At 44.4% G+C, this 461,373-nt stretch carries 457 protein-coding genes, 14 pseudogenes, 5 riboswitches and 1 other annotated feature (1 of these 477 only partly in view); of the genes and pseudogenes, 145 read left to right on the plus strand and 326 right to left on the minus strand.

Going from position 1 to position 461,373, the window contains the following annotated elements; genetic code table 11:
* Positions 1 to 601, minus strand: the 5' portion of a protein-coding gene (locus BLV33_RS10325; protein WP_253187023.1) for a carbohydrate ABC transporter permease. It extends 347 nt beyond the left edge of the window; the window shows 601 of its 948 coding nt (coding positions 1-601); it begins with the start codon at positions 599 to 601; its stop codon lies off the left edge, out of view.
* Positions 602 to 751: 150 nt separating this feature from the next.
* Between BLV33_RS10325 and BLV33_RS10330 the strand changes: the two genes are divergently transcribed.
* Positions 752 to 1,642, plus strand: coding sequence for a LysR family transcriptional regulator (locus BLV33_RS10330; RefSeq protein ID WP_171909093.1), 891 nt, complete (start codon positions 752 to 754; stop codon positions 1,640 to 1,642).
* Positions 1,643 to 1,754: 112 nt separating this feature from the next.
* Here the strand turns inward: BLV33_RS10330 and BLV33_RS10335 are convergent, their stop codons facing one another.
* Positions 1,755 to 2,210, minus strand: coding sequence for an SRPBCC family protein (locus BLV33_RS10335; RefSeq protein WP_090790717.1), 456 nt, complete (start codon positions 2,208 to 2,210; stop codon positions 1,755 to 1,757).
* Positions 2,188 to 2,517 (minus strand): ArsR/SmtB family transcription factor, encoded by a 330-nt coding sequence (locus BLV33_RS10340; protein ID WP_216234744.1) that lies wholly within the window; start codon positions 2,515 to 2,517, stop codon positions 2,188 to 2,190. The genes BLV33_RS10335 and BLV33_RS10340 overlap by 23 nt, the downstream gene beginning before the upstream one ends.
* 151 nt (positions 2,518 to 2,668) lie before the next feature.
* On the opposite strand from BLV33_RS10340, the gene BLV33_RS10345 reads away from it, so the two are divergent.
* Complete coding sequence (locus BLV33_RS10345) at positions 2,669 to 3,346, plus strand: C39 family peptidase (protein ID WP_090790719.1); 678 nt, start codon at positions 2,669 to 2,671, stop codon at positions 3,344 to 3,346.
* 92 nt (positions 3,347 to 3,438) lie between these two features.
* On the opposite strand, the gene BLV33_RS10350 is transcribed toward BLV33_RS10345, so the two are convergent.
* The 7 genes from BLV33_RS10350 to BLV33_RS10380 all read right to left on the minus strand — a co-directional run bounded on the left by BLV33_RS10350 (position 3,439) and on the right by BLV33_RS10380 (position 12,190).
* Complete coding sequence (locus BLV33_RS10350) at positions 3,439 to 3,828, minus strand: PaaI family thioesterase (RefSeq protein WP_253187227.1); 390 nt, start codon at positions 3,826 to 3,828, stop codon at positions 3,439 to 3,441.
* Between the two features lie 64 nt (positions 3,829 to 3,892).
* Positions 3,893 to 5,518 carry a long-chain fatty acid--CoA ligase gene (locus BLV33_RS10355; RefSeq protein WP_090790721.1) on the minus strand — a complete coding sequence of 542 codons (1,626 nt, stop codon included), beginning with the start codon at positions 5,516 to 5,518 and terminating at the stop codon, positions 3,893 to 3,895.
* Positions 5,519 to 5,632: 114 nt separating this feature from the next.
* Positions 5,633 to 7,273, minus strand: a complete 1,641-nt coding sequence (locus BLV33_RS10360; protein WP_090790723.1) for a response regulator transcription factor — start codon at positions 7,271 to 7,273, stop codon at positions 5,633 to 5,635.
* Positions 7,248 to 9,011, minus strand: a complete 1,764-nt coding sequence (locus BLV33_RS10365; RefSeq protein WP_090790725.1) for a sensor histidine kinase — start codon at positions 9,009 to 9,011, stop codon at positions 7,248 to 7,250. The genes BLV33_RS10360 and BLV33_RS10365 overlap by 26 nt, the downstream gene beginning before the upstream one ends.
* A gap of 101 nt (positions 9,012 to 9,112) precedes the next feature.
* Positions 9,113 to 9,928 (minus strand): carbohydrate ABC transporter permease, encoded by an 816-nt coding sequence (locus BLV33_RS10370; protein ID WP_090790727.1) that lies wholly within the window; start codon positions 9,926 to 9,928, stop codon positions 9,113 to 9,115.
* Positions 9,925 to 10,803 carry a carbohydrate ABC transporter permease gene (locus BLV33_RS10375; protein WP_090790729.1) on the minus strand — a complete coding sequence of 293 codons (879 nt, stop codon included), beginning with the start codon at positions 10,801 to 10,803 and terminating at the stop codon, positions 9,925 to 9,927. The genes BLV33_RS10370 and BLV33_RS10375 overlap by 4 nt, the downstream gene beginning before the upstream one ends.
* A 76-nt stretch (positions 10,804 to 10,879) precedes the next feature.
* Positions 10,880 to 12,190, minus strand: coding sequence for an ABC transporter substrate-binding protein (locus BLV33_RS10380; RefSeq protein WP_090790731.1), 1,311 nt, complete (start codon positions 12,188 to 12,190; stop codon positions 10,880 to 10,882).
* 213 nt (positions 12,191 to 12,403) lie between these two features.
* Here BLV33_RS10380 and BLV33_RS10385 point away from each other — a divergent pair, with 213 nt between their 5' ends.
* Positions 12,404 to 13,720, plus strand: coding sequence for an IS1380 family transposase (locus BLV33_RS10385; RefSeq protein WP_171909094.1), 1,317 nt, complete (start codon positions 12,404 to 12,406; stop codon positions 13,718 to 13,720).
* A 297-nt stretch (positions 13,721 to 14,017) separates the two neighbouring features.
* On the opposite strand, the gene BLV33_RS10390 is transcribed toward BLV33_RS10385, so the two are convergent.
* Positions 14,018 to 14,281, minus strand: coding sequence for an IclR family transcriptional regulator domain-containing protein (locus BLV33_RS10390; protein ID WP_090790735.1), 264 nt, complete (start codon positions 14,279 to 14,281; stop codon positions 14,018 to 14,020).
* Positions 14,282 to 14,425: 144 nt separating this feature from the next.
* Entirely contained in the window at positions 14,426 to 15,523 is a 1,098-nt protein-coding gene (locus tag BLV33_RS10395) for a mandelate racemase/muconate lactonizing enzyme family protein (protein WP_090790738.1), read from the minus strand.
* Positions 15,524 to 15,692: 169 nt separating this feature from the next.
* On the opposite strand from BLV33_RS10395, the gene BLV33_RS10400 reads away from it, so the two are divergent.
* The 3 genes from BLV33_RS10400 to BLV33_RS10410 are packed head-to-tail and all read left to right on the plus strand — an operon-like array spanning position 15,693 to position 18,171.
* Positions 15,693 to 16,445, plus strand: coding sequence for an IclR family transcriptional regulator (locus tag BLV33_RS10400; RefSeq protein WP_090790741.1), 753 nt, complete (start codon positions 15,693 to 15,695; stop codon positions 16,443 to 16,445).
* Between the two features lie 29 nt (positions 16,446 to 16,474).
* Positions 16,475 to 17,248 (plus strand): SDR family NAD(P)-dependent oxidoreductase, encoded by a 774-nt coding sequence (locus BLV33_RS10405; protein WP_090790744.1) that lies wholly within the window; start codon positions 16,475 to 16,477, stop codon positions 17,246 to 17,248.
* Positions 17,249 to 17,262: 14 nt separating this feature from the next.
* Entirely contained in the window at positions 17,263 to 18,171 is a 909-nt protein-coding gene (locus BLV33_RS10410) for a fumarylacetoacetate hydrolase family protein (RefSeq protein WP_090790746.1), read from the plus strand.
* Between the two features lie 33 nt (positions 18,172 to 18,204).
* On the opposite strand, the gene BLV33_RS10415 is transcribed toward BLV33_RS10410, so the two are convergent.
* Genes BLV33_RS10415 through BLV33_RS10425 form a run of 3 tightly spaced genes read right to left on the minus strand, consistent with a single transcriptional unit; the run spans position 18,205 to position 20,125 of the window.
* Positions 18,205 to 19,104, minus strand: coding sequence for a R2-like ligand-binding oxidase (locus BLV33_RS10415; protein ID WP_290439073.1), 900 nt, complete (start codon positions 19,102 to 19,104; stop codon positions 18,205 to 18,207).
* Positions 19,105 to 19,160: 56 nt separating this feature from the next.
* The gene (locus tag BLV33_RS10420) at positions 19,161 to 19,592 is read right to left on the minus strand and encodes a chromate resistance protein ChrB domain-containing protein (protein WP_090790751.1); all 432 of its coding nucleotides are present in this window, start codon (positions 19,590 to 19,592) and stop codon (positions 19,161 to 19,163) included.
* Positions 19,593 to 19,627: 35 nt separating this feature from the next.
* Positions 19,628 to 20,125 (minus strand): Chromate resistance protein ChrB, encoded by a 498-nt coding sequence (locus tag BLV33_RS10425; protein WP_090790753.1) that lies wholly within the window; start codon positions 20,123 to 20,125, stop codon positions 19,628 to 19,630.
* 237 nt (positions 20,126 to 20,362) lie between these two features.
* Between BLV33_RS10425 and BLV33_RS10430 the strand changes: the two genes are divergently transcribed.
* From BLV33_RS10430 to BLV33_RS28740, 6 genes and pseudogenes are all read left to right on the plus strand, one after another.
* Positions 20,363 to 21,505: an ABC transporter substrate-binding protein gene (locus BLV33_RS10430; protein ID WP_171909095.1), complete on the plus strand. Its 1,143-nt coding sequence runs from the start codon at positions 20,363 to 20,365 to the stop codon at positions 21,503 to 21,505.
* Entirely contained in the window at positions 21,492 to 23,309 is a 1,818-nt protein-coding gene (locus BLV33_RS10435) for an ABC transporter permease (RefSeq protein ID WP_090790758.1), read from the plus strand. Before BLV33_RS10430 ends, BLV33_RS10435 begins: the two co-directional genes overlap by 14 nt.
* The gene (locus BLV33_RS10440; RefSeq protein WP_090790760.1) at positions 23,310 to 24,305 is read left to right on the plus strand and encodes an ABC transporter ATP-binding protein; all 996 of its coding nucleotides are present in this window, start codon (positions 23,310 to 23,312) and stop codon (positions 24,303 to 24,305) included.
* 23 nt (positions 24,306 to 24,328) lie between these two features.
* The gene (locus BLV33_RS10445) at positions 24,329 to 25,111 is read left to right on the plus strand and encodes a COG4280 domain-containing protein (protein WP_090790762.1); all 783 of its coding nucleotides are present in this window, start codon (positions 24,329 to 24,331) and stop codon (positions 25,109 to 25,111) included.
* 1 nt (position 25,112) lies between these two features.
* Positions 25,113 to 25,313, plus strand: coding sequence for a hypothetical protein (locus tag BLV33_RS10450; RefSeq protein ID WP_090790765.1), 201 nt, complete (start codon positions 25,113 to 25,115; stop codon positions 25,311 to 25,313).
* Between the two features lie 64 nt (positions 25,314 to 25,377).
* A pseudogene (locus BLV33_RS28740) lies at positions 25,378 to 25,494 on the plus strand (ATP-binding cassette domain-containing protein); the annotation flags it as partial.
* A 24-nt stretch (positions 25,495 to 25,518) separates the two neighbouring features.
* Here BLV33_RS28740 and BLV33_RS10460 read toward each other — a convergent pair.
* Entirely contained in the window at positions 25,519 to 26,100 is a 582-nt protein-coding gene (locus BLV33_RS10460) for a hypothetical protein (RefSeq protein ID WP_090790767.1), read from the minus strand.
* Between the two features lie 504 nt (positions 26,101 to 26,604).
* Between BLV33_RS10460 and BLV33_RS10465 the strand changes: the two genes are divergently transcribed.
* Together BLV33_RS10465 and BLV33_RS10470 are read left to right on the plus strand one after the other, a co-directional pair.
* On the plus strand, positions 26,605 to 27,357 hold the full coding sequence (locus BLV33_RS10465) for an MBL fold metallo-hydrolase (RefSeq protein WP_253187024.1): 753 nt from the start codon (positions 26,605 to 26,607) through the stop codon (positions 27,355 to 27,357).
* Positions 27,358 to 27,703: 346 nt separating this feature from the next.
* A riboswitch (cyclic di-AMP (ydaO/yuaA leader) is annotated at positions 27,704 to 27,849 on the plus strand.
* 98 nt (positions 27,850 to 27,947) lie between these two features.
* The gene (locus BLV33_RS10470) at positions 27,948 to 29,780 is read left to right on the plus strand and encodes an APC family permease (protein WP_090790770.1); all 1,833 of its coding nucleotides are present in this window, start codon (positions 27,948 to 27,950) and stop codon (positions 29,778 to 29,780) included.
* A 7-nt stretch (positions 29,781 to 29,787) separates the two neighbouring features.
* Here BLV33_RS10470 and argS read toward each other — a convergent pair whose 3' ends face one another.
* The 6 genes from argS to BLV33_RS10500 form a co-directional block, all read right to left on the minus strand.
* Positions 29,788 to 31,500, minus strand: a complete 1,713-nt coding sequence (gene argS / locus BLV33_RS10475) for an arginine--tRNA ligase (protein ID WP_090790773.1) — start codon at positions 31,498 to 31,500, stop codon at positions 29,788 to 29,790.
* Positions 31,501 to 31,572: 72 nt separating this feature from the next.
* Positions 31,573 to 31,798, minus strand: a binding site (T-box leader).
* A 116-nt stretch (positions 31,799 to 31,914) separates the two neighbouring features.
* Positions 31,915 to 32,337, minus strand: coding sequence for a FosM family fosfomycin resistance protein (fosM, locus tag BLV33_RS10480; RefSeq protein ID WP_090790775.1), 423 nt, complete (start codon positions 32,335 to 32,337; stop codon positions 31,915 to 31,917).
* A 16-nt stretch (positions 32,338 to 32,353) separates the two neighbouring features.
* On the minus strand, positions 32,354 to 32,776 hold the full coding sequence (locus BLV33_RS10485; protein WP_090790777.1) for a hypothetical protein: 423 nt from the start codon (positions 32,774 to 32,776) through the stop codon (positions 32,354 to 32,356).
* A 16-nt stretch (positions 32,777 to 32,792) separates the two neighbouring features.
* The gene (locus tag BLV33_RS10490) at positions 32,793 to 33,188 is read right to left on the minus strand and encodes a hypothetical protein (RefSeq protein WP_253187025.1); all 396 of its coding nucleotides are present in this window, start codon (positions 33,186 to 33,188) and stop codon (positions 32,793 to 32,795) included.
* A gap of 69 nt (positions 33,189 to 33,257) precedes the next feature.
* On the minus strand, positions 33,258 to 34,523 hold the full coding sequence (locus BLV33_RS10495; protein WP_090790779.1) for an FAD-binding protein: 1,266 nt from the start codon (positions 34,521 to 34,523) through the stop codon (positions 33,258 to 33,260).
* A gap of 450 nt (positions 34,524 to 34,973) precedes the next feature.
* Positions 34,974 to 35,720 carry a tyrosine-protein phosphatase gene (locus BLV33_RS10500; protein WP_090790782.1) on the minus strand — a complete coding sequence of 249 codons (747 nt, stop codon included), beginning with the start codon at positions 35,718 to 35,720 and terminating at the stop codon, positions 34,974 to 34,976.
* A gap of 236 nt (positions 35,721 to 35,956) precedes the next feature.
* On the opposite strand from BLV33_RS10500, the gene BLV33_RS29280 reads away from it, so the two are divergent.
* The 4 genes from BLV33_RS29280 to BLV33_RS10515 all read left to right on the plus strand — a co-directional run bounded on the left by BLV33_RS29280 (position 35,957) and on the right by BLV33_RS10515 (position 38,119).
* Positions 35,957 to 36,109 (plus strand): hypothetical protein, encoded by a 153-nt coding sequence (locus BLV33_RS29280; protein WP_171909096.1) that lies wholly within the window; start codon positions 35,957 to 35,959, stop codon positions 36,107 to 36,109.
* Between the two features lie 135 nt (positions 36,110 to 36,244).
* Positions 36,245 to 36,445: a PLDc N-terminal domain-containing protein gene (locus BLV33_RS10505; protein ID WP_366414849.1), complete on the plus strand. Its 201-nt coding sequence runs from the start codon at positions 36,245 to 36,247 to the stop codon at positions 36,443 to 36,445.
* 194 nt (positions 36,446 to 36,639) lie between these two features.
* Complete coding sequence (locus BLV33_RS10510) at positions 36,640 to 37,086, plus strand: GNAT family N-acetyltransferase (protein WP_090790784.1); 447 nt, start codon at positions 36,640 to 36,642, stop codon at positions 37,084 to 37,086.
* Between the two features lie 241 nt (positions 37,087 to 37,327).
* Positions 37,328 to 38,119: a TIM barrel protein gene (locus BLV33_RS10515; RefSeq protein WP_090790787.1), complete on the plus strand. Its 792-nt coding sequence runs from the start codon at positions 37,328 to 37,330 to the stop codon at positions 38,117 to 38,119.
* 81 nt (positions 38,120 to 38,200) lie between these two features.
* Here the strand turns inward: BLV33_RS10515 and BLV33_RS10520 are convergent, their stop codons facing one another.
* The 5 genes from BLV33_RS10520 to BLV33_RS10540 form a co-directional block, all read right to left on the minus strand.
* Complete coding sequence (locus BLV33_RS10520) at positions 38,201 to 39,067, minus strand: NAD-dependent epimerase/dehydratase family protein (RefSeq protein WP_090790789.1); 867 nt, start codon at positions 39,065 to 39,067, stop codon at positions 38,201 to 38,203.
* A gap of 21 nt (positions 39,068 to 39,088) precedes the next feature.
* Positions 39,089 to 39,850 carry an SDR family NAD(P)-dependent oxidoreductase gene (locus BLV33_RS10525; protein WP_090790791.1) on the minus strand — a complete coding sequence of 254 codons (762 nt, stop codon included), beginning with the start codon at positions 39,848 to 39,850 and terminating at the stop codon, positions 39,089 to 39,091.
* Between the two features lie 78 nt (positions 39,851 to 39,928).
* A complete protein-coding gene (locus BLV33_RS10530; RefSeq protein WP_090790793.1) occupies positions 39,929 to 40,882 on the minus strand; it encodes an aldo/keto reductase in 954 nt (317 codons plus the stop codon).
* Positions 40,883 to 40,905: 23 nt separating this feature from the next.
* Complete coding sequence (locus BLV33_RS10535; protein ID WP_090790796.1) at positions 40,906 to 41,856, minus strand: aldo/keto reductase; 951 nt, start codon at positions 41,854 to 41,856, stop codon at positions 40,906 to 40,908.
* 73 nt (positions 41,857 to 41,929) lie between these two features.
* Positions 41,930 to 42,910, minus strand: coding sequence for an aldo/keto reductase (locus BLV33_RS10540; RefSeq protein ID WP_090790798.1), 981 nt, complete (start codon positions 42,908 to 42,910; stop codon positions 41,930 to 41,932).
* Positions 42,911 to 43,145: 235 nt separating this feature from the next.
* Between BLV33_RS10540 and BLV33_RS10545 the strand changes: the two genes are divergently transcribed.
* A complete protein-coding gene (locus tag BLV33_RS10545) occupies positions 43,146 to 44,219 on the plus strand; it encodes a M42 family metallopeptidase (RefSeq protein WP_171909097.1) in 1,074 nt (357 codons plus the stop codon).
* Between the two features lie 87 nt (positions 44,220 to 44,306).
* Here the strand turns inward: BLV33_RS10545 and BLV33_RS10550 are convergent, their stop codons facing one another.
* The 3 genes from BLV33_RS10550 to BLV33_RS10560 form a co-directional block, all read right to left on the minus strand.
* Positions 44,307 to 45,962, minus strand: a complete 1,656-nt coding sequence (locus BLV33_RS10550) for an alginate lyase family protein (protein WP_090790803.1) — start codon at positions 45,960 to 45,962, stop codon at positions 44,307 to 44,309.
* Positions 45,944 to 46,420, minus strand: coding sequence for a GNAT family N-acetyltransferase (locus BLV33_RS10555; RefSeq protein ID WP_366414799.1), 477 nt, complete (start codon positions 46,418 to 46,420; stop codon positions 45,944 to 45,946). Before BLV33_RS10555 ends, BLV33_RS10550 begins: the two co-directional genes overlap by 19 nt.
* A gap of 142 nt (positions 46,421 to 46,562) precedes the next feature.
* Complete coding sequence (locus BLV33_RS10560) at positions 46,563 to 46,979, minus strand: HIT family protein (protein ID WP_090790805.1); 417 nt, start codon at positions 46,977 to 46,979, stop codon at positions 46,563 to 46,565.
* Positions 46,980 to 47,056: 77 nt separating this feature from the next.
* Between BLV33_RS10560 and BLV33_RS28745 the strand changes: the two genes are divergently transcribed.
* Positions 47,057 to 47,263 (plus strand): hypothetical protein, encoded by a 207-nt coding sequence (locus tag BLV33_RS28745; protein WP_139305720.1) that lies wholly within the window; start codon positions 47,057 to 47,059, stop codon positions 47,261 to 47,263.
* On the opposite strand, the gene BLV33_RS10565 is transcribed toward BLV33_RS28745, so the two are convergent.
* The 4 genes from BLV33_RS10565 to BLV33_RS10580 all read right to left on the minus strand — a co-directional run bounded on the left by BLV33_RS10565 (position 47,230) and on the right by BLV33_RS10580 (position 51,677).
* Complete coding sequence (locus BLV33_RS10565; RefSeq protein WP_090790807.1) at positions 47,230 to 48,426, minus strand: cytochrome P450; 1,197 nt, start codon at positions 48,424 to 48,426, stop codon at positions 47,230 to 47,232. The genes BLV33_RS28745 and BLV33_RS10565 overlap by 34 nt on opposite strands.
* A 300-nt stretch (positions 48,427 to 48,726) precedes the next feature.
* Positions 48,727 to 49,905 (minus strand): stalk domain-containing protein, encoded by a 1,179-nt coding sequence (locus tag BLV33_RS10570; protein WP_090790809.1) that lies wholly within the window; start codon positions 49,903 to 49,905, stop codon positions 48,727 to 48,729.
* 388 nt (positions 49,906 to 50,293) lie between these two features.
* Positions 50,294 to 51,025, minus strand: a complete 732-nt coding sequence (locus tag BLV33_RS10575; RefSeq protein WP_090790811.1) for a phospholipase D-like domain-containing protein — start codon at positions 51,023 to 51,025, stop codon at positions 50,294 to 50,296.
* Positions 51,006 to 51,677, minus strand: a complete 672-nt coding sequence (locus BLV33_RS10580; RefSeq protein WP_090790813.1) for a phospholipase D-like domain-containing protein — start codon at positions 51,675 to 51,677, stop codon at positions 51,006 to 51,008. The genes BLV33_RS10575 and BLV33_RS10580 overlap by 20 nt, the downstream gene beginning before the upstream one ends.
* 185 nt (positions 51,678 to 51,862) lie before the next feature.
* On the opposite strand from BLV33_RS10580, the gene BLV33_RS10585 reads away from it, so the two are divergent.
* Both BLV33_RS10585 and BLV33_RS10590 read left to right on the plus strand, forming a co-directional pair.
* On the plus strand, positions 51,863 to 52,546 hold the full coding sequence (locus BLV33_RS10585; protein ID WP_171909098.1) for a DUF1206 domain-containing protein: 684 nt from the start codon (positions 51,863 to 51,865) through the stop codon (positions 52,544 to 52,546).
* 57 nt (positions 52,547 to 52,603) lie between these two features.
* Entirely contained in the window at positions 52,604 to 53,413 is an 810-nt protein-coding gene (locus BLV33_RS10590) for a phosphatase PAP2 family protein (protein WP_171909099.1), read from the plus strand.
* Positions 53,414 to 53,835: 422 nt separating this feature from the next.
* Here BLV33_RS10590 and BLV33_RS29945 read toward each other — a convergent pair whose 3' ends face one another.
* Together BLV33_RS29945 and BLV33_RS29950 are read right to left on the minus strand one after the other, a co-directional pair.
* Positions 53,836 to 55,101 carry a glycoside hydrolase family 38 C-terminal domain-containing protein gene (locus BLV33_RS29945; RefSeq protein ID WP_366414850.1) on the minus strand — a complete coding sequence of 422 codons (1,266 nt, stop codon included), beginning with the start codon at positions 55,099 to 55,101 and terminating at the stop codon, positions 53,836 to 53,838.
* Positions 55,102 to 55,284: 183 nt separating this feature from the next.
* Positions 55,285 to 56,181 (minus strand): annotated as a pseudogene (locus BLV33_RS29950) (alpha-mannosidase); the annotation flags it as partial.
* Between the two features lie 255 nt (positions 56,182 to 56,436).
* Between BLV33_RS29950 and BLV33_RS10600 the strand changes: the two are divergent.
* On the plus strand, positions 56,437 to 57,861 hold the full coding sequence (locus BLV33_RS10600; protein WP_253187026.1) for a transposase: 1,425 nt from the start codon (positions 56,437 to 56,439) through the stop codon (positions 57,859 to 57,861).
* Between the two features lie 140 nt (positions 57,862 to 58,001).
* Here the strand turns inward: BLV33_RS10600 and BLV33_RS29285 are convergent, their stop codons facing one another.
* The 4 genes from BLV33_RS29285 to BLV33_RS10615 all read right to left on the minus strand — a co-directional run bounded on the left by BLV33_RS29285 (position 58,002) and on the right by BLV33_RS10615 (position 61,271).
* Positions 58,002 to 58,160, minus strand: coding sequence for a hypothetical protein (locus BLV33_RS29285; RefSeq protein WP_171909100.1), 159 nt, complete (start codon positions 58,158 to 58,160; stop codon positions 58,002 to 58,004).
* 29 nt (positions 58,161 to 58,189) lie between these two features.
* Positions 58,190 to 59,029, minus strand: a complete 840-nt coding sequence (locus BLV33_RS10605) for a carbohydrate ABC transporter permease (protein ID WP_216234747.1) — start codon at positions 59,027 to 59,029, stop codon at positions 58,190 to 58,192.
* 124 nt (positions 59,030 to 59,153) lie between these two features.
* Entirely contained in the window at positions 59,154 to 59,891 is a 738-nt protein-coding gene (locus BLV33_RS10610; protein WP_090790821.1) for a carbohydrate ABC transporter permease, read from the minus strand.
* Positions 59,892 to 59,972: 81 nt separating this feature from the next.
* Complete coding sequence (locus BLV33_RS10615; protein ID WP_090790823.1) at positions 59,973 to 61,271, minus strand: ABC transporter substrate-binding protein; 1,299 nt, start codon at positions 61,269 to 61,271, stop codon at positions 59,973 to 59,975.
* A gap of 128 nt (positions 61,272 to 61,399) precedes the next feature.
* Between BLV33_RS10615 and BLV33_RS10620 the strand changes: the two genes are divergently transcribed.
* From BLV33_RS10620 to BLV33_RS30660, 6 genes and pseudogenes are all read left to right on the plus strand, one after another.
* The gene (locus BLV33_RS10620; RefSeq protein ID WP_090790825.1) at positions 61,400 to 62,125 is read left to right on the plus strand and encodes a cache domain-containing protein; all 726 of its coding nucleotides are present in this window, start codon (positions 61,400 to 61,402) and stop codon (positions 62,123 to 62,125) included.
* Positions 62,113 to 62,199: pseudogene (locus BLV33_RS30655) on the plus strand (hypothetical protein); the annotation flags it as partial. The gene BLV33_RS10620 and the pseudogene BLV33_RS30655, both read left to right, overlap by 13 nt.
* 9 nt (positions 62,200 to 62,208) lie before the next feature.
* The gene (locus tag BLV33_RS10625; protein WP_253187027.1) at positions 62,209 to 62,709 is read left to right on the plus strand and encodes a sensor histidine kinase; all 501 of its coding nucleotides are present in this window, start codon (positions 62,209 to 62,211) and stop codon (positions 62,707 to 62,709) included.
* A complete protein-coding gene (locus BLV33_RS10630; RefSeq protein WP_171909101.1) occupies positions 62,684 to 63,016 on the plus strand; it encodes a response regulator in 333 nt (110 codons plus the stop codon). Before BLV33_RS10625 ends, BLV33_RS10630 begins: the two co-directional genes overlap by 26 nt.
* 24 nt (positions 63,017 to 63,040) lie before the next feature.
* Positions 63,041 to 64,117 carry a hypothetical protein gene (locus BLV33_RS10635; RefSeq protein WP_171909102.1) on the plus strand — a complete coding sequence of 359 codons (1,077 nt, stop codon included), beginning with the start codon at positions 63,041 to 63,043 and terminating at the stop codon, positions 64,115 to 64,117.
* Positions 64,104 to 64,286: a helix-turn-helix domain-containing protein gene (locus BLV33_RS30660; RefSeq protein WP_090790836.1), complete on the plus strand. Its 183-nt coding sequence runs from the start codon at positions 64,104 to 64,106 to the stop codon at positions 64,284 to 64,286. Before BLV33_RS10635 ends, BLV33_RS30660 begins: the two co-directional genes overlap by 14 nt.
* Here BLV33_RS30660 and BLV33_RS10645 read toward each other — a convergent pair.
* On the minus strand, positions 64,213 to 64,905 hold the full coding sequence (locus tag BLV33_RS10645; RefSeq protein WP_171909104.1) for an MFS transporter: 693 nt from the start codon (positions 64,903 to 64,905) through the stop codon (positions 64,213 to 64,215). The genes BLV33_RS30660 and BLV33_RS10645 overlap by 74 nt on opposite strands.
* 412 nt (positions 64,906 to 65,317) lie before the next feature.
* Here BLV33_RS10645 and BLV33_RS10650 point away from each other — a divergent pair, with 412 nt between their 5' ends.
* Positions 65,318 to 66,757, plus strand: a complete 1,440-nt coding sequence (locus BLV33_RS10650; protein ID WP_090790840.1) for a MocR-like pyridoxine biosynthesis transcription factor PdxR — start codon at positions 65,318 to 65,320, stop codon at positions 66,755 to 66,757.
* Positions 66,758 to 67,200: 443 nt separating this feature from the next.
* Here the strand turns inward: BLV33_RS10650 and BLV33_RS10660 are convergent, their stop codons facing one another.
* Positions 67,201 to 68,148: a carbon-nitrogen hydrolase family protein gene (locus BLV33_RS10660; protein WP_090790844.1), complete on the minus strand. Its 948-nt coding sequence runs from the start codon at positions 68,146 to 68,148 to the stop codon at positions 67,201 to 67,203.
* Between the two features lie 529 nt (positions 68,149 to 68,677).
* Here BLV33_RS10660 and BLV33_RS10665 point away from each other — a divergent pair.
* Positions 68,678 to 69,576: pseudogene (locus tag BLV33_RS10665) on the plus strand (IS1595-like element ISPaen7 family transposase).
* 497 nt (positions 69,577 to 70,073) lie between these two features.
* On the plus strand, positions 70,074 to 70,412 hold the full coding sequence (locus tag BLV33_RS10670; protein ID WP_090790847.1) for a YmaF family protein: 339 nt from the start codon (positions 70,074 to 70,076) through the stop codon (positions 70,410 to 70,412).
* 214 nt (positions 70,413 to 70,626) lie between these two features.
* Here BLV33_RS10670 and BLV33_RS10675 read toward each other — a convergent pair whose 3' ends face one another.
* Positions 70,627 to 71,328: a class I SAM-dependent methyltransferase gene (locus BLV33_RS10675; RefSeq protein WP_090790849.1), complete on the minus strand. Its 702-nt coding sequence runs from the start codon at positions 71,326 to 71,328 to the stop codon at positions 70,627 to 70,629.
* Between the two features lie 363 nt (positions 71,329 to 71,691).
* Between BLV33_RS10675 and BLV33_RS10680 the strand changes: the two genes are divergently transcribed.
* Together BLV33_RS10680 and BLV33_RS10685 are read left to right on the plus strand one after the other, a co-directional pair.
* On the plus strand, positions 71,692 to 72,495 hold the full coding sequence (locus BLV33_RS10680) for a helix-turn-helix transcriptional regulator (RefSeq protein WP_171909105.1): 804 nt from the start codon (positions 71,692 to 71,694) through the stop codon (positions 72,493 to 72,495).
* 151 nt (positions 72,496 to 72,646) lie between these two features.
* Positions 72,647 to 73,738 carry a zinc-binding dehydrogenase gene (locus BLV33_RS10685; protein ID WP_216234749.1) on the plus strand — a complete coding sequence of 364 codons (1,092 nt, stop codon included), beginning with the start codon at positions 72,647 to 72,649 and terminating at the stop codon, positions 73,736 to 73,738.
* Between the two features lie 348 nt (positions 73,739 to 74,086).
* On the opposite strand, the gene BLV33_RS10690 is transcribed toward BLV33_RS10685, so the two are convergent.
* Positions 74,087 to 75,028 carry a metallophosphoesterase family protein gene (locus tag BLV33_RS10690; RefSeq protein ID WP_090790852.1) on the minus strand — a complete coding sequence of 314 codons (942 nt, stop codon included), beginning with the start codon at positions 75,026 to 75,028 and terminating at the stop codon, positions 74,087 to 74,089.
* Positions 75,029 to 75,883: 855 nt separating this feature from the next.
* On the opposite strand from BLV33_RS10690, the gene BLV33_RS30665 reads away from it, so the two are divergent.
* Both BLV33_RS30665 and BLV33_RS10700 read left to right on the plus strand, forming a co-directional pair.
* On the plus strand, positions 75,884 to 76,123 hold the full coding sequence (locus tag BLV33_RS30665; protein WP_366414851.1) for a hypothetical protein: 240 nt from the start codon (positions 75,884 to 75,886) through the stop codon (positions 76,121 to 76,123).
* Between the two features lie 253 nt (positions 76,124 to 76,376).
* Positions 76,377 to 76,637, plus strand: a complete 261-nt coding sequence (locus tag BLV33_RS10700; RefSeq protein WP_139305722.1) for a hypothetical protein — start codon at positions 76,377 to 76,379, stop codon at positions 76,635 to 76,637.
* Between the two features lie 273 nt (positions 76,638 to 76,910).
* On the opposite strand, the gene BLV33_RS10705 is transcribed toward BLV33_RS10700, so the two are convergent.
* The 14 genes from BLV33_RS10705 to BLV33_RS10765 form a co-directional block, all read right to left on the minus strand.
* Complete coding sequence (locus BLV33_RS10705) at positions 76,911 to 77,240, minus strand: DHCW motif cupin fold protein (protein WP_090790860.1); 330 nt, start codon at positions 77,238 to 77,240, stop codon at positions 76,911 to 76,913.
* A gap of 58 nt (positions 77,241 to 77,298) precedes the next feature.
* Complete coding sequence (locus tag BLV33_RS10710) at positions 77,299 to 78,126, minus strand: hypothetical protein (protein WP_090790863.1); 828 nt, start codon at positions 78,124 to 78,126, stop codon at positions 77,299 to 77,301.
* Positions 78,127 to 78,387: 261 nt separating this feature from the next.
* Positions 78,388 to 78,582: a hypothetical protein gene (locus tag BLV33_RS29290; protein ID WP_090790865.1), complete on the minus strand. Its 195-nt coding sequence runs from the start codon at positions 78,580 to 78,582 to the stop codon at positions 78,388 to 78,390.
* Positions 78,583 to 79,149: 567 nt separating this feature from the next.
* Positions 79,150 to 80,436 carry an IS110 family RNA-guided transposase gene (locus tag BLV33_RS10720; protein WP_090790867.1) on the minus strand — a complete coding sequence of 429 codons (1,287 nt, stop codon included), beginning with the start codon at positions 80,434 to 80,436 and terminating at the stop codon, positions 79,150 to 79,152.
* A gap of 125 nt (positions 80,437 to 80,561) precedes the next feature.
* Positions 80,562 to 81,068, minus strand: a complete 507-nt coding sequence (locus tag BLV33_RS10725; protein ID WP_090790869.1) for a GrpB family protein — start codon at positions 81,066 to 81,068, stop codon at positions 80,562 to 80,564.
* A gap of 319 nt (positions 81,069 to 81,387) precedes the next feature.
* Positions 81,388 to 81,705: a GNAT family N-acetyltransferase gene (locus BLV33_RS29960; RefSeq protein ID WP_366414852.1), complete on the minus strand. Its 318-nt coding sequence runs from the start codon at positions 81,703 to 81,705 to the stop codon at positions 81,388 to 81,390.
* Positions 81,627 to 81,902 carry a GNAT family N-acetyltransferase gene (locus BLV33_RS29965; protein WP_253187029.1) on the minus strand — a complete coding sequence of 92 codons (276 nt, stop codon included), beginning with the start codon at positions 81,900 to 81,902 and terminating at the stop codon, positions 81,627 to 81,629. The genes BLV33_RS29960 and BLV33_RS29965 overlap by 79 nt, the downstream gene beginning before the upstream one ends.
* A gap of 145 nt (positions 81,903 to 82,047) precedes the next feature.
* Entirely contained in the window at positions 82,048 to 82,701 is a 654-nt protein-coding gene (locus tag BLV33_RS10735; protein WP_090790872.1) for a hypothetical protein, read from the minus strand.
* Positions 82,702 to 82,963: 262 nt separating this feature from the next.
* Positions 82,964 to 84,433, minus strand: coding sequence for an IS1380 family transposase (locus BLV33_RS10740; RefSeq protein WP_090790874.1), 1,470 nt, complete (start codon positions 84,431 to 84,433; stop codon positions 82,964 to 82,966).
* A gap of 189 nt (positions 84,434 to 84,622) precedes the next feature.
* A protein-coding gene (locus tag BLV33_RS10745) for an IS630 family transposase (RefSeq protein WP_253187030.1) occupies positions 84,623 to 85,694 on the minus strand; the annotation gives its coding sequence in 2 pieces (ribosomal slippage) (positions 84,623 to 85,180 and positions 85,182 to 85,694; 1,071 coding nt in all).
* Positions 85,695 to 86,218: 524 nt separating this feature from the next.
* A complete protein-coding gene (locus BLV33_RS10750; protein ID WP_090790876.1) occupies positions 86,219 to 86,818 on the minus strand; it encodes a DJ-1/PfpI family protein in 600 nt (199 codons plus the stop codon).
* Positions 86,819 to 86,875: 57 nt separating this feature from the next.
* Positions 86,876 to 86,954, minus strand: a riboswitch (ZMP/ZTP riboswitch).
* Between the two features lie 227 nt (positions 86,955 to 87,181).
* On the minus strand, positions 87,182 to 88,936 hold the full coding sequence (sulP, locus tag BLV33_RS10755) for a SulP family inorganic anion transporter (protein ID WP_090790878.1): 1,755 nt from the start codon (positions 88,934 to 88,936) through the stop codon (positions 87,182 to 87,184).
* A gap of 158 nt (positions 88,937 to 89,094) precedes the next feature.
* Positions 89,095 to 89,427 carry an ArsR/SmtB family transcription factor gene (locus BLV33_RS10760; RefSeq protein ID WP_090790880.1) on the minus strand — a complete coding sequence of 111 codons (333 nt, stop codon included), beginning with the start codon at positions 89,425 to 89,427 and terminating at the stop codon, positions 89,095 to 89,097.
* Positions 89,428 to 89,610: 183 nt separating this feature from the next.
* A complete protein-coding gene (locus BLV33_RS10765) occupies positions 89,611 to 89,811 on the minus strand; it encodes a cold-shock protein (protein WP_090790883.1) in 201 nt (66 codons plus the stop codon).
* 330 nt (positions 89,812 to 90,141) lie between these two features.
* Between BLV33_RS10765 and BLV33_RS10770 the strand changes: the two genes are divergently transcribed.
* Both BLV33_RS10770 and BLV33_RS10775 read left to right on the plus strand, forming a co-directional pair.
* Positions 90,142 to 91,620, plus strand: a complete 1,479-nt coding sequence (locus tag BLV33_RS10770) for an ATP-binding protein (protein ID WP_090790885.1) — start codon at positions 90,142 to 90,144, stop codon at positions 91,618 to 91,620.
* 17 nt (positions 91,621 to 91,637) lie between these two features.
* On the plus strand, positions 91,638 to 91,970 hold the full coding sequence (locus tag BLV33_RS10775) for a nuclear transport factor 2 family protein (RefSeq protein ID WP_090790886.1): 333 nt from the start codon (positions 91,638 to 91,640) through the stop codon (positions 91,968 to 91,970).
* A gap of 493 nt (positions 91,971 to 92,463) precedes the next feature.
* On the opposite strand, the gene BLV33_RS10780 is transcribed toward BLV33_RS10775, so the two are convergent.
* The 6 genes from BLV33_RS10780 to BLV33_RS10805 all read right to left on the minus strand — a co-directional run bounded on the left by BLV33_RS10780 (position 92,464) and on the right by BLV33_RS10805 (position 96,954).
* Complete coding sequence (locus tag BLV33_RS10780; protein WP_090790888.1) at positions 92,464 to 92,925, minus strand: YoqH family protein; 462 nt, start codon at positions 92,923 to 92,925, stop codon at positions 92,464 to 92,466.
* Positions 92,926 to 93,079: 154 nt separating this feature from the next.
* Positions 93,080 to 93,628, minus strand: coding sequence for a hypothetical protein (locus BLV33_RS10785; RefSeq protein WP_090790891.1), 549 nt, complete (start codon positions 93,626 to 93,628; stop codon positions 93,080 to 93,082).
* Between the two features lie 296 nt (positions 93,629 to 93,924).
* Positions 93,925 to 94,929 (minus strand): helix-turn-helix transcriptional regulator, encoded by a 1,005-nt coding sequence (locus tag BLV33_RS10790; RefSeq protein WP_090790894.1) that lies wholly within the window; start codon positions 94,927 to 94,929, stop codon positions 93,925 to 93,927.
* 73 nt (positions 94,930 to 95,002) lie between these two features.
* Positions 95,003 to 95,500, minus strand: coding sequence for a DinB family protein (locus BLV33_RS10795; protein WP_090790896.1), 498 nt, complete (start codon positions 95,498 to 95,500; stop codon positions 95,003 to 95,005).
* A gap of 194 nt (positions 95,501 to 95,694) precedes the next feature.
* Positions 95,695 to 96,462, minus strand: coding sequence for a class I SAM-dependent methyltransferase (locus BLV33_RS10800; protein ID WP_090790898.1), 768 nt, complete (start codon positions 96,460 to 96,462; stop codon positions 95,695 to 95,697).
* 189 nt (positions 96,463 to 96,651) lie between these two features.
* The gene (locus BLV33_RS10805) at positions 96,652 to 96,954 is read right to left on the minus strand and encodes a Dabb family protein (protein ID WP_090790901.1); all 303 of its coding nucleotides are present in this window, start codon (positions 96,952 to 96,954) and stop codon (positions 96,652 to 96,654) included.
* 166 nt (positions 96,955 to 97,120) lie between these two features.
* Between BLV33_RS10805 and BLV33_RS10810 the strand changes: the two genes are divergently transcribed.
* The 3 genes from BLV33_RS10810 (at position 97,121) to BLV33_RS10820 (ending at position 100,222) form a co-directional block, all read left to right on the plus strand.
* Positions 97,121 to 98,200, plus strand: coding sequence for a sulfite oxidase (locus tag BLV33_RS10810; RefSeq protein WP_090790903.1), 1,080 nt, complete (start codon positions 97,121 to 97,123; stop codon positions 98,198 to 98,200).
* 390 nt (positions 98,201 to 98,590) lie between these two features.
* Entirely contained in the window at positions 98,591 to 99,637 is a 1,047-nt protein-coding gene (locus BLV33_RS10815) for an ogr/Delta-like zinc finger family protein (RefSeq protein WP_253187031.1), read from the plus strand.
* Between the two features lie 36 nt (positions 99,638 to 99,673).
* A complete protein-coding gene (locus BLV33_RS10820; protein WP_090790907.1) occupies positions 99,674 to 100,222 on the plus strand; it encodes a hypothetical protein in 549 nt (182 codons plus the stop codon).
* A gap of 402 nt (positions 100,223 to 100,624) precedes the next feature.
* On the opposite strand, the gene BLV33_RS10825 is transcribed toward BLV33_RS10820, so the two are convergent.
* The 8 genes from BLV33_RS10825 to BLV33_RS10855 form a co-directional block, all read right to left on the minus strand.
* Complete coding sequence (locus BLV33_RS10825) at positions 100,625 to 102,115, minus strand: DEAD/DEAH box helicase (RefSeq protein WP_090790909.1); 1,491 nt, start codon at positions 102,113 to 102,115, stop codon at positions 100,625 to 100,627.
* A gap of 601 nt (positions 102,116 to 102,716) precedes the next feature.
* Positions 102,717 to 103,481 (minus strand): NAD(P)/FAD-dependent oxidoreductase, encoded by a 765-nt coding sequence (locus BLV33_RS10830; RefSeq protein WP_366414800.1) that lies wholly within the window; start codon positions 103,479 to 103,481, stop codon positions 102,717 to 102,719.
* Positions 103,411 to 103,650, minus strand: a complete 240-nt coding sequence (locus tag BLV33_RS30670) for an FAD-dependent oxidoreductase (protein ID WP_366414801.1) — start codon at positions 103,648 to 103,650, stop codon at positions 103,411 to 103,413. The genes BLV33_RS10830 and BLV33_RS30670 overlap by 71 nt, the downstream gene beginning before the upstream one ends.
* Positions 103,651 to 104,130: 480 nt before the next feature.
* Positions 104,131 to 105,618 (minus strand): DHA2 family efflux MFS transporter permease subunit, encoded by a 1,488-nt coding sequence (locus BLV33_RS10835; RefSeq protein ID WP_090790911.1) that lies wholly within the window; start codon positions 105,616 to 105,618, stop codon positions 104,131 to 104,133.
* 73 nt (positions 105,619 to 105,691) lie between these two features.
* Complete coding sequence (locus BLV33_RS10840; protein WP_090790913.1) at positions 105,692 to 106,246, minus strand: class I SAM-dependent methyltransferase; 555 nt, start codon at positions 106,244 to 106,246, stop codon at positions 105,692 to 105,694.
* Positions 106,247 to 106,261: 15 nt separating this feature from the next.
* Entirely contained in the window at positions 106,262 to 107,197 is a 936-nt protein-coding gene (locus BLV33_RS10845; RefSeq protein ID WP_090790916.1) for a serine hydrolase domain-containing protein, read from the minus strand.
* Positions 107,170 to 107,439, minus strand: a complete 270-nt coding sequence (locus tag BLV33_RS10850; protein ID WP_090790918.1) for a serine hydrolase — start codon at positions 107,437 to 107,439, stop codon at positions 107,170 to 107,172. Before BLV33_RS10850 ends, BLV33_RS10845 begins: the two co-directional genes overlap by 28 nt.
* Positions 107,440 to 107,818: 379 nt before the next feature.
* Positions 107,819 to 108,319 (minus strand): Rrf2 family transcriptional regulator, encoded by a 501-nt coding sequence (locus BLV33_RS10855; RefSeq protein WP_253187032.1) that lies wholly within the window; start codon positions 108,317 to 108,319, stop codon positions 107,819 to 107,821.
* A 689-nt stretch (positions 108,320 to 109,008) separates the two neighbouring features.
* Between BLV33_RS10855 and BLV33_RS10860 the strand changes: the two genes are divergently transcribed.
* Positions 109,009 to 110,358: a cytochrome ubiquinol oxidase subunit I gene (locus tag BLV33_RS10860; RefSeq protein WP_090790920.1), complete on the plus strand. Its 1,350-nt coding sequence runs from the start codon at positions 109,009 to 109,011 to the stop codon at positions 110,356 to 110,358.
* Positions 110,355 to 111,380 carry a cytochrome d ubiquinol oxidase subunit II gene (locus BLV33_RS10865; protein WP_090790922.1) on the plus strand — a complete coding sequence of 342 codons (1,026 nt, stop codon included), beginning with the start codon at positions 110,355 to 110,357 and terminating at the stop codon, positions 111,378 to 111,380. The genes BLV33_RS10860 and BLV33_RS10865 overlap by 4 nt, the downstream gene beginning before the upstream one ends.
* A gap of 175 nt (positions 111,381 to 111,555) precedes the next feature.
* Here BLV33_RS10865 and BLV33_RS10870 read toward each other — a convergent pair whose 3' ends face one another.
* Positions 111,556 to 112,641 (minus strand): Gfo/Idh/MocA family protein, encoded by a 1,086-nt coding sequence (locus BLV33_RS10870; protein ID WP_090790924.1) that lies wholly within the window; start codon positions 112,639 to 112,641, stop codon positions 111,556 to 111,558.
* A 183-nt stretch (positions 112,642 to 112,824) separates the two neighbouring features.
* On the opposite strand from BLV33_RS10870, the gene BLV33_RS10875 reads away from it, so the two are divergent.
* A complete protein-coding gene (locus BLV33_RS10875) occupies positions 112,825 to 113,694 on the plus strand; it encodes an AraC family transcriptional regulator (RefSeq protein WP_090790926.1) in 870 nt (289 codons plus the stop codon).
* Between the two features lie 48 nt (positions 113,695 to 113,742).
* Here BLV33_RS10875 and BLV33_RS10880 read toward each other — a convergent pair whose 3' ends face one another.
* The 3 genes from BLV33_RS10880 to BLV33_RS10890 all read right to left on the minus strand — a co-directional run bounded on the left by BLV33_RS10880 (position 113,743) and on the right by BLV33_RS10890 (position 117,985).
* Positions 113,743 to 114,459 carry a response regulator transcription factor gene (locus BLV33_RS10880; RefSeq protein ID WP_090790928.1) on the minus strand — a complete coding sequence of 239 codons (717 nt, stop codon included), beginning with the start codon at positions 114,457 to 114,459 and terminating at the stop codon, positions 113,743 to 113,745.
* A 63-nt stretch (positions 114,460 to 114,522) separates the two neighbouring features.
* Positions 114,523 to 116,316, minus strand: a complete 1,794-nt coding sequence (gene pnpS, locus BLV33_RS10885; protein ID WP_090798867.1) for a two-component system histidine kinase PnpS — start codon at positions 116,314 to 116,316, stop codon at positions 114,523 to 114,525.
* 115 nt (positions 116,317 to 116,431) lie between these two features.
* Entirely contained in the window at positions 116,432 to 117,985 is a 1,554-nt protein-coding gene (locus BLV33_RS10890; protein ID WP_090790930.1) for a fumarate hydratase, read from the minus strand.
* 90 nt (positions 117,986 to 118,075) lie between these two features.
* Here BLV33_RS10890 and yfbR point away from each other — a divergent pair, with 90 nt between their 5' ends.
* Positions 118,076 to 118,660, plus strand: coding sequence for a 5'-deoxynucleotidase (yfbR, locus tag BLV33_RS10895; protein ID WP_090790933.1), 585 nt, complete (start codon positions 118,076 to 118,078; stop codon positions 118,658 to 118,660).
* 24 nt (positions 118,661 to 118,684) lie between these two features.
* Here yfbR and BLV33_RS10900 read toward each other — a convergent pair whose 3' ends face one another.
* The 4 genes from BLV33_RS10900 to citZ all read right to left on the minus strand — a co-directional run bounded on the left by BLV33_RS10900 (position 118,685) and on the right by citZ (position 123,094).
* Positions 118,685 to 119,113, minus strand: a complete 429-nt coding sequence (locus tag BLV33_RS10900) for a hypothetical protein (protein ID WP_090790935.1) — start codon at positions 119,111 to 119,113, stop codon at positions 118,685 to 118,687.
* 455 nt (positions 119,114 to 119,568) lie between these two features.
* Positions 119,569 to 120,510 carry a malate dehydrogenase gene (gene mdh / locus BLV33_RS10905; RefSeq protein WP_090790938.1) on the minus strand — a complete coding sequence of 314 codons (942 nt, stop codon included), beginning with the start codon at positions 120,508 to 120,510 and terminating at the stop codon, positions 119,569 to 119,571.
* 32 nt (positions 120,511 to 120,542) lie between these two features.
* Positions 120,543 to 121,841, minus strand: a complete 1,299-nt coding sequence (gene icd, locus BLV33_RS10910) for an NADP-dependent isocitrate dehydrogenase (RefSeq protein WP_090790940.1) — start codon at positions 121,839 to 121,841, stop codon at positions 120,543 to 120,545.
* 140 nt (positions 121,842 to 121,981) lie between these two features.
* Positions 121,982 to 123,094 (minus strand): citrate synthase, encoded by a 1,113-nt coding sequence (citZ, locus tag BLV33_RS10915; RefSeq protein WP_090790943.1) that lies wholly within the window; start codon positions 123,092 to 123,094, stop codon positions 121,982 to 121,984.
* 282 nt (positions 123,095 to 123,376) lie between these two features.
* Between citZ and BLV33_RS10920 the strand changes: the two genes are divergently transcribed.
* Positions 123,377 to 124,897: a Ppx/GppA phosphatase family protein gene (locus BLV33_RS10920; RefSeq protein WP_090790945.1), complete on the plus strand. Its 1,521-nt coding sequence runs from the start codon at positions 123,377 to 123,379 to the stop codon at positions 124,895 to 124,897.
* Here BLV33_RS10920 and BLV33_RS10925 read toward each other — a convergent pair.
* Complete coding sequence (locus BLV33_RS10925) at positions 124,884 to 126,974, minus strand: RNA degradosome polyphosphate kinase (RefSeq protein WP_090790947.1); 2,091 nt, start codon at positions 126,972 to 126,974, stop codon at positions 124,884 to 124,886. The genes BLV33_RS10920 and BLV33_RS10925 overlap by 14 nt on opposite strands.
* Before the next feature lie 123 nt (positions 126,975 to 127,097).
* On the opposite strand from BLV33_RS10925, the gene ytvI reads away from it, so the two are divergent.
* On the plus strand, positions 127,098 to 128,234 hold the full coding sequence (gene ytvI, locus BLV33_RS10930) for a sporulation integral membrane protein YtvI (protein WP_090790949.1): 1,137 nt from the start codon (positions 127,098 to 127,100) through the stop codon (positions 128,232 to 128,234).
* Positions 128,235 to 128,317: 83 nt separating this feature from the next.
* On the opposite strand, the gene pyk is transcribed toward ytvI, so the two are convergent.
* From pyk to BLV33_RS10955, 5 genes are all read right to left on the minus strand, one after another.
* Entirely contained in the window at positions 128,318 to 130,072 is a 1,755-nt protein-coding gene (gene pyk, locus BLV33_RS10935) for a pyruvate kinase (protein WP_090790951.1), read from the minus strand.
* Positions 130,065 to 131,039, minus strand: a complete 975-nt coding sequence (accA, locus tag BLV33_RS10940; RefSeq protein WP_090790953.1) for an acetyl-CoA carboxylase carboxyl transferase subunit alpha — start codon at positions 131,037 to 131,039, stop codon at positions 130,065 to 130,067. Before accA ends, pyk begins: the two co-directional genes overlap by 8 nt.
* Positions 131,029 to 131,895, minus strand: a complete 867-nt coding sequence (gene accD, locus BLV33_RS10945; RefSeq protein ID WP_090790955.1) for an acetyl-CoA carboxylase, carboxyltransferase subunit beta — start codon at positions 131,893 to 131,895, stop codon at positions 131,029 to 131,031. The genes accA and accD overlap by 11 nt, the downstream gene beginning before the upstream one ends.
* Before the next feature lie 22 nt (positions 131,896 to 131,917).
* Complete coding sequence (locus BLV33_RS10950; protein WP_090790957.1) at positions 131,918 to 132,106, minus strand: glutamate decarboxylase; 189 nt, start codon at positions 132,104 to 132,106, stop codon at positions 131,918 to 131,920.
* 185 nt (positions 132,107 to 132,291) lie between these two features.
* Positions 132,292 to 135,960, minus strand: coding sequence for a DNA polymerase III subunit alpha (locus BLV33_RS10955; protein WP_090790960.1), 3,669 nt, complete (start codon positions 135,958 to 135,960; stop codon positions 132,292 to 132,294).
* Between the two features lie 142 nt (positions 135,961 to 136,102).
* Here BLV33_RS10955 and BLV33_RS10960 point away from each other — a divergent pair, with 142 nt between their 5' ends.
* Together BLV33_RS10960 and BLV33_RS10965 are read left to right on the plus strand one after the other, a co-directional pair.
* Complete coding sequence (locus BLV33_RS10960; protein ID WP_090798869.1) at positions 136,103 to 136,435, plus strand: YtrH family sporulation protein; 333 nt, start codon at positions 136,103 to 136,105, stop codon at positions 136,433 to 136,435.
* A gap of 50 nt (positions 136,436 to 136,485) precedes the next feature.
* Positions 136,486 to 136,923, plus strand: coding sequence for a sporulation membrane protein YtrI (locus BLV33_RS10965; RefSeq protein ID WP_139305723.1), 438 nt, complete (start codon positions 136,486 to 136,488; stop codon positions 136,921 to 136,923).
* Between the two features lie 71 nt (positions 136,924 to 136,994).
* Here the strand turns inward: BLV33_RS10965 and BLV33_RS10970 are convergent, their stop codons facing one another.
* Positions 136,995 to 137,732 (minus strand): transposase, encoded by a 738-nt coding sequence (locus tag BLV33_RS10970; RefSeq protein WP_171909107.1) that lies wholly within the window; start codon positions 137,730 to 137,732, stop codon positions 136,995 to 136,997.
* A gap of 411 nt (positions 137,733 to 138,143) precedes the next feature.
* Positions 138,144 to 139,082, minus strand: a complete 939-nt coding sequence (locus BLV33_RS10975; RefSeq protein ID WP_090790967.1) for a polyprenyl synthetase family protein — start codon at positions 139,080 to 139,082, stop codon at positions 138,144 to 138,146.
* Between the two features lie 171 nt (positions 139,083 to 139,253).
* On the opposite strand from BLV33_RS10975, the gene BLV33_RS29295 reads away from it, so the two are divergent.
* The gene (locus BLV33_RS29295; protein WP_171909108.1) at positions 139,254 to 139,409 is read left to right on the plus strand and encodes a hypothetical protein; all 156 of its coding nucleotides are present in this window, start codon (positions 139,254 to 139,256) and stop codon (positions 139,407 to 139,409) included.
* Positions 139,410 to 139,572: 163 nt separating this feature from the next.
* Positions 139,573 to 139,872, plus strand: a complete 300-nt coding sequence (locus BLV33_RS10980) for a YtpI family protein (protein ID WP_090790969.1) — start codon at positions 139,573 to 139,575, stop codon at positions 139,870 to 139,872.
* Between the two features lie 2 nt (positions 139,873 to 139,874).
* Here the strand turns inward: BLV33_RS10980 and BLV33_RS10985 are convergent, their stop codons facing one another.
* Together BLV33_RS10985 and BLV33_RS10990 are read right to left on the minus strand one after the other, a co-directional pair.
* Positions 139,875 to 141,212 (minus strand): DRTGG domain-containing protein, encoded by a 1,338-nt coding sequence (locus tag BLV33_RS10985; protein ID WP_090790971.1) that lies wholly within the window; start codon positions 141,210 to 141,212, stop codon positions 139,875 to 139,877.
* 143 nt (positions 141,213 to 141,355) lie between these two features.
* On the minus strand, positions 141,356 to 141,598 hold the full coding sequence (locus BLV33_RS10990; protein WP_090790974.1) for a hypothetical protein: 243 nt from the start codon (positions 141,596 to 141,598) through the stop codon (positions 141,356 to 141,358).
* A gap of 99 nt (positions 141,599 to 141,697) precedes the next feature.
* Between BLV33_RS10990 and BLV33_RS10995 the strand changes: the two genes are divergently transcribed.
* Positions 141,698 to 142,750: a metallophosphoesterase family protein gene (locus BLV33_RS10995; protein WP_171909109.1), complete on the plus strand. Its 1,053-nt coding sequence runs from the start codon at positions 141,698 to 141,700 to the stop codon at positions 142,748 to 142,750.
* Here BLV33_RS10995 and BLV33_RS11000 read toward each other — a convergent pair.
* The 3 genes from BLV33_RS11000 to BLV33_RS11010 all read right to left on the minus strand — a co-directional run bounded on the left by BLV33_RS11000 (position 142,709) and on the right by BLV33_RS11010 (position 146,072).
* On the minus strand, positions 142,709 to 143,770 hold the full coding sequence (locus BLV33_RS11000; protein ID WP_090790980.1) for an acyltransferase: 1,062 nt from the start codon (positions 143,768 to 143,770) through the stop codon (positions 142,709 to 142,711). The genes BLV33_RS10995 and BLV33_RS11000 overlap by 42 nt on opposite strands.
* 42 nt (positions 143,771 to 143,812) lie before the next feature.
* A complete protein-coding gene (locus tag BLV33_RS11005) occupies positions 143,813 to 144,985 on the minus strand; it encodes a chromate transporter (protein WP_090790982.1) in 1,173 nt (390 codons plus the stop codon).
* A gap of 94 nt (positions 144,986 to 145,079) precedes the next feature.
* The gene (locus BLV33_RS11010; RefSeq protein WP_253187033.1) at positions 145,080 to 146,072 is read right to left on the minus strand and encodes an alkaline phosphatase family protein; all 993 of its coding nucleotides are present in this window, start codon (positions 146,070 to 146,072) and stop codon (positions 145,080 to 145,082) included.
* Positions 146,073 to 146,281: 209 nt separating this feature from the next.
* On the opposite strand from BLV33_RS11010, the gene BLV33_RS11015 reads away from it, so the two are divergent.
* From BLV33_RS11015 to BLV33_RS11035, 5 genes are read left to right on the plus strand one after another with little or no spacing between them, the layout of a single operon-like run.
* Positions 146,282 to 147,661 carry a YheC/YheD family endospore coat-associated protein gene (locus tag BLV33_RS11015; RefSeq protein WP_366414802.1) on the plus strand — a complete coding sequence of 460 codons (1,380 nt, stop codon included), beginning with the start codon at positions 146,282 to 146,284 and terminating at the stop codon, positions 147,659 to 147,661.
* Between the two features lie 10 nt (positions 147,662 to 147,671).
* Positions 147,672 to 148,862 (plus strand): YheC/YheD family endospore coat-associated protein, encoded by a 1,191-nt coding sequence (locus BLV33_RS11020; RefSeq protein ID WP_090790989.1) that lies wholly within the window; start codon positions 147,672 to 147,674, stop codon positions 148,860 to 148,862.
* Positions 148,863 to 148,874: 12 nt separating this feature from the next.
* Positions 148,875 to 150,242: a YheC/YheD family endospore coat-associated protein gene (locus BLV33_RS11025; RefSeq protein WP_090790991.1), complete on the plus strand. Its 1,368-nt coding sequence runs from the start codon at positions 148,875 to 148,877 to the stop codon at positions 150,240 to 150,242.
* Entirely contained in the window at positions 150,243 to 151,370 is a 1,128-nt protein-coding gene (locus BLV33_RS11030; protein WP_090790993.1) for a YheC/YheD family endospore coat-associated protein, read from the plus strand.
* A gap of 6 nt (positions 151,371 to 151,376) precedes the next feature.
* On the plus strand, positions 151,377 to 152,510 hold the full coding sequence (locus tag BLV33_RS11035; RefSeq protein ID WP_253187034.1) for a YheC/YheD family endospore coat-associated protein: 1,134 nt from the start codon (positions 151,377 to 151,379) through the stop codon (positions 152,508 to 152,510).
* Positions 152,511 to 152,583: 73 nt separating this feature from the next.
* Here BLV33_RS11035 and BLV33_RS11040 read toward each other — a convergent pair whose 3' ends face one another.
* Entirely contained in the window at positions 152,584 to 152,808 is a 225-nt protein-coding gene (locus BLV33_RS11040) for a spore germination protein (protein ID WP_090790996.1), read from the minus strand.
* A 133-nt stretch (positions 152,809 to 152,941) separates the two neighbouring features.
* Between BLV33_RS11040 and BLV33_RS11045 the strand changes: the two genes are divergently transcribed.
* On the plus strand, positions 152,942 to 153,193 hold the full coding sequence (locus BLV33_RS11045) for a hypothetical protein (RefSeq protein ID WP_090790999.1): 252 nt from the start codon (positions 152,942 to 152,944) through the stop codon (positions 153,191 to 153,193).
* A 2-nt stretch (positions 153,194 to 153,195) separates the two neighbouring features.
* On the opposite strand, the gene BLV33_RS30675 is transcribed toward BLV33_RS11045, so the two are convergent.
* From BLV33_RS30675 to BLV33_RS11055, 3 genes and pseudogenes are all read right to left on the minus strand, one after another.
* Complete coding sequence (locus tag BLV33_RS30675; RefSeq protein WP_366414853.1) at positions 153,196 to 153,741, minus strand: DeoR/GlpR family DNA-binding transcription regulator; 546 nt, start codon at positions 153,739 to 153,741, stop codon at positions 153,196 to 153,198.
* A gap of 51 nt (positions 153,742 to 153,792) precedes the next feature.
* Positions 153,793 to 154,824: pseudogene (locus BLV33_RS30680) on the minus strand (SDR family NAD(P)-dependent oxidoreductase); the annotation flags it as partial.
* 133 nt (positions 154,825 to 154,957) lie between these two features.
* Positions 154,958 to 155,623 carry an HAD family hydrolase gene (locus BLV33_RS11055; RefSeq protein ID WP_090791002.1) on the minus strand — a complete coding sequence of 222 codons (666 nt, stop codon included), beginning with the start codon at positions 155,621 to 155,623 and terminating at the stop codon, positions 154,958 to 154,960.
* Positions 155,624 to 155,802: 179 nt separating this feature from the next.
* On the opposite strand from BLV33_RS11055, the gene BLV33_RS11060 reads away from it, so the two are divergent.
* From BLV33_RS11060 to nagA, 3 genes are read left to right on the plus strand one after another with little or no spacing between them, the layout of a single operon-like run.
* Positions 155,803 to 156,657, plus strand: coding sequence for a MurR/RpiR family transcriptional regulator (locus tag BLV33_RS11060; protein WP_090798873.1), 855 nt, complete (start codon positions 155,803 to 155,805; stop codon positions 156,655 to 156,657).
* 7 nt (positions 156,658 to 156,664) lie between these two features.
* On the plus strand, positions 156,665 to 157,393 hold the full coding sequence (nagB, locus tag BLV33_RS11065; protein WP_090791003.1) for a glucosamine-6-phosphate deaminase: 729 nt from the start codon (positions 156,665 to 156,667) through the stop codon (positions 157,391 to 157,393).
* A complete protein-coding gene (nagA, locus tag BLV33_RS11070) occupies positions 157,390 to 158,610 on the plus strand; it encodes an N-acetylglucosamine-6-phosphate deacetylase (RefSeq protein ID WP_090791004.1) in 1,221 nt (406 codons plus the stop codon). The genes nagB and nagA overlap by 4 nt, the downstream gene beginning before the upstream one ends.
* A 116-nt stretch (positions 158,611 to 158,726) precedes the next feature.
* Here nagA and BLV33_RS11075 read toward each other — a convergent pair whose 3' ends face one another.
* On the minus strand, positions 158,727 to 159,956 hold the full coding sequence (locus BLV33_RS11075) for an IS701 family transposase (RefSeq protein ID WP_090788856.1): 1,230 nt from the start codon (positions 159,954 to 159,956) through the stop codon (positions 158,727 to 158,729).
* A 232-nt stretch (positions 159,957 to 160,188) separates the two neighbouring features.
* On the opposite strand from BLV33_RS11075, the gene BLV33_RS11080 reads away from it, so the two are divergent.
* A complete protein-coding gene (locus BLV33_RS11080; protein ID WP_139305724.1) occupies positions 160,189 to 160,893 on the plus strand; it encodes a hypothetical protein in 705 nt (234 codons plus the stop codon).
* Positions 160,894 to 160,980: 87 nt separating this feature from the next.
* Here BLV33_RS11080 and BLV33_RS11085 read toward each other — a convergent pair whose 3' ends face one another.
* From BLV33_RS11085 to BLV33_RS11130, 10 genes and pseudogenes are all read right to left on the minus strand, one after another.
* Positions 160,981 to 161,904 (minus strand): DNA-3-methyladenine glycosylase 2, encoded by a 924-nt coding sequence (locus BLV33_RS11085; protein WP_090791008.1) that lies wholly within the window; start codon positions 161,902 to 161,904, stop codon positions 160,981 to 160,983.
* 153 nt (positions 161,905 to 162,057) lie between these two features.
* The gene (locus tag BLV33_RS11090; RefSeq protein WP_090791009.1) at positions 162,058 to 162,627 is read right to left on the minus strand and encodes a manganese catalase family protein; all 570 of its coding nucleotides are present in this window, start codon (positions 162,625 to 162,627) and stop codon (positions 162,058 to 162,060) included.
* A gap of 18 nt (positions 162,628 to 162,645) precedes the next feature.
* The gene (locus tag BLV33_RS11095) at positions 162,646 to 162,909 is read right to left on the minus strand and encodes a spore coat protein CotJB (RefSeq protein WP_090791011.1); all 264 of its coding nucleotides are present in this window, start codon (positions 162,907 to 162,909) and stop codon (positions 162,646 to 162,648) included.
* The gene (locus tag BLV33_RS11100) at positions 162,906 to 163,130 is read right to left on the minus strand and encodes a spore coat associated protein CotJA (protein WP_090791013.1); all 225 of its coding nucleotides are present in this window, start codon (positions 163,128 to 163,130) and stop codon (positions 162,906 to 162,908) included. The genes BLV33_RS11095 and BLV33_RS11100 overlap by 4 nt, the downstream gene beginning before the upstream one ends.
* A 457-nt stretch (positions 163,131 to 163,587) precedes the next feature.
* Positions 163,588 to 164,925 (minus strand): hemolysin family protein, encoded by a 1,338-nt coding sequence (locus BLV33_RS11105; protein ID WP_090791015.1) that lies wholly within the window; start codon positions 164,923 to 164,925, stop codon positions 163,588 to 163,590.
* 289 nt (positions 164,926 to 165,214) lie between these two features.
* On the minus strand, positions 165,215 to 167,440 hold the full coding sequence (locus BLV33_RS11110; protein WP_171909110.1) for an MMPL family transporter: 2,226 nt from the start codon (positions 167,438 to 167,440) through the stop codon (positions 165,215 to 165,217).
* A 71-nt stretch (positions 167,441 to 167,511) separates the two neighbouring features.
* Complete coding sequence (locus BLV33_RS11115) at positions 167,512 to 168,645, minus strand: HD-GYP domain-containing protein (protein ID WP_090791017.1); 1,134 nt, start codon at positions 168,643 to 168,645, stop codon at positions 167,512 to 167,514.
* 228 nt (positions 168,646 to 168,873) lie between these two features.
* Positions 168,874 to 170,326: pseudogene (locus BLV33_RS11120) on the minus strand (IS1182 family transposase).
* A 147-nt stretch (positions 170,327 to 170,473) separates the two neighbouring features.
* On the minus strand, positions 170,474 to 171,295 hold the full coding sequence (locus tag BLV33_RS11125; RefSeq protein ID WP_090791020.1) for an undecaprenyl-diphosphate phosphatase: 822 nt from the start codon (positions 171,293 to 171,295) through the stop codon (positions 170,474 to 170,476).
* A 163-nt stretch (positions 171,296 to 171,458) separates the two neighbouring features.
* Positions 171,459 to 172,898 (minus strand): bifunctional metallophosphatase/5'-nucleotidase, encoded by a 1,440-nt coding sequence (locus BLV33_RS11130; RefSeq protein WP_090791022.1) that lies wholly within the window; start codon positions 172,896 to 172,898, stop codon positions 171,459 to 171,461.
* A gap of 102 nt (positions 172,899 to 173,000) precedes the next feature.
* Between BLV33_RS11130 and moaD the strand changes: the two genes are divergently transcribed.
* From moaD to BLV33_RS11145, 3 genes are all read left to right on the plus strand, one after another.
* Positions 173,001 to 173,741 (plus strand): molybdopterin converting factor subunit 1, encoded by a 741-nt coding sequence (moaD, locus tag BLV33_RS11135; RefSeq protein WP_090791025.1) that lies wholly within the window; start codon positions 173,001 to 173,003, stop codon positions 173,739 to 173,741.
* A gap of 6 nt (positions 173,742 to 173,747) precedes the next feature.
* Positions 173,748 to 174,800, plus strand: coding sequence for a ThiF family adenylyltransferase (locus tag BLV33_RS11140; RefSeq protein ID WP_090791027.1), 1,053 nt, complete (start codon positions 173,748 to 173,750; stop codon positions 174,798 to 174,800).
* 98 nt (positions 174,801 to 174,898) lie between these two features.
* Entirely contained in the window at positions 174,899 to 175,960 is a 1,062-nt protein-coding gene (locus BLV33_RS11145) for an HD-GYP domain-containing protein (protein ID WP_090791029.1), read from the plus strand.
* On the opposite strand, the gene BLV33_RS11150 is transcribed toward BLV33_RS11145, so the two are convergent.
* From BLV33_RS11150 to BLV33_RS11210, 13 genes are all read right to left on the minus strand, one after another.
* Positions 175,953 to 176,342, minus strand: a complete 390-nt coding sequence (locus tag BLV33_RS11150; RefSeq protein ID WP_090791031.1) for a DUF350 domain-containing protein — start codon at positions 176,340 to 176,342, stop codon at positions 175,953 to 175,955. The two genes, BLV33_RS11145 and BLV33_RS11150, sit on opposite strands and share 8 nt — an antisense overlap.
* Positions 176,339 to 176,995, minus strand: a complete 657-nt coding sequence (locus BLV33_RS11155) for a hypothetical protein (protein ID WP_090791033.1) — start codon at positions 176,993 to 176,995, stop codon at positions 176,339 to 176,341. Before BLV33_RS11155 ends, BLV33_RS11150 begins: the two co-directional genes overlap by 4 nt.
* A complete protein-coding gene (locus BLV33_RS11160; RefSeq protein WP_090791035.1) occupies positions 176,992 to 178,188 on the minus strand; it encodes a glutathionylspermidine synthase family protein in 1,197 nt (398 codons plus the stop codon). The genes BLV33_RS11155 and BLV33_RS11160 overlap by 4 nt, the downstream gene beginning before the upstream one ends.
* A 5-nt stretch (positions 178,189 to 178,193) precedes the next feature.
* Entirely contained in the window at positions 178,194 to 178,949 is a 756-nt protein-coding gene (locus BLV33_RS11165; RefSeq protein WP_216234750.1) for a hypothetical protein, read from the minus strand.
* 9 nt (positions 178,950 to 178,958) lie between these two features.
* Complete coding sequence (locus BLV33_RS11170; RefSeq protein WP_090791037.1) at positions 178,959 to 179,180, minus strand: hypothetical protein; 222 nt, start codon at positions 179,178 to 179,180, stop codon at positions 178,959 to 178,961.
* Positions 179,181 to 179,322: 142 nt separating this feature from the next.
* Positions 179,323 to 180,354, minus strand: a complete 1,032-nt coding sequence (locus BLV33_RS11175; protein ID WP_090791039.1) for a C40 family peptidase — start codon at positions 180,352 to 180,354, stop codon at positions 179,323 to 179,325.
* Between the two features lie 384 nt (positions 180,355 to 180,738).
* Positions 180,739 to 182,136 carry a Fe-S cluster assembly protein SufB gene (gene sufB, locus BLV33_RS11180; RefSeq protein ID WP_090791041.1) on the minus strand — a complete coding sequence of 466 codons (1,398 nt, stop codon included), beginning with the start codon at positions 182,134 to 182,136 and terminating at the stop codon, positions 180,739 to 180,741.
* Positions 182,137 to 182,160: 24 nt separating this feature from the next.
* Positions 182,161 to 182,595, minus strand: coding sequence for a Fe-S cluster assembly sulfur transfer protein SufU (gene sufU, locus BLV33_RS11185; RefSeq protein WP_090791044.1), 435 nt, complete (start codon positions 182,593 to 182,595; stop codon positions 182,161 to 182,163).
* Positions 182,582 to 183,808 carry a cysteine desulfurase gene (locus tag BLV33_RS11190; protein WP_090791047.1) on the minus strand — a complete coding sequence of 409 codons (1,227 nt, stop codon included), beginning with the start codon at positions 183,806 to 183,808 and terminating at the stop codon, positions 182,582 to 182,584. The genes sufU and BLV33_RS11190 overlap by 14 nt, the downstream gene beginning before the upstream one ends.
* On the minus strand, positions 183,805 to 185,100 hold the full coding sequence (gene sufD / locus BLV33_RS11195; protein WP_090791050.1) for a Fe-S cluster assembly protein SufD: 1,296 nt from the start codon (positions 185,098 to 185,100) through the stop codon (positions 183,805 to 183,807). The genes BLV33_RS11190 and sufD overlap by 4 nt, the downstream gene beginning before the upstream one ends.
* A gap of 111 nt (positions 185,101 to 185,211) precedes the next feature.
* Positions 185,212 to 186,045 (minus strand): Fe-S cluster assembly ATPase SufC, encoded by an 834-nt coding sequence (gene sufC, locus BLV33_RS11200; RefSeq protein ID WP_090791053.1) that lies wholly within the window; start codon positions 186,043 to 186,045, stop codon positions 185,212 to 185,214.
* Between the two features lie 109 nt (positions 186,046 to 186,154).
* Positions 186,155 to 186,724 carry a DUF1802 family protein gene (locus BLV33_RS11205; protein WP_090791056.1) on the minus strand — a complete coding sequence of 190 codons (570 nt, stop codon included), beginning with the start codon at positions 186,722 to 186,724 and terminating at the stop codon, positions 186,155 to 186,157.
* A 232-nt stretch (positions 186,725 to 186,956) separates the two neighbouring features.
* Entirely contained in the window at positions 186,957 to 187,421 is a 465-nt protein-coding gene (locus tag BLV33_RS11210) for a Dps family protein (RefSeq protein WP_090791059.1), read from the minus strand.
* Positions 187,422 to 187,569: 148 nt separating this feature from the next.
* Between BLV33_RS11210 and mtnK the strand changes: the two genes are divergently transcribed.
* The gene (mtnK, locus tag BLV33_RS11215) at positions 187,570 to 188,793 is read left to right on the plus strand and encodes an S-methyl-5-thioribose kinase (RefSeq protein WP_090791061.1); all 1,224 of its coding nucleotides are present in this window, start codon (positions 187,570 to 187,572) and stop codon (positions 188,791 to 188,793) included.
* Between the two features lie 59 nt (positions 188,794 to 188,852).
* Positions 188,853 to 189,947, plus strand: coding sequence for an S-methyl-5-thioribose-1-phosphate isomerase (gene mtnA / locus BLV33_RS11220; protein ID WP_090791063.1), 1,095 nt, complete (start codon positions 188,853 to 188,855; stop codon positions 189,945 to 189,947).
* A 107-nt stretch (positions 189,948 to 190,054) separates the two neighbouring features.
* Here mtnA and BLV33_RS11225 read toward each other — a convergent pair whose 3' ends face one another.
* A complete protein-coding gene (locus BLV33_RS11225) occupies positions 190,055 to 190,606 on the minus strand; it encodes a PadR family transcriptional regulator (protein WP_090791065.1) in 552 nt (183 codons plus the stop codon).
* A gap of 217 nt (positions 190,607 to 190,823) precedes the next feature.
* Here BLV33_RS11225 and BLV33_RS29300 point away from each other — a divergent pair, with 217 nt between their 5' ends.
* Positions 190,824 to 190,988 carry a hypothetical protein gene (locus tag BLV33_RS29300; protein ID WP_171909111.1) on the plus strand — a complete coding sequence of 55 codons (165 nt, stop codon included), beginning with the start codon at positions 190,824 to 190,826 and terminating at the stop codon, positions 190,986 to 190,988.
* A 203-nt stretch (positions 190,989 to 191,191) separates the two neighbouring features.
* Positions 191,192 to 191,518 carry a helix-turn-helix domain-containing protein gene (locus BLV33_RS11230; RefSeq protein ID WP_090791068.1) on the plus strand — a complete coding sequence of 109 codons (327 nt, stop codon included), beginning with the start codon at positions 191,192 to 191,194 and terminating at the stop codon, positions 191,516 to 191,518.
* 63 nt (positions 191,519 to 191,581) lie between these two features.
* Here BLV33_RS11230 and BLV33_RS11235 read toward each other — a convergent pair whose 3' ends face one another.
* The 5 genes from BLV33_RS11235 to BLV33_RS11255 all read right to left on the minus strand — a co-directional run bounded on the left by BLV33_RS11235 (position 191,582) and on the right by BLV33_RS11255 (position 198,672).
* Positions 191,582 to 192,709, minus strand: a complete 1,128-nt coding sequence (locus tag BLV33_RS11235) for a glycoside hydrolase family 18 protein (protein WP_090791070.1) — start codon at positions 192,707 to 192,709, stop codon at positions 191,582 to 191,584.
* 273 nt (positions 192,710 to 192,982) lie between these two features.
* Positions 192,983 to 195,196: a hypothetical protein gene (locus tag BLV33_RS11240; RefSeq protein WP_253187035.1), complete on the minus strand. Its 2,214-nt coding sequence runs from the start codon at positions 195,194 to 195,196 to the stop codon at positions 192,983 to 192,985.
* Positions 195,197 to 195,220: 24 nt separating this feature from the next.
* Entirely contained in the window at positions 195,221 to 196,027 is an 807-nt protein-coding gene (locus BLV33_RS11245; protein ID WP_090791075.1) for a response regulator transcription factor, read from the minus strand.
* 24 nt (positions 196,028 to 196,051) lie between these two features.
* Positions 196,052 to 197,467: a glycosyltransferase family 2 protein gene (locus BLV33_RS11250; RefSeq protein WP_090791078.1), complete on the minus strand. Its 1,416-nt coding sequence runs from the start codon at positions 197,465 to 197,467 to the stop codon at positions 196,052 to 196,054.
* Complete coding sequence (locus tag BLV33_RS11255; RefSeq protein ID WP_090791080.1) at positions 197,464 to 198,672, minus strand: HEAT repeat domain-containing protein; 1,209 nt, start codon at positions 198,670 to 198,672, stop codon at positions 197,464 to 197,466. Before BLV33_RS11255 ends, BLV33_RS11250 begins: the two co-directional genes overlap by 4 nt.
* 273 nt (positions 198,673 to 198,945) lie before the next feature.
* On the opposite strand from BLV33_RS11255, the gene BLV33_RS11260 reads away from it, so the two are divergent.
* Genes BLV33_RS11260 through BLV33_RS11275 form a run of 4 tightly spaced genes read left to right on the plus strand, consistent with a single transcriptional unit; the run spans position 198,946 to position 202,392 of the window.
* Positions 198,946 to 199,860, plus strand: a complete 915-nt coding sequence (locus BLV33_RS11260; RefSeq protein ID WP_090798876.1) for a decaprenyl-phosphate phosphoribosyltransferase — start codon at positions 198,946 to 198,948, stop codon at positions 199,858 to 199,860.
* 29 nt (positions 199,861 to 199,889) lie between these two features.
* Positions 199,890 to 200,240 carry an SMR family transporter gene (locus BLV33_RS11265; RefSeq protein ID WP_090791082.1) on the plus strand — a complete coding sequence of 117 codons (351 nt, stop codon included), beginning with the start codon at positions 199,890 to 199,892 and terminating at the stop codon, positions 200,238 to 200,240.
* A gap of 34 nt (positions 200,241 to 200,274) precedes the next feature.
* Positions 200,275 to 200,706: a divergent PAP2 family protein gene (locus BLV33_RS11270; protein WP_090791085.1), complete on the plus strand. Its 432-nt coding sequence runs from the start codon at positions 200,275 to 200,277 to the stop codon at positions 200,704 to 200,706.
* 33 nt (positions 200,707 to 200,739) lie between these two features.
* Entirely contained in the window at positions 200,740 to 202,392 is a 1,653-nt protein-coding gene (locus tag BLV33_RS11275; RefSeq protein WP_090791087.1) for a hypothetical protein, read from the plus strand.
* Between the two features lie 24 nt (positions 202,393 to 202,416).
* Here the strand turns inward: BLV33_RS11275 and BLV33_RS11280 are convergent.
* A pseudogene (locus tag BLV33_RS11280) lies at positions 202,417 to 202,608 on the minus strand (YunC family protein); the annotation flags it as partial.
* A 519-nt stretch (positions 202,609 to 203,127) separates the two neighbouring features.
* On the opposite strand from BLV33_RS11280, the gene BLV33_RS11285 reads away from it, so the two are divergent.
* Positions 203,128 to 203,571, plus strand: a complete 444-nt coding sequence (locus tag BLV33_RS11285) for a putative iron-sulfur cluster-binding metallochaperone (protein ID WP_090791092.1) — start codon at positions 203,128 to 203,130, stop codon at positions 203,569 to 203,571.
* A 303-nt stretch (positions 203,572 to 203,874) separates the two neighbouring features.
* Here BLV33_RS11285 and sulP (BLV33_RS11290) read toward each other — a convergent pair whose 3' ends face one another.
* The 27 genes from sulP (BLV33_RS11290) to BLV33_RS11425 all read right to left on the minus strand — a co-directional run bounded on the left by sulP (BLV33_RS11290) (position 203,875) and on the right by BLV33_RS11425 (position 227,713).
* Positions 203,875 to 205,611, minus strand: a complete 1,737-nt coding sequence (gene sulP, locus BLV33_RS11290; RefSeq protein WP_090791094.1) for a SulP family inorganic anion transporter — start codon at positions 205,609 to 205,611, stop codon at positions 203,875 to 203,877.
* Between the two features lie 137 nt (positions 205,612 to 205,748).
* A complete protein-coding gene (locus tag BLV33_RS11295; RefSeq protein ID WP_090791097.1) occupies positions 205,749 to 206,084 on the minus strand; it encodes an ArsR/SmtB family transcription factor in 336 nt (111 codons plus the stop codon).
* Between the two features lie 183 nt (positions 206,085 to 206,267).
* Positions 206,268 to 206,468 (minus strand): cold-shock protein, encoded by a 201-nt coding sequence (locus BLV33_RS11300; RefSeq protein ID WP_090791100.1) that lies wholly within the window; start codon positions 206,466 to 206,468, stop codon positions 206,268 to 206,270.
* Between the two features lie 662 nt (positions 206,469 to 207,130).
* On the minus strand, positions 207,131 to 207,367 hold the full coding sequence (locus BLV33_RS11305; RefSeq protein WP_090791102.1) for a DUF6199 family natural product biosynthesis protein: 237 nt from the start codon (positions 207,365 to 207,367) through the stop codon (positions 207,131 to 207,133).
* 542 nt (positions 207,368 to 207,909) lie between these two features.
* Positions 207,910 to 208,182 carry a DUF6199 family natural product biosynthesis protein gene (locus tag BLV33_RS30685; RefSeq protein ID WP_366414803.1) on the minus strand — a complete coding sequence of 91 codons (273 nt, stop codon included), beginning with the start codon at positions 208,180 to 208,182 and terminating at the stop codon, positions 207,910 to 207,912.
* A 132-nt stretch (positions 208,183 to 208,314) separates the two neighbouring features.
* Entirely contained in the window at positions 208,315 to 208,515 is a 201-nt protein-coding gene (locus tag BLV33_RS11320) for a DUF6199 family natural product biosynthesis protein (protein ID WP_090791104.1), read from the minus strand.
* 188 nt (positions 208,516 to 208,703) lie between these two features.
* On the minus strand, positions 208,704 to 209,447 hold the full coding sequence (locus BLV33_RS11325) for a WecB/TagA/CpsF family glycosyltransferase (RefSeq protein ID WP_090791106.1): 744 nt from the start codon (positions 209,445 to 209,447) through the stop codon (positions 208,704 to 208,706).
* A 133-nt stretch (positions 209,448 to 209,580) separates the two neighbouring features.
* On the minus strand, positions 209,581 to 210,174 hold the full coding sequence (locus tag BLV33_RS11330) for a dienelactone hydrolase family protein (protein ID WP_090791113.1): 594 nt from the start codon (positions 210,172 to 210,174) through the stop codon (positions 209,581 to 209,583).
* A 179-nt stretch (positions 210,175 to 210,353) separates the two neighbouring features.
* Positions 210,354 to 210,746 carry a hypothetical protein gene (locus tag BLV33_RS11335; RefSeq protein ID WP_090791116.1) on the minus strand — a complete coding sequence of 131 codons (393 nt, stop codon included), beginning with the start codon at positions 210,744 to 210,746 and terminating at the stop codon, positions 210,354 to 210,356.
* 164 nt (positions 210,747 to 210,910) lie between these two features.
* Complete coding sequence (serC, locus tag BLV33_RS11340; protein ID WP_090791118.1) at positions 210,911 to 211,996, minus strand: 3-phosphoserine/phosphohydroxythreonine transaminase; 1,086 nt, start codon at positions 211,994 to 211,996, stop codon at positions 210,911 to 210,913.
* A 425-nt stretch (positions 211,997 to 212,421) separates the two neighbouring features.
* The gene (locus tag BLV33_RS11345; protein ID WP_171909112.1) at positions 212,422 to 212,829 is read right to left on the minus strand and encodes a VOC family protein; all 408 of its coding nucleotides are present in this window, start codon (positions 212,827 to 212,829) and stop codon (positions 212,422 to 212,424) included.
* Positions 212,830 to 213,111: 282 nt separating this feature from the next.
* Positions 213,112 to 213,462: a VOC family protein gene (locus BLV33_RS11350; protein WP_090791123.1), complete on the minus strand. Its 351-nt coding sequence runs from the start codon at positions 213,460 to 213,462 to the stop codon at positions 213,112 to 213,114.
* 298 nt (positions 213,463 to 213,760) lie between these two features.
* Complete coding sequence (gene hisB, locus BLV33_RS11355; RefSeq protein ID WP_090798877.1) at positions 213,761 to 214,345, minus strand: imidazoleglycerol-phosphate dehydratase HisB; 585 nt, start codon at positions 214,343 to 214,345, stop codon at positions 213,761 to 213,763.
* A gap of 248 nt (positions 214,346 to 214,593) precedes the next feature.
* Positions 214,594 to 215,421, minus strand: a complete 828-nt coding sequence (locus BLV33_RS11360; RefSeq protein ID WP_090798879.1) for an alpha/beta hydrolase — start codon at positions 215,419 to 215,421, stop codon at positions 214,594 to 214,596.
* Positions 215,422 to 215,858: 437 nt separating this feature from the next.
* A complete protein-coding gene (locus BLV33_RS11365) occupies positions 215,859 to 216,317 on the minus strand; it encodes an NUDIX domain-containing protein (RefSeq protein ID WP_090791125.1) in 459 nt (152 codons plus the stop codon).
* Positions 216,318 to 216,379: 62 nt separating this feature from the next.
* A complete protein-coding gene (locus tag BLV33_RS11370; protein WP_090791128.1) occupies positions 216,380 to 217,315 on the minus strand; it encodes a P-loop NTPase family protein in 936 nt (311 codons plus the stop codon).
* A 230-nt stretch (positions 217,316 to 217,545) separates the two neighbouring features.
* Complete coding sequence (locus BLV33_RS11375; RefSeq protein WP_090791130.1) at positions 217,546 to 217,935, minus strand: ankyrin repeat domain-containing protein; 390 nt, start codon at positions 217,933 to 217,935, stop codon at positions 217,546 to 217,548.
* Between the two features lie 215 nt (positions 217,936 to 218,150).
* Positions 218,151 to 218,603, minus strand: a complete 453-nt coding sequence (locus BLV33_RS11380; protein ID WP_090791132.1) for a hypothetical protein — start codon at positions 218,601 to 218,603, stop codon at positions 218,151 to 218,153.
* A gap of 230 nt (positions 218,604 to 218,833) precedes the next feature.
* Positions 218,834 to 219,166 (minus strand): hypothetical protein, encoded by a 333-nt coding sequence (locus BLV33_RS11385; protein ID WP_090791134.1) that lies wholly within the window; start codon positions 219,164 to 219,166, stop codon positions 218,834 to 218,836.
* 160 nt (positions 219,167 to 219,326) lie between these two features.
* Positions 219,327 to 219,959, minus strand: a complete 633-nt coding sequence (locus tag BLV33_RS11390; RefSeq protein ID WP_090791136.1) for a LysE family translocator — start codon at positions 219,957 to 219,959, stop codon at positions 219,327 to 219,329.
* 270 nt (positions 219,960 to 220,229) lie between these two features.
* Positions 220,230 to 220,856: a LysE family translocator gene (locus BLV33_RS11395; RefSeq protein ID WP_171909114.1), complete on the minus strand. Its 627-nt coding sequence runs from the start codon at positions 220,854 to 220,856 to the stop codon at positions 220,230 to 220,232.
* 218 nt (positions 220,857 to 221,074) lie between these two features.
* Positions 221,075 to 222,340, minus strand: a complete 1,266-nt coding sequence (locus BLV33_RS11400) for a sensor histidine kinase (RefSeq protein ID WP_090791140.1) — start codon at positions 222,338 to 222,340, stop codon at positions 221,075 to 221,077.
* Between the two features lie 511 nt (positions 222,341 to 222,851).
* Positions 222,852 to 223,364 carry a P-loop nucleotide/nucleoside kinase family protein gene (locus BLV33_RS11405; protein WP_090791142.1) on the minus strand — a complete coding sequence of 171 codons (513 nt, stop codon included), beginning with the start codon at positions 223,362 to 223,364 and terminating at the stop codon, positions 222,852 to 222,854.
* A gap of 157 nt (positions 223,365 to 223,521) precedes the next feature.
* Positions 223,522 to 224,187, minus strand: coding sequence for a hypothetical protein (locus BLV33_RS11410; protein WP_090791145.1), 666 nt, complete (start codon positions 224,185 to 224,187; stop codon positions 223,522 to 223,524).
* A gap of 123 nt (positions 224,188 to 224,310) precedes the next feature.
* Positions 224,311 to 224,829 (minus strand): GrpB family protein, encoded by a 519-nt coding sequence (locus BLV33_RS11415; protein WP_366414804.1) that lies wholly within the window; start codon positions 224,827 to 224,829, stop codon positions 224,311 to 224,313.
* 353 nt (positions 224,830 to 225,182) lie between these two features.
* Complete coding sequence (locus BLV33_RS11420; RefSeq protein ID WP_171909115.1) at positions 225,183 to 226,841, minus strand: phospholipase D-like domain-containing protein; 1,659 nt, start codon at positions 226,839 to 226,841, stop codon at positions 225,183 to 225,185.
* A gap of 200 nt (positions 226,842 to 227,041) precedes the next feature.
* Entirely contained in the window at positions 227,042 to 227,713 is a 672-nt protein-coding gene (locus tag BLV33_RS11425) for an HAD family hydrolase (protein ID WP_090791152.1), read from the minus strand.
* Positions 227,714 to 228,193: 480 nt separating this feature from the next.
* Here BLV33_RS11425 and istA point away from each other — a divergent pair, with 480 nt between their 5' ends.
* Positions 228,194 to 229,729 carry an IS21 family transposase gene (istA, locus tag BLV33_RS11430; protein WP_090791154.1) on the plus strand — a complete coding sequence of 512 codons (1,536 nt, stop codon included), beginning with the start codon at positions 228,194 to 228,196 and terminating at the stop codon, positions 229,727 to 229,729.
* Positions 229,722 to 230,489: an IS21-like element helper ATPase IstB gene (gene istB, locus BLV33_RS11435; RefSeq protein ID WP_171909116.1), complete on the plus strand. Its 768-nt coding sequence runs from the start codon at positions 229,722 to 229,724 to the stop codon at positions 230,487 to 230,489. Before istA ends, istB begins: the two co-directional genes overlap by 8 nt.
* Positions 230,490 to 230,496: 7 nt before the next feature.
* Here istB and BLV33_RS11440 read toward each other — a convergent pair whose 3' ends face one another.
* The 9 genes from BLV33_RS11440 to BLV33_RS11475 all read right to left on the minus strand — a co-directional run bounded on the left by BLV33_RS11440 (position 230,497) and on the right by BLV33_RS11475 (position 234,804).
* Complete coding sequence (locus BLV33_RS11440; protein ID WP_090791160.1) at positions 230,497 to 230,682, minus strand: hypothetical protein; 186 nt, start codon at positions 230,680 to 230,682, stop codon at positions 230,497 to 230,499.
* A 112-nt stretch (positions 230,683 to 230,794) separates the two neighbouring features.
* Positions 230,795 to 230,974 (minus strand): hypothetical protein, encoded by a 180-nt coding sequence (locus tag BLV33_RS11445; protein ID WP_090791162.1) that lies wholly within the window; start codon positions 230,972 to 230,974, stop codon positions 230,795 to 230,797.
* A gap of 213 nt (positions 230,975 to 231,187) precedes the next feature.
* Positions 231,188 to 231,631: a hypothetical protein gene (locus BLV33_RS11450; protein WP_139305725.1), complete on the minus strand. Its 444-nt coding sequence runs from the start codon at positions 231,629 to 231,631 to the stop codon at positions 231,188 to 231,190.
* Positions 231,632 to 231,736: 105 nt separating this feature from the next.
* The gene (locus tag BLV33_RS11455) at positions 231,737 to 232,096 is read right to left on the minus strand and encodes a phage holin family protein (protein WP_171909117.1); all 360 of its coding nucleotides are present in this window, start codon (positions 232,094 to 232,096) and stop codon (positions 231,737 to 231,739) included.
* A gap of 216 nt (positions 232,097 to 232,312) precedes the next feature.
* A complete protein-coding gene (locus tag BLV33_RS11460) occupies positions 232,313 to 232,798 on the minus strand; it encodes a GyrI-like domain-containing protein (protein ID WP_090791170.1) in 486 nt (161 codons plus the stop codon).
* A 188-nt stretch (positions 232,799 to 232,986) separates the two neighbouring features.
* Positions 232,987 to 233,409 (minus strand): methyltransferase family protein, encoded by a 423-nt coding sequence (locus tag BLV33_RS11465; protein WP_366414805.1) that lies wholly within the window; start codon positions 233,407 to 233,409, stop codon positions 232,987 to 232,989.
* A 147-nt stretch (positions 233,410 to 233,556) separates the two neighbouring features.
* Positions 233,557 to 234,060: a hypothetical protein gene (locus tag BLV33_RS11470; RefSeq protein WP_090791172.1), complete on the minus strand. Its 504-nt coding sequence runs from the start codon at positions 234,058 to 234,060 to the stop codon at positions 233,557 to 233,559.
* Between the two features lie 212 nt (positions 234,061 to 234,272).
* A complete protein-coding gene (locus BLV33_RS29305) occupies positions 234,273 to 234,437 on the minus strand; it encodes a hypothetical protein (RefSeq protein WP_171909118.1) in 165 nt (54 codons plus the stop codon).
* Positions 234,438 to 234,543: 106 nt separating this feature from the next.
* Complete coding sequence (locus BLV33_RS11475; protein ID WP_090791173.1) at positions 234,544 to 234,804, minus strand: hypothetical protein; 261 nt, start codon at positions 234,802 to 234,804, stop codon at positions 234,544 to 234,546.
* Positions 234,805 to 234,983: 179 nt separating this feature from the next.
* Between BLV33_RS11475 and BLV33_RS28750 the strand changes: the two genes are divergently transcribed.
* Positions 234,984 to 235,208 (plus strand): hypothetical protein, encoded by a 225-nt coding sequence (locus BLV33_RS28750; RefSeq protein WP_139305726.1) that lies wholly within the window; start codon positions 234,984 to 234,986, stop codon positions 235,206 to 235,208.
* Between the two features lie 259 nt (positions 235,209 to 235,467).
* Here the strand turns inward: BLV33_RS28750 and BLV33_RS11485 are convergent, their stop codons facing one another.
* The 8 genes from BLV33_RS11485 to BLV33_RS11520 form a co-directional block, all read right to left on the minus strand.
* Entirely contained in the window at positions 235,468 to 236,277 is an 810-nt protein-coding gene (locus BLV33_RS11485) for a GNAT family N-acetyltransferase (protein WP_253187037.1), read from the minus strand.
* Between the two features lie 244 nt (positions 236,278 to 236,521).
* A complete protein-coding gene (locus tag BLV33_RS11490) occupies positions 236,522 to 237,349 on the minus strand; it encodes a hypothetical protein (RefSeq protein WP_090791180.1) in 828 nt (275 codons plus the stop codon).
* Between the two features lie 261 nt (positions 237,350 to 237,610).
* Positions 237,611 to 237,805 carry a hypothetical protein gene (locus tag BLV33_RS11495; RefSeq protein WP_090791182.1) on the minus strand — a complete coding sequence of 65 codons (195 nt, stop codon included), beginning with the start codon at positions 237,803 to 237,805 and terminating at the stop codon, positions 237,611 to 237,613.
* A 195-nt stretch (positions 237,806 to 238,000) separates the two neighbouring features.
* A complete protein-coding gene (locus BLV33_RS28755; protein ID WP_139305727.1) occupies positions 238,001 to 238,525 on the minus strand; it encodes a hypothetical protein in 525 nt (174 codons plus the stop codon).
* Positions 238,526 to 238,718: 193 nt separating this feature from the next.
* A complete protein-coding gene (locus BLV33_RS11505; protein ID WP_253187038.1) occupies positions 238,719 to 239,267 on the minus strand; it encodes a HEAT repeat domain-containing protein in 549 nt (182 codons plus the stop codon).
* Between the two features lie 65 nt (positions 239,268 to 239,332).
* Positions 239,333 to 240,577 carry a translocation protein TolB gene (locus BLV33_RS11510; RefSeq protein WP_090791186.1) on the minus strand — a complete coding sequence of 415 codons (1,245 nt, stop codon included), beginning with the start codon at positions 240,575 to 240,577 and terminating at the stop codon, positions 239,333 to 239,335.
* Positions 240,578 to 240,715: 138 nt separating this feature from the next.
* On the minus strand, positions 240,716 to 241,348 hold the full coding sequence (locus tag BLV33_RS11515; protein ID WP_090791188.1) for a hypothetical protein: 633 nt from the start codon (positions 241,346 to 241,348) through the stop codon (positions 240,716 to 240,718).
* Positions 241,349 to 241,500: 152 nt separating this feature from the next.
* On the minus strand, positions 241,501 to 241,962 hold the full coding sequence (locus BLV33_RS11520; RefSeq protein WP_090791190.1) for a hypothetical protein: 462 nt from the start codon (positions 241,960 to 241,962) through the stop codon (positions 241,501 to 241,503).
* A 302-nt stretch (positions 241,963 to 242,264) separates the two neighbouring features.
* Here BLV33_RS11520 and BLV33_RS11525 point away from each other — a divergent pair, with 302 nt between their 5' ends.
* On the plus strand, positions 242,265 to 242,705 hold the full coding sequence (locus tag BLV33_RS11525; protein ID WP_090791192.1) for a hypothetical protein: 441 nt from the start codon (positions 242,265 to 242,267) through the stop codon (positions 242,703 to 242,705).
* 179 nt (positions 242,706 to 242,884) lie between these two features.
* On the opposite strand, the gene BLV33_RS11530 is transcribed toward BLV33_RS11525, so the two are convergent.
* The 7 genes and pseudogenes from BLV33_RS11530 to BLV33_RS11560 all read right to left on the minus strand — a co-directional run bounded on the left by BLV33_RS11530 (position 242,885) and on the right by BLV33_RS11560 (position 248,080).
* Positions 242,885 to 243,244, minus strand: a complete 360-nt coding sequence (locus BLV33_RS11530; RefSeq protein ID WP_090791195.1) for a hypothetical protein — start codon at positions 243,242 to 243,244, stop codon at positions 242,885 to 242,887.
* 204 nt (positions 243,245 to 243,448) lie between these two features.
* Positions 243,449 to 244,270 (minus strand): class I SAM-dependent methyltransferase, encoded by an 822-nt coding sequence (locus BLV33_RS11535; protein ID WP_090791197.1) that lies wholly within the window; start codon positions 244,268 to 244,270, stop codon positions 243,449 to 243,451.
* A gap of 514 nt (positions 244,271 to 244,784) precedes the next feature.
* Complete coding sequence (locus tag BLV33_RS11540; RefSeq protein ID WP_253187039.1) at positions 244,785 to 245,282, minus strand: DinB family protein; 498 nt, start codon at positions 245,280 to 245,282, stop codon at positions 244,785 to 244,787.
* Between the two features lie 221 nt (positions 245,283 to 245,503).
* Entirely contained in the window at positions 245,504 to 246,250 is a 747-nt protein-coding gene (gene map, locus BLV33_RS11545; protein ID WP_090791201.1) for a type I methionyl aminopeptidase, read from the minus strand.
* A 167-nt stretch (positions 246,251 to 246,417) separates the two neighbouring features.
* A pseudogene (locus BLV33_RS11550) lies at positions 246,418 to 246,789 on the minus strand (DUF3237 domain-containing protein); the annotation flags it as partial.
* 236 nt (positions 246,790 to 247,025) lie between these two features.
* Entirely contained in the window at positions 247,026 to 247,757 is a 732-nt protein-coding gene (locus BLV33_RS11555) for a VanZ family protein (RefSeq protein ID WP_171909119.1), read from the minus strand.
* Positions 247,757 to 248,080, minus strand: coding sequence for a PadR family transcriptional regulator (locus tag BLV33_RS11560; protein ID WP_090791209.1), 324 nt, complete (start codon positions 248,078 to 248,080; stop codon positions 247,757 to 247,759). Before BLV33_RS11560 ends, BLV33_RS11555 begins: the two co-directional genes overlap by 1 nt.
* A gap of 1,162 nt (positions 248,081 to 249,242) precedes the next feature.
* Here BLV33_RS11560 and BLV33_RS11570 point away from each other — a divergent pair.
* Both BLV33_RS11570 and BLV33_RS11575 read left to right on the plus strand, forming a co-directional pair.
* Positions 249,243 to 250,337: a hypothetical protein gene (locus BLV33_RS11570; protein ID WP_139305728.1), complete on the plus strand. Its 1,095-nt coding sequence runs from the start codon at positions 249,243 to 249,245 to the stop codon at positions 250,335 to 250,337.
* 456 nt (positions 250,338 to 250,793) lie between these two features.
* Entirely contained in the window at positions 250,794 to 251,681 is an 888-nt protein-coding gene (locus BLV33_RS11575) for a hypothetical protein (protein ID WP_090791215.1), read from the plus strand.
* A 773-nt stretch (positions 251,682 to 252,454) separates the two neighbouring features.
* Here the strand turns inward: BLV33_RS11575 and BLV33_RS11580 are convergent.
* The 6 genes from BLV33_RS11580 to BLV33_RS11605 all read right to left on the minus strand — a co-directional run bounded on the left by BLV33_RS11580 (position 252,455) and on the right by BLV33_RS11605 (position 256,860).
* Positions 252,455 to 252,958 carry a hypothetical protein gene (locus BLV33_RS11580; RefSeq protein ID WP_090791217.1) on the minus strand — a complete coding sequence of 168 codons (504 nt, stop codon included), beginning with the start codon at positions 252,956 to 252,958 and terminating at the stop codon, positions 252,455 to 252,457.
* Positions 252,959 to 253,116: 158 nt separating this feature from the next.
* Positions 253,117 to 253,317 carry a DUF6199 family natural product biosynthesis protein gene (locus BLV33_RS11585; RefSeq protein WP_090791220.1) on the minus strand — a complete coding sequence of 67 codons (201 nt, stop codon included), beginning with the start codon at positions 253,315 to 253,317 and terminating at the stop codon, positions 253,117 to 253,119.
* Positions 253,318 to 253,654: 337 nt separating this feature from the next.
* Positions 253,655 to 255,181: a hypothetical protein gene (locus BLV33_RS11590; RefSeq protein ID WP_090791223.1), complete on the minus strand. Its 1,527-nt coding sequence runs from the start codon at positions 255,179 to 255,181 to the stop codon at positions 253,655 to 253,657.
* 202 nt (positions 255,182 to 255,383) lie between these two features.
* Positions 255,384 to 255,674, minus strand: coding sequence for a hypothetical protein (locus BLV33_RS11595; RefSeq protein WP_090791225.1), 291 nt, complete (start codon positions 255,672 to 255,674; stop codon positions 255,384 to 255,386).
* 113 nt (positions 255,675 to 255,787) lie between these two features.
* On the minus strand, positions 255,788 to 256,036 hold the full coding sequence (locus BLV33_RS11600) for a hypothetical protein (protein ID WP_139305729.1): 249 nt from the start codon (positions 256,034 to 256,036) through the stop codon (positions 255,788 to 255,790).
* A gap of 47 nt (positions 256,037 to 256,083) precedes the next feature.
* The gene (locus tag BLV33_RS11605) at positions 256,084 to 256,860 is read right to left on the minus strand and encodes a hypothetical protein (RefSeq protein WP_090791230.1); all 777 of its coding nucleotides are present in this window, start codon (positions 256,858 to 256,860) and stop codon (positions 256,084 to 256,086) included.
* 285 nt (positions 256,861 to 257,145) lie between these two features.
* Here BLV33_RS11605 and BLV33_RS29310 point away from each other — a divergent pair, with 285 nt between their 5' ends.
* Genes BLV33_RS29310 through BLV33_RS11615 form a run of 3 tightly spaced genes read left to right on the plus strand, consistent with a single transcriptional unit; the run spans position 257,146 to position 260,340 of the window.
* The gene (locus tag BLV33_RS29310; RefSeq protein WP_171909120.1) at positions 257,146 to 257,307 is read left to right on the plus strand and encodes a hypothetical protein; all 162 of its coding nucleotides are present in this window, start codon (positions 257,146 to 257,148) and stop codon (positions 257,305 to 257,307) included.
* Between the two features lie 14 nt (positions 257,308 to 257,321).
* Positions 257,322 to 258,812 carry a recombinase family protein gene (locus tag BLV33_RS11610; protein WP_090791233.1) on the plus strand — a complete coding sequence of 497 codons (1,491 nt, stop codon included), beginning with the start codon at positions 257,322 to 257,324 and terminating at the stop codon, positions 258,810 to 258,812.
* Positions 258,799 to 260,340, plus strand: coding sequence for a recombinase family protein (locus BLV33_RS11615; protein ID WP_090791235.1), 1,542 nt, complete (start codon positions 258,799 to 258,801; stop codon positions 260,338 to 260,340). The genes BLV33_RS11610 and BLV33_RS11615 overlap by 14 nt, the downstream gene beginning before the upstream one ends.
* 269 nt (positions 260,341 to 260,609) lie before the next feature.
* Here BLV33_RS11615 and BLV33_RS11620 read toward each other — a convergent pair whose 3' ends face one another.
* The 10 genes and pseudogenes from BLV33_RS11620 to BLV33_RS30690 all read right to left on the minus strand — a co-directional run bounded on the left by BLV33_RS11620 (position 260,610) and on the right by BLV33_RS30690 (position 266,444).
* On the minus strand, positions 260,610 to 261,458 hold the full coding sequence (locus BLV33_RS11620; RefSeq protein WP_090791238.1) for an ATP-dependent DNA ligase: 849 nt from the start codon (positions 261,456 to 261,458) through the stop codon (positions 260,610 to 260,612).
* A 101-nt stretch (positions 261,459 to 261,559) separates the two neighbouring features.
* Complete coding sequence (locus BLV33_RS11625) at positions 261,560 to 262,000, minus strand: protein-tyrosine phosphatase family protein (protein WP_090791241.1); 441 nt, start codon at positions 261,998 to 262,000, stop codon at positions 261,560 to 261,562.
* A pseudogene (locus BLV33_RS29980) lies at positions 261,997 to 262,395 on the minus strand (ArsI/CadI family heavy metal resistance metalloenzyme); the annotation flags it as partial. The gene BLV33_RS11625 and the pseudogene BLV33_RS29980, both read right to left, overlap by 4 nt.
* A 91-nt stretch (positions 262,396 to 262,486) precedes the next feature.
* A complete protein-coding gene (arsC, locus tag BLV33_RS11635; protein ID WP_090791243.1) occupies positions 262,487 to 262,912 on the minus strand; it encodes an arsenate reductase (thioredoxin) in 426 nt (141 codons plus the stop codon).
* A gap of 25 nt (positions 262,913 to 262,937) precedes the next feature.
* On the minus strand, positions 262,938 to 264,341 hold the full coding sequence (locus BLV33_RS11640; protein ID WP_090791246.1) for an arsenic transporter: 1,404 nt from the start codon (positions 264,339 to 264,341) through the stop codon (positions 262,938 to 262,940).
* Positions 264,338 to 264,667 (minus strand): ArsR/SmtB family transcription factor, encoded by a 330-nt coding sequence (locus tag BLV33_RS11645; RefSeq protein WP_090791249.1) that lies wholly within the window; start codon positions 264,665 to 264,667, stop codon positions 264,338 to 264,340. Before BLV33_RS11645 ends, BLV33_RS11640 begins: the two co-directional genes overlap by 4 nt.
* Positions 264,660 to 265,091 carry an arsenate reductase ArsC gene (locus tag BLV33_RS11650; RefSeq protein ID WP_090791251.1) on the minus strand — a complete coding sequence of 144 codons (432 nt, stop codon included), beginning with the start codon at positions 265,089 to 265,091 and terminating at the stop codon, positions 264,660 to 264,662. Before BLV33_RS11650 ends, BLV33_RS11645 begins: the two co-directional genes overlap by 8 nt.
* A 298-nt stretch (positions 265,092 to 265,389) precedes the next feature.
* Complete coding sequence (locus BLV33_RS11655; protein WP_253187041.1) at positions 265,390 to 265,860, minus strand: NAD(P)-binding domain-containing protein; 471 nt, start codon at positions 265,858 to 265,860, stop codon at positions 265,390 to 265,392.
* Positions 265,861 to 265,879: 19 nt separating this feature from the next.
* Complete coding sequence (locus BLV33_RS11660; protein ID WP_171909121.1) at positions 265,880 to 266,155, minus strand: FAD-dependent oxidoreductase; 276 nt, start codon at positions 266,153 to 266,155, stop codon at positions 265,880 to 265,882.
* Positions 266,156 to 266,225: 70 nt separating this feature from the next.
* On the minus strand, positions 266,226 to 266,444 hold the full coding sequence (locus BLV33_RS30690) for an ArsR/SmtB family transcription factor (RefSeq protein WP_090798882.1): 219 nt from the start codon (positions 266,442 to 266,444) through the stop codon (positions 266,226 to 266,228).
* Between the two features lie 467 nt (positions 266,445 to 266,911).
* On the opposite strand from BLV33_RS30690, the gene BLV33_RS11670 reads away from it, so the two are divergent.
* Complete coding sequence (locus BLV33_RS11670; RefSeq protein ID WP_090791258.1) at positions 266,912 to 267,598, plus strand: stalk domain-containing protein; 687 nt, start codon at positions 266,912 to 266,914, stop codon at positions 267,596 to 267,598.
* Between the two features lie 522 nt (positions 267,599 to 268,120).
* Here the strand turns inward: BLV33_RS11670 and BLV33_RS11680 are convergent.
* On the minus strand, positions 268,121 to 268,567 hold the full coding sequence (locus BLV33_RS11680; protein ID WP_090791262.1) for a MarR family winged helix-turn-helix transcriptional regulator: 447 nt from the start codon (positions 268,565 to 268,567) through the stop codon (positions 268,121 to 268,123).
* 121 nt (positions 268,568 to 268,688) lie between these two features.
* Here BLV33_RS11680 and BLV33_RS11685 point away from each other — a divergent pair, with 121 nt between their 5' ends.
* From BLV33_RS11685 to hfq, 5 genes are all read left to right on the plus strand, one after another.
* Positions 268,689 to 269,018: a YolD-like family protein gene (locus tag BLV33_RS11685; RefSeq protein WP_090791264.1), complete on the plus strand. Its 330-nt coding sequence runs from the start codon at positions 268,689 to 268,691 to the stop codon at positions 269,016 to 269,018.
* Between the two features lie 165 nt (positions 269,019 to 269,183).
* Complete coding sequence (locus BLV33_RS29315) at positions 269,184 to 269,330, plus strand: hypothetical protein (protein WP_171909122.1); 147 nt, start codon at positions 269,184 to 269,186, stop codon at positions 269,328 to 269,330.
* Positions 269,331 to 269,354: 24 nt separating this feature from the next.
* Positions 269,355 to 269,714, plus strand: coding sequence for a GIY-YIG nuclease family protein (locus BLV33_RS11690; RefSeq protein ID WP_090791266.1), 360 nt, complete (start codon positions 269,355 to 269,357; stop codon positions 269,712 to 269,714).
* A gap of 292 nt (positions 269,715 to 270,006) precedes the next feature.
* Positions 270,007 to 270,708, plus strand: coding sequence for a hypothetical protein (locus BLV33_RS11695; RefSeq protein ID WP_090791268.1), 702 nt, complete (start codon positions 270,007 to 270,009; stop codon positions 270,706 to 270,708).
* A 21-nt stretch (positions 270,709 to 270,729) separates the two neighbouring features.
* Positions 270,730 to 270,960 carry an RNA chaperone Hfq gene (hfq, locus tag BLV33_RS11700; protein ID WP_090791271.1) on the plus strand — a complete coding sequence of 77 codons (231 nt, stop codon included), beginning with the start codon at positions 270,730 to 270,732 and terminating at the stop codon, positions 270,958 to 270,960.
* 54 nt (positions 270,961 to 271,014) lie between these two features.
* Here hfq and BLV33_RS11705 read toward each other — a convergent pair whose 3' ends face one another.
* From BLV33_RS11705 to BLV33_RS11715, 3 genes are all read right to left on the minus strand, one after another.
* Positions 271,015 to 271,920: an AlbA family DNA-binding domain-containing protein gene (locus tag BLV33_RS11705; RefSeq protein ID WP_090791274.1), complete on the minus strand. Its 906-nt coding sequence runs from the start codon at positions 271,918 to 271,920 to the stop codon at positions 271,015 to 271,017.
* Between the two features lie 199 nt (positions 271,921 to 272,119).
* Positions 272,120 to 273,556 carry a putative glycoside hydrolase gene (locus BLV33_RS11710; RefSeq protein ID WP_090791276.1) on the minus strand — a complete coding sequence of 479 codons (1,437 nt, stop codon included), beginning with the start codon at positions 273,554 to 273,556 and terminating at the stop codon, positions 272,120 to 272,122.
* A gap of 595 nt (positions 273,557 to 274,151) precedes the next feature.
* Positions 274,152 to 277,253: an STAND family AAA ATPase gene (locus tag BLV33_RS11715; RefSeq protein WP_090791279.1), complete on the minus strand. Its 3,102-nt coding sequence runs from the start codon at positions 277,251 to 277,253 to the stop codon at positions 274,152 to 274,154.
* Positions 277,254 to 278,100: 847 nt separating this feature from the next.
* On the opposite strand from BLV33_RS11715, the gene BLV33_RS11720 reads away from it, so the two are divergent.
* Positions 278,101 to 278,280 carry a helix-turn-helix domain-containing protein gene (locus BLV33_RS11720; RefSeq protein ID WP_253187042.1) on the plus strand — a complete coding sequence of 60 codons (180 nt, stop codon included), beginning with the start codon at positions 278,101 to 278,103 and terminating at the stop codon, positions 278,278 to 278,280.
* A gap of 112 nt (positions 278,281 to 278,392) precedes the next feature.
* Positions 278,393 to 279,508 (plus strand): site-specific integrase, encoded by a 1,116-nt coding sequence (locus BLV33_RS11725; protein WP_090791284.1) that lies wholly within the window; start codon positions 278,393 to 278,395, stop codon positions 279,506 to 279,508.
* Between the two features lie 65 nt (positions 279,509 to 279,573).
* Here the strand turns inward: BLV33_RS11725 and BLV33_RS29985 are convergent.
* Positions 279,574 to 279,702 (minus strand): annotated as a pseudogene (locus BLV33_RS29985) (DUF1805 domain-containing protein); the annotation flags it as partial.
* A 129-nt stretch (positions 279,703 to 279,831) separates the two neighbouring features.
* On the opposite strand from BLV33_RS29985, the gene BLV33_RS11735 reads away from it, so the two are divergent.
* The gene (locus tag BLV33_RS11735; RefSeq protein WP_090791288.1) at positions 279,832 to 280,338 is read left to right on the plus strand and encodes a hypothetical protein; all 507 of its coding nucleotides are present in this window, start codon (positions 279,832 to 279,834) and stop codon (positions 280,336 to 280,338) included.
* Between the two features lie 121 nt (positions 280,339 to 280,459).
* Here BLV33_RS11735 and BLV33_RS11740 read toward each other — a convergent pair whose 3' ends face one another.
* Together BLV33_RS11740 and BLV33_RS11745 are read right to left on the minus strand one after the other, a co-directional pair.
* Positions 280,460 to 282,355, minus strand: coding sequence for a putative bifunctional diguanylate cyclase/phosphodiesterase (locus BLV33_RS11740; RefSeq protein ID WP_253187043.1), 1,896 nt, complete (start codon positions 282,353 to 282,355; stop codon positions 280,460 to 280,462).
* Positions 282,356 to 282,453: 98 nt separating this feature from the next.
* The gene (locus BLV33_RS11745) at positions 282,454 to 282,822 is read right to left on the minus strand and encodes a DUF423 domain-containing protein (RefSeq protein ID WP_090791292.1); all 369 of its coding nucleotides are present in this window, start codon (positions 282,820 to 282,822) and stop codon (positions 282,454 to 282,456) included.
* Positions 282,823 to 282,981: 159 nt separating this feature from the next.
* On the opposite strand from BLV33_RS11745, the gene BLV33_RS11750 reads away from it, so the two are divergent.
* Positions 282,982 to 283,377, plus strand: coding sequence for a YkvA family protein (locus BLV33_RS11750; protein WP_253187044.1), 396 nt, complete (start codon positions 282,982 to 282,984; stop codon positions 283,375 to 283,377).
* Between the two features lie 149 nt (positions 283,378 to 283,526).
* Here BLV33_RS11750 and BLV33_RS11755 read toward each other — a convergent pair whose 3' ends face one another.
* The 3 genes from BLV33_RS11755 to BLV33_RS29995 all read right to left on the minus strand — a co-directional run bounded on the left by BLV33_RS11755 (position 283,527) and on the right by BLV33_RS29995 (position 286,595).
* Entirely contained in the window at positions 283,527 to 284,507 is a 981-nt protein-coding gene (locus BLV33_RS11755; protein ID WP_090791299.1) for an aldo/keto reductase, read from the minus strand.
* Between the two features lie 103 nt (positions 284,508 to 284,610).
* Complete coding sequence (locus BLV33_RS29990) at positions 284,611 to 285,315, minus strand: hypothetical protein (protein ID WP_253187045.1); 705 nt, start codon at positions 285,313 to 285,315, stop codon at positions 284,611 to 284,613.
* Positions 285,316 to 285,356: 41 nt separating this feature from the next.
* On the minus strand, positions 285,357 to 286,595 hold the full coding sequence (locus BLV33_RS29995) for a beta/alpha barrel domain-containing protein (protein WP_253187046.1): 1,239 nt from the start codon (positions 286,593 to 286,595) through the stop codon (positions 285,357 to 285,359).
* 115 nt (positions 286,596 to 286,710) lie between these two features.
* Here BLV33_RS29995 and BLV33_RS11765 point away from each other — a divergent pair, with 115 nt between their 5' ends.
* The 11 genes from BLV33_RS11765 to BLV33_RS11815 all read left to right on the plus strand — a co-directional run bounded on the left by BLV33_RS11765 (position 286,711) and on the right by BLV33_RS11815 (position 300,512).
* Positions 286,711 to 287,940, plus strand: coding sequence for a DUF2157 domain-containing protein (locus tag BLV33_RS11765; RefSeq protein ID WP_090791302.1), 1,230 nt, complete (start codon positions 286,711 to 286,713; stop codon positions 287,938 to 287,940).
* Positions 287,933 to 288,508, plus strand: a complete 576-nt coding sequence (locus BLV33_RS11770) for a GDYXXLXY domain-containing protein (RefSeq protein ID WP_171909123.1) — start codon at positions 287,933 to 287,935, stop codon at positions 288,506 to 288,508. The genes BLV33_RS11765 and BLV33_RS11770 overlap by 8 nt, the downstream gene beginning before the upstream one ends.
* A 212-nt stretch (positions 288,509 to 288,720) precedes the next feature.
* The gene (locus BLV33_RS11775; RefSeq protein ID WP_090791307.1) at positions 288,721 to 289,161 is read left to right on the plus strand and encodes a MarR family winged helix-turn-helix transcriptional regulator; all 441 of its coding nucleotides are present in this window, start codon (positions 288,721 to 288,723) and stop codon (positions 289,159 to 289,161) included.
* Between the two features lie 20 nt (positions 289,162 to 289,181).
* Positions 289,182 to 292,379, plus strand: coding sequence for an MMPL family transporter (locus tag BLV33_RS11780; protein ID WP_090791309.1), 3,198 nt, complete (start codon positions 289,182 to 289,184; stop codon positions 292,377 to 292,379).
* 497 nt (positions 292,380 to 292,876) lie between these two features.
* Positions 292,877 to 294,034: a sporulation protein YhbH gene (gene yhbH / locus BLV33_RS11785; RefSeq protein ID WP_090791311.1), complete on the plus strand. Its 1,158-nt coding sequence runs from the start codon at positions 292,877 to 292,879 to the stop codon at positions 294,032 to 294,034.
* Positions 294,031 to 295,461, plus strand: coding sequence for a SpoVR family protein (locus BLV33_RS11790; protein ID WP_090791313.1), 1,431 nt, complete (start codon positions 294,031 to 294,033; stop codon positions 295,459 to 295,461). Before yhbH ends, BLV33_RS11790 begins: the two co-directional genes overlap by 4 nt.
* A 174-nt stretch (positions 295,462 to 295,635) precedes the next feature.
* Positions 295,636 to 296,541 (plus strand): oxygen-dependent tRNA uridine(34) hydroxylase TrhO, encoded by a 906-nt coding sequence (locus tag BLV33_RS11795; RefSeq protein ID WP_090791315.1) that lies wholly within the window; start codon positions 295,636 to 295,638, stop codon positions 296,539 to 296,541.
* 291 nt (positions 296,542 to 296,832) lie between these two features.
* Positions 296,833 to 298,275: a circularly permuted type 2 ATP-grasp protein gene (locus BLV33_RS11800; protein ID WP_090798884.1), complete on the plus strand. Its 1,443-nt coding sequence runs from the start codon at positions 296,833 to 296,835 to the stop codon at positions 298,273 to 298,275.
* Complete coding sequence (locus BLV33_RS11805) at positions 298,269 to 299,228, plus strand: alpha-E domain-containing protein (protein WP_253187047.1); 960 nt, start codon at positions 298,269 to 298,271, stop codon at positions 299,226 to 299,228. Before BLV33_RS11800 ends, BLV33_RS11805 begins: the two co-directional genes overlap by 7 nt.
* The gene (locus BLV33_RS11810) at positions 299,225 to 300,094 is read left to right on the plus strand and encodes a transglutaminase family protein (protein ID WP_090791317.1); all 870 of its coding nucleotides are present in this window, start codon (positions 299,225 to 299,227) and stop codon (positions 300,092 to 300,094) included. Before BLV33_RS11805 ends, BLV33_RS11810 begins: the two co-directional genes overlap by 4 nt.
* A gap of 139 nt (positions 300,095 to 300,233) precedes the next feature.
* The gene (locus BLV33_RS11815; protein ID WP_090791319.1) at positions 300,234 to 300,512 is read left to right on the plus strand and encodes an AbrB/MazE/SpoVT family DNA-binding domain-containing protein; all 279 of its coding nucleotides are present in this window, start codon (positions 300,234 to 300,236) and stop codon (positions 300,510 to 300,512) included.
* Between the two features lie 59 nt (positions 300,513 to 300,571).
* On the opposite strand, the gene BLV33_RS11820 is transcribed toward BLV33_RS11815, so the two are convergent.
* Complete coding sequence (locus BLV33_RS11820) at positions 300,572 to 302,491, minus strand: DUF2334 domain-containing protein (protein WP_090791322.1); 1,920 nt, start codon at positions 302,489 to 302,491, stop codon at positions 300,572 to 300,574.
* A gap of 193 nt (positions 302,492 to 302,684) precedes the next feature.
* Here BLV33_RS11820 and BLV33_RS11825 point away from each other — a divergent pair, with 193 nt between their 5' ends.
* Positions 302,685 to 302,903, plus strand: coding sequence for a hypothetical protein (locus BLV33_RS11825; RefSeq protein ID WP_090791324.1), 219 nt, complete (start codon positions 302,685 to 302,687; stop codon positions 302,901 to 302,903).
* On the opposite strand, the gene BLV33_RS11830 is transcribed toward BLV33_RS11825, so the two are convergent.
* The 4 genes from BLV33_RS11830 to BLV33_RS11845 form a co-directional block, all read right to left on the minus strand.
* Positions 302,900 to 303,163, minus strand: coding sequence for a hypothetical protein (locus BLV33_RS11830; RefSeq protein WP_090791327.1), 264 nt, complete (start codon positions 303,161 to 303,163; stop codon positions 302,900 to 302,902). The two genes, BLV33_RS11825 and BLV33_RS11830, sit on opposite strands and share 4 nt — an antisense overlap.
* Before the next feature lie 29 nt (positions 303,164 to 303,192).
* Positions 303,193 to 304,044 carry a TolB family protein gene (locus tag BLV33_RS11835; RefSeq protein WP_253187048.1) on the minus strand — a complete coding sequence of 284 codons (852 nt, stop codon included), beginning with the start codon at positions 304,042 to 304,044 and terminating at the stop codon, positions 303,193 to 303,195.
* 148 nt (positions 304,045 to 304,192) lie between these two features.
* Positions 304,193 to 306,088, minus strand: a complete 1,896-nt coding sequence (locus BLV33_RS11840) for a PrkA family serine protein kinase (RefSeq protein ID WP_090791331.1) — start codon at positions 306,086 to 306,088, stop codon at positions 304,193 to 304,195.
* Positions 306,089 to 306,643: 555 nt separating this feature from the next.
* Positions 306,644 to 307,957 carry a sn-glycerol-1-phosphate dehydrogenase gene (locus BLV33_RS11845; RefSeq protein WP_090791334.1) on the minus strand — a complete coding sequence of 438 codons (1,314 nt, stop codon included), beginning with the start codon at positions 307,955 to 307,957 and terminating at the stop codon, positions 306,644 to 306,646.
* A gap of 264 nt (positions 307,958 to 308,221) precedes the next feature.
* Here BLV33_RS11845 and BLV33_RS11850 point away from each other — a divergent pair, with 264 nt between their 5' ends.
* Positions 308,222 to 308,953 (plus strand): DUF2161 family putative PD-(D/E)XK-type phosphodiesterase, encoded by a 732-nt coding sequence (locus tag BLV33_RS11850; protein WP_090791337.1) that lies wholly within the window; start codon positions 308,222 to 308,224, stop codon positions 308,951 to 308,953.
* Positions 308,954 to 308,966: 13 nt separating this feature from the next.
* Positions 308,967 to 309,624 (plus strand): annotated as a pseudogene (locus tag BLV33_RS11855) (sulfite oxidase-like oxidoreductase).
* 31 nt (positions 309,625 to 309,655) lie between these two features.
* Here the strand turns inward: BLV33_RS11855 and BLV33_RS11860 are convergent.
* Together BLV33_RS11860 and BLV33_RS11865 are read right to left on the minus strand one after the other, a co-directional pair.
* Positions 309,656 to 310,684 carry an NAD(P)/FAD-dependent oxidoreductase gene (locus tag BLV33_RS11860; protein ID WP_090791339.1) on the minus strand — a complete coding sequence of 343 codons (1,029 nt, stop codon included), beginning with the start codon at positions 310,682 to 310,684 and terminating at the stop codon, positions 309,656 to 309,658.
* Positions 310,685 to 311,117: 433 nt separating this feature from the next.
* Entirely contained in the window at positions 311,118 to 312,359 is a 1,242-nt protein-coding gene (locus tag BLV33_RS11865) for an MFS transporter (RefSeq protein ID WP_090791341.1), read from the minus strand.
* Between the two features lie 311 nt (positions 312,360 to 312,670).
* Here BLV33_RS11865 and BLV33_RS11870 point away from each other — a divergent pair, with 311 nt between their 5' ends.
* Positions 312,671 to 313,105 carry a hypothetical protein gene (locus BLV33_RS11870; protein ID WP_090791343.1) on the plus strand — a complete coding sequence of 145 codons (435 nt, stop codon included), beginning with the start codon at positions 312,671 to 312,673 and terminating at the stop codon, positions 313,103 to 313,105.
* Complete coding sequence (locus BLV33_RS11875; protein ID WP_090791345.1) at positions 313,105 to 314,172, plus strand: phosphodiester glycosidase family protein; 1,068 nt, start codon at positions 313,105 to 313,107, stop codon at positions 314,170 to 314,172. The genes BLV33_RS11870 and BLV33_RS11875 overlap by 1 nt, the downstream gene beginning before the upstream one ends.
* 249 nt (positions 314,173 to 314,421) lie before the next feature.
* Here the strand turns inward: BLV33_RS11875 and BLV33_RS11880 are convergent, their stop codons facing one another.
* Positions 314,422 to 314,676: an AbrB/MazE/SpoVT family DNA-binding domain-containing protein gene (locus tag BLV33_RS11880; RefSeq protein ID WP_171909349.1), complete on the minus strand. Its 255-nt coding sequence runs from the start codon at positions 314,674 to 314,676 to the stop codon at positions 314,422 to 314,424.
* A gap of 142 nt (positions 314,677 to 314,818) precedes the next feature.
* A complete protein-coding gene (gene trmL / locus BLV33_RS11885; protein WP_090791349.1) occupies positions 314,819 to 315,283 on the minus strand; it encodes a tRNA (uridine(34)/cytosine(34)/5-carboxymethylaminomethyluridine(34)-2'-O)-methyltransferase TrmL in 465 nt (154 codons plus the stop codon).
* A gap of 161 nt (positions 315,284 to 315,444) precedes the next feature.
* On the opposite strand from trmL, the gene BLV33_RS11890 reads away from it, so the two are divergent.
* The gene (locus BLV33_RS11890) at positions 315,445 to 316,158 is read left to right on the plus strand and encodes a response regulator transcription factor (protein WP_090791351.1); all 714 of its coding nucleotides are present in this window, start codon (positions 315,445 to 315,447) and stop codon (positions 316,156 to 316,158) included.
* Positions 316,159 to 316,279: 121 nt separating this feature from the next.
* Here the strand turns inward: BLV33_RS11890 and serC (BLV33_RS11895) are convergent, their stop codons facing one another.
* A complete protein-coding gene (serC, locus tag BLV33_RS11895; RefSeq protein WP_090791353.1) occupies positions 316,280 to 317,368 on the minus strand; it encodes a 3-phosphoserine/phosphohydroxythreonine transaminase in 1,089 nt (362 codons plus the stop codon).
* A 229-nt stretch (positions 317,369 to 317,597) separates the two neighbouring features.
* On the opposite strand from serC (BLV33_RS11895), the gene thpR reads away from it, so the two are divergent.
* Positions 317,598 to 318,191, plus strand: coding sequence for an RNA 2',3'-cyclic phosphodiesterase (gene thpR, locus BLV33_RS11900; protein ID WP_171909125.1), 594 nt, complete (start codon positions 317,598 to 317,600; stop codon positions 318,189 to 318,191).
* An 81-nt stretch (positions 318,192 to 318,272) separates the two neighbouring features.
* Here the strand turns inward: thpR and BLV33_RS11905 are convergent, their stop codons facing one another.
* Entirely contained in the window at positions 318,273 to 318,779 is a 507-nt protein-coding gene (locus BLV33_RS11905) for a mismatch-specific DNA-glycosylase (protein WP_090791357.1), read from the minus strand.
* 234 nt (positions 318,780 to 319,013) lie between these two features.
* Between BLV33_RS11905 and BLV33_RS11910 the strand changes: the two genes are divergently transcribed.
* On the plus strand, positions 319,014 to 319,739 hold the full coding sequence (locus BLV33_RS11910; RefSeq protein ID WP_090791360.1) for an SDR family NAD(P)-dependent oxidoreductase: 726 nt from the start codon (positions 319,014 to 319,016) through the stop codon (positions 319,737 to 319,739).
* A gap of 15 nt (positions 319,740 to 319,754) precedes the next feature.
* Positions 319,755 to 320,789 carry an S-adenosylmethionine:tRNA ribosyltransferase-isomerase gene (locus BLV33_RS11915; RefSeq protein WP_090791363.1) on the plus strand — a complete coding sequence of 345 codons (1,035 nt, stop codon included), beginning with the start codon at positions 319,755 to 319,757 and terminating at the stop codon, positions 320,787 to 320,789.
* Between the two features lie 205 nt (positions 320,790 to 320,994).
* On the opposite strand, the gene glnA is transcribed toward BLV33_RS11915, so the two are convergent.
* From glnA to metA, 20 genes are all read right to left on the minus strand, one after another.
* On the minus strand, positions 320,995 to 322,419 hold the full coding sequence (glnA, locus tag BLV33_RS11920; RefSeq protein ID WP_090791366.1) for a type I glutamate--ammonia ligase: 1,425 nt from the start codon (positions 322,417 to 322,419) through the stop codon (positions 320,995 to 320,997).
* Between the two features lie 241 nt (positions 322,420 to 322,660).
* Positions 322,661 to 323,704, minus strand: coding sequence for a 3-deoxy-7-phosphoheptulonate synthase (gene aroF, locus BLV33_RS11925; protein WP_090791369.1), 1,044 nt, complete (start codon positions 323,702 to 323,704; stop codon positions 322,661 to 322,663).
* A 118-nt stretch (positions 323,705 to 323,822) separates the two neighbouring features.
* Positions 323,823 to 324,368: a DUF2062 domain-containing protein gene (locus BLV33_RS11930; protein ID WP_253187049.1), complete on the minus strand. Its 546-nt coding sequence runs from the start codon at positions 324,366 to 324,368 to the stop codon at positions 323,823 to 323,825.
* 52 nt (positions 324,369 to 324,420) lie between these two features.
* Positions 324,421 to 325,374, minus strand: coding sequence for a 4-hydroxy-3-methylbut-2-enyl diphosphate reductase (locus BLV33_RS11935; protein ID WP_090791373.1), 954 nt, complete (start codon positions 325,372 to 325,374; stop codon positions 324,421 to 324,423).
* 56 nt (positions 325,375 to 325,430) lie between these two features.
* The gene (locus tag BLV33_RS11940) at positions 325,431 to 326,912 is read right to left on the minus strand and encodes a sensor histidine kinase (protein ID WP_090791376.1); all 1,482 of its coding nucleotides are present in this window, start codon (positions 326,910 to 326,912) and stop codon (positions 325,431 to 325,433) included.
* Between the two features lies 1 nt (position 326,913).
* The gene (locus tag BLV33_RS11945; protein WP_090791378.1) at positions 326,914 to 327,603 is read right to left on the minus strand and encodes a response regulator transcription factor; all 690 of its coding nucleotides are present in this window, start codon (positions 327,601 to 327,603) and stop codon (positions 326,914 to 326,916) included.
* Positions 327,604 to 327,731: 128 nt separating this feature from the next.
* Entirely contained in the window at positions 327,732 to 329,321 is a 1,590-nt protein-coding gene (locus BLV33_RS11950; protein ID WP_090791379.1) for a S1C family serine protease, read from the minus strand.
* Between the two features lie 158 nt (positions 329,322 to 329,479).
* On the minus strand, positions 329,480 to 329,896 hold the full coding sequence (locus BLV33_RS11955) for a YugN family protein (protein ID WP_090791380.1): 417 nt from the start codon (positions 329,894 to 329,896) through the stop codon (positions 329,480 to 329,482).
* A gap of 79 nt (positions 329,897 to 329,975) precedes the next feature.
* Positions 329,976 to 330,641: a response regulator gene (locus tag BLV33_RS11960; protein WP_090791382.1), complete on the minus strand. Its 666-nt coding sequence runs from the start codon at positions 330,639 to 330,641 to the stop codon at positions 329,976 to 329,978.
* Complete coding sequence (locus BLV33_RS11965) at positions 330,634 to 331,695, minus strand: HAMP domain-containing sensor histidine kinase (protein ID WP_090791384.1); 1,062 nt, start codon at positions 331,693 to 331,695, stop codon at positions 330,634 to 330,636. The genes BLV33_RS11960 and BLV33_RS11965 overlap by 8 nt, the downstream gene beginning before the upstream one ends.
* 9 nt (positions 331,696 to 331,704) lie before the next feature.
* Positions 331,705 to 332,826 (minus strand): cell wall-active antibiotics response protein LiaF, encoded by a 1,122-nt coding sequence (gene liaF / locus BLV33_RS11970; RefSeq protein WP_090791386.1) that lies wholly within the window; start codon positions 332,824 to 332,826, stop codon positions 331,705 to 331,707.
* A gap of 278 nt (positions 332,827 to 333,104) precedes the next feature.
* Positions 333,105 to 334,628, minus strand: coding sequence for a methyl-accepting chemotaxis protein (locus tag BLV33_RS11975; RefSeq protein WP_090791388.1), 1,524 nt, complete (start codon positions 334,626 to 334,628; stop codon positions 333,105 to 333,107).
* A gap of 131 nt (positions 334,629 to 334,759) precedes the next feature.
* Positions 334,760 to 334,888, minus strand: coding sequence for a hypothetical protein (locus BLV33_RS30430; RefSeq protein WP_290439050.1), 129 nt, complete (start codon positions 334,886 to 334,888; stop codon positions 334,760 to 334,762).
* 21 nt (positions 334,889 to 334,909) lie between these two features.
* Positions 334,910 to 335,569, minus strand: a complete 660-nt coding sequence (locus tag BLV33_RS30435; RefSeq protein ID WP_090791391.1) for a 3D domain-containing protein — start codon at positions 335,567 to 335,569, stop codon at positions 334,910 to 334,912.
* Positions 335,570 to 335,770: 201 nt separating this feature from the next.
* Positions 335,771 to 337,705: a threonine--tRNA ligase gene (thrS, locus tag BLV33_RS11985; protein WP_090791393.1), complete on the minus strand. Its 1,935-nt coding sequence runs from the start codon at positions 337,703 to 337,705 to the stop codon at positions 335,771 to 335,773.
* A gap of 340 nt (positions 337,706 to 338,045) precedes the next feature.
* A complete protein-coding gene (locus tag BLV33_RS11990; RefSeq protein WP_253187050.1) occupies positions 338,046 to 338,948 on the minus strand; it encodes a putative sporulation protein YtxC in 903 nt (300 codons plus the stop codon).
* A gap of 185 nt (positions 338,949 to 339,133) precedes the next feature.
* Positions 339,134 to 340,270 (minus strand): cyclic dehypoxanthinyl futalosine synthase, encoded by a 1,137-nt coding sequence (gene mqnC, locus BLV33_RS11995; protein ID WP_090791395.1) that lies wholly within the window; start codon positions 340,268 to 340,270, stop codon positions 339,134 to 339,136.
* Positions 340,271 to 340,347: 77 nt separating this feature from the next.
* A complete protein-coding gene (locus BLV33_RS12000; protein ID WP_090791397.1) occupies positions 340,348 to 341,538 on the minus strand; it encodes a trans-sulfuration enzyme family protein in 1,191 nt (396 codons plus the stop codon).
* Positions 341,538 to 342,704 (minus strand): aminotransferase class I/II-fold pyridoxal phosphate-dependent enzyme, encoded by a 1,167-nt coding sequence (locus tag BLV33_RS12005; RefSeq protein WP_090798887.1) that lies wholly within the window; start codon positions 342,702 to 342,704, stop codon positions 341,538 to 341,540. The genes BLV33_RS12000 and BLV33_RS12005 overlap by 1 nt, the downstream gene beginning before the upstream one ends.
* Before the next feature lie 42 nt (positions 342,705 to 342,746).
* On the minus strand, positions 342,747 to 343,658 hold the full coding sequence (metA, locus tag BLV33_RS12010) for a homoserine O-acetyltransferase MetA (protein WP_090791400.1): 912 nt from the start codon (positions 343,656 to 343,658) through the stop codon (positions 342,747 to 342,749).
* An 85-nt stretch (positions 343,659 to 343,743) separates the two neighbouring features.
* Positions 343,744 to 343,874: riboswitch (SAM riboswitch) on the minus strand.
* A 293-nt stretch (positions 343,875 to 344,167) separates the two neighbouring features.
* Between metA and corA the strand changes: the two genes are divergently transcribed.
* Positions 344,168 to 345,103 (plus strand): magnesium/cobalt transporter CorA, encoded by a 936-nt coding sequence (gene corA, locus BLV33_RS12015; protein WP_090791402.1) that lies wholly within the window; start codon positions 344,168 to 344,170, stop codon positions 345,101 to 345,103.
* Positions 345,104 to 345,117: 14 nt separating this feature from the next.
* Here the strand turns inward: corA and BLV33_RS12020 are convergent, their stop codons facing one another.
* The 3 genes from BLV33_RS12020 to BLV33_RS12030 all read right to left on the minus strand — a co-directional run bounded on the left by BLV33_RS12020 (position 345,118) and on the right by BLV33_RS12030 (position 346,526).
* Positions 345,118 to 345,420: a hypothetical protein gene (locus BLV33_RS12020; protein WP_090791404.1), complete on the minus strand. Its 303-nt coding sequence runs from the start codon at positions 345,418 to 345,420 to the stop codon at positions 345,118 to 345,120.
* A 106-nt stretch (positions 345,421 to 345,526) separates the two neighbouring features.
* Positions 345,527 to 346,204 carry an HRDC domain-containing protein gene (locus BLV33_RS12025; RefSeq protein WP_090791406.1) on the minus strand — a complete coding sequence of 226 codons (678 nt, stop codon included), beginning with the start codon at positions 346,202 to 346,204 and terminating at the stop codon, positions 345,527 to 345,529.
* A complete protein-coding gene (locus BLV33_RS12030; protein ID WP_090791408.1) occupies positions 346,155 to 346,526 on the minus strand; it encodes a hypothetical protein in 372 nt (123 codons plus the stop codon). The genes BLV33_RS12025 and BLV33_RS12030 overlap by 50 nt, the downstream gene beginning before the upstream one ends.
* 196 nt (positions 346,527 to 346,722) lie before the next feature.
* Between BLV33_RS12030 and BLV33_RS12035 the strand changes: the two genes are divergently transcribed.
* The 5 genes from BLV33_RS12035 to BLV33_RS12055 all read left to right on the plus strand — a co-directional run bounded on the left by BLV33_RS12035 (position 346,723) and on the right by BLV33_RS12055 (position 350,207).
* Complete coding sequence (locus BLV33_RS12035) at positions 346,723 to 347,016, plus strand: DUF3055 domain-containing protein (RefSeq protein ID WP_090791410.1); 294 nt, start codon at positions 346,723 to 346,725, stop codon at positions 347,014 to 347,016.
* Positions 347,017 to 347,059: 43 nt separating this feature from the next.
* Positions 347,060 to 347,332, plus strand: coding sequence for a hypothetical protein (locus BLV33_RS12040; protein ID WP_090791412.1), 273 nt, complete (start codon positions 347,060 to 347,062; stop codon positions 347,330 to 347,332).
* Between the two features lie 132 nt (positions 347,333 to 347,464).
* Complete coding sequence (locus tag BLV33_RS12045; RefSeq protein ID WP_090791414.1) at positions 347,465 to 347,776, plus strand: ArsR/SmtB family transcription factor; 312 nt, start codon at positions 347,465 to 347,467, stop codon at positions 347,774 to 347,776.
* Between the two features lie 134 nt (positions 347,777 to 347,910).
* Complete coding sequence (locus BLV33_RS12050) at positions 347,911 to 348,936, plus strand: EthD domain-containing protein (protein ID WP_090791417.1); 1,026 nt, start codon at positions 347,911 to 347,913, stop codon at positions 348,934 to 348,936.
* Positions 348,937 to 349,004: 68 nt separating this feature from the next.
* Complete coding sequence (locus BLV33_RS12055; protein WP_090791420.1) at positions 349,005 to 350,207, plus strand: MFS transporter; 1,203 nt, start codon at positions 349,005 to 349,007, stop codon at positions 350,205 to 350,207.
* A 13-nt stretch (positions 350,208 to 350,220) separates the two neighbouring features.
* On the opposite strand, the gene BLV33_RS12060 is transcribed toward BLV33_RS12055, so the two are convergent.
* A complete protein-coding gene (locus BLV33_RS12060; protein ID WP_090791422.1) occupies positions 350,221 to 351,162 on the minus strand; it encodes a 5'-3' exonuclease in 942 nt (313 codons plus the stop codon).
* 53 nt (positions 351,163 to 351,215) lie between these two features.
* Entirely contained in the window at positions 351,216 to 354,491 is a 3,276-nt protein-coding gene (locus tag BLV33_RS12065; RefSeq protein WP_253187051.1) for a glycosyltransferase family 39 protein, read from the minus strand.
* A gap of 233 nt (positions 354,492 to 354,724) precedes the next feature.
* Between BLV33_RS12065 and BLV33_RS12070 the strand changes: the two genes are divergently transcribed.
* A complete protein-coding gene (locus BLV33_RS12070; protein WP_090791425.1) occupies positions 354,725 to 355,252 on the plus strand; it encodes a DUF1572 family protein in 528 nt (175 codons plus the stop codon).
* Positions 355,253 to 355,401: 149 nt separating this feature from the next.
* Here the strand turns inward: BLV33_RS12070 and BLV33_RS12075 are convergent, their stop codons facing one another.
* From BLV33_RS12075 to BLV33_RS12200, 28 genes are all read right to left on the minus strand, one after another.
* Positions 355,402 to 356,577, minus strand: coding sequence for a DNA sulfur modification protein DndB (locus tag BLV33_RS12075; RefSeq protein WP_090791427.1), 1,176 nt, complete (start codon positions 356,575 to 356,577; stop codon positions 355,402 to 355,404).
* Entirely contained in the window at positions 356,577 to 357,713 is a 1,137-nt protein-coding gene (locus BLV33_RS12080; protein WP_090791429.1) for a DNA sulfur modification protein DndB, read from the minus strand. The genes BLV33_RS12075 and BLV33_RS12080 overlap by 1 nt, the downstream gene beginning before the upstream one ends.
* A 193-nt stretch (positions 357,714 to 357,906) precedes the next feature.
* The gene (locus BLV33_RS12085; RefSeq protein WP_090791432.1) at positions 357,907 to 359,073 is read right to left on the minus strand and encodes an aminotransferase class I/II-fold pyridoxal phosphate-dependent enzyme; all 1,167 of its coding nucleotides are present in this window, start codon (positions 359,071 to 359,073) and stop codon (positions 357,907 to 357,909) included.
* A gap of 23 nt (positions 359,074 to 359,096) precedes the next feature.
* A complete protein-coding gene (locus BLV33_RS12090) occupies positions 359,097 to 360,179 on the minus strand; it encodes a site-2 protease family protein (RefSeq protein ID WP_090791434.1) in 1,083 nt (360 codons plus the stop codon).
* 6 nt (positions 360,180 to 360,185) lie between these two features.
* Positions 360,186 to 360,551: an arsenate reductase family protein gene (locus BLV33_RS12095; protein ID WP_090791436.1), complete on the minus strand. Its 366-nt coding sequence runs from the start codon at positions 360,549 to 360,551 to the stop codon at positions 360,186 to 360,188.
* A 143-nt stretch (positions 360,552 to 360,694) separates the two neighbouring features.
* Entirely contained in the window at positions 360,695 to 361,636 is a 942-nt protein-coding gene (locus BLV33_RS12100) for an RluA family pseudouridine synthase (protein ID WP_090791438.1), read from the minus strand.
* On the minus strand, positions 361,633 to 362,202 hold the full coding sequence (locus BLV33_RS12105; RefSeq protein WP_090791440.1) for a cob(I)yrinic acid a,c-diamide adenosyltransferase: 570 nt from the start codon (positions 362,200 to 362,202) through the stop codon (positions 361,633 to 361,635). Before BLV33_RS12105 ends, BLV33_RS12100 begins: the two co-directional genes overlap by 4 nt.
* Before the next feature lie 22 nt (positions 362,203 to 362,224).
* Complete coding sequence (locus BLV33_RS29320; protein ID WP_366414806.1) at positions 362,225 to 363,784, minus strand: cobyric acid synthase; 1,560 nt, start codon at positions 363,782 to 363,784, stop codon at positions 362,225 to 362,227.
* On the minus strand, positions 363,784 to 364,887 hold the full coding sequence (gene cobD / locus BLV33_RS29325) for a threonine-phosphate decarboxylase CobD (protein ID WP_171909126.1): 1,104 nt from the start codon (positions 364,885 to 364,887) through the stop codon (positions 363,784 to 363,786). Before cobD ends, BLV33_RS29320 begins: the two co-directional genes overlap by 1 nt.
* A 14-nt stretch (positions 364,888 to 364,901) precedes the next feature.
* Positions 364,902 to 365,747: an adenosylcobinamide-GDP ribazoletransferase gene (cobS, locus tag BLV33_RS12115; RefSeq protein ID WP_090791442.1), complete on the minus strand. Its 846-nt coding sequence runs from the start codon at positions 365,745 to 365,747 to the stop codon at positions 364,902 to 364,904.
* Positions 365,726 to 366,694: an adenosylcobinamide-phosphate synthase CbiB gene (gene cbiB / locus BLV33_RS12120; RefSeq protein WP_090791444.1), complete on the minus strand. Its 969-nt coding sequence runs from the start codon at positions 366,692 to 366,694 to the stop codon at positions 365,726 to 365,728. The genes cobS and cbiB overlap by 22 nt, the downstream gene beginning before the upstream one ends.
* A 42-nt stretch (positions 366,695 to 366,736) precedes the next feature.
* Positions 366,737 to 367,303 carry a bifunctional adenosylcobinamide kinase/adenosylcobinamide-phosphate guanylyltransferase gene (gene cobU / locus BLV33_RS12125; RefSeq protein WP_090791447.1) on the minus strand — a complete coding sequence of 189 codons (567 nt, stop codon included), beginning with the start codon at positions 367,301 to 367,303 and terminating at the stop codon, positions 366,737 to 366,739.
* A 22-nt stretch (positions 367,304 to 367,325) separates the two neighbouring features.
* Entirely contained in the window at positions 367,326 to 368,375 is a 1,050-nt protein-coding gene (gene cobT / locus BLV33_RS12130) for a nicotinate-nucleotide--dimethylbenzimidazole phosphoribosyltransferase (protein WP_090791449.1), read from the minus strand.
* A gap of 13 nt (positions 368,376 to 368,388) precedes the next feature.
* On the minus strand, positions 368,389 to 369,174 hold the full coding sequence (locus tag BLV33_RS12135; RefSeq protein WP_171909127.1) for an ABC transporter ATP-binding protein: 786 nt from the start codon (positions 369,172 to 369,174) through the stop codon (positions 368,389 to 368,391).
* A gap of 5 nt (positions 369,175 to 369,179) precedes the next feature.
* Positions 369,180 to 370,217 (minus strand): FecCD family ABC transporter permease, encoded by a 1,038-nt coding sequence (locus BLV33_RS12140; protein ID WP_090791453.1) that lies wholly within the window; start codon positions 370,215 to 370,217, stop codon positions 369,180 to 369,182.
* Positions 370,217 to 371,239, minus strand: a complete 1,023-nt coding sequence (locus BLV33_RS12145) for an ABC transporter substrate-binding protein (RefSeq protein WP_090791455.1) — start codon at positions 371,237 to 371,239, stop codon at positions 370,217 to 370,219. Before BLV33_RS12145 ends, BLV33_RS12140 begins: the two co-directional genes overlap by 1 nt.
* Positions 371,240 to 371,292: 53 nt before the next feature.
* Positions 371,293 to 371,424: a hypothetical protein gene (locus BLV33_RS30440; protein ID WP_290439051.1), complete on the minus strand. Its 132-nt coding sequence runs from the start codon at positions 371,422 to 371,424 to the stop codon at positions 371,293 to 371,295.
* Positions 371,381 to 371,593: riboswitch (cobalamin riboswitch) on the minus strand. (Overlaps the previous gene by 44 nt.)
* Before the next feature lie 70 nt (positions 371,594 to 371,663).
* Positions 371,664 to 372,191 (minus strand): type 2 periplasmic-binding domain-containing protein, encoded by a 528-nt coding sequence (locus BLV33_RS12150; RefSeq protein ID WP_090791458.1) that lies wholly within the window; start codon positions 372,189 to 372,191, stop codon positions 371,664 to 371,666.
* Positions 372,192 to 372,245: 54 nt separating this feature from the next.
* The gene (locus BLV33_RS12155) at positions 372,246 to 372,509 is read right to left on the minus strand and encodes an aspartyl-phosphate phosphatase Spo0E family protein (RefSeq protein WP_090791461.1); all 264 of its coding nucleotides are present in this window, start codon (positions 372,507 to 372,509) and stop codon (positions 372,246 to 372,248) included.
* Between the two features lie 111 nt (positions 372,510 to 372,620).
* The gene (locus tag BLV33_RS12160) at positions 372,621 to 373,778 is read right to left on the minus strand and encodes an aminotransferase class I/II-fold pyridoxal phosphate-dependent enzyme (protein ID WP_171909351.1); all 1,158 of its coding nucleotides are present in this window, start codon (positions 373,776 to 373,778) and stop codon (positions 372,621 to 372,623) included.
* A gap of 52 nt (positions 373,779 to 373,830) precedes the next feature.
* Positions 373,831 to 374,322 (minus strand): Lrp/AsnC family transcriptional regulator, encoded by a 492-nt coding sequence (locus BLV33_RS12165; protein ID WP_090791465.1) that lies wholly within the window; start codon positions 374,320 to 374,322, stop codon positions 373,831 to 373,833.
* Between the two features lie 152 nt (positions 374,323 to 374,474).
* Positions 374,475 to 374,786 carry a hypothetical protein gene (locus BLV33_RS12170; protein ID WP_090791469.1) on the minus strand — a complete coding sequence of 104 codons (312 nt, stop codon included), beginning with the start codon at positions 374,784 to 374,786 and terminating at the stop codon, positions 374,475 to 374,477.
* A gap of 135 nt (positions 374,787 to 374,921) precedes the next feature.
* Positions 374,922 to 375,830 carry a cysteine synthase A gene (gene cysK, locus BLV33_RS12175; protein WP_090798889.1) on the minus strand — a complete coding sequence of 303 codons (909 nt, stop codon included), beginning with the start codon at positions 375,828 to 375,830 and terminating at the stop codon, positions 374,922 to 374,924.
* A gap of 20 nt (positions 375,831 to 375,850) precedes the next feature.
* Positions 375,851 to 377,161: an MFS transporter gene (locus BLV33_RS12180; protein WP_090791471.1), complete on the minus strand. Its 1,311-nt coding sequence runs from the start codon at positions 377,159 to 377,161 to the stop codon at positions 375,851 to 375,853.
* 105 nt (positions 377,162 to 377,266) lie between these two features.
* Positions 377,267 to 377,761 (minus strand): hypothetical protein, encoded by a 495-nt coding sequence (locus tag BLV33_RS12185; RefSeq protein WP_090791473.1) that lies wholly within the window; start codon positions 377,759 to 377,761, stop codon positions 377,267 to 377,269.
* A gap of 101 nt (positions 377,762 to 377,862) precedes the next feature.
* Positions 377,863 to 378,282: a DUF350 domain-containing protein gene (locus tag BLV33_RS12190; protein ID WP_090791475.1), complete on the minus strand. Its 420-nt coding sequence runs from the start codon at positions 378,280 to 378,282 to the stop codon at positions 377,863 to 377,865.
* 82 nt (positions 378,283 to 378,364) lie between these two features.
* Positions 378,365 to 379,042, minus strand: coding sequence for a PspA/IM30 family protein (locus BLV33_RS12195; RefSeq protein WP_090791478.1), 678 nt, complete (start codon positions 379,040 to 379,042; stop codon positions 378,365 to 378,367).
* Positions 379,043 to 379,169: 127 nt separating this feature from the next.
* Entirely contained in the window at positions 379,170 to 381,545 is a 2,376-nt protein-coding gene (locus BLV33_RS12200; RefSeq protein ID WP_090791480.1) for an endonuclease MutS2, read from the minus strand.
* Between the two features lie 228 nt (positions 381,546 to 381,773).
* Here BLV33_RS12200 and BLV33_RS12205 point away from each other — a divergent pair, with 228 nt between their 5' ends.
* Positions 381,774 to 382,145 carry a phage holin family protein gene (locus BLV33_RS12205; protein WP_090791482.1) on the plus strand — a complete coding sequence of 124 codons (372 nt, stop codon included), beginning with the start codon at positions 381,774 to 381,776 and terminating at the stop codon, positions 382,143 to 382,145.
* Between the two features lie 173 nt (positions 382,146 to 382,318).
* Positions 382,319 to 382,759, plus strand: a complete 441-nt coding sequence (locus BLV33_RS12210) for a cupredoxin domain-containing protein (RefSeq protein ID WP_090791484.1) — start codon at positions 382,319 to 382,321, stop codon at positions 382,757 to 382,759.
* Positions 382,760 to 382,826: 67 nt separating this feature from the next.
* Here BLV33_RS12210 and BLV33_RS12215 read toward each other — a convergent pair whose 3' ends face one another.
* From BLV33_RS12215 to pheS, 4 genes are all read right to left on the minus strand, one after another.
* The gene (locus tag BLV33_RS12215; RefSeq protein WP_090798890.1) at positions 382,827 to 383,375 is read right to left on the minus strand and encodes a CvpA family protein; all 549 of its coding nucleotides are present in this window, start codon (positions 383,373 to 383,375) and stop codon (positions 382,827 to 382,829) included.
* A 12-nt stretch (positions 383,376 to 383,387) separates the two neighbouring features.
* Positions 383,388 to 384,143, minus strand: coding sequence for a cell division protein ZapA (gene zapA / locus BLV33_RS12220; protein ID WP_090791486.1), 756 nt, complete (start codon positions 384,141 to 384,143; stop codon positions 383,388 to 383,390).
* 97 nt (positions 384,144 to 384,240) lie between these two features.
* Entirely contained in the window at positions 384,241 to 386,697 is a 2,457-nt protein-coding gene (gene pheT / locus BLV33_RS12225; RefSeq protein WP_090791488.1) for a phenylalanine--tRNA ligase subunit beta, read from the minus strand.
* Between the two features lie 120 nt (positions 386,698 to 386,817).
* Positions 386,818 to 387,852 carry a phenylalanine--tRNA ligase subunit alpha gene (gene pheS, locus BLV33_RS12230; RefSeq protein ID WP_090791492.1) on the minus strand — a complete coding sequence of 345 codons (1,035 nt, stop codon included), beginning with the start codon at positions 387,850 to 387,852 and terminating at the stop codon, positions 386,818 to 386,820.
* Between the two features lie 456 nt (positions 387,853 to 388,308).
* On the opposite strand from pheS, the gene BLV33_RS12235 reads away from it, so the two are divergent.
* Both BLV33_RS12235 and BLV33_RS12240 read left to right on the plus strand, forming a co-directional pair.
* Positions 388,309 to 389,130, plus strand: a complete 822-nt coding sequence (locus BLV33_RS12235; protein WP_090791495.1) for a stalk domain-containing protein — start codon at positions 388,309 to 388,311, stop codon at positions 389,128 to 389,130.
* 160 nt (positions 389,131 to 389,290) lie between these two features.
* The gene (locus tag BLV33_RS12240; protein ID WP_090791499.1) at positions 389,291 to 389,821 is read left to right on the plus strand and encodes a DJ-1/PfpI family protein; all 531 of its coding nucleotides are present in this window, start codon (positions 389,291 to 389,293) and stop codon (positions 389,819 to 389,821) included.
* Between the two features lie 47 nt (positions 389,822 to 389,868).
* On the opposite strand, the gene BLV33_RS12245 is transcribed toward BLV33_RS12240, so the two are convergent.
* Positions 389,869 to 390,267 carry a hypothetical protein gene (locus BLV33_RS12245; protein WP_090791503.1) on the minus strand — a complete coding sequence of 133 codons (399 nt, stop codon included), beginning with the start codon at positions 390,265 to 390,267 and terminating at the stop codon, positions 389,869 to 389,871.
* Between the two features lie 20 nt (positions 390,268 to 390,287).
* The gene (locus BLV33_RS12250; RefSeq protein ID WP_090791506.1) at positions 390,288 to 391,505 is read right to left on the minus strand and encodes an MDR family MFS transporter; all 1,218 of its coding nucleotides are present in this window, start codon (positions 391,503 to 391,505) and stop codon (positions 390,288 to 390,290) included.
* Between the two features lie 246 nt (positions 391,506 to 391,751).
* Between BLV33_RS12250 and BLV33_RS12255 the strand changes: the two genes are divergently transcribed.
* Complete coding sequence (locus BLV33_RS12255) at positions 391,752 to 392,147, plus strand: (deoxy)nucleoside triphosphate pyrophosphohydrolase (RefSeq protein WP_090791510.1); 396 nt, start codon at positions 391,752 to 391,754, stop codon at positions 392,145 to 392,147.
* Here the strand turns inward: BLV33_RS12255 and BLV33_RS12260 are convergent.
* The 7 genes from BLV33_RS12260 to BLV33_RS12290 all read right to left on the minus strand — a co-directional run bounded on the left by BLV33_RS12260 (position 392,144) and on the right by BLV33_RS12290 (position 403,364).
* Positions 392,144 to 395,335 (minus strand): DUF3427 domain-containing protein, encoded by a 3,192-nt coding sequence (locus BLV33_RS12260; protein WP_090791513.1) that lies wholly within the window; start codon positions 395,333 to 395,335, stop codon positions 392,144 to 392,146. The genes BLV33_RS12255 and BLV33_RS12260 overlap by 4 nt on opposite strands.
* A 149-nt stretch (positions 395,336 to 395,484) precedes the next feature.
* Positions 395,485 to 396,423 carry a ribokinase gene (gene rbsK, locus BLV33_RS12265; protein WP_139305732.1) on the minus strand — a complete coding sequence of 313 codons (939 nt, stop codon included), beginning with the start codon at positions 396,421 to 396,423 and terminating at the stop codon, positions 395,485 to 395,487.
* A gap of 140 nt (positions 396,424 to 396,563) precedes the next feature.
* Positions 396,564 to 398,414 carry an ABC transporter ATP-binding protein gene (locus tag BLV33_RS12270; protein WP_253187232.1) on the minus strand — a complete coding sequence of 617 codons (1,851 nt, stop codon included), beginning with the start codon at positions 398,412 to 398,414 and terminating at the stop codon, positions 396,564 to 396,566.
* 62 nt (positions 398,415 to 398,476) lie between these two features.
* Positions 398,477 to 400,204 carry an ABC transporter ATP-binding protein gene (locus BLV33_RS12275; RefSeq protein WP_090791524.1) on the minus strand — a complete coding sequence of 576 codons (1,728 nt, stop codon included), beginning with the start codon at positions 400,202 to 400,204 and terminating at the stop codon, positions 398,477 to 398,479.
* Positions 400,201 to 400,884 carry a TetR/AcrR family transcriptional regulator gene (locus BLV33_RS12280; RefSeq protein ID WP_090791528.1) on the minus strand — a complete coding sequence of 228 codons (684 nt, stop codon included), beginning with the start codon at positions 400,882 to 400,884 and terminating at the stop codon, positions 400,201 to 400,203. Before BLV33_RS12280 ends, BLV33_RS12275 begins: the two co-directional genes overlap by 4 nt.
* Positions 400,885 to 401,122: 238 nt before the next feature.
* Positions 401,123 to 402,295, minus strand: coding sequence for a serine hydrolase domain-containing protein (locus BLV33_RS12285; protein WP_090791533.1), 1,173 nt, complete (start codon positions 402,293 to 402,295; stop codon positions 401,123 to 401,125).
* Positions 402,296 to 402,377: 82 nt separating this feature from the next.
* Positions 402,378 to 403,364, minus strand: coding sequence for a Gfo/Idh/MocA family protein (locus BLV33_RS12290; RefSeq protein ID WP_090791536.1), 987 nt, complete (start codon positions 403,362 to 403,364; stop codon positions 402,378 to 402,380).
* Positions 403,365 to 403,528: 164 nt separating this feature from the next.
* On the opposite strand from BLV33_RS12290, the gene BLV33_RS12295 reads away from it, so the two are divergent.
* From BLV33_RS12295 to BLV33_RS12305, 3 genes are all read left to right on the plus strand, one after another.
* Positions 403,529 to 404,335 (plus strand): N-acyl homoserine lactonase family protein, encoded by an 807-nt coding sequence (locus BLV33_RS12295; RefSeq protein WP_090791538.1) that lies wholly within the window; start codon positions 403,529 to 403,531, stop codon positions 404,333 to 404,335.
* Positions 404,336 to 404,356: 21 nt separating this feature from the next.
* The gene (locus tag BLV33_RS12300; RefSeq protein ID WP_090791541.1) at positions 404,357 to 404,821 is read left to right on the plus strand and encodes a MarR family winged helix-turn-helix transcriptional regulator; all 465 of its coding nucleotides are present in this window, start codon (positions 404,357 to 404,359) and stop codon (positions 404,819 to 404,821) included.
* A 125-nt stretch (positions 404,822 to 404,946) separates the two neighbouring features.
* Entirely contained in the window at positions 404,947 to 405,651 is a 705-nt protein-coding gene (locus BLV33_RS12305) for a VIT1/CCC1 transporter family protein (RefSeq protein WP_090791543.1), read from the plus strand.
* A gap of 92 nt (positions 405,652 to 405,743) precedes the next feature.
* Here the strand turns inward: BLV33_RS12305 and BLV33_RS12310 are convergent, their stop codons facing one another.
* On the minus strand, positions 405,744 to 405,938 hold the full coding sequence (locus tag BLV33_RS12310; protein WP_090791545.1) for a hypothetical protein: 195 nt from the start codon (positions 405,936 to 405,938) through the stop codon (positions 405,744 to 405,746).
* 119 nt (positions 405,939 to 406,057) lie between these two features.
* On the minus strand, positions 406,058 to 406,945 hold the full coding sequence (locus BLV33_RS12315; protein WP_090791547.1) for an alpha/beta fold hydrolase: 888 nt from the start codon (positions 406,943 to 406,945) through the stop codon (positions 406,058 to 406,060).
* Positions 406,946 to 407,045: 100 nt separating this feature from the next.
* Between BLV33_RS12315 and BLV33_RS12320 the strand changes: the two genes are divergently transcribed.
* Complete coding sequence (locus BLV33_RS12320) at positions 407,046 to 408,509, plus strand: PAS domain-containing sensor histidine kinase (protein WP_090791549.1); 1,464 nt, start codon at positions 407,046 to 407,048, stop codon at positions 408,507 to 408,509.
* Here BLV33_RS12320 and BLV33_RS12325 read toward each other — a convergent pair.
* A complete protein-coding gene (locus tag BLV33_RS12325) occupies positions 408,484 to 410,028 on the minus strand; it encodes a sensor histidine kinase (RefSeq protein WP_253187233.1) in 1,545 nt (514 codons plus the stop codon). The genes BLV33_RS12320 and BLV33_RS12325 overlap by 26 nt on opposite strands.
* A 3-nt stretch (positions 410,029 to 410,031) precedes the next feature.
* On the minus strand, positions 410,032 to 410,733 hold the full coding sequence (locus BLV33_RS12330) for a response regulator transcription factor (protein WP_366414807.1): 702 nt from the start codon (positions 410,731 to 410,733) through the stop codon (positions 410,032 to 410,034).
* A 205-nt stretch (positions 410,734 to 410,938) separates the two neighbouring features.
* Between BLV33_RS12330 and BLV33_RS12335 the strand changes: the two genes are divergently transcribed.
* Both BLV33_RS12335 and BLV33_RS12340 read left to right on the plus strand, forming a co-directional pair.
* Positions 410,939 to 412,264 carry a DUF1800 domain-containing protein gene (locus BLV33_RS12335; protein WP_090791553.1) on the plus strand — a complete coding sequence of 442 codons (1,326 nt, stop codon included), beginning with the start codon at positions 410,939 to 410,941 and terminating at the stop codon, positions 412,262 to 412,264.
* Between the two features lie 21 nt (positions 412,265 to 412,285).
* Entirely contained in the window at positions 412,286 to 413,539 is a 1,254-nt protein-coding gene (locus tag BLV33_RS12340; protein ID WP_090791555.1) for a DUF1501 domain-containing protein, read from the plus strand.
* A 1-nt stretch (position 413,540) separates the two neighbouring features.
* Here BLV33_RS12340 and BLV33_RS12345 read toward each other — a convergent pair whose 3' ends face one another.
* From BLV33_RS12345 to BLV33_RS12370, 6 genes are all read right to left on the minus strand, one after another.
* A complete protein-coding gene (locus tag BLV33_RS12345; protein WP_090791559.1) occupies positions 413,541 to 414,173 on the minus strand; it encodes a hypothetical protein in 633 nt (210 codons plus the stop codon).
* 9 nt (positions 414,174 to 414,182) lie between these two features.
* Entirely contained in the window at positions 414,183 to 414,911 is a 729-nt protein-coding gene (gene queE, locus BLV33_RS12350; protein WP_090791562.1) for a 7-carboxy-7-deazaguanine synthase QueE, read from the minus strand.
* Entirely contained in the window at positions 414,901 to 415,350 is a 450-nt protein-coding gene (locus tag BLV33_RS12355; RefSeq protein ID WP_090791566.1) for a 6-pyruvoyl trahydropterin synthase family protein, read from the minus strand. Before BLV33_RS12355 ends, queE begins: the two co-directional genes overlap by 11 nt.
* Positions 415,347 to 416,012 (minus strand): 7-cyano-7-deazaguanine synthase QueC, encoded by a 666-nt coding sequence (gene queC / locus BLV33_RS12360; protein WP_090791570.1) that lies wholly within the window; start codon positions 416,010 to 416,012, stop codon positions 415,347 to 415,349. Before queC ends, BLV33_RS12355 begins: the two co-directional genes overlap by 4 nt.
* Before the next feature lie 51 nt (positions 416,013 to 416,063).
* Positions 416,064 to 416,108, minus strand: a riboswitch (PreQ1 riboswitch).
* Positions 416,109 to 416,169: 61 nt separating this feature from the next.
* Positions 416,170 to 416,988 (minus strand): dienelactone hydrolase family protein, encoded by an 819-nt coding sequence (locus BLV33_RS12365; RefSeq protein ID WP_090791574.1) that lies wholly within the window; start codon positions 416,986 to 416,988, stop codon positions 416,170 to 416,172.
* A 108-nt stretch (positions 416,989 to 417,096) separates the two neighbouring features.
* Entirely contained in the window at positions 417,097 to 417,432 is a 336-nt protein-coding gene (locus tag BLV33_RS12370) for a hypothetical protein (protein WP_090791578.1), read from the minus strand.
* 245 nt (positions 417,433 to 417,677) lie between these two features.
* Between BLV33_RS12370 and BLV33_RS12375 the strand changes: the two genes are divergently transcribed.
* The 5 genes from BLV33_RS12375 (at position 417,678) to BLV33_RS12395 (ending at position 423,016) form a co-directional block, all read left to right on the plus strand.
* Positions 417,678 to 418,208, plus strand: coding sequence for a PadR family transcriptional regulator (locus tag BLV33_RS12375; RefSeq protein WP_090791583.1), 531 nt, complete (start codon positions 417,678 to 417,680; stop codon positions 418,206 to 418,208).
* Positions 418,209 to 418,226: 18 nt separating this feature from the next.
* Positions 418,227 to 419,750, plus strand: coding sequence for an MFS transporter (locus BLV33_RS12380; RefSeq protein WP_090791585.1), 1,524 nt, complete (start codon positions 418,227 to 418,229; stop codon positions 419,748 to 419,750).
* Positions 419,751 to 419,939: 189 nt separating this feature from the next.
* Positions 419,940 to 421,226, plus strand: a complete 1,287-nt coding sequence (locus BLV33_RS12385; protein WP_090791588.1) for an ABC transporter substrate-binding protein — start codon at positions 419,940 to 419,942, stop codon at positions 421,224 to 421,226.
* A gap of 78 nt (positions 421,227 to 421,304) precedes the next feature.
* Positions 421,305 to 422,180, plus strand: coding sequence for a carbohydrate ABC transporter permease (locus BLV33_RS12390; protein ID WP_090791591.1), 876 nt, complete (start codon positions 421,305 to 421,307; stop codon positions 422,178 to 422,180).
* Positions 422,180 to 423,016 (plus strand): carbohydrate ABC transporter permease, encoded by an 837-nt coding sequence (locus BLV33_RS12395; protein WP_090791596.1) that lies wholly within the window; start codon positions 422,180 to 422,182, stop codon positions 423,014 to 423,016. The genes BLV33_RS12390 and BLV33_RS12395 overlap by 1 nt, the downstream gene beginning before the upstream one ends.
* Before the next feature lie 18 nt (positions 423,017 to 423,034).
* Here the strand turns inward: BLV33_RS12395 and BLV33_RS12400 are convergent.
* Together BLV33_RS12400 and htpG are read right to left on the minus strand one after the other, a co-directional pair.
* Positions 423,035 to 423,211, minus strand: a pseudogene (locus BLV33_RS12400) (ATP-binding protein); the annotation flags it as partial.
* Between the two features lie 331 nt (positions 423,212 to 423,542).
* Positions 423,543 to 425,423 carry a molecular chaperone HtpG gene (gene htpG / locus BLV33_RS12405; RefSeq protein WP_090791604.1) on the minus strand — a complete coding sequence of 627 codons (1,881 nt, stop codon included), beginning with the start codon at positions 425,421 to 425,423 and terminating at the stop codon, positions 423,543 to 423,545.
* Positions 425,424 to 425,748: 325 nt separating this feature from the next.
* On the opposite strand from htpG, the gene BLV33_RS12410 reads away from it, so the two are divergent.
* Positions 425,749 to 426,711 (plus strand): metal-dependent hydrolase, encoded by a 963-nt coding sequence (locus tag BLV33_RS12410; RefSeq protein ID WP_090791608.1) that lies wholly within the window; start codon positions 425,749 to 425,751, stop codon positions 426,709 to 426,711.
* A 393-nt stretch (positions 426,712 to 427,104) separates the two neighbouring features.
* Here the strand turns inward: BLV33_RS12410 and BLV33_RS12415 are convergent, their stop codons facing one another.
* The 13 genes and pseudogenes from BLV33_RS12415 to BLV33_RS12475 all read right to left on the minus strand — a co-directional run bounded on the left by BLV33_RS12415 (position 427,105) and on the right by BLV33_RS12475 (position 439,117).
* On the minus strand, positions 427,105 to 428,109 hold the full coding sequence (locus tag BLV33_RS12415) for a histidinol phosphate phosphatase domain-containing protein (protein WP_090791615.1): 1,005 nt from the start codon (positions 428,107 to 428,109) through the stop codon (positions 427,105 to 427,107).
* A 32-nt stretch (positions 428,110 to 428,141) separates the two neighbouring features.
* Positions 428,142 to 428,972, minus strand: a complete 831-nt coding sequence (locus BLV33_RS12420) for an alkaline phosphatase family protein (protein ID WP_090791618.1) — start codon at positions 428,970 to 428,972, stop codon at positions 428,142 to 428,144.
* Positions 428,969 to 429,787: a DeoR/GlpR family DNA-binding transcription regulator gene (locus BLV33_RS12425; RefSeq protein WP_090791622.1), complete on the minus strand. Its 819-nt coding sequence runs from the start codon at positions 429,785 to 429,787 to the stop codon at positions 428,969 to 428,971. The genes BLV33_RS12420 and BLV33_RS12425 overlap by 4 nt, the downstream gene beginning before the upstream one ends.
* A gap of 2 nt (positions 429,788 to 429,789) precedes the next feature.
* Complete coding sequence (locus BLV33_RS12430) at positions 429,790 to 430,830, minus strand: ABC transporter ATP-binding protein (RefSeq protein ID WP_090791626.1); 1,041 nt, start codon at positions 430,828 to 430,830, stop codon at positions 429,790 to 429,792.
* Position 430,831: 1 nt separating this feature from the next.
* Entirely contained in the window at positions 430,832 to 431,614 is a 783-nt protein-coding gene (locus BLV33_RS12435; protein ID WP_171909352.1) for an ABC transporter permease, read from the minus strand.
* Positions 431,615 to 431,655: 41 nt separating this feature from the next.
* Positions 431,656 to 432,510 carry an ABC transporter permease gene (locus BLV33_RS12440; RefSeq protein WP_090791633.1) on the minus strand — a complete coding sequence of 285 codons (855 nt, stop codon included), beginning with the start codon at positions 432,508 to 432,510 and terminating at the stop codon, positions 431,656 to 431,658.
* Positions 432,511 to 432,572: 62 nt separating this feature from the next.
* Positions 432,573 to 433,727, minus strand: coding sequence for an ABC transporter substrate-binding protein (locus BLV33_RS12445; RefSeq protein ID WP_090791636.1), 1,155 nt, complete (start codon positions 433,725 to 433,727; stop codon positions 432,573 to 432,575).
* Between the two features lie 196 nt (positions 433,728 to 433,923).
* Positions 433,924 to 434,136, minus strand: a complete 213-nt coding sequence (locus BLV33_RS12450; protein ID WP_090791641.1) for a hypothetical protein — start codon at positions 434,134 to 434,136, stop codon at positions 433,924 to 433,926.
* The gene (locus tag BLV33_RS12455; RefSeq protein ID WP_090791645.1) at positions 434,133 to 434,903 is read right to left on the minus strand and encodes a COG4280 domain-containing protein; all 771 of its coding nucleotides are present in this window, start codon (positions 434,901 to 434,903) and stop codon (positions 434,133 to 434,135) included. The genes BLV33_RS12450 and BLV33_RS12455 overlap by 4 nt, the downstream gene beginning before the upstream one ends.
* A gap of 167 nt (positions 434,904 to 435,070) precedes the next feature.
* Positions 435,071 to 436,204 (minus strand): annotated as a pseudogene (locus BLV33_RS12460) (DEAD/DEAH box helicase); the annotation flags it as partial.
* Between the two features lie 117 nt (positions 436,205 to 436,321).
* Positions 436,322 to 436,984: a GGDEF domain-containing protein gene (locus BLV33_RS12465; protein WP_090791652.1), complete on the minus strand. Its 663-nt coding sequence runs from the start codon at positions 436,982 to 436,984 to the stop codon at positions 436,322 to 436,324.
* A 24-nt stretch (positions 436,985 to 437,008) separates the two neighbouring features.
* Positions 437,009 to 437,518 (minus strand): methyl-accepting chemotaxis protein, encoded by a 510-nt coding sequence (locus BLV33_RS12470; RefSeq protein WP_090791656.1) that lies wholly within the window; start codon positions 437,516 to 437,518, stop codon positions 437,009 to 437,011.
* Between the two features lie 6 nt (positions 437,519 to 437,524).
* Positions 437,525 to 439,117: a methyl-accepting chemotaxis protein gene (locus tag BLV33_RS12475; RefSeq protein WP_090791660.1), complete on the minus strand. Its 1,593-nt coding sequence runs from the start codon at positions 439,115 to 439,117 to the stop codon at positions 437,525 to 437,527.
* 188 nt (positions 439,118 to 439,305) lie between these two features.
* On the opposite strand from BLV33_RS12475, the gene BLV33_RS12480 reads away from it, so the two are divergent.
* On the plus strand, positions 439,306 to 439,734 hold the full coding sequence (locus BLV33_RS12480) for a MerR family transcriptional regulator (RefSeq protein ID WP_090791663.1): 429 nt from the start codon (positions 439,306 to 439,308) through the stop codon (positions 439,732 to 439,734).
* Positions 439,731 to 440,342: an NADPH-dependent F420 reductase gene (locus BLV33_RS12485; RefSeq protein WP_090791668.1), complete on the plus strand. Its 612-nt coding sequence runs from the start codon at positions 439,731 to 439,733 to the stop codon at positions 440,340 to 440,342. Before BLV33_RS12480 ends, BLV33_RS12485 begins: the two co-directional genes overlap by 4 nt.
* 72 nt (positions 440,343 to 440,414) lie before the next feature.
* On the opposite strand, the gene BLV33_RS12490 is transcribed toward BLV33_RS12485, so the two are convergent.
* Positions 440,415 to 441,008, minus strand: coding sequence for a TetR/AcrR family transcriptional regulator (locus BLV33_RS12490; RefSeq protein WP_090791672.1), 594 nt, complete (start codon positions 441,006 to 441,008; stop codon positions 440,415 to 440,417).
* A 31-nt stretch (positions 441,009 to 441,039) separates the two neighbouring features.
* Positions 441,040 to 441,888, minus strand: a complete 849-nt coding sequence (locus BLV33_RS12495) for an alpha/beta fold hydrolase (protein ID WP_171909128.1) — start codon at positions 441,886 to 441,888, stop codon at positions 441,040 to 441,042.
* A gap of 228 nt (positions 441,889 to 442,116) precedes the next feature.
* Here BLV33_RS12495 and BLV33_RS12500 point away from each other — a divergent pair, with 228 nt between their 5' ends.
* The 4 genes from BLV33_RS12500 (at position 442,117) to BLV33_RS12515 (ending at position 445,462) form a co-directional block, all read left to right on the plus strand.
* The gene (locus BLV33_RS12500) at positions 442,117 to 442,995 is read left to right on the plus strand and encodes a D-alanyl-D-alanine carboxypeptidase family protein (RefSeq protein ID WP_090791678.1); all 879 of its coding nucleotides are present in this window, start codon (positions 442,117 to 442,119) and stop codon (positions 442,993 to 442,995) included.
* 14 nt (positions 442,996 to 443,009) lie between these two features.
* Positions 443,010 to 443,699 carry a response regulator transcription factor gene (locus tag BLV33_RS12505; protein ID WP_090791682.1) on the plus strand — a complete coding sequence of 230 codons (690 nt, stop codon included), beginning with the start codon at positions 443,010 to 443,012 and terminating at the stop codon, positions 443,697 to 443,699.
* Positions 443,692 to 444,789, plus strand: a complete 1,098-nt coding sequence (locus BLV33_RS12510) for a sensor histidine kinase (RefSeq protein WP_090791686.1) — start codon at positions 443,692 to 443,694, stop codon at positions 444,787 to 444,789. Before BLV33_RS12505 ends, BLV33_RS12510 begins: the two co-directional genes overlap by 8 nt.
* 175 nt (positions 444,790 to 444,964) lie before the next feature.
* Positions 444,965 to 445,462, plus strand: coding sequence for an RNA polymerase sigma factor (locus BLV33_RS12515; protein ID WP_171909129.1), 498 nt, complete (start codon positions 444,965 to 444,967; stop codon positions 445,460 to 445,462).
* 41 nt (positions 445,463 to 445,503) lie between these two features.
* Here BLV33_RS12515 and BLV33_RS12520 read toward each other — a convergent pair whose 3' ends face one another.
* From BLV33_RS12520 to BLV33_RS12535, 3 genes and pseudogenes are all read right to left on the minus strand, one after another.
* Positions 445,504 to 446,211 (minus strand): DUF421 domain-containing protein, encoded by a 708-nt coding sequence (locus BLV33_RS12520; protein WP_090791694.1) that lies wholly within the window; start codon positions 446,209 to 446,211, stop codon positions 445,504 to 445,506.
* Positions 446,212 to 446,284: 73 nt separating this feature from the next.
* A pseudogene (locus BLV33_RS12525) lies at positions 446,285 to 446,577 on the minus strand (hypothetical protein).
* A 507-nt stretch (positions 446,578 to 447,084) separates the two neighbouring features.
* Positions 447,085 to 447,573, minus strand: coding sequence for a DinB family protein (locus BLV33_RS12535; protein WP_090791703.1), 489 nt, complete (start codon positions 447,571 to 447,573; stop codon positions 447,085 to 447,087).
* 509 nt (positions 447,574 to 448,082) lie between these two features.
* Here BLV33_RS12535 and BLV33_RS12540 point away from each other — a divergent pair.
* Together BLV33_RS12540 and BLV33_RS12545 are read left to right on the plus strand one after the other, a co-directional pair.
* Positions 448,083 to 449,234 carry a glycosyltransferase family 4 protein gene (locus tag BLV33_RS12540; RefSeq protein ID WP_090791708.1) on the plus strand — a complete coding sequence of 384 codons (1,152 nt, stop codon included), beginning with the start codon at positions 448,083 to 448,085 and terminating at the stop codon, positions 449,232 to 449,234.
* 19 nt (positions 449,235 to 449,253) lie between these two features.
* On the plus strand, positions 449,254 to 450,597 hold the full coding sequence (locus BLV33_RS12545) for a UDP-glucose dehydrogenase family protein (RefSeq protein ID WP_090791711.1): 1,344 nt from the start codon (positions 449,254 to 449,256) through the stop codon (positions 450,595 to 450,597).
* 132 nt (positions 450,598 to 450,729) lie between these two features.
* On the opposite strand, the gene BLV33_RS29330 is transcribed toward BLV33_RS12545, so the two are convergent.
* The 14 genes from BLV33_RS29330 to BLV33_RS12605 form a co-directional block, all read right to left on the minus strand.
* Positions 450,730 to 450,879, minus strand: coding sequence for a hypothetical protein (locus tag BLV33_RS29330; RefSeq protein ID WP_171909130.1), 150 nt, complete (start codon positions 450,877 to 450,879; stop codon positions 450,730 to 450,732).
* Between the two features lie 15 nt (positions 450,880 to 450,894).
* On the minus strand, positions 450,895 to 451,713 hold the full coding sequence (locus BLV33_RS12550) for a hypothetical protein (RefSeq protein WP_090791715.1): 819 nt from the start codon (positions 451,711 to 451,713) through the stop codon (positions 450,895 to 450,897).
* 109 nt (positions 451,714 to 451,822) lie between these two features.
* Entirely contained in the window at positions 451,823 to 451,987 is a 165-nt protein-coding gene (locus tag BLV33_RS29335) for a hypothetical protein (RefSeq protein WP_171909131.1), read from the minus strand.
* Positions 451,988 to 452,228: 241 nt separating this feature from the next.
* Positions 452,229 to 453,458, minus strand: a complete 1,230-nt coding sequence (locus BLV33_RS12555) for an IS701 family transposase (RefSeq protein WP_090791718.1) — start codon at positions 453,456 to 453,458, stop codon at positions 452,229 to 452,231.
* 188 nt (positions 453,459 to 453,646) lie between these two features.
* Entirely contained in the window at positions 453,647 to 454,516 is an 870-nt protein-coding gene (locus tag BLV33_RS12560; protein WP_090791722.1) for an aldo/keto reductase, read from the minus strand.
* 130 nt (positions 454,517 to 454,646) lie between these two features.
* Positions 454,647 to 454,988, minus strand: a complete 342-nt coding sequence (locus BLV33_RS12565; protein WP_090791726.1) for a DoxX family protein — start codon at positions 454,986 to 454,988, stop codon at positions 454,647 to 454,649.
* 164 nt (positions 454,989 to 455,152) lie between these two features.
* Positions 455,153 to 455,596 (minus strand): RrF2 family transcriptional regulator, encoded by a 444-nt coding sequence (locus BLV33_RS12570; RefSeq protein WP_090791728.1) that lies wholly within the window; start codon positions 455,594 to 455,596, stop codon positions 455,153 to 455,155.
* 121 nt (positions 455,597 to 455,717) lie between these two features.
* Complete coding sequence (locus BLV33_RS12575; RefSeq protein WP_090798893.1) at positions 455,718 to 456,362, minus strand: formylglycine-generating enzyme family protein; 645 nt, start codon at positions 456,360 to 456,362, stop codon at positions 455,718 to 455,720.
* Between the two features lie 54 nt (positions 456,363 to 456,416).
* On the minus strand, positions 456,417 to 457,073 hold the full coding sequence (locus BLV33_RS12580; RefSeq protein ID WP_090791732.1) for a TetR/AcrR family transcriptional regulator: 657 nt from the start codon (positions 457,071 to 457,073) through the stop codon (positions 456,417 to 456,419).
* A gap of 386 nt (positions 457,074 to 457,459) precedes the next feature.
* Entirely contained in the window at positions 457,460 to 457,762 is a 303-nt protein-coding gene (locus tag BLV33_RS12585) for a hypothetical protein (RefSeq protein WP_090791736.1), read from the minus strand.
* A gap of 19 nt (positions 457,763 to 457,781) precedes the next feature.
* On the minus strand, positions 457,782 to 458,150 hold the full coding sequence (locus tag BLV33_RS12590) for a hypothetical protein (RefSeq protein WP_090791739.1): 369 nt from the start codon (positions 458,148 to 458,150) through the stop codon (positions 457,782 to 457,784).
* Complete coding sequence (locus tag BLV33_RS12595; protein ID WP_090791741.1) at positions 458,151 to 458,858, minus strand: nuclease-related domain-containing protein; 708 nt, start codon at positions 458,856 to 458,858, stop codon at positions 458,151 to 458,153.
* Positions 458,859 to 458,966: 108 nt separating this feature from the next.
* Positions 458,967 to 460,445, minus strand: coding sequence for an oligosaccharide flippase family protein (locus BLV33_RS12600; protein ID WP_090791744.1), 1,479 nt, complete (start codon positions 460,443 to 460,445; stop codon positions 458,967 to 458,969).
* 26 nt (positions 460,446 to 460,471) lie between these two features.
* Complete coding sequence (locus BLV33_RS12605) at positions 460,472 to 461,341, minus strand: hypothetical protein (protein ID WP_090791747.1); 870 nt, start codon at positions 461,339 to 461,341, stop codon at positions 460,472 to 460,474.
* Between the last annotated feature and the right edge of the window lie 32 nt (positions 461,342 to 461,373).

Raw genomic sequence — 461,373 nt, forward strand, 5'->3', positions numbered from 1 at the left:
CGGCGATCAGCAGTATCGTGTAATACCCGACGACCTTCCAGACCTTTGCGATAATAATCGCCGCCATTGCCCAGCCCGGCTTGGTCAGCCAAGGAATTTGCGGCACTCCTAACAGACCTGTAAACCAATTGATTAATCCGAAATGCTGATCGTACATCCATATCCACACCGTACTGACTGCAACCATTGGCGTAATATAGGGCAAAAAAATCAAGCTCCTGAAAAAGCGGATCCCCTTCATTTTTTTATCTAGCAGCACGGCCAGAAGCAATGCGGCGCCAATCGTAAAGCCGACTGAAAAAAAGCCGAACACCAGCGTATTTCGGACGACCTTCCAAAAGTCTCGGTCTCCCAACATTTTTCGATAGTTGTCCAAGGCGACCCAATTGAAATCTACCGAGATTAAATTCCAATCCGTTAAACTCAGTACAAACGTCATGATCAACGGCAGAAGCACAAATATAAACAGAAACAACATCGCCGGAAATACGAATATATAAGGTGTCAGTAGACGGTAGAATTTTCCTTTCCTCCGCGACATTTGCTTTGACAGCTCAGCAGGCACTTCGCTTATCCCGCTTGTTACAGCTTGTCCATCCACGTCATTACTCTCCTTTCAACTTGATATTATTCATTGTAAGGGGCAAGTGTTTTACGAAAGTTATCACAGTTTTAATATAAAATAAATATAACAATGACATTTATGCAGTATTGTATAGATAAAATCTATAGTTATGAGGAGTCGGGAAATTTGTTTACTTTGCAGCAGTTGAGAATAGTAGTATTACTCTCCGAATATAAGAAGCTTACGGCCGTCGCGGCCCGCCTCAATATCAAACAACCGTCCGTCTCGTTCCATATGAAGAAGCTTGAGGAAGAGGCGGGGGTTCCACTCTTTATTCATAGGCACAAGCTGATACTATTTACAGAAGAAGGCAAGGCGCTGCTTCATTACGCCTCCCGTATCGTCTCGTGGAGCGAGGAAGCGGAGCAGGTGCTGTCCGATTACGCACAGTCTAAATTAGGAAAAATTGTCATCGGTTCAAGCAATACCCCGGCAACGTATTTACTTCCGAAGCTGCTGGGGAAAATGCGCGAAGTGTATCCCGAGGTCAATATCGTTTTGCAAATAAAGAATACGCCTCAAATCGTGGACATGGTGAAAAAGTTTGAAATTAATTTCGGTCTCGTCGCCGAGAATAAAATCGATGATCCGGAGCTGGTCATTATTCCATTGGTTGATGATGAGCTTGGTCTCGTCGTCTATCCGGATCATCCGCTGGCGCAAACCGAAGTGATCGGACCGGAGCTGCTGCAGAACGAAAAATGGATTTTGAGAGATCAGGACTCGTCTTCACGCCGAATGATGGAAATATGGTCCGGCCAGTATCAAATTGACAACAAAGGCGGGATGGAGCTGGGGACAACGGAAGCCATCAAACGCGCTGTCATATGCCGGCTGGGCATTTCCGTTTTATCGAGGTTGGCTGTTGAGGATGAGGTGAAGAAGGGGCAGCTGATTTATAAAAGCTTGGATTCTCGAACATTGTCCAGAAGCATATTTTTCATTTACCACAAGAACCGGTTTATTACGCCTATCGTTAAAGAATTTATTCATTTTTTTGAAACCGCGCGATTGTAACCGCGAAAATGACCCGTACTGAAGGTGATCCGAAGGTACAACAAAGAGGCAGCTACTCTCGAAAGGAGTAACTGCCTTAGATACCTCTGTACATAAGATTCGCATTTTTACATTAATTAGCTTGTGCAGACAACGGATCGACGCCTGGATCTTGTCCTTGCGCTATCGATTGCAGGCGAGGCATGTAATGCATCCATCCTTTTTCATGTGGGGCAACTTCCGATGCCGGCAGATCGTAGTGCGTCAAAACCAAGAGAGTGCCATTGTCTTTGGGGAGTAGACTGAATTCAAGGGTGCTGGATCCGGGAGGCAGTACCTTCGATTTCTCCCATCCAAACGACATGACGATTTTCTCGTTCGGGATCATTTCCTTATATTCACCCATGGCAATATCACTCCCGTTAATATCAATGCGAAATTTACCGCCGATACTCGGGTCGAGTAATACGTGACGTCCCATCCAACGAACTAATTTGTCAGGGTCAGTAAAGAAGGAGAACAATGTCTCCGGATGGCATTCGATAAAAATCTCTTTCTTGATCGTGTCACTGCTGTTGATTGAAGTCATGCTTTCTCCTCTCCTCCTCTTCCGCGGCTTCCTTTAAGCGCATCAAACTGTCATCCCAGAAGCTCTCGATATACTGCATTAATTCGGCAAACCCTTCCCTCCTAATCCCATAAAATCGTTTGGTGCCAGCTCGCCTCACCACGACGAGTCCGGCTTCTTCCAAAACTTTAAGATGCTGCGATATGGCCGGTGCTGAAACGTCAAAATGCGAAGCAATGGCACTGGAGGTCAGCTCCCCATCACGGACGAGATGTAAAATATCTCTGCGCCTGGGTTCCGTTATTGCTTGAATGGCTTTATCTATCATATTTATATTTTAGCATATACTTAATTAAGTGTCAACTTAAAATAAGTATTTGAAACCATCGAGGTTTTCCTTTTGAGAGGATTTCGACATGCTATGTCGAAGTATTGCGGTGGGTACCTGATAGAGTAGATGATTAGAATTGGGGTCGTTAATGTTGAAAACATTCAGTGCTATACTCTTGTTTTCCCTTGGATTGTTATATTGCAGCAGTACTCCTCCTATCAATGCAGCTGAAGAATTCCATTATTATCACATAACAAATACTACTCCCCTATCACAACTTCCTGATTTGTCGAATGGTTGTGAAGCTGTTGCAGCCACCATGTTATTGAATTGGGCAGGAGTAAGCGTGAAAAAAGAAGATATCGCAAACGCATTACCTAAAGGAGATATGCCTGCTGCCAACGATGATGATGCAATGATTGGGGCAAATCCACAGTATGTTTTTGTCGGGGATCCATTCTCTGTTGGTTTTGGGGTGTTCCATGCCCCTGTTGCTAATGTTATTAACACCTATCTACCGGGTAACATAAAAGACATTACTGGGGCCTCATTCAATGATCTTCTGGAAACGATTAAATCCGGAAAGCCTGTCGTTGTTTGGGCTACGGAAAACATGGTTACGCCGAATATCGCTTTAGAATGGCAGGATTATAACGGAGATATAGTTGATTGGTATGAACCGGAACATGCTTTGCTTATGACCGGTTGGGATGACGATCATGCATATATGAACGACCCTATGACTGGAAAAGAGGAACGATATAGTTTATGGGATTTTAAAGATGTGTGGGAGACAATGGGCAGCCAGGCTATTACTGTTAACTGACAATTTTGTACCGCTGGGCTGTTAATACTTGATTCCGCCTAAAAAGGATGCTGGCACGGTTCATGCAGGATCCGTGCCTTCTTGTTGGGCGCTCATTTTTTATCAATAATTGCCACCGTACAGCGGGAGATACAGATCAATTTATCCTGTTCGTCAGTGATCCTGATATCCCAAACCATCGTTTTGCGTCCTTTGTGTAAAGGAATAGCGACCGCAGTCACGATGCCGTCGCTTTTGCTCCGGAGGTGGTTGGCGTTAATCTCCAGCCCTACCGCCGCATATTGCTGGTTGTCGATATTGATGATGGAAGCGATGGAAGCCGCCGATTCCGCCAATAGAACCGAGGCTCCTCCGTGCAGAATGCCCGCCGGCTGATGGGTTTTCGGTCCAACCGGCATGGTCATGACGACGCGATCCGGGTGAAGCTCAGTGTAGTCAATGCCCAGCGATGCCAATGCCGAATTTCTTCGTCCTTCCTCCATGTGCAGGATAAAGGTTTCCTTGTCCATTCCAAAGTTTGCCAATATGGCATCTGCTACGATCACTTTACACAACCTCATCTCTATCCGAATAGTGAAGCTGGAATTGCTCCCGCAAGCTGCGCTTCAAAAACTTGCCGACTGAGGTCTTCGGGATCTCCGTAAGAAACACGATATCGTCCGGTAACCACCATTTTACCACACGTTCGCTTAAAAATTGGAGCAGCTCTTCTTTTCCTGCCGATTGAGCGGGATCCTTAAGAACGACGCAGGCAAGCGGACGTTCTCCCCATTTCTCATGGGGAATCCCTACCACGCAAGCTTCAAAGACAGTGGGATGCGCCATCAGCTCGTTCTCCAAATCAACGGTGGAGATCCACTCGCCGCCGCTTTTGACCAAATCTTTGGTGCGGTCAATGAGCTTCACATACCCCTCGGCATTGACTACAGCGATGTCTCCGGTTAGCAGCCAGCCGTCTTGGAAGGCTTCTTCCGTCCGTTCATCCTTATAATATTCCTCCGCGATCCAGGGACCGCGTAGAAGCAGTTCGCCCATTTCCTTGCCGTCCCATGCGACTTCGCCGTTTGCACCGATAATTTTCATTTCCACTCCCGGGACGAGCAGTCCTTGCATGGAACGAATGTCCAGCAACTGATCCTTCGAGCTGTTTTCCAAATCGCTTTTGATCCGCGCGTACGTGACCACGGGGCTCGTTTCCGTCATGCCATAGGCGTGATAAAAGGGAATACCGTAATGATATTCAAACTTGTCGATAATACTGCGCGGAGCGGCTGAGCCTCCGCATATTAAAGCTCTCACGTGCGAAAAGTCAAAGGATTTCTGTTCCATCACCTTGAGGGCGGCAATCCAAACAGTGGGAACCCCTGCTGAAATCGTCACTTTCTCATCGGCGATCAGGTTCAGTAATATTTCAGGCGTAGGAGCGGTTCCGGGAAGGACTTGCCTGCTGCCGAACCAGACCGAAGCAAATGGCAGTCCCCATGCGTTGACATGGAACATCGGAACGATAGGCATGACCGTATCCCGTTCAGATAAACCTAGCGTATCCGCAAGTCCCAAGCAGAAGCTGTGTAGATAAATGGCACGATGAGTATATATAACGCCCTTCGGGTTGCCGGTCGTCGCGGAAGTATAGCACATGCCTGCGGGAGCGCTTTCATGAATGTCATCCGGGAATTCATATGCCGCGTTTCCTTCCGCAAGGAGCCGTTCATAAGAATAAACCGGCTGAAAGGAAGTGGCAGGAAGGCTTTCTTGATTTGTCATCACGATATAACTTTTAACGGTTTTCAGCTTGCTGCTGATCCTTTCGATTATGGGCAGCAAGCTTTCATCGACCAAAAGCAAGGTGTCTTCCGCATGGTTCAAAATGTAGATGATGTGCTCGTCGAGCAGCCGAATGTTTACGGTGTGCAGCACAGCACCCATACAGGGGACGGCAAAATAAGCTTCAAGATGCCGATGGTCGTTCCAGGCAAATGTGGCTACACGGTCGCCGCGTTTAACGCCAAGCGCCTGCAAAGCGGAAGAAAGCCGTCTCGTCCGTTCGGCAAAATCCCTGTACGTATAACGAAATATTTGCCCACCGGTTCGGGAAACCACCTCTTTTTTCGGAAACAATGCCTCGGCTCTCTCCAGCATGGAACGTAATGTCAAAGAATACCCTTCCATTTCTTTCGCCCCCTTATTAACTAATATTACTTAGCCCTTACTAATCATATAAGCCGTGGAAGAGACTTATGTATAGCTGGATGGAAAAGACTGTACCGCAAATACCAATTCTTTTTACTCCAATGCTTTGGAATTTCTGTATTCCTGAGGGGGCAAGCCAAAATGCTTTTTAAATACTTTGATAAAATAATGCGGATTTTGATAGCCTACTTCAATAGCGATTTCGTAAATTTTGTTTGTGCTGTGTTTTAGAAGCTGCAGTGATTTTTCCATTTTTAGGCTGGTGATATAATCACTAATGTTCTCCCCTGTTTCTAATTTATACAGCCTCGATAAATAAGCAGGGTGCATCTGCAGGTGCTCGGATATCGATTGCAAAGAAATATCGCTGGACAGATGGGATAAAATATACTTCTGCGCTTTCTTGACCGCGAGCATTCTTGCGCTCTGAGTTTCGTGTACCGCTTGGTCCTTAAACTTCCCAAAAACCCTCCATACCCAATCGCTTAAATGCTTCACCGTCTTGCTCGGTGTCAGCTCCTTGGCCCGGACGTAATCGGCATCAATCAGGTCTGCCAGTTTCCTGCCGTTCTTGTGAGCTATGAAAGAAAAAGCGGAAAAAAAGTAAAAGAACGCTTCCGTAATATGCTCGGACGACTCCGACCAATCACTTTCCAATTCTTCAAGTATGCCTTCGAGCTTTTGCCCGACGGCCTCCCAGTGTCCTGCTTCCATTAAATGTACAAGCAACGGAGGTTCATACAGTAGAACCAAGGTTCTAATTTCAGATATATCCGAATCATCAGCTATATAAACCGGCAAATCCTTTTCATGACCGAATCTTTTGCTGAAAATGAGCAGCATGCTGTTGTACAGCTTGGTTATTTCCTCAGGAAAAACGCCCCAATGTCCAAGAAGGACGGAAACCCGCTTTTTCAGAAAATGCTGAATGTTCATTTGCAGCTGATTGGTCAACCTGTTTACATGGTATTGAAGGGACTCTCCCAACTCCAGTAGACCGTTGTGTACCCATTCCTTGGGAATCAACACTAATGCCAAGTAATCGTGCACATCTTTACAGGACCAAACGTGAAAATATTCCTCAAAGGTCTCCTCAGCCAAGTTCACGATGGCAAATTCCATTAATGACATTTCGAACGGGTCATAATCGGAAAACTGTTCTTTGAATCGTACCAATATCATCACGATGTCGTCATTGACTCGAACCGGCACTTCAAGTAAGTTGATCTTCTCGGTTAGCTTCTCCATGGTGATCCGTTTGCCTTGCAACAAATCGTGTAACAACTCTCCCCGAAGTCTTGGAAAGTGATCGCGCATCGCTTTCATCGCCCGATGATAAGTATCGTTACTTTCCCTTTCGGCGCGAATCGCTCGAACAACCGTGGAAATTCGCTCGACCATTTCTTCCTGACTGATGGGTTTCAGCAAATAATCGCAAATATTTCTTTTGATTGCCGTCTGCGCGTATTCGAAATCGGCATGAGCTGTTAACAGAATGCATTTGATATGCTTCCACTGCATGGAAACTGTTCGCACCAGCTCAAGTCCGTCCATCACGGGCATCCGTATATCTGTAATCATAATATCGATCGGGTGCATATTCATAATGTCCAGCGCTTCCGTTGCCGAATACGCTTTATGAATCGTTTCAAACCCCATCTCTTTCCATGGAATCGTGATGGCCAATGTTTCCACCACACTCATCTCATCATCGACTAGAAGCAATTGCAGCATCCGAGTATCCCCCTTCCGCCACAAAATTCTCTATAACGCTCCATTGAATCGTAACTCTAAGTCCTCCAAGAGGTGAAAGTGAGAACGTGAGGCCGGATTGCTGTCCGAACTGATAAGTCAACCTTTGATGGACGTTCCATAATCCGCAGCCCTTCTCCTGATCCAGGGGATTTGATACTTTTTGTTGAAGCTCGATTAATTGCTGCTCTGATAATCCGACTCCGTTGTCATCTACCATAATTCGGTATCCACCAGCCCACTGTTCGCCTGTAACGTTGATGATGCCGTAGCTTTTGCTTTTTTCTATGCCATGAACAATCGTGTTTTCGATAATAGGCTGAATCATCAATCTTGGAATTTGTTGATCGAGCAAATCATCCGGGAGATCAATTTCATAATGAAATCGCTCAATCCGCAAATTTTGGATCGTCAAATAATTTTCTATCAGCTTTAGTTCCTCACGAAGTGTTGTAAGCGTATGCTCCAGCATCGTGATATAACGAAAATATTGCGATAAATTCAAGACCATCGTCGTAGCGGCCTGCTTGTCGTCAATGGAGATCATATTATGAATAAAAAACATGCAATTGGACAAAAAGTGCGGATTAATCTGCGATTGCAGATGCTTTAATTTGGCATCGCGAAATCGTATATTTTCCATATAAACCTTCTCCAGCAGCCGTTGGATTTCTTCTGCCATTTCATTAAATCGCGTGAACAAATAATCAAACTCGTTTCTCGGACGATAATTCAGCCGGTGCGAGTAAGCGCCCTTTTGAATCTTTTGAACCCCGAGCAGCAGCTGCTGAATTGGCAACTGAACCTGCCTGTACAGGAAAACGGCCGCCAAGATACTGATCAGCAGCATAAGAGAAATGGACAAATAAAACAGATTGCGGCTCTCGGTAATAGGCGCCAGCACTTGCTTAAGCGGCAAATAGTCAACCACATACCAGCCTAGGCTTTTCGATCGCACATAGTTCACCATATATTGTTCATTGCCGATTACTACAATGCGATGGCCGGTCTGATCCTGAGGTTCCAGGTTCAAACGTGCGACAATGTCCTCCGTAATCCCAGTGCTCCCCGCGTTATCCGTGATCGGTTTGAATCCCGGTTTATAATAAAAGGAATTTCCATTCCCGTCCTGGGCATAATCATTCAGCAAGCGTATCATGTTGCTCTCGGAAAAGCGTACTTCCACCACTGCTTCGGCATCGGTCAGCCTTCTGTTGACCAGCAGAGGACTCCAAACCACTTTGGAGAAGTATGATTCGCCGCTGCGGCTCAAGTGAAAATCCCAATACGCTGTCGATTGCTGCAAATAACTATCGTCGTACACACTATAATAATCATTTGACAGCACCTGCTTTATCTTTGGCAAATAAATGGTCAGCCTGTTGCGCCAACTGCTTGTTGCGCTCAGCAAGCTTAACTTTTGGATGAGAATCTCCTGCGCCTTCAGCTGATTGAAAGGGTCGCCCTGGGCAAGAGGATTCCCAAGCTCGATGATACTGGGATCTCTGCTAACAATAATGGACAGAATTGATAATTGATCTACAATATTATCCATTTGAGTGGTGAAAAAGGAAAGCCTGTTCAGATTCTTCTCTCTAAGTTCCTTCTCGACAACGTTCACTGAAACATGATTCGTATAGCTATAGATCATTACGATCGGCAGCAATAAACATACGATGAGCAATACCATTTTACTGAACGTATTCCACCTGCGCAGCATCCCAACGCCCCTCTCTAGCTGTTATACCGATTATTATACTTGAATCGTTTGTGCTATGGGTACTGGGTATTGTACTAGGCAGGTGGCGTGTGCAGATTCTATTATCCTTTTACAGCTCCGGCTGATAATCCACTAATGATATATTTTTGTGCAAACAGCGCAAGTATGACAACCGGAAGGGTAATGATACAAGCTGCAACCATCAAGGCTCCCCAGTTAATGGACGTATTAGCGATAAAGGCGAAGACGGCTATGGGGAGCGTTTTTGTTTTTTCCCCCGATAAAATCAACGAAAACATAAAGTTATTCCAAGAGAAAATGAAGGCGAGCAGCGAGGACGTCACAATCCCCGGAATTGAAACCGGCACTACCATCTCAAAAAAAGTACGAATCTTCGAACTGCCGTCGATCCAGGATGATTCTTCCACTTCTTTAGGGAACGATTCAAAGAATGGAATCATGACCCACATAATAAAAGGAAGTCCGATAACCATATGGCTGAAAATCATGCCGGTGAACGTATCGATAAGCTTAACTTTGTTGAACAAAATGTACCATGGCACCAGATAGGTAATACCCGGAATAATTTTGGCGATCAATATAGTGAGCGCTAGGTACTGCATACGGTACTTAGCAATGGCATATGCTGCGGGCAGACCAAGCAGAAGAGCACCGAAAGTAGAGACAGCAGCGATCAGAAAGCTGTTCATAATATACTTCAAATAATCGTATTCGCGAAATACAGTCAGATAGTTTTTAAAAGTAGGCGTAAATGTAAATAGATGTTCCGGAGACAGCACCTGCACCTGCGTTTTGAAGGAAGCTGACAGCATCCATACGAAAGGAAATATGAAAAAAAGAAGGATAAGGATGTTGACAACCGTGTAGTTTATTCTCATCAAGATCGATGTTCTCATTGAACTCCACCCAGCCTTTTTCGAATTGCGGTCAATAGTAGAATAATGAGTAGAATAATGGCAAAAAACATGATCAGAAATGCGGATGCGGATCCTAATTTAAAGTTTTGGAAGGCCGTATCGAATATCATCAAATTGATCGTTTGAGAGGCAAAATTAGGGCCTCCTTGCGTCGTTGCATAGATAGTATCGAATGTTTTCAGCAGATCAATAATCCTTAAGGTAATAGCTGTAATAATAGTCGGCATCATAAGCGGCAATGTGATATGCACAAGCTTCTGAAAGGAGGATGCGCCGTCCACATCCGCAGATTCATAAGGGTCCGTAGGCAATGTAGCCAAACCGGCAATACAGATAAGCGCGATCATCGGCGTCCACTCCCATACATCTATTAGTATAAGTGAAGGGATGACCTGAGTAACGGAGCCAAGCCATTCCTGAGTATGCAAGCCGAATTTTTTCAATAATTGATTCGCGAGGCCGATGGACGGCTCATAAATGAGCAGCCAGACCAATCCTATTGATACGGGAGTGGCCACCATGGGAAACATCATCACGGTTTTAACGAGCTTTTTCCCGGCAAACTTTCGTGAAAACAAAATCGCGATGGCGACGCCAAGGACAGCTTCCAGTACAATACTGATAAAAGAATGATAAAACGTTATGCGGAGAGAGTTCCAGAACCGATGATCATTTAACAGCATCATGTAATTATTAAGGCCAACCCATTTGGGAGGTGTAATAGCGGACATGCTCCATTCGTAAAAGCTGATACGCCCTGTATACACAATCGGAAAGGCAACCATCAAGGCTATGAAAAATACTGCCGGCAAAGTAAATACCCACTTGAGATTGCGGTCCAACCAGTTCATCATCACAAATTCGACTCCTTTGTAAGGACAAGCCAGAGAGTGATTCTCCGACTTGTCCTCATGTTGACTCCATTAGCGGTTATTTCGATTTGTCTTTGTCAATGATCGCTTGCAGCTCTTTGTTCGCTTGGTCGGCAGCCGCTTTAATATCTTCGCCCAGCATAGCCTTGACGGCGATACTTCCGACGGCATCACGCGCTTCACCCACGCTGATAACCTGCGGGACGTTGTGGCCGATACCGATTTTCATGGTTTCCTGAATGGCTGCCGCAAGGTCGACCGGATACGTTTCTACGCCTTCCTTTGAAGCCCAAACGGAATTGCGGGCTCCCGGCACCCCGGTACGTTGAACCTTAAGAACGTTTTCTTTGTTGGTGGCCCACTCCATAAATGCCCATGCAGCATCCTTATTTTTCCCTTGAGGGTTCATAGCAAGCGACCAGGATGCGGTACTGTAGGGTTTAGCTCCCGCAGTTCCAGCCGGGAACGTTGCAAAACCTACATTGTCCTTAACAAGCGATTTCTCCGGATCCGTAGTATTTTTGTATATGGACGCCGTTTCGGCATAAAATGCCGCCTTTCCTTGAGCGAATATTCCGGCTGCCTGAGGCCAGCTCATGTTCAATGTTCCTTGCGGACCGTAATTTTTCAATAAATTGGCATAAATTTGGAAGCCGCGAATCGCTTCCGGCGTATTAACCGCTGCCTTATCTCCGATTATAAAATCTCCGCCTTCCGAGAAAACGTAGGAGGCTGCTGCCGTTACCAATGCGCTGCGCTGACCTCTGCCGACAATGCCGTAAAAGTCTTTTCCCGGATCATGCAGTTTTTTAGCCGCCGCTTCCAGCTCTGTGAGCGTTTTCGGGATAGGTATATTATTTTTTTGCAAAATATCCTTGCGGTAATATAAAACAAATTGATCTGTAAACAGAGGAATGGACATCAGTTTACCGTCAATTGTGCTGGCCTCTATGGTTGCTTTGGAGAAATCGGCAAACTCATAGCTTGCGTTTTTCTTAACATAATCGTCTAAAGGTGCTGTCCATCCGTTTTTGGAATACAATATTTTATCCATATAAGGTCGATACATAAAAACGTCCGGCGTTTCCGAACTGGATGTGAATTGAACGGCCAATTTCTGCTGCAGCTGATCCTCTGCAAAGGCTTGGAGATCCACTTTCATTCCCGTGGCCTCTTCAAATTGAGGAAGCTGCGCTTTGATCGAATCGTTCCACTGATGGTTGAGATCAAATACAGTAATTTTTTTCCCGGCAAAAGGCTTTGCCGCAGCAGAGGGTGCCGCCGTCTTTTCCGCTTGTCCGCATGCGGACACCGTCATGACCAGAGCCAGCGTCACTCCCAGCATGCCGCTTTTGTTCCATTTCTTCATGTGGTAACCCCTTTCATTTCTTTTATTGTCGACAATTTAAACCTGAAATATTCATAGCACTTCACTAACAATGCTATAAAAGCAGTAGTGACAAGGGATCTAAGCGATTTAATGGGTCACTTAAAAAGTGAAACGAAAACATGGAAAAAGAGTCCATTCTTTGGTAGTGTTGATGGTGACCAAACACAACAAAACTACAAAGGAGACTCTTCTATGTCAAGTTTACAAGAGTACGGCATGAACTTCAACCCCCGAATGAAAGTGAATTTTGAAGGCGGCGATCTGACTTCGGACGCTGGCCTACTTCTATATAAAGAATTCGACCACAAACTTGGTCTTACTCAGACCGTTAAGCAATTACTCGTTGTACACGATCCCGTTCATCATCGGGATCATTCCAATTCAGATGTTGTGCTCCAGAAGATCTATCAGCATCTGTGTGGCTACCATACCGATGATCATGCAGATGACTTGTCTCACGAACCGTTGTTGACCGCCTTGTTAGCAAAAGAACGGCTGGCTTCTCAGCCGACAATCTCTCGCTTTAATGAAAAGGCGAATATCGCGACCGCCAAATCGTTGGAGAACATCAATGAAATGCTACAGGGCCGGGCATATGCAATCGAGACACGTGATCAGTTTGTGTTAGATTTGGATTCCTCCGGCTTTGCTACCTCAGGTAAGCAACATGGAGCGAACTATAATCATCACTACGCACAAACCGGATTCCATCCGCTGTTTTGCTTTGATGGATTGACTGGTGACTGTTTACGGGCGGAACTTCGTGCCGGCAACGTGTACACTTCCCGCCAGGTTGTACGATTTATGGGGCCTATCCTGAAACGTTATCAATTTTGGGCACCGAAGGCCTTACTTGTCTTTCGCGGGGACAGCGGCTTTGCCGTTCCGGGATTGTTTGACTTTGCCGAAACGAAGGGGCATAAATACGCGATCCGTCTGAAAGCCAATGCCCGTCTGCAATCTGCTGCACAAGAGATGGCAGACCAAGTGCTTAATCCCCAAAAGCTACATGAGAGACAAGTACACTACCGTGAAATCCAATACAAGGCGAAATCTTGGAATTGTGCGCGTCGTGTAATCGTTAAGATGGAACGGCCAGCAGGAGAGTTGATTTTTCAATTCACCTTTATTGCTACGAACATGACTTTGCAAGCACGTAACGTCATTCGCTTTTACTTTCAACGAGGTCACATGGAGAATTTCATCAAGGAAGCGAAGAACGGCTTTGCTTGCCATAAGATGAGTAGCACTGCATTCGAAACCAATGCCGTTAAATTACAATTGGCGATGTTGGCATATAACTTCAACAATTGGTTTCGCAGGTTGTGTTTACCCGAGAGACTCAAGCCAAGTCGTATGGAAACGCTGCGAACCAAACTGATTAAAATTGCGGGGAAATTGATCTATTCCGGCCGCTACTGGACATGGAAATTGTGCAGTTCCTGTATTTATCGTGAGCCATTCCTTGAAACCTTGAACAATATCCAATGCTTGCCTCGGTTCGGTTGATGGCTGGATTTGACTGACAAAATCCAAAAGTAGTACTCCGGCGTAACGGGCAAGTGCGTCCATTTCCACACCACTAAGAAGGAATGTTGCTCATTTTCTCGATAACCGCTTAAAAGATCCACTCTCTGCTATCTCTTAAACACAGATAGGAATGATATCGTGAGAATTTTTATCTTTATTTCCCCAATTCAACTAAGTAGCTTAGGGCTCCATGAATATTTCAGGTTAAATTCTAATTCTCATTTCGGGTCGATCATATAGCAATTATTAAAGAATTATATATCAATTTTTAAACTCTTATGGTTCGGAAACGCCTAACGAGTGTGTAATCTTTTGTCCGCATGCTTTCAGCGCTTTCAGCAGCGCTGCATGGGAATAGTTCCGATTAGGCTGTCCTAGGCAAGGTACTGCAAGTGCCGCCATGAGACAGATCCTCGGATTGCCGACCAGAACAGCGTAATCTCTTACGCCGAGGTGATCCTCGCCTTCAGCACTGCTGAACCCTTCCTCCCTCACTGTCTCAAGCTTGTCAAGGAAAAGAGCTTTCTCTGAAACTTTCATAGCGATAAAACCTGGATGATGCTCCAGAAACCAGGTACGTTATGGATTAAATGATAGTGCATTATCGCGAGTCAATAGTTCATTTCGTCAAAAAGAAACCCTGTTTGCATAGACAGGGTTCCTTGCTTTGCATAATTGCCTTATCTATTTGATACGATATTGTTCAAAATAAGATGGGATAATTTCCGTAGAGGCTCCCGGCATTTCCGGCAACACATAGTACCCATCTTTAACCGTTGCAGGTTCTACAAAAATATGTCGGATCCACGGAATATACTCCAGCATGATGGCGTTTTGTGTGGACGCAACCAAATGCTGATGAATCTGACCCATATCGCCTACATGCGGACAAATGGGAATATCATAGGAAGCCGCCAAGCCAGCTACTTGAAGCCATTCCGTAATACCGGCCACCCGTGTCACATCCACTTGACAATATTCTACGGCACCGTTGTGTATGTAGTCGCGGAATGCATATTTGTTGTACACGTGCTCCCCCAGGGCAATGGGTACATTCAGCTCGTCTGCAAGCTTTTTATGGCCCATAATGTCATCTGGATTAAGCGGCTCCTCTAACCAAAACAGGTCGAACTCCTCCAGCTTCTTGCCCCAAGTCATTGCAGTGTTGATATTCCATTGTTGATTCACGTCGATCATAAAAATCGTCTTCTCGCCGATCACTTTGCGCACGGCCTTGACGCGATCGTAATCTTCGTGCGGATCCGTTTTGCCCACTTTTATCTTAACACCGGTGAATCCCTGTTCGACGATCTCGGCTACATCTCTAAGCAGACGCTCCTTCGACCAGTTCAGCCAGCCTCCGTTGGTGTTATATGCTTTGATTTGTTTCGATTTATGACCGCCAAGATATTGCCACAACGGCTTATTCGCCGCTTTGGACATGATATCCCATAAGGCGATATCCACCGCTGCCAAAGCCATGTGAGTAATGCCCGAGCGGCCGATCCAGTGCATTTTGCCGAACCGCAGCTCATCCCAGATTTGCTTGACCATAAACGGATCCTTACCCAGCAGCTCCGGTGCGTAGTAGCGATCAATCGTATCAGTGATCATCTCATCGCCATTTGCACATGTGCCCGTATATCCATAGCCAACGAACCCTTCGTCGGTATAAATTCGAACTCCCGCCAGTCCCCAATGCGTTGCAACATTAATGGCATCTGTAATCGGTGGAGTAATCGGAACATGCAAAATAAAGCTCTCTACCTTGGTAATTTTCATCCAGCAGTTCTCCTTATTTGTAATTTGGTCTATTCTTTTATCTCATATAGTATATCATGTATGATACATTATACTAGAAGATGTTTCAATTGATCATTTTTCTGAACGGTGATATGATAGAGAAATGTTATAAAACTTGGTTTTCTATAATAAACCACAGAAGGTGAACATGGACAAGAAATATTGGGTTCCCGCTTTAGAAAAGTCACACGAGATTCTGAATATGATTGCTTCCCAGCCGCACAAGCTTAGATTGATTGACCTTTCCAAGCAGTTGGGCATTCACAAAAGCTCCCTGTTTTCCTTGCTTTCCACGATGGAAGCGCTGCATTGGGTAGAACGGAACAAGTCAGATACGTATGCTTTAGGATCGCTGATCGGTACTTTGGGCAGCCAATATTTTCGCGGTTACGACATCATTACTTCTTTTCATCAAGAGGCTGCCATGACTATGCGGAGCATTGGGGAGACCATCCAGCTCGCAAAGCTGGAAAAGAATGAGGTGCTTTATTTAGCCAAGGAGGTAGCGCCTTCTCCTGTTCAATTGGTTTCCGAACCTGGGATGAGGCTTCCGGCGCATGCTACAGCTCTTGGCAAAGCGATGCTTTCCGTGCTTCAAGAAGTCGATGTGCTTGAGTTATATAGGGGTGTTTCACTTGCGAGTCTTACTCCCTACACGTTAACCACACTTGATTCGCTTCTGAATAATTTGAGGCTCGTCCAATCTGATGGCTGCTCCTACGACCTCCAGGAAGCTGTTCTGGGATTTTGTTGTATCAGCGCGCCGGTTATGAATCAAAGCAGCCAGGCCGTTGTCGCCGTCAGCTGCTCGATGCCCCTGCACGCCTGGGAACAAAAAAGGGATAGGGCTAAAGAAGATATTGTTGGGCTGGCCCAAAGGCTCTCTGTTGGATTAGCTTGAAATAAATTTGATTCTGGAGGATGCAGCTCATGAGATTGAAAGACAAAGTTACATTAATTACCGGGTCAGGATCGGGAATCGGCAAGAGCTCTGCGCATTATTTTGCCAGAGAAGGCGCAACGGTAATCATCAATGATTTGGACGAGCAAAAAGGGCAAGAAACTGTACGGGAAATTGCGGAATTGGGTGGGGAAGCGGTTTTCATCCATGCCGATGTGACCCATCCGGAATCTGTTAAAGCTATGGTCGATGAAGCGCTGGGTCAATTCGGCCGTATCGACGTGCTGTTTAACAATGCAGGCATCAGCGGTGTTGGTGCGATTCACGAAATTGAACCGGATGCTTGGGATAGAGTGATCTCTGTCAATATCAGAGGGGTGTTCTTGCCATGTAAATATGTGCTTCCTTCCATGATGGAGAGAAGGTCAGGAAATATTATCAACATGTCTTCCTGCATCGCAGAAATCGGATTGGCCCGCAGAGCTTCCTACTCAGCTACGAAAGGCGCTGTGCTGGCGCTGACTAAATCCATGCAGGTCGATTATGCCCCTTATAACATTCGTGTAAACGCTCTTCTGCCGGGGACGATTCTTACGCCATTTGTTGAAAATTATTTAAAGACTTCATATGACGATCCGGAAGAAGCCATTGAATCACTCAAAAAGCGCCAATTAAGCGGAGATTTGGGCAGACCTGAAGATGTGGCGCAAGCGGCAGTATTTCTGGCATCGGATGAATCGAAATTTATGATGGGCTCGCCTTTATACATTGATGGCGGTGTTGTTTTCGGAAAAAACGCATAGGGGGAAACGAAATTATGAAACTACTTACTTTTTATAAAAATGAAAGTTTACAATTGGGCATTAAGACGACTCATGGCATTCTGGATGTGGCAGCTGTATCAAGCGCATCTAATTTTCAAAACCAACTCATCCCTGATTCCATACATAAAGTTATTGAGGGCGGTGCTTCAGCAGTCGCTGCTCTTCAAAATTTGGTGGATCGTTTGGAATCGTCCTCCGCAGGTGATCCCTATTGGCTGGATGAGGCTTCCTTGACATTAGGTCCATGTGTCACCCACCCCAACAAAATAATTTGTGTGGGCCTTAATTATCGCAAGCATGCCGAAGAAACAAATGCGGCTATTCCACAGTATCCCATTTTGTTTAACAAATTCAACAATACCCTTACTGGGCATGGCGACTCTATCCCATTACCCAAAGTATCTGCTAAGGTAGATTATGAAGCGGAACTGGTCATTGTCATCGGGAAAACAGCGAAATACATCAGTAAGGAGCAAGCTTTGGACCATGTGTTCGGATACTGTAATGTGAATGATCTATCTGCGCGCGATCTGCAAATGCGAACTCAGCAATGGCTGCTCGGTAAATCATGCGACAAATTTTCACCTTTAGGTCCGTATCTGGTGACATCCGATGAAATCGGCGATCCGAACCAGTTGACTATCCAGTGTACGGTCAATGGCGAAGTTCGCCAAAACTCCAACACATCGGATATGATTTTCCATTGTGATGAAATCGTCAGCTATATTTCCCAGCACATGACATTGGTCTCCGGTGATATTATATTGACTGGCACACCTGAGGGCGTCGTGCTGGGTTATCCGCCAGAGAAGCAAGTGTATCTTCGTGACGGCGATGTGGTGACCATTGAGATCGAAAAGCTGGGCAAATTAACCAATCAAATGGTTGCGGAATTACAATAGCACAACTGCCACGCTAACCGTGATTGTAATGGTCTAATCAATAACGCCAACCACTTCTTCCGGAGTTCTGTAAATCTCATCTATAGATTTCCCGATTGCCCGTTTAAGAATATCCATTCGAATTTGGACCTGAGTCATTGAGAACTGCAATGATGCTTCCGGAGGGATATCAAACGGGCTTTTACCATTGCTCTCACCAATTTCCCGGTTTATGGATAAAGCCATCGGTGCCAGTTCCTGCATACGATTGGCAATTCGATCAAAAAGATGCGGATGCTCACAAATCAGCCTTTGAAGCAAGAACGTTCCGTATCCAATATGTCGGGATTCGTCTTTCTTAAGATAGCCTATTCCCTTCATTAGCCCTGGCATTTTACCCATTTTATTCAGACCTTGGTAAAAAGACCAATAACCTGTTTCAGCCAGAACGCCCTCTACGAACATATTGTATAAGACTGACGCATCTGCTAACGCTTCTGGTGTATGGTCAATTAATAATCGATTCATGGTTTCAGGCAAAATCTCATAAAAAATCTTACGGTATGTGGGTACATGATACTTAGAAATATCTTCGTTAACACCTAGGACATTCAAGACGATGCGGAAAAACTCCGTGTGTTTCGCTTCTTCAAATAGGAAAGTCGTGAGATACATTTCTTCTTCGAGTCGTCCTTCTCTGGCAATAGTCATAACAAGCGGCAGCAAATCGAGGGTAACCGCTTCTTCTCCTGCTTGGAACTGGGATAGCAGACCCAGCGTTCCAATGCGCTGTGATTCTGTCAACGTTGTCCAATCCAAAACATCTTGTCTGAAATCTATATCTTTCGGATCCCAGATCCCAAATTTCTTTGCCTTTTGAAACAAACGATATGGCAAAGAATCCTCTCGCAGCGAACGACTTGTTGTTGTGAATTGTTCATGTTTCATATTCAGTTCCTCCTTGGTTAGTTATAAATCATACGAGCCTTATTAATTGGTTAGACAGCCGTTTAAATCACTCGTGTTTTTCGTTGGCACCAAGCATACAATGCGTCATACATTGCGGATTGTATCCGGATTTTCTCGAGATCATCTACACCTAAATAATGAAATCCAAACCCTATCGCTCTAATACCCGCTGACTCTGGTGTTATATCGATATCCACAGGAATATCCGCTCCATGAATGATAGAGCCCATATAAACGAGTGCGGGATCCTTGTCCAATTCATATTTTAAAAGGAATGATTCGAAGCTGCAGCGGCCATTGTGATGCCCGAGTTCTACCCCTTTCATATCATAGGGGGTGCCGTCTGTAATGGTGGCCGGATCTGTATCGTTAGGAACAAATACAAATTCTGCATCAGTATCTATAAATCGTTTAATTAGCCAAGGGCATGCTACCCGCTCTACATTTCCATGTTCTCTAGATACCCATTTCATCCCAATTAACCCCTTTTATATAGGCTGCAACCAAGTTAAAAATGCTGATTCATTTGTTTTCTGCATTGGTCGATCATCAATTGCAACTTTTTTCCCATTGCTGTCTCGAAATAATCCCTTGAACTCACGATTTGAAACTGCCGTTGCATTTTCCGAAATTCTTCTTTAATTTTCTGAATCTGTGATTCACTATACTCCCAAGCTTCTTCTTCTTCAAAATATTGCATGATACTTTGGATCCAAGGGATTAATTCCTCATATTCCTTCTCCCTCGCTTCGTCAAACTGCCGAATCAAATCTTTGTTTTGCTCCTCGGAAAACGCCTTGGAATGAAAGGAATATTCGTGGCCGCCGAAAGAAACTATTTTTTCGCCCAGGGCGCTGATATACAGCTGCACATCATCGAAATCAGGTACAAGGCAGACGCCGTCCTGTAAATACAAAGCGCCGATTTTTTTCATTTCTCTCCATACAGCAGCACGGTACTTAGTTGGTTTGGGCGGAATTTTATAAACGAATAGTATCCAATTCAAATGAAACCCTCCATTCCACCTACGATATATTTAACCAAAACCGACTTCATAATATTAGCATACATGAAGGCAGTGTTTACAACAAAATATTCCGTAAACTTTTGAATCGGGTGTTTTATTTTGAAAAGTGATCTTTACAAAATCTTATAACCACCGTTACACAATATCCGTTGTTATATTTTCAACATGCCTATAAAATCAAAGTGTAATAAGCAAAACACACTCTTAGGAGGAACCATGTTGAAAAAGCTAAAGTACATTGCAACTGTTAGTTCCGTATTAAGTATTGCCGCATTGCTTGCAACAGGTTGTGGATCTGTGAGTACGCCCAATCAAAATGCCTCAGCAAATTCAACTTCTTCACCTGCCGCAAATTCATCCGCTCCGACTGCTTCAAGCTCATCTGCACCAACCGCTTCTCCAGCAGCAGTTAGCAAAGAACTCGTTGTCTATTCAGCAACAGGTTTTGATAAGCCCGTAGCGGATGCTTTCCAAAAGAAAACAGGCATTACAGTCAAACTTGTACAGGATTCAACAGGACCTCTGCTCGCGAGATTACAAGCTGAAAATTCTAATCCACAGTGGGATATCATATGGGCCGATGGCGCACCCAGTATGCAAGGGCTCGACAATCAGAATATGCTTTTAAAAGATTATGTACCAGCTACCTCTTCCAACTATACAGATCTGGGGAAAAAGCTGGTGCCTAGCGATAATTCGTATCATCCAGTAACCGTTACAGCTGCCGGAGCGATAGCTTATAATACACAATTAGTGAAAGATTCAGAGGTTCCAAAAGATTGGTCCGACTTATTAACTCCAACATATAAAGGCGCTTTTGCAATGAATAATCCTAGTATTTCTGGACCGACCTATACCACGGTTTTTGGCTTGATGATGCTTCAAGGCGGAATTTCCCAAGGTGAGGATTTCTTTGCAAAATTTAAAGCGAATGGCTTGACCGTATTTGATTCAAACGGTCCGACGCTGACAAACCTTCTCAAAGGAACTGTAAAGTTTGCAATCGCGCAAGACTCAGCTATCATTGCCAAGATGAAAGATAAAGCCAACCCGATAAAAATCGCTTATCCTGCATCTGGCGTTTCGACGCTAAGCAACAATATTGCGATTGATGCAAAGGCTCCTCATTTGGATGCGGCCAAACAATTTGTCGATTATGTACTAACTGTAGAGGCTCAGAAACTTGCCCAAGCTGCTGACACAGGAGATGCTGCATTTGAATCCATTATTCAAGGGGCTCCTGCTGCTGCGGGTTTGCGTCCTGACGGCATCAAGTGGAATACAGTTGATCCAATCGCAGGCGCTCAGCACGAGAACGAAGTGAAAACATGGTTTACGCAGAACATTGTTCAAAAATAAGTTAAGTAAAGCCCAGATTCAAAAGCTTCTGCTAACTTGGCCTAGCATACTCGTGCTGCTAGGCCTTGTTGCTTATCCATTGGGAACTGTACTGCTGCAAAGTTTGTTTCCTAAGCTGATGAGTCAAGGCTTTACGAATTTTTCCTTACAATCTTTCATCATTACCTTTAAAGATAATTACACGTATAGATCCATTTTGGATGCACTTTATTTGGGTGGTGCGACGGCAGCTTTAACCTCGATTTTCGGAACCTTTTTTGCTGTGCTGGTTTATCGGAAAAAGATACATGGCGAAAAATTGATTACATTATTAATTTGGCTTATTTTCTTTACTCCATCCTATCTGATTGCCGAGGGTTGGGTATTGATGATGCAGCGCAAAGGAATTTTAAGCGAGATGCTGGCTATCCCAAACGGAGGTCTGGATTGGTTCTTTACACCGGGAGGGCTTATTACAGCGATGTCTTTTCGGCTTTTTCCCGTTGTATATATTTCTGTTTTAGCGGGACTTCGCGGGTTAGGTTCCGAATATGAAGAAGCTGCAAGAACACTTGGAGCCAAATCGTTTCTAGTTTGGATGAAAATCAATGTACCGCTTCTTTTCCCATCCATTCTGGCTGGAGCTACCATAGCATTTGCAGAATCCGTCAGCGACTTTGGATTTGCATCTGCCCTTGTCCCTCAAGCGCACATTCCTTTGATTACTTATTCCATTTATACGGCTATTAATAAAACCCCAGTGAATTTTTCGCAGGTGGGCGTGCTTTCTATGGTATTGATCGGAGTGATCGCTTTAGCTTTATGGAGCCAACAATTGATCCTCGGGAAGGGCTCCTACAGTTCGATTAAAAATCAAATCCGGCCTTTCCGATTGACGAACCATAAGCCGATTGCCCTTACGATCTTTGCTTATTTTTTCTTATGTATAGCTTTTGTTTTGCCTTTAAGCGGTGAGCTCTTCAGCTCATTTATGAAAAATACCATACGTGGATTTATCGCTTCAAATTTTACATTTCAGAATTATATCGATGCATTAAAGATCGGCAGTGAATCTTATCGAGCCGTAGTAAGATCTCTGCTTCTAGCGCTAGGAACAGGAGTGTTTGCAGCATTTCTTGGTGTTGGGCTCGCCTTTGTTATTCAAAGAGGGCAGGGATTCAGCACCAGGTTCTTGTATGTGCTTACGATGTCTACACTTGCGATTCCGGGCATCGTATTAGCAGCTGGATACGTGTTTGCTTGGAACGCCTCTTATTTAGTTCCCATGCATTTAAATCTTTATGGAACGCTTGTTTGTGTGTTTTTGGCCTATTTAGCGGGTTCATTGCCTCATTCCATTCGTTTGCAAATTGCGGCCATCACACAGATTAGTCCTTCTTTACTGGATGCTGGGCAAGTCCATGGAGCAGGAATTTTCACGCTGTTCAGCAAGATTTTAATACCTTTGCTTTCTGGAACTTTGACCGCGACTATATATCTTATTTTTAGTCATCTATTATTCGAATTGCCGGCTTCCGAGCTTCTGTACCCGCCTGCCCAACAGCTTCTGCCAGTAGAAATTGTTCATTTCTATAACGAATTATTAGTGGAAAAAGGCTCCGCTCTCACCGTTCTTGGGATCGTTTTAATTTTAATTGTATATGGCATCGGTCAGCTTGTGATATACGCTTTGAAGAGGATCAAACAAATGAATTCCGAACGAATAGTTCAAGATATATTGTCTGATATCAAAGTTGGCTCAGATTTGAAGATGTCTGTTCCTAACTCGGCGATTCAAATGGATATAGAAAGGCAGGTTACTTGAATGAGCCTCCAAATTGCATCGGTCCATAAAAGATTTGGGGAAAAGCAGGTTTTATCCGGTATCCACATATCCATAGAAAAGGGCACTTTCTTGGCGCTCCTTGGACCATCAGGCTGCGGGAAAACCACCCTGCTGCAAGCTATTGCAGGTCTAACCTCCATTGACGAAGGAAAGATCATGATTGATGGGACCGTAGTATCGGAATCCGGGCGGGAAGTGCCTGCAGAGAAAAGGAATATCGGAATGGTTTTTCAGGATTTTGCCTTATGGCCGCATATGAATGTATTTGAAAATGTTGCATTTGGGCTTAAGCTGCGCGGAATAAAGGGATCCGAACTGAAAACACGTGTTGTTGAGACCCTATCTATTTTCCATATGGAAGAATATGTCGCAAGATATCCGCATGAATTATCGGGAGGGCAAAAGCAAAGAATCGCCATGGCTCGCGCCATTGCGCCTAAACCTCATTTGATTTTAATGGATGAACCGTTATCAAGTCTGGATGCGGGTCTTCGGGACGAGATGAGGTATGAATTAGTTCGAATTTTCAAAAGCTTAAACATGACGGTCGTTTATGTCACTCATGACCAAATGGAAGCCATGAGTATGGCGGATCAGATCGTCATTTTGAAAAATGGAAAATGCGAACAGATCGGGGTACCGGAATCTCTTTATTATGAGCCTGTATCAGAGTACGTAGCAAGGTTTATGGGCGCTGCGAATATCCTTCGTAAGAAGGGGGAGCCTACTGAGAGCTTTATTCGTCCGGACGACGTTCAATTGATTGAATTCGAAAGTGCCGATCAACTCCTTTCTCACCAAGACCAGATAGTTACAGGAAGGATTCTGCAATGTTCCTTTCAAGGTCATAAATATCGGTATTTTGTCGATGTTCCCGATTTTGAAAAGTCCATTGAGGTGACCTATCCGCAAAAAATCAGGATTGGAGAGCAGGTCAGACTATTCATTCCGCTTAATAAATGTCGCGAATTATAGAATTTTTGTTAGGAGTGTTTAACATGTTATTTAATTTTTATGCGATGCTGGCTAGTTTTTTAGGAACAGCTGTCGAATTTATCGAAGCATTAACTATTATTTTGGCGGTAGGAACGGTTCGCGGATGGAAAACCTCTCTATCTGGCGCTGCTGCAGCAATTTTGATTTTGCTTGCTCTGGTCTTGGGGATCGGCGAGTCACTTGTTCAAGTGATTCATATTTTTTGGGTGCAGCTTATTGTGGGTCTGTTTATGCTCTTGTTTGGCATTCGCTGGCTCAGAAAAGCTATCATGCGCTATTCAGGACTTAAAGCTTTACATAATGAAGCTGAAAGTTACCAAGAAGAATTAGATCGTCAACGCAAAGCGGGTAAAGTTAAAAGCGGGATCGATTCTTTCGGGTTTATGACAACGCTGAGCATTACTTTTCTGGAAGGAATGGAAGCGATATTTATCGTGCTCACACTGGGTTCAAGCTCAAAAGCTCCCGGTTCCACACTGATGCAATATACAATTCTAGGAGCCCTTGCAGGTATAGTCGTTGTATTGCTAACCGGAATTTTACTGCGTAAGCCTCTTTCCACAGTGCCTGAAAATACGATGAAGTTTATCGTTGGAGTCATGTTAACCAGCTTCGGCGCTTTTTGGGTAGGGGAAGCTGTCGGGGTTTCTTGGCCTCAAGCGGACCTTTCGATTATTTATATAACGATAACCTTATTACTGTTTTCATGGTTCACAGTTATTCGCGTCAAAAAACTTCTAAGTACTTCCTCTAAAACTAGTCAGTCAAACATGGGGGGCATGTAAGTTGAAAATATTATCTACCTTGTGGGGATTGCTTGTTGACGACGGACGCCTTGCGTCCATACTTTTACTTTCAATAGTCATTGGATGGGGTTTATCCCAAATGCAAAAACCGTTTCTTGCAGCCATTGTGATTTGGGCAGGGTTAATTGTCTCGCTTGCTGTTTCCATTGAACATCAATTGAACTTGAAATTGAAAAAATAAAATGACACCGGAATGAAAAAAAGGCAAGCTGGGGAGATCCCAAGTTTGCCCTTTTGCATTTCCATTGGTGAAGTCATATGGAGATGTGAAGGCAGTGAATAATGTCAGCTTCTCTATGGATGAAGAGAAGATCTATGGACTGCTGGGCAGAAATGGTGCTGGGAAGACGACGATCATGCACTCTTCTTTCTATTAGCAACTGTCATTATTGACCATATACGAAATCGTTCGGCTTCACTTGATCCGTACTTTGCAGAATCATTGATCGTTTCTTAGGATCATAATGGAAATGATATACATCAATGAAATCCTGTCCCGCCCCATATCCGCCAGTCAGTATGAGTTCCCCATTGGCTACCTTGAAGGGGCGGTGCGGCAGCTGGCTTATATTCTTCCAGATCTGTTCCGGTTTCATCTCGAATGATATCGAGAAAGCCTTCCCTTTATTTACTCCGAAAAGGTAAGTTTCGAGACCATGACAATCCGTATAACGTGGAACATACGTGAATATATCCGTATCACCCAAGCTAAATTGCTGCATGATGATGGGTGAATCATTTTGCTGCACAATTTCGAAGTCAGCTGGAAATGTCATTACTTTGATCGGAGTCCCCTGAGATTTGGATTCCCATACAACTTCATATTCTCCTGACCAATTCAGGTCAGTCTCAAGCCCATAACAGCTAGGCGCCCCCAAAGAGGCTACGCTTGCTTTGCTAGCAGGTTTCACGAGCAGCCGCCCATCCGAATGCATCCCAATTGCTCTGATCGAGTCATCTTCTTTCACTAAGTTGACCTCTATAGCTTTTGAAGACGAAATTGACGTAGACGTGGGAGGAAATGATGATGATGCAGGCGTTGGGTCAACCGACAACATAGTCGGAGATGTTCTAAGGTTTGCTGGCCTGTCTCCACAGCTCGTTAACATGAGAGCGAATAATAATATTCCCAGCGTGATAACATTCTTCATTTTTATAGTCCCCTTTACTTACTTATAAATTAACCCTATAGCAAAAAAAAGCCATTTCGAGTAGCTTTCTTCCGACGTGAACGCCAAGCTTTTCATTATTGCTTTCACTTTTATTACTTAAACGTGTATGGAAGAATTTTGTTGCACTAAACTGCCCGTTCATCAAAACAGGTGTGAAACACACAAAATATGACTTGACATAAAATTATTTATATGGTATGATTATAGGTTTTGGTGTTTACATCTGCATTATTTATCGTTAGGATAAAGATTAAGACCCCGGCCGGGTATCTTCCATCCTTCAAAGGAGTGAGAACTTTAGTGCGTATTGATCAAGGTATTGTTATGCTCTCTATCTCAACCCAAATACTGGGCCGTACAGATACAGTCCATCCGGTTCTGCTATGGGACAATCATGACATTGTGCTTGCGGATACGGGTTTTCCAGGTCAGACCAAACAACTCTACTCCGCAGCGGACTCCAATGGAGTAGATTTGGACCGGCTGAACAGAATCATAATCACGCATCAAGACATTGATCATATCGGTAATCTACAAGTCTTAGTTGAGGGCTCATCCTCACGAATCGAAGTGTCGGCACATGTGATCGAGAAGCCATACGTTCAGGGGGATAGAAGACTTCTCCGGTTTACGGACGATGCGATTGCTCGTATTGATATGCTTCCTGACCACGTGCCGGAGTCCTTCCGGAAAGGGCTCAAAGCAATAATGCTTCATCCGCCGCGGGCCGCAGTCGATCTTGTTATCGCCGATGGCGAGCGTCTTCCATGGTGCGGAGGAATCATTGTTATCGATACGCCAGGCCATACGTCAGGACATATTAGTCTTTTTCATGAACCGTCACGCACCTTGATTGCTGGGGATGCTCTCATGGTAAGGGATAACCAGCTATGGGGACCGGATCCCGAGACGACGCTAGATCGGCAGGCCGCTCAAGCTTCTATCGTAAAGCTGTCCTCCTTCGACATCGAATCGGTTATATGTTATCATGGCGGTTTATTTAGAGACAATGTCATGGAGCGGCTGGCAGAGCTTGCAACCGAAGGCGTATAGAGTCGACTTTAACCTAGTGATAAAGCCATTGACAAAAAAAGAGATCCACAGCAACAGCTGTGGATCTTAAGTTTATATATTTTAAAAGGGGGTCGAGTTTTATTATAAGCTTTGTTCATTATCGCAGTGTAAACGGCTTATTTCATTTTGATTACAAATGCCGCTGGAACTGGCTAAAAGTAAGCTAGAGCTTGGGATTACGTGATAACGATAGTTGAAGAAAGATAATCGTATTTGTAAGCGGATTCTTTATCTAATTTATTAGCATTTATCAATTTTTTAATAAATCGTAAGCCTTTACAGTTACCTCATGAAAGAGTAACATTCAATGGGTATAAATTGCATAATGTAATTTTCGCTGAATTTTCTTATCGAAAAACGGGGGAACCAATTTTCTTGGGGTGAATGAGGGTATAGTTACTGTACTTTCTAGGGCAATTCTCGCTGTCCGAATCCGCCAGTTAACCTCGTAAGCGATCGTGGGGAGGACCAGACATGTATACATCACAGGGTCTAGCCTTGTGTTTTTTTGTGCTTTCAAGGATTAAATATCCAGATATACATAACAAGAGCTTTATGGAGGAGTACCCATGACAAGTGATTCACTAAGAAAGATCTTTCTTGGCAAACCATTGAAATCAAGTGAGATTGAGTCAGAAAAAATGCCTACATGGAAGGCTTTGCCGATATTATCATCAGATGCCCTTTCCTCTGTAGCTTACGGTACCGAACAAATCCTGCTCGAGCTCGCTTTGGTAGGTGTAGCGGCTTTTTCCTTTTCGCTGCCGATTGCATTAGCCATTATATTACTTATTGCGATTTTAGTTATCAGTTATCGCTATGTCATTGATGCCTATCCGCAAGGCGGCGGAGCTTATATGGTATCTAAAGAAAATTTAGGTATGATATGGGGTAGATTGGCAGGTGTTTCTCTCCTCATCGACTATACATTAACTGTTGCCGTATCCATCTCAGCTGGTGTGATGGCTATCACTTCTGCGTTTCCAAGTACAGTGAATTATATAGTTCCTATTGCGATTGTATTGGTGTGGTTTATGGTTTTAATGAACCTGCGCGGCACATCAGAATCAGGTACTTTATTTGCACTGCCAACGTATCTATTCATTTTCTGTATGCTTGCCCTGGTTGGAAAAGGTACTTGGGATTTATTAATGGGTACCCCTAGCAATATGCATACTCTCCATCTTCCACCCGCCATACCTAGCGGTCTTACCTTATTTGTACTGCTTAGAGCTTTCTCTTCTGGATGTTCAGCAGTTACAGGAATAGAAGCCATTTCAAATACCGTCCCGAACTTTAAAACTCCCAGCCAGAAAAATGCAAAAAACACACTCGTTATCTTGGCTGTCTTGTTAGCGATTATTTTTGGCGGGGTGACCATACTTGCATTAGCTTATGGAGTCGAACCCGACCAAAATGGCCACACATCCGTTTTATCTATGGTGACGGAGCAAGCCTTTGGTCGAGGCGGCATGTATTTCATCACTCAAATCGGAACGATGCTCATCCTTACATTGGCTGCAAATACGAGCTTTAACGGCTTTCCCGTTCTTGCATCTATTATGGCTATGGATAAAAACTTTCCTAGAATGTTTTCTCATCGAGGCGATCGTTTAGCATACAATTACGGGATCATAACATTGGGTGTTCTGTCGAGTCTCTTATTAATTGCCTTCAAGGGAAAAACAGATCTCCTGATACCGCTCTATGCGATTGGTGTCTTTCTATCATTTACGTTATCGCAAACCGGATTAGTCTTAAAGTGGTTACGTGAAAAACAAAAAGGTTGGATCATTAAAATATTGATAAATGGAATCGGAGCCATTGTAACCTTTGCAGTTGTAATCATTTTTAGCATAACAAAATTTACGGAAGGTGCATGGATTGTCATTATTATCACTCCCATCATGTTGTGGATGATTACGAAAGTGTACAACCATTATGAAGATGTTGCCAATGAATTAAGAATTTGTTTAGATGATCCCTTACCTGAAAAAGAATCCGTTATTATTATACCTATTGCAGGGATACATCGTGTCGTTGCTTCCACGATTGCTTACGCAAAAACGTTGACACCGAATGTCATTGCTTTTTATGTGACCTATTCGGATGAAGATGAGCAAAAGATGGAGGAAAAATGGAAGAAATGGAATCCTGGCGTAAGGCTCATCGTTTTTAAATCACGTTATCGTTCACTATTGAAGCCATTAGAGGAATTTATTGAGCGAGTCCAAACACATGTTGAAGAGAAACAAACCGTGATGGTTATGCTGCCCCAATTTGTGGCCAGCAAATGGTGGCATCGTTTGTTGCACAACCAATCCGCGAAACGCATTCGCTCCAAGCTTCAAGCCAACAAAGATATTGTAGTTACGATTGTGCCTTACCATCTGCATGAATAACAAACATTTATATTTTTTCCGGCGATTCTAAACCAATCAACTTTAATCCATTTCGCAAAGTGATCTTAACGCATTTAACCAAAGCAAGGCGGGCTTCGCGCACGGACACATTGTCGACGAGGATTGGACATTCATGATAAAAGCGATTGAACGCTTGTGCAAGATCAATAAGATACCTGCTTATGATTGAAGGCTCCAGCTTTTGCATCGCCGATTCTATACGCTCGCTAAACATGGAAAGCTCCTTCAGTAAATTTATGGTCGGATCATTGATAAGATGCTCAGAACTAACTTCCATTTCAACTATTAATGTGCCAAATTGATTAACAGCTTTGGCTAGGACGCTTGATGCGCGCGCATGCGAATATTGTACATATGGACCCGTTTCTCCTTCGAAGTTTAACGCTTCTTCCCAAGAGAAAACGATATCCTTAATTCGATTTGTGCTCAAATCGTTAAAAATGACTGCCCCGACGCCAACCTGTCGCGCGACCTCATCCATATTTTCCATATCGGGGTTTCTAGCCTCCATGATGGTTTTTGTTTTAGCTATGGATTGCTGCAAGACATCTTCAAGCTTCACAATATTTCCTTTACGTGTAGAAAGACTCATTCCTTCCAAGCTTACACGTCCAAAAGCAACATGAATGAGATCATTTGACCATTCATGCCCCATTAGCTCGATAATCTTAAACCATTGTTGAAAATGATGGTTCTGCGCGTAGTCGGTCACATAGATTGCTTTGTCAAATCTGTATGTTTCTTTTCTATAGATTGCAGCGGTTATATCACGTGTATGATACAACGAACTACCATCCTTTTTTAGGATTAAAGCCGGCGCCATTTCAAAGGCATCCAATCTTACTAACCAAGCACCTTGATCTTCTTCAAGCAGGTCTTTTTCCTTAAGTTTTTCCACTACTGCTCCCATTTTATCGTTATAGAAGCTCTCTCCAGTATATGAATCAAAGTGAACACCCAGGAGCTGATAAATACGTTTAAATTCCTTCATGCTAATGTCAACAAACCAATGCCATAAACGCAGCGCCTCTTGATCGCCTTGTTCCAATTTTACAAACCAAGCACGAGCTTGATCCTCAAGTAAAGGATTATGCTCCGATTCGTCGTGGAATTTAACATAAAGACGAAGAAGTTCATCAATCCCGCCAATTTCCACATCATTCGAATTTCCCCACAATTCATAAGCAACGATCAGCTTTCCAAACTGCGTACCCCAATCCCCTAGATGATTGATTCCGATACAGGTATAACCTTGAAACGAATAAATCCGATATAACGCATTTCCAATGACTGTGGACCGAAGGTGGGCCACATGAAAGGGTTTTGCTATGTTCGGTGATGAAAAGTCAATGACCACAGTCTTACCTTTTCCAGCGTCTTGAGAGCCATATTGATCTCCCTGGGACAGAATGGTTTTAACGATGGTTTCTGCAAAACGTTCATTATTCAAGTAAAAATTAAGATATCCAGATACCGACTCGACACGTTGGATTTCATCCATTTTTATATGCTGCTTTATATCATCAGCTATTGCTTGTGGTGCCTTTCGAAGCTTTTTACTTAGTATAAAACAAGGCAATGATAAGTCACCCATCTCGGAATTAGGCGGATATTCAATTAATGCAGCAATGTCTTTCTCTGTAAAACCATCCAATATGGACGATACCTCTTTGGCAATCAGCATTTTATAATTTTTCATGTTTGCCACACTCCTTTTGTAGGCTGCGAAATGGTAAAACCGTTTATCAACATAAAAAACCCTCGCCTCTATATAAGAGACGAGAGCCTAGCTAGTTCCCGTGGTGCCACTCTAATGTGTTAAACGAATCGTTTAACCACTCAATATTGATAACGGTCATGGACCGGATTTGCCTACTGTCCTTTTTCAGCAAACCATTTCTCGGGTCCGATTCCTCCATGAGAGACGTACCGGCTTCCACCAACCCGGCTCGCTTTGACTGTTCGTCATGGAATACTATCCCGTTCATTAACGTTTTACATTATTTTCTTAAAAGTTACGGTATCACAAAAACGGTTGGATAGCAAGATACCCGGAAGCTACCATCATAAGCGAGCTTAGCCGCTATTGTATAGCGTTAGAATGAAAACTCTATTAATTGAAAAACTCCATATGTTCTTTTTCCAGTTGATAATAATCCAATCTGTCTTGCAATGTACCTGTATGGAATTCGAACTTATGACCATCTGGATCTGTAAAGTAAATAGATTTTTTATCTTTTTCATCTCTTGGACGACCTGAAAGGATGTTTACATTCAATTTCTTTAGCTTCTCATACATTTTAACAAAGTCTGCTTCTTCTATTGAAAAAGCTATGTGAGTGTACGATTCGGTTATTTCATTACGAGGAATATCTTTTTCTACATTCAAGGCAAGCCATATACCATTTAAATCGAAATAGGCAGTACTTCTCCCTTTAACTAACAGCTTTGCATCAAAAACGCCTTCATAAAACTCAATAGATCTCTCTAAATTAGATACTGAAAACAAAAAATGGTTCAAACCTTTTACAGTCACTCCATCACCTCAAAATTTACTTATGTGCTTTAACATAGTTATCATACCATTCTCTACCTGAAACCCACTTTTTAGTAGCAGGATTCTCTTTAAGTATTTCAGAACAGGCGATTGCCATAATATATTCTTCTAATCCATTTTTATTGTTATCAGCAAATTTGTTGAGAATATAATTTAAAGACTTTTCTCCTTGCAAAACAATGTATTTGTAATCCTTATTACTATCTATAACCTTCAAATAGTCATATGGATTAGAGGATATTGATACATTATAATCCTTTGGGTTAGAAATATTGTTGAGTTTTCCATCGATTGTTTGCTCAAAGTTTTTATCCGTTGAAGCTTTCTTTGCAGTATTACTGCATCCAATCAAACTAACTACAAATAAAACAGTGAGACATACAACCATCACGTTCATTAATCTTTTTCTTTTACTCATAAACTTCTCCTTTCTTTTATTTAGAAGAAAATATTTTGTAGCTTAACAAATAGTATTGAGCTGTTGCGGTATCATTTTTTAGAATTAATTCAACGTTATCTTTATTGGGTCTGCAGATAACAACTGTGATCTCAAAAAAGGTTGCTCCATGCATAGCATCGACCGGACTTGCTTTCTTATCTTTGCGTTTTACGGTTACTCGTTCGTTGATTAAAGTAATTCGACTGCAGCCAAATTGTGGATATTTTTCTTTGTAGATATCTTTAAGGGAGGACACAATAACGGAATGCAATTGTTGCAATAGTGCGTTTTCAATTAGAATTTCCCTTGGCTCTGCGAAGGCTTTAGATGAAAAAATTGTCATCAAAAAACAAAATAATATCAAGAGTTTATTGGCCAATTTGCTGCTCACTTTGTCACCCAGTCATTTTTGGGTTATTATGACCAGTTCATTTATGATTATGCTCGCTTTAAAAGCGTCTTAATTCTCCATAATATATTTATTCAAGAAGTCGTTTTGGAACTTTCCTTGGGGGTCGTAGTGAAGGATTAGTTGTCGAAAGTCAGACAGTTTCACGTAGAGCGATTGCAGCCGGGCTGGCGACATGGCAAACAGCTTGCCCCAATGTGGTCGAGCATGGAAAGGCGCAAGCTGCTCCTCAATGATCGGCAACACTTGTTGAACTGCTCCCCAATTGGCTTTCCATGTAAAATGGATAGCAACCGACTCCTGCTTGTAACAGGGACTCATCCACAAATTGTCTTCTGCAATCGTGCGAACCTCGGAAACATGAAGGAGTGGCGATATGTACTCCCGCAGCCTGTCAATCGCACACAATGCCTGATAGGCATCTTGGCGCGATACGAAATACTCGCTTTGCAGCTCTTCACCAGAGCTTGGGGTGAAATCCATGCGAAAATGCGGCAGTCGTTCGTACCATGGTCCCGAAATGCCCATCTGTTCGTTGCAATTCTCCGCTGTGTGACCTGGTACTGGGTGTCGATGCGCGGTTGCTCGTGTCGCGCCGAAAAACTCAGGTTCCACCTGATCAGAGGCTTGAGCTGTTATTCTCTTTTTTTGCCAGACTTGATTGAACATCGCATTCTTCCAATCCGTGAATAGACTGACACTGTAAGCACTGGAGAAAATATCGTCGAAGTGCTCTTTAAGATGCACCAGAGGCAAGTTGTCGTAAACGTACTGACTCATCTGAAAAACCGGGATCACATCCAGTGTGATTTTCGTGACTACGCCTAATCCTCCAAGTCCAACTATCGCTCCTTCGATAACACCGTCTTGCTGTTCACGGGAGAACTCGACCGCCTCCCCATCGGCTTTGACGACCTCTAGGGAATGAACCGCTGTAGCAAGATTTCCGTTCAGATCACCGGAACCATGCGTTGCCGTTGCACATGCACCTGCTACGGTAATGTGCGGCAGCGAAGCCATATTGTGCAGCGCATAGCCGTTGCTGTGAAGATATTGGCCCAGCTCTCCATACCTGATTCCGGCTTCAACCGTTACCTTGTTGCGCGCATGGTCTATGGCCGTCACTCGGTTAAGCTTCTGCAGCGAGAGAAGGCTTTCGGTAGAATCGGCGATCCCATTAAACGAGTGGCGCGTGCCAAGCACTTTTATTCGTCCGCTGCGAGCCACCAATTCTTGTACCTGTCCTACGTTCTCCGGAACATGGAGTTCCGAGGCGCTATACCTGTAATTACCTGCCCAGTTTCGATCATTTTCCACATCATCACACTCCTTGCCAGACTAATCCGGATAAAAACTAATTGTTCAATTGAGATATAGGCTCTTTCTGATACAGGAAGTTCTATAAAGTCCTTGGTCGCATGCTCATCATCAAGCATCAACGATACTTTTTATCCATTATTATACAATGTTCGGTACTCTAGGCGCTAGCCAGCGACCGCCAAGCTTCAGCGAAAAAAATAGAGATGACCATAATCTTGGATCGGGTTTTAAGGATTAGTGAGGAAAACTCACAAATAATAAGCCAAGCCTCAGTATTTTTCAACAATATCTTAATATGACTAGTTATAGTGATTAAAAGCTCATTATTAGTGAACCAATTATTCATGAGAATAACCTTATTAAATAAAACAGATAGAGTTCAGTTCCTTTGCCAATAAAAAGAGACAGTCCTGTTATAAAGGACTGTCTGTCTCTAAGACAAGGTTTTCAGTATTCAACTTTCAATAACTGGGCTTTTAAAGCCTGAACCTGCTCATCTGACATTCCGATAGAAAGTAAATAGCCTTCGGAATCGCCGTACTGGCTTTCTATATGGTTCAGCATATCCATCATATTAATTGGATCGCTCCCCAGAAAGTTCTCGTATATTTCTTCGGGCACTGAAGAAGGGCGATCGCTCCGCAGCTCTTCCATAATCGGAGCTATACAGGAAGCCGTAAGCGCGTAGTCTTCCCTAATCGTCTCATGCGGGACGCCAGCAAGATCCAGCAAAAGAGCCGCAACAATGCCAGTCTTATCTTTACCTGCCGCACAATGAAAAAGAGTCGCTTGATCAGTCCGATCGGCCAGCAAACTGAACACTTGAAGTAACTCAGCCTTGGAACCCTCAAGAATGTTGATGTATAAGTCTCCCAAACTATGAATTTGTGCATTGCCCACAGCCGATGGGTTGATCAAGCTGACATTATGATAGTTCACTTTGTCAGAATCGGCGAACACATTCTTTTTCTCCTCAAGCTCCCTGGTATGTCGCAAGTCGATTACTGTGCGGACGCCCTTGTTCACAAGAGCACCGTGGCTCTCCTCGGTTAGCTTATGTAATCCGTCCGCCCGGAATAAAACTCCCCAACGAGTCGTTCGCCCGTCTTTGGTGAGATAGCCGCCCAAGTCTCGTACATTATATGCGCCTTCAATCTGAAGGACTCGCTGTTCGTTTGCCGAATGTTTATACATTAATTAATCCACCTTTTCAAAGAAATCTATCATATATCAAAATGTTTGACTCAATCCTTAATCATTATGCAGATTGTATGTAAGTTGTATATTATCGTGATTTTGAGTTTTTGTTAATAATTTTACTATCTCTTCTTGAAGGGAAAGAAAAAACGAAAACCGTTAATGTATGATCACTTATTAAAAATGTTAATACTAAGAAAATCAATTAAGAACATTTTCTGGAGGCGAGGTCTATGGATTACAAAGCTGCGGAGCTCACTAATGAAGAAATCGAACGCCTTAAACAATTGGAACAAGATTTGGCAAAGACCGCGGGTGAAAACATTGTCGTTATCGCCTATACGAAGGAGCAAGCGGATATTGTAGACACTTCAAAAAATTCATAAACCGACAACGTTATTCGAGTGTCACTTCACCGACCATCTGATAAAGTGTATGTAAATGGATAGTTTTTACATGGTGTCCATTTTTCTATTCTTTAGCGACTTGGGTAAAGAGGTGAATGTTTGTCTGATATAGGTTTGGATCTACGCGGCGCGATAATCACTTTCATTGTTTTTACAGTTTTACTTTCCTTACTGCATATTGTTATTTGCATTTGGTCATATCGGGATTGTTTAAGAAGAGGCAAAAGCAAGGAATATGCGTTCATCGTGTTATTCGGGTTGTTGTTTTTTCCTATTATTGGCCTAATCGTGTATCTTGTCATCCGGAAATATTAAACCTACGCATCTTAAGAAAATCGGGTATGGCATCAAGAATCGTCAAGGCATTAAACACAGCAAAGACCATACGTGAATTCACGCATGGTCTTTATGTTATCGTCTCAGATAGTTTAGTGCACCCTTCATTTTAGTATTGCATACTTATACAAAATATTGTATATTTATGCAATACTAAACTAGGAGGGTTTATAATGACACTTGTCATAAGAAATGCTGAAGCTGAAGATTTGAACGATTTGACCGAATTAATGTATGAATACATAGTTGGTTTTTATCAGAAACCTAGACCAGCCACTGAAAAAATTCATAATTTAATTCAAACCCTTTTGAAGAAGCAAGATGGTATCCAGTTTGTTGCATTACAAGATGGAAAGTTAGTTGGCTTTGCTACATTATTCTTTACATTTAGCACTATGAAAGCAGATAAATACACTGTAATGAATGACCTTTTTGTTGTTGAGCCATACAGAGATACAGATGTGGAAACTCAGCTTTTTTTAGAATGTCAAAGGTACACGCAGGAGAATGAATTTGTCTACATGTCTTGGATAACGGCAACTGATAATAAACGTGCTCAACGTTTTTTTGATAAAATGGGCGGCATTCAAGGGAATTGGGTTAACTATTCAATTATCTGAATACTTCAGCTGCACCACTCCGCCAATATGGAATCCAAATAACATAATGATTGTTCGGATTTCTCTTTCACCGCTTTCAGCCAAGACTGATGATCGTCATGCTGTTGCATCCGCACATCGATCATCCTTCTTACCTCGTCCTGATTCGGGCCGCCCGGCTTTGAACGAATTGCTTTGAGGTATGTTGAAGAGTTATGCTTGTAATGACTGTTCAAAACTACAAAAAGCAAAAGGTGACATTATGAAATTTGTGAGACTTAAAAGTAATTTGAGTGATTCAAGTATTCAAAACCGATTACAATATAACCCTGATATCATCGAATTTCATCTTGATGAAACCGATTTGCTGGATTCGTCAAAGCTTATTGAAAAAATAAGATTCCTTAAAGATCAAAATATTCGAGTGTACTTACATCAACCTTCAATGCACAATGGAAACTATTTAGACATTCTTTCCGAAGATAAAGAGATGCAGAAATACTATAACGAATCCAGTGAAATTCTTGCAAATATTTGCCGCGAAGAAAACATACATTCAGTCATCCATGCTCATTATACTAAAACCATCAGCTCTGATTTATTAGACAAACAAAGTACAATCAGGATGAAAAAGCGAATACAAGAAATACTCAGTTTCGCAGCTGATCGATTCGTTTGGGAGGATACGACACAAGGTATTTTCTCGTTCGATAATCCCTATTTGTTAGATGAGATAGTCAAGCCACTCGACTTACCCTTAAATATCGACATCAGTCATTCATTTATAGCTTGCAAGGGTGATAACGGAAAGCTGCAGCAAATTCTTGAATCAACACAAAATTATGCCAAGTATTATCATTTGGTAGATAGTATGGGAATAACACATGATTCACTTCCATTAGGTCGTGGAAAAATTGATTGGAGTATGGTGAAACCATACGTTATTGATAAAGATTTCATTTTTGAAATAAATCTTAAAGGGGATCATAGCGACTGCACACCCATGATTGAAAGTGTAAAATACTTTAATAAAATCGAGAACTTTGTTCGTTAGAGTGCTTGAAAATAGGCCCGGCCTTACTATTGAAAAAGGCTTCCGGAAAACCGGAAGCCTTTACTGTCAAATGATTAGAGTTTATTGTTCCATGAAGTAATGCTGCTGTTTCCAGCCGAGAACCTCTTTGAGCTTGACATTTGATAGAAAGCTGGCTCGCCCAGGCAAATGCACGGAGTATTCAGCAAGCTCAGGCATAAACCTACGAATCAGCTCTTCACTAGAAAGATCGGATGAAGTATCGTCAGCCGCCAAAATAAGTGATTGTGCGCCAAGCCCATCTTTCTCCACAGCCAATCTACAGGCTATTGCCATATCCCTTACATCAATATAGCTCCAAAGAATGCGAAGACGTTCTTCCGGATTAGCGAAGGTCAGCTTTACTCGCGGGTAATCCTTCGGTTCCAAAATATTTCCCAGACGGAAGGAAATGACCTGCATGCCTGTTCTTCGATGGAAAGCTTCCCCTGTCATTTCATTAACCATCTTAGATAATCCGTAGCTGTCTTCCGACAATTGAGGATGGCTTTCATCAACTGGAAGGAAATTCGGCGCGAAAAATTGATTTGCAAACACTATACCATATGATGATTCGCTGGATGCGAGTACCACCTTGCGGATACCGAGATTAGCTGAAGCCTCCAAGATGTTATACGTATTCATGACATTATTCCGAAATGTCACGTCATTCGGATAATTAAACGCTTGCGGTATCGCTGCAAAGTGAATCACCGCTTCCACTGGTTGTCTATCCCTGACACTGTGTTGCGATAAGGCATTGTGAACCTGACCCAAATCGTTCAAATCTACAATCAGTGACCGGCACAAGGGTTCTTCTGGCAGCTTCCAATCCAAATTCAATACCTCATACCCCTGCTCAACCAGCTCTTTCACAATCCATTTACCGGCTTTTCCACTTCCGCCTGTAACGATTATTCTCTTTTTCATCTATATCTCGCTCCCTTGATTTCAAATCGTCGGCATCACGTTGCCGCCATTCACGGGAATATATGCTCCCGTAATAAAACTCGCCAAATCTGATGCCAGAAACGCTACCACATTGGCTATTTCCTGATCGGTGCCGCGACGTTTCATTGGCACATTTCTTTCATACGACTCTTGGCGTTCCGTATTGCTTTCCCGATCCTTATCGCTGATCGTCCAGCCTGGCGCCACTTGGTTAACAGTCACCTGATGTTCGCCGACTTCCTTGGCCAGCACACGGTACAACCCATCCATCCCTCGTTTGCCGCTCACGTAAGCGGACTGGGAAGGGAAGTTTTGCATGGAGCATTCCGTATTGATTCCGATAACCCTGCCCTTTTTGCGTTTGATCATATCCGGTAAGAATGCCTTTGCGAGCAGTACACTTTGTATCACGCATGATTCAAACTGGCTGATGTAGTCTTCCATCGGCTGATCGAGTACCGATGTCCACTTGTATTGAACAACGGCATTTGCAACGACAATATCTACGGCCCCCGTAAGTTCAAGCGCGCGTTCCTTCAACGCCGTGACCTCGTCCGTTTTGGTCACATCGGCTTGAACAGTTACAGCACGGCGCCCGATACCTTCGATTTCAGCCTGTAACTCGGCCGCCTTCAATTCATTCTTCATGTAGTGAATGACAACATCCGCTCCGCATTGGGCCAGTGTTCGGGCCATGACACGGCCAAGCTGTCCCGAAGCTCCGGTAATAAGCGCTGTTTGACCCTTCAAATCAATGTTCATAAGGACACTCCCTCTAGTAGTCATGATGTGCAATGGCGCTTCATCCAGTTCTCTCCACACCTATCATTCCATGATGTTTTACTCGGCGAAAGCTTCATCCAACTGACGTACATGCTCTTCAGAGAGCTTCCAGCCGACTGATCCAACATTCTCATCCAGCTGCTCCAGCCGACTCACTCCTATGATTGCCGAGGATACAGCCGGACGATGAATGATCCAGTTCAAGCTGACTTGTGCGGGAGTTTTCCCCAATTCGTCTGCTATGCCTTTCAACTGCTTGACTGCATCCTGAACCTTTCTCGCTTTTTCAGCGACTGCCGGCTCCATGTACCCACGACTTCCTTCAGGAATCACATTCTCGTACTTTCCAGAGAGGATACCCCCGCCAATCGGGCTGTACAAAATCATGCCAACTCCCTGATCCACGCAGAGCGGCTGCAACTCCTTCTCCACGGCCCTGTTGATCAGGCTGTAATTCGGCTGAACAGATACAAAGCTGGCGATCTTGTTGACATCGCTGACCCATAACGATTTGGCAAGGACCCATGCCGGAAAATTGGAACACCCAATATATCTCACTTTTCCCTGGTGAATCAAATCATCGTAAGCGCGAAGCGATTCCTCCATAGGTGTATCCCAATCTACGCCATGAGCCTGATATAGATCGATGTAGTCCGTTCCAAGGCGCCTAAGGCTGTCTTCCACTTCTCTCATTATATGTTGACGGGATTGCCCTTTGTCGTTCGGACCGCTCCCTACTTCTCCATGTACTTTCGTAGCTATGACAACCTTATTTCTCATTCCCTTGACCGCTCTGCCGAGAATTTCTTCAGCTTCGCCGCCCGTATACCGATTTGCATTGTCGATCAAATTGATTCCTTTGTCTACGGCGGCATGAATAATCCGGATCGAATCCTCCGGGCTCACCTTACCCGGTTTTCCCCAACGCGGGGTCGCGCTTCCGAAATTCCAGCAGCCCAAGCTGATTCGCGACACCTTTAGGCCTGATTTTCCAAGCTTTACATATTCCATAATATCCCTTCTCTCCTCAAGTTTTATTCGACAGCTATTTTACGAATTTCCTCAAGTGTAGCCTCATCCAAAGTCAGATCGATAGCCGGCAGTACGCTTAAGATGTGGCTCGGCTTGCGAACACCAACAAGAGCGCTGGTCAAAGCCGGGTGGGCGAGATCATATGCGATGGCAAGCTGAGGCATGGTAATGCTGTACCGGCTCGCGATATTTTTCAGCTTCTCAACGCGGTCAACGTTTTTCCTCAGACCCTCCCCGGTATGCGCAGCGTTGCGGGAGCGCCAATCGTCATCTGAGAATTTGGTGTCGTAAGTATAATTTCCCGACAGGAGACCTGAGGTTAACGGGCTATAAGCAACGACGCCGATTCCTTTCTCCAAACAGAACGGCAGAATCTCCTTCTCAACGGCAGGCCGCAGAATCGAATATGGCGGCTGAAGAGAATCAACGTGTCTTACGGAAAGCGACGCTTCCAATAACGAAACATTGTAATTGCTTACGCCTACATAACGTACTTTGCCATCTTGTACGAGCTTATCCATGGCGCGCATAGTCTCTTCCGCCGGAGCGTTCGCATCCGTATCCGGCCAGTGCATTTGATACAAATCGATATAATCAGTACCTAAACGACGCAGCGATGATTCAGCTTCACGAAGGATAGAGTCGTAGGTTCCGTTCTTTGAAATGTTTTTGTTCTCGTCCCAAACCAGACCGCATTTGGTCGCCAACACCACTTTGTCACGGTCGCTCTTCAATGCTTTCCCGATTACTTCCTCAGAATGACCCAGACCGTAGACGGCCGCAGTGTCAAAAAAGTTAATTCCGTTGTACAATGCAACGCGCACGCTTTCGACTGACAGCTCATCGTCCTGGTTGCCCCAAGCGCTGGCCCAGCCTCCTCCCCCGATCGCCCAGGAGCCGAAGCCAATAACTGAAATCTCAGGACCGTTCTTGCCAAGTTTACGATATTTCATGAGTATAATGCCTCCTAATTTTCCAAGTGCAGCTTGTTTATCTTTGTTTATTGTCCATGTTACAATAATGCCATTACCATGCGTAAGCTTGCGGAGCCTCGCCACCTGGGCCTGGGAAAATTTCGTCCAGACGTTTCATAACTTCTTCCGTCAGGTTGATATCGACTACCCGCAGTGTATTCAGGAATTGCTCCAGCGTCCTCGGTCCGATAATCGGTGCCGTCATGGCTGGATGCATCAGAGTCCAAGCCAGTGCGACATTCGCTTCGCTTTCGCCGACTTCCCGGCAGAGCTTGCCGAACTGTTCCAGCTTATCACGGTTCGCTTCCACCCGTTCCTGGGAACGCGTGCTTCTCGAGCCACCCGACGCCTTCAACGCATTCCCTCCGAGCAAGCCGCCGTCCAGTGGACTCCAAGCGATGACGCCGATCCCATGTTCTTCAGCGGCAGGAAGCACTTCCAATTCGGGCAATCTGCAGAGCAGGCTGTATTTATGCTGTTCGGAAACGAGTCCCAAAGTATGTCGCGCTTTTGCTTCATATTGGGCTTTTACCAAATCTCTTCCGGCAAAATTACTGGAACCCACGTATCCGATTTTCCCCTGATTCACATAGACCTGAAAAGCCTCCCAAAGCTCATCCCAGGTTACATTGCGATCGACATGATGCATTTGATACAGTTCAATATGATCCGTTTGCAAACGGCGAAGCGATTCTTCCAAGTGGCGGCGAATTTTATAAGCGGACAATCCGCGCGATTGATTAGGGCCATCTAGTGGATTTTCCATGTCGCCATACACTTTGGTGGCTAAAACCACCTTTTCCCTGCGACCGCCGCCCTGTGCAAACCAGCGCCCGATGATTCCCTCGGTTCTTCCTCTGTTTCCCTGCCCTCCGTAAACGTTTGCAGTATCAAAAAAGTTGACTCCGGCGTCCAAAGCAGCGTCCATAATTCGAAACGATTCCTTCTCATCCGTTTCAGGCCCAAAATTCATAGTTCCCAAACATAATTTGCTGACCTTTAAACCGGACTTTCCCAGGTAGGCATATTTCATTGTCTATCTCCTCCATATATTTAAATTTTTTGTCTTACTTCGTTCCATTCCTTGTCTGCGAGAAAGTTTCACACTGTCTAGTCCTTACTTTTCAATTATAGATAATCATTACGGTCATGAGAAGGAGTGAATAAATTTAAACTAAGTTACTTGAAGTTAACTGTTGATTTTTGATTACTCAAAATCCGGAAAAGTGCTATATTTAAGAAAATAATTCAATTCAATGGAGGAAACTATGTTTAAAGATCATTTTTACAATAGTTTAAAAGAACTTGCGGAAATTCCTGGAAGCCCCGGAAGAGAACAGACTATCGTTAAACGTATTGTCGAGTTGATTAAGCCATATGCTGATCATGTTGAAATCGATCATATGGGGAACATCTATGCTGTGTTAGAGGGACAAAAATCAGGTCCTACCATTATGGTTTCTGCTCATTCTGATGAAATTGGGTGCATGGTTAGTGCAATAGACGAAAAAGGCTTTTTACGAATGGAACGAACAGGTGGAATGCTGGAATCATTATTAGTTGCCAGAAAGGTTAATGTAAATGGTCATTTTGGTGTAGTTGGCGTAAAGGCCGGTCATTTACAGACTGCCGAAGAAAAAACAAGGATACCGAAAATGGAAAACCTTTATGTTGATGTAGGGGCAAAATCTAGAGAAGAAGTGCTTGCAATGGGCATCGATATTGGTGACTCCATAACCTATATTAGTGATCTTGAGCGGTTTTCAAATCAAGATTTAATATGCGGTAAGGCAATTGATAATCGAAGTTGTTGTGTTTTATTGATAGAACTTTTTAAAAAGTTACAAGATAAAGAGTTTAGCGGAACTTTAGTCGGCTTAATAGCCGTTCAAGAGGAAGTAGGGCTCAGAGGTGCGACAATTGCAAGCTACAAAATAAATCCAAAATATGCCATTGTTTTAGATACGATAGCTTGTACGGATACACCAGATGGTAATCATTATCCTATAGGAATTGGAAAAGGGCCGGTAATGCCGCTTTTGTCTGGTGGAGGGGCAAGAGGAAATATAATGGCCCAACAAATGAAGGAGCTAATTATTTCCTTCGCCAATCAATTAAACATTCCCTATCAGCTATCGGTTATGCCAAATGGTACATCTGATATATCTGCAATACATTTAGTAAAAGAAGGAATTCTTGCTGGCGCGCTTACCTTTCCGCGTAGATACTCTCATTCTCCAGTAGAAGTGGCTGATTTATCAGACTTTGAAAATGGTTTCCTTTTATTAGAGGAGATGATTAGAAATATTGATAGATGGGGAAGTTTGAGTTTTTTAAAATGAATGGCAGATAATGAAATATAAATTGCGATAATCTATAAAGTTACGGCGGCTGTTCACAAATGTGAACAGCCACCGCAACTTTATAGGCTAATTATTATTCGGCGAAAAGGAGCTTGTCGCGATTCGTTCCACTCCTTTAGCGTCTCCAAGGATATAATTTGTTGCTTTCAGGACGTTTATGGATTCATCTTGCTTGGAAGCCATCGCAATAAATCTAGCGAATAGCGGATCCGGTTTGGTTCCTTCTATATCCTTAAGCTCCCACTGTTTGATCCCTGTTACATAGGGCAGAGCGAAGAGAATCGCCCTTTTGAGGCTTCTGCCGTCAGTACTGGTGTAGTCCCACAAATTGTTCCCAACTTGTTCGCCGACCCGAGCGAGTGAAATAAAAGCCTCCAGGTTGAATACGGTGTAATGCAACGATTTTGTTCTCTGCAATTCCAATGGCATCGTTCCATCAGGCTCAATTTGCGAATCGATCCGTTTCTTCTTGGCTTCTTCCACAATAAGTTTGGCAAGGTCGTTCTGACCGACAAACCATGCGTATGCAGCCGTTTGTGCGTCGTACCAAACTCCGTGGTTGTTGGCAGCCATTCCTTCCACCTGGCCCGGTTTACTTGTCTGCATCCATTTCAGGTAATCGGAAAACCATGCTTTCATCCCCTGGTCGTCGGCAGTCGTCCATGATTCGGAACTCTCTAATATATGAACACTGTCAACGACTGAAATGAGACGATAACCATCTATGATGCCCGTCGGGGTTCCATCCGATTTGCCAGGAATGCCTTGGGCATAATTCATATGGGGGTTCATCTTTGTACTGTCGTCCAAGAACCATGCCCGGAGGTATTTCGAAGCGGCTGAGGCATAAGTTTCTTTGCCGGTAAGTATGTAGGCTAGGCTTAATTGATCCACTGCGGTGATCATGCGGCTCATACGATCCGCATCGTATTTACTCGGGTCGTCCTTTTCCGGATTAATCTGGCCGTCTTTTCTGATATATGGCTTCCCGTCCGTCTTCGACGAATCCGGCCAGTAGTAAATGGCCATGCTGACGAAATCATGCGGGCTTGCTCCCGAAATAAGCACGCTTTTGTCCGTTACCGCAGGCGGCTTTTCTTTTTCGTATTTAGCCGCTGAATTTAGAACAGCCTTCAAACTGGACGAGAGGTTTGACGGTATGGAGTTCCTATAGGCGGCAAGCTGAAATTGGTCGTACCAAAGCAATGCCGCACCAGCTTTTTTGGATTCATCGGTACGCGATTGGATGGTGATCCGTTTCGTTACGGCATCCCAATCGATTTTTTGATTTAGGGCTTCGCCTACAAAACGAAGCGGTACCATTGTAAAGCCATTGATAATTTTTGCTGGCGCGTCTAGATCCACCTTGTTTCCGCTCACAGAAGCCGCCTTGGAATTTATAGAAAGAGCAATTGTTTTGCCATTCAAAGTAAGAGTAACACTTTGATCTTCACCGTACCAATCCACCTTAGCCCCCAAAGCTTCGCCTAGAAATCGGAATGGAACCAGGGTATAATCTCCGTCCAAGACAGGCGGAGCCTCAAGTGTCTTTTTATTGCCGTTAATGAAAACGTCCGCTTTCCCTAGCGTCAAAACGATCGAATTCGTCATCCCTTTGCCTGCAGTTATGTCGTTACTGTCGGCAAACGCACATGGTATGGATAACATAAATGCCAATAGCAAACAAAAAATAATTCTATAACTTAATTTGTTCCATGACATATAAACCCTCCGCTGTCTGATAACTTCTTCACTGGATGCATAAGTTTGCCGTGTTCATACAAACGCTCCATCACTATATAATCTTTCCCGCTTTTACTAAAAGTGTTTTCTGTTTTACAAAAACCAAATTTCTCATAAAAAGATGCTTTCTCTTTTCTGGAATTACAATATATCCGCTTCACACCTGCACGTTCTGCTTCCTCTAATACATATATTAGCAGCTTGCTTCCGTAGCCCTTGTTTTGATGAGAAGTTAATGTAGCAAATTTTCGGAACTGCGCTTCTGCCCCATGTACGAAAAGAGACAGCACTGAAATCAGTTGCTCCTCTTCAAAAAGGCCAAAGTGAGTTCCTTCGTTATCATCTTTTAGCTTAACATAATCGAAATCCTCTTCGGGCCACATTACCATATGACGCAGCTGCCATGCTTGTTCTTTCTGTATGAACCTAATATCCAAAGTTGAGTAACCTCCATCCAGAGATTTCGTTTCCGATACTGTAGCACACACATTATATCATGCTTGCGGAACTACAAAACTATTGTCCTTTAAAAGTCTGCTAAACTCGTTGGAATAATTCCCAATGATTCCTACATTTACATTAATAAGCTTTTAGTGCATCTACGATTTTATTTTTGGTTTTACCCAGATGTTTTTCCGCCCCAAGTGGGAATAGCGGAACACTCCAAGAGAATCCATCCCCTTTAAATCTTGGAATGATATGCATATGGTAATGCGTTAAGTCATTAAATACCCCGCCATTCTGGCATACAGAAATTCCGTCTGCGTTGTACAATTCCTTTAATAACTTTGATATTTTGATTGAAGCATCCATGACAGCATGGGCCGTGTCCCTATCCATTTCTTCAATATCCCAATAATGTTTTTTAGGAAGAATAAGAGTATGTCCTTCATTAAATGGAGCGATATCAAGAACACAGGTTATCAGTTCAGTTTCGAATATAATATTTAAGTTAGGCTCAATACCATTAGAGATTCGACAACCAAGGCAATCCATTCATATCACTCCATTCAAACCATTTTTAAACAATTTTTTATTAATATTATCCTGACTGTTTAGCGGAACAGGCTACCGTGATTAAATCTGCGGTAGCCTACTGTGGAATTATATTAAGCTATCGTTTCTCGTTACCGGAAAAAGCGCCTCCGGATTACGGAGTCCGCGTGCGGAAGAAAGATTGGCTGCGCCGTTCTAAGAGGCAGTATTTGTCGCTGGCGGTGCAACAGTTTGAACGGAATGTCGAAGATTATTTCGCGAGGCTCTCGAAGGTGACCGGATAATTTTTCAACCCGAATACGAACGAGCTCTGAATCGGTACGATCTCCCGACCGGGCACCAGCTTGATATCATGGCAAATTTGCAGAAGCGTCTCGATCGCAATGTGTCCCTCCAGGCGGGCTAAAGGCGCTCCTAGACAGAAATGGATGCCGAAACCGAACGACATGTGCGGATTCGGTTTGCGCAGCTTATGAAACGCGTCTGGGTCAGTGAATTTGGTTTCATCCCTGTTTGCAGCGCCAACCCAAGTGATCACCTGATCGCCCTTGTGGATCAGGCTGCCACCGATTTGCACATCCTCCGTAGCCACGCGGCCAATGGAGACAATAGGTGGATAATAACGCAGCACCTCTTCGATGAAGGTCGGAATGACACCGGGATCTTGGGCCAACTCTGCCTGTAGCTGTGGCTGCTCCGTCAGGACACGAAAGCTGTTTGTAATCAAATTTGTCGTCGTTTCGTTACCGGCTGCGAGAAGCAGAATGCAGAAATTGACGATTTCCTGTTCGCTCAGCTTCTCTCCTTCGATTTCAGCTTGCATCAGCGCAGAGATGAGATCGTCTTTCGGCTCGCTTGCTCGCTCCTTCAGAATCCCCTGAAAATAGTCCGTCAGCTCCTTGACCGTCTTCATCCTCTTCTGCGAGATCTGTGCGAATGCTTCGTCACTCAGGTCTTCCGCACTTTCCACGAGCACATCAGACCACTGTTTGAAATGCTGCCTGTCAGACGAAGGCACGCCGAGCAATTCCGCAATAACGATGACGGGAAGCGGTGTAGCAAAGTCGTGGACAACATCCATGTCGGCGCCTGTCGCTTGCGACAGCAAGTCTTTGGCAATATCACGAATCCGCGGGGCAAGTTCTTGGATCGCTCTTGGCGTAAATGCTTTATTGACCAAGTCGCGCAATTGGTGATGCTTGGGTGGATCTATGAACAGGAGGTTTTGGTTGGCGAATGCTCCCCGGGCGGAGGAGAACGTTTTGGGATCCTTGAGGATGCGATGCACATCTTCATACAGAAATACATCCCAGCAGCTGCGATTCTCATCAAACCGTACCGGTCTTTCACGTCTCAGCTGGCTCAATATGCCGAACGGGTTCAGGCCGTTCTCCGGCGTTTCCAGTTCGGTCATCCGCAGCATATTGGCAAACTTGGGTCCTTTCATAATCATTTCCTCCTTTGGTTGAAATTCCTATACTAGTATCCGGTATTCATGCTTTCTTATTCATGCTGATGTTGAAGGTTAGATAGGATTCCCTTACAGGTTAATTATATAAATGCCAAATGATAATGTACAATATATTGCAACAGTTACTATGCACCCAATATCTACTAAGAAATCGTGTGACTTGGTCATTTTTTTCAAGATAACTAGAACATGTCGGATTTAAGTAACCGAATAGTTTAAGCAGCTTCACTAATCATAAAAGCCCGCCAACAATTTAGGAGTCGGCGGGCTTAGGTATCATTTGGTATTTGTTACAGGGAGCTTCACATCGAGCTTCATCTTGGGAGGCACGCCTGAATCCAAGTCACTATCAAATTCTGCGATCACCGATGGAGCGAATTCATTCACCTTTTCATATTTCCAATTCCGAATCAGCATCGTTTGAGCTGTCTCACCCGGAGGCAAATATCTTGCCGTTGCTTTATACCTGCCGAGAGGAATATCTTTTATACCAAAACCAGTCGCTGTGTAAGCAGCACGAGCTGTAATTGATGCCCCCCCGATACTCCCGTCAAATTGCAGACCATCCGGAGTAAGTGTCAGTTCGACATTCTCCTTTTGATCAGCTGGCGGTAGTTCGTAGCGATTTTCCGGAACAACATTAAAAAAAACAAAACCACACGCGACACATCCTTCACCGGAAGAAGTCATGGTTAAATCTCGAATTGCTCCATCTTCGCTTGCAAATGGACTATCGTCGTTGGACAGCCACAATTTATACGTCTTTCCGTTATAATCGTGTATGTACTGTGCGCTAACTGTCCAGGTAGCCTTGGGAATACCTAACGGGATCTGATATCGGCCATCAACATCTGTCACTGCCTGCGCGATGCTATCGTAGAGTTTCAACTGGTTGCGAACGGTAACTTTTACCCCTTTAAGTGGGTTGCCCTTGGCGTCTACTGCGCGGCCTTTTACCAAATAGGGCTCACTTTCCTCACTTGCGCTATTTGTCCGACCGATATTACCATCGCTTGAGATCTCAATCTTAAATACGTCCCCTTTGTTCGAATACGAAACCTTAAAACCGCTGTTTTCCGATATGAATCGCAGCGGGACCATTGTTTTCTCGTTGATGATTTGTGCGTACGCTGTCAGATTGACATCATTGCCATTTACTTGGGCATATGCTCCGTCAATCGTAAGTTCAATCCTCAGACCGTCCTTCTCCCCAATTGCTTTACGCTCAGAATTGTTCCATTTGACCTCAAATCCAAGCGTTTCAAATAAAGTACGGAACGGTACAAGGGTAGATCCGTCTATGATGACGGGCTGGGTCTCGTTAAACTGAATCTTTTTGCCGTTAAAATACACGTTCACGTCTGCTTCCTTTGCAAATATGGATTGCTTTGCAAAAGCAAGGATAAGCAGCATACATATGAGTACCTTTAATGACTTTAACCATTTGTTAGACACTTGTTTTCCCTCCTTATCTGAATCAACTTAAATTCTCATACTTCCATTTGCAAATTAGATTTTTGAGCGTATTCTCTACCAAGGAACGAATCATCTGCCTCGCTAAGTCAAAATCTATAGTAACCCAATACTGCTCCTTTGCGACAGTTACTCAACACCCAAGTTCAATCTTCCTTTCTAATGACCCGGTAATTAAATAAGGATGACTTGTAATGCGGGTCTAGTTGATCGCCGTGTTTAGGAGGGACGAAAAGGAACGGTTCCGAGACTGCATTGAATTGGGTTTCAACCGGTCTGGACAAGTAAAAATAAAATATGCATTCACCCAATGGAGTGAACGCATATTCTTACTAGGGACATGTGTCCTAAATATCTATTTATTTGAAATTCAAGAAAAATATTTAGTTGCTGCATTAAAATAATAGTCTGGATGAAACATCGGATATTTATAAAATTCTTTTGGATTCTCAATCTTTTCAGAATGATTCAGGTCATATTCAATCATCGTTTTAATTTTATTGGCAAAGGTTTTACTTTTAACCAAGACCCCCGCCTCAAAATCATGAATCGCACTTCTAGTATTCAGATTATAGGATCCATGAAACACACAATCCGATCGTTGATCATAGGCTATTTTCCAATGGGAGAAACGGCCGGTTTTACTATAATCAAAGAAAGAAATGCCATTTAGAAATGGCTTGAACATATTGCAGCGTACAGCAGGCTCGTTCATAGGAATGTCATTCACTTTAAGCGGATTGCAGATAGAAACATGGTTGGCCGGCTCTTCTTCCAGACCTTTTAGCCGATCCCAAAATACTTGATCAACCAAATATGGATTGATGATTACGGTTTCTGCCGTCGCATAGGATACAAGCGCCAGAAAGTACTGTTGGATCAGATTAATCGGATTTCCGGGAAAACAAGTAAAAAGCGTACATTCCTCTACCCCGCAGTTTCGGTCCATTTCGGGAAAATAAGATGAATCGTTTGCATCGAAGATATCCCCGCCCATCACTATCCATTGCGAAGCAAACAACTGATTCAGGTGCTGGGCTGCTGCGCCGAGGATGCGAAAGCAACCGTCATGCCACTCCTCTTTATTGCGAGGGATTCCCAAACACTTTTACCAATTCGGATGGTACTGGAGGTGTTTGGTACAAATGCATATCCCCGATATTCAAGCTTCCCAAAATCGAGGTGTTACCGTCAATGACTATAAATTTTCTACCTGTTCCTGTTTTTAATCCGTATAGATGGGTATTCTCGTAATTGACCATTATTCGCACCCTGACTCCTCTGTTAATAGCGTCTAAAAGCGCTTCGGCGATTAAATTGCCCGATTGATCGTTGAAGAATTGCATCACGGATAAATGAATATAGCTTTGTGCCCCTTTAATCTCCGACAAGATCATGGCCAGACTTTCGGGACCGTTCACATAGGCTTCGACCTGATTGTTCCAACTCGTTTTTGGTGCCAGCTCCTCTAATTTAACCAAATCCAGCCGGCTGACAAAGCAGTCCAGTGCATTCAGCCGATCCTGATTCATTCCTGGAATCCCAGCAAGCTGTTCATTTGAGGTGAACACACCACCCAGCTCTTGATGATACCGATACACCTCCTCATCAGGATTAAACGTTTCCCTTATATACTCGGCCGTTTTCTTGTTATTGCCGGTTAAAAGGTTAAGTGGCCCGTTTGCCAAATAATAGTTAAGAAAATTTATTAATTTTTGGTCATGATAACTGTGATCGATGCTTTTTGTTTGCATGAGTGGAAACTCCTCTACGAAAACTGAAATGTTAAAGATTTATAAAGTTTTACCCTTTTACTAGAATGGCAAATCAAATTAGATCACTAAACAATCCTGTAAATCTTTAGAAGATTAGAGAACGGATAATTTGGGGTATATATTGTGAAGCAAATATAAAGATGAGCACTGGAGGGGATGTTACTATGGCATTTAGTGCGAATCCTGGAAATAAAATCAAAGAAACCGGCAAAAAAGTGACTCGGAATGCTTCATCTAACCCCCTTGTCGAACTTATTGCTCGCGTGGGTTACGGAGTAAGGGGTTTACTTTACTTTACGATCGGATTGCTGGCCGTTCAATTAGCGCTTGGACATGGCGGAAAAGCCGCGGATCAACAAGGTGCCATTGCCGTCATCGGAAAACAGCCCGCAGGTCAAGTATTATTATGGGTGGTTTTGATAGGGCTTGTCTCCTATGCGTTATGGGGTCTTGTTCGGGCACTGCTCGATCCGCTCCATAAAGGTAAAGATTTGAAGGGAATCGCAGAGCGTGTTGGATTTCTATTCAGCGCGGCAGCCTATGCATTGCTGGTTTTCCCCACCTATGCTGCAATTGCCGGAGGAAGAAAACAAGCGCATAATGGCGCCCAAACCGAGCAAACGCAGGAATATGTCACTAAGCTTCTTTCGATGAATTTGGGACGCTTGATGGTAGGCTTTATCGGAGTTTTGGTTATTGCAGTGGGTTTATACCAGATATATGAGGGGTTTCGACTTCATTTCGACGGGCACATCCAACCCCGTTCCATGGCGCCGAAGAAAGCGAGATGGATTATGCGGGCAGGTCAATTCGGCACCGTGGCACGCGGAGTCGTCCAGACGAGATGACGAGAGAATTGCCGGCACCGCTTTCGCCAATTGTAGATGAAAGGAGAGCAGCACAAGATGAACAAATCCTTGAAGATGATAAGAAAAGCGAGTGAACCAGCGAATCAACAAGAAAGGGAACAACCTCTCAAAAAAATTCAAGACAACGTTCAAGAAGCTGCTCATGCGGAGACTTCCCCAAAGCCTGTAAGGCGCCGCCGAGCTATTGCCTTCCAATTTGGATTATTCTTATTAATTATAGCTATTTCTATATTGATTTTTCTCGCCAAAAGAATTGCATTTTTCCCATTAGATCTAGAGATTACCCGGACATTTCAAAATATAACCAACCCCTTTGTTTCCGGCTTGATGAGCATTGTGAGCTGGGCAGGTAATTCTCCCCAGGCTTTTATTATTCCGGTAGTTATCATTGGATTTCTGTATGGCTTTGGATTAAGGTGGGAAGCCATAGCATCGCTGTCAAATGTAGTTATAGGAGAGGTGACCAACTTATTATTAAAGATCGCTATACATCGTCCGCGGCCTGCGTCTGGATTAATACATGTCAATTCTAACTTTGGAAGCTACAGCTTTACCAGCGGACATGTTATGTTCTACGTCGGCTTCTTCGGATTTATGTGCTTTCTAGCATTCACATTGTTTAAACCCTCTTGGAAACGCAATTTATTGCTTATAATTTTCGGAGCTCATATTCTATTAGTCGGTGCGTCGCGCATTTATTTAGGGGCACACTGGGCCAGCGATGTGCTAGGGGCCTATTTGCTGGGCGGATTGGTATTAATTGGATTTATCCTGTTTTATCGTTGGGGCAAGAAACGCTATTTCATCCATCAACCCGTGGCGGAAGGTGGCAATCAGGCTTCATAATCATTCACAATCAAAAGCCCGTTTTTTATGGACTAGTGCCGTTCTTTCTGAACTTGAATAGTATGAAATCAGTACTTAAAGGAAGGAGATAAAACGTATGAGTCTGGTACCTGAACATCTTCTAAATCAACCACACTACGGACCTGGTTATTATCATCCGTACGCTCAACACTATTATCATCAACCCCTTCATGCCTACCACCCTTATTACCATCACTATCCTCACTACTATCACCACTACCATTATCAGCCGGTGCATCACATCAGATATTAATGGATAAATACAGTTCATCATTTTTTGATGAGCTGTATTTATTTTTCTTTGTAAAAATTAAATTGTAACCCGACGCTTGCTCGCACTGTCGGAAATGCGCTCTCCGCACCAGTTGACGTGTTGGATCAGGAAAAATCCGCCCTTTGGGCTATTCCTCCATCAAGCTTGCCTCTTTTATCTTTTTAGCTGCAACATCCAATCTCAACGTCTTGATCTCAAATTTGCCAAGCTTGATTTCTTGTTTAATACCGAGGGCCGGGATCGTTAATGTTGTTTCTCTTGCTGTCCCGGTTGGCTCAAATAAACGAATGATGTAATCATTCGATAATTCTGCTCTTTTGAATGCAGTTAAAAGCACGGTTGAATCACTTAAGGTTAGCGCATTTTCTGGCAATGCCCCTGAACCTGACGGAAAGAAGGAAAGCACAAACGGCTTCTCATTCAATGAGAGTGCTTCACGGTCTATGAATTCCATCCGTTCGGAGGTCTTACCCGCGTTAAACCAAAAGCGGTATAATCTTTCGCCTTGATCAATCCGGCTGGAATAACGGTCCTGTGCCATAATGGGACGATCCCCAATTGGATGTCCTGAGTAACCGGCAGAACGCAGTAATGAAATGCGCACCTCTCCGTCATTATAATCGGATCCATAGACACCGTCATTGATGCAGGTTAACGCCAAATCCTGTTTTTCATCTATTACAGCTAACCATTTTTGCGAGACAGCTTCATTTCCGTTACCAGGCAGCTCATTTCGACCATAAGCAACCTGCCCCCAATACCTGCCTTCCACAAGTAAGGTTGGGATAGAGAGCTTGAGCATCTTGCTTTTTTCATTCCAATGCGCACGAATTTGCACTTCAATTTCAGTGCCTTTTTTGGGCAGCTTATAGGTTTGGATAATAAAGGAGTCCCCATACTCAAACAAAGCCTCCACTACGGTACGAACGGCTCCATCCTCAATCATACGTACAGATTCCAAGCGACTTCCTCGAATACCTGAGAAACGAGTCCCCTCTTCCGCAGACATCAGCTTAAATGCGCCTTCTACATTCCGAAAGCTTAACCCTTCCATTCCCCAAGGATCATCATTATCATCAATGACAATTGGAACAAAAGCATTGGACTGCAAATAATCCACTCCATTTGCTCTGTAGCGATCAATCAATCCAGTTTTACAGTTGATGATAACTTCCAGCTCCTCTGTCAGAAAGCTGATTTTCCCGTCTTGCGGCTGCAATGCTGGAGCTGGCTTATTCGGCAGCATTTCTAAACGAACATCAAAGCGATTCATCTGACCGGGTTCTAATTCAGCTTGGAAAACTACACGCTTACGCCAATCCAAGTTCAAATTACTGAGCTCTTTTTCAGCTTGTGAAGCAATTCGCACGCCATCTTTATAGACCACAGGCATTGAGAATTCATCCTTCCAATTCTGATCCGCCAGTTGAAATTCACATTCAAATGCCCCCCTCACTTTATATGGATGGGGATTATAAATCAGAATCGGGATTTCTCCTTCCTCTGCCTTCTTCTGTCCACTCGCCAAGGCAAAAAATGCACGCGCCTTCAACCTAGATATAATTTCAAGTCCATGATCCACTAAACGTAAGGATGCTTCCTCCACTGGCTGAATGGACGATCCTGGCAATACATCATGAAATTCAGTCACCATAAGGTCGCATATAGCTTCATGAATCAACTCGTATGGATAAACCGTTAAGCCTTGCAGCGAGGAATGCGACATCATTTTTTCCAGCATATATATTTCATTCTCGAGAAGGCGATGCTTTTGTTTAATCCGAATTTGCGAGGTGTAGCAGCCAGGCGCCCATGCATTGACATCCTTCTCATGCCTTGGCAAGCTGCTTCTCACAATGCGTAATTCTTTGAAAAAAGCCTCCGGGGTCGAGTGGATGATTTGTACATCCTTCGTTTCCGCCATAAGCAGCTTAAGCTTCTCTAAATCCTCTCTCGAAGGACCTCCACCATGATTGCCTACTCCCCAAAGCACAGAGCCGATTGGTTGATCCACAGTTTTATCTATCCATTCACGAACCTTCTCATCAGCCTTTCCACGGGGAGAGTTATAGAATTCATCTGCACGATGTCCAATAATCTCTGAGCCATCATATCCCACCCAAACAAAGTCATTCGCTGGGAGCTCACAATCCTTCTGAGTAGGACGACAAAAAATATAAGAATCAAAACCCGCCTTACTCATAATTTGCACTAATCCGCGTGTGTGGCCAAACGGATCAAAATTAATAGCTGTCGTGGACTTCACTCCAAATTTCTCCTGAAAATAATTCCGCCCCAGCAGCATCTGCCGAACAAATGACTCCCCGCTAGGCATATTGCAATCTGGCTGAAGATACCAACCCCCCATAATATGCCATTTCCCTTGTTTGACCAGCTTTTGAATGCGCGCAAATAAAACGGGCTCATACTCTTCTACCCATTTATAAAGTGTAACCTCATTGTGATTAAATAGCTTCTCGGAATAACTAAATCCCTTACTGGTTCTAGCCTCACGGCTAGGGCTTTTTTCGTTTCACCTCAAAAAATAGGGGCGGACGAAAATTTCCCTTGACATTTCTAAATCACCTTAATAATCGCCAGGAAGGCATCTTTTTTCGCCTATCTTACTGAGAATTGGGTGTTTTTATTGCTTCCAGTCCCGCGATCCCATTCAGCATTTATTCGTTTTGCCGTCGAGCATTTGAAAAAGGAGTACAGTCCCGAATTTATGCAGCAATTCTACTCAGATCTCATCAACTGGGTGTCGGCAATCGATTTGTCCCAAACGACTTCTCTCTTGAAACACAGATACTCAGCAAGTCCCAAAGGCCGTAAACCTCGCGACCCCGCGGATCTTCTTCGCAGCTTGCTTCTCATGCACAAGCTTCAGGTGGTAAGCATCGACGATTGGGTCTACAAGCTGCGAACTCTTCCTGTCTACGCCATCCTTAGCGGCTTTATCAAAGATGACACGCCTGGCGTGGGAACCTTCTATGATTTCTTCCGTCGTCTTTGGCTCTCGGAGGGCGCTCACAAAACCGGCCGAAACAAAAGGCCGCTTCGCAAGCCGCGCGAGAAAGGCAAGAAGAACGAAAAACTCGACCCTAGAAATCCGAAGATTACCGACAAGCTTGTCGCTCGTGTGCTGCGTTCTGCAGGTTCCATTCATTACGCTTCAAAAGAGCATGATCTTCTTCAGCGATTGTTTCAATCCCAATTCGTCCTACCCTCTGCCACCATAGGATTGCTTGGTGATACGAACGCGCTTAGTGTCATTGGTGATGGTTCTGCGGTTGAAACAGGCGCCCGTTCCTTCGGCAAATTCCTTTGTGACTGCCGCAAAGGCGGAAACTGGAAGTGCGGCTGTAAGCGGCAGTTCTCAGATCCCGACGCCAATTGGGGCTGGGACAGCTACCGTGAAAAGTACTACTTCGGCCGAACGCTTTACGTGTTTTGCGCCGCGGACAGCCCTCATGATTTACCCATCTATTTGCGCTATTTCCGCGCAAGTCAGCACGACTCGGTGTCTTGGATATGCGGGTACCAAGAGCTACGCCACTGGTACCCACATTGGAAGTTCGGAGAGGCAATTCTGGATTCCGCCCACGACTCGCTCCCCATATATACCATGCTCGAACACGACGATGTTTGCACCATCATCGACCTGAATCTCAGGCGTTGGAGCAAGCTGGTACAAGATGATTTTACCATTGGAAAGGACGGTGTGCCTATCTGTCCAATCGGTCGAAAGATGGTTCATTGGGGTAAGCTTGCCAAGACCCATCGCCGGAAGTGGCGTTGCCCTGCGAAGTGCGGCAACTGGATATGTGAGACCCCGTGCTCACCCTCCAAATACGGAAGAACATTTTATACGTCCACATCCGATAACCCTCGGCTCTTTCCCCGCATTCGCCGAGATAGTAAGGAGTGGCGTATCCGGTATGCCAAGCGTACTGCTGTGGAACGATGCAATAAGCGTCAAAAGATTGATTACAAGCTGGAAAATTCTAAGGGCAGAAGCTCCCGCCACTGGACCATACGCACAACGTTAATCGCCATGTGCCAACATGCGGACGCTTGGCTTGAAGTGACTAAGAAGAACAAACAGATCTTCGCCGTTAAAGAATGGCTCGAAGCAGCAAGTGCCGCTTAAAGTCTGCCTAACTATACCCTTTTGAAAAACCCGACTTTCTCGGTTTGTTTGCCATGCCGATTTCTGAAAACCATTTTCATGAACGAGTCTGTCATGCCCTTCTGGCTCACTCACCCCTCATTTAGGCTCAAAATTGTTTGTTAATTCCGAGCTCCTTCATTAAAAATAAAACCGTCAAACTCCTCACATAAATCGGCTGCAACGCGAAAAGTTGAAATCGCCTCCGCCGCACCTTCCTCCCACTCCCAAAGCCAGACGGGATCTAAATGTGCATTGCTAAGCAAATGAAAATTTTTCATTAAAATGCCTCCCGGTATTTCATGCCATGTCATCCCTTGACGGACCCTTCGGTTAAGCCTGCAATAAACTGGCGCTGCATAAACAGATAAAGCAATAAGACAGGGAGCGACGCCAATACAACGAGCGAAAACACATCCTCCCAGTTCGTGCTGTACTGCCCTACGGCGCGGTATATCCCGGTCGTTACTGTATACCCCTTCGTAGAACCGAGCAAAATGAGGGGATTCAAAAAATCGTTCCAGATCCAAAGAAACAGGAAGATGATTACAGACGCCGTCGCCGGTCGCAGCAACGGAAAAATGATCGTCCAGAAAATGACGAACGGTCCAGCGCCGTCCATCCGTGCCGACTCATCGAGCTCCTTCGACAACGTGCGGATAAAACCGGTATACAAAAACACCGTAAACGGAATGTAAAAACCCATGTAGTAAAGAATCAATCCTTGTGAAGTAAACATCAGTCCCAGTGAGGTGAGTACCTTTACTAAAGGGATGAGGATCACCTGGGGAGGGATCATAAGCCCTGTTAACAAAAGCAAATAAACATATTTCAAAAAAGGATGATTGCTTCGTGCGGTCACGTACGACATCATAGAACTGATTACAATAAGCAAACCGACCGATACCACCGTAATCGTCATGGATGTGCCATAAGCCTTAAAAATGTTGAAAGACGGGCTGACGGCGGAATGAGCAAAATTTTGAAGCGTCAAACGGTGGATCGGAAGTCCGGCAGGATTTTGAACAATGTCCTGCCTAATCTTGAATGAATTAACGACGGTGATATAAAACGGGACCAGCAAGAAAAGAGAAAGCACCATCAGGAGCCCATGACGCCATATGTCGATCAGCTTGGCATCCGATTTCATACGATGCGTTCCTCCCTTCTTCTAAGGTAAACCGTCATAGTTGTCGCCAATACGCCGACTATGATCAATAAATAGACGGATAGGCTTGAAGCGTAGCTCAACCGGTTTGCGCTAAATCCTTCCCTTACGATCTGATAGGCGATCGTTTCCGTAGATCCTGCTGCTGTGTCAGAACCGCGATACGGTCGTATTCCCGCATCATTCCGGTAAACATGAACACAATTCCCATGGTGAAGGATGGCGCCAATAAAGGAAACGTGATGTTGTTGAACTGTGACAAGCGGGAGGCGCCGTCAATGCTCGCAGCATCGTAAAGCTCTTTTGGAATCGTCTGAAGACCAGCAAGGTATATGACAATAATAAAACCTGTCGACTGCCAAATGGCGATTCCGGCAATCGTCAAGACCGACCATTGCGGATCCCCCAGGAATTGGATTTTTTCGATATTCATGCGCTGCAGCACCATGTTCAACAATCCGTTATAGTTGATAATGCTTTTCCATATAAATCCGACTGCCACCGGACTAAGCAGCAAAGGAAAGAAGAAAACGGAGCGGTAAAAGTTGGTTAGCTTCCCCTTTTTGTTAAGAAGCACTGCGAATAAAATGCCGAACGCATTCACGATGATGGTTGAAATGACGGTGATGAAAAGTGTGACGTATAACGCCCGGTGAAATTGTTTGTCTGAAAGGCCCTTGACAAAATTGTCAAAGCCGACGAAATTCATCTTGCTATTAATACCGTTCCAATCGAAAAAAGCATAATAAAAACAAAGGATTATCGGAATGAGCATAAAACAAACATAGATCAATAGTCCGGGAACATACATGAGTGAATAGCTCCGTAAGTCATTTCCTTTCATATCTGCACTCCTCTATTCGACATAACAGCAAAGGTACATGGGAGCCATGTACCTTTGCCGAAATACTTATCGTGTATGGCTTTATTTTTTATGTGACTCCCAGTACGCATCGAGGGAAGCCATTTGATCTTTAACCGCCGCGTTGCCAAGCAGTAACGTTTGAGCCACTTTGTTGTACTGATCCTGGATGCCGGATACTGGCACGCTTCCGACCTGATTATTATAGTGGCCGACCATTTTCCCCACGCCCGCCATCATGCCTGCCAATTCTTTTTGCAGCGGAGACATATCGTAAGTAATCGGTGTCTTCAGATTGGAGATAAGAGCGTCCGCCTTCAAGAACTCCTTGCCTACCTCCGGATCGAGCATCATGAATTTGGCAAATTTGATCGCAGCATCAGCTTGCTTGGACGTTTTGGATACGGCGAACAGGCCCTCGTTGTCGCTCCCTACCATAAATACTTTGCCGTCTTTCGTCGGAATCGGGAACACGCCCACTTCAAAATCCTTTTTCGCCTTCGCCTCGGCAGCCGTAAACCATACCCCCATCGGATACATCGCTCCATTGCCTTTGAGGAACTCCTGCTCCACATCGGTGTATCCGATGCTTAATGCCCCTTTGTTGAAGTAACCTTTCTTCACCAAGCCGTCGAAGTAATTGGCAGCCTCGATCCAGTTCGGGTCCGTGAATTTCACTTTGCCGTCGTAACGGTCCGTATACCACTTCTGGTTGTCTTTGTATATGGTCGGAGAGGCCATCGCTGAAAACGCAAAACCTGCCGTCCAATCTCCGGCCGTGAGAATCGGCGTGAAGCCTTTAGCCTTCAATTTGGCGCTGGCATCCTCCAATTCGGTCCATGTCTTGGGAATGTTGGTGATACCGGCATCGGCAAACATCTTTTTGTTATAAAACATCAACGACTGCGGCTGGCGCACGGCGGAAATGTTGTAGAGCTTGCCGTTAATCATCGAGGAATCGTAATTATTGATTTGTTTGATGTCAGCATCGATAGGTATTTCATGCAGCGCATCCGCATCGAAAAACAGCTTGATGGTCGCATTCTGGACCACATCCGGGAAATCCCCTGCCGCTAACAGCGTCTTTAAATAGTTGTCCGGAGACCCTTCGTTGGCCGGCGGCTCGATGCGTTTCACTTTGATGCCCGGATTTTTTTCTTGAAACTTCTTTATCGCGTTATCATAAAACGCGGCTGTCAAATTCGGCGTGATCCAGGATTGATAAGTGATTTCCACAGCCTGTTTGCCGGCGTTCTGATTCCCTTGCGTCGTGCTTCCCGGATTCTTGCTGCTTCCGCAGCCAGCCGTGAAAACGGTCAGGCCCAGTGTGACGGTAAAAAGCGGTTTCAAAAGCTTGTTCATGTCGTTTTTCCCCCTTGACAAATCATTATGATAGTTTACATTTTGATTATATAAATAGGCAGCTATCAGAACTAGTGGAATAACTAAACATTCACTTCACTAATTAAACCGATTTGAAGGTGACGCCCATGATTAGGCACATGTATAAAAAATATGTCGGCAGACACGTTTTCCGAAAGCTCAATGTCCGAATCGGAATTTCGCTCCTTTGCGTATTTTTGCTGATCGGCTTTTTGACCAACTCAAGGTTTTATGATTTACTGGAGCAAGGGGAAAAGGAGCAGCTGCTCGTACGGGTGCAAAGAATCTCAGACCAATTTCGCGGAGTGCTGGATCAATTCAAACGCGAGACCACGGCATTATACTCGGGAACTGCCCAAACCGTTGGCGCTTACGAGCATTTTTTACCCGGCAACGTGCCGACTTCACCCAAGACCTCTCTGGAAGAAAACCAGTATTTTTCCAGCCTCATGTCTTTACTGTTAAACCGAATTCCTTCCGCTTCAAGTGTCCTTTTTTACCGCGTCAATGATTCCAAGCTCTATTACAAACCAAGAAACACGGCTAACGGCTTAAACGAGCGGTTTGATTACGAAAGCTTCTTTTCCGCGCTGCCGAAAAACTATCAGTATCCCCTGGTCGGCAAACTGAACGAGTTAATGAACAACGAAGATCAGCCGGTTGTTTATATCGTAAATCCAATCTTCGATTTTCAAAGCATTCACCCGAATAAGGTCTACGGATACTTCGTCATATGCCTGGATCGCGACATGCTGCTTGGCTTGTTCGATTCCAGCAAATTAACCCGCACTTTCTTTATAACACGCTCGAATCGTTGCGCATGCAGGCGTTGATCTTAGGTCACCGGCCTTTGAGCGAAAAGCTGTATAATCTTGGGAGGTTGTATCGTTGGATACTAAAATCGGGGGTCGATACCGTGACCATTCAGGAGGAAATTCAATATACCGAGCATTACCTTGATTTATTTATGACCGGTAAATCGAATTCGATTGAACTAACAATCGACACTGAAATCGATATCTCCCAATTTACGATGCTAAAGTTCAGTCTGCAGCCGATTGTTGAAAACGCTTTAGTTCACGGCAACCTGGACACCGTCACTCAACCCCGGATTCATATTCGCATTGAGGTCTGGGAAGGAAGCAATGAATTGTCCATCGACATCCATAACAACGGGAAAGGCTTGCCCCAAGAAGACCAGGACAAATTGAATGAAATCCTGAGCAATCATGACTCGCTTCAGCAGCATCACATTGGCTTAAAGAACGTGCATGACCGCATACGCGCTTTCTATGGCAGCCCCTACGGAGTCGTGGTACTGAGGACCAATCCGCAGGAAGGATTCGGCATTGAAATGAAACTCCCAATCTATCATGAGAGCAGGGATCAACATGACCAAACTATTGATCGTGGATGACGACGAATTTATCCGCACCGGCATCGGTCATCTTGTGGATTGGAGTGAGCTCGGGGTGGAGCTCGCCGGCTTCGCCAAGAGCGGCAATGAAGCTTACGCCTTGTTCCTGGAAAAGCAGCCCGAAATTATTTTGACTGACATCAAAATGCCCGACGGAAACGGCTTGGAGTTGATCGAGAAAATTCGGCAAAAGGACTGGGGTACGCAGATTGTCGTATTGAGCGGCTATGATGACTTCAACTATGTGCGGCAAGCAATGAAATTTCAGGTCGAAGATTATTTGCTGAAGCCGGTCGATGCCGACTAGCTGATCGAAATTGTGAAAAGCTGCGTGAACGACGTGGAGTCGGTGCGGGTTAACGAGAAAGCGGAGAAAGAATCGTTTCAACTGCTCCGCAACAATTTGCTGAACCGCTGGGTGGAAAACCGAATCGATGAAGAGCAGCTGAAAGACAAGTTGGGCTTCTTCCAAATAGACTTGCGGCAATACGGTTCCTTTCAGACGGCAGTTATTCATTGGACCGATTTGCACGAGCCGGAAATCAGCGAAAGTGAGAAGCAGTTTCGATCGTTCGCCATCCACAACAGTTTAGAAGAAGCGTTGCGCGTCGAAGGTAAAGGTCTATGTTTTCTTAATGCAGACAAGCAAATTGTTTGTATATTCATGGGGCCTTCGGGCGAAGGAGCCTCGTTTACCGACAACAATATTCGATGGCTGCAGGAGAAAGCCCAGCATATCTCATCGCGGTTAAAGACACCGTTTTACGCCGCAATGGGCTCCGTCTCCGTCAATGTACAAACCGTTCACTGTTCCTACAAAGATGCAGTACGCGTTCTGCATGTTCTGCCGTTAACGGGGCCGTCCCTTTGCGTAGACTCACACTATTCGGATGAGGCAATCGGCGGATTGCCCAGTCTCACCGAACGTGAAATGATTATTTCCAGCTTAATGTCCGGCGGCTCCGAGCAATGGACGGTATCATTCGACGTCGATTTCCGCTGGGCGGGGCTGCAAGACGATCCGATCTCGGCAGCCAAGTACGTGGCGGCTAAGTGGATCGTTCTTATTCGACAAACCGTACAGCAATTGAAGCTCCATTCGCAGGACCCGTTCCTCGAAGCCGATTTGTATAGCCGGTTGTCCGGAAAGCACAATTTGCCGGAGGTTAAACTATATCTTCAGTCCATATTGCAGCGATTAGAAAAGACGATCCATCAACACATCCATAGAAAAAGAAACCCCTTGGTGGACGAGCTCGTTTCCTACATCCACAAACATTTCGACCAGGAAATGTCGCTGCAGATGCTTGCCCATAAAATGAACGTCAACAACATTTATTTGGGCCGCCTGTTCAAAGAGGAGCTCGGCATGCTGTTCAGCGACTACGTGACGCATGGAGGAAGCTAAGAAGCTGTTGCGTGAAACTCATTTAAAAGCATCGGAAGTCGCTTATAGGGTGGGCTTTACTGATCCGAATTACTTTTTCCGCAAGTTCAAGCAGCTCAGCAGCTTGTCACCTTCGGAATATCGCAAGCTCCATCAAAACACTCTGCCTCATGAAATAAACGCCTACTAACGTTCTCATTATTCACCACCGCTTGTATTAAGGAAAATTTTCCAGAACTTGTTGTAACCAGGGGACCAAGCGCAACACCGATAAATCTCATACTGCTATATAGCGAGCTAATCGTTCCACGCTGTTTCTTTTCGATACCTTCGGTAATAAAAGCATCTAGACTCGGAAGTATAATTCCAATTCCGACCCCGCTCACGAATAATACAGCAATAAGAATAAACAGGCTATTGGAGGAACGCACCCCAATTAATAACATTGATGCCAGCAGCAAGAGTTCGCCAGTGAAAGTACACCACTTCATCCTTGGTTTGCTCTTACCTACAAACTTACCCGTAATGAACGAAGCTAGACAGACCGCACTAAGCGGTATAGCGAGCAATATGCCTTTCCATATGCCTTGAATGCTGTAAGTGTCCTCGAGTATGGAAGACAGATAATATAGAAAACCAAAAAGAATAAACATGGCAATGCCGCCAATTGCAAATACGGGATATATCCAAAAGCCTTTTTGAGAAAATATTTCTTTAATGGTTGCAAGGAAAGCTTTAATAGAGCTGTTGGCTTTGAGCTGTCTCGTGATTAGGTGAGTCGGGCCGACTCGTGGTTCGATTGTTGGCATTATAGATGGCATGTCCTGCCAGTGACTCAAACGAGATGCAAATTCAATTATATAAAAGTAGTTCCTTTTAACAAAAATTAAGTTTTAAAGTGGTGTTTCATTTAACAAACGTTTCCATTAGCTTAAAGACGATCTTGTTCCAAGTTTAAATAAAAGGAATGTTCTGTTCTATTGCAGATTACTTCCATTAAACCAGCTATCTAATTTAACTAATTAAAACTTAACCATAATGATAAGAGAAAACTCAGCAGAAGAAACTGTCCAAAAACGGATGTTTTGCAACCATCCACTTGTTCAAGGAATAATAAATAATTGTCATCGTTAGGATAAAAACCGCATCTTTATTTTTGAAAATCAGTGGTATGATAAAAAATGAAATTTTTTGTTTCATTTGAAAGGAGGAGTTGTTGTTATGTGGAAGCCCGATCGTCAAAGCAAAAAACCAATGTATGAACAAATTGCTGATCATTTGGAACAGAGGATTTCATACGGCGAATTTCCACCAGGCAGTTTACTTCCCTCTGAGAGAAAATTAGCTGAACAATTAGGGGTAAATCGTAGTACCGTCATATTGGCTTTCGACGAACTTAGGTCGTTGGGTATTATAGAGAGCCGGACTGGCAGTGGAACGCGAGTCAGCACAACCAAGTGGGGTGTTACACCCAAGCATACGCCGAACTGGAGTCGGTATGCTGAGGGCGGCAGCTTTCTTCCCAATTTGCCTTTTATGCGAAGGATTCGGGAGGCGCTTACTCAGACCACTTCCCTGATTGATCTCGCAAGCGGCGAACTTTCTGGGGATTTGGCTCCAACTCATGAAATAACTATGCTGATGAGCGAGCATCAATATACCTCTTATTTGGGTTACGACAACCCGCAAGGTTATCTTCCTCTCAGAGAGGATCTTGTCTCCTATCTTGAAAAATATCGGGGCATCCATACGACTGAATCATCAATTTTGATCACATCAGGATCTCAGCAATCACTGTTTCTAATTACTCAGTGTTTATTATCGCCGGGGGACGCTGTAGCCATTGAGGATCCTTCCTACTGTTATTCTCTACCCATGTTTCAATCTGCGGGGCTTCGTTTGTTCCGACTCCCCGTTGACGAACACGGCATCAATCCAGAGGAGGTTCGTTCCTTATATAAAAAACACCACATTAAGATGGTATTTCTAAACCCGAATTTTCAAAATCCTACAGGTACAGTACTTGATAAAGAGAGGCGCGAACAACTGCTAAACGTTGTTAGCGAATTGGGGTTGCCTATTGTAGAAGATGATCCTTTCAGTTTGACTGCTTATGAGGGAACACCTCCTTTGCCTCTCAAATCGATGGATACAATCGGCTCTATCATTTATATTGGCTCCTTTTCCAAAATTGCCGCTTCCGGCTTGCGAGTAGGATGGATGGTTGCCCCTCATTCCATTGTGACAAGGCTGGCAGATGCGAGACAACAAATGGATTTCGGATTAAGCGTGATTCCACAGCAGGTAGCCGCGCAGTTTTTAAAATCTTCCTATTTTGCTCCTCATCTAGACAGTTTGCGTATGCAGTTACGTTTTAAGAGAGACCAACTAATCGAGTCCTTACGGAAGGAATTGCCTAATTTGGTCCAATTCACAATTCCCAATGGGGGATTGCATCTGTGGTGCAGGCTAATCCCTGAAGTTCATGATGGAAAATTGCTGGAAGAAGCAATTAGAAGAGGTGTTGTTTTCGTACCAGGACGTGTTTATGGTTCGGATTCTGGCTTCGTTCGATTTACTTTTGCAAGGGCACCGACCGATGAAATAGCTACAGGAGTCTCAAGATTTGCTGAATCGCTGCTTGGGCTAACAAAAGAATAATTTTCCTAGACGGCCCCCATTGAATGGAACAATAATATGAAAGAACCCCTAAACCCTTTTTATCGGATTAGGGGTAAGTTTGAACATGTACGGCGCTATAATTTACTTATGCCTTACAATATAAGCAATAAGTGCTAACACAGCAGCACCGAAACATATGATATAGAATAAAATTAGTCGCGTCCATTTTGCGTTTGTTTTCGAGAAATAAGTCGGATCCCCTTCTCGATTCGTACGAGACACACCTACTAAAATAGTTCCTAGTACACCTATACCCATCAATACGAATATACTGATATAATATAAATTTGACCATGCCTCCATAAGCGAACCCCTTTCTTTGATTTATAGTATTCTATATATGCTCTAATCGATTTTCTTTTATTCACCAATTAGTAAAACATCTGGAATTCGTTTAATCCTCATTTGTTCTTTCTATACAATTACAAAAAGCGAACGATGCCTTGTTTCTTTTCATTAACATGTAATTGGAACACATCAGGACGACTGTAATGACCAACTACATCAAAATCATATCGACTTTGTGTTACCAGGGACATGTTCAAATCCGCGACAATAAGCCCTTCACGGTCATATAACGGACCTGCAATATATTCACCGAGCGGCCCTACTACAGCGCTTCCTCCCCGAGACAAAATATCCGGTTCTTGTGAGATTTCTTCATAGCAGGCTAAATCTTTAGGATACGTGTCTTTAGTTACAAATTGGTTTCCTGACACTACAAAGCAACGTCCTTCGCAGGCTATATGCTGCAAAGTCGCCTGCCATGTATCCCTGGCATCTGCTGTAGGCGTGATCAAAATATCAATACCTTTGGCGTACATCGCTGCTCGAGCAAGAGGCATGTAATTCTCCCAGCAGATCAAACCGCCTATTTTTCCGAAGGGTGTAACGATAACCGTTAATGTACTTCCGTCTCCTTGTCCCCACAATAACCGCTCCGCCCCGGTAGGCATCAATTTACGATGTTTTCCGAGCAAGGAACCGTCAGGCCCGAAATATACAATTGAGTTATAAAGGGTCGATTTACTGAACTCTGAATCTCTCTCAACAACGCCAATAACCAAGTAAACACCGGATTCTTTTGCAATTGCACCCAAAATATCGGTGTCGCTACCTGGAATAAAAATAGAACTTTCCAAATACCGTTCCCAATCTTTACGGCCATTCGAATTTCGGCTGCCTACCCTTGTGCCCAAAAACATTCCTCTTGGATATCCAGATAGGAACACTTCCGGAAAAACGATAAGTTTAGCTTCTTGAGCAGCTGCATCTTTAGTCCAGCTTTCGATCTTTGTTAGGGCTGAAGCTTTATTGAATAAAATCGGTGACGATTGAACTACAGCTACACGAACATTGTTTTCCTTCATTTTGTTACCCTCACTTCCAGTCAAATCTTTAATTTTTGAACCCTGCCATGAGAATTAATTTCATCATAATATTGTCCGGGATAAATGTAACCATCCATTTTGTACCGTTGTGCCCCATCCAATATGATTACATTGGCAGGCTAAAAATTTAAATATACAAATTCATAATATGCCCAAATGTATAGCATGAAATTGCTACCTAGCAAGTAAAGATCTAATAGATTCGATCAGATAAACATTGGATGGTCCAAAAAATCAATGTAAAATAAATAAAAACGCACACTCTAATACCGCGGCGTGCGTTCACATTTGTAAATTCCAATAACAAACTTTATTTCCACTAACGAACTTTATTTTCCCTCACCATCTCCATTTCATGATGTGGGAAAATAAAGATCTTTAATCAAGATGTTGATTAATAAGGTTTTTCAAATAGAAAATTTGAATATCAAGTTGTTTCAGCAAGGTCTTTAAATACGAACATTTGTTTGATATAATAAATACAAACGAATGTTCGGGAGTGATTGGCGTGGCTCAACAAGAAACGATGACGCTTAAGAGGTTTCAAGAGAAGTTTAATACGGAACAAGCATGTCACGATCATCTGTTCCAGATTCGTTGGCCCGAAGGGTTTTGCTGTCCGAAATGCCAAAGCCAATCGTTCTATTTCCTAGAGACGCGGAAGCTTTACCAGTGTATGGCTTGTAAGCATCAAACTTCCGTGACGGCCGGTACCATTATGCATAAAACGCACACGCCTTTGTTGACCTGGTTTTGGGCGATCTTTTTAATGGCCCATGATAAACGCGGCATCTCTGCAACCTATATCGCTCGAGAACTTGAATTGACCTATCCGACAGCCTGGTTGCTCCTTCAGAAAGTCAGGAAAGCTATGGGTGATCGCGATGCCAACTATCGACTGGCCGGCTTGGTTGAACTCGATGATGCCTTTTTTGGTGCACCAACAGAAGGCGGCAAACGCGGTCGTGGCACCGAACAAACGCCCGTGCTCGTAGGTGTTTCACTCAACAAACAGGGAGCACCGCAATACGTCAAGATGCAAGTGATTCCGGATGTAAAAGGGAAAACGCTGATCGATTTTGCACAGCGTCATATCGATCCCGGCGCAACGATCAGTAGCGACGCTTACCATTCTTACAACGCGCTTGCGAAAGAATACAACCACCAGCCGCTCAAATTCAACGTCAAAGAAAACCCGGATCATTTGAAGTGGCTTCATACGATGATCTCAAACGCCAAAGCTTCTATTGGCGGTACGTTTCACGGCTTGGCACCCAAGCATCTGCAAGCCTACTTGAATTTTGCTTCCGTACCAACCGCAGACAGTTTGAAGGACAACTGTTCAATCGGCTTTTATCTGCTTGTATTTCTACCGATACCATTACTTACCAGGAACTTACCATATGACGATGCGGAGCTAACTTGATATTCAAAATAGAAAATATCCACTCTAAAATAAATAAGTTTTTTAATGAAACCATACTTCCCAAAAAATATCATAATTGTTCAGAAAATAAAGTTCTTTAATGAGACTAAAACTTTGTTTACATTTGTAAAGGACTACAAATTTTAGCCCTGAGTAATTTGAACTGTATCGTGATCGTCCACCACGAGGCCGGACTCTTTGTTAAATATCGTACTCGTTAGCTTAACAACATAACGATTAAATAGGCGGCTGACCGTGGCATCGAGATAGGTGTTTCCCATACCCTGACGGACATTTCATACGCTGTACGACTGGTGATGCAATACCGACTCAGGAAGCGGCCATTATCATTTTTTTTAGGGGGTTAAAGACGATTAACGGGAATTACCTGCACGCTCACGCTTATCAGGGAAGAACCGGTGACGAGGACATGTAAACCGGAACATAATAGGCACAAAAGTGATTAGGCGGGTGTTGAATAATGGCGGTTACCAAAGATACTTTTGTGCCTGGTTTTGTTCCGGAGCATAATCATGGGTCAGTTGATTACACTTCCGTTGCCCAAGGACACGTTCACCAATGTTTGGATGTAACCTCCCCACCTATTCAGACGGCTAACGGAGGACATATTCATTTCACAGAAGGTTACGTCATGTTTGAAAATGGACACAAGCACTATTACAAAGCACATTCTGGACCCGCGATTCCGCTTGGGAACGGTATGCATGTCCATTACTATGATTTCTACACTACAACAGATGATGGCCATAATCATCATGTCCAGGGAGTGGATATGCCAGCGCCGGGAACCAAGTAGATTACCAACAATTTAATACCGTTGTTAATGGGTTTTACCCAAGCTTAAAGCCCCTTGTCGTCCCAAAGAATATCCCTGCTCAATAAAACTGCCCGTTCTAACAGCAGGCCACCGAGTTTATCACCGGCAGCCTGCTTGATCTTTGTTATGGAGCTATCGTTCCCAGTTAGCGCAACGAATTAGAGTTAACTTACCGATGGTTATCTGCAATAAATCAATCCCCATGGCAAATCCATCCACCAAAAAGTCCGGTGGAATAAAACTTGGTTATATTAGTAAAGCCAGATTCCGCCAATAGCCGTTCGATTTGATTTTCCGGAATGATAGAAATTTTCATAGGGTTCATAATGCTTCCGTTTACCATCTCATCCACTTTAGATGATTCCCATACCGCATCCAAGAAAAAGCTTTTCCAGACGTTTAATCTGTCTTGAAATTCGGCATCATCGCGGTCTCCGTACGCACTAACAAGTACGAAAGGAGCTCCCGATTTCAAATTATCCTTAATGCTTCCGAGCAGCTTCAATTTTTCTTGAACATCGTCAATGAAGTGAAGAACCAAAATACAGCTTGCCGCGTCGAACTTCGAGTTTTGCCGTGGAAGATCATCAATCTTACCTTGGATGAGACTAACGCGGTTTTCTATGCCTAGTTCAACTGCTTTATGTTTAGCCATTTTCAGCATTTCTTTCGAAGGATCGACACCAGTAAATGTCCACTTCGGATTAGATGGTGCCCACGCAGAAAGTTCATTTCCGCCGCCCGCGCCGATCACGAGCAAGGAAGCATTTTCTCCTAATTGCACTCGATAATAAGATTGAATCATGGCAAATAACGAGTCATATGAGGGAATCGAAATCCGAGTGTTTTTCTCGTATGTCGCCATTTTGGCATCGAGTGTAAGATCTTCAGTCATAAGTTTGCTCTCCTGTAATTTTGATGATCTACTGCAGTTGTTTTTTTCGATCATTATAGCATCTCCAATTTAACTAAAGCATTTTCTCTTCTGCCCGTTGAGCAATGAAAAAGGAGCTTCTGTAAGATCCAGCTCCTCAACTATAGTTGTCCGTTAGTTCAAGTATAACCTTCTATTTCTAAACACTTTTCAAACTATATTCGTCTGTTTCGATAATGACCGTTTGGAGGGTGGCAGCGAACATAAAATTACAATATTGGGGTAAGATAATTTTAAAAATTAAAATGGTTGAACGGTTCCCTAAACTAATATAGAATGGAAAGGTTTTTAAATATCTCGTATGTTTGTAAAGGGGACTTTGTTATGGGCGATGACTCGAAGCGTCGCAAAGAATTGGGTGCGTTTTTAAAAACACGCCGTTTACGACTTTCTCCCGCCGAATTCGGTATTCAAAGCTCGCCTCATCGGCGGACAAATGGGCTACGACGCGAGGAAGTAGCAGATTTAGCAGGATTAAGCACGATTTGGTATACATGGCTTGAGCAAGGACGAGATATACGGCCTTCTTCTCAAGTTCTTGAAAGTCTGGGAAAAGCATTGCGTTTGAACAGACACGAGTTGCTGCATTTATATACGCTCGCCGAACATCGCCCGCCCCATGATTTGCAAGCTGATATCCAGGTTGAGCCCTCTTTACAACGGATGCTGGACAAACTCGAACCTTTCCCAAGTTTCATCATAGGTCCACGTTGGGATGTACTGGCTTGGAATCAAGCGGCCTGCGAGCTGTTTGGTGATTTTAATCGGATGAACACGCTAGAACGAAACAGCTTATGGAGAATGTTCGTCCGTCCCGATTATCCCGATTCATTGCCTGAGTGGCCGCAGGTGGCGAAGGGGTTGCTTGCCCAGTTTCGAACCAGCTATGGTCGGCATATTGGTGATCCTTGGTTTGAAGAATTGGTTGAGTTGCTTAAGAAAGAGAGCGATACGTTCAAGGATTGGTGGGAAAATCATGAGGTCTTGAGCATCCCGCTTGGAACAAAACGAATTCGACATCCAGTGAAAGGTGACCTTGCATTCGATCAACAATCCTTAACCGTGGCGGATCATCCCGATCTAAAGGTAACAATTTATATTCCGTTTGACCCTGTTTTGAAAGTTTAAATGCAACGGTCGGAATCTATCGTAAGATTAAGGTATTATTTTTTATAATCGTATAAACGGTAATCTTACAGAACACGCTTTTAAGCTTATGATGGAGGCATAACCAGGCTGAAGACAAGTTTCCTGGAATCCCACAAAAGGTAGTGTGATCATGATGAAAGCAGCAATTCTCAAAGAATTTGGTACCCCACTTGCGATTGAGAGCCTGCCTGACCCCATTCTGGGTACTGGAGAGGTCATTGTTGATGTCGTAGCTGCTCCCGTACTGTCCTATATGAAAGAGGTCATCAGCGGAGAGCGAAAGTACTTGATGCATTTGCCTCAGGCGCCCGGTGCTGGAGCCATCGGCCGTATACGCGCCGTCGGACCGGACTCGACGCGACTTGCCGTTGGCGACTGGGTCTACTGTGATCCTACCGTACGATCGCGCGATGATGCGTTGACTCCCGATATTACGTTACAGGGCTTGAGCGCGCGAGGCGAAGGTGGATTACATTTGCAGAAGCATTTCCGGCACGGGTCCTATGCACAGCAGATCTTGATTCCGACAGAGAACGCCATTCGTGTAGGCTCGCTGGATAATGGGGATGCGGAGAAATGGTGTGCATTGGGAACGCTGCTGGTGCCGTATGGCGGTCTGCTAGCAGCCAACTTGCAGGCAGGAGAGACGATTGTAGTAAGCGGAGCTACGGGGAACTTTGGCAGTGCATGTATCGCAGTTGCCTTAGCGATGGGAGCTGGCTGTGTTGTCGCACCCGGCCGAAATGAAGAAACGCTTGAGGGCTTGTCGCGTCGTTTTGGTTCCCGTATACGTACTGTAAAGCTGTCAGGCGACGAGGATGACGATCGCAAGCGTATGCAGCAAGCGGCGCCTGGACCTATTGACTGCGTACTGGATATTTTGCCCCCCTTCGCCAGTACAACGGCGGTGCGAGCTGCTGTTATGTCGGTGCGGCCTTACGGGAGAGTCGTATTGATGGGAGGCGTTGGCATGTTGGGGGGCGATGGGTTGGATCTGCCTTATCCATGGATTATGAGAAACTGCATCACGATACACGGCCAATGGATGTATCCAGTAGAGGCCCCCAGCCGTTTGGTCACTTTTATCCGATCTGGCCTACTTTCATTAGAACATTTTGGCATTACGGCGTTCGACTTAGACCATGCGAATGAAGCCATCGAACATGCTGCCGCTAATCCCGGCCCTTTCAAGTTGACAGTAATCAAGCCTCAATCATTCTGACAGTGCGAGACAGCATCGAAGTGAATGATCGGCAGTCTCGTTCCCATAGGATAAAGGTATTTCAGTCTTTAGAGCTGCGATCTAGTAGTAAAACACTCCAGTCGTATATTGATCAATACGTGAACCGGTTGACAATATAAATAAAGCATATGAAGCATCGTCAGTTTAAAGATGATGCTTTTTTGTATAAACTCTGCACTGGGTAGATTTTGCAGGAAATGGGCAAAGTTCTCTTTGTGGGTACAAGTACTTTTCCAGAGAAGAGAATTGCGTTATACTGCCCGTTAGCTTAACGCCCGGAAGTACATATGTAAATAATCTCGTATTTTTTGTATATATGTTTTAATGTTATATCCGTTTCCAAACATGCTCAGGAGCATGCTCTTGTTGGTTAACAATTTTCGTGCCATCATCCAGACGAATCCATGATTTATAAGAGTCTTCTCCCTCTTCTAAACGAATGATCCGTGCTCCACGAGGAAATCCTTCTTTTCCATAAGTGTTGTACCCTGTCGCCCTTCCATAACAAAGATTAATCCCGTGTAATTTTCCCCAAAAATCATTAATGTGGTCATGACCAACAAAGACGCCTTTGACATCGTCCATTTCAAGAAACGCAGTAAAAAGACCTGAATTGACTTCAGGACACCCCATTCCTTCGTAGTTATGACCATAGCACGTATGATAGTTCCATACTTCGTTATATTCAGGAAGAGGAATATGGAAGAACGCTAAGGACAATAACGGAATCCCCTCATTGTTTTCTGTTAATTGCTTGGATTTTTCCTTATACCAACCTATTTGCTTATGCGTAATCCATTCATAACCACCCACTGGATGATATAAATAGCTTCCTGAATCAAACATATAAATTGCAGCAAGTGGAGTATTGTATTTTTTGGAGTTAATTCGAAACATATAATTTCCAAATCTATCATCTAGTTCAGGACCAGCTTCTGTTAAACAATATTGATGTTCTTGTTGCAAACGAATCAAATCTTCTTTTGAACATTTTTCTTCCGCATCATGATTTCCAAAGACAGCTGCCCATGGAATATTAAACTCCTCAACTACTTTGATAGCATTTCTGTAAGAATCAAATGGTTCTTCACATTCCTCACTAAATATGACATCCCCTGTAAAAATGACAAGATCGGGCGATTCCAACTGCAAAATGAGTTTCATTAGCGAATATGTACGCAGATCTTCAGGTTCACCATTTTTCCAATGTAAATCCGTAAATTGAACAATTGTAAATGTCCCATTCTCTCTAAAGTATAAATCTGTCATGTCTCCACTCTCCGTTTATTTCCAAATATAACATTTTGATTTGATCCTATGGTGATTGACAATAGATCTATGGGAACTTCTATAAAAATCGCAAGACTAGAGCAATCGCCCGGGTCCCGGGGGCCGGTTTGTCCTGTCTGACCGGTTACCATCTGCCATTTCCGTTTTCCCATTTCATAAGAAACTACTAAAAGTATATGTATTTAGATTTTATACGCCACGGTATTTGACTCAGTCTATTTTCAATTAATTATGAGGATTGCTAACTTTTCTAAAAAGCTCCAACTGTTCCGAAATTCTGCCAGTTAGCTGAACGGGACATATGTACAATAACCAATTATTTTGTGAGGATGTTACTGCGGTAGCCTGCCAAAACGTTCTAAACAAACAGAAATGCCCTATTTTACCACTTCACCTTTACCGTCGAACAATAAAACTCGACCCCTTTAAAATATATAATTAAGATCCACAGTCTGCTGCTGTGGATCTCTTTCTGTCTACGGATAGGTTCACCATTCTGGCATAAGTAAACAATTGGCCTTTCATAAATTAACAGGGTATAACCAAGGCTGAAATCTAGTTTTCTATGCTTGGTCATAAAATTAGACTTTTAGATATGGCATTTACCCAAGCATTTCCGAAATAATAAAATATAATATAGTAGATTGGTTGAAAGGAGTGAATACGAATGAGCTTTGTTGGTGGATTTGGGCGTCATATCGGTTTTATCCTAGTTCTCTTTATTCTGTTGGTCATCATTCTTTCCACCGGATTCTTGATTTAATAGGGTCATTGTCATGAAAGGTCCGAATACAAATAACCGCAGTTATCGGATTTGGACGTAAGTTCGCATTTATTTTGGTTCTCTTTATTCTGCTGATAATCGTTCTGACCGGTAACGCAGATACCGGTCAGAACGATTATCAGGTCAGCCAGTCTTACAGCGGCCGATTTAGCTTCCGTGAACCATCTAGCACAAAAAACGGCTCTGTTCGCATCCATGCGAAAGAGCCGTTCTCCGTTTTTCCCGATATGTCGGTTTTGTTATTTTGTGCGAGTATTCTTACAGGCGTGATTTTAGAACCTAACGTATGAATATAACGCGTAATGTGCATCACTGGAACAAAAATATGTGTCTTTCTATCTGACATTTGTCCAACCATAATAGATGCCATCTAAATATAATAAACTAGCTGCTAGGGTATTGCATCTAGGAGATAGAAGATGAATCAGGTGACAACAACCGTTGCGATCTTGGTCCTCTTCATTCTGTTAGTAATTATCAGCCGTTCGTTAAGATGGTAATTCCCCTCTTTTACCGGACTGCCGGAATCCTGAGAAAAGCGAGGTGAAATTAATGGTAACCCCAAAAAAACAACTTAAAAAAGCAAAAGCTGTTCAAACGAAGGCAACCCCAAAAAAACAACTTAAAAAGGCAAAAGCTGTTAAAACGAAGGCTTTTACACCATTCGGATTCGAGTCACCACGATTCGAGCGATTTGAGGAACGATTTGAGCCCTTCTTTTTCGAGCGTTTCGAGTCGCCTAGATTTGAGCGATTCGAGGAATTTTTCGAGCGTCCGTTCTTCTTTCCAAGAAGGTTCTTTTAATAAAATAATTTTTCATATTGCTATCTTGATTCTTTTTATTCTTCTGGTAATTATCACACGTACAATCATGGGTTATTAAGTTAGAGTAATGTCACGGTCAATAGAACGCCGAGCGGTTGGCGTTCTTTTGACCTCCTATATGTACAAAATGATGAGCCCCTGAATAAGTTCCTCCACTATCAGTTATCCGTTAGTTGAGCAAACAAAAACGGCTGCCGCAGCACCGTTACTGTACAATCGTTACCCGTTAGCTCAATAGTATATATCAACTTGTTAGTCTACAATAAATAATTTTGCTCCAGTGTTCGTATAAGATCTATGTGGATTTGCATCATCAGCCACCTGATAACTGACTCCTGGTGTGAGTTTAAATTCTTTTCCATCTGAAAGTTCGGTATACAGTTCTCCTTCTAGTACTAACAAAACGTGGCCTCTGTTACACCAATGGTCTGCAATATAACCAGGAGTATATTCTACCATTCGCACTCTTATGTTCCCCATTTCAAATGTCCGCCAATACGCATAACCTTCAATTCCAGGATGTTGAGTAGGCTTTATTTCACTCCAGTCGATTGTACAAAATGGAACATCCATTATCTTCATAAAGTGGTCCCCTTTGATAATTTGGTTTTCATATGACTAACGTATCCGTTTAGCTTAATCAGGAACTCTTATGCCCTTGTTCCAATGGAATTACAACTTCCCAGGAACCTGGGCGATCAACAATCCCAACATTAGTCATTAATTGTATATTCGAAAGAGTAAATTTGACGCTCTTGACTGAGATCGGAATAGGCTCAAATGTTGCAGTTGCCTGTACAATTGTTTTCTCGTCAAAGGGAATAGAGCTAATGCCGACCAGCTTCTTACCGTTATCAGTAACAAGTTCCGTTGCAAATCCGCGGACACCTGGTGACAAACTAAAGCTTACAGTTGCTGATTTACTGGTCATTGTGATGCTGTCAATTTTCAATATTCGTCCCAATGCTTCTACTTTTAAATTGACTGGGAAAGTACCTGAATAAAGGGTATCCGTCGGATATTTCACAAAAAAGTTTGTTGAATTACTAACGTATGAATCTAAGCTCAACTCTACTCGATAATAACCAGGATCTGAAGGTGCCGTCAATGTTACCTTTTCCTCAACAGTTGCATTATCCCCCAGAGGAAGCTGTTTCCAATGATCGATGTTGTGTACCATCAAAGGTTCTTCTCCGTTGGCTTGACCGAACTTATAAACCCTTAATTGTGGTGTACCATTTATCTTTATCTTTCCATTTGCCTTAAGTTTCACATTTGCTTCTATGGAACTTTCTTTCGTTACTTCTGATTGTTTCAGCTCGATTATGGAGATTACACTACCTTCAGTAGAAACAGCAGGACCTCCGTGGTATTCGCGTAACATTTGCTTATCATCAGATTTTGGAGTGATTGAACAACCTAAAATAACAAATAAAGTTAATACTGTTGTTATTAATACCTTATTCATATCAATTTCCCCCAAGTAATAATTTCCTGCCGTTATAATTGACATGTAAATTCAAAATAATGTTTCACAACACAAATGGGTAAATTATGTTAATTTGAGATACTCTTTTATTAAACTCTCCTGCCCGTTAGCACAGCAGGCTACCGAGTTTATCACCGGCAGCCTGCTTGATCTTTGTTATGGAGCTATTTAGCTGAATAGCCATTCTAAAGGTTTATAGAAAAATGAAAAAACCACCCAAAAGTGGTGGTCGTGTTCCCATTAATTATGATGGTTGTCTTTATCTTTTTTGAGTTCCTTAAGTAACGCTTCAATGTTTCGAAGACTTCGACTACTCTTTTGGGAGTTAACCACAAGAATTATGATTGAAACGATTAACAACAACCAAAAGACAACAGATAAAATTGGCATAACTAAAGCCCATATTGGAATTTGCATACCTTGTGCAGGTCCCATTACTATAATCGACCACCTTTTTTTATTATACATCTCTCTGTAAATCCTAGAAGTTCCTTAGCAAATCTAATCTTCTTTAATTGACTGTATTCGACAGTAGAACGAAATAACCTTGTTCTTAGCTAATCTACCCAGTTAGCTGAGCAGGCTGCCGTCGGTAGCTGTCATTGTGATTTAGTGTCCGTCCCTCGGTTTTAAGGGGTTCTCTCACGTATGCTCACTCATTCGCAGGATTTCATCACCTTGGATATACTGATAATCAGTAAAGTAAGCTGGTGAGAGCCCGCTGTTACATTTTTGGGCATGCGGGAATAGAAGAAACGTTTGGAACATTTCCCAAAGACTCTTTTCTACTGCACGCTTCCTCCACCATTTCCCCGGAAGTTCACCATCCCATGGCTCAACGGGTCTATGCCCTTACATTCCATCGTCATACCTGTCCAAGGTGTGGAGACCGATAGCGTTTAGCGGACGGGTCTGTGCCCTTTTCGGATACGAACTCGGTTCTCCGTGCTTTCTTTGTTTGAAATCCTGCGAATGAGTCAATCTACATGGCTTTCAGATGTCTTATGCAGCTTCTATAAAAACGGGACTCACTTTTTCGGGAGAAAACGGTTCTCCCCGCCCAACGATACCGATCAGGATCCGAGCCAGCTTTCCAAGAAGTTTAAATATCGACTGTTGCTTCTTCATTTTCTTGACTTGAACATTGTTTTCATGCATCTGTCGAAAGACGGGATTCGTTCCCACGAGAGTGATCGTAGCCAGATACAGATATTTTCGCAGCTTAGCATCTCCCCGTTTGGAAAGCATGATCTGGCCCTTGCGCTTGCCAGACATGCTTTCGGCAAGATTTAAGCCAGCTTTACGCAATAACTGACGGCCATGGGCATATTGTTTGAGGTCGCCTGCTCCGGAGAGAATAGCTGCGATGAAGATCGTGCCAAGGCCTTTGACCGACCGTAGTTGCTGGGCCATAGGAATTTCATCGAGAAGTTTCCATACTTCCTGTTCCATCTTCTCTAGCATTTCAACGATACTTTCATATTCTTTCAATAACCGCTCTAAATCTTGCTTCGCTTCGCTCAGAGCTGTCGTGTCTCCCACACTCTTCTTCGCCTGAGCGATGAGTTGTGCCGCTTTCTCCATTCCGGTTGAACCGCCCGCTCGCTGCATATGCTCTCTCCAACCGGTGATCACCTCTGATACGGATAGAGATTCTATTTCTAGCGGAGAAGGGAAATGTTTGAGAGTAGCCAGTGATCGTGGGCAGGTCCAATCCTTGAAAACCGACGTGTACTCGGGGAACCGAATGTCCAACCAACGGATGATCCGATTCTGCAGCCGGACGCTATGGGTCACCCAAAATTCCCGATCACTCATAACCGTACGCAACCTTTGGAACACGCTTGTCTGTCGAGTGTAATCGTAGTAGTATCCTCGACAGACGACGTCTGCAATGACAAGCGCGTCCTTGGGATCACTCTTGGATGGACTGTTATCGCGGTTCTCCTTGTTTCGTTTGGTGGTGGCAGGGTTCACCAAAACGACGTTAATGCCTTTGTTTGCAAGCCAATTCGCCAAGTTCCACCAATAGTGTCCGGTGGGTTCCATACCGATGATGACGGTCTTCAGTCGGTGCTTCTGTTGTAATTCATCCATCCAACGTTGTAACTTTTCATAACCTTCAATTGCGTTTTTGAATGTGAGATGTCGCTTAGCAAGAACGATGCCTCGAAAGTTAGTGGCTTGAGCTACATGAATTTCCTTTGCCATGTCAATGCCTACAACGAGCTGAGTTGGGGAAATTCGTTCAATCCGTTGATTTTGTCCGTTGATTTGCTTAAACTTCATAATAAGAGCGCCTCCTTTGATGTTGTTGTGGACAAACCCATCATACCGAGGCGCTTCTTTTTTAGCAAAGGCCATTTCTTAGCCCTTACAGGAATGTTTAGTTCAACAGCTCAGTAGAATATGCGTCATTTCCAGCCGGCACGTTTCAGTATCTCTTTCACAAATTCGCTCTTAGCATTTGTGTATGCCGCACGCTCATTGTGAAATCGTTGTGCAAGTTCTAACTTCAAGTCACCGTACTTTTTGGAGTCATCTGGATGATTCCTCAAATAATCTCGAAACAGGATATGACGTCTAAATTCGGTGTTTTCTACTGTGCACACATATAGGTGATGCCAAGGTACATTATCGGGGGGAATAAAAGGCTCCCGCCCAGAAGTTTCTAAATCGCCTTCATGAACGTAGCCAAGGGTGGCGAGCCTTTGAATAGCAATATGAACATCAGCTTGCGTAGAAACGACCACATCCATATCAACAATCGGCTTAGCTGCTAACCCTGGAACTGATGTACTCCCGACGTGTTCTATCGTGACTACAAGGTCGCTTAAAACCGGAAGAACAAAGTCTCGTAACTTTTCATACAATCGAACCCAAACGGGATCATATTGTACGACTATTACACTTGAGCCCATATAACCCTCCCCATCCCCACAACATGTTTACTGACTATTCGTACAGCTTTTTGCACATTCCTGCCCGTTAAATAGCATCAAAAGTTGAGCAAATCACACCGGTTGAACTTATGAAAACAGTGGTATCAGATCCTCGCATATAACTGGCGGCGAACGTGTGTATTTCACGCGACCGCGGTAGCATACGCCGAGTTATCGGCAACATACTTTTAGCAATATGCTTTTAAGGCGTAAATAAAAAACGGCTGCCAAAGCAAACCACTATTCGCCGCTATCGTTCTCCGATGGAGCGGAATAAAATAGAATGAATATTTTGCTATTATACGAAGAATGACTCCGGATACATTAACTCACCTTGTAAGCTGTTTGTTTTTCCTTGGGTTAATTCATACACCATAAAGACTTCGTCAGATACATTAAACTGTTTTAGTTCGAATCCATATTTTCTCGCTGGTTTAAATCCGAACTTGGGATAATAAGTTGGATGTCCTATCAAAAAAACAAAATCACAACCTAATTCTGTGCATCTATTTAACCCCTCTTGAATTAATATACTACCTATTCCTTTCTTCTGATGACTTGGTAATACTGCAACAGGAGCAAGTACGATAACTTCATGATTTTTTTCTCCGTCAATAACCTCAGCTTACTAAATAAATCATGACCAACTATATGATTATTTCCTTCTGCTACAAGGGACAAATCTGGGATGAATTGTTTAGATAATCTAATTCTTTCAATCAATCTTGATTCATCTTCTCTGTTCTTAAAAGCCAGGTAATTTAACTGAAATACATCATCATAATCACTAACTCTTTCTGTCCTAATTTCCATTGGATATTCACTCCATCCTTTACGTTACATCACTTAATGATTTTACCAGATAGATAGATCATCATTTTGGAAAGTTTCTGTATTATTATTACTCACCTGCCCGTTAGTCTAGTTCATCAAATCTGTTTTGTACATATGAGTATAATCACTTGATATCTAAGTTTAAAAGTTCCTCCATGTACCTTGATAAGGAATTTAAGTGATTTCCAATTCCAATACCTTGAGCCGCTGGTACCATTGATAATTGAGCAGCAACCACTGTTTTGTCAGGGTTCTCTCTAACGATTTGATTCAACCCATTAGTTACTACTTCGATGTACTCTTCCTTTTTACCCTGCATAATTAGATCAAATGTATTTTCTAACAAGACGGATTCTGCTTGAAGCTCCTTTTCCATTATCCTTGCAAAATTAATTAGTTGATCCATTGTGCCTTTCACCGTATTAGGATTTGTAAAAGCCATAATTATTTGTTTGTTTAATTGGCAAATGTTCTGAAACAATGGATCGTCGATTTTAATAATTGGTATAGGATATGAAAGCAGGGTCTCCTGCTGTAAATTCGCAGTAAAAAAAGTACAAGTAATTAAAATAGCGTCTAAGTGACATTTTGCAATCCAGTCGAGAGTATCTTTAATTTTCCTTTGAGCAATCTCATTGGTAAAATCAACATCCGCTTTGATACGGTCTAGACCAGGATCTACAAAGTGAACTATTTCAACATCATAAGGATTTAATGCTCGTTCAATATGCTCAATATTTGAATAATGAGCGTGATAACAACCAATTTTCTTTCGCATGCTCACACCCCCAAGTTTCTAGAAGCATATCAATAGTTGTATTTATTGTAAATCATTTATTTTAACATGAAATCGGAATGTGGATAACTCCAGCCTGTGGATAACCTTCGATTGGACTGCGGTATCTGCTGTCGGGTGTGACGATCCGTTGGACAGTGTGTCCGATTTCACATTGCCAGAGAGATCTACTGATTTATGGCATGCCAAAGAAGCCTGCATTTCTACAGGCTGCTTTCTTTGCTTTGGCGCTGTGAATGAACTGCTAAGCCGTTTGTATGCTGGGCCTGAACCGTTCAGCAAGTGCGATGAACTTCTGATGCATTGTCCTCACGATGACAGCGAGTCCCGGATTGGGAGCAAGACGAACATGCTGATACCGTCCGGAACCCACGACATTGCCGGGAACCCGGATCACGGCCCGGCGGATCGTTTGCACCTCGCATTGTTGCATAGATTCCGGCATCAGTGTTTGTTTAAACCAGACCATCAGGTTGTAGGCAATTGCTTTGATCCAACTGAACAGCAGGTTGCGGAGCATCGAATGTTGGCTGTTTTGCTCTACCGCATAGCCTTCTTTCAGCTCGTCGATGCGATTCTCAATGTTGGCCCGCTTGTTGTAGGAGCGGAGTAACGGCAACGGCTTGAGATCCACATTGGTGACGATCGCCTGAAAGGAATACGTCGTGAGCGTCAGGGTCAACTGGTCATCAGTCGTACGCTCGGTTTCATGGGCTTCCCGGTAGATGACGCAGCGTCTTGCTTGCTCCCAGTTGGTAAGGAGAATCGGGATGTCGGCAGCGGCCCAACGATGGTCTTCGGTCGCAAACGTGATGTCCTCTTGCTTCTCCGCCAGCGTTTCCCAGAATGCCGGATGTTGCTGAAGGTAAGCAATCGCCTTCTTGACGGTTGCTATCTTCGGCAACTTGAAGATGTACTGCCAGCCGCGTTGTTCGGCGTATTCCATAACAGCGGCGTCAGCAAAGCCGCAGTCGGCCCGGATACCTTCGACAATCCATTCCGGCGGCAACATCGCTTCAACTTCCTTGACGAACGATAGTAAATCTTTCATGCCGTTCGTGTTACCGGGATTCAGTTGCAGATGGAGCAGTTCGCCGCTTCCGGCGATGAAAGCAACCCGGATCTTGTAAGAAGGCCGTCCGTGGTAACGCGGATTGTAGCCGTTTGTCGCACCTTCTTGTTCCCCGAATAACGTAATGACCGTATCATCGATGTCGATCCAGACCAGACGCTTTTCGCCCGTTTGCGCTTTGTTTGCCAGTAAATCCCGATTCAAAGCGACGAGCTGAATGAGATGGCTCCAGGAGAGCTTGTTCAAGAAGCCGCGAAAGGTACTTTCGTCAGGAAAACGGTCGATACCGGTAACGATCTGGTAACCCGGATCCGACTGGAGTGCATTCATATGCTGGAAGCGCGTGTGACCGAGCAGTGCGCAGTCCAGCAGTTGATCGACAAGCTTTCCGGCTGGGTAAACACAGTTGGCTTTTTGCTCCAGATGGAAGTGACTTTCGATCAGGGCGTCCAGACCGATAAGTTCCTTGAACCGAGCGAGGAACTGGAAGTTCCCGGCTTCCGTGACGGTGTCGTTGTCGAAGGTGACCGGTCGCAACTTTTTCAGGATATTCTTGATTCGGCGACGCTCCTCGAGAATTTCAATTCGGCGTTCGCGGCGTGTTTTTCGTTCTGGTGCGTGGTTCGTTGTTTGTGGTACCATGTTGCTAGGGACACTCCCTCTCGTCGGTTATTCGTGGTGGTTTAACCTTTGACAAGAGGCTTGCAGTGTCCTGTTTATTTTGCAAAAAAATTAGCAACTTTTTGTGACTAAAAAACCTTGACCCGACACGGATCTATCAACTTTTGACGAGGTTACTTTCCGATTTCATGTTTAACTATATAAGTTGAATTAAAGGTCTTCCAACAATTTCCCTGATTCCATCCTGATACAAAGACGGTCGATTATGTTCAGTGGATCCTTCTTGATCTGTTCCATGAACGTATGCACGTTTTTTCGGATTTCGGCAACTGTATGGTAAAAGACATTATTGACTACATCCGCCTTCAACCATTTCCACAGACCTTCTACGATATTGAGTTCGGGGCTGTACGGAGGTAGAAAAACCAGTTTAAGCCGACCTTGCTGCTCCTTAAGGAATGATTCAAGCAGTTTCGCATGATGAATTCGGGCATTGTCTAGCACCATTACTATTTTGCCTGTAGGGTATGCTGCTACGACTTTCTTCAGAAACACCAAGAACTTATCCGCCGTGTATTCATCATCTTCCTGCCATACGATATGACCCGTCACGTAATTTACTGTAGAAAAAAGCTTTACTCCGCGATGTTTGCCGGTTGTTTTGATGATCCGCTGCTTGCCTTTTTCAAACCATGTATGTTGAAGAGCTTGATAATCACGGATCATGGCTTCATCTTCAAACAATAAATGATCAATTTCGCCGTTTTCGTAATTTTTTTAACTCTGGAAAGGTGTTTTCGACAAACTCTTTTTGCTTCTCTTCGTCAGCGGCAGCTAAGGTATACGTTGGCTTTGTGTAGCTCATACCCAGACGATGCATCATCAAGGAGACTCCTCTGAGGGAGTAGTGCTTCCCAAACTCACGGTTAATGTACTCACTGATTAATTCAAGCGTCCAGTTGAATTTTGCCGTAAATCCAACCTCATGGGGCAGGGATTCGATAATCGTCTTCTTAAGCTCAGTTTGCTGCTCCTTCGTAATTCGTACATTGCGACCCGGAGAGAATTTCATCTGCAATCCATCTAAACCGGATGTTTGATAGTGCTTTAAGTACGTCCTTACCGTACGCTCCGATCTTCCAAGGATGGTGGCAATCAGATTCTTATCGTGTCCAAGCAAATGCAAACGAATGGTCTGGTATCGCTCAAACATTCGACGATCTTTTTCGTGTTTTAATCGTTTCTCAACTTCCTGTAGTTCCTTATTGACTTCCAACTCCATCACCCGTCCATAAGTGGTCTTTACTTATTCAACGTTTGATGGGTAAAAATCCTTTCCATAATCAGGAAAGAGTAAAATTCAACTTATTTAGCTCCGATCATTCAAGACATATATATATACAAAACCCCATATTTTGTGAACATGTTACTGCGGCACCTGCCAAAGCGTGCCAAACAAATAGAAAGGCCCTATTTTGCCACTTCTGAAAATGGCTCGTAGGGCCTTTTGTAGGCTTCTGGAAATGTTTTGTTTATGGACATGCACACAAAAGTGGGTGTTTTGTGCATAAGTGAAGAGCTGCCGCGAGTTTCCTTGTCTTCTGGCCTATCTCGCGATCGTCGCAGACCTTTTATAGAATTTTTGCGTCATCCATAGCAACACTCTACCATCAACCGCATCGCCAAACGTTCTAAATTGTCCCTTAACGGACTATTTTCAACTGAACGTCCAAACTATAACCAATGCTATGCTCTCCAAAGGGTTCTAAGCCACATTCTAACGGTTTTGACGACAGCCGGCCATCATTACTCGTAGGGCATGAAAATATTAGACAATTTCCCCGCCTGATAGTAAGGGTAATCCATCATCTTTTGAATCTTTTTCGCCACATCTATATTCGTTAATGATTCAACAAGGTACAAACCTAAATCAATAGAAGCTGAAACACCTCCGCCCGTGAAAGTATTCCCATCCCGTACAATTCGGGCCTTAACTACCTCTGTGCAATAAGGAATCAACAATTCGTAAGCAGATGGGTTCGTTGTTGCCATTTTACCAGTTAAGAACCCCGCGGCACCTAAAAGTAAAGCACCCGTACAAACAGACACTTTGTACTCTACATTGCGAGCACTTTGGATCCAAGAGACAAACTCTGCATCGTATCTCAGTTCTCTGGTAGGCATACCGCCAGGAATAAATATCAAATCATACTTAGATAGATCTGGGTAAACATGCTTTACCTTTATTGTCATACCACGGTCGTCTGTAATTTCCTCGTGATTTGCACAGAGATCCCACGACACATCTTCTTTAACATTTAGAATTCTTAGCCAAGATACCGCTTCATAAAAGCCGACAAAATCCAATGTTGTCATCTTTTCAAAAAGAATATAAGCTATTTTCATTCCATAACACCTGCCCTTTCATGAATGGAACAAAAAAAGCATTTGATCTAAGATCAAATACTTTGCCCAGGCGAACGGCGTATGAAATATGTGCTTCCTCGTGGTACTCCACGTTTCGCCAGTCACACATACCAAATATTTACTTTATTATAGTCCGAAAAATCTAATATAATCAAGTTAATTTTTACGTTCTCCTGCCAGTTAGGTCAGCAAAGGCTATCGATCATGTCGACTTTAAGTTGTTTATTGAGCAAACGTTTCCGTTAGCTGAATACGCGGCTTCTTCCACCAGGTTCCTGGTGTATCAAGCCGAGGTTCCGATTAATGCATTTGAGATGACCACCAAAGAACTAGTCAAACTTTTTACCGTTGTTTTTTGGGATCAACGCGGTACGGAACAACACCCTGTTGAGATTTCGCATTGGATAACGCCGAGCATTCTCGGAAGGCGAAATGTTTGCAACCCAAGCATTTGTTATAGTCCAGTTGGAGCAAAGAATAGTCAATCGCTTCTCCCGTGTGTGCAAAGAAATGTTCAGCTCCAATAAGTTCATAATGTCCTGTCTTCTTTAATACCTCCAGTGGCTGTGGTAGAATGCCGGAAATCAGCACGATACCGCCTAACTTTTTGAAGTGTTTGACCAAACTAGATAAATTGAATTCACCAGTTGTGTCCATGATTGGCACTTTACCCAACCGAAGAAGTAAGATTTTAGGTCGAAGGTGAATGGTGTCCATTATGGACTTCTCAAACATGTTGGCGGCACCGAAGAAAAGAGGACCTTCGATTGTGTAAATATTGAGCTGTGGGCAATCATGTCCTTCTGTAACCATATGGGCTTTAACCTTTTCCGAGGCGGGATCGGGTAAAACTTTTGCAACGGTTAAAATTCCGCTCATTTGCTTAACAAACATTAACACTGCCAAGATTAAGCCAACTTCAACTGCTGTTGTTAAGTTTGTAAAAACCGTTAATAAAAATGTGATTGCAAGCACGATGGAGTCACTTGTTTTGGTTTTCAGAACATGGGTAAATTCCTTTCGCTCACTCATGTTCCAAGCGACAAACATGAGGATCGGAGCCATGCTGGCAAGTGGAATTTCTGAAGCGTAAGGAGCAAACAAAATAAGAACTAGGAACACCACTACGCCGTGGATGATGCCAGATAAAGGTGATACGGCTCCGTTTTTGATGTTAGTTGCCGTTCTCGCTATGGCTCCTGTTGCAGGAATACCACCAAAGAGGGGAGTGATTATATTAGCGATTCCTTGTCCAATTAACTCACGGTTACTGTTATGACGTTTTCCCGTCATTCCATCTGCTACAACTGCTGACAAGAGCGATTCAATTCCACCTAACATTGCAATTATGAATGCCGGTCGAATTAATGTTCCGATTCGTTCCCACGTTATTTCGGGAATGTGAAAGTCCGGCAAGGAATTCGGTATGGCTCCAAATGAGGAGCCAATGGTTGCGACATGCCCTTTAAAGAACAAAGCTGCAACAACAGTGGATACAATAAGCCCAACTAAAGAACCAGGCACCTTCAGCAAGTACCTCTGTGTAAGTAAGATAACTGCAAAACAAATCACTCCAGTGATCACACTGTAGATACTAGTTGTTTCCAAGTGAGTAATGATCTCTTTCATGTTGGATAAGAAGTCTTCATGTTTATCAATATTTGTTAGACCCAAGAGGTTAGCAATTTGACCGCTGAAAATAATGACTGCGATTCCTGCCGTAAATCCGATTGTCACAGGACGCGGGATAAACTTAATTAAGACACCTAGTTTAAACACCCCCATGAGAACCAAAATAATACCCGCCAAAAATCCAGCAATCAATAAATTTTCATACCCGTACTGCATGACAATCGCAAAAAGGATTGGAATGAACGCACCCGTTGGACCACCGATTTGAAATCTTGAACCACCAAGCAAGGAGATTAAAATCCCGGCAATGATGGTCGTGTAAATACCGTATTCCGGTTTAACACCAGAAGCAATAGCAAACGCCATTCCTAACGGAATGGCTATAATACCGACAATAAGTCCTGAAACAAGATCTTTACGTAAAGAACCTATGTGATAGCCTTCAAACCGTCCTGTCCATTTCATTTGAAAACCTTCTTTTTTGTATATTTGTATATTTGATTATTTGAATATACAGCAAATACTACTACTCCCACAATTAATTCATTTAATTCAAACACGAAAAAAGGGTTTCCGGTATAGTACTTCGGATCGCCAAGTTGTTACTGACTTATTGTTCTTTTCTATTCTTTTCTAATTCCTTCGAGAAGTGAAATGGCATCAACAAGGTGATTATCAAATATCTGCTTCGCCACAGCTAATAAATCTTTAATCAGCGGGTCACGTAATGAATATACCACCGTTGTTCCTTCCTTTAAGCCATACACAACATTTTTATTGCGTAACACCGCCAATTGTTGAGAAACGGCAGAGCCTTCCGAACCCAAAATGCTTTGCAGCTCATTTACATTTTTATTGCCTTCACTCAATACTTCCAGAATACGAATTCGCATTGGATGTGCCAATGCCTTGAAAAAATCGGACTTGAACAGCTGAATATTTTGATATTGGTTCATTACAGTTGCTCTCCTTAATATTCAAACTTTTGAATATATGAATATAATATCAAATTAAACAAAAGTATAAAGTGAAAATTTCTATCAGGTTGACCTCATTTCTTTTAAGTAATAACCGGAAGAACAGAATATAAAAAGCCTGCTCCTGACATATTGTCAAGAACAGGCTGCGATGACAAAGTACTATAGTTTTACAACATTCTCCGCTTGAGGTCCACGTTGGCCTTTAACAACATTGAATTCAACACGTTGCCCTTCGTCCAAAGATTTGTATCCATCGCCTTGAATGGCAGAAAAATGAACGAATACATCATCACCGTTTTCCCTTTGAATGAAGCCAAACCCTTTTTCCGAATTAAACCATTTGACAGTACCTGTTTCCATTAATAGATAACCTCCAAAGTTTTAACATAATGCCCGCCACAAAAATGGGGGTATTTACAGTATATCTCATCAAATACGCAAAACATGTAGAATCTTGTCTTCAAATATATAAGAGATTTAGATCATGAAGTGTTAAACCTTGCATTGCTACATTGGAACACTAACTTAAACATTTGCTTTGCTTTAAGCCCTAAATGTGTTCTGCGGCACAATGCCTCCCGGACGTAAAGGCCGCAACTTTATAAGCTTTCAAATTACTCAAGATGTGATAAACTGTATGTTAAAATATCTTCTTACAAATTACATTTTAACCGTTTGCCGGGGGCTGCAATGACAACACTTAGAGCTAAATTTGAAAAAGAGTTTCTCTTAAACAAGAATCCGATCATAACTGAACTTTTGTTAGATCGTTTTATGAACTTGAGCTCTGAATTTATGTGTATTACCACCCTCGAAGAGGGGCAAATCATTTTTGTGAACCATACTTTCCTTGATCGAGTAGGATACGATAAAGAACACGTTCTTGATTCCTCAGTAGTTTGCTTAAATTTATGGGAGAATCCGAACAATCGTGATTCGTTTATTAAATTGCTGCTCAAAAATGGTTCGGTAGAAGATTTTGAACAAAATTTTCGAGACAAACATGGGCGAATTGTGACCTACATACTTTCGGCTGAAATCATCACTCTCTTTGGGGTAAGCTGCATTCTAACCTTTGGGCGGGATGTGTCTAAAAAAACAAGCTTAGAAGAATTCCATCATATTCAAATGGTGGAAGAGTTGCGGCAAACGGTACAAGCATTGAATGGTCTTATAATAAAAATGAAATTGAGAGAAGATGGTCAGCTTGTATATGTGCTCGCCGAAGGCAAAATAGCGGAGGAAGTAGGTTATACAACAGCCAACAGTTACGGCAAAACAGTGGATGAGTTATTTCCTGGTTTGATGGAAATTGAAGGATCTTATTTCAATCAGGCTTTACAAGGACAAGTCGTGAGTTTTGAGATCGAGCTAGGACAACGAATGTTACTCAAAACACTTTATCCCTACCGTGAACACAACCGAATCACAGGAATTTTAGTCTCAGCTGTAGACATCACTGAACGAAAAAACTTAGAAAGACTGCTTCAAATCTCAGAGCTTAATTCTGCTTTGGGGCAGCTGGCGGCAGGTGCTGCACACGAGATTAGAAATCCACTTACATCTATTCAGGGATTTGTTCAATTGCTTGGAGAAATGACCGAAAAACATGGTCTTATAAAGGGAAAAGAATATGTGAATTTGATATTGACAGAACTAACCCGTATTAATCATCTGGTAACCGAGATGTTATGGTTACAGAAGCCTAAAGAAGACAAACAAGAGCTTTTTAATGTGCTCACTTTAATAAATGAGATTCTTCCCTTAATTAAAATGGAAGCAAACTTGAAGAGTATACAAGTTATTACAGACTTAGACTTGGAAATTATGAACATCGAAGCGAAGCCCAATCTGTTGAAACAAGTGCTCCTGAATTTATGTAAGAACGGCATTGAGGCTATGAACGAAGGTGGCTCACTACATATCTCAGTTTTTCTTGAAGATGATTGGATATCCATTTGTATAAAAGACACCGGTCCAGGAATACCTGTGGAAATAGAACAACAGATATTTAATCCATTCTTCACAACAAAACCGAATGGAAACGGTCTTGGATTATTCATTTCAAGGCAGATCATTTATGAAACAGGCGGAACTCTATCATTGACTTCAGATTCATCAGGAACAACAGCGTGCATAAAATTCAAATCATATTGTAAATTTTATTAGTTGTGGAGTGAAAACTTATGTCTGTTGAAAAAGTGGTACAGCAACAAATTGAGTTTTATAACAATCAGGACTTAGATGGATTTGCAAGTACATATGCAGATGATATTACAGTGCATATATTCCCTGATAATACGATCATTTTAAATGGCAAGCAAGCACTATTTGAAAGGTATACAGAGACATTCAAAAAGAAAATGTATGCAGAAATAAAAAATCGTTCAATTGTTGGCAACAAGGTAATTGATTGGGAAATCGTAACGAATGGTCTAACTGGAGAAAGTACAAGCTTAATGGCAATATACGAAGTAGATGGTAATTTAATTTCAAAAGTTTGGTTCATTCGGGAATAAACCAATGATTACCCCGTGGTTCAGTTCAATAAAAAACGGGTAATAAAACATATGTGGGAAGTGGTATTAATAAATCAATCAGCATTAACGGAAAAACATGATTCCTATGGATTCAATGAAATCCGGGAAGGTTGTTGATTTACCATGAGCACTAAAGAAAGTACGAATCGACCTAGAGATGAAGATCTCTAGATATTGGGTAATTTCTCTTTAATATTTTAAATGAGTAATCGCTTCCCACGAAAAAAAGACCCTACAGTAAAAATCCGTAGGGTCTAAGTTTATTTCAGGTCTTGTAAACAGTGACACGCATTTTATACGCGATTATCACTTCTATCACCTTTAATGAAATACTTCCAAGTTGATCCTTAATTATTGGAATAAGTATTTCAACATCTTCTTCATCGACATTCTCTTCAAAAAAGTAGATCTCGATGATCGGCAGCCTTTTCCTTATGTTTATTGAGCCGTTTGTTTCCGTTAGTACAATAATTTATTTACAGTAATTGATACTGTTGGTTAATATAACGGGTCCTAACTTTTTTGTTATCGAGTTAGAAAGACGTACTTGTATAATAACATTTTCTAACTGTGCTGTTATTTCGTCAAACCTACCAGCCCATGTTGGACCAGCATACTCTTCAGGAGTGGGATAAAGTTTAAAACGCCAGCTAATCTCACTAGGTATAAATGCAAAGCCCTCAAAGCTATCGTAATCCCCAAAAGAGGAGGGTTCGGGAAAATGAAGAACATGAATGCTAATACTTGTACGCGGAGAACCTGCTCTCAGCTTTACTTTGTAGACTAGAGCTACTCCCTTTGCATTGCTGTAGCTATTATTTAATGGATTCAAAACTAAGCTACAAGGAAGAGAAATTGGTGAAGCAGCTTGTGATTGTGTAGGGTTTATAAGAACAGCAAATGAAAGAAATAAAACCAAAATTGATTTATTCATTTATTTCCTCCTGCAATTCATATTGGTTAAAATTTTACCCATAAATTTGTTTGTTATTCGTTAGCGGAACAGGCTACCGAGATTAAACCTGCGGTAGCCTACTGTGGTAATTTATTAAGCTGTCGTGTCCCGTTAGCTGTGGAATGCACACCATTTATGACTCATTAATCGAGTTTGCTATTTGAACTAAAACATCTGCAGTTACTATCTCTAAACGCCTGTCGCTACTCAGGATATACTGCCAACCGTCTTTATCAAAAACCAGCACGTTAAATAATCCATTTATTGGCGTTATACCATATATAGCTTTGGTTCCGTCCTGTAAAGTGTAAGTCTGCATAGTTTCACGTATCCCTGGGAACCCTTTTATTTTATATTTTTGCGGAGTTATCCTAATCATAAAATGAATCTCACCATTATTTTGATTTAGATACTCAACTTCATAATGATTGTTAATCTCATGTTTCAAGTCTTTTGAATAGGTACACCTGCCAAAACGGTGTGTAAATGTAACTGGAGGTTCTATTTTCGGTAATTTAATATCTCGCTGAAAATACTTTTGACATTCCTTTACGGACTCATTTATAGATTTGTAGCCAATATCATAATAAGGTTGTTCGAATGATGGGTTTGACGCAGCATGTAATGAATCTCTACACAGCAAAAATAAAACCATACAAAGCCATATTAATCTCAATTGCATTGCAATCATACCCCTTTGTTTGTTTTGGGTATTATGCCCTTTTATCTAAGATTAAATAACGTTCTTGGTTTAACTATACTGCCCCGTTACCTCCGTTTTATCAACGCAGCATGTGAAAAACAGAAGCTCTCATGGACATAAAGTACCATTATATGATAATGCTTGTGGTTGTTTATGAATTTTCCCTTTTTTTGGGGGAAGAATAATCATGAGGTGATTACACTCAAGCAGCAATTGAATGAGCTCATCCCGTTTGCCGGGATGAGCCGTGATTTTGCCATACATGGAAAACTTGTTCATGTGATCTTTCTTCCTTTCGCTTCTTCTGTTTTCATTTTCATCGCTTCATAATGCTTCGCAACTTCCATGCTAACCTCCGCTATTCTCCCGACGAGCATACTGGGTTCGAGGATGTCGAGCGACCTGCCGTATGGAAGAAGGAAATACGGTACATACGTCGTCAGCGACGGCTGCCCGAGTCTGAAGAGGGCTTCGCCCGGCCGCCGTTCTGCTAAGGAATGCCCGAATAGCCAATGCCTGCAAAGCTCATTCAGCACGTGTTCGTGACCCCGAATCCTTACGTAGACGAGCGATTTCGCATCCAGCGCGTCTGGGAGAAGCGAGCGCATGAGGAAGTCCTTGGCGGAAAAAGCGGCCGGCCGTTCGAAGCGGTGATCCGTCCTTCCCAACTGGACGATGCGGTCTACGCGGAAACTTCGCACCTCCTGCCGCAAGCGGCAAAAACCGACGGCGTACCAGACACCTTTCCAATGCACGATGCCGTACGGATCAAGTCCGCGTCTGCTGACTGCCGGCTCAGGGCCTTTTGCATAGTCCATGTCCAGCGACTGCCCCTGAGCCGCGGCTTCCTCCAGCAGCTGAAGCAGCTCCCGCTGCCTTGCATCGGTCGGCGTCTGAATAACGGCAAGTCCACTTTTATGGCGTTCGATTTGTTCGAATTGTTCCTCATTCGTGTACCGTTTCAGCTTGTCCACTGCGCTGGTCAGTGCATTTGTAAAAGGGTACCCTGCTGCCTGGGCGAAGACCGCCGCGTGCACGAGCGCCTTCTGCTCCTCCAAGTCGAACAGCAGCGGGGCATCGGAAAACTCGCCAAGTATCCGGTAACCCCCATTCGGACCAGAATCCGCAATGATCGGAGCGCCGCTCGCGCACAGCGAATCGATGCAGCGGTACACGGTGCGGATATGGATCTCCAGCGCGTCCGCGAGCTGCTGCGCCGTCATCCTCCGGCCCGAACGAAGCAACCACAGGATCGACAACATGTTATCCGCCTTGGACATACCACCCAACGTCTCCTTTCAACTGATCTCGGAAATGGCAGTGGATTGCTCGATACCTTTATTATAAGGCCGTTTAGGCCAAGGGTGCCAGCCCTTTCTCGACCCAAGTATCGTAAGTCGGACCGTATACTTCCGGCACGCGCAGGCCGGCCTGGCGCATTAGGACGGTCATCTGTCCACGATGATGCGCCTGGTGCATGATCGTATAGCGCAGGGAGCCGCCGTTCGGCCATACTTCGCCGGCGATCGTTTGCGACTCCAGCAGGGTAGTGTCGTTCCACTGTGTCCGCACCGCTTTCAGCAGAGCGCGGCTGATCCGCCGGTACTCCGCCACGATGAACGCCGCGGTGACTGGCGTCTCAACGCCGCCGTCGGGCGCATCGAAGGTGAGCCCCAACGTTGTCATATAGTGCGTCGAACTTACGAGGTGCCACGCGATCTGCCCAAGCGTCCGGCGCCCGTCGGAAACCTCCTGCCCGAGCGAATCGTCCGTCAGGGCCTCCATAACCCTGGCCGTCAGCTCCGCCTCACGTGTCCATTCCGCTGCAAAGTCGTCAATTTTTGTAAACATCCCTATTCCTCCGTTTCGTAATCGGCTGCTGCCTGCCCGGTTTCGTATTGCAAGCACTCCAATGATACTAAATAATCACTGACACATACGGTCAGTGATTTTTTTCATTCATATAAAGTTTCACACGACCTCATTGAACATAATTTCTCCCCGCTCCCTGTGATGCAGCCCCTTCAATAGTTATAAACGCCGAATTACGGTTTAATAGCAAAGATTCTCAATCGTTTATAATCCAAAAACCAAGCACCGTCATAAAATAAATCTTTTTGGGCTTTCGTAGCAACTTTCTCAAATACACTGCTTCGTTCGCTTTCCGACAACTCCTTGAAGAAATCATCAGCAAGTCCATCTAACCAGTGATACAGTCCATCCTTACCATCTTTCATTTTTGTTGAGCGGTCGAAATGAACTGCATAAGTTACACGAAAGCCTTGTTCTTCCAGTAAAGTGCTATATTCAGCGATACTTGGGAAATACCAGGGATTTAAAGTGCTAGCATCAATTCCATAATCTACAAACAATACTTCGCTAATTGCCTGAATTATCGTTTCAACATTACCTTTACCACCAAACTCAGCGACAAATCTGCCGTTATTATTCAAGCTATTCCATACACATGACAACACTTTCTCAGCATTCTTCATCCAATGTAAAGCTGCGTTAGAGAATACAGCATCGAACCGTTCATCAAATGTAAAATCCTCAGCATTGCCAGCGATAAACTTGATTTCTGGATAATTTTTTTGTGCTTTTTTTATCATTGTGTTAGACAAATCCAGACCTGTTACGTCCGCTCCAGTTTTTTTAATTTCAAAAGCTAAATCCCCAGTGCCACAACCTAAATCGAGAATACTTTCCCCTTTTGTAGGGTTTAATAGTTCAACTACACCCTTACCAAATTCGGATACATAACCGAGTTTGTTATCGTACAATTCGGACTTCCAGACATGAACTGAACTCATGATACCATCTCCCAATTTTTGTCTTAGAAGTATTTTCACATTATTCAAACTATAAGTAAAATATATAATACCTATCTTCTTTATAGTTTCATCCTATATATTGAGCCTTGAATCAAAAGATTCCTACATTAAACTGCCCGTTAACGCAACGAAGCTGCCGATCTATTCCGGCAGCCTCGTACTGATTGCTTAAACCTTTGGGTAATCAACTACAATAACATTTTCCAGTATTCCATCCAGCAATTTAACAAATTCCTGATGAACAGGATGCGGACCATATGAACGCAGCGAAGCAAGGTCTTCGAATGTAACCCGTAATCCGAGCGTGTAGCCCTTGATATTTTCCGTTTCTTCAGTTACATTGATGCCTGCACTTATATCAAATATCCCGGGGATACGATCCCGAAACGTGAGCAATTGATCCAGCAATTCCTGATGCTTGGCTGGCGTGACATTAGTATAAAACTTGAATACAACGAGATGTTCATACATCGCTAAATTGCTCCTTTTTATGCTTATCGTTGTGGTGCAATAGTTCTCCGTTAGCGTAGCGTTCATATGTATAGAATTCAGTCACTTGCTAAAAATAACCATCAAGAAGTTTTATCAATTTCAACTGGAACTTCGTTAACATTCGACTGAAGAGGTGTATTTGTTCATGCGTGACATTCATTTAGTTCCAGTTTCCTATTTCCCTTCAGAAAATCTTGAATTCCCCATGGTTGCCGACTCTCAAACCATTACACCAAACGAATTGTTTTACGTAAGGAACCATTTTGAATATCCACAGATTGATATAAACACCTGGAACCTTACGATCGAGGGCTTTGTGGACCGTCCAATTAAATTCACTTATGCAGATTTGAAAGGCATGAATAAGGTAACGCTTGCCGCTACGCTAGAGTGTGCAGATAACAAGCGTTCGCTATTTGAAAAGAAGGCACAAGGTAACCAATTCGGGCTAGGTGCGATCAGCCATGCAGTTTGGGGAGGTGTTCGACTTAAGGATGTATTATACCAAGCAGGAGTATCCCCAGATACAACGGAAATTATTTTTGAAGGATTAGATTCTGGTCAACGAAATGATATGGATGGATGCGTTTTTTTCGAAAGAAGTCTCCCTATTGACAAGGCTTTTCATCCAGATACTTTATTGGCATACGAAATGAATGGTGAACAGCTTGCCGATAAACATGGTTTTCCAATAAGATTAATCGTGCCTGGATGGTATGCAGTTGCGTCTGTTAAATGGCTTCATAGGATCAGAGCTGTAGATGAGCCATTCATGGGACCATTTCAAAGTGTAGATTATGTCATTCTAAAAAAAACAAACGATTATAAACACGCAGAGCCACTACCACCCGTTTTAATAAATTCTTCTGTTGCATCTCCTACAGAAGAGCAAGAGATACCGTTAGGCAAAAACATCATTAACGGGTATGCGTGGGCTGGTTCACAATCGGTCACAAAAGTAGAGATTAGCACGGACGGTGGAAAACACTGGAGCGATGCAAATTTTGTTGACCCTGATGTTCAATATTCATGGAGGCGATGGTCGTTTGAATGGGATGTGCAAAAACCTGGTGAATACACAATCATGAGTAAAGCAACCAATGGTACTGGGGAGGTTCAACCTCTCAAAGCAATATGGAATGCAAAAGGTTATCTAAACAATTCAATACATACCGTACGTGTTCACATAATCGATCCTAAATTGGTAAATAATGTATTGCACTAACGTTTCCGTTAGCCATACATGCAGCGCAAGCGCCGCACCACAGATGATGAAAATGTTTAGAATCCGTCAATACTGCTACTATGGCTGGGAGAGGAAGGTCGATGAACTATGGTGCCTTAGAGCCCATCCGTTAGTCTGACTCCAACGACCACGGTGCATCACAGTTTGTCGCTCCCTTTTGGGAAGCACTCATGGGAGATTAATCCTACTCTGGTTGCTGCACCAGCCTCATTATTATTTTCAGCCTTGATAAGTCTTTGGTACTTTAATTTCATACCTCTTCTCAGGCACAGCCTTTTTTAAAACTACGACAGCAAGATTGACTAGCAGGAATTTCCAATCTTTTATCGAAAGTATAAAGGTTAGAATTTATTGTAGGAGATGACCTTAATGCTTGAGAAAAATAGATTGGGTGCTGCGCCCAGAGTTTACTTCAGACCTGAGTTTAAAAAATGTCCGCACTGTGAGTCAAAATTGCGGAGAACCCATACAGCATGGGAGAAAAAGATTGTCACAACAAACGGAATCATCCATGCATGGAGTATGGCTTATGCTTGCAAAAATCTAGATTGTACACATACAGGAGTTGCGTATAAATCTGCTGAAGCTGAGATGCTTAGCATGAAGCATTCCTCATATGGATATGATGTGCTTGCTCTCGTTGGAGAACTGCGCTTTAAGCAGCATCGAACAGTTAAAGAAGTTGCTGATGCGTTGAATGAACGAGGTATTCCAACGAGTGAAAGGCGTGCTCAAAATTTGTACGAACGCTATCAGACGTTGCTTTCGGCGAGTTTGGATGATCATGTAAACAAAGTGCTTGCAGAGACTACCGAACAAAATGGCGGCGTCATCTTATCGATGGATGGCGTTCAGCCTGAGAAAGGGAATGAAACTCTATATGTCCTACGCGAAGTATTCAGCGGCACGGTACTCGCTGCACAAAACATGAAGAGCGGAACGGCAGAAGAACTGAAGACACTCATTGAACCCATCCTGAAGCTGGGCTATCCAATTGTAGGTATTGTAAGTGACGGGCAAAAATCCATTCGGCTGGCATTTGAGACCTTGTTACCGGATGTGCCTTACCAATACTGTCAGTACCACTATCTGAAGGACATAGCCAAACCCATTGTCGACGCCGATCGCAAGTTAAAAATGGAACTCAAAAAAAGCATGCGCGGGATTCGGGACATCGAACGAAAAATAGAACAGGCTGAGATCCAAGCATCCGAGACGGAGAAAACGGAACAGCCAGATTCGGAAACTGCTGAAATTACCGAAGCGCAGATTGCCAAGGGATATGTGGCAGCTGTTCGATCCTTGCTCCTAGAAGACGGAGATCCACCATTGGAGCTTCCTGGATTAATGATTTATGAACGTGCACAAGCGATTCAGGCTTCTTTACAAAGATGCTTGAGTAAAAAAAGAGCCTAGTTTGCTTCGAAATATTATCAGAATATTCAACAAAATATGAATCCTGTTTATGAAGCCGTATCGCGGCTAATGAAACCGATGGATTATATCGCCACTATCCTTAGCCCTGGTGAAGATAAAACTAGCGAGACGGTTGAATGGGAGCTATCAATGTTACTGGATTGGGTGAAACAAACCTACACGCTTGAGAGTGACGAACTCATGGTTAACAATTTACTCAACTTTTCCAAAGGGTTTTGGAGAGGTCTATTCACTTGTTATGATCATTATTACATTCCAAGAACGAATAATGACTTGGAGCAATTCTTTCGACAGACGAAGGCTAGTCACCGCCGAATTACAGGACTTCGTAACTGGAACAGCTACATCGTACGCAATGGTGAAATGATCGTATTGGTGAACGATGCGCTTCGTCAAGAGCATGTGATTTCACGACTGCGTTCCGTTTCCTTTAGTCGTTATAAAGCACGGAAAGCACAGTGGGACCAGCGTTTAACCTGTGTCATATTACGTAAAAAGTTTAATCGCAATACCGAAGGCTACCTCAACGACTTAGAGCATAAATGGAATTTATTGAACGGTTAGTTAATTATGCTGTCGTAGTTCTATTTTTCTGTTCTGAGAGAAAGGACTACCGTTTGTAATAATTCCAAGTATTATGCCATGTGATTTTAGGTTATCTAACACTTCGTACATGCCTGTCGTTGCGACACTACAAAGGGGAAATGTTGAAGCCCAATGTTCACTAATTCGGAAAGTTTCAGGAGACTTATGTGCCCAGGGAAGTTCCTTTGTTAGTTGGGCAAAAACCTCATCCCTTGATCGATATCCATTTCCGTCCGCAATTTTCAATAATTGATAACATCTTCAGGAGATATGACGCTTAAATAATTGTGAAAACTCTCCATAAATGCATTACTATACTTCATGAGTGATTGGCTTCTATCGGTCAAAGTTTCATCAAGATCAGCCATGCAATTAAAGCAATTAAAGCATCGGCTTTTTTAATATCCCGTTTGCAACTCCTTTCTTTTTGAGCAGATCTAAAGCATTTCTCACTTCTTCATCTTCAAGAATCAGGGGGATCTCGGAAACATAAATGTCCCCTTGCTCTTTTATTTCCACCTTATTTATACTCTTTGTTCTAGTGATTAGATCTAGTTCTATTTCATTACCGTTAGTGAAGTCAAAATTCTCGAGTGGAAGTAATTGTTCGAAAAATTCTTGATCTGCTTGACTAAATTCTTGGAAATCCTCCCACAACCCAGCAATATTCGATCCAGCATGGAAAACAACAACGCCTTGATTATTTAAGCTCTCTGGATCGTTTTGATCAATTGCCCTCATGATCCTTCCTACAAATTGTACAAAGGGAGATAGTTCTTTAAAGACGCTGAATACAGCAGCTACACTTAAAAAAGGATGGTCAAATCCTTCTCCTAGCTTTCTTACTTGGACAATAACATCTAATAAATGGTTTTTTAACAAAGTAAGAATTCGCGTGTTTTCTGCCCCTTCTTGTAAACTATGAACATAAGATGCTCTTAAACCCCTTGCCCTATATGCTTCAACAATTTGTATACAATGCTGAAAGTTTAAAGCAGATGCAATTATTTTATGATTTGTATTTTCTGTTAATTGACGATTCCGATTTAACGCTCTTATTGAAGCATCTACAATTGTATAAAGTGATTCTTCAGATGTAACAATACTCTTCCTAAAATCAGCATCTGTTTCACCTAATTGCTCAACCTCAGCCAAGTCCACTTCAATTTCTTGACCATCAGTTTTTCGAACATATTTTAATGTGCTTGGATTTAAAATTACAGCTTTTAATCTTTTCACATAACCTTCTTCGATTGCTCGTACAATCGGAAATGAATAAATCACTTCCCCTGACATGATTTGCCCATCCGCCCTTTTTGGCGTAGCACTAAAATTAACGATTTTAGCTTCAGGAAATGATAGTTTCAAAATGTTCCAGCTTTCTGCAACATTATGATGACCTTCATCAAATAAGAGCAAATCGAAGAAGTCTTGCGGTAATGAATTCAACCATCTATTTTCATCACCTTGAAGCTGCTGTATATTAGTAATAACGACATCCGCATCTTCTAAATCTGATCTATTTGTATTTTTACCCCTAATTTCTGCAGGTTCCGGAAAGGGTTGACCAATAAGAACTCTGCATTTAATGTAAAACATCCCTTCTTCAGACGGATCAAAATTCTTATATAACTGAGAAGCAATATTAATCCCTGGTGCAATAACTAAGGTTCTTCTGGATTTCAGTGCAAAAGGTGTTAGTGTAATTAAACCGGACTTTCCACAACCAACCGGTAAAATAATTCCTGTTTCCCTAGCTTCTTTATTCTCATTATAATAATCAAAAATCCTTTGAAAGGCTTCCCTTTGTGGAATTCTAAGAAAATTATTCCCTGAAACGTGTGGTTCCCTTGTTTGATAAATATTTGCCATTAATAATGCCTCCGTTTTATCAATTTCCAAAAAATCACAGAAATTCTAATCTCGACATAGCTCTCACTTAATCCTTTGTCGAAACTTTGTCATTAAAAAATAAAATAAATATGGGAATCCAACAATAAAAGTGGGTACTGTTGGCTACAAATAAATTTGGCAATTCAAAATTTAAGATTGGGATAAAGTTATCTCCTGTTCATGTCTTTTATTATTCCCATTATCTTTATTCTTATAGTACTAAACCATGTTATCCTGCCCGTTACTTCAATGTGAAAAGAGGAGCTGCTAGACTGCCCGTTAGCGGAGCGGTTCATATGTATAAAACGCGAAATTTTGTGAAGATGTCCAGCCTTCTTTTTCAGTGACTTGCCTATCTATTTCGAGAAATCCGGAGAAAAACAAAGAACGGCTCTTTCGCAAACGATGCGAACAGAGCCGTTCTTTTGCCATTGTTCCACGGAATCGTAATCGGCTACCACGGTGGAAAACAGGGGAATATCAGACTTGAAAATGAGGACTGGATTAAGCTAACGGGGCAGAAATGTACAATAGAACCGGACGAGTTCAATGCTCGTTGACTCTCCGGTTTCTCCTTTGGTTACTGCGCACCTTTCCATTCTTCGTCTAGCAAATCAAGTTGAATTGCGGCGGCGGTCGTTGCTCCACTCGAAGCGGCGGATATTAACTGATATGATGTACTCGCCGCATCCCCTGCTGAGTAAATGCCCGTAACATTCGTCCGCCCCATTGGGTCTGTAACAATCGTTGAGAAGGGACCGTTGTCAGACACTTCGCAACCAAGTGAAGCTGGAATGGAATTGGCTTGAACCAACTTTGTTATAAAGAAAATCCCTTCACACTCGATTGCTGCATCTGTTTTAAAGGTAATCCTTTTAACCAAGCCCTGAGTTGATTCAATTTGTTTTATTGTGTCTTGACTAGTCAAGACACTGTGGCGCTCTAAATCAGCGAGTTGATCCGCTGTTAAGAATTGCGAACCATTGGTAAGAAGCGTAATGCGCTTTGTCCAGCCACTGATGACTTTTACTAAGTGCAAAACCATTTGGTTTGTTCCTATTACACAAATGTGTTTGTCCCTTAACTCCCAACCGTCACAAAAGGGGCAAACAAATGCACTTGTGCCATAAACCTCAACGAGTCCCTCGATATTAGGCAATACGTCCTTCATTCCAGTAGCAAACAAGACTTTTCGACTACGGACAACACTTCCGGATTCCGCAACAACGTGGAAATCCCCGTCACTTCCAGACACAGAACTGACAATGCCTGATTCAAACCGAAGGGTATTGTAAAATTTGTTCCTTTGCAATTCGACGAAATTCGTTAGGTGAAATTCCGTCACGCGTCAGAAATCCGTGTGATTCATGGGTCACTCTATTTCTAGGCATTTCTTCATCGATAACCACCACGCTTCTCCTTGCACGACCGAGAACCAAAGCGGCATTTAATCCTGCGGGACCGCCGCCCACAATTACAACATCCGTTGGTAAATTCGAATCCTTTAAACACATAATTATAGATCTCCAATATACATAATTGATTCGCGAAGTCACTCGTATTGGCTATTAGTAATGACTCGTCGAGTACTGATTGAATGCTGTGTTGTGATAAGTAATTATTTAGTTTTTCTTCAGCACCACGTAATACCTGTTGGACAAGACATCCGCTACTCAATGGATTCTTTGTTTTATCGTTGTTATACGCAGATTTATCGTTGTTATACGCAGATTTATCGTTGTTATACGCAGATTTATCGTTGTTATACGCAGATTTATCGTTGTTATACGCAGATTTATCGTTGTTATACGCAGATTTATCGTTGTTATGCGCAGATTTATTATGCGCAGATTTATCGTTGTTATGCGCATGAAATAATGCGTGTTGGTTCTGTTTAAAGTTAGAACTATTTTAGTTGGTTTCACTTTTCAGACAACAGCATTTAAGCTCTAATAACAAATCCTCTCTGTCTTCTGATGCCAAAGATGTTCTGATTAATGATTCATCATCATGGCGGGATCCGGCATATCTTCATCTTGATTATCATTATGATTGACCTTAGGCTTACGCAGGATAATGCTTAATACTGTACCTGCTGCAACGATGCTCGCTATCAGTAAAAAGGTATTACCGAAGGCGTGCGATAGTGTATTCAGCATATTACCTTCAACTCCCACCTCAGTCGAGCCGTAATTTACTCGGGATGCAAAATACCCTGTTAGGCCAGCAATGGAAAAGGACATAACGACCTGCTGGGTCGCAGAGGTTAACGGAGTCACCCGGCTCACGAGCCTTTTCGGTGCGGAGTTCAATACATGGGTATTCAGTGTCATCATGCAAAAGCCCATTCCGGCTCCCAACAAGCCAATTGGAACCATGACCAGTGCGATTGGTGTATCCAGGCCAATTTGCGAAAGGGAGAATACCGAAATCGAAATTAAAGAAAGCCCTGTTAAAGCTATCGGACGAACACCCCATTTGTCGAATAGCCGCCCTCCAATTGGCATGAAAAGTACTGCACAAATCTCCATCGGTAAAGTAGTCAGTCCGCTCTCTAGTGGAGTGAAACCCCTGACATTTTGAAGGTATAACGGGATCATTAGGATTGATCCGAACAAGGCAGTTTGCGCAATCCACGTTATAATAATGCTACGGGTAAAATCAGAAGAGCGGAACACTCGCAGCTCCAACAACGGTTGTTTCTGTAAAAGCTCCACAATGATAAAAAGAAGGAGAGCTAATCCGCCTACGATCAACCCGGTTAATGTTCGAGTGGAGCCCCAGTCTGTTCCTCCTTCGCTCACTCCGAATGCTAGCATGGCGAACGCGACAGGAGCCAAAATCATCCCAAAGATATCGAGTGCGGGCGTTCTTTGTCGTTCAAGATTAGGTAAAAATTTAAATCCTACTAAAAGTGCCACAATACCAATTGGAAGATTGATTAAAAATATCCAATGCCACGTTGCAACTTCGATCAACCAACCTGATAAAACCGGGCCAATAACTGGGGCCAGCAGCATGGGAATGCCTAGCATGCCCATAACGGAGCCTCGTTTGTTTTCTGGCGCCAATTTGTAAACCATAGCTATTCCAATAGGCGAGACCATACCACCGCCGATACCTTGAATGACACGGAACAAGATAAGCTGCTCGGGCGTTTGAGCTAAAGCACAGAGGACTGAGCCCAATGTGAACAAGGCAATGGTAATCAAGAAAATGCGCTTCGCTCCAAATTTATCGGTCATCCAGCCCGCAAGCGGGATCACGGCAGATAAAGCCAGCGTGTAGCCGGTAATTGTCCACTGAATGATTTTGAGTGAACTACTGAAATACTTTTGCAAATTAGGGACGGCTACATTGACGATAGTGCTGTCCAGAATGACCATTATCATCCCAAGAATAACGGCAACAAGCGGAGCCAAAATCGATTTGATGGAGAATTCCGATTGTGATGTTGATTGTGAGGAGTTTGGTGTAGACATGTGTAATTTTCCTCGCCCTCTTATTTTTTATTTCAATCCGGATGGAATCAAAACGGCTTCAAATCGTTGAATGTCATTTTTGGATAACCATAACGTAGTGTGATCCGGATTGGCTGACGGAACTTAAAACCTGAAGCCCATTTTCCTCCATTGCCTGCCTCATCTGAAAAGAGTGAATCCGGTGCTGCTCAGTTGTTGTTTTCTCCCACTCTACACATAAACATCGACCACCTTCTCTCAAGACTCTCGCAATTTCGCTAATCGCTAGTTTGAGGTTGTCAGTCTCATGAAGAACAAGGGAAGCGATGATTCGGTCCACTGCCCCATCCTCAAGCGGAATATGTTCAAGCGCTCCTTGAATTGTGCGAATATTTGTCAGGTTTCCTTTCTCCGCTTTACTTTCAATCACCTCAAGCATACTCGGTTCCACATCAAGAGCATAAACCACGCCCTCTGTCTGTGCGGCGGCAGGAATAGCAAAGTATCCAGTACCTGCTCCGATATCCAATACCGATACGGTACCGTTCACATCAAGTAGGCTAAGCAAGGTTTCCGCAGGAAACAAAGCTCTTCGTTCCGGGCTTTCAAGCTTGGCTATAAGTTCAGGATTAAACTTTCTTTGATTCATAACTACACCTCATTTTTACGTGTTTTTTCCCGAAATACTCAGAGATTCGCGCACTGCGCGTATTACTCGTCTATCCGTAGCTTCATCCCCGGGACCCCAGGTCAACTTATTTTTCGTCAAAGCTAGAGCAAATCGGTTCTCAGGATCAGCGAAACCAATTGAACCTCCGGAGCCCTCATGTCCGAATACCCCAACGTAATCTCCCATCGGAGAGAGCGGTCCTCCGAGCCAATAACCAAGACCTTTCCGAACAGGACTATCAAACATGACGACATCCGGTTCTTCCGTTTGGAGTGTAGCAGCAATTCGAGTCCGCTCCGGTGGCAGAAGCCGTAATCCGTCAACACCCTCACCACAAAGTGCAGCATAATGGCGAGCAAGAGCGCGCGCGCTTACAATAGCCCCTGCACCGGGTATTGAAGCTTGTCGAATATCCGAGCGGTTCCAGAATTCGCTGCCAGGCTCCATTCCCTTTGGAATAACCTGATTTATCAAATGCCCTTCCGAAAAGGCATCGCCCATCAGAAATTCGCTACCAATTCGCGCGATGCGCGACTCCATTTCTTTCGGTATACCGAAATACAAATCCGTCATTCCTAAAGGCATACAAATTTCCTCCTGGACAATTTGAGCGAGTGATCTACCGTCTACTTGACGAGCAACTTCACCTAAAATCCATCCCTGCGTTAAGGCATGGTAGCCGGTTTTCGTTTTGGGCGTCCAAAGTGGTTTAAGTTTTTCAATTGCTTTAATCATGAAGTCCCAATCGCATACCATCTCAGGGGTTACCCCTCTAGGCATCTGAGGTATGCCAGCCTGATGGGTTAAAACGTCGCGGACCGTGATGCTCTCTTTACCATGCGCCGCGAATTCTGGCCAATAAAAAGAAACAGGCACATCGTAATCTAGCATTCTTGCTTCAGCTAATTGATGAATGACGGTTGAAACAATCCCTTTACCTGATGAGTAAACGGTAAAAAGCGTATACCAGTCACGGGCTGCTTAGTTGTGTCATCTGCAATTCCGGCCCATGCGTCAATAACCAGCTTGCCATCCAAGTACACGGCAACTTGCAAGCCCTTTTCAGTCCCGCTATGAACCAGTTCATCGAGAAGCGTTTGAATACGAGCTTGCGGTTCTGACATCAAGTCATATCTGTATGGCAATTGTTCGTTAAATTGTTTGGAATCCATTAGTAAAATCCTCCTTGTGTTAAAAGATTGAACGAAACCGGCTATGTGTCTCCGAATAATGAAGCTAAAATACACGTTACGGCCGTCATACAAACAGCGAGGATACTCCTCCAATGTACCAGCTGATGAGCGCAAGGCTTGATTAAGCCTACTTATAAACTAATCTGCCCTAAATAAATAAAGTGCAGTTAACCTCAAAAAAATCACTTAATTTTGCATATACAATGAACGGCGCCTGTTCATTTGCAAATGCCATACTGCAATATAACTAAGCACAGTATGAAGTGAAATAAAATGCAGTTACAATTTAACTGCAATCCACTCAGACACAGTATAAGGGTTGTGAAGATACATTGCAAGCGGGAAAAGAAAAAATTGACTAGGTGAAATCGATATCTTTCATCACTTCTGCTAATGTGTGCTGATTAAGCAGCATAATTGTCTGCTTTTGTATTTCCTCCTTAATGGATAGAAGCCGCATTTCAAGCTCTTTCGCGTAGGTACCACAACCTGCTTGCGTTTCCGATTCGCAGCATGCTTCCATTCTCGTACCTCGCTTCTTACCCTCGATTCCGCAATCTATATTCATTTCCTGCTCAACGCAAGCCGAATCATCTACAGCCAAGAAAATATCCGCAAGGGTAATATGATTCGGATCACGTAGCAAACTATATCCCCCATCACGTCCTTCTCTTGCTTCAACAATACTTGCTTGAGCAAGCTGTATCAAAACCCTTCGGAGAAAAGTCGCATGGGAATTCACTTTTTTGGCAATGACCACGCTGGATAACGCTCCGCCGCTTTGCGCAAGCCAAATAAGGGCGTGAACGGCAATCCCGAATCGAGGTGGTCCAATTTTAATGCTACTGTTTATACCCACAATGATCCCTCCTCCTTTGCAGTTTATCTCAATATCGCGCAATAAAGCAAGAAACGATCAATTCCGCGGCAACCTCGACGCCATATATGCGGAAAGTCCTGGAAATTTAGATGTATGACCCCTATTTACCCAGAGAAAAACGAAGAACGGCCCTTTCGCAAATGATGCGAACAGAGGCCGTTTTTTTTGCATTGTTCCACGGAAGATGCTAATCAGCTGCCGCGTGAAAGTGGATCCATCCACTACTCCTGAATAGTGACCCCCGCCCTGTCAAGTTAGGGGCATTCCGTTTACTTTTGCAAACTTCATTAAAGAACTCTTACAACCATTAAACAACTTAATCACTAGTTAAAGGACTCTATTTATCATTAAAGATCTCTAATTATCTACATCATTTTTTTTCATTTCACAACTTTGTAATACACTGTTCAATCCTCTATCACAATTGTTGTGAATTTAATCACATACTTTCAATTAAAACGTGTAATATAATAGATATCTCCACTATTTCCTTAATGGCAGGTGACCTCGATGGATAAATTCAAAAAACAGGAAAAAGCACTGATCATCGTATGTATGGTCGTGGCTGCCGTCATGCTTCTTTCGTTTATCCGCCACCTTTTTTCATAAGCGTTTCACGTGTATCCATTACGATTAATAAAGATTAGCATCTAAAGGAGTTGATCTGCATGGCTTACGATCCGGTGCTTTACAGCCGCATGCTGACGGAGCTGACGCTCGGGTTTCACATCATTTTCGCGACCATCGGGGTCGGCGTTCCGATCATGATCGCACTGGCCGAATGGACGGGCATCCGGCGGGGCGATCCTTACTACACGCTGATGGCTCGCCGCTGGGCGCGCGGCTTTGTGATCACCGTCGCCGTCGGCGTTGTCACCGGCACGGCCATAGGCTTGCAGCTCAGCTTGCTGTGGCCAAGCTTCATGCGGATTGCCGGTCAGGCTATCGCGCTGCCGCTGTTTTTGGAAACCTTCGCCTTCTTCTTTGAGGCGATCTTTCTTGGGATCTACCTGTACACCTGGGATCGCTTCAAAAAACCGATCACTCACTTCCTGCTCGTGATTCCCGTCATCATCGGTTCGTCGATGTCCGCCTTTTTCATCACAACCGTGAACGCGTTCATGAATATGCCGCAAGGCTTCAAGCTCAAAGACGGCGCCATTACAGATATTCAGCCGCTTGTGGCGATGTTCAATCCGGCTACACCGACGAAGGTCTCTCACGTGCTGGCTTCCTCCTACATGACCTGTGCCTTTATCTTGGCCGCTATTGCTGCTTACTCTCTGCTCAAAAAACGCAACAATCTCTACCACCGCAAAGCGCTCAAGCTCACTATGACAGCTGCACTCATATTCTCAATTTCAACCGCTTTAATTGGAGACTTGTCCGGTAAATTCCTGGCCAAATACCAACCGGAGAAGCTGGCTGCGGCGGAATGGCATTTTGAAACAGCAAACAAGGTACCACTCGTCTTGGGCGGCATCCTTACCAAAGATAATGAAATCAAGTATGGGCTTAAGCTCCCCTATGCGCTTAGCATTTTAGCTGGCGACTCTCCATATGCGAAGGTACAAGGCTTAAATGCAACTCCTGTTAACGAACGTCCGCCGCTGTTTGTCCATTACCTATTTGACTCGATGGTCACAATTGGCATTTTCCTTGCGTTTCTTTCGATGCTTTACCTTTGGATGGTTCGTAAGTTCAAGAACGGCAAGTATCCGCGCTGGTTATTACGGCTCATCGTCTGGTCCGGACCGCTGGCCATGCTCGGAATTGAATTCGGCTGGGTCTATGCCGAGGTCGGCCGACAGCCCTGGATCCTGAGGGGCTATATGAAAACACACGAAGGAGCGACTACCTCCACCCACGTAGATTTAATGCTGGTATTGTTCTGTTTGCTCTACTTCGTACTTGGATTCACAGCCATCAAGGTATTGAGCAAGCTGTTCAAAAACAGTAAAGTACATGAGGAATTAATCGCAGTCGGAATCGAGAAAGAAGGAGATGAACCGCGATGAGTTACGAAATCCTGGGAATTACAGTGCTTTGGATTTTCCTGTACGGCTATCTCATCGTGGCTTCGATTGATTTTGGCGCCGGGTTCTTTAGTTATTTTGCCCATGTGACCGGTAAAAAGCATTTAGTTCAAAAGGTCATTGAGCGGTATCTCAATCCCGTGTGGGAAGTAACCAATGTGTTCCTTGTTTTCTTCTTCGTGGGGATTATCGGTTTCTTTCCGGAAACGGCCTATTACTATGGAACCTCTCTGCTCGTTCCGGGCAGCGTAGCGATCATCCTGCTTGCCATTCGGGGTGCCTATTATGCTTTCGGAAACTACGGTCAAAAACAAAACAGCTTGTACATCTTCCTCTATGGAGCAAGCGGTTTACTGATCCCTGCCTCTCTTTCGACCGTCCTGACTATTTCGGAAGGCGGGTTTATGACGGTAACGGACGGCAAAATTGTCTTCTTGTTCTCCAAGCTTTTCACAAGTACCTATTCCTGGTCGGTAGTCCTACTTGCACTCGTCAGCGTTCTTTACATTTCAGCCATGTTCCTAACTTATTATGCGGCAAAAGCGAAGGATGACGGCGCGCTCATCATTGTTCGCGGTTATGCCCTGGGTTGGGCTCCACCAACGATACTTTGCAGCCTGCTCGTCTTCTTCGCGATCAATCAGCACAATCCCGGTCATTATGCGAACATGCTGAGCCTCTCCTGGATGTTCGTGGCTTCCTTCCTTTGTTTCTTAATAGCCATTTACCTGGTATGGAACAAAACGGCATATGGCTGGGCGTTCATCCTGGTGATGCTGCAGTTTGCGTTCGCATTCTTTGGATATGGCGCCTCGCACCTGCCTTATGTACTGTATCCGTACATCACCATACATCGGAATATCACCAGTGACGCCATGGCGATTTCCTTGATTACAGCGTTTATCGCCGGCTTATGTCTGCTTATTCCGTCCATATATCTGCTGATGCGGCTTTTCCTCTTTAATGCCGGATATGTACAAGGCAACTCAAAGAAAGGAGATTGATCATGGAATTTTTTATGCTGATGATTGCCCCTTTTCTGGTGGCTGGAGCGTCCCTGCTCTTCTTGTTTATCTGGTTCAGCCGAGGTAACGATAAATCGCTTGATTAGCTGCCTAAATGCAAAAAAAGGCAGTCCCTGGTCAGATCAGACCTGTGGGATTGCCTTTTACTTATTTTTTACTGATTAAAATATACAGCCTTACCGGTCTTCGCCGACTCGTAAATCGCTTCAAGAATTTCCGATACTACACATGCTTGTTCCGGTGTGACTATAGGGTCCGTATCATTCTCAATCGCTTGAATCCACATTCTCATTTCGAGATCAGCATCACTATCTTTCTTTCCATCATAGAAAGCAACCCCGCCGGCCTTCAGCTCGACTTCAGTTGTATAAAGGCGGCTGTTATTCTCGCCGTTAATGCGAAGCCCGCCCTTCATGTCAGCTCCGCCTTCTGTACCGGAAAGGGAGCATTTGGCTTCATCCACTTCCAAACTGTTCAGCGCCCAGCTGGATTCCAGGATAATGGTCGCACCATTTTCCATCGTAATCATACCGAACGCCGAGTCTTCCACTGTGAACTTCGCTGGATCCCAAGGGCCCCAGGCATTGGCGGCATTTTCGCGTTGGGACAGCTTGTGGTAAGAGGTACCCAGTACGACCTTCGGCTTATAGTTGTTCATCATCCATAAGGTCAGATCGAGTGCATGCGTTCCGATATCGATCAGCGGGCCTCCGCCCTGTTTCTCTTCATCCAGGAAAACGCCCCAGGTGGGAACCGCGCGGCGGCGAATGGCATGAGCCTTGGCAAAATAAATCTCGCCGAGCTCCCCATCCTCACAGAGCTTATGTAGATGTTGGCTGTCTGGACGGAACCGATTGTTATAACCGATCGTCAGCTTTTTGCCGGAGCGTTTTGCCGCTGCCACCATAAGACGGGCATCTGCCGCCGTTTTGGCCATCGGCTTTTCACACATTACATGCTTCCCTGCTTCCAGCGCAGCAATTGCAATTTCGGCATGAGCATCGTTCGGCGTACAAACATGGACGATATCAATAGATGAGTCTTTCAAGACCTCTTTGTAGTTCTCATAAACTTTACTCTCACCTTTACCATACTTCTCTGCGGCTTCCTTTGCTTTTTCCACAACGATATCGCAGAAGGCTACCATTTCTACATTCTTGAGCTTGCTTAAGCTGGGCATATGCTTGCCATTGGCAATTCCGCCGCAGCCGATAATCGCGATTCGATACGTTTTTGACATTATCTTATAATCCTCCTTCAAATTTTTAACCCCGATTAAATGGACTATCTGTAATCCCTGGCATTAAATAAGTCTTTTCATGTCAGGCTTCTCACACTACAATAAGTATAGACAAGTTTTCTCGAAAAGAATATTTATTATCTGGTGAAAGTTATATGCTATTTAGCCATTTGGAGGATCAATGTGGAGATTTATAATGAAAAGATCAACTATGAAAATCCTTTTTTGTCCATGCACATCTTTCAATCAACCCGTAAACAGGATTGCATAGGAAGCTGGCATTATCATAAGGAGCTGGAAATGCTCGTCGTGCTGGATGGCAAATTGGACGTCTACATCGAAGAAGAGCTGATTCAACTGCAGACCGACGATGTCGTGCTGATTGGCGCATCCGAGCTGCACAGAGATCGTTCCTGGAAGCTGTCGGGTCTGAATTATATCGTCTTTCAGTTTGACCTGGAGCACTATTTTGATGAGAGCACGATTCCCTATTTGCGGTACTTTGCGGAGGCAGGGGTGTCGCTTAGCCAGCTGAATTACATCCTTCAGGATAATCTGTCCGCCAAGCAGGAGATTGTCGCCTTTGTGAAGGAGATTTACGCGGAATGGGCCGCCAAACAGCAAGGCTATGAAATCGCCGTGAGCATTTTGATCAAGAGAATCCTGTTGACGCTCCTCAGAAATGATACCCGAAACGTGCTGGGCCACAAAAATCCTGCCGATTTGATCCGCTTGAAGCCCGTGTTTGCCTACATCGAGCAGAACCTGCATGCCCGAATCGGAGTTGAGGAAGCTAGCAAAGCGGTGAATATCAGCTACTACTATTTTGTGAAATATTTCAAAAAAGTACTCGGCATTTCCTTCATGGATTATGTCAATTTCAAAAAGATCAAAAAAGCCGAGAAAATCCTCCTGACCAAAGACATCAGCATCGCTCAGGTTGGAGAAGCCGTCGGGATGCCGAATATGGCGCATTTTTATAAAATTTTCAAGAAGTTCAACCAATGCTCCCCCCACGAATTCCGCAAAAAAATGCTCGATTGGAGCCATTGAACACACAAAAAAGAGCTCGGGTTGCTTTAAAAAGCCCCCGCAGCTCTATTATTTTTTCACCGTATTCGTTACTAGTTTGTACCCCACACCGCGAATCGAGTCGATTTGCACGGATTGCTGATTCATTTCCAGCTTCTTGCGAAGAGAGCTTACATGCACATCGACTGTGCGCTGACCACCGATATAATCGAAGCCCCAGACGATATTCATCAGATCATCCCGGGTCACAACAACACCCGGACGCTGCACCAGATAGAGCAGCACTTCGAATTCCTTGGGCCTAAGCGGAATCGAATCCCCGTTCAGGTTGACTTCATATTTCTCCGGATAAATCTGCAAATCTCCCGCAGTTATCACCTTTTCCGTACCCTTCAGCTTGTCCGCAGCGGCTTCTTCCGACTGTGTCCTTCTGAGCACTGCCGATACGCGAGCCAGCAGCTCAGCTACACCAAATGGCTTCGTTATATAATCATCGGCGCCATATTTAAGACCTTGCACAACCTCTTCTTCTGCATTGCGGGCTGTAAGGATGATGACAGGTGTTGCGTTTCCTTTTTGCCTTAGCTTGCTTAATACCTCAAAGCCGCTCATTCCCGGAAGCATGATATCAAGGATAAGCAAATCATAAGCCTGCTGCAGCGCTTCCTGTAATCCATCACCCCCATGATCGATCACCTTCGTGTCATAACCATCCTGCGACAGATTGTAAGAAAGCAGCCTTGCGAGTGTGGGTTCATCTTCAATCACCAAAATTTTTTGTGCCATGGGATCCCCCGATTAAACAGAATAAAGAAATTAAACAACTTGATCATATCATGAATTTATAAATTAATGAATCACTGGCAGATCGATGATAAATTTCGTGCCCATGCCGACTTCACTTTCAACCCGAATCGTCCCCTTGTGCAGCTCGACCAGATGCTTCACGATCGACAGGCCCAATCCAGTTCCGCCGGAAATTCGGGATCGCGCCTTATCCACCCGATAGAATCGCTCAAAGATTCGCGGTAAATCCTTCTTCGGTATCCCGATCCCGGTATCCGAGACCACGATTCGGAGCCGCTCATACTCCCCGTCCATGTTCATGGAGATCTGCTCGACACGCACCTTAACCTTGCCGCCGTCCTGCGTATAGCTGATTCCGTTGGAAAGCAAATTGATGAAAATCTGCCGCAGCCGATCCTCGTCCGCTTCCAAATAAACATCCTCATCGACCTCCGCACTCAGCACAATGCCTTTCTTTTTAGCTTCCGTACTCATCATGTTAAGCGACTTCTCAATAAATTCCGCCATATGAACCGGGGAAAAATGCAGCGGGATCCGCTTCGATTCGATTTTGGAAAGCTCCAGAATGTCGCCAATCAAACGATTAAGCCGCTCGCTCTCGTCAAAAATAATCTGTAGAAACGATTTGGCCGTTTCTTTATCATTCAGCGCACCCGCCAGCAACGTTTCCGCAAATCCCTTCACCGCGGCTATCGGCGTCTTCAATTCATGCGACACATTCGCCACAAACTCGCTGCGCATCCGCTCCAGCCGGCGAACGGCCGTAATATCGTGCAGCACAATCAGCACACCTGACCATTCCTCGCCCACCTGCGAGATCGGGTTCAGGTTGATTTCCAAAATCCGCTCTGTCGGAAAATAAAAAATCATCTCATCGCGGATGTGTTCCCTTCCTTCAATACTCTCTTCGATCAGCTTGGTAAACTCAAATTGCTGCTTGGCTTCCTTATACTTTTTGCCAAGCAGCTCCTGGGAGGAGAATCCGAGAATTTCTTCTGCAGAGGGATTGAGCAGCACGATACGCTCTTCGCGGTCAATCATCATGACCCCGCTCACCATATTTTCCAATACCCCGGTCAACCGGCTCTCGTTTTCCTGAATATGGTTCATTTGCAGCTGCAAGCTGTCGGCCATCACGTTAATCGCATGTCCAAGCTGGCCGATTTCATCGTTGCTTTTCGTATTGACCCTGGCCTTATAATTCATGTCGGTGATTTGCTTCGCTACTCTTGTAATTTGTTCCATCGGTCTCGTAATGCTTTTGGCAATCCGGTAGCTGACATACGCCGCTATCAGGAGCAGCAGAAGCAGCCCGAGGATTAAGAAATACCACAACTGGCGAACAGCCGCGTCCACTTGCTCCAAACCGATCGCAAGCCTCAGATAACTGGTAATCTCCTTACCGTTCATAATCGGTATTGCTGCATAGAGCATATTTTCATTCAACGTGTCGCTGTATCGTGTCTTAAAGCCATACCCCTCTGTGCGAGCTTGCTGAATTTCCGGAGTCTGCAGTTGATTGTCCATCATTGCGGGATCCTGATCCGAATCGCCAAGTACCTTGCCATCCGCGCGAATAAAAGTCAGAGTTGCCGACGTGAACTCCTTAATCCGCTTGGACTTCGCTGTATAAGTTTCAATTAACGCACTCTCCGGACCATTCAGACTCCAGTCCCCCGTCACCTCAATGATCTTAAGCTCCCGCGTCATATTATTTTGGAGTGCATTCATATGCGATTGCGCCAACAATCTGGCCATAAAAATCCCTGCCGTCAGCATCGAGCAGGCAATCAGCACGGTTAAAATCAAAGTCAGCTTTAAACGGAACTTCATCATCCGCATCTTATATATCCTCCATCTCCTGCATAGCCAGAGATTACATAGAAAAAAGGGCTACTCTTCATAGTAACCCTTTTTTTTCAACAGTATCCAGTAAATTTATTGTAAAAGCCTAAACAAAAACGGGCTCTTTCAGAGCAGACAATTTTTGCAGGGAGTCCTTCTCTACCTCGGCATGCAGGCTGTTCCCCTGGGAGTCCATGGTGACGATGGCCGCAAAACCTTCGGTTTGCAAATGCCACATCGCTTCAGGGACCCCGAATTCCATATAGTCTACGCCTTCTACCTTAGTGAAACACCTCGCATAGTACTGTGCAGCACCGCCTATGGCATTCAAATACACAGCGCCATGCTCCTGCAGCGCTTTTAACGTCTTAGGCCCCATTCCGCCTTTGCCGATTACAGCGCGGATGCCGAACTTCTTGATGATGTCGCCTTGATAAGGCTCCTCGCGGATGCTCGTCGTCGGTCCGGCCGCCATGACGTGCCATTCGCCGCTCTGATCCTTGCTCATCACCGGGCCGCAGTGGTACAGGGCGGCACCGTTCAAATCCACATCCGTATCATGATCCATCAGATACTTGTGTATCGCATCGCGGCCTGTATGCATCATGCCGTTGATGACCACCACATCGCCGACACGGAGGCTGCGAACCTGCTCCTCGGAAATTGGCGTCTGCAGCACAATTTCCCGGCGCTCCGGCTGCCCGGCGCTGTCGGCTCCGGCTGCCGCAGGCTCCGCCTGAGGTGTATGCATCGGCACATCCGTGCCGCTTTCATACACCCAGCTCTGGATAGCGCCCGTAGTCGCATCCAGAACCACGCCTTGGCGGCGATAGGCCCAGCAGTTGTAGGCCACAGAGACAAAAAAGCTGGCCGGGAGCCGGTTGGCTACGCCAACCTTACAGCCCAGCAGCGTCACCTGCCCGCCGAAGCCCATCGTACCGATGCCGAGTGTATTGGCGTGCTCAAGCACGTACGCTTCGAGCCTGCGAAGCTCGTCGATCGGGTTTACGTCTTCGACGTGGCGGAACAGCTGCTGCTTCGCAAGCTCATAGCCGCTCGTCCGGTCGCCGCCGATGCCGACACCGATAAAACCGGCGCTGCAGCCCTGGCCTTGCGCTTGATAGACCGCATGCATGATGCATTTGCGGATGCCATCCAGGTCGCGTCCCGCTTTGCCCAAGCCTTCAAGCTCAGTGGGGAGGCTGTACTGGATATTCTTGTTCTCGCAGCCGCCGCCCTTCAAAATCAGCTTCACTTCTACATCGTCCCGTTCCCATTGCTCAAAATGGATTACAGGCGTTCCAGGTCCCAGATTATCACCCGTATTCGCCCCGGTTAACGAATCTACCGAATTGGAACGCAGCTTACTATTTGCCGTAGCCTCGGCTACCGCTTCAAGGATCTGCTTTTTCATAATGATTTGGTTTGCCCCAACGGGACAGTGTATAATAAATGTAGGCATGCCTGTATCCTGGCAAATTGGAGATACATTGCTTTCGGCCATTTGAATATTATCGGCAATTGTCGATAACGACAGGGCGGAACGCGTGCCTTGGTCCTCCCGCTCTTTCGCTGCTTGAACAGCACGCCTTACATCAGCGGGCAGATTTGTAGAAGTTTCTACAATGAGATCATACACACTCTTTTTAAAATATTGCATACCCATAAAGCTCCTCTCTCTAAATACCCATGTGAATCTATTATAACATATGATCATTTTACTTCGAAGAATAAAAAGGAGCGGCCCTGGATGACAAGTGACTTTTTTGCTTATATGTATCGACTTCGCTATATTGAACGCTGGAGTCTCATGCGTAATACGGTCAAGGAAAATGTGGCCGAGCATTCTTTCCATGTAGCCATTCTGACTCATGCGCTCTGCACCATTGCCAATGAGGTTTTCAAGAGAGACATTGCTACGAATGAAGCGGTTTCCATGGCACTCTTTCACGATGTGACCGAAGTGTTCACAGGGGACATCCCCACACCGGTCAAGCATCAAAATCCCGAAATACTTTCCAATTTTCGCAAAATTGAAGAGATTTCCGCAGATAAGCTGTTCTCGATGCTTCCTCCGGAGCTTCAACCTATGTATAAGCCCTTGGTCACTGGCAAATCAGATCAAACCGAGCTCCGACGCTTTGTAAAAGCCGCTGATCTCCTGGACGCATACCTCAAATGTGTGACCGAGCTATCAGCCGGAAATCGCGAATTCGGGACCGCAAAAAAACAAATCGAGCAGACCATTCAAGAGATGGCCATGCCCGAAGTGAATTATTTTCTGACTCATTTGGCACCAAGCCTGGAAAAAACACTTGATGAATTATCCCATTAAGCTACTTATGTATACCTTCATCGATTAGCCGAATACAGCAGGATGGGTCATTATATATACAATGAACAAGATAAGAATAGCGGAAAGCCAACTGAAGGTTTGCACTTTGGATGCAGGTACGGATGTACTGCTGTCTGCTTTACTGGCGTCAAGCATTTTTTTCAGGCTGGAACCCATGATCCCAGATGTTGCACCAATAGCCAATACCAGGATAATGGCCGTTATCATAAAGGCAACAGATACCCCTGCTGTTGAAATCATGGCTCCGCCCGTCAGCAATGCGACAACCAAAGCAATCTGCCCAACTCGATTTAATGTAATTAGAAGACTGACATTACTTTGCTGCTCCAGCCCGGAAAGTGCTGCTGCGCGACCGGAAAGAAACGGAAGTACCAGATAAGAACCCATCAATATGGCAGAAATTACATGCAAAAATAACATAACACTGTTCATGCGACGCCTCCAAAGTTTTTATGAATTGGTTTTCTTTAGTATAACCGAAATGAAACATGAAGGACAACAGGCTCCTTCCAACCCAACCCAACACCTATCCAGTCCAGTCCCATCTCAGTTCATTTCCAAGTTCAAATCTCATCCATTTCATTTATACAACGAGGTCGGGGGTTACCTTCTTTATATATGTTTAATAGCTTTTCTGAGCTATCTACAATTAGTCCATGAAGGAAATTATTATCCCAGCTATCACAATGCCTCTTTTCATATTCTAAATATTGATTTGTATGTATCTCAGAATTCATTAAAAATACCTTCACAACCCAAAAAGCTGCCGTTTGACTAAAATCATATAGGAGTTTCCTAACTCTCGATGCAATCGTCCAAGATTACATGTAAAAAACCCGGCCCCCTTTGCGTTTGCAAAGTGGCCGGGTTTTGTTTAATCGCTGCTATTAACCAGTAACAACCTTAATTACGTTGCGTACGGAGCTTGCTGTCTTGTCCAAGGCTGTCTTTTCATCGGAAGTCAGCTCGATATCGAGAATTTTCTCGATTCCATTTGCGCCAAGTACAGTCAATACGCCCATGAACAAGTTATCATATCCGTATTCACCTTCAAGTAATGCGATCGTTGGAATGATGCGCTTCTTGTCTTTGAGGATAGCTTCAGTCATCTGCACCAGTGAAGCCGCCGGAGCATAATACGCGCTGCCGTTGCCCAGCAGATTGACGATCTCTCCGCCGCCGGTACGAGTGCGCTGTACGATCGCTTCGATGCGATCCGCCGAGATCAGCTTCTCTATCGGCACCCCGCCTGCGTAGGTGTAACGAACAAGCGGAACCATATCGTCGCCATGTCCGCCGATCACTACGCCGCGAACATCTTCAACGGAAACGTTCAGCTCTTGCGCGATGAATGTGCAGTAACGGGCTGTATCCAGAACGCCGGATTGACCGATTACGCGGTTTTTAGGGAAGCCCAGCGCTTGGAAAGCTACATAGGTCATCGCATCAACCGGGTTGCTGAGAATGATCACGATGGAATCCGGAGCGTACTGTTTTACATTTTCACAAACGGATTTCACGATTCCGGCATTGGTGTTAACCAGATCATCGCGGCTCATGCCCGGTTTGCGGGCAATTCCAGCCGTAATGATGACGATATCGGATCCAGCAGCGTCTTCATAACTGGAAGTACCGATGATGTTGCTGTCAAAGCCTTGAACCGGGCTGGCTTCCAGCATGTCGAGCGCTTTACCTTTTGTCGGGTTCTCCAGCTGCGGGATATCGACCAAAACGACATCTCCGAGTTCTTTTTGAGCGAGCATAAGTGCCGTAGTGGCACCCGTAAAGCCGGCGCCTACGACAGTAATTTTATTGCGGCGAATAGCCATGGAATGGTTCCTCCTGATTGGATTGATTGGGATTATCCCATATTTTTGATGATTTCGCTAGCGAACTCCGAGCATTTGATTTCTTTCGCGCCTTCCATCAAACGGGCAAAATCGTAAGTTACGGTTTTGTTGTTGATCGAAGTTTCCAGGCCTTTATAGATCAGGTCAGCCGCTTCCAGCCAGCCCAGATGCTCAAGCATCATAACGCCAGACAGGATAACGGAACCTGGATTTACAACGTCAAGACCCGCATATTTAGGAGCTGTACCGTGTGTGGCTTCGAAAATCGCATGGCCTGTGATGTAATTGATATTGGCTCCAGGAGCGATTCCAATTCCTCCAACTTGCGCAGCAAGGGCATCAGACAAATAGTCACCATTCAGGTTCAAGGTTGCGATCACATCAAAATCAGTAGGACGAGTCAAAACCTGTTGAAGCGCGATGTCGGCAATCGCATCTTTCACGATAACCTTACCAGCTGCTTCAGCTTCTTTTTGTGCTTTGTTGGCAGCATCTGTGCCGCTGGCTTCTTTAATTTTGTCGTATTGGGCCCAAGTGAAGGTTTTGTCGCCAAACTCTTGCTCAGCTAGCTCATAGCCCCAGTTCTTGAAAGCTCCCTCGGTGTATTTCATGATGTTTCCTTTGTGAACCAGGGTTAAGGTTTTACGCTTGTGCTTGATGGCATACTCAATGGCAGAACGGATTAAACGCTTGGAACCTTCTTCGGAAACAGGCTTAATCCCGATACCGGAGGTTTCAGGGAAGCGAATTTTATTGACTCCCATTTCATTTTGCAAAAATTCAATCACTTTTTTCACTTGTGCGGAGCCGGATTCCCACTCGATACCTGCATAAATATCTTCCGTATTTTCACGGAAAATGATCATATCCACAAGCTCGGGGCGTTTAACCGGTGAAGGTACACCTGAGAAATAGCGAACTGGACGGGAGCACACATAGAGATCAAGCTCTTGGCGCAGCGCTACGTTCAGAGAGCGTATCCCGCCGCCTACCGGAGTCGTCAGAGGTCCCTTGATCGCCACGATATACTCGCGGATCGCAGTCAATGTATCGGCTGGAAGCCAGCTGTTGTATTTGTTAAAAGCTTTTTCGCCCGCATATACTTCGTACCATGCAATTTTCTTGTCGCCTTTGTAAGCTTTCTCTACAGCTGCATCGAGAACGCGCTTGGAAGCCGCCCAGATATCGGGGCCTGTCCCATCTCCTTCGATGAAAGGAATGATCGGATTGCTCGGAACTTGCAGTACACCATTCTCGATGGTGATTTTCTGGCCTTCAGTTGGCAGAGCGAAAGATTCGAATTTTGGCATGTTTGTTGTTCCTCCTATGATTTAAAAACTCGTACACACAAAAAGTGACGGGAGTCACGGCCGTTAATGCAGGGAGAGAAAAGTATCCTGCGAAAAGCGGCCGAACAGCCCGTAGTGGAAAGATGGAGCATAAATTAGGGTTAGCGTTGGTTAATCGGCGTATATTTCTGACTGACCGGTCCAGTGTACTCAGCACGTGGACGAATCAAACGGTTATTTTCATATTGTTCCAGCATGTGGGCTGACCAACCCGAAGTTCTGCTGATGGCAAAAATCGGTGTGAACAGGTCGCGAGGAATTTCCAGCACCGTATAGACGGAAGCCGAGTAGAAATCTACGTTTGGCTTCAAGCCCTTTTGCTCCGTAACCATGGCTTCAATCTTGATCGACATATCGTACCACTTCATATTGCCGGTGATTTTGCCGAGTTCCTTCGACATCACCTGCAGATGCTTGGCGCGCGGGTCTCCATTTTTGTAAACGCGGTGGCCGAAGCCCATGAGCTTCTCTTTGCGCTCCAGCTTGTCATTCACATAAGATTCAACATTGTCAACGGTTCCGATCTCTTCCAGCATAGCCATAACAGCTTCATTCGCGCCGCCGTGAAGAGGTCCTCTCAATGCGCCGATAGCGGAGGTAATGCCTGAATACATATCACTCAGTGTAGCAACAGTAACACGAGCGGCAAAAGTAGATGCGTTAAGCTCATGGTCAGCATGCAGGACAAGCGCTTTATCCAGAGCCTGAACTGCCACTTTATCAGGCTCGCTGCCTGTCATTTGGTATAAAAAATTAGCGGCGATCGAAGGATATCCTTTGGGTTTGATCGGTTCTTTCCCTTCACGAATACGTGAAAATGCCGCGATAATCGTCGTAATTTGCGCTTGCAGCTTAATGGCTTTGCGAATATTGGACTCAGTGCTGATGTCGTTTGCTTCCTTATCATAAAGACCCAGACTCGAAATAGCTGTGCGAAGAGCTGCCATCGAATTCGTATCTTTAGGATAAAGCTTTAATTGATCAATGACTCCGGCTGGAACTTCACTGCTGGCATTCAAATCGTTTCGCAGCTTCTCAAGCTCGGATAATGTCGGTAATTTGCCATAATAAAGCAAGTAAATGACTTCTTCAAATGTCGAGTACTCGGCAAGGTCATCGATATCAAACCCACGATAAGTCAACACTCCATCCACAATGGAGCTGATCGACGAAGTCGTGGCAACAATTCCTTCTAAACCTTTGGTTGCTGTCATGGAAACCTCTCCTTAACTACTTAATTGGCAAAAATAATGGCTTTCTACTTACTCTCATCATAAATGATTTCAAGCGCTAAGTGAAGAAACGGGAACATAAAACTTCATTATCACTACCATAAAGATTCTTTTTGATAAAATTTGCTGGAATTCAGCAGATTCACCCGTTTTCCCGAATTTCGTCCGAAATGTCATTTCGTTCAGAATAATTTGTATGAACCGTCAGTGATTGATACAATGGAAAACAAAGAAATATCGTGGTCAGTCGGAGGAGATAAACATATGAGCACAAGCACGCGCATCGGGATCATGGATATCGGGTCCAACTCCATTCGTCTCGTTATTTACGAGTTAGGGGCGAATGGCGGCTACAGAGTAGTCAGCGAGTATAAGGAATCCGCCCGCCTTAGTGAGCGCATCGGAGACGATGGCATTTTGCATCTAGAAGATATTTTGTCCATTGTTCCTATTCTAACCCATTTCTCCTTGCTTTGTACAAATCATGAGGTCACAACGATTCGTTCGGCAGCCACCGCGGCTATCCGCAATGCCGTCAATTCAAGGGAAATCGTCGACATATTGCGAAGAGAAACCGGTTTGCCCATTGAAGTGTTAAGCGGGGCGGAAGAGGCTCGCTACGGCTTTCTCGGCGTGATCAACACCATCGACATTCGAGACGGATTAATCGTCGATATTGGCGGGGGCAGCACTGAGGTGACCTTATTCAGGAATCGGAAGATGCTCCACAGCATCTCCTTCCCCTTCGGATCCGTGAACACCACCAGCCAATTTTCCAAGGATGGGTTTGTCGGTGAAGATCGACTGCCGGATATTCGGCGAATGGTCTTGGCGGCACTATCCGAGCACCCATGGATACAAAGCTCCCCGGGACTGGCATTAATCGGGCTGGGCGGAACCATACGCAACCTCGGCAAAATGAATCAAAAGCGTCAAAAGTACTCGCTGCCCATCGCTCATAACTACATGATGCAGGGAGACGAGGTTGAATTTTTTCTCAAACTGCTTTCCGGCCTGCCGCTCGATAAACGCAGAAGGATTGACGGCATGTCCAAAGAACGGGCCGATATCATCGTCCCCGGCCTTACCATATTGGACACCATCTATAAGGCCGCTGGGGCTTCAGCTTGCCTGATAAGCGGCTCCGGCTTAAGGGATGGATTGTTTTATGAAGCCATCCGACCGGAGCAGCCAATGGTCGACGATGTGCTTGAGGCGAGCATTCAAAACCTGCTGCGGCTTCATCCCAATGCAGCGGGCCGTCATGTACAGCAGGTCAACAAACTCGCTATGAAATTGTTTGACGATATCGCAGACTCTGAACAGCTGTATATCCAGGCAGAAAACAAGCCGCTTCTGCATGCCGCCTCCCTGCTGTATCGAGTAGGGGTCAGCGTGCATTATTATCAATTCAGCAGGCACACTCAATATGTCATTTCACAAGCGAGAATCGATGGGTTTACCCATAGGGAAATGCTGCTCTGCTCGCTCATCGCCGCATACAAAACAAAAAGCAGAAATCATCAGATGGTGCTTATGCACAAAGACATTTTGAAGGAGTCCGACGAATTATTAATTATGAAGCTCGCTGCCTTGCTGCAGCTTTCCATTGCCATGGATCGAAGCGAAATTCAGGCCATTACCCATGCTACCGCGCGCATTAAGGGTAATGAGCTTCAGCTAAAGCTGACCTGTAATCACGATCCCTTCCTGGAGCTCAAAGAAATCGCCGATCTCGACAAAGAGTTTCAAAAGATGTGGAAGCTGAAGCTTATTCCTGAATGAGAAGCTTTTTCCACGAAATAGACTGCATCGCTTCGAACTGGCTCCTATATGGAGCCTTTTCATTGCTTATACGCTCATAGGAGCCGTTGGACAGCAATTGCCGTGCCTTGATATTATCCATCATCGAAATGTTCAAGATATGCTCCATTCTTTTTTTCAGCTTTGGATCGAGCACCGGACACATCAACTCGATTCGCCGAGTTAAATTCCGCGTCATCCAATCCGCGCTGGAAATATAATAGTCGGTATCTCCGCCATTTTCAAAATAATAAATTCGCGAATGCTCGAGAAAACGGTCGACAATGCTGCGCACGGTGATGTTCTCGCTTAAACCGGGGACACCGGGACGCAGGCAGCATACCCCGCGAACAATCAAGTCGATCTTGACACCGGCTTGCGAAGCCTCATACAGCACATCCACCATCTGCTGGTTGGAGAGCGAATTCATCTTGGCTTTTATATACGCGGGACGTCCGGATTTGGCATGCTCGGTTTCCCTTTCAATCAATTCGAACAGCTTGTCCTTCAAGTCTGAGGGCGCAACTGAAAATGCTTGCCAATTGTGCGGGGCGGAATAGCCGGTGATTTCATTGAATAAAGCGGATGCATCCTCGCCAATGACGGAATGGGCCGTGAACAACCCGACATCGGTGTAAAGCCTGGCCGTATTGTCATTATAGTTGCCGGTTCCCACATGCACATACCTTCTAAGGGAATCTTGCTCTTGTCTTACGACGAGCGTGATTTTCGCATGCGTTTTGAGTCCCACGAGCCCATATACCACATGGCAGCCGGATTTCTCCAGCTTTCTAGCCCAGGCAATATTACGTTCTTCGTCAAATCGCGCCTTCAGCTCCACAACCACTGTTACCTGCTTGCCCGACTCCGCTGCAATGGCCAATGCCTGAATGATCGGTGAATTCCCGCTTACCCGGTATAATGTCATTTTAATAGCTAGAACCTGAGGATCATAGGCGGCATGCACGACAAAATCCGTTACAGCATCAAAAGATTCATAAGGATGATGGACCAGTACATCGCTTTCCTTCAGCTGGGTAAAAAAGTCCGCGTTTGCTTCGAATTCCACCGGGTATTTGGGCTCAATCCGCGGATATCGCAAATGCTCAAAGCCATTCAAGCTTAGCGCCATTTTCATAAAATAGGAAAGATCCAGCGGACCATCAATCATAAATACGGAGTCATCGGAAAACTGAAATTCATCCTGGAGCTGGGTAAGCGCATAAGGATGCATGCTTTCTTGTACTTCAAGGCGAACCGGAGAGCCCCAGCGCCTGCGGCGAAGCTCTTTTTCTATTTCCTCCAGAAGATCCTCGGCACCCTCCTCGTTCAAGGTAAGATCCGCATTGCGCGTAACTCTGAACGCGTGCACCGCGACAGGGATATAACCGCTAAAGAGTGTATGTATATGCTGTTCAATCAGCTCTTCAATTAAGATGAATTCCCTCTTTTTGCTGTTCGGACGCACCGTCAGCGGGATATATCGGGATAAATTATTGGGAACCTGTATGATGGCAAAATAGTGCTCATCTCCCGGGTCCTCCTTCTCCAAAACCACGGATAAATAGACAGATTGATTATGGACAAGCGGAAAAGGACGGCTTTGATCGACAGCCATCGGAGTAAGCACAGGGAAAATAATATCATGGTAGTAAGCATCCATTGCCTTCTTCTGATTCGCGCTCAGTTCTTCGTACTCGGCGAACACAATGCCTTCCTTGACAAGCTGTCTCTTGATATCCCGATATGTTTTATATTGCTCATTAACCATCTTGGATGTGCGCTTCATGATGCGTTTAAGCAGTCCGGCAGGAGTGTAGCCTGTGAAATCCTTTTTGTTATACCCTGCCTTGACCTGATCCTTAAGGCCGGCAACACGAACACTCATGAATTCATCCAAATTACTGGACACGATGGATAAAAATTTCATGCGTTCCAGCAGCGGTGTGCTCGCATCCTGCGCTTCCTCAAGCACTCGCCAATTAAATTCGATCCAGCTTAAATCACGGTTCAGGTAATTGGATGGGATCTCTTTCTGAGCTGTTGTAGTTATACTCATACGGCCTCCGGCTTCATCAATTTTCGCAACCCTTATGATCTTATTGTACTATGACAGAACTGGGTCTACAATCACCCGGGAACATGCTACAATATAAGTATTATTATAAAGGAGAAAAATATTATGAATATCCTTAATCCCCAGCTCGTTCATCAAATTTTTCGGGGCATCTGGGTGGCTGTTATTTTGTTCTTGATCGGCCTGTTCCTTTACAAGGTGACGCCGCTGGTGTATCCCTTCCTCTTTGGCTGGGCGATTGCCTATCTGCTCAATCCGCTTGTAAATGTGCTGCAGCGCAGAGCCAAATTTCCCAGATGGCTGGCTGTTACCTTCTCGATGCTGCTTTTTTTTAGTGCGACGGTTACGTGCATCACACTGTTTGTGGCCAATATCGTTGTGGAAATCGGTACCCTTTCGGAAAAGCTTCAGGTCCAGATTAACCAATGGGCAGGGATGTACAACAATTTCATCAATTCGCCCGAGTTTCAAAACATGGTCAGCTGGGTGAACGATTTCTATGATAAAAATCCTCAATATCAGGATACCATTAACAAAAATTTAACCTCAACTGCAAACACCTTGGCAGGGTTCAGCAAAGACTCCATCAGTTACATATTGAATACAATCGTCAAGCTGCTTACTTCACTCCCCAACATAGCTACCTTGGCCATCATTACATTATTGGCTACCTTTTTCATCAGTAAGGACTGGTATAAAATTATTACTCGGTATTCGGGGATTTTCTCTGAAACGATCCTGAAAGTCAGCAAGCTGATTCGTTCGGATTTGCAGAAAGCTCTTTTCGGTTATCTTCGTGCACAGCTGATTCTGGTATCACTGACCGCGCTTGTCGTTATTATCGGGCTGCTGATTCTTCGCGTTGATTATGCGATCACGATCGGACTGTTAACCGGACTTGCGGATTTGATGCCCTACCTCGGTACCGGAGCGGTCATGGTCCCTTGGATCCTGTATGTTTTCTTCGCGCAGGGAAATATATACCTGGGTATCGGGCTCAGTATCCTTTATGGGGTGATTCTCGTGCTGCGGCAGATTGTGGAGCCGAAAGTTCTTGCATCCAGCGTCGGTCTCGATCCGCTTGCAACGTTGATCGCCTTATTCGTAGGTCTCAAATTATTTGGGCTCGTGGGATTAATCATCGGTCCGGTGACGCTTGTTATTTTATCGGCCTTTTATCGTGCGCGAATCTTTCATGATATCGCACTTTATGTGCATAAAGGATCTATATCCGAGAAGTAGCGGATAAAAACAAAAAGAGTGAAGCCGAAATCATTTCCGGTTTCACTCTTTTTTTGTTGTTTGAATTTGTTTTATAAATCCTTTTATAAAACTTTGGCGCGTCCTGAGTAGATCACACCAACTTCCGGATAGATGGAAACTTCCATGCCGTCTTCGATCAAATCCAATGCGTGGTTGACACCCACAATGACGGGGATGCCGAGACTTAATGCGACAACCGCAGCATGGGAGGTAATGCCGCCCACTTCGGTAATTAGGGCGCCAGCCCGTTGAACGGCCGGCATGTATTCTTTATCTGTTGACACCGTTACAAGAATAGCGCCGTCTGTCATTTTGCTGACCGCTTCTTCCGGTGTGCGAGCCGTTACGACTTTACCGGTCGCATTTTGCATGCCAATCCCGGTTCCTTTGGCAATCATCTCGCCGACATGATGCACTTTGATCAAGTTCGTTGTTCCAGAGCGACCAACGGGAACACCCGCTGTGATAATAACGATGTCACCGAGACTGACAAGTCCGGATTTGATGCTGCTGTCGACAGCAAGGTCAAACAACTGATCCGTCGTTTTACAGGTTTCACCTTTGACCGGCATCACTCCCCAAACGAGACATAATCGGCGAATGACTTGATCATTCGGAGTAACCGCTACGATCGGTGACTTAGGACGGTACTTGGATACCATTCTCGCGGTATAGCCGCTTTCGGTAGCCGTCAGGATCGCTTTTGCTCCCAGCTCCAAAGCGGAGTTCGCCACTGCCTGGCTGATCGCTTCGGTAACTGTAGTCTGCTGAGCTTGAGCGGTCCGTATGAAGATCTCACGATATTCCAAGGCGTCTTCTGCTCGAATTGCAATACGCGCCATTGTAAGTACGGATTCAACGGGATACTTTCCTGCTGCCGTTTCGCCGGACAGCATGACCGCATCGGTTCCGTCAAACACCGCGTTCGCAACGTCACTAGCTTCCGCACGAGTCGGGCGAGGGTTGCGCTGCATCGAGTCGAGCATCATGGTTGCGGTAATAACAGGTTTTCCAACCATGTTACATTTTTTGATCATTTGTTTTTGCACGATCGGCACTTCTTCAGCAGGAATTTCCACACCAAGATCGCCGCGCGCTACCATCAGACCATCGGAAACCTCCAGAATTTCATCGAGGTTTTCGACGCCTTCCTGGTTTTCGATTTTACTGATGATCTGGATATGTGGAGCTCCATAACGCTCCAAAAGCTCTCTAATTTCCATAACATCGCTGGCTTTGCGAACGAATGAAGCTGCGATGAAGTCCACATCCTGCTGTATGCCGAAAATAATATCATTGGTGTCTTTTTCCGTAATGCCGGGAAGCTTGATTTTGACGCCTGGAACATTTACGCCTTTTTTACTTTTCAGCTGACCGCCATTCACAATACGGCAATCGATCTCCGTACCGCGAACATTTACAACAAGCAATCCGATCAAGCCGTCATCTACAAGAATCGTAGACCCGACATGGACGTCACGCGGCAAATCTTTATAAGTGACCGAAACACGCTCGGCATCACCAAGAATTTCCTCCGTAGTCAGGATAATATGATTATCCTGAATCAGCTCAATCGGCTCCTCTTTGAGCTTGCCTGTCCGGATTTCAGGGCCTTTGGTATCGAGCAGAATCGCTACCGTCTTGCCCGTTTCCTTGCTGGCCTCTCGAATGTTATGGATACGGGCTCCATGCTCTTCAAAGTCGCCATGGGAAAAATTCAAACGGGCGACGTTCATCCCCGCTTCCATTAGCCTTTTTAAATTTTCCAGTGATTCACTTGCCGGTCCGATCGTGCAGACAATCTTTGTTTTACGCATGATTTCCCTCCTGAATGAATGTAAACCGACCTATTTCTCTAAATTTTCGATATCGGTCTTCGACTAACTCCTCTTCCGACAAACTGAGCAAAGGCTCCAAATGCTGCCATATTTCGGCTTTAATCGACTCTGCCTGAACAGCCAAATCCCGATGAGCTCCGCCTTTCGGCTCGGGAATGACGCTGTCTACAACGCCAAGCTCAAGGATTTGATCTGCGGTTATTCGCATAGCTTCAGCCGCATGTATAGATTTGGAAGCATCTTTATATAAGATGGAAGCCGCCCCTTCGGGAGTAATCACCGAATAAATGGCGTTTTCCAACATTAATACTTTATTTCCTACTCCGAGTGCAAGCGCACCTCCACTGCCGCCTTCGCCGATGACAATACAAATAATCGGCACTCGAAATGTAGCCATCTCCAGCAGGTTGCGAGCAATCGCTTCGGCTTGTCCGCGCTCTTCGGCTGCTTTTCCGGGAAAAGCGCCTTTGGTATCAATGAAGGTGATGATCGGACGGCGAAATTTATCCGCTTGCCTCATCAACCGCAATGCTTTCCGAAAGCCTTCGGGATGAGGCATACTGAAATTACGGGCAATATTATCTTTGGTGTCCTTGCCCTTTTGATGCCCAACCACAGTAACCGGAATACCGTTCAACTTGGCAAGACCGCCTACCATAGCGAGGTCATCCCCGTATAGACGGTCGCCGTGAAGCTCTACAAAGTCAGTAAAAATAGTTTGAATATAATCCATGGTCGTCGGCCTGTGCGGATGACGGGCAAGCTGCATTTTCTGCGCTGTAGTCATATCGGTATACAGCTCATCTTCAAGCTGCGCATACCTATCTTCCAAACGCCGAATTTCCTCTGAAAAATCAATCTGCTTCTCCGCTCCAAATCTGCGAAGCTCCTCAATCTTGCTGCGCATTTCCGCTAGAGGCTGTTCGAACGGCATCTCACCCGCCATGCTTGACTTCCTCCTTCACGACATGCATGTCCAAAAGCTTGATCAAAGTGGGACGCATATCCTTGCGGCTAACGACTTTATCCAGCTGGCCGTGCTGTAGATTGAACTCTGCTGTCTGAAAATTATCCGGCAGCTTTTGGCCTATCGTCTGTTCAATGACGCGTCGGCCGGTAAAACCGAATGAAGTGGCAGGTTCGGAAATGATAATATCGCCTAGCATGGCAAAACTCGCGGAAACTCCGCCAAAGGTAGGATCGGTAATGACCGAGATAAAGAGTCCGCCATCCTTATTCAATTTAGCTACTGCGGCACTCGTCTTGGCCATTTGCATCAAGCTGAGAATACTCTCCTGCATCCTGGCACCGCCGGATGTCGAAAAAATGAGAATCGGCAAACGCTTTTGCCTGGCAGCTTCAATGGCTCTTGTGATTTTCTCGCCGACCACTGAACCCAGAGAGCCGCCCATAAAGTCAAAGCTCATCACAGCCACTACAACCGGGTAGCCGCCGACCGTTCCTTCTCCGGTCATGATCGCATCCTGAAGACCGGTGGAGTCCTTGGCCTTCACAAGTTTATCCGGATAATCCGGAAAACGTAAGGGATCCTCTGAAATCATATCCTCATCATACTCTTCGATCAAACCTTCATCCAACGTCATTTGGATGCGCTCAACGGCGCTTAATTTATAATGATAGCTGCAAGCCGTGCATACCTTAAGGTTTTTTTCCAGTTCCTTGCTAGTCTGAATGGTACCACACTTGGGGCATTTGTTCATCAAGCCTTCAGGAATTTCCCGTTTGGTTTTCTCGGAAGGGATTGTGGCATACTTCCGTTTTTGAAATAGGTCCTTTAACACAGTTTCACCTCATACCGCTCATTTATCTATGTAAAATAGAGTTAAGCACTTCCTGAACTTCCTCCAGCTCCCCTTCGGGAACGAGGATTTCAAACTGATTTTTAGACAAGTTGATGCCCCTGATTTGCACCAGGAAGCCTTCTTCCGAGAGCTTTAATTTGATGCGCTCTGCGATTTTTGCAGTTGGAGCAATGTAAATCACTGTCCACATGAAAAAAAAACCTCCTGGAAGTTTTCACTGCATTTACGTATGCATAATGCAATAATAATAGCATAAGAACTCTTTTTACCGCAACAAAGCAGTTCGGTCAAAAGTGACGGTTCTTGATGATTCAGGGTTTATTGGACAGCAAATAAGCCAGAATCCTATGGATTCTGACTCTATGAGCTGAGCATTTATTTCACCCGGACGGATTCCTTGCCCATAATCGTCTCGACCAGCCTGAACAAATCCGGTGAAGGCTTCACGTGGTATTGATCGCTCAGGGCCAGAAGCCGCTGGTCGCGTTCGTAGAACAGCACCACGCCCAAAGGGCCTGTATGCAGCTTCAGCAGCGTCTTAAGCTGCTGAAGCTTGTGCGGCTGCTCGAAGTCAGCCGCTATCTTGACGTATACCCGCTGCTCCTTGGGAGCAGCAGCGGCGGTGCCGCTTTGGCCCGCCGCCTGCGGCCGGGCAGGGCTAGTTCGCGCAGGCGGTGCCGCTGCGCGTGAAGGCTCGCGGCCCGGCGCCGCCGGGGCCGCTGCAGGCCGTACGGCAGCGCTGCGCGTGCCGGCGCCTGTCGCGGTGGCAGCCACGGTGCGTGGCTGCCGGCGAAGCCGCTGGATGCCCACAGGGTCGTCCAGCGCGGTTAGCTGCTCCGCGAGCAGCTTCGGCGGTTCCTCGTCCTGCAGCTGCAGCTTTGCGCGAACGAGGAGGAGCCGCCCTTTCTGCACGAGCGGAGCGTGCTCTTTCCACGTCTCGGGGAATAACACCACCTCGACCTTTTCAATGCGATCCTCCAGCTCCATAAACGCCATCGGCTGCCCCTTCTTGGTGACGATGGTCTTGCTGGAGAGGACCATACCGGCCACGATCACCTCACTGTGATCGGGCAGCTCCGCAAGCTCATGGAGCTTCTCGGCATCGAGCTCCTCCAACAGATCGCCATACGCATCGAGTGGATGGCCGGAGACGTACAGACCAAGCAGCTCCCGCTCCAGCTCGAGCTGCTTGGTCTGCGACATAGGCGCTATGTCTGGGATATCCACCTTCCAATTCGGCTCTTCGACGAAGCCGAAGAGATGTAGCTGGAGATCATCCCGTTCTTTGCGCCATTTCGTCGCCGACGCGATCGTCTCCTCCAGCATGGCGAGCAGCTGTGCGCGATGCCCGGACAATGTGTCGAAGGCGCCGCCCTGGATTAAAGACTCCATCACGCGCTTGTTGCATACGCGAAGATCAACACGCCTGCAGAAATCAAGCAGGCTCACAAAAGGTCCGTTTTTCCGCTCGCTAAGGATCGCCTCAATCGCTTGAGTGCCTACATTCTTGATCGCGGCCAGCCCAAAGCGTATCGCTTCGCTTCCGCCGGTTTCCGCCGAAATAACCGGAGTAAAAACAACACCGCTTCCGTTGACATCCGGGGGCAGAGTCTCAAGCTTCATCCGTCTGCATTCATCGATATATTCAGCCACTTTACGATGGTTCCCCATCACAGCTGTAAGCATCGACGCCATAAAATACTTCGGATAATGAGCCTTTAAGTAAGCGGTTTGAAAAGCCAGCACACCATAAGCTGTCGCATGGGCGCGGGGAAATCCATAGTCAGCAAAACGCACAATCATATCATAAACAAGATTAGCCTCATCTACCTGGTAACCCTGACCTAAGCTTCCAGAGACAAAATGCTCTCGCTCTTGATCCAGCACCTCACGCTTTTTCTTGGAAACAGCTCTGCGAAGCAGATCCGCTTCGCCCAAGCTAAAACCAGCCATCAACGAAGCAATTTGCATGATTTGTTCCTGATATACTATAATCCCATAGGTATCTCGAAGGATCGGCTCCAAATCCGGATGAGGATAATCAATTTGTATTTTCCCATGCTTCCCTTGAATGTATTTGGGAATAAATTCCATTGGTCCTGGCCGATAAAGCGCAAGTACCGAGATGATATCCTCGAATTCGGAAGGCTTCAGATCCTTCAAAACCCGCTTGACTCCTTTGCCCTCCAACTGAAAAATTCCAGCCGCCTCGCCTTTTCCGAGCAGTTCATAGGTGAGGGGGTCATCATTCATATCCAGCAAAGAAAAGTCGACAGCTACCCCCTCAAGCTCTTTGATCCAGGCCAATGTTCGTTCAATAATGGAGAGCGTGCGCAGTCCGAGAAAATCCATCTTGAGGAGGCCTATGGCTTCCAGATGCTCCATCGTATATTGAGTCAAAGCCGTTTGTTCCGTGCCAGCCTGCAAAGGCACATAATCGGTTAACGGTTCTCTGGAAATAACGACACCTGCAGCATGGGTGGAGGCATGGCGCGGCATACCTTCGACACGAGTCGCCATATTTAGCAGTTCTGCAGTTTTTGGCTGTTTTTGGACCAGAGCCTGAAGCTCAGCGCTGCTTTTAAGCGCTTCGGCAAGCGTCATGCCATTTTGAGCCGGAATCATTTTGGCGGCACGATCCACATCACCGTAAGGTAAGTTCAGTACTCTTCCTACATCACGAACGGCCCCCTTAGCAGCCATCGTACCAAAAGTAATAATTTGGGCAACATGCTCATGCCCATATTTGTCCACGACATAAGTGATAACCTCTTCACGCCGCTCATCACTGAAATCAATATCAATATCCGGCATGGAAACCCGCTCCGGATTCAAAAACCGCTCAAACAACAGCTTATATTGAATCGGGTCTACATCCGTAATTTTCAGCACATAAGCGACCAGGCTTCCCGCAGAGGACCCGCGTCCCGGCCCCGTCATAATTTGATGGTCATGAGCAAAGCGAATAAAGTCCCATACGATCAAAAAGTAATCCGAGAACCCCATTGACTCTATGACCCCAAGCTCATAAGACAGCCTGTCTTCTACCATAGCCCGATATTCCAATCGATCCTGCCTATCCGTACCAGAACTAACCCAATCCGGTTTCATTTGATAACGCTGCTCCAGTCCCTCTTGGCAAAGCTGCTTCAAATACTCGGCAGCGCTCAATCCATCTGGAATCGGTCTGAATCTGGGTAAAATGGACTGTCCAAATTCCAACTCCAGCTGGCATCGATCCGCAACAACAATGGTATTTGCGATAGCTTCGGGAACATGCGCAAATAAACGCTTCATCTCCTCATCGCTTTTGAGATACAGCTGATTTGAGCTGAATTTCAAGCGATCCGGATCATCGACCGTTTTCCCCGTCCCAATACAAAGCAAAATATCCTGGACAACATGGTCCGGCTCTCTAACATAGTGGGAATCATTCGTCGCAATCAGAGGAATCCCTGTCTCTCGGCTTAGCTCGATCATGGCATGCATCACTTTCTTTTGCTCTACCATGCCATGGTCCTGGATCTCCAAAAAGAAATCCTCCCCAAAAATGTCCCTGTAGCGCAGCGCTGATTTTTTCGCTTCTTCCTTGCGATCATGCAGCAAATGCTGAGACACCTCGCTGCCCAAGCAAGAACTAAGGCAAATAAGACCCTCGGCATGCAGCGCCAAGTAATGCGGGTCAATTCTTGGTTTATAGTGAAAGCCCTGCAAATGTCCGATGGAGCAAAGCTTCATTAAATTTTTGTAGCCTTGCTCGTTCTTGGCCAGAAGAATCAGATGATAGATAGGCTGCTCCTGACGAGTGCCTTTATCAGCAATCGAACCCGCAGTAAAATATACCTCGCAGCCAATAATCGGCTTGATGCCTCTTTGCTTGCAAGCTTTATAAAAAGCTACAGCGCCGTACATAACGCCATGATCCGTCAAAGCCAAAGAGGTCATCCCCAGCTCTGACGCTCGCTCGGCAAGATCCTCGATGCGCGCAGCGCCGTCGAGCAAGCTGTATTCACTATGCACATGAAGATGCACGAACGAACTCATGACGTTCCTCCTCCTGAATAACTACCTATTATTTTATCATAATGTGGACAGGGTATCCCATACAATGAAAGAAGAGATCAAAATGAAAATTCATTTCAAGCTGCAGCAACAGCAAAATTCCACCGGTTTGGAGGACGAGAAGATGTACATCTTTCTAGGGGATATCATTGTGTACTTTTGCATTTCCTTTGGGGTCGTACTGGGAGGGAGTATGCTCAGCGGCATCGCCGCCGTATTGACACTGCAATCTCCTGTGGATAAAATGCTCGTCGTTTCCGAAAATATTAAAATTTGGGCCATGGTCGCAGCCGTGGGCGGTACCATCGATCCCATACGATATATTGAAAGTCAGATGGCAGAAGGACATTTGAATCCGGCTATCAAACAAATACTTCTGATCGTTATAGCTTTTATCGGGGCCCAGATGGGAACCATGCTGATTCAAATGATTTGCAAAGGAGAAACCCGGCCTTGAGAGTCCCTCCATTCGATCGTTATCGACATCTGCTTTCAGGATTGGGACTAATGCTGGCAGGAGCGATTATCGGGAGTGCCATTTTTATGAGCATTTACCATCGAAACTATAACCTCATGTATATCAAAATGCATAACTATCAGGAAGAAAATAAAAAATACTTGCAAGATATCGATTCCTTGAAAAAAACACGCAACAATCAAACTTTAGTCAGCTTTATAAATGTTTATCTGCAAAATTTGGAAAACGAAGAAATTTTGAGCGAAAATATCCAGGAAGAAATAGAGAGCATAGTCAAAAAAGAACTCAAGCTGGCAATCGGACAAAAAGCCGCCTACGTTCGAGATGCACAAATCCTATATGAAAAACTAATCTCACAAAAAATAGTTACCATTGATAACAAAAATTACACCGTTCAAGTAAAGTCCATCATTCTGGTGCAATCGGAACTCACTGTATGGATAACCGCTAAAGAAAAACGCACCTAACCCGAGCCGTTGCATGACATGACCAAAAGCAATAAAAATCGAATCGAACCAAACCGAGTCTTTACTCAGAATTAAGAACTCGCCAACTTCCAATACCTAAGAAAATAAGGATACAAGAAAATGGAGGTAAACGCCCCCATCCATTCCCTATGCAGAAACTCTGCTGAACGCTTTCTCATTCGTTGTGGAATGAAGGCCCAATTTACTGTTCCAAAGGGCAGGTTAAATAGAAGCCGCTTCCTCAAAGTATATAAAGAGACCCCGCGTTCTTGCATAGCAGATGTGTCCTTTTGAATAATTGTTGCACCTACTTCGGCACATGTAACAACAACACCATCAGTATCAACAACAGTAACACCATCAGCATCAGCAACATCAGCAACATCAGCAACAACCTCACTTTCTGGAAGTATCACTGCTTGCTTTGGTATTTTAGGGTCATATTTCTTGTGCAACGCTAATTGTATTTTAAACAGCATTAAACGTGCAGTCCGGTAATTCACTCCAAGCTCCTCTGCCAAAGTTAAAGTAGTAAACTCGCGTTCAGCATGAATAAGAAGATCAATCGCTTTAAACCAAATCAGTAAAGGTACTTTAGATTTATGCATGACTGTACCCGCTGTAACTGAAACTTGAGTCCTACATTCGCAGCATTCGTATAGTTTACGCGTTTTTACTATATAGCACTTCTCGTAGTCGCATCGTGGACAAACAAATCCAAGGGACCAGCGAGTATTGAATAAATAAGCTTCACAAGCATCTTCACTAGTAAGGTTTTGCGGAAAGTATTGCAAATTCAGATTATCCATAAAGTTAAGCGTCTCCTTACTAGTGATATATACTAATATTATACCAAACATACGTTCTTATGTGAAGTAAAAACAACAATAAATGTTCTGATTGCACTATAAAATTTTCTTTGACCTCCCAAGTCCATTCAATGCCAGTTTTATTTAGTAACGTGCGCAGCTCCCAGCCCACGTTGTTATGGCGGCGGTCGAACCACATTTTGAAAGTTTCTGAGCTAACTACAAAGATTTTGTAGAATAAAGTATTTAAGTAGAAATAACAGTGACTTTAAACACCATTCTCGTTCTTATTTGTATATATCTCAGAATTTGCAAAATCTACATGCTTCGTCAGAAACGAGCCGTTCGGGATTAGAATGGTTGAGTATTAGGGGGTTCGGGGTTCGGGGTTCGGGGTTCGGGGTTCGGGGTTCATTCGAATGGGTCGAATGCTATTTCTTGAAACTGTTCTTTCCATGGAGAGATGGCGGGTATTTGAGTCATGAGTTCTTTTGCTCTTGATAGCTGGAGCTGTGCGATCATTCTTGAGTATTCAATACACCCGGAATCGGCAATATAGGCCAAGCATTCGAGTTTTTTTTGTAAAAGTTGCTGCAAGGTTATTGTGCCATCAAAATATTGCTGCAGTTGGGGGAAAGGGCTGTCCGATTCTTCCAGCAGGTATAGGATTGGCAGGGTTCTTTTTTTCTTGAACAGGTCGTTTTTGATATCCATTCGCAGTAAATCCGAGATATCGTTATTGATTTGAGCTATCATTCCTATGTAATCGGCTAAATGATTCAATTGATCCCACATGGATGGACTAATTCGGAGACTTGGAATCGCTCCAATTCCTATGTAAAAAGCAATTCGAATGAGTACGCAGGATTTTTGCTGCACCATGTTGACGTATTCTTCTTCTGTTTCAACGGTAAGCATCAAGTCGGTATGCTGTCCATTAATCGCCACACTGATTAATCGGCTAAGCTCTCCTGCATCCGGCAGGGTCAGTTCCGGGTTCTGCTTGGATAATGCACCTAGTTCAGCAGAAGCCGCCATAAATAGCGCTACCATCGCATTAAGCACTAATTCCTGGGGTTGCTGCATCCAAGGCTTCTCAGGATTATCCTGATCCTGTAAATCATCCATAATATCAAGCCCCAGTATAACCAGCTCCGTTATAGCTGCCAGCTTTGGGATGAATGGGTTGTTTCCACCTAGCATGCGATGGGTATAAATTGTAAGGTTCGACCAAATTGTTTTTTCTTCGGCTTTTGAATCGATGCAAGTTTGTAAGAGTTCGTTTAATAAGGGCATTGGATAATAGTGGTTTACTATTCCTTTCATTTCCTTTTGTAAAAGGTGCTCCAATTCATTCACTCCTGATCGTTTTCTCAACCAATACCACACTCATTTTTCTTAAGCAAGGATGTGCAAAAAACTTGCGTCAACACGCAATGAAATTTGCGCTGAAGTTTGCAAGTTTTAAAGATAATATAAGAGTATACATTTTTATCCAAACTTTATTTGGGAGATATAGCGATGAGCAAAGAGCAATTTGACGTGCTGTTTGAGCATGTATTTGAGAAAGCCGTAAACGAAATTTATCAGGATGCTCCTCCGATACCCTCTATTACCATTAAACAATCCTGGGCATCCATTCAAAAAAATTTCGATGATCAACCTAAAGCCAACTAAAACCTGCACTCCATTCTCTTGGGGCAGCAGGTTTTTTTGTTGGGACGAAAAGGCAGAATTATATGCTTGGGCCGCAAGTTTTTGGGAATGTGTGGATGAATTGCTTTTGTTTCAAAAAATGGCTAGAGTTAAGTAAAAACGAACCATAAAGGATGTCATGAATATGCTCTTAGCTTGGATACAAATCATTTTGTTTGTTTCCATTGTCATTTTATTAGGATTGTCCGTCTATCATAGTGTGAAGTCCAGAACACACAAGGATCCCAAAATGCGTGGCATTTATGCAGCTCGAATGAATATATTTATGGGTGCTATGCTCATTATGATTGCGGTCACCCAGCTGTTCTTTTTCAGCGAATCCGTATTTAGAAGAATCTTTGGGATTGTCTGCTTTTTGTTGGGCTTTTTTAATGTGTTTGCCGGGATCCGCAATCACGGGTACTTTCAGCGCATGAAAGGGTAAGCTTATGAAGGATCGATGACCTGAACGGTCAGCATTGCTTTGGAAACCATGGCTCCTGAATGAAAAATTTCCACATCGATTTTACCAAATTTACGGCTTATCTCGATAATGGTAGGCCGTATTTCTATTTGGCTGTCAATTTGGACTGGCCGCAAGAAGTAATTCGACATGTTGTCCATGACGAAATCGCCTTTTTTGTAATCTTTAACGACTCGGTAAGCTGCTTGGGTCATTAAAGTGGTAAGCACTCCTTCAGATACTGTGCCGAAATGGTTGGTCATCTGCGGTGTGATGGAGCCGCGGAATGTAAGATTTCCTTGTTCATCCCGGATTTCCCCCATACCGGACCAAATTAAATCCTCAAAGGTCTCTCCGTTTTGCGGCTGCTTTTGAATGTACTGCATCGCCTTTAGCACTTCTTGACGACTGAGGATACCCAGCAGCTTTCGACTGCTATCCACTACCGGCAGCAGCTCAATGCCCTCCCACACCATCATATGTGCTGCGGAAGCAACAGACGTTTGCGCCGAAGCCGTTAACGGGTTGCGAGTCATCAGCTTCTCCATGCTGTGCTCTGGATTGGCGCCAACCATATCTTTGGAAGTGACTACTCCAACTACGCGATTCCAATCATCCACGACCGGGAAACGACTGTGGCCCGTCTCTTCCAGCAGGCGCTGCCAATCCTTAAGAGTGCTGCTTAATTTTAGGTAATAAAGTACGGTGCCTGAAGCTAAAATGTCCTCCACCAGCAAAATTTTCTTTTTGATCAAACGATCGTAAATCGCTCTATTGATCATGGAAGCTACGGTAAAGGTATCATAGCTGCTCGAAATAATCGGAAGCTCCCGCTCATCCGCCAGCTTCTTAACCCCTTCGCTCGTATTAAAGCCTCCCGTAATCAAAACACCGGCTCCTTGCTCCAATGCGCCATGATGCGCTTCATTGCGGTTACCTACAATAAGCAGGCTTCCTGCTTCAATGTAACGCATCATGGCGTCTTGCTCCATCGCACCGATGACAAATTTGTGCAGGGTTTTGTGAAGTCCTCTGGCTCCACCCAGAACAATGCCATCGACCATGTTGACGACCTCGGCGAAGGTGAGCTTATCGATGTTTTGCCTAAGCTTTTTCTCGACACGCACAGTGCCGATTCTTTCCTTCGTGCTTACCAACCCTTGATTTTCCGCTTCTTTGATCGCCCTATAGGCGGTTCCCTCGCTTACATCCAGATATTTGGAAATTTTCCGCACAGAAATTCGGCTGCCTACCTGCAGGCTTTCAATATGATGCAAGATTTGTTCATGCTTGGTTAATGTCGCTTGAGCTGTTTCATCCACCTGTTACATACACCCCGACTCTAATCTGTAATAGTCTGTACTATAAGTATAGCGATTGTTAAGAATTAGGACAATCGGGGTAAATGAAAAGAAAAAAGGAGTCCTTGCACCCTTCTGAGGGACAAGAACTCCTTGAATGCCGTTTAATTTTTTTCTCTGACCGGGGAATTTTGTACATGCTCCGTCTTTACCTGCCTTGCCCGATCATCCTCAACACCGAGAATTTCGTGTAAATTCGCAGCCACGATAAGCAGAGCCAAACCAATCCAAACCACGGTAAAGGTCGTGGAAAGCGAAAATTCCAAGTTAAATTTCAGCCGGGGCAGTGAATAAAACAGCATCCCCAGCGCCAAACTCATAAGAATCACATGCTTTAAACCTCTCATTATGTCTAAGCTCCTTTCACCGAATGGATGCTCTTAATTGGATGATCCTATAAGCAAGTTTATGAGACAAGTCCGCCAAATATGAATGGAGGATCAATGATGAACAAATTACGGAATATAAGGATCGGCAGTATGGCAATGGCAACCGCTTTATTCGGCATTGGCTTCGCTCATGTACAAGCAGAATCTGCAGCCCCCCTACTTCGATTTTCGGTGATCAGTGACATTCATGTTGAGTCTGGAAATCATGAATCGGTAAGAAAGACCAAGCATGCACTTAACGACCTGAATGCGACCATTCCCAAGTTTGATGCACTTGTCATCAACGGCGACCTGGGCCAAGGCACAATGAATGATTATATCACATTGAAAAATCTGCTCAAGAACGTCCCTCTGCCGCCGAACGTTCTTTATACCATCGGCAATCATGAGTATTACAATGCTTTGCATGATCCAAATGGAAAATGGTCTTTGAACACCTTCCCAAATGGTGAGACGGAAAAGGCATCCCAACAAAGATTTCTGAATTTTGTCGGGCGGCCCAGCCTTTACGATGATGCCTGGATTTCCGGATACCATTTCATCATGCTCGGTTCCGAGAAGTACCGGCAGTCCGATTTATCCATCAATGAGGATGCCTGGCTTTCCAATGAGCAGCTCACATGGCTGCATCAAAAGCTGCTGGCCGATGATCAGTCAGGTAAGCCAGTGTTTGTCTTTTTGCATCAGCCATTGCCTTACACAGTAGCCGGAAGCAGCGTTAATTATAATAGTCGAGGTGTGGTGCAGCATGAAAAACTGAAGGAAATCCTTTCGGAGCATCCTCAGGTTATTTTTTTCAGCGGGCATACGCACTGGGAGCTGGCCTCAAAAAATACGCTGGTCAAGGATAAGTTTACGATGGTAAACAGTTCGTCCGTGTATGATCCTTATGATGAAAACGATAAACCGTATAGTCTAAACCAGCGTCGCAGCGAAGGTCTCGTTGTTGAAGTTTATCCGGATAAAATGCTGATTCAAGGACGGGATTTCACGAAGCATTCGTGGATCCCCCAGGCTCGTTTCGAAATAAAAACCGAATCCAACCGGCTTTTTGGCCAATTTCAAGTCCTAACGGAGCTTCAACGCCCTTATGGTTTTCTTATAGAGTAGAGTAACTGCCCATGGGATCAGGACCAACAACACGACCAATGCAATATTATACAGATTAAACCATATTATCGGCCCAAGTGCAGGCCATGCATATTTAAATAAGGATAACAATGCGGGATGCATCAAATAAACTCCGTAAGATGCCGCTCCCAAAGACGTAAAAATTCCTGCGAGCCTTGGAAGCCCGCGTTCCATCTTCCGTGTCAGCCAAAGCATCGAGATGCCTACACCCATTGTATACAGCGTCCAAACGGCAATAAACCAAGTATTTTCAATAAATGTACCCTTTTGCTCCACAATAAATAAGCATCCGTAAACGATTCCGCTAAGGATCGTAAAGGGAACAACCCACCAAGCCGCTTTGCGAATCCATTCAATGAAAGCTTGATAATGGATCCCTATGTAACCTCCAAGAAGAAAAAAGCTGAAATAAGTGACACACAGTGAAGCATCATGTGGTCCATAACCGCCGAACCAATGACTGTTTATATAAAAGACGGCTTGAACAGCCGCTCCCCACCAAGGCAAATAATCACGGAACGCTTTCACTTTTCGGGCAAGGCTGACCAGAAGCGGAAACAATACATAAAACTGCAGGATAATAATCATGAAATACAAATGATAGCTGGAATCCGCCCATGGCAGCAGTTTGGCAAAATCTATTAAATTCACACGAATGGGATGACCAGCCGTTGTCAACCAAGGGTAAAACACATAGTAAAAAAACGACCAGAGGATATACGGAATGACAATCTGACGCACTCTCTTAAGATAAAACTCCCAAGTTTTCCTGCCGTTCCAGGAATCAAAATAGACGTAGAACAGAACAAGCCCGCTGATGAAAATAAACAAAGGCACGGCAAAGGTGGAGACTCGATTGATAAACAAATATAACAATTGGGTAGTGCTTTCCCCCATAATTTCCTTCAAAGTTCCTTCGGCAGTCACATGAATGATGACTACAGCCATAATGGCCAGTGCTCTCACGATGTCCATTTCGGTAATTTTGGGCTTTGCCACTAAGTTGTGCCTTCTTTCATAAGTTATGCTCAATATTATAATCTATATCCAGGATATCAGCCAACCGGCCAGAGCAGTAAAAGCAACAATCAACCATGGCGGCAATTTCCAATACATGAGCAAAACAAAGGCAGCCAGAACAATCCCAAAATCCACCGGAGTATGAACTGCACTGGTCCAAACCGGGTTATATAATGCTGCTAACAGCATACCGACGACTACGGCATTAATTCCGAATAAAGCGCGTTTGGCTGAGGCTCTTTGGCGTAAGGAATGCCAGAATGGCAGCACGCCGATCACCAGCAAAAATGCAGGGAGAAAAATCGCCATCAGTGATGCCGCAGCTCCGACCCAGCCTTTCATGGCCATTCCCAGGTATGCGGCAAATGTAAAAAGCGGCCCCGGCACAGCTTGCGCGGCGCCGTAACCTGCCAAAAATTGCTGCTCCGTCATCCAGCCGGGTGAGACCACCTCTCGCTCCAGCAGCGGAAGAACGACATGTCCGCCTCCGAAGACAAGCGCACCCGAGTGGTAAAAGCTGTCGATCAGCGCCACCCAATCGGTCGGATATATGATTCTCAGCAAGGGAAGTAGAATCAATAGTCCAAAAAATAGAATCAATGCGGCTGCGGCAGGCTTTTTGGATATCGTTTTCGGCAGCTCGGATGCTGCTTCTACTGGAGCTTCCTTGTAAAAAGCAAGCCCAGCAAGCCCTCCTGCCGCAATCAGGAGCACCTGGCTCCATGACGAGCTCCAAAGCAGAGTCACTATAGCCGTAATAACGGCAATGCTCATTCTTGTGCGGTCCGGGGTCAAGCTTTTGCCCATGCCCCATACGGCTTGAGCGATGATCACAACCGCAGCAAGCTGCAGGCCGTGAATCCAGCCTGAACCGCTCGTTCCATAACCTTGGTACAAGTATCCAAAGATGGCTAAAGCCAGCGCAGATGGCATTGTAAATCCTAGCCAAGCAATAATGGCGCCAGGTAAACCGCCTCGCATGAGCCCAATCCCGATACCGATCTGGCTGCTCGCCGGGCCAGGCAAAAATTGGCACAATGCCACCATATCCGCATAGCTTTTTTCATCCAGCCACTTTTTCCTATGCACATATTCTTCGCGGAAGTATCCAATATGAGCAATCGGACCGCCAAAAGAAGTTAATCCCAGCTTGAGAGATACCTTGAACAATTCCCATAATGACGAATGAACCATAGATCTCGGCACTCTCCTGTTTCACCATTCTCCGTCGCAAAATTCGAGATTATTGTATCATTATCATCTCAAGCTTGTCGATTGATGAAGATACTTACTTCCAAATTGATGTGATAGGCTTCACTTTCTGGCTTTCTCCTAGCACAGGGAGATGATATAGATCTTCAATCGTCCGCAGCAAGTGATAATGGTTTACATTTTCATCATACTTTCCGGGTTTGACCATAGGTCCGACAAAGATTAAGGGAATCTGGTTCGCTTTGCCGAAATCATCCTCATCCCAAGTGACGATCAGCAAGCTATTGTTTTTTTCCGCCCACGACGCATAGGCATCCATATTCTTTTTCAGCCAGTCATCAGCCTCTTTAATGGTTCCGTCGTGCATATCATTCTGGTGATTCGGAATGACAAATGAAACGGTTGGAAGCTTGGAAAAGTCCTTTGGGAAGTCGGTGAGCGGCCGATTCAATTCCTCAGGCACGTTCGAAAACTGCACCCACGGATTATGCTTGCGTGCATAGCCTTTGGAAGAGCATCCGCTATAGCCGACCTTCGGCAAATCCTCTGAATAACCAGTGAAGGTCAATTTGGCTTTTAATAATTCGCTCGCCAGATTGTCTGCAGAGAAGGGCTTCTGGCAGGAATCGTCTTTGATCCCTTGTGTGGATCCCGAAAAAAGCCCGATGTAATTCCCTTGGCTTGGGTGAGTAATGCCGTGCGCATCAGTAAATAAGGCTCCACGCTGAATAAGCGCATGCATATAAGGAGCATCCGGGCTCTCCATGATCTGTTCGTAGGAGTGATTTTCCTCAACAACAATAACAATATGGTCTATATTCATGTCTGCAATCCCCTTTGGGGCTGCAGGTGCGCTTTGTTTTGGAGTAGTGGTGCCGGCGGTATTCGGTGAAGCTGCAGGATTTGGGCTGAGGGTGTTTGTTGTTGGATTTACCGATTGTGCCGGGGATGTTTGGACTGAAGCCGATTGTAAAGGGGTTGTCTGATTGTTTGTGGAATTACAACCTGCTCCTATTAATATAGTTAGAGAAAGAACGATTCCAATAAGATATTGAGTTCTAGACATCATTGTTCGGCCTCCTGATTGTTAACTTTCATCCTATTATAGCCCCTTTTGGAAATCAAATTCCAAAAGGGGCTTCTCATTTTCGTATACTTGGCCATGGACATTCATGAGCTTGCATCTCTGTTTTCCTTCGATTCTTGAAGTCAATTGCTTTGGCACCAAGGGATATATGTCCTCATATGATGGAGTAGTTCACTTGCCTGCTGGAAGGAGTGTGCGCTTTGCACAGAACAAAAATCGGGATTTCCATTCAAGGCACCAGCATCTATTTGGACGAACGGACCCTCATGCTCAGCGAATCAGTGGTGAAAAAATGGAAAATCTCAACCAATCAAAGCCTCATGCTGCAGCATGGATCTTTCAAGCAGGAGGTCAAGATTGTGCCTTTCGCTCGTACCCATATCTTGCGGATGAATCCGGCATTGGCTGCAAGGCTCGGTCTTCATCAAGGAGCGACACTCTGCTTGCAGTATAGAGCATCCAGACAAACCTTGCGCCTCGGACCGCTTATTGGTGTGATGGTCAGCCGTGTGTATGCCAGTTCCGTGGATAAGCCTTTCGGGGCGATGACCGCCTTCTGCAATGAAATGACAGAAGCCTGCAGACAGTTTGGGGCACAGATATTTTTTGTCACTCCCGATGAATTGCAAGCAGATCCTCAAAGCATCAATGGGCACGTTTACAGTCATGATCAATGGAGCAAAAAATCGTTTCCTGTCCCGAACGTCATATACAATCGCCTGACTTCACGCAAATACGAGAGCCTTGCGAATGTGCAGAACTTTATGAAGGACGTTAAAGCGCGCGGCACTCAAATTTTTAATGAAAAATACCTAGATAAAACTGAGGTTTTCGATGCTCTCAGCAAGGATCCATCGATTCACATCTATTTGCCTGAATCTTATTTATTTAAAAATTATCAAATGCTAAAATCAATGTCCAGCCGCTATAGCACTCTGTTTCTCAAACCCATTACAGGCAGTCTCGGAAAAGGAATCATTCGCATCGAAAAGCATCCCGGCGGCTCTTATAATTGTCAATTTACGAATGCAGGCGGCGTACGAAGGAAAGAATTTGACTCGCTGCCCGCACTGTTTACTGCACTCTCAGGCAAGCTGAAATCACAAAGATACCAACTCCAGCAAGGTGTGGAATTAATTACAGCCGAAGGCAGGCCGGTAGATTTTCGAGCATTAGTTCAAAAAGGAGCCCAAGGTGTCTGGACCATTACCTCGGTGGTTGCCAGAATCGCCAGCACACAGCAATTCGTCTCGAATATTGCTCGCGGCGGGAGCCTCGGCAACGTAAAAGATACACTAGGTAAATCTTCCTTGAATGCGCTGCAGCGAGTTTCTGTTTATGGCAAATTACGCAAGGCCTCTCTCGATATCGCAGCAAGCATCGAAGCTCAGATTCCATTCCATTTTGGCGAGCTTGGCATCGATCTTGCTGTGGATTCACAAGGAAGAGTTTGGCTGCTGGAGGTTAACTCCAAGCCTTCCAAGGATGACAACACGCCTTTATCCGAGCAAAAAATTCGGCCCTCCGTCAAGCAAATTGTCCAATACGCCAGATTTTTAGCCAAATATTGAGGTGGAAGTCATGAGACGAGGTGCGAAACGTATGCCGCTGCTAGGAATTATGGTTGCAGAGCTTCCCGGGAAGGTTCCCTTTGCCAATGCGGCTTCATTGCGGGCATTATGCCTCTTGGGAATTAGCGCCGGAATCGAGGTCTTCGTATTTTCACCAAACCGAATCGATTGGAGTCGTGAGCAAGTAACAGGTTATACCTATCAGGCTGGGAAAGAAGCATGGATGAAGATTAACTATGCCTTGCCGAATTTGATCTATGATCGTTGTTTTTTTGCGTCAAAGGCCTCCTATCAGGACTATAGCCGGCATTTGCGGCAGCTTCGCGGCCGATCCTCGATACGTTTCCTCGGATACGGATTGCCCGGAAAATGGGAAGTCATGCAAATTCTTCAGAGAGATCCATATTTTCATCCATTTCTTCCTGAGACCCGGCTGCTCACCCAATTACAGGAAGTATTGAATTGGCTGGAGCTGAGGAGTGAGGTTTTCTTAAAACCAAAAGGGGGCAGTCAAGGTAGAGGTGTACTTTATATCAAGAAACACCAGGAGCTGTTAGATCATTTTATCCTCTCCGGACGTGACAGACGGAATCATCTCTTGCAAATGGAGTTTCAGAATGCACAAGATCTTAAGTTTTGGCTTAGGACGTTTATTGGACAGCGTATTTATTTGCTTCAGGAATATCTGAGCCTGCATACTGCAAACGGGAATGCTTATGATATACGCTCCTTGGTACAAAAGAATCGCCATGGATACTGGGAGCTTACAGGTATGGGAGTGCGCTGCGGACAGTCTGGGAGCATAACAGCCAACCTTCATGGCGGAGGAACTGCATGGGAGGCAGCTCCTTTTTTAAAGTCTGAGTTTAGCCAGGAACAGGTCGAGGAGCAAATGAATACCTTGATTGAGCTTTCAACAAAAATCCCTCTTGCACTGGAATCCGCACACGGCCGGCTAGCCGAACTGGGCATAGATCTGGGTATTGATCGAAATGGGCGAGTCTGGCTGCTCGAAGTTAACTCCAAGCCGGGTCGAAGCCTGTTCACAAAGTTGCCGAATAAAGCCGTTCAAAAAAGCTCGAAGGAGAATCCGATCTTATATGCAGCATTTTTACTTTACGCTCAAAAGACTAACCGGATGATTGCGGAGGCTTCTTCTTTCCGCGCCAGCGCAGAAATAAAGCAAGGGCAACAAGTTTAGGAGGGTAACCTAATGAGTTTGACTACCTGCACCATACATGCCATACCCCGAACGGATCGATCGGTCTATTTGAGCAATGAACTCGTCAAAGCTTTGAGGTTAACCGGCACCAAAACGATCCAGGTGAGAGCCGGCAGCATGTACGCCAATGTACCCATGCGCATAATAAAAAAACCAGGACAGCACCTTTACCTCTCCATGTCATTGATGAGAAGCCTTCGACTTCCGCGTATAGGCACATGTCTGGCAGCCAGCAACAGCTCCAAAGAACTTCGTTTAGGCCCATTGATTGGAGTGCTCACTCATGTATCGAGAAGTAGTACGACTCCATTTGGTTCCAGGACGGGATTTATTCGTCAAATCACTCAAACAGGAGCGGACAAATCGTTTCATTTCGCATTTAGTCCCAGAGATGTCAACTGGCAGCGGGAAACAGTTAATGCCCTTTTCCCGCGTCCGGAAGGCGGATGGGTGCGTCGTACGGTGCCGCTTCCCGATGTTATTTATAATCGATTATCCAGTCGTTCAGCCGAGAAGTCGTCGGGAATGGAAAGCTTTAAGGAGCTGTTTGTGCGAAGAGGCATCCCTCTGTTCAATTGGAGCTTTTTTGACAAATGGGATATTTACAATCTGCTCGATGGAGACGACGTCTTCAAGTTCGTGCCGGAGTCGCACATAAACCCGTCCTCTGAGCAAATTCGTGAAATGCTGGATAAGCATAAATTCATTTATTTAAAACCGACGGCCGGAAGTCTGGGAATCGGGATATATCGAATTACCTACAATTCCAAGCGTGGCTACTTCGCCCGATATCGCAAAGACAGTAAAAACGTTCTCGTTCGTTATGCCAAATTCGACGGACTGATGAAAATGCTTGGAACCGGACGGGGCAGGCTGCAAAATTATGTCGCCCAGCAAGGAATTCGGCTGATCGAAATCGACGGTTGTCCGATAGACTTCCGCTTCCATATGACCAAGAACGGCAGCAACCAGTGGGTAGTTGCGGCCATTGGCGCCAAAAAAGCAGGCAAAGGAAGCGTGACGACGCATATTCGTTCAGGCGGCCAACTGATGACACCTGAGCAGGTGCTAAGGCAAATTTACGGCTCTCGCGCCGAGAGTGTGCTGAATAATGCCAAGGAGACATCCGTTAAGCTGGCGGAAAGCATTGAAAAGCATTACCATCATTTGCTCGGTGAGCTCGGTTTTGATATCGGCATTGATCAAAATGAGAAGGTCTGGATGTTCGAAGCGAACGCTAAACCGGGGCGCTCCATCTTCAAGCACCCTTCGCTCAAGGATCAGGATAAAGCGTCCCTTGCCCACATCTATGATCATTGCCTATATCTATGCGGTTTTCGCGCGAGGAGGGAAGCATAGGTGAATATTCCGCTTCATGATAAAGATCAAAAGCCAACGATTGCCATACTTACTGTAAATGACGGTACCCGCATTTTTCGCGGGGATAAAAGTAATTTCGCGGATATTGTCAAAGCTGGGCACGAGTTTGGGGCCGAAGTTTATGTGATCACGGCTGACAATGTTAAACTGACGGAAAATCGAATGTTTGGTTTTCGCTACAATCCGGATCGACGCTCATGGGTCCGTGATTGGATGCCTGCTCCCCATGTCATTTATAATCGTGTTCCATTTCGTAAAATGGAAATGCATCCGGAGGTTCAACAGATCATTCAAGCCTGTATCCGCAGCAATCAAGTCAATCTCTATAATCCTTCCTTTTTCAATAAATGGTCGCTCTTTGAATGGCTGAATAAATCAGCTCACACTCGTATGTATATTCCTGCAACTGAGCAATTATCCACTTCATTTGGACTGGAACGCCTGCTGCGCAATTATCCAGTCGTCTATCTGAAACCCGTTAAAGGGAAAGCAGGAAGGGGAATCATGCGATTAGAACGAAAAATCGGCAAGTACAACCAGCCTGAGTACGAGCTCAGTGTGCAAAGCAATAAAGAAATAGTATATAAAGTTCATTACAGCATAGACAGTTTATGGAAAGATGTGGATGAACTCCGCGGAGCCAAAGAATATATCATGCAGCAAGGCATAACACTTACCAGCTACAAGGGCAGAGCTTACGATTTACGTGTTCTTGTCCAAAAAAATGCCTTGGGCGTCTGGAGTGTAACCGGAATCGGGGCAAGAGTTGCCGGCAAGCTTAGCATAACTACCCATGTTCCCCGAGGAGGCTCCATAGAGGACCCGCTAAAGCTGCTCACATATGCCTTTGGTCAGAAAGAGGCTGCCAGCATCCTGAAGCGGACGAAGCGTGCCGCTGTCGTGTTGGCAAAACAAATTGAAAAATCCTCGGGACAACAGCTCGGCGAAATGTCCATGGATTTGGGAGTGGATACTTCCGGACGAATCTGGTTTTTTGAGGCTAATTCCAAGCCGATGAAGTTTGACGAGCCCGACATTCGAAAAAAATCGCTGGAACGCATCATTCATTATGGCGTGTTTTTAACCAAAAAGGCCAGGAGAAGGTGAATTCGTTTGGGTTTAAAACGACTTGGCATTCTTGCTGTTTATATGAATAATGATCGATTGGAGGAGCTTTCTTTTTATAAGAAGTTGAGTATGGAAGGAAGAAAGCTCGGCCTTGCAGTTGAGGTATTCACTCCTTTGGATGTTCAGAATCTGGAGTCGCTGCGCATCCTTAAATATGATATCGATGCTGGAAAATGGGTTCGCAAACGCACCACATTCCCTCCTCTCATTTATGATCGCTGCCGCTACCATGGTACAGCTACCTTCCGGATCCTCAAGAAATTTCGTAATAAATACTCAAAGCTGCAATATTTAAGCAAACCTCTTGCCAACAAGTGGATCATGCATGAGCTGCTCTATGAGAATGAAAGCATCAAAAGCCATATCCCTGAAACTGTACGTTACAATGAAGTGCAGGAACTCATTGATTTCCTAAAGCTGCATAAGCTTATTTATCTTAAACCCAAAAATGGAACGGGTGGACGAGGGATTATTCGTATTGATCAAATCGATTCGGATCAATATCTCTTCCAAGGTCGCAATCAAGATCGTACCATTCTTAATCCGGTAAAGGTATCAGAAACAAAATTGGCCGATAAGCTGGCCGGCATGTCGCTGGGTTCGGACTATTTGGTGCAGCAAGGCATCCCTTTAACGCTGCCGAATGGGCGAGTCCATGATTACCGGCTTCTTATTCAAAAAAATGGTGACGGTGAATGGGTCATTACCGGATGCGCAGGCCGGATCGGGCCGCATAAAAGCATTACTTCCAATTTACACGGCGGAGGAACTGCCGTCAGCATGGAGAGGCTTCTCCTTTATCGATTCGCTTCCAAAGATAAAGTGAAGCAAATCAAGCAGGAAATCTACAGCTTTGCTTATAAGCTGGCTCCATTTCTTGAAACCAAATTCGGTCAGCTCTGTGAGCTTGGCATGGATATCGCCGTAGATCCAAAAGGAGATATCTGGCTTTTGGAGGTCAATCCCAAGCCTTCCCGTGAAGTTTTCCGCCGTATAGGAGCCAAGGAAATATATCGCAAAGCAATTACACGGCCCCTCGAATATGCGTTGTGGCTGATGAAAGAACAATTGAACCCAAAACAACCGAACAAGGATAGCAATGAAAAAAACGGAGATTAGGAGAGTTGCTCTCTTCCAGGTCCCGTTTTTTTTAAAATTGATAATGTATAAGTTTTTCTAAACTTATCTTGCTTTAAGTACCGGTTGCAACTTTATTACTTCCTGTATCTACAGCATCTGAATCAACAACAGCAGTAATACTGAAAAGATTACTGGATATGCTAAAGTCGCCTATGTTGCCGCTGCCAGAGCCCTCATAAATTTTGGCGCTGGTGGTAGGTGCAACTATCAAGTTATCTCCGTTAATAAAGCTTCCCACATTACTCACAATTTTAACAACTCCGGCAAAAGAGGGCAAAGCTAATTCAACTCCTTATCCTAGTGTGCTTATAGTGTATGCTCTAAGGAGGCAAGAGTGCTGTTTGCGTTTGTTTCAGGGTATCTGTCTTCGGGTAAGAGAGAAGGACAGACACAGCTGGGAGGTAATGGTCATGAGCAACGATATGAAAACTAATGACAGCCAGAAAGCATATAACAACGAGGACTTAAAAACAACTGTACCCGAGCATGAGGCCAAGGAAGGCTCCAAACCTTTGAATAAAGTGATGAATGGTTCCATGGCTCCTGATATGGATGAAATAAAGCAGCTCGGCAAAGACATGGAAGATATGAAAACAGGCCAAGAATTGAAGGACGAAGGCTTGGTTTCCGATCCGATCCAGGAAGATGACGACCCAAAATAAAACTAATCATTCAACTGAATCACATCGACGGAGCGTTCCCGCAATTGGTTGACAGCTTCCGCATCAGCTCTGCCATCCGTAATGAGGTGATGGATTTGATCCCAGCGGCTTACAAGGGCGAAGGACTGCTGGCCAAACTTGCTGTAATCCGCTAACAGGAACACTTCATCGGCAATAGTGATCATTTTTTGTTTGATCAGGGCCTGTGATTCGCTCGATTCGCTGACTCCCTTTTGCAAATGCAGACCTTTGCCGGAAATAAATGCTTTTTCAACATGATAGAAATCCAGGGAACGTTCGGCTAAAGGACCTACATAGGAAAGTGAACCCCGGGTTAGCAGACCGCCTGTGGATATCACTTGAATTTTGTCCTTGGAGCTTAGTTCCAAAGCCACTTTGATCGAGTTTGTGACTACGGTTAACGGAATATCCGGAAGAATCTGGGCCATATACCAAGCCGTGGAGCTTGCATCCAAAACAATTCGGTCCCCCGGTTCGATATGCCGGATCGCTTCTTCGGCAATTCGGCGTTTCTGCTCCGCATTCATCGTCTCTCGTTCCCGAAAAGGGGTCTCCGGCTGAGACTCCTTCACACGGATGGCCCCGCCATGGCTGCGAAGCAGTTTCCCTTCATCTTCCAGCTTGTCGAGGTCTCTTCTGATTGTTTCCTCCGTCACGGAGTTGACGCGAATGCCGAACTCTCCGCCTTCTGCTGCAATACAGCGGGCAAGATGGGTTTCCATCGCTTTGACGGAACTATAGGCGGACGCATTTTTACCGGCGTAAATGGAGTTCTTCGAGCCTACGAATACCATGCTGCCGCCAATGGTTTGCTGCTTCATTTGCTTGAAGGCTTCTCTGGCCACGAGGAAATATCCTGTGCCCAGCACGTTCATATTCAAATTCCACTCTTTCAGTGAAGTTTCATCAAAAGGACTTGAAGTGGCTAGGCCCGCATTGTTCACGATGATGTCCACGCCACCGTAGGCTAACGCGGATTCCTTAAAAGCAGCAATGACCGCTTCTTCGTTGGTTACATCCATTTTCACGCCAATCGCACGGAGTTCTCCGTATTTCTCATTTAATTCGTCAGCCAACTTCTGCGCACCTTCCAGGTTAAGGTCAGCCAGTATGACGTGTGCACCGTCCGCTACCAAACGACGAGCTGTCGCGCTTCCAATTCCACCTGCACCTCCCGTAATAAAAGCGACCTTGCGAGAAAACTCAGCTTCAGCAGGAGCAAGCGAAAGTTTGTAAGGCTCAAGCGGCCAATAATCAACGTTAAAGGATTCGTTTTCATTCAGGGAAACGAATTCACCCAAGGTTGTAGCTCCGCGGATCACAGCAATGGCTCTATGAAACAAAGCCCCGCTGATACGGGAATTCGGAACATTTTTGCCTGTATTGACCATGCCGATTCCTGGAATCAGGATCACGCGGGGTGCCGTTTCATCTATGATATCGCCCGCGTTTTTATTGCGCTCAAAATAAGCTTTATATGCTTCTTTATAAGAAGCAATGCCTGATTTCAAAGAATCGATAAGTGCTTGAACATCCTGGCTTGGATCCCAATCCACGAACAGCGGTGACATATTTGTATGGACAAGATGGTCCGGACAAGCCGCATATATGATTTATATTTGTTTTTGTTTGTTTATAAAAAATAAAAACCCGGCACTCGGCCAGGTTTATGTGGTGTAAGATCAGTATCTTGTGGATAAACGGAGATCCGGTGAGCGGAGCCAACTTGGAAGTTGCCAATGATCATGGCTTTGGCAAATAATCCAGCAGCTCCGGAAAAGATTGAATCCGCATATGGCTGCCTTCCAGTTCATCATCTTTTCCAAAACCCGCATAATCGCAGCCCACGACAGTGAGTCCGTTTTTCAAGCCGGCCTCGACATCCGACGAGCGATCGCCAACCATCCATGCGGATTTGATGTTGTATTTGTCCAATAAAAGCCTTACCAAATCAACCTTCGATTTGGTTTGAAATTCACCTGCACTGTACAGTCCTTCAAAAACCGAGCCTAACCCTCGCGCTTCAATCACCTTTTTCACATAGTCCTCGAGCCCGTTGCTGGCTACAAACAACCGGATTCCCCGAGCATGGAGTTCTTTTAATGTAGCTTCGACACCCTCATATAAAATTCCGCTCCCTTGCAGGAGTCCTTCCAATTGATTCTGGAGCAGCAAAACATCCATTCTTTGGTGTGCTTCCAGGCTTGTTTCCGGCATCACTCTTTCCCAAATATGCTCAAGCAGCATACCGAGCGCGCCAAGAATTCGCTCTTCCGGCGGAGTTTCTCCGCTGTACAGTCCTTCGCGCCGCAATTGATCAAAAGAAGCATGATAGGCAGGAAGCAGCAGCGTTTCCGTGCGAAAGAGAGTCCCATCCAAATCAAATAGCATAGCTTCAGGTTTAGTCATTATGCAAACTCCTTAAATACGTATGATTATTTTTAGCATGGCAAAGTTAATGAAGGTTGTCAATGTTTCGCTCGCATTGGGTATTGCTGTAAAACTGCAAATGAAGTAAGATGAATATGAAAATAATTTTCTCGAATAACCTGAAATATATGATAAAATTTTTCAAATCGGAGGATGCGATGTCCAGTATTTTGGGTGCGATCTTGGAGCATAAAGAGGGCTTAAACCGGCAGGAGCAAGCACTGGCGAATTTTGTGATCGACCATGCGCAGCAGGTCGTCGGGATGGGTATCACAGAGCTGGCCGAATGTTCGCAAACAAGTTCAGCCACCATTTCCCGTTTTTGCAAAACCTTTCATTTTCAAGGCTTTACGGATTTTAAAATGAAGCTTTCAGCTGAGCTGGCCCTGCAAACCAATGAGCAATCGTACCAGGATATCCTTGCAGGCAATCCTCTGGATAAAATCATTGTCGCGATAGAAGCTAATCACACCAGGTCCATCTCGGATACGACACGTCTGCTTGATCGCAAACAGCTGGGTCTTGCTCTGCAAGCATTGAATAATGCTAGGCAAATTGACCTTTATGGTGTGGCAACCTCGGGTGTTGTAGCTCAAGACTTCTACCAAAAGCTCATCCGTATCGGTAAACGGACAACTTCATTTTCCGATCCGCATATGCAGATTACATCCGCATCCAACCTGCAGCCCGGCGATGCGGCATTCGCCATTTCTTACTCCGGGGAGACGGATGAAACCATTCAATCCCTGATCTGCGCCAAAGAACACGGCGCGACAACGATCAGCCTAACCAAATACGGTTCCAATCGATTGTCCAATCTGTCCGATATCCAACTTTTCACCTCCACGCTCGAGGAGGGCATGCGCCGGGGTGATATGGCGTCAAGGATTGCTCAGCTGCATGTTATTGATATCCTTTTTACAAGCCTCGTTAGTGAGGATTTTAATAAACTCGTTCCCAGACTTGAGCAATCTTATCAAATGATTCACAAATACCGCAGCAAAGGAAAGTGAGCCCACCGTGAATATTCATACTTTTAAAAATGAAAAAGAATTGAACGAGGCTGGTGCCGGAATTATAACCGGATTGGTCCAAATGCAGCCGAGCGCCGTGTTGGGCCTAGCCACCGGCGGAACGCCCGTAGGCATATATGAAGAGCTTGTCAAAGCACATAAAAAAGGCCATGTCAGCTTTAAAAAAGTGACAACCTTCAATCTCGATGAGTATGTCGGCGTACCTGAAAATCATCCGGAGAGCTATCATACTTATATGAAGCAGCATCTTTTTGATCATATTGATTTGCCCGCTGATCATGCTAATATACCGGACGGAAACGCTGCGAGTCTGGAGGAAGAATGTCTGAGATACAACCGGGAGTTGGAAAAAGCGAAACAGATCGATCTCCAGCTTTTGGGCATTGGCCATAACGGCCATATCGGCTTCAATGAACCGGATCACTCTTTGGTCAGCGGCACGCATGTAGTGAAATTGAAGCCGGAAACGCGATCGGCGAATGCTCGATATTTTGCTTCCATTGATGAGGTTCCTACTCATGCGCTTACGATGGGCGTGGGTACAATTCTAAAAGCCAAAAGCATCTTACTTGTCGTCCGAGGCGCGGATAAAGCGGATATCATCCACCGCGCTCTTACTGGTCCCATTCAAACTGAGCTGCCAGCCACATTACTTCAGACCCATCCCAATCTGGTCGTGCTGCTTGATGCCGATGCAGGGAGGTTGTTTGTATGAGTGAACATTTAAATCAAGTTCGAGAAGCTTCTTCGCCGGAGGACTTTGTCCTTGTTAACGCCAAGATTGTAACCGAGCAGAATGTGATCGAGCAAGGTGTCATTCGTGTGAGCCAGGGAAGCATCGCTTCCGTCGAAGAGCAAAGCCATGTCGATCTTGCCCGGATTAGCTCGAATACTCGTCTTATTGATGCAGATGGCGGCTGGGTGCTGCCCGGATTCATTGACGTTCATGTTCACGGCGGCAACGGGGCCGACTTCATGGAAGCGAATCCAGAGACGCTGCGGACGATCACCCGCTTCCATGCAGCGGGGGGAACCACTTCGATGCTCGCCACCACCATGACGGCTCCCCGTCCAGACCTGGACCACGTCATCGCCGAGGTCAGCGACTTTATGAAGGGGCCCATGCCCTATACCCAACTGCTTGGCGTGCATCTGGAAGGCCCTTTTCTCTCGCCCAAGTGGCTGGGTGCGCAGAACCCCGCCAACATCGTGCCGCCGAATATCGGCTGGCTCGAGGATTGGCACGCCCGCTACCCCGGCATCGTGCGGCAGCTGACCTTGGCCCCCGAACGCGAGGGGGCCCTGGAGCTGATCGCGTGGCTGCGCGATCGAGGCATCGTGGCCGCATGCGGACACACGGACGCCACCTACGCCGAGATCGAGGCGGCGGTGGCGGCGGGGCTCACGCATGCGGTCCATAGCTACAACGCGATGAAACCGCTGCATCATCGCGAACCGGGCACCGTCGGTGCGGTGCTCACCGACGCGCGGATCGAAGCCGAAGTGATCGCCGATGGGCACCATGTGCATCCCGCGGCGATCCGGCTTCTCACCCAGGTGAAGCAGCAGAGGAACCTGCTGCTGATCACCGATGCCATGGCCGCCGCGGGGCTTGGCGACGGCGCGTACGAGCTTGGCGGGTTAGCCGTAACCGTCAAGGCGGGCGTGGCCCGCTTGACGGACGGCGGCAACCTCGCCGGGAGTACGCTGACGATGATCGACGCGCTGCGCTTCATGGTGCGCGAGGTCGGAGTCAGCGTGGCGGAAGCGAGCCGGTATGCCAGCGGCAACCCGGCGAAGTCGCTGGGCATCGCCGATCGGGTCGGCTCGATCGCCGCCGGCAAGCAGGCCGACTTGCTGCTGCTGAGCCGCGATCTGGAAATCCGGCGTCAATGGATACGCGGAAATGAAATTGTGTTTATTCGCCAATAAGAAAGCCTATTTCGTTGATCCGAAATTTGATACTTTCTTATTTACTTGAGAGTTGCGATTTTCTTCGTGATAACCGAAAATAGACACACCTGTAGCAGGGAAGGTAATTCGACAGATCAGGCGGATATTTTGAGATGCTTAAGGATGTCGAATAACGGCTTCTTCACCAAGGCTTGCTGATACACGTAAACGATGATCTGCCCGAAATACTCTTGCCGAATTCGGTACACCACATCTCCAAGCGTAAGATGTTTGTCGCTCTTCATCCAGTCCTGACGCTGAGATTCCAAGAAGTTCTGCGTCAGATACTGAATCGCCCAAAATCGCTGAATGCCTTCAAATGACAGCAATTGATATTGGTCAAAACCTAGCAGTTCCTTGAAATAGCGATAGCCCGTTTCAATGTTCCATCTCACGTGATAGTAGCGTTGGATTGTAACGAGATCCAAGCTTAAATCCGTGCACAGGAGACAAACTTGAGGTTTGCTCGAAGGGGCATATTCATCTTTCCAAGACAGCAAAGCCTTGACGTTTTCCATTTCGCTTAACGGACCTTCATATTCATAAATCCAGTACGTCCCCTGACTTTCCACCGTAACGGAGCGTAGGTCAGACTTGCGAAGGTACTGGACAGCGAAATCAGCCATGGAGATCGTTACGCCGCTGACGCAGATCAGTCGGTTGGTCTTGACGGCAGCGATGACATGGAATCCCTTGCGGTTACAGCTATTTATGATCTTCTCGCTGGTGTACCAGCTATCCATGAGCACGTAAACCTGCTCATCCTGCGTAGCCGGAAATGCCTCGATCATCTCGACGGCAAGATCGTTCTTGCTTTTGAAAGTCAAGCCATGGTTCGTGCAATATTCTTCACGGTAGTAAGGACGGAAATCCCAGGCATAGGAACTGCCCTCGCTTACTACGTGGGCCGTGACAACGCAGTGGCACCAGATCGATTTTCCATCCTCGTGAGAATATTGAAAACTGAGAGCTTCCATTTTCTTGGTTGATGGTTCTTTCTTGCAGTAAGAGTCATCCACGATGAAAAATACAAGACGCCTTGCATCACCATTCTTCATGCGCTTTGCCCGGATTTTCTCTATGACGAATTGCATACGCCTGCGCTGCATGCGATTGACGCACCAAGGCGCATGATTCAGAAAGTTGGTGATACTGCTCAGATGACAATCTTGTCTGGCAGCGTTTCGGATCTGCGTAATGTTCTTGCGTCCGGCACAAAGAATGATGCCATGAACGAGCGTAAACAAGTGATTCAATTGGGGTTTAGAAAACTCCAACTTCAGCGCTAAAATGAACTTGACGATCGGCAGGTAGAGGGATACCATGGAATTGGGACATCTCCTTTATCTGGAAAAATTGGCTCCGTGACCGTCAATTTCTCCACAAAGGGTCGATGTCCTTCTTCTATTTAGCCGTTCGACGAAGGATCTAAAAACTCGGCTTTAACTCGGCTTTATCGACAACAGGATTTTTGCAACACTCAAGTTAAACATTTATAAAGAGCGAGAATATGCTGAAAATCAATATTTTGGTAATTTGTTTATATTTGGCGGTGCTTTGGCTCCAAGCTTCGATCCGGGAATTACTGAATACCAAATATATGCGGATGAATTGAATAAATCGATCAATCTGCTGCCCTTTCAGGTTTCGAGCAAGGTCCAATTGAACATAGCGGGAGAAGGAGTTAAATCCACTTTCACTGACGGAGTTTTTCATATAGATATCAATGGGATTTCATCTTTTAAATTGGAAGTACGTTCTTTGGAAAACAAAACCCTGTTGAAAACCTATCAATTCAGCATCAGCAATTGGCTCTCTCTTGCAGCAGCTCATGCAGATGGAACCGAAGCCGTACTGATCCTGAAGAAAGAGTTGGATACCACGTATGTAATGGATCCTGCCCGATTTGCGTTTGATCAGGCTGGCGTCACAGTTATGGGGGCTCAGTATGATATGCAAGATACGACACATCATACGATCCGTCTAAAAATGAGCACGAACAAGGGATTAGCACCCAATGTCAACACGATAAAACTTAATGCCGAGGAAGCTGCCCGGACCTTGGATGGAAATCCAATCAGCTTTAAAAATGCACCCGTTATTAGTCCCGAAACCAATGCCGCACTTCGCCATCAACTGGATCCTCGGCAGAACGGAATCCATATCGATGATATTGTTACCTTCATTGAAACCAGGACGGATGTAAACGGTGATGGTATATTTGATCAATATGATGTACTCTGGCTGCTCAAGCAAATATAATTTTCGCGCAAAAAATACCCGTCATGCGTTCCTTCTGGAATCCATGACGGGCTTTTATTTTCCGATTCGATTCTCCATCACTATGTTTCAGTATAAAGTTCTCCACATATAGAAGGTAATGTACCCCGCCCAGTTCCCCCATTCCGCAAAAAGCAAACGGAGCTCTTCAAGCGTTGGCTTTCTATCCAGTCCAAGCAGATGACGAACCGCATTGTGCAGCCCCACATCAGCTATCAAAAACGCAGAAGGATCCCTCAAACAACGCATCATTGCATAATTGGCTGTCCATGGTCCGATTCCCCGTATGGAAGTTAATTCTTTTTCCGCCAGCTTAAAATTACCCCATTGCAGTAAATGTTCTTTGGACAATCGTCCATCAGCCATCCTTCCGGCAACTTCCAGGATATATTCGGATTTATTGCGTGTAAGCTGCAGCGGCATCAGCTGTTCAATGGTGAGCGCTGCGATATCCTTGGGATCGGGGAAGATCCATAATTGTCGCCCTTCCCATTCCATAAAACGGCCGTAGGCTTCTACAAATCTTTTTTTGAGCATATAGGCAAAAGGAAGATTAATCTGCTGCCCCATAATCCCCCAGCACAGGGATTCGAACAAATCCGGGATTCCCATAATCCGCAATCCATAGAACCGCTGGACCAAACTGTCCAGGAGCGGATACCCTTCAGCCATCTGATAAAAGGGCTTGATATCCGTATCCAAATCAAACCAATCCCTTACATACCGAACCGTCTGCTCACAAAGGTCCCTGGGTGGAAGCTGATCTCTTCCAAGGAATCGAACCTGGAGCTCCGAGCTATTTTCGCTGCTGATTTCCAAAAGGACATCTTGATTGCCGATCCTTGCAGCTTTTATGACTTTGTCGTCCTCCAAATGGAACATGCACTCCAGCGGCGATCTTGCCAAATAGGCCAGATTTATCGCATATTGAAACTCTTTTGGCGAAGGTATGGTTATAAATGGTGTTTCACTGCTGGTTGTTACTAGATCCATTCTATCTGCACCTCGCTTTCATCCATTTAAGTATATATCATATCTGCCCCAAATCACCCACCATCTACTGTTCAATTCTTGCTTTCTTATTCGTTAAGTACAAAAAAAGACCCAAAGCAATTAAGCTTCGAGTCTTAAATATGTGACGACCCTTTAAAATACCTTTTGCCGCTCCCGATCCTCCTTCAAAATTTCTACGGCTTCGCGGAAGCGGAGTGAATGTATCACTTCTCGTTCGCGGAGAAACTTGAGGCCGTCCTGAAGATCGACATCATCCGTCATATCTATCAGCCACTGGTAGGTGGCACGCGCCTTTTCTTCGGCTGCAATATCCTCATAGAGATCCGCAATGGGGTCTCCTTTAGCCTGTATGTACGCAGCTGTCCAAGGGACGCCGGCGGCATTTTCATAAAACAATGCCTTCCCATGCTGTACATAATGATCGTCCAACCCCGCAGCCTTTAATTGATCTACATTTAAGTCCTTGGTCAGTTTATAGACCATTGTGGCAATCATTTCCAAATGAGCAAATTCCTCTGTGCCGATATCCGTCAATAGTCCGATCACCCTATCCGGAATCGAATATCGCTGATTCAAATAGCGCAGTGCCGCGGCCAGTTCCCCATCCGCACCGCCATACTGCTCCAACAGCAGCTTCGCCATGCGCGGATCGCATTTGCTTACTTTTACAGGATACTGCAGCTTCTTTTCATAAATCCACATCTATCTGTCTCCTCTCTCTTAAACCTGCCAAGGCCACGGAGTTTCCACCCACTGCCAGGGCTGTTTCGTAAAGCTTTGGCCAAAATGCTTCATCGGTCCAAATTCAAGCTCGAATTGATAGCACAGCTGCATCCTTTTTTGCGCGAATTGGTTGTATTGCTGAAGAGAGGCCAGATCATCCGGGTGTGTATCCAAATATAAATTAAGCTCCACCAACACAAAATCCACCGCCTGCAAATCATACAGGCTTCTATAATAAGCTTCGGGCATGGGGTTGCTCATTCACTTGTTCTCCCTTCGAATATCTTGGATTCATATGGGCTGTATAAGGGTGGCCATAATGTGCCAAGCTTTAAAGCTTCGTAGGGACTGAACTGCGGGAGCCCCGGCGGTTGAAAGGGGACGTATAGCTCAATGGGTGTATTGTAGTCTTTTACCCGCTGCGGGGGACAGGGGTCGTAGGGACTGATATACGGGTGGTAGAATTTCGTTTCATTGCTCATGGCGAGTCCTCCTATTCTTCAAAATTAGATCTGTTATTTATCTATATGGCTGGGAAACTTGTCTAATAACGATAAGTCACAAAAAGATTTGGGTTCGTGTTTGCAGGTGCGGATTTGGAGGGGGCAAGAGGGTAGTTGGGTGGGTGGGGTTAGTTAGGTGGGGTCGGTGGGTTGGCAGGTACGGGTGTTTGGCGATGGATGTGGGGCGTTAAGATTGTATTATGTACACTGTTTTTTTAGAATTTGTTTAAAATGAGTTCGAACAATGCAATTTGTACACTATTTTCGAGAAATCTTGCTCTACAAGGCTTCGATCCCGAATTGATTGTACGTTTTACACTGTTCGCAAATCCTGGTGGTTATCTCTAGATTACATTGTACAAAATGCATTGTTAATCGCCGCCAACCGCAAAAAAGGACAGCCGGTAAGCCATCCTTAAGTTTAGTTCTAGATATCCTATTCCTTCTCCAGGGGCACGACCTTGCTCTTTTTAATGATATGGACCCGCATGATCCTTAATCTGTCAACCTCGCTGATTTCGAAGATATACTTACCGTAGTCGACCTTTTTGCCTTTGAGCGGCATGCCTTCCAGCTGTTTAAAGATCCAGCCTCCGAAGGAATCGACATCTTCATCCTCGAGATCCACATCCAGCATGTCATTGATATCTTCAAGCAGCACCCGGCCATCTACAGAGATATATTGATCCCTGACCTCGATATCGGAACGTTCATCCAGATCGAATTCATCATGCAGCTCACCCACGATTTCTTCGAGAATTTCATCCAATGTCAAAAGCCCGGCCGTTCCGCCATATTCATCAATAACGACCGCAAGCTGGGAATGCTTTTTCTGCATAAGCTTCAGCACGTGGCTGATTTCCATGGATTCCGGTACATTCAAAATAGGCCTGATAAAAGATTGAAGATCCTGATTTTTGTCCGGGTCCGCGGTCAACAGATCAGTGATATGAACAAATCCGACAATGTGATCCTTATCTTCGACACCGACCGGATAACGGGTATGCTTCGTTTCATACACCAACTGCATATTCTCTTCGTATGAAAGATCCAGGAAGAGACAATCCATATCCGTTCGCGGCTGCATTACTTCGCGGGCAATCCGGTCCGAGAATTCGAAGATATTATCAAAAAGCTCCATCTCATCCTTATTGATATGGCCGCCTCTAACACTCTCATCCATCAGCATCCGCAGCTCTTCCTCCGTATGTGCGGCTTCTAGCTCACTAGCAGGCTCAACACCAACCCATTTGAGAAAGGTGCCAGCCGACTTGTTTAGAAACCAGATGACCGGACGGAAAATTTTATAAAAGAAAAGCAGCGGAGCAGACAGCCACAAAGATGCAAATTCAGGCTTTTGAATCGCGAAGGATTTGGGAGCCAATTCACCAAGCACTATATGCAGAAACGTGATCACGGCAAAAGCAATGATGAAGGACAGGGAATGGGATAAAGCCGATGATGCCAAACCGAAAAGATGCAGAAGCGGCTCGACTACAAGCTTTGAAATTGCCGGTTCTCCCACCCAACCAAGTCCTAGAGAGGCAAGTGTGATTCCAAGCTGTGTAGCGGATAAATAGGTATCCAGCTTCTGTGTAACGGTCAAGGCATATTTGGCCATGCCGCTTCCTTCATTGACAAGCTGTTGTATCCGTGACTGTCGTACTTTAACCAGCGCAAATTCAGCTGCTACAAAGAAACCATTCAGCAGCACAAGAGACAGGACTAGAATTAAATTTAAAAGAATAGCACCAAAATCAAAAGTCGTTTGCATAAGCAATTGATGCTCCTTTGAAATTATATGATCGCTTTTCGCTTGCTTATGTATAGCGGGCAATTTCTCGTTTGCAGCATATTACAAAGATTCGTGAGGGTTAGCTCTACACTTGTTAATTCATGTTTACCCATCATTCGATAAGATCGAATCGGTTCCCAGGGATCATAAGTGATTCAGCTCCGATGCATCCTAATTGCCTATATTGTACCTGATGGACAAAAAAAAAGAAAACCGGCTCATGGAGGCTTTGATAGCCGCTATGCGCTGGTTTTCTCCCCTCTTCCTGTCAACGGCCGGAGGGACCCCGGTTCTCCTTGCGGATACGCAGCCATTTAGGCGCCCACCAATTCGCCTTTCCAAGCAATTTCATCAGCGCAGGGACCAACATGACCCGAATGATTGTGGCATCAATGAGGACAGACAGACCAAGCCCCAAGCCTAGAGCCTTCATAATCTCGATATCTGTAAAAATGAAGGAGCCAACGACCACCACAAGAATAAAGGCCGCGCTGGTGATCAAGCTGCCCGTCTTTTTCAATCCTTCTGCTGTGCTTAGCTCGTTATCGCCGGTAGATTCATATTCTTCCATAATCCTTGAGATCAAGAAGACCTCGTAATCCATTGAAATGCCAAACACGACGCAAAAGATAATGACCGGCAAGGTCGCGCTGACATAGCCAATCGAGGTTATGTGCAAAGCATCCGCCATATAACCGTATTGGAAAACCAGCACAACGATACCAAGGCTTGCTCCCAAGCTGAGGATATTCATCAGTACGGCCTTGAGAGGCAATAGGATCGATCTGAAAGCAGCGAGCAAGACAAGGTAAGTAATCCCCATAACAAAAGCCAGCACCTCGGGGATATGACCTTGTATGCGATCAATAATATCCAGCCGGTAAGCCGGACCGCCTGTGACCAGAACATCCAGACCTCCTGGATTGAGCTTGCGCAGGTCTCGGACAAGCACATCCGTTCCCGGATCATCGGGATCCCGCACAGGTACAACCGCGAGTAGAGCTGTATGATTTTTGGCCAGCTTTTGATCCTCCAGCTGCTTGCGGGCTTCCGGAGCTTTTAAAATTGCCGCCAGTTCGGCGTCCGAACCTGCTCCTAATGCGTTTACATAGCTCTGTACTTTATTTACACCAGAAGTATTCGCCGTCTTTCTCGCAAATTCGCGAACCTGTCGAATAGAGGCTTCATCCCAAACTTCCTTCTCGGTATGTATGCGAATTTGAATCGGGTTCATTTCCCGCGAATCATACGCCAGCTTCATAAGGTCCGAGCCATGTCTGGACTCATAGCTGGGTGGCAGAACTTCGGCATTCGGAACACCCAGCTTCATATGCCCCAAAGGAGTCATCATATAGATCAAACCGCAGCCAACAATGAGCGTAAGCAAAAGGGGGCGTTTCATTACACCATAAGCCACCTTCTCCCAAAAACGGGACGAGCCTCGATGCCGCAAGGATTGGGGCAGCACATTCAAGGAGTTGATGCGTGCACCGAGTATCCCCAGGAGAGCCAGAAGCAGCGTATTGGCTGCCAAAACCGAAACGGAGACGACAAGGAGCCCGCCCAAGCATAAGGAGCGGAAAAAGGTTAAATCGACAAAAAACATGCCGAGCAGCCCAATAAGCACAGCCACACCGGAGAAGAAAATGGATTTCCCTGCGGTTTGGCTCGTCATGGCTACTGCTTCGGCAACGTTCTGCTGTCTTTTTAGCTCTTCCCGGAAGCGGCTTACCAAAAATAACGCATAATCAATCCCGACGGCTAAGCCCAGCATCGTGACCATATTTGGAAGAAAATTCGAGAGCGAGTAGGATTGGGCTATGAAATAGGTAATCCCAAGTGTAGTCGTAACACTCATTAAGCCTACGATCATGGGCAAAACCGCTCCGACCAGGGTGCCGAAAACTACAAGCAGCACGAGTAAAGCAATAGGTAAGCCAATCACTTCCGATTTGGCGATATCGTTTTTGCTGGCTTGCTGCATATCATAAAGAATGGCGGGTCCGCCGCTCACGTATACTTTCATACCCGCTGGCGGCTTCACGGTTCCCTTGATTTCAGGATACTTTTCCAAGGCCGGATCTGTATGTAGGTTCAGGGCTACAGTTACCGTTTGCACATCGTTGCGGCCAGTATTACGAGGCGTCGCAGAGAACGAAATCTGCTGCACATAGAGCAGCTTTTTCAGGTCAAGGAGGGAATCCATAATTGCCTGTTTTTCTTCGGCCTTTGTAAGATCAGCGCCATCCCGGGTATAAACCAGATTCAAGAGGGAAGCCGGGAGGTCCAGCTCCTGCTGCAGCTCGATAAGCCCTCGGTCCGAGTCGCTGCCTTTGGGGGTAAAGCCGTTATCTTTCAGCATACCGGGAGTCTTTTGTGCGACCATGCCAAATCCGATAAACAGCACTGCCCAAAAGATGACAACAAGGCGGCGGTACCGATATATCGTATGCCCCCAGTGCCAAAAAAAGCCTTTGCTTGAAGTTTCTCTCAATGATTCGCCTCCTAATGCTTGAAAAAAAGAACCTGTTTCCCAGGTTCTGGTTTGTTTTGTCTCTATTGTATCTAATGAAAGTGCTGTATGCCACTATTCGATTGGCCGGATTGAATGCTGCGACCTCCCACAGCTGTAATCAGGATTGTATGCTTAAAAGACAAATCCACTTCATAAGGGGTCTTCAGTTCTTGTCCCGCTTCATCTTGGAAAATACGCACAATCGGACGATGCGGTACCGATCTGTTCAAGTCGGAAATAATACCGGTTTCCCCTGTATTCAATGTAACAGGCATCCCCAGCGGATAAATGGCTATTTTATCACGAAACATAGCGATCTTATCTTGATCGTACAACGTTCCCGAACCGGTAAACAGCTGTTCCATTGCTTCATGCGGCAGGAGCGGATCGCGGTATTGCCGACTTGTCGTCATGGCGTCATAAGAATCCACCACTCCAATCCATCTGGCATACTCGTGAATTTGGTTTCCGGCTATACCCCGCGGATATCCGCTGCCGTCCAAGCGTTCATGGTGTTGAAAGGCACAATGCGCCGAGATCAGGGGAACATTCGGTTCATCTTTTAAAATCCGAAAACCAATTGTCGTATGCGTCTTTATCTCTTCAAGCTCATCTTTGGTTAACTTCCCGGGTTTGTTTAAAAGGTCCTGATTAATTCTCGTCTTTCCAACATCGTGCAAAAGAGCGCCGAGTCCCAGAGTCATCAAATCCTCGCGGTTGTAGCCAAAGCTCATCCCCAGCATCGTCGTATAAATACACACGTTCAAGGAATGTTGGTATAAATACGAATCCATCACATTGATATTCGTCAGCATCACCATCGCATTAGGATGGGAGCTTAAATCCTCGATTATGGTCGTCATCAATTCCCGGAACTTGCGTCCAATATCATAATAATGCACGGCGCTTTTTTTACTCGAATCCTCCATCAGCACGCGAAAGGTGTTGCGAATTTCACGTACACCCCTAACTCGGGTCGTTTCATGAATAACATCCTCAATAATGATATCGTCGGACCGTGAATCCATAATATTCAAATAATCAATGCCATAATAATACAACCGATCCAAAAGCCGCTGGGTTAGCTCCACATTAACGGCCAGCAAGACGGTTCCTTCTTCATTGTAGATGGTTTTGCCTAATCTCATGCCAGGGCGGCACATGTTTATTGGCATTAGACGCATTATTTTACCCCCGAATAATGTGTAAAATCCACTAGTCTTCTCATTAAATGTAGCGGATTTGGTAAAAAAGAGCAATAAAAAAAACCGCATCTTTCGACGAGGCCACTGAAGAACTTGCGATTTTTTCAGGGTTGCCTCTAAGTCATGAAATAAGAGACGACCAAGCATCCAAATTTTGGTTGCTTGGTCGTCTTTTCATTGCTATAGCAGGTCATTCAGAAGGGGTTTTCACTTCATAAGCTTCAATATTCGCTTTAGGTTAACCGTGAAAATCGCCATTGCGCCTTGCAACTCCATGCCGACAAGACCCGAAGATGACGCTACGTCATACCCGTGTCTATGTTTTAGTTCGCTGTTCTTCGCTTCAATCTTGTAGCGTTCCTTAGCTTTTGTTTTGAAATATTCGCTACTCTGGAACGCCATTTGTTCGGTGTGTTCGTCGGATTTAATGCTCACCGAGTAAGTTTTACTTTTTGCACCTTCCTTGTAACAACCTTCCCTCATTGGACATCGCTTGCATACTTCTACATCGAAGTAATACGTATCGACTTGGTTTGCCCCAACGTCTTTCTTTCCCCCCCGTGCTTTCCGAAGCGCCATATGCCCTGCCTTGCACACATACATGCCTGCATCCTTATTGAACTGGAATTCATCCTCTTTCTTGCGATTTCCTTGCGTAATCGCTGGATTTAGTTTCGCCACCAATTCAAGTTCGCTTTCGTTGCTGTACTTAATGTTTTCCTTTTCCGAGTAGGCGGTATCTCCGATTACTGTTTTGACCTCCATACCGGCGGCTTTACTTTTTTCAATCAGCGTCTGCAGTTGCTTGCCGTCAATTCTTTTCGCCTGTGGTTACAACTGCTGCCGTAATAATCCGTTCCTCAGTCATAGCAATGTAGGTTTTGTATCCAAAAAACGAGGAATCCGCGCTCTTGTGACCTACCCGTGCATCTTGGTCTTCCGAGATCCGTAGCTGTTCCAGATCGTCTGCGACCGTTTCTTTCAACAGATTCAACGGTTCTTTGATCTTGGGAAGCTCGCAGATGCCGCCTTCTACCTCAAGCACGGCGATGAGTTTTTGACAGTAGGCGATTTCGTCCTCAAGCACATCGTTTGTGTTTTTTGCTGGGAGCTTGGCTTTCAGCGACTCATCCGCCGTGTAGACCGCTTTTCTCAGCTTTCGGGAGCGGTCCAGCAAAATTTCACGAGGGGATTTCTGATTGTAGCGTGCTTTCGTATGGGTCGCATCGACAATGATTGCTTTGCTTGTGATAATGCCCTTCTCCTGCGAAATTTCGACTGTTTTGCCAATGAGCATGTCGAGCAGATTCATGTCTTTCAGCCGCAGCTTCCGAAACTTAGTCAGAGAACTAGCGTCTATTACCACTTCTTCCGGCGCCATATCAAGAAAATACTTAAACGACATATCGTACCGAGAGCGCTCAACAATATCCATGTCGGACAGTTCAAAGATCGCCTTCAATAGCAGGTACTTGAACATGCGAATCGGGTCGATCGCATTTCGACCGTTATCTAGACAGTAGCGCGCTTTCAGTTCTTCGTACACGAATGAGAAGTCGACCAACTCATTGATTTGGCGCAACATATTATCCTTGGGAATAATCAAGTTATAAAGTTCTATATAGGGGCTTAGAGTTATGGATTGTTGTTGCTGAATCATCGGGCTCACCTACTCGGGTTGATGCTTTAATTATACAGAAAAGGTACTATCTTCTCAAAGATCTTGAGAGATTGTACCTTTTCTGTATAAAGGACTTTTTCAGTGGCCTCTCTTTCGACACGGTTTTTTTGCAGAAAGTGCAAGGGCTTAGCCTAACCAAAGATATAAGGCAAACACGGCTGCAAGGATAAAGCGATAGTAGGCAAAATAGGTCAGTTTCATGCTTGACACGAATTTAATAAAGGAGACTACGGCAAGCAGCGCCACGATAAAGGAAATGACAAAGCCAATGATGAAAAAACCCATATCGTTCGAAGACAAGGTCTTGTAGCTTTTCAGCAATGTATAGCCTGTTGCCGCAAACATAACCGGAATAGCCATAATAAATGTAAAATTTGCCGAAGCCGCCCGGTTCACGCCGGACAGCAAACCTCCTGCAATGGTTGATCCTGAGCGAGAAAAGCCCGGCCATAAGGAGAGAATCTGAAACAAGCCTATGTAAAAAGCTTGCCGATAAGTGATTTGATCTACAGTCTCAGCGGTAGGCCTGTCCTTTTGTTTTTCAGCGACAATCATCAGAATGCCCCCCAAAACAAGCCCAATGATAACCGTTGTCGGAGAAAAGAGATACTTTTGAATGGCATTGTTGAAAATGAACGCGAGCAGCATCACCGGAACAATCCCGATCAAAATATGCATCAGATTCAGCTTCGATCCATTTAGGCTTTGACCTTGTTCTCTGATCTTGGCAAGCCCAAATAGAGATAATACCCTTCTCCAATAAATCAGGAGTACCGCCAAAATGGCTCCCAATTGGATAATAATTTCAAATGCTTTCATCGTTTGATTGTCTTCGGAAATATTCAACAGTTTTTGCGTCAGAATCATGTGTCCTGTTGAAGATACCGGCAAAAACTCCGTTAAACCTTCGATGATTCCGATAATAACAGCTTGCCAATAGTGTAGCATAAGCTCCTCCTTAGAGATTTATGGAGTATAACTGACCTCGTAAGCATCATCTTGAGTTTTACGAGTAATGATTAGAACCCCTGTCCAATTATTTATTGTACTCCCAAGGTGGTGCTGTTGACAATCCCTGCGAATAATCACCCCGGGATTGTCAATTTTCAACTTATTTCTCTATCCAATGGCGGGTTTCGGTGCTGGCTTGCACGGCTGCTTCATTCCGCAGTTCTGCGGCCAGGACATCCCGCAGAAATTCGGGCAGCAGATATTCAACCTGTCTGCCGTTCTTTAACGAAAGGTAGCCCGCCCCGAAGGTGAACATATCGATCGTGCCGACCAAGTACTCGCGATCCGCTTCAAGCGGCTGCCCGCCAACTGCAGCGGAAACGATTCGCCGCAGGGGAGGGCGCGAGGCGTCATATTCGACGGTCACGCCGTCGAGGCAGAGGACGCCCAGCACCTCCCCGCGAAAGCCGAGTCCGCGAATCGGCTTTGCCTTGAACTCCTCCAGCAGCGACTCTTCGAGCGCTTGCTGCAAATCAGACCCGCGCAGCAGGATGCGGCACGGATTGATCGGCCCCGGGCAGATCTCGAGCAGCCGCCCCCGCGACACACTGCCCTCCTTCAGCCCCTGAAGGAGCTGCCCGCTGTTGACCAGGCCGATATCGGCGCCGGTCCAACGGCGAAGCCCCGCGGCAAGCAGGTTGCCGAGCGGGGACTCGCCATACCAATCGAGGCTGAGCGGTTGCTGCAGCCTCGATGCCTCGAGGTCCAGCACTTCGCGGCTGGACCTGCGGTACTGCTCCAGCAGCGCGGCCACGCGGCTGTCCGGCTCTTCGGCCGAGACGTCGACAACGCGGCCTTGAAGCTCGCGGATCCGGCGCTCAGCCGGATCGTAGGCGAGCTCGACATGGCCGGCGTACTGGCCGAACTTGCCGGCCGCGCACAGATAGGTGCCGCTGAGATAGAACGGCTCCTCGAAGACATGATGCGTGTGCCCGCCCAGGATGAGATCGATGCCATCGATCTCTTGGGCCAGACGCTCATCCAGCTTTAACCCGAGGTGCGAGAGCACGATCAGCACCTCGACCTCGGGCCGCAGCAGCCCCGCGTAGTGGGCTGCGGCTTCGACCGGGTCGGTCACGTGCCAGCCGAGTAAATCGTAATACTCGGTAAACGCCGCCGTGACCCCGATCAGGCCGATGCGCAGGCCTGCCTTGCGCACGATCTGGTACGGGACGAGCCAGTCCGGGGTCAGCTGGGTCTTCTTGTCAAGCAGATTGCTGCCGATTACGGGAAATCCGGCATGTCTGCGAAAAATCGAGCCCAGCTCATCCGGAGTAAAGGTCAAGCCTTCATTATTGCCCAGCACCATCGCTTCATAGCCGGAAGCATTCATAATATCCAAATTGGCCATACCGCCGCTGCCTTCCGTCTCCGCAAACATGCGATCCATATGATCTCCGATATCCAGCGTCAACACCGAATCCGCCGGAGCCTGCTGCCTGACTTTATGAAAATAAGCGGCCAGCTTGGGCATTTGGTCAAAATGGCTGTGCAGATCATTGCTATGTAAAATCACTAATTTTAGTAAGTCATTGGCCAAGCCGGTCACCTCTTTAGTGGAAGTAAACACACTTTAACCATTATATCATTTAAGTCTAAAAATATGATATGCTGGTGAAAAAGACAAGGGGAACACACCGCCATGAAGCTAGAGATCCAACTATTTGCAGGCCTTATTGAACTGCTCGGAGCTCCTGTCCTTGAGGTCCCTTTGGATCAGGAGTCAATGACAGCCGGACAATTAAAGGAGCTATTGATAAGGCAGTTTCCTAACGCTGTTCAGACGCTCAGCTCTTGCTTTTTTGCTGTGAATCAGGCTTATGCAGATGATGAGGCCATACTTACGGCTGCGGATGAGATTGCTTTAATCCCACCTGTTTCCGGGGGGCAGGGAGAAGCGGAAGCTAAGTCGTTGATGGAGGAGGAGCTTTTTACTCTCACAGATGACTCTATCGACGTCTCTGCCGTTACCGCTAAAGTGATCACCCCGAACCATGGGGCTTCGCTTGCTTTTGTTGGTACAACGAGAGAATTTACTTATGGACAGCGAACGGTTCTTTTGGAATATGAAGCCTATCGCCCGATGGCATTGAAAACAATGGCCCAAATTGGCCGGGAAATCGACATTAAATGGCCAGGCGCATTGTGCGCGATCTCCCATAGACTTGGGCAAGTAGGCATTGGGGAAATCAGTATTGTCATTGCGGTATCTTCACCGCACCGGGCGATTTGTTATGAGGCGAGCCGCTATGCCATTGAACGCTTGAAACAAATTGTACCTATTTGGAAAAAAGAAATTTGGGAGGATGGGTCCGAGTGGAAAGGCAGTCAAACCGGTCCCTGGAATCCGACAGAAACGCCCTTTGATGGCAGCAAGGAGTAAACGTTTATGGAGCACGATAAACTTCTTCCGATAGATCCACGTTACTCGCGGCAAATTCTGTTCTCTCCGATTGGCGAGTCAGGTCAACGCAAGCTGAATTCGGCCAAGGCGGCAATTGTAGGAATGGGGGCATTAGGGACAGTACTTGCCAATCATATGGCACGAGCAGGTGTTGGATACATTCGCCTGATTGACCGGGATTTTGTGGAAACGAGCAATCTCCAGCGGCAAATGCTCTATGATGAGCAGGATGCGGAAAACTACGTACCCAAGGCAGAAGCAGCCGCCCAGAGACTTCGCTCGGTGAACTCGCAGGTCACTATTGAGTCGAATGTTATCGATTTAAACAGTACGAATGCCGAAGCCCTGCTTGGCGGAGTGGATGTGGTCCTGGATGGAACCGACAATTTTGCCGTACGGTTTCTTATAAATGATACTTGTGTAAAGCTTGGGATTCCATGGATTTATGGAGGGGCTGTTGCTTCAAGAGGGGTAGCACTGACGATTATTCCCGGGCAAACGCCCTGCCTTCGCTGCCTTTTTCCGCAAGCACCTGCACCAGGGACAACGGAAACCTGCGATACGGCCGGCGTCATTGGCGGGATTATTCATGTCGTTGCATCTTTTCAAGCTACAGAGGCATTGAAGCTGCTCGTCGGAGATTCGGAGCACTTGAATCCAGGGATGCAGCAGTGGGATCTTTGGTTTAATCAATTTTCCTCCATCAATGTTTCTTCGGCTCGCAAGAAGAATTGTCCGGCATGCGCGCGCCGCGAGTTTGATTATTTGAATTTGACCATTGAGGGGAGTACGATTCAAACCTTGTGCGGCCGAAATTCAGTGCAAATTAACCCTGTAGAAGCAGCTTTATTTCAGCTGGATGATTGGGAGGCGCGTTTGAAGCCTTTGGGTTTCGTTGAGAGAAACCGTTTCTTGCTTCGATTCCACGTAAACTCGGAGCTGACTATGGTGCTTTTTCCCGATGGTCGAGCCCTTATACAGGGAACGAATGACCCTGCATTGGCTAAAAGCCTGTACAGCCGCTTTATCGGTATGTAATAATATGTAATTATTAGTATTGTAAAGCCTGCCTCTTATTGTTACTATACAATTATTGATGTGCAAAAAAAGCTGCAGAAGTTTTGAAGGGGTTCAATATGAGAATTCATGTGGAAAAATTGGCGGTCGGGGACATATTAATCAGTGATACTTTCAACGTGCTTGGATTAAATGTGATCTCCAAAGGTACCCTTCTGAATGTGGAAGATATCCAGAAGCTCAACAACCACAATATTGAATATGTGGAAATTAGTCCTCGTTATATTGAACAGACTCAGCAAACTGAAAGTATTGCTACCACATTCCACGAGGAGCAAGCTCTGGCATTCACAAATGCTATTGAAGGAATAAAAAGTCTCTTTGATATTGCGGCTCTGGAAGGGCTCATTCAAGATGAAGAAGTCCAGGCAGCTTTTAATCCGCTGATCAACAGCTTTCAGCATGAAAATGACGTCGTATCCCTGCTTCTGTCCTTAAACAGCAAAGATGATTACACCTATCAGCATAGCGTTCAGGTGGGTATGCTTTCTTACTATATAGCAAAATGGCTCGGTAAATCCGATCAAGAATCCTTGAAGATCGGTAAAGCCGGATATCTTCATGATATAGGCAAATGCAAAATAGACAGCGTCATCCTAAAAAAACCAGGCCGGTTGGACGATGCCGAGTTCGCGGAAATCAAACGACATACGATTTACGGCTACGAAATTATCGATCAATCGTTTCATGATCATGCTCTTTCCATGGCCACATTGCAGCATCATGAACGACTGGATGGACGTGGTTATCCCATGGGTAAAAAGAATGAAGACATTCACGCCTATGCCAAAATTGTCGCCGTTGCCGACGTATACAGCGCGATGATCTGCAGGCGTGTTTATCAGGAAAAGCGAGATATGCTCATTGTCCTTAAAGAGCTGTACCGGATGAGCTTTGGTGAACTCGATCCGGAAGCCGCCCACGTCTTTATCAAGCATATGATCCCCAATTTTATTGGCAAGCAGGTGATCCTGTCGGATGGCCGTTCAGGAACGATAATCATGACGAATCCTAATGATTTCTTCAAACCGCTCGTTCAAATCGATAACCAATTCTTTGATTTGTCCTATCGATCCGGAGTCGAAATTATTTCAGTAGACATGCAGGCCTTCATTAAATGATCAAGCTTCCGATAGCCAGAGCAATCCCGACATAAACACATGCCAACAAGGTTCCTACAGCCACATTGCCTTCCTGCAGCTGTTTGGATAAGCTGAAGCCGGGCGTTAACCAATCGAAAACCCAGTAAGTTGCGAGAAGACAAGCATAACCGACTAAGAACCATAGGCCCATATGCCATATGGAAGAATTCGTGTAAGCGGCAATGGCCAGAATAATGGCAGTCGCCAGGAATTTACCACCCATGGTTAACCCTACCGCCAGGTTGCCTCTATTAATCTCTTCCATATCCTTGTACGGCGTCATCAGGCTAAATACATACATCCCCGCAAATTGAAGCAAAATAACCACCAATAAGCTGATGATGATATTCAAAGCGATCACTGCGCCCACCCCCTAAATTTGGCCATAGTCTGGTCATAATTATTAAAATCGTGTACTTCCTCCAGCACAACCGGTACCTGCTTCAAGCTTTTAAAGCTGATATAGCGATCCTCTGGAATGGGCTGTTTGACTTTTTGGCCTGTTGGCATCGTCACAACGGCAAAATATCGGAATTGACCCTCATTCTCCGTTTTGTATACACCGACCAAATCCACGTCGGTTTTGATTTCCTTTTTCAAATCCGTTATATCTTTATCGGCCTCAGCTTTCGTCTTGAAGGTTTTGATCGGCTGCCATGGCGATAGTTTAATATCATTTCGTCCGGAGCTGTCTGTGATCATTTCCGCACTCATAAAGCTCAATATCTCAATTGTATCACCAGTTGCAAAATTTTGGTCGTTTTTGAGCATTGTATTATCGGGCAGGATCACCATCTCATTGCCAACCAAATCTCCAACCTTGGCCTCCACCAATTTATAATCCCACGGCACTACGGATGTCGAGCCGGCTTGCTGTGCATTTTGGGTTTGGGCTTTACTGTTGGTAGGTTGCAGCACGGACGGCTTCTTATTTCCTGCCGAGCCAATGATCCAACAGATGCCGATAATCACCACTGCCGCCGCGGCCATCAGCCAAATTCGGTTTCCTCTCACTTTCGTCTCACTCCTATAGCCACGAAATGGCTCGAATTGCCGGTTATCAATCCGCCGGCACGTCCCAGTAACCCGCACGGCACTCCATCGATGACAAATAGTCCCGTTAACAAGTGCAGCTCCTGTCCGCCCAATTGAAGCTTTGGCAAATCTGCGCGCTGTTGATAGACTCTGCTAAAATAAAGGCTCGTGTCAAAGCCTGCAGCATCTTTTTCTTCCAGTTCCCCGCTCTGATTGAACATCTGAACGGAACCGCCCTCACGGCCAAACATGGATTTGGACACATAATCACCTTCAAGTACCGGCATATTATAGGTCGGAAGCATGTAGGCTTCTATCATTTTGTGCTCGAGCTCTGTGAAGAAGCCTGCTTCTAATTCATGAAGTCCCCATATGACCGCTTGCAGGCCTTTGGATTGAAGAATTATCGCATGCAATGAATTAAACAGCTTCAGGTTTCCCTCTTCCACCGCAAAAGCAAGTGCTTCACCGCCGTCATCTATACCCATCCATTCCTTCGGATAAAGGGCAAACATGCTGCGAATCACATTGTTATTCATATCTTTGACCATGCCTTCATCGATCCATATCTGGAGACAATCGATGCATGTGATGCTCCTCCCGCTGTGTCGAACCAAAGCATCGATAGTTCCAGTATCTTCAGCATGTTCCCCATAGGCGATACAGGCCGCATACTCAGGCGCCTCCTCGTTCCAGGCGCGACGAAGCAATTCAGGCATTAATACATTTGGCGAAAAGAGCCCTTCCTGCTCGCACATCCAGGGTGTTGCTATCGAAGCTTCCACATATCCGGTTGGCGTATCGGCATTCAGCTCAAGCAGTTTAATTTGTCCGGCTTCCGACAAAGCAAAATCAAACCTGGCATACCGACTTATCCGTCCTGGTGCATTAGGGGCCAGACGGTTCAAACCTTCCCATAACACCTCTGGAATCGACAATGCCTCATAAAGATCTGTCCGACCTATGACAAACCGAGCCGTTTTATCAAAAATGCTCCATAAATGATTGCCAGCGACCAAAAGCTGCTGATAAACAGATTCTTCAATACCCACTAATTGATCCAGCCAATAAGCTTCATCACCTAAATCAGCCCAGATAAAACCAAGATCAGCCAGCTGCTTCACTCTGGCTGCGCGATTTTCTGCAGGAAGGCCAAGTATTTCAAACACCATCAGATTTAACCTCCGGAAGAAGAACTAAACCCGCTCGACGTACCGCCAATGCTGCCAGAAGAAGATGAGGTCGATTTGGAGCTTGAGGATGACGATGACGACGATGATGATTGCGAGCTTGATACAGAGCCTGAAGAAGATTTATTCGTCGAAAAGCTTCCCGTTCTGCTGTTTGTGCGCGGCGTTGTCTTATCGGCAGCCGGTTGATTGGCAAACGATCGATTCGTACTGGAAGGCGGTGTATAAGGCTGATTCGTTCTATAATCATATGATGGCCTGCTGCCCACCCAACTGCTGGAGGAATAAGGGCTTCCCATATTAAAAATCATATGATATAAAAGTAAATCATCCCAGCCAAACCCGCCCCCGAAGCCAAAGCCGCCGCCATGACCGCCGTTATTGTTGTTAATGATCGTGGTAGACCCGCTGCCAGTCGTTCCCGGGCTTGGTGTCGGAGATGCTTGCCCTCCGTTTGAAGTGCTGTCCAGCTTCGGAAGAGGAATACTCCAATCCACTGCTGGGTTATAATAGGCTTTGACATCTTCCGAAGACCACTCTACCAGCTTTGGATTTGCTGCCGCAGCCGCAGTCGGGCTTGAACTGGGTGCCGCGGCTTCAGCTGCCGGTAACGCCGGAACCAGCAGCAGATGACCAGCCAGCATGAGACCAAGCGATGTCGATAATACTTTGAGAGGCCTGGCAGGTGCTGCCTTCTTCGATTTGTCCTCGGGCTGTTCTTGATGATCCGATTGGTTCTTCATATTGGAGCCTCACTCCTTTTCTTTGGATCCTTGTTCATCCACTGTTCTAAGCAGCAGCTCAAATTGTTCCAAATCCAGATTGAGCCTGCCTTCAATCATTTCATATTCCTGACCCCCGACAACGAGGTAATTCGCCGCATCTATGCAAGCGATGATTTTGTCGTCCCAAGGTCTTTCGCTAATGTTGTTCACACTGCCATCCTCAAGTTTAACAAACAAAACTATTTTCATCTACAATCCCTCCCAGTTCATTCTTCCATGAGTTTGATAATAAGTAAAACGTATCAGAGCTCATTTCGTTTCATGATTCGTTAAGCCAACAAAAGGAAAAAGCCTTCCACCTGGGAAAGGCTTTTCCTGGAACACAGCTGAGTCAAACAGCTACACGCCTCGCACGAAGAAATGTGCCTTTCCAGTAGGCGCTATCGATGTTTGATATCTGCACTCCATTCTCGGGTTTGGATGAAGCATGAATCATTTGCATGTTTCCCTTATAAATCCCAACATGACCTACAGTTTGGTTTGTTTTAAATCTGCCGGGAACAGAGAAGAACAACAAATCTCCTATGCGCAGGTTATTTCTGCTGATCAGTGTACCCGTTTCAGCTTGCTGACGAGAGAGCCTCGGCAGCTTGACCCCATTTTTGCCAAACACATATTGCGTAAATGCGGAACAATCAAAACTTCCTGTTTGCGGGAAAGGGCCAGCTCCGAATTGATATGGAACTCCCAAATACTTCTCTGCAGTCTGAATCACAGCATTAAGATCGATTTGTTTCAATACAGAAATCGAATAGTCCATTTTCCTTTGATTCATCCGCGAGCTTGTTTGGAGACTGGCTTTGTTTGGATCTGTCGGGTCATCGGCGAAATTTAATTCGGATTGACCGGAGGTATGGCTGGAGTCGACTTCTTGCATAGACATACTGGAGATACCCTTCAAAGAAGGATGAATAAGCAGCTGCCCATCTCGGATGTCATAGGACATATCCTCTTGAAATAAATCGCCGAGTGCCGAGACCGGTAAATAAGCTGAATCACCTTGCAAGAGAAAGGGTTGATTCACTTGAATGGCTTCCCCGCTCTTTAGAGCACGGGTTGTATTTATTTGTATTTCATAATTGGCGTCGGTATCTCCAAGCTGAAGATTTTTCCGGGGACTCGACCAATTCGTTTGATATTGCAGCACTTTAGCCAGATCGTTTACTGGTATATAAGTATGGGTTCCAATTGTTTTCACGGCAATTACAGCATCGTTAATACTTTGTGTTTGTATACCCTTTTGCTGATTATTTTCTGGCGGTTGGGCGCTTTTTTTTGCTTGATAAATATTCGCGCAAGCCGTTGTAATTGCCATGACTACTATAATTGATATCACAGCCGTCTGTTTAGAGAATAGCCGCATGGATGTTCTACTCCTTCTTCCTCTAGGGGTGATTGCTCCTCTATAGGTTGAGGCAAGGAAGGCGCAAATATGCAGATGTCCCAATTAATTGCTGTTGATTCTGGTCATCAGAGCTTGATACCCACCACCTGGCCATTCCCAAGCGCCGGCAAGAGTGTTATTGCCATCGATCCATTTTGCTCGAAAAACTGCCGGAGAGCCCTTTGGTCCCATCCACATGGTATTAGATGCAGGATAATTTATCCATACTTTTATATTAAAGCAATTACTTTATAAAGTCAATTATTTGTTAAAAATTACAATAAAAAAACGTGTCCGAAAAGCTCGGACACGCAAGTATGAAAGCCAAATTGTTATATCCTGAAACCCCTTAGTAAATAAAGGTTACCCTATGCTTCCTTCCATCTCAAACTTGATCAGACGGTTCATCTCCACAGCGTACTCCATGGGGAGTTCTTTCGTGAACGGCTCGATGAAGCCCATAACGATCATTTGAGTAGCTTCAGCATCGGTTAATCCACGGCTCATGAGGTAAAACAATTGATCCTCGGATACCTTGGATACGGTAGCTTCATGCTCCAAAGTTATGTTGTCGTTCATGATTTCGTTGTAAGGAATCGTATCGGAAGTCGACTCCTTATCCATAATAAGCGTATCGCACTTGATATTGGCTTTGGAGCCTTGGGAATTCCGCCCGAAGGAAGCTAGTCCCCGATAGGTTACTTTACCTCCGTGCTTGGAAATCGACTTGGAGACAATGGTCGATGTAGTATCAGGCGCAAGGTGTGTCATTTTGGCTCCAGCATCTTGATGCTGGCCTTTGCCTGCTACTGCAATGGAAAGCACCATACCTTTGGCACCGCGGCCTTTTAAGATAACAGCTGGATACTTCATGGTGAGCTTGGAACCGATGTTTCCATCTACCCACTCCATGGTTGCTCCTTCTTCGGCAACGGCACGTTTGGTAACAAGGTTATAAATGTTAGGCGCCCAGTTTTGAATAGTCGTGTAACGGGCACGGGAGTTCTTTTTGCAGATGATTTCTACGACTGCACTGTGCAAAGAGTTGGTGCTGTAGATTGGAGCTGTACAGCCCTCAACATAGTGCACAAAGCTCTCTTCATCGGTGATGATAAGCGTGCGCTCGAATTGGCCCATGTTCTCCGAGTTGATCCGGAAGTAGGCTTGCAGCGGCACTTCGCATTTAACGCCCTTCGGCACATAAATGAAGCTGCCTCCGGACCATACTGCACTGTTCAGTGCGGCAAACTTGTTGTCGCTCGGAGGTATGATTGTTCCGAAATGCTCTCTGAACAGCTCCGGATATTCACGAAGAGCGCTGTCCGTATCTGTAAAGATAACACCTTGGTCCTCCAGCTCTTTTTGCATGCTGTGGTAAACAACCTCAGACTCATACTGAGCGGACACACCAGCCAGGAACTTTTGCTCCGCTTCCGGAATACCCAGCTTGTCGAACGTTTCCTTGATCTCCGTAGGAACTTCCTCCCACGTCTTTCCTTGCTTCTCTGAAGGCTTTACATAGTACTGGATATCATTGAAATCCAGGTCATCCATGTTACCGCCCCAACGCGGCATCGGCATACTGAAGAATTGCTCGAGCGATTTCAGACGGAAGTTGAGCATCCATTCGGGTTCGCCTTTCATGCTGGAAATCTCGGCAACAATCTCGCGAGTCAAGCCTTTACCGGATTGGAATATGGATTTGTGCTCGTCACGGAAGCCATATTTATAATCCTCAAGATCGGGCATTTGTTTAGCCATGATTCTTACCTCCTATAATTTTTTTCAAGATTCTTGCAGCTTGCTTTGAATAATACCCTTACGCATGGCATTCCATGCCAGCGTTGCGCATTTGATTCTTGCTGGGACTTTGTTGACACCCGAGAATGCCTCAATATCCTCATATTCAAATTCCACGCTCTCGCCTTTCATCATGCCGGAAAAGTTATCTGCGAGCTCGAGCGCTTCCTCGATTGTTTTGCCTTTTACGGCATCCGTCATCATCGAAGCGGAAGATAAACTGATAGAACAACCTTCACCTGTAAACCTGGCATCCTTCACAATGCCGTCTTCTATTTGCATCTGCAGCGAAATTTTATCTCCGCAGGTCGGATTGTTCATATCGATCGTAAGCGCATCGGAGGATTCAAAGGTGCCGTGATTGCGTGGTGTTTTATAATGATCCATAATGACTCTACGGTATAAATCATCCAATTGCATAGCCAAAGTACTCCTTTGTTTTTTGTAATCCTTTCACGAGCTGGTCTACGTCATCTTCCGTGTTATATAAATAGAAGCTGGCGCGAGCCGTAGAGGATTCCTCCATCCATCTCATTAGCGGCTGGCAGCAATGATGGCCTGCACGTATGGCGATTCCTTGTGAATCTAGTACAGTGGCCACATCATGAGGGTGAACATCGCCTAAATTAAAGGTCACCAATCCTGCACGATTCACTTGCGGCCCATAAACGGTAAGACCTTCAATCTTGGTCATACGTTCGAGAGCATACTCTGCCAGCTTCATATCATGCTGCAAAATTTCATCCATGCCCACTTGCTGCAAGTAATCAATCGCCGCACCCAGCCCTACAGCTCCGGCAATAATCGGCGTACCGCCTTCAAATTTCCAAGGCAGCTCCTTCCAGGTGGAGTTTTGCAAGTCTACATGGTCGATCATTTCCCCTCCGAATTCGATCGGTTCCATGTTCTCCAAAATAGACTTCTTGCCATATAATACCCCGATTCCGGTAGGTCCACACATTTTGTGCCCGGAGAAGGCGTAGAAGTCGCAGTCCAAATCCTGGACGTCCACCTTCATATGAGGTGTGCTTTGTGCTCCATCGACCATAATTTTCGCGCCATGCTTGTGAGCAATCCGAGCAATTTCTTTAATCGGATTGATCACACCGAGGACATTGGATATATAAACGATGGAGACGATTTTGGTGCGATCTGTAATCACATTCTCCACATCCGCCAAGGAAATCGTGCCATCCTTTTGCAGTGGGATATATTTTAATGTGGCTCCTGTAGCTTTGGCTGCCTGCTGCCAAGGAATCAGATTGCTGTGATGCTCCATGGGAGTTATCACAATCTCATCGCCTTCACGGAGGACGGACCGGGCGTAGCTGGTGGCCACAATATTGATAGCTGTTGTCGTACCGCGGGTAAAGACAATTTCTTGTTCACTGCCGGCATGGATGAATTTGGCTACTTTCTCGCGAGCTCCTTCATAAGCATCAGTGGCTCGCGATCCAAGGGTGTGAACACCTCTATGAACATTGGAATTATCCCATTCATAGTAATGCTTCAGTGCTTCAATCACCGAAACAGGCTTCTGCGAAGTGGCTGCATTATCCAGATAAACGAGGGGATGCCCGTTAACTTCCTGGTGCAATATGGGAAAAAATTCCCTCAGCTCCGAAGCCTTCATTGTCCCAACTTCCTCTCTACCAGACGCTGCAGCTGCTCTTCGATGTTGCTGATAGGAATTTGGGACACAACCGGAGCCAAAAACCCGTAAATGATCAAGCGCTGAGCTTCATCCTTAGTAATACCGCGAGACATCAAATAATGAACTTGTTCAGGATTGACCTGACCTACACTCGCTGCATGTCCTGCTTTCACATCATCTTCATCGATAAGCAGGATTGGATTCGCATCTCCACGGGCTTTGGGACTCAGCATTAACACTTTCTCCGTTTGCTGTCCATTCGCGCCGGTTGCACCTTTTTCAATCTTGCTGATCCCATTGATGATCGCTGTTGAGCTGTCTCTCATGACCGCCCGGGTAATCATGTCGCTGTTCGAGCTTTTGCCAAAATGCACAGCGCGGGTCGTCAGATTGAGCTTTTGCTCTTCGGTTCCAACACAGATGACTTTGGCATCCGATTCGGAGCCATTGCCTCTCAGGATCGAGGTCGTGTCCGACATGCAGTTGCCGTAGTTCATCTCACCGATGATCCATTCTATGCTGGCGTCATTCTCAACTATCGCACGTCGATAGGTAAGATCTGTGATCGTTTCTCCCATATTATGAATGGATGCAAACCGCACCTTGGCGCCTGGCTTCACATAGATTTCAACGACTCCATTTTGCACAAGCGGTGCGCCGGCTCCGGAAGAAATAAAGTTTTCCACATAGGTCACGGAGCTGAAAGATTCAGCCACAATGATCACATGCGGAACAAAGCTGGCTTCGGCATCGTCGGTTATAAACAAAGCTTGTAAAGGAATTTCCACGACTACATCTTTGGGAATGTAAATGAATATGCCACCGCTCCAAAGTGCCGTATGCAAAGCAGTAATCCGATTCTCATTGGCGGCAACAGCCTTCATGAAATAAGACTGAACGAGCTCGGGATGCTGGAGAACAGCTGTTTCCAAATCGGTGAAAATGACACCTTTCTGCTTCAACTGGCCGGCTACACGGTTAAAGACAATGCTGCTGTTGCGCTGAATGATAAGATTATCCGGATTGGATAAATTTTTTGCCGCTTCCGGCAATTCATCGATCGACGATATTTCGGCTTGTTTCTTATAAGCTCCGTAGGCGTTGATGTCCCAACGGTCAATTCTCGTTTTTTCCAATTTGGGCAATTCCAATTGTCCCGCGAGCGTGAGCCCTTCCGTACGAAGAGCTGTCATCCATTCCGGCTCCTGCTTGCTGCGGGACAGCTCGGTGACGGCGCTCTGGTCTATTGGAAGAATGGTTTCTATACTCATTGATTTTCCTCCCGATTGCTTTCCTTTTGTTGTAACCAGTAAGATGCAAAGCGCTGCCTGGTTATCAACTTGTTTGCTATGAAAGCTTGCATCATAAGCTTGCGTCTTGTGTTAGTTGTATTTGGGAACAGTCGTTTTCATCGGAACCTTGAATTCTTCCTCTTCTTGACCGACCGTTTCATCAACGATGCCAAGCTCTTCCTTGACCCAATCATAGCCTTCCGCTTCCAGACGCTGAGCCAACTCAGGACCGCCGGATTTCACGATGCGGCCTTGCATCATAACATGTACAAAATCAGGCGTTACATAATTCAGCAGGCGTTGGTAATGCGTGATAATAAGGAAGCCGCGCTCCTCGCTGCGAAGTGCATTCACGCCTTCTGCAACAATTCTTAGAGCATCGATATCAAGCCCTGAATCAATCTCGTCCAATATAGCGATCTTTGGCTCAAGAAGCAGCATTTGCAAAATCTCGTTACGTTTCTTCTCGCCTCCGGAGAAGCCCTCATTCAAATAACGGTGCATGAATTCAGGATTCATTTCCAAGTCCTTCATCTTTGCTTCCATTTGGCGAATGAAGCGAATTAATGATATTTCATTGCCTTCACCGCGGCGCGCGTTGATCGCACTGCGAAGAAAGTCGGAATTAGTCACTCCTGTAATTTCACTTGGATACTGCATAGCCAGGAAGAGACCTGCACGCGCTCTTTCGTCGACAGCCATGTCGAGAACGTCTTCTCCATCCAAGGTAACTGAGCCTTCCGTAACTTCATACTTGGGATGTCCCATCAATGCGGCTGCGAGCGTACTTTTACCGGTACCGTTCGGTCCCATGATCGCGTGAATTTCTCCGCCTTTGATTTCAAGGCTGACCCCCTTCAAGATTTCTTTCCCCTCAACGTTAGCACGGAGCCCGTCTATAGTGAATGATGTTGAATTTGACATTATTCTTCTGCCTCCATATGGTTGATATTTATATACAGATTATAATCATTCTTAAATGATTATCACTGATTATCATTAGAATAATTCTATTATACCTTACCCTGGAAAATCAATAAAGGTCATATTTCAATGCTTTTTGAATTTTTGAGACGGATTGCTCAAAAACTTCGTCGTTCATTACGGGTTGGCCTGGGGGCATTGCATGGTTTGCAGGCAGCTCGATCCAGGATTTGCAACCGTTATATTCAGGCAGTGAGTCCACCTTGAACGGTTGATCCAGCTTATATATGCGAAGCAGCAGCAGATGCAGCGGATTTTTCCGCTTCCAATGAAGCCTGTCCTCTGTAAAACGATTCGTCCATATATGAAAGGAATAAAGACGGTCGATTTGTTCCTGATCCGTAATTTCGATGTCCTCAGCCAGCTTTGCATAGGCAGTTATCGTTGTGACTGAGTCATCCGGCTTCCATTCACGTAGTGTTTCGTCGATTTGATCCTGATATTCCTCTTTCAGCAGCTCTTTTTTCTGATGCTCATAGGCAGGATATAAATAGAACGAATCCGCTTTTACCTGAAAATCACGCGTTTCCTCAGCTAATCCTCCTTTGCGCATGATCATGATTTGATCACCGCTCTTGAGCGCCTGGATGGCAACCGCCCATTCCTTTAACGCAGGCATTCCTCTGATGGTATCCGTAGCTTTGACCTCCCCTGCTTGAGTTAAAAGGGCTCTCTTTATTCTTGCTTCTATAAAAATGATATCTGTTCTTAACCCGAAGGTCAAATGGGTGCACTAGTGCTTTCCAAATAAGGCAAATGGGTGTTGAGATCCATGTCAATAAAAAAAGAGCAGTCCCAAAGCCATGGTAATGGCTGAAGGATTGCCCCATTTATAATATTTGAAAAGTCGTTTATTGTCCCAGATAGGCTTTAAACATCCAACGCTGTTTCTCCAAAGCTGCATGGATTTCCAGGAACAGATCAACGGTTGTCTCATCCTCTGCTTCTTCAGCAACTTTCATGCTTTCATTAAGCTCTGTAAGAAGCATCTCACAGTCAGCCACAATACCTTGAATCATTTGCTGAGTCGACTCGGAGCCTTTAGCTTCTTTTAAAGAAGATTCCGCTAGGTATTCTTTCATCGTCGCATAGGGTTTACCGTCAATCGCCAATAAGCGTTCAGCCAGTACATCCAAATATTGATGCGCCTCGTTATAAAGCTCTTCGAATTTAATATGAAGGGAGAAGAATTCGGTTCCTTTTACATACCAATGGAAGTTGTGGAATTTGACATAAAGCAAACCCCAGTTTGCAACTTGTTTGTTTAATACCTTTTGAACGGAAGCGACATTTTTTGCGGTTGCTGCTGTAGCCATTTGAAATTCCTCCTTATTTAGTAATGAAGCTGTTATGATTTAGTATGTGTTAAATCTTGGCCGCCTATGTGGAAATGGCTCCTGAAAAGGGCTATAATACATAGAAAACAGGTTGGAATTCAACCTTGAATTGCAGGAGGTTATCCTATTGACCAATTATCATCCCTTATCCGAAGCTGAAGCAATTGAATATTCCAGAAAAATTCCCGAGCTGTTCCAGACTGGAGCCGAGCTTGTCAGCCGCGAAATTGGCGATGGCAACCTCAATCTCGTCTTTCACATATCGGAGCCTGCCACGGGCAGAAGCATTATTTTGAAACAGGCGCTGCCCTATGCCAAAGTTGTTGGCGAATCGTGGCCTCTCACCCTGGACCGTGCAAGAATTGAAAGTGAAGTGCTGCAAATCCAGGAATCTCTATGTCCGGATTTGGTACCGCACGTTTACGTATATGATCGTAATCTGGCCTTAACCGCGATGCAAGATCTAAGCGATCATGTGATTATGCGGAAAGGCTTGATGGATAGAAATCAGTACCCTTTATTCGCCGGCGATATAGGTCGTTTTCTAGCGCATACTCTTTATTACACTTCCGATTTGGGAATGAATCAGCAGGAAAAGAAACTCCAGCAGGGCCGATTTATAAACCCGGAGCTGTGCAAAATTACTGAGGATTTGATTTTTGATGATCCTTATCGGGATGCGGAAACGAATAATTTTGAGGAGCACCTTCGTGACGCCATAGAAGCTATTTGGCAGAATAATGAGCTGCTTCTTGAAGTAGCCCAGCTGCGCGAGAAATTTTTGACGCGTTCTGAAGCCTTGCTGCATGGGGATTTGCATACGGGGAGTATCTTTATCCGAACGGATTCGACCAAGGTCATTGATCCGGAATTCGCTTATTACGGGCCTATGGGCTTTGATATTGGAGCTGTTCTGGCTAACCTGCTGCTTAATTTTGCAGCACAAGAAGGCTGGAGCCCTGTTCCGGAAGAACGTGCCGAGTATCGCAGTTATCTGCTGAATACGGTGAAGGACGTATGGAATCATTTTGAAAAGGAATTCCGTTCTCTTTGGTCTCAGCACAGCTCGGATCGTTTGTTCCGGACACCCGGCTATCAGGATTTGTATATGCGCAGATTACTCCAGGATACGTTTGGTTTTGCCGGTGCTAAAATGGTTCGCCGTGTAATTGGCTTGGCGCATGTGGCGGATATTGATAAAATAGAAGATGCCGCTGCCCGTGAACGCGCTCAGCGCCTCGCACTTGCCATCGGTACCGAGCTCATCCGCATGGGCCGACAAGCAAGCTCCATCGAGGAGATGGTCCAAAGGGCTGATGCCACCGTGCAAATTATGAGCTTTCCGTGTTGAATAGAGCAAAATTCACATTGCTACAGTGAGGTTTGGATCAGAAAAGAGGTTATTTCCCAATGACTAACATACAGGAACAATCGAAAGGCGAAGACGCTCTGCAGTCCCTTCGTTGGACGGGGCAAGCGCTGGATTTGCTCGATCAACGACTATTGCCGGAGGAAATTGTTTATTTGTCTTTGGAAACACCCGCCGAAGTGTGGGAAGCGATCCGCCGCCTTAAGGTGCGGGGCGCACCGGCGATTGGCATCGCCGCGGCTTACGGCGTTTACCTCGGCATCCGCGGCATCGCGGTCGAGGGCCGCAGTGAAGCCGAAGGCCGGGAGCTGCTGCTCGCCGGAGTTCGTGAGCAGGCGGCGTATTTGGCGACCTCCCGTCCGACGGCGGTCAACTTGTTTTGGGCGCTCGACCGGATGAAAGCGCGGGCGCAAGCTTTGGCCGAAGCCGGGCTGAGCGCAGCGGCGATGAAGCCGGCTTTGCTCGAGGAAGCGCAGCTCATCCAGGCCGAGGATGAGGCTACGAATCGTCGCATCGGCGAGCACGCGCTGACTCTGTTTCAGGACGGCTTCGGCGTCCTGACTCACTGCAACGCAGGCGGTTTGGCGACAACGAGGTACGGCACAGCCCTGGCGCCCTTTTATTTGGCGAAGGAGCAGGGCCTGAGCCTGAAGGTGTTTGCCGACGAGACCCGGCCGGTTCTGCAGGGGGCGAGGCTTACGGCATTCGAGCTGCATCAGGCCGGCGTGGATGTGACCTTGATCTGCGACAACATGGCGGGAGCCGTGATGTCCAAGGGGTGGATCCAGGCGGTCATCGTGGGAACGGACCGGGTTGCGGCCAACGGCGATGTGGCCAACAAGATCGGCACGTACAGCGTGGCGGTTCTGGCGAAGGCGCATGGCATCCCTTTTTATGTGGCGTGCCCGATGTCCACGATCGATTTGAATACGCCGACCGGAGCGGATATCCCGATCGAGGAACGGCACGAGGACGAAATCACCCAGGGCTTTGGCAAGCGTACAGCGCCAGTCGGGGTGAAGGTGTACAATCCTGCCTTCGATGTAACGCCGCACGAATATGTGACGGCAATCATTACGGAAAAAGGCATTATCCGTGCTCCTTTTGCGGAAAATTTACGCAATCTATTTTCATGATTGGGTTTCGGAGACTCCGAAAATTATTTTACTTTTGTGGAAAAGATGCGGCTGTTCCGGGAGTCATTGTGAGATGACGGGGGGACAGCCGCATTTTATTTTTTCTCTTACCGGGGCTCTATATCGATAATGCTTTCTACCCAGCGGCACCATTCCAGATTAGCCTGATGGACCATAATCGCTTTGTGCACAATCAAATATGAACCGAAATACGAGGATTGCAAATTCAGTTCTGCTGCTTCCATCCCGGACTCTGCTTTAATTTTATTCAGGGACTGATTCAGACTTTCGAGTTTTTCTTGATGGAAGCATGCGCGTTCACGAATTAATTTTATGGCCGCACTCCGATCAGATAAAGAAATGCTGTAAACCTTTAGCAGCAGCTCATCACGGGTCACAGGATCAGCCGCGGGCATTGAAATCCACTCCCTGAGCGCATCCTTTCCGCTTTGGGTAATGGAGTATACCTTCTTGTCCGGTTTGTCCGATTGCTCGACTATTACAAATTCAACAAGGCCTGCTTTCTCCAGCTTAGCCAGCAACGGGTAAATCTGGCTGTGCTGAACTTGCCAAAAAAGATGAATTTGCCGCATGAGTTCATAACCCGTACGTGAACTTTTATTCAGTAAGCTGAGCAGTCCAAATGAGAGCGTGTTCAACTGGAACCTCCATTATGTTATTATTGATCCTTAATCATAATCACGACATGAGTATCATCTTGTTGGTTCATATTGTTGGTTCATATTATATGTAAAAGATATTACATAATCAACATCCCTGCCCCCTTAAATCATCTTTCCCTTACGAATGGTATATTTGTCGCTGCCCTATACCTTTTGTCATTTGGAAAAAAGATATCGGAGGTGCAAAACTAATATGAATGCAGGTAACACCTTTGGAAGAAATGAGCAACACTTGGATTTGGACAATGATTGGATTCATTTGATAGCAACGGCACAAACGATGGGTATTCCATTGGAAGAGATTAAGCTTTTCCTAAAAGACGGTACTTACGCCGATTCCACTGAAAAAAAAGAATGAACTACATAAACTTCCTCCTCCTCTTTCCCCGTAATTTTCCTCTTTCTCCCTTTTTTCGCCGACATTGGAAAACGCTTTCACAAAATTAAAAAAAATTCATTTTATCTCCTTGCAATTTGTATTTTTTTATCCACAAAGTTATTAATTTTTGGTAAAATGAATGTAAATATCCAATGAGCCTTTGTCACCTAGGAGGAGTTTGCATGATCGGCAACCGTGTGAAACAGCTTCGCTTCGAAAAGGGATTATCCATTAATGAACTTGCGGAGCGGGCGGGAGTAGCCAAATCTTATTTAAGCAGCATTGAACGGGATATTCAATCGAATCCTTCGATTCAATTTCTCGAAAAAATTTCCACCGTACTGGGGGTTCCCATAGAAACCTTCTTTCCAGGAAAAAAAATTGAACCGGCCCTCGATCCCGAATGGTCCCAGTTGGTTCGCGATGCAATGGCATCCGGCGTTTCCAAAGAACAGTTTTCCGAATTTCTGGAATATAACAAATGGCGCTCTAAAAACTCCGTTAAATGACAAAAGGGCAATCCCTTTCGCTTGATCAGCGAAGCGGGAATGCCTTTTTTAAATATTAGGCTGTTATTTCTGCAGCCACTCCTCTATCCACCACTGGCGATCCTGCGCATAGTCATGTCCATCCCAAGGATTTACACCTTCATAAATAAAGGAACTCCACCAAAATATCCCCGCTCCATGAACTCCATTTGGATTCAGCGTTGGCTTAGTCAGCCGATCCGCAGCCAGCTGAGCTCTTGCCTTTTGAAGCCCTATCGAGGCGTTATATATATTTTCGATATTGGGATCATGATATACAAAGCCTGTGTCCGTCACCTTTTTACCGTAGGCAGGCATAGTCGGATTTAGCCTAGCTTCAGGATGACTGCTATCCGCTATCGCATTTGCATAACGGATGATCGTCTTTTCCCAGAATAACTGATAGGTTTCTGGAGAATTGACCCAATAATCCGGCTCTAATTGGTCATACATCATCGGGCACAGCTGATTGAAAATGCTCGCCATTTCTTTCAAGTAAGCATCCGACCAGACGCTTGGATGGGCTGGAGCTGCAATAGAAAAGATGGCATCCTGTGGTAAAATATTACGTACATACTGAGAGGTTGCTTTTAACACTTGATCATCCTTCAAAAAGCTCTCGAAGTCAAACTGAATGCCATCCGCTTTATAAGCGACTCCATTGTACACAATCCCTTTGTTGATCAAGCTGTCCGCAACGTCTCTCAGGTTTGTGTTATAAGTGGCATTGCCAAAGGATGGATTCCCTATTTTCTGGCCAGCCTCCCAAACCACTCGATTGCCATCATTGACGAGAACAATGATTTTCTGATTAGGATCGGCTTCCCTCGAATTTTTGATCCAGCGAGCGAGCTGCGTGTATCCCTCCGCCGGCAAAGTTCCATTAAGCGAATCCATACTGGAAACGAGCACTCCAATATCCGCCAATTGGTACTTGATCTGATAAGTCTGAAGCTGCAAAACACGATCCTTCATTTGTGTGTCCGTCAAAGCTTCAACGCTGCTAAACCAATATGAGTTCAAGTAGGCTGTATTGTCAGCTTGCTTTATCCCGCTTACTCCGATAGTCCCACCACTCCCTGCGCTTCCTTGCACAGATTGACCGGGTAAGGTAATGGCTACTACAAAGAACAGGATTGCTGCCATTATACTTACCGTACTTCTTTTCCTCATGCTTCTTCTTCCTCCTGGATGATTGATCTGGATGCCATATCCTAAACTGGCTCAGGAAGAATATCGGTAATTAAGGAGCAAAATATAATATGTATTCAACCTCTATGAAAAAATGAGCGCGTGGACCTATCCAGAACATGCCGGACAAAGGACTTCAGACTCCTTCTCTTCAAAGCTTTCACAAAAACACAATAAACATCCTTCCATAGAATAGTTCTTCTATTGGATCGGATGTTTATTGTGATAGATCATGTCAGGTTAGATCAAGACGTTTTACTTGATCTCGCTGAAAGCCTTCTGCATGATCGGATAGCTTTGCTTTAACCGCTCTTGGAAATGAACCTCGTTCCAAGGCCTCCATTTGTATTTCGGCATTTGCGAGATGTCCACCTCGGTGCTGCCATCGCCAAGACCCTGGACCTCCTTCGTGCTGTTGTCCATGATCCATGGTACCAGCCGAATGCCGTCGATCTTCGAGGTGAGCAGCTTGCCATCCGCTTCTTCATAATTCACTACCCGCAGTGAGCTCGGATCCGAAAAGCCAAGCAGCATCCAGGGAATCCGGATTTCTACCGTTTTTCCTTTCGCTTCCCACATGGCAAGCGAGTTGTAGTTAGGATCTGCAGCATTCGTCGTACCTCGCGGCAGCTGCCCGACCAGAACATCCTGATAAGGATTGCTTTTCTTTGCGGCAGGCGGTGCCATTTTCAAATCGATCGGCAATTTCCACGGTGCAAAGACTCCGGAATCATTCTTCATTTCAGCCGGATTGACGGGAAACATGCCTTTTATTTTACCCCAAAGCCTGGCGGTGAAATCGTAATTGGAAGCAATGCTGATTGCACTGTCTTGCTCGTTTCCAATGGAAATCAGAGTCTCCAGACCTTGATTCAGGATTCGGTTGCCCATTTCTTTGGAATGCCTGTTTCCGCCCTCAAGGGTATCGGTTCCGATATGCAGGGTCATCTTGCTTGGATCAAAATTCTGTTCCAGCTCTATAGCTACGTACAGGTAGGCCTCGTCATGAGTCACCATCATTTTCTTCCAGCCGGGTACACTGGAAACGAACTCTTTCTTGTCCTTGATCGAGCTCCAATCATCCAGATTGCCGTCTATTTTCAGCGGGCCATCCTTGCTCGAATAAAATCCGTCAAGTCCGAACAGCTTCTCGTTGGTCAGCACGTTCAGCCAATACTTTCGGCGCTCGACCGGCTGTTCATAATCCTGTGTGTTCCAGGTTCGTTTAAACCATTCATCCTGCCACATGAACAATATCGCTCCGGCATACTGCTCTTGGTTAATTTGGTGCAGCAAATCAGCATCGATAATTCCCTGCTCCTGCTCCGTATGGCCCCCCTGGTTTCTCCCCAAATCCGTCAGATGGGCAACCCCTTTTGATGAGGGCACGCCAAATTCTGTGATCATAATCGGAATCCCTTTATGATGCTCTTTTAAGAGCCGCAGGTAGGATTTATAAGAATCAAGTTCACCCTTATCGTTGCGAACAGTCTTGAGCGTTTCGTCCAAACGGAAAAAGTCAGGATAGTACGGATAAGCATGAAAAGAAGCAAAATATCCTGCTTTCCAGTTCACCGGCTCGATATGCATAGCGTCAACACTGACCAAATCCTCATCAACCAGTATTTCACCTGGATGCGACAGTGGATCTGTGGTTACCCAGTTGGTAAAGGTGTACGGATGCTGCCAGCCATACCTGGATTCAAATGAAGCAAGCGTATTGAGCATTTCCGCCAGCATGCTCTCAAATGGAGATGCGCTGCTCTTGGCTTGAAAATAATCGCCCTTAAATGGAGCCAGCCCCGGATGCGCCTTATTCGTTCTATCAACCAGAGTCGGATCCCACTCTGTTCCGATGCTCCAGCCTAGCAAGTAGGGGGCAGCATTTGTTTTATAGGACCCGCTGGCCTTTCCCTGCTCGGCCGGGATCGAGATATCTCCATAAACCGCGCCGACGGCGTGAGAGATTTCAGTTTTGAATGCTTTTATAGATATGGCGCTTAATGCATCATACGTCTTATAAAATTGTTCCTCCGGCGACCATACTCCTTGAATAAAATAGAGAGGGTCCTCCGGATGCTGATGATTATACTCTACCAATGAATCATAAAAGACCGGATTATGAATGGTATATACCCGAATAACATTAGAGCCCAGCTTTTTGATCTCGGCAAACCAACGCAAGAAAGTCGGCTTATCGATCGCCAGCTCTCCAGGATCATATCCGGGTGTTGTAGCTCCAAGATTCACCCCTTTTGCAAAGAAGGGCTGCCACTTTTGATTGCTGTAAACTTCTATCTTTTCGCCTTGGGTACGGAATTTCACATTTGTTCCGTCCGACAGCTGGGTACTCTCCACAGGTGTATACTCAGCCCTTATCGGTTGAAAATGCTGCCAGCCAAAATAGCAGGCTACCAGAGCCGCAGCTGTGAAAATGCTTAAGCGCAGCTTGATATTTCTCTTTATCACGGCTATGGCCTCCTATCTAAGAACCTATTCCAAAAGCCGGCGAACCCTGGCTTCCAGCTCCACTGGTGAATATGGTTTTTTTATATAATCGGATACGCCCATCTCAAAGCAGATGCTGATATCCTTCTCCATTTGATTATCGGACAGCACCATAATGTGGCACTCTGTATTCATTTTTTTGCGAATGCTGCGAATGACTTCAAAGCCGTCAAAGACCGGCAGCGAAAGCTCTGTAATGACCAAATCCGGGAGCAGGATGTCAAACAGACGCAGTCCCTCTTCCCCGCTGCTTGCCTTGTACACCTGGAACCCCTTCATCCGCAGCTGTGAATCAAGCAGCTCTCCGACGGCTTCATCTTCATCGATAATCAAAATCGTCGATTTATTGTTCTTCACTTCCTGAGGATTGTAGATCAAAATCGTATTTTCACGGTCCACTTCTTCCCGCAGCATGCCAATCATCGCCTCGATATCGGAATCTGCGGGCATCGCGAATCCAGAAAAATTGGCAATGAGGATATTGCCTCCAAGCAGCTGCTCCTCCTGCAAAAATTGTTTGACCTGCAGGGAGACATAGTGAGTTGCATGGAGCTTTTGATCAGGAAGCAATATCGACAGAAGGCCTCTTTCCAATTCAAACACAATGGACTTTTGCAGATTTAAATCCATTTGCTCCAATACAGCATCCAGCTCTTTCAACTGCTCCTCCGTCAGCGAGCATTCTACAAGAAGCAAGCCGAAGGCTGGCTGGTTCGATTCCATCATGGCCTTATTGATAAGAATAGAAAGACGGAGGCTGTCTGCAGCTCCTTTGGAAATATGCGGTAACATCAATGATCACTCCTGTCTGGTTGGTTATTGGCCGGTCGTTTCGCTTCTCCAGCTGGTTCGGACCATGACTCCCCATGAATCGTCATTGCGAATGTAATCGATATGGCCGAGAATTTTCCAATATACATTCAGCTGGTTGTAACCGAGTGTCATCAGGACGGAATAAAACATCATTTTGAAGAGATCCCTGAATTTCGGGTACCGTCTGAACGCAACCTCTTCAATCAGCAAAGCCCCGCAGCTGAATAAAATTTCGACCAGCATACTGAATCCGATAATGTACAGCATAATATTGTAATTCGCCATATCCTGCAGGATGTAGACAATTAGAGCGAAGTAACCTGTCACTTTCAGATAAGGCCCCAATGTTTCAAAGATCATGGTATACGGCATGGACAGCATGCCTATCGCCTTATACTTGGGCACAAACATCATGCTGCTGTATTTTAAAATATTTTTGATGTTTCCCCGCGACCAGCGTTTGCGTTGGCTCTTCAAAACGCGAAGCGATTCCGGAGCCTGCGTCCAGCAAACCGCATCCGGGCAATAGGCAATCCGATAAGGAAGATCGTTATCTATCATGTGTTTATGAAGCTTGATAATAATATTCATATCCTCGCCAGGGAAGCCGTCCCGATAGCCGTCTACCTTGATCAGGTAGTCTTTGCGGAACAGCCCGAAAGCGCCGGAAACAATAATAAGTCCGTTAATCGCGCTCCAGCCGATCCTTCCGGCTAGGAAGGTTTTCAGGTATTCAAGATTTTGGAATAATGGCAGCAATCTCTTGGGAAGTCTCGCTTCTGTTACAATCCCATTCTCAATGATGCAACCATTGGCCACACGCACGTTGCCCCCAATGGCTACAGTTTCCTCCGGACTTTCCATATACATCGCAGCGAGCCTGATTAATGCATCTTTTTCCAAAAGGGAATCCGCATCGATCGTCGCTACCAGGGGATAGTGAGAAACATTAATCCCCACGTTCAGAGCATCCGCCTTCCCCCCATTTTCCTTATCTACCACATACAGCTTAGGATAGCGAGGGTTGTGGTAAACGCCTCTGATCGGCATAGCTTCGAGGGCTTGCCCGACGGAATACGTGCTTTTGTCCATCAAATTGAACTCGTCTATCAATACTTGCAGGGTATTGTCCTTGGATCCGTCGTTGATAACAATGACTTCATAGGTGGGATAGTTGAGGTTTAACAGATTATTGACATTCTCTATGATCGTCAGTTCTTCATTATACGAGGGCACCATAATGGATACAGGGGGCACTTGTTCGGAGCCGGAAAGCTCGCGGTACCATGTATACTGCGACCCTTTCATCACGCGGATGATCCGCTTATGCGATAGCAGCATGATGATCAAATAAAACACATACACAAAGAAAACGGAATACAGGGAAAACAAAGCATAACCTAAGAGCAGCTCCTTCATGCGGTATCTCCTTTCAAAACCTTCAGCCTGCCAAAATTTTCTTGTTGTTTAGCCGCTTCACGACCGCTAGAATACTGACGGTAAATATCCAGCCTCATGTTATAGCGAATGGCTTGCTCCAGGTCCTCGGAATAAATAGGCCCTCTTGATAATTCCTCTTGAATGACATTGCTCGCAAACGCCGCTTCTCGGGAATTGCCTCCATGGAACGCTACCTCGCACAATGCTTCAAAGCCTGCGGAATCGAGGTCAATCAGGCTCCGTGCACTGTTGTAACGCACACGCCGATCTGAATCTTCCAAGCCTTCTTTGAGAGACTCAACAGAAGCTACCATACCAACCTGTCCAAATGCATCCGCAGCCTCCGCCCTGACGTCCGCATCTTCATGACTCATCAGCTCGTTCATTTGCTCAGGCGTCATCCGTGTTCCCTGGTGAACCAAGGCCTGTACAGCCAATAATCGGAGCTCTGAGTCCTCTGCATCCAACAGCGAAGACAAGACTTCCTCCGTACCTGGGATGGATCGAGTTTGCAAGCATGTCAAAGCAATTTTCACCAGCTCATCGTCGGTTTCGTTCAAGTAAACAACCAGCAGAGGGGTCCAATCCAGTCGAGACAATACAAGTATGCTGGTCACAAGCCGATGAGACTGCTTGCCATGCTTCGCCAGTATACGTGTCATCCGGTCAAGCTCATTTAAATCTTGCGCGCATTTAGCAATGGAGCGTGCAATAACAAAAGCGGAGGTTCCGTAACGCTCTTCTTCCAATAATTGAAGCAGGGCCGGGGTTGCCTCTTTGGCCTGCATAATGCCAAGATTAAAAATCGCATCCAATCTTGTCCAGTGTATTTCGCTTTGCAATCTTCTCATATTCAAGTCAACCAAGCCCAGATCACGGCAAAGCTCCGTCAATCTGTCACACTCGGCTCCGACAATCTTCTCCATCCAATTCAGCAGCTTCCCTTGAATCACAAGGAGTTCGGCTCTATGTATCGAACCAACCGGCTTTAGCAGCGGAGTACTCTCAAACATGTGCGACTTTACATAATCAAAATAATCCTGATGCTTCCGTAAAACATGCTGCATCCTGTTCTCCAGCCACATCGCTCTAAACCTGAAACCAATAAGAACAAAAGTGAGGAGAATGATCAAAACAGTAATTGCATAGGAAAGATCAATAATTCCCGTGATTTTATCAGCCATGAATGCTCTTCTCTCCTTCTCTCTATCTCTGCATACAAAACCTTGAAGTTCTTATTAAAGAACCATTTGTAATTATAACTCATAATTGCCCGAAACAAAAACTGCAAAATGTTTACATAATCAGCTATAAAAGGGGGTTATGCCGTCGAATCCTCCCATTTCCACATTATTTCTATCATGTTTCGCGCTTTATTAAGAACACCCTATTCTATATAATTAAAAACTGGTGAAGACTGCAGCAACTTGCAAACATGAGGAGGAACATGAATGAACATGCCCAATTCGAATATTGAAGCCAGAGAAAAGAAAGCCGGTACTTTGCCTTACCTTGCTTATATGTACTTCCTTCAGTTACGTCCCCGGCAGTGGACCAAAAACTTACTGGTCTTCGCTGCGCTTATATTTTCGATCAAAAAATCCAATATGGATATGCTGCTTCATTCGGTCGCAGGTTTTTTTCTGTTTTGCTTTGTATCGAGCAGTGTATACATACTTAACGATTTCGTCGACCGGGAAGCTGATCGTCAGCATCCGGAGAAACGAAACAGGCCGATGGCTTCAGGTGCAATCAATCCGTATGCGGCTTTGTGCATCGGAGCGCTCTTGCTGCTGTTTTCTCTCGTTTCTGCGTATACATTTAATCCGTTATTCAGTTTCTTGCTGCTGTTTTATTTCTTATTGAATGTAGCCTATTCGTTCAAGCTTAAGCACGTGGTCATTCTTGATATTTTGATCATTGCATCCGGGTTCGTGCTACGCGCCATCGGCGGCGGTTTGATGATTGCCGTTCCGTTTACTCCCTGGTTTTTGATCTGTACGATGCTGCTTTCGCTCTTCCTGGCGATCAGCAAGCGCAGGCATGAGCTTTACTTGCTTGAATCCAATAAGGGCTCTCATCGCAAGGTGCTTGATTTCTATTCCATGGAGCTGCTGAACCAGTTTAACAGCATTGTGATTACCATGACGCTCATCAGCTACGCGCTGTTTACCTTTACATCCAATCATACGGTTCATCTGATGTGGACCCTTGTGTTCGTGTTTTATGGAGTGTTCCGTTATTTGTATTTGATTCATATCGAAGGTAAAGGTGGTAAGCCGGAAAAAGTATTATTAGAGGACCGACACATCCTGGTTACGGTTATGCTTTATGCATTCTCGGTCGTGCTCATTCTGATTTATCTGGAATAACCTTGCATAGAAAGAAGGGGGGGAAATCGATGAAATTTGTGTGGCTGCTGTTGTCTGTCCTGCTTGGCGTGATCGGGCAGCTGCTCATGAAATGGGGAATTGAACATCCGAAACCATTATGGAATTCAGGATCGGCTTTGCTCAAAATGATAAGCTCCTGGACGGTTCTGGGCGGATTGTTCTCCTACGCGCTAAGCTCTTTGTTTTGGTTACTCACTTTAAAAAGAATGAACATCAGCGTCGCCTATCCGATGGTCAGCATCGGTTATGTGATCGTCGCTTTAGCGAGCTACTATTTGTTTAATGAAACCATCTCGGGTTCGAAATGGACCGGGCTTGCTCTAATTTTAGCAGGTGTGTTTTTCGTTTCAAGATCATGAGAGAGGTGTACAAACAATTGGGGGAACAACGCATATGAATGAGGTTCATAGTTATTTATTTGCTATAATCCCTTTGGTCGCATGGGTGGCTTCAGGCTGCTTAAAATTCGTATTTAATGTATATAAGCATGGTAAAGAAGCAAGAAGACATGTTGGCAACGGCGGATTCCCAAGCACTCACACCTCGGTTATCTCCTCGATCGCCATGTTGATTGGATTTACCGCTGGTTGGGATACCCCGCTTTTTGGGTTGAGTGTTGCTGTTACGATGATTGTGATCATTGACGCAACAGGCGTGCGGCGTGCAGTTGGGGAAAACTCCAGATGGATTAACTCACTCACCCGAAGCCATCAGAGTCATGAACCGTCAAGCCTTAGGGAAAAGCAAGGTCATACCAAGATTGAAATCATCGGGGGTTTGATAGTAGGTACGATAACGGCTTGGATAGCAAGCTTTTTCATTTGATAAGATGTATAGAGAGATAGGAGTGAGAGTAAAATGAACGATCGAATCAAGAATATAAGCTTGCTTATGGGTCTTACCCTATTGGTATTTACAGCAGCAGCCTTTGTGGTCCCATCGCTTTCTTTTCTCGTGGGTCTCTCCATTAACGGCGCCCATATATTTATTGCTCTTGCTGTTACTGCAGTCTTCCTTTGGTTTACCGCAAAGTTTTATTTCCCGGACAACTATCGCCGCTATTTCGCTGTTTGTCTTGCGCTGTCCGCTGCGCTGTTTTTTATTTTTCTCGCCATCAGTGGCAATTATTATGATTTAAGCTATGACGGACAAGCCTATCACCAGGAAGCCATTATTCGACTTGCCCAAGGCTGGAATCCGTTTTATGATAAAACGCTTGGTGAGCAGGGGGCTCCCTATGCGATCTGGATCGATCACTACGCCAAGGCGAGTGAAATATGCGGAGCGGTGTTGTATGCATTGACCGGCAAAATCGAGCTGAGCAAAGTGTTTAATTTCCTGCTCATCCTGGCGTCCTTCTTTCTAAGCTTCTCTGCACTGTACGCAATCCAAAAGAAAAAATGGGTTCGGGCCGCTTTGCTGGCCCTGCTTCTTGCTTGTAACCCGGTAAGCATTTACCAGTGCCTCAGTTTTTATGTGGATGGCCAGCTCGGTTCCATTCTGATTTGTTTAATTGCCCTTGGAGTTTTGATTTATTTGCAATCCAATGCTTATTTGATCGCAGGCTTCTCATTTTGCATTTTGCTGGTATTCAATAATAAATTTACGGCGATCGCCTACTCCGGCATTTTGTGCTTCGGCCTTGTCGCTGCGTTGTATATCACACAGAAGCATGCGCTTCTGAAGAAAATGCTGATTGTTTTATCGGCGACTGCATTTATCGGCATCGTAATCCTGGGCTTTAACCCGTATGTAACCAATACGATAAAATACCACAATCCGTTCTTTCCACTGGCGGGTAATGAAGCACGAGACGTTGTCGCCGCATTTACCCCGATCAGCTTCTCAACCCTGAATCGGTTCGAGCAGGCCACAGCCTCTTACTTCTCGGCATCCGAGGAAAACAGCACGGAACGGGATACAACGCAAATGAAAACACCATTTACATTTAAAGCGAATGAGCTGAAAAGCTACGGTTCTCCGGATACCGCCATTTCCGGTTTCGGTCCGCTGTTCAGCGGTGTTCTTGTTCTATGCTTGGCCATTCTCGCTATGGCTTTTTTATTCAACATTCCGCGAACGATGGTCGTGCTCGGACTGGTGGTCATCCTGCTCGCCTCGGTATTTATCAATTACGCAGCTTGGTGGGCGAGGTATGTTCCGCATATTTGGATCATCCCCTTCGTCATCGCACTTCTGGGTTTCAGCTTTGAAGAACGAAAAGTGATTCGCGGCCTGAGCTGGGTCATGATTGCCGTATTATTCATCAACGTTACACTCGTGTCGTATTCCTACTTCAATCTGCAGACGCAGTGGAATCAGAACTTGAAAAGCCAGCTTCAAACATTGAAACAATCCTCCCAGCCTGTGACTGTTTATTTCTCCTATGCATTCACCAATAAAAATCGGCTGACGGAAAACGGGATAAGCTTCAAAGAAACAAAACAGGAACCGCAATGCGGTTCCAAGGTAAATCTAAGCCACTCCGGCACTGTTGCTTGCACCCAGTAGCCAGTTAGCTGCAATGGAGATTTCTTAAACCATTCTCAAAATCGCGTCCCGTCCCAGCATACCGGGCTCAATCCCCATGGCTCTCGCAGTATCGGTAACACTCTCCAAAGGAGCATCCAGCAGCTCAGCAATCGTGCGTACACCGGTTGCTCTGGCTGCCAGGATGTTTCTTTCTTTCAATCGTTCATTCAATAAACCTACATCCAAAGCTCCGCACTAGGTATAGGATGTTTTTATTGGTATTAAAAAAGTGCTGAAATACGGGGAAAACCTAAGCTGGACAAGCCTTTCAACGATTTTCTTATTTACTGAGTTTTACTGATTTCTCTTTCAAAATAACTCAAAACAACCAGTTTTTGTGACCAGAACTGTGACCGCTGTGACCAAATATGTGACTCTATTGTGAGATGAATAAGGACGAGCGTTAAGAGCTGAGAAGGAAATTGTCTTCTCAGCTCTTTTGTTGATCTCACTCGAAAATACATAATGGGGAGGTAAGAAACCATCCTCCTGATTTTAGAATTAAATACATGGCCCTACTATCCATTTACTCTTTCTTGGACGAGGTTTTCTTCAACGAAAAGGTAAAATGGAGAATCGGGGCCTTTCTGCGTATTAATTCGAACATGTTCACAAAAATAAGTGTTTTTGTACATATGTCCAATTTTAATGTTATGCTAAATCTTAATAATCCTTCTAAAGTAAGAGATGGCACACTGAATAGGGGTGATATTTATGGAGAGTTGTTGTCAAACATCTAGCAAAACTAAAACCATCTACATTTGCCCTTCTTGTGGGCAGAATGGAAAAAGCGTCACACCAGTTACTCTTAAAGCATTGCTTAAACCTTCTGCATTGGAGATTTTCCAACCCGCATTATCATATGCTTTTTGCTCCACTCCTTCATGTGATGTTGTCTATTTTAGTGATACGCAAACCTTTAGCAAAGATACCATCAAAGTCTTGGTTTTCCAAAAGGAGGATTCGCTGGATGTACCCGTTTGTTATTGTTTTGGCTGGACGAGAGAGCGTCTAAGGGCAGTTCAAGATAAAAAACAACCAATTGAACATATTCGAGAACAAGTTCAAGCTGATCGTTGTGGTTGTGAAGTCAACAATCCGCAAGGGTCTTGCTGTTTAGGCAATGTCACTACATTTGTTCGTAACCTCGGAACGTAACAAGTAAATAAAAACTTTCGGTTCGTTTGGTAATTTCGAGGAGATGCCGCGGCTACATGACTTTTATCTTAGGCAAGAATGGCTGCCGTCTTTTCAATCATAATCCCAGTGCATGAACCTATTCATTGAATTACTTGATGCATCGAACCTTAGCAATTTGCCGCCGTTCTGAAGCTTCAAGTATTTTTGCCCAAACCTCGTAATGATCCCGGAGCCTTCACAAGAACACTTTTGTTTCAATCTCAAAATGCTCTTTCTGGTCTATAGGGAACTAATCAAACATTTTACCGTTGTTTTTTGGGATCAACGCGGTACAGGAACAACACCCTGTTGAGATTCAGCATTGGATAACGCCGAGCATTCTCGGAAGGCGAAATGTTTGCAACCCAAGCATTTGTTATAGTCCAGTTGGAGCAAAGCATAGTCAATCGCTTCTCCCGTGTGTGCAAAGAAATGTTCAGCTCCAATAAGTTCATAAAGTCCTGTCTTCTTCAATACATCCAGTGGCTGTGGTTGAATGCCGGAAATCAGCACGATACCACCTAACTTTTTGAAGTGTTTCACCACACTAGATAAATTGGATTCACCAGTTGTGTCCATGATTGGCACTTTACCCAACCGAAGAAGTAAGGTTTTAGGTCGAAGGTGAATGGTGTCCATTATGGACTTCTCAAACATGTTGGCGGCACCGAAGAAAAGAGGACCTTCGATTGTGTAAATATTAAGCTGTGGGCAATCATGTCCTTCTGTAACCATATGGGCTTTAACCTTTTCCGAGGCGGGATCGGGTAAAACTTTTGCAATGGTTAACATATCGCTCATTTGCTTAACAAACAGTAACACTGCCAAGATTAAGCCAACTTCAACTGCCGTTGTTAAGTTTGTAAAAACCGTTAATAAAAATGTGATTGCCAGCACAATGGAGTCACTTGTTTTGGTTTTTAGAACATGGGCAAATTCCTTTCGCTCACTCATATTCCAAGCGACAAGCATGAGGATTGGAGCCATACTGGCCAGTGGGATGTCTGAAGCGTATGGAGCAAACAAAATGAGAATTATGAATACCACTACACCGTGAATGACGCCAGATAAAGGGGAAACGGCTCCATTCTTGATGTTCGTTGCAGTTCTTGCAATGGCACCTGTTCCTGGAATACCACCGAAGAGTGGGGTAACAATGTTGGCAATACCTTGTCCAATCAATTCACGGTTACTGCTATGACGTTTTCCCGTCATTCCATCTGCTACAACGGCTGACAAAAGAGATTCAATACCACCTAACATTGCTATTATGAATGCTGGTCGAATCAAAGCTCCGATTCGTTCCCATGTTATTTCGGGAATTTGAAAGTGTGGCAGAGTACTCGGTATGGCTCCAAATGAGGACCCAATGGTTGCAACATGCCCATGAAAGAACAGAGCAGCAACAATCGCCGATACGATCAGCCCAACCAAAGAACCAGGTACTTTTGGTAAAAGCATTGGTGTAAGTAAGATAACTGCTAAACAAATCACTCCGGTGATCACACTGTAGATACTAGTTGTTTCCAAGTGAGTAATGATTTCTTTCATGTTGGATAAGAAGTCTTCATGCTTCTCAATATTTGTTAGACCCAAGAAGTTAGCTATTTGACCGCTGAAAATAATGACTGCGATTCCTGCTGTAAATCCGATTGTCACAGGACGCGGGATAAACTTAATTAAAACACCTAGTTTAAACACCCCCATGAGAACCAAAATAATACCCGCCAAAAATCCAGCAATCAATAAATTTTCATACCCGTACTGCATGACAATCGCAAAAAGGATTGGAATGAACGCACCGGTTGGACCACCGATTTGAAATCTTGAACCACCAAGCAAGGAGATTAAAATCCCGGCAACGATGGTCGTGTAAATTCCGTATTCCGGTTTAACACCAGAAGCAATAGAAAACGCCATTCCTAACGGAATGGCTATAATACCGACAATCAGACCTGAAACAAGGTCTTTACGTAAAGAAGCAGCGTGATAGCCTTCAAACCGTCCTGTCCATTTCATTTGAAAACCTTCTTTTTTGTATATTTGATTATTTGAATATATAGCAAATACTTCTCCCACAATTAAACATCTAAATTATAATTCAATCACGAAAAAAAGGTTTTCCGGTATGATACTTCGGATAGTTGTTGACTGACTTATTGTTCTTTTCTAATTCCTTCGAGCAGTGAAATGGCATCAACAAGGTGATTATCAAATATCTGCTTCGCCACAGCTAATAAATCTTTAATCAGCGGATCACGTAATGAATACACCACCGTTGTTCCTTCCTTTAAGCCATACACAACATTTTTATTGCGTAACACCGCCAATTGTTGAGAAACGGCAGAGCCTTCCGAACCCAAAATGCTTTGCAGCTCATTTACATTTTTATTGCCTTCACTCAACACTTCCAGAATACGAATTCGCATGGGATGTGCCAATGCCTTGAAAAAATCAGACTTGAACATCTGAATATTTTGATATTGGTTCATTGCGGTTGCTCCCCTTAATATTCAAACTTTTGAATATATGAATATAATATCACATTAAACAAAAGAATAAAGTGAAAATTTCTATCAGGTTGACCTCATTACTTTTAAGTAATAACCGGAAGAACAGAATATAAAAAGCCTGCTCCTGACATATTGTCAAGAACAGGCTACGATGACAGAGTACTATAGTTTTACAACATTCTCCGCTTGAGGTCCACGTTGGCCTTTAACAACATTGAATTCAACGCGTTGCCCTTCGTCCAAAGATTTGTATCCTTCGCCTTGAATGGCAGAAAAATGAACGAATACATCATCGCCGTTTTCCCTTTGAATGAAGCCAAACCCTTTTTCCGCATTAAACCATTTGACAGTGCCTGTTTCCATTAATAGATAACCTCCAAAGTTTAAACATAATGCCCGCCACAAAAACGGGGGTATGTACAATATATCTCATCAAAGACGCAAAACTTGTAGAATCTTGTCTTCAATTATATAAGAGATTTAGATCATGAAGTGTTAAACCTCGCAATGCTACATTGGAACACTTAAGAAAAAATTATTGAGCTACACTGCCCGTTAGTCATCCATGCAGTGCAAGATCAGCACTGCACCACAGAGGATGAAAATGGATAAAATCTGTCAATACTGCTACTATGGCTGGGAGAAGAAGGTCTATAAACTATGGTGCCATTAGAGCCCAACCGTTAGTCTGACTCCAACCATCACGGTGCATCACAGACTGTCGCACCCAATATGGGTAGCACTTATGGGAGATTAATCCTTTTTGACTGGTTGCACCAGCCTTACCTTTATTTTTAGAAGAATGTTGCTAAACTACCACCCAACTCCATAATGATCAATCGGAGGCTCAGCCTTTTTTAAAAAAATGTTTTTCCTGGGTCTATTTTTATTTGCCCTTTTTTAAGATTTCAAGCTTTTTTATTTTCATGGGAGTTGAATCAACTTTTTTAATTGGCTATGTTATCGTTTATTATTGTTTATGGCCAAAAGAAAACCGCTACGATAAGTTCCCAAATTTTTAAGTATTACAACAGTCTCCACCATGCAAACAGCCAAAATGATAAACCAATTACAGAACAAATAATTCCACCAATCCTTTGGAACACAAAATAAATTTTTGGAGGCTCTTTGAATGATTTCCAACTTTGAGTTATTTTCCAAAATGTATAAGGGGCGATTGCCATGAATAATGCAATCCCAGTCCAAATGGCAAAAAACAAGGAAATAAACACAATAATTACGATTGGAAAGCCAGAATGCATTCGAATGACCACCTTTCGGAAAGCTGATTCCACCGTTTTTTATTTATACCTATTATTCCTATTTTGCTCTACAGTGCTTAATAAGAAAATCAAAGCCTTTTAATTAAGCGGGGTATAATCGTAGCCCTACGGCTTCTCACGAGGGCTTCCTTTAAATAATAAACATTTATTGAGTATTACTGCCCGTTACTTCAATAAATGAAAGAGGAGTTGCAACAAAGCAGGCTCCTCAACTCGTTCTTCAATATTTGATCAATCATTTATATATGTTCATTTATCAATAGACGAAAACCATTTTTTTAATTCGGGACTGGAGAATTCATATTCGGGGTAGAACGCTTTTTCAGCAATCCCAAATTGACCATTTAACATGTCATATATTTTGATCTCATGACTATCCGCATAATGCAAAATGAGTTCTCCACTGGAAGCGAAGCTTGTTTGCTTGTTGGAGTCGATGGCAGGTTTGTCCCAAGTGGAATTCCGAATCCAGCTTATGACTTCGTCTGAGTTGAACCGAGAAACGGGTTTCATCTGAAACGTTACGGGCTCAATTGGACTAGAGATAAGATCTGCTCGTATGGTTTGTTCGCTATCTGAAGAGAACCAGTATGCCCTATCCCGGTAAAAAGAAGTACGACGGCAACGATACAGGCGATCCCCCCTCCAATGCGATGCATAACCAAGTATGCGTCTGATGGTTCAGCATTGCTTATCTTCCAACCAATACTAACAAACCATGCTGCCCGAGGAGCAAACAAATTGAACAATCCAACAAGCACTAAAAATATTGCAAAAACCCCAATAACACTCACCTGCTTTTTTATGGATTAAGCGAAATAGTGATCTTTATTATTTCCTAATTGCCCACAATGACGGCTGTCCCGTGGCAGCCGTTTCGGAGTTGATTCGTAATCCGTTAGCTCAACGACGTGAAATGTTATTCTTTATAAAAACCAAAACGTCAATACACCGCCTAAACCGGCAAGTGTAACTATAATCCCGCCAAAGCGTGTTGACTTTACATACAAGTCCGATGGCTCTGTCGCATCATTAGACTTCCAACTCTCTGTAATGGTCCAGATTATCGACGGCTTGAATAGCATCATCGATCCCAGAACAACAAGAAGAACGCTTATAAATCCCAAATTATGACCCCCTCGAAACAATTCTTACTTTGTTACGCACACAAATGGAAAAAGTTACAGAACAAACTCAATAAGTTTGCTTTTGTTATCCTGCCCGTTAGCACAGCAGGCCACCGATTTTATCACCGGCAGCCTGCTTGATCTTTCTTATGGAGCTATCGTACCCGTTAGCTTAGGCGAAAAACTATTTATAATTTACTTTTTTCTCTAAATAATAATGCCCTTATTGCAAAACGGGGTAAGATCAGCTGTCGTTTCCATCTTGATGGTTGCTGAATCAATCTATAGAGCCATTCGACATTAAGCCTCTTCCAACTTTCAGGAGTCTCCTTTACTTTTCCAGCAATTACATCGAGGCTTCCTCCAACACCAATAGCAATTTTCGCATTAAGCTTTAATCTATATTTATGAATCCATCTCTCGGCATTGGGGGCTCCAAGTGCAACTATCAAGATATCAGGTTTTAAGGAACCAATCTCTTCAACTATCTTATCTTCTTCATTTTGCTTAAAGAAACCGTGATGCCTCCCTAGTATTAAAAGGTCCGGATACTTATCACGAATAACCTCAACTACTTTTAGATTCGTGTTTGGATCTGCACCCAGAAAATAAAATGACCATTTCTTTTGATTCCCGGAATCGAGTAGCCTTAATAGCATATCGTAACCAGTAACACGTTCAGGAAGATTTCCACCTCTTAAACGAGATACCATTACAATCCCAATACCATCGGCTGTAATGAGACCAGCGTCATCTAATATTGAACGTAGCAATTTGTCCTTTTGGCATGCCATTGTGATTTCTGGATTAACCGTAATAACATGAAAAAGTTGAGATCTTTTCTGTTCAATTACACTACTAAGAATTTCTACCGTACGGTCTAATGTGATTTTGGGAAATTTAACTCCCATTACTTTCGCATAATTTTCCATAATGACATGTCCACCTTTAATTAATATCACCCATATTTTAACATAAAGTTTCCTAAGCTATGCTGCCCGTTAACGCAATGACGGCTGCCGTTTTGGTGCTGAACTATCGTACCCGTTAGTTTAATACAGCAACTTATTTCTTTATATAATTTAGCATTTCCATAAAGGCTTTTTTAGCTGATTGTTCATTATATTTCGAGGAGAATGGGTCACTAAATCCATGTTGTCCGCTAAACTGATGAACTTCAACGTTTTGCTTCCCATCTAAAACTGCGACCAACTCATTAACCTTAAATGACTTTTCTTCATCAGGAAAAATTAACAACGTTGGGCATTGTGGTGAAAGTTCCATATAATTTCGGATACGAGAACCGTAATACCCAATGATTCCATCAACAAGTTTTTCTTCGCTACATAGCCAAGCAACGGTTGCTCCCACACTAAATCCGATCAAATAGACATTTTTATATTTCTCCCTAATACCCAATAACAAGTTTTTTATTTTGACCAAAGTATCTTCAAAACCCAAATCTTCCATAAAATTGCGATAAGCTTTTTCTTCTTCAGAATAATCAAAAGCCATTTCCTGTTCTAGTAAATTAGGACAGAAGACATCAAAGTCGTATTCAGATAATAATTTGCAAATATATTGCATGTGCTGATTAACGCCGTAAATTTCGTGAAGAACAATAATTGCAGTGTCAGAACATTTTTGTATACTAATCATGTTTGCTCTTCTCCTCCAAGAATCCTTTGTTCCTAATTATAAATATTCAACTAACCAGTTGCCACTTTGCATCACTAAACTGCCCGTCTCTCAGTTGAGTAAAGGCTGTCATGTTGACAGCCTTTGTGCGAGTACGCTATCGTACCCGTTAGTTGAATCAGTTGCTCCATGTTGTAAATCTACTCCATCACAAGCCAAGATTTTGCATCCTCCGGATCATTAAAAAACTTTATTGACATTGAGATATTTCCATTTCGCTTGATTTTATTACGAATTCTCCATTTCACAATAGATGAGCAACCAACAATTGAAAGCTTACGAATGGACTTGTTTAACCGGCTAATACTTTCTACAAACTCATTCATTACCTCTTGTGTTAAGCTTGTTTTATAGAAATCAACCCAAATATCCAGACGTCTATGAGTTTCCAATATAAACTCTTCTTCCGCTTTTATTAAGGAAAACAAGGCATCTTTATTAAAATAAAAACTTCCATATTTAAGACAATGGATCTCGCCATTTTTATAAAAATAGGGAAATAACGAGCCTCCGGGTGATTTTATACTGTTCACAATAAAACCTCCTCCTAATAACTAGTCGATGAATACGTGATATTTAACCCAATAATACCATAATTGGTAATGCATGATCTTTATACTTACTGTGTTAATCTGCCCGATAGCTTAATGAAGGCTGCCGATCGCGGCAGCCTCCATAATAATTCATTACTCTTCCTCTACCCGTTACGTTTTTGGAAATCAATCATAAATTCAGCAAGTGCCTTACATGCCTCAACCGGAACCGCATTATATGCAGAAGCACGCAAGCCTCCGACATTACGATGTCCAGCTAGACCATCGAATCCGTTACGCTCAGACTCCTGAACAAACCGCTTCTCTAATTCCTCATCCTTCATTCGCCAGGTGATATTCATCATGGAACGGGATGGTTTTTCTACGATACCTTTATAGAAATCGCCGCTGGCATCAATGACATCATAAATTAAGCCTGCTTTCCAAACATTCAGCTTCTCCATCGCCGCAATACCACCTTGTCGCATCACCCACTGCAAAACAAGCTTTATCATATAGATGGAATGAACTGGAGGAGTATTATAAAGTGACTTATGCTGGACATAGGTACTGTACTTGAAAACAGTGGGTATACATTCGTTGCATTCTTTCAGCAGATCATCTCGGATCACTACTGCCGTGACCCCAGCGGGACCCAAATTCTTTTGTGCAGCTGCATAGAACATGGAAAATTTCGTCCAATCCAACCTTCTGCTTAGAATATCACTTGTCATATCGCCAACTAGCGGAATCTGTCCGGTATTAGGTATCTCCTGAAACTGTGAACCTTCAATTGTGTTATTGGTCGTCATATGAACATAGGCCGTATTTCCCTCCAACATTAAAGTTTTCACATGAGGAAGTCTACTCCAATTGTGTTCCTTGCTGCTTGCCAGTACATTCGCATCGCCGATCGTTTGAGCTTCAACATAAGCTTTTTCCGAAAAACTACCGGATAGAACATAGCGTCCAACCTTTCCATCCTTCAAAAAATTCATTGCAGTCAATGCAAACTGAGTACTCGCTCCGCCCCCCATGAAAAGCACCCGATATTCGTTGGGCAGGTCCAAAACATTAACTAAGAGCTCCTGTGTCTCTTCGTTAAGCAGTTCGACCGCCTTACTACGGTGGGACATTTCCATCAAAGACATTCCATACTTCCCATACTCAACAAATTCCTGCTGCCCTTGTTGCAGTACTTCCAGCGGCAGAGCTGCCGGTCCCGGGTTAAAGTTGTAGATTCGATTCATTTACTCCATCCCTCTCCCAATTTTTTTGAAAACAAAAAAACGCCATTCGTCCAATTGGGACGAGGAGCGTTTGCCCGCGGTGCCACCCAACTTGATCGAACTGTATAACATGCACAATCCGATCCTCTTGGTTCCGCGGTAACGGGCGGGGCCGGTGAACTTACGAAATATCCCTCATGGAATACTCTTGACGAAAACGCCTCCGAGTTGGATTCTCATCATAGGCATGGTCTGATTTATGGTTGTTAAGTAAATTATATCCATTATCTATATGTTGTCAATGGATCTCTAATCCTTTTCACTTTTAACCTTAAATTGGGCGGTGAATATACCTGAATGAAAATGGACTTTGTACTTCATGATTGAACTATCGTATCCGTTAGTTTAATGTTTATCACTAATTTATCCGACGGGTAATGATTATTTTATTGATCGTAAATTCCCGGAAAGTAAACTTCTATCATGTTTTCATCTATATCGTAGAAGACAAAGTGCGATTTGTTTTTAGGGTTTTCTTCTACTTTAACGCCCTTGTTCTTCAGTTCATCATAAAGTTTATCTTTGTATTCCAATGCTAATTGGAATACAGGATGACAGGACTCCAATTTAATGGGCTGCATGCCATCTTTATAAATTAAGCATAGAACAGGGGTTGTTGCGTTCTTTCCCATGTCATAATTGTCATTACCTTGCCCAAAATCTAAAACAACAGTATGGGCACCGCATCTCTGGAGCAATCTCATTCCGAGAACATCTTGATACCATTTAATTGATTTCTCGATATCCCTAACGTAAAAATTAATCTGAGCTAAACCTTCAAAATATTTCGTCATGAAAATTCCTCCCGAAACACTTGGTTTTAATTGAAAAGAGAGTATCATCTCAATTCATACTACCATAATTCGGAAAATGGTGTCCTGATTATTGAAATTCCCTCGCCATTCTTATACGCATAACTGCCCGTTATAGCACAGAAGGCTACCTATCCATTTCAATCGGCAGCCTTCTCCTGATGTTTATTGAGCTATAGTTATCATCCGTTAGTTAACATTTCTTATGTCGGATCAAAGAAGAAGAATCACCAACTGATTTAGTTGATGTTCCAAATTTCATTGTTATTTATATTGAATGAGTCCTAAATGCAATCCTGTTGGATCAACAATATATGCAAGGTAGAAATCCCCCAGATCCATTTTCGCTTGTACAACCTTTGCCCCGTTTTCAATTGCTTTTTCAACTGATTCATCAATTGAATTTACTTGGATTTGTATGCGAGTACCTTGCTGAAATTCAGCTGGACCTTGAGCTATCCCACCGTTTATTCCTGGTTTTTCATCGGTACCTGTTTTAGCAGAACTGTAACCCCACTGCGGTTCTGATACTTCCCATCCAAATACGGTTGAGAAAAACTTTGCTTGCAATTCCGGATTTTGACTACTTAGTTCAAACATTACTACTCGATTCATTGTTAACAACTCCATTCTTAGTAATTTAGTTTTTTTAATTCATTTCTACAAATTGTGTTTGTATCTTTGGAAAATTTTAGTTTAATCATAGAACACATGTTCCATTTTGTAAATGTATTTTTTTATCTTTCTACGCTAAACTGCCCGTTAGCACAGCAGGCTACCGAGTTTATCATCCAGCAGCCTACTTGATCTTTGTCATGGAGCTATCGTTTCCGTTAGCGTAATCGTCAGATGTCCAATGAAACAAATTCCTCCCCCATAATTTTTTACACGTAAGCGTCTATACATATTTTTTTCATAATGATAACGTACCCTTCGTAGACGGAATAACATCGCCTGTTATCCTAATTGCTTTCTTCAACGCATCGCCGAATGCCACGAAAATTGCCTCATTTATATGGTGTGTATTTCTGCCGTATTCCAAATTGATGTGCATGGTTATCCCGCTATTATTCGCTACAGCGAGAAAAAACTCTTCGGTTAATTCGGTTTCAAACTCGCCTACTCGTGTTGACGGCATTTCCACGTTAAACACTAAAAAAGAGCGATTAGATATACTCAAATCCACTAATGCTAAGCTCTCATCCATAGGTATACGCGAACTACCATAACGGTTTATGCCTTTTTTATCCCCTATAGCCTTTTTGATTGCTTGCCCCAAGCATATTCCAATGTCCTCAACCGTGTGATGCCCATCTATCTCTAAATCACCTTTGCAATCCACATTTAGTTTTATTCCTGCCCTAAAAGCAAAAAGCGTGAGCATATGGTTAAAGAATCCAATTCCCGTGTTGATGTTGCCTTCACTGTATTCATCGAGATTAAGCTCCAGTTTAATTTCTGTTTCTTTTGTTTTTCTGTTAATTAATGCCTCTCGCACCATAACAAACTCCCTTCTTAACTGAGGTATTGCCTTTTGGTATTGCTAGCCGAATGAATTCGATTAAGACCACATCCTTTATCACTTTACTTCTCTAATATATTACCGTAATAAAGTGATAATGTAAAGTTATGTAAGTCGGTCAGCCACGCTAAACTGCCCGTTAGCTCAACGAAAAGGCTTTCCTTTTTGACAGGAAAGCCTCTTCGTTGAATCACAAACTTTGACGCGGCAAGCTGTTGAGCAAGTTATTTCCCAACATAAAAAAGCAAATAATTATCCACCATCGATTTCCAATAGTCCCCATCATGCTTTCCTTTATTTAAGTGATATTCAACGGAGACTCCTTTAGCTTTTAAAATACCATATAATTTTTCCGAACCCTCGTAAAACTTGTAGCCATCTTGATCTCCACAATCCAAGTATACCTTCATATTTGATAAATTTAGATTTTGCGAAAAAATAAGCGGATCACGGGTTTGTCGGACTGTATCGGTTGGATAAAGAAAGGATTTCAAACCATTCTCACCGCCAGTTGTAGACCAATCGTTCAAGAATAAAGCAGGACTGTGCCCTCCCACCTTACTAAACAGATCGGTATGCAAGAAAGCAGTATGCAGGCTAATAAATCCACCCATTGACATCCCACCGATGAAACGACTCTCGCGTTTAGCTAATGTACTATAATGACTATCGACATATCCAATAACATCGTTGTTCAGATAGTCCTCATACATGCCGTTATAAGTCGTGTTTGGATCTCCTGGATTGGTAACAGAGTAGGTTTGAGAAGAGTTAATGCCGTAGCTGTTATCCAGCTCTGGAGAAACCATGATCAGCGGTACGATTTTCCCCGCCTCGATTAATTTGTCCGCAGCTTGATCGATCCCCATTCCGGGTACCCAATTCGTCTCATTCCCTGTGTACCCATGGATAAGGTATAAAACAGGATAATGTACTGCAGAACTATAACCCTTTGGGAGGTAAATGTTCATTTTTTTATTTTGATTAAGAGATTTACTATAAAAGGTTATTTTTTGAATTTCCGAAGCTATTAATGGATTATTCTTGTCCATTGCAGGTGATTCTTGGGAGAGTGTCTGAATGGATTTCGGTTCATTGTTCATCGCACAACCTCCGATAAACATACAAAGAACTATCAAAATTGTCATGTATGATGAATATCTGAAACGATTCATACTGTTCTCCTTCACTTGTTCTTATTCAATTCCAACACGATCAATCGAACTGGAACGCCCGTGGGACTTTTTCATGGTATACAATAATTAAAGGTTAATGCATTTGGGTGAGTTTTATCATAAATGCTTGTAAACCAACCGATAATTAATGATGCAGCACAGCTCATAAAATAAATGGCAGACTCAAACTGGAATCTAACCTCATGGTAAATAATACCACATAAATCTAGACATTTGTACAAAAACCATTATTTTGTACGGATGTCCTTTGAGCTATCGTATCCGTTAGTTCAGTAAAATGCTGTTTTCAAAGGTTAATTCACATCACCAAAATAATGAATTTCTATCTCATTCTGTTTAATGCTTTTGCCTAATGCTCTTGGATATAATCTAATCTCATCAAGTTTCTTAATTTCAATCCATTCAACGCCTACCTGGTCCTTATCTGGGTTGGTTCCTTCCCCGAATGATGGAGCAATTGAAGCAAACGAGCAAGTAAAATAAAACTCAACTTGATGAACTTCAGAATCCCATTCTGAAAATTCATGATTTTTGCCAATATACTCACGTACATAGACAAGATCGCCAACAATCACCTTTTGCCCAATTTCCTCTAGGCATTCTCTCTCGACAGCATCTTTTAGTTCCTCCCCGTGTTCTTGTCCACCCCCAGGAAATAAGTAAAAATACCCAAAATCATCTTTATTCTTCGTTAATAATATTTTGTCGTTTTGAATTAATAATGCTTTAGCAGAATTTCTTATTGGCCTCATATTTCCTCCAGTATGATAAAATATTTATGTATATTTTTTTTACCAATGCTCGTAGTTATGAGCTATGAGATTCTTTCAAAAGCTGTTCCGTTCTCATTTCTATTGGCGAAAATATCTTTTTCACCAATGATTAATTGTGTGTATTCTCCATGATACTCAATGAATCTAATTTCAACACTCATGTCATCTAGGTAGAACACATCCTTCCTGCGGATCTTTAACTTTCGCTTTCCAAAAATGTAAAGACAGCCATCATCCAATTCAACATTAACATTAAAGTTTAAGTCGATATTACGGAATACTCCGACGTATCTATGCAATTCATCTTGAGTAATGATAGGATCTTGGATGTATTTCAGGTTATATTCTCCCAGCAATTGTTTCTCATAAGACTGCCATTCCTTCCTTGAGTTCTCAATAGTTATTGCATTTATCCTCACTTTACGAATTACATCTTTAGAAATATCAGCGTATTCCTTCAGAAAGCTCAAATGCAATTCAGGACCTTGATTATTTCGATTAATATAATACTTTTCGTCTTTAAACTCTTCATACTTCTGTATCAAGAATTGTGCTCCGCCTCTGCTTTTAATCATGTTGTCAATAGCATAAACGGAGTCCTCCTGATAAAAATAAACAAGGCTTATTTCATGTTTTTGTAGGTTGAAACTCAATTCCTCAATAAATGCTTTTATTCTGTCTCTCTCAATATCTTTGTTTAAGAGGTTTAATATTGGGTTTTGAAATAATACAGACTCCATTACAATTACTGAATCCTCGGAATATTCACCTGTCAAAAACTGATTCCAATTCCTTTCATATGTTGCCATCCATTCATTTGCTTCATCAAGTTTATTCTTTATAAAAATGGGATGATCAGCTGTTGTCTCATGATAAAGAATAGGCTTATATCCGTTCCTCTCTAATTGAATGGATATAAAGCGAGCAAAAGTTGATTTTCCTGATCCAGGTATGCCTTCAAAAAGAATAAGCTTCATAACTTATACCCCCATAGAAAGTAAAAATTAAGTTGGATTTACGAATTTTCACTCAATTCATATTACCATAAATTAGGAATGCGGGTCCTGAATTTGCTGTGTAACTTTTACTACGCATAATTGCCAGTCAGCAATACATTTGGGCAACATAAACAATTACGTATATAAATACCGGCTGCCATGATTTTCGGCAGCCGGCTCTATTTTTACAAACGTTCCGTGATATGGTATTAATTTAACGATTCAAGCCATTCAACAACTGACTTTGCCGCATCCCCACCGGCCTTTGCGTGCTCAACAAGGGAAATTGTATGTGGACCTTTGGCATTCTTCAATTCTGGATAATCATTCAACATAGACTTTACAATATCAATTTTTCCAAGCATGGCTGCTGCAAACACATCGAGTCTTGCACCTTTAGCAAGTAAATATTCAGCTATATCTTTTCTTCCCATATGGGCGGCGGCACCTAATGAAGTTTCCCAGTCACCACCTCCCCAATCCCATGCAGCATTCAATAAACTGGGCTCCTGTTCTAATAGTTGCTTAACCCTTTCAAAATCACCGTGAGCATTTCCAACGAAATCTTTTACTAGTTCTGGGCTCAATGTTTCTGCCATGTATTATTTCTCCTTTAATTGTTTTAAATTTCTTGCTATATCAGTTCAACTTACACCTATTTTTTTCCTTTAAAATTTTAAATTCCATCAAAATATTTCCCCAACCCCTCAAAAGTGTTATTCCATTAAACTCCTATTAGTGAAGCGAAGAGCTGCCATACGGCATTGAACTATCGTACCCTTTAGTTGAATGATTCAATATGAAAGTAACTGTTTTAATCGTTTGTCTTACCATTAATATTCCAATAACCACCCGTTAATTTCGCATCCATAACTGGGAAAGACGTACCAGCGACGACATTCCCATCCGCTAGGTGCACATAAACTTCCGTTTTTCCTTTGGCTTTCATGTTACCATTTTTATAATTATCCAAAGGGTGGTTTTTAACTATAAATTTTTCTACCTCCACTGTTTTTCCATATACATTTTCAGGGTTGTTTCCTGGGAGTGTCCAGTACATTGAATAAGGCAATGTTTTGACTAAATCTTTTGTTAGAACGTAAGTCGAAACAGAACCTTCATACGATAAAACTTTGTAACCTTCATTTTCTATATATGTCTTTGCGGTTTTTGCATTTTCCGTATATTGCTGGTTTTCCGTGGCTCTACACCCAAATAAAAACGTAGTTATTATTAAGAAAGTTAAAAACAAAGCCGTTTTTCTCAAAGAAACCCTCCTTCAAATTATTATTTAATCCAATTTTAATGTGTTACTAACAACTCTACCAACTTGATTTTCTTATTCCCCTTGGTGTTCTCACGTTTTTTACCCTAAGTAACGAAAGCTCGCCGTTAGTTGAGCGAAGGCATCAATGTGAGGTTCTCTGAAAATCGAAGTTCTGCTTTTGGATCGGCAATGGATGTAAGTTCTTGTCCTTATAAAACGTCCTTAAATATTTAATTGCTTGACTGGACTACTCCAGAAAAGCACTCAGCTAATGATTCTGAAAACGGGAGAATCAGGTTTTTATTCCAATCTGATATTCTATTTTCATGAATCTCAATGAATAAACTCTTTTTTTGAGGCCAATATGTTACCTCAAGAACCCCCGACTTCTTACCATGTTTCAAGTGATAGTGATAAGAACCCTTCATTGTAGAAAGTGTTGTCTTTTGAGTCACATCAAGGTGAAAGTTAGCAATGATCTCTTCAATAGTTTGAACAACAAAATCCACATCTAGCAACTTTACTTCTGACATTTTTGAGTTGATCACTTCATATTTTATCATTAGTGAATTCCTTCCCCACCACTACAATATAAAGGCCGACCTTTATTGTGCTATCGTTATCCGTTAGTTCAGCAGGCTACCCATGGTGCCGGCAACCTGTCTGTGTGATTTATTTAGCTCTTGTTTTCCGAGAGCAACAAACGGCTTTATAATTAATACCTTACTGCCGGCGTTCAAAAGCAAGACGTAATGCAAGACCAGTCAAGACACTTCCCATAAGCCAACGCTGTACCCGTAACCACGTAGGTCGTGTGCTAAACCAAGCAGCAACCCTACTCGCTGCAAGCACAATCAAGAGGTTAACCGTAAAACTAACGGTTATTTGTATAAGACCCAAAGTCGCACTTTGAATAAACAAAGAACCCCGAGAGGGATCTTCAAACTGAGGCAGTAGTGAAACATACAGGATAGCTATCTTTGGATTGAACAGGTTAGTCATGAACCCCATCAAAAATAACTTCTTTGGCGGGTCAATAGAAAGAATTCGAGGCGACAGAATAGATGCAGCTCCAGGCTTGATGGCATTCCATGCAAGCCAGAGCAAGTAGGCAGCACCTGCGAACTTTACAGTTTCGAAAACAAATGGAACCGCAGTAAAAAGAACTGTAAGCCCGAACATTGTTGCAATAATGTAAACAATGAAGCCAAGCATGACGCCAAGAAGAGAGATAACCCCCGCCAATCGCCCTTGTGTAATAGAACGAGAAATTAGGTAAATCATGTTAGGACCAGGAGAACAAACCATACCAAGCGAAACTAATGCAAAAGCTAACAAAATACCGAAACTCACCATAATTTTCTCCTTTCTGTATCATATCGAGACCCTTTTTAAATTGTTTACCAAGTCTATGTCCCTTCTGATTAGTGTCAATCCGAATTCTTGTTGTGTTGCCCGTTACTTCAATAAACGAAAAGGAGCCTGCCTCATAGCAAACTGCTCGACTAACGTACCGTTAGTTGAATAAGGCTCTTGAATTTCTTATATTTTCTCTTCTTTCTAAGCCGATTTTTAAGCATAAAACAAATGCCGCCTCCGTTTTGAAAGCGGCTCCTGGTTATGATTTTATGATGATCTTAATCTTAACTCATTCCACAGAATTTTAAATCCGTATCCGATGTAAATTGCACCAAATGCAATATCCAAACCTTTCTGTATGCGTTGCACGTAGTTACGAATAATGCGAACTCCAATCACATAAAGAATGGGAGCATACCATAATGAGTTCCCCACAAAGAAGGTAACAGCAATCTCTAAGGGGGATGTTGCTAGTTGTTTAGCGGTAGTGAACTGCGGAAAAATACTGAGAAAAAACAAGCTCACTTTTGGGTTTAAAAGATTGTTTAGAAAACCTCTTTGGAATGCTTGATAAGCATTGATTGTATTTGTAGTTTGAGAAAGAGTGACATTTTTCTTTCCTTTCAACTTTCCGAGAAGATTCTTGAGACCAAGGAAAATGAGATATGATGCACCTAAAATTCGAACAGTCATAATGGCTGAGGCTGAATGTTCGAGAATCTGAGAAAGTCCGAAGATTGCAAATGTCATATGACAAAGAAGGCTAAGGCGATTGCCCAACAATGTCACATACCCAATTTTTCTCCCATGTAATAACGTGTGATTTACCATTAAGAAAAAATCTGGACCAGGCGAAGCAGCAAGTGCAAATCCAAGCCAAAAGATAGTTACCACTTTTTCACCTTCCATCGAATATTTATAATACTTTAGCACCATTCAGGGTGAATGATCAACAATTTTTTCCTTCCTAACTAATTAAAAAACTATCAATATTCAACATTACTGCCCGTTACTTTAATATAAAAAGGGGCGTGTATTAATGTTTCCCGTTAGCCATCCATGCCGCTAACTCTTCACCATAGAATAATGAAAATCCGCTTCACACAGCTCGCTTACAAGCTGTTTTGTAATTCTAAAGGCAAAGAGATGGTGCAAACCGTACCTATGCCTTTTTCACTTTCGTAAATAATTCTTCCTTTCATCGCCTCAATGATTCGTACTGCAACAGAGGTACCGAGTCCTGTCCCACTTTCTTTCGTTGTATAGAACAGTGTCCCGATTCGCTGGATCTCATCTGGGGTCATCCCTTTGCCTTTATCAATTATTTTGATTTCAGCTTGATCATCTTTTAATTCCAGTTTTATTTGTACCACTGCCTTTTCCATTGAAGCTTCTACTGCGTTTTTAATTACGTTGACTAATGCTTGCTGGAGTTGACCACGATCGGTATGCACATAAATTTGCTCTTCCACTCCGCTATCGAACTGTATTCCTTTGTAACTTGCCAATGGCGTTAATAGACTAGTGATATTCTCGATTAAATCAGATAAAGAAAACTTCTCGTATTTTGTCAATTTTGGCTTTGAAAAATTCAAATAATCATTAATGATTGCCTCTGCTCTTGCAATCTCATCTAACGCAAATTGTAAGAAAATTCGATTTTTTCCCTCGACGATTGTTGCACTCATGAGTTGTAAAAAGCCTTGAACAACGGTCAACGGGTTGCGGATCTCATGTGCAATGGATGCGGCGACTTCACCTAATATCTTTAGCTTTTCCGCACGTTGAATTTCCTCTTTCATTATAGCTCGTTCAAAGTTAAATTCCTGAAGGGTGCAAGATAACCAAGTCCCTATTGTTTGAATCAATCCAAAAAACAAAATTGCCCGGATAGGCTCAAAATCCAAGGGCTTTTCAACCTGTTTAAGGAGTGTAAATGATATTAGAATAAGCAACATCACAATAGAGGGGATTACGGAAACGAGGATCACTGCTCTTATTCGCCGGCGTCCGGTTAATCGGCCGATTTTCTTGGCAAATAATAAAGGCACCAAAAACGCCAACGTAATGCTTATATATCCAAACAATATGGCATTTCCGCCTAGATAAGTCCGGGTAGCCAAGATCATTAAGTAATTGATGAAACCGGCAAGCGGCCCACCGTACATCGTAGAAATCACAAGTGGGACATACCTGAGATCCCAGTACAAATCTAGTGCGTAGTATGAGAAAATCAAACATAGTGATGACGAAATCCCATACAAAAGACCTATCACATATGGAGATTTGAAGTGCTGCCAACGATCACCAAAAGCTGTATAGACTAAAACTGGAGCTAAGACGATAAGGACGTTAAGAAATAATTTTTCTAGAAACATAACCTTATGCGAGCCCCTTATTAATGATTAATAAATCAATGTAAATGTTATTTCAGCACTTGGATACTACCACAATGTCAAAACACTTTTGTCCTTTACGTTAAACTTGGAACAAGTTCATTGGATGAGCAGGCATCCCCGACCTTTTTGTCTATTCCCTTTTTATTCGATTAATTCACCTATATAACTCAATAATACTAAACTTTATTGTTGAATGCTATCGTTTCATGACGTGTGTATTCGACTTAGATTGTTACCTATTTTGATCGAAATAAATGGAATTTCAAATAAACCAAATTTGATATTTTTTAGAAAAAACTACTCTAATATAATAGCTTATATCCATAAAAGTTAATTTTATCCATATTACCTACTTTGCATTCTCAATTTTTCATAATCTTGAAATTTATTTTGCTTTTATTATGCATAACTGCGATAAAGCTGGACGAAGGACTGCCTCGAGGCAGTCTGTATTGCACTATCGTTACCCGTTAGTGGAGAAACTCTTTAATTATTGTAAATAAGCTACAACCTTATCCAATATTGAATCCACTGATTCAATCGTATCAACTACAAGTTCACCACCCATCGGTCTAATACTTAAGTCTTTATAGTAATTTTTAAGCTTATCAAAATCAGTTATTAATTGGTTTGGAAGAGGATTAAGTTTTCTAATATTGAACCGATCAGCCCAGATTTTTTCATCACTGCAAATACAAAGAATAGATTTAAGAACATAGTTATGGTTTTCAAGCCAATGTGTAAAGTTTCTCATTTCCTGTTCTTTATTGAAAGGGAAATCAAGAATATATTGTACATTCGAACAAGCATTCGTTTGCAACAGGCGATACAATATGCCATAGGATACTTTATTTCTTTGTTCATGATCCTCGTTATAATTGGCTATAACATCGTAAAAATCATCTTTGCGAATAATGGGGATATTTAAATCGGAACCTAATCGATTTGAAATCGTTGTTTTCCCAACCCCAGGTCTTCCTCTTAATAATATGACCTTGGCCACAAATACTCCTCCATCCCCTTAACTTTTGCCTACAATTATAACATGAAATTACCCTATATCTGGAAGCCAGGTAAGTTAATATATCCCCACTACCACTGCCCGTTAGCTGAGCAACTGAAAAACGGCTGCCGCAGCAGCCGTTTAACTATCGTACCCGTTAGTTGAGCAATAAGTTATCAAAATATGTTACCAATGGATTCAATGGATTTCCGATTTTTACATTCAACTCACGCTCAACTTTATCGGCAGGTTTCACCATAGACAATTGAGCAACAGAAATTTTCTTGCTTTTTTCTGATGCAAGTACCCCCTTTATGTACTTTGATACTTCTTCAACATACTGCTCTTTTCTTCCTTGCATTATTAGCTCGAAAGTATTCTCTATGACACGTGTCTCAATATTACTAATTAGCTTATCATGTGCAATTGCTAATTCATTAAGCCTTCTCATTGTCCCTTCGACAGTAGCAGGATTAGTGAATAAAAGAATTTGTGGTTCAGTTATATTCCAAACGTAATTAAAGAATGGCTCATCAATTTTGATTATAGGAATGGATGTTTTAAGTCGGTCTTCTTCAAGCATTGCAATATAATTAGTACATGTAATGAGAATGGCATCGACATTCGCTTGTGAGATCCATTCTATTTGTTCGATGACTTTGTTTTTGGCTTTTGCTTCATCAAAATTATTATCTGTTGTAATTCTACTCATCAACCCAGGGTCCACAAAATGAATCAATTCAAATTCATCGGAGGTAATAGCATTTTGAATATACTCAATATTTGAATAGTGGGCGTGCAAACAACCAATTTTTTTCTTCATCAAGTAACCACCTTCTTTATTATCCTCTTATTGTAGCACATTCCTTTAGAAAACTGCCCGTTACTTCAATGAGAATAGAGGAGCTGCAAACTGCAAGCTCCTCCAACTATTGTTATCCGTTAGTTAAATATTTTGTTTTGCCAATTCGATAATTGATTGAATGAATGGTGCTTTCATTTTAGTATAAGTTACTCTATCTTCAGCATATAAGGAAGCAAGTTGCTTCTTTAAATGGGTATATTCTTGTACTTTCTCTGGATGGCTTCTTAGGTAATTACGGAATAAAAGATTATTGTTCCATTCATCGCTGTTTATTTCATAAACATGTAGATGATGAGTGCCTTTTCGCCATTCCCCTTTTCTAAAGAATCGGCGACTCGGAAAGTCCTCTTTGGGAACATATTCGTAACCAATCGCTCTTAAAGGTTCAATAAAAGAGTTGGCTTCACTAAGTTCATTTAATCCAACAGCAATATCCAGTATCGGTTTAGATGGCGAACCATTAATTGAGGTGCTTCCTATATGCTCAATGAAGACGGTCTTATCACGTAACGCTAGTCGAATCCTTGCTTTTTCATGCTCAAACTTCTCATTCCATTCTAATTTATATTCTTCAATGATGACTTCTTTAGCCAAACTCATCCCCCCTATTTACACGCCAATTGTTTACCATTAATTAACACAATTATATACCAATTTTTGAGGGGTTACTGCCCGTTACCTCAATAAAAAAAACAGGTCACCGACTCGACTGCTCAGATTGTCTTTATAAAGCTATCGTTATCCGTTAGTTGAACGAATCTGGTGCCCAGTAGAATACTATCTCCAGGTGTAGCCATTATAAGCCATTCATTACCAGTGTATCCCGGACCATCTCCTGCACCCGTCATCAATAAAAAATGGAGCAGCCTTGGTAGCTACCCCCTTGTCATTGATGTAGCTGGCTTCTCCCTTTTACGAAGTAAGATTGCCAATCTACATTATGCGTAAATAAATTAGAGTTTTTTCAACCAGAAGTTGTCCTTTGCTTTTTGTTGTAGGAATCCATCCTGCCAAATATCTGTTACCGATAATCCATCCCAATGAGTATCTCCCATGCCGCGTCGAAAACGCCAACGATAATGATCATACAAAGATTTGATATTAACTGCATAAGATATTGCTAAATCTCGATCATTTTCAATGATGACCAAGTTCTCGTCGTTTTGGGCACTAGCTTTCGAACCCATATTGTGAGAACCGGTTATTACGACAGGATGACTACTTAAGGGATCGATCACAATGACTTTGCTGTGAATAATGGCATGTCCAATACCACCAGGTGCCTTAAATTGATTGGCTTTTATTTCATTCGCAAAATAAGCACCTGCTTCTGAAACTCCATTTGGGAGGATAACTTGAAAATTGGAAGGGATGTAATTGCCACCATGGGTTAAGGAAATTGTTTTATCACTATTCTCCAAATCCTGATTAACTACACCACGGATATACAGTGGGATAAGTCTGGCCCTTTCGATTACATCATCGAGCAAAGTTCCTTTTTGAAGAGAACCGGGGTTAAATTGCAGGAAAAGAATGCCTTCTTTGGCGTTTTGAATAAACCTTGAAGCATAAGTCATTTCTTCTTGATGAGGAGTCGGGGTAAAATAAATGCTTACCTTGTTTTTACCAACCATCTCTGTTTTTACTTCCGCATTGGCATTCTTCAAATCAGTAGTTTCTTCATTTCCCGCCTGAGCCAATCGGTCCCATTGATCACGGAAAATTTGAGCGGTTTCGGAATCCTTGATTAAAATAGCGTTGTTCGCCTGTGTACATAATCCAGTTGTTGACCAATTTGTGCTGCCCGTCCAAACGGAAACAGGATTCTGCTGAATATCACAGATGACCATGAATTTGTTGTGTCCTAAATGAGGGGCCCTTAACATTCGGTCGCGTACATCCACGTTATTTTGTTTAAGTCTTACTCGAGCAGCGGCATTTTCATCGGACCCCGACGATGCAGATCCATTAGCTAAAACAACGTGAGCACGATTTCCGAATTCGCAAAGTGCTTCAATTAACTGAGGGTCATTCAATTCAAACACCGCGATATAAACATGACCGCCATTGATTCGCGTCGTATTGAGTAATTGGATAAGTTCTTGACCCAAACGCCCTGAAAGAAATTTACGGACAGCAGAGTCCAAATTTTGCAGTTTTTCCTTTAATACTTTCACGGGTGGTTCGCTCGACCCATCAATTTGGCGGGCAATCCATTGGCTCATGACGATGCCACGATTAAAAAAAACTGATAGTACGGCTTTTTGTTGATCATTACTTATCGTAATGATGTCCGACCAATTACTAGCGAGATGGTTTTGCGGCTCTAAATCGTCTTTCGTACCATACATTGGAACGACTTGATATTGAAGTGAATCACCAGGGTTCACGTCATAATCAAACCAGGAAAACTCTTGAATCGGCCATACATCGCTCGGCTTTTTTATTCCAGACGGATTCGATTCTCCAGAAAATCCAACATGATTGGCGACAATTTCTTCATATCCATTAATTTTTCGATGAAGGGCAAAACCAAGACAGTCAGCCAATTTATCCTCTATTGACCACAACACATATGAACAATCACCATTTGCGTATACCACTAGTTTCATCATTGCCCTCCTTTCTGATTACATCCCAAATGAAAATTCGGTAATTGCATCTCTATACCTTTTATTATTACTTATGATTACTGTCCGTTGGCACAGCAGACCACAGAGTTTATCACCAGCTGCCTGCTTGATCTTTGTTATGGAGCTATCGTTCTCCGTTTGTTTAATGAGTTTTTGCTTCGATCGTCGTTGTTTCTTGATCAGTACATTAATGATAACAATTGATTTAATGAATCTATTTGGTATTGCGGCTTATCATATCCTTCAACCCACGGATGGATGCCACGTATCCAGACTGGAGTTATTCCAGCAGAAGATGAACCAAGGATATCATTGACTGGATGGTCGCCGATGTACCAAGTGTCAGAAGCATTGACATTTATTTCTCCAAGTGCAATAGCAAAAATTTTCTCATCTGGTTTCTTAACGTTCACTGATTCAGAAATAATAATGGTACTTAGATATTCACGAATACCTAATGCATCTATCTTTCTATTCTGAGAAATAGAGCCGCCATTTGTAATAATTCCAAGCATAATGCCTAGTGATTTTAGGTTGTCTAACACCTCGTACATGCCAGTTATTGCGGTACTACAAAGAGGAAATGTTGAAGCCCAATGCTCATTAATTCGGGAAGTTTCAGGAGGCTTATATGCCCAAGGAAGCTCCTCTGTTAGTTGAGCAAAAACCTCCTCCCTTGATCGATATCCATTTCCGTCAGCAATCTTCAATAATTGATATATCTCTTCAGGAGATGTGACACTTAAATAATTATCAAAACTCTCAAGAAATGCATAACTATACTTCATAAGTGATTGGCTTCTATCGGTCAAGGTTTCATCAAGGTCAAAAAGAATTGCCTTAGGTACCATTCATTAACTCCTCCCGAATGTGTACAAGACTGTATAACGTCATGTTTCTCCATTTTAACATAGCTTCCATTTATTTTGCATTTCTGCCCGTTAGTGGGAAAAGGACTGCCACCCGGCAGCCCTTCGCTGTTCAACTATCGATATCCGTTAGTTCAATGATATATCATCTTAGATATTTTTATTATTTTTTTACAGACTAGGCACCATGTACCCATTTTGATATATGAGGAGGCCAATGTGCGTATTCCGGTGACATCCGGACACCCATTCCGGCAACATCCGGACAGCGTTCCGGTAACATCCGGACAGCATTCCGGTAACATCCGGACAGCGTTCCGGTAACATCCGGACAGCATTCCGGTAATATCCGGACAGCGTTCCGGTAACATCCGGACACTCATTCCGGAATGATCCGGACACCTTGTCGAGTTATGAAAATAACAGGTACTCTTTAATCAGACAGATTAAGGAGGCCAATCGATGAGGAGGATGGAAATGTTAAAGGCAAGAGAGATTTTAAGATTAAAACATGAGATTGGCCTTTCCCTGAGAGAAATAGGACAAGCCTGCAATTGCGGAAAGTCCTCGGTTTCCGAAACGTTAGCCCGGGCTGAAAAAGCAGGACTTACATGGCCAATCGAGCTTACAGATAAGCAACTGATGTCCGCTTTGTATCCCCCCGTAGAAAGCAAGACACTCCCCCTCGAACCAGATATGGATTACGTATTTAACGAAATGAAGAAAAAAAACGTCACGCTAATGTTGCTATGGGAAGAGTACAAGAAAAAGAATCCCGCCGGGATCATGTATAGCCAATTCTGTGAACGCTACAGGAACTTTAAAAAACACAATAAGATTTCCATGCACAAAGAACACAAAGCTGGCGAGGAAGTCGAGGTCGACTGGGCAGGAGACACTATGTCCTACGTCGATCCAAGCACAGGAGAAATAAAGAAGGCCTACCTCTTTGTGGCCGTTCTACCGGCAAGTGCTTATCCTTTTGTTTATGCGTATGGAGACCAGAAAACGCCAAATTGGATCGATGCACATGTGCGGACCTTTGAATATTTCGGTGGCGTTCCGAAAGTAACGATTCCCGACAACACCAAGACGGCTGTGATTAAATCCGATCTGGTCGACCCTGTCCTAAACAAGAGCTACAACGAAATGGCCCGACATTACAGAACAACCCTTGTTCCTGCAAGGGCAGGTAGACCGAAGGATAAGGCGGCAGATGAGAATATGGTAGGCATCGTGTCAAGAAGAATCATCGCTGCCCTGAGAAACACGCAGTTTTTCAGCCTCTATGAGATCAATCAAGCCCTGTCGGAAGAATTAGTAAAGTTGATCCTTCGGCCCTTTCAGAAGATGCAAGGCAATCGATTGACGGCCTTTGAACAGATAGATAAACCCTGCTTACAGCCCCTGCCTGCCACAAAGTACGAATATTCCGACTGGCGAGAAGGCAAGATTCAGTTCAATTACCATATTGAATATGACCGTTTCTTTTACAGTGTTCATTACGCTTATGTCAACCAATCCTGTTCCGTACGAGCGACTACCAGAGTGGTAGAAGTCTATGTCGGCAATGAAAGGATCGCTGCCTACCCAAGAAATTATAACGCATCAAAAAGGTATACAACGCTACCGGAACATATGCCTGAGGAACACAAAGCGGTATCCGGATGGAGCTCAGAGCGTTTCCTGTCATGGGCAGAGAAAACAGGACCCCATACACGTGAGCTGATCAAACAATTGTTGGAGAGCCGGGAATATCCCATGCAGACCTATAGGGCTTGTATGGGAATTATGCGGTTCGGCAAAAGCTATTCTGCCGAAATTATGGAACGTGCCAGCCGGGATGCACTGGATAAGAATACCTGCTCTTTTAAATATTTCAGTATGATCCTCAAACAATTGACGGTACGAGTTACAACCATCAGCGATGAAAAAATCATCCAACATGACAATGTACGGGGAAGCAGTGCTTACACAGGGGGTGGTTTCCGTGCTTAATAACCCCACCATTGAAAAGTTAAAAGATATGAAACTCAAGGTTATGGCTCAAATGCTGGACGAATCTGACGCCTCTTGGAGAGAACTCTCCTTTGAAGAACGACTCGGCATCATGGTGGAAAAAGAATGGCTATCGAGAAAGAACGCCAGAATTAAAAGGCAATTATACAGTGCTTCTCTAGGGTTGAATGCATGCCTGGAGGATATCGATTATGCCGCCGATCGGACCATCGATAAAAAGACCATACAAACTCTGGCCACTTGTGCTTTTATGGAGCAGAAACTGAACATTGTGATCACCGGGAAAACAGGAAGCGGCAAATCTTACCTTGCATGTGCGTTCGGAAATAACGCTTGCCGAAAAGGGTATACCGTCAAATACTACAGAATCCCTGAACTCCTTATTGAAATCCAAGCGGCTAAAATCGAACACCGGTACACAGCATTTATGAAGCAACTGCAAGGTGTGAAGTTGCTGATCCTGGATGACATCGGCCTTAAGGCATACACCTTAGAAGAAAGTCGTGACATCCTGGAAATAACGGAGAGTCGGTATAACAAAGCATCCACATTGATCGCAGGGCAGATGGCCCACTCGAAATGGTATGAATTATTCCCGGATCCAACGACAGCTGACGCCATAATGGACCGAATTATCCACAACTCATATGTCTTATCGTTGGATTCAAAGAAATCCATGCGGGAAGTGATGGCCGAAAAAACAATAAAATCTATTGAAAACAATACTGCATTATCGTAAGATCAAATCACTCGACAAAGTGTCCGGATGTTTCCGGTTTAGTGTCCGGATGTTTCCGGTTTAGTGTCCGGATACTTCCGGAATCGCCGTCCGGATCAGCCGGAATACGCAGCCAATGATCAGTGTCAGCAATATCGTCAGCTTGAAAGAACGTTTCAGTAATGAGTTCTCCCTCCTGTAAAAAATTCAGCATTCATCCATTTCGTAGTCAAACGTAATATTTCCACAATCATCAGTGATTCATTCATAAAATAAAAAGACTGCACCAAGTGAACTTAGTGCAGCCTGTGACACGGGCGATAACATTACGTGAAAAGCGAACGCACAGCGTGGAAAATGAGTAAGCCGCCAAAAACAATCATAGAGACAGTACCAATAATGTGAAGGATTGGGTTCAGACCTGATAAAACTGTTCCTGGTAATGAGGATAGAACCAGGGCATACCCGCCTACAACCCCGCCCATATAGGCCATAAACTTATTCATCGTCTCTCACCTCTTATTATGGTATACAACCATCGTATGTTTAAGAGGTTCCTAATGTTCTGGGTGTGTCCCGATTTTGTGCAAGTAATCGTCGAAAGCATGGAATTTCGGTATATCGCTGAAGTTCTACATCATTATCCTGCCAGTTAGCGTATTACATAAAAAACGAGCAACCGCTATTCAACTATCGTATCCATTAGTTGAAAAACTTCTTTAGGAAACATTATTATGTTCCCCTTTATTTTTTACATTCCAATTTAGTAGGGCATCCAATCCAAGTAACACATGGAAATAAATTAGTGAAACCAACGGGAAAAACGTCGCTTGCGGGTAAAAAAGAGTCGAATGTGGATTACTACTTTTAAGCCAACTAATGATCACTGGCAGACAACCCGTGAAGGTATATATTATAAACTTAAAAAAATACCCTTTCCTATTGAACAACCCGAAAGTCTTTGTGATTTGGTCAATTCCAATAGACAACCAAATAACCACAATCAAATTCAATGCCAAGGAAATGAGCACACCCAAAAAATACTCTTTTTCAAATCCAAAAGGTCTTGCTGGATCACGAAAAAAATACGTTAAGAATGCGGCATAAAATCCTACCAGAAATGGCGATAGTAACGACGCAATGACACGTAATCCAATTTTCATGTCTATTTGCCCCTTTCTAAGCTCTGCCCATTCAGTCAGGGGCAAGCTCCTCCATTATCGTTCTCCGTTAGCCTGTCTTCTTCTCCTGATAAAATCTTAACCCCTTCAATCCTTTTTGCTTTTTACTTTTACTGTAAAGATGCTCAATACAATGGTAAGAATCACAAATGTCCAAAAACCATGAATTTCAAATCCCGTTAAATATTTATTAAGAAGCCATAACTTTATTGGTGTCAACACAAGCGAAGCTACGACTAACAATGGAGTCGTTAAACAACCAATCCCAATTACAATGGAAATCATTGAAACTGTTAATAAAAAACCGTAAATGAAACTGATAACAAACATAAGCACTGTTGCAAGTATCAATGTTTTTGTATCCGATATGGATATATACTGATTGAAGTATTGACTCCCAAACCAAAAAACAAAAAATGTAACCAGTATGTTGAGTATGTTTCTCAAATACAGTCCTCCTTGCTTTCTACTGATACATACTGACCACGATATCTTTATTGAATTTCACCATTTAATACTTCTTTATAAAATTCCAAACACTTCTTACCTGCCCGTTGGCACAGCAGGCCACCGTTTATCACCGGCAGCCTGCTTGATCTTTGTTATGGAGCTATCGTTATCCGTTAGTTGAAAAACTATTTCAACTTGGTAAATAGTCAGTGATTACTTATGCTTTATCGGGAAATGTAACAAAAAAACTGCCTTTCCTCGTTCTAACGGTGAGTGGACTGTCGAATACAACTCGAACCCGTAAGTTCCGGCTTGTTCATACTCTGAATTATTAATCCATTCATACAACTCCCCGTAAGCATCACCGGCTCTATCGATGTCTCCTTGGTATTCTAAAACAGCATAGGTCGCATTAGGAAGTTCGTATGAGATCATACCTACTGGCGGCTCTACATAAGGACTAACTTCTACACCAGCTATCCAAGTAAATAGGTCAGTATCAGGATTGTAATTTGGCGGATCGATGAAAAGTCCATATGTATTTGGAAGACCAACAACACCGCTCACCTCTTCTAGTCTTTCATTAAACGATTGTTGGAACTTCGGAATTATCTGGTGTTCTCTTGTATCTTGCAACAAAGTTTCAAGCTTCATTCCAATGATACGGGAGTGTTCTCTTTCAATAATTCTTATAGCCATCCCAACGACCTCCTAGATAAGTTATATTATTGCCCTTGTACTTTCTCCAAGGAAGTCAAAATCCCCTCTTTTTGGGAGTTGGTTTTGTTCAGCAATTCTGCCCGTTACTTCAATGAATTAGAGGAGCTACTAAACTGCAAGCTCCTTCACTATTGTTCTTCGTTAAGGAAATTAAGGAACCCGAATTTTTAATATAAAAATGGAATTAGTCTCCACGTTTTATGTTGAAATTGTCTGTATTTTTCTCCGAATTTTGAAATAAGGGTTTGTTCTTCAACATTTATGCGATAAGAATATGCAATGAAAAACAAAACAATGTTGATTCCTACGGCTGTCAATGATGATGTGGAAATTGCGAACCCTAAATAAGTAAGAAATGTCCCCAAATAACCTGGGTGACGAATATATTGGTACCATCCACTCTGAACTATCGAGTGTTCACCCTGAACTCCTATATTCCTACTGTAAAAACGACCGAGATTTTTCATCGACGAATACCTAATCCGAACACCTAATAAGCCAATAATAATCCCTATATACAGTAATGAATTAACTTGATTAGTAGAAAAAAAATGAATCAATGATGGAATTATGACCATCCATGTCAACATTGCTCCAATTAAGATACTTGAACCACGATTTTGTTTTTCTTCTTTATCGGAGTCCTTCTATAAAATTCCAACAGAAAATAAATAACTATGGGCAAATAACCCAATGAAAACATAATATTCACCTCCATACATCAGTGTAAGACCTTTTTATGGAAAGGTCATTAGCCCCTTATCAGGTGGATTTGCTTTTTTAACAAGTTTACCACCATCAAAATGTCGACCGTAAGTTTTTACAAAGGTAGTGAATTCCTCAGAAGCAGGAAGCTGCCCCTGATGCTCCCACGTTAAAAAATAGGACTGCACTTTTCCGCTATAAAATACCCAGCTAAAAAATCTTCGAGCAAAATTGTGGAAGCCTCTTGTCCTGAATTGATTCATACGCTTACCATCTATCCAAACAGTCGTTGTTTGCCCAATTCCTCCTTGCATTTGACCAGTTAACTCCGCATATAGCAGGTCTTCATTTTTGGTCATTGATTTCATAATGAATCGAGTTAAAATCCCATTTATAATCAAGCGTGGAATATTGAAAAATTCACCTCTTGTAACAGAAATAATTGCACCTGGTGGCAACACTATATTTCTATCTCCCAAAGTAAATGTGGCTCCGTACTTATTATTGGGGTCTTCATGTTTTGTCCATGTTTTCAATAAAACTCCTCCTGATTTCAAATTAGTTATTTATATTCCTTTAGGAAGTGAACCAATTCTGACATATTTTTTTTAAATCACAGTATACTGCCAGTTAGCTGAACAGGCTACCGTATTAAATCTGCAGAAGCCTGATGGGGTATTTTATTGAGTTATCGTAACCCGTTAGGGGTGTTGGGAAGTCCTTCGTCCTTTTATGGAATTGTAGAATATCACATGCCATTTTTTTCTTTGAGTTCTTGTTCATCTGGATGTAAGCCATACCCAATAACCCTACTCCGACCCCAAGTCCCCCCCCATACTTCCTCATGTCCTGTAAAATAATCAATCGCACCACCAATTAATACACATGCACCCATAATTAAACCAGCATTCATTCGTCATCCCTCCAATTCATCATTAGGTAAATTATACCATTATAACGCCTTCCTAAAAATCCGCCTATAGAATTCAAATCCGTTAAAGACTTTGTTTATTGGAGCATTAATCCTTTTTAAAATATTCAACTACCAATACAATCAAACCAAGAACAAACAAAATGATGCCCACTATGAATGGGACGCCTAAAAATAAGCTCTGTACAACTTCATTTCCATATTGTTTTGCACCGAATATGGCATACCAAAGCCGTGAACCCTGCCAATTGGTGATATTTGGAACATACAAAGCTGCGGTTATAAAAATAGCTGAAGATATCAAAGCCCCAGTAAACATAAGTATGCTACCTATTAATGTCTTTTTCACTACTAAAGAACCTCCATCCACACTACTGAATGAACTAACATAACTTTCTTATCATAACTAAAATTAAAACGCTTCCATCGATTGGAATGTTACACTAAACTGCTTGATACTTCAATAAACCAAAGAGGAACAGGCACGAAGCAAGCTCATCCACGCAAATTATTTAAGTGTTTGGTCTTTTGAACGAATCTTTCCAATCCATCATCCATTTTGGAGCTCCATACATTTATTTACATACGTTTGCCCCTGGTTACAGCTACGCTGGTAATGGGATTTTAGGGATTTTAGGGATTTTAGGGATTTTAGGGATTTTAGGGATTTTAGGGATTTTAGGGATTTTAGGGATTTTAGGGATTTTATTGATTATTGGGGGATATTTACAAGTGCGAAAATTGAAGAAGTAATTTAGAAAGTGGGCTCCTACGAAGCGTGAAGTCCCGCTCCAGTACCGGTCCACGTACGGTGGTTTTAGTTGCGTCGCTCGATTATCTCGTTGTACTTGAACTTCTCCTGCCACGTACGTCATTTGTTTTATAATCTTGTTCAACATTTCTGCCCGTTAGCTTAACGCCCCACCCATTTTAATACTTTATTTTGATGGATACTAGCGAAGGTTTTCAAACTACATTGAAGTGGGACACAAAATTCGATTTTTCAATACTTTCATTTAAAAAGGATAACGATTGAATCCATTATCGCTTCATATCCAATTTGAATATAAATTTTATTGGAAGTAGGATTACTGAGATCAGTGTATAAACTTGTTGTTTTATAACCACGATCTAACAAGAATTGAGTGAAAGCTGAAACACAATCAGAGGCATATCCCTTTTTTCTTTCACTAATCGGGGTGTAAACATAGCTGATTGTAATATTATTTTGGGTTGGACGTGTAGCATAAGCCATGGAAACCAATTCTCCGTTCACTTCCCACGCAACTAAATTTCCTTTATTAATCATTACTTTAGCTTTACTATCTGCTTCTTCTATACTTATAGGTTGGTTAGTTTCATAGCAAAACTGATATACCCACTCTTTTATGGTGTGATGATCCTTTTCTATAATTCTCCGAAGCTTTCCATTTGTATTTGTTTTTTTCTCAACTTTTTCTAGTTTATAAATTTTTTGGTCCATAAAAACACTTGCTTGAATCCCTTTTACGTTCGAAATATACATAGCTAGTTCAGTAGTTAATTTCTTTTCACCTATAAAGCCAGGTATTTCTCGAATTGTGTTATTCAACTTTTCTCCTATAACGTGTATTTCCTTTGATGTAAAAGATACTGATTTTGATAAGATAATTTGACGAGGATGTGTTTGTAGTAAGACCAACCCTATCTCGTTGTCTTTTATTACAGTAGACATAAAAAGAGGACTTTCATCTTTTTCACTTAAAGATTGCAAGACACCTAATACTAAATTGTTTTCAGCTTCATGTTGTTCTAAGAAAGAGATCACATCTTTCTTAAACAATGTAAGATCCTCATACTTTATAAGTTTTATCAAACAAACCATCTCCCCTTTGGTTAGTTCTTGAATGATCAACAAATATTTCTAATAAAATACTCTAGAAAGACTAATTTATCCTTCAAATGAAAAAGTTTTATTTTTGTGCCTCTTTTTAAACTATCCTGCCCGTTTAACACAGCAGGCCACCGAGTTTATCGCCGGCAGCCTACTTGTGTTATTTATTCAACTATCGCTTTGGTTAGCTTAATCAGGAACTCTTATGCCCTTGTTCCAATGGAATTACAACTTCCCAGGAACCTGGGCGATCAACAATCCCAACATTAGTCATTAATTGTATATTCGAAAGAGTAAATTTGACGCTCTTGACTGAGATCGGAATAGGCTCAAATGTTGCAGTTGCCTGTACAATTGTTTTCTCGTCAAAGGGAATAGAGCTAATGCCGACCAGCTTCTTACCGTTATCAGTAACAAGTTCCGTTGCAAATCCGCGGACACCTGGTGACAAACTAAAGCTTACAGTTGCTGATTTACTGGTCATTGTGATGCTGTCAATTTTCAATATTCGTCCCAATGCTTCTACTTTTAAATTGACTGGGAAAGTACCTGAATAAAGGGTATCCGTCGGATATTTCACAAAAAAGTTTGTTGAATTACTAACGTATGAATCTAAGCTCAACTCTACTCGATAATAACCAGGATCTGAAGGTGCCGTCAATGTTACCTTTTCCTCAACAGTTGCATTATCCCCCAGAGGAAGCTGTTTCCAATGATCGATGTTGTGTATCATCAAAGGTTCTTCTCCGTTGGCTTGACCGAACTTATAAACCCTTAATTGTGGTGTACCATTTATCTTTATCTTTCCATTTGCCTTAAGTTTCACATTTACTTCTATGGTACTTTCTTTCGTTACTTCTGATTGTTTCAGCTCGATTATGGAGATTACACTACCTTCAGTAGAAACAGCAGGACCTCCGTGGTATTCGCGTAACATTTGCTTATCATCAGATTTTGGAGTGATTGAACAACCTAAAATAACAAATAAAGTTAATACTGTTGTTATTAATACCTTATTCATATCAATTTCCCCCAAGTAATAATTTCCTGCCGTTATAATTGACATGTAAATTCAAAATAATGTTTCACAACACAAATGGGTAAATTATGTTAATTTGAGATACTCTTTTATTAAACTCTCCTGCCCGTTAGCACAGCAGGCTACCGAGTTTATCACCGGCAGCCTGCTTGATCTTTGTTATGGAGCTATTTAGCTGAATAGCCATTCTAAAGGTTTATAGAAAAATGAAAAAACCACCCAAAAGTGGTGGTCGTGTTCCCATTAATTATGATGGTTGTCTTTATCTTTTTTGAGTTCCTTAAGTAACGCTTCAATGTTTCGAAGACTTCGACTAGTCTTTTGGGAGTTAACCACAACAATTATGATTGAAACGATTAACAACAACCAAAAGACAACAGATAAAATCGGCATAACTAAAGCCCATATTGGAATTTGCATACCTTGTGCAGGTCCCATTACTATAATCGACCACCTTTTTTTATTATACATCTCTCTGTAAATCCTAGAAGTTCCTTAGCAAATCTAATCTTCTTTAATTGACTGTATTCGACAGTAGAACAAAATAACCTTGTTCTTAGCTAATCTACCCGTTAGCTGAGCAGGCTGCCGTCGGTAGCTGTCATTGTGATTTAGTTATCCGTTAGTTAAAACTCATCTAACTTCTATAACAAAAACTGATGATGTGTCACCTTTCGAAAATTTACCATCATCGGTTTTCCAGAATGCTGAAATGCCGTAGTAATAAATACCTTTTTCTTTTGGGGCATTAAAAAAACCATCATTCAAAGGAATTTGTATCGTTTTATCATCAACAAATTGCTGTTCTTTCAACTCGTTAGGTGCTGGTTTATAAGCAAACGAAACCTTAATATCTGCTTCAGGAGTTACAACGGTAGGGGGAATCCCTTTTAACATCGTTTTTCCTCTTACATAATCTACACACCCTAAATAGTCCCAACAATAACTACTTTGGATAACTGGAATTTGTGTTTGCCCCGAAGTTACACTAGGAAGCGGTGGAGATTTTTTTATAATTTTAATGTCAACGCTCCTTGCGTATCCTTCAAATCTTGTATTTACTACTAAATTTCCCGCAAAAGGAGTTAAATAAATGAATGCTATCAATAAAGCTATAAATCCCGTTAAAGCTATAAACAATGGTTTTTTTAAACGCATGCCAAGCTCCCCTTTACCTAAATACCACTTTAACATAGACGATATAATGCCAAAAAAGTTACATCATTTCATGTGAAAATGTATTAAGCAAACCTGCCCGTTAGTTCAACAAAGAACAGGAGCAACCCATTTACAGTTGCTCCGCAATCGTGTCCTGTTAGCACAATAAGAAGTTGGTTGATATATATTTAAGTTATATCTTCTTTAAGCTAAATAGCTTTTCTAACGTATCAGAAATTATCTGGTGTTGACGTTCTATTTCGTTTAAAGCATCCTTTACTTTTAAGATTGATTTTAATAATATTTCGTCCGATACTTCTGAGTTCATAGCTTCAATAAGTTGATATGCTTCAGCTTGGACTTCAAAATTTCCTGTTATCAAATGGAAAACCAGTGTTTCTAAGTGTCTTGAACAATCAAATGGTTTCAATGCATATAACAGTGTACCTCTTGCTCCCAATGTTTTTGGGTGATTTATCATATCAATCAGTGGCTCAATGGCTTCTTCGCTTCCAATATCACTTAAAGTAATTGCAATAGAATTTCTCAAAATATTACTGTCGGTGCTTTTTAAATATTCTATGAGTAGGGGAATGGCTTCTTTTAGTTTATTTCTGCCTATCTCCTCTAACATGCTTTCAACTGTATCCATTTTGTTTCTTACTATTGCTTCTCGTAATAAATCTAAATCCACGCTTTTTTCCAACCCCTTATTTAGTTGTAATTCACCCCATTTTAACACCGGCAAGTTCTCCAATAAAGTGTCCAGAAAGTACAATGGCCCCTGTCAGATAGCCATATTTTGCATTAATGATGAGGATCATACCATGCAACAACGAGACTCCAACTCCGCCGTTCATAATACGCTGAGCCTGTATTAATATTTTTAATTAACACTTTCGCATCGCTTCCATCAGGGTTCGAATTCCACACATCCCCATGCTCCCCGTCCGATCGGATCCAGGTCAGTTTTTTGTTTTGTTTGAGAAAATAGGGACCAAAATCTCCGCTTTTTTTAGGGGGGTTTGTGATTTGTCTCTGTTCATTGTTTTGAATGTTCACGTGATATAACGCCGGTAATGGTCGCTTCACCGGGTCATTCGACCATTCACTTTCCTTTGACCTTGAAACGATAATAAAGCGATCATTTACCCATGTAAAGTCCCGATCGACAAATCCCTTTGGTGTAAAGGAAGGTGGTTTCAAAGCAGGGAAATCCTTGACCTTCAAATGTTTATTCTGAATAGCGATTCTGCCTTCTCCTTCTATATAAGCGAGCGAGTCCTTTCCTGGAGCCCATTGGAACCACTCTTGATAATGAAGTGTTTTGTCCAGTTTTTGAAATCTTTTGGCGTCAGAAGACAATACGCATAAGGTGTTACTATCCGCTGACCATGATGCCGTCGGATTTGCAATAAATGAAATCCACTTTGTATCGTTTGACCACTTGAATATGCTTGTGCCAATGGCAAAAAAACTAGGTGATTCTGGAGGAAGCGTATAAAAATGTTTGATCTTATTTCGGTTCATATTGGCGTCTGCCGGTACCAAAAACAATTTTACGCTCGTCCAACCGGTTGGAAGCAACTGAGATGTGGACGAAACTAAAAAGCCACTGCCGTCTGGAAGCCAGGAATAGTTACCAACCCCCAAAGAAACGTTCTTAATGGCTTCGACATTATCGCGGCTAACTTTTGTAATGTTTAAAACTCCACCTACTTTAAATGCAAGTTGATTCTTTTCGGGTGACCATTGATAATTTTCACCGTCTGGGTAGATCCGAAAATGCTTATTACTTTCCAAGCTGTATACCCATATCTCATGTTGTTGTTCTCCAATGGAATACGCAATAAACTTTCCATCAGAAGACCATTTTGGGGCACTGACCTTTTGGTTTTTGGTTAATTGCATCTCAAGATCATCCGTTTTAAACCACAAATCATCGCTGCGAATAAATGCAGCTTGTAGTTTTTGCCCTTCTGGTTCAGCAAATCCGACTTTACAAATTAGGATAGATATGAAAATACTGAAAAATATGATAATTACCTTCATTGTATTAGCCCTCCTCATAAAGTGTATGAGGAGTATTTTTTGCCATTAGACCCTAATTATGCACCCGTTCGCTCAGAAAACTGCCGATAGTAATTGTTTGGCAGCCTTCTCCATTTATGAAATATGGGGTCCAAATGTTTATTCCGTTTGTTGTATCGCTCCTATTTTTCCAGTACGAAGATTTATCATTATTTTCATGGCTTCAAAATGATCAACAGCTCTAACCCAGACAATCCAATCATTATCGACTAATTCGATTGATGCAAATTTCCATTTCCAATTAGTTTCCTTAGTAGCATAATCAAGTGCAATTTGTATAGCTTTGTCTGTACTGATGTTCCCCTTTACTGCATTATCATAAAAAGCTTGATACGTTGCCTCATAATCTCTGGGAGACCAAAACACTTCGTGTCCCTTATTTTTACTTCTAAAATCCATGCCCTTATATAACGTAACTTTGTTTTCCTTAAGTTCACATATACTGTTCGCATATGTAAGAGATAAACCTACGTTAGGATATTTTTTTTTCAATAACACCATTATCTTAGTTCCTTTTTCTGGAAAATCGAAGGTGTAATCATGGATCATATTTAGATCACGATTTAACACTATTTCCTTTTCGGTTATCTTACCTTGCAAAACGGATTCCACTGATATAAAAACTTGTATATGTTTATCTTCATAATTCTTTTTCTTAATTTCTCCAACAACGATGAGGTCTGACATATCAATCAATTGTTGTGGCGTAATGCTTATTCCAATTTTTCTCATGATTCCACTCCTATCAACAGTTTGTTAATATTGAGCAGACTGTCTATGATGCCTGCAGCCTGTCCGTCATGCTGCCATCATTCTTCTTCCCTCAGTTTAGCATAACAAAATACTACTTCTTCCAGAAATTAACTCCGATACCTTTAAGCATATTATTTATCTTTGGGCGGATTGTTAAGATTAAATTCTGGTTTAAAAAGTTTATTCTTTTTTAAGAACATCATTAAATCATATTGGATATTTACAGCAATGACACTATTCTCTTTTGTAAATATCAAAAGCGTAGGATAATACGTCTCCTTTTCACTTATAAACAATGCAACCTCAGTAACTGTCCCTGTTATCCACTGATTTTCGACTTTCAGAGGAGGAACCAGCTCAATCTTTAATCCTATCCCGCTATCAGGCTCCATCTTTAAAGAGCCAACTGTTCCAGCAATCGAGGATAACCATTTCTCAACTTCACTTTGCAAATTTGCAGAGTTTTTTATTATTTTTATAACTTCACCTTTCTGGATGTCAAACACTTCGGCCCCATCAAAAGCATGGACCGTTTGATCGTTGAAGCAAATTAGCTGAACGATTATGGTAACTACGAACATAAGTTTTTTCAAGTTATTATCACCACTTATACTCCAAATTTACACATATGATGCCCGGTGTTTTAACATTTGATTAAGATATCTCTTTTTATAACGTTCTACGGATCCTTTAGCTGATCTAGAGCATATCAAAAAGAGTTGCCGCGGTAGTTCTTTATTATTGGTACAATTTCCTTTCTTGAGTTATCGTTGTCCGTTTATTTCGTCAGTTGAAGAACACATTGTTATATAAAACCCATTTATTACTTCTTGCTTCTTTAAAAGATAATTTTCTATAGTAAGATATAAACATGAAAGAACAGCAGGAGAAAAACATGAAAAAACAGGTTTGGAGAATTTCAATAGTTATTATCATTGTCATTATCGGGGTATCAGTTTGGTTTGTTAAACAAATTCCAAAAATAAACGGCAAACCTGTCTACGACGTAACCATTTCTGACCCACAAGGCAAAAACGTAGTTGTCCATTGGTTGCCAAATTCCAATAAGAACTTCATTAATACATTATCGCGAGCCTTAGATCTTCAACAAAAACTGGAGCCGATTAATCAAAACCCAGCAAATTATTGGATTCATACTCGCTTTAAGGATGGAAATGATGCCGATTTCCTACTCTGGCTTGAAAAAAATCAGCCGGCTTCCTTTGTTTCTGCTTTTAGGGGGCGTGATGGCATTATGACATATGGAGGAATTCAATCTTCTTATCGAATTCCTGATACGATAAGAAATGAGTTATACGATTTAATTAAAAAATGAACTCCATACAACCTATTTTAGGAGAAAAGGCTTGGCAACTTTGTGCTAAGTTTTTTTACACCTTCTCTTTTTCATCTATACTGCCCGTTAACGCAAAGACGGCTGCCCCCCGCGGCAGCCGTTTTGGTGTTGAACTATTGTAATCCGTTAGTTGAATACTCGAATGATTGTAAAGCGTATTACTGGCTCAGCAAAATGATTTCTTTTGCCACCAGATTTAGTTGCTGTCCTTTCTCGATTTCCTTGATATTTTCTGACTGCATAAGAACGACCCTTATGTTAGATTCCAAAGGGAAGTCTGTTATCTTTAAGGTCGTTCCATGTTCATCAAGGAACTTTGTATTATTGGTAACTTTAACGTTACAAAGGTAGCCAATACCGTTGATGTTTTTACCTTTTCCATTATTAACTTCGTCGGAACAATTAATAATAAAGACGCCATCTTTAATTGAGTCGAGTTTTCCTTGGAACGTTTTTATAGAACCGCAACCAACCAATAAAAGACCAATCAAAGCGAACAGAATCAGAGGACGCCGCAATATCTTTTCCCCCTTTCAACATAACAATATAGACGAAACAACGTTTGAATTGTTCCGCTATTCTGTTAGTTCAGCAAGTAAATGCTTTATGCCGAAGTTTGATGTTCGTGTCCGTCATAGTAAACAGGCAACTGCCTCATTCAACTATCGTTCTCCGTTAGCTTAATGGGAATATCGAATATCTATTCCCTTTACTGTAATACGCTATATTGCTTTGCCAATCATTAGAGAATGATAGTTTATAACTTTTAGACCTTTGGGTGTAGCGTTTTTATAAAATATTTCCTCTACGTCGTTTAGGCATTCACGCCAAACTATTTCCTTTAGTTTCTCGTTCTGACCAAAACATTTTTTGATTAATACATCCTCTGGACTCGACAGGTACTCAACTTCTTCGATAATCTGTATCTCTACCTTCTCTAAACTACTCTCGAAAAGTTTTCGCTCACACTCGATTTTTATAATTTCGACATGGTCATCACGAAAAGGAGTATACAAACCAGGAAAGAGTTTCCTAAGTCCTCCATCAGTCCCGCCGTGATACAGTCCCATTGCAATTCCACCAGACTTAATAACTCTATGTCCTTCATCAATTCCTTTATGATATAACCAGGGTCCTTTTTTTGTGTATACCACATCAAAGTGATCGTCAGGAAACGGTAACTTTTGATCAGCATCTACAACAATAAAGTTAATTGAGTCATTGGTGTTTCTTTTTTTTGCCGATGAAATAAAACCTTCAATTAGATCAATACCAATGACTTCTTTTACTTTGTGTGCGAATGCAGTCGTGAATTCACCGTGACCACATCCAACATCTAGTACCCGAGAGCTATTACTAAGATATGAGGAGATCTTATTTGCAAATATCATTTCGGCTCTTGGTTCTTCAAATTCCGACTTCCAAGGATACTTGTACCCCCCGGTTTCTAAAGCTAAATTTGTATACCATATTGCAGTCTGAGGTGGAATCCATTCGGGGTGCTTCATCGGGTCAAATAGTAGCTTTGGGTTTCTTTCTGACACTCAGGCCAACTCCTTCTCAAAATGGACGTTATAACTAAAACCATTCGTCAATCTTTCTGAAAACCCCTTTTTTTACTAAAAACTGGATAACTAGTTATTTGTGCTAAACTGCCCTGCCCGTTACTCCTTCAATAAACCAAAAAGAGGAGCTGCCCCAAGCAAGCTCCTCCACTATCGTTCTCCATTAGTTCAGTTTACTCATGTGAGAAAGCGTTAGCGAACGTTTATTTCATAAGAAGTAACGTCTGCCGATGTCACTCTTCCATAACCTCTCTCGATCACATGTTAAATTCCGACTATTTTTTTAATGATTTCAATTCTTGTTTTAATTCTACAAGTTCGTTCTTTAACTCTTGTAAATGGGAGTTAAGATTTGAATCATTAATTGCACTACGGATGATCCAGAACAAAATAAGTGAACCAATTATAAAACCAAATACAGAAATTAGAATACCAAGCATTTTATCCCCCCTAATTACAGAAATCCTTTATTAAACTATAGTTCTCCGTTAGTTTAGCGGAGTTTCTTTTGATCTTTTATTTGTTGAATATGTCGTTGCTCGTGTAGATAAAGCAATTCAACCCATTGATCTAATGATAAGTCTTCAAACACTGGATGCTTAACAGCTATTTCCTCTAAAATGGACTTGTCTTCAATCTTATTTAGAACACCCAATAAATTTATTCTTGAATCATTTAATTGTTGAATTATCTGAAGAACGTAAAAAGGTCCTTTACCTGGTTCAGAAATTTTTGGTGCACTAATAAACCTGGATCTATCTAATACTTGTTCAATCGGTTTACGAACTGTCTCAGCTCGTTTGTTTTGTTCAAGCCCGAAAAGAATTGCTTTAGTAAACAAAGTTTCCGTCTTCAATAAATGATGACAAATCTGGGCTATACTCCACTTATTTGTTTCAAATTTCCGATTGAATACTTCATCTGATACATGCGAAATCTCAATTAATAATTGCTCTCTTGTAAAGTACAAATTATCTTCGAAATACTTCATATTCAAGTCCTCCCCCAAACTAATGGTACTTTCACCCAATATTATATTACAAGGTATTATGACTTGGTACTAATTATTCATTTCCCAATAAATAAAACAACGGATCGACTAATGAGTGACGACTACCTCATATTTGTTGAACTATCGTTTCCGTTAGCGTAGTAAATCATAGACATAAAAAAAAGAGCAACAGCACTTATAGTTGCTCCGCAATCGTTCTCCTAAGCCACAGTCACGATGATGGGTTGATTCTTTGTAATAATTATGGTGTGCTCTTGTTGTGCCGCAAAGCTGCTGTCCGGTAGACATAAAGTCCACCCATCCGACTGCTCAACGACATAATCCGCACCCGTTGACAAAAAAGGCTCAATAGTAATAACCATCCCCTCTTTCAATACACGTTTATCGTGCTTGTTATAAACAGGAAGAATATCTGTTGGATTCTCATGTAAGGATTTCCCAATACCGTGACTGCACAAATTATTTATAACTTTATATCCTCCTTTTTCAGCTTCGGTTTGAATTATCCTGCCGATTTCGTTCAGTTTTACTCCATGTTTGAGTGAAGAAATAACCTTCATCATTGTATTGTGAGTATAGTTGCAGAGACGCGTTAAAGATGAATTGTATGGAGGCATTTGAAAAGAGTGTCCCGCATCCGCAAAATAGCCTCCACGTTCAGCGGAAACATCGATGTTTATAAGGTCGCCCGGCTGAATTTTTCGATTTCCCGGTATTCCGTGAGCAATTTCACGGTTAATGCTGATACACGTGTTGCCAGGAAAGTTTTTGGTTGTTTTTGGAGCAGACACTGCCCCACGGCTATTTAAAAATATTTCTCCGATATTATCCAATTCCTTAGTCGTCATTCCGACACGTGTGTGACGCTTCATTTCACTTATTGTCAACGCAACGATTTTACCGATTTCCGTAAGACCATCAATATCTTTCTGGGAACCAATTGTCATAGAAAGACCTCCTTTTTTTTACACATTTATTTTATCACACTATTCCACTATACTGCCCGTTAGCACAGCAGGCCACCGAGTTTATCACCGGCAGCCTGCTTGATCTTTGTTATGGAGCTATCGTGTTCCGTTAGCAAATGCATGATTGTATGAAATGCATACAACCTTTATAGGACTTCAAACAATTCATAGATCCTATTTTTTCCTACTACGGTTCCCTTGCCGATTGCTTGAATTTTATTTAGCCAAGCATACCGTTCATCACTCGTTTCAAAGTAGGGAGCGATATAAACAGGAGCATCGATTCCCTCATTCACTAGGGTGAAATCACGACGACCATGATAATGAACATAGATTAAGGCACCATCGTGTGTTTCTACTGTATAACGTATATCAATTTGTCCAGTTCGATCCGGTGTTATTACAAGCCAATCAGCGGCTACGACATTTTTCATTTTTTTAGCCTGAAATCGCTCTCCAGTGATGATTACGTCCATTAATTCTACCATAACCCGACGACCTACGGGTGTTATTCCTAAATCTACAGGTTGACCGCGTTTATGAAACGGTTCCGTGACTGTTTCTCGCCGATGTCATATCCGCAGCCGCTGCTACTCGTCGTCAACAACGTAAAGTCCACGTACAGCAATCCTTTATCACGTTAAAGCACGTCAGTTAATGGGGTCGAGGTTTCGTGGGGATGACGGTCGCTGACGTAACATTTGCATCAAAATATAACCCACTCTCTGCTGAAGAGAATGGTCTAACGTCACTTTTATTCTTTGCGGGATGTAAAATGAAAGTAACTTAATTTTTTTTCAGTAAATTCAACTGCATTTCTCCCCAATAAAAAAACTACCCATCCTATCATAGCTCCTAAAGTTCGCAACATAACATTGTCAGTCGATGCAATACCGATGCCTGAGAGATATTTGGCTGCCTCTATAAATATAGTAATAACCATTGCCGCGATAATGACAGCTTTCCAACCCTGGAATTTCCGAAATAACGCTGGAAGCAAAAATCCTAATGGTATGAAAAGTAGCACATTCCCAAACGTATTTTCGAACCAAATGTTAAAGTTATAGTGATCACGATTTACGATATAATTCAGGGTTTTATTCATTGGTATCAGATCAAGTCCTCTAAAATGATAAAAAGCCTTTGACGTCGTAAGAACGCCATGTGGCATAATAATTAAAGTTCCAATAAAATTCACTTTGCATAAATACAAGCTGTATATTATCAGTGCAATCCAAAATAAAATACGCAAAGTAAATCCTAAGGGATGCATAGAACGCTGCAGTTCCTTACTTATAACCCCACTATTCCCGAAATCACGAATCGCGTTTTTTGCTGCATCATCCACATCACAGCCTTTTTCCATATATGCTTTTGTAGATAGCGTAAGATGATCGCGTATTTCATCCAACAATTCCAACCTTTCCGCTTCGTTTAACTTCATTTTACGCAAAAGATCGTTAAGATAGATATCAATTCGCTCCATTATACGCCTCCCGTACATATTTGGATAAGTAAGTTAACCTGTTGCCATTCATTGATTTGATTTGCAAGTTGTGCTCGCCCTTGTTCCGTGATACTGTAATATTTCCTTCTTCCTCCACCGTCCGAATCTCCCCAGTAAGAACTGACAAACCCTTTCCGTTCGAGTCTTTTAAGGGCAGGATAAAGGGTCCCTTCGCTCATTTGGTAAGTGTCTTTACTTTTATGTTTGAGTGATTGTACAATTTCATACCCATATTTGTCTGTTGTACCAACTTCTGATAGTAAAAGAATATCAATACTGCCCTTCATTAGTTCTTTGTCCAAGCTAATCACCTCCAACTTATTTATATATTGTAACACTATATACATCGTATAACAAGATAATTGAGATACTATTACCTTTTCCAATGTGCAGGAGAAAATGTGATTTTATCCGCCTTACGACAAGCTCCCACTATTCCTGCCCTGTTAAATTAATGACAAATTCAACAACTGGCGGCGAACCGACCAATTCTTCGCTAACGGTTGCTAACACATGCTGCAGCCGCGGTAGCATACGCCGAGTTATCGTCATCACACATTTAGCATACGTTTTCACGGACAAAAAAAACGGCTGCCGTTGTAACCGCTATTCGCCGCTATCGTACCCGTTTAGTTGAATCGGCGGTTGATTCTGTAATTCTGAGGTGTCTTTTAAGTTCCTTAAATGGAGTAGCATAGGAGTCATCATATTTCTTAATGTGTATTTTTAACAAAGACCAATTTCTTTCGAGGAATGGATGTATTTGAGTGGTATTAGCAATATTATAAAGTTCAATCAAGAAATAAAGGGTTTCCCAAATCAAAAAGTCATCATCTAACTTAAATAACATCTCAATGACATTTGGAATGTAGTTAAACGCTTCTTCAGAGGACATGTCCTTAGTAATTGATTCAAAAGAATTACTAAAATACCACTCGTCATTATCTAATTTGTCTTCCCAGTCAAAATATATGTCTAATAAGCTTTTATCCGTTTTAATCACGTCCCAAAGTGAAATTTAGCTATATATACTTTATCATATTTTCTTTAATTAACCTGCATGTTAGCTTAATTACAAAATCAAATTGAACTTGCACCACGGCTTAAAAGCAGAATATTTCGCATCAGATCCTCGCATATAAACGGCGGCGAAACGTCCAATTCACGCGACCACGGACTTGGGCACGTTAGCTTGTGTTAGGATCGTTGATCCGGCTGCGGCATAACGCATTATATCGTCCAACAAGACGGGTGTGACGCTACCAAATCGTTCGGTGACATGGGTCAACGTTAGGGGATCTGAACGCGGGCATGAATAAGTTAGAAACGATTGCACGTCATTGCCGCTATATGCCTCGCATTGTAGTGACGGGCAGCAGAATAAAGTACTATAAGTAAACTTGCAACAAATTGACTAATCTTTACGTTTAAGAAGGCACAATGCAGAATAAGGATGGGTCGATAATGAAAAGGATTAAGATTGCGGGTATTATCACGATAGGGCTTATAATTATTGGATTCGCAATCATAAATTGGCATAATTCATCTGTTCAACCTGACACTGTGCTAATTAGTCGAGATCGACCTATTACAACAATCGCAGAGCCTGTAATTTTAAGTGATGCGTCGGTTGTTAAAGACCTCTACAATGATTTGCTTTCTATTCGTCAAATGTTTCCTGAAGGTGGCGTTAATTGTCCTAACGATACGGGCATCGTTTATCACCTATCTTTCCAAAAAGGAGAAAAAAAGGTGCTTGAAGTAGATGCAAGAGCAAGTGGGTGCCAAGGAATTAAATTTTCAAACGGCAAAGTTGTAAGGTCGTCAAGCGATGTAAAGGGACATGCCTTTTGGTTAAAGTTAGGGGAAACGCTTGGATTGTCGGATAAGGAACTTGCGGGTTACACTTATGCTTCAGAGTTGCCCGTTGTAAAAGTAAGCGACATCCAATCTCTCCAATACGAAATTGTAATGTTCAAAGAGAATAACCCCGCACCACTCTTACCAAGCAATGCAAAAGATAAAGTCATTATCGAAAAAATCACAAGTTGGATGGGTCAAGCCAAGTCGGAAGGATTTGATAATCAAGTACCAACTCAGTCAATTCCACCTAATTTTTTAACAATCAAACTTACAAACGGATCTGAGTACAGATTATCCCCAGGCAGTAATGATATCGTGTATGTTCAAATCTTGGATCCAAATAAAACACTCCGTCTGCGTTCTCCTGAACTCAATACATGGTTGTGGACTGGCAGGGAAAAAGACGTATCAGAAACTGCTGTTGGAGAATCGGCTTCATGTGAACAACCACCTAAAGTTTTGAATTGGAATGGAGAAAGTTATCAAACTCAAGGTCCCGACACCGCCTTCGAACCCGGGATGAAATTAAGTTATGTAAAATGTGATAAAGGAAAGTTTACAATTGGAGATGGGGATGATGGTCCCGATCATACAGTAGTGGTATTTAGTAATGGAGATCCCAGAACGAATAATGACCTAGTTTTCTCAGGGAAATGGGGACTAGTATTATATTCAAAAGTCCAAGGAAAACGATAGTGCTCAAGTATTTCCCAAAATCGACTTCATAAAGGCACGACTGAAAGCCGAGAGACGACTTGAACTATGTGGTCGTCGTATCCGTTAATTGACCTGACCGTTAGTAGATCACTGTAAGCAGCATCAGTATGATCCTCGCATATAACTGGCGGCGAAACGTTCAATTCACGCGACCACGGACTTGGGCACGTTAGCTTGTGTTAGGATCGTTGATCCGGTTGCGGGGCATAACGTTTGCAACCAGCCCTGTACCAAAATCGTTCGGGTGCGTGGGGTCAACGTTAGGAGATCTGAAAGTGGGCTGTTATATGTGAGCTACGATTGCACTATATCTCATGGTTCCGTGGGGATAACGTTCGCCGCCGCTAAAACAAGCATTAATGTTACCAGAGTCAATATGACATGCAACTTCGGCAAACCAATAACGTCTATGGTTGTAAGAAGCGGGGGGTTAATATGAGAAAATTATGGTTATCCATCGTCTGGATATTGCTTATAGTCCTGTCAGTAGGTTGTGGCGATAAACCTGCATTGAGTCAGGACCAAAGTAATAACTTATCGATTAAAAAGGAAGGTCCAGCGATTATAAAGGAAGGTCCAGCTCCGCGTTATTTAGAATGGACAATCACATCAGAGCGTGAGGAATATAAACAAGGCGAGACCGTCAGCTTCGTTATTAATATAAAGAACGTTTGGAGTGAATCCCTTCATATATCCAACACTCCAAATATTTTGGTTGGCTCCGCTACGGAGCCCACAAATAAATATGATCATATTTTAATACCTAATTTGAGTGACAAAACTATACAACCTGGAGAAACAATACGCTCAACGACTACCTGGACGCAAAGCGGTAAGCCTGGTTTGTATCAAGTCGAGTTCGGTGATATTGTTTTTGACCATTCAACAGTGAGCGGAGGCGGAAAACGCTTCTTTGTTAAATATCCGCCTGATGCTGTTCAAATAAAAACAATCGAGCATGAAGTAAAAACTCAGCTTCCAACAGAAAAAGGTGAACTTACTTTTGTGCTTAAACGCATCGAGATGAATGAGCATGAAACAAAGGTATACTTTGATTTCCTCACTGATTTAGAAGCACCCATGGGATTTCAGATGTCATTAGCCAGAGCGGCCGGAAATAGTGAAATTGCACCTGAACCTAATAAAGGCGTTGAGCAAAGTGGACAAAAAAACGGAGTTATTCAAGGGCTTGCTAAGTTTAATCCGGTAACGAAGGATGCTACCAAGCTTCATATCATTATTTCTGATTGGTCAGTGATCTATAAGGGAGTAAAAACAGAGGTCGTAAAAGGCCCATGGATCATCGATGTTCCGCTTCAGTAAGTAACCTTTGAAGGATAAACCGACCCAAGGGAATGAAATCGTCTTTCGTTTGGATTGATTAGGATTACGGGTAAGTTACTTCTAAATAAGAACGCCCAAAGGGGTCATCCCAAAGGCGTATTTGCATATTACCGCTATTTACCGACGACAAACTGACACGTACGTTTCCAGAAGTAGCTGCCGTTAATGCTTCCAACGTCCAGCAGCGGGTTTCGTGGGGATGACGTTCGCCGCCGCGTTACTTACTGTAATCAGCGTCAGTTTACGGAAGGAAACGTTCGCTAACGGTTGCTCACATGCCGCAGCCGCGGTAGCACACGCCGAGTTATCGTCATCATACGTTTAGTATACGTTTTCACGGACAAAAAAAACGGCTGCCGATAGTAACCGCTATTCGCCGCTATCGTTCCTCGTTAGTTCAATGTTCAATTGCAAATTAACCAGTAGATGTGTCCGTTTTTACAGTTTCTGGTTTCATATTCGATAACTCATTGAAGTCGCAAACAGCATTAAACAGATTAACATAAACAAAAAGTTAATTTTATAGGGTTTTCTCATCATTGTTGTATCCAAAACTAATGAAAATTTCCCTGGAGGATCACTCCATTCCCACCATATGTGGAACATAATTTGCGATTGCCATATATACCGTTCCAAATGGAAAGTTCCAGATAAAAAGAAGATTGATCCAGCTATTAAAAAACGATCACCTAATAAATAAAATCACTTCCCTGGGCCTCTCACAATTTCCGTTTATTCAAAACTGATTAACTTCATTCTTTCCATGTAAGTTCTATCCCTCCAGACTGCTTTTCGGCTAGTATTCTACCGTTATTGCTATCGCCGATTTCTTCTATCTTCAACGTGTATGGCAACAGTAATTTCTTCCAATCACGTTCATTGGTTAATGCCGCGGAATTGCTTAGATACGATTCAACCACTTGTTTTAGTCGGTAGTCCGTTATTTTAGTACGATCAATACCAATACCGACCTTAATTAATTTTTGATTTTGATCACTTGCCGTACCAGAACGAATGATACCTGGCTCTCTGTTTAATTCAGTAGTATTTCTTCCTAAAGCACTGATTATTTCCGAAAAATTGTTTGTGTTAGTGCTATGAGATAAGGTGACCAGAATGATTGTGAACACAGTTGCTTGAACAATAGCAATTATTAAATCCTTTTTCCAATAAGTCTTTGCCCAGGGACTGAACAATCGTAATATTAGGAAACTGCCAATAAAAGAGCTTACCAAAGCTAAAATAAATCCTTGCATTGTTTACTCTCCTTTTTTGATGAAGTTCGGATTTTCAATTCTTGTGATACGGTCTAATTTTAAGCATTGTTTTTCCTAATGTAACAGAGTGAAATGATCTTGCCAATTTCTTTTCTACTAATCTGCCCGTTAGCTCAACGACGTGATAAGTTATTCTTTTATAAAAACCAAAAAATCAATACACCGCTTAAACCGGCAAGTGTAACTATAATCCCACCAAAGCGTGTTGACTTTACATACAAGTCCGATGGCTCTGTCGCATCATTAGACTTCCAATTCTCTGTAATGGACCATATTATTGACGGCTTGAATAACATCATCCATCCCAGAAGAACAAGAAGAACGCTTATAAATTCCATATTATGTCCCCCTCGAAACAATTCTTTACCACTGTGATACGCACACAAATGGAAAAAGTTACAGAACAAACTGCGAACGTCTCTTAGCTTATATTAGGATCGTTGATCCGGCTGCGGCATAACGCAATTTGTCTTCAACTAAAGGACGCGTGACGGTATCAATATCATTCGGGTCCGTGGGTCAACGTTGGGGATCTGAAGGCGGAACGGTTACTTACGTGCTGCAGCCGGGGGTATAACTACGTCGAGTTTATCGGCATCACACATTGCACGTTTAGCATACGTTTTGACGGAGGAACAAAAAAACGGCTACCGATGCACCAGCTATTCGCCGCTATCATTCTCCGTTAGCTGAATCGGAAATTCGCGTATAATTCATTTCACTGTCAACGATCCATTTACTAGATAATATGAATGCTATATTCTGTGTTTTCTCCAAAAGGTGTTTGTTCATTTGATGGGTTTTATCAACATATTGATATAAGGTAGCTACAAAGGTACCATAGTCAAAGTGTACCCACATTGGTTTATCCGATGCTGTGTTATTTAGCTGAATTACGGACTCGTTGAAACCCCAAAAGCGATTGTTGAATAGGTCGACAGTAATTAGTGATGACTGAGAAGACTCTAACCAATCAGGTTGAACAATTTGTTCCATTTGATCGGCTTGCTGTAAGTGTATAAGTTCACCTGTTTTCAAGTTAATTAACTTATAATTTATATCGGTTTTTGTGGGTGTATTTCCCTCGGCTTTTATATGCAGTTGATAGTATTGAAGCACAGCATAATCCTTACCCTTTACCCAGCCAGCCAGTTCAACTCTCCAAGATGAGGTTTTATCCATTTCGATTTTCTGTACTATTTTACCCACGGAGTTCATGAACTTTATCCCCTGTGGAGCAATAATCATACCGTCTTCCCCGCCAAGAACATTCTTTAAATCTTTATTAAAGGTAAAGTGATAGACCATGTATTGACTATCTTTACGCCATTGAACAGCTGGATACATCCTAAAGCCCTTGCCCATATCGATCGTAGCAATGACCTTTTCTTGCAAATCATATAGCTTATCTTCAAACCAAAAGGAATTTCCATCAGGAGCAGGGTGCACACTGTATTGAGGCCAAGTATTTGGGTAGCTGCCTTTCATTAAACGGCTTGTTTTATGTTTTAAATCGAAGATCCACATCTGTCCGCCTTTATAGCTAGACAGCACTAAGGTATCGCGTTGTTCATTTAGCCATCCCCGTGTAAAAAAATCCTGTGATATATCGTTAGGTTGGTTCACAAACAAAGTTTCTGTTTTTCCGGTATCAACATTCAGGGTATCGATAGAGTAGGTTGTTTTGTTCGTTTTATTATCCCCGTGTACGGCTACGTAAACCATTCGTTGATCATCAATAAAACCGTAAACTCTGGCTACAGAATCCACCGAGTATTCATCAGTAATAGGTGAATTCGTCATAGAATAAACGTGCATCTCTTGGGTATCTGGATGAATGATAACAACACTTTCTCGGTAATGACGTTGATTGAGTTCATTGATATCGATCTTTCGCATGATATGGACGACCCTTGGGCTGTTGGGAATTTGTAATGTTTGCATAACAAAAAAATTTCCGTCCTTGGTTTCCGACTCCAATTTAAATCCGTTCTTATTTAGTATAAGGGTGGCTGACAGATCGGTAAATGACTGTGTGGGGGTAGCCGCGGAAGTTGATTCTGGTGATGTTGGTAGAAGGGAAGACTCCACAATATGCTCATTGGTTTGATTTGAAGTAAGCGGAGTCGGAGTAAGATTAAAGGATTTGGATTCACAAGCAGCGAGTAGCAATAAAGCTATAACAATAATCAGTCGTTTCATTCGAAAGGACCTCCGTCTAATATGTTATACTCCTTAGACGGAGGTATTAGTAAAAAGTTTCCATTTGATTTGTTGTCTGTTTCTTAAAATTTAAGCTGCTTTTTTAGTCTTTCATCTTAAATTAGAAATCGAATTGGATTTCGACATGTCTATATCTCCAGAATATCTTCTGCGGTGGCTTAGTGGCACGAGGCTCTCTTTATTAGGGGATTTTTTTGGAGTTTTTCAACTTTTTTAACTCATAACTTATTTCAGTACGAAGCAGATGTATCTCTTCTTGCACATCACGAACGAATCTTGAAAATAAATATCCAATTAATATTAAACTTACTCCAATAACAGGAAAAATGATTTTTTTCACAGCACTCGCAGTTTCAGAGAATTCCGAGTAAAAAGTCTGAACACCATAATACTGCCAAAGCCCATAAATAATAAGCACTATTCCTAGAATGATAACGAAATAAGACAACATTTTGGTTTTACTGAAAAACATGATTTCACCCCCATTTAGTAAAATGACGGTTACAATGGACAATGACATATTGAATAATCGTTAACATGCAAATGTATTTGCTATTGTATTTTGGCGGATTCGAAAACTACAGATTAATTGTCAAACCAAAAGACCACTCTTACACTTTCTGGGTCTCCTTCTGAAAGCCGCTCTAAAACCGAAAGAGTATCCTGTGCGAATTCCGGTGAAACATCTGAAAGTTTACTACGGGATTTTAGAAGTTCAGGAAGCATAAAATAAGAATGACTGTGCCAATCTAAATACTTAAAAGTTGCATTGACATCAGTCAGATTACTCAAACTATTTTCAATAAAGACGATGGCGACCAGTTTGGTCGCCATTTGTTTCAATTCTTGTGTCTTTTGCACCTTAAAACGGGAACCCGTAATCAAACGACAGGGATTTCGATTTGTTCTTCGATTTTTTCTTCTGTTTTGTTGCGAGGCTTTTTTGGAACTTTTTGAAATTTTTCCGATTTTTCAATGAGCAGCTGCTTCAATACTTGAATTTTCTCTTGTTCAGAAGCAAGAAGTTTTTCAGAGCCTTGTTGAATGAGTTGGCTCTTATCCAAGTCTGATTGTAAGGATCGAACTTGCTCCTCTAGGTTTCTAACCTTCGCTGGATCAATTTGTTGCCGTCCATTTTCAAGTTCGACTGTTAGCCTACGAATTTCCTTATCTTTTTCGTCTAGAGCTAGCTGCCAGCCCAGGCTTTTTTCATTCAAGTTATTAATTTCCTTCTTCAATACCTGAATCTGATTTTCTTCAAGCTTCTTTTCATCATCCGTTTTTAGTAACATTCCTTGTACTGCTTCCAGCTCATTCTTCATATTCTGGACTAGACACTCATTTTCATCTTTCTCCTGTTGGAATTCCCGACTGATAACAACCATTTCATCCGATGCTTTATTGATCAGTTCATGCACTAGAGAGAGAGTACGCAGCATTTGACGTTCAATGGCAGTTAGATCCCCGCTAAACCATGTGTTTTTACCGCCATTTCTGTTTTGCCGAATTTCATAAGAGTTGATAACACTTTCAAACCAGTCTTTTTGTGTGTCATAACCGGAGTCAGCATAAATTTGTTCTACCCTAGCAAATAATTCTGGATTTACTTTAACACCATACGTCTTATCTTTTTCCGTCTTATCTTTTTCCTTTTCCATAAAAACCTCCAGTGGGGTTAACTTAGAATCCAGGTTAACTTGTGGTCATCTTCTGGTTAACCACATTTTTAGGTTAACTTCTAAAACACTATGCAGTTCTCCAAACTTTTATGCTTCGAATATTTTAAAACCAGTGATTCTTTTCTCTAGATAAATTTTTGCTTAACCTTACACCTTGTTCATTCTCACTGAAACCTTTAAACACATTAATGTATAATCAGATAGTTATTTGATTATATTATAAGATATCAAACTGTTTTTAAATAAGAAGGGGATGAACTCTAAATGACCAATAAGAATAAACAACAAGAACTTAAAATTGCTTCTGTAAGTTTTGTACATGACCCGGAGGCGGCTAAGAAATGGTTTGAGATATACGTTGAGTCCATTAAAGAACAATTAATAAATGAGTTGGATACGAGCATATGTTTAACTGATGATTATTGAAAGGCGGGATCTAGTTGCATACCGTTGGATATTACCGTAATTCGATTACAACTGAAAAGCAGAAACTCTCCATTAAAATGCAACTTGACCACGCGGATGTAGCAGCTAAAAACCATCGATTAGTGATTGACCATGAGTTTATTGATAGCGAAACTTCTGCAATGAAAAAAAAAGCTGAGGAAAGAGAAGAACTAACTCTTCTCATGGATTGGATTGATCGGGGCAAAGTTGCAAATTTATTGGTCTATAGAAGGGATAGATTAGCTCGAAATTTAAATGAACATCTTACAATCTATAGGAAGCTCAAGGCACAAAATGTCAATGTAATCTTTACTTCTGGTAATGAAGTGCCAATGCTGTACACCGATGAAGGTGAGTTAATTGAAACAATTCTTGCAGGTTATAACCAAGAAGAAGGCAAACGCATCGTTAAGAAGTTAGTTGAGTCCAGAGAAAGTATGGCACGCGATGGCCTAAAAGCGGCGGGTCCTCAATCGTTTGGCTATAAAGTAAATCCATCCAAAGCCGGGGATCAAATTAAACTTGAAGAAGAAGAAAAGGTAATTGTACAAATATTTGAGGATTTTGTGTATAAGGACTTCAATAAGTTTAGTGATTTTGTAAGACATGTTAACAACTACTCGCAGAAAACAAAAAAACAGCTCTGGCACGACTCAGATCTTAAAAGCATCTTAAAAAATGCACTGTATAAAGGAATTCGCGTTTATGTCTCGGGGGGACAAACTATTGTTTCCGACAAAGCACAGCATTTAAGAATGGTTAGTGACAAGTTATGGGAAGAAGCACAATTAAAGTTAGAAAGTAGACCAAAGAAAACAAAGAAAACAAAGGAATCACAAGATGACTTGGTTTTTTTGTTTGATGTTAAATGCGGAGAATGTGGTGAACACATGACAAATATTCGAAACAAATACAATGATGATATTAAGGGCTATTATAAATGCAAAGCTCATCCCCACCTTAAATTTGAAAAAACTCGTCTTGAAATGATGATCTTTCTAGAAACCACTAATTATTTAAAAAATTTATCTCATCAATACACACTTGAGATATTCAAAAAAGACATTGTTGAAGAAACAAGGAAATTAGCTCACGTACTAATATTATTAAAAACCCAAATTGAAAATCTAAGTCAAACACTTAACGAAAAAACTCTAATGTGGATTGAACAACAAGATAATCAGGAGTTAAGTGATTTACTGCTACAGTTAGATAAAAAGTTAGAAACAAGTAGAAAAGGACATGAATACCTAGAAAAGAAGATTTTTCGTTTAAAACAACTTCCTAAAAAAGCTGAACAATTTATACAGAACTCTGAATTACCCGATTTATTAAATATAAATAGGGACCAGAACAAACTTAAAAATGAAATCATTCCAGGAATTATTGCTGAGATAGCAATTTCTGACTCAAATTTGGATATAACATTCAAACACCCTTTTAAATATTCTATTGCGGAGGCTATGTCTTTTGAAAATACCTGATTTAACTGGTAAGCGTGGGGTCTTCTATGGCAGGCATTCAACAGACCATCAAGAGATGAAATCGCAAGAAGATTCAGCTAAACAATTTGCTTTAAAATATAACTGTCATATTGAATTTGATAAGTATATTGATCCGGCCAAATCCGGTGACGATTTGTCTAAACGAAAAGGGATGCTCGCATTAATTGAGGATGCAGATCAAGGCTTATTCGATTTTGTAGTTACGTATCATCGTGACCGATTAACCCGTGATCCTCTTCACGGGCAAATAATTAGAACCAGTATGTCACTACAGAAAGTTCCTATTTATATCACCATCGATGAAAGTGTATATGATACAGGTGATTTAATGATTCATTTTGTTCAGGATGGGATATCTAAATATGAACTTCAAAAAATTCGGAAAAATACTAAAAATGCTATTCAATCGTTGGCAAGAAGTGGTGATTGGGTTGGGGGTAAAGCTCCATTCGGTTATATGTATGAGAGCGACACTGGAAATCTTAAGCAAACAGAGGATGCCTATTTAGTAGAAAGGATATTTAAAGAATACACTCAACACGAAGGATTCTCTTCTATAGCGAAAAATTTACCTCCAGGTACACGTAAAGGCAAGAATTGGACAAAATCACATGTAAAAGCTGTTATAACAAGTCCTTTTTACGCTGGATATATTAGCATATATAGAACAAACGAACACTCACGAGTTGAAATGGATCGAGATAAATGGATAATGGGGAAAAGTATTATAATTCAACCAATAATAACTATTGAAGAATGGGAATATTGTTGGGAAATTTATCGAAAAAAAGTTATGAAAGAAATTACCCCTAAACACTATAAAACCAGTTTATTTTTGAATGGGATTATAGTTTGTGCTTTTGCTGACTGTAACCAAAACAAACTAAAGACATTAAATAAGCAAAGCTACTCCAAAAAAGGAAAACCATATGGGAAAAGAATATATTTTTGTGACATCTGTAATAATATGGTCGATGCAGAAAGAATACATCCGATAGTTATACAGAAAATAAACCAAGAACTGAGTAAAATCAATTCGGATCAACTTGTAAAAGCACTAAAAAATAATATTCAACATGAATGCTCAAAATTGGAAACAGAGAAGTATCATCTTGAACTTAATGTTATCAAATTGGAGAATCAAGTTATAAAATTAAATAAAACTTCCGAAGGAATCTTTAGAGAAACTGAGGAAGGTAGCAATACATTCACATCGTTATCCGAAAATCAAGAATCAATGATAAGGATTATTAAAAATTCAATAAATGATACATCTGTAAGAATTGATTCTCTTTACGAGCAAATTAATACCATAAGTAAGCGTCTAAAGTATTTACGGACAATTGAAGATAGTGAACAAGTATCCCTTGCTCGGCTTGTAGATATCAAAAAAATGGACGAAAGTAACTTAAAAAATATCAGGGAATTTCTATTGGAATTTGTCCAATCAATAACAATTGATAAAAATCATAACTTACATTATAACTTTCGATCTAATTTAATCTAATTTTAGAAATTAACCGATTAATATAGCGGTTTATTTTTTTGTGTACACATCTCGGTATTTAGGTAGGAAAATCAAAAAAAGTATCGGGAAATAGGTAGGTATCCCATGGGATACCTACCTATTTCCCGATACGAAAAACCCCTAGATGTACAAGCTGTAAGGGATTATTTGATTTTATGTTATCAATAAATATTAGGCTGCAATTAACGTCTCGGTAATTGGGTAGCTTTTCTAAAAATTACTCGGTAATTGGGCATGAAATTTTATGTTTACAAAACAAACCCCATCACAGATGGAGATCGCAAATATCCCTTCTTCGTATAACATTGAAATTTAACCTTGCATGATATTTGAGGAACCAAATGAATCCAGTTGGAATCTTCTTTAACTACAAGCTGCTTATATATACTATGGAAGGCTTGTCTTTCCGCAGACGGAACAAATTCTGTAATTCCTACATACCTCCCATCTTTTACAAGAGACCATCCGAAGTCCTTTTTCCTGATTCCACTAATTTGTACGGTTTCGTATTGATAATTTTTGATCTTAACCCATGATTCACTTCTGTAGTCAAGCTGATAACGACTTGATTTCCTTTTACTTACGATACCTTCTAATGACTGCTGCACGACGTTATCGTACAACATATTTCCATCCTCAAATGTTGGACAAACTGAAATTATGTTACCAGAAGTTACAACTTCATTTAGTAATCCCAGCCTTGCTTCAAGAGGTGTATACATAACATTTTTTCCGTTAAGAAGAAGGTTATCAAAGGCTACAAAATGAGCCGGCAGAGAATGTACGCGTTGAAATCTTTTCTCGGGATTCTTGGTAAGAAATCGCTCCATAACCGAGTCAAAACATGGTTTACCGTTTTCATCAAGTACAATCATTTCGCCATCCAAGATACATTCATCGGCATTTAATTTTAAGTTTTGCATTTCTGGATATTGACTCGTACATTCATTGCCATGACGCGTGAAAATACGTACACAGCCATTTTGATAATGCAAAAGAGCTCTATGTCCGTCAAATTTCATTTGGTGAATATAATCCCCTTGAGGAACAGTATCGCTTTTTTGTAAAAGCATTGGTTTAATCGGCTTGTTTATCAATTTAGATCACTCCAATTAAACCTTACCACGTTGTAAATATGATCGCATTATGTAATTTATGGCGTTTCAAACGCCTTTAAATAATCATAAAGTCACCCTTGTTATTCTCCAAAGATCTTTTCAAGCGATTCTCTCTGATCTGGTTTAATCTTAATAATGCTGCGAATGCTTTTCGCCTTTACTTCGGTTTCGTCGATTGTTTTGGCAATGCCGAGTTCAATTAGTGTGCCAGCGGCAACCGTTCCAGTGCGTCCTTTGCCTCCGCCGCAGTGAAATGCAACCTTTTTACCGTTATTATAGGCTTTTACGACCTCATCGATTGCCCGTTTAAATAATACTTCTTGGCCATCAGTTGCATTATCTCCAAGTGGAATTTGGATCCACTCCACATTTGCTTCCGGATAAGCACAGCCTGTTGCTTCACCGCGTAGATCAACGACCACCTCCACGCCTTCGTTTTTCACCATATCTTCGACGTCGTCTGCTCCACCCATAAAAATCTTGTCTTCATGAAGAGCGTGATATTGCTTCTCTTCGATCATTTTCTTCCACCTTTAGAAAAGGAACCAAACTCGACTTTTACTGGTTGGCTTGGAGGAGCACAGCACAGCGAAAGGTCATTTTGCTCACCTGCTGAATCAAATTCCGAATCTTCCTTTGTGTAAAATATCTCCCATGCATTACCGTCTGGATCGTAGACCCAAACTTTATCCTGCACTGCATAGCAGCAGGTCGTGTTCATCTCATCGATGAGCAGCAATCCGCTTTCACGCAGCCGCTCTCCCATCGCCAAAACTTCTTCGGTGTTATTCACCTGAAAGCCCAAGTGATTAAGGACACCTTTTTTTTCAAAGGGTCGAACATTTAACGAAAAATGTAGGGCTGGTTCTTCCAGTTCAAACTTTACATAGTTGTCTTTGATTTTGGTTGGCTCTGTTCCAAAAAAAGCATGTTAAAAATCTAAGGAATTAGTAAGATCGGTACTGTTTAAAGCTACATGCATTCTCTTAATCATCAGCTTTGCCTCCTTATTTACCTTCTTTTACGAATTGTGCAATGCGATTTTTAATCGAGTCCCGAACACTGCGGAATTGAGCAATAATTTCTTCTTCCGTTCCCGTTGCTTTGGCTGGATCATCAAATCCCCAGTGCCATTTGGTTACGTTCTTGTTGGAGATCACTGGACAATGTTCATCTGCGTGCCCACAAAGCGTAATCACATAATCAGCACGATTTAAAATTTCCGGATCAATCACATTCGAAGAATTTGAGCTAATATCCACACCAGCTTCGCTCATGACTTGAACCGCACGCGGATTTAGTCCATGTGCTTCAAGCCCGGCACTTTTCACTTCATATTTATCACTGCCAAGTGCATTTAAAAATCCGTCAGCTATTTGGCTTCTGCAAGAGTTTCCTGTGCACAAAAAATATACGAGCGGTTTCTTCTCCATGGTTATCGATCTCCTTCAAGTTATGTTACTGAGCTCTTTTAGTTTGCTTCAGGCTTATTACGTTTTTAACAAGTATGGTGATCGCGACAAACAAGATACAGACCACGACGATTGGCAACCAAACATTTGCACCAAAAGTGCTTATAAAATAAAGCCACAGATAAAGCCCCGATAAGGTGATGAATAGTGTGGGTACAGTTAACAGGATACCAATTTTAAAGTAATACCCCCAGCTGATTTTCACGTCTTTTCGAGATAGAACATGCAGCCAAAGCAGGGTGGCAAGCGATCCGATCGGTGTAATCTTCGGACCTAGATCGGAACCGATCACATTTGCATAGATCAGTGCCTCCCGAATCACTCCCTGTGTTTGTGTTCCTTTGATGGCAAGTGCATCGATCATCACTGTCGGCATGTTATTCATAATCGACGATAAGATCGCGGCAATAAAACCCGTTCCAAGCGTAGCCGCGAAGAGCCCTTTGTCTGAAACAGCTTGAATCACATTGCCTAATACATCTGTAAGTCCCACGTTACGCAGTCCATAAACCACGACATACATACCGATGGAGAAAACAACAACTGCCCATGGTGCATTTTTCACGAGTTTTGCTGTATGAATAGCTGGGCTGTTTCTGGCTGCAATAAGAAACGCAATGGCAGCGATACCTGCAACAATGGATACGGGAATGGAGAAAAATTCACTAACAAAGTACGCTACAAGCAAGAGACCCAAAATGACCCAAGATAATTTGAACAATCTCATATCTTTAATGGCTTCATTCGGTTTCTTTAATTCCTTAAGGTTATAATCTTTAGGGATACTTTTGCCGAAATACAGATACAAAACAATAAGGCTCGCGAGAATGGAGAAGAAATTTGGAACAATCATACGGCTTGCATATTCTGCAAAACCGATACCAAAATAATCGGCGGATACAATGTTAACTAAGTTACTTACTACCAAGGGCAAAGATGATGTATCCGCGATGAAACCACTGGCCATAATGAAAGGCAATATCATTTTGTCATCAAACTTTAAGGCCCTTACCATTGCAAGAACAATTGGAGTGATAATTAGAGCGGCACCATCGTTGGCAAAAAGGGCTGCAACACCTGCTCCGAGTAGAATGATAAATACAAACATTAATGTCCCGTTTCCGCGTGCAAGACGAGCCATATGTAGAGCTGCCCATTCAAAAAAACCAATTTCATCAAGAATCAAGGAAATAAGGATAATGGCAACAAATGCGAGTGTAGCGTTCCATACAATGCTGGTAACCGTTCCAACGTCGGTAAGCGATACTACTCCAAATAGGAGTGCAAGAATGGCTCCCCCCATAGCTGACCAACCGATATTAAGTCCTCTTGGCTGCCAAATCACAAATGTAAGTGTTACAAGAAAAATCAAAATAGCAATGATTGTCATACTTCCTCCTGTACTTCGCAGCAACCTTTTACCGCTTCGATTTGCTCTTTCATGGAAGGTAAATGCTCATAAATGCATTGGACATAAGGTTTATCAATGACATTCAGTGAGTAATACACCCATTGGCCTTTCCTTTTCTCATTGACCAACCCGGCAGCTTTTAATTTTCGGAGATGCTGACTGGCGTTCGGCTGAGACATACCGGTAATGTCAGTAATGTCGCATACGCAGAGCTCTCGCTCGCGGAGTAGAGCAATGATCGATAGCCTGGTCTTATCAGCTAACAACTTATATGCTTCTGCCATGTCCTTAATTTGATCATCCATATGTAATCTCCTTACTAAGTAAACCTCTAGACTTCAAAAGCTCTGTTACTTTTTCTTTAATCTCATCTCTTGTTCTCCGGTAGGAATCTAAGTCGCCGCCGGAAGGGTCTGATAAATTCCACTGGACATTTTGAATGCCAAAAGGAACAATAGGGCATTTTTCTCGTGTCTCCTCACATAATTTCACGATGATGTTGGATCGGACAAAGAGTTTCATATCAATTTTCTTTGAGGTTTGACTACTTATATCAAGCCCCACTTCATTCATGACATCAATGGTTCTTGGGTCCAATTCACTTTTTTCTAATCCGGCACTATATACCTCTACATTGTTCCCGCCAAGATGCTTGGCAAACGCTTCTGACATCTGACTTCTGCAGCGATTATGCTGGCAAATGAAATAAATTCGGACGACCTGCTTCATATCCTCACCCCAAAAAATTTGATTTGATATGAGTATATAATTAATCGATTATATAATCAACCTTTTAAGGATTAACAAATTGTAAAAAAGAACTCCTATTATAGGAGTTCGCATAGAAGCTTTATAAGCTGTCTTTAACATAAGATCAGACATGCTCAGCAGAAGCTACTTTTTCAAATCCGAAACTAAACGCTTTACAACAATCTTGGCATCTTTTCCGGATCCACGAATCGTCGCTGAAGCGAATGAATTTTGCCATGGCATAACTCCGATTTTCGTAAATTGTTTAAACATTTTTTTATGTTGAGGCTTGTTTTCTCGACACTGCATGTTGGTAACGACCGTCATCCAATACCCCAGAAGAACTACCCATTAACAAACGTTTACCTATTTCCGAATGATCCAACCCAATAACGTGAAGCCAAAAGTGAATATCTTTTCCAAGGAACCTTTGAGGAAGGAATTTAATGGGGCTTCTTGTCGCGAGAATTACATCCGCAATATCAGCCAATTCTACTGCAATTTGAACAGCTGAATTACCTCCTCCGACGACGATAACCTTCTTATTACCAAGAAACATATCCGAGTTTTTATATTGTTTCGAATGTAAGATTGTTCCCGTGTAAACGCTTGAGCCAGGTATTTCTGGTATAAAAGGTTTCGTAAATGGTCCGGTCGCACAGATGACTGATCGGGAGTAATACGTATCACCACTCGAAGTAATAATCTTATATAGTTCTTGCTCTTTTAACTCTTGAACCACTTCCACATTGAACTGTATGGGAACATTAAAATAAGCCGCATAAGATTTCAGAAATTTGGACCACTTCATTTCGAGTTGGATATCGATTGGGATCTCCCGGGAATTGCATTCCGGGTAAAGAGGAGTATGCAGCTGGTGAAAATAACTTAAGGCTTTCGTAATAATTAGCCCATGATCCTAGATTAGAGGTATTTATTTCCAACACGGTAAACTGCAACCCTGCTTTTTGCAGATAATATGCAGTGGCTAGACCAGACTGACCTCCACCAATCACGATGGTGTCGTACTGAATATTTGACATAATGAAGCCTCCAATTCTCATACTTACATATTGTAATATCGCTAAATAACGATATGTTGAGTAAATAAAATTATTTACAGCAGTTTCGCAAATAGGATGATAAACTATCAAGTGAATACGCGATGCGTTCTTTGTTAGGGTAATAAATCACAGCTTTGCCTTCTTTTTTGGACATAAGAATACCGGCTCGTTTCAGATATGAAAGATGCTCCGAAGCCGTTGATTGCCCGACATTGACGAAATCGGCAACCTCGTTAACGGTTAGTTCTTGGGCTTCATATACAAGAATAAGATCTCTTGACGCTTTTCACTTGCTAAAGCTTTAACAAATTCTTGAACTGTCGATTCAAACATTGGGATCACCTCATGAGTATTGTATAGCTTCTGCATTCCAGAAGCTATACAATACTCAATTAAACGTAAGATCAACCACAGCAAGCTGAACTATTTTCTGTACTGCAGCAGGAAGAGGTAGTAGAAGTTTCCGTGGTGCAGCATGATTTCGAAGGTTTTTAGCTAATTTCAGATGTTACTTCTTTAATCTCGACTCCGCAGCAGTTTCCTTGATTTTTTGCATTAACATCAACCAGTTTTTTAATAAAATTCCTTATACTAAACCCTCCTCAATTAATTTTGATTCCATGTCTCCATATTAGATAACCTATGAATGTGTCAATTTAGCTAATCCAAAATTGGGATAGGCACAAAATGGATATTGGTATATGATGGAAGAAAATGGTTGAGGGGTTGGGTTTTATGAAAAAGAAAATATTGCTGCTAGTGTCGCTTATGTTGTTAATTGCTGGAGTTGTGAGTGCATCAAGTATACAAGGAGATTATAAGGGAAATCCAATTGTTCTCATCAAGTCAGACGGGAAGGCACTTGAAACAGACGAAGTGCCCGGGCAGATCATAGACGGCCATACGATGGTTCCGATTTCAACTATCAGGCAGTTGGGAGTATCGGTAACGTGGAATGCTAGTGATTACAGCGTTGATGTGAAATTGCCACAAAAAAATAGCGTCATTGATTCATATTTAAAGATTGCTAATGATGCTGAAATGTTCAGGTATATCTATTTTATTAACGATCAAATTGCTTTAGCTAATATTGTTGATGGAATGTTGCAAAATTCTACAACACAACAAAATTTTAAAACTGTTACAGATCAAGCTAATAGACTTCGAGTTGAAGTAAATAATACTTGGGTAAATGATTTATCTAAAATAAGTTATTATAGCGATGATATCGGAATTTTAAATGAAATTAACCAAATCTTTAAAAAGTTAAAAGATGATCTTCTGAATTTTGACTCATCATCTGCATCTAATGAAACAATTACAATGAAGTCACGACTTAATATTTTATTTAATAAATATGACAATAATCTTAGAAATGATGAAAGTACCGCTTTTGATACTGTAATAAAAAATTATAAATAATAATTTAAGAATTCTGGACGGCTTAAACATACAATGTCTTGTTTCAATCTTGTGGGAATGTTCATTCGTTAACAGCAGCAAACATCTAATTGTGTTTGTTGCTCTTTTTTAATTTTGAAAAGGTTCGGAATGACGAACGCGTTCTTATTTTTCCTAGCATTATGCCATTGCCATGCTCTACTAACGCTTTTCTCAATTTCAGTTTGCTTTTGGAACATTAACTTCTCCATGGAATAAACATTCATATCCATTGTTATCATCACTCCCGGCTTATTTTTGTTTTTGGGAATTGCAGCAAGACTCAGTTGGTGGTTTGACTTCTTCGATTTTTATCATAGCAAGAAGACTGTTTTTGACTTAACAATTTTTGAATAAAGCTCATGTTCTCACCTCCTATATGGAATAAAACCTTGAATCAGATTAATAAGAAAGAAATCACAACAAACAATACCGTTAATTCCAAAGCAATATATTATTTGCAACATGCAAGTATTATGTAATGGAAAGGGATCAAGAAATGATTTATCCCATCGGGGTACAGCACATTTTAGATTTCGCCATGCTTGCGTTTAACAACTTGATGGATTGAATTACCATATCTTGTTCAAACTGCGTCATATTGGAGAAAATATCTTGCAAATATTCATTCATTTGCTGGTCTACAACAGTAGCTGCGTATTTACCTTGCGTCGTAAGTGACAGGATCGTCACTCTTCGATCTTCTGTAAATGGCGTTTTCTTAACTAAGTCTGCATTAACCAAGCTCTGTACTTGGCGGCTAAATGTCGTAATATCAATCGATAGTGTTTCGGCAATTTGTTGGATCGATGGGTTATGTTGCTGATCAATTTCATATAGTATGTGGCTTTGTATGGCAGTAAGATCTGTACCACCCGTACTGCAACAATTTTTATCCAGCAGACCTAGCCTGCGGGTCATGATTTGAAATAGCTCTCTTGGGTTTTCCATTAATTTCACCTCTTGAATATAGTTATACTCTTTTTATTTGCATTTTGCAAGTATTAAATCGAAAAAAATTTTACATATGGGTAAGTAACTGGAAGCAAACGGATTATGGGAATCCTCACGAATGATGTTACCTGAGCACAAGGATGCGACTCGGAGGCAAGCAAAGCAAACAGATCGCCTGGTAAGGCCATCGCTGGATGATCAGGAAGTGGAGATCATCAGCACCGTTCTTTTTCAATCACACCGACACCAGAAAGTGGTCAGGTTAACTCTATATGGTGAGTACGAGCTGCGAAGTGTAACCGGCATTGTGACATGTACCCAGCGGGACAGCTTCCGTCTGGACACCGAAAATCCATTTACTGGAGTTGCTGATTGGGAGTGGTTCATGTTTCGGGATGTGATCAAAGCGGAGTTGTCCCAGGAGTGGACTGCAAGATCTTTGAATTGACCACGAACGTTTAAATACAAAACCCAATATATTGTGATTTCTACAGGATTCGACAACTATATGTTGAAATTAGATCTTGATTTCATTAAATTGTCATAATATAATAAAAATATTAGCACTCATAAATAAAGAGTGCTAATAATACATCAGAAGGTGGTCTCCAACATGGCAAAAAGTAGCACAAGAAAAGTTTCTTCAGATCGCATGTCCACAGTTGCTTCAAAAGCTCTAAATGATGGTCGAACTAGTAAGACAACTAAGTCATTAGCTGGATCAGTTTTATCGCAATCTAAAGCGAACAAGAAAAAGTAGATTTTATTAAATTGGAGGTGTTATATGCAAGATTTCAGTAGTTTATACCATGCAATACAACATTCAAGAGTAACTAACCTCAAATGGTCACAACTTCTAACAAAACATTCCTTCTCAAAATATAGCATCCCTAATCAGGGAGGAATATACTTATTTCTAAGTCAAATGCAGTTAAATGGGAAGTATAACGTTTTATATGCTGGCAAGAGTGACGATCTTCAAAGAAGATTTGGCGAACATCAATTATCACTTAATAAGCATATTCACAACTCAAAGTTTTTTGTGTATTCCCTAGAACATAATGAAGATCAGAGATCCTATTCAGAATCTGCATTAATTCATGTTTACAATCCTCCGGGTAACACTCAGCAAAAATTGGCTTAAATAATAATTAGGAGCTGAATTTCATTGTACATAGTGACTCTCACACTAGTACCTCTGACAAATACTTAGATGACCACTGATCCATAATTGATTAGTGGTCTTTTATTGGTATCTCAGTTTGAGACTACCTTGTTATTTAGGTTAGGAATGTAACAAGAATTAAGCAGATTAAAAGAGAAGTTGGAGACAAAAGTGGTCTTTATGTTTATGTTAACGTAAATCAGCAAAAACAAGAGACCGATATGCTTGCAGGATTAGCCTAAAATAAATGACAAAAAAAGAGGGGCATACTATGGCTGTTGCAAAAACACCGCAAGGAGATAGCTACTTATATGAGCTTGAAATACTAGCTGCAGATTTAGCCAATCAGGGAGCTGATGTTGGCGAAGCCTCAAAAATATTAGATCGATTAAAAGCGTCAACTAATACTTTAACACTCAATGATGATCTTAACCGCACTCGAGTGATATTGCACTATGCACCGAAAAGACTCGAGCACTCCCATACTTTTAAGCCTTATCTATTTATGATATTTGAACTTATAGTGATAGGGTTATGGACATGGCTTATTCTCGCTAACTCCGAAAACTACATGAAATATTTGAGTAGTGATAAATGGCAGCTGCTTCAAACAATTTACGTTTCAGTAATCGCAGGGTCTATAGGAGCGACTACGTTTGCAATATACGGCATATATACACATCTAATTCATCGAAATATGGATACTGGGTTTCACGGATGGTATATTGCTCGTCCGGTAGTTGGTGGCGTAATCGGAGCTTTTATAGGTATGACTATCACAGTAATACTGAACGGGGTTAGTGCGAGCGGAGATGCATCCCACATTGTTACCATTGCGGTTGCATTTCTTGCCGGTACAAATGAAAAATTTGCAGCTCAAATGATTGAAAGATTTACTTCGAAAGTACTAGGAATAGGCCCAAAAGAGACAGGAAAAAGAGAAACACAAGAAATTAAAGAAGTCGCTAAATGAAAATGGAGCGTGAACGCGTTGATGCAGCAAAAGATCGATATCCAGAGTACCTTTCTGAACGAGGTTCTGAATAATAAAGTATCAGTTACTGTAATCCTGGTGAACGGCTTTCAGATTCGAGGAACGATTAAGCATCACTATAGCTTCACAGTCGAGTTGGAGTCCGAGGGCAAGCAACAGGTGATTTACAAGCATGCTATATCAACGATCATTCCGATTAATCCGGTAAATATTAGCGGGGCTGCTCAATAAGTGGCATTACGTAAATGTTTACTTTAGTATGGTAATCAAAAGCATTAAGGATATCTATGAATTAATTATCTTTTCCAATTGAATAATGGCTTCTCGTAGATCGCCAGCTAAAAAAGTACACTCTAAATCTAGATAATCATTATGGTCTTTATAATTTTCTTTTTCAATTTTGTATTCTTTTTGTCTTCTATCCAACATGCCAGGCATAAAACCATAGAATATTTGTTGTTTATTATTTATTATTCTACAACGATTTCTTATTTTATTAAGTAATTGTAACAATGTGGGTGCATCTACCAATATAGTGTAAGTATCAGACAGAATAGACTCCACGACGCTTAATTCAAGCTTTACAAGTGAATAATATTGAGTTTTCTGACTTTCTGGTAAAATCATGCTCGTTGCATCTGATAATAAATTTTGCAGTTCGGACATCAGCAATTGAAGTTTTAATCTTTTTTCGTAATATCCAAGAAAGGATGTTTTGACTTCATCATAACTCATAATTCCATCACCTTTATTCGTCCTTTTTGTAAAAAACCATCCCTTTTCAGTCTCAATTAAACAATGTGGAGCCTTCCAACTTTTCGGTATATGAACAATGTGGATTACATTACCGCTTGAGAGTTTAATTGGTGGATTTTTGAAATCCCAAAAAACACTAGGAGTGCATTTGTTGGGGAAGTTTCCAAAGTGCTCAGGAAAATCATGTGAGGGATTAATCCCAACAATGCGTTCGTCGACGGGAATAGAATTGTCGTTTTTTATACCAAAGATAAGAAATCCACCTTCGCTATTTGCAAATGCACAACTAGTTTTAATCAATCGTTGCTTTCCGTTCTCGTCATTTTTGTTTGGTAACATTTCTTTGAAGTCAAAATATTCAGATTCATAGTACCCTTTTGTTAGAATGTCTTTAATAATAGTTAGATTCCAGTCCTCGAGTCGATTAGGTATCATTAAGAATTCCTTTCTAACTTAAATTAAGGATCTGTACTCCTTGATGTCGATTTCTGACCAAAAGAAATATCATTAGGCGGTTAATTCTGAACTATCATTATCCGTTAGTTGAATGAACTAACCTTTGACTGAACGTGTTAATAATATTTCTCTTCTACTTAAAATAGGAACCGTTTCTAAATTGGATTGGGTTTGTGGATTATGATTTATATGTTACACCGTCTGAGTAAGAATTGTTAGCATTCCAGATAAGGTATTCATTAATCCCAGAATCTTTTAAGGCTTTGATTTGTGCATCAACTTCAGCTTTACCATATTTAAGATAATTGCCGGAACCTAACCAGCTTGCAGTAAAGTCTTGAATCCAAGGACGTGATGTTGGTGGAGTCTGCAGTTGTGCAAACTTCTCTTTTTCACGTTTAATATATTCAGCAACAAGTTTATATGGCTCTTTATCTGGTTTTGCAATTCCAAAATAACCAGCAGACCAGTGGCTTGGATAAATCATAGACGAAATTACATCTACTGAGTTAGAAATACGGCTAAAGTTCTGACCGATACCTGGAGCTTCAGGCAATGTAGCTGAATATCCGAAGATATCAACTGAGACTTTTACACCATACGGTTTAAGTTGTTCTTTTGCATATGCGACAAAGTCGCTGACAGCATCAACACGAAGCTGTGTCATACGTGCTTTATCGCTAAAATCCGGTGCTTGTGGTGCTGCTATTTTAAGGTCAGACACACTCTTTTGAGCAACGTCCATTGCTTTTTTATTTGCATCGGTTTTCGCAGTATCGTAGGTATTAGTAGCGTCTGTCAACTTGGACTGTAAAGAAGTCAAATCGTCTTGATATTTCTTAGTGGCTTCAGCATAGTCTTTTTCTTCTTGTACAAACTTAGTTGGTTTTTTATCCTGGTAATCGCCCATTGAATATTTAAGAACTTTGTCCCTACTTTCGAAGCCTTCTGGGAATCGAACGTAGTCAAATTGGATTTCTTTGAACCCAAGTTCTGCAGCTAATTTTGCTGCATCTACATCATGATCCCATGTTTCTTTAAGGAATGGATTGATAAACCCGTCTCCCTTAGCATTACGCCAAACACTGGTGCCGTCTATATAAGAAAGGTCTGGACGTTTTTTCGCTAGAACTGTATCTTTGAAAGAAACAATACGGGCAATTGGGTAGATTTTATGCTGTTCAAGAGTTTTCATGAGTGCTTTGGGATCTTTGATGTAAGGCTGGCCAAATTCGGCAAGTTTTCCCTCAGGCTTAAATGTGATATAGCCGTCATCATCCTTAATATCTATGACCATTGCATTTAGGTCGGTGTTATCAACAAGTGACAGAAGTTTAGGCATGCGGTCACCCCCAGCTGACCAACCTGTTACATAAATTCCTCGTACAGCATCCGGATAATTAAAATGTACAGGGGGATTAAAAGCAGGGGTTTGACTTGTTGCAGGAGCGGGCGAACTCGTTGGTGTTCCTGTAGATGAAGGTGTAGTCCCTGGTGTGGATGTAGATGGTGGTTCCGATTGTTTCGATGTGTTCGAAGTGCTTGTTGACGATGAACAAGCTGACAACGAGAGCACCATTAAAAGCATAATAAAAATAAGACCTCGTTGTTTCAAGATGTTCTCCCCAATCTCCCAATATTAAGCACCTAAACTAAAATGATACGTATAATCCTATCATTACAAATACTTATTGCTTTTTTTCTCATAAATCTTAATTACCACCATTTATTGGGATTCCAAACCATTTATAATTCTCGTGATGGAAATATACTCGTCGTGACATTAACCAAGGACAATAAAGATATCCTATAAGAAGATTTCAATTTTCAGCCCCTCATTTTAGTTTTATTTCGTTTCTAGCCTCCATTTTAGTTTCTTTCCCAACAAGTAGACAACTCTTTATATATAAAGTTTACACATTATTATAAAGAATTTATTAATGTCTTCTGCATCGACCAAATAACAAAGTAAAAACTCAGCAGTACCTAAATTCGTGATTATTCTCCAAAAACCTCTTTAATTCGACAATCAAAATAAAATGAATTTACTCATGGGCTGATTTATTAAAAAATAATTTCCATTACCAAATAAACGTTCAATTCCACAACAAAAAATGGAGTGTCTGTTGCCGTTTGCACTCCATTTTCCTTGTCAATATTAATTTATCACCTCTAATCGGAACCTTAGTCGGTTGAAAGTGCTTGGTTTATTACTTTAGAGGGGATAACAGTTCTATCGATCTCTGATTTTTCATAGAAATGCCCAAGAGATCGCAAATTTGCTGTTTTTCTTTATAATTGGCGTCAAACATGTATAGATGATTAATCACCAAAGCTCTGAGAAGACTGTAGGCCATCACGTTATTTTCAAGTTCGGTTTTTAATCGTTTTAACTCATAATAAGGTATGGTGCGAGATTGATCTATCTTAATGGATATCTCTATCAACTTAACAGCTGTTGTAGGATGGCTGAGTGTAATTTTTTTGAAAGTTTCATACAAATTCTCCGATCCCATAGAATCAGATATTCTTTTGATAGATTGAAATGAAATTCCGCAACAAAGGCTAAAGAGTAATCTCCTTACTTGTTTTTCGATCTCTGCTTTTTCCGTTTCTTTGGTTAGCCTTTGCTCCAATATTCCTTGTAAATGTGAAGAAAATGCTTCAATATCTGAATTTAAAGTGGATAAAAAATAATTTAATGACCTCAAGCCCACCATATAGGCTTCTTCACATAAAATATACTTTTCATCTGCTTTTATGGAACCGTAATAACTTTTTAAAATCTGGCCGATAATTTCCACGGTTTTGAATCCCAAATTCATTTGGGCTGCAAAATCCATCTCTGAATCATCATCTTCGTCGATTTCATCTTCTGTAATTGGCTTTGAAGTAGCGGCAACTTCTTTTTTGCTCCGATCTAAATCATCTTTCAATTTCAATCGATCTTCGCGGTGTTTCTTTACCTCAATATTCTCGTAAACCATTTTCGGCACTTCTTCGACTAAACTATTAAGTGCACTAACCTCATCATTTTCGAGATTTGCCGGCACAGTATCTGCAAATATTTTTTGGGCATGGCTAAATAATTCATTGAGTATAAAAGGATCTTTTGATAAATGCGTCAAAAACATAATGATATTTGCAAATTCTTCAATATGTACTTTACTGCACATCAATGATATTTTCTCTCTGATGGCCAGTTCCGTAATTGAATTTGATAAATATTTAGCTACGAAATAATAATAAACATATTTGTATTTAAATCGATAGATCCCATTAAATTTTTCTACGATATTTGCTTCAACCATCCGTGTTATGTTCTTCTCAAAGTCGTACGTTAAATCGTATTCTACAGTAAACCATTTGTGGAAATCTTTCATTTCATCCTCTGCCATTTCTATGATATTTTGATGAAAGAAACGGTAGGCAAGTTCAGTAATGCAATTATAAAATGCATCGATTTCTTCATGTTTCATGTTAATTTTTGATAACGATTGCAATATTAATAAATCATAATAATAACCATAGGAGCTCTCCTTTAAATTATGGGGGACATTACTTTCAATCGTTTGTAAAATGACTAATAAAAAGAAAGGAAACGCAGGCACATAATTATTTCCAATAATAATATTAATTGTTTCTGTTGCTTTATCATGGTTTTTCTGCAATTCAGCTTCTGTCGCAGTTTCAAGTTGTCCTATACAATTCCACTTTTCAACAAATTGGGTCCTGAGAAGAAATCCCAATTCCATAATCTCAAATCTTTCGTAATGTGAATGAAAGCTATCCTCATTCTCATGTTCGTTCATCAAATCTGAGAATTTAAATAACTCATCACACGTTAAAACAATGTATTTATATATGGAAGAAATGTTTTTTAGGAATTCAAAAGTAAATTTAGTATTAAGTTTTGTTTTGTCGAGATCATCAATAATTATCACTTTTAGGTCATTCGGTAATTGTTTAAATAATTCAAGTGAATCTTTTGAATATTGATCTATAAACGTTTTGTATAATAACTGCTGGAAGTCATTTAGATTCGATTTGTTAATTTTGCTTCCATCTAATAAGACTGGCATATATCCCTTCTTAAATAAATGGTTATATAACGTTTTACAGTATGTGGTTTTCCCGGATTTTTCAGATCCGAGAATCAGGTATTTATTCGTTTTTTTGAAATCAATCAATTCTTTTAAATTTACATATTGCGTTAGTCGATCTGCTTTTTCATGTAATTGAACAACTTTAGAGTCTGGATATATGTAGATATCACTCAGTATAACTTTAGTTTTTCGGGGATGATTAATTGTGATCCCAGGGTCATTCAGATAAGCAGAGAAATCGTTATTGATCTGGAAATCTTTGATTTCATTGCCTTGGGACCGATCATATTTTATCCATTCGCTACAGTAAATTTGTAAATAATATTTCTCTTTCCAAGAAAACTGAAATAATTGTTGGATTCTATCCAATAAATTGATCCTAATAAAATTAAATTCACTTTTATTTGGATTATTGCTCTCTTGCAGAACACTACCTTCAATATATTCTGTTATTTGGCCCTGCATATTATCTTTTTTGGTGAATGTGGAAACATGTTCATGGCCTGTTAATATGACGTCAGAGGTTTCCTCCAATACCTCTTTAATTTTCCTTGAGTTGACGGGTGGATACCAATTTAATGGGTGATGCATCATCGAAATAACAAGGTCTCCCTTATTTTTCTTTAATACACTCTCATAATTTTCAATAGGGAAAAATAAGGTACTAGGTACTTCTTTTCTCTCCGAAATCCACGATGAATTGAAGCAGTTAAAAATAACATGGTAATTTTCTAATTGAAATGAAAAGCTTTTAAATAATTGATCTGTAATTACTGGTTGATTCTCTAGTTCATGCTTGTGTGCAAATTCAAAATAATGCTTTTGGGGAACACATAATTGTTCAATAATTGAAGGATCTATGACATCAGTATTATTCGATTTTATGCTGTTTAAAATGACAGTTCTTACTGTCTGAGCCTGTTCATCAAAGTAACAGTCATGATTCCCAGGAATCGTAATGACCGAAATAGGTAGATTTTTAACCCTTTTTATATTAGATTTGATCTCTTCCAAGTATTCATTTGCAAGAGCATATTCTTCTGATTTTCCCGAAAATGCGGTATCACCACTGATTGCAATAAAAAGATGGCTAATCGCTAATAGTTCATCTTGGATTACAGCATGCAATTTTTCCACTTTGTATTTAAAACTATTTTTATCGCTCTTTAAGTGAATATCACTTAATTGAAGTATTCCTATTTGCATCTAACTATCCTCCAGACCAAAAATAGATAATTTCTATAAATTTTGCATCCTGTTCCTTATTCATGTGAGGAATATTATTGTTTTACAGTATTATTTGAAGAAAAGTAATCTTGATGAATTCATTATCTCTAGTATCGTGATATTTGTTTTGTCCTTCATCTTATTCCTACTAAAGTCCCGTCAATAATACCATAAGATTACAATTTTTTCACATTAATCTTTTTAAATCCGTTACTTTTCATTTATTTATAATATTTTGATAGTTTTCATAGTGTGTCAGTTATATCTTACCCACAATTCTTCATACCCAAATCGGAAAATGGGGTCAAGATCTTGTTTTCTCCTCGATCAGTAAATAGGATAATGTGGACTCTCACAAGGATTTAGTTTGCGAATTCGCTTCTGAGTAAGCCTTACACAAATTCAAACGTACAAATAGTTACTTTTTCAGTATTTGTTCGTGAATATGAAAATACATATCGTCAGCAAAACAAGCGATAATAAGTCACTCATTCATTTGAGTGGCTTTTTGTTTGAAATGAAAGAAGCATTTTATTTCTGATTTCAACTTATGCCATCCTGTATCAGATAAATATTGACCTTCACCTGTAAAGCGATTTACTTTAACTACAAAGCGTGTAGATCCTGTTGTGTCGTAATAATATATTGTCGAATAGACGGATGCCTGTCCATCCAAACCCTCTGCTTGGTGCTTATGCATTGATAAAACTGCAATACCTACAGCAATTTAGTAACCGTTGCCGATTTGAATTTAGAATTTATTTCTCTTTAATTGGAATAGGACAAATCATAATCTGCATAAGTTCGTACCAAACGAGGTGATATGATGGAAGCCAAAACCGATGAAAAGATTATGTTAGGGGTTAAAGACATAATGAAGAAAATGGGAATTGGTCGCGATCGAGCCTACGAAATTATTAAAAGAGGTGAATTTCGCTCCATAAAAGTGGGTCGAAGATATCTCGTTCATGAAGAGGTGTTTGAAAACTGGCTGAAAGGTGAATGAAATCCAAATTATGGCCATGTGTTTGGAGTCAGGCTATGTGATAAAATGTTAGGACAATAGATCACATATTTGGCTCCGTTCTTTTGATGGTCACAAAGAAGCGGAGGGAAAAATGGCTTCAATTTCACTGAACAAACAAACAAAAAAATGGGAATTAGTCATTGGGTATTATGACAAAAATGGTAAACGCAAACAAATTCGTCGAAGAGGATTTAACACAAAGCGAGAAGCAAACGACGTGATGATTGAACTTCAAAAAGAGGTTAAGGATGAGGACTACGTAGAGATAAATCAAGTAACTGTGGTTCAGTTCATCAAAAAGTGGTTGGAAAATGAATATATTATGGGAGTTGAAGACACCACCTATTACAATGCAAATCTCTTAATGAAGAATCATATTAAGCCTCGATTTGAGAAGTTAAAATTGCAAAATTTAAACGCAGAGCGATGCCAAGAATTCATTTCAAACATGTACAAAAAAGGATATGCCTACAGTACGATTGATGGGGTTTCGAACCTCATTAAGAAGGCATTGGATTCAGCGGTATCAAAAAAATACATCAAGTCCAACTATATGCGAACCGCTTCCATGCCAAAGAAGAAACAAAAAGAGATGATAGTCTGGACATCGGAGCAAGTGAACCAGTTTTTGCATGCTACCAAACATAGGAGATTTTACTGTGCTTATGCACTAGCCTTGCTTGCTGGAATGCGTCAGGGTGAGATATTGGGTCTTCGTTGGAAGGATATTGATTTCGAAAAGAAGACAGTAACAGTCAACCAGACACTTACTCACTACGGTAAGAGTATTAAAAGTGGAGCTAAAACTGCTTCTGGGGTTAGAACGATTTCTGTTTCTGCACAATTAATTGAAGTACTCAAAAAGCAGAGGAGAGATTACTTAGAACTAAAACTATGTCTTGGGGAAGCATTTGAGGATATGGATATTGTGATGTTCAATCTAAGAAACGGCAAAACCATTTTCCCAGCTAATTTAACGAAAACTTATAAAAAGGATGTTAAGGATTCAGGACTCCCTCATATCTCATTTCATTCCTTGAGACACACACATGCTACAATGCTTATTTCGAAAAATGTTCATGCCAAAATCATTTCTAGCAGGTTAGGACATTCTAAAATTGGTGTGACGCTCGATATTTACAGCCATGTGTTACCTGCTATGCAGCAAGAGGCGGTTGATAAGTTAGACGAAATGATCATTTTGTGACCGCTGTGTGACTCTTGGAGAAAAATGTTGCTAAAACCCTTGATGTTAAAGGGTTTTTCACGACAAATATCATGTGCTCCGCACATGATATATCCTTTTTCTGTCGTTACGATAATTAACGTAGTTTTAGGTAATTTCACTTCTATGGCAGTGACTTTGTGATTGTCTATCATGATCGGTTCGACGTGAAACATGGCAAGCACGCCCCTTCAAACTATGGTTACAGCACTATATGTGAGCAAAAGGCATATGGTGAGAAACTGTACATTGGGGTATCCAATCATGATATAGTGAGCTTAAGAGAAAATTAATATGGAGGATTTATGGAAGAAGATAAGAAGAAATCCAATGTTAAAGGACAATTATTTACTATAGAGGTTTTAATGGAGGCTGAGTCCAATGGGATCGCCTTGGAAAGGCTGCTCCATATTCTTAATACAGAAGCAATCAAGGACTATAAAGTGACAAGCGGCATCGAACTGGGGAAGCTGGTTGACCTGAATATCAAAGAGAGCGTCAAGCAAGCGCTGCCCTACAGGAAGGACATCGAGACCAAAAAAGAAACAGAAACGAAAACCAGAAAGCAGCCTAACACCGCGGCTCGTCAAGATACCACTTCAAATACACTGATCAATCAGCTTGGATCCTTCATACAAAATAATGTATTGATTCGGTTAACGGTCGTGAAAGGCAAGAGTGTGAAGCTCAACATCCCCTGCAGAGTCCTGAATTATGATGCAGATTCACAAAATGTCAGCGTCTACCATGTGGATGAGAAAAAAGTTTATCTGTTTAAGCTGAACGAAATCGATGATTTTGTTACTGGGTAAACAGAGAAAGGTGCTGACTCTCAGCCTTAGCTGATGGGCAGCACCTTTTGTTATTATGGCGGCGACGCAAATTACGTCTTATCACAATCAAGTTTCTTTTGACCGCCATTTACTTACACTATCACTGAACCTCGGAAACCTCTTCTTTTTTAAGCATGGTTTCCAATTGGATGGCGCCCACTGGGGGGCTGAACCAGTAGCCTTGTATCTCGTTGCATTGGTTCTCATGCAGGAAATGCAGCTGTTCCTTGGTTTCTACACCTTCGGCGATCACTTTCAAGTTCAAATGGTGCGTCATGGAAATAATTGTTGTGACAATTGCCGCATCATTCGGATCGATCATGATATCCCGGACGAAGGAACGATCAATTTTCAGCTTGTCGATAGGGAATCTTTTCAAGTAATAGAGCGAGCTGTAGCCTGTCCCGAAATCATCGATACTGATCTTGACGCCCAGTTCCTTGAGCTCCAGCAGGGACTGAATGGCGTACTCGACATCCATGGTCATGCTTTCTGTAATTTCGAGCTCCAAATAATGCGGATCCAGCCCTGTTTGGAGAAGTACCTGGTTGATTTTTCCCTTTAAATTATGCTGGAAGAACTGCCGCATCGACAGATTCACCGCTATAGGGAATGGATCGTAGCCCTGCTCCTGCCACTCTTTGTTCTGTTTGCAGGCAGCTCGCAGCACCCATTCGCCCAATGGAACAATCAGACCCGATTCCTCTGCCAGAGGAATAAACTGCTTCGGCAAGATCATGCCGCGCTCGGGGTGATTCCAGCGTACGAGTGCCTCGACACCTACAATACGGGCTGTCTCTATATCCATTTGCGGTTGATAATAAAGCTCGAATTCATCATTGGCAATGGCTTTTCGCAGTTCACTTTCCAGCTTGAGCCGGTTCAGTGAAACAGATTTCATATCCGTATTGAAAATTTGAAATTCATTTCGGCCTTTTTCTTTAGCTCTGGCCAATGCGATATCGGCGTACTTGGTAAGTGTTTCTGCATCTTCATTCTCATCGGAGGAAATCGCTATGCCGATACTGGCTGTGATATGAATCTCATTCTGCTCCAATAGAAAAGGCACTTCCAATACCCGAATGATTCCGGCCACTAGAGTCATCACATCATTGTGATCCTCCACATTGGGATAAAAGAACGAGAATTCGTCCCCTTCCGACCTGGCTAGGAAATCACGATCCGTAATACAGCGTGTAAACCGCTCGGCAAGCTGCATGAGCAGCATATTGCCATAATCATGTCCGAAGCTGTCATTAACCAGCTTGAACCCGTCAATATCCAGATAAAATACGGCCAGATTAGTTCCAGCCGATTTCATGGCTTTTAATGTTTCGTTCAATTGTTCATTAAAGAGCAGACGGTTGGGCAAGCCTGTCATGTCGTCATAGAAGGCCATGTAGCGGATTTGCGCATCAACTCTTTTGCGTTCAGTGATATCCTGGCCTATCAAGATGCTCCCTCTGGTTTCTTGCTCCACCGCCAGCGGAATACCCGTTGCAGATAGATCCACCCTATAACCCGTTCTGTGAATGATCGCAGTTTCAAAAGAGGACGCATGGCCTCGCCTTACTTGATCAAAGCCCTGAAGGGTTACAAGCAAATGGTCCTGCGCGACAAAAGTGATAAAAGGCAAGTGAGCCAGCTCACCGGCAGAAAAGCCAAGCATGCTTTCCGCAGCGGCATTGACACGTGTAAAATTGCCAAACTGATCAAAAACAGCGATTGCATTCGGATTGTGGTCAAACAAGGAATCAAAGATCTGTTCACTATCCCGGAGTCTATGTATGGTGCTTTTTTGTTCCTCCGGCCTTGGACTCTCTTCCAAACTTAAGGAGGATTGCTGTAATTCTTTTGCTTTTTTGCCGATGAAGCCTAGCAGCACAAGCAAAACAATAGAGGAAACCATACATACCCAACCGGCTGATTGCGGGACTGTCAATGACGCAATCAACGTTAGGACCAGGTGTCCACCTATAAAAATCTGCCTGCTCACTTGATTTCCCTCCTGCGCTATTCGATTAACCTGCTCAAGTGAGTACATTCTACATACCGGAATGATATTCCTGCATATTTAATATCATTAATTAAACATTACTTCATGGCTGCGATCGCGAGTAGTATCCAGCCCAGCAAAAAGCTAACTCCGCCTAACGGTGTTATTGCACCCAGAACCTTTATTCCAGAGAGACTCAGGGCATACAAACTTCCGGAAAATAAAACAATTCCGATAAATAAAGCCCAACCTGATACGTTCACCATGGAGCTGCTGCCCAATTTATCAGCCAGCACTGCTATCAGGATAAGCCCGATCGAATGAATCATATGATACTGAACACCGGTTTGATAAACATTCAACATATCCGTGCTCAGCCTGGATTTCAAAGCATGTGCGCCAAATGCCCCCAATGCAACGGATAAAAAGGCATTCAAACTTCCGAGCACCAAAAAGATTTTTAACATGGTCATCTTACTCCCTTTGTCTATTGGACTTCCTCATTAATATAGCTCAAATAATGAGAGGTTTCCAGCTAAGTGCCATCGGGTTCATCTTGGATTGTTGACTCTGCCGAATTCGTCCTGTACGATTATTATTGAATACTCCTGAGAAGAGGTGAGAGAATGAATATCAACCTGCGCTCGATGGAAAAAAACTATTCGGATAGCTCCTTCTGGCTGAAATTGAAACGATTCTCCAAAAAAGCGGGTACTAAAGTAGTCTATACCGCACTGCTTCTTTACTATGTGCTGCGAAGCCCTAATGTGCCTATTAAAGCAAAAGCTATTATTATAGGAGCTCTTGGATATTTCATTTCACCGATCGATATCATCCCGGACTTCTTACTTGGAGTTGGATACACGGATGACTTGAGTGTTCTGGTCGGTGCGTTGGTATCTGTGGCTGTGTATGTAGACAATGACGTGAAGCATAAAGCTCGTACGAAGATTATCAAATGGTTCGGCACCGACTCCCCGTACGATCTTATCGCTATAGATGAGAAGTTGAATAGGGAGTAGACCAAGGATAAACGGCTACGCCGTCATTAATGACGAGCGCGTTTGTCAAGGTTGATGCGAAGCAAGATAAGTTTAGAAAAACTTATGCTACTTATCAACAAAAAAAAGCCCAAGCATGGAATTTCCATTCCATGCTTGGGCTTCTATGCTTACCAGGCGTAGGCGCGGGGGGCATCGCCGCCCGGTCCTGGGAAGATGACATCCAATCGCTTCAATATATCGGCATCGAATTGAATGTCGACCACGCGCAGCGATTGCTCGAATTGTTTCAGCGTGCGCGGCCCGATGATCGGTGCTGTCATCGCCGGATGGACCAACGTCCAGGCCAGAGCCACGTTGGCTTCGCTCTCGCCGATCTCCTCGCATAAAGCGGCGAACGCTTCGAGCTGAGGGCGGTGCCTGGACACCCGCTCCGGATTGTTGGCTCTTCTGGAGCCTTCAGCCGGCCTCAAGGCATTTCCGCCAAGCAAGCCTCCGTCAAGCGGGCTCCATGCAATTACGCCTATGCCGAGCTCTTCCGCGGCAGGAAGGACCTCCAGCTCTGGCAGCCTGCACAAGAGGCTGTACTTATGCTGCTCGGAGATGAGGCCCAGCAAGTGTCGAGCTTTAGCTTCGTACTGCGCCTTCACCAAATCGCGTCCGGCAAAGTTGCTTGAGCCTACATATCCGATTTTACCTTGATAAACCGGAACCTGGAAAGCCTCCCAAAGCTCATCCCAGGACACGTTGCGGTCTACGTGATGCATTTGATAAAGCTCGATATGGTCGGTCTGTAAACGCCGTAATGAGCTTTCGAGATGACGCCGGATTTTATATGCGGATAAACCTCCATCCCGGTTCGGCCCATCATTCTCATCATGCATATCACCATACACTTTCGTTGCAAGGACTACCTTCTCTCGGCGTCCGCCGCCTTGAGCGAACCAGCGGCCGATGATTTCCTCCGTACGCCCCGAATTTGTTCCCCACCCATAGATGTTGGCTGTATCAAAGAAATTGATCCCGGCATCCAGCGCCGCGTCCATAATCCGAAACGCTTCCTGCTCGTCTGTATCTACACCAAAGTTCATAGTTCCCAAACAGAGCTTGCTCACTTTTAAACCGGAACGTCCCAAATAGCTGTATTTCATTTTCAATTCCTCCTTCTTATTCCTAACTTCCTTACTTAATATCGTAACTGAAACGGAGAGCTCTTGAAAGTACGCACCTAATATTCACATAATGCGATTAGGGTTACCTGCTTACCTTATGGTTACCTGTCTGAAAATTTCGATTCTCCAGATATTCGCTCCCCATCAAATAAGGATATAGGAAAATGAGACCCAAGACAAATATCACAACGGCAAAATAGGCTGGCAAAAGATGCCAAAAATCGGTATAGCCAATGACAGCATGAACGCCCAAGCCTGCAACAAAGCCTGGCAGACCGCCCAGCAAGAAAGTCCACCATAACCAGCGTTGACCCTGATTGATACCCCAAAGCGCTGTCGTCAGAATGGCCAATGCATTGGAAAATAAAGCTCCTCCAAAGCCGGCACGATCATGAGCGATCAGCGGCATGAAATGATCATTATGGGCAGCGAGATGCTGCGGTGTAGTGTTCAAAAACCCAAGATCCGTCGGCACAAAAACGTGGGTAATCCCGATGATCGAGATGGTCGCCCCGCCCACAGCCAGGGCGAATCCAAGGATGACGAACATCAATTGGCCCCATTGAGCAATACGCCACTCGCGGTTATTGGTCACATTCGGAGGCTTCAGGGAAGGCTGATCCGCCTTTGCCCGCATGGAAATGAGAAACATGGGCAGTAGAATAATCGCAACCAGCGCATGAAGCGGATCAAAGTAACCATACCCGAGGAATAAGAAAAAGCTGCCGAACCCAGCAAGTCCGGAAACGAGCAGCGCTGTTTTAAACCAATGCAGTCCATGTCTCAATCCGTATCGCCCTAATTGTGCATAAATTACGCCGATGGAAATCATCGTGCCGGCCAAGGTGATCGGGACATGAAAGGCAGCAGTTTGTTATTCATGCTGTTGATTATTGCTGAGCCGATTCCGAGAAATTCAATATCATAAGGAAGCACAACGCTGGTTGCCGCAACGATCAAGGCCAGGATTCCGCCAAAGATCATGCTCAGCCCGAGAATGTACATCCAGCCCCAGCTCCCCCAGAAGGAGAGCTGTTTGGGCAATTCAGGCCTTCCTGACAGATCCCTATCTTCCAATGCTTGTATACGCTCATGAAGGATCGCTTCATTTATACGCTTAGGCAGTCCCGGGCCGGAGAAAACAAGTCCGCTATGAAGCTGTACATAATCCGCCCCAGCCCGCATAAGCTCCAGTGCATCGAGCGGTTCATGAATTCCCGCAGTCACAATAAGCTTCCCCTCGAATCGAGGAGAATCCTTGATCAAGCTAAGCAGCATCAGGCTTGGCGCTTTACCCGCTTTTCCGATTTCATCTCCTTGCTCAGTATGCATGGCCTCGCCAATGACCAAGCCCTGCAGCATGGAGAAGTTTAGCTTAATCATAAGCTCTTGAAGAACAGGCTGCGGACAATCCAGCGGTATGTAAAAGAATATTGGAAGCTCTGGCTGCAAAGCTCTTGCAGCATGCATAATCTCTTCGCCGCAAATGACGGCTTCGTGCAGCTCCCAAGCCGAATCTAAAACATCTAGATATAAGCCGCTTGCATAGGGCAGCAGCATGGCCAGCATTTCTTGCTGCTGGGCAGCAGCTTCTATAGGAGAACTACCTGGAAGATGGCGCGTTCTAACCATCAATGGCAGCGGATAGTCTGCTCTTTGCGCTAATCTTCGGGCAATCGCATGGACACCGTCATTCGTGTATCGCTCAGGATACCAAATCGCTTCCCGCTTCACATCTTTCTGAATCGCTTTATCACAGACTATCGGCTCTAAGGTTATTGGACCTACTTCCATAAATCCAAGTCCAAACTGCGACACCGCCCTTGGTGCAAATCCGTGGATATCCAGTGATCCGCTGACACCAACCGAGTATTTCACGGCTATGCCGGACAAGCTGCTTTTTAAACCTGGATAAGATTCCATGTGCCCCAAAGTACGGATCAATAGCGAGCCGCCCGGCAGCTTACTGACAGCACCCATTGCGAACAGGGTAAAATCTCTGGCCGCCCTGCCGGAAAGCCGAAAGAGCAATGGACGGAATATGGTTTGATACGACCAATCGGGCATTCCATTCTCCTCCAGTCTATAGCGCTAGTATAATATAGGGTACTACAGAAAAATAGCACTATATTTTTAAAAAGAGAGGTCTATACTGAAGTTAAAAGTAAGCGAGGTGAGCATATTGAGTCGCAACATCATTCAAAAAGAAGGTCGCCGCTGGACGGATTCCGGCATCATTACGCCCGCTCAATTGGAACAAATTCTTGGCCTATATCCAGATAAAAAGCATGCCATCGGTCTGATCCCGATTCTGGGCAGCATCCTTGTTGGACTGGGCATCCTCAGTTTTATGGCTGCCAATTGGCAGGATATCCCGCAGCTGCTCCGATTATTGATGATTATTGCCCTGCTTGCAGGCTTTTATTGGGGTGGAGAGCGGATGCTTTCCCGTGATCATGAGAAGCTGGGAATCGCTCTGATCAGCCTGGGCCTCGTCTCGTTTGGAGCAGGCATTATTCTCATCGCTCAAATGTTCCACCTGCAGGCTTATGACGCATTTTCCTGGATCGTTTGGGGCACAGCCGGCATGCTGCTGACCTACCTATATCGAAGCCGCTATCTATATATGATCAGCTTGCTGTTATTTTCCATTGCGCAATTATACAGCATCTCCCAGTTTCAGGAATTCAGTTATACGACGCTGGTTATAGTGCTTGCGGGATTAGGTTATTTTACCTGGAAACGCAAGGATGCTTTGCTTGCTTGGCTGCTGTGCATCAGCTTGATTGCCCAAGCCATCATGCTGATCTCGATTAACGATTGGAAGTTCCTTTGGGTTTTCATTCCTATTATGCTGCTCTATACATTGGGTGACTGGATCAAAAATAGAGATTTCGCCGCTCCCTTTCAATCGGCTGCCTGGATTGCCGCATATGTGTTTGATTTATTTATTGTGTATTTTGCAGGGAAATCCAATATTTTTGAACATTGGCAAACTATGCTGGCTCAGTCGCTCCCTTTTATCCTAATCAGCGCAGTTATCTTCGCAGTTTCGATGTACCTTAAGGCAAAAGCCGGAAGAGCAAGCACTGGGTTTGAATGGATCATCATGCCGTTGCTGCTGTATGTGACAGAGTACGTCGATGTCTTATATCTTTTCATCCTCTTCTTCTTCTCCCTGTACATCTTATGGAGGGGTTATGTAGAAGAATGGAGATTCAAAATCAATTTGGGCACAGTGTTGTTTCTGCTGATCACCATGACCGCTTACGGGAAATTAGCTTGGAACTTTATGGATAAATCCTTCTTTTTCATTATCGGAGGCATATTGTTGCTGACACTTAGCTGGTTTTTGGGCAGACGCAGAAAACAATTTTTGAATGACTCGAAGGAGGGGACGAATCATGCTTGATCCCACTGCGGAATTGCCAGCCGGGCCGACCCTGCGGAACCGCCGCCGTTCCCTGGTGCTGATTGTACTCGCAGCTCTTCAGATTGTTTTCCTGCTTGGCGTTGCCGTTTCTTCCTATTCAGTGCTTTGGTACGGACAAGAAATACGCATCCAAACGATGCCTCTGGACCCCAGAGATCCTCTGTATGGCGACCATGTGAATTTGAAACTTTCAATCAGCGAGCTGTCGACATCCTTATGGAAGGAATCCGGAGATTTGCCAAAGAAGGGTATGGTGATATACGTGCTTATGAAGCGTAAAACTGCGGACAATGCCGGTATATACGATGCTGTCGGTGTTTATGCTCATAAACCTTCAGCTGGCCAGGATGAAGTTGTAATCAAAGGTCGAATGAGTTACAGCTACAATAATAAATTCAACGTTGAATACGGTCTTGAAAAGTTTTACGTGCCAGAAAACACAGGTAAAGCACTTGAAGAGCAGGCTAGGCAAGGGAATATGACAGCCCGAGTGAAAGTGGCATTTTGGGGAAGATCAGCGCTCGAAGGTCTTGAACCGGGGAAGTAAATCCGGCAAAAATCGATGGGGATAGCCCGCTAATATTAAATGAGCCGCCAAAGCAAACTTGCTGATGGCGGCTCTTTTCTGTCCGACACAATCTTGTCATTCTCGCAGCTTGACGCTGAATATTTTTATTGATATAGTTCTACTGTTGAATAATTCTATCATAGAATAATACTACTGTGAAACTTATAACGGTTGAAAGGAGGAACACGCGATTGAACAAGGAAATGCTGCAAGACCTCATAAGACGCTATGAAACGGTTACTTTTACCGTGAATCGCAGATTGAACGCATCCATTCGGGATCACATGCCTGAAGGTCTTACCCTGGATCAATATTCTACGATTCGCTATATCCGAAGCCGTGGCCGCTGTACGTCCTCAGAGCTGGCGGATATTTTTTGTGTTGGAAAAAGCTCCATTACGGCCATCATCACCCGTTTATTTGACAAGAGCTTGATTGAACGGCTCCCGGACGAAAAAGACAGACGGGTCACCTATTTGACTTTAACTGCTGACGGCGAACGTCTTTCTGACGAGATGGAAGTCAAGATCGGGGAACTGCTCGGGAAATATATCATGCATTTTAGCGAGCAGGAAGCGATCCAATTCATTGAAACCTTTGAGAAGCTGGCACAAGTATTGAATGAGGCATAGGAGAGGGGAATTATAGAGAAATGAAAACCATACTGAAGTTAAAATGGCTGGTGTTGGCGCTTTGGATAGCAGCGACAGTCGGCCTCATGCTTAGCGCGCCCAATATGCAGACGCTCGTTCGGGAGAAAGGGCAAATCAAGGTCCCAGACGGGTATTCGTCGACCATCGCCCAGGATATGCTGGCTAATATGGACGGCAAATCCCAAGCCGGAACCGGGAGTTCGCCAACCGTGCTTGTGTTTCATAACCCAAACGGTCTGACTTCCGCAGACATGGATGAAATCAAACGCGGCATCGATTTGCTGAAGGGCGGGGAAGCCAAATACGGCATCACCTCCGTGATTTCGCATTTTGATAATAAAGAGCTTGAGAAACAAATGGTAGCCAAAGACGGCAAAACTGTGCTCTCGCTAGTCAATGTCTCCATCGGTAAGCGCACTCCCGCAGAGGCTAGAGACGGGATTTACCAAGCTATTTCCGACATCAAGGTTGACCATTATTACACAGGAAATTGGCTTATCTCGGAAGACGTGGTGCAGAGCTCCCAGGAAGGTCTGAAGAAAACTGAATGGATCACCCTTGTTTTTATCATGGGTATTCTGTTCCTCGTATTCCGTTCCGTTGTCGCACCGATCATCCCGCTATTAACCGTGGGCTTCAGCTACTTGGTCACCCAATCTGTCGTCGCTTACCTTGTCAAATATATGAACTTTCCGCTGTCGAATTTCACGCAGATTTTTATGGTGGCGGTCATGTTCGGTATCGGAACGGACTACTGCATTTTGCTGATCAGCCGGTTTAAAGAAGAGCTGGCTCATTCTGACAATCGTATGGAAGCCATCCTGGCCACCTACCGAACAGCGGGAAAAACGGTCTTTTTCTCCGGCTTGGCTGTTTTGGTCGGCTTTGCCTCCATCGGCTTCTCCACCTTCGTCCTGTATCGGTCAGCCGTTGCTGTGGCCGTCGGTGTAGCCGTACTGCTTATTGCACTTGTTACCATCGTCCCTTTTTTCATGGCGGTGCTCGGCAAAGTGATTTTCTGGCCGTCCAAAGGCAATCTCGAGCACAAGCCCAGCGTTTTGTGGGGAACCGTAGGCCGATTCTCGCTCAAACGCCCCATTGTGGCACTTCTCATCCTGGCCGCAATTACGGTGCCTTTCCTTACAGCCTATAAAGGCACGACCTCCTTTAATTCACTGGATGAGATCGGCAATAAATATAAATCCGTTCAAGCTTTCAATCTGATCTCTGCCAGCTTTGGACCGGGGGAATCTCTCCCCTCCACGGTGGTCGTGAAGTCCAATAAGCCGCTCGACAACGCCGCAGGCATGGCAGCGATCGAACAGATCAGCCGCGAGCTGAGCAAGGTTGACGGCGTGAAAGCCGTGCGAAGCGCCACCCGCCCAACGGGCGATCCGCTGGGCAACCTGCAGGTCACCGACCAGGTAGCCCAGCTTGGCAGCGGCATCGGGAAAAGCGGCGAAGGCCTGGGCCAGATCGGCCAAGGCTTGTCTGATGCCAGCAGCGCCCTGAGCGCGAATGCGCCGAAGCTGAGCCAAGCGGTCAGCGGCGTCGATCAATTGATCGACGGTACCGCAGGTCTCAAGACCGGCGTGACCGCGCTTGGCGATGGCCTGAAGAAGCTGCAGCAGGGTCTGCTCAGCGGTTCTGCCGGAGCAGGCGAGCTGCAAGCCGGACTTGAGCAGGCGAAGGCGAGCGCCGACCAGCTCAGCGCGGCCAGCCAGAAGCTGCTCGGCAGCTATAAGGAGATTGGCGCGGGACTCGGACAGCTTGCCGAGGGGTACGGCTCCATCGCCAAGAAGCAAGACGAGCTCGCGCAGGGGCTGGCCGGTCTTGGCCAGGGACTCGGCGGGTTAGCGCAAAAGTACCCCGAGCTCCAGAAGGACGCCGATTTCCAGCGGGCACAGGGTACTGTGACCCAGCTCCAAAGCGGCGCCTCGCAGATGAGCGAGGGCTTGAAGCAGCTGAACACGCAGCTGGCTGGTGTTAACGGCGGCATGCAGCAGGCTAATGCCGGTCTGCAGCAAGCCGCCGACGGGCAGGCTGCGCTGGGGCAAGGTCTTGCGAAGCTGGCCGAAGGCATCGCACAGCTGCAGGCTGGCATCGCCAAAGCCGCCGAAGGGCAAGGCCAGATCGTGACGAAGCTGCCGCAGCTTACGGCGGGCTTCGATCAGTTGACGGAAGGCCAGAAGGCGTTGAAGGCCGGGTTCGCGCAGTTGAACGGGCAGCTCGGGTCGCTGACCGACGGGCTGAACCAAAGCGTGAGCGGGCTGTCGCAGGTCACCGGCGGACTGAAGTCAGCGCAGGATTACCTCGGCCAGCTGGCCAGCGCTCCGGATAAGCAATTAACCGGCTGGTACATTCCGCAGCAAGCGATTGGCAATGCGGATTTCCAAAAAGCGCTCGACGCGTACCTGTCGAAGGATCGTTATACCGCCAAGTTCGATGTCGTCTTTGCCGGTAACCCTTATGAAATTGACACTTTAAAGAAAGTAAACGACCTGGAAGCTGCTGCCGCGCGCGGCTTGAAAGGCACCGACTTCAAAGATGCCAAGTATGCAGTCAGCGGAGTCTCGAGCATGAACAATGACCTTCGCAATATCTCAGCCTCCGATTATTCACGCACCGTAGTGCTGATGCTGATCGGAATTGGAATTATACTGATCCTATTATTTCGTTCGATCGTGATGCCGATTTATCTCATCTTATCGCTGCTGCTGACCTTCTACACCTCAATGGCGATCACAGAAGTGATTTTCGTCCGTATTCTCGGTCTCTCCGGAATCAGTTGGGCCGTTCCGTTCTTCGGTTTTGTCATGCTGATGGCGCTCGGAATCGACTACAGCATCTTCTTGATGGATCGATTTAAAGAATACAAGCACCTTTCGCCGAAAGAAGGCATCCTGAAATCGATGCAAAACATGGGTACGGTCATCATGTCCGCCGCCCTCATTCTTGGAGGCACCTTTGCGGCCATGCTGCCGTCCGGCGTGATGTCGCTGCTGCAAATCGCCACCATCGTATTATGCGGATTATTCCTGTACGCGATGGTCATGCTGCCGCTGTTCATTCCCGTTATGGTTCGCGTGTTCGGAGAGGCCAATTGGTGGCCTTTCATGAAGCAGAAGAAACCGGACGGATTGTCGGTACCGGCAGCGCCTGTCGCTCCTGTTGTAACAACCCAGACACAGACATAGACGTAGACACTGAACACCGATCAAGGCACATTTACAGCACTACAAACATCAAAAGGGAACTTAAGACTGCCGAAACGATTCGGCAGTTTTTTGTTACCTTTTGGATACCGCCATTGTGTTACCGCCTTTTTATAATACCTTCATTGCAGAATAAGGCAAAGCTTATTAATAGCGAACCTAACCTCACTAAATAATGGCTTATCATCATTTGAGCTGGATTAATAAGTCTAGGCTCACAATTAACGAACCGAAGTTCACCAACTAGGAGGCTAGACTCACTAGAGCTTATTCATTTGGATAGTGAGTTTCATTAATGAGTGAAGACTCATTAATAGTAAGATTATGCTCACTTATTCCAAGAGAAGCTGCTTTCGGGCCCAATGTCTATCATTGGGTAAACGAATGTCTCAAAATCTATCACCTGTCCACTCACATATCCATGTAGGACTTGAATATATTTTGTAACAAGCACTTGAAAGCATAGAGGAGGCGTCTGCATGAGTGAACCGCTTTTTACTGTATCCCGCGAAGATTGGTCCCTGCACCGCAAAGGCTATCAAGACCAGAACCGTCACCAGCAAAAAGTACGCGATGCTATTAAACAAAATCTGCCTGATCTCGTCACAGATGAAAGCATCGTGCTCTCGAATGGCAAGCAGATCGTCAAGGTGCCCATTCGTAGTCTGGATGAATATCGCTTCAGATATAATTTTAATAAAGGCAAGCATGTAGGGCAGGGAGATGGAGACAGTGAGGTCGGGGATGTTCTTGGGGTAGACCCCGGTCCAGCTACTGGACCCGGTAAAGGTGAAGGCGCTGGGGATCAAGCCGGCGAGGATTATTATGAAGCCGAGGTCAGTATGGATGAGCTTCAGGAGATGCTGTTTGCCGAGCTGGAGCTGCCGAATTTGCAGCAGAAAGAGAAGCAGCATTTAACCGCGAAGGAAGTCGTTTTTAACGATATCCGCAAAAAAGGGATCATGTCCAATATCGACAAAAAGCGCACCATTATGGAAAACCTGCGCCGCAACTCCACTACTGGCTCGCCCGGGATTCATCATATCAACCCTGACGACTTGCGTTTTAAAACATGGGATGAAATCATCAAGCCTCACTCCAATGCGCTTATCATTGCAATGATGGATACTTCCGGCTCCATGGGTTCATTTGAAAAATATATCGCACGCAGCTTCTTCTTCTGGATGACCCGCTTCCTGCGCAGCAAGTATGAAAATGTGGAAATTGTGTTTATCGCCCATCATACGGAGGCTAAAGAAGTTTCGGAGGAGGAATTCTTCACCAAGGGGGAAAGCGGCGGGACGATTTGCTCTTCCGCCTATCAAGCTGCGCTGGAGCTTATTGATCAACGTTACCCGCCGGCTCATTATAATATTTATCCGTTCCACTTTTCGGACGGCGACAACCTGACCTCGGACAATGAACGCTGCGTGAGGCTGATCGCCCAGCTTATTGAGCGCTGCAACATGTTCGGCTATGGGGAGGTCAATCAATATAATCGAAGCAGCACATTGATGTCGGCCTTTCGCGGGATCGATGATCCCAAATTTGTGCACTATGTAATCCGTGAAAAAGGCGAGGTCTACAAGGCACTCAAACACTTCTTTATCCAACCGGAAGAGAGGCTGGCGCGATGAACTCATCCAATTATCAAGAGCTCGAGTATGCCATAGCGGAAATCACGGAAATCGCCGAGGGCTTCGGCCTTGATTTTTATCCGATGCGCTATGAAATCTGTCCTGCCGATATCATCTATACATTCGGTGCTTACGGAATGCCTACCCGCTACAGCCACTGGAGCTTTGGCAAAAATTTTCACCGCATGAAGACTCAGTACGATCTGGGACTGAGCAAAATTTATGAGCTGGTAATCAATTCCGATCCCTGCTATGCATTCTTGCTCGAAGGCAATTCGCTGATTCAAAATAAATTGATTGTTGCCCATGTGCTCGCGCATTGTGACTTTTTCAAAAATAATGCACGCTTTTCGAAAACAAACCGCAACATGGTAGAGAGCATGTCCGCCTCCGCCGAACGAATTCGCCAATATGAATTGGAGCATGGTACGGAAGAAGTGGAGCAATTCATCGATGCCGTTCTAGCCATACAGGAGCATGTTGATCCTACCCTGCATATGCCCTATCGACAGAAGGAAGCGAGGCACGACAAAAGAAAGTCAGCGTCGGCCCTTCTCCCGAACGAGCCTAAGTTCGGCTATGAGGATCTATGGGACCTGGATAACGAGCGAGTTCAGCCGTCACCCTCGAAGGAAGAGTCCAACCGATTCCCCATTCACCCGGAAAAGGATTTGCTGCTCTTTATCGAGGAGCATGCGCCTTACATGGAAGAGTGGCAGCGCGATATTCTCACCATGCTGCGTGACGAGATGCTCTACTTTTGGCCGCAGCTGGAGACGAAAATCATGAACGAAGGCTGGGCTTCCTACTGGCATCAGCATATTCTGCGCGAGCTGGATCTCTCCGAAGAAGAGACGATTGAATTCTCGATGCTGAACTCTTCCGTAGTGCAGCCTTCCCGCCACACATTGAATCCGTACTATCTGGGCCTCAAGATCTTCGAGGACATCGAAAAACGGTGGGATGCTCCCACAGAGGAAGAGATCAGACGCGGTCAAAGGCAAGCAGGCGATGGCCGTAAAAAGATCTTTGAAGTCCGCGAATACGAATCAGATACCTCGTTTATCCGCAATTATATGACGAGTGAGCTTGTTGAGGATTTGGATTTATACATTTTTGAGAAAAAAGGACCGGAGTGGAAAATAACAGATAAAACCTGGGAGACGATCCGAGATCAATTGGTCTATTCACGAACTAACGGAGGCTTTCCGTATATTGTCGTAGAGGATGGAGACTATCAGCGGAGCGGTGAGTTGTATTTGAAGCATATGTTTGAGCAAGTGGAACTGGACCTCAAGTATATTGAGAAGACTCTCCCCTACATCTACCGACTGTGGGGTAAACCCGTTTACCTGGAGACGCTGGTCGAAGATAAACCGGTTTTGTTCAACTATGATGGGAAGAAGAATAATCGTAAGTTTTTATAGGAATCTGAAAATTATAATTTACAGTTGAGCATTGGGCTGCCACACGGCAGCTTTTTTGTCATTCTGAATTTACCAAATCAATAATTGCAAACCCCGTTTGAAAAATCGCGCTGTTTATGTCACTATAGATTTATGCTGTAACAGCATGAATTTCATTTGTATAGGTGGGTAACCATGACAACGGGAGAAGCTCCATACCGCATTCTTTTATATTATAAATTTGTTAAAATCGCTGATCACGAAGCTTTGGCGCGAGAGCATTTGAGCTATTGCAAAAAGCTCGGCGTCAAAGGACGCATTCTCGTCGCTCCTGAAGGAATTAACGGTACGCTGTCCGGTACTGTGGAACAAACTGATGCTTATATGCGCATGATGCGCCAGATTCCTTTGTTCCAAGACCTTGTGGTGAAAATCGACGAAAGCGACAGTCACGCTTTCCATAAAATATTCGTGCGTCCCAAGAAGGAGCTCGTCACCTTCCGTTTGGAAGAGGACGTCGATCCGAATGAACTGACCGGCAAGCATTTGAAGCCGAAGGAGTTTTATGAGAAGCTCCAACAAGGCGATGTGATCGTATTGGATGGACGGAATTACTACGAATATGACATCGGTCATTTTCGCGGAGCCATCCGTCCCGAGGTCGAGTCGAGCCGAGACTTTCCGGAATGGATTCGCCAGAATCTCAGCGAATTCAAGGATCGACCGATCCTGACCTACTGCACTGGTGGCATTCGCTGCGAGAAGCTATCCGGTTTTCTGCTTAAGGAAGGCTTCAAGGATGTGTCGCAGCTCGATGGCGGGATAGTCACCTACGGCAAAGACCCCGAGGTGAAGGGTCGGTTGTTCGATGGCAAGTGCTACGTGTTCGACGAACGCATTTCCGTACCGATCAACAGCACCGACGAGGATATTATCGTGGGCCGCTGCCATCATTGCGGCAAAGAAGAGGATCGCTACATCAACTGTGCCAATGACGACTGCCACAAGAAGCACGTTTGCTGTGTGGAATGCGAAGAAGAACACAACAGCTTCTGCTCGCTGGAGTGTGAAGAAAAAACATTAAGCAGCTTGGAAGCTTAATTTCAAGAAGAAGCGGCCTCTCCTAACGAGAGAGCCGCTTTTTATTGTGTTAGGTATATTGACATGTATTTCTTCGGGGTCTACAATTGATTTAAATACTCTGAATTTTCAATTTCTTAATGTTAGATTTAATTACATCAATAAGCTGCATTTACTACTTTCGACCTAGAAGGAGGTCTGCGGCCCATGATGCCCAAAGGGAGACCCATAGATCGCCCAGTTGTTCCTGAAGACCTTCAGCTTGTGAATAGCTTGGCTGCTTCAGATCATCTTGATTCAGAACACCTTGCAATGCCTTATGACCCTCAGCCTTTTTATGATGAAATGTTTGCTGATGGGAACGCTGTACGTCCGCATTATAGCAGGGTTTTTGACCAATTTATGGCGATGAGTGAGGGTAAGCTAAGCAAACGTCAGTCGGCAACGATGAAGAGGATGATGGAAGAAGGCATTACTTTTACGTTGTATAACCCGGATCAGTTGGAGCCGTTGGAGCGGACGCTGCCTTTTGACCCTATTCCCAGGATTATTCCCAAGGAAGAATGGAATCAGCTTGAGCGCGGGTTGTGCCAACGCGTTAAAGCCTTGAATATGTTCATTAAAGATATTTATCATGACCAGCTTATTTTGAAGGAAGGTATCATTCCTCGCAAAATGGTGCTGTCCAACCGGTATTTTCGGCCGGAGATGATGCGACTTTCTGTACCTAATGATGTTTATGTCATGGTGTCGGGGATTGATTTGATTCGCGATGAAAAGGGCCAATATTTCGTGCTCGAGGATAATCTGCGCTCCCCTTCCGGTTTCTCCTATTTATACAAAAGCCGCTCCATTATGACTCATTTGTTTCCTGAGCTTGTGTTCAGCCACTCCATTCAGGATATTGAACAAAGCTTGAATGGTTTTCTCTCGACCCTGCGCCGCCTCAATCCATCGGGCAAAACCGATCCTGTCATTGGGCTGCTTACCCCCGGATCCTTCAATTCCGCTTATTTTGAGCATACTTATCTGGCCCAGCAAATGGGCATCGAGCTTGTAGAAGGCACAGACCTTGTTGTCATCGACCATAAGGTGTATATCCGCGGCATAAATGGGCTGCGCCAGATCGATGTAATATATCGCAGAATTGATGATGATTTCCTCGATCCTCTGGCATTTAACCCATCCTCGATTCTGGGTGTTGCAGGGATTACGAACGCATATCGCGCGGGCAATGTCAACATAACCAATGCTCCAGGCACAGGAATTGCCGACGATAAAGCGATTTATGCATTCGTACCGGATATGATCCGTTTTTACCTCAATGAAGAGCCACTGCTGAATAACGTACCGACCTATGTCCTGTCAAGACCGGAGGAAAGAGAGTACGTGCTCGCTCATTTAGCTGAAATGGTTGTAAAAGAAACTTCCCTCTCCGGAGGCTATGGCATGTTGATTGGACCGTCGGCAACGGATGAAGAGATCGCCCTCTTTGCGCAAAAAATCATGGCTGAACCAGATCGCTACATCGCCCAACCCACTATCCAGCTGTCACGCGCTCCGGTCATGATGAATGGTCAGATGGTACCGCGGCATATAGATCTAAGAGCTTTCGTCATTACGGGTGAGCAGACCAAGGTCATCCCCGGCGGATTGACCCGGGTCGCGCTGAAGGAAGGCTCGCTGGTTGTAAATTCCTCGCAGGGCGGTGGCTGCAAGGATACATGGGTGTTGGGAGGTAAGGAGAAATGGTGATGATGGGGCGCACAGCGGAAGCATTATTCTGGATCGGCAGGTACACGGAGCGAGCGGAAAATCACGCTAGATTGATCGATGTGTATTATCATATCAGGGATGATGATGAGAACAGCGAGGGACAGACGTGGACTAGGTTGATCGATACGATCGGCAATCGGGAAGCTTTTCAGCAGCAATATTCCGGGATTTCTGAGCAAAGCGCACTGCAATACACCACGCTCGACTATCACAACACCAATTCCCTGCTCTCCTGCATCAACCATGCACGTGCCAATCTTCGTACCATTCGTGAAAAATTGCCCAGCGAGCTTTGGGATATTTTGAACAGCTTATACCTCTGGCTTAAGGATAAAGAGGTTTCCGACATTACCGGAGATTCTCCGCATTTATTTTACCGCCAAATCAGGGATACGCTGTCCATGTTTCAAGGGGCTTCACTTTCAGTCATGACACGGGAAAATGAATGGTATTTCGTCGAGTCCGGCCGTTATCTGGAGCGAGCGGAAAATATTCTGCGGCTGCTTAAATCACTTGGTTATGCTCACGCCCAAGATGAATTGATTTCCTATCCGCTGATGCTGTCCGTACTTAAATCTGTGAGCGGCTTTGAAGCCTTCCGCCGGAGATACGCAGATACAATCACTGTGGAAAATATAGTCGAGCTGCTGATGCTTAATGATGTATTTCCCCGATCGGTTCATTATTGCCTAAGCCAATTGGAGATTTCGCTTCGTTCTATTGAAGAAGAGGACCCTGCACTAAGTGGATCACTGGAAAAGCTGGCAAGGTTGGTGAGAAAAGTGAAAGCCAACCTGGCGTGCATGGATGAGGAAGATCTGCAATCCGGCAAGCTGGACAGCACCCTGAGCTCCCTGCTCGAATCATGCGATATGATGGGCGGGCGCTTATCGAAAATCTTTTTTCCCCCTCGTAAGGAGGTCACGGCATGAAGCTCGAGATCAGCCACATCACTCGATATACGTACCTGGATCCGGTTCAGGGCAGTGTCAATGAAATTCGCTTGACCCCCAGATCCAATTACCGGCAATCCTGTTATCACCATCAGATCGTTACGGAGCCCCCCTCCAATATGTTCACCTATGAGGATTTTTTTCACAATCGGGTGCATTCATTCACAGTCGATAAACCGCATCGGGAATTGTTGATCAAGATGATTTCAACTGTAGTTACCCATGCAAATGACAACACCCAGCAAACCACGATGAGCCCGGAAGAAGAACGCCAAATTATGCAACAGGATACATTCCAAAATAAATTTATCGAATACTTGCTGCCTACCAGCTATACGGAGTTTACTCCGGAGATTAAGGCCTATTCAAACCGCATCCCCGATACGGGTATCAGCATTTCCGACCTGATTGAGTCTATCTATACGACCATCAATCTTGATTTTGTCTATGATCCCTATGCAACAAGCGTTCAAACGACCGTCGGGGAAATGCTTAAGATTAAACGCGGGGTATGTCAGGACTACACACATTTTATGATCGCCATTTGCCGTGAAAAAGGCATCCCAGCCCGCTATGTCAGCGGTTATCACTTTGTCGGGGATCTGCAGGGCGGTAATGCCGACTTCACTCAAGCTTCCCATGCCTGGGTGGAATGCTATATCCCGGGGACAAGCTGCTGGTTCGGTTATGATCCAACCAACAACTGTCCTCTGGACTGGCGCTATATCAAACTCGGCCATGGCCGCGATTACAATGACATTGTGCCTGTAAAAGGGGTCTACCGCGGCAGTTCCTTTCAAAATTTGGAGGTCACCGTAGACGTCCGGCTTGTGGAAGGGGCGTAAGTATTAAAGCTTTGACTCAAGTTTCAAAATTGTTACCTTCCCTATCATGTAAATAAAAGGTTTTGACGCTTAAATGTGGAATAAGTAGGTAAAGTCAAGGATCGCGGGTTGGATCCGCCATTTAAGCGAGGTGATGAAGATGAAAGCTACGGGAATCGTAAGAAAAATCGATGAGCTGGGCCGCATTGTTCTCCCCATCGAGCTTCGCCGCACCCTTCGAATTGATATCGGAGATGCTGTGGAAATTTATGTCGATCCGGATAGAATCATGCTCAAAAAGTATACACCAGCTTGCTTATTCTGCGGAAACTTTGAGAACATGACGTATTTTAAGGGAAAGATGATCTGTGAAGTCTGCTTCCACGAGATGACCAATGGCATCGAGACACCACCGTTAAAAAGTACAGGGCAAGCCTAATAAGATGCGACCAAAAAGCCACTGCTTCTACATCTCGTAGAACCAATGGCTTTTTTTTATTATTTCTTCATCTCATAAGAGAGCGCGGTATCCAATATACCGTCCGTGGGGCTATACAAGAAGAGATCGCTTTTGCCATTCCCATCAAGATCTGCTATCCGCAGCTGTTGCCCTGCCTGCCCCCACGGGCCAAAACGGGAGAGAATGCGATACTCGTTCCCATCTGTTCGCAAATACACCGTATATGTATACCGATCCCGGTCAAAGCGAAGCACATCCTGCTTGCCATCTCCGTTAAAATCACCCAGCATCAATCTTCCGCTCTGAGCAGGAACTGCAAACTGTACGCCAACCGATTTCCACTTCAGCTTGGCAGCATCAACCTCATATTTGAAACCGCTGCTTGTGCCTGATTTTGAATAAAATAAGCTTTGAACCCCATCTTCTTCAATTACCTGTAACAGCTTGGGGCCAGGCACACTAAACAGATAAGGTTCAAGCGGCTTTGTGCTGCTGCCTTGCAAATATACACCGACGAGACGGGCTTTGTCAGCACTCATACCCACGACAGCCCAAGCAGCATTCGGCCGGTGAAGCACAAACAGATTTTGCAGTTCTCCTTGAGGAAATGTTCTTGACTGATTGAGCTTAAATGTGCTTCCCGTAGAAAGGAACGTCTCCAGCTTTCCGCTGGGGTGGACGATCCATAAATCCTTTTTGCCGTCTCCATTGGCATCAGCTAATGCGTAAGCCGCCCCTTTGGCGTAGGGGATATTCGCCCATAGCCGCTCATCGTTTTGCTGCTTATTCCGAATACCGCCAAAACTGCCTGGGGTTACCGTTATTTCTCCGCTGCTCAGATCCCAGGAAACCGCATCCGCCTGACCGTCGCCGGTTACATCGCCCAGTTGTAGATTTACCTTCTTCTTGGACAGCTGCAAGCTTTCACTCGGTGTAAAGGGAACGCAATCATGGAGCGAATAAAACTCATAATGCTGGTCACGAACTCCTGCAATAATTTTCTGCAAATGGGTTACAGCCTCTTGGGGATAAGTGTAAACCGGGATTCCATCCCGAATCAAAGGCTTTCCTTCTGCATCCGCAGCCGCAGTCAGATATTTGAATTCCAAAAAAGGATGATAGAAAAAAGAAGCGATTTGATTGGTTTTACCCAGCTTATCCAAAATGACATGCTCATCCTTGCTAAAAGGGACATAGCCAAAAGGAGTCGGGATGTACACAGCCCCCAGCGAGGAGGCGCCGCTCATCACATTGCGCTTGTTGATCATTTTGACATTATCCGTCACCTTGGAACCATGCACATCCGGGTGATAATTCAGACCAAAATAGCCGCGAAAGAGCAGATCCTGCTGCAGTGTCGAATGATAGTGCGGAGCTTCCCAGAACTTGGGAGCAAATCCGGCCTTATTCATGATCTGAATGCCTTCATTCATCCGCGTTTTGGCAAAAGGTATCGTCTTGCTGTCATCCGCTCCATGCACATTAAATTCACTGCCAATAGCCGTTTCATGACCGCCGTCTTTCCGCAGATCTGTCCCGTATTGATGTGTATAGCCATGCATGCCGATTACCGCTCCACCTTGCTCCGCTTCGTGCAGGACCTTTCTGAATGCCGCTATATATTCGCTGTCGGAGTTATCCAATACTTGATCGTACGTGCTTCCGTCTGTGTAAAAATTCAGCCAACGCGGGATGACCGCCAATTGAACCGGCACTTTTTGATCACGAAGATAATTCAATACCGCTCTAAGCCGGCCAAGCTTCTCTATCGTATCAAACTGGCCGCCAGGCCCAATGTCCTCCAGACGAAGCAGCACAAACTTGGGATTCTCATCTTCGCTGGATACAGATTGAGCCTCTCCCATGAACAGCGAGCCGATCAGCAGCATCGCGACCGTCAGTATAATAAATCTATGTATAATAAATCTATGTAAATGGACACCGAATCCCTTTTTCAATAGAGAGTAAACCTTCTTTTGGGGAGTATTTTTCTTTCATACGTAAAGTATACCATGATTATGAGAACTCAAGCGGACTAAAATTAATACTTTTCGACAACATGTATCGACTGTCTTTTTAATTAGAGCATGTTACCCTGTACAAGGTCTATTCTTACCTACATAATTATATTCATAAGGAGAGATGTAAAGTATGACTTTACAAACGAACATCATGTTCGAGAAGCAACCTGTTCCCGTAAACCTCATTGGAACCGATCAAAAGCTGCTGCCTTCTTTAATTGTCGCTCTGAAAAACAACAAAATTACTTTACAGGTTCTCGAATCCTCCTTGGAACGCATTGACCTCTTTAGCGCTGAGGCCATGATATATTCGTCCGATGGCAATAAAGCCAGAATCCCTATTTTTTAAAGGTAAGATAACAAAATGGAGACAGCCATCCCAACGAGCGAGAGCCACATTAATTTAGAACGAAAGAATCGCCGCAAACTCCGATCTTGTCTATCCATCGCGATTTGCTTGCGATTTTTATCCTTTACTTGTGCTCCTGGATCTTCATCTACTTGACTCCGAAAGCTGGCAAATTGAAAACCAATACCGCTCACTACCGCGGAAATCATTAATAGAATAAGAGATCCCATAAAAAGCTTATCAGCAATTGAGTGTAACACTTGCCGCCTACCTCCCAGTTGTATTCATTCTAAGCTTTCAGTTGGTAGCTTACAAAGGCCAGCTTTCCGCTATCGGGTGACCAAGAATTTACGTTGATGGTGCCTTGACCGCCAAACAACTTCAATAGTGTACGTGTCTCTCCACCCCTGCTAGACATTAGACGAATTTCGACATTTTTATTCGCAGGATGTTGGTTAGGTTCTACATCTCCTTTACGGTATGCGAGAAAGGCTACGGATTTGCCATCGGGAGATACATGTGGAAACCAATTATTACTTTCATCGAAAGTCATCTGTGTCTGCTCGCTGCCGTCTACATTCATACGCCATACTTGCATAAGACCCGTTCGCACCGAATTGAACCAAATGTGCTTTCCATCCGGCGAGTATTCAGGACCGTCATCAAGACCTGGGATATCAGTCAACTGCGTTTCAACACCGCCTGACAGCGGAATGGTGTAGATGTCATATTGACCGTTTCTCTCAGCACAATAGGCCAACTGACTTCCGTCCGGTGACCATCCATGCAAATAGCTGGGGGCCATAGGTGTGATCAAGGTCGGATTCCCCCCATGAAGCGGAAAAACATAGATGCGGGACAATCCATCCTCGTGAGTGTGATGGCTTATCGCAATATGTGAATTGTCAGGAGACAGCACATGGTCATTGTTGCAATGCGTTGCAAATCCTGAATCGATGACCGTACTTTTTCGATTAGCCATATCGAAGGAATAAATGCGACCCAGACTATTATAAATAAGCTTCTTACCGTCCCTTGTCCAATTCGGCGCCTCAACGAGGTAATCAAATTTGGCCAGAATCGTGCGTTCGCCGGTCGTTACATCCACTGTTTCAAGCGTGCTGATTATGTTGCTATTCATCGTCATTTCTCCTTCAATAAACTTCCTCAACTACTTGTCCATATTATACGATATTCCTGCAGTTCACGCATAAAAAAGCTCGCACTTCAGAAAAAAAATGACAACCGAACTGTTACAGTTCAAATGCCATTTTCAAAAACTTATAAAATTACCGGTTGAGCAAGCTCCCTACATAACGAAGCAGTTCATTCGCGCATACCGGGCAATAGTCGTGCTCATCGATCAAACGTTTGGTGACATCGTTAATTCTTTTTAGCTGCCGCTCATCCGGCGTTTTGGTCGATGTGGTAATTTTAACGATATCCTTCAAGTCCGTGAACAGCTTCTTTTCTATGGCTTCTCTGAGACGGTCGTGGCTGCTGTAGTCAAATCTTTTTCCCTTTCGAGAGTAGGAGGAGATACGGATGAGTATTTCTTCACGGAAGGCTTTTTTGGCATTTTCGGATACACCGATTTGCTCTTCAATGGATCGCATCAAGCGTTCATCCGGATCCATTTCTTCACCAGTCAGAGGGTCCTTGATTTTACCCCAATTGCAAAAAGCTTCAATGTTGTCCAGGTAGTTGTCGAACAGTGTTCTTGCGGACTCCTCGAAGGAGTAGACGAAGGCCTTTTGAATTTCTTTTTTGGCGATTTCATCATATTCCTTGCGGGCCACAGAAATAAAATTCAAATAACGCTCCCGCTCCTCCTTGGTGATCGAAGGATGCTGATCCAGGCCATCCTTGAGAGCCCGCAAAATATCCAAGGCATTCATGCACTGCAGATCCTGCCTTATCAAGGCGCTGGAAATCCGATTAATGATATAGCGCGGATCAATGCCGCTCATGCCTTCCTCGGTGAATTCGTTCTGCATCTCCTTGATATCGGCGTCCTTGAAGCCCTCTACCGTCTCGCCGTCGTACATCCGCATCTTTTTCAGCAAATCCACGCCCTGCTTCTTTGTTTCCTTAAGCCTTGTGAGGATGGAAAAAATCGCTGCCGCCCTAAGGGAATGCGGAGCAATATGGATGTGCGACATGTCGCTTTGCCCGATGAGCTTGAAATAGATTTTCTCTTCATCGGACACCTTCAGATTATAAGGAATCGGCATTACAATCATCCGCGACTGAAGCGCCTCATTTTTCTTATTGGCTATAAAGCTCTTGTACTCAGTTTCATTGGTGTGGGCAATGATTAATTCATCGGCGCTGATGAGTGCGAAACGACCTGCTTTAAAATTGCCCTCTTGAGTTAAAGAGAGCAGGTTCCAGAGAAACTTTTCATCACATTTGAGCATTTCTTGAAACTCCATGATGCCCCGGTTGGCTTTATTAAGCTCACCGTCAAACCGATACGCGCGAGGATCTGACTCCGACCCAAATTCGGTAATCGTGGAAAAATCAATGCTTCCCGTCAAATCGGCAATATCCTGAGATTTCGGGTCGGACGGACTAAAGGTTCCAATCCCAATCCGGTCATCCTCGGAAATGAGCACGCGTTCCACCATAACATTCTCGATGTTTCCCTCATATTCCGTCCTGAGTCGCATTTGGCAGGAAGGACATAGATTACCTTCAATCCGCACACCCAAGGTTTGCTCCACCTCGGGCCTAAGCTCCAGCGGGATCAAATGAAGCGGTTCTTCATGCATCGGGCATCCTTTTATTCCGTACAAGGCGCCTTCTTTGGTCCAGGTAAAGCGTTCCAGACCTCTTTTCAACAAGGTCACTATCGTCGATTTCCCTCCGCTGACAGGTCCCATCAGAAGCAATATCCTTTTCCTGACATCCAGCCTTCGCGCTGCGGAATGAAAGTACTCCTCTACCAGTTTTTCTATAGCTCGGTCCAATCCAAATATATCCTGCTCGAAAAATTTATACTGGTGCTGGTTTCCTTTCTCCCCAACTCCGTACGATTTTATCATTTCATACACACGTGCATGAGCTGTCATGGCAGGCAGCGGGTTATTCCCCAGCAGTTGAATGTACTCCTTGAAGGTACCCGTCCAAGCCAGCTTGTCGCTTTCCGCCCTATATTCCGAAATTCGTTTGAAAATGTCCATGCCATGCCTCCTTCCATGTCCCCCCCGTTGCAGACAAAGCGCGTCCTCATTGACACGCCTCGCGGCGTAATCAACTTTTATGGAGTAATACATACCTATGCGTGTTCATAGGGGAAGTTGCCTCTAATTTTAATATGTCATATTGTAAAAATATCGATTTACAGTCATTGGAAAAAGGAAAAAGACTTGACTGGAGGCCAAGTCTTTCGATAAGCTGCAGAAAATGTCTTATCGGCTGATTCCAAGGATCATAGGGAGAGTAAGTCAAATATAGGATTGCATGACTTTAAGACGTTAAATCCGTCTTATGAATTAATCCATGGGAGAGTGAGTTTAAGATGATGTATAACACATCTTATCTGCGGCTTCCAAAAGGAGTGAGATAAGTAAAATCCATCATAATCGGGAGAATTCGGTAGCATCAGCTCGAAATCGGTCGATTAAGCTGCAAAAAACGACTTAATAATAAGCATCCTTGCTGTGTTCCCACTATAATACGTAAAATCCGTCTAAATGCTGTCAGCCGAGGCCAGAGCTGACCCGCTGATCAAACGGCTAGTGCAGCCAGCGCTTCAATCGAAGAACCGTGAACCGGTTCCTCACAAAAAGCGCATCGTCCAGCGACAGCTGCACCAGCTCTGGCTCCACACCCAGCTCCGCAGGTGTGGTCGGACCTTGAACCGCCTCCAGCCATGCAGTGAGCTGCGCTGGAGAGGGAACCGAATGGGCGATGGCTTTCACCTCGCCCCATGCCTCCACGAGATGCGCGCGGAAAGCCTGCGCATCCAAAGGGACCATCGCCGGCGCATTCTCGGCGATGACCTGCTCGGCCATGGCCCCATAGGCACGTCGGATGCGCTCCGCATCCTCCTGCCGGCTGGGGGCACTGGCCGCCCGCTGTTGGACCTCCTCCGAGGAGAGGTCCAGCAGCGTACGGTACTCGTGCGCCATCAGGACGGCGGCCACGCCGACCTTGGCGCCATGCAGCAGCGCACCGCGGCGCTGCTGGAGCAACACCATCTCCCAGTAATGGGAGAGATGGTGCTCTGCCCCTGAGGCCGGCCGGGAGTGGCCGACTATGAGCATGGAAAGGCCGGAGAGGATCAGGCCTTCCATGAGCTTGCGCATGCCGAGCTCGCTGCGTTGCGCGATCTCTTGCAGATTGGCCGTGCACAGCTCCACGGCCTCCCGGGTTAAGCGCGCGCACAGCTCGCAGTAGTGCTCGCCCAGCAGCAGGCGGCCGAGCGCCCAATCGGCAAGCGACGTATGCTTGCCGAGCATGTCGCCGAAGCCGGCCGCCGCCATCGCCTGCGGCGCCGCCGCGAGCACGCCGAGGTCGGCGAAGATCGCCTCCGGCGCGGAGGCCGGGATCGTCTGCTTGAACCCGCGGACGATGATCGGCGCGCCGACCGAGGCGAAGCCATCGACCGAGGGCGCCGTCGGCACCGACAAGAACGTCCGCCCCGTGCGGTGGCTGACGAAACGCACGATGTCGTGGACGGTACCCGCGCCCACGGCGAGCAGGGCTTGCGACGAAAGCGGTGTATCGAGCAGCACCTGCACGATTGCCTCTTCGTCGGCGGCAACCTCGCCCAGCGCGTTGTCCTTGACGACGCTGAGCGAAACCTCCAGCTGCGCGGTTTCCAGCAGTCCGCGCAGCTGGGCACCTGCCGCTTCATACGTCCTGGAGTCCGCAACCAGCGTCACGTGCCGATACCCGGCTTCCTGCAGATAGCCGGGCACAGCTTCCAGTGCGTCCCGCTCCAGGACGATTTTCTTCACCGTAACCTCATGCCGCTTGCCGCACCTGCAGGTAAAGCTGGTATTCACCCAAGGATCGAGTACGGATTGGATCTTTTGCTCAGCCATGCAGCATCCCCCCTTAAAAGCGTATTTTCGATCTTTCATCATCTGTTCTTAAACTTTTCCTCTTCGATCTTCATAACTGTTCTTCGATCATTTCTTCGATCTTCATCATCTGTTCTTCGATCCGTACTTCTATCTGTACTTTGATCTGATCTTCGATCTTTCATCATCACTTCTTTGATCTCTATTCCTTTCACTTTCTCTCTCAATTTTAGCAAAGCTTATGCTATAATGACACCTAAGAACTCCACTCAAAGGAGAAACATCATGGCCATTCGCAGTGAAACCGAGCTGTATGCTCCGGTCAAAAGCTTTTTTGAACAGAAAGGTTATGTGGTCCGCGGCGAAGTAAAGCATTGCGATCTCGTGGCAATACGTGGTGATGAACCTCCTGTGATCGTTGAACTGAAAAAAAGCTTTACAATCCCGCTGCTAGTGCAGGGTCTCGAGCGCTTAAAGCTGTGTGAGCGAGTGTATGTTGCTTTTGAGCTGCCTCATAAAGGGAAAGCCCCCCATCGTCTCGGATGGGAGGATATTCGCCGATTGGGAAGAAGACTCGGGCTTGGTATAATCACCGTGCAATTTTTTCAACGGAAACAGCCTGTTGTTGACATTGTTTGCGACCCGACGCCTTATATCCCTCGCTCTAACAAGAGGGCTGCGCTAAGCATGTTGAACGAATTCCATGAACGCAGCGGTGATTATAATATCGGCGGAAGCTCGCAGCGAAAGCTGATGACAGCCTATCGTGAAAAAGCGCTCCACTGCGTGTATCTGATCCACCAGAAGGGTCAGCTGAGTCCCAAAAGACTTCGCGAATTTACCGGCAATGCAGTGGTCAGCGGGCTATTGCAAAAAAACTATTACAACTGGTTCGTTCGCAAGAGCCGCGGCCTGTATGATATAACCCCGCAAGGTATCGCAGCATTAACGGAATTTGAGCATGTTATTTTTAATCTCCCTATCGATCAAACGCAGCCTATTGAACTGCAGAAATGAGAGATTTTTCATCATGAACAAAAAAGAAAGAATTCAAAGAATGAAGCTGCCTCCGGTTCCAGCCGAGCTTGCCCACAGGCTTCCTCCCGGACAAGTGCTGACGGATCGGTTTCCGATCCTCCATGAAAGTTCAGTTCCCGAATATGACTTGAACACCTGGAGCCTCAGCTTCTTTGGTGAACTGGATAAAGAAAATTTCATACCGCGATCTGATGGCACTTCCGCGTACCAAAGTTCAGTGTGATATTCACTGTGTAACTCGCTGGTCCAAGCTGGATACCGAGTGGGAAGGCATTCGCGTCATCGATTTGTTCCAGCATTTAAAGCTCGAACCAAAAACGAAGTATGTCATGGTTCATGCGGATCAAGATTATGAAACGAACCTGCCGCTTAAGAAGCTGCTGTCCGAGGAGGCTTTGCTTGCCTTTGCTTACAACGGTGAACCGCTTACCCCTAAACATGGTTGGCCTCTGAGGCTGCTCATCCCTTCACTTTATTTTTGGAAAAGTGCCAAGTGGATAACGGGCTTTGAATTTATGCATGAAGACCACGGCGGTTATTGGGAGAAGCTTGGTTTTCATAATGAAGCTGAACCTTTTCAAGAGCAGCGTTTTTCGGGCGAGGATTTAAACATTCCCGACGATGAATGGTACCATAAAGATTTTGACTGATTAACATGTATGACTCGGCACTAGCTATTACTCAAAACGCCGCTTGGCTCTTTACCAGTGCTTTGTGCATCCAAACGGCAGCTTGAGTGCCCTCACCCATAGCTATGGTCACCTGCTCGGCATGAACACCGACATCCCCGGCCGCCCAAACATGGCGAACATTGGTCATCTTGGTCCGGGGGTCAGCAAGCAGGTGCCGATTTTCCAAACGCTCCACCCCCAGCTGCTTCGCCAATTCAGACTTGACATGGTTCCCTCCAAAAGCAATAAAACCGCGCTCGCCGTCTAATATCTTACCATTAACCAGCTTTACCCCTTCAAATTTGCCATTTCCATCCGACAGCACCTCGGCAATTTCTTCCTGCACATGATTAATCCCTTTATGTTTCAGCTTCTCTAGTGCCTCAGCCTTCACTTGTTTTCGTTCATGATTCACATACACCATTTCGCTTGCCGAGTCTGCCAAGAGCAGCGCCATTTCAGCTCCCACATCCCCTGCACCCATAATTATTGTCGATTTATCTTTGATCTCAAACCCGTCACAATCAGGACAAACATAAACAGTCATCCCAAAGCATGGCACAAGTCCAGGCAGATTAGGAAACCGATCCAGCAAGCCAGTAGCCAACAGGAGTGTTTGCCCCCAATAACGTTCTCCGGATTTACCTACTAACTCAAACCTCCCCTGTTTCGCACCAGTTGGATAAGAGCCTATATTCGAATCGGGATCGGGATTGGCATCGGAACTGGTATTAAAATTGGCAATTGCACTTACATTTTCACCTGCATTCACAAACGAACAGTTTCTTGCCTCAACAATTTCATCCAAAACAAATTCAACACCAAATGACTCAGCTTGCTTTCTGCCCTTGGACCTCAACTCTTCTCCACTAACACCATCGGGCCATCCAAGTATATTGTGATAGCTCCTGCACAATGTTGAACGGCCATAGCCAGAGTCAATTACGATTACATGATCCCCGTATCTTCCCAGCTGTATGGCCGCTTGAAGTCCTGCTATTCCACCGCCTACAATAAGGCTGTCCCATATTTTCGCCATTTTGCCCCGCCTTTCTGCCTTAATGATAGAATTACTATCCAGCTTAAATTCTATGCGTACTCGCTGAACGGAAGCACAATCTATTCATTCCATTATTGTTTAATTACCCTCCTTACTGAACTTCGTAACTTTTACACTGACACTCCTCATTAAAGCTAAAATGACGAGATGCAGTAAGTACATCTAAAAACTCAAACTAGTCTACTTTCAGCAGCACAAACTGCAAAACCTACATCTCAAAAAGACCAATTTTACTCAAATCAGTTTAATTCCCAGAAACAGATGTATGTTCTGCATCTCAGCACTCAGTAAACCAATAAACTTAAAAAATAGATGCAGGTTTTACATCTCGCGTATGATTTCATTGTAGAATAAAAAAACCGTCCCAATGGGGACGGGAGGGACGGGTTAATGGGTTCGATTCGTTTCTCTCTTATTCACTCTCCATCAGCCAAATGATGAAAAACTGGGTCAGTGTTGCTCCGAACAAAATCCAGGGAATGGAGCTGCCATGAAAATCTCCGGAAAAAACAACCAGCACCAGGATGGAAATGACCCTTCCCGGATTGATGAACATTTCTCTAACGACGACGCCTTCCACTTTCAATTCCCCTTTTAGAGGAAGCTTGGCTATCAATCCGTAATAGTTGCTGGTCATGGAATTACCCTGCAGCGGCGCGAAGATCGAGTATAAAACCATGAACGAGATGACGGTAAACAAAGTAAGGCTGCCTAATAAAAAAGTAACTCCGATGACTAGTCCTATGCTCGAAATGAGCAAATACAATCGCACACGATCTGATCTTGCATATCTGGAAATGAACATGCCTGTGAGGATGCTCAAGCTGGAATAAATGGCTCCCAGATACCCAACGATGTCCTCCCGCGGCATCACTTGAAACAGTAAAATGTTTGGAAGAAACAGCATAATGCCCTGAAGCAAACCCAGAACAAAAAAGCCAAGTAAGGAATTACGCCATACTCTATTCTTTTTCATCAAAATTCCGGTAAATTTCAAATAGTAAGGCTTGTGTCGGCCTCCGGCTTTCTTAATTTTGAAGCTGACCAGCGTCGCCAAGAAAAACATCAGAAAAGCAATTCCAAAAACAATCGTATATCCCTGCAGGCCTTCCTGAAGCTTAATAATAAAACCTGCCAAGGCAGGACCGGCCAAGGTAGCTGCTGTAAAAAAGATCATATTATACGCTAAATAACGGATGCGGTTTTGTTCATTGGACACATCATACATTAAAGTCAAATAGCCAACCCAATAGAATGCTTGGGCAATCCCTTGAAATATGGCGAACCAAACATAATACTCTACCAAGGTTCCTTGAACAAGGATAACGATTAAATAAAAAATGGATGTAAGGCCGATGCCCAATCGGCAAGCGACCATGCGGTCCTTCTTCTTGATCAGCCAGCCCCCAACCGCAAAAGCAACCGGAACCGTGAGATAAAGAATGATATTATAAGTACCGTTAATGGTCAGACTGTGGGTTAAACGCCATAAATATAAATTTAAAAAAACACCAGACATGGAAGCTCCAAATTGAAACATGGAGTGGATGATCAAGGAGATCACAGCGTCGCGGGAGAGCTTTTTCTCCTCTGGAACTGGCTCCCGTTTAAATTGCCTCCAATTGATAAGGCTGGTTCGAGCCAAGTCCGGCATGTTGGTTCCTCCTATTAGCCATAGCTCCATTTATTGTAACAGCGATTTCACCGTCTGTTAAACGGCAAATAGCCCCAGTTTGGACGCTGAGGCTGTATAAGTGGCCGTTAGGCAGTTATTTCTTGAGGCTATCCCAAGTTTACTGGAAATCGGTCAATAATTGGACCATTGTTGTCTGTTTCCCAATCAAAATTTTTAGTCACCGACTTTTAGCCTGCATTTTTCGACGAATTCTCTAAATAAATATTATGTGATATACTTATTCGTGAACTTTTTCCTTATTTCGACAATATTTTTTTGAGGTGATTGAAATGGATGTGCCCATGAAATCTGTTCCCGCTGACTCTTCTTTTGAACGTGCAGATAGAGCTGCCAAAAGCAAAAGAAAAACGTATCTGCTGCTCTTCATGGGTTGGTTTGTACTCATTGCCATGGGAGTTACCGGAGCTATGCTTTACACAGATCACTTAAAACATCAAATTGCAGCAGACATAGCGAGCCAAACCCGACAGCAATTGGATGGCATTCAAGCGGATTACCAAAAGCAAATGGCCGAGCTGAAAACGAATATGAGCACTGACATGTCGAATCTTCAAACCAAGGTCAACTCCTTGAATGAGCTGCTCGCTTTCACCAAGGACAGCGCCAACAGCAAGACGGATAACAGCAACCAGCTTTACACCCAGCTCGCCGAAGTGAAAAAGAAGCTGGATGAGCTGCAAAAAAACCTGGAAGTGTTGAAATAATGATTACAGTCAGGCAAGTGAACCGCTTGCTCCTGCTCGCATGTGCCCCTTTTTTTGGCGCGATGATTTGGCTGTTGTCGATACATGTCAGTATTCAGATTCCTCAACTGGTTACTGAGAAGAATGAGACTTTCTCTATTCATAGTGAGGCGCTTAGTATAAACCAGAGGCTGGATCAAGCGAAGGCAAATGCGGTACTAACCAAATCGACGATCGAGCAGTATTTTAAGCTTTATGAACAAAGCGCCGGGACTGTCGCTGCTCTTCTGAAAAATGCGTCTGCTCAGGCTTCAATCCCGAATATGATCTACGATGGGCGTATTTCGGCTAAGCTGGGCACCCCCTCCAGGCAAGCGGTGTCAGGTAACATCGATGCCAAGCTGTATACGATCAATGAAGCCAACTACTCGGGATATGCCCTCAAGGTTAATCTCAAATCCGATAAAGCCGTCAAGCTGGTGCTCGGTAAGGATAAATATGGGGGGAGTGAAACAACATATGATGCTGTGAGGCGTTATGGCGCAATCGCCGGGGTGAATGCAGGAGGTTTTGCCGATGACAGCCGCGGCAATCGTTTTCCGCAGGATACCACTGTGATCAACGGCAAATATGTGAGCGGGTTTTTCCCTAGCAACAATGATACGGTATTCATTGGGCTTTCCAAGGATCGCAAGCTGATCGGCGGTAAATTCAATCAACAGTCGGAGCTCGATAAGCTGGGACCGCTGATGGGCTCTACCTTCGTTCCTACCTTGCTGAAAAACGGGAACAAACAGATCATTCCCGTTCGCTGGCAAACTTCGCCAGGACGCGCGTCAAGAACCATCGTTGGCAGTTACAAGAATGACCAACTGCTGTTCCTGGTCACAGACGGATATGACGAGAGCGGCAATTCCGGGGCCACCTTGGCAGAGTTGCAGGATAAGCTGCTTCAGTTGGGAGTCAAAGATGCTTATAATCTGGATGGAGGCGGGTCTTCTACGCTTGTTTTTGACGGAAATGTCATCAATCACCCTTCCGACGGCAGGCTGAGGCCCTTGGCGACTCATTTTCTATTTTTCAAATGAACCTGAGCTGCCTGGAAAATTCACATTTTATTCGTTTCATTTTTCCGGGCTGTTGGGTATAATAAAAAATATATCCGGGAGGTGTGCATCATGTCGGCAACATTTTGGTTAACGATGACTGTATTTGCGTTATTCATTGTATCGATGCTAACAGCTTCTTACAACGATGATAAAACTAAAGGCTTGTAAACAAAAAAAAGCATCCAACCTCTTATGATGAGAATGGATGCTTTTATTTTTGGATACATTTTATACCTTCGCCTTCAATTCGTTCATTTCCCCGAGACAAGTTCCACAAATATGGCGTTCCTTGAAATCACTGACCTGATCCATATTTCCGCAAAACACACACTTCGGTCTGTATCTTTCGAGGATAATATGATCCCCCTGCACCAAAATTTCAACAGGATCTCCTTCGTTCATTAAATAACGCTTGCGAAGGGATTTAGGAAGTACAATACGCCCAAGCTGATCAACCTTACGCACAACACCTGCTGGCTTCATCATAAAAACTTCACCTCTTTCTGATCCGCATACCCACCTAAAGACCTAATTTATCAAGAAAACAGGTTCTTAAGGAACGTATTCGCCGTGAATTTATGAATTCCTTCTCAGAACGTGCAATATTGGTAAATTTTCGAATCGATTAGGTAAGTCCCTTAAAGTCTGTTTGCCGCAATCCTTCATACAATAAAATCGCTACTGAGTTGGATAAATTCAGCGACCTCACGGCATCGGACATCGGCAGCCTTAGCAGCGTATCCGGATTAGCCCGGAGCAGCTCTTCAGGCAATCCTTGGGTCTCCTTGCCAAATACAAAGAAATCACCATCTTGAAAAGTGAAATCCGAATATCGTTTTGTCGCCTTGGTAGACGCAAGGAAAAAACGGTGACCCGCATATAGCGCCTGCACTTCCGCGAATGAATCATAATAATCCAGCTTGACGGAATGCCAATAATCCAGACCAGCCCGCTTAAGCGTCCTGTCATCCGTATCAAATCCAAGCGGTCGGACCAAATGCAAATGCGTTCCTGTTGCCGCACACGTCCTGGAGATATTCCCCGTATTCGCCGGAATCTCTGGTTCAACTAAAACAATATGAAAGGCCATAATCTATCATTCACCTCGGGTTATTCTATGATCAACTTGAACAGAGCTCCATTTGATGATTCCGCTCAATTTTAACACTCGTTTTACTTTATCTTAATATGTCGTTGATAGAATCTTGCGATAATAAGTATATCTTCCCCCTAAAGGAGCTGACTATCGCAATGAAGAAGAAAATTTTAGTCGTAGATGATGAACCTTCAATCTCCATGCTGATCGAGTTTAATTTAAAGCTTGCCGGCTACGAGGTGCATTGCGTATATGATGGAGAGGCCGTATTTGAAGCTATCCAATCATTTCGGCCCGATTTGATTATTCTCGATTTGATGCTGCCCAAAATGGATGGTTTCCAGGTTTGTCGGAAGCTGCGCTCACAGAACAATTTGGTGCCCATTATCATGCTGACCGCCATGCAAGATCTCTCTGACAAAATCGCGGGCCTGGATAACGGCGCCGATGATTATATGACCAAGCCCTTCAGCCCTCAAGAGCTGATTTCCCGGATTCAAGCCATTATACGAAGAATTCAAACATTGCCATCCTCCAGTGAAATTAACCCGATCCACATTGGCCAAATCTCGGTACAACCCGATCAGCGCGAGGTTTCCATGAATGGGGACCCGATCGAGCTGACGCCTAAGGAATTTGAGCTTTTGCTCTTCTTGTGCAAGCATCGCGGCAAAGTGCTAAGCCGACAACAGCTGCTGCACGGGGTGTGGGATTATCATTTCCTCGGTGACACGCGAATCGTCGATGTGCACATTTCTCATTTGCGCGACAAAATCGAGAACAACGCACGCAATCCTGAATATATAGTTACTATTCGGAACGTTGGCTACAAACTGACTGAACCTGTAGCGAAAGAATCCTATGCTTGACCATCTCCGCTTACTCCTGACTATCCGATAAAAATAGGTGCCTATGCGGTGCCTATTTTTTTGTGTTCAAAAAACCTCAGTATCCGCACATGGCTTCAACCAAGGTTTATTTCAAGCTATATCAGCTGTTACGATGCTGGAAATCTACCATAAAGTCGGCAAGGGCCTTACAGGATTCGTAAGGTACCGCATTGTAGGTGGAGGCTCTTAATCCGCCTACGCTGCGATGGCCTTTCAGACCAACGAAACCGTTTTGTTCCGATTCCTTTACAAATTTCTTCTCCAGCTCCTCATCCTGCAAACGGAAAGTAATATTCATCATCGAACGGCTTCCCTGATCGACAGGACCACGGTAGAAACCGCCGCTTTGATCGATTGCGTTATAGATGAGAGCTGTTTTCTTACGGTTTATTTGCTCAAGTACGGTTAGACCGCCCTGCTCTTTGATCCATTTTAACACCAGATTCACCATGTAAACGGAATACGCGGGAGGTGTATTATACAGGGAATTGTTCTTTGCATGTATGTCATAGCGCAGCATGGTAGGGATATTCTTCGGCAGATCCTGCAGCATGTCGTCTTTGAGAATGACAACCGTTACCCCGGAAGGTCCCAGATTCTTTTGCGCTCCAGCGTAAATCATGGAAAATTGGGAGACATCGACCGGACGGCTCAGGATATCACTGGACATATCCGCAATCAATGGGACGTTTCCGGTGTCCGGGAAGCTTTGAAACTGCGCTCCCTCAATTGTTTCATTAGAAGTAAGATGTAAATAGGCTGCATGGGGATCAATCTTAATATCGCGAAGATCAGGGATTTTCATAAATTTATCTGCTTCCGAGCTTGCCGCAATGATGGTTTCCCCGAATAATTGAGCTTCTTTGACTGCCTTTTCGGCCCATGCTCCAGTAAGCACATAGCTTGCCGATTTTCCTGCACGAAGAAAGTTCATCGGTATCATGGCAAATTGCGTGCTGGCTCCGCCCTGCAGGAACAGCACTTGATACCCGTCCGGAATGCCAAACAATTCTTTCAGCAGCTGCTGGGTCTCATCATTCACCCTTTCATAATGAGTACTGCGGTGTGAAATTTCCATCAGCGACATGCCAATTCCTTGATATTCCACTAGCTCCTCTTGCGCTTTCTGCAATACCTCAAGCGGCAGCGCCGCAGGTCCTGCATTAAAATTGTACGCCCGATTTCCCATGTTTGACCCACCTCTGCATATTTGTAATATGGCTATGATAGCAAGATTCGCTGGATGCATCAAGTAAAACCTGTTGTGGCAATGCTAAAAGCATTAACTTTTTAAATATTGCAAGGATAAACGGCTGCTCCGTCCTTAGAGACGAGAGCGTTTGTCAAGGTTGATGCGAAGCAAGAGAAGTTTCGAAAAACTTATACTTTTTTTATCAACTGAAAAGGAGTACTCTCTTATGCAGTCTTATTCCAGCTCGACTTACAGGATCTTTGTCGGCATTGCCCTGCCTGATGATCTGCAGGGCCATCTTCAAGACTGGGTGGCCGAGGCTCGCACGGCCCTGCCGTTTCAAAAGTGGACGCATCCGCAGGACGTCCACGTGACCTTGCAGTTCCTCGGCGACTCCTCGCCCGAGGCTGCACTTGCGCTCAGCGCCGACCTGCGCCAGCTCGCTCAAGACGCGGCGGCGCTGCAGCTGCGCGTCGCCGGGCTTGGCACATTCGGCGCACCTGCGGCGCCGAATGTGCTCTGGGCGGGCCTCGCCGGCGACCTGGACGTGCTGAGCGCGCTCCAGGCCCAGGTCGAACGCGTCAGCGCCCGCCACGGGTTTCAGGCCGAAGCGCGAGCTTATCGGCCGCACTTGACCTTGGCCCGCCGTGCACGCGGGCCTGTGACTCGCGCCGCGCTGGATGCGGCGGCGCTGACCATGGGCGTCGAGGCCGAGTGGCTCGTACAGGACATCGTCCTGTACAGGAGCCACATGGGCCGGAAGCCGGCGTACGAGCCGCTAGGCGTGCACCCGCTGGGAGAGGCGGGGGCACGCGCGTGAGAGGCTCGGATAACTCCTCTCTTTTGTGCACCTTCCGTGCTGCATTTTTGTTTATCTACGCCAATGTGCTTTCCGTATGCATCACTTCACTATAAAAGCCGTCAACCCGCTAAAGATCCCTACCATCTCATCCAGCTTCATGCGAACTAGCCCGCTGGTAGAAGGACATACGAATTCTACAACACCCGGGGTTACAGGATCGAGCTGCTGTCCCCATCCGATCTTGCGTTTACCGCTATATTGCTCATAAACACCCTTCCCCACAAAACAAGCCACTTTCGGCCGATACTGCTCTATTTTATGCCGGAGCTCTACCCGTCCTGCCCTATATTCTTCCTTCGAAATCTCATCTGCTGCAATAGTCGGTCTGGCAACAATATTCGTAAAGCCATACCCCAGCCTCAGCACTTCACTGTCCTCCTCAGGTCGATACAATCTAGGGGTTAATCCAGCCAGATAAATGGCTTTCCAAAACCGATTGGTCGGATTCGCATAATGATGGCCAGTCTCCCAGGAACGGATACTTGGATTATACCCAATGAACAAAATCAGCAAATCCTTGCTCAAATGATCCGTTATCGGTCCCATTACATTCACTCTTTCCAGACTAAAGTTGTCCTCGATCATGACCTATTTTACCATCTGCTGCAATCCCATGCTAATATATCCCTCTTATCTTGTGCGCTTCTCCTCCTGTTTAGAATTATTTTAATCAGTGGATTGATATTATAAATTTTACCAGTTATAATACAAACATAACATACATTATTGTTTAAAAAGTATGGACCACTTCTTACTTTATGAAAACGGAGAGTGTTTACTATGGCAAAAGACGCTGCGCAAGTAGTCATGATTACCGGAGCCTCAAAAGGCCTGGGCAAAGCCTTGACTCAGGCATTCGCTAAGCAAGGAGCCACACTCGCAATCTGCGCTCGAGGTCTGGAAGATCTAAATCTAGTTAAAGAGGAAGCTCTGTCACTTGGTGCGGACAAAGTTCTTGCTATCTCCGCGGACATATCTAAAGCGAGGGATGTAGAGGGTTTTGTGGCGACGGCCGAAGACGCTTTTGGACGCATTGATGTTTTGATTAACAACGCTTCGATACTTGGGCTAAGCCCCATCCCCTATTTGCTGGATTACCCGGAGGAGGATTTTGCTGAGGTTCTGCGTGTGAATGCGGTTGGGACGTTCCTTGTTACACGCCGGGTTATCTCCGGAATGCTTCAGCGAGGCAGCGGATCCGTCATCAATTTGACTTCCGAAGCGGGAAACGTTGGGTACGCGGGCTGGGGAGCTTATGGGATATCCAAATTTGCCGTGGAGGGCATGACGCAAACTTGGGCCGCTGAGGTAAAAGGGACAGGAGTTCGAGTAAATATGGTTGATCCGGGAGAAATGGATACTGAGATGCATGCCCTAGCCGTTCCTGATTGCGATTACGAACTGGGTGATCCAAAGGATTCTGTAGATGTTTTCCTCTATTTGGCTTCAAGTGAAGCTAAGGAACTCAATGGACAGCGCTTCAACGCACAGGAATTCACACGTTAATAGGAGGTGTTTTTCATGGCAGTAGACGCAATGACCTTTGAATTGCCTGAGGAATTAAACGCCAGTATGCCTCCTGAAAGACGAGGCGTGCGAAGAGATTTTGTTCGCATGATGGTTCTGAACCGCTTAACCGGTGAGATCAATCATACTCATTTTCATAAAATTAATGCGTTTTTGAATCCTGGCGACGTCATCGTTCTCAATGCGAGCAGAACCATTCCCGCAGTATTGAAGGCGGAGTGGTGCCTTGCAGAAGCCGCTTGCAACCAAGTGGAGGTTCGACTGTCACATAAAAAAGGGCCAGCAACATGGGAAGCTCTACTCGTTGATGCAGATGTTTCGATTGGAGGTATTCTGCATTTCTCTCCGACCCTTCAAGCCACTGTTACCGAGAAGCAAACAGCACCGATATACACCTTGCATTTTTCAGCATGCGACAGTGAATTGTATGAACAAATTTATCAACTCGGCGAGCCTGTCAGGTATGAATATATTGGGCAGCCATGGAGCTTGGATTATTATCAGACGGTCTATGCCACAATGCCTGGATCCGTTGAAATGCCATCAGCTGGAAGAGCATTTAGTTGGGAGCTGCTGCTCAAGCTGCAAAATAGCGGCGTACAAATCGTCTACGTACAGCTTCACACCGGACTCAGCTATTTGTTAAAAAATGAATGGCAGCAAAGCCCTGAGCAAAATTTTGAGGAGTACATCGTTCCTGTAGATACGGTTCGTACTATTCTTGATGCCAAAGCCCGGGGTAACAAAATCTTAGCCGTAGGAACAACAGTAGTCCGTGCACTGGAAACTTCCGCGAATGAGTTTGGGGAGCTGCGCCCCGGAACCGGCTGGACCAACCTGTATATCCATGCGGACTACCCGCTTAGAGTCGTGGATGCTCTCATTACCGGCTTTCATGAGCCGGAAGCTTCACACCTTGACCTTCTCTCAGCTTTTATCGATCGTCACCTGCTATCCAATGCGTATAAGCAGGCGGTGGATCACCGCTATCTATGGCATGAATTCGGGGATATGAATTTAATCATCTGAAAAAAGGCCAGCTATTCCCAGTAGATACCAATTACATCAGTCCAGCCAGTCTTACCAATCCCACCGTTCCCATCATCCCGCGCCAATACAAGCCAGTCTATCATCTTCCCAACATGCACGCCAGTCCCGCTTCCTGCAACTTTTCACAAAAAAAACCTCCCGAAAATAAAATTCGGGAGGTTTATTTCGTATGGATAATTACTGATTAGCAATCAAAGTATAAAGCGTACTCGTGTGGGTGAATGCGGATCGCAACGGATTTGGTTTCACCGCGTTTGAATTCAACATAGTTATCGAGGAAGTCTTTAGTGAATACGCCGCCTTCCAACAAGAATTCGCTATCGGCTTCAAGCGCATCCAGTGCTTCGTCCAAAGATCCAGGAACGCTGCGGATTTCTGATTTTTCTTCATCGGACATTTCATAGATGTTCTTATCAAATGGACCATAACCCAAAGCGCGAGGGTCGATTTTCTTCTTGATTCCATCCAGACCAGCCATCAGCATAGCTGCGAAAGCAAGGTATGGGTTCGCTGTGGAATCCGGCGTACGGAACTCGATGCGGCAGCCTTTAGGTGTTACGGCAGCTACCGGGATACGAACCGCTGCGGAACGATTACCCTTGGAGAACACCAGGTTAACCGGCGCTTCATAACCAGGAACCAAACGTTTGAACGAGTTGGTGCTTGGGTTGGTAAGTGCGATCAATGCCGGAGCATGGTACAGGATACCGCCGATATAATGAATCGCCAAATCACTAAGATTGGCATAAGCGCCTGCTTCATAAAACAGCGGCTCGCCATTGTTGAAGATCGACATATGCACATGCATGCCGCTTCCGTTATCACCAAACAATGGTTTCGGCATAAATGTCGCTACTTTACCATATTGTCTGGCTGTGTTGGCAACAATGTATTTGTATTTCATCAGGTTATCTGCCGTTTTAGTCAATGTGTCAAAGCGGAAATTAATTTCAGCCTGTCCGGCTGTAGCCACTTCATGGTGATGACGCTCGATGCGCATGCCTGTCTCAGCCAACAAACGACACATTTCACTGCGGATGTCTTGCTGGGAATCAATAGGTTGAACCGGAACGTAACCAGCTTTCACTTGAATTTTGTTACCCAGGTTACCGCCTTCTTCTTTACGGCCTGTATTCCATACCGCTTCTTCGGAATCTACCTCGAAGTAGGATTTGTTTATGCCCGTTTCGAATCTCACATCATCAAAGATGAAGAACTCGGATTCAGGAGCGAAATAAGCTGCTGTACCCACACCGGCAGTTTGCAAATAGGCTTCCGCTCTTTGTGCTACGCTTCGCGGATCACGATCATAAGCTTCGCCTTCCGGTGTAAAGATGTTGCACATAATTATAAGTGTAGAATGAGCAGTGAAAGGATCTACATAAGCCGTGTCCGGATCCGGCATCATGACCATGTCAGATTGTTCAATACCGCGGAAACCCGGGATGGATGAACCGTCAAAAGCAACACCGTTCTTGAACGTTTCTTCTTCGACCTCGGAAGCAGGTAAGGAAATATGCTGGGCTTTACCAGAAAGTCCCACAAAACGGAAATCCACCCACTCGATGTTTTTTTCCTTAATCAGGTTTAATACATTTTGAACTGACATTGAAAATTTCCTCCTATTTCCGTACATTCTACTTAGTTTGCACGTTGATTGTTCTATTTTTTTCGTTTTCTTAGCACATATTATAAAGCTATTCACTTTGTAACGTCAATACTTATGTCAGGTATTTCTTTGTTAAGTGTAAGCTATGCTCACACAATTGACAGATTTGTTAGCTTCAACACAAAAAAGCGACTTGTTTTCTCATTTTCAGAAAAAACATGTCACTTTTTCCCATGTACGATTAATTGAAAACTGCTTCTTTTTTGGTGTTGAAGGTTTTGCCAAGAAGCGGAGATAATTTTTCCAAATCAACCAGCAATTTCGCGAATTGTTCAGGAAATAGGGATTGGACACCGTCTCCCGTCATGGAATTGTCCGGATCTGTATGCATCTCGATGATTAAACCGTCTGCGCCAGCGGCTACTGATGCCTTGGTCATGGGCTCAACGAGCTCTCTACGGCCTGTGCCGTGACTTGGATCGGAGATGACAGGCAGATGGCTTAACTGCTTCAACACAGGGATCGCTGACAGATCCAGTGTGTTGCGAGTGTAAGTTTCAAAGGTGCGTATGCCTCTTTCACAAAGCATCACATTTGAATTTCCACCAGCCAGGATGTACTCAGCCGCATTCAGGAACTCATCGTAAGTAGAGCTGAATCCACGCTTGAGCAAGACTGGAGTTTGAACCGTTCCGAGCTTGCGAAGCAGATCAAAATTTTGCATATTCCGTGTTCCTACCTGCAAGATATCCGCATATTCACAGCAAATATCCACATATTCAGGAGTCATAACCTCTGTGATGGTCAGCAACCCATGCTTCTTGCCGGCTTCAGCCATCATGATTAAACCTTCTACGCCTACACCTTGGAAGCTGTAAGGTCCGGTTCTTGGCTTAAACGCGCCTCCGCGAAGCACTTGGCCGCCTGCTGCTTTAACCAACCGAGCAATCTCATCGATTTGCTCAGGTGTTTCAACTGCGCAAGGTCCGCCCATGACTACAAGCTCGTCTCCGCCAATTTCAACATCCTTGATTTTGATAACCGTGTTGGCTGGGTGGAAATCACGACTGGCCAGCTTGTAGGACTTTGAAATCTTGACCACTTGTTCAACTCCTGACATTTGACGCAAATGCTCTGCCAAAACAGGATCCGCTTTACCGATAATTCCAATAACTGTACGGTCCTCACCTCTGGAAATATGCGCTTGCATACCATGTTTTTCAATGACATGAACTATTTCGGCAATGCGTTCCTCGGCAACCTTATTGGATGTTACTACGATCATTAGTTTCACGCTCCTAATTTTTTGGGACACAGGCTCTTGATCGCTTCAACGCTTGTGTGCTTTTATGCTTTTAATCGCTAAAGTAAATATACAACGCTTGACGAATTTTCGTCAAGCACTAATTTGATTCAGTAGTATCGTTTGAAACCAGCTGCGCTTTGCGTATTTTGCGTTTTTCTTTTCTGCGGTCAGCATGATATCGAAGGAGAAACATGATTGGAAAATACATTATTAAACCTAGAACAACACCAACCACCATACCGCCGACGATCAGATCCAGACTTCCGCGAATGATATTGGACAGCAGATGCGGCAAATGATGAATCAGATAACGCTTGGTGCCTTTAGGGATGAGAAACGCTCCAACACTTTTGTTGAGAAAGGCGAACGGGATATAGATCACCTTACCGAATACAAATCCGATAAGTGCACCCGCAAGATTAGCCCTAAACAAATAAATCAATGGAAAGATGAGCAGGAAAGCAAGCCCTCCTGTAGGCAATGTGAACATCTCGACCGCAAGTCCGATCGAGAAGCCCCTTGCTACCATGGAAGGCCCGCCTTTTGCCCGCAAGAGCAGCAAGTATTTGTATTTAAACCATCGCTTGGTTTTATTCCAATCGAAGCGAAGCTTGGACGGATTCCTCTTCGGTGCAGCCTGCACTATACCCAACATCCTGTCAAAAAGATTTATTCGAAGATTATCACATTTATTATTAAATGCTTGCTTTGGTTCTGACAGCGGGAATAAGCCTCTTCATATTGATAGTACGTTTTTGCTCCCAAGTGGTTTCATCTTTCGGATCATACGACTCCAGATAGGAAATCACTTCTTTAGTGATCGGTGTCGGTGTGGAAGCACCTGAGGTAACGCCTACTTTGCGGACTGATTCGAGCCATCTGCGATCCAATTCTGTCACATCGGCGATCCGGTATGATTTGACTCCGGCGATCTCCTCCGACACTTGGGCAAGCCTATTGGAGTTGTTGCTCTTGGGATCACCTACCACAATAACCAGATCCGCTTCCTTCGCTTGCTCCGCAACAGCTTCCTGTCTTACTTGGGTAGCAAGGCAAATTTCATTGTGGATTTCCGCTTGGGGGAATCTCTCAAGCAATCTATTCATGATATGCTTGATATCCCACTGGCTCATCGTCGTTTGATTTGTAATAATTATACGTTTAGCCGGAAGCTTCAGAACATCAGCTTCTTCAAGATTTTCGATCAGATGGACTTGGCTTGGAGCAACACCCATCGCGCCTTCCGGCTCGGGATGTCCCTTTTTGCCTATATAAATAATCTCGTAGCCCTCAGCCGCTTTTTCACGAATCAGAACATGTGTCTTAGTGACATCCGGGCAAGTCGCATCGACAACTGTAAGGCCCTTTTCCCGCGCTCTGCGCCGCACTTCTGGAGACACGCCATGAGCGGTCAGAATAATCGTTCCGTGTTCAATTTGTTCCAGAATCTCCAGACGATTCTCTCCATCCAGTGTAATAATACCTTCTTCTTCTTTAAAAAACTCTGTAACATGCGAGTTATGCACAATCATTCCCAATATATAAATAGGCCGCGGCAAATTGAGATTTTTTGCAGTTTGCATGGCCAGGGCCATTGCGTCCACAACCCCGTAGCAATAGCCTCTCGGTGATATTTTAACGACTTCCATCATGTCCACCTGCCTTGAATCCGTATATGACTTTGACAACCTTCTACAATTATAGCTTATTGCAGAGATGGTGAAAAGGAGGCGGGAAACCAGATGATGAAGGTACTGCCTTTTTCCTTGCTTGTGGTGACTTCAATCGATCCTTTATGCTCGTCAATAATCCATTTGGCAATCGATAATCCAAGCCCTGTTCCCGAGGTTTCCCCGCGGGATGGATCCGCACGATAGAATCGTTCGAAGATCAGTGGAATCTCTTCTTTGTCCATGCCTATTCCCGTATCTGTTACGCGTATCCCCACTTGTTCCCGAGAGCGGAGCGCATCCAGCTTCACCACGCCATGAGGGGTATATTTGAACGCATTTTCTATGAAAATAAACAACAACTGCTGGATATAGTCCCGATTTCCCAAAATGATTGCGCCTTCCAGCACATCGAGGTCGCCCACTTCCCAATCCGCGGCACGAGGCAGAAATTGAGCCCTGCGTATCACCTCCTCGACCAACGGAACCAGCTCCTGCGGACTCTTCTCCATTTGAAACCCTGCGTCCGCTCTTGCCAAGGCAAGCAGATTATTAACAAGGCGGCTCATGCGCTGGGCCTCTCCGGCAATATCCTGCATAGCTTCCAGTGAAATTTCCATTTTTTCCGGATTGGCCAACTGTTCGCTCCCCGAAGGCTGTTTCCACATTTTTTCGAGCAAATCAACATTGCCTCTAATCGTGGTAAGTGGAGTCCTCAGCTCGTGAGACGCATCAGATACGAATCTGCGCTGCGCCCGATAAGCTTCATTCAGCTCGGAATAAATCACCTGCATGCGAGCCAGCATTCCGTTAATCGTGTCGGTCAATCTGCCGATTTCATCATTAGGTCCGTTGTATTCGATTCGCCGCTCGAGGTCATCACCTTTTTCAATCTGATTGGCGGCTGCGATGACCTGGTCGATCGGCATAAGAGCTTTGCGTGCCATAAACCAGCCGAAGGATGCTGCTATCAGGATGGTGAGCAGGGCAAGAAATGCAAGCGTGTACTGCAGCGCGTTAAAAAATTTCTCAAACGTTCCAATAGGGATAGCTGCCTGGAGCACACCTAAAAGCTGATTGGAATTGTTCGGATCATAAAGGCCCATATGATAAATGAGCAAGTCTTGCCCGGATACATTCGTTTTGACAAAAAAAGCTTTCTTTTTCTTAAGCATATCAATCGTGTTTTGATCAATGGGGAGATTAAAGTTGTAATAATCTAAAACTGCCGATCTTTTCAAGCTTTTCATTTGAAAATTATACAATTGAAGGTACGTATTGGTGGCGTTCAAATCACGGTTTTCCAGCTCTAAGTCAAATACCAAAGATCCCTTTAAAGTCATAGTAGGATGCGATTGGATGCGAGAATAGGTTGTCTCCGCGTTTTGCTTCAAACTGTTTTCCAAATCATTGTACACATAGTAATTCAGGAAAAAATATAAGCTGATGCCGAAGAGCATCAGGGTAACCGCCAAAATCCCCGAATACCACATCGTTAACCGCAATCGGAGCGACATGCTAGTATTCTCCTCTCAGGACATAGCCGGCGCCGCGAACGGTTTGGATAATCCTTTTGTCTCCATACTCCTCCGTTTTTTGGCGAAGCAACGCGATATACACCTCGAGAACGTTCGATTCCCCGCTGTAATCATAGCCCCAAATTTTCTCCATAATGATATCTCGTGAAAGCACTCGCTTCGGATTTTGCAGAAAAAGGCTGAGAAGCTCAAACTCCTTGGTTGTCAGCTCAACCAGCTTGCCTCCGCGGAATACCTCTCTGGTGTCGAGATCAAGCACAATATCCTCATAGCTTAGCCGATTCGTAGCCTGTTCGGGTCGCTCTGCTCGTCTGCGCAGCAAGACACGAACCCGCGCGAACAACTCCTCCAGCGCGAACGGCTTCACGAGGTAATCATCGGCCCCGAGATCAAGCCCTTTAACCCTGTCGCCGACTTCATCCTTTGCGGTCAGCATTAAGATAGGCATATCGCTGCCGCCCTCACGAACTCTGCGAACGACCTCCCACCCGTCGACCTGCGGCATCATCACGTCGACAATCAACAGATGGGGCTCTTGCTCCAATATTTGCTTAAGCCCTTCAGTGCCATTGGCCGCTGTAACCACGGTATAGCCTTCAAATGCCAATCCTCGCCGAAGCATGGAGGTAATTTTCTCATCATCGTCAATCACTAAAATCTTCTCTCTCATATCCGGCCGCCCTTCTCTATCCTGATAGGTGTATTGTATCAAAAATTCGCGATAGCAAAAAGAAGCGGAGCTTGCAAGCCTGTGGCCGCGTGTCTCCACTCCTTTTTTTGAAAAAAAACGGTCTCCCCTTATTGCGCCGGTGCTGTTTGATTCAACTGATTTTTGTCACCGACCGTTACAACTATATCAGTTCGTTTACCGTCGCGGATGATGCCCAGCGTCACTTTGTCACCGACCTTGGTGGCCTTCACTTTTGCGACCAATTCTGCGCTGTTCTTCACTTTGGCACCGTTAATATCAACGATAACATCATAGGGGCGAACTCCTGCCGTGAAAGCTGGCGTTTTGCGGTCAACAGTGCCTACAATAGCGCCTTCTGTATTTTGCAGCTTCAATTCAGTAACCCAACTGCTATCGATATCCTGAAGTGATACTCCCAGGTATGGGACTGGAGTTCTAGGGATGGTAACATTGTTTTTCAAGCTATCCAATACGGAGGAAATGGTGGTGGACGGAATCGCAAACCCGATGCCTTGGGCTTGAGCGCTCACAGCCGTATTAATTCCAATAACTTCCCCATTCAGGTTCAGCAGCGGACCGCCGGAATTTCCGGGGTTAATCGATGCATCCGTCTGGAGCAAGGCTTTGTAATTTCTTGTGCCTTTGGTATCCGGGATGCTGATTCCACGCTCTTTTGCGCTGAGTACGCCAACCGTTACCGTGTGATCAAATCCATAGGGATTTCCGATTGCTACGACCCAGTCACCCACATTCACACTATCCGCATTACCGATTGGCAGGGTGGAGAAATCAGCAGTGCCTTCAATTTTCAGAGCGGCAAGGTCAAGATCATAGCTGGTCCCGAGTACTTTGGCTGTAAATGGCTTATCAAAGCCTTGTACGGTAACCTGCACTTGATCGGCTCCGTCCACAACGTGTTCATTGGTCAGAATATAACCGGATTTTTCAAAAATAAACCCTGTTCCCATTCCAGCCGGTTGAAGCGCGCCGCTCCCGCCGCTGCCATTTTGCCCGCTGTTTGGAGGCGTGGGGCCGCCTTGCCCGTCGCCAAAAAATTGGCGGAAGAAAGGGTCATTGAAAATACCGTTATTAGAGTTGGCTTGGGTCTTTACCAATGCTTCTACCTTGACGATAGCCGGACCAGCATCCTTGGCAATTTGGGCAATGTTAGTAGGCCTGTTAAGATCCAGCGCTGTCTTTTGGACTCCGCCGTTATTGCTGCTGCTTGAATTAGTGCCGCTCGCTGCATTTGTCCCTGAACCGCTTGGAGCGAGTGGTTGGCTGCCAGTGAACAGATTCATCTTATCTGCAGAAAACATCAATGTCGCTACCACAACTGCTCCAGCCATGAAAGCTGCAAAGATACTCCGAGCGGATGAACGCTTCTTCTTTTCACGATCCCACTCGTTGGCTGTATTCGGCAGCGGCGAATCCGCATATCCGAACGGACGCAGCGGCTTGGGCGGTGTTACTTCCACACTGGAAGTTCCGTTAGCGCTTGTAACCGATGTAGAATTCTGTCTTCCGTCTTCAGGTTTATTCTCTTGAAACGCGGAATTGTAAGGTCCATAGGAATAATAATAGGAAGGACGCTCAGGCTTGGCTGAAGGTTCTTTGGACGGGTCCTCCGGTGCATGATCATTTTGAGACTGCTGTTGCTTGAAAAAATCGCCGTAATCTTTTTTGTTGTCTTCCATAAAGTCTCTACCTCCATTATTAGAAATGATAATAGCATATATGCAAGCTGTTGTCGCATAATGTCATGTTCGTGATGTCTACATTCATATAATGGACTCTTAACCTTAAACAAACCTTAAGAAACAATAAAATGGAGCTAAAAAAAAGCAATCAGAAGCTAAATCAGCTGCCAATTGCGTTCTACTTCTTTAAGCAGTGCAGAAGCTTTCTGGATCCACGGATCTTCCAATTTCGCATCAGCATCAACAGGCGTCTGGAATTGATCGACTAAAGCCCCGTACGTCTCCGCCTCGGCTTCCGGATCCAAGCCTTCATTATATAGATGCTTCAGCACAAACGGAGTACCGATTTGGACAAACGCATCCGTAGCTTCGGTATCTCCTTCCAATCTTCCGGTGATCACCTGGAAGGGAATCCTCAGCCAAACCTTTTGGGCTTCATCCAAGTTCCGATCAAAATATCCATGATCATAATCCCAATTTCCGCCAAGTGTAAAGTTATGCTTGTGTAAATTAGCCCTTACGCTGTCGAATGATTCCTGCACATGTTCCAGCTTGGATTCCAATGATTTCATGCCGCCCACTCCTTAAATACTAAGGTTGAGCTATGGATAAGCTCTGCATTAATGTGTTCCAAATTGGATTTTTTATGTATTATTTTGCCGTTTTTTCCACCCAGCCCTTGCGATGGGCAAAAATGGCCAGCTGTGTCCGATCCTCCAGCTCACATTTCATCAATAGATTGCTGACGTGTGTTTTTACTGTTTTGATACTGATATGCAGCTCTTCGGAAATATCCTTATTGTTTTTGCCATCGGCAATCAGCATTAGAACTTCTTTTTCCCGGAGCGTCAAGGCTTCATCATCGGAATTCGCGGTCCTTTGTCTCAGGCCTCGCGTAAGCGCAAGCGAAACTTCCGAGTTCATGACCGGCATGCCTTTGAATGCGCTCTTTACGGCGTGTACAAGCTGGTCGGAAGACACCGTTTTCAATACATAGCTGATTGCGCCGGCTTCCACGGCCTCTACAACTTTCGCTTCCTCCAAAAAGCTGGTAAGCATAATGACTTTGATATGCGAAAATTGCTCGGAAATCAGCTTCGTCGCTTCAATCCCATCCATGACAGGCATCGTAAGATCCATTAAAATAACATCAGGAAGTCCTTCGGGAAAGCCAACCTTAAGCTTATCCAAAGCTTCCTTTCCATGCACAGCCTCTGCGATGATTTGCAGATCAGGCTCCAGAGATAAATAAGTACGCAGCCCGACCCTTACCATATCGTGATCGTCGACAATCATGACTCTGATAACGCTATTCATTCGTTTGTTCCTCCCCCAATATTGTTAGGTCTGCAGTGTCGGTGAATCTAGGAATCTGGACTCTCACCCTGGTTCCAGACCCCAGCTTGCTGAAAACCTCGGTGCTTCCACCCAGCTTCTGTGCCCTCTCCCGCATCGTCGACAGGCCGTGAGAGGCTGATGGAATTTCGCTGCGTTCAAAGCCTTGGCCGTTATCCTGCAGTTGCAAAATGTACTGATGCTCTCTTTCATATAATGAAAGCTGGATTTGTTTCGCGGAAGCATGTTTGACGATATTCGCCATGCCTTCCTGAATAATAAGAAACAGCTGGTGCTCAATAGCCTCCGATATGCCTTCCTGCAGCACCACCTCTAGTTGTCCCTGCAGCTCATTGGCACGGCAATATTCCGGGAACCATTTATAGAGCGCCTCCTCCAGCGACATATCCTGCAGCTCAATCGGCCTCAATTGGGAAATCAAGCCCCTCATTTGCTTTTGTGCGTGATGCGACATTTGGATAAGCTGGTCCATGACACTTGCTGATGCAGCAGGATTACGATCCATGATTTTCGGCAGCGAAGAAGCCGCCATGTGAATAGCGAACAGCTCCTGGCTGACGGTATCGTGAAGATCCCGCGCCAGCCGCCTTCTCTCCTCCATCACGGCCGCTTCTGTTTGCTGCTGATCCTGCAAAGCCTCCGCTTCTCCCAGCTTTTGCAGGAGCTGCACTTTTTGCTCCACGGCAGAGGCCATCACATTAAAGGATTCAAATAAATAACGAAAGGAATCTACGGGCTCCATGTTCATTCTGCTCTTGAAATTCCCTTTGGAGAGCTCCAGCATTGCTACGTGAAGCTCATCCAGCTTGCGCTGCCACCTTTTCGTGGCCACATAGCCTATAACCAAGCCAACGAATAACAGGAGAGCCAATAACCCGAATCGGAACAGAATATTCGCCAGCTCCACCTGAAAGTACTCAAGTGCTATATATAAGGCGCAAACAGTGATCAAGCTTGCCGTAAAAAAATAACCAAGCAGCTGCCACTTCATATTGAACATTCGCAATTTATACATAATCCTGCCTCAACCTATCCTTTTGACGATAACATCACCGATAAACATACTCGTCGTGAGCATCAGCTTGTGCTGAGCATCTTCATAGTGCATCGTCTGGGTTTTCAGATGGCGAAACATCCCGCTTTCATGATGATCCAGCACCCTCATATCGCCAATAAACGAGCTCGATGAGACTTTTACCTCGATATCCATATCGCCTGGCACAAAAATTTTCACATCTCCTATAAAGGATGAAACTGTTATCGGAGTTTCGCCGAGTGGAATGGAGGCACGGGTTAAATCTATGACGGTATCGCCAATAAAATGTGAGATCACCATAGGCTGCAGCTCCCAAGGCTCATTGCCCAAATGAACGTCCCCGATAAAGCTGGATTTATAATGGGCTCCCTGGACATTGTAATTATTGACAAAGTCATCGTAATATTTACTTTTATTCTCAAAAGGAGGTCGCGGTTGTCGCGGTGACTCTGCTGTACTGGGCGCTTGAGGCGGATCCGGCAAATCCCAGGGCTTGTTATGCTTGTCAGGATCGAATTCACCGTGAATGTCCTTCAGTACCTCTTTTTCTTCTTCGCTAAGATGGCGATGGAGGTCTTCCGCGCGTTCCGGCTGTTCAGGCTGCCCTGGCTTTCCTTCATCCCTTCTGTGAATTCTTTCATGCTTATAGCGGTGACGCGCTTCACGATACTGATTTCGCTGCTCCCTATAAGCTTCACGTCTTTCCTTTCTTGATGCAGCAGCGGAGGAATCCCATTCCCATGATCGGCTGCCCTGCCGGCTGCTTCTGGACGGTTTAAATATAATGCTGAGTCCAAAAATGATTAACGCGGCTGGCCCAAGAAATTGAAACATCTGTCCCAGCGACAACGTGGTCAGCTCCAGATTTTTAAGCAAAAAGATAACCCCGACTGCACAAAGCATCAAACTCCATAAGGCACCGCCCCCATGCACCCTCAGCTTCCAGATAAAGCCCATGAGTCCACTGTAAATGAGGATTACAGGCCAGTAGGTTGAAAATATATATCCAATATCGAAAGAGATCAACCCCAACTGATTCAGTAAAAAGAACACTCCCGCCATGATAATGACAAGACCCCACGTGAATTTTTGCATAAAATCCGAGTTCATGACTGTTTCCTCCAAAGGTTTAACTTGCTTGGCATACTTCTATTTTATTGGAAGTGAAAAAATATGAAAAGAGCCGTAAGATTGAAACTTTACTCAGTCTGTAGACGGAGAGGGATGACGAGTCTTGATGAATATTTGACAAAATCACGAACAATCGAAAACGTGATTGTCTTGGTAAATAAAAAGGCAGTCCCAAAGTCATCTAGACTTTGAGGCTGCCCTTGTTGCGCCTCAATGAATAACTTCTATCTATTGTTACGTGTGCACATTGCGGACCCTTATTTCAGCAATAAATCCATACCGATGACGCCAATCGGGATTCCATTCTTGTCCATAATGGTTTTTGACATAGTAATACATGGTTTTTTAGTGATAGCTGACACGTATTCCGGAGAAATGTAAAATTCCCCTGACATCGCCTTTTTCCACCATTCCCGGCTCTTTCCATTAACCAGTCCGGCTTCCGGCAGCGAAAAAATAAAGGTTCCATCCCCTCTATTTGACCAGATCGCTTCAATTCCAGTTGTTTTGTTCAGCACAGTACTTAAATGAGCAGCATGTGCGTCTTCCACCATGGAGATAATGTCAGGCTCTTGCACCAATGAGCTCAATATCAGCTTCATATCAGAAATATTAACATCCACTGTGGACTCGAGCTTGCGTACTCCGATAGCTTGAATGGCCGTGATAAGCTCAGCTGAGGAACGATCCAGATTTGTATTAATTCGCTTTAGCATCGACACTTCATGTCTTTGTTTTTTCATCTGCTCAAGCGTATGCTCCACACTAATCCGGGTCCCGTTTACCAGCTCCACGACCTCTCCCAAGGAAGAAGTAGAATCTGAAGCTAATGCAGATTGCTGCTTGGTGGCATCCGTTGCCTTGGTCACCAAGGTGTTCACGCTCAGAATCAGGGAAAAGATTTTGTCAATTTTATCCTTCATGACTTGCATTTCATCGATTCCATGGATAACCGCTTTTTTCTCATCTATAACGGCTGTCACCACCTGTGACACTCCGCTTTCGATGGATGAGAGAATCTCCGAAGAGCGGGTTACAGCTTCATGGCTTTGGGCGGCTAATTTCTTGATTTCCTGGGCAACCACTGAAAACCCTCTGCCTTGCTCACCGGCTCTAGCCGCTTCGATGGAGGCATTGAGAGCCAGCAATGAGGTTTGTGAAACTACCTCTGTGATAAAAGTATTGATCTCTTCGATCTTGGAAGTATGCAAATGGAGCTCTTCGATTCGCTGCTGAATTTTATCATTGTTATTATGTAAATCATTCATCACTTCATCTGTCGTATTAAGCGATTTGCATACATCAATAACCGTATCCTTCGTCTGCTCACTTTCCCGATGCATATGAACCGCGGAATCGAGGATTTGATCCGCAGCGGCGGCAACCTGCTGAATCGCAGCAAAAGCTTCCTGAAGCTGCAATGCTGCATGATTGCTACGAATCTGCAGCTCCTCTTCACCCTGAATCGAGGAATCCGCTATCGTTGTAAGCTGGCTGATGGATCGATTCACTTCCTCTACAGCAGCTGCCAATCGGTCTGCGACGACTTGGGATTCCTGAATAAATAACAAGATCTGTTCCTGCTGCAATTGCTCAATCGCTGCTTCCTTGGAACTGAGTGAAGAACGCTGTCTGAAACACAAGATGAGCACGCATATCCATATTAACAATGTTGCTAAAGTGCCGTAGAGTGATGGCTTCCACAGGTCTGCAAGATTAATAAAAATACCTAAAAAAATAAATCCGAAAAGCCATTTAAAGCCATTTCCTGCGGCTTTCATCTCAATTGGCACTCCTTTCCTGGATCCTTGCTGGATTTTGTTACATTATATCGAAAAGCAATGAATAATAAAAGGACTTTCCCGTGATTTACCTAACAAAAAAGAGGACATTTCTGCCCTCTGTGTTCAGTTCAATATTTGTTTGTATTTTGAGTTGGTGTTGAAGTAGGCTGCTGTTTTTTGTTTGAGGCGTTAGCGTTAGTTTCTGAAGCAAATTCTGTGTCTTGTGCAGGCTTTTTGTTGCTTTTATTCTTAGCCACGTTTCTCACCTCCTATGACTTTTATTCTTTCCCAAAGGCAGGCTTCAATACTTCTTTTTTCAATTGATTCCAAATTCCTTCGTTAATAATCCCGGTTCCTTCTTTTACGACAAATACCTTCACGGTTTTCTTGCCCCATTGTTCGTAGACTTGATTTTTTGTATTAAAATAGAGATCAATTTTTTTCCCTTTGATGGCGCTGCCCGTATCAGCTACAACCCCGTAGCCGTAACCCGGAATAAACAGTACCGTTCCAAGTGGGAATACCTTCGGATCCGCTGCAATGGTGGACAAAGCTTTGCCATCCCGAACCACTTTAAGACCGGAAAAGGTGATGCCATACTCAGGGTGACCCGGATTTTTACCGGTCGATTCTTTCCCGGCCGAATATCCGGTAGCCACTACTTCAACAGCAGAGTATTTGGTTAAATCTCCATCCAGATTAGGAATGAATTGATAATTACTTTTTGAATCCTGCAGCGGCTTGACGGCAGCGGATACTTTTTCGGAATTATCGCGAAATACATTTGATTTGGGTTGGTTCAATAAAGCATTATATGTTGAGGGACTTTGCTCGAAATGGTGCACTCCAGCTCTACCCGGTCCGAAAAAGGCGGCACAAATCATAAATATGATGAACAATACAAACAATTTGGTGTTACTAATTCTAATAGGCAACATTGATCGTTGACCTCCCTATTACAGAAGGTTGTCCAGATTTGATTGCCCTTATACAAGGATAAACGGCTACGCCGTCCTAAATGACGAGCGCGTTTGTCGAGGTTGATGCGAAGCAAGATAAGTTTAGAAAAACTTATACTTTCTTATCAACACAACAAAAAGCACTATCCGAAGATAGTGCCCGGGTGATTCTAAACCTTTTTACTGCTTCAAGCGAATCTCTTCCTGAATCGTGGCGATGACGCTGTCTACCGGATGAGTACCCAGATCGCCTTGGCCGCGTTTACGAATCGACAACGAATCGGAGCTCACTTCATTCTCTCCCACAACCAGCATGAATGGAATTTTCTCAAGCTGGGCTTCGCGAATTTTGTAGCCGAGCTTCTCATTGCGGTTGTCTGCCTCGACTCGGATACCGGCCATTTTCAGACGCTCAGTCACATCATTCGAGAAAGCTTCAAAGGCTGGCGATACTGGTATGACTTTGGCTTGAACCGGCATGAGCCAGGTTGGAAGCGCACCTGTAAAGTTTTCCAGCAGGTAGGCTGTCATGCGTTCCATGGTGCTGATAATCCCTCTATGAATTACGACTGGACGATGCTTTTGGCCATCTTCGCCTACATACTCAAGCTCGAAGCGTTCCGGCAGGAGGAAGTCCAGCTGAACAGTGGATAAAGTTTCTTCCTTTTTCAAAGCAGTCCTGATTTGCACGTCCAGCTTAGGGCCGTAGAAAGCCGCTTCACCTTCCGCTTCATAAAACGGCAGATCCATTTCCTCCACAACCTCACGGAGCATACGCTGGGACATTTCCCACATGGCATCGTTTTGAAAATATTTTTCAGTATCCTTGGGATCGCGATAGGACAATCGGAAACGGTAATCGGTAATGCCGAAATCTTTATATACCTCACGAATCAAAGTCACAACACGTGCGAATTCATCCTTGATCTGATCCGGACGACAGAAGATGTGAGCATCATTCAAGGTCATGGCACGCACGCGGTGAAGACCTGTCAAGGCTCCTGACATTTCATAACGATGCATGGTGCCAAGCTCCGCAATACGTATTGGAAGATCCCTGTAGCTGCGCATATCAGCCTTATAGACCATCATGTGATGCGGACAGTTCATGGGGCGAAGAACGAGCTCTTCATTATCCATGATCATCTTGGGAAACATATCTTCATGGTAGTGGTCCCAGTGTCCGGACGTTTTGTAAAGCTCCACGTTGGCAAGCACAGGAGTATACACATGTTGATATCCCAGCCGCTCCTCAAGATCAACGATATAACGCTCCATGGTGCGGCGTACCTTTGCTCCGTTAGGCAGCCAAAGCGGCAAGCCCTGTCCCACCTCACGGGAAAAAGCGAACATTTTCAGCTCTCTGCCCAGTTTACGATGATCACGCTTTTTGGCTTCTTCCAGCAAATGCAGATGCTCATCCAGCTGTGCCTTCTTTGGAAAGGCAGTGCCGTAAATGCGCTGAAGCATCTTGTTCTTGGCATCTCCGCGCCAGTAAGCACCCGCGATGCTAAGAAGCTTGAAGGCTTTGATTCTCCCTGTCGAAGGCAGATGCGGACCTCTGCATAGATCAAAAAACTCGCCCTGCTCGTAAATGGTGATAACGGAGCTCTCCGGCAATTCCCGGATCAGCTCAAGCTTAAGAGGGTCATCGAGATCGGCGAAAATGCGAAGTGCTTCTTCACGTTCCACGACACGACGATTGATCGGAAGATTTTCCTGCACAATGCGATCCATTTCCTTTTCAATTTTGCCCAAATCTTCAGGCGTTAGTGAAGTCTCCAAATCGACGTCATAATAAAACCCATCTTCGATTACAGGTCCAATCCCAAGCTTCACGGCATTCGTGCCGTAAATCCGTTTAAGCGCCTGGGCCATCAAATGGGCTGTGCTGTGACGGTAAATCTCCAGACCCGCTTCGCTGTCAAGCGTCAATATTTCCACATCGGCATCCTGCTCGATTGCAAAGGATAGATCCACAGGCTTGCCATTCACCTTGCCGGCAATGGCATTCTTCCTCAGCCCAGACGAAATCGCCTCCGCTACTTGTTCGATGGTTGTGCCATAAGCAAACTCTCTTACTGCGCCATCGGGTAATTTTACTTGTACAACCATATGAATTCCTCCCATAATTTTTTTTGAACGCAAAAAACACACGTCATCCCAAAAGGGACGAGTGCGTTCAGCTCGTGGTTCCACCCTAGTTCGATCCGCTCCAATCATACAAGCGAATCCTCATCAGCATTCTTTAACGGAAATGATCCGGTATTGTTTACTTTGGGCCTTGAAACATTTCCCTAACCCAGTTCCACTATACAGCTACAAAGGGGTAAATATACCGTTTCACTGAAGGAGATTTCAGCCAAGTCTCCTATCTCTGGGCAGTTACTATCCGTACATTCATGTCTTTGGTCCAGCGCCTTCGTACTCATTATAAAGGTCGCTCCCTCTCAGGTCAAGGGTAGAGATGATCCTTAATCCCGATTTCACCCAAGTAAGCTTGGCAATCCCTGCAATATGAGCATAGGACTGTCCTGCCTTCGAAGATTTGACTGATCGTTTTTATGATGAGCAAATCAGGCTCCCTCGTATGAATCCGGATCGTCGCCGGTGCCACCGCAATTAAAGTGCTGACGACCATATCTTCAAAATTAATGTCCTTATCGAGTACCTCCAGCTTGAAGGTGGCATCGAGCTCCTTTAGCTCAATCAGTTCAAACCGATCATTAAAGATCAGGAACTCACTTCCTCCTTTATGAATCAAATGAGCCGAGGGAGTTTTGCTTTCCTGCATATATACAAAATACTGAAGCAAGGAAATGAATTCCTGATACTGCCGGTCCAGCATGCTTTCATCAATGGCTACTTCTACCAGAACTCTTAGCTCCTCAACATACTCCTGCAAGCGAAACCGAACAAAGCCCTCCACCACCATGAGGGGGTGTTCTTTGAAATATTGTATGATTTGCTCGGTCACATAAGCCTGTCTGCGATCCAATAAGGAGGAAATGGTGGACAAGGGTGCCTTGCTGCCATCCAAAAACTGCTTGCAGTATTGCTGGACACTGTGAATATCCGTATCTGTGAGCGGCTGAAATTCCCTTTTAATCAGCTCCGCAAGAACCACCGAGTCCATAACATGAATCATATATTCAGCCAAAATAGAGCAAACCGTTACTTCCACAGTATCCGGCACACTCAGTTGAACAATCGAAAATTGCTCATAGATACTGCTTGTTAGTTGTAAATCGATTGCATCTTTATGTACTGCGACAAGCTTTTGCTCCAATGAAACAATCCAATCATCCGGAGACTGCCGAGCCGGGTTCTTCATCACTATGGTCAATGACTTTGTCATGGAAGGTACTCCTTTCGAATAACCGGGTATATCCTTTTCTCCCTAAACCAAGTATATGGTCGATTAGAAACAGATATACAACGTAACCTTTTCCATTTGGTCTATCGCCCGTCCGGCAACAGAAAAAGCTCTTCGTCCCTCAAATTCAGGAAGGAACGAAGAGCTTTTTGTTGTGAACATCCGCTCTAATTTTGCATGACAAAGTCGTTTGTGATCACTTCGGACTCATCTTCAAACATACGCAAGGTTTGGTACTTGGTGTTGCGCTGAGCTGGAATTTTACCCGCTTCTCGGATCAGCTTCAGGGTTGAGGTGATGTTCACCTTGTAGGTCGTTCCCGCTGCTGAAACTACGTTTTCTTCGATCATCGTGCTGCCGAAATCATTACAGCCGTATTGAAGCGTCTGCTTGCCAATTTCCGGACCCATGGTGACCCATGAGGATTGGAAATTAGGAATGTTATCCAGCATGATGCGGCTAATGGCCAGCGTCTTCAAGTATTCCTCTGGCTTCACCTTATCTGCTTTCAAGTTCGTATTGTCTGGTTGGAAGGTCCATGGGATAAAGGCAAGGAAACCTGGTGTATTCAGCTTCTGCAGCTTAACATCATCTTGCGCATCACGGATACGCAGCAGATGAAGCGCACGCTCTTCCATGGATTCGCCAAAGCCGATAACCATGGTACCCGTCGTGTGCATGCCAAGTTTATGTGCCGTCTGCATCACTTCGATCCAATCGCGCCAAGAGCCTTTCAAACGGCTGATTTTTCTGCGAGTGCGGTCATCGAGGATCTCGGCGCCTCCGCCCGGAAGGGAATCGAGGCCGGCGTCTCTCAGCTCGCGCACGATCTCTTGAAGCGATAAGCCGCCAGAAACATCTTTCATCTTCATAATCTCTGCCGGAGAAAAAGAATGCATAGTGATTGTGAAGCGTTTCTTGATTTCTCTCAGCAAATTGGTGTAATAGCTGAAAGGCAGATCGGGGTTTGTACCGCCCTGCATTAAAATTTCGGTGCCGCCAACATCTATGGTTTCTTGAATCTTGTTGAAAATAGTCTCATCCGGCAGGATGTACCCTTCGCTAGAACCCGGCGGTCTGTAAAAAGCGCAAAACTTACAGTACACATCACAGATATTCGTATAGTTAATATTTCTGCCTATGACAAATGTTGTAATCGGGTCGGGATGCCATTTTTGCATAATCAGATTAGCCGTATGGCCCATTTTCTCTATTTGATCGGATTCGAACAAGGTGATACATTCTTCTACATCTATTCGTCCACCTGCAAGTGATTTTTGCAAGATACCATCCACATTTGACATCCTGACAGCTCCTTTTGTTTAACGATTGTTTCTTCCATCGTACCATATTCGGTACATGTCGTCACGACAAAAGGATTCTACTTGCTGCTTACACTCTGAAGTGCCTGCTCCAGATCTTGAATAATATCTTCCACATCCTCTAACCCTACTGAGTAACGGACAAGGCCATCGGTTATGCCTCTCTGAAGCCTGACATCCCTAGGCATTGCTGCATGAGACATCATGGCGGGATAGGACAAGATGCTCTCAACGGCTCCAAGGCTCACAGCGACCAAAGGGATCTTCACTTTGGCCATAAGCTGTTTGGCGCGTTCTCCTGAACCAACATCAAACGAAACAACAGCTCCGTAGCCAAGGGATTGCTTCTCATGAATCTCCCGTCCCGGGTGGTTAGCCAATCCCGGGTAGTACACGGAGTCGATGCCTGAATGCACGGATAACCACTGTGCAAGCCGGCGGGCTCCTTTTTCTGAGACATCCATCCGGGCTTGCAGTGTCTTCATACCTCTGATAAGCAGCCAGGAATCCTGCACCCCAAGTACGTTGCCCAAGCCGTTTTGAATTTGCTTCATCCTGCGGCCCAAGCTTTCGTTTGCGGTTACGGCAAGGCCTGCAAGCAGGTCACTGTGGCCTCCGAGGAATTTGGTCGCGCTGTGCAGCACAATATCAATGCCGTACTCAATGGGCCGTTGATGGTAAGGGGTCATGAATGTGTTGTCCAGCATGGTCAGCAATTCATGCTCTTTAGCCCAGTCGGCAACCGCACGGATATCTGTGATTTTAAGAGTTGGATTCGACGGCGTTTCAATAAAAACAGCTTTCGTGTTCGGCTTCAAGGCTGCCTTCATTTGATCCAGATCAGTCATATCCACGAAGGTGGTCTCTATGCTCATACGGTTTAAAATCGTCGTTAAAAGCCGATACGTACCACCATAGACATCTTCCGTACAGATGATATGATCACCGCTGGAAAGCAGCATAAACGCAGAGGAAATGGCCGCCATCCCGGAGGAAAAAGCGAACCCCCTCGCCCCGCCTTCAAGCTTGGCTATGTAATCCTCCAGAGCCTGCCGAGTCGGATTTCCGGAACGCGTATAATCGTATTCCGGCGGATTGTCTAAAGAAAAATGATGAAAAGTAGATGCTTGATATAAGGGAACGCTGGAGGCTCCAGTCGCTTTGTCAATTTCCGCTCCGAAATGGATCAATCGGGTTGCGAATTTGGCTTCTTCTTGCTTAAGGTCCTCATTGTCATGTTTGTTGGCCATTATTTGGGTTCACCTTCCAGTTCCGCTCCAGCCAAATCCAGTGCATGGCCCAGATCTTCGATTAAATCATCGATGTGCTCAATCCCTACGGAAAAGCGCAAGAGACGATCATCCACGCCAATTTTTTGGCGAATTTCAAGCGGAATATCGGCGTGTGTCTGCACGGCAGGATAAGTCATCAGGGATTCGACGCCGCCCAAGCTTTCTGCAAAAGCGATCAGCTGAATATGGCGAAGAATGGGCTCAACGAGTCTCGCATCCTGCACTTTAAAGGAGAAAATCCCGGTATTTCCGCTGGATTGTTTATTTTGAATCGCAAAGCCCGGATGATTCTCCAGAGCAGGGTAATACACTTCTGCAATGAGCGGGTGTGTGAGCAAAAACTTCGCTAATGCAGTCGCATTAAATTCATGCCGTTCCATACGAAGGGCTAATGTCTTCATACCTCTCATCAGCAGCCAGCTATCTTGAGGTCCAAGTACGGCTCCAATGGAGTTGTGCAAAATGGCCATCTGCTCGGAAAGCTCTTTCCCCTTGGTCACGATCAGTCCGGCAAGCACATCATTATGTCCACCCAGGTATTTCGTGGCGCTATGAATGATAATATCCGCACCCAGCTCAATAGGGCGTTGCAAGAATGGGGTCAGCAGTGTGTTATCGACAATGCTCACGATTCCTTTATTGCGAGCCCAAGTACAAACCAGCTCAAGGTCAGTTACCATCATAAGCGGATTAGTTGGTGTTTCAACGACAATTCCTTTGGTATTTGGCTTGGCAGCTGCTTCAAGGGCATCCATGTCGTTCGTATCGACATAGGTCGCGGTCACTCCAAATCTCGACATGATCTTCTCCAGCAAACGATAAGTGCCTCCATACAGATCAAGTGAAACAATCAGATGGTCGCCATGGCTGAACATCGCAAAGATCGTTTGCAGTGCGGCCATGCCTGATGAGCAGGCAAATCCCTGATCTCCGGATTCAAGCTGAGCAATGGCTTGTTCAAGGATGGCCCGGGTAGGGTTCTTGGTCCGCGAATAATCAAAGCCTGTGCTCTGCCCGAGCTTGGGGTGACGAAATGCGGTGGACTGATAAATCGGAAAGCTGACGGCTCCGGTATCTGGATCGGACTGGGAGCCAATCTGGGCGAGATGACTTTCTATTTTCATAATCAATGCGCCTGCCTCTCTATAATAATAATCATGAAATCACTAAATACTAAAATCATAAGGGGTTTCCTGGTACACATAATAATTGAGCCAATTCGAGAACAGCAGGTTGGCATGAGCTCGCCAGGTGATGTAAGGAGCTTTGGTTGGATCGTCATTGGGATAATAATTTTTGGGAACGGCGATCTCAAGCCCTTTATTGATGTCGCGGTCATATTCCCACTTGAGCGTATGCCCGTCATATTCCGAATGTCCTGTCACAAAAATATGCTTGCCGTCCTTCGTTGCCGCGATATAAACGCCAGCCTCTGATGATTCCGAAAGTATTTCCAGATCCTTATGCTTCTGAATGTCCTCTTTGCGCACTTCCGTGTGTCGGGACTGGGGAACGAAGAAAACCTCGTCAAACCCGCGCAGCAGCTTGGTATTCACTACCTCTACCGAATGCGGGAACACACCAAACATTTTCTCTTCAAGCGGGTATTTGGGCACTCCAAAATGGTGATATAACCCGGCTTGCGCTGCCCAACAAATATGCAGGGTAGATGTCACATTGGCCTTGGTCCAATCCAGGATTTCCTGAAGCTCTTCCCAGTAATGCACATCCTTGAAATCCATTTGTTCAACCGGGGCGCCGGTGATGATCATTCCGTCCATTTTTTGATCCTTGATATCATCAAAGGTTTTATAGAACGTCTCCAGATGCTCGGCGGAGGTGTTCTTGGATAGGTGTGTTTTAGGATGTAAAAGCACAAATTCCACCTGCAAGGGAGTATTCCCGATCAACCGCAGAAGCTGTGTCTCCGTTGTTTCTTTGGTCGGCATCAGGTTCAGTAACGCTATGCGCAAGGGGCGAATATCCTGATGATAGGCAACGGATTCATCCATGGTGAAAATATTCTCTTGATTCAGTATTTCTTTAGCCGGCAGATTGTCTGGAATTTTAATCGGCATCTCACTCACTCCTTCAAATCGATTGAAAACAAAAAATAGCCCTCTCAATAGAGAAAGGCCATTCCTAATAAACAGTCAATGTCCTCTCTCATCTCTCAGAAACAACGCCATAAACGCGCCTCTGCAAGAATTAGCACCGTTCATTCCTTTGCATCCAAAGGATTGTCGGTTGCCGGGTATCATCGGGCTAGTCCCTCCACCTACTCTTGATAAGAAAAGTCTGTATTCTTTGTATTTAATAATACAACAAATTGATCTGATGTCAATAATTCCTGCTTAATTTTGATCCTTGAAGAATACAAATTGAGGTTTATACTAGACAAGCAAGTATGGGATCTTATCAACGAATAAAGGGGGGAACACGCATGGACGGGGAACCGAGGAGTAGAAGCTTAATCAAAGCATTACAAATTCATAAAGTCGGAATGCTGCCGGTACTCTATTCATGCGTGTCTTCTTAAGATACGCCGAGTTTCGGCTGCTTCCAATCCACAAAGGAGTGGAGACAGGTGAAAGCACGGTGGGTTCAGGACGGCGTATTTACATTGATTGAAGATATTAGCGTCACGCTGACACCTCCCGAAAGCGGTTTTTATTGGATTGATGCAGGCATTGAGGATTTGGAAGTACTCCAGCCTTTGTTTCATCTGCATGATCTGGCCGTAGAGGATTGTTTAAGCGAGGAAGAACAGCGACCTAAGATTGAGATTTATGATTCACACTATTTTGTAGTTATAAACAGCATACGATTTGATGATGAGGAGATATTTCTCCGTGCACTGAATATATTTCTAGGCAAGCATTTCATTATAACGGTTACTCGTCAAAAGATTAGAGAAATTCGTGCGCTCAAGCCTTTTCTCTGGGAAGAGGAAGTGAACAGCGCAGACCGATTCCTGTACCATTTAGTCGATCTCGTGGTCGATAACTATGTTGCTGTAGGCGACCGGATTGAGGATAAGATTGAGAAGCTGGAAGAAGATATCCTGATGAGGACGAAGAAATCGCATTTGAACGAGATCATCGGACTGCGCGGGGAAATCCTGTGGCTGAAGAAGGTGCTCGTTCCGCAGCGCGATGTCATCGCTACGCTCAACAAGAAGGAACTGCGGCTCATCAGCCATCAGCTGCAAAAATATTTCGGCGACATTCACGAAAATGCAGTGAAAATCGTCGACACGTTTGATACGCTGCGCGACTTGATGGGCAACTTGCGAGAAGCCTATCAGTCCAGCGTCGCTAACCGAGCGAACGAAATCATGAGGGTGTTCACGGCGCTCACGACGATCTTTATGCCGCTCACCTTCATTACCGGCGTATTCGGGATGAACTTTGATAATATTCTGGGCCTGCATTTTGCCCACGGTGATGAGATTGTGATAGCTTTTATGGTCTTTCTAGGTATCGGCATGTACGTGTTTTTTCGCAAAAAAGAGTGGCTCTGAGAGTCACTCTTTTTTTAAGGTTTAGGTATGGTCATCTCGGCGACTTGAACCATGGTTACGTCCAAATCGGTTTCAATCAGTTTTATACGTCGATCTAGCTTCTTGAAGTTCACGTCTGTTTCACTGCGGAAGGTGTGCAGGATATCCTTGGTTTCTCCCAGATCCTCTTTCACTTCTTTGATTTCGGCTCTCACTTCTTTGAGTTCGGCTCTCACTTCTTTCATATCGCTCGATAATTCCTCAACACGAGCATTCGTATTTCCGACCATTTGAATTAGAGTACCGATCATATCCTCGAGTCTTTGGAAATCACTCATTTCACACTCACCTCTTGATCATTATAGCATATGTTGCTAGAAAACATTGCTAGATTTTACGACAAAGGAGCGGCTGAGAGCCGCTCCTTTCCAGTTCCGCCGCAGCTTAGCTGGCGCGGGAATTCATGCTTTCCTTTTCCTTGCGGAAACGCAGACGAAGCAGGCGCAGCCATTCATAGGCGCGGTCCAAATCCTTATCTTTGAGCTCATTAGCGGCAAAGATACGGTGGAGTACAGGCTTCAAATAACGGTCGCCTTCGGTTTCAAAAGCGTTCCAGGCTTTGATCTGATCCTCCTCCGATATCGCAGCTAGCTCAGCCTCCACCAACGGCTCCATATCGTAGCCTTCTCGCTCCAGTTCCTCTATCCAAAGCAGCAAATCTCTGCGCTGCATCGATAGACCTGCCTGCAGGCTATCCAAGCTAGCTCCTCCGGCAACCATCTCCAGCAGCTTGCGCTTGTTTGTCTCCTTGTCGAGCTCCACCCGTACTTTTTGTTCCTTTTGCTCAAGGACCCATGCCTCAAACTTGTTCATATCGATCGACCGGGTCACCCAATCCAGCGGGAAACTCGTTTCTCTCTGAAGCTCGCCTGTCAGCTTCAAAATATCCGTGCCGTACATGGCTGTTTTTTGCTCACCGAATCCGGGGATCTGCAATAGCTCCTCCATAGACTGTGGAAGGAAAGCGGAAATGATCCGCAGCACACGGTTTGTTGCTAATATAAAAGGTGCTTTACCTTCCCTTGAAGCTTGTTCCCTTCTCCACTTTCTCAGGCCCCTCATTGGGATTCAGCTCACTGTAGTAATAAAGCATCTGCGTCAGTTTGGCTTTACCTGATAATCCTTGTGAGGCGTCCCACTCACCATTTACCAAAGGACGAAATCCTTGACGGATCTTGTCCTTCAGCCCGAGGCGAAATGCGGTCAACAGCTCGTCCCAGCTTACGCCTTGATACCAACTGTCTTGCAGCACCTTGCCGCTCTCACCAGCCTCGCTCCAAAACACGTTCCATACCCCTTGCTCCTCACCGATGGTGACTTGTGCCGATTTCACTCTGTCCTCCTCAACCTGCTTCTCCAGGGTGTTCAAAAATACGACGTTCATTCCATTCCTCCTAGTGGAAATATAGCTTCAGAAAACAAAAAGCACCCCTCCTACGATGACGTCGGAGAGGTGCTTCCTCTTTCTAAATTATCCAAATGATACCATAAAATCCATAGTCATTGCAACACGTTTTTATTTTGTTCGCCAACATTTTCAGGTATACTGAAGAAACAGGATAAGGATGGAGGAACAAGGCATGTCTGATTTTGATTATTTATATGACCATACGGAGGAAACCTCGACCCGTTTTGTTTGTTTTGTAGGGGAGAGCTTGCGCCGCTTTGATATAGCGATCATGTCATCAACTCGTTATTATGGAAAAAAATTGGTGATTGACCTGCAGTCAGGACGCAGCGCAGTCATCGGGCCGGATGATTTGGAAGCAGAAGGCTATCTGGAATATGCGTTCAAAATTAATGAAGAAGAAGCTCAGGAGCTGGAAAGCTTTTTGTCGCAGGTTATCGGAAGCGTAAATTTCACGGATATTTAACCACCCTTTGAGGAAGACTGGAAAAAGCGAGGAGGCTGTTTCTATGACCAAAGATGGTTTTATGGATGAGAAGCGTGATGAATTTACAGATGTGTCAACGGTTGAATCACAACGTAATGATTTAACGGCGGAAGAATTCCCGGAAGGACCTTACGGTTCAGCCATAGAGGCGGAATTTTTGGGCAAAAGCACTCCTTGGCGCAGAGATCAACGGCCGCCTAATTCCTTTACCTATGAAAATCGCGAATTTCATGCCGGCAGGCCGCGGGAATATCCAGGTGACCATCCATTACACAATGATGACAAAGAAGAGTAGATACAAATTGAAGTCAGTCTAACCTCCACGGACGCGGCTGGCTTTTTCCATTCCGGAATCATCATTTATCTAAAATACACATGGTTCAGTTCTTAATATTGACATATCTAGAAATATAGATATAATAAAAGTATGAAAAACATGATGATATTTAAAGTATTGTCCAATGAAGCCCGACGTCAAATTTTAGAATGGCTAAAGCATCCTGAAGAAAATTTCGATCCTCAACTATACTTACCTAAAGACGCCGACTTCAAAGGGGGGATTTGCGTCGGCAGTATTCAGACTAAATCCGGATTAACGCAATCTGTCGTTTCAAGCTATTTGTCGATGATGCAGAAAGCTGATCTTTTAGAATCCAGACGTTACGGTCAATGGACTTACTATCGGAGAAATGAAAAAACGATACGTGAATTTACTGAATACATTCAAAATGAATTATAGGCTTGCCTGAAATCTTGGCAAGATCCTATAATTTTGTTTTACACTAGTTAATCTATATTTTCAGATATATAGATATATGTATCGATTCCAACATTAAGGCTAAATTAAAATAACACGAGGGAGGCAGCAAAAGCATGAACCATCGAAAACCACACGAGGTTGAACATTCCCATCGCCAGCCTTATCTGACTAACTACCATTCAAACCGGAATCCATTAACGGTTTTAGCATCATTATTATCTCGCGCAGACAACTCGCCGCTGAGTCAACGCCGCCGCGATCCGAACAACCTTCTTGATAGTGAAGGTAATGTAATAACAGATCCCGCCGAGTCATCGCACAATCTTGCTTTAACGTCCGATCCAAATATCAGTTATGAAAAATGGGCAGAGTATTGGCGCAAAGTTCACGGTCCCCGCTTTATCTATGCACAAGATACTGAAGATGGGAAGATTCGACAGCTTATTCGTTATGATCAGGTACACCGCTTTTCCGGTGGACCAACTAATTTCACCGCACCTCCCTACATGGCCCCAACCGACGAAACTGGCGAACTGTTCGATACGGTCATCGGCCACATTCCGGAATATAGACGACCGCAATGGGATGGCATGGCCTACCTCGCTTTTGAGACGCCAGAGGAGCTGAAAGCCGTTTTAAGCCAAGAGAACCTCCAGACGAAAATTCTTCCTGAAGACCAGGCAATCTTTCGGGAGTTGGCTCCTGTTGTTTCGATGGAACACATTATATTGCCTAGCGTAACGCAGCGAGACCCGATCCTGCTGGTGAAAACTCATCGTAAACAAGAAGGAATGAGTCGGTTGGAGTTTCAGGAGTACTGGCTCCACCAACATGCGGATCTTGTCCTTGCGAAGCTCGCGACACATAAATATGTAAAGCGTTACGCGCAGCTGCATAATGTAGGTCCGATATCGGAAGGAGAGCCATTTTGGCATCGAGCAGGAAGTCAAATTGATGGAATAACAATCATGGCATTTGCCAATATAAACGATGTGGAAGATTTTCTGATGACGATTGATTATAAAGAAATAGAAGCGGATGAACACCGGGTCACCGATCCGGAAAAATCTGAATATTGGACTGCGTTGAACTACAATGTAGTTAACCGTGTTTATCCTGAACACGCAACGAGAGGGTAGCCCCTACAGCTGAGTCCTAATTTCGATAAAACCGCTAGTCGTTAGATTGCAAGAAAGGAATAGATATTATGGGAGATAGAGATAGGATTACCCTTGGACTTACCTTGGTCTTGGCCGTAGCTACTGGCTTATCGATCGCAAATATTTACTATAATCAACCCCTGCTGGGCGTAATAGCAAAAAGTTTCGGGGCTGACAGTAGTGGCAGTGTCAACTTCTTACCCGCCGCTACGCAACTTGGTTATGCGTTGGGGCTAGTTGTTCTTGTTCCGCTGGGGGATGCTTTTGATCGACGTGGTTTGATTTTATGGCAAACGGTGGGACTCGTTCTCTCACTTGCTGCGGCCGCATTCGCATCTTCCCCGTTACAACTTATCTTGTCATCCATTGCCGTTGGCGTAACCGCAACGATTGCACAGCAAATTATTCCGCTTGCAGCAGAATTGGCTCCGCCGGAAGAACGCGGCCGCGTGGTAGGAACGGTCATGAGCGGCTTGCTAACGGGTATTTTGTTGGCCAGAACCATAAGCGGTTTTGTAGGCAAATACTTTAGTTGGCGCGTTATGTACTTTTTAGGTGCGATTGTCGCTGTAATAATTGGGGTGATGCTTTTCATAAGTTTGCCACGTCGGAGACCGGAGAATAGGCACTCTTACAAACATTTGATGCTTTCTCTTGTAAAACTGGTTCGTTCTTATCCCGAGCTTCGATGGGCAGTCATTACCCAAGGATCCCTTTTTGCTAGTTTTTCCGCCTTTTGGGCAACTTTAGCGCTCTTGCTGCAAAGCCCCCCATACTATCTCGGCAGTGACGTGGCCGGTCTTTTTGGAATCATTGGATTGGCGGGAATATTGGCTGCTCCACTGGCTGGACGAATTGCCGATAAACGCGGCACGGGCGGTATTATAGGTCTGAGCGCTTTATTAGTGCTGGCAGGATTTATACTTTTTGCAGTTTTTCCTGCCATTCCGGGATTAAGCTTGGGTATCGTTCTGCTGGATGTGGGGGTTCAAATGGCGATGGTTTCCAACCAATCGGTAATTTTCGCTTTGGAGCCTGGGGCGCGCAACCGTATCAATACCATCTATATGACGGGATTGTTTCTTTTTGGTGCAATTGGATCAGCCGCGGGTAGTGCCGCGTGGAATACAATAGGTTGGATTGGTGTCAGCAGTTTGGGTTTGGTACTCGCCGCATTCTCATTTCTTTCCCATCATTTGAATAGACGTCGTGCTAGGGTTAAAAGCCTACTTAAACAGAATGAATTATAAAAGAAAATAATCTTTATTGATCCATTTTTGATGTAGCGACTTCCTGAAATGAGATCAAGAGCTGGTCAACTTTCTCTTCGGCTTCACCGAGTATTTTAACAAGACCGCCAAACTCAAGCTCTTCGAATTTTCGCGCGGCCGCTTCTTTTTGTAAATTCCAGATACAATCAGCAAGATAACACTCAACAGGCGCATCAAGGCGAATACGAGCCAAATCTCGGGATAGTTGAAGCATTTCGATATCCAGATCAATCTTGGCTTTCACGCTTTTGGGCAGCAAGTGCAAGCTCTCAAGCACGCCTTCGACCGACTTGTATTCAAGAATCAGCTTTAAGGCCGTCTTTTCACCGATTCCTCGTACTCCCGGATAATTATCGCTGGTATCCCCCATAAAAGCTTTTAAATCAATGACCTGCTGAGGAGTCAGTTGTTTCTCTGTCCATAATGTATCGAGGTCATATACGGCATAATTAAGCTTGCCCTTTTTCATGATAATGACCTTAATTCGCTCGGAAACCAGCTGCAGCATATCGTGGTCTCCCGTCAAGATGAGCACTTCCGTATCTGTTCCAAAACGGCTGCCCAAGGTACCGATACAGTCATCGGCTTCAAAACCGGCAATGCCAATGTTCGGCACTCCCATTTCCTGCACAACTTCTTTGACTAATTCGAATTGGGGAATTAATTCTTCCGGAGCCGCACCTCGATTAGCTTTGTACTGATCGTACTGCTCAGTTCGAAACGTAGTGCTCCCCATATCCCAGCAGCAAACGACGTGTGTAGGTTTAAAGGTTTGAATCGCATCGAAAAAATATTGAATGAAGCCATATACCGCATTGGTCGGTATGCCTGCTTTGGTTTTACGGATAAACCCGCTGTAGGATGTGGCATAAAAAGCTCTGAACAAAAGAGCCATACCATCGACTAATAATACTTTATTCTCTATACCTGACAAGGTTTATGCCTCCCATACACACTAAAACTTTAATAGAATTATACCATAGTTTTCTAGAAGTAGTTCCATCCCGGCAGCCAACGTAGCCAGAACGAATAAGTTTTGGGAATGACCATTCCGGACAACAAAGGATAAAAGATAACGAACATGAGAAGGACACCGCCCAGATACACATATACCCAGCTTTTATGCTGTGGACGTTGTTCTATAAATTCCTTGAGATACCAAGTTAAAATGAGAATCATAAAAGGCACCATGGCAAAATAATGGTAGATAAAAGTCAACCTCGGCACGAGCACCCATGGCAGGTATTGTGAACAATAGGCGACGAGCAGAACACCCAGCCTGCGATCCATGCTGCGGAAAGCCATATAGAACGAGACCAGCACAGCGATAAAGCCAGGCCACCAAATGAGCGGATTGCCGAAGGAAATGATGCTCGACAGCTTGCCTTCCGGCATGAAATGCGCCTGATAATACCAGATCGGTCGCAGCATGAGCGGCCATTCAAACCATTTGGAGGAAAACGGATGTGTCGCTTGCAGATTTTTATGGTATTCATAGATGTGCTTTTGATAAGTGATAACATCCTTCCAGCCATGGCCAGGACCGGGCACCATCATGAAAGGAATGTAGGACAAGAAATAGATGATCGCGGGAATGATAATGAACATGACGATGCACCAAAGCAGAGTAAGCAAGGTATACCTCGGGAAAACACGCACGATTCGCTGAAGCTGAAGGCGCTCTTCTTCGAAAAGAAGAGGCTGTACGGCAGTTGGCTCCAACGGTGGGAGTGATTCTGCGGCTATCTCAGATGCAGCAGGTTCCGACAGATTGACGGTATCAGTCGATACTGTTTGCAGCTGCTCCATAGCTTCATCGTGCCGCAGACTGCGGTGTGCTTTGTGGTACTCTCGATACCGCACGATCAACACAAAAAATAGCAGTGCGGCCAATCCCGCCCCTCCATAAATGACAATCCATTTGGAGGCAGCTCCTATACCAAAGAAAAGACCGGATAAACTTAACGGAACAAGTGTTTTACGCAGTGAAACTTTGTAGAAGCTGACCGAAATGTAACGGTACATATAATAAAACATCAGCATAATGAAAAACACGCCGTATACATCAATAGTTGAAATCCGGGTCTGGGCAAAATGCATAAAATCAAAGGCCATCAGGAAGCTTGCGATAAACGCATATTCGGATTTGCCGAACATTCTTTTGGCGAAAACGTACATGATTGGAAGCATGCCTACGCCGAAGAGTGTACCGACAATTCTCCAGCCAAAGGGATTGAGTCCAAACAGCCAGATGCCCAAGGAAATGAAAATTTTACCGAGCGGGGGATGCGTACTCTCATAGGGCTCGATCTTGTGAAGATGCTCATAAGCTGTTCGGGCATGATAAATCTCATCAAAATAACTACCCTCCATATAGGTCGGCGTGTAGGGAACCACTTCCTGCTCGTCGAAAACATTCTCAGGTTTACCTAGTGTGCTGCTCGTGCTGTCCAAGGATTTAAGACTGCGAATAGGCAGCGGTTTATCTCCGTTTTCTCCGTAAATCCCAACCTCATGAAGATAAAATCCAGTTGTGTCCGTAACAATTTTTACATAACGGGCATGCTGATTCGGTTCTGCCGTGTTCCAAGTGAACACTTTGGTATGGTCGGATTTCACGATAGTCTGATTTTTCCAATCCTGACCATCCATCGAGAACCAATACGAATAAGCGCCTTCCCCTACTCCGGCAAAGCTGTTTATTCGCGAAAGCGTATGCGGCTCCCCGAGATCCACCACAATGGCCTCACCCGCCGATCCAGGCTTCCAGTACGTCTCAGGATCCTGATGTCCGCCGAGATGATACAAGGCAATAATCGTATAAACCAGCACCAAGCCACCTAGATAAAGAGCATCTTTTTTCTTAAAAAAACGACCTGGTTCCGGCTCAGGTTCTGGTAACGGGTAGCGCTTCTTTTTTGGCAATGGGGATATATTCTTCGCATCTGAAGTTTCTAGAGGACCCGGCATCGCTTCAGCAAAGTCTGATTCGGCTTGAAGCGTGGACTTCACCCTCGCAAAGAGCTTCCAACCCAGCCAAGCCGCATAGACAAGCAGCAGTACATTAACAGCCGAAACACCCAGCATCAAGCTATCATTTCGGGGGATATGATAATGCTTGTCCAAGCTGCGGATGAAAACATCGGCCACATTGATTGCATGAGTGACGCTAAAGCCAATAAAAAGCCCAAGAATTCGCCGGTCTCGGATATACAGGAAGCTCGCAAGAGCAAGCAGTAAACCGTAATAAAGGTAGCGCTCATGCATTTTGGTTGTACACATGAAAACAGCTGTAATAAATAAGAAGCTTATGTAGAAAAGCGCGCCAGGCTTGCCTTTGCCTTTGGCATAAAGCAAACAGGCGTACAGCAGCGAGACAGCCATCAGGACCCAGCCCAGCAACGAGTAAGGCACTCCAAATACTTTTTCCGAATTATCGATAAAATTCCCGCCGAGCAGCGCGAATAAGTTGAACGCATTTAATGAAGCGTAATTATAAGAGGCCAAGGTGTTAAAATAAAGCTCGAACAGCCATGTATATCCCTGGCCCAGTGTAAAAGGAATCGTCATCACCACGATCGTCACCAAGCCGGTTATGAGGCATTTCACCAGAAGCTTCCCATTTCTGCGATTCAGCACATCAATCAAAATAAAAGGACCAAACAACAAGGCCTGCGGCTTAAGCAAGATAGCCAAGGCAAGAACAGCGGAAGCGTCAACAAATTTACCCTTTTGCTGCAGGAGAAAGCTCCACAGCATAAATAACATGAAGAAGGCGTCAACCTGCCCCCACAGAGTGGAATTGAGCCATACAGCCGGATTGAATACATAGATAGCGGCGATTCCAAGACTTTGTGCTTTGTTCAAATGGCCCTGATCGCGCGCGATTTGGTAAAGCAAATAAGAAAGCAGGAGATCTGCCAGCATAGCAGGAAATTTGAGAATGATCAAGGACAGGCCGGAGCCCCACTGCAGGTCCAAAGCATGATGGATAAATCCGATTAAATAAAGAACATACATATAACCCGGCGGATAATCCAAAAAGTAGTTCTTGTCCGCATAGAGCCCGAAAAGTCCATTTGTAAAAGCGTGGCTGGACCAAGCCATAAAGGTGTTAACATCTGTATCATATCCGGTCCAAATGGGTGCCAGTACGAGCCTTAGCAGCAAGCCTGAGAGTAACAATAACCAAATTTCGAATGTATCCCGGTGCTTCTTTTTTGAATCAAGCTGTTGACTCGTATGACTTAAAAAGCTGAACATGCAAAGATCTTCCTTCCCCTGGATGGCTATTCCTATTATAACTGCGACTTCCATCCAAATACAATAATGGGGTATACATCCGCCTCGCTGCTGCCTGTTTTTACACATCCATTTTATACTTTCTTATGTGATAAGAAAATTTCAAATTTACATTCTAGCCCCATCGCTGTATCGTTTAGTTAATCATCTAATCTAGATTGATTACAAACTATTTAAAAAGGTGAGTGATCTCAATGACCAGTCCACAGCTCGATTTTGCCGGTGAATACTTACAGGAAGCGCTCCTCACATTTAAAAGCATGAAAAAATTGGCCGATAAGACTTTGGTTCAGCTCGACGACCCGCATTTTTATGTAGCTCTTGATCCGGAATCCAATTCATTGGAAATTTTGATCAAGCACATGCATGGCAATATGCTTTCCCGGTGGAAGGATTTTCTCACCACCGATGGAGAAAAACCAACCCGTAACCGGGACGGCGAATTTGAGGAGAGCCATTTTACTCGCGAACAACTCATGCATCTATGGGAAGACGGCTGGACTACCTTATTTGCCACACTTCAAAGCCTCACTCCCGAAAACTTGCTGCAAACGATCTATATCCGCGGTGAAGCGCATACCGTAATGAAAGCCATCCAAAGACAAATTTCGCACTACGGCTACCATGTCGGCCAAATGGTTTTCCTGGGCAAACATCTCAAGCATGAAACATGGCAAACACTGAGCATCGCCCGTGGGCAATCCAAGCCCTTCAATCCTTAATTTAAATTGTACAGTAGAAACTAATACCCCACTCCAATAACCTCACCACAACAAAATGCACCCCATAGAATTCATCGGATTAACCAAGGGTTATTCCAATAGATTCTATGGGGTGCATTGCATTTCCCGTGCGGGAAAGGTTCTAACAACTATGCCGGAGAAGCGGTATCTTCCGATTGTTCAGCATCTGTGCCTTCAAGGAAAAAGCGAATCATCTTCGCATGCTTTTTCAGTGACTTTTCGTGGATGAGATTGATTTTGCCGTTATCCAGGGTGCCGAATACGTAAATCAGCTCTTCATTGTCATGCGACCAGTCGAAGCCATCCAGGATATGCAAGCACTGCGTCCATTTCTCATTGTAGACTCCATCCTGGAACAAGAATCGGTTCGCGTGCAAAGCGATGCTTTCCTGCATGACCCGATTGGCAGAGGTATACTGCGGAAGCCCGGGCTGTTCCGGCATCAAAGGCAAGAGCGTGTAGAAAAACTGATGAAACAGCTCCACGTAGAGCGATGGCTCTTGTCGAATCCTGCGCTGCAGCTCGTAGGAAGGCTGCATTTTACCGGAAAAGAGCATGGTTGCCATTGAATAGAGCCAGCTGAAGCAGGTGAAGTTGCGATTGAAGGCAGTTAAATTGCTCCGGCGTTCAACCCCTGCACCTTTCAAATAAATGTTATGGTCCACAACCTGCTGGATAATCAAATTCAGCGGATCAATGGAATCAAAAGAGTGACCCAGCTCCTTGCTCACCAGCTGGACCTTCGAGTTGATATCCCCGAACAGCTGCTGCTCCTCTTCCTCCGACAAACCTATATAAATCTGCACAGCCAGCTGAGTCTCCATGAGATCGAGCCGTCTGCCTTCCATTTGCTTGACCAAGCCCTCTACTTGTTCCAGCTCCTGTTCGACAGCCGAATCCTGTGGAAATTTCCGCTGCTTGATTTTGAGTATGGCGATCTGCTTCTCATAGCGCCTGACTTCCTTATGCATCTGCTCATTGACATAGCCTAGCGCCAAGATCCGATGCTGCCCATCCAACACGCTAAGCTTCGAGCCATGCCGCAAATAAAGATCACTTTGCTCTTTAGCCAGCTGGTTCACTTCACGCAAAGACAAGGTAACCGGGCCAAAAAAGACATGATCCAGCTCACGCTCCTGTAGGTAGTTGGCAATTTTACGCCGCTGCATGTGACTTAATTTGCGCTGCACCATAGGGTCAATCATCGTGTAATTCAACAAATTTTGTACATTCATCGCAATGGTTGCAAGTCCAAACCGATCACAAAACGGGTGAATCGTCATATTAAGCCGTAAACCCTCCATCAGCTGACATCCTCCTTATCCCGAACCGAGAACGGATTTTGTTCCTGATAAAAGTTCTTGATAAATTGGAAAGCCTTCGTGATCCGCGAGCGCCTAGGCAGACGATCTTTTTCATCTCCGCTGTAAATGGCATTCCAGTTCAAACGAGGTAATGCCTGCATGGCATGCTCTAACGCATATCGATTGAATTTCCCTGTCTTCACAGCTTCTTCGTGCATATAAAGAGCCAGTGCAATTTGAATATTCTCAGTCCAAACCGGTTCACCCTTGGCAGGAGCAGGCAGGTGGTGGAGCAAGCCGTTGAAATATTGGGTCGCTAAATAGATGTGCTCCTGCACATCCTGTGTTTCAAATTGGTACCCGTTGTTGCGCGCTCCCGATTTCATTCGGCCTTCGAATAAAGCAATCAGGATCTCGATCAGCAAATGGTACGAAAATAAATATTCAGGCGATTTCCCCCGTTCCGTGAAACGATCGACCGACAAGCTTTGCATCACGATCGATTTCTCGGCAAGCTCAGAGGCCACCACATGGTAAAAACGTCTCTGATCGCGCAGCACTGCCAGATTTCCGCCTATTTTACGGGGCAGTTTATTAATGTCAGAAAATAACTGACGCTCTTGCCGCGCATTGATGTCCATATAGATCATCGTCGATATGGGGAATGCATACAAACGGCTGAGCTTCTCGCTAATTTCGTCCATTCGTTCATACTCTCTTCGGTCTTTAGCTCTTGCCATTTGACTTTGCAGCGTTTCCATAATGCGTTGAAAAGCTACCAGGCGATGCTGGCCATCAACCACATACAACTTTTCGATAGGCTGCAGCCTGAAGACTTCGCTGGATTTGTCGTAGTAGCCGGCTCCCCTCGCGGAGAAAATAATACCCGGAAAGTAAACAGGCTGGCGATTATCCAGATACAAATTAATGTAATCCATCAACTTCGATAAATTACGCGGGATAATCGCGCGCTGAACCTCCAGATCGACCTCATACACAGAAAAAAGCTTGCTCATCGGCAGCGTGGTGGATAAGGTGGTTTGTCCGAATGTTTGTCCGAGCATCCCTCCGATTTCCACATAAGAAGATGGCTTTTGTTCTGCTAAAAGTTCGGATAAAGAAGAAATTGAATCCATGTCCATTCCCCTTTCGTTGTAATCCAATCCAATACTTTTCAGTTTAGTCAATTTTCTTATGTTTAAACCACGCTGATTCATTATTTTGTTGTTCGATTGTCAAGGATAAACGGCTAAGCCGTCCTAAATGACGAGCGCGTTTGACAAGGTTGATGCGAAGCAAGATAAGTTTAGAAAAACTTATATTTTCTGATCAACTGAGAAAAGCTCCAATCCGCTTGGCTGCTTCTAACAGTCTAGCTTCCTCCTGCACCATGGCTATACGAACATAGCCTTCTCCCTCGGCTCCAAAAGCATCTCCCGGAATTATGACAACACCCGCGTTGTAAAGTATTTCCCGGGAAATTTGTCGAGACGTCCAGCCCTCAGGAATACGTGCCCATATGAACATGGTTGCTTTAGGCGGTGCTATCTCCCATCCCGCATCATGCAAAGCTGCTATAAAAGCATTTCGTCTCCGTTCATAAACAATTGCAACTGTATGATCGTTATGCATATCTTCTTCCATAGCAGCAATTCCTGCCCTTTGTATAGCTTGAAATACGCCGTAATCAATATTGGATTTTAATTTTTGAAGTGCTCCCACTACCTCGGAATTCCCAACTAGGAAAGCAATCCGGCAGCCCGCCATGCTAAAGCTTTTCGACAAAGAATGAAATTCTACCGCCACATCCTTAGCCCCATTAACCTCTAACAAGCTAAGGGGCCTATACCCATCGAACGCCATTTCCGAATAAGCCAAATCATGGACCAGCAAAAGCTGATGTTCTTTGGCAAAAGCGACCCATTCTTCAAAAAATGCACGATCAGCTACTGCAGAAAGAGGATTGCTCGGATAATTAAGCAGCATAAATTTGGCTCTGGCCAATGTTTCTTTAGGGATCTCCAGGAGGTTGGGCAAATAGTTATTTTCTGATCGCAGAGGCACTTTGTAAGATTCCACACCTGCCAGAACAAGGCTGGCTTCATAAATGGGATACCCGGGGTCAGGCACAATGACCACATCTCCAGGATCGCACAAAGCCATCGCCAAATGAGCAAGGCCATCCTGGGAACCCATAAGAGTCAAAATTTCCTTAACGGGGTTAAGCTCTACTCCAAATCGATGATGATACCAATGTGCTGCCGTTTGGCGAAATTCCAAGCTTCCTTCGGAGCTCGGATATCCGTACAAGCTGGTATCCGATACCGCTTCAACCATAGCTTTCAAGATCGCATCGGAAGGAGGAAGGTCCGGACTGCCAATACCTAAATCTATGACATCTACCCCTTGATTTATGACCTCACGCTTCCATGCAGCTACCTCCGAAAAAATGGCTGAGCCCAGCTGTGACAATCTTTTTGAGCCTGTTATTTTCATCTTATAACCTCTTTACCATGTTCTTATCTCAGTAATGGCAGCATATGCACCTGTCTGATCATAAAAAACAAGAACAGCGCAAGCGCCAAATAGGCCATTCCGAATTTCCAACGGGTTGCAATCGGAACATCAAAGTAAGCGTCATTTACATAGGGGGTATACTCGATTTGTACATGAATGCCCAGATGCAGGCCAGTTTCTTTTTGCACTTGCTCAACTCGAACGACCTCAATTTTTTTGATCAAAATTTGCGCTGGCACTTCTATGCGTTGGTGGAAGCCGATTCCTTCCCATGCGATTTCGATAGTCTGCGCCCCTTCCTCCGAGCCGCTTAGCTCCGAGTAAGTGGTGTAGGAAAGCTCTCTCCGATGATTTTCTCCAGGTATAAAGTAACCCTGCGCCAGCAAATGCTCAGCCGAAAAGTCAAAGCGGGTGGTCGAGACCATGATCTTTTCGCGTTTTCTGAATTTGACGAATTTTTGATACAGATCCCAGGCAAAAGTCGCCCAAATGATGAAGAAAATGATGCTTTTCAAGTAAATAATAATGACTAGTCCGCCTACCAAGCCCACCAGCCACAGCCAGCGAGTTACAGCGGTAGAAATTCTGCCTCCATCCAGCGGATGAATCGGCAGCAAATTAATCAGGTTCAAATAAAAACCTAAATAGGACATGTAAATGAGCAGCTCCGAGTTTAACCCTTGACCGAGCAGATAGGCGGCTGCTGCGCCAATCGTTCCAAGTAAGGGGCCGCCGAAAGCGACAAATGCCTCCGTGGCGGCATCCCGGGGATTTCTCTTTAAAGTGATTAAAGCCCCAAGGAAGGGGATAAAAACAGGAGCCGTTACAGGCAGTTTTTTATATTTTGCCGCAAACACATGACCCATTTCATGAATCAAAATCATAATTACCAATCCGATGGCAAAGGACCATGGAGCGATCAAGGCATAAGCACCTATCGTAACAAACATGCTGATGACGGCGCCGCCGACTTTGCCTAATTTCAATAATGGAATAATGAGCTTGGCTTGAGTGAGCAAAAATGCTCCCAGCGCGCCAAGATACCACAATGGATTCCTCTTCTTCGCTTCACGCTTTTCGGCCAATCTCAGTCACCCTTTCCCCCATGCTTCCTCATATATGTTTTCCTTAAAACCAACGGTAACCTTGTGGCCATCTGTAACAATAGGACGCTTGATCAGCCTTCCGTTAGAAGAGAGCAGCTTCAGCATCTGCTTCTCTGTCATTCCTGGCAGCTTATCCTTAAGCCCCATTTCCTTGTAAACCTCACCGGAGGTATTGAAAAACTTCTTGATCTCCAGACCACTGTCGGTCAGCAACTTTTTTAGCTCCTTCGCGGTAGGCGGCGTCTCAAAAAGCGGGATGCTTTCCTCGATCTTCACATCGTGGGCTTTCAGCCATTTGGTCGCATCAGAGCAGGTGCCGCATTTATGATATCCATAAAATTTGACGCTCATGAATAAGTTCTCCTTTATATAGCAATGGTTAAATTTTGGGCTAAGACGGGGTTAAAGTCAAGCAATGGCAAGGTCAAAATGAAAGGCCGCAAAACGAACTTTCGCCCTTTTTGCGACCTCCTATGGAAAGAGAAAGTATCCTGTCAGGACTGGCCAAAACGCAGCCAATCCTTCAATTGTATAAGATCCTCGGGCAGCGGCGCAGTGAACTCCACGTGCTCTCGTGTTCCCGGATGCCGGAAACCCAATTTATATGCATGCAGCGCCTGCCTCCGAAGATTGTCTTCCGGCAACAAAGATGCTGCCTCTGCGAATTTTTCCAACGTATACAGCTTATCGCCGATGAGCGGGTGGCCAAGGTGCCTCATATGCACGCGAATCTGATGGGTCCGGCCCGTCTCCAGCCATATCCGCACACAAGCGCCCTGGTCAAATTGTTCCACGACCTCATAATGGGTAACCGCCGAATATCCGTCCGGTGTTACGATGCGCACATGCGGCTGCTCCGGATCGCGGTCAATGGGCTCGTTGATGGTTCCGCTGCCTGTTTCCACAACGCCCCATACAAAGGCCAAATATTCTTTTCTCACTTGGTGGGCAATCATTTGCTCCGAGATTTGTTGATGCGCATAGGGTGTTTTGGCAATCGCGAGGACACCCGAGGTTTCCTGGTCAAGCCGGTGGACAGGGCGAAACCGGTAACTGAGACCTGACTGCTTCCAATGGTACACCACTCCATTTGCGAGAGTGTTCATGTAATGCCCGTGCGTAGGATGCACGATGATCCCAGCTTCTTTGGCGAGAATCAACAGCTGTTCGTCTTCATGGATGATTGTAAGAGGCAGATCCTGAGGCAAAATATCCTCCGACTCCTCGTGCTCCATTCGCAGTTCTACCCGATCTCCCGCCCGTACATGCACACTGATGTATTGACGCACCCCGTTTACGGTGATGCCTTGCTCCGACAGCTTCACACGGGAAATCAGCTTGCGGGAAACACCCATTCTTTTTTGTAAAATAGTTTTCAGCAAAAAGCCGTCTTCCTCAGGAGGAACGAGATAAATAAGAGGTTCATAGTAGCTCATTTTTTATGTCTGAATACTTCAGCACTGCGGAGATACTCCACGTCAGCTACACCTTCGCGAAAATTGGCAGTACGAGCAACCGTGAAGAATAGGTCGGACAATCGATTTAAATACCGGCGAACCTCCGGATTGATTTCCTGCGTCCTTGCCAAGGTCACCACTCTGCGCTCCGCACGTCTGCACACTGTTCTGCAAATATGCAATGCCGATGATGCTTGATTGCCTCCAGGTAAAATGAACCGGGTAATGTCAGGTGTTTCCGCATCGTATTTATCAATCCATGCTTCAAGCACATCCACCATCCCAGCCGTTACTTTAAAAGGACGAAGCTCAGGCTTGAGCGTTGCCAGATCAGACCCGCAATCAAACAGCTCATGCTGAACCTGGAGCAAATCTTCCAATAGATCGTTAAACGTATCCGGGTTCATAAAACTTATGGCCTGCCCCAAATAGCAGTTCAACTCATCCACAGTGCCATAGGCTTCTACGCGAATATCATCTTTATCGACCCTGCCGCCAATAACACCCGTTTGACCGGCATCTCCGGTGCGTGTATAAATTTTCATCCATAAGTCCCTCCTGAAATCATCAGTTTACATTTAAGCCCATCATCTCATAAACCTGCCGCATATCCAAGTGCTCTCGCACGTGTTCGGCCAGTCTGTCAAAGGCTGCTTCACGCCGCTCTTTAAATCGCAGCTCCGCTGGCAAAGGCGTCAGCCCCTTGCTGCTTCGAATTCGATTCAACCAGTCCCGGCGAAAATCATCATTATGTAAAATTCCATGTACATAGGTGCCCCATACTTTACCGTCCAAAGCAACGGCGCCTTCCTCATGCGGGATTTCCGTGGATAATCCGTTTCGAATCCGAAAGGGATGCGCTGCCGGCTCCAGAAATCGCGTGCGGCCCATGTGAATCTCATAGCCTTCAATCGGGATTTCCTCTTGTCCCGTGTAAAGACGGCTGGTGCCTTCCACTTGAACCGTTCGTTTGTCAGCGGAGAACATGGTTTCCGCGGGAAATAAATCAAGGCCGCTGAGCTGCGGCGTGTCCGATTCCCATCCATCCGGATCCAGCAGCGTGCGACCCATCATCTGATAGCCTGCGCAGATCCCCAATACCCAGCGCTGCTCCTCAAGAGCGTGCAGCTTGATTTGGTCGGCAAAGCCGGATTCCTGCAGAAACTGCAAATCCGCCATCGTGTTCTTGCTGCCGGGAAGGATGACGACATCCGGATCTCCCCACTCCGAGATGTGCGTGATATACCGGAAATGCACATCCTGCTCCTGCTGCAACGGATCAAAATCCGTAAAGTTCGAAATGCGCGGCAAGCGAATGACGGCTATATCGAGCTGATCCGCAGATTTAGCTGCAGCGTCTTGGTCGTAGACCCGCTGCTTGCGCTTGGAATCCAGCGAAGCCGAATCCTCGTCCTCGATGCCAAGCTGAGGCAGATAGGGGATGACGCCGAGCACGGGCTTGCCTGTGCGTTCCTCCAGCCACTCCAAACCCGGCTGCAGCAGGCTGACATCTCCGCGAAACTTGTTGATGATGAAGCCCTTAACTCTGGCTCTCTCTTGGTCGGTAAGGATGTCCAGCGTCCCGACGATCGAAGCGAACACTCCACCCCGATCAATATCGGCGACAAGGATCACAGGTGCATCCGCCCAACCGGCCAATCGCATGTTGACGATATCCCGATCTTTTAAATTGACCTCGGCCGGGCTGCCCGCCCCCTCCAGCACAACCAAATCATACTCGCCGCGCAATCTTGCAAGAGCATCCTTGACGATCTGCTCTGCCTGAGGCAGGTAAGATTCCCGATAGGTTCTTGCGTCGAGATCCATATAAGGCTTGCCATGCACGACAACCTGTGAAACCATATCCTGCTTGGGCTTTAAGAGGATCGGATTCATATCTGTGGTAGCCAGAATTTTGCAAGCATCCGCCTGAACGCCCTGGGCTCTTCCGATTTCCTTGCCATCATAAGTCACGTACGAATTAAGCGACATATTTTGTGATTTATAGGGAGCTGTGCGCCAGCCGTCCTGGACAAAGATGCGGCAAAGCGCAGCGGTCAGAATGCTTTTGCCTACATCCGATGCAGTACCTTGAACCATAATGGTTTTCGCGATCCGCTCGCTCACTATACCCCTCCCCCTTTGTCCGCCGAAAGCTCCTGTATCATTTGCTTGAGGCCTGTTACAAGGCGTTCATTCTCGGGACGAAGGCGTATGGCTGTACGACAATAGCGCTGATTTAATCCTTGGAACAAGGAGGCGTCGCGGATTAATATCCCTTGGGCGCCCATATGCTTTTGAGCCTGTTTGGCATCAATTCCGGATGCTTCAGAAAACGCAAACAGCAGGAAGTTCACATCACTTCGCACCACATGAAGCCCTAACTGCTCGAGCTGTTCGGTCAGCCAAGGCTTTTCAGTCCGAAGCCATTCATGGGTCGCATTCTCGAAGGCATGGTCGTCCAATACGGCAGCACCGATCAGTTGAGCCAAGTAATTCACACTCCACTGAACCTGCAGCTTAGCGAGCTCACGAATTCGGTTAGGGTGGGCAACGATAAACCCAAGACGGATGCCCGGGATCGAGTAAAATTTGGTCATGGAACGAATGACATAAAGGTCCGGTTGAATGGCTGCACGGCGCAGCATGGATCTTTCCTTTTCATCCACAGTAAAATCAATGAAGGCCTCATCCAGTATGAGCGGTTTCCCGCTATCGACAAGCTGTTCCAGCAGCATCTGAGGGATGAGCTTCCCGGTTGGATTGTTAGGATGGCCAAGGAACAACAGATCGCTTTTCATGGAAGCTTCCATCAAGGCCGCTTTCTGAAGCACAAAGCTTGTCTTCGCTTGCAGCTCCATATTGTGGATACTGCCTCGGGAATTACGGATCGCTTCTTCATACTCGGAAAAAGAGGGTCTGGCCAGCCCCGTAATATCAGGCTGGAGCACCCGTACAATAAGATCAATCAGCTCGGCAGCACCATTTCCTACAAGAATGCTTTCGGGTGGAATGCCATATTTGCGAGAAAGCTTATCTCTCAGCTCTCGTACTGCAGGATCGGGATACTTCACGATATCCTTCCAATGCCTAGCCATCAATTCCTCAACGATTGGAGGAGGACCCAGAGGATTCATATTGGAGCTAAAATCGAGAAATTGTTCCTTGGGAAGCCCGAAGGACTCTTGCGCCGTCCATAAGTCCCCTCCGTGCCCGAATCTTTCCAGCATGATGCTTCACTCCTTCAATGGAAAAGCAAAATTACAGCTAAAAGCAGTACTGTTTCCAACAACTCATTAAGCGCTCCATAAGTATCGCCGGTAAGTCCACCAAGCTTATGCGCCAAATAGGCCGCGATGCCATAGCCGCAGCAGAAGGTCAGCAGCGGAAAAGCAGCAATGTACTGCCAAGCAAGCCCTTGTATGGCTGGCCATTCATTAGGTATATCCGGTATGATCTGGTTGCCAGCCCACATCCATGCAGCTGTCAGCGCCATTCCCAATACTAATCCCGCATAAACGTGCTTTAGCCCCACACTTTGATAAAAACTGCCCATCCCTGATTCACGTCTCGCATACGGCCAGCCTTGAATGCCGACCGACATAAACCAGCGGCTCCAGATGGGTACGACTGCCAGCAATAGGCTAGCTGCAGGCCATTTGGCGGAAGAAAGCAGCGCATAGAGCAGAGCAAACTTCAACAGCAGTTGAAGCACACAGACGATCACACCCATTGCGCCAACACGGCTGTCTTTCATGATCTCCAGCATTTGCTCCCGAGGCCGGTGGCTGAGTATTCCATCTGCGGTATCCATCAAGCCGTCCAGATGGAGCCCGCCCGTAAGACCGACCCATAATACCAGGAGTAAGCAGGCCGCCGGGAGAACGGGGACAATGTGCAGCAATCCTGCGCCAGCAAAGCTGAGCAAGAGACCGATGACGGCGCCAACCAACGGATAAAAAATTACGCTGCGTCGGCAGATGGTCTCCGTGTATTCAAACCTAAACGGGATCGGCAATCGTGTAAGAAATTGAAAAGCCGCCACGAGCGCTTGTCCATAACCGATCCCTAGAGAAAGAGCAGTACGCATATAAGGCCTCCCATCACAGCAAAGCTGATGCCGTACAGGATGCGTACGGTCCCTACAATATCCCGCTGCGTCCGTTCACGCAGCGGCCAGCCGAGGCGGGCGCGTTCGCTTGCCACGCCGCCGTACACATTCAGCCCGCCAAGCTCAATCCCGAGCGCACCGGCTACCGCCGACTCCGGGATCCCGCTGTTCGGGCTGGGGTGCAAATGCGCGAAGCGGCGGATGGCCCGCCACGCGCGCTTCGCGGAAAGCCCCGGCTGCAGGAGCGCGACGAAGATCAGAAGGAGGCCGGTCAGCCGGGCGGGGATCCAGTTCAGCACGTCGTCCCAGCGTGCTGAGGCCCAGCCGAAAAACAAATACTTCTCGCTCTTATAGCCCACCATCGAATCGAGCGTGTTGGAAGCGCGGTACAGCATGGCCAGCGGAGCCGCACCCAAAAAAGCATAAAACAGCGGCGCTATCACCGCATCGACGATATTCTCGGATACCGTTTCCACGACGGCGCGGGTTAGCTCTGCCTCGCCGAGCTCTGCCGTATCCCGGCCTACGATATAGCCCGTATAGGTGCGCGCTTCTTGGATATCGCCGTTACTTAGCGGTACATAGACGCGGTAGGCTGCGTCTTTCAAGCCTTTTATCGCAATGGTCGTTGAAATAAACCAGGTGGAGACGATATATCCAAGCCACTCTTGGATGGCTTGGGCTGCGGAAACAATGAGCAGCATGACGGCAAAGCTGAGTAATATCGTGGACAGGGTCAGCAGAATGCCTTTCACTTTTTGGGATGCAGGGTTCCCGGTTGCAGCCAGCTTACGCTCCATGAAGCGAATCCATCTGCCTATGTAAATAACAGGATGGGTCGGCCATTTGGGGTCACCGACTAACCAATCAATCGCAATAGCTGCAGCCAGCATCCAGATTATTTCTTCAAATGAATAAAACAGCATAAGCGTCGCTTCACCCTGCCTTCCATCATGCTTACAAGGGGATTACTCCAGTCTGTATGCTCTGCTTTTCAGCTCGACAGGAATTCCCGCTGTTACCAAAAACACCTGATCACACAATGCAGCCAGCCTTTGATTCATTTTGCCCGCGAGATCACGGAAGCTCCGTCCCAATGGGTATTCCGGTACAATACCGCTTCCCACTTCATTGGTAACCAACAATACCTGTCCTTTGCAGGAGGACACTCCTGCCAGCAATTCATCGACTTTCCCGGTGAGCTTCCCGGCCTTGTCAGGATCATGTTCATAACGAAGCAGCCAATTCGAAAGCCATAAGGTTAAACAATCCACAAGCACTATGGGAGCATCGTCATCTGTCCCGCTAACTTGCTTTAATTGCTCGCTTAGCTCATAAGGCTCTTCGATCGTCATCCAGTTGAAGCCGGATAGGTGCCGCTGTTCCTGATGCTGCAAGATGCGTTCGCGCATCTCTTCATCGTATATTTGTGCAGTGGCTATATAAATACCCTGCTTTTCGTTAAGCTGAACAGCGAGCTGCTCGGCGAATGTGCTTTTCCCGCTTCTCGCACCGCCTGTCACCAAAATCGCCATATGCTTCACCTCCAGCCAGCTCTTAAGATCGAGAAACCCCTGCGCTTTCAAAAGTTGCCATTTCCCTCATGATATGGCCTGCGGCGTCAATCAGGGAAAAACTAAGCACAGCGCCGGTGCCTTCACCCAATCGCATATCCATCTGGAGCATGCTGCCAAGCCCAATCGCTTCCAGCATTTTATGGTGTCCCCGCTCTTGGGACAAATGAGAGCCAAGCATATATGGAACGCTGAGCGGAGCCAGTCTTGCTGCAATCAAGGCTGCCGCTGAAGAGATATAACCATCAATAACCACCGGACAGCGATTAGCAGCTGCTGCAAGAATAACGCCCACCAGGCCGGCAATCTCGAGTCCTCCGACCTTGGAGAGTACATCCAGCGCATCATTAGCGTCGGGAGCATTTACCTCAAGAGCTCGGCGTACGACCGACTGCTTATGGATTCGTTTGGCCTCATCTATGCCTGTTCCGCTGCCTACGGCCGCATCTACATCCAACTCTGTCAATGCGCATAGAATCGAAGCGCTCGCTGTCGTATTGCCAATCCCCATCTCGCCTGTGGCAAAGAGGCGATAGCCTTTAGCATAAAGCTCCTCCGTGATCTGTGCCCCCACCGCAATGGCCTGGGCGGCTTCCTCTCGCGTCATAGCTGCCTCAAGGGCTATATTGTTCGTTCCGCGTTTGATTTTGCGTGAAACCAACTCAGGATGCTCCAAATCGGCGTTCACCCCGATATCGACACATACAACCTGCGCTCCGGCATGCCGCGCCAGCACATTCACCGCTGCGCCGCCGCTGAGGAAATTCAGCACCATTTGCGGTGTGACCTCAGCTGGAAAAGCGCTGACGCCCTCCGCGCAAACACCATGATCTCCCGCCATGACGATGACGGCTTTCTTCTCGAATGAAGGGATCGTTTCACCCGTTATCCCTGCCAGCTGGCGCGCGATATCTTCAAGCTTCCCCAAGCTGCCGGGCGGCTTTGTCAGCGAGTCCAATCGACGGCTGGCCAGCTCTATTTGCCGGGCATCCAGCGGCTGAATTCGTTCTATGAATGTTTCCACTATTTTCATAATCCACAACCTCTCAACGTTCCTGCATCCCAGGCTGTAATAATATCTGCGGCGCATGATTAATCGGGTGCCTTAGCACAATGGGCTCGGTCCCATATACCTGGGCGATCAGCTCGCTCTTGATGATTTCTTCCGGTGTGCCGATGGCAGCCAGTCTGCCTTCATGCACAACAAGCAGCCTGCTGCAATACTGAGCGGCGAGGTTAAGATCGTGCAGCACAGCCACGACGGTCAAGCTTGTTTCGCGCTGCCAGCCTTTGATGTAATCCATCATCTGGATCTGATAGCCAATGTCCAGAAAGGTCGTCGGTTCATCCAGCATCAGCAGGCGCGGCTGTTGAGCCATCACTTTGCCAAGTGCAACACGCTGCCGTTCTCCACCGCTGAGCAGCTCAATCGTTCGCTCCAACAAAGGCCCAAGATCGAGTTTGGCGATGATTTCGTCGATCAGAGAAGAGGCATCGTCCGAATCTTCCCCGAGCCAGTTTTGGAAGGGATAGCGGCCCATCTCCACAACCTCGCGCACGGTGAAGCCCAAAGGAGGAAGCGCGTCCTGCTGTAAAACCGCCAGCCATCGCGCCAGCTCCTTGCGGGAATAAGCGGCAATAGGCTTACCTTGCAGCTTGATGCTTCCTGCAGAAGCGGGATCCACACCCGATAATAAGCGGAGCAGTGTTGATTTGCCGCTGCCGTTGGGGCCAATAATGCCAAAAAACTCCCCGGGCTTTACCTCAAACCCAATATCAAGAAGCACCTGCTGGCCGTCAAACTTTTTATCCAAATGCTCGACCTGGATCATACCCATCAACCTCTTAACGTTTTCTTATGCTTATGCAGCAGGTAGGCGAAAAACGGCGCTCCCAAAAATGCAGTAATGACACCCAGTGGAATTTCTGTCGGACTAAGCAGCGTTCGGGCAATCGTATCCGCCCACAATACATAGATCCCGCCGCCGATGGCGGATAACGGCAAAATCAACCGATAGTCTGGTCCCGCCAATAAACGAACAAGGTGAGGGACAATCAATCCCACGAAACCAATGACCCCCGCAACAGAAACCGCTGCCGCAGTAATGAACGTAGCAACGATCAGAACTACTAGCTTGGTTCGTTCTACATGGATTCCGAGATGAGCAGCCTGACGTTCACCCAGCGCGAATAAATTCAGTGACCTTGTGTAACCAAGTAATATAATAAAGCCTATCAACCAATAAGGAGCGATCACACCCGTGTAACTCCAACCCCTCATCGCCAAACTGCCCATCAGCCAAAATATGATCTCATTGATCACTTTATTGGAAAGCGAGACCATAAAAGAAACCATCGCCCCCAAAAAGGCTTGCATAATAACACCTGACAAAATGAGTGTTTCCATCTTCAGCTTTCCATCAATTTGCGCCAGCCTCAGAACGAGCAGCAGCGAAACCAGACCTGTTCCGAAAGCTACTACCGGAATTGTCCATTGACCAAACAGTGCATATTGAAGCCCAAAATAAATCAAAAATGCTGCCCCCACGGATGCGCCGGATGAGACACCCAGCGAGTATGGATCAGCTAGAGGATTGCGCAAAACGCCTTGGAAGGCTGCGCCGGCAACGGATAGAGAAGCCCCTACAAGAATACCGAGCACTATGCGCGGGAACCGTACCTTCATAATAATCTGTTCGGAGGATTGAGGCCAGCTTGCAGGGATATAATCTCCTAGCCAGGGCAACTGCTTAACGAGAATTCCGGCAATTTGCGGAATGGGAAGCTTTGCGCTGCCTATCGATAAGCTGATTAAAATAGAAAGAAGAAGGAGCATGACTCCCGCTCCTCCCCACCACATCAATTTACGCTTCATTATTTCACCAGTTCCGGATAAATTCCTTTCGCCATTTCGAGCAGTCCGTCCGTAAGCCTTGGACCTGGTCGGCTGAGCAGATTTCCATCCAATCCTATAACTCTGTTATTTTTGATCGCATCAATCTGGTTCCATCCGCTGCGTTCACGAATGATTTGATCGAGTGTTTTCTTGGATTTATCATCGATAGCATCTTTAGCGAATAGAATGACATTCGGATTTTGCTGAATGATTTTCTCCTCACTGATTTGGTGCCAGCCTTTCGTATCGGCAGCCACATTCACGCCCCCTGATAAGGTGATCAGTTCGTCCATGAATTCACCGCTTCCAACCGTCCAGCCTGCTGAGAACTCGACATAAACTTTCTTTTTGGCTTCTGGCTTCACACTTTTAACGGCATCGACAACCTTTTGGCGATCAGCCTTCATTTTGGACACGACCTTTTCTGCTTGCTCCTGATGATCTGTAATTTGTCCGAACAAAGTGATATCCGCCATCGCATCATCCAAATTTTTCGGCTCTACCTTGAAGACATTCAGATTCAAAGCCCGAAGCTTTTCCACAGTATCCGGCTTCATGGAAACCCCTGTAATGATGAAATCTGCGTTAGCCGCAATCATCGCTTCTGTATTAGGCTTAACAATGCCACCCATTTTCTTTTTGGATTTGGCTGCTTCCGGATAATCATCAAAATCGGAAACTCCCACAATTTGATCGCTCAGCCCAATTGCAAATAAGGCCTCTGTTTCAGCTGGAGATACGGATACTATGTGCGTGGGTGCTTTATCGAAAACAAATTCCTTGCCGGTAGCATCCTTCACAGTTAATGGAAATTTAGTTTGTTTCGGCGTTGGAGCCGGAGCTGCTGTTGCACTCGCGCTCTTCGTTGCTTCCGAGCTGAGCTTGGCAGGAGCTGTTAATTCTCCTCCGCCATCACTTTTCTTTCCACAGCCTGCCAGGCTGATTGCCAATACAAGCGCAAGAACGATTAGTGCTAATTGATTCCACGAGCTTTTCTTCATTTGATCCCGTTCCTCCCATTATTTCAATAGCCAAACATCAAAAAACCTCCAACCTAAAAGGATGGAGGGAACGGTAAACCGGAAATTTGCGGGAAACCTGCCGCTTTCTGATTTAACGCGATCCTTTCCTCGAAGGATGCATACTGCGATTCAGCAAAAGGCAGGTCTCCTGACTTACGGGCCATGCTATCTTCACGCCTTCCCATTCCTTGCTGGAAACAGTGGCATCGTGAAGAAATTCCCGTGTTACAGTGGCGGGACCGTGCCGGAATTACACCGGCTTCCCTATTAAGCAGCAAGCTTCATGATTCGAATAGTTCGAAGCTTGTCAGCACCTTCGGCTTTGTAGCTATTTAATTCTTGTAAAATGTCCTTCGAGCTAGCAATCTCTATCGATTATAGGCTAGATGCCGAAAACTTACAACTACTTTTCAGCGATGATTTTAAGCACTTGCTTGGCTTCTGCTTGTTTCTTCGCATTCTGCGGAATAAAAGCAAACAGCCCTTTGCCGTTCATATTCTGTTCCTTCATCCATTTGGTATCCTCCAGCGGAATCCCGTATAGATGCTTTTCCGTCTTCCCCTGATCGGTTATTTCCATGATCCCTGTCGGATAGTCCTCAGGCTTGATGATATCATCCAGCGGTACATAACCGCCTTGTTTACCCAAATTACGAAATTGATCTTCAGGTATAATAAGAATCCCATTCTCACCGGCGGCAATCTCTACTATCATTTTCTCTACTGAAAACATGGGGGACGCGTTTAAAACAATAGTTGGAACTGCACCTACCTTGGCTGCTAGAGAGCTTTGCAGTTTTTGTGCACCATCACTTGGAATCCCTTGAGGCCCCATCATGAAAATGGTAACATCCGCCTTCGGTCCTCCACACCCGGCTAAGAGAACCATAAGAATCATTACCCATAATGCAAGCTTCAAATTCACTTTCATCTTGATGTCACCCCCTCTGTCTGAAAAGTAAAGCGCAGAAGAAAAGCCGGTTTCTCACCGGCCCTTAGCAGAATTCTTCATATATTCATTTATTTTGGAATCTAGAATCGTGCTGAGTTCTATCACAGCGTCGGAAGTCATCAATCTTCCTTCAAGTACCATTTGCTCCAGCATTGAGCGCAAGGAATAGATTTCTTCTTCCAGATGGGATGCTAAGGATGATCTTTTAGCTGTCTTGATCAACCAACGCTGTTCAGAATCGTTTTCGCGAAGGTGCATATGATTTCTAGGGTTTAGTTGATAATCAAGAAAAGCCACGCTCATCCTCCTTTTTTCGGTTATTCGAAGAAATAAATGACTGCTTCAGAAAAGCTATATAAATTATAGCAGTTTTTCTTCATGTTGGATACTACAAAATCTATTAGTATTTTACAATTTTTTTATAAAATTTCCTATGCGTTCTATGGCTTCATTCAATTGCGAGACAGAGCTCGCATAAGAGCAGCGTAGAAAGCCTTCCCCGCCAAGACCAAAAGCAGATCCGGGTACAGCTGCGACTTTAGCCTCATACAGCAAACGCTGGGCAAACTCCTCGGAACTAAGTCCGGTTGATTGGATAGAAGGGAAGGCATAAAACGCACCTTGCGGCTCGTGGCACTGCAATCCAATCTCACGAAAGCCGCTGACTACCAAACGCCGCCGCTGATTGTACGATTCTACCATACGATCCTTCTCTTCCAGACCGTTCGTTAATGCTTCATGTGCAGCAACCTGCCCCATGACTGGAGCGCACATCACGGTGTACTGGTGAATTTTCAGCATCGCTGCAATCAGCTCCGAATGACCACAGGCATAGCCCATCCGCCATCCTGTCATCGCGAACGCCTTGGAAAAGCCGCTCACCAGAATCGTTCTGTCTTTCATACCCGGCATTGTGGCAAAGCTCGCATGCTTCTGATCATAAGTCAATTCCGCATAAATCTCATCGGAAATAACAATAAGATCCTGTTCCTCCACCACCTTGGCGATGGGCAGCCAATCCTCGTAAGTCATGATACCTCCAGTTGGATTACTGGGATAACAGAGGATAAGCACCTTGGAGCGAGGGGTAAGAACGCTGCGAAGCGCTTCAGCCGTCAGCTTGAACTTATTTTCGGAAGTCGTCTCAATCCCTACCGGAACTCCTCCGCCAATAACAGCGATAGGAGAATAGGAAATATAGCAAGGCTCCGGAATCAGAATTTCATCTCCGGGAACAATCAGCGCTCTTAGGGCAAGATCAATCGCCTCGCTGCCGCCAACCGTAACCAGCACTTCATTTGAAGGCTCATAGGTGATTTGAAAGCTGTTATGCAAATATTCGGCAATAGCTTCCCGCAGCTCAAGTATTCCGGAATTGGGGGTATATTTGGTTCTGCCGCGCTCTAATGAAAACACAGCGGCTTCCCTGACGTGCCACGGTGTTGAAAAATCCGGCTCACCTACGCCAAGTGAAATAATATCCTTGCTGCCGCTCACCAAATCAAAAAATTTGCGAATCCCGGAAGGCGGGATATCACGGACGAGCGGTGACAGGTAATCCTTCATCGATCTCGACTTCTGCCCGAGCTGCTCTTCTTTAATCACTTCGCATCTCCCTTTACGGTGAGATCAGCATCCGGTGATCATCTTCATGATCCTCGAAAATAATGCCGTCCTGTTTGTATTTTTTCAATATAAAATGGGTTTTGGTAGAAAGCACCCGATCAATCGGGGAAAGCTTGTTGGAAACGAATGAAGCCACATCTCTCAGTGTTCTGCCTTCAATTTCAACCAGCAAATCATAAGCGCCCGACATCAGGTAAACCGATTTCACTTCGGGATATAGGTAAATCCGCTCGGCGATCGCGTCAAAGCCGCGGCCCCGCTCCGGAGTAATCTGCACCTCAATCAGGGCGGTTACCTTTTCTTCATCAACCCTGCCCCAGTTGACAACCGTTGCATATTTCACAATGACCTTCTCAGCTTCCATCTCGCTGATTGCACTCGCCACGGCCGCCTCCGTCGTGCCTAGCATCGTGGCGATCAGCTGGGCGCTGCGGCGTGCGTCTTCCTTTAACAAATCGAGAATTTTGAGCTTCAAAGTATCCATAGTTGTCCCTCGCTTTCGGAAAATCATATTCCTTCATCTTACAACGAAGCGGCATGTATTTCAATAAGTACGAAATCATTATTGCGTGAGAAAAGAGCCGCAGCTAAATCAGCTTTGGCTCTTCTCTTTGGCTCTTCTCTTGACTTCTTGTTTTAGTGAGCTGCAGTTACGGGGCAATATTTCCACTCCGCAAGCAGAAGCTTATAGACATTGCTTTCAATTCCTCTCGTTCGATAATCAGGCAGCACATAAATTTCGGCCGACTCCATCTGCGGCGCCGATGCATCGGCAGGCGTATATCCTATGGCAACCAAACGATTATTATCATAAGCCGAGATGACATGGCCGGTGTCATGCTCCTTGATGGCAGTCAATCCGGTGCGCCCATGCTCTATTCGGTATTCCTGCATAAAATCTCCGAGGCTGCTTTCCTCCGGAGCTTGATTTATATAAGCAATTTTCATGATTATCACCTGGTCCTTTTAGACTTCTTATTTATAATTATACATCTTGGTGTATATTTATTCAATTTATTTTTGGATTTTACAAAAAATAAAAAACAGGAATGCTTTAGCACCCCTGCATAGTATGCTGTTTGTTTAAAAAAGATCCATACTCAAATATCTTTCTCCCGAATCCGGGGCTATACAGAGCACTCGTTTGCCTGCACCAAGCTTGCGTGCAACCTGAAGTCCTGTCCAAACCGAAGCCCCTGCTGAAGGTCCGACAAGAATCCCTTCCCTGTGGGCCAAATCTCTCATCGTCTGTACCGCATCTTCATCCGTTACCTGGACGATTTCATCGTAGACACTTGTATTCAAGATGGCGGGGATAAAGCCTGGACTCGTTCCTACCAGCTTATGAGGTCCTGGCTGCCCTCCGGAAAGCACAGGAGATCCCTTTGGCTCGACCACATAAATTTGGATGCCCGGAATCTTGTCACGCAGCACTTCCCCCGTGCCCGTTATCGTTCCGCCCGTTCCTGAGGTAGCTACAAAAGCATCGAGCCGACCGTCCATTTGCCCCAGAATTTCAAGTGCCGTAGTAACGCGATGAATATCCGGGTTGGCCGGATTTTCAAATTGCTGGGGAATAAAGCTGCCAGGAATTTGATCCCTTAGCTCAATCGCTTTCCTGATCGCCCCGGGCATGCGTTCCGATGCAGGAGTAAGCACGACCTGTGCTCCATATGCTTTGAGAATATTAATTCGCTCTTTACTCATATTATCCGGCATAATCATGATGGCCTTATAGCCCTTTGCTGCTGCATTCATCGCAAGTCCAATCCCCGTATTGCCGCTTGTAGGCTCTATAATGGTAGCTCCCGGCTTCAGCCGCCCGTCTAGTTCCGCTTGCACAATCAAATTGAAAGCGGCGCGATCTTTCACACTGCCGCTAGGATTCATGAACTCCAATTTTACATATAATTCTGCGTCACCCTTTTGAACCAATCGATTGATTCGCACGGCGGGTGTATCGCCAATGATATCTGTGATGCTATTTACCATTTTTCTTGATGCCAAGGTGCTCACTCTCTCCTTTTGCTCAAGCCGTCATTACCCACTAGTTTAGCGGGTATTGACCAGTTGTCAAGCGATTTCGGCGGAGAATCGCCGGCGATTTTTTTGCGAATAAACCACCAATTTACGAGCGTGAAGCTGCCGATAACAAGCAGAAAAACGTTTAGCACCCATGTTGATTGGCTCCACGTAACTACAATAATAAACAACAGCACTCCCAGCATTCGACCTGCATTTAGCGCCAATTCCCTAAGCACGATATATTCTTCACGCCTAGAAACACTCTGGTCATTGCCTCCAATCAAATCAAATACAGTAGAAATCACTGGGATCGAATACAAGGGAAGAAAAAGCGCAGTGCCGATTCCATAAATCAACAGGGTCACCATATTGACCTTCCAAAAAAACGGCAAAATCACAATCGTCATAGCTAGTGCGCCAATGAACATCGCCCTGTTCCTATTACGTTTTTTCATCCATTTGCCAGTCGCCCAAAAGCTGATCAACGAAACTCCGGAGGTTATGAGCAAAAAGGTACCCAAACGTTCCTCACTTGCCGTTGCAATGTATACCATAAGTCCGATTAAAAACGCAAAGACGCCTTCTCTGATGCCCTGAGCTACCAGAGCCGCACTGACTGGCCTCCATGGCGTATCCTTACTGCTAATACTGCGAATGGGCAGAAGCCACTCGTATGTGCCCGCGACCTTGCGTTTTTTTAAAAAGAAGCTCACGATCACCCCGATCATAAAAACGCCCAGGGACAAGGTAAAAATAAGCCGATACCCGCTCGCCCCTGCCATATGTACAATGAGCGCACCCGATATCCACGGTGCCGCCATACCTGCTCCCGATCCGATCAGTCCCGCCAAGCCGTTAAATCGATCCCGATTTTCCGGATTCGTCACTTCAAAATAAACGACATTGAAAGCAAGCCAAAAAAATCCCGAGCCGATTCCTTGTACCACACCAAGGACAAGCACTAATTCCATAGCGCGGGTTCCGAGCCAGAGCACCAGCAGGTAGAACAATGCCGAAACAATCACACCCATACGCAAGCAGTTCATTTTATTATGTTCCTTGACCCATTTCCCAGCCAGCCAAAAGGTAACGGCCATTGCGACATGGCCCGACAGAGCAAACCATCCGAGCAGCGCCAAGTCATTTTTGGCCTTCCACAGGTATACCCCGACGAATGACCCGGAAAGCAGGCTGGCCACAGTGAAAAGCCCGTTGACCAACAGCAATAGAATGGATTGTGGATCAAGCTTGCCGCTCCATTTACGGTGATTCCCATGCTGAATATGTTCCTGCTGCATACGCTCCACCTTTGACAGGGATTAAGATTGCTTCATTAAGCTTCCCCAATTCCGCTGAAATAACGCAAGAACATAAAAAAACCGAACCCTTGCGGATCCGGTTGCTCAGGATTCTTTCTTGATACGGTCGACCATCAAGGCGCGATCTGAATCGGACAAATACTTCTCGACCTTGAAGCAGGATGGGCAAATATACACATGCATTGTAAAGGGAGCTTTGAGTGTAGGTGTACCCAAAATCTTGGATACATAAGGAATATAAATTTCCTTTGACTGGATTTCACTGCCCGCCAGAAGCATCAGTTCGTTACAGTTGGAGCAATCCGGCGCCTCTTCCTGTTCGTCGGTCATTTGCAGTACCTTTTCACCGTAGCTGTCAATCGGCTCATTCGTTTCATCCCATACCGCCGAAAGATCATCTTCATCGGCTTCTTCCCCTAACAACAGCGGTTGACCGGTCTGCTTCACCGTTAATTGAATGGTGCGATAATCATTTAGTTCATTAAAACAATGCGGACATTCGTCCTCCGGGCCGATTTCCGGATCCCAAACGATCTCCGTCTGGCACCAGGGACAAACGACTTCATCCTTTGCACTCATTGATGGTCTACCTCCAAACCTTTAAGAATACTTCAGTATATAATAAACGCCCGCTATGACAAAAACAAACGCTATCACGAATAAGGTACCCCATAGATACTTCACGTTACACAGGCTCCGATAACATAAGAAAAGGAAATGGAAATCATCATCGACAAAAAGCCGACAGCTTTGTTGTCCTTTTTGATCTCTTCATCAATTTTAAAGTAAGGGGTCAAAAATTCAAAAATAAAATAAGAGACCAGAAGCAGAATAAAGCCGTAGCCCGCCCAAATGAGTGATTGCATCATCGTATCATTATTTAGAATAGCAAACCTGAATATATTGCAGATCCCAAAAATCTTCCCGCCGGTTGCCATAGCCACCGACAAGTTCCCTGACTTGATTTCCTTCCAATCATCATATTTGGTGACCAGCTCGAAAATCGTCAAGAACACCACAAGCGCAATCACCGCAATCGCAAAAAACGCGAGCGTCCCCACATATGGGTTGTTTAGCAACAGTTCCACCTCTTTGTTCATGTTAAGATCCCTGCTCTCTCTCCAAAATGGTAGAAGAGACTGGGTTTCCCCAGCCTCTTGCAGGACTTCAATTATTATAGCATTACTGCTGCTTTTTTTCAGCAATCTTTGCTTTGAGCGCAGCGAGCTCATCGTCTACGCCGTCGCCTTTTCCAAGCTTATCCAGCTCATCGTCAAGGCTGCGGTTGGATGCGCGAAGCTCCCCGCTGGCTTGTGCTTCAGCTTCCATCTGCAGGACTTTTTCCGACATGCGGTCAAAGCCTTTGGCGCCGTTATCGACACCAAAACCGGACATGGCCTGGTTGATTTGCTTTTGCGCTTTGGCCGATTCGGCACGGGCAACGAGCAGATCTTTTTTGTTCTTCATTTTGCCGAATTGATCTTTCATTTCAGTCAATTGACTGCGAAGGTTATCGGCATTTGTTTTGGAAATATCGTATTGGCGCTTAAACTCATCCAAACGAGCCTGATGCTCTTTCTTGTCTTCGAGCGCACGGCGAGCCAAATCTTCGTTCCCGGACTCCAATGCCTTCATGGCCTGCTCGGTACGTTTGGTCACCATTTCTTCTGCTTCTTCATACTGCTGCTTAAACTTCTTCTCAATAGCAATTTGCTTGGCTACGGAGGTCTCAGCTTCCAAAATGTCCTCCTCCATGTCGCGAAGGAACTGGTTTAGCATTTTCACCGGATCTTCAGCTTTGTCCAGTAAGTCATTGATCGATCCCATCGTTAAATCTCTTAATCTTTTAAAAATTCCCATTCTTCATTTCCTCCTAATAATATATGTGGTAGGTACTTGAGCTTGCCTTTGCTGCACCGGTGTTTACACTCATACATACGCATCACATAAAATAGGGTTTCAAAATTAAATGTAATTTTTTTTCTGATTAAGCAAGCTCCACGACAGTCACACCGTTGCCGCCCTCGTTATAATTGCCCATGCGGTAGTTCTTGACGTGCTTATGGCGGCGCAAATATTCCTGCATCCCGGTTCGCAGCACACCCGTTCCCTTGCCATGGATCAGATACACCTGGCCCAGGTTGGAGAGAAAGGACTCATCGAGAAAGCGGTCCGCTTCAATTAAAGCTTCCTCAAGGTTCATGCCGCGCATATCCAGCTCAGTGCGAATGTTATCGTCACGGGAACGCTTCACGATCGTGGCTGTTTGCATCTGCGGTTTTTTAGCCGCTGCGGCGGCGCCCAGCTTCTCCAAGTCCGCCAAGCGGACTTTCATCTTCATGATGCCGAGCTGCACCAAGGCGTCCGTGTCGCTCGCCATCTCGACCACGTGGCCCTTCTGGCCGAGGCTCACGACCCGGACCTCGTCGCCCGGCTCGATGGTCTCCGCCCGCTTCCGGGCGGCCGACTTCGCATCGGCGGCGCGCTTCGTGCGCAGCTCCGGCGCGGCCTGCTCGAGCCGCCGCTTCGCGTCAATGAGCCGGTGCTCCTTGACCCCGCCCGCTTCCTCCAAGGCCATGCGCCGCAGCTCGGCGATGACCTCGTCGGCCTCGCGCCGCGCCTTCGCGACCGCCTCGCGCGCTTCGCGCTCGGCCTTCTCGAGCAGCTTATCGCGCTGCTCCTCGAAGCGGCTCTGCTGCGCCTCCAGCTTGGCGCGCAGCTCATCCGCCTCGCGGCGCGCCTCTTCCGCGCTGAGCCGCTCGGCTTCCGCGACGCGGCGGTTCTCCTCGAGCGACGCGATCATCGAGTCGACGCGCACGTCCTCCTCGGCCACCTGGCCGCGTGCGTGCTCGATGATCGAGCGCGACAGCCCGAGCCGCTCGGCAATGGCAAAGGCGTTGCTGCGCCCGGGGACGCCCACAAGCAGGCGGTAGGTCGGGCTCAGCGTCTGCACGTCAAACTCCATGCTGGCGTTGATCGTTCCCGGTTTCTGGTACGCATACGCTTTAAGCTCCGGATAATGCGTTGTAGCGACCATGCGGCAGCCCATACGATGCATATAATCTAAGATGGATATTGCAAGTGCCGAGCCTTCGGCTGGATCCGTACCCGCTCCTAGCTCATCAAGAAGCACCAGACTCTTAGGTGTCATATCACGTAATATGTTAATAATATTCGTCATGTGGCTGGAAAAAGTACTTAAGTTCTGTTCGATACTTTGCTCATCACCGATATCTGCAAAAATCGCATCGAACACGCAAAGCTGGCTGGCTTCTTCTGCTGGGACAAATAGACCGGACATGGCCATAAGGCTCAACAGGCCAACCGTCTTAAGCGAGACGGTTTTACCTCCCGTATTTGGTCCGGTTACAATGATAGCGGAATACTGGTTCCCAAGCTCAAGATCAAGCGGCACCACTGAGTCCGCAGCGATTAACGGATGGCGGCCGCGCTTGATTTTAATAAAACCACGGTCATTGAGCCGCGGCAGCGTCGCTTTCATGTCTCTAGCCAAACCCGCTTTGGCAAAGGTGAAGTCGAGCAAGGCAAGCATCTCCACGTCTGATAACAGCATATCCGCGTGTTCAGCAACCAGCTCGGTTAGCGCACGCAGAATTTTCTCGACTTCTACTTCTTCCTTAAGCTTCAATTCTCTTAGTTTATTGTTCAGCTGTACAACAGCTTCGGGCTCAATAAAAAGTGTCGCACCCGACGCCGATTGATCATGGATCATCCCGCCGAAGCTCGATCGGTACTCCTGTTTGACCGGGATCACATAACGATCATTGCGGATGGTGATGAGTACATCCTGCAGCATTTTTTGCGAAGATGGATTGCGGATGATTTGCTCCAAACGCTCACGCACCCTCGCTTCCCCGTTTCTGAGCTCACTGCGGACTCGGCCAAGCTCCGGACTGGCACTGTCCATCACGGCCGCATTCTCGTCGATGCAGCTGTTGATCCGATCCTCAACCGCCTTGTTTTCAGTCAGCAGCTCGGATTGCTCTTTGAGCATAGGAACCGCATATTCTTCGTGGACTGCCGCTATAAAACGCTTCAGCCGGCGTGAGCCGAACATCGTTGTGGATATATCCAGCAGCTCGGCCGGATTCAGCATACCGCCAATGCTTGACCGATGAAGGGCCGACCGAATATCGCGTATTCCGCCAAAAGGCGCATTTCCTTTCAGCCGCTCTACGTTGACCGCTTCATCGGTCGCTTGAAGCCTTAATTTGACTTGCTCAAAATCGCCAAGCGGATCCAAATTCTCTGCGGCTTGCTTGCCTAGAGAAGTTTCTGCCTGGCTGCTTAATCTATGTAAAATTTTTTCGAATTCCAAGGTTTTCAAGATTTTTGCATTCAATGCTGGTTCCACCCCCTCCCTATTATTATAACCAAACCCTAGCTGATTAGCTACGGAACAGACGGTTATAGCTAATCAGCCCAACTAATTAGCTACGGAAAAAACGGTTATGGCTAATCCTTCCTGCCATAATTGGCCGTCAAATGGTTACACTATTTTCGTACCTATCTTTTAGCAATAGACAATTTTTAACCTATCCAGATTAACACCGGGAAGGAGGTACGAGCGATGCATGTTCTCGGACATTTGATCAGGTTTATTGTATCCGCTTTGGTTTTAATGATCGTCAGTTGGCTGGTTCCCGGCTTTAGTGTAGGAGGCTTCTGGAGCGCTATCCTTCTGGCATTAGTCATAGCGGTAGCCTCTTGGATCATCGAAGGCATCTTTGGCAAAAGAATCTCTCCCTTCGGAAGAGGAATTGTGGGCTTCCTGGTCAGCGCACTTGTGATTTATATTGCCCAGTTTATTGTCTCAGGTGTTGCCACAAGCATGATCGGGGCTATTTTAGCCGCATTGGTGATCGGGATTATCGATCTGTTCATCCCTATGACCACTCCGTTCGAAGTCGGGACTTCCAGGCGGAAGAGTAAAATCGACTAAATCCGATTGACTTGCACCTTAAGATCGGTCTGCTGCGGATCTCCGCCGGATCGTTCTTTTTTATTTCACAAAGCCTTCACCAAATGGACACCGACGTGCGTGAAAATTTTACATTAATTGAGGTAATATAATGGATAGATCAAATTATTATTTCATTTTATAGGAGGGAAATCATGAAAAAAATTGTTGCAATCCTTTTTGGGTTGACCCTTATTTTTGCCTTAGCCGCATGTGGCAGCAAGCCGGATGCCAGCGCATCAAAAACACCGGCCTCAACATCCGCAGCTACCTCGACACCAGCAGCATCTGCAGGAGCGTCTGCATCTGCATCACCGGCAGCTGGCGGAGCCGCTCAAGCCATAAACCTTACAGCTACCAACTTCAAGTTCGATCAAGCAGAATATAAAGTGAAAAAGGGCCAGCCTGTAACTATTAGTCTTAAAGAGGGAGAAGGCATGCATGGAGCAGCCATTAGTGAATTTAAAGTCAATTTGAAAAAAGACGGTGACACCGCAACCTTCACTCCGGATAAAGCTGGAACTTACACCATCCAATGTTCAATCATGTGCGGCGCAGGCCACGCTAATATGAAATCTACCCTGATTGTGGAATAATAAATTTCCTGATAACCAAAAAAGCTGCCTGTCCTCTTCATCGCAGAAGGGGCTGGCAGCTTTTTATCTATAAAGGGATGCCCTGCTTCCAAAGCTCATGAAGCTTTCCGGCGAATGAAGGAAGATGATCAATCAAGTAAGGGGCGAACACGGAGCCGGATAAAAGCTTCTGCACGCCATCGGAGGGAATAATCGTCATCACATTGACAGAGATGATGATCAGGAGCAAAGCTTCTGCAATACCCAGCAGTGCGCCGCTCCAGCGATTTACAAAATTAATGCCAGGGGCTTTGGCAATAAAATGGAGCAGTCTTCCTATAACCGAAAGGGAGAGTTTAACTCCGAAAAACAAGAGGGCAAACGCGAGAGCATTATAGATATAAGTATCCAGATGCAGGATTTTGACGGCAAACTCGTATTTTTGGTAGTTTGACGAGGCAGGTAGTGCAAATGTGCGCTGCAGCACAGGGGCAAAATCGCGATAAAACTTGAAGGCCACGATGTAAGCAATGAAAAAACCGGCCAGGGATACAATTTGGGCGATTAAACCGCGCCAAAATCCCACAATCAGTCCGCCAGCGGCCAATGCCAGCATGATAAAATCCAGCGTGTTCATCTTCACGTTTCGTTACTTCTCCGGACTGTCGATTTCGGCCAGTTCGATCCATTCGTTATATTCGTTTTTCAGCTTTCCATACTCTTCTTGAAGCGCTCTGTACTCCGACTCCACCTTGGCAAGCTCCTGCTGCAGCACTTCATCCTGACTGCCGCCCTGTCGGAAAAGCTCTTCCTTTTCTCTGCGGTGACGTTCAAGCAGCTCTTCTTTTTCAGCCAGAAACTGCTCACGCAGCTGATTCATTTGCTCCTGCGCCGAAAGTCCAAGCTCCCTTTCCTTCTCCGTTTGCAGAAAAAGACCGGATATTTGTTCGGATAACAGCTCGTTTTGCTCGGTAATCTTCACCATGTCCTGATACACCACATCCACCTTATCGGCATGCTCCTGCATCTGCTTCAGGTTTGATTCATGCTCCCGCTTCAGTTCTTCATGGCTTTGCAGCAGGTTGTTGTAGCTCATCAGCAAATCATCATGGTTCATCTGCAATTTGTCATACTTCGCTTGCGAATTTGTAGAATCTTGCTGACCTTTGCTCAGCTCCTCGATCCTTTCTTTCAAGCGTAAATTCTCATCCGCCATATTTACCGAAGCGAGGACGGCTATACGCTGCGAATCCAGGCGCGGAAAGGTTTTGGCAATGCGAAACATTTGATCATTGACCAACTCAGCCACACTTTTCATGTAGGCAGAGCTTGTAGTGGCCATCAGTTTATAGGAATTTCCATATATATCCACAGTAATTCTCGTTTTTTCCTCAGGGCTGGTCATGAAAAATTCCTCCTTCACGTTTGCAATGAATAGGCTGGCTCTACCGATTAGTTCGATATGACCAGCCCCTTTTCCTGCTGTGGAGCCATGGGTTTGTTTATTTTCTTAACTCCGCTTCAAACCGTTCTTCCAAAGCCTGAACCACTTTTCCATGCAGCTCTGTTACCTCTTCATCCAGCAGCGTGCGATCCGGGTGACGATAGAGCAGTGCGAACGCAACACTCTTCTTGCTGGCACCTAGACGTTCTCCGGTGTAAATATCAAAAACCTGCAAAGATTCCAGCAGATCTCCGGCAATCTTCGCAATCACATCCTGCATGTGGTCGACGGCTGCGGATTGATCCACTACAACAGCAAGATCCCGTCCAATTGCAGGGAATCTTGGCAGCAGCTTATACGCAATGGAAGCGTTGGCCGCCGCCAGGATAGGCGCAAGCTCGACTTCGAGTGCATACGTGTCGTCCAGATCACGGCGCTGCTGAAGCGCAGGATGAAGCTGTCCGATGGTTCCAATCCGTTTGCGGCCCTTACCGGTATCCAAGAAAAGCTCAGCCGTTCTACCCGGATGGAAGCCATCGGTCTGTGCAGCATTATAAGTTAGGCCTTCAATGCCCAGATAGGACGTCAAGCGCTCAAATATTCCTTTTACATCGTAGAAATCCACACTCTCGGCTTTCAATGCCCAATGCGCTTGACGGCGTTTGCCTGTCAGCACAATGGCAAGCAGCAGCTTTTCCTCCGGCAGTTGGTTAAGTGACTCTTCCTCGGTCACGAACACCTTGCCGATTTCAAAAATCGCTACATCGTCCATGTTCCGATTGCGGTTGTAGCTTACCACATCCAGCAGATGCGGCAGCAGGCTGGTGCGCAGTGTACTGCGCTCCTCGCTCATGGGCATAGCGAGAGCGATAGGTTTCGCTGAGGGATAGAGCCCGGCGAAATCCGAGGTTTGGCCGGGCTGCGTGAAAGCATACGTGATGACTTCATGCAGCCCGCTTTGTGTGAGCAGAGCCCGCACCGCGCGGCGAATCGCTTGCTCTTTGGTCAGCGAGCCGGGCGTCGTCACCCCGCTCATCAAGGTCGTCGGGATATTGTCGTAGCCGAAGAGTCGAGCGACCTCTTCGATCAAATCGACATCCCGGGTAATGTCGCCGCGGCGGCTTGGCACATGCACACGCAGCGAGCTTTCAGGCGCAGGATCGTAGGCGAAATGCAGACGATCGAGTGTTTCCCGAACCTGGGCGAGCGTCAGCTCTGTGCCCAGGTAGGCGTTGACCCTGGTGAGCGAAAGGTTGATGCTCACGGGCTCCTGCTCGGAGGCAACGGCCTCGACGATGCCGGAAGCCACTTGGCCGCCGGCATACTCGGCCATGAGTGCCGCTGCGCGGTTTAATGCCGGAAGCACTGCTTCCGGGTTCACTTCCTTCTCGAAGCGCAGACTCGCTTCAGAGCGAAGACCGAGCTGGCGCGAGGTTTTGCGCACGGAGCTGCCGGCGAAGCGGGCGGATTCGAGCAAAATCCGCGTTGTGCCGCCGCTGACCTCAGAGTTCGCGCCGCCCATGACCCCGGCAAGGCCGACAGGCTTGGAGCCGTCCGTGATGAGCAGCATATGCGGCTCCAGCGTGCGCTCCACATCGTCCAGCGTGACCAGCGTCTCGCCGGGCTTGGCGAGACGCACCTCGATGTGACCGCCCTGCAGCCGGTCTGCATCGAACGCGTGCAGCGGCTGCCCGTACTCGAGCATCACGAAATTCGTGATGTCGACGATGTTATTGATGGGGCGGATGCCTGCAGCCATCAGGCGATTTTGCATCCACAGCGGCGCGGGGCCGATGTGCACGCCCTCGATGAGGCGAGCTGCGTAGCGCGAGCACTGCTCAGCGGCAGCGATGCTGACGCTGATGCGGTCCGCGGCGCGCGTGGCGCCGGCTGTGTCGGCGGATTGGAGCGCGGCTTCCGCATCAGGAAGCTGCACGCTGCGGCCGAGGATCGCCGCGATCTCGTAAGCCACGCCGAGCATGCTGAGGGCATCGGAGCGATTCGGCGTCAGGTCGAGCTCGAGCACCTGGTCGTCGATGGCCAGCACCTCGAGGATCGAGCTGCCGATCTCGGTTTGTTCCGGAAGCACGAGGATACCTTCCTGGATTTCTTTGGGCAGCAATTTGTCATTGAGCCCCAGCTCCTTGGCGGAACAAATCATCCCTTGGGATTCCAAACCGCGCAGCTTGGCGCGCTTGATCTCTAATCCTCCGGGAAGCTGAGCGCCTACCAGCGCCACAGGTACTTTTTGGCCTGCCGCTACATTCTTGGCTCCGCATACGATCTGCAGATCTTCGCCTTGTCCGGCGTCCACGATGCATACGTTGAGCTTATCCGCGTCCGGATGCTTTTCACAGGACTTCACATACCCTGTGACAACGTTTGAAACCCCTTTGTTGCGATTTTCTACAACATCGACTTCAATTCCGCTGCGGGTCAGCATTTCTGCCAATTGTTCCGCCGTATGACCTGTTACGTCCACATATTCCGATAACCATTTATAGGATACTTTCATTGTTGTCCCTCCTAAGTGTTTTGCTTTAGCAAAACTGACTTCGTAAGCATAATCTTGAGTTTTGCTTTAGCAAAACTGACTTCGTAAGCATAATCTTGAGTTTTGCTTTGCACTCCCTACCTACAAACGCACAAACTGCTTCAAGAAACGCAGGTCGTTAGTGTAAAAATGGCGAATGTCCTCGATGCCATACTTCAGCATGGCAATTCGTTCCACGCCCATGCCAAAGGCAAAACCGGAATACTCCATAGGGTCATACCCGCCCATTTCCAAAACACGCGGATGAACCATCCCCGCTCCGAGAATTTCCAGCCAGCCGCTTTGCTTGCACGTTCTGCAGCCTTGACCGCCACACATGGCGCAGCTCACATCGACCTCGACACTCGGCTCCGTGAACGGGAAAAAACTGGGGCGCAAACGAATTCGGGTCTGATTCCCGTACATCTCCTGGACGAATTGCAGCAAAGTTCCTTTGAGGTCACTCATGCGAATGTTGCGATCTATGACGAGACCCTCGATTTGGGTGAACATATGGGAGTGGGTTGCATCATCATCATCGCGGCGATAAACCTTGCCAGGGCAAATGATTTTGATCGGAACTTCGCCTTGACGCTTTTCCATAGTTCTAACTTGTACAGGAGATGTTTGCGTCCGCATGAGAATCTCTTCCGTAATATAGAACGAATCCTGCATGTCGCGTGCAGGGTGATCTTTTGGTAAATTGAGCGCCTCGAAGTTGTAATAATCCTGCTCGACTTCCGGGCCTTCCGCAACGGTATAGCCCATCCCAATAAAAATATCCTCAATCTCCTGAATGATTTTATTAAGTGGATGCACCGCACCTTGTGTAGAAGGTCGGCCTGGCAAGGTGACGTCTATTCTTTCAGAACGTAGACGATTCTCGGTCTCCTCCGCTTGATAAGCCGCTTGCTTCTCATCTATTACGCTCTCAATGGCCGCACGAACATCATTTGCCACTTGTCCGATTAAAGGACGCTCTTCGGCGCTTAAAGCTCCCATTCCGCGGAGCACCTCGGTGAGCGGCCCCTTTTTGCCCAAATATTTGATTCGCAGATCGTTAAGCTCTTGTTGGCTTTGAACCTGATTAAGCTCCTGCAGAGCTTCCAGCTTGAGCGCTTCTAAACGTTCTTTCATCTTATTCCCTCCTGGTTAAAATCTACTTTTCCACTGCTTTATTTGGAGTTCCAACCCTTATATGCACGCAAAAAAGGCCTCTTCTCCCGGTAAGGGACGAAAAAGCCGTGGTACCACCCTTGTTAGATCCTGCAATCGAATCTCACTTCATTGAACATAACGGATCTTGTGTCCGGTTCCCTCTACTGAAGCCTGCCGGTTATGGCTGCTTGTTCAAAGGACTGCTCGGGAGCGAACTTCGGCAGCCTATTCTTTGGGGTCGCTCTCAATCTGCGGCTTCCCCTCCCTGTAAAGAGGCACTGCTTACTCTTCTCCGTCCACGCATTTGCTTGCTATGTAATTATCCATAATTATATGCAAGTTACGCAAGGGATGCAAGTATAGTGAAACAAATTGGCTGTTACCGCGTCTATAGGGTAAGTAAATATTTTCCAATTCGAGCGGAGGTCTTCATTTATGAAAAAATTTATTGCCGGTTTATCCATTGGGGTTTTGATCTCATTATCAAGCGCTGCTTTTGCCGCGGATTCCATCCAGGCTTTGCTGTTTCCAGCCAAATTTGAGTTTAACGGAAAAGCTGTTGATCCCGGGGAAGAATATACAGTCCTCAATTATCAGGGCCATGCCTATGTGCCCATTCGTTTTATAGCTGAGCAGATCGGCGCAACCGTCGGTTATGAAGCAGAAACAAGGCAGATTTTTGTGAAAAATGAAGCCTTGACTGTGACCGATCCTGATTACTCAACTGTTTCCGTTGGCAATTTAATCCTCGTTAAAGAAGGCTCGAATACCAAAGTGACGGGGCAAATAAGAATAGCGGGTACTGGAATAAACGAAAATATGATCGGTGCGAGTCTCACCTTTTACAATGATAAATCTGAAAAAATCGGAGAAGTTCCCCTGCTCGGCTCTAAATTTGGGGAATCCCTTCAGCAGTTTGAAGCGGTAGGAACAGGTGATTTCAGGAAATATGCCCGTGTAAATCTTCATATAGAAGCCGCAAATTATAGAATGGTTGGAAAAAGTCCCGCTCCGTATCCTTACATCTCCAAAGAGGCTGCCTTCCTGGAGGCAAAAAGAATGGCTCCAACTGCTGATGAAGGCTGGACAGCGGAGCTGATTATGGTCCATAACTTTGAGTATTCCTTGCCGGGAAATCGAGCCATTTGGAGAGTATCCTTAACTCATCGGCCTTATGGCAATATGATGATTGTGTATTTAGACGCCGTTACAGGCAAGCAGTTGGCCCTTACCGAAACGGAACCGCCAGGTATTTGAGTTAATTTTGCGAACGGTTATTCCACTTGTTATGGATCGAAAACGTGAACAATCACAAAAATTTACCATAGTGTTTACAGTCTCTCTTGAAGGGTAATAAAAGATAGCGGCCTGACAACTAGGCACATACTTTTATATAATCCGAAAGGTAGTGGACGATATGGCAGAACAACCGAAAAAAGTAGCTTTTTTGTTGGCGAATGATTTTATAGATGCCGAAATGAGTAATACGTATGATGCCATTACCAAAAATGGCAATGAAGCGGTTATTATCAGTCTTGGTAAACGCGAAAATCTAACTGGCACAAATGGAATGAAGTTTACCTCTCACTTGTCTGTAGACGAAGCAGTTGCGGACGATTATGATGCTGTGATCATACCTGGAGGCAAGTCGCCATCACATCTCATCGATAACGAGAAGATCCTTAATTTGGTTCGGAAAATGGATAAAGCAGGCAGCACGATCGCCGCTATAAGCCACGGGCCTGAATTACTTATCAAAGGCAGGCTGGTTGAAGCGCGAAGCCTGACAGCTCATTCAGATCTGACTTCTGACATTGAAAAAGCAGGGGGCCGATTCGTCGATAAATCGGTGGTTGTTGACAAAAACCTGATCACCTCGCGCTCAACTGAGGATGTCCCTTTCTTTATCGAGGCAATCATCAACAAGCTCGGCGTTTCCGCTTATTGAACAACTCAAAAAAGCCACCCCGGAGAGATGACTTTCCAGGTGCATTTCTACACTTGTTTTCGCCTTGAGTTCTTAATCCATACAATAGCTTCCACCAATAAACCTGCCACGAACCCAATTACAACGGCTTCACCGAATACAAGTAAACTGATTAAGTCTTGCCAGCCTGTCAGGTCCTTGGTCACATAGATGAACATCAGCATTAAGCCGAGGACCAGTGCAATCGTGGTAATCAGCCATACCCAGCGGGCGCCGAGCCATCCGAAACCGTTCACCACAAGAGACAAAATAAACGCCAACATCACAAAACGCAGGGCAATCGCCGAATCAAAGGTTTGACCCAACACAACGAATCGGTTAATCTCCAGCAGCACCGTTAAGAGCAGCCAATAAGTAAATGTCCAAATCAGCCACTTTTCACTTTTTCGAGCAGGAATTCTATTCACCTTCGCTTCACCCCATCCAGTTAAACGGCTCTAAGCTTACCCCGGTCATAAATCAGAAAGCATATCAGCCCCATACAACAAATCAGCATGAGTACAATAACCAGTACATGGAAGTTGTAATTTTCAAAAAGCAGCCCGCCTACCAAGGGTCCTATCATTCTGCCAAATGTGGAAAATCCGTTGACCATACCTTGATATATCCCATTTTTCCCTGGAGGTGCGAGCTCGGATGCCGCTGTTGGAACTACCGGCCAAAGGAAAATTTCTCCGCAAGTAATCACCATCATGCCGATCATAAAGCCTGCATAAGATGAGCTTAAGTTTAGGGTCACCAGACAAATCATAAAAAATATGACACCTGTCACCATCTGGGATTTTAACGTGGATAAAGTGCGCCGGGTTAATAATGCGATAAGCGGGGATCCGATCAGAATGAGAACACCATTAATCGTCCATAAAAGGCTGTATGATGAGATCGACAACCCCAATTGCTTCATGTAAGTCGGAATGATAACCGTCCATTGTACGTAAATCACCAAGCAGAACATAAAACCGAAGCAAAGAATCATCAAGGAAGGGAATGTGCTTTTGGCCAAATAAATAGGGGCTCCATTTGATTGAACAGCCGTCGCAGCGGTTTCATCGGAAGATTCCAGTAACGTATCTCTCGCTTGCTTCGATATGCCAATGGCAATAATGATAAAAAAGATCACAAAGGCCAGGGCATTTACAATAAATACAACGGAAAAAGAGGTTTTTTGAGCGACAATACCGCCCATCGCCGAGCCTAGGGCTACCCCAAGATTTTGAGAAATGTACAGAAGATTAAACCCTTTTCGGCCTCCTTCCGGCCAGATTCCCTTAACGAGCGCATAAAGCGCAGGGAAATAAATACCGTTACTGAAGCCAAGAAGCGCCATTATTATAATATATGGAATCCATTCCCGAAATGACGCTAAACCCAAAAGACACAAGCAGGACATGAAGGTCCCTATGAGAACCGTGATTTTCCCGCCAATCCGATCATGAAGATAACCGCCAAGAAGGCTTCCCAGAACACCGGATCCTGCATAACCCATTAATACTAATGCCGATATGGAAATGGACCGTCCCAGCTCTTGAGTCATATAGATCGTATTCAAAGGCCAAAGAAAGGAGGAGCCCGTAGAGCTTATCACCGCTGCGATCGCCAAAATCCACATTTCCTTGGGATAAGCCAACTTCCATTTGCTAAACATGATGTAGTGCCTTCTCTCCTATTGGGTAAACCCGCTTTTTCATTGTGTGCTAGCCAAGAAAAGGTTGTCAAGAGAATATTACAGATAAAAACAGCCCAAGCAGCATTTCGCCTGAGCTGATATTATGAGAGAGATTAGCTTCATATTTTTCTGCATTCAATCACATAAGATTATTTTAGTTACTAATCCGTGTACATCTTTTTATATTAAGTTATACTAATCCTAAACAATTTAAGGAGCTTCTGAATGAAAAAAGTAGACGTTGTTGGCGCTGTTATATTAAACGAAAAAAACGAAGTGCTATGTGCACTTCGCTCTCAAAAGATGTCTTTGCCTGGATTGTGGGAATTCCCGGGAGGTAAGATCGAAGAAAATGAAACACCTGAAACATGCCTCATTCGAGAGATCAAGGAAGAGTTAAACTGTACCATTGAGGTGGGAGAGCTCGTGGCAGATGCAACTCATGAATACCCAACAATAATAGTAAGGTTGATTACATATCTCTCTCGAGTCGTAGAGGGGACACCAACCGCAAATGAACATGAGAAACTCATCTGGTTACCAATGAATTCATTACATACATTGGAATGGGCACCCGCCGATCTACCAACAATTGAAGCACTCAAGCGTACTATTCTCTAGCGAACTAGGTCCGAATATAACGAATCAGGAATAGGATTAACCAGCTTCCAACGAATATTCATTGGCTTATCTCCGTGGCTGCTCACATAATTAATTTCACCTAAATAAGTAAAAGGTAAAACAGCACCATGCATTTCTGAAAATTTCCGAATAAATAGATGAATGTGAATGCCTTTTTCTTTATGAAAAATATATTCTTGCCCTCTCCCAGATTCGTGAGAGGTATCATTTTGACTTTGCCAATGAAAATGCTGCTGATCTTCAAAATAATCATGATAGAGCAAATGATCAGCAACTTTTTCACCTTTATTCAGGTTAATGAATAATAAATAGTGTTCTCCAACCCTGCTTACCCCTTCACGCCACGAACCCTCTTTTGCCTCAGATTCAAACAAATAAATAAGATCATTCCTTGTATAATTCTGATACAAAACAACACTTTTTTCTGCCGAAAAGAACACATTCGGTCGATATATCCTCCTAAATTCGGCTAATCCATACTCGATTCGATCTTTTATGTAAGATTTGAATGATCCATCCAGGAACATAAACTTAGCTTCATCTGAAATAACAAAGATACCTTCTTTATATTGACCCCAGTTCCAATCGTGTTTACTGATAGAGGTTGCAAGTTTTTGCATCCCTTTTTCAATTTTTCCTTTATGAGCATCTACTGAAATTGGAATTGCAAAACGGTATATTAAATCTGAAACTACATCATCGACCGATACTCGATCTTTTTGCAGCATAATCGATATTATGGAGCACTCGTACGGCCATTTAATTGGCATCAAACTCTCGAGACGTTGAATCATTTGTAGCTTCCGTGCATCTAACAAAACTTCTTCATCAAACTCGTTCAAATCACTCATTTTACGCTTAGTCTCAATCCATGACCCATACTTGTTTATGAAGAAATGAAAGCTAGGTGCACCCTCAAAATATAAGAAATCATTAATCTCAGGAGAGCGACCAATCTCTTTCTTGAATTGATTATATAAGTCCATCAAGAGTAAATTACGGTCCATCCTAAGACTCTCGATTTTATTTAAAATTTGTTGTCTGGACACCTCTTCCAGATCAACAAAACATCCATCGGGTAAGTCCGCAAATTCTGTTTCAATAGCAATTCTAAGAGAATCCCGATCAAAAGCTTTATGATTGTGTTGCCCAGTAAGTGCGAGGGGAACTATAAACGATTTATGATAATTACCAATAAAATCTAGAACAGTAACAAATGCTTTTCCTGGAACTTTTCGTAAACCACGTCCGAGTTGTTGGATGAATATAGTCGCAGATTCAGTTGGTCTTAAGAATAAAACTACATTCAGCTTCGGAATATCCACGCCTTCATTAAAAATATTAACCGTAAAAATAATCTGCAAGGGATCTGAATCATCTTCCAATCTCGAGATAAGCTCCTGTCTTCTTTCTGGTTTATCATCCCCAGTAAGACAACCTGTCACAAACCCCCGCTTGTTAAATTCCTCAGACATATACTTAGCGTGATTAATCGAGGCGCAAAAGCATAGAGCCCTCATGATGCTTCCATCGTACCCAAACTTATGAATCATTTGGATAATATAATCGACCCGTTCATGTGTATTCAAGGCACGAACCAGTTCATCCTCAACAAATTGACCATTATTTTGAGTTTCGACTTCGGTATAGTCCACAGTAGGATCACTTAACCCAAAATAGCGAAAAGGAGTTAGCAATTTTTCACGCAATGCTTCTCTCAAACGAATTTCATAAACTACATTATTATCACATATTGTCAATACATCTCTCCCATCCATACGATCAGGAGTGGCTGTTAGTCCTAATAGAAATTTCGGGTTAAAATAATCAATGACTTTTCTATACGTGGAAGCTTCAGCATGGTGAAACTCGTCTACAACGATATAATCAAAATAATCCGTGGGATAACTACTCAACACTTCATCCCGCGACAGGGTCTGAATCGTGCTGAATAAATAAGGCTTATCTCCTTCTTTTGAAATCCCTGTCAGCTTTCCGCTTTCCAGTCCGCTGCCAAATACATTCTCAAAAGTCTTTTTTGAGCTTTCCAGAATTTCATCCCGATGTGCTAAAAACAACATTCGCTTAGCATCAAAATCTCTCACATCAAACGCCGACAAATACGTCTTTCCTGTTCCAGTGGCGGCAATTACAACACCTTTTTTATGACCATTCATTCGAGTTTGCTTCAATGCATCTAGAGCATTTTGCTGCATTTGATTCGGTTCGATAGGCTTCGTTTCCGTCTGCGCATTGTCTTCCTCCAACTCAGCAAAATCCGCGTGTTGAGTAATAACAAATGGATTCACTTGCATGACCAGCTTTTTGTTATATTCTTTCTCGTATTCTTCAATAAAAGCTTCAGTAAGAGGAACGGCTTTCTCATCTTCCCAATGTTTTTGAAAGGATTGAGATGCCTTCTCATAAATCGAATTTTTCTCAATACCTGGTAGCTTCACATTCCATTCATAACCCGTTTGCAAAGCGGAATATGACAAATTTGAAGAACCTATAATAGCTGTATGTAATCCAGAGAACCTTTCAAATAAATATGCTTTGGTATGAAAAGATACCTTTCCCGAATCAAAAACTCTAACCTCCACATTTGTGATTTCTAATAATCTCCGAAGTGCTTTTGGTTCAGTGATTTTTAAATAGGTTGAAGTTAAAATTCTTAATCTCTTTGTTTCATCAGTTTTGCGGAAATCATCAATACTTCGAATTAATAATTGCAAACCAGACCAGCGGATGAAACTTACCATGAAATTGGCTTGCTCTGCCGTTTGTAGCTCATATTTTAATGCTTTGAATAGATTAAAAGGATCACTCTCAGCGTTTGTTAACAAATATGGATTCGATAGGAAAAATTCTGGATAAAACGGAAGTGGTTTGTCGTCATTGCGATAATGAATCGCCTTAAGAGGCATTTGCAGCTCATTTTCTTCTACTTGCTTAACCAATTTTCTAAGCTCGCTCGTTAACTCAAGAATCTGGGCATATTGGTCTTTCTCGGCCAGTTGTCGATAAGCTTCATTTATTTCTTTCATAAGTTGCTGAGACAAGGCACTGTTGTATTGTTGAGGGAGCAAAGAAAACGTATGTTGGTTATTTGGATATGTTTTGTTTTTATGTACAATTTCCTCGAAAACACCTTTATGTTCGCTCATTATTAGCCTCCGTGGTTTGGTGTTCTCAAAAAAGCAGATCAGGTAGTAATTTTCAAAAAGATTATATCATACATATTTGCTGCCTGTACCAAAGACTCGGCAAAAAAAAGACAGCCCGCCAAAAGACGGACTATCCGAACTGTCTACTTTTATACGATCTCCGAGAGATAAGGGATTCCACTTTGCGCGCCTAATCGCGTTACGGCTATGGATGAGGCATGCTGCGCCATGTCGACGGCTTCGTCGATAGTTTTGCCTGCAATGATCATCGCGGCCAGCGTCCCTGAGAACGTATCCCCGGCAGCGGTTGTATCCACAGTCTCGACTTTGCGGCCTTCCTTGTACACGTTATCGGTCCCGTTAAAATAGACAAGTCCCCTCTCGCCAAGCGTAACCAGCGGATAACGAATTCCTTTGGCACGTAAAATGTTTAGGGCGTTAAAAGCATCATCGATGCTTTTAACATCTACCTCCGTATATAGTCGGCACTCAATTTCATTCGGGGTAAAATAGTCCACTCCCTGCAAAATGGCATCTTCGATTGGAACCGCAGGGGCTGGATTGAGGAAAATAGGCACTTTTCCTTTCACCAAATGAATCGCTTCATATACAGTTTCAATTGGAATCTCCAGCTGCAGCATGATCGCCTTGGCAGAGAGAAGCTCCTCTCTATAGCTTTGTATATATGCGGGAGTTACTTTATTGTTGGCGCCGCCGTCAAGAATAATGCTATTGTTTCCTTCGCATACCGTGATCGCGGCAATTCCTGTATTGACCCCTGGCTCGACCTTGATCAAATCTGTGTGCACGCCGAATCCCGCAAGACTGTCCATCAGGGATTGACCGAAGATATCGTCCCCCACTTTTGCCAAAAACCACGTATCCGCACCCATCTTGGCACAAGCGACGGCTTGATTGGCTCCCTTGCCTCCAGCCGACAGGAAGAAACCATTGCCCCTAATCGTCTCGCCCATTTCCGGAATACGGCTTGTTTGCACGACCATGTCCATATTTGCGCTGCCTATCACGATGATTTTCATAGCTCGGTCACTCGAATATCGCGAAAGTTGGTTTGATTGAATTGCCAATTAAAAATGCCACCCACCAGCTTTTTATAACTAAAATTTTTGATTGTCCGTGAAAAAGTGCTTGAACTCTGAATAAGGGCCATTGCATTACCTCGCTAACTTTTCTGTGGAGCATAAACCGAACAAGATACAGGAGTCTGTCACGCCACCGACTCTTCGGAGAATTGGCTGTTGTACATCTCGGCATACAAGCCTCCAGCTGCCAACAACTCCTCATGCGTTCCTTGTTGAACGACACTGCCATGCATCATGACGAGAATCAGATCTGCATCCCTGATGGTGGATAATCGGTGCGCGATAACGAAGTTCGTTCGTCCCAGCATAAGCTTGTGCATCGCTTGCTGAATGTAGATTTCCGTCCGAGTGTCAACACTGCTGGTCGCTTCATCGAGAATAAGAATCGCCGGATCAGCCAATATAGCGCGCGCGATAGTCAGAAGCTGCTTTTGACCCTGCGAAATGTTCGACGCCTCCTCATTCAACACCGTGTCATACCCCTCAGGCAATGTGCGGATGAAGTGGTCGGCCTGTGCAGCTTGCGCGGCTTCGATGATCTCTGCTTCTGATGCTCCCATTCGGCCGTAACCGATGTTATCGCGGATCGTGCCGTTGAACAGCCACGTATCCTGAAGCACCATACCGAACAGGTTTCGCAGCTGCCCCCGCTTCAGGTCCGTAATGTTCTTACCGTCGATCGTAATCGCTCCATCCTTGATCTCGTAGAATCGCATCAACAAGTTGACTAGCGTTGTTTTGCCAGCGCCAGTCGGACCGACGATGGCAATCGTTTGCCCCTGCTTCACGTCGATGTTCATGTTCTCGATCAAAGTCACATCTTCCTTATAACCGAAGCTGACTTTCTCGAAACGAACATCGCCGCGAGGTTTTTCCAAGACCGTTCCGCCCACAGCGTCCGGTATCTCCTCTTGCTCGTCAAGAATCTCAAACACGCGCTCTGCGGAAGCCAGCGTGGACTGAATGATGTTGGCGATATTCGCGGTCTGGACAATCGGCATCGAGAATTGGCGCGCATATTGAATGAACGCTTGCATATCACCGATTGCGATCGATCTATTCGTTACCAGCAGCCCGCCGACAACACAGATAAGCACATAGCCGATGTTATTGATTACCATCATCAGCGGCATCATCACACCACTGATGAACTGCGCTCGCCAGCCCGATTCGTACAACCGATCGTTAACGTCATCGAACTTACCTACGGACTTCCGTTCATATCCAAAGGCTTTGACAATTTTATGCCCCGTGTACATTTCTTCAACATGGCCATTAAGCTCGCCCAGAGCCTTCTGCTGCCCCATAAAATGAGTCTGCGAACGGGATGCGATCGCTTTGATGACGAGAAAGCTCAGCGGCAGCGTCAACACTAATATTAAGGTTAGCAGGGGACTAATTGTCAGCATCATGACGATGATCCCGATTATGGTAATCACGGAGGTAATGACCTGGGTCAAGCTTTGCTGCAATGTCCCTGCGATGTTGTCCATATCGTTCACGGTACGGCTCATAATATCTCCATGCGCTTGCGAATCAAAATACTTAAGGGGTAGACGCGTGAGCTTTTCGTTGACATCCTTTCGAAGCCCATACACTGTCTTTTGCGCGACTCCTGCCATCAAATACTGTTGGACATAGGAGAATAATGAACTGAGCACATACAATCCGATCAGGATGAAAATGATGTTCGAAATATACGTGAAATCGATCCCGGCTCCTGGTACGCCTTTCATCTTCGCCATCAAGCCTTCAAAAAGCTTGGTCGTGGCCTTTCCCATAATCTTCGGGCTCAAAATGCTGAACGTGGTGCTGAGTACCGCCATAAAAAGTACGGTGACCAATTGCGTTCTATAAGGCTTCAAGTAGCTCAGCAGCCTGCGAAATGTTTTTTTGACATTCTTGGCTTTTTGTCCCGGCATGCCCATCGGCATTCCAAAGCCGCCTCCCATGGGGCCTCGACCGGGTCCACCCATGAAGCCTCGACCCTGATTTCCACCCGGGCCTCCTCCAAATCCTTGAGGCTTGCGTTCATCACTCATGCGATTACCTCCTCTGCCATTTGCGAGGATACGATTTCCCGATACACCGAGCTTGTTTCCATCAATTCCCGGTGAGTTCCAATCCCGGAAATCTCCCCTTCATTCAGAACGATGATGTGATCCGCATCCATAACCGTGCTGACCCTTTGCGCTACGATGATTATGGTGGATTCGGTCGTTTCCCTCTTTAACGCGGCGCGCAAATTCGCGTCCGTCTTCAAATCCAATGCCGAAAAGCTGTCATCGAAAACGTAGATTTCAGGCCTTCTGACCAGCGCCCTTGCAATGGACAACCGCTGCTTCTGTCCGCCTGACAGGTTGGCGCCGCCTTGTTCAATGATCGACTCGTAACCCTCCTTCATCTCTAAAATGAATGAGCTGGCTTGTGCAATTTCAGCCGCTTTCCGGATCTCATCGTCTGTGGCGTCTTCTTTGCCATAGCGGATATTTTCTCGAACCGTCCCTGTAAAAAGTAATGCCTTCTGCGGCACAAATCCAATTTTTGCCCGCAAACTCTCTTGGGTCATACCTCGCACTTCGACGCCATCCACATAGATGCTGCCGCTATCTATATCATACAATCGCGGAATCAAGCTGATCAGCGTCGACTTACCGGATCCCGTACCGCCAATGATTGCCGTGACTTCTCCAGGCTTAGCCTCAAACGATATGTTTGAGATCGCAGGCTTCTCTGCGCCCGGATAGCTGAAGGTCACACGATCGAAAACGATGTGCCCGCCTCTCCTCGTCGCCGCCTTCGCTGCTACACTATCGACAATCTCGGGTGCAGTGTCCAAAACCTGATTGATCCGCACCGCGGAAGCGGAGGCGCGAGGCACCATGACCAACATCATCGATACCATGACCAGCGAAAACATGATCTGCATCGCATATTGCAGGAACGCCATCAAATCGCCGATTTGCATGCCTCCAGTGCTGATGCGGTTTCCACCGAACCAAATGATGGCGACAGACGTAAGGCTCATGATCAGCATCATCATGGGCATCAGTGCAGCCATGATTTTGTTCGCTCTCACCGCGGTATCGGTCAAATCGAGATTCGCTGCATCGAAACGCTGCTTTTCGTGCTCTGTACGATTGAAAGCTCTGATGACGCGAACGCCAGTCAGATTCTCACGCAGGACTAGATTGAGCTTATCGATCTTGGTTTGCATCGACTTGAACAATGGGATGCCTTTCCGCACGATTAAATAGATGACCAGTGCCAGTATCGGAATGACGCTGATAATGACAAGTGACAGCTTAGGATCTTTAGAGATCGCCATGATGGTTCCTCCGATGCACATCATCGGGGCTGAGATCATCATCCGCATCATCATCAAAAGCACCTGCTGCACTTGAGTAATGTCATTCGTCGTGCGAGTAATTAGCGATGCCGTGCCGATTCGGTCGAATTCCTGCAGCGAGAAGCTCTCGACATGCGAGAAAGTTCTACCACGCACAATCTTCCCGAATCCAGAGGATATCTTCGATGAATGATAGCTGGTGATAATCGAAAACACACCGCTTGCGACAGATACCAGAAGCATGAACCCCCCTATGCGCCATATATATCCGTTATCCCCCGTAACGATTCCTTTATTGACGATGTCCGCCATAAGCGTCGGCAAGTACAACTCGGATAACGACTGCAGGAAAATGAGGATAAGCACCAACCCAATCGCCCATCGATACGGCTTTAAATACTTGAATAACTTGATCAATTTTCATCATCTCCTTTCGAGTTAACTTGCATAGGCGGCGCAACAAGAGACATACAACAAGCAATCGCATCCTTGATATCTTGTTGTATCGTCTGAGCGATTTCTGCTTTGCTCTTGCCTTGATTCTGCAGCTCTTGATTCATCTGCCTTAGGTACATCATGCCGGACATCACCACTCCCCAATACTGTCCTGCAAGGAGTTTTGGGGCCATTCGCCGAATTTCTCCAGACTCCATGCCTCTTGTCAGCGTATTTTGGATGACCTGGATATTCTCGAAATGCCAGGTCAAGTTTTTCAATTCGTCCGGTTTAAACAGCTCGTTCAGATCATGACGCATGCGCATAAAGAATTGAACGCTCTCAGACTGCTCCAGCATGTTGTTGTACATCGAGCTTACAAATTTCTCTAGTATCTCGCAGACGGGATCTTCCTTGTCGAAATGGGAATGAAGGTGCTTTTGGGATTGGTCGAACATATACTTAAACAATTCCCGGAAAAGCGCGAGCTTATCTTTGAAATAGTAATAGACCAGTCCTCTGGCGACTCCTGCCTGCTCCGCCACATCGCCGATTTCGGCCGCGGCGTATCCTTTCTCCACATATACTTTCAATGCGCCGCGAATAATGGCGTCTCTGCGTTGACATCGGATTTCTTCGTTCTGCTCTTTATTGCGTGGCAACTTACATCACCTCTTTTTTTCATTGACTTTCATGTCAACCAAAGTATATAACTGATTCAAACCTCATGTCAAGTGCTCCACTCACCCACCCTCCGGCTCCACAGGTCGGTTTGCTACACTCTTGGAAAAAACCATGCTTCCAGTGTTGGTGTTGTAACTTTTTCAAAAGAAAAAAACCGTCAGGAAATTCACCTGACGGTCCTTGCCCAGGGATGATCCCAGGAATAAGTAACCAAGTTTACAATGCGCCGTATACAACCGACCTGATTCTCGCCTGATAATTTGATTCGAAATTCGGCCACATCTGCTGCATAAAGACAACAGACAGCTCCTCCTTCGGATCAATGAAAGCAAAAGTGCCGGCCATGCCGCTCCAACCGTACTCACCCGGATTGCTATTGCTCCCTGATGCCGGGGGATCTATGTGAACGCGAACACCTAAACCATAGCCATAACCTGCATGATGAGGAGATTTGTGAAAATCCGCCAACTGCTGCGGTCCTAGATGGTTAGAGGACATTAGCTGAATCGTGTTTGGGCTCAAGATTCGTACCCCGGAGAACTCGCCGCCATGAGCAAACATCTGTGCAAATCGGTCGTAATCCGCAAGCGTCGACAGCAGGCCGCCGCCGCCGCTTTCAAAGACACCATCCAATTGGTAATTCGCATCCAAGGATGTATTTTTAGTTAATGTTCCATCTTCAGAATAACTATATAGGCTGCATAGGCGATCTTTTTTCTCGTCAGGAATTCGAAAGAAAGTGTCATTCATGCCGAGCGGATCAAAAATCTCATCCTTCAGGAATTGGCCAAAGGATTGGCCGGACAAGACCTCGATCAATGCGCCCAAGATATCGTGATTCAAGCCATATTTCCATTGTGTGCCCGGGTCGAAAGCCAAAGGCACTCCAGCCAATACCTTGGTCACCATCCGATTGTCGTATTTTTCACCGCCTGCGTCTTCTTTTTGCTGTTGCTCCAGCATAAGCTTACTGATATGGCGCTCGGTCTCGGTCTGATTCCCTCCATAGCTGATTCCGGAGGTCATCGTAAACAAGTCCTTAATCTTGATGGAGCTCGCTGCCGGAGACGTGAACAGCTCACCGTCCTCGTTATATCGATACACCTGCGGATTGGCAAACTCCGGGAGGTATTTCTCTAGCGGATCGTTCAGCAAATATAGCCCTCGTTCGAATAACATCAATGCTGCGGTGCAGGTAATCAGCTTGGTCATGGAATAAATGCGATAAATGGTATCCAAAGCAATCGGCTTCTTCATATCTAAATCTGCATATCCAAAGCATGATTGATATAAGGTTTCTCCACGCCTAGTAACTAAACATGCAGCACCCGATGGTCCCTTTTCGATAAAGCCTTTAATGAGCGGATCGAGCCTTTTAAACTTATCCATTGAATGCACCTCATAAATTTATTTGATAGTTAAAAATGCCAAAAATAGATGTAAGCTTTGCAATTAGCCGATACTGAATAAATTACTTCAAATCCGCCGCAAAAACCAACCCGATCTGACGTCTAGTCTCATCAATTACCTCCATGGCAGCCAAAGAATTCGCATGCGAATTTACGGTAGACTCTACCCTTCCGCTCTTCATTAGTTCGATAAATTCCTTCACTTCGTAATGCATCGATGGCTTCACTTGCGGCACGGTTATATCCTCAACGCTTCCGTCTTTGTAATGTATCCTCACGCTTCCCGGCTGATTGATTTTATCGATCACGATCGTGCCGTTCTCTCCTTGAATTTCGGCTGGCAAATAAGAGTTGGAAATTTTCGAGTGCTGAATAACTGCGTCCATGTCTTTGTAGCTCATTACCATGCTCCCTTCGCCATCCACTCCGGATGACAGCAGGACGCCCGCCGCTTGAACAGAGTTCGGCTTTCCAAAAAGCGTCACCAGCGGGTAAAGGCAATAAATACCCAGATCCATCAAGGAACCATTGGAGTAAGCAGGATTAAACGCATTAAGGATGTTCCCTTGCTTAAAAGCATCATAGCGCGAGGAGTATTGGCAATAGCTCGCAAAATATCGGCGTACCGTGCCAATTTTATGCAAGTTATCCACAACGGCTCTAAAATTCGGCATCAAGGTGGATTTTAATGCCTCCATCAGAAGGACATTGTTCATTTGGGAGGCGGCTATCATTGCTTTGGTCTCGGCTGCATTAGAGGCGATGGGCTTCTCGCATAGTACGTGCTTTCCATGGTTCAAAAATACAATCGTTTGCTTGGCGTGAAAAGAGTTCGGGCTAGCGATGTAGACTGCATCCACTTGGTCGCTCGCGGCCATGCTTTCCAGATCCGTGTAAAGGTTGGGGATATCGTATTTAGCAGCAAAATCCTTCGCCCGCTCTTCTGTACGGGAATAAACAGCAGATAACGCGAACTCCTCCGACTCAAGCGCTGCTTGAATGAACTGCTCTGTAATCCAGTTCGTTCCGATGACTCCGAATCGTATCATGGTTCTTCCTTTCTGTGCGGGAGTTAGATAACTTCCGCCTCTTTCTTCTACAATAATTGTATCAGATTTCACAAAGAGACCCAAAGAATAGTTGCAATTAAATGACACGTCATCTATTATTGGTTAAATGACACATCATCTAATTGGAGGCAAATCAATCAACTATGACGAATATTCACGTTTGGCACACCGGATCGGTATATATTGATCAAGCCCTGGCATTTCGGGAAAAAACCTTTCACCCGGCTCCGTACACCGGCTTACTGCGGCCAAGCTCCAAAAAACAATGGGTCCCCGTATCCGCCTATTTTATCGAGCATCCGAAAGGGAAAATATTGATAGATACCGGCTGGAGCGAGGAAATTCGCATCGATCAACGCAAGCATTTGGGTTGGTTATCAAACGCGATGTATAAGGGCCTCCTGCCAGCGGGTGAATCCGTTCGTGAGCGCTTGGACTCGCTCGGAGTTAAGGATTCTGAGCTTGACTATGTACTGCTTACGCATCTTCATTCGGATCATGTCAGCGGTGTAAAGCATGTCCGGCATGCCCGGAGTATCTTGACGAGTGAACAGGAGTGGACTGCCGCGCAGCGAGATTTCGGTTATATCCGTTCCATGTGGCATGGAGTCCCCATCCAAACCTTTGCATTGGAAACGATCCCGTTCGGACCTTATAATAAAGGGGTCGATCTTTTTCAAGACGGTTCGCTTTACCTGGTATTTACCCCTGGCCACAGCAAGGGGCTGTTTTCCGTAATGGTACAAACCTCGGAGGGATGGGTGTTGCTGGTCAGTGATGTGGGATACGCTGAGCGTTCCTGGAAAGAATTTGTTCTTCCGGGCTTAACCCCGCTGTCAGAGGAAGCGATCCATTCTTTGCGTTGGGTTCAGGAGTTCTCAAGAAGAGACGATTGTCGAGCAGTGCTCGCCAACCATGACCCTGCTGTATCCCCGCAGATTATTACTTGAACAAATGGAGGATGGCTCACAATGAGAGCTTTACATCTTGAAGCTGAGCGGTTCCGCTACTACATTCTTGCTGCTCAGCGACTGGGACAACGACAGTTAAATGATTTTATGAAAACGATAGAGCTGACCGTTTCACAATCAGAGGTAATTCGAGTGCTGGAACAGTGGCAGCCGATTTCACTAAAAGACTTGGGCTCCCTATTGATATGTGAAACGGGAAGCCCGTCGCGGTTAATCGAACGAATGGTTGAGGACGGACTTGTCGATAAGGTTGCCAACCCTTCCGATGCAAGGTTTGTATGGCTGCAGTTGACGGAAAAAGGCATGGGCAAAGCAAAACAAATCATGGAATTCGAAGAGAAGCTGTATAAAGACCTGGAGTCAATATTGTCGAATGATGAGATGACTTCCGTCAGTTCAACGCTTGAGAAAATGTTGTCGCACTTCCCCATTATCGATACTTTGCGCAAGCGGAATCTACTCTAAATTTGTTAAGTTAAATCTAACAAGGTTTCAAATTCGATCAAGACCTACAATGTATGAAAATGCATTGTTTTTGATCGAAACGTAAACCATAGTCGCAAAGGGTTTATGGAAAGGAATAGAGAACAATGAAGAATTCAGCACACAAAGAACACACTGAAAAACATTTTGCGGCTCCCGATTTGATTCGGGATATTGTGATTGGCATGTCGGATGGGCTAACGGTTCCATTTGCTCTTGCCGCGGGATTATCAGGGTCTACTTCTTCAACGAATATTGTAGTTATTGCTGGACTTGCTGAAATCGCAGCTGGTTCTATCGCCATGGGGCTAGGCGGTTATCTGGCTGCACGAACCGACAGGGAACATTATACAAATGAGTTGGAGAGAGAACGACGAGAAATCATCGAGGTTCCGGACCGGGAACGCGAGGAGGTCGCCGACGTTCTAAGAAGCTGGGGACTTCGTGAACCGGATATCAACTCGGCTGTTGATGCGATTATTGAAGATTCAGATCGATGGGTTGACTTCATGATGAAGCATGAGCTTGGGCTGGAAGAACCTGAACCCAAAAGGGCAAGAAACAGCTCATTAACCATTGGTCTATCGTATATTGTAGGCGGATTCATCCCTTTGTCACCTTATATATTCATCCATCAAGCCAATACAGCGTTATTGACATCTGTGATTGCAACCTTGATTGCATTGTACATTTTTGGTTATGTCAAGGGGAGATTTACCGGTTCAAGACCATTTAGAAGCGCCTGGCAAACAACACTGGTCGGTGGTTTGGCAGCGGGCATGGCTTTTCTGATCGCCAAGCTTATCTCTTAGGTGATTGATTCTCCATTTTGGATTCTTTTTTGCTCCTCGCAAAATGAGAAAAAGCTGCATCCCTTATCGGGAAGCAGCTTTATTATGGCTGATTAGAATGCATGTATCTCGTTGCTCTTGATTTTACAAACAATCATATTATGGCGCTTATATTTCAAGACAACGGCCTTTAAGCTGGCTAGGACTTCCTTGGCTTCTTCGAGATATTCCTCATTGCCAAAAATCTCGTAGAGTCTCATATAATCATTATATTCATCTAGCCACTCATTGAAGTAAGATGATGTCAAATGAATCACTCCTTAATTCAAGATATACCGGCAGCTTATCTGGATTTGAATGTTATACCTACATTATAATAAATTTAATAGAATTAAAAAAGTGAAACTTACAAAATAAATTTTCCAGTTTAATTGATCGGACGCACCTCAGTACCCCCGAAAAACGAGATCATCAAAGCATTGATCGTTTCCGGCTGTTCCATGGCCAGCCCGTGGCCAGCATCAGCAACTAATTTCGATTGTATATACGGAACTAATTTATTGGCTCTAGCAATCGCCTTCAAGGGATCATACTGAATATCTTGATCGCCAATGAGCAGCAGTATCGGGCATTGAATGGCTTTCAACTCATCATCCTTCATGTAGCTTGGAAATAACTTATTTTTTGGCATCGCATTTTGCATGCCCACAATAAATTGGTTTCTCAAAATCACATTAACTTGATTGCCTTTGCCGGTCATTTCGTTCATTAGGCCATTCAGCCGTTTGGTTGTCGGGAAGATGCCGGCGAGAAGGCATTTGATGAAAAATTTCTTGCTCTGTACCTGAAAAGATGCTGCCGGACTCATGACCACCATTTTATGGATAAGCTCCGAAGAGTTTGCAGCCAAAACCAAAGCTATGAATCCGCCGTATGACAGACCTGCGACATGAGCCTTCTGAATGCGCAAACCGCTCAAAATTTCACGGAACCACCTTGCACATTCTTCTTTGTTTTTAATCTGCCAAATCGCTTCGCTCTTGTTAATATCACCGAGGAAATCCACAGCATAGGTACGATACTGTTCGCTAAGCGGCTTTATATTTTCAATCCACATGGTAGAGCTAAAGCCAAATCCATGGAAAAGAATTAAGGGCTCGGCACCTTCCTGTCCTGAAACCAGTACGTGTGTTTTGCCAAAAGAAGTGTCTATGTATATCGATTGGGCTGGTGCATCCCATTCTTGAAGCGTTCTATCGTAGGCTTGAATAAAAGCTTCCTTCGCTCCGTTTTTGTTTCTGTAAATAGAATTCATAATATTTGATTTTCCCCCATTGTTAGATGTCTCAGTAAAATGTATATTACATTATAATAAGCATTTGGCATAATAAACATTTGGTAAAATAATTGGGCAGGTGATTCCTATTAACATTCATTATTTTTCTGACGATAAGAAAAAGGTTCAGCTGCTTAATTCCTTCTTAACCCTTAATACAGACGGTATAGTAATTGTTGATTTAGAGGGAAAAGTTTTGGGTGTGAATAAAAAATTCGAGGAGCTTCACGGATGGACAAGGGATGAACTTATAGGAGAAGTTCTACCCATGACTCCAGCGGATTTAAGAGATGAAGCGCTGTATCAACAAATTATACAGGGTGAAGCAATAACAGGTCTCGAAACTTTAAAATTACGCAAAGATGGCAGCTCCTTTTATGCGAATATTACGATTTCGCCTGTTAAAGATGAACATGGACAGGTTATTGCTTTCGTTGGCATCGAGAGGGATATTACGGAAAAGAAGAAAGCGGATGCCGAATTGAAAGAAAGCGAAGAACGTTACCGCGTTCTGGTAGAATCCTCCCCTGAGCCTATTGTGGTTTATGAGGATTTTATCATTGTATTTGTAAATCCTGCAGCGTTACAGCTTATTGGTGCCGGGAGCGCAAAGGAAATGATAGGCGAGCCCGTATCCCGATTTTTACATCCGGACGATTTAGCCATTCTGCCTGAACAGCTGGGCCAGTTATTTACAGAACAAAGAGCCTCTGACATTGTGGAAAAGAGATTGATTCGTTTAGACGGTGAGATCATCTCTGTTGAAGTCAAGGCTGTACCGATTAAATTTCAGGGCAAGTTATCGGTCCTGTTGTTATTTCGTGACGTGACGTTTCGAAAAAAGACGGAAGAAATCATCCGAAGATCCGAAAAGCTTTCCGTCATCGGTCAGCTCGCAGCAGGTGTCGTTCACGAAATTCGAAACCCATTGACGGCTCTCAAAGGTTTTTTGCAGCTTTTAAAAGAAAAACAAACCAATTATGTAGATATCATGATGGTCGAGGTTGACCGAATTAATTATATCGTTAATGAATTTATGAGCATTGCCAAACCCCATGCCCTGACTTTTGTAGATGCTGACTTGGTCCCCCTTATTGAAAATGTAGTCGAATTCATGCAGCCGCAAGCTCTACTGTTTAATGTACAGATGAGACTGAACCTGTATTCCGACTACTTCGTTATACAATGTGCGCCCAATCGGATCAAACAAGTACTCATGAATGTTCTAAAAAATGCCATTGAGTCGATGCCCCACGGAGGTTTTGTGGATATCACAGTTTGTAATAAGAGCGACGGGAAGATACTCATTCAGGTAGCCGATCAAGGTACGGGGATTCCCCAAGAACAATTGGCCAATTTAGGGGAACCCTTTTTTTCAAGTAAGGAGAATGGAACTGGCTTGGGCTTGGTTGTTTGCTACCGAATTATCGAGTCTCATAAAGGGGAAATGACAATTGAAAGTAAAATCAATCAAGGCACTATTGTAAATATTGAACTCCCCTCCAATGCCGGCCTCTCTACGGCTTGGGAAGCCGAATCATGAAAGTCGTACCGATACCAAGCTCGCTCGTTACAACAATCTCGCCTCGATGTGCTTCTACGAGATGTTTGACGATGGACAATCCAAGTCCGGTCTCACTGCGCTCTTTGGTACGAGACGGATCGGATTTATAGAACCGTTCCCAGATATGCGGAAGATCGGCTGCCGATATCCCTTTACCCGTATCGATTATTTCAATAACCGTATATGCATCTGTGGAAGTACCGATCAACCGGATCGTACCGAACTCGATGAATTGGATGGAGTTCTTCACCAAATTGATAACGATTTGCATGATGCGATCGTAGTCTCCATAGAATAGGACCGTTTCCGGGCAGTCGATCAGCAGCCGCAGGTTTTTCTCCTCAACGAGCACCCCAAGTGATTCGCAGGCAACCTCGAGCAGCTCGTGCAGCGAGTATTCTCCGTATTTCAATGTAATATTGCCGCTGCCGATACGCTCCAGATCAAGCAGCTCGTTGATGAGTCGAATCAGACGAAACGTTTCCTTTTCAATAATGGCATAATAACGCTTCTGTTCGGCGGGTTCGGTGACAAAATCATTTTTCAATCCTTCGATGATGCCGCGAATCGATGTGAGCGGTGTTCGCAGTTCATGAGTCACATCGGTGATGAACTGGCGACGATTCATTTCATATTGCTCGAGCTTGCTCGACGCAGCTTCGAGCTGGTCAGCCATCGAGTTTAAATCTCGCGCCAAGTCACCAAGCTCGTCCGTACGTTTCGTATTGACGCTCGCCGAATAAGTGCCGGCGGCGATTCGCTGCGTTGCATCGCGCAGCTTATGCACAATTCGGCTCATGCTGCGCGAAAGCAGTAAGGACACACCGAAAGCGAGTAGCAGGGCCGAAAGTAATAGCAGTAGTACAGTGCGATTGACGGGCCGAAGCGATTCGTTCAGCCCTTGCTCAGGGGACATGACGAACAGATACGCGGTTTGACTTTTTAGCTTGACCGGACGTGGCAGAACGAGCAGAGGATCCGGCGTCTCCTTCTCAATGCGAAAGCTTCCAGAGCTCGGAACGATTTCGGGAATATGCGCCTTCAGGGATTGGAGGAACGATTTGCTCTTATATTCCTGGGACAGTGTCCGTTGGTCGCGGGATAATACATCGCCGTTCTTGTTCATCAAGACGTACGATATTTTGCGTTCGGACATTGCGGATTGAAATGCAACATCTGGCTGCGGGGTTGCAGTTGGAGTGCTGCCACCACCTGCCTGCTGCGGGGTTGCGGTTGGAATGCCGCCACCACCCGGCGTTACTCCCGGCTGGGAGGGAGAGGCGGCTCCATGATTTGCAGCATTCTCCTCGTTTTTCTGGATGGTCCGGGTGATGACACTTGCGTAGCTAATGAGCTCTTTTGTTTTCATATTATAAATATCGTTCTTGATATAATAGCGGAAACCAATACTGACGAAGGCAACAATTAATATAACTAGCAGGAAATGACTCAGAAACTGCCTGTAGAAGAAAGTGAACTTCAAGCGTGGGAACTTCATCACTCAAGATTCCTCCAGCTTATATCCGATTCCCCAAACGGTATAGACCAAGGGTCTCTCCGGGGTCGATACTTTGTTGCGAAGCCGCTTGATATGTACATCGACGGTACGTTCTTCACCGAAATAATCATATCCCCAAACCTTCTCGAGCAGCTGCTCGCGGGTAAATACCCTCTTCGGATGATTGACAAACAAGCAGAACAGGTCGAATTCCTTCTTTGTCAGGTTATCAATGGTCCTGTCATTGATACTTACCTTTCGGGAAGCCAGATCGATGTATATTCGGTCGTGCTCGATCGTTTCTTTGATTGCGGCGGAGACAGACTCTTGTTTATTTCCTGCATGCGTGTATCGGCGGGAGACGGCCTTTATGCGGGCTAGCAGCTCAATTGGACTGAACGGCTTCGTCACATAGTCATCTGCACCTAGCTCCAACCCCATCACGCGGTCCTTCTCCTCACTGCGAGCAGTTAGCAGAATGACAGGAGTTTGCATCGAAGCGCGAATTTCCTTGCACAGTGTGATGCCATCGACGAATGGAAGCATCCAGTCGAGGATAATGAGATCCCATTCTTGCTGATTCAGATGCTTCCTGACTGCCAGTCCATCATGAATGAAAGTAACTTGAAAATCTTCATTTTGAAAAAAAAGTTGCAGCATCTCGCACACGGATTTGTCGTCTTCGGCAATGAGCAGCTTGATCATAAGCACCTCGGAAAAAATGGAATAGAAGCCAGCAACACCAGCAATGCGGATCCTGTCTAAAAGAAGAGTTTATTGTCTTAAGCATAGTGGGAATGGAGAAAGTTGACAAGCAGTCTGGATGCTTTTTTCGGAAATACGTTTTTTTTGTATAAGTTTTGTAATAATTATCCGATAAAATAATTATAAGAGGAAAGGAGTGGCAGGTATGGGATCCGGATGGACGGACAAGGAGGCGGCGCATTTGCTGCGCAGAGCCGGATTTGCATCGCTTGGCCATGAGGTCAAAGCGAGCGTGGCGCTCGGCAGACAGGAAACAGTGAAGCGGCTGCTGGACGGAACACCACTCATGGACACAGAAAACGGTGCAAAACTGGCATCCATGGAGGAACTGCAGGCGGATGGCAAGCCGCTGAAAGCTGATGATATCACCGATCAACAGCTGTATTGGCTGTACCGAATGGCTCATACAAGCGCCCCTTTGACGGAGAAAATGGCGTTGTTTTGGCATGGACATTTTACCACTTCATATAGGAAGGTTAATGACGTGCCTTTGGTGGTCCAGCAAATCGAGCTGTTCCGTAAGTTGGGATTGGGCAGCTTCAAGGATCTCGTGCTTGCGGTCGGCAAGGATCCGGCCATGATGCTTTGGCTGGATGTGAACAGCAACCGAAAAGGCAAGCCCAATGAGAACTATGCCCGGGAGGTCATGGAGCTGTTCACACTGGGGATCGGCAATTACACGGAGCAAGATATCCGTGAGGCTGCCCGTGCTTTCACCGGGTGGCATGTAGAAAAAGCAAAAGGCGAAGTAACCTATCAACCTAAACAGCATGATGACGGAAACAAGACGGTTCTTGGCCAAATGGGTAAATTTGATGCTCCAGGGATTGTTGGTGTGCTGTTCGACCAAAAAGCGCTCCCGATCTTCATGGCGCGGAAGCTTCTTCATTTTTTCGCAACGGAGACACCCTCGGACGAATGGGTGGCTGCAGTAGCGGCAAATTTCGCGTCGATGAAGACAATCGGCGCGGTGCTAGGCACCTTGTTCATCTCCGATGAGTTCTACGATGAAGCGGTCATTATGTCACTCGTGAAGACGCCGGTCGAATATGTAGTGGATTGGATGCGGGCATTCTCGCTTCCACTGACGCGCGGCTTTGCTGGTGCTCTGCGCAAAATGGGGCAAGAGCTGTACTTGCCTCCAGATGTAGCTGGTTGGCGTGGCGGCCAGACATGGCTTATGTCCTCGTGGCTGCTGGCGCGATACCAATTCGCAGAGAGCGTGGCATTCAAATTAAACGGCACGATACTGACATCACCCGATTACATACCGGACGATAAGACGTCCGCAGCGGCCTGGATAGAGCTGTGGTCGAACCAAATTGGTGTTGGCCAACTGGGCAAGACAACATCGGAGGTGCTGACAGCCTATGTTAGTGATACATTTCTATATGCGAATCAAAGAAATATGACCGGTCTGCGCGGACTGCTTCACCTTATGATGGTGAGCCCCGAAGCACAGATGATCTGACAAAAGGGAGGCGACCTGAAAATGAAAATGTCGCGAAGAGATTTTCTCATTAAAGGCTCGACAATGATAGCTATGATGGGTATCGGGGGTCCGCTGCTGCTCGCGAATAAAAGTGCGGGATTCGCTGCCGAAACTACACCCGGTCTGGCTGGTATCAATGACCCTGTACTTGTGGTTGTGCAATTGTCCGGGGGCAACGATGGCATTAATACCCTCATCCCTTACAATCAAGGGGTTTATTATGATTCCCGTCCTACTCTCGCTATCGCACAGAAGGACGTGCTATCCTTGGAAAACAATGGTGTCGGTTTCCATCCAAGCCTTAAGAGTCTGCAGGGACTCTATCAACAAGGCAAAGTTGCGGTCGTACAAGGCGTTGGCTATCCGAAGCCGGATCATTCCCATTTTCGCTCCATGGAAATATGGCAGACCGCGGAACCGGACCAATGGATCCAGAGCGGCTGGCTCGGTCGTTACTTGGAATCCTCGATGGCTCGCAGCACGAATCCACTAAAGGCGCTGCAGATCGGTAACGATACGAACAAAGCGTTCCATTCCAATTCAGTGTTTACGCCTGTCATTCAATCCCTGGATTCGTTTAACTTTCTCGACACTAAGATTAACCTCGGAGCGCAGGACAAGAATCGGTTGACCAAGGCGTTTATGGACATGTACGATCCCACCAGGCAAATGACGCAGGTGCGAGTTGCAGCCCGGAAGGGCTCGGAAGCGTATCATGCAGTTGAAGCTCTCCAGTCGCTAAGCGCCGTTTACTCCAGCAAGGTTGAATACCCGAAAACGGGCTTTTCCAAAGACTTGCAGCTTGTGGCCAAGCTTCTTTCCGGAGGCTCCGGCACACGTGTCTTCTACACGCAAATCGGCGGCTTTGACGATCATGCGAATGAAAAAGATCAGCATGCGCGCGTTCTCAAGGATGCGGATGGAGCGATCGGAGCCTTTTACAACGACTTGACGGCGTTGGGGCTTCAGGACCGTGTCGTGACCGTTGTCTTCTCGGAGTTCGGCCGAAGAGTGAAGGAGAACGGCAGCGGCGGCACCGACCACGGAACAGCAGCTCCGATGCTGGTCATTGGTGGACGTATTAAAGGCGGCCTTTACGGCGAATATCCGAAGCTCAGCAACCTCGACAATGGAGATTTAAAATACAACGTAGATTTTCGTTCTGTGTATTACACGCTCATCGACGATTGGCTTAAAGGCGATGCGAAGACTGTGCTGGGCAAATCCTATGAAAAGTTAAGCTTCTTCGTTTGATCTATGTAAGTGCTGCGCGCAATTGGGAGACGATATAAGACCTGTAGGCAATGGCATCTTTTTGCAATAGTGGACAAAAATGACCGACGTGAGGGCTTGAAGGGTTATCATTAGGGTACTTCGCGATAATACGGTTGCTGGAATTGCTCACGTCAGTATAAACTTGGTCTTTTCTTGCGTTTAATATGGCTGAACGATTCAATGACCAACCTAACCAGATGATAGAGCTCGGGTGGTTATTCAACAATTGATTGAAGTCTGTTTCAAGTTCATTAAGATAAAGACCATCCCTCTTTAGTTGTTTGTACATGCTGATAGCTTCGTTCATATTACCATTTCTGTAATTCATTAAATTATTAAGATTCACTTTACCCTGAAAATGAGGCTGTGCTTCCAAAACCATTTCGCTAATATGAAGCATGGTTCTATCCATTTTGATTTTTCCAGTCACAACAAGATTATCCGTTCGGAGAAAAGAATTCCATTCTTCCATATCCATTAGCTGACATGAACCAGGGTTTAGGCCAATCCCCAGAATAACAGGTCTATTACCTTCGCCAAATATCATCTCGGCGTTAAGTCTGAAAATATGTTCACCTTTTTTTATAAAAGATCCGAAACCCTGAACCTTCAAATAATCACCTCATACCCCACGTTTGTTTCCCCAAATCCATGTATGCAGCTGCGGAAGGACACGAACAGATTTTAACTTGGTTGAATCCATGACCTGTTCGATCAGCCACTCGTACTTTCTTAGCAACCGACTCAGCATTACGGTCGCATCTACTTCCTTAAGATCATCGTTACCCGTCTGCAAATATAACGATACATGCGGATAACGCTCATGAACACGGCTGGCGTATTCCAGATCCTGCTCGTCAAAAATGACGATCTTCAGGCTGAAGCTGCTGCCGCTCCTGGAAAGCTTCTCTATCATATTGTCCAAGATGCCCCAGTCGGTTACCATGTTTGAGCTTGGCGGCTTCGGAGACAATGTCATCTCATCGATCAGCAGGAACCAATCCTGCCAACGACTGCCCTGGGTCTCAATGGCAACCTTGACTTCCCGTTCATGCAGCAGACCGATCAGCTCCTGCAGGTTTGCCAGCAGTGCTGGATTTCCCCCGGAGATGGTCACATGGGAAAAGGTATCTCCTCCTACAGCAGACAACTCAGATACAATCTCTGCAGCTGTCAGCATGCGAATTTCGTCCTTGGCCGAACCATCCCAGGTAAAAGCTGAATCGCACCAAGAACAGGAGTAATCGCAGCCGGCAGTGCGGACAAACATCGTTTTTTGCCCAATGACCATGCCCTCCCCTTGTACGGTTGGACCGAAAATCTCCATAACAGGAAAGCGGCTAGACGTCATGGCTTCTTCCTCCTGCTGCTGGTCGGTAGACAATATAACTCGTCGGCGTTTCCCGCAAAAAGATTTGCACGCATTGAGGTTTATTGTCCGTTTGATCCAAATGGGCTTGAATTATTTCATAAATCGTTCTCGCCACGACCTCTGTAGTAGGAAATCGGTTCGGATCTTCATCGCTGAACAATGGCTTATGCTCATTCAGCAGTGAATGATCGAAGCGGTCATGAATGATTTGTTTGATCACCGAAAAATTTGCCAAAAACCCTGAAGCATCAAGCTCATTCCCTGCGATAGTCAAATTGGTAAAGTAAGTATGGCCATGGATGCGGCTGCACTTCCCGGCAAGATCGCTAGGAATATAATGGGCGGCTGCGAATTGAAAATCTTTATTGAGCTCATAACTGAACGGATGAACCACCGATGGATAGATTTGCTGCATCATGATGGCGTCCCCTCACTCTTCACCGCTAAATACTCCTGCAGCCCTTTAGCCCGCAGACGGCAAGAAGGGCATTCCCCGCACCCGTCAGAGATAATCCCGTTATAGCAGGTAAGCGTCTTTTCGCGCACGTAGTCGAAGGCGCCAAGCTCGTCCGCCAGCTGCCAGGTTTGTGCTTTTGACAGCCACATCAGCGGTGTCTCAATCACAAACGGATAGTCCATCGCCAGATTGAGCGTCACATTCAGCGATTTAATAAACACATCCCGGCAATCCGGATAACCGCTGAAGTCGGTCTCACAGACTCCGGTAATGATATGTCTAGCGCCAGCTTGCTTGGCCAATACGGCTGCAAAGGACAAGAACAGTAAATTTCGTCCATCGACAAAGGTCGTAGGCAGTTGACCCTCTTTGACTTCAATCTCTATGTCTGAACGCGTTAAGGCATTGGGAGCAAGTTGGCTCAGCAGCGACATATCCAACACATGATGCTTGATATTTTGCTCCTTGGCTATTTGCGCGGCGCATTCCAATTCAAGACTATGGCGCTGTCCGTAATTAAACGTTACTGCCTCTACCTCTCCGAATCGCTGCATGGCCCAGAAGAGGCAGGTTGTGCTGTCTTGACCGCCGCTGAAGACGACGATTGCTTTTTCATGTTTCATCTTTGGTTGATCTCCTTCTTCAAAATGAAAAAACGATACCCAAGGAGGTATCGTTCCTTAGTTTTTTATAGAGGGTTGTTCTAGAACCTCTCCTGAAATCAATAAATGGCGACTTCAGAGTCGTATGATTTTATCTATACTATACCATAACTCCGGTCTAACGGGTCAAGGCATCAGACAGAAAAGTGAGCATCCGGGCAAACGAAGCCCTGGAAGCATCGGGATGGTAAGACGGCCGAGTATCGTTAAAAAAAGCGTGCGGCGCATCGGGATAAATATGAGATTCGAAAGATTTGGAGGCTGCCTTCATCTCACTTGCAAAAGCCGGAATCAATTCCGAAATTCGCTTATCCTTCTCACCGTAAAATCCGAGAACCGGACAGACAATAGAGCTGATTTTTTCCGCTTCAGGGGGATTTCCATAATAAACAACCGCCGCTTTCAATTGAGGATCCTCGCAGGCCAGCCATCCTGATAGTGCACCGCCCAGACAGTAGCCGACCGAGGCTACACCTTCTCCCTTCGAATAAAGGTACTCCTCACGCAAAAAGCTGGCTGCACGCTTCACAGTGTCAGGAAATCGAGCTTTGCTGTATCCACCGAAAATCGCATCCAACGTCTCATTAATCCGCTCAGCCTGACCCTCGGGCATATCCGTCATATACAGCTTCCGTTCTTCCGGATTCCGCCCTGCGGCGGGGGGAATAGAGTCCATGAAGCTTTTTGCCTGATCCAAGCGATCGGCTTGTAAATAATCCTCTTGGTTTCCCGCATAAGAATACAGATCAGGTGCGAATGCAACATAACCCGCTTGGGCTATCCGTTTAGTCACATCCTGTATATGCGAATCAACACCCCAAATCTCCTGAATGACGATAACTGCAGGGGCTGTCCCATTAAGCCTGTCTATGCGCGCGACAAACCCGGTATATTCACCTTGTTCTCCATATGTTACCCATTCCGTTGCCACTGTCATTTCTCCAATCCTCCCTTCATAATGAAAAAACGATACCCTCTATAAGATACCGTTGCTTATTTCCTTATTCAAATATTATCATTACAATATTCATTTAATCAAAACATTTCAATAACTAATGGCTTTGTCCCCTTTAACAAGTCTATGCAGCTGTTCTTCGCTCGTAATTTCTAAATTAACTAATGCCTGACCCACATCGAAATGGATATTTGCCAAGTACCACATACGGGTTCTGGGAATAAGTGATTTTCTAAATTTTATAAATAATACGGGTCGATAGGTTTTAAGAACTGTCATAAATTCGATCGTTGGAGGAATGAAGTCTCGTACTTCAGAAACTAACCTAAAGAAGTCCCTTATTTTTAGGCCATCCGCTGTTGTTCCGTTTAATTCTCTGATCATTGAAAAGAATTCATCGACTAACTCATTTCTGTCTATGACCACGCATGTCACCTTTTCCTCTCTGCTGTGCAATTTTTATGTATAGGTATATGTGCCTACTTAGCGTAATGTTTTTTCCAATAAATTACAACGCAATTCGCTTGCATGAGAACGCAAAAGTTGGAATATGCTGTGCAATTAGATCAACAGGCATTAAAAACTTATTAATAATCGATATATATTGATTCGATATAATATTTATGATAAATTATTCTTAGATAATTTTAAATTGAACATAAAGGGTGGTGATGAAGCTGAACAGTCAGGATGTAATCCTGGGAATTTTAATGCATGAGAGCATTTCCGGCTATGATATCAAACACAAATTCGAGACGATTTTTTCTTACTTTTATAATGCCAGCTATGGAACCATCTATCCGACCTTGGGCAAAATGGAGAAGGATGGCTTAATCACCAAGATGAGCGTCATGCAGGAGGGAAAGCCGAACAAGAATGTATATACGATTACTGAGGAGGGGAAGAGAAGCTTTCACCAGTACTTATACAGTGAGATTCAAGACAATGAGATGAAGTCGGATTTTCTGGTTCGGCTGCATTTTGGCGAGATGGCGGAACCGGGTTTGGTGAGACATTGGTTAGAAAAAGGGCTTCAAAAGGCAGAAGAGGAACTAAAAAAGATTAAAGCGGATGAGCAGCGCTATAAGCCATATATGAGTCCAACGCAAGAAATCTGTATTGAAATTGGCATTACAAATAAAGAAAATGTTCTAAGGATTCTTAAGGATAAATTATCCAAGCTGAAATCCATGGAACCATAAAAGGAGAAGAGAACCATAATGGCAAAAGAAAAAACAGGGCTTATCATTCTAGCGATGGCGCTAGGATTGCTCATGGCATCGCTGGACAATACGATTACATCGTCAGCCATCAGCCATATCATTAAGGATATCGGCGGGTTTGATAAAGTGAGCTGGGTATTCACCGCTTATATGTTAGCCTCCACAAGCACCATGCTGGTATTTGGGAAAATGTCCGACTTGTTCGGCAGAAAGCTGTTTTATTTAATAGGAATAAGTATCTTCCTGATTGGTTCGGCACTGTGCGGAACGGCTACGGATATAACACAATTGATTTTTTTCCGTGCTATTCAAGGCATTGGCTCTGGAGCACTGTTTCCGATTAGTTTTACGATTATTTTTACAATCTTTAATGATCCGAAGCAAGCAGCGAAAATGTCGGGTGTATTCGCAGGTATCTTTGGGCTGTCGTCGGTAGCAGGACCGCAAATCGGAACCTTTTTATCCGAGTTCTGGGGCTGGAGATGGTGCTTCTACGTCAACCTCCCTATCGGGATCATGTCGTTCCTTGTCCTCTTGTACGCTTTGAAGGAGTCTCGCTCGGATCGTCGTCCGAAAATTGACTATTTGGGCACTGCGTTTCTCGTCATTTGCACCGTATCACTTATGCTTGCTCTTGAGTGGGGCGGCAAAGATTATGCATGGAGCTCTTGGCAGATCATCAGCTTATTTGCAACTTCGCTCCTTATAGGGATTCTCTTCATACGGGTCGAATTGCGAGCCTCGGAGCCGGTACTTCCTTTATCTTTGTTCAAAAATCGCATGGTCGTTGGAATCAGTTTAGCTTGCTTATGCCAAGGGGCTATCATGTTCTCGGCGATTGCGTACTTGCCCATTTTCTCGACAGCTGTTCTCGGTCAGGCAAACTCTAACGGGCTGCTGACACCGATGATGTTTTCACTGATGGTAGGCGCTATTGGTTTCGGGTTTCTCCAAAATTTATTATCTTATCGCACCTTAATGGCAAGCTCGATGACTGCTGGTATTGTAGTAAGCTACTTGCTCAGTACTGTGAGCCATAATGCTTCTACATGGTACATGATGGGATTGATGGTGATCTTGGGTCTAGGGGCAATTGGCCCTCTAATGAGTGTGGCCCAAAATGCCATGGCCGCTAGCGTGGATCGCAAATATATTGGCATCAGCTCCTCAATCGTAGGCTTCTGGCGCAGCATCGGCGGGGTTCTGGGAGCCTCTATTATGGCGACTGTAGTCAATAACAACCTGAAGACCTTGATTGAAGGCGGCGCGGCAGCCCATAATATTCCGGCCGATAAAATAAGTACATTAGCCAATCCGGAGCTGCTTGTCAGAGCTGGCGGCTCGGTTCCCAAAAGTATTTTGGACTTCGTCAGAGATTCGCTCGGAACGGCGATTAATCATGGTTTTATCCTTTGTATCGTCTTTGCGGTGGCGGGTGTTCTCGCTGCAGTGGTAGCAGGGCCAGGCAGGTATGTAAAGCCAGTTCAACAAGCTGAACCGCAAGCTACTAAAGTGTCGTAAAATGTAAGAAAATGATAGACTGCAGCCCTGAGGGCTGCAGTCTTTTTGCTATTTCAACAAAGCGCTGTTGATTTGGGTAATGATGCTAACTGGTGAATAAAAATGGAGAATAACAGTAAAATAAGAAAAGCTAAGAAAATTAGTAAAATATAACGCTTTTACTAAATAGTTTTCCGGGAGGCGTAAGTTTTGAAAAAAGTAAAAAAAGTGTTCAGTTTATTGACAGCTGCGGCTTTGTTCACGGCAATGATGGGCTGTGGAAACGCCAATAAAGGTGCCAGTCCGGGTTCTCCAGCCGCTACAGGATCGACTTCCGCGTCGGCACCAGCCAAGAATCTGAAGAAAATCTCGATTTTCCAGTCGAAGGTGGAGATCGCTACATCGCTGGAGAATTTGGCTAAAAAGTATACGGCTGAAACTGGCAATGCCGTTGATGTGTGGGGCTCCGCAGGAGATGCTTACACGACGCAGCTGCAAGCTAAGCTGACCAGCAACCAAGGCCCGTCACTTTTCAGCGTCGCTGCAGGCTCTGAAGCTGAAAAGTTCAAATCCTACTACTATGATATGAGCAACGAGCCCTATGTGAAGAATATCGCTCCGAAAATGGCATTGATAGCTGATGGCAAAACCGTTGGGGTTCCGTACGGAGTAGAAGGCTTTGGTTTGGTTTACAACAAGAAATTGGTGGATCCGAAGAATGTCACGGATCTTGCGTCTTTCACCAAAACGCTGCAGGATCTGAAGGGCAAAGGTGTAAATCCTCTGAGCCTTTCCCAAGAAGCTTACTTCCTTATTGGACACATCATCAACACTCCATTCGCTTTGCAGCCAGACCCGGTAGCCTATATTCAGAAGCTGAACAAAGGCGAAGTAAAAATGGCGGACACCAAAGAATTCCAAGAATTCGGGAAATTCATGGATGCCATCAAAGCCAACTCCACCAAGAATCCGATGGAAGTGAAATACGACACCCAGATGGGTGACTTCGCAACAGGCAAAACGGCCATGGTTCATCAAGGCAACTGGAGCTATAGCATGCTGAAGGATTACGGGACTTTGAGTTTTGACATAGGCATGATGCCGTTCCCGCTAGCCGGCAATAACAAACTGGCAGTAGGTCTGAGCAGCAACTGGGTCATCAACGGTAAAAAAGACGCTGACGAAATCAAGGCTGCAAGTGCCTTCCTGAATTGGCTGTTCACAAGCGATACGGGTAAAAATACAATTGTGAATGAATTCAAATTTATCCCAGCCATGCAGAATATCGATGCAACAAATTTGGATCCGTTGTCCAAAGCCGTATACGATGCAACGAAGAGCGGTCAGACGATTCCTTGGGCGATGACCTACTTCCCGCAGGGCATCATCGTTAACGATTTGACTCCGGCAGCACAGGAGTACTTCCTGAAAAAAGACATGACCGGCGACCAGCTCCTGCAAAAGCTAGATGCTGCATGGGCTAAAGCCGCTAAATAAAATCGTACCTTTTAACAGTATAAGAAGAAAGCCTAAGCATCGAGCGTTAGGCTTTTTCACCGGAAAGAAGGAATCGATTTGAGAAAGAGAAAGGACAAAGCGTGGTTCGCTTTATTTACAGTTCCGCTGCTTTTTATTTTTACAACGGTTGTCATTATTCCGTTTATCATTGGTATTCTTTACTCGTTCTATAAGTGGGATGGCATTCCCGCCAATCCCAAAATCTTCGTCGGGTTTGATAACTTTACGCAGATCTTTCATGACGATCGCTTCCTGGCATCCGCTTGGAACACCGTGTTATTTACCGTACTGGCTATGATCGCCGTGAATGTGCTGGGTTTGGTTTTTTCACTGATCGTGACTACCAATCTTCGTGCAAGCAACGCGGCTCGTACGATGTTCTTCATGCCGAACCTGATCGGCGGTCTGATTCTCGGTTATATCTGGCAATTTATTTTTTCGGACGTGTTCAACTTTATTGGGAGTAAAACAGGTCTTCACAGTATCTTCTTTAACTGGCTGCTCGATCCGCAATTCGCATTATGTGCGATGGTCATTGTCTTTACGTGGCAGATGGGCGGTTACACGATGATAATATACATCGCAGGCATTCAGGGAATTCCGGACGAAATGTTGGAAGCCGCCAGGGTGGATGGCGCCAACTTATGGCACAGATTGACCAAGATCATATTCCCGTTATTGATGCCGGCTTTCACGATCTGTTTGTTCCTGACGCTCTCCGGCGCATTTAAGATCTTCGACGTGAACCTGTCATTGACCAAGGGTGGTCCCAATAATGCCACGGAAATGTTCGCCATGAACATTTATAATGAAATTTTCGGCTACAGCCATTACGGAATCGGCCAGGCCAAGGCGATTGTGTTTTTCTTGGTCGTGGCGCTCATCACATTGACACAGGTTATCATTACCAAGAGGAGAGAGGTGCAAATGTGATGAAGAGAAATGGTAAGTATGTACTCGAAATCTTACTTGTCATCCTTGCAGTTGCCTTCTTATCACCTGTCTACATTATGGTCGTCAACTCCTTCAAAAACCGTGCGGAGCTGTACCAAAATGTATTGGCGCTGCCTTCTCAATTCAGCTTCCAGTACTATTCACAAGCGATGGAGAAGATGAATTTTCTCACGGCGTTCGGCAACTCGTTATTTGTTACCGTCACTTCCGTTCTGTTCGTGATTGTTTTGGCTTCCATGACCGCGTGGATGCTTGTCAGGACAGACAACCGGCTGAGCAGATACATCTTTTTGACGCTCGTGGCCACGATGCTTATTCCTTTCCAGACATTAATGATGCCTTTAATGCAAGTCATGGACTTCATAAGAACGAATCTTCAAATCCCGATGCTGAATACGCATGGCGGCTTGATCTATATGAACGTTGGCTTCCATGCCAGCATGGCGGTTTTCCTTTATCACGGCTTCATGAAGTCTATTCCGGTTGCTCTTGAGGAAGCAGCAACCATAGACGGGGCCAGCAAATTCGGTGTATTTTGGAGAATCGTGTTCCCTATGCTGAAAACCATCACGATCACCATTGCAATTTTGGATGTGATCGCGATATGGAATGACTATCTGCTGCCATCCTTGACCCTTTCGGATAAAGGGCTGCGCACGATTCCGTTATCGACCTTTTACTTTTTCGGAGAGTTCACGATTGTGTGGAACCTCGCGATGGCCGGCTTGACCTTAACAATTATTCCTGTTGTCATTTTCTACATCTTCTCGCAGAAATATATTATTAAGGGCATTGCAGCAGGTGCGATAAAATGAAAATCTTTGATGTTTCTTCTAGATTGCTGTATTACCCTCGACCTGACGGTATGTATTCGTGAAGGTAATTCTATACTCTGTCCCTTTGCCTAATTCACTCTTAATCTCGATTTTCCCATTCATCTTTTTAATAATGCCGAATGAAACCATGGTTCCCAGACCTGTGCCTTTTTCCTTGGTGGAGTAATAGGGTATACCTTCGCTTCTAACAGGATAATATTTTGATACCGGCTTTTACCTTTATAAAGGATTCTAGGCTTTCTTTGCAATAAGTGTTTCAGGGTTTTTAGATCCCATATATCACCCCGTAAATTAGTCATTGTCTTTTTTTGCAAATTATTTCACCTCACATGATCATTTCAATTTTTTCTCATTTTCTTAGCGCAATTTAAAATCAAGATATGCCATGGTTTTAGGAAAGTGTGGGCAGACCAGTCGTCAAAAAATCATACAGGAATAACGACAAATAACCCACCCTGGTCTGCACCAGGCGCGGGTTAATTTCGTTGCTTATTTATTTGCTGCTTCAGACCATTATTTTACAAATATCGTTTGTGAATTCTACCGGATCCTGGATCGGCAATCCTTCAATCAAAATGGCTTGATTGTACAACAGGTTCGTATATAAATTCAGCTTCTCCTTGTCTTTGGCAAAAGCATCCTTTAAGGACTGAAACACCTCATGATTGATGTTAATTTCCAACACCTTGTCCGCTTTTACATCCTGATTGTTAGGCATTGCTTTCAATATTTTTTCCATTTCGATCGTTACTTCACCTTCAGCAGAGAGGCATACAGGATGAGTTTTAAGTCTCTTGGACGCTCTAACATTCTTCACTTTGTTGTTCAGCAGGCTTTTCATATATTCAAAGAGGTCTTTGTTATCGCTCTCTTCTGCATCCGTTTGATTTTCATTGGCATCCGCTTCAATCCCCAAGTCGCCGCTCGATACGGATTTAAATTCTTTATCTTTATAGGTCATGAGCATCTTGATGGCGAACTCATCGATATCATCCGTGAAGTATAGGATTTCATATCCCTTATCGGATACCATCTCTGTTTGCGGGAGCTTCTCGATTCTCTCGATTGATTCTCCGGACGCATAATAAATATATTTCTGCTCTTCAGGCATTCTTGATACATATTCATCCAAGGTGACCAGTTTCTTTTCTTTGGAAGAGTTGAACATCAACAAGTCCTGCAGATCATCTTTATTTGTTCCGTAATCGCTGTACACCCCATACTTCAACTGTCTGCCGAAGGACTTATAAAATTGTTCGTATTTCTCTCTTTCTTCCTTCAATATACTTTGCAATGAGCTTTTGATTTTGTTCTTGATGTTTTTGGCAATTAGAGTCAATTGTCTGTCATGCTGCAGCATCTCTCTGGAAATGTTGAGGGATAAGTCTTCCGAATCCACCATTCCTTTGACGAAGCTGAAATAGTCGGGAAGCAGATCCGCACACTTATTCATGATCAAAACACCATTGGAATAGAGCTCTAATCCCTTCTCATATTCCTTCGTATAATAGTCGAACGGGGTATTCTCCGGAATAAAAAGAATGGCATGGTAGACCGCGGCGCCATCAGCACTAATGTGGATATGCTTGATCGGCTTATCGAATCCGTAACGCTTCTCCGCATAAAAATTCTCATAGTCTTCCGTCGTAAGCTCACTTTTATTTTTACGCCAAATCGGGATCAAACTGTTGACGGTTTGCTCTTCCTGATAATCCTCGAGTTCATTTTCGCTGTCTGCTTTAGGTCGTTTCCCCTTAACATCCATCTTGATCGGGTATCTGATAAAATCGGAATACTTCTTGATGATCGCTTTCAATCGATACTCTTCCAGGTACTCATCATATTGATCATCTTCGGTGTTCTCTTTAATTTTCAAAATAATTTCAGTACCCACCGAAGCTTTCTCGCAGGGCTCAATGATATATCCGTCTGCTCCCTTGGATTCCCATTTGAAAGCCTCATCGCTGCCCAGAGCCTTGCTGGTCACTGTAACTACATCCGCGACCATAAAAGCTGAATAGAATCCAACCCCAAATTGACCGATGATATTGCGGCCATCTTTGGATTCATTTTCTTTCTTGAATGCAAGCGAGCCACTATTGGCAATAATCCCCAGGTTACTTTCAAGATCCTCTTTGGTCATGCCAATGCCCGTATCGGTGATCGTCAGTGTTCGGCTTGCCTTATCAGCCGTTACCTTGATGTAAAAATCCTCTTGGTTAAACACCAATTGATCATCGGTTAACGCCTTGTAATAAATTTTGTCAATGGCATCACTGGCATTAGAAATGAGCTCTCTTAAAAATATTTCTTTCTGCGTATAAATGGAGTTAATCATCATTTCCAGTAATCTTTTCGATTCCGCTTTAAACTGCTTTTTTGCCATGAATAGGTGGTCCCCTTTCAAAAATATTCGTACGGGATTTAGCACTCAATTCAACAGAGTGCTAATTCTTATTTTTATACAAATATGGTTTGATGTCAATATGCTGCAGCAATTATAAAAGTGACGCCATAAGTTTTATCGTTTTCTAAATGCTCTTCTCTCAGCATATAGAACACATTTTACCAACAGTTCTGAAATATCCTTATCCCAGTGTATATATTTAACCCAATGATAACAATAATTTACTTAAATACATAATGCTCTTAACATTCCCCTAATGTTTAGAGCTTAAAATGAGACTATATTACAAATGAAGGAGACGCACATGGATACTGGAAGTCACTTACTGTTTGGAGCTACCTTAGCTGGTCTCGCGTATTTCGATCCTGCAGTTGCTGCACACCCTGAGCTTGCCCATGCCGTTCTCGCCGCAACCTTGCTTGGCTCTCATGCTCCGGACTTTGATACCATAACGCGTATTAAAGGCTATTCCAACTACATTCGGCACCATCGCGGCATCACGCATTCTTTGCCGGCATTGCTTGTTTGGCCAGCACTCATCAGCCTTCTTATGGGCTATTTATTTGGGGATATGAATCAGTTTGCACATCTTTATTTTTGGAGTTTCATAGCGGTAGTTTTCCATGTATTTCTCGATTTATTTAATGCTTACGGCGTACAAAGCTTTCGTCCGTTCAGCCAAAAGTGGTTCCATATGGATATACTTTCACTATACGAGCCTTTTCTATTTCTGATCCATGTCCTGGGTCTTGTCATTTGGATTTTCACCTCATATTCACCCTCCATAATATTCGGTGCCGTGTATGCAATTACGTTCGCTTATATAGCAGCTCGTACCTTCCATCATCACTTCGTTGTAAAACGCGTTCAATTCGAATTGAATCAAGAGGGAATCTGCCATGTAATTCCTGACTTACATTGGTTTCGCTGGCAGTTCGTTCTGGAAACCGATACCTTTTCCTATACTGGGAAAGTAAATTATCGCGATGTCACTGTGCATGATGTGTATCAGAAGGATAGCAATAACAAAGTGGTGCAAGCATCGATGAGAACGGATGGAGTACGGGCATTCCTGCATTTTGCTCAACGTGTTCATGTGAGCTTTACAGAAAAAAATGACGGCTACGAGGTGAAATGGAGAGACCTGCGGTTTTGTCATAATCGCAAGCTGCCATTCGGAGTTGACGTACAGTTAGATCAAAATTTGAATGTGATCGAAGACAAAATAGGCTGGAGTAAAAAAAGCTGGGACCCGCCATACGTGTGAGACAGACAGAGATTGCACGGACAACTCGCTCAATAGTGTAGTTAGGTAAACCATACAGAAGGCGAGAAAATCGCCTTGATCATCGTTGTCTTCACCTTGCGGGTGATGAGCCGGAAATTGGAAGCAAGGTTCATTAAATAACATGAAAACATTGCATTTCATACATTGTTATTTATTAGCGTCCTAGAGCTGCAATATGAGTCTTTTCTTTGATTTTCTCAGATTTGATTGTACTAAATACACTGTTCCTAAGGTTGCTACAGATGAGACTCATTTCAAGTGTACAAAATACAATATTCGTCCCGTCTCACCCGTCTCGAGCATGCTGCTATCCTCCTTCTTAACAAAACAGCAATCCCAATATTGAATCGGGATTGCTGTTTTCGTATAACGTTACTTGTTGTCTTGAATCGGCAGCATAAGCCGCTGGCGATTCTTATAGACCGCGATTTCCTTATACCCTGTAGCTCTCGCTAAATTCAGAGCATCGTCCAGATGCATGCCGATATCGTCAGGAAAGTGAGCGTCCGACGACAGTGTAATCGGCACATTTTGCTCGAATAATGTTTGCAGAAAGGATGGGCTGGGACACATTTCCTTGACCGGGTAACGATACAGCAATCCTGTGTTGATCTCGGAACCAATGCCGGCGGCACTCAGCGCGGAGGCGATTTCTCTATATTTGGGGAGCAGCTTATCTTCATCCGGCCTATAGCCGAATACCTTTAAATTATCCAAATGAGCGATAAAATCAAACAATCCGCTGGCAATTGCCTGCTTGACTGTCTCATAATGCTGATCATATAAACGGTCCAAATCGGCAGTTTGAAACCGATCCTGAACTTCTGGATTATCAAAGCCCCAGCCGTCCAAAAAATGCACGGAGCCTATGATATAGTCCCATTCAAAAGGAGCAAGCAGAGCCTGAAGCTGCTTTTCCCCGCCGACGAAATAATCGGCTTCTATGCCAATCGACAAATCATCCTCATTCTCAGCTATCTTGCGCATAGCCTTCACATAAGTTTCTATTGAATAAGTGCACACTTGATCGAGCCATTTTCGCTGCAATTGCCCCAGAGGCGAGTCATCCAGAAGCATAAAACGCTCATAGTACTCTTTACATTCAACAAAGCGGTACAAATGATCCACTATGCCAAAGCGCTGAATGCCCCGTTCACGGCCCTTTTGCAAATATCGCTGAACCCAATCCTCGTGAAAGCAGCCCTGCTCCATTCTCATTTGCAGCAATCGAAAAATTTTGTCCATCCAATCACGTGTGTGGGATTTCCCCGTAATCAAATCATCGTTCGTTGTGTTGACCAGAGCCCGTCCGGTACGCTGCAGCCACTGCAGGGAATAAGGCCCTTCTTCAAGATGAAAATGAAAATCTACCTTCACTGATGTACCTCCTGAAAATTTTCGAAGAGAACCTACTTCACCATTTTATGTTTAAAAGCCGGGATATCCATGTCTGTCATGCCGTTCACTAGCGGAATAGACAATAGCTTGCATACCAGCGGAGCCACAGCCAGCTGCGGAATGACATCCTCATGGTAGCCCGGTTCAAAGGAAGAGCCAATTAGATAGAAGGGAACCTCCCGCTCCGCCGCGCCTGTTCCGCCATGGCTGCCGTCCGCATTCATACCGTGATCGGAAGTGACAATAATCTCATAGTTCAATTCCATCCATAATGGCAGCAAAGAAGCCAAAATACTATCGACTTCAATCGCTTTGTCACGATACGCTTTGGACTCCCCACCGTGCTTATGCCCAATATCATCGATCCCCATAGGATGGATATACAAAAAGTGCGGATCATGATTGCGGCGTAAAATTTCTGCATCGGCAAATAAATGTGAATCCGGATAAGAATCTTCAAAATAAAAAGTGCCATGCTGAATAGGCTTGCCGGGATCGTGCTGCTGACGGTCTTCTATCCTGTCGAACGGCGCCCTATTGTAAAGCTCGCTCACCCAATAATAAGCTCCCGCCGCCGTCGTTAATCCGTGCTTGGTTGCTGCATGGAAGATACTTTGTCTGTTCGAAAGACGCACGATATGATTGGCGGTTATGCCATTTACAGAGCTCGGAGTCCCCGTCAGCAGCACCTCATAGAGCGGTCGGGACAGGCTGGGCAGCTCGGACTTCACTTTATAGCTCGCTGCTTTGGACACCTCAACCAAATGATTCAAATAGCCCATGGAACCACGGGCCACATCATAGCGCAATCCGTCGAGCACGATCATGATCACTTTGCTCATTTCATTTCACCTCTGTCCTCTATGTTCATCGAACAAGCATCAATCCAAAGCACTCCGCTTCGGTCAATCTCCTGAATCCATTCGCCTGGAACCTCTGTGCTTGAAATAATAATATCCGCCTGATGAAGCGGTATCGTCTGAGCAAATGTGGTGATCCCCAGCTTGGAATGATCGACAAGCACAATCACCTCTTGCGCCGCTTCTGCAAAGGCTCGCGAAACCGCAGCCTCATTGAAATCAAAATCGGTAATCCCGCTCGACAGCGAAATGCCGCCTACGGAAAGAAAGGCTTGATCCACATGGAACTGCGCCATCATTTGCAAGCAGAGCGTACCGCTGATTGAGCTCTGCTCCGGGTTGACTTCACCTCCCAGAATGATCACTTTCCCAGTAAATACACCCCGACTGATCGACTCAAGCAAGGTGGATGCGACTGGAATAGAATTAGTAAGAATCGTCAACCGCTTCTTACCCTGGATAGCCTGGGCCAGCTCCTGTGTGGTGGTCCCTACATCAATAACGATTGTGCTGCCGTCTTGAATGAGTTCGGCTGCGCGCAAGCCTATTGCCCTTTTCTCTTCGGGGTGAATACTTTGGCGGAGTGAGTAGGGCGCTTCATCATTAAGATAAGTTGGCTTAATGGCGCCGCCATACACACGCTTCAGCTTGCCTTCCTTCTCCAGCGCAAGCAAATCGCGGCGAATGGTTTCCGGGGACACCTCCAAATGATCGGAGAGCGGGATCACCATCACTTTACCATCCTTTTGCAGCCATTCCTTAATGACCTGTTTTCTCTCTTCAGCCAATACGGACATCGTTACGCACCACCATCATCAAGTACCCTGCAGGCTTCGCGGGGAATCCAAAGCTTAACCTCGCTGCCGGTTTCCAGTCCCGGACGTTCGCTGCCATTCAAGATATCGACGGTCAACGTTACATCCTGGACAAGCACGATGAAGCGCAGTACATTGCCAAGCAAAATGACTTCCTCAATGCGGCCAAAAGCCTCGAAGCCTTCGCCTTCAGCCCATCTTTGCTCCGATTCTCTGCGTGCCAAGCGGATGGCTTCCGGACGAATGGCCACGGAGCCGCCTCTTCGCTCCAGGTTCCCTGTCAACCGGCCCATCTCCTGGGCATTCATCACATTGTAGCTGCCAATAAAACGCGCAACAAACTCATTGCGCGGATTGGTATAGATTTCTTCCGGCGTTCCCATCTGAACGATTTGTCCTTGATGCATGACACAGACTCTATCTGAAATGATGAGTGCTTCTTCTTGATCATGCGTGACGAAAATCGTAGTCATGCCTAAATTTTTCTGGATCCGGCGAAGCTCCAAACGCAGGGATTTGCGGATTTTGGCATCGAGCGCGCTGAGCGGTTCATCCATGAGCATCAGCTTCGGCTGCACGGCAAGTGATCGGGCTAACGCAACCCGCTGCTGCTGGCCCCCTGACAATTCGTGAGGATAGGAATTAATTTTATCCTCAAGTCCTACGATGCTTAACATTTCTCTTACTCTATTCGCAATGTCGGCCTTACTATGCCGCTGCATTTGCAGGCCGAAAGCGACATTATCACCGACGCTCAAATTTGGAAATAAGCCATAGGACTGAAACACCATGCCGACCCCGCGGTCCTTGGGCAGACGCTGGGTAATCGGCTTTTCTTCCAGATAAATCTCGCCTTCCTCGAGCGTCGTGAGTCCCGATATGCAGCGAAGCAGCGTGCTTTTGCCGCATCCACTGGAGCCAAGCAGTGTCACCAGCTCCCCTTTTTCCACTCGCAGATTCAGCTCTTGAAGCACATTAGAGGCTCCAAATTTCTTCGATACATTCTCAATATGCAAATAGCTCATGCTAGGCTCCCTTCTTGGCAGTTTCCCATTCCACGGGATTGGCTCTGCCGAATAACCGCTTGCTCAAGCTGAGCAGCAATCCCGACAGCAGTAAAATGAACACGAAATAAGCAATCACAATGGCGCTGGCTAAATGCCCGCTTTCGCTGAGACGCCGGTATAAGTAAATCTGGATCGTTTCAAAATGCCCGCCGATCAGCAAATTGGTCAGCACGAACTCCCCGAACAGCACAGAGATCGATAACAGCGTTGAAACAAGAATGCCAGGCAAAATGTTAGGCACGATAATGCGGCGAAAGGCTGCCATTTTGCTTGCCCCCAGCAGCTCTGCAGCCTCCATCAGCTCCGAGGCGTTGACGGTTCGAATGCTGTTGCGAATGCCTTGATACATATAGGGCAGAATCGCCACGAAATAAGCGGCAATCAAGATCCAAATCGTACCGGAAATCGCGAAGGGTCCAGAGGAATAGAGCTTGATCAAGCCTACTGCGGCAACAACACCAGGAATCGCATACGGAATCAATGCGGTAAGATTCAGCCAGCGCTCCCATTTGGGGAAGTAGATCGTCACCACGAAGATGGTCGGCAGCATGACGAGTGCACTCAGTGCTACACTAACCAGGCAAACAAACAGAGTACGTCCAAGTGCATCCATAAAGCGGACATCACGAAACATATCGCCGAACCAATGCAGCGTCCATGACTCCGGCAGTAAAGTCGTCTGCCAGTTGCCAGCGATTGAATAGAGCAAGGTAGCCAGCAAAGGGATCAGCAAATAGATCATGGCCAGCCAAATAATAACTCGGGGAATGGCACGATTGCGTTTCACTGTAAATCCCTCCTTACCTTGCGCATCAAGCGGTCATTCAACCACATCGCCAGCACCATCGTACCGCCCAGCAATACGGCCAGCGCGCAGCCAAGCTGTGGGCGCGTCACGACATTGCCCGCCACAAGAGAGCCGATGCGGATCGCGAGCAAATTGTAATTGCCGCCGACTAGGGCATAGGCTGTTGCATAAGCTCCCATCGAGTTGGCAAACAGAATCGTGAACGTTCCGGCTATACCGGGAAGCAGCACGGGCAGCGCAATTCGTCTGGCAAACTGCCACATGTTTGCGCCAAGCAATGAAGCGGCTTCCCACCACTGCTCACGCATACCGTAGAGGGTAGGATAAAGCAGCAGCGCTCCGAGCGGAAGCTGAAAATACACATAAACAAAGGCGAGCCCAGTCCACGTATACAAATCAAAGCCTGCAAACAAGGACCATCCCCACGTCTTGAATAAAATCGTTAGAACACCGTTATTTCCTAGCAAAATAATATAAGCAAAGGCTAGCGGCAAACCTGCAAAGTTCGAGGTCATGTTGGAAATCATCAGCACAAAATTTCTCGTTCGTTCCGACGCCCTTGTGATCGCATAGGCCAGGAGCAGGGACATGATGATGCCTGCCACACTGGAATAAAGCGAAATCAACAGGCTGTTCCGAATCGCCTTTAGGTAGAAAGGATTCGTCAATGAAGTGAAATATTGCTGCATTGTAAATTGATCGCCTTTGTCCGATAAAAAGCTGTTGATCACTAAAGTTGCCGTGGGCAGCAGCTCAAATCCGACAATCAGGATGAAAAAAGGCAAAAGAACAGCAAGTAATAAGAGCTTCGAAGGTACTCTGTTTTTCATTGTTTACTCCTTAGTAAAACAGTTACCTTCTTGAGGAGAAGGTAACTGTTTGCTATTTGGTACTAATTGAGGTTAACCAATACTTTTTCTTGCCATAATTGCGGGAGGGTTTTCGAGGTAGCGTCCCAGATTTTGAAATCTTTAATCGGTTTGGCATTCTTGTACTGCTCGGTTGGAATCATCTTGCTGGCCACATCCGCAGGAAGCTTCACATCGTCGCGGATCGGTCTGGCGAATCCTTTGGCCAGGTTAATTTGTCCAGCATCGCTTAAAATATATTCTCTTGTGAGTTTAGCCGCATTAGGATGCGGAGCGTATTTGTTGATGATCGTTGCGTAACCGCCTATGACGCTGCCTTCTTTAGGAATGGCCACATCATAGTCTGCAGGGTTCAGCTTTTGACGGTAACCCAGGGCGTTGAAATCCCACACCAATGCGACTTCGATTTCACCCTTTTCAAAGTTAGCCACTTTCACGTCGGATAAGGAGATGCGTTTTTGCTTGGAAAGCTTCTCAAAGAAATCAATACCCGGTTGAATATTTTTCTCGTCTCCGCCGAAAGCGATGGCAGCAGCAAGAATAGCGTTTTGTGCCTGGGAGGCTTTGGCCACATCGCCAATAGCTACTTTGTAGGTTCCTTTTGCAATATCATCAAAGCTTTTCGGCGGGTTTTTCACCAGCTTGGTATTCGTAATGATGGCAATTGTTCCTTGGTAGCCAACCACCCATTGGCCGTCTTTATCTTTGGCCCAGTCGGGGATTTTATCCCATGTTGTAGTTTTGTAAGGCTGCGTCACATTCTTATCAACGGCAACGGAAGTAAACGCCATACCCACATCGCCGATATCGGCAGTAGGCTTATCCTTCTCCGTTTCGAACTTGGCAACTTCTTCAGCGCTCGACATGTCCGTATCAGTATGCTTCAGGTTGTATTTACTTGTGATTTCGGTCCAGGAATCCTTCCAATTTGCCCAATCATCCGGCATACCTACGCTGACTACGGAGCCTTCTTGCTTCGCTTTGGTTTGCAGGTCATCCACGGAAACGGTCCCGCTTGCGTTCGGACTGCTGCTCGCTGGGGCTTTGCTTTCTGTTGGGGCTTTACTAGCTGCCGTCATTCCTCCAGCCGTGTTGTCTTTCGTTCCGCAAGCTGCCAAGCTGCCCACCAAAGTGATGAATACAAGCAGCGAGGTGGTTCTTGTCCAAATCTTGTGCATGTTTCTTCCTCCTAAGAAGATGTTATTTGTTGTTTAATCTTGTTGTTTTCTTTCTGATTCAACTATATTGCTGAATTGTTTATCCCGTATCAACTAGATATTGAGGACTTGTAAATTTTTTTCCCCTAACCTCTCATGACGCAAAAAAGGCCAGCCGAATGATTCATTCGTCTGGCCTTCCCAATAATCGTTGAAACTATTTCAGCTTTTTACTTTTTTTGCGGTATTCCACATTTAAACTCAGGATTAAGGCACCTATGATCAAAATGACTAAAAGCCATCCGCTCATTTGAGCATCCAGACCGCCTTGAATTGCAAAATAAGTGATCAGAATAGAGAATAATAAACCAATCCCCATCCACCAGTCATCGAATATTAAGCCGATAATCGTTTTTAATGCTGCTATCATACATGTTCACCCACTGCTTTCTTAGTGGATTTGTCACGATTTTGTTGATTGTGCTTATTGGATAACAGACGAACACTAATGAATGAAACGAGCAGTAGACCTAAGCAAATGACCAGTATAGATACATCTGCATGCCACCAATTGACACCGATCCCTTCTCCGACCCAAAATATACCGAACCCGCTGAGCATCAAGCCAACCACAAATTTCATTGTATTTTCGGGAATGGTCGCAAGCGGCTTTCTCAGTAGGATCCCAGCCAATACCACCATAACCAATCCAATGATGCTCCCTGTAATCGACGATAGCAGAGAATGTGCAGCCAATCCGAAAGTAAGGACAATAAAGACTGCTTCAATGCCTTCTAACAATACGATGTTGAATGAAGTGACAAATCCAAACCAATCCATAGCATTATTCGATTTAGCGTGGCTGCGTTGACGATTCAATTCTTCCGTATAAGCTTTATCCTCTAAATGTAAGGCCTTTAAACCGGAATAACGCAGGATCGCTTTACGTAACCAACGCATACCGAAAAGTAACATCAAGATGCCGATACAAAGCTGGAATGCTCCCAGGTTGACCAAGTTCATGAGAGGCACTCCAAACAATGTAACCATAGCTGTCAAAACTAACAGCGCCACAGTCATCCCCGAAAGTGAGCTTTTCCATCCTCTTACAACGCCAACAGCCAATACTACGGTTAAGGCCTCAATAAACTCCACGGCGGTACCTAAAAAGCTGGCTACAATCACATAAATATTCATCTCATCACCTCTTCTAATACTAAAATACTATAAGCCATAAAATATAACAATCGTTATTTTGTGTCCAATGTTACATTTTGAAGTATAAAATAAAATACCCTCTGCAAATGAGGGTATAAGAATTCAAATATTACCTACTTGGCCTTTAAAGGCAGAGTTGTGTTAAGCATCGGATAGGGATGATCCTTCACTTCGGGAATGGTCTTTCCAATCAATTTCTCTATATCCTTGAGATACGGAATTTCTTCAATTTCGCAAAAGGAGATCGCAATCCCGCTCAATCCTGCTCTACCGGTACGGCCAATTCGATGTACATAGGTTTCTGGAATATTGGGGAGGTTGAAGTTGATTACATGAGAGAGTTCCTCAATATCAATTCCTCTTGCAGCGATATCCGTCGCTACCAACACTCGAGTTACGCCGCTCTTGAAATTGCTAAGTGCACTCTGGCGGGCGTTTTGAGATTTGTTTCCATGAATGGCCTGGGCGGAGATTTTCACCTTAGTCAATTCACGCACAACGCGGTCAGCGCCATGTTTGGTACGGGTAAACACCAGTGCGGAAGCAATGGATTTATCTTGTAAAAGGTGATTTAATTGATTTTGCTTGTTTGCCTTATCTACCAAATAAATAGATTGCTCAATCCTATCTGCTGTAGAAGACACCGGAGTGATTTCTATTTTCACCGGATTCACCAGAAGTGATTTGACCATTTTGGATATTTCCGGAGGCATCGTTGCCGAGAAGAACAGGGTTTGTCTTTTGCTGGGCATTTTTGCAATGATTTTCTTCACGTCATGAATAAAGCCCATATCGAGCATCCTGTCGGCTTCATCTAGCACTAATATTTGGACATATTGTAGATCTATATGCTTTTGATTCATTAGATCGAGGAGTCTGCCAGGAGTTGCTATAATTATATCCGCACCTTGATTTAGCGACCGCTCCTGCGCTTTTTGGGAAACGCCGCCAACGATAGCAGAACAACGCAAGTCGGTGTATTGACTATACGCCCCAATGTTATCAAAAATCTGAAGAGCAAGTTCTCTTGTCGGTGTTAAAATCAATGAGCGAATACTCCGCCCGGTATTGGGTTTACTTTGCTGCTGGCTTAATAGTTGGATGATCGGTACAGCAAATGCGGCCGTCTTCCCTGTTCCGGTTTGAGCGCAGCCAAGTAAATCTCTGCCGGCTAACACAGCTGGTATTGCTTGTTCCTGTATGGGTGTAGGCGTCGTATAGTTCTCTTTACTTAAAGCTTTTAGAATCGAAGGTATAATATTCAAGTCATTAAATGTCATTTTGTCTCCTTAATTTACACCATTTGTCGCAACAAATAAGGATAACACATATAAATGCAAAAAAGAAGCGAGATTTTTTCCCGCTCCATTCAACTCTAACAAAATGAAGTTCTAGCCTTAATTTGAAATAAATTTCAACTGATTTTTGTTATCGGATTTCAATATATACATACCTTGATCCGCCGCATGAAGTAAATCATCTAATGTTTGAGCCTCATTGGGATACGTGGCCGTTCCAATAGAAACAGAAATTGCTATATCTAGCTCTTGAGATGATAGCTTTAATTCGTTTTGGATAAGACTAATCGTCTTTGCTTTATTGCGATCATCAGAAAGAGGGGAAAGGATCAAAAATTCATCTCCTGCCCAACGGACAACTATGTCCCTTTTTTGTGAATGAAGTGTTAATACGTTTGCAATCCGTTGCAAAACCCGATCACCGATTTCATGCCCGCGGGTGTCATTGATTATTTTAAAGTCATCCACATCAATAAAATATACTATCAACTTCTCCTGTTTTCGATCCACTGAAGCAATGAGCTTAGGAAAGGTATACAGCAGGAATCTTCTGTTGTACAGGTTGGTCAGAACATCCCTCTCCGATAAAAACTTCAATTTATCATACTGTGTTCCCAGCAGCCAACTTGCAAACACCAGAATAACCCCAATTAACGGAAACTGAAGAGATGGATAATTATAATAAAGACTGCCATATGTTCTTATGGCAAGAATCAATATGACAACTACCGATATAATAACGATTCTTCCTGAATATTTCATCTAAGTTCTCCACTGCCAGTTTAGTTAAATGGCAAATTTACCGATTTGTTCACGCAAAGTTTGTGACATCCGGTTAAGTGCATTAGCCTGTTCCGCAAGCTCTTCCATATCGGATAATTGTGCCGAAGATGTCTCGGAAATGGATTGAAATTGATCAAATGAGATTTTGGTGATTTTGGCGATTTCCGAAATGGTCGCCGCGGCCTCTTCCGAGCTGGCAGCCATTTGTTCGGAAGCCGCAGATATATCCTGAATCTGATCCGCAATTTCCTGAGACGATTGAATAATGCGCTGGAACGATTCGCTTGATTCCTGTACAACGGTTCGTCCAATCTGAACGTCGTTAACTACATTGTCCATCGATTTAACAGATTGCAGGCTGGTCTCCTGGATTTGCTGAATCAAAGCCGTTATATCTTCGGCAGATAGAGCCGATTGCTCAGCCAATTTTCTGGTCTCGTTGGCTACGACAGTAAATCCGCGTCCATGCTCCCCAACCCTAGACGCTTCAATCGATGCGTTTAAGGCGAGCATATTTGTTTACGAAGCGATGCGTTTAATGACCCCGACAATCTGATGGATTTGCTGTGAAAATTCATGCAATCGTTGAACCGTTCCTGCAGTATGATTAACAGAATCTTGTATGGATTCCATCTGATGAATGACTTTACCTGCGGCCAGTCGGCCTTCCAAGGCGTTCTGTGAAGATTCGATTGAAGCATTGGAAGCGACGGATGAGGAATCAGCAATACGCTGAATGCCGATAGTCATATCATTCATTGCTCTGGAACCGTCTTCCGTGGCACTGATTTGCATTTCAGCGCCTTTTACCGTATCTTGCATCAATAAAGCCAGATATTGATTCGCTTTCGCTGTTTGATCGGCGATGGAAACGATCTTGTCCGAGGTTGCGTTTACCTGATCCGCTGTTTGCTTGCTGGAATATATGATTTGCTTGACGGCATCCACCATCGTATTAAATGATATAGCCGCGTCCTTCATTTCGTCTTTGGTATGGATCGGAATACGGGTCAACAAATTGCCTTTGGCTACTTCGGAGGCCGAACCGCTTATGGCTCTGATCGCATTCATAATTGATAAATAAAAAGCGGAAAAAACATATAATACGATGAGAAAGACGGCGAGCACAAAGCCTATCACGAAATACTTGATGTCCTCGTAATGATGCATTCTATCGATTAAAAGTTTGTCTAATTGGGAGGATTCCTTCTCATACAGGGAATGGTTGTCTTCCACTGCTGTCGTTGCACTTCGAGAATATCCGTCGTTACCTCCCTGAATGGAATTGGCGGAAACATATGTATGGTTAAGCTCATCCGTAAATTTAACAAAGGAAGTGTTAAGCTTTTGGAACGGATCTATTAATTCAGGCTTAAGCGACGGATTTTTATCGTAAATAACCTGGGCTCCATAATTGACAGCGTCAAAGGCGGTTTTTATGGTTGCCGTTTTATAGATCAGCATGGTTAGTTCTTCTTTACTGATCGATTTCCGGCTGTCAATCCCCTTGCCTAACTCTCTAAGCTGGCTGATTTCCTCCACTAATGCCGGCAGCCGGATCAGAGTAGCATCCATGAGATAATAGCTGTCCAAGTCCGGATCGAGTATCAGGTTTGATTTGTCTCCTACATGAGAGATGAGAGCTAAACAATCCGAAATGATCGCCGTATGTAAATCAAAGCTTGTCTTTTCATTTAAGCTTGCTGATTTCGATTTTAAATCAGACCATTTCCCCTTGATCTCGGGCCATGTCATTGAAGTGTCAAACTGATTATTCAGCTGTTGTTCCAGGGCATTCACTTGTTCCATGTCCTGATCAACCTTGCTTTGTACAGTTTTTATCTGATTTTTTGCCGCAGCATCACCGCTCAGGGCCAAATAGGAAACCCGCCGATCTTCCTGAAGGCTGGTCAACACTTTGTTGATTGCGTTGTTGTACTGTAAGCCTAAACGTTCCTTGTCGGCAACAATGATCCCCTTGTTCAATTCTACGATGAGAAAATAAAGAGTGACCGCTATAGGAAGTATGATCAACAATCCTACGACAACAAATTTTTTGGAGTATTTCAAGCTATTCAAAAAGACAAGGCAAGGATAAAAAATTTTTTGCATGAATAAGTCTAACCCCTCTCCAAACTGCAGTCATCGAGCGTTCAAAAAAATTGTCGGATTATGTAAAATCATCTTGTTACTATACCACAAAAAGCACTGTTTTTACAGAGTTTAGTGCATAAAATTCAGGTGTTGACTTGGAGTCGACTCCAGAGTTTAGAATATAGACAGAGAGGTGGTGATGAACAATGTATACAATCCGGCAAGTTGCCGAGCTTACAGGTTTTAGTCCCGATACCCTGAGATATTATGAAAAGATCGGTTTGTTAAAGTCTCCCCAAAGAGGATCCGGCGGGGTACGTACTTATAGCGACGACGACGTTCATCAAGTGACATCTGTAAATTGTCTAAAGAAAACCGGATTATCTTTAGATGATATTAAAGAGTTTATTCAGGAAGGGCAATGTTTTCACAATTCTTCATCCATGTTGGATCCGGACGATATTCAAACGATATCGAGTCGAAGCCAAATTCTTTCAGAGCATTTGAACACCATGGAGAATCAACGTCGAGAACTGGACGACATTATTAATCAAACTAGAGTGAAGTTAAATTATTACAATGACATTTTGAATGGGACTATAAAATTAGAAGAAGTGAAGGAGAATTCAAAATGAAAATTGCTTCTATTGGTTCAGGAAATATGGGTGGAACATTGGGGAGTGTGTGGGCTGCACACGGACATCAAGTGATGTTCGGCTCGCGCGACCCGCAAAGCGATAAATTGCGATCCTTGCTGCAAGCAGCCGGGATGAACGCTCAAGCAGGAACGGTGCAGGATGCAATTGCCTTTGGTGAGGTTATTCTTCTGGCCGTGCTACCTACCGAGGTTGAACGGGTCCTGGAAGAAGCGGGGGATCTAAATAATAAGATCCTCATCAATTGTACTAACCGCTATGATGGAAAATCGGCAGATATGGAAGTACTTCGATTAGCCCAAAATGCCCGTGTTGTCCGAGCTTTTAACACACTTCCCTGGGAAGTACTGGCGAACCCTCAATTTGGCTCAAGCAACGCAACTTCGTTTATGAGCGGAGATGATTCCGAGGCCAAGGATGTGGTCGCCCAGTTATCTCGTGATATCGGCCTTGATCCCGTGGACGTTGGCGGTTCAGCAAACATGGAGAAGATTGAAGCAGCTATGGGTACATTATGGGGCATACTTTCTCCCAAGTATGGTCGTGATTACAGTATGCGCATATTGAGACGAGAAACAGACAAATAGGTGCTGAACTAATCGGAACATATAGTTGAAAAAAGGCAGCTGCGGCTGCCTTTTATTCCCATCAGGATGAATTTACTTGGTGACAAGCCGCATGACCATGTCGACTTCTGGAATCCGATATTCGCCGCCCTCATTTGCATTCACAACCATGACACCCGAAAGAATCGATAAGTAGCTCGAGATCAACTCCCCCAAATCGCCTGCCACGATCTCGCCTGCTTGCTGACCTTCCGCAAATATAGGCATCAATAGATCGACATAAGCCTTCATGGAGTACTGGGAGAAAAGCTCTTTCACCTCACCCGGCACACCTTCCGATGTACGTGCTTGATAAATCAACAAGAAATAATACTTGCCCTCTTCCTTAAGGATAGCTTCGGTCAAAAGTCTAATTTTTTCAAGCGGGGAAATAGGCACATTCTGAAGACTTTTTGTAGTAGTATAGGATATTTCCATTGCTTCCTGCGCAAGGGCGATGAAAGCCTCATCTTTCGACTTGAAATAGTGGTAGAAAAGCCCCAGACTCACGCCCGCCTCCGCGGCGATCATGCTGATTTTCGTCCCGAGGATCCCCCGCTGAGCAAAGACCTTAAGTGCTGCTCTATTGATCTGTTCTTTTCGTTCATCTCGAATCTGGTGCAGTTGATCTTTATTTAAAGGCGACAATGGTGGTTCACTCCCATGTTTTTGTAGAAGCTTAACTTAGAAAATGTTGTTTTACTTGCTGTCCCACCACTGCAGGCGAATATTGATTATCTGGAGCAAAATGGCTTAAATTCGGGAGTACTATTGTCTTCGTGTTTGGCATGGTCTGATCCAGCACTCTCATCGTGTTTCGCTCTGACTCCGGACTTTTCCCGCCTGCAATTAATAGCGTATCTGCATAAATGGAGCTGTAATTACTAAATGTGGAATCCAGAAGTCCTATTTCTTTGTGCTCGTTCATGCTTTCTGGCAATAATCTTTCCTTGTGCTTCCAATGGTCTTTACGCAACATTATACGAAGGATTAGCTTCAAATACCATATAGGTATCAGCTTTATTGATTTTACTGGTCCTAAAGCTCTTACAAAAATAGCGAAAGCCCCGTAAGTGTCATTTTTATTAAGTGCTTTCTCATAGTTAGGCAGCCAAGTTGTCGGTATTGACCCCTCAATGGAAACACCGGGCTCATAGAGGGCTATTTTCGTAAAAAGGTTGTTCATTCTTGCCGTTTCCAAGGCAACAAGCCCTCCAAAGCTATGACCAAAGAGAAAGGCAGCTCCCGTTGCTTCTTGCACAACTGTAAGATCTTCACATTCTTTGCGGATGGAATACTCGTTTCCTTGGGGTCCGCTCATTCCTCGTCCTCGTCGATCGATCACATGAACAGTAAATGAGTCTGCTAATTCTTGTGCAAAATTTGTAAAATCATCAGAGCTGCTAAGCGCCCCATGAAGGACAATCACACCAGGTCCCTGCCCAGTACTTTTGTAGCCAATGACCGTACCATCCTTTGATATAACCGTTGAATGAGTAATTGAAGTTGCGATTTCCCTATGGGACATATGCATTCCACCTTAAATTTTATTATTGAACGAATCATTCAATCAAAAACATCGTATAAGATATTTTGCTATCTGTCAATCACATTTTAATCTTAGAACTTCAGAACAGTCCAAACCCTTAAGAAATTCTTATGGAATTTTTACAAAATTATTTAATCCGTCATGGTACCCTCATTTCAGACGCGAGTTCATGGTGCGATTTGACTGACGTGTGGAGGGTATTGGAAGATGAAGATGGGAAGATGGGGCGTCCTGCTGATTATCGCGGGGGTCGCAGGTTGCTTTTTTATGCAGCACGGCAATTCGGCTTCGAGTAAGCCGAAGGTGGACGCGCGCGCGGCGATTTTGATGGATTCGAATACGGCCGTCGTCTATTACGAATCCAATGCGGATGAACCCTTGGCCCCGGCCAGCATGTCCAAGATGATGACCGAACTGCTGATATTGGAGGATGTGCATTCCGGCAAACGAAAATGGACCGAATCCGTTAACATCAGCTCTTATGCCGCTAATGTTTCGGGTTCGAAGATCGGCATAAAACCCAAAGATACATTTACTTTGCGTGAATTGTTCGAGGCGATGGTTGTGCATTCCGCGAACGACGCTGCTATCGCTTTGGCCGAATATGTGAGCGAAAGTGAAAGCAAATTCGTGCTGCGTATGAATCAAGAGTCTAAAAGGATCGGATTATCGTCAAAAACCGTTTTTGCCAACTCGACGGGGTTGTCGGCTAGCGATATTATAGGATTTAAGACAGCTGCAGCCGTTGGAGACACAGTGATGACCGCGCGGGACATCGCCAAGCTGGCTTCGTATCTCGTTTCTTCCTACCCGGAAGTTTTAGACATCACCAGACTGCCGGAAGTGAAATTATCGCACAATAACATTACGCTGCAAGCGACGAATTTGATGCTGCCGGGAGAACGATATGCTTATTTCGGCAATGACGGCTTAAAGACAGGCTATACGGATGAAGCCGGATACTGTTTTACGGGAACGGCAATGCGGGACGGAAGGCGTTTGATCTCGGTTGTGATGGGTACTTCGGCTCCGGAAGCGCGCTTTAAAGAAACAGAGAAGCTTTTCGAATACGCTTTTGGCAAATGAGAGGAGATCCTGGGATGAAAACCATATTGGTCGTGGATGACGATAAGGAAATAGCCAATTTGATTTCGATTTATTTGCAAAATGAAGGCTTTCAAATTCTGCTGGCGCATGACGGGCACGAGGCGTTGAGGCTTCTGGAGGATAATCAAATCAGCCTGATCATTCTCGATATCATGATGCCGGGAATTGACGGGATGGAAGTATGCCGGAAAGTGCGGGAGAGCTCAGCTATTCCCATTCTCATGTGCAGTGCGAAAACGCAGGACATGGACAAAGTGCTCGGATTAATGACCGGCGCAGACGATTACATGATCAAACCCTTCAATCCTCTGGAATTGACCGCGAGAGTGAAATCGCTTATCCGCCGATCGTTTCAATACAATACGGAGCTTAAATTGGAAACGGACCAGACATTGAAAATACATTCGATCGAAATCAGCAAGATGAACCATAAAGTAAGCTCAGGCGGCCGGGATATTCAGCTTACAAGCAGGGAATTCGATATCCTTTATCTTTTGGCCTCTCATCCTGGAAGAGTATTCGGCGCGGAAGAGCTTTTTCAACTGGTCTGGCAGGAAAAATATTTCGTTTCCAATAATACAGTGATGGTACATATCAGCAACCTGCGCGACAAATTGGAAAAGGAGCTGGGCTACAAGCTAATCCAGACGGTATGGGGAGTAGGTTATAAAATTGATGCGTAATCCGTTTCAAGGAATTCGTTGGAAGATGGTTTGGCTGTTTTTCCTGAGTGCCTTATTGACAATAGGAACCATTTACCTGCTGCAGCAGATCGTGAGATCGCTTATATATACTTCCCCTGTTTTTGGTACCTACGCGCATTTGGTACAGCGGCTGAATTATTATGTGGGTTTTCCTGTTGTCCCAAGTGCCGCGGCAGTGATACTTTTTGTTTTCTATATCATGCTCGTCAGCTATGGCACCGTGCGCTATTTAGAGCAAATCACGGACGTGGTAAGAAGGATGTCCGGTGGAGATCTGGACAGGCACGTCCCCGTCCAATCGGACGATGAGCTGGGCAAATTGGCGGCTAATGTCAATCAAATGGCAGCACAGTTAAAAAAGTCAATGGAGGAAGAGCGGCTCGCTGTACAAGCCAAGAATGAATTGATCACGAATGTCTCCCATGATTTGCGTACGCCTCTTACCTCCATCATCGGATACTTGCGATTAATAGAAGAGGACCGTTATAAAGATGAAGTTGAGCTTAGGTATTATACCAACATCGTTTACGAGAAATCCCGAAGATTGGTGCGGATGGTGAACGATTTATTCGAGTACACGAAGATTAGCTATGGGGAGAACGTGCTGAAACGTTCAAATATCAATCTGAACGAGCTCATCGGTCAGCTCGCGGCGGATTTTTCCCCGCAATTGGCGGAGGCGGACATGGAAATCAGGCTGTCGTTTCAGCAGGAGAAAGTGATCATTGAGGCAGACGGCGACATGTTGATGCGAGCCTTGGAAAATCTTTTATCCAATGCAATTAAATACGGCAAACATGGAAGGCACATCGATGTGGATGTCCAACTGGCTACAGACAGCGTTCATATACGGATCATAAATTACGGACAGTCAATTCCGCTTGCCGATCTACCTCAGATTTTCGACCGATTCTACCGTGTGGAAAAGTCCCGTTCGGAGGAAACGGGCGGGTCTGGAATTGGGCTTGCCATCGTAAAGAGCATTATCGAGCTGCATCAAGGCTCGATCGCAGTCTCCAGCACCGAACGACAGACCGTGTTTGAAATCACGTTGCCCTTGATAACATAAACATGCAAGATGATCCGCTCTGAAGAAATTCAGGGCGGTTTTTAATTCCTTCGGATTTTCTTAAGGTTTCTTAAGAAATTTTTTCAAGAATCTAAATAAGCGGAAGCTAAGATAGGTACTAGCAAGAAGCTGCTAATTGAATCAGCCTATCTGAATGCGAAATGGGGAGAGCCTTTTGGAACAAGAGAAACTGTTGGAAGCATGGATTGAAGCGCACACAAAGTCTCTGCTGAATCTTGCCTTCACGTATGTGCGTGACTGGGCCGCTGCAGAAGACCGGGTGCAAGATGTATTTATTAAGGCCTTTCGGGCGAAGGACACATGGATATACATACGTGAGCCTTATTCCTGGCTTGCAAGAATCGTCATTAACGAATGTATATCATTTTATAGAAAAATGCGGCATGAAACTACATTAGATTCCCTGCCCGATCTGGTGCAGGAGAGCGCGGAGGACGTATATTTGAGGTCTGAAGCCCGCCGGGAAATTCATGACGCGGTGCGAGCCCTTCCGGCACGGATGTCCGGACCCATGACTCTTTTCTATTTCCGTGGTTTGTCCGTAGATCATGTCTCCAAGGTTCTTGCCGTCAAGGCCGTAACGGTGAGAACGAGACTGATGCGCGGCAGGCAGCGTTTACGCGATGAAATATACTCAAGAGCGCTTTACTAGTAAATACAAACTACGTTCAGGAATGGGAAAGCTATTGCGGGCTATTTTTTTGGATTCGAGTAGACCCGCACGTTCTCGTTTTCGTCAACGGTCGCTAATATCACATCGCGGATATTCGGGTAAGCAGGGGCTATCTTGTTTTCAAGCCATATTGGGTCTTTTCCGATTTCTTTAAGAAGCGACATATCGATTTTTCCTTCAAAGATGATCGGCCTTGTGAGGGTAAACGGTCGGGTCTCAAGCTTCATATCTGCGGGAGTAAGCGGTTGGTATGGAGTATTCATGAATACGGATATGGTTCCTCCTGGTTCCCATACTGCAAGGGATACTTTTTGTATATCCTCCACTTTTTGTTTTCGAAGCTCAGAAAATAAAAAATCAATAGAGATTCTTGCAATAGATAAGTTGTGAAATTGGATTTGTCCGTTTCTAATGAGATGGATCGGCGGCGGATCGAGATATCGTCTGAATAACGGCCATTTTAGGCTCAGCCACGTCGCTGAGACATATAACAGGATTAGAACAGTTGTGGTGATCATTGAGCCTTTTAAGCCCAATTTCTCATCTGAAAGTGGATGGGCTAATATATTGCCGAGGGTCAGAGCAATAATGAAATCGAGGAATCTTAATTGAGAGATGGAGCGCTGTCCCATCAGTTTGGCTGCAAGCAGTAAAAATACAAAGCTAACGATGCTTCTTAAGATCCATTCGAAGATTGTCAACGATTCACGACTTCCGAAAAAATCCAATCCCTTCACATCCCAAAAAAATCCGAATTAAAAAATAAGTTCCCCCATTATTAATGGAATTATTTCTTATTTCTCATTTTGCCTTCTGCTTTTTTATATTCTCAGCAGCTCTGAATTTTACTATCCTGCTAATTAATTCAAAGGCAATGGCTTATCTATAGGAAATTGAACGGACCCTTTTGCTCCTTTATATTCACTAGATTTCCATGCAACTCAAAAGTAGGCATTTGATAGCTTATCTTTTCCCTGCGTCGGTACTGACTCTTGTATGACTTTTCTTAACATTCTAAGTGTGTCCTGAACTTTAGGCGGAAATGTTAAAATATATTCATCGATAGATTCAAAAGTATTTTTATTACCTTCCATGATTAATCCTTCCTCCCGAAATATTCTTACCACATACTCCAAAGTTGCAATTTCATCTAATTATATAAAGAAAATTTTTCCATTCGTCGACAGTTATATCAAATCCATCTAGAAGCATCTCATGATTAACAAAGAAATTAAGATTCTTATCCATGCGGTTTCCGAGATCTTTTGGTATCTTGGCATAGGTACGCAGAGGAATCGAGACTGAGCGTGCAAATTTTAACATAGCTACTTGGTGGCCGAACCTGAAACCCGTCCTGTAAACGCCTGAGAAAAAACGCAGCCACTTCTTGCTATCGGGAAGCACCCGCAAAACAGGTGGTTCGTGTGCGACTATTGCCTTGATAATACATGCCCCGATTTCGCAACTACAAGTTCGCTCATCATAGAATTTCACCTTTATCTATGGATTTGTTAAAAATAACTATGCTTCCACATGAGTGGAATTGGAAAGATAATAATCAAAGAAAAAAACGGCATCTCTGCCGTTTCGTTTTCCGATTGCTATCTCTCATCGGCGCTCGGGCCGTAGGTGGAAGGAACCGGGACCTCAAGCAGTCGGAGATAAACCGTAAGCTGCCCCCGATGATGGTACCAATGATTGAGCATTAATGTACGCACCATTTCGATTCGGGGCACCTCATAGATCGTAATGCCTTCACGGGTGAGCTTCCATGGCTCCATCAGTCCGGTTTCTCCCCATGCGAGGAGCTTGTTTTCAGCCAAAAGCATGTATTTATCAAACGCGGAAAGGATCTCGTTCAACGATGTTGCCTCAGGGAGAGGAACTATCGGGACTTCGCGTGACCGTTCATCCAAAAACTCAGCCAGGCCTCCGGGTACGCCCGCGGTATGCAAAGCAAGCTGACCTAACGACATCGACTTTTGATGCGGCTTCCAGGAAAGCTTGTCTGTAGGCACCCTTTCGAGCACTCTCCGGGTCGATTCCGCTTCCCGTTTTAGCTCTGCGATCAAACTTTCTGAAAAATTCATATGGTCTCCTCCTATATGATGGATCACGCTAACAATATATCATTATAAATTCCAAGAAATTTCTTTTGGATTGCTAAGTTTAGAAAGTTTGAATCTAGCCGCCAGTTCGCCTTACCGTTGGATCGATATCTAAGGGTTAATGAGGATAAACTCACAAACAATAAGCTAAGCCTCATATTTTATAGAATAATCTTAATTTGACTTGCCATAGTGATCGAAAACTCAGTATTAGTGAACCCAACTTTTCCAATAGGGACATTTGGCTCACTGTAGCACGCTGGACAAAAGAATTGGGAAAAATAATGACTTTAGAGTCATTAAACCTGAGGTTAACCTTATTAAATATTAACGTGTAGGATAATATCCTGTTTTCAAAGCATAGGCCCAATTGGCGCCATCTTTTGGTAATAATTTAATTTATAGTTGATATTCCTTTGACAATGGATTAATAAAACCGAGGTACAGTAGAAGTATCAGATAAAGTCAAGGAATGTCAAGGGAGGGGTTCTATGCGGATTGCTCTATTTTCAGACACCTTTTGGCCTCAAGTAAATGGCGTTGCCTTAACGCTAAAAAGGTTTACCGAGCATCTCGAAAAACGTCACATATCCTTTCGCACGTTTGTCCCCAAAATCAACGAGGAGGATTTATTTACCAACAATATTCAATGTTTTGCCAGTCTTCCCTTGCTGATTTACCCTGAATGCCGAATCGCGCTGCCCAACTATTTTACCATCTACAAACAGCTTCAACAATTTCAACCGGACCTGATTCATATCGCCACCCCCTTCAATATCGGACTATGCGGTCTTTACTACGCGAGAAAGTATGGTGTTCCTCACGTAGCTTCTTACCATACCCATTTTGATCGCTATCTCCAATATTACCACCTTCAATTTGCCTCCTCCTTATTCTGGCGCTATATCCGCTGGTTCCACCAATCTTGCCTGGCTACCTTTGTTCCATCCCATGAAACAGCCGAAGAGATGAACCAGCAGGGAATACAAGGACTGGACCTGTGGAAACGCGGAATTGATTGCAACCTGTTTAATCCAGATAAAAAGAACAAGGCCATTCGTGAAAAGTATAACTTTAACGAACGTTACATGCTGCTATATGTAGGCCGGCTAGCGCCCGAAAAGGACCTGGATATCATGATTGACGTTATGAAAAGGATGCCTGATGCCCTTCGCAGCCAAATCCGCTGGTTCTTCGTGGGTGAAGGCCCTATGTTAAAACAGCTGCAAGCCGAGGCGCCTTCCAATGCAACTTTTACCGGATATCTTAGCGGGGAGCCGCTCGCCGAGCTGTATGCATCAGCGGACCTGTTCGTTTTCCCCTCAAGCACCGAAACTTTCGGCAATGTCGTATTGGAGTCCCTCGCATCGGGCACACCCGTCATCGGTGCCAGAGCCGGCGGAGTTCAGGAGATCATACAGAACGGCAAAACAGGACTGCTGTGTCCTCCCCGCGACCCGGATGCTTTCATTCGTGCCATTGTCAACATGCTGGAACGGCCTGAGAGGTTAACCGATTTCGGTCATGAAGGCAGGGCGTATGCTTCAACGCAATCTTGGGAAACCATTTTTGACGATCTCCTGCTCAAATACGAACGGATTCTGAGTTCTACAGCCTCAAGACGAAACACATTTTCCGCTTAATATTGAGGAGGATAAAACGATGAGAGTTGCAGTTATTGGAACAGGTTATGTCGGTTTAGTCACTGGAGCTGGATTGGCTCAATTAGGCCATTCTGTCATTTGTGCAGATATCTCTGCTGAGAAAATTGCTACTCTTACATCAGGAGGACTGCCGATTTGGGAGCTAGGTCTGTATGAACTCCTGCAAGAAGTGAAAGACCTTGATCAAATACGCTTTACTACCGATGTAGGATCTGCCATTCGTGAATCCGATATATTGATCATTTCCGTTGGTACTCCGTTTGGTCCTAAAGGCGAGGCCGATTTAACGCAATTCTGGTCTGTCATTAACCAAACTGCACTTCACATTCACAGCACCGAAGAGAAATTTATTGTGATCAAAAGTACTGTCCCTGTTGGCACAAGCGATCAGGTGGAACAGCAGATGCGCTCCCTTATTCCAGCCAATCCGAACATTAATATTATCCATAACCCCGAGTTTCTCCGGCAGGGTAACGCTATTCATGATTTTTTCCACCCTGACCGCATTGTGGCGGGATGCAATACCGAAAAAGCCCGAAATGTGATAACTGAACTGTACGAAGGTCTGTCCGCACCCATCCTGTTCAGCGACCGCCGCAGCTCGGAAATGATCAAATACGCATCCAATGCCTTCCTGGCCATGAAAATATCTTATATCAACATGATCGCTGATTTTTGCGAAGAAACGGACGCCCATGTCGATGTTGTCGCCAAGGGGATGGGGATGGATCGGAGGATCGGAGATTCTTTTCTTCAAGCCGGAATTGGATACGGCGGGTCTTGTTTCCCAAAGGATATAAAGGCGTTTCAAGATCTGGGGAACCGTCTGGGAGTCTCGATGCCGCTTCTGGATTCTACGGAAGCCATTAATCAAAACCGACCGCGCACTCTTCTATATAAATTGAGGCAAGTCTTGGGATCGCTGCGAGGAACCCGCATCGCGCTGCTCGGTCTTTGCTTTAAACCAATGACCGATGACATTCGGGAAGCGCCTTCGCTGACCATTAGCCGCATGTGTATGGAACACGGAGCAACCGTGCATGGCTACGACCCTCTTCTTAAACAATACCCTCTGCCTGGTGTAATCTTGCACCGTGATTTGTACGATGCGATAGATTCCTGCGATGCAATGATCATTTTGACGGAGTGGGAACAATTTCGCAATCTGGATTGGAGTAAGGTCAGTCGTAAGCTGCGCGGTCGATTGATTATCGACGGAAGAAACATGTTCGCATGGGAAGACATGCAGCTGACTTCCCAAGTGTATGATTTAACATACCTGTCCATTGGAAGACCTCCTATCTATGCAAAAACCGCATCACCTTCCGCATCGGCTCTATAATTGTAAAGAAAATGGAGTGCTGGTTGAGATCAGCACTCCATTTTTGCACCACAACAAAAAAACCATCCGCCGCGTGCGGATGGTGATTGACCTTCTCTTATCATTCACAAATATATTGAGATTAAATTTATATTAGTTCGCTTTCACCTTACCGACGATGGTCGATGTACCATATACCGCAATAGTGGAGGCAGCAGATTTACGCTGATTCATCTTGCTTTGGGAAGCTTGTCCTTTCTGTTGAACAGCGCCCACTTTTTTGGATGATTTCGTTCCGAACATATCCATCCCCTCCTTCTACTCATATTTTACTACAATTTCCACAAGCTTGTCCACATGGCCAAGCATCGTTGCCAGATAAGTACTTTGCTCAAACTCTGACCAATTTTCTTCAATTTTCACTCCCGATTTGGTGATAGCCACAAACAGCCCAAGTCGAAGCTTTCCAATGTTGCGGATCAGGATGACTGTTTCCGCATCCCCTCTGGGTCGCTGACGTTTGAATTCGATCCACTTGGTATGAGTGGTCAGCTTCTCCTCCAGCATGAATTTGGCTGCATCTTCATCCCAGCTTTTCTGCTGTGCGCTAAGACCAACCGTTTTACCAAACCCGAAATTGGTAAAAATCACACCCTTTTCGTCGTTTGGATCCGGACGGATGGCGATGGCTCGGAAATCCCCTGCGTTTAGTCCGTAAATCTCCCGCATCCGGTCGATAATCCGTTCGTATAATTGCTTTACGACAAGTCTCGTATCGGCCTCTTCCGTCTTTTCTTCCTCCAACGCTTGAATCGTGGCAGCCATTTCTTGATGAAAAAGTACCCTTGGCGGCATGACATACTCTTCTTGGACAAACCACTTGTACCGGAACCATCGAATCAGCGCAAAGATCAGATAAAACATCGAAACGTACGTCCAGAACCAGAAACTGAACAGAAACCATTTAGGCCAGTCTTTTGTCGGTGCTAAACCGACGACCCATTTGAATGGCTCGCTCAAATAAGGATTCAAGTCTGGCAACGCTTTGAAGAAAATCGTTTTCAATTGCCCAATTGCCCAAAGCCCCCAGACGTACGTCCATGTGTTTTTTGGCGCCTCTTTAGAAAGGCGTACCATCCGTTCCTTCGTAGTAATTGGTCATCCCCTTCTTTCCCTATGGGTAAAACATACCACTAAATTTACCATTTCTTCAAGCGTATAAATAAAAAAACGCCCTCTTGGGCGCTCATATCTTTTGCTTGCCGGTTAAAGTGGTCGTTCCCAAAACCGCTTTTTGAATCGGTTTGTCTAGCCGAATTTTAGATTCCTCATATCTTGTGCCATCCGGCAAGGACCTATCTCTTTGAGTCACCTCCAGTCGGCCAACTGCTTCTTTCTTTTTTCCGGACATCACAATACCACCTCCTCACATTCTATTCTGCGATAAAAGGGTTCAGTCTTAACCAACACCCAAAATTTTCTAAAATAACGCCAAGTGTAATGCTGATTGAATTCAGCACTCCACTTTTCTAATTTAAGCATGAAAAAACCCCCCGATGATGGGAGGTGAGTAGTCAATAACTTAAATGTTGCGAATTCGCTCTCAAAGAACGAAAATGAGCAGACCTATAGCAGGTGTCGGTAACAGCAGATTAGGCGGGTATCTTGAGATGCTTAAGGATGTCGAATAACGGTTTCTTCTCAAGAGCTTGCTGATACACGTAAACGATGATTTGCCCAAAATACGCCTGCCGAATTCGGTACACCACATCTCCAAGCGTGAGATGAATGTCGTTCTTCATCCAGTCCTGTCGCTGTGATTCTAAAAAGTTCTGCGTAAGAAACTGGATCGCCCAAAATCGCTGAATGCCTTCAAATGAGAGCAACTGATATTGGTCAAAACCTAGCAGTTCTTTGAAATAGCGATAGCCGGTTTCGATATTCCAGCGCACGTGATAATAGCGCTGGATCGTAACGAGATCCAGGCTCAAGTCCGTGCACAGAAGACAAACCTGAGGTTTGCTCGAATCGGCGTATTCATCTTTCCAAGATAGCAAAGCTTTGACATTTTCCATTTCGCTTAACGGACCTTCATATTCATAAATCCAGTACGTTCCCTGACTTTCCACCGTAACGGAGCGGAGGTCAGACTTGCGAAGGTACTGGACAGCGAAATCAGCCATAGAAATCGTTACGCCGCTGACGCAGATAAGCCGGTTCGTCTTTACAGCGGCGATGACATGAAATCCCTTGCGATTGCAGGCATTAATAACCTTTTCACTGGTATACCAGCTGTCCATGAGAACGTAAACCTGCTCATCCTGTGTAGCTGGGAATGCTTCGATCATTTCAAGGGCAAGATCGTTCTTACTTTTGAATGACAGGCGATGTTCATCGCAATACTCTTCACGGTAATAAGGACGGAAATCCCAGGCATAGGAATGGCCCTCGCTTACCACGTGAGAAGTGACAACGCAATGACACCAGACTGACTTTCCAGATTCGTGTGAGTATTGAAAGCTAAGAGCCTCCATTTTCTTCGTCGAGGTTTCCTTCTTACAGCAAGTGTCATCCACGATGAAAAATACAAGACGCCTTAAATCACCATTCTTCATACGCTTTGTCTGGATTTTCTCCATAATAAATTGCATTCGTCTGCGCTGCATACGATTGACGCACCAAGGCGCATGATTCAGAAAATTGGTGATGCTGCTCAGATGACAATCTTGTCTGGCAGCGTTTCGAATTTGCGTAATATTTTTACGTCCGGCACAAAGAATGATACCATGAACGAGCGTAAACAAGTGATTCCGTTGGGGTTTAGAAAACTCCAATTTGAGAGCTAAAATGAACTTGACGATAGGCAAGTAGAGGGATACCATGTTAGTGGGACATCTCCTTTTTATGGAAATTGTGGCGTCGTAACCAACAATTTCTTCTTTAAGGTCAGATGTCCTCCTTCCAATTAATCATTCGACGAAGCTTCTAAAATCCTGCCTTTAAAAGGGATTTGTCGACAACAAGATTTTTGCAACACTCAAGTCAATAACTTTAAATTCGGATATTTCGTTTACTTGATAAAAATTTTCATTAATTTATTTAAAAATGGATTAATGATAAAACCAGTAGGACTAATTGAATACCTTTTACCTGTATTTAGTTGGTTAATTTTTTCCATATCTTCACTAGTTAATTCAAAGTCGAATAGCTGACTATTTTCTTTAATTCTTTTTGGATTTGATGATTTTGGAATAATAATAATTCCCCGTTGTAGATGCCAACGTAAAATAACTTGAGCCACCGTTTTATGATGATGATGGGCAATTTTTTTTAATTCCGGATTTTCCAATAACGCTTTATTTCCTTGACCTAATGGTCCCCAGGCCTCATGCAGAATCTGGTGCTTAATGAGATAGTCATGCAAGTCATTTTGCGGAAACTCGGGATGAGTCTCAATCTGATTAATCATGGGTGGAATCTTGGAGTGTTTCATTAAGTCTTCAAGGTGCTGAATCTCAAAATTCGCAACTCCAATCACTTTGATTTTCCCTTCCATATATAACTCTTCCATAGCTTGCCATGTTTCCAGATAATAAGGCGAGGCAAAATGGATGAGGTACATATCAAGATACTCTACATTCAGCTTTTTGCAAGTTTGTTCAAAGGCTCTCTTGGCAGCTTCATAACCATGATCGGTATTCCATACTTTAGAAGTAATAAAAAATTCCTCTCGAGGTATCTGACTTTTTTGAATCTCTATTCCTAAAATCTTCTCATTTCCATAAATTTTAGCGGTATCAAAATGGCGATAACCAATCCGGATAGCCTCCCTAATCGCCGTTTCAAATTGTTCCTTTTTAGTTAGTTTGAACACCCCTAAACCTAATTGGGGGATTTTAACGCCATTACTCGCTTCAATTACCTTATCCTCTAAGCTCATTTGAAGACTCCCTTTCTTTTAAGGAAAGCTGCTTACTTTTCTAAATATACAATAACGCAGCTTCAATCAAAAATAAAGGAGACACCATCCACTTGCGCGGATTAATGTCTCCGATGATTCTATAACATTATTAACGGATGAAAAAGACGATGAAAGATATGATAGCTAACACCAGGATCGGGATCGTTTCTTTGAACGAGTCCTTGTTTCGAATGTGCACAATGATGCCGCCGATGGAAGTAATCCCAAGGATGAGCGAACCAACCGCCGTCCAGTTCTTATCCCAATAGCCTACAATTAATGCCGCTGCACCAACGAATTCAACGATACCCGTCACAACACGAAACCATTGCGGGTAGCCCCATTTCTTAAAATTCTCAACATGCATTTTGGAACCTGATAATTTGCCCACACCCGCCATCAAAAACATAAGAGCCAGTAAACTTTGCAAAACGATCGCTAAAATGGCCATCTCGATAATCCCCTTTAATATGAGTTAGTTACTGCTTGCAGATCATTCTGTGCTTTAATCAGGCACATTATATCTTAAAATAAAAATGCAGCCGTAACTGCAACTCCCTAAAGCACATTATAATCGTTTACTGGATGTTTGACTAGTATCCGGCTAAAAAAATATTACTTGAAAAATTCGACACGTTTCATTACATCCGTTATCGTATACTTCTGCAAATATTCAATCGTACGCTGCTCGGCTTCCTGGAGAATTCTTTCCAATTCCGCATCCATTTGTGCGCCAGCTTCACCAACTTCTCCACAATCAACGTCGGCCTCAGATTGAATAGCGACGTTATTCACAGCCGTGTAGATCTCGCCTAACGTAATTTGATCATGATGCTTCCGCAATATATAACCGCCCTCTCGTCCTCCCTTTGATTCAACAAGACCTGAGGATGTCAAGGTTTGCATCACTCTGCGCAAAAAAGTCGCATGCGAATCAACTTGACTGGCTATCATCGCGCTAGATAAAATACCGCCGTTACTAGCTAACCAAATTATGGCATGAACGGCTATTTTGAAACGAGGAGGACCGATGTTAACTCCACGATTTGCAGTGCTCATTGATGTTCACTCCTTTGTAAAAGCTTCATCTTATTCAGCGTGACTCAATAAGCACATTATAGAGCGCAAAATATTTATATACAAGTCGATTATCCTATTTCACAAAGTCAATTGGAAGAGGTTACAGGGACCTAGCAAGACGAAAGCCGAGATCATCAATTCGAAACGCAGGGTGACTGCGGCGGCGGCACGTCGACCCACAGCCCCTAGCCTCTTCCGCCCAGCTGCCACCGCGGAAAATTCTGTAGGAATCGTATACGTTCACATCGTATAAATCCCAACACCACTCCCAAATATTTCCTAACATATCATAGAGCCCCCATGCATTCGGCAGCTTTTTACCTGCCTCATGGACCATGCCCTCAGAGTTGCCATGATACCAAGCTATTTCATCAAGCTCGCCGTACCGATAACCAACCGTTCCTGCTTTACACGCATACTGCCATTCCGCTTCTGTTGGAAGACGATAGCCATCCGCATCCCAGTTACAGACGACTCTCTCACCATCATCAATTACCGAGTAATATTCCTTTAGACCCGTTAACTGAGAAAGCAAATTACAAAATGAGATCGCATCATTCCATGAGACATTCACAACCGGAACCTGAGATTCGTCATTAGGTCCAACTGTCTTTTGCACAATAGAGAAATATAACTCTTTCGTAACAGGAACCGGTGCAAGCAAAAAAGAATTCACCTGGACCGTCCATGTATTCTTTATTCGATCGTCTCTTAATTCAATTTCACCAGCAGGAATTTTCACCATTGGATACTCAGCATGACTACGCCGTGCTTTTGACACCTATCTTCCTCCCGTCCTCTACCTTAAATCGGTAAACCTTCTCACATAATCCGCACAAATGTATCGGTTATCTTTGCCATTTATTGGCGGAATGTTCGCTACTCTAAAGAAGCTTAGACCTACTACCATGGCTAGCAGCCCATATGCAGCGCTTTGGGAATCCTCTACAGACATATCCCCCATCTTATTACCGTAATCAAAAATCTTTGCTATGCCATGGAGATCAGCCATATAGCTCTTGGATACTACTTCCTGCAAATTGCGATCCAACACGGCTTTTGAGAAAAACTGCAGAAAGAGCCTTGCTTGATCCTCATGCGGGATAAACATCTTTTCAATTCCATCAAGCTGCGAAACATTAATCCTCTTCCCCGTGTCATCACGGTATGGCGGTAGTATATGTTTCAACGTAACGTCAATCATTTCCCCGGCTTTCATTGTGTTTTCAATTTCTGATTGTATCTTTAGACCATAGTAGGCCAAGAACGACTTGAAGGCTTCGATCGTCAGGTTATCCTTATTCTTAAAATAATAAGTGACAACTCCCTTGGAGCAGTCTGCATACTCAGCAACCTTATCCAGAGTCATGCCATCAATCCCGTGAATGCTAATGCAGGTTAATGTGGCGTTTATGACATCTGCTCGGCGCCTTGGTTCCATTCCTAATTTGGGCATTATTTCACCTTATCCAATATTTTTTTATACTGATCGGTCAGAATAAAAAAAGTGTACACAATGATTGCCCATGTTGTCAAATGAGGAGGCGTTCGCCCTGGAACAGTTTACCATACAAAAAAACCACGCCTTTATTGGTGTGGTTGGTTGGTTTCATATGAATGTTAGTCCAAAGGCTAATGAGGATAAACTCACTAATAATAAGCCAAGTCTCAGTATTTTCAGCATCATCTTAGAATGAATTGAAATAGTGAACGAAAACTCAGTACTAGTGAACCAAACTTCTCCAATAAGTACATTTGGTTTACTGTAGCATGCTGCACAAAATAATTGGGTGAAAATAGTGACTTTGGAGTCATTAAACTTGAGTTTAACCTTATTAAATATTAATGGTTATACGTATTGGAAATCGCTTCGCCTGAGACTTTGTGATAAATACCCAAGGTACTGCTTACCATCTTATCGTTAGACCATTTGTCCCTACCCCATCTGCTGCTATTCATCTCGATATGACGACGCAGTGTCCGGTCTGCCAGAATCTGCCGTATACTTCGATAAAGAGGCTTGAATTTGCGTGCGGGCACAAGCATTCCCGTTTCCCTGTGCTCAATCATTTCCGGAATTCCTCCGAGATTCGATGTTTTCTCTTGGCGTTGTCTTATATCATTTTGTCTTAGGTTGTAGTTCACTCATATAGAACCTCCCCAATTAATCAAATGGCTTACCCGTCAATTTTTGGATAATGTTGCAAAACTTTTCCCATTCGTTTGGATATGCATTACTCCCTGACTTTTCTATAATTCTATCATCGAGTTCTATCTTCAGACTCCAATGTGTTCCATCAAGTATATTAAGATTGTTATAATTTTTTTCCCAATTTAATATTCTGCAATTGTTAATGCCATAAATAAATGTATTCATACTTTCTGTATCTGCTTGCTTTACATATTCTGATACCTTATAAAGCCCTTCGCTCCAAATAACTTTTCCATTCAAGAGGTCGACTTCTACATTATAGCTTGAACCAAAATATCCCCAAACAGATGCTTCAATCCGCTTAATGTTTTCGTAATCCATCTAACAAATTTCCCCTCCGACGCTCTTTTGCTTTTTATTACTTGCCTTCTCAACATGTTCATTTCTAATTTTCGGATCCATAATATTCGCTTTGACTAACAAATTGTAAATATGAATAATATCTTCATTTTTTAAAAAAGGTTCAGGATTTTCGGCTGATAAACGAATAAGCTTCCTACTAATAAACTCAGTTAACTCAACATCATAAATGATTAGTTCATTAGAGGATATCTGTCTCAACTCTGGATCAATACTAAATCGGCACCTCATCGTAAATGAAATCATAGAGATGAAGTTTAACTTCTTATAAGATTGAGTAATACTTTCAATCGCCTTCATATGACCATAATTCTGCCTTAGTGGATTAAACATTGTAAACCTATTATTGACCAGCCAATTCTTGTCGTCTCTCTTTCCTTTAATCTCGCCGCTGTAATTTTTAGTTTCAATAACAAATAATCCATATGGTGAAATAACCAGATGATCGATCTGAGAATAACCCGTTCTTGATTTCGGATTTGATACGAGAAGGTCGCTCAGATACTTACAATCCTTCGGCAATTGATCGAGTTGAATATTAATTTTATATTCACCCAATTCGCCGATACGTGTAGATTCAACTTTTTTAGGTTGTTTGGATGATTTTTGGGGAGATGATGTGGGGGCAATTGGGGGTTTTTTTAACATCGCGAGTATTTTTTTGAACATCATTAGCCTCCAGCTAATCATAGAATGATGTAAACTTATTCCACAATCTAACTGGAAATCCCTTTTTCCGACACTAATTTCCATAGTCTCGATTTCGCTTGGTTGTTCTCACATGGATTCATTAATTGGCGATGCCAGAGTGTTCTCTGCTCTCGTCTCTATAAATAAAGTCAGGACTATCAAGCAAAGAACGCCTACAAGAACAAAGCTTGTAAAAAATGCCCCTGTAAATCGACCCACTTCCATAAAAAAACCCATGACAAGACTGGGAATCAAAGGCTCTCCATAAGCTTTCCACCAATCGAGAGTGAAATTTTCCAAATAAAAAAACCAGATCATGCTGATTGCAGACATTGCCCATCCGCCCGTATAAATCCATACCGCTAATACAGGATTGCTGGCGGCAATAAGAGGAACAAGGGTAATCACAAAAATACCCGCCACGATCATAACCCAGAAATTCGCTTTGGTTTTGCCAATCCCCGCCAAGATATTACCGCCTAATCGGCCAACTGACGAGAAGAAGACCCCTAATGCCAACAACCGGATATAAGCCGCCGAGTCTCCACTTGTATAGCTGTCACCAAATAAAAATCCATTAATTTGATTAGGAAATAAACAAATCACAACGGTTAGAGGATACAATATCAAGTTGTTATAACGAATACACAATGTACCCCGCCGTTTGCATTCCATGAGATCCCGAGAGCTCGCCGCAACAAAAGGAAAGGTGACAATCATAAACGCCCATGTGATAATCCCGATAAAACCCGTTATGCGGATAGCGTTGGATACATGCCCAACGGCAATGACGGAGCTTGTGCCAATAATCATGACCAAAAAAGGCTGTTGAAAAGCCTTGGCGATATTTCCAGCCCAAAGGGGGATTCCATACTGCAGCATCTTCCCTAACTCAGGAATAGAAACGCTTCCTCGCCACTTGGGATGATGCACTCTTTCCACTTTCCAAGAAATGAATAGAGCTGCTAAGATAGCACCGACCCCCATCCATATGGATACTCCCCACAGGAAGCCTTCATCACCTGCAGGCCATAATACTCCTATTACAGTACCCGCTGTGGAGAATGTCGTTGCAGTAACCATAAAAAATGCCTGCGTGCCAAAATTACGATTACCGGAAAAGGAGGACACCCCGATATTAATGATCGAATTGAACACTAACATAATCGAGCTTAGGATTAAAGCGCCTTTTAGAGAGGGTAACGCATAGGTTCGAGCTAATAACGGGGCCAATACAGCAAGCAGGATACTGATTATCACTCCAAAAAATACGCTGCCCAGCATGGCCAAACGAAACTTATTTTCAATCGCATCCTTCGGGTTAGTAGAAAAAGTATAAACCAAGGAAGAGTTGAATCCCAAATTAAGAAAAAGGGTAACCATGCCGAAAACCTGCAGTAAAAGATTCACTTCACCAAATTGGATGGGATCATTCAATAGGCGCGCCACTACGATGCTTCCCACCGTTTGCAGCAGTTGATTAATAAAGAGACCGAGTACGATAATAGAGAAACTACGCATGAGAAAACGTTGATTGTCATTAAAATGCATTTTATTTTTCGTCATACGGCATCACCTCTGCACCAAAACCACTATTTTGATATAAAGCAGTACTCTCTACGCCATTCAATAGTCTCTCCGGGATCAACTTTAATTTTTATAAACAATTCTGGACTTACTACATGTGACCGTCCCCAAAGAGCGAATCTAACCAAAGGCATATTTACGCTTTCTTTTATTGCGACACCACTTGGTTCATGTGTTAATACCCAAGAAGGATTACTTAATTCAGGACAATCCTCCCGAAAATAGAAGGCTTCATGTGGTTCCGACAACCAACGAAGAGTATCACCGCTTAGCTTAAATATCTTAGGAAGCGAGGATGAAACCTGAAATGGCAATTGTAATCGGTATGCCGGTCCTAGTGTTGACCCATTAATATTAACAAAATTGTGGTTATATTCGTCGGTTTCTAGCGTTTTACTACCAATATTGATCAGTTGATAATCTATTCTCAACATATTTTCTTCAATAGAAATTGTTTTTTTCAATCGGGCTTCGTAACCCCGACAGGCCAGTGAGTCCGATTCAAACGTAATGCTGTAATTAGTTTGCGTGATTTCAATTGGGAATGGGTTAACCGAATAATTCCTAAAGAAGTTATATTCCGCTTCATCGGGCTTGCTTAGTAAACCAACACCGAGCTTGGGGAAAGTTTCTCCGGGAAGACAGTCGTGGTATCCAATCGGCTGATTCATGCCAAACTCATTACAGAGCCCAAAACCACCCGTTCCCTCACCAGAAATCAATGATTCAGCGGATGTGAAAGTGTGTTCACCATCCAACGTCACTTTCGTGATCCATCCGCTCCAATCAAATCTGGAACCCTGATATATTTCACCAGGGCGCGCCACTTCAACATTTATACGCCTATTGCTCAGAGTGATAGTGCGTTTTGACATGATGGATCAATCTCCCCTTAGTTTTGTCTTAT

The organism is Paenibacillus sp. GP183, from assembly GCF_900104695.1.
In the GTDB taxonomy this organism is placed as follows: domain Bacteria; phylum Bacillota; class Bacilli; order Paenibacillales; family NBRC-103111; genus Paenibacillus_AI.

What these genes read in the sequence shown, in the direction of transcription:
- BLV33_RS29310 (WP_171909120.1), top strand. Translation starts at nt 257,146, where the DNA reads ATGACCAATAAGAATAAACAACAAGAACTTAAAATTGCTTCTGTAAGT.
- BLV33_RS11075 (WP_090788856.1), bottom strand. Translation starts at nt 159,956, where the DNA reads ATGGTATCCCTCTACCTGCCGATCGTCAAGTTCATTTTAGCGCTGAAG.
- BLV33_RS12070 (WP_090791425.1), top strand. Translation starts at nt 354,725, where the DNA reads ATGACCAGTCCACAGCTCGATTTTGCCGGTGAATACTTACAGGAAGCG.
- BLV33_RS11715 (WP_090791279.1), bottom strand. Translation starts at nt 277,253, where the DNA reads ATGCAAATAGGAATACTTCAATTAAGTGATATTCACTTAAAGAGCGAT.
- BLV33_RS12590 (WP_090791739.1), bottom strand. Translation starts at nt 458,150, where the DNA reads ATGGATTACGAAAACATTAAGCGGATTGAAGCATCTGTTTGGGGATAT.
- BLV33_RS12065 (WP_253187051.1), bottom strand. Translation starts at nt 354,491, where the DNA reads ATGTTCAGCTTTTTAAGTCATACGAGTCAACAGCTTGATTCAAAAAAG.
- BLV33_RS29945 (WP_366414850.1), bottom strand. Translation starts at nt 55,101, where the DNA reads ATGCCTGTGGTCTATAAAGATGGCGTGCGAATTGCTTCACAAGCTGAA.
- BLV33_RS12535 (WP_090791703.1), bottom strand. Translation starts at nt 447,573, where the DNA reads ATGAATTTTTCAGAAAGTTTGATCGCAGAGCTAAAACGGGAAGCGGAA.
- BLV33_RS12510 (WP_090791686.1), top strand. Translation starts at nt 443,692, where the DNA reads ATGCGTAATCCGTTTCAAGGAATTCGTTGGAAGATGGTTTGGCTGTTT.
- BLV33_RS10360 (WP_090790723.1), bottom strand. Translation starts at nt 7,273, where the DNA reads ATGCTGCAATTGCTTCTAGTCGATGATGAGATGAGTGTGGTGGAAACA.
- BLV33_RS28755 (WP_139305727.1), bottom strand. Translation starts at nt 238,525, where the DNA reads ATGCGTTTAAAAAAACCATTGTTTATAGCTTTAACGGGATTTATAGCT.
- pnpS (WP_090798867.1), bottom strand. Translation starts at nt 116,316, where the DNA reads ATGATGAAGTTCCGTTTAAAGCTGACTTTGATTTTAACCGTGCTGATT.
- BLV33_RS12420 (WP_090791618.1), bottom strand. Translation starts at nt 428,972, where the DNA reads ATGAGCAAAGTGATCATGATCGTGCTCGACGGATTGCGCTATGATGTG.
- accA (WP_090790953.1), bottom strand. Translation starts at nt 131,039, where the DNA reads ATGGCGGGTGAGATGCCGTTCGAACAGCCTCTAGCGGAAATGCGCAGC.
- BLV33_RS10725 (WP_090790869.1), bottom strand. Translation starts at nt 81,068, where the DNA reads ATGGGCTCAAGTGTAATAGTCGTACAATATGATCCCGTTTGGGTTCGA.
- BLV33_RS12165 (WP_090791465.1), bottom strand. Translation starts at nt 374,322, where the DNA reads ATGGATACTTTGAAGCTCAAAATTCTCGATTTGTTAAAGGAAGACGCA.
- BLV33_RS12365 (WP_090791574.1), bottom strand. Translation starts at nt 416,988, where the DNA reads ATGACAGTGGCAACGGAATGGGTAACATATGGAGAACAAGGTGAATAT.
- BLV33_RS12005 (WP_090798887.1), bottom strand. Translation starts at nt 342,704, where the DNA reads ATGAAAATAGAAAGTCATCTCGCCCAGATTGGCTCCCAGTCCGATCCA.
- BLV33_RS10850 (WP_090790918.1), bottom strand. Translation starts at nt 107,439, where the DNA reads ATGGATTCCAAACAATTTAACGAACAATTGCCATACAGATATGACTTG.
- BLV33_RS12270 (WP_253187232.1), bottom strand. Translation starts at nt 398,414, where the DNA reads ATGGGTGGACCCGGTCGAGGCCCCATGGGAGGCGGCTTTGGAATGCCG.
- BLV33_RS11890 (WP_090791351.1), top strand. Translation starts at nt 315,445, where the DNA reads ATGAAGAAGAAAATTTTAGTCGTAGATGATGAACCTTCAATCTCCATG.
- mdh (WP_090790938.1), bottom strand. Translation starts at nt 120,510, where the DNA reads ATGGCTATTCGCCGCAATAAAATTACTGTCGTAGGCGCCGGCTTTACG.
- BLV33_RS11955 (WP_090791380.1), bottom strand. Translation starts at nt 329,896, where the DNA reads ATGAAATCATTGGAATCCAAGCTGGAACATGTGCAGGAATCATTCGAC.
- BLV33_RS11370 (WP_090791128.1), bottom strand. Translation starts at nt 217,315, where the DNA reads ATGAAGCTTATTCTTTTTGAAGGCATACCTGGATCAGGAAAATCAACT.
- BLV33_RS10615 (WP_090790823.1), bottom strand. Translation starts at nt 61,271, where the DNA reads ATGAACAAGCTTTTGAAACCGCTTTTTACCGTCACACTGGGCCTGACC.
- BLV33_RS12435 (WP_171909352.1), bottom strand. Translation starts at nt 431,614, where the DNA reads ATGATCTATTTGCTGATCCCTTTGCTGGCTACCTTGCTCTATTCAATC.
- BLV33_RS11790 (WP_090791313.1), top strand. Translation starts at nt 294,031, where the DNA reads ATGAACTCATCCAATTATCAAGAGCTCGAGTATGCCATAGCGGAAATC.
- moaD (WP_090791025.1), top strand. Translation starts at nt 173,001, where the DNA reads ATGAAGCTAGAGATCCAACTATTTGCAGGCCTTATTGAACTGCTCGGA.
- BLV33_RS11845 (WP_090791334.1), bottom strand. Translation starts at nt 307,957, where the DNA reads ATGGCTGAGCAAAAGATCCAATCCGTACTCGATCCTTGGGTGAATACC.
- BLV33_RS12450 (WP_090791641.1), bottom strand. Translation starts at nt 434,136, where the DNA reads ATGATAGCAGCATTAAAAACGATTATCGGCTTAATATTCGATGACTGG.
- BLV33_RS11345 (WP_171909112.1), bottom strand. Translation starts at nt 212,829, where the DNA reads ATGACGAAATATTTTGAAGGTTTAGCTCAGATTAATTTTTACGTTAGG.
- BLV33_RS12425 (WP_090791622.1), bottom strand. Translation starts at nt 429,787, where the DNA reads ATGTCCGTATTGGCTGAAGAGAGAAAACAGGTCATTAAGGAATGGCTG.
- BLV33_RS10550 (WP_090790803.1), bottom strand. Translation starts at nt 45,962, where the DNA reads ATGTCATGGAACAAATTAAGTTATAGAATTATTTTTTGTTTGCTATTG.
- BLV33_RS12570 (WP_090791728.1), bottom strand. Translation starts at nt 455,596, where the DNA reads ATGAGCACTGCAAATCGTGGAGTTAACATCGGTCCTCCTCGTTTCAAA.
- BLV33_RS12600 (WP_090791744.1), bottom strand. Translation starts at nt 460,445, where the DNA reads ATGACGAAAAATAAAATGCATTTTAATGACAATCAACGTTTTCTCATG.
- BLV33_RS12285 (WP_090791533.1), bottom strand. Translation starts at nt 402,295, where the DNA reads ATGGATAAGTTTAAAAGGCTCGATCCGCTCATTAAAGGCTTTATCGAA.
- BLV33_RS12290 (WP_090791536.1), bottom strand. Translation starts at nt 403,364, where the DNA reads ATGATACGATTCGGAGTCATCGGAACGAACTGGATTACAGAGCAGTTC.
- BLV33_RS10710 (WP_090790863.1), bottom strand. Translation starts at nt 78,126, where the DNA reads ATGAATAAGGTATTAATAACAACAGTATTAACTTTATTTGTTATTTTA.
- ytvI (WP_090790949.1), top strand. Translation starts at nt 127,098, where the DNA reads ATGAATATCCTTAATCCCCAGCTCGTTCATCAAATTTTTCGGGGCATC.
- BLV33_RS10860 (WP_090790920.1), top strand. Translation starts at nt 109,009, where the DNA reads ATGGCTTACGATCCGGTGCTTTACAGCCGCATGCTGACGGAGCTGACG.
- BLV33_RS29280 (WP_171909096.1), top strand. Translation starts at nt 35,957, where the DNA reads ATGGATTACAAAGCTGCGGAGCTCACTAATGAAGAAATCGAACGCCTT.
- BLV33_RS12465 (WP_090791652.1), bottom strand. Translation starts at nt 436,984, where the DNA reads ATGAAATATTCAGGAAGAATCGTTATTATATCGGTAGTTGTCATATTG.
- BLV33_RS10680 (WP_171909105.1), top strand. Translation starts at nt 71,692, where the DNA reads ATGGGCGATGACTCGAAGCGTCGCAAAGAATTGGGTGCGTTTTTAAAA.
- BLV33_RS11875 (WP_090791345.1), top strand. Translation starts at nt 313,105, where the DNA reads ATGATTACAGTCAGGCAAGTGAACCGCTTGCTCCTGCTCGCATGTGCC.
- thrS (WP_090791393.1), bottom strand. Translation starts at nt 337,705, where the DNA reads ATGGTTGTACAAGTAAAATTACCCGATGGCGCAGTAAGAGAGTTTGCT.
- BLV33_RS12605 (WP_090791747.1), bottom strand. Translation starts at nt 461,341, where the DNA reads ATGTCAAAACGCACTATCACTCTGAGCAATAGGCGTATAAATGTTGAA.
- BLV33_RS11780 (WP_090791309.1), top strand. Translation starts at nt 289,182, where the DNA reads ATGAAAACCATACTGAAGTTAAAATGGCTGGTGTTGGCGCTTTGGATA.
- BLV33_RS11210 (WP_090791059.1), bottom strand. Translation starts at nt 187,421, where the DNA reads ATGGCTACAGCAGCAACCGCAAAAAATGTCGCTTCCGTTCAAAAGGTA.
- BLV33_RS10630 (WP_171909101.1), top strand. Translation starts at nt 62,684, where the DNA reads ATGACCAAACTATTGATCGTGGATGACGACGAATTTATCCGCACCGGC.
- BLV33_RS10510 (WP_090790784.1), top strand. Translation starts at nt 36,640, where the DNA reads ATGACACTTGTCATAAGAAATGCTGAAGCTGAAGATTTGAACGATTTG.
- BLV33_RS12135 (WP_171909127.1), bottom strand. Translation starts at nt 369,174, where the DNA reads ATGATCCAGGTCGAGCATTTGGATAAAAAGTTTGACGGCCAGCAGGTG.
- BLV33_RS29335 (WP_171909131.1), bottom strand. Translation starts at nt 451,987, where the DNA reads ATGTCCGGAAAAAAGAAAGAAGCAGTTGGCCGACTGGAGGTGACTCAA.
- BLV33_RS10645 (WP_171909104.1), bottom strand. Translation starts at nt 64,905, where the DNA reads ATGCCAACAATCGAACCACGAGTCGGCCCGACTCACCTAATCACGAGA.
- cobS (WP_090791442.1), bottom strand. Translation starts at nt 365,747, where the DNA reads ATGCGTACTGCTCTTTCTCTAGGGATCGGTTATGGACAAGCGCTCGTG.
- BLV33_RS11295 (WP_090791097.1), bottom strand. Translation starts at nt 206,084, where the DNA reads ATGAACCAATATCAAAATATTCAGATGTTCAAGTCTGATTTTTTCAAG.
- BLV33_RS10420 (WP_090790751.1), bottom strand. Translation starts at nt 19,592, where the DNA reads ATGAAATGGGTATCTAGAGAACATGGAAATGTAGAGCGGGTAGCATGC.
- BLV33_RS10795 (WP_090790896.1), bottom strand. Translation starts at nt 95,500, where the DNA reads ATGTTTACAAAAATTGACGACTTTGCAGCGGAATGGACACGTGAGGCG.
- BLV33_RS12145 (WP_090791455.1), bottom strand. Translation starts at nt 371,239, where the DNA reads ATGAAGAAAAGCTCGTGGAATCAATTAGCACTAATCGTTCTTGCGCTT.
- map (WP_090791201.1), bottom strand. Translation starts at nt 246,250, where the DNA reads ATGACAATTGGTTCCCAGAAAGATATTGATGGTCTTACGGAAATCGGT.
- aroF (WP_090791369.1), bottom strand. Translation starts at nt 323,704, where the DNA reads ATGATCGTAGTAACATCCAATAAGGTTGCCGAGGAACGCATTGCCGAA.
- BLV33_RS11750 (WP_253187044.1), top strand. Translation starts at nt 282,982, where the DNA reads ATGAATATCAACCTGCGCTCGATGGAAAAAAACTATTCGGATAGCTCC.
- cobU (WP_090791447.1), bottom strand. Translation starts at nt 367,303, where the DNA reads ATGGCGATTTTGGTGACAGGCGGTGCGAGAAGCGGGAAAAGCACATTC.
- BLV33_RS11190 (WP_090791047.1), bottom strand. Translation starts at nt 183,808, where the DNA reads ATGAAGGCTTCGGAGCTGAGGGAATTTTTTCCCATATTGCACCAGGAA.
- BLV33_RS12030 (WP_090791408.1), bottom strand. Translation starts at nt 346,526, where the DNA reads ATGAACGTCGTATTTTTGAACACCCTGGAGAAGCAGGTTGAGGAGGAC.
- BLV33_RS10880 (WP_090790928.1), bottom strand. Translation starts at nt 114,459, where the DNA reads ATGGCACAAAAAATTTTGGTGATTGAAGATGAACCCACACTCGCAAGG.
- BLV33_RS12215 (WP_090798890.1), bottom strand. Translation starts at nt 383,375, where the DNA reads ATGAACACGCTGGATTTTATCATGCTGGCATTGGCCGCTGGCGGACTG.
- BLV33_RS10365 (WP_090790725.1), bottom strand. Translation starts at nt 9,011, where the DNA reads ATGCTGCGCAGGTGGAATACGTTCAGTAAAATGGTATTGCTCATCGTA.
- BLV33_RS10705 (WP_090790860.1), bottom strand. Translation starts at nt 77,240, where the DNA reads ATGAAGATAATGGATGTTCCATTTTGTACAATCGACTGGAGTGAAATA.
- liaF (WP_090791386.1), bottom strand. Translation starts at nt 332,826, where the DNA reads ATGAACTCGGATTTTATGCAAAAATTCACGTGGGGTCTTGTCATTATC.
- BLV33_RS10540 (WP_090790798.1), bottom strand. Translation starts at nt 42,910, where the DNA reads ATGAAATATGCCTACCTGGGAAAGTCCGGTTTAAAGGTCAGCAAATTA.
- BLV33_RS10395 (WP_090790738.1), bottom strand. Translation starts at nt 15,523, where the DNA reads ATGAAAATTACCAAGGTAGAGAGCTTTATTTTGCATGTTCCGATTACT.
- BLV33_RS10720 (WP_090790867.1), bottom strand. Translation starts at nt 80,436, where the DNA reads ATGAAGTTTAAGCAAATCAACGGACAAAATCAACGGATTGAACGAATT.
- BLV33_RS12210 (WP_090791484.1), top strand. Translation starts at nt 382,319, where the DNA reads ATGAAAAAAATTGTTGCAATCCTTTTTGGGTTGACCCTTATTTTTGCC.
- BLV33_RS11270 (WP_090791085.1), top strand. Translation starts at nt 200,275, where the DNA reads ATGAATGAGGTTCATAGTTATTTATTTGCTATAATCCCTTTGGTCGCA.
- BLV33_RS12565 (WP_090791726.1), bottom strand. Translation starts at nt 454,988, where the DNA reads ATGGCCATTTTAGCGATCGTTTTGCAAAGTTTACTGGCTCTTATGTTT.
- BLV33_RS11705 (WP_090791274.1), bottom strand. Translation starts at nt 271,920, where the DNA reads ATGATACCTAATCGACTCGAGGACTGGAATCTAACTATTATTAAAGAC.
- BLV33_RS10520 (WP_090790789.1), bottom strand. Translation starts at nt 39,067, where the DNA reads ATGAAAAAGAGAATAATCGTTACAGGCGGAAGTGGAAAAGCCGGTAAA.
- BLV33_RS12195 (WP_090791478.1), bottom strand. Translation starts at nt 379,042, where the DNA reads ATGGGAATTTTTAAAAGATTAAGAGATTTAACGATGGGATCGATCAAT.
- BLV33_RS10825 (WP_090790909.1), bottom strand. Translation starts at nt 102,115, where the DNA reads ATGGCAAATATTTATCAAACAAGGGAACCACACGTTTCAGGGAATAAT.
- BLV33_RS10485 (WP_090790777.1), bottom strand. Translation starts at nt 32,776, where the DNA reads ATGAGTAAAAGAAAAAGATTAATGAACGTGATGGTTGTATGTCTCACT.
- metA (WP_090791400.1), bottom strand. Translation starts at nt 343,658, where the DNA reads ATGCCGATTAAAATTCCAGACAATCTGCCGGCTAAAGAAATACTGAAT.
- pyk (WP_090790951.1), bottom strand. Translation starts at nt 130,072, where the DNA reads ATGCGTAAAACAAAGATTGTCTGCACGATCGGACCGGCAAGTGAATCA.
- BLV33_RS10950 (WP_090790957.1), bottom strand. Translation starts at nt 132,106, where the DNA reads ATGTGGACAGTGATTTACATTGCTCCAACTGCAAAAATCGCAGAGCGC.
- BLV33_RS12180 (WP_090791471.1), bottom strand. Translation starts at nt 377,161, where the DNA reads ATGCAGCAGGAACATATTCAGCATGGGAATCACCGTAAATGGAGCGGC.
- BLV33_RS10445 (WP_090790762.1), top strand. Translation starts at nt 24,329, where the DNA reads ATGTTATTTAATTTTTATGCGATGCTGGCTAGTTTTTTAGGAACAGCT.
- BLV33_RS10580 (WP_090790813.1), bottom strand. Translation starts at nt 51,677, where the DNA reads ATGCAAACAAAAAGCATCGATCACAGTTATCATGACCAAAAATTAATA.
- BLV33_RS11425 (WP_090791152.1), bottom strand. Translation starts at nt 227,713, where the DNA reads ATGGTACCTAAGGCAATTCTTTTTGACCTTGATGAAACCTTGACCGAT.
- BLV33_RS11375 (WP_090791130.1), bottom strand. Translation starts at nt 217,935, where the DNA reads ATGGCAGAAACATTGAGCCCAGAACTAGTAAAAGATTTCGTTGGAAAT.
- BLV33_RS10400 (WP_090790741.1), top strand. Translation starts at nt 15,693, where the DNA reads ATGGACAAGAAATATTGGGTTCCCGCTTTAGAAAAGTCACACGAGATT.
- BLV33_RS12550 (WP_090791715.1), bottom strand. Translation starts at nt 451,713, where the DNA reads ATGGTACGCCTTTCTAAAGAGGCGCCAAAAAACACATGGACGTACGTC.
- BLV33_RS10385 (WP_171909094.1), top strand. Translation starts at nt 12,404, where the DNA reads ATGTCAAGTTTACAAGAGTACGGCATGAACTTCAACCCCCGAATGAAA.
- BLV33_RS10660 (WP_090790844.1), bottom strand. Translation starts at nt 68,148, where the DNA reads ATGAAGGAAAACAATGTTCGTGTAGCTGTAGTTCAATCGTCACCGATT.
- BLV33_RS10370 (WP_090790727.1), bottom strand. Translation starts at nt 9,928, where the DNA reads ATGAGAACATCGATCTTGATGAGAATAAACTACACGGTTGTCAACATC.
- BLV33_RS11165 (WP_216234750.1), bottom strand. Translation starts at nt 178,949, where the DNA reads ATGAAGAACCAATCGGATCATCAAGAACAGCCCGAGGACAAATCGAAG.
- BLV33_RS10340 (WP_216234744.1), bottom strand. Translation starts at nt 2,517, where the DNA reads ATGATAGATAAAGCCATTCAAGCAATAACGGAACCCAGGCGCAGAGAT.
- BLV33_RS12340 (WP_090791555.1), top strand. Translation starts at nt 412,286, where the DNA reads ATGAAAATGTCGCGAAGAGATTTTCTCATTAAAGGCTCGACAATGATA.
- BLV33_RS10790 (WP_090790894.1), bottom strand. Translation starts at nt 94,929, where the DNA reads ATGTCCAAGGCGGATAACATGTTGTCGATCCTGTGGTTGCTTCGTTCG.
- BLV33_RS12480 (WP_090791663.1), top strand. Translation starts at nt 439,306, where the DNA reads ATGTATACAATCCGGCAAGTTGCCGAGCTTACAGGTTTTAGTCCCGAT.
- BLV33_RS10900 (WP_090790935.1), bottom strand. Translation starts at nt 119,113, where the DNA reads ATGAACAGTGTTATGTTATTTTTGCATGTAATTTCTGCCATATTGATG.
- BLV33_RS12035 (WP_090791410.1), top strand. Translation starts at nt 346,723, where the DNA reads ATGTCTGATTTTGATTATTTATATGACCATACGGAGGAAACCTCGACC.
- yhbH (WP_090791311.1), top strand. Translation starts at nt 292,877, where the DNA reads ATGAGTGAACCGCTTTTTACTGTATCCCGCGAAGATTGGTCCCTGCAC.
- BLV33_RS10865 (WP_090790922.1), top strand. Translation starts at nt 110,355, where the DNA reads ATGAGTTACGAAATCCTGGGAATTACAGTGCTTTGGATTTTCCTGTAC.
- BLV33_RS10350 (WP_253187227.1), bottom strand. Translation starts at nt 3,828, where the DNA reads ATGGAGGAAGGACGAAGAAATTCGGCATTGGCATCGCTGGGCATTGAC.
- istA (WP_090791154.1), top strand. Translation starts at nt 228,194, where the DNA reads ATGAGGAGGATGGAAATGTTAAAGGCAAGAGAGATTTTAAGATTAAAA.
- BLV33_RS30440 (WP_290439051.1), bottom strand. Translation starts at nt 371,424, where the DNA reads ATGGCCCGTAAGTCAGGAGACCTGCCTTTTGCTGAATCGCAGTATGCA.
- BLV33_RS10470 (WP_090790770.1), top strand. Translation starts at nt 27,948, where the DNA reads ATGACAAGTGATTCACTAAGAAAGATCTTTCTTGGCAAACCATTGAAA.
- BLV33_RS10565 (WP_090790807.1), bottom strand. Translation starts at nt 48,426, where the DNA reads ATGAAAGGACCCAAGTTTGCCAATATGCTGCGGATGACCGAACTGGAA.
- serC (WP_090791353.1), bottom strand. Translation starts at nt 317,368, where the DNA reads ATGGGAAATCGGGCGTACAATTTTAATGCAGGACCTGCGGCGCTGCCG.
- pheT (WP_090791488.1), bottom strand. Translation starts at nt 386,697, where the DNA reads ATGAAAGTATCCTATAAATGGTTATCGGAATATGTGGACGTAACAGGT.
- sufD (WP_090791050.1), bottom strand. Translation starts at nt 185,100, where the DNA reads ATGAGTATAGAAACCATTCTTCCAATAGACCAGAGCGCCGTCACCGAG.
- BLV33_RS12555 (WP_090791718.1), bottom strand. Translation starts at nt 453,458, where the DNA reads ATGGTATCCCTCTACTTGCCTATCGTCAAGTTCATTTTAGCTCTCAAA.
- BLV33_RS11415 (WP_366414804.1), bottom strand. Translation starts at nt 224,829, where the DNA reads ATGAGTTTGGCTAAAGAAGTCATCATTGAAGAATATAAATTAGAATGG.
- BLV33_RS10810 (WP_090790903.1), top strand. Translation starts at nt 97,121, where the DNA reads ATGCGTGACATTCATTTAGTTCCAGTTTCCTATTTCCCTTCAGAAAAT.
- BLV33_RS11045 (WP_090790999.1), top strand. Translation starts at nt 152,942, where the DNA reads ATGAGCAACGATATGAAAACTAATGACAGCCAGAAAGCATATAACAAC.
- BLV33_RS11420 (WP_171909115.1), bottom strand. Translation starts at nt 226,841, where the DNA reads ATGAAACTAGTGGTATACGCAAATGGTGATTGTTCATATGTGTTGTGG.
- BLV33_RS11245 (WP_090791075.1), bottom strand. Translation starts at nt 196,027, where the DNA reads ATGTTACCGCATATTTCCAAAGGAGCTGCAGACAGCCTCCGTCTTTCT.
- BLV33_RS11465 (WP_366414805.1), bottom strand. Translation starts at nt 233,409, where the DNA reads ATGTTGACATGGATGGTCATAATTCCATCATTGATTCATTTTTTTTCT.
- BLV33_RS12545 (WP_090791711.1), top strand. Translation starts at nt 449,254, where the DNA reads ATGAGAGTTGCAGTTATTGGAACAGGTTATGTCGGTTTAGTCACTGGA.
- BLV33_RS10675 (WP_090790849.1), bottom strand. Translation starts at nt 71,328, where the DNA reads ATGACTGAAGATCTTACACTCGATGCCAAAATGGCGACATACGAGAAA.
- BLV33_RS12445 (WP_090791636.1), bottom strand. Translation starts at nt 433,727, where the DNA reads ATGCACAAGATTTGGACAAGAACCACCTCGCTGCTTGTATTCATCACT.
- BLV33_RS10620 (WP_090790825.1), top strand. Translation starts at nt 61,400, where the DNA reads ATGATTAGGCACATGTATAAAAAATATGTCGGCAGACACGTTTTCCGA.
- BLV33_RS10440 (WP_090790760.1), top strand. Translation starts at nt 23,310, where the DNA reads ATGAGCCTCCAAATTGCATCGGTCCATAAAAGATTTGGGGAAAAGCAG.
- BLV33_RS11160 (WP_090791035.1), bottom strand. Translation starts at nt 178,188, where the DNA reads ATGGTGTTTGAAATACTTGGCCTTCCTGCAGAAAATCGCGCAGCCAGA.
- BLV33_RS10375 (WP_090790729.1), bottom strand. Translation starts at nt 10,803, where the DNA reads ATGATGAACTGGTTGGACCGCAATCTCAAGTGGGTATTTACTTTGCCG.
- BLV33_RS12540 (WP_090791708.1), top strand. Translation starts at nt 448,083, where the DNA reads ATGCGGATTGCTCTATTTTCAGACACCTTTTGGCCTCAAGTAAATGGC.
- BLV33_RS12040 (WP_090791412.1), top strand. Translation starts at nt 347,060, where the DNA reads ATGACCAAAGATGGTTTTATGGATGAGAAGCGTGATGAATTTACAGAT.
- nagA (WP_090791004.1), top strand. Translation starts at nt 157,390, where the DNA reads ATGAGTGAACATTTAAATCAAGTTCGAGAAGCTTCTTCGCCGGAGGAC.
- BLV33_RS11525 (WP_090791192.1), top strand. Translation starts at nt 242,265, where the DNA reads ATGAAAAAACAGGTTTGGAGAATTTCAATAGTTATTATCATTGTCATT.
- BLV33_RS12020 (WP_090791404.1), bottom strand. Translation starts at nt 345,420, where the DNA reads ATGAGTGATTTCCAAAGACTCGAGGATATGATCGGTACTCTAATTCAA.
- BLV33_RS11490 (WP_090791180.1), bottom strand. Translation starts at nt 237,349, where the DNA reads ATGAATAAGGTATTAATAACAACAGTATTAACTTTATTTGTTATTTTA.
- BLV33_RS11860 (WP_090791339.1), bottom strand. Translation starts at nt 310,684, where the DNA reads ATGGCGAAAATATGGGACAGCCTTATTGTAGGCGGTGGAATAGCAGGA.
- trmL (WP_090791349.1), bottom strand. Translation starts at nt 315,283, where the DNA reads ATGGCCTTTCATATTGTTTTAGTTGAACCAGAGATTCCGGCGAATACG.
- BLV33_RS11175 (WP_090791039.1), bottom strand. Translation starts at nt 180,354, where the DNA reads ATGCGGCTATTCTCTAAACAGACGGCTGTGATATCAATTATAGTAGTC.
- BLV33_RS11960 (WP_090791382.1), bottom strand. Translation starts at nt 330,641, where the DNA reads ATGAATAGCGTTATCAGAGTCATGATTGTCGACGATCACGATATGGTA.
- BLV33_RS12105 (WP_090791440.1), bottom strand. Translation starts at nt 362,202, where the DNA reads ATGAAAATTTATACACGCACCGGAGATGCCGGTCAAACGGGTGTTATT.
- BLV33_RS11495 (WP_090791182.1), bottom strand. Translation starts at nt 237,805, where the DNA reads ATGGGACCTGCACAAGGTATGCAAATTCCAATATGGGCTTTAGTTATG.
- BLV33_RS11800 (WP_090798884.1), top strand. Translation starts at nt 296,833, where the DNA reads ATGCCTTATGACCCTCAGCCTTTTTATGATGAAATGTTTGCTGATGGG.
- BLV33_RS12075 (WP_090791427.1), bottom strand. Translation starts at nt 356,577, where the DNA reads ATGGAGGGTTTACGGCTTAATATGACGATTCACCCGTTTTGTGATCGG.
- BLV33_RS12085 (WP_090791432.1), bottom strand. Translation starts at nt 359,073, where the DNA reads ATGAAAATAACAGGCTCAAAAAGATTGTCACAGCTGGGCTCAGCCATT.
- BLV33_RS10650 (WP_090790840.1), top strand. Translation starts at nt 65,318, where the DNA reads ATGTGGAAGCCCGATCGTCAAAGCAAAAAACCAATGTATGAACAAATT.
- BLV33_RS10390 (WP_090790735.1), bottom strand. Translation starts at nt 14,281, where the DNA reads ATGAAAGTTTCAGAGAAAGCTCTTTTCCTTGACAAGCTTGAGACAGTG.
- BLV33_RS12185 (WP_090791473.1), bottom strand. Translation starts at nt 377,761, where the DNA reads ATGAGTGCAAAGGATGAAGTCGTTTGTCCCTGGTGCCAGACGGAGATC.
- BLV33_RS10980 (WP_090790969.1), top strand. Translation starts at nt 139,573, where the DNA reads ATGCTCTTAGCTTGGATACAAATCATTTTGTTTGTTTCCATTGTCATT.
- BLV33_RS11125 (WP_090791020.1), bottom strand. Translation starts at nt 171,295, where the DNA reads ATGCTACACTATTGGCAAGCTGTTATTATCGGAATCATCGAAGGTTTA.
- BLV33_RS10990 (WP_090790974.1), bottom strand. Translation starts at nt 141,598, where the DNA reads ATGAGAGGTTTAAAGCATGTGATTCTTATGAGTTTGGCGCTGGGGATG.
- BLV33_RS11935 (WP_090791373.1), bottom strand. Translation starts at nt 325,374, where the DNA reads ATGGAAGTCGTTAAAATATCACCGAGAGGCTATTGCTACGGGGTTGTG.
- BLV33_RS30670 (WP_366414801.1), bottom strand. Translation starts at nt 103,650, where the DNA reads ATGTGTTTAAAGGATTCGAATTTACCAACGGATGTTGTAATTGTGGGC.
- BLV33_RS11555 (WP_171909119.1), bottom strand. Translation starts at nt 247,757, where the DNA reads ATGGAGCGAATTGATATCTATCTTAACGATCTTTTGCGTAAAATGAAG.
- BLV33_RS12045 (WP_090791414.1), top strand. Translation starts at nt 347,465, where the DNA reads ATGAAAAACATGATGATATTTAAAGTATTGTCCAATGAAGCCCGACGT.
- cysK (WP_090798889.1), bottom strand. Translation starts at nt 375,830, where the DNA reads ATGGTAAATAGCATCACAGATATCATTGGCGATACACCCGCCGTGCGA.
- sufU (WP_090791044.1), bottom strand. Translation starts at nt 182,595, where the DNA reads ATGCAATTGGATGATTTATACCGTAGAGTCATTATGGATCATTATAAA.
- BLV33_RS11010 (WP_253187033.1), bottom strand. Translation starts at nt 146,072, where the DNA reads ATGATGTCTAGAACTCAATATCTTATTGGAATCGTTCTTTCTCTAACT.
- BLV33_RS11915 (WP_090791363.1), top strand. Translation starts at nt 319,755, where the DNA reads ATGGCAGTAGACGCAATGACCTTTGAATTGCCTGAGGAATTAAACGCC.
- BLV33_RS11105 (WP_090791015.1), bottom strand. Translation starts at nt 164,925, where the DNA reads ATGCAAACGACTTTTGATTTTGGTGCTATTCTTTTAAATTTAATTCTA.
- BLV33_RS12410 (WP_090791608.1), top strand. Translation starts at nt 425,749, where the DNA reads ATGGATACTGGAAGTCACTTACTGTTTGGAGCTACCTTAGCTGGTCTC.
- BLV33_RS11975 (WP_090791388.1), bottom strand. Translation starts at nt 334,628, where the DNA reads ATGAAAGCCGCAGGAAATGGCTTTAAATGGCTTTTCGGATTTATTTTT.
- glnA (WP_090791366.1), bottom strand. Translation starts at nt 322,419, where the DNA reads ATGTCAGTTCAAAATGTATTAAACCTGATTAAGGAAAAAAACATCGAG.
- BLV33_RS11625 (WP_090791241.1), bottom strand. Translation starts at nt 262,000, where the DNA reads ATGATCGAAGAGAAGCAATATCACGCTCTTCATGAAGACAAGATTTTT.
- BLV33_RS11460 (WP_090791170.1), bottom strand. Translation starts at nt 232,798, where the DNA reads ATGGCTATAAGAATTATTGAAAGAGAACACTCCCGTATCATTGGAATG.
- BLV33_RS11840 (WP_090791331.1), bottom strand. Translation starts at nt 306,088, where the DNA reads ATGGACATTTTCAAACGAATTTCGGAATATAGGGCGGAAAGCGACAAG.
- mqnC (WP_090791395.1), bottom strand. Translation starts at nt 340,270, where the DNA reads ATGTCAAATGTGGATGGTATCTTGCAAAAATCACTTGCAGGTGGACGA.
- BLV33_RS10690 (WP_090790852.1), bottom strand. Translation starts at nt 75,028, where the DNA reads ATGACAGATTTATACTTTAGAGAGAATGGGACATTTACAATTGTTCAA.
- BLV33_RS11005 (WP_090790982.1), bottom strand. Translation starts at nt 144,985, where the DNA reads ATGGTTCATTCGTCATTATGGGAATTGTTCAAGGTATCTCTCAAGCTG.
- BLV33_RS12440 (WP_090791633.1), bottom strand. Translation starts at nt 432,510, where the DNA reads ATGAAAAACAGAGTACCTTCGAAGCTCTTATTACTTGCTGTTCTTTTG.
- BLV33_RS10925 (WP_090790947.1), bottom strand. Translation starts at nt 126,974, where the DNA reads ATGAGTATAACTACAACAGCTCAGAAAGAGATCCCATCCAATTACCTG.
- BLV33_RS11540 (WP_253187039.1), bottom strand. Translation starts at nt 245,282, where the DNA reads ATGAAGTATTTCGAAGATAATTTGTACTTTACAAGAGAGCAATTATTA.
- BLV33_RS11745 (WP_090791292.1), bottom strand. Translation starts at nt 282,822, where the DNA reads ATGTTAAAAATCTTTTTGGTGCTCGGAAGTTTGAATGCCTTTTTATCC.
- BLV33_RS11410 (WP_090791145.1), bottom strand. Translation starts at nt 224,187, where the DNA reads ATGAAGAAAAAAATTGGTTGTTTGCACGCCCACTATTCAAATATTGAG.
- BLV33_RS12475 (WP_090791660.1), bottom strand. Translation starts at nt 439,117, where the DNA reads ATGCAAAAAATTTTTTATCCTTGCCTTGTCTTTTTGAATAGCTTGAAA.
- BLV33_RS11570 (WP_139305728.1), top strand. Translation starts at nt 249,243, where the DNA reads ATGAAAAGGATTAAGATTGCGGGTATTATCACGATAGGGCTTATAATT.
- BLV33_RS11390 (WP_090791136.1), bottom strand. Translation starts at nt 219,959, where the DNA reads ATGGTGAGTTTCGGTATTTTGTTAGCTTTTGCATTAGTTTCGCTTGGT.
- BLV33_RS11140 (WP_090791027.1), top strand. Translation starts at nt 173,748, where the DNA reads ATGGAGCACGATAAACTTCTTCCGATAGATCCACGTTACTCGCGGCAA.
- yfbR (WP_090790933.1), top strand. Translation starts at nt 118,076, where the DNA reads ATGACAAGTGACTTTTTTGCTTATATGTATCGACTTCGCTATATTGAA.
- BLV33_RS10955 (WP_090790960.1), bottom strand. Translation starts at nt 135,960, where the DNA reads ATGAGTTCGTTCGTGCATCTTCATGTGCATAGTGAATACAGCTTGCTC.
- BLV33_RS11575 (WP_090791215.1), top strand. Translation starts at nt 250,794, where the DNA reads ATGAGAAAATTATGGTTATCCATCGTCTGGATATTGCTTATAGTCCTG.
- BLV33_RS11910 (WP_090791360.1), top strand. Translation starts at nt 319,014, where the DNA reads ATGGCAAAAGACGCTGCGCAAGTAGTCATGATTACCGGAGCCTCAAAA.
- BLV33_RS11170 (WP_090791037.1), bottom strand. Translation starts at nt 179,180, where the DNA reads ATGAAAATAGTTTTGTTTGTTAAACTTGAGGATGGCAGTGTGAACAAC.
- BLV33_RS10785 (WP_090790891.1), bottom strand. Translation starts at nt 93,628, where the DNA reads ATGCAATTGAGATTAATATGGCTTTGTATGGTTTTATTTTTGCTGTGT.
- BLV33_RS10355 (WP_090790721.1), bottom strand. Translation starts at nt 5,518, where the DNA reads ATGGAAGGGTATTCTTTGACATTACGTTCCATGCTGGAGAGAGCCGAG.
- BLV33_RS11815 (WP_090791319.1), top strand. Translation starts at nt 300,234, where the DNA reads ATGAAAGCTACGGGAATCGTAAGAAAAATCGATGAGCTGGGCCGCATT.
- BLV33_RS12240 (WP_090791499.1), top strand. Translation starts at nt 389,291, where the DNA reads ATGGCAGAACAACCGAAAAAAGTAGCTTTTTTGTTGGCGAATGATTTT.
- argS (WP_090790773.1), bottom strand. Translation starts at nt 31,500, where the DNA reads ATGAAAAATTATAAAATGCTGATTGCCAAAGAGGTATCGTCCATATTG.
- BLV33_RS12260 (WP_090791513.1), bottom strand. Translation starts at nt 395,335, where the DNA reads ATGAGCGAACATAAAGGTGTTTTCGAGGAAATTGTACATAAAAACAAA.
- BLV33_RS10500 (WP_090790782.1), bottom strand. Translation starts at nt 35,720, where the DNA reads ATGTATAAACATTCGGCAAACGAACAGCGAGTCCTTCAGATTGAAGGC.
- BLV33_RS10960 (WP_090798869.1), top strand. Translation starts at nt 136,103, where the DNA reads ATGTACATCTTTCTAGGGGATATCATTGTGTACTTTTGCATTTCCTTT.
- BLV33_RS12470 (WP_090791656.1), bottom strand. Translation starts at nt 437,518, where the DNA reads ATGCTCGCCTTAAACGCATCGATTGAAGCGTCTAGGGTTGGGGAGCAT.
- BLV33_RS12580 (WP_090791732.1), bottom strand. Translation starts at nt 457,073, where the DNA reads ATGCCCAAATTAGGAATGGAACCAAGGCGCCGAGCAGATGTCATAAAC.
- BLV33_RS10515 (WP_090790787.1), top strand. Translation starts at nt 37,328, where the DNA reads ATGAAATTTGTGAGACTTAAAAGTAATTTGAGTGATTCAAGTATTCAA.
- BLV33_RS11650 (WP_090791251.1), bottom strand. Translation starts at nt 265,091, where the DNA reads ATGAAGCAGGTCGTCCGAATTTATTTCATTTGCCAGCATAATCGCTGC.
- zapA (WP_090791486.1), bottom strand. Translation starts at nt 384,143, where the DNA reads ATGACCAGCCCTGAGGAAAAAACGAGAATTACTGTGGATATATATGGA.
- BLV33_RS11580 (WP_090791217.1), bottom strand. Translation starts at nt 252,958, where the DNA reads ATGCAAGGATTTATTTTAGCTTTGGTAAGCTCTTTTATTGGCAGTTTC.
- BLV33_RS11850 (WP_090791337.1), top strand. Translation starts at nt 308,222, where the DNA reads ATGGCCATTCGCAGTGAAACCGAGCTGTATGCTCCGGTCAAAAGCTTT.
- BLV33_RS12300 (WP_090791541.1), top strand. Translation starts at nt 404,357, where the DNA reads ATGAGAGCTTTACATCTTGAAGCTGAGCGGTTCCGCTACTACATTCTT.
- BLV33_RS11085 (WP_090791008.1), bottom strand. Translation starts at nt 161,904, where the DNA reads ATGGATCTAGTAACAACCAGCAGTGAAACACCATTTATAACCATACCT.
- BLV33_RS12375 (WP_090791583.1), top strand. Translation starts at nt 417,678, where the DNA reads ATGAAGCTGAACAGTCAGGATGTAATCCTGGGAATTTTAATGCATGAG.
- BLV33_RS10820 (WP_090790907.1), top strand. Translation starts at nt 99,674, where the DNA reads ATGAATCCTGTTTATGAAGCCGTATCGCGGCTAATGAAACCGATGGAT.
- BLV33_RS11945 (WP_090791378.1), bottom strand. Translation starts at nt 327,603, where the DNA reads ATGAGAGAGAAGATTTTAGTGATTGACGATGATGAGAAAATTACCTCC.
- mtnA (WP_090791063.1), top strand. Translation starts at nt 188,853, where the DNA reads ATGACTAACATACAGGAACAATCGAAAGGCGAAGACGCTCTGCAGTCC.
- BLV33_RS11440 (WP_090791160.1), bottom strand. Translation starts at nt 230,682, where the DNA reads ATGCTGAATTTTTTACAGGAGGGAGAACTCATTACTGAAACGTTCTTT.
- BLV33_RS12430 (WP_090791626.1), bottom strand. Translation starts at nt 430,830, where the DNA reads ATGAGCTATTTGCATATTGAGAATGTATCGAAGAAATTTGGAGCCTCT.
- BLV33_RS11095 (WP_090791011.1), bottom strand. Translation starts at nt 162,909, where the DNA reads ATGAGCAACCCCATGCCCGAAGCTTATTATAGAAGCCTGTATGATTTG.
- BLV33_RS12025 (WP_090791406.1), bottom strand. Translation starts at nt 346,204, where the DNA reads ATGAGGGGCCTGAGAAAGTGGAGAAGGGAACAAGCTTCAAGGGAAGGT.
- BLV33_RS11115 (WP_090791017.1), bottom strand. Translation starts at nt 168,645, where the DNA reads ATGCGTCTAATGCCAATAAACATGTGCCGCCCTGGCATGAGATTAGGC.
- BLV33_RS11595 (WP_090791225.1), bottom strand. Translation starts at nt 255,674, where the DNA reads ATGTTTTTCAGTAAAACCAAAATGTTGTCTTATTTCGTTATCATTCTA.
- BLV33_RS11950 (WP_090791379.1), bottom strand. Translation starts at nt 329,321, where the DNA reads ATGGAAGACAACAAAAAAGATTACGGCGATTTTTTCAAGCAACAGCAG.
- BLV33_RS12595 (WP_090791741.1), bottom strand. Translation starts at nt 458,858, where the DNA reads ATGTTCAAAAAAATACTCGCGATGTTAAAAAAACCCCCAATTGCCCCC.
- BLV33_RS11255 (WP_090791080.1), bottom strand. Translation starts at nt 198,672, where the DNA reads ATGGCTGATAAAATCACGGGAATTATTGATCTTTCCTATGCAATTACT.
- BLV33_RS12305 (WP_090791543.1), top strand. Translation starts at nt 404,947, where the DNA reads ATGAAGAATTCAGCACACAAAGAACACACTGAAAAACATTTTGCGGCT.
- BLV33_RS10345 (WP_090790719.1), top strand. Translation starts at nt 2,669, where the DNA reads ATGTTGAAAACATTCAGTGCTATACTCTTGTTTTCCCTTGGATTGTTA.
- BLV33_RS11235 (WP_090791070.1), bottom strand. Translation starts at nt 192,709, where the DNA reads ATGAGGAAAAGAAGTACGGTAAGTATAATGGCAGCAATCCTGTTCTTT.
- BLV33_RS11260 (WP_090798876.1), top strand. Translation starts at nt 198,946, where the DNA reads ATGCCCAATTCGAATATTGAAGCCAGAGAAAAGAAAGCCGGTACTTTG.
- BLV33_RS12150 (WP_090791458.1), bottom strand. Translation starts at nt 372,191, where the DNA reads ATGAAAGTGAATTTGAAGCTTGCATTATGGGTAATGATTCTTATGGTT.
- BLV33_RS11265 (WP_090791082.1), top strand. Translation starts at nt 199,890, where the DNA reads ATGAAATTTGTGTGGCTGCTGTTGTCTGTCCTGCTTGGCGTGATCGGG.
- BLV33_RS12250 (WP_090791506.1), bottom strand. Translation starts at nt 391,505, where the DNA reads ATGTTTAGCAAATGGAAGTTGGCTTATCCCAAGGAAATGTGGATTTTG.
- BLV33_RS11865 (WP_090791341.1), bottom strand. Translation starts at nt 312,359, where the DNA reads ATGCCGGACTTGGCTCGAACCAGCCTTATCAATTGGAGGCAATTTAAA.
- BLV33_RS11400 (WP_090791140.1), bottom strand. Translation starts at nt 222,340, where the DNA reads ATGTTTCTAGAAAAATTATTTCTTAACGTCCTTATCGTCTTAGCTCCA.
- BLV33_RS11660 (WP_171909121.1), bottom strand. Translation starts at nt 266,155, where the DNA reads ATGTCAAATATTCAGTACGACACCATCGTGATTGGTGGAGGTCAGTCT.
- BLV33_RS11360 (WP_090798879.1), bottom strand. Translation starts at nt 215,421, where the DNA reads ATGGACAAGAATAATCCATTAATAGCTTCGGAAATTCAAAAAATAACC.
- BLV33_RS12205 (WP_090791482.1), top strand. Translation starts at nt 381,774, where the DNA reads ATGCATGTTCTCGGACATTTGATCAGGTTTATTGTATCCGCTTTGGTT.
- BLV33_RS12080 (WP_090791429.1), bottom strand. Translation starts at nt 357,713, where the DNA reads ATGGATTCAATTTCTTCTTTATCCGAACTTTTAGCAGAACAAAAGCCA.
- BLV33_RS10405 (WP_090790744.1), top strand. Translation starts at nt 16,475, where the DNA reads ATGAGATTGAAAGACAAAGTTACATTAATTACCGGGTCAGGATCGGGA.
- BLV33_RS10410 (WP_090790746.1), top strand. Translation starts at nt 17,263, where the DNA reads ATGAAACTACTTACTTTTTATAAAAATGAAAGTTTACAATTGGGCATT.
- BLV33_RS30675 (WP_366414853.1), bottom strand. Translation starts at nt 153,741, where the DNA reads ATGAATGCGGAGCAGAAACGCCGAATTGCCGAAGAAGCGATCCGGCAT.
- BLV33_RS11325 (WP_090791106.1), bottom strand. Translation starts at nt 209,447, where the DNA reads ATGGAAAATTATGCGAAAGTAATGGGAGTTAAATTTCCCAAAATCACA.
- BLV33_RS10780 (WP_090790888.1), bottom strand. Translation starts at nt 92,925, where the DNA reads ATGAATAAATCAATTTTGGTTTTATTTCTTTCATTTGCTGTTCTTATA.
- BLV33_RS12505 (WP_090791682.1), top strand. Translation starts at nt 443,010, where the DNA reads ATGAAAACCATATTGGTCGTGGATGACGATAAGGAAATAGCCAATTTG.
- BLV33_RS12395 (WP_090791596.1), top strand. Translation starts at nt 422,180, where the DNA reads ATGAAGAGAAATGGTAAGTATGTACTCGAAATCTTACTTGTCATCCTT.
- BLV33_RS11600 (WP_139305729.1), bottom strand. Translation starts at nt 256,036, where the DNA reads ATGGCGACCAAACTGGTCGCCATCGTCTTTATTGAAAATAGTTTGAGT.
- BLV33_RS12095 (WP_090791436.1), bottom strand. Translation starts at nt 360,551, where the DNA reads ATGAGCGTCAAATTTTATGGATATCATAAATGCGGCACCTGCTCTGAT.
- cobD (WP_171909126.1), bottom strand. Translation starts at nt 364,887, where the DNA reads ATGCTGGAAAGATTCGGGCACGGAGGGGACTTATGGACGGCGCAAGAG.
- BLV33_RS10970 (WP_171909107.1), bottom strand. Translation starts at nt 137,732, where the DNA reads ATGGATAATCTGAATTTGCAATACTTTCCGCAAAACCTTACTAGTGAA.
- BLV33_RS11690 (WP_090791266.1), top strand. Translation starts at nt 269,355, where the DNA reads ATGCAAGATTTCAGTAGTTTATACCATGCAATACAACATTCAAGAGTA.
- BLV33_RS11990 (WP_253187050.1), bottom strand. Translation starts at nt 338,948, where the DNA reads ATGACAAAGTCATTGACCATAGTGATGAAGAACCCGGCTCGGCAGTCT.
- sulP (WP_090790878.1), bottom strand. Translation starts at nt 88,936, where the DNA reads ATGAAATGGACAGGACGGTTTGAAGGCTATCACATAGGTTCTTTACGT.
- BLV33_RS10965 (WP_139305723.1), top strand. Translation starts at nt 136,486, where the DNA reads ATGCTGGCAGGAGCGATTATCGGGAGTGCCATTTTTATGAGCATTTAC.
- BLV33_RS29290 (WP_090790865.1), bottom strand. Translation starts at nt 78,582, where the DNA reads ATGGGACCTGCACAAGGTATGCAAATTCCAATATGGGCTTTAGTTATG.
- BLV33_RS12355 (WP_090791566.1), bottom strand. Translation starts at nt 415,350, where the DNA reads ATGATGCAGCAAATCTATCCATCGGTGGTTCATCCGTTCAGTTATGAG.
- BLV33_RS29330 (WP_171909130.1), bottom strand. Translation starts at nt 450,879, where the DNA reads ATGTTCGGAACGAAATCATCCAAAAAAGTGGGCGCTGTTCAACAGAAA.
- BLV33_RS11725 (WP_090791284.1), top strand. Translation starts at nt 278,393, where the DNA reads ATGGCTTCAATTTCACTGAACAAACAAACAAAAAAATGGGAATTAGTC.
- BLV33_RS10775 (WP_090790886.1), top strand. Translation starts at nt 91,638, where the DNA reads ATGTCTGTTGAAAAAGTGGTACAGCAACAAATTGAGTTTTATAACAAT.
- BLV33_RS11250 (WP_090791078.1), bottom strand. Translation starts at nt 197,467, where the DNA reads ATGAAGGAGCTGCTCTTAGGTTATGCTTTGTTTTCCCTGTATTCCGTT.
- BLV33_RS12190 (WP_090791475.1), bottom strand. Translation starts at nt 378,282, where the DNA reads ATGAACAAAGAGGTGGAACTGTTGCTAAACAACCCATATGTGGGGACG.
- BLV33_RS12330 (WP_366414807.1), bottom strand. Translation starts at nt 410,733, where the DNA reads ATGATCAAGCTGCTCATTGCCGAAGACGACAAATCCGTGTGCGAGATG.
- BLV33_RS10600 (WP_253187026.1), top strand. Translation starts at nt 56,437, where the DNA reads ATGCAGCAATTCTACTCAGATCTCATCAACTGGGTGTCGGCAATCGAT.
- BLV33_RS10840 (WP_090790913.1), bottom strand. Translation starts at nt 106,246, where the DNA reads ATGAATCAAAGAAAGTTTAATCCTGAACTTATAGCCAAGCTTGAAAGC.
- BLV33_RS29995 (WP_253187046.1), bottom strand. Translation starts at nt 286,595, where the DNA reads ATGCCCGATTGGTCGTATCAAACCATATTCCGTCCATTGCTCTTTCGG.
- BLV33_RS11870 (WP_090791343.1), top strand. Translation starts at nt 312,671, where the DNA reads ATGGATGTGCCCATGAAATCTGTTCCCGCTGACTCTTCTTTTGAACGT.
- BLV33_RS10995 (WP_171909109.1), top strand. Translation starts at nt 141,698, where the DNA reads ATGAACAAATTACGGAATATAAGGATCGGCAGTATGGCAATGGCAACC.
- BLV33_RS12500 (WP_090791678.1), top strand. Translation starts at nt 442,117, where the DNA reads ATGAAGATGGGAAGATGGGGCGTCCTGCTGATTATCGCGGGGGTCGCA.
- cbiB (WP_090791444.1), bottom strand. Translation starts at nt 366,694, where the DNA reads ATGCTGTTTTATTCATTTGAAGAAATAATCTGGATGCTGGCTGCAGCT.
- BLV33_RS10870 (WP_090790924.1), bottom strand. Translation starts at nt 112,641, where the DNA reads ATGTCAAAAACGTATCGAATCGCGATTATCGGCTGCGGCGGAATTGCC.
- BLV33_RS29285 (WP_171909100.1), bottom strand. Translation starts at nt 58,160, where the DNA reads ATGAAAAATTTTCATTTGCTTAGCAATGCACATTTAGATCCCGTCTGG.
- BLV33_RS11385 (WP_090791134.1), bottom strand. Translation starts at nt 219,166, where the DNA reads ATGATAAAATATGAAGTGATCAACTCAAAAATGTCAGAAGTAAAGTTG.
- BLV33_RS30435 (WP_090791391.1), bottom strand. Translation starts at nt 335,569, where the DNA reads ATGTTGCCTATTAGAATTAGTAACACCAAATTGTTTGTATTGTTCATC.
- BLV33_RS10815 (WP_253187031.1), top strand. Translation starts at nt 98,591, where the DNA reads ATGCTTGAGAAAAATAGATTGGGTGCTGCGCCCAGAGTTTACTTCAGA.
- BLV33_RS10685 (WP_216234749.1), top strand. Translation starts at nt 72,647, where the DNA reads ATGATGAAAGCAGCAATTCTCAAAGAATTTGGTACCCCACTTGCGATT.
- BLV33_RS11090 (WP_090791009.1), bottom strand. Translation starts at nt 162,627, where the DNA reads ATGTGGATTTATGAAAAGAAGCTGCAGTATCCTGTAAAAGTAAGCAAA.
- BLV33_RS11450 (WP_139305725.1), bottom strand. Translation starts at nt 231,631, where the DNA reads ATGAAAATTGGATTACGTGTCATTGCGTCGTTACTATCGCCATTTCTG.
- BLV33_RS11605 (WP_090791230.1), bottom strand. Translation starts at nt 256,860, where the DNA reads ATGGAAAAGGAAAAAGATAAGACGGAAAAAGATAAGACGTATGGTGTT.
- BLV33_RS11020 (WP_090790989.1), top strand. Translation starts at nt 147,672, where the DNA reads ATGAGACGAGGTGCGAAACGTATGCCGCTGCTAGGAATTATGGTTGCA.
- BLV33_RS12485 (WP_090791668.1), top strand. Translation starts at nt 439,731, where the DNA reads ATGAAAATTGCTTCTATTGGTTCAGGAAATATGGGTGGAACATTGGGG.
- BLV33_RS10800 (WP_090790898.1), bottom strand. Translation starts at nt 96,462, where the DNA reads ATGAGTTCAGTTCATGTCTGGAAGTCCGAATTGTACGATAACAAACTC.
- BLV33_RS11445 (WP_090791162.1), bottom strand. Translation starts at nt 230,974, where the DNA reads ATGAATAAGTTTATGGCCTATATGGGCGGGGTTGTAGGCGGGTATGCC.
- BLV33_RS11025 (WP_090790991.1), top strand. Translation starts at nt 148,875, where the DNA reads ATGAGTTTGACTACCTGCACCATACATGCCATACCCCGAACGGATCGA.
- BLV33_RS11835 (WP_253187048.1), bottom strand. Translation starts at nt 304,044, where the DNA reads ATGAATAGCAACATAATCAGCACGCTTGAAACAGTGGATGTAACGACC.
- BLV33_RS11285 (WP_090791092.1), top strand. Translation starts at nt 203,128, where the DNA reads ATGGAGAGTTGTTGTCAAACATCTAGCAAAACTAAAACCATCTACATT.
- BLV33_RS11685 (WP_090791264.1), top strand. Translation starts at nt 268,689, where the DNA reads ATGATGTTACCTGAGCACAAGGATGCGACTCGGAGGCAAGCAAAGCAA.
- BLV33_RS10765 (WP_090790883.1), bottom strand. Translation starts at nt 89,811, where the DNA reads ATGGAAACAGGTACTGTCAAATGGTTTAATTCGGAAAAAGGGTTTGGC.
- BLV33_RS11300 (WP_090791100.1), bottom strand. Translation starts at nt 206,468, where the DNA reads ATGGAAACAGGCACTGTCAAATGGTTTAATGCGGAAAAAGGGTTTGGC.
- BLV33_RS12140 (WP_090791453.1), bottom strand. Translation starts at nt 370,217, where the DNA reads ATGAAGCGTAAATTGATGTGGTGGGGAGGAGCGGGAGTCATGCTCCTT.
- BLV33_RS11695 (WP_090791268.1), top strand. Translation starts at nt 270,007, where the DNA reads ATGGCTGTTGCAAAAACACCGCAAGGAGATAGCTACTTATATGAGCTT.
- BLV33_RS10805 (WP_090790901.1), bottom strand. Translation starts at nt 96,954, where the DNA reads ATGTATGAACATCTCGTTGTATTCAAGTTTTATACTAATGTCACGCCA.
- BLV33_RS11585 (WP_090791220.1), bottom strand. Translation starts at nt 253,317, where the DNA reads ATGGAATTTATAAGCGTTCTTCTTGTTCTTCTGGGATGGATGATGTTA.
- BLV33_RS12235 (WP_090791495.1), top strand. Translation starts at nt 388,309, where the DNA reads ATGAAAAAATTTATTGCCGGTTTATCCATTGGGGTTTTGATCTCATTA.
- sulP (WP_090791094.1), bottom strand. Translation starts at nt 205,611, where the DNA reads ATGAAATGGACAGGACGGTTTGAAGGCTATCACGCTGCTTCTTTACGT.
- BLV33_RS10770 (WP_090790885.1), top strand. Translation starts at nt 90,142, where the DNA reads ATGACAACACTTAGAGCTAAATTTGAAAAAGAGTTTCTCTTAAACAAG.
- BLV33_RS29305 (WP_171909118.1), bottom strand. Translation starts at nt 234,437, where the DNA reads ATGAATGCTGGTTTAATTATGGGTGCATGTGTATTAATTGGTGGTGCG.
- BLV33_RS10835 (WP_090790911.1), bottom strand. Translation starts at nt 105,618, where the DNA reads ATGTCTACACCAAACTCCTCACAATCAACATCACAATCGGAATTCTCC.
- BLV33_RS11905 (WP_090791357.1), bottom strand. Translation starts at nt 318,779, where the DNA reads ATGGGACCGATAACGGATCATTTGAGCAAGGATTTGCTGATTTTGTTC.
- BLV33_RS11720 (WP_253187042.1), top strand. Translation starts at nt 278,101, where the DNA reads ATGGAAGCCAAAACCGATGAAAAGATTATGTTAGGGGTTAAAGACATA.
- BLV33_RS11795 (WP_090791315.1), top strand. Translation starts at nt 295,636, where the DNA reads ATGACAACGGGAGAAGCTCCATACCGCATTCTTTTATATTATAAATTT.
- BLV33_RS11680 (WP_090791262.1), bottom strand. Translation starts at nt 268,567, where the DNA reads ATGGAAAACCCAAGAGAGCTATTTCAAATCATGACCCGCAGGCTAGGT.
- pheS (WP_090791492.1), bottom strand. Translation starts at nt 387,852, where the DNA reads ATGAAAGAACGTTTAGAAGCGCTCAAGCTGGAAGCTCTGCAGGAGCTT.
- BLV33_RS10735 (WP_090790872.1), bottom strand. Translation starts at nt 82,701, where the DNA reads ATGCGAAAGAAAATTGGTTGTTATCACGCTCATTATTCAAATATTGAG.
- BLV33_RS11275 (WP_090791087.1), top strand. Translation starts at nt 200,740, where the DNA reads ATGAACGATCGAATCAAGAATATAAGCTTGCTTATGGGTCTTACCCTA.
- arsC (WP_090791243.1), bottom strand. Translation starts at nt 262,912, where the DNA reads ATGGAGAAGAAACCGCTCGTATATTTTTTGTGCACAGGAAACTCTTGC.
- BLV33_RS12000 (WP_090791397.1), bottom strand. Translation starts at nt 341,538, where the DNA reads ATGGCCAACAAACATGACAATGAGGACCTTAAGCAAGAAGAAGCCAAA.
- htpG (WP_090791604.1), bottom strand. Translation starts at nt 425,423, where the DNA reads ATGGCAAAAAAGCAGTTTAAAGCGGAATCGAAAAGATTACTGGAAATG.
- BLV33_RS29315 (WP_171909122.1), top strand. Translation starts at nt 269,184, where the DNA reads ATGGCAAAAAGTAGCACAAGAAAAGTTTCTTCAGATCGCATGTCCACA.
- sufB (WP_090791041.1), bottom strand. Translation starts at nt 182,136, where the DNA reads ATGGCTAAACAAATGCCCGATCTTGAGGATTATAAATATGGCTTCCGT.
- sufC (WP_090791053.1), bottom strand. Translation starts at nt 186,045, where the DNA reads ATGTCAAATTCAACATCATTCACTATAGACGGGCTCCGTGCTAACGTT.
- BLV33_RS10335 (WP_090790717.1), bottom strand. Translation starts at nt 2,210, where the DNA reads ATGACTTCAATCAACAGCAGTGACACGATCAAGAAAGAGATTTTTATC.
- BLV33_RS10530 (WP_090790793.1), bottom strand. Translation starts at nt 40,882, where the DNA reads ATGGAATATGTAAAGCTTGGAAAATCAGGCCTAAAGGTGTCGCGAATC.
- queE (WP_090791562.1), bottom strand. Translation starts at nt 414,911, where the DNA reads ATGACGTCTAGCCGCTTTCCTGTTATGGAGATTTTCGGTCCAACCGTA.
- BLV33_RS10605 (WP_216234747.1), bottom strand. Translation starts at nt 59,029, where the DNA reads ATGAAATCGGATGCCAAGCTGATCGACATATGGCGTCATGGGCTCCTG.
- queC (WP_090791570.1), bottom strand. Translation starts at nt 416,012, where the DNA reads ATGAAACATGAAAAAGCAATCGTCGTCTTCAGCGGCGGTCAAGACAGC.
- BLV33_RS10535 (WP_090790796.1), bottom strand. Translation starts at nt 41,856, where the DNA reads ATGAAATATCGTAAACTTGGCAAGAACGGTCCTGAGATTTCAGTTATT.
- BLV33_RS11100 (WP_090791013.1), bottom strand. Translation starts at nt 163,130, where the DNA reads ATGAGCAATGAAACGAAATTCTACCACCCGTATATCAGTCCCTACGAC.
- BLV33_RS11510 (WP_090791186.1), bottom strand. Translation starts at nt 240,577, where the DNA reads ATGAAGGTAATTATCATATTTTTCAGTATTTTCATATCTATCCTAATT.
- BLV33_RS11640 (WP_090791246.1), bottom strand. Translation starts at nt 264,341, where the DNA reads ATGACAATCATTGCTATTTTGATTTTTCTTGTAACACTTACATTTGTG.
- BLV33_RS12160 (WP_171909351.1), bottom strand. Translation starts at nt 373,778, where the DNA reads ATGAAGGATTACCTGTCACCGCTCGTCCGTGATATCCCGCCTTCCGGG.
- BLV33_RS11805 (WP_253187047.1), top strand. Translation starts at nt 298,269, where the DNA reads ATGGTGATGATGGGGCGCACAGCGGAAGCATTATTCTGGATCGGCAGG.
- BLV33_RS11770 (WP_171909123.1), top strand. Translation starts at nt 287,933, where the DNA reads ATGCTTGATCCCACTGCGGAATTGCCAGCCGGGCCGACCCTGCGGAAC.
- BLV33_RS11810 (WP_090791317.1), top strand. Translation starts at nt 299,225, where the DNA reads ATGAAGCTCGAGATCAGCCACATCACTCGATATACGTACCTGGATCCG.
- BLV33_RS11365 (WP_090791125.1), bottom strand. Translation starts at nt 216,317, where the DNA reads ATGAGGCCAATAAGAAATTCTGCTAAAGCATTATTAATTCAAAACGAC.
- hfq (WP_090791271.1), top strand. Translation starts at nt 270,730, where the DNA reads ATGCAGCAAAAGATCGATATCCAGAGTACCTTTCTGAACGAGGTTCTG.
- thpR (WP_171909125.1), top strand. Translation starts at nt 317,598, where the DNA reads ATGCAGTCTTATTCCAGCTCGACTTACAGGATCTTTGTCGGCATTGCC.
- BLV33_RS12055 (WP_090791420.1), top strand. Translation starts at nt 349,005, where the DNA reads ATGGGAGATAGAGATAGGATTACCCTTGGACTTACCTTGGTCTTGGCC.
- BLV33_RS11205 (WP_090791056.1), bottom strand. Translation starts at nt 186,724, where the DNA reads ATGCCTGCGTTAAAGGAATGGGCGGTTGCCATCCAGGCGCTCAAGAGC.
- BLV33_RS12255 (WP_090791510.1), top strand. Translation starts at nt 391,752, where the DNA reads ATGAAAAAAGTAGACGTTGTTGGCGCTGTTATATTAAACGAAAAAAAC.
- BLV33_RS12050 (WP_090791417.1), top strand. Translation starts at nt 347,911, where the DNA reads ATGAACCATCGAAAACCACACGAGGTTGAACATTCCCATCGCCAGCCT.
- BLV33_RS29965 (WP_253187029.1), bottom strand. Translation starts at nt 81,902, where the DNA reads ATGGAAATTAGGACAGAAAGAGTTAGTGATTATGATGATGTATTTCAG.
- BLV33_RS12325 (WP_253187233.1), bottom strand. Translation starts at nt 410,028, where the DNA reads ATGAAGTTCCCACGCTTGAAGTTCACTTTCTTCTACAGGCAGTTTCTG.
- BLV33_RS29300 (WP_171909111.1), top strand. Translation starts at nt 190,824, where the DNA reads ATGAATGCAGGTAACACCTTTGGAAGAAATGAGCAACACTTGGATTTG.
- BLV33_RS10740 (WP_090790874.1), bottom strand. Translation starts at nt 84,433, where the DNA reads ATGGTACCACAAACAACGAACCACGCACCAGAACGAAAAACACGCCGC.
- BLV33_RS30660 (WP_090790836.1), top strand. Translation starts at nt 64,104, where the DNA reads ATGGAGGAAGCTAAGAAGCTGTTGCGTGAAACTCATTTAAAAGCATCG.
- BLV33_RS12295 (WP_090791538.1), top strand. Translation starts at nt 403,529, where the DNA reads ATGACGAATATTCACGTTTGGCACACCGGATCGGTATATATTGATCAA.
- icd (WP_090790940.1), bottom strand. Translation starts at nt 121,841, where the DNA reads ATGCCAAAATTCGAATCTTTCGCTCTGCCAACTGAAGGCCAGAAAATC.
- BLV33_RS10920 (WP_090790945.1), top strand. Translation starts at nt 123,377, where the DNA reads ATGAGCACAAGCACGCGCATCGGGATCATGGATATCGGGTCCAACTCC.
- BLV33_RS11330 (WP_090791113.1), bottom strand. Translation starts at nt 210,174, where the DNA reads ATGATTAGTATACAAAAATGTTCTGACACTGCAATTATTGTTCTTCAC.
- BLV33_RS11965 (WP_090791384.1), bottom strand. Translation starts at nt 331,695, where the DNA reads ATGTATAAATTGCGAATGTTCAATATGAAGTGGCAGCTGCTTGGTTAT.
- BLV33_RS10890 (WP_090790930.1), bottom strand. Translation starts at nt 117,985, where the DNA reads ATGCAATATTTTAAAAAGAGTGTGTATGATCTCATTGTAGAAACTTCT.
- BLV33_RS12170 (WP_090791469.1), bottom strand. Translation starts at nt 374,786, where the DNA reads ATGAAAATTGCTTATATAAATCAAGCTCCGGAGGAAAGCAGCCTCGGA.
- BLV33_RS11515 (WP_090791188.1), bottom strand. Translation starts at nt 241,348, where the DNA reads ATGAGAAAAATTGGAATAAGCATTACGCCACAACAATTGATTGATATG.
- BLV33_RS11825 (WP_090791324.1), top strand. Translation starts at nt 302,685, where the DNA reads ATGACTTTACAAACGAACATCATGTTCGAGAAGCAACCTGTTCCCGTA.
- BLV33_RS10590 (WP_171909099.1), top strand. Translation starts at nt 52,604, where the DNA reads ATGAACAAATCCTTGAAGATGATAAGAAAAGCGAGTGAACCAGCGAAT.
- BLV33_RS11060 (WP_090798873.1), top strand. Translation starts at nt 155,803, where the DNA reads ATGTCCAGTATTTTGGGTGCGATCTTGGAGCATAAAGAGGGCTTAAAC.
- BLV33_RS11055 (WP_090791002.1), bottom strand. Translation starts at nt 155,623, where the DNA reads ATGACTAAACCTGAAGCTATGCTATTTGATTTGGATGGGACTCTCTTT.
- BLV33_RS10525 (WP_090790791.1), bottom strand. Translation starts at nt 39,850, where the DNA reads ATGAACATTGATTTGAAGGGTCAAACAGCGCTTATTACCGGAGCTTCG.
- BLV33_RS10760 (WP_090790880.1), bottom strand. Translation starts at nt 89,427, where the DNA reads ATGAACCAATATCAAAATATTCAGCTGTTCAAGTCCGATTTTTTCAAG.
- BLV33_RS10750 (WP_090790876.1), bottom strand. Translation starts at nt 86,818, where the DNA reads ATGAAAATAGCTTATATTCTTTTTGAAAAGATGACAACATTGGATTTT.
- BLV33_RS11755 (WP_090791299.1), bottom strand. Translation starts at nt 284,507, where the DNA reads ATGAAATACAGCTATTTGGGACGTTCCGGTTTAAAAGTGAGCAAGCTC.
- BLV33_RS29295 (WP_171909108.1), top strand. Translation starts at nt 139,254, where the DNA reads ATGAGCAAAGAGCAATTTGACGTGCTGTTTGAGCATGTATTTGAGAAA.
- BLV33_RS11940 (WP_090791376.1), bottom strand. Translation starts at nt 326,912, where the DNA reads ATGTCGCTCCGATTGCGGTTAACGATGTGGTATTCGGGGATTTTGGCG.
- BLV33_RS10560 (WP_090790805.1), bottom strand. Translation starts at nt 46,979, where the DNA reads ATGGATTGCCTTGGTTGTCGAATCTCTAATGGTATTGAGCCTAACTTA.
- citZ (WP_090790943.1), bottom strand. Translation starts at nt 123,094, where the DNA reads ATGACAGCAACCAAAGGTTTAGAAGGAATTGTTGCCACGACTTCGTCG.
- BLV33_RS11145 (WP_090791029.1), top strand. Translation starts at nt 174,899, where the DNA reads ATGAGAATTCATGTGGAAAAATTGGCGGTCGGGGACATATTAATCAGT.
- BLV33_RS10430 (WP_171909095.1), top strand. Translation starts at nt 20,363, where the DNA reads ATGTTGAAAAAGCTAAAGTACATTGCAACTGTTAGTTCCGTATTAAGT.
- BLV33_RS12315 (WP_090791547.1), bottom strand. Translation starts at nt 406,945, where the DNA reads ATGAATTCTATTTACAGAAACAAAAACGGAGCGAAGGAAGCTTTTATT.
- BLV33_RS12495 (WP_171909128.1), bottom strand. Translation starts at nt 441,888, where the DNA reads ATGTCCCATAGGGAAATCGCAACTTCAATTACTCATTCAACGGTTATA.
- BLV33_RS11735 (WP_090791288.1), top strand. Translation starts at nt 279,832, where the DNA reads ATGGAAGAAGATAAGAAGAAATCCAATGTTAAAGGACAATTATTTACT.
- BLV33_RS11230 (WP_090791068.1), top strand. Translation starts at nt 191,192, where the DNA reads ATGATCGGCAACCGTGTGAAACAGCTTCGCTTCGAAAAGGGATTATCC.
- BLV33_RS11305 (WP_090791102.1), bottom strand. Translation starts at nt 207,367, where the DNA reads ATGCATTCTGGCTTTCCAATCGTAATTATTGTGTTTATTTCCTTGTTT.
- BLV33_RS12455 (WP_090791645.1), bottom strand. Translation starts at nt 434,903, where the DNA reads ATGAATATTTATGTGATTGTAGCCAGCTTTTTAGGTACCGCCGTGGAG.
- cobT (WP_090791449.1), bottom strand. Translation starts at nt 368,375, where the DNA reads ATGAAAATAGTGGAAACATTCATAGAACGAATTCAGCCGCTGGATGCC.
- BLV33_RS10610 (WP_090790821.1), bottom strand. Translation starts at nt 59,891, where the DNA reads ATGAAAGGAAATGACTTACGGAGCTATTCACTCATGTATGTTCCCGGA.
- BLV33_RS10585 (WP_171909098.1), top strand. Translation starts at nt 51,863, where the DNA reads ATGGCATTTAGTGCGAATCCTGGAAATAAAATCAAAGAAACCGGCAAA.
- BLV33_RS12560 (WP_090791722.1), bottom strand. Translation starts at nt 454,516, where the DNA reads ATGAGCTTAGAGGATAAGGTAATTGAAGCGAGTAATGGCGTTAAAATC.
- BLV33_RS12100 (WP_090791438.1), bottom strand. Translation starts at nt 361,636, where the DNA reads ATGAGCTACTATGAACCTCTTATTTATCTCGTTCCTCCTGAGGAAGAC.
- BLV33_RS11350 (WP_090791123.1), bottom strand. Translation starts at nt 213,462, where the DNA reads ATGAATCGAGTAGTAATGTTTGAACTAAGTAGTCAAAATCCGGAATTG.
- serC (WP_090791118.1), bottom strand. Translation starts at nt 211,996, where the DNA reads ATGAATCGAATCTACAACTTTAACCCGGGACCGGCAGCTCTGCCGCTG.
- BLV33_RS12335 (WP_090791553.1), top strand. Translation starts at nt 410,939, where the DNA reads ATGGGATCCGGATGGACGGACAAGGAGGCGGCGCATTTGCTGCGCAGA.
- BLV33_RS11645 (WP_090791249.1), bottom strand. Translation starts at nt 264,667, where the DNA reads ATGGATGATCAAATTAAGGACATGGCAGAAGCATATAAGTTGTTAGCT.
- BLV33_RS12380 (WP_090791585.1), top strand. Translation starts at nt 418,227, where the DNA reads ATGGCAAAAGAAAAAACAGGGCTTATCATTCTAGCGATGGCGCTAGGA.
- BLV33_RS11670 (WP_090791258.1), top strand. Translation starts at nt 266,912, where the DNA reads ATGAAAAAGAAAATATTGCTGCTAGTGTCGCTTATGTTGTTAATTGCT.
- BLV33_RS10380 (WP_090790731.1), bottom strand. Translation starts at nt 12,190, where the DNA reads ATGAAGAAATGGAACAAAAGCGGCATGCTGGGAGTGACGCTGGCTCTG.
- BLV33_RS11880 (WP_171909349.1), bottom strand. Translation starts at nt 314,676, where the DNA reads ATGAAGCCAGCAGGTGTTGTGCGTAAGGTTGATCAGCTTGGGCGTATT.
- BLV33_RS10545 (WP_171909097.1), top strand. Translation starts at nt 43,146, where the DNA reads ATGTTTAAAGATCATTTTTACAATAGTTTAAAAGAACTTGCGGAAATT.
- BLV33_RS12575 (WP_090798893.1), bottom strand. Translation starts at nt 456,362, where the DNA reads ATGGTGAAAATTCCTGCTGGTGAAATTGAATTAAGAGACGATCGAATA.
- BLV33_RS11590 (WP_090791223.1), bottom strand. Translation starts at nt 255,181, where the DNA reads ATGAAACGACTGATTATTGTTATAGCTTTATTGCTACTCGCTGCTTGT.